The sequence below is a fragment of the Dietzia timorensis genome (genome assembly GCF_001659785.1).
Classification (GTDB): Bacteria; Actinomycetota; Actinomycetes; order Mycobacteriales; family Mycobacteriaceae; genus Dietzia; species Dietzia timorensis.
The window spans coordinates 1-461,373 of the sequence record NZ_CP015961.1 but is presented as its reverse complement, the minus strand read 5'-3'; the positions used below and the strand labels follow the sequence as shown (position 1 = coordinate 461,373).

The following is a 461,373-nucleotide window of genomic DNA, read 5'->3' as shown; positions in this document are numbered from 1 at the left end:
GATGCCCTGTTCGTCGGGGACTCCGGCGGGCCGGCGACCTGCGATCTCACCGACCCCTCGAACGCGCGCCGCCCCGTTCTGTCGCCGGCCTCGCACGGGCGCTCGGTCGCCGTGGTGGATCTGCTCATCGACCCCACCTCCGGCCGCGCGAGGCGCGAACAGAGTTCGACCTACAACCAGAAGGTCCACCACGACATCACCCCTGACGCCGAAGTCACTGATCTCATCGACGCGGCCGCGGATTCGGCTGCGGAGAACGACACCGAGGCATTCGGCTCCGCGGACGTGAGGGTGAGCCGCGAGATCCAGCCCTCGGGCGAATCGGCGCTGGCGAACCTCATGGCCGATGCGCAGTGGGAAGCCACCCGCGACAAGGGCGCGGATCTGGCGATCTACAACCCGGATTCGCTGCGCACCGACCTCCCAGAAGGCGAACTGCACTACCGCGATCTCCATGAGGTCCAGCCCTACGGCGACCGAATCCAGATCGCCACGGTCTCCGGCGAGCGCCTGCGCGATGCGTTCAACGCCTATATCGACGACGTCGGCACGCGCGGCATCGCGGTCTCGGAGAATGTGGAGCTCGACATCGACCCCGCGCGCCCCGAGGGCGATCGGCTGGTCGGGGCGAAGATCGACGGCACCGAGATCGCGCCCGGCGGGGAATACAAGGTCGCGGCCAACGAGTTCCTGCTGTCCTCGGAATGGGGCGCGGCGCCGCTGACAACGCTGACGAGCGAACCCGAGTGGTCCGGGATGTTCGACATCCACGCCCTGGCCGAATACGTCCGCTCGCATGGGACGGTGCGGCCGCCCGCCGTCAACCAGCGGCTTCTGGACGTGTCCGCGCGTAACTAGGCAGACCCTCCCGCGCCGCTCTGCGGGGTTGGCCGTCCTGCACCATCGCCGCCTTCGCGGGACAATGGGGACGCGGCGCCATCCGCCGCGAACGGCGAGCCCAGGAGCGACGATGCTGGAAGAATTTTCTCTCGACGGAATCGAGACGGCTCTGTGCGTGGTCGCACACCCCGATGATGTCGAATACGGCACCTCCGCGGCGATGGCCGCGTGGATCGACCGGGGTGTCGAGGTGCACTACCTACTGCTCACCTCCGGCGAGGCGGGGATGCAGCGGCCTCCCGAGGAGATCGGCCCGCTGCGCGCGAAGGAACAACGGAACGCATGTGACGCCGTCGGGGTGAAAAGCCTGGAGATCCTCGATTTCCCCGACGGGATGCTCGAGTATTCGCTGGAGATGCGGAAGGCGATCGCGCGGGTGATCCGGCGGATCCGGCCGAACGTCGTGCTCACGATGACGTGGGATGTCGAACCCTCGTGGGGCCTCAATCAGGCCGACCACCGGGCTGCGGGGCTCGCCGCGGCGGATGCGGTGCGCGATGCCGACAACACGTGGGTCTTCCCGGAGCTCGCAGCCGAAGAAGGCCTGGAGAAGTGGGGCACCGACTGGCTTCTGGTCGCCGGGAGTGCGACGCCGACCCATTTCGTCGACGTGACCGGCGAGCCGCTCGAGCGCGGGATCGCCTCGCTCGAGGCGCACGCCGAATATCTTGCGGCACTGCCGGACCATCCGGCCCCGCGGGACATGCTCACGGAGATCTCCGCGGAGACCGGCAAAGCCGGCGGCGGCGTTGCGGCCGCGATCGGGTTCCGTGCGTTCGAGGTGTAGCGGCGACGCGCCCCGCGGGTGAACGCGATCCGCGCGGGCTCTCGTGTCATCGTGGGCACCAGCCTTCCCACAATCTCGAGTCCAGCCCACGGAGTGGTCATGTCAAGCACGCAATCCCTCACCCAATTGTTCGCCCTCGATCATCTTCTCCAGCCCGAGGAGATCCAGATTCGCGACACCGTGCGCCAGTTCGCCGCCGAGCGCATCCGGCCGCACATCGCGCAGTGGTTCGAGGAGGCCGCGCTACCTGCGCGCGAACTCGCCAGGGAACTCGGCTCCCTCGGCCTCCTCGGCATGCACCTCGACGGCTACGACTGCGCCGGGATGAGCGCTACCGCGTACGGCCTGGCCTGCCTCGAACTCGAGGCGGTCGACTCCGGCATCCGCAGCCTGGTGTCCGTGCAGGGATCGCTCGCAATGTTCTCGATTCACCACTGGGGAAGCGAGGAACAGAAGCTCGAATGGTTGCCGAAGATGGCGGCCGGTAAGGCAATCGGCTGCTTCGGCCTCACGGAGCCGGACTTCGGTTCCAATCCCGGCGGCATGCGCACGAATGCCAAGCGTGACGGCGACGATTGGATCCTCAACGGCACGAAGATGTGGATCACCAACGGCTCGATCGCCGATGTCGCCGTGGTGTGGGCCCATACCGACGACGGCATTCGCGGTTTCGTCGTCCCCACCGACACCCCCGGTTTCTCCGCCCCGGAGATCCATTCGAAGATGTCGCTGCGCGCCTCCGTCACCTCCGAACTGGTTCTGGATTCCGTGCGCCTTCCCGCCTCGGCGATGCTGCCCGAAGCCAAGGGTCTCCGCGGTCCACTGTCCGCGCTGGGCGAGGCCCGCTTCGGTATCGTCTTCGGCTCGATCGGGGCTGCCCGTGACTGCCTGGAGACAGCGATCGATTACGCGGGGACCCGCGAGGTCTTCGACAAGCCGCTCGCCTCCTTCCAACTCACGCAGGCGAAAATCGCCGACATGGCGCTCGAGGTGGGCAAGGGGCACCTTCTCGCCTATAACCTCGGCCGGATCAAGGATCGTGGCGAGATCACCCCTGAGCAGATAAGCACGGGCAAGCTCAATAACACCCGCGAGTCGATCGAAATCGCTCGCGCGTGCCGCACGATTCTCGGCGCCAACGGGATCACCCTCGAGTACCCGGTCATCCGGCACGCCAACAACCTAGAGTCCGTCCTCACCTACGAGGGCACGACCGAAATGCATCAGCTGACCATCGGCCGTGCACTCACAGGGGAATCGGCATTCCGGTGAGCGCAACAGGAGCACTCGACGGACTGGTCATCGCCGACTTCGGCCGCGTCCTCGCGGGCCCTTACGCGACCATGCTGCTCGCCGATCTCGGCGCGGAGGTCGTGAAGATCGAGCGTCCGGGATCGGGCGACGACACACGCGCCTGGGGCCCGCCGTGGGTCGGAGAGGAATCGACGTACTTCCTCGGGGTCAACCGCAATAAGAGCTCGCGGGCCATCGACCTACGCACCGAGGAAGGGCTCGCGGCCGCGCGCGAACTCGTCGCCCGCGCCGACGTCGTCGTGGAGAACTTCCTTCCCGGCACGATGGAACGGCTCGGGCTGGGCTACGAGCAGGTCGCGAAGGACTCGCCGGGAATCGTCTACTGCTCGATCACCGGTTTCGGTGGCGACAACGCCCTGCCGGGGTACGACCTGCTCATCCAGGCAGTAGGGGGTCTCATGAGCGTGACAGGCCCGGACGAACACACCCCGACCAAGGTCGGGGTCGCGATGGTCGACATCGTCACCGGGATGCACGCGGCGCTCGGGATCCTCGCTGCGCTCAGGCACCGTGATCGCACGGGCGCCGGCCAGCGCGTCGAGGTCAATCTGCTGTCCTCTCTGCTGTCCGCACTGGCGAACCAGACAGCCGGTTTCGTCGGAGCCGGGGTCGTACCGAAGGCGATGGGCAACCGGCATCCGAGTATCGCGCCCTATCAGCTCTTCGACACCGCCGATCGCCCATTCGTCCTCGCCGTAGGCAACGACAAACAGTTCGCCTCGTTGTGCACCGCTTTGGAGATTCCGGAGCTCGCCTCCGACGAACGTTTCGCAACGAACAGCTCGCGCGTGGCACACCGCGACGAGCTCGTCCGGATTCTCGACAAGCATCTCGTGACCAGGTCCGCGGACGAGTGGTTCGACATCCTCACCGAGGCCGGGGTGCCGTGCGGGCCGCTCAACGACGTCTCCGACGCGATCGCTCTGGCCGAACGGCTGGGACTCTCCCCCACCGTCGACATCGACGATCCACGGAGATCGGGGACGGCTCGGCATGTCGCCAACCCGATCCGGATGAGCGAGACACCGCCCACCTACCGAAGCGCCCCTCCCGCGCTCGGCGAACACTAGCGCTCCACTCGCGCGTCGCCGTCTCGCGTATGTTGGGCGCCACAACCGTTCCACCCCATGGGTTCTGGAAGGAGTCAACATGACCGACGAAGACCGCTCGCCGACTATCGACAAGGCAGAGGACAACGCCTACTTTCCGTCGCCGTTCTCGCTGAGCCAGTACGTCCCGCCGCAAACGGATTTCGACGGAGTCGAGAATCCGGGCGGCTACTCCGGCGGCCGCTGGAAAGTCCTCGTCATCGCCACCGAGGAGCGCTACCTCCCCACCAGCGGAGGCTTCTTCTCCACGGGCAACCATCCCGTCGAGACCTTCCTTCCCATCAAGCACCTCCAGGACACCGGCTTCGGGATCGACATCGCCACGCCGAGCGGCAATCCCGCCAAGCTCGAACGCTGGGCCATGCCCGCGAACGACGACGCCGTCAAGGACACATACGCGCGCTTTATCGAAGACTGGCGTGCACCAAAGGACCTGGCGGAAATCGTCGCCGATGACCTCGGCCCAGAGTCGGACTACCTCGCCGTGTTCATCCCCGGCGGCCACGGTGCGATGAACAACCTCCCCCGCAATCCGTTGGTTGCGAAGGTGCTCGATTGGGCAATCGAGAACAACCGGGCGATCATCACGTTGTGCCATGGCCCCGCAGCGCTACTCGCCGTGGGCCGGGACCGCGAGACCTCACCCCTGAGCGGCTACTCCGTGTGCGTGTTCCCCGATTCCCTCGACAAGGGCCAGAACATCGACCTCGGATACATCCCGGGCGAACTTCCGTGGCTGGTCGCCGAGGAATTGGAGAAACAGGGCCTCACCGTCGTCAACGACGATATGTCCGGCGCGACGCACCGCGACCGCAACCTCCTCACCGGCGACAGCCCGCTCGCCGCGAATGCGCTTGGCAAAATGTCGGCGTCCTACCTCTTGGAGCAGGCCAGGGAGCTCGAATAGTCTCCGCGCGCCTCGCGCCGGCGGTGATGCTCGTAGAATCGCTTCCATGAGCGAACTCAAGGATCGAATCGTCTCCGATATGACCGCCGCCATGAAGGCGCGCGAGAAGGACAAGGTCGCGGCGCTGCGCATGCTCAAGGCAGCGATCATGACCGAAGAGGTCTCCGGGGAGAAGCACGAGCTCACCGACGAGCAGGTGCTCGCCGTCGTGGCGCGCGAAATCAAGAAGCGCCGCGAATCCGCCGAGGTCTACGCGGAGAACGGCCGCCAAGAGCTCGCCGACAAGGAGCTGTCCGAGGTCGAGTTCTTCACCGAGTATCAGCCGGCTCAGCTCTCCGATGCCGAGCTCGACGACCTCGTCGAGTCCACTATCGCCGAGGTCGTCGGCGACGGCGAGCGCACCATGAAGCAGATGGGTCCGGTCATGGGCGCGGCCAAGCAGAAGGCCGGCGCGCAGGTCGAGGGTGGCCGCCTCTCCGCCGCCGTCAAGAAGGCTCTCGGCGCGTAGCGACGCGGACGCCCTCCGAGCCTGTCGGAACACCTCGCCTCCCTCGTCCGTTGAATACTCACATGAGCGAACACAAGTCCTGGGCCCAGCGGCAGAACTCCGCGGTACGTCTCACCCTGCAGATCGTCGGGTGGGTTCTCGTCGTGCTCGGCATCGCCGCGCTCGTCCTCCCCGGCCCGGGTCTGCTCATGCTCTTCGCCGGTCTCGCCCTGCTCTCGCAGGAGCTCACGTGGGCGCAGCGCTTCGTCACCCCGGTCAAGCACGCGGCCCTGCGGGGCGCCTCGGAAGGCGTGCAGTCGTGGTTGCGGATCTGCGGCTCACTCGTCGGCGTTGCCGCGCTCGTCGCCGTCGGCCTCGCCTGGGGGCTGTGGCGCACCGCCCCGGACTGGTGGCCGCTCGACGATCAGTGGTGGCTCCCCGGTGGCTGGGGCACGGCGGGGACGCTCTTCGCCTCCGCTGCAATCGCGCTCGGCCTGCTCATCTATTCCTTCCGCCGTTTTCGCGGTTCCCCGTATGTTCCGTATGACGTCGAACGTCCCTCTCCCACGGGCGGCGACACCGCGACCGAACGAGAAAATTCCCCGGCCGGCTCCGCCACCGGCCGGAGCTAGAGCGGCCCTTCTCTCCCCGTTCCCGTTGGGCACCTGCGGGTATGACGTTCGTCATACCCTCCATGTCCACGGTGCTGGTCGATCGTTCCTACCCTTCCCCCGCGCGCGCTCATTAAGTTGAACTGGGTTTTTATTCACTTTCGATAAAGGTTAGGGTAGCCCTAATACGTTTTGCCTAACTTTTGTTGCGGGCCGTGATTCCACTCGCCCGCTGGGGGACCTGACGATGGGCATGTCCTCCATCCGAGAGGATTGCCATGTTTCGCCTGGTTCACAGGGGTACGACGCGACGGATTCTCGCCGCAGGGGCTGCCGCTGTGCTGCTGCCACTTTCGGGTCTCGCGGTCGCCCCGGCACTGCCGGCGGCCGGCGCGCAGCCGATCAGCGCCGAGTGTGCGGCCGTCTCCAACGGTTCGGCGCACTGGGGAATAAAGGAATCCTTCCGCAGCTACCTCAAGAGCCCGATCGCCATGGGCGGTTGGAACCTCGACGGCGTCGGCTTCTCCGGGGCCGAGGCGGGCGCCGACGGCACGTTCGACTTCACCGCGGACGCACCCAAGGCAAGCGTCAACGGCCAGGACGCGGACATACCGCTCAATGGCTCGATGACTCTCCACGGCCACTTCGACCTGCTCAAGATCAATCTGACGAACATGTCGATCAAGGTGCGCGGATCCGAGGCGCAATTCATCGCCGATTTCTCGTCCAACACGGTCAACCGTCCCGCGCCGGGCGCCGAGATCACCGGGCAGGAGCAGGGCACTCAGGCCGCGATCGCGACGTTCACCCTCGACCAGCCGATCGACGCGAACGCGGTGCGCAGCGGCAAGTTCAACCTCTCCGGCGCTGGATACATCACCGAGGACGGCAACCGCGCTTTCGGCGGCAACTACGGCGAGGGCAACAACACCACCGACCGCCTGAATATGGACGTCTCGACGATTCCCGGACTGTGCGTCGGAGGCGAACTCGACGAGCTCGGCAAGACCGCCCCGGCCGCCGGGCAGGCACCGGCGGAGCCGCACACCGACGACGCCCCACCGGCGCTCGACGTCGCACCCGCCACCCAGAACGCCTCCCGTTCGACCGGCGGCAACGCGGCCTCGCACGCCGCACCGAAGAACTACGGCAAGTCCACGCCGGCACCCGCCGGTAAGGAAGCCTCCGCGCTTTCCGGAAGCGGGGAGGTGTGCCGCGAGGAATCGACCAAGGGCGTTTCCGACGCCCGCATGGGGTGGGGCGTGAAGGACTCGTTCCGCACCTACGTCCAGGGAGGGGTCGCCAAGGGCGGCTGGACGACGTCGGGCGGCGCGGTCTATAACTCGGGCGCGTTCGTGTTCTCCGGGTCCGATGGCGCCGTGGACCCATCCTCGCCGCAGGGCAGCATCAACTACGGCGGATCGGTCAACTTCACCGGTCACGGCGGGGTGCTCGACCTCACGCTCGCAAACCCGGAGATCACGTTCTCCGGAAATTCCGGTTCGCTCATCGCCGACGTCACCTCCAACGACACCGAAGGCAACCCGCGCAGCTTCGGCCGGATCACCGTCGCCGACCTCGCAGTGAGCGCCTCGGTGTCCGGCGACGTTATCGACGGGAACGCCGGAGCGACGCTGACCGCGGCCGGATCGGAGGCGCTCGCCGACTTCTACCCCGCCGGAACGGCGATGGCGCCGGTGACCTTCAAGGCCTCGCTGTCCGGATCGGCGAGCTGCTCGGCGGCGGGCGGATCCAACGCCCCGTCGAGCGGCAACGCCGGCGGAAAGAGCGAAAAGTCCGGCAAGTCGGCAGCGCTCGAGGCAATGCCGGAGGACGAAACCCCGAAGGACGCAAAGCCCGTCGCGGATAAGCGTTCGTCGACGTCATTGCTGGATAATGCCGCGTCCACGGACGACGATCCGGACACTGTGGCGATGGCGCTCGCGTCGAACCCGGGGATGCCGATCGCCGGGGCGATGCTCGTCATCGCCGCTGGTGTGCTGCTCTACCGGATCGGCCGCAATCGTCGCGCGGTACCCGCGGCTGCAGACTCCGCCGCCACTACCGGTTCCGGCGAGAACTAGAGCACTTCGAGAAAGGCCCCCTGCGCATGATTCGACGGAACACCCTCGCCCGCTCGGCGACGGCGACGCTTGCCCTGTCCACCGCCGCGATGCTCGCGCTCACCGGCTGCGGCGTCGGCGCCCAGTCCGGCGGCGCGAACGGCGACACCGTCGCCGTGGAGGAACTCCCCTCGCGCGACGACGTCGACAACCCGAAGCAGCTGAGCGGCCTGAGCACCGTCGCGCCGCTCGGCGACATCGAGCCGGTCGCCGAGAGCCCGGAGCCGCAGCTGCCGGTGAGCTTCTCGGACGCCACGGGCACGGACGTCGAGGTCACCGACATTTCGCGCATCCTCGCGCTCGACCTCTACGGGACGCTATCGCGCACGGTTGAGGGGCTCGGGCTCACCGAGAACATCATCGGCCGCACGGTCTCGTCCAATGAGCCGGCGATCGCCGATCGGCCGGTCGTCACCGAGGGCGGGCACAACCTCAACGTCGAGGCGATTCTCGAGCTGCGCCCGTCGGTGATCCTCGTTGACGACACGGTCGGTCCGCCAGAGGCGATCGAGCAGCTGCGCGACGCCGGGATCACCGTGGCGGTGCTCGATCCGCGCCGCACCGCCGATTCGCTGGAGGACGACATCACGCTCGTCGCCCGCGCGCTCGGCGTGCGCGAGCAGGGCACCGAGCTCGGCAAGCGCTCGCGCGAGCAGATGGAGCAGGCGCAGGCCGAGGTCGCCGATCTCGCGCCCCAGGGAGACGATCGTCTGCGCATGGCGTTCCTCTACATCCGTGGCAACGGGGGCGTGTTCTTCATCCTCGGCGAGGGCTCCGGTGCGGACAACACGATTTCCGAGCTCGGCGGCATCGACGTCGCCACCGAGAACGGGATCGTCGACACCGTCCCGGCGAACGCCGAATCGCTCGCCGAGCTCAACCCCGAGGTCATTCTCGTGATGAACGATGGGCTCGAGTCCACCGGCGGTCTCGAAGGGCTGCTCGCGCGGCCAGGTGTCGCGCAGACCGACGCGGGCAAGAACCAGCGCATCGTCGCGCTGCCCGATTCCGAGGCGGCATCGATGGGCCCGCAGGCCGGGCTCTCCCTCGTCCGCTTCGCCAAGGCCGTCTATACCGGAGAAGACGTCTGATGACCTCTTCCGTCCTCACCCGACGGAAACGCACCCGCTCCGCCGCAGCCGTCGTTCTCGGTGTTCTCGTCGTCGCCGTATTCGTCGCCAACCTCGCGATCGGGCAGTTCACTCTTCCGTTGTCGAGCCTGTGGCCAGCGCTCACCCGCGCTCCCTCGGCCGAGCTCGAGAGCAACGTCCTGTGGCAGATCCGCATGCCGCGCGCCGTGCTCGGGCTGCTGGTCGGGGCCGCGCTCGCCGTCGCGGGCACGCTGCTCCAGGGGCTGTTCGGTAACCCGCTGGCCGAGCCCAGCGTCATCGGCGTCACCTCCGGCGCCGGTGTCGGCGCGGCAGTCGGAATCGTGTTCCACCTCGGTTTCGCCGGTTCGGCGACGGTGCCGATCCTCGCGTTCGTCGCGGGGATGGCGACGACGATCCTCGTCTACCGGCTCGCTTCCGTCGACGGCGAGGTCAGGGTGGTCACGCTGATCCTCATCGGCATCGCCGTCAACGCGGTCGCCGGAGCAGCGATCTCGTTCCTCGTCTACCTCGCGCCGACGACCTCGCGCGAACAGATCATCTTCTGGCAGATGGGTTCGCTCAACAGTGCGCAATGGGACCAGGTCGCCACGATCGCCGTGCCGATCCTCGCGTGCCTGGCCGCCTCGTGCGTCATTGCCGGTTCGCTCGACGTGCTCAGCCTCGGCGAACGCGCCGCCCAGCACGCCGGCGTCAACGTGCCCGTGGTGCGACTGGCGATCATCGGGTTGTCCACGGCGCTCGCCGCAGCGGCCGTCGCCTATGCGGGAATCATCGGATTCGTCGGGCTCATCGTCCCGCACATCCTGCGCCAGGTGATCGGCGCCGGAAACCGCTGGCTCGTCCCCCTCAGCGCGCTCGGCGGCGCCGTCCTCGTGATGCTCGCCGACCTCGCCGCGCGCACCCTCATCCCGTTCTCGGACCTGCCGATCGGCATCTTCACCGCGCTCGTCGGCGGCCCGACTTTCTTCCTGCTGCTGCGGCGCACCCTACTCAAGGCGGGACGCGTATGAGCACCGAAAATCGCGAATCCACGACGCCAGGCACCACCGTGCTCGAGGCGAGATCGGTCGTCGTCACGGCGGGGAAGAAGACGCTTGTCGACGGCGTGGACCTGCAGGTGCGCGCCGGCGAGGTGCTCGGCCTCATCGGGCCGAACGGCGCCGGGAAATCGACCCTGTTATCGGCGCTGGCGGGCGATAGGCCCCCGCACTCGGGCTCGGTCGAACTCTTCGGTCGCCCGTACTCCGACTACTCCCCCCGCCAGGCGGCACGGCTGCGCGCCGTCATGCTGCAGGATCCGACCGTGTCGTTCGCGCACCTCGTCCGCGACGTGGTGGAGATGGGCCGCGCGGCGTGGCCCGGCGATCCGGACCGGGATGCGCAGATCATCGACCGCTGCCTCGCCGAGGTCGACATGACCGGCATGGCCGACCGCGAGATCACCACTCTCTCCGGCGGCGAACGCGCGCGCGTCGCCCTCGCCCGCGTCCTCGCGCAGACCGCCGACTGCGTGATGCTCGACGAACCCACCGCCGCGATGGATATCGGCCACTCCGAGCGCACCATGCACACCGTGCGCCGCGTCGCGGGCGAGGGCGCCGGTGTGGTCGTCGTCCTCCACGACCTCGGCACCGCCGCGAAATATTGCGACCGCCTCGCGCTCCTGCACGCCGGCCGGATCTTCGACGTCGGCACGCCGGAGGAAGTATGCACCGAGGACACGCTCTCGCACGTCTACGGTTGGCCTATCAGCGTCACTCACCACCCCGCCACGTCCGCGCCCGGCACGGGACACACCGTCGCCGATGACGGCGGAGGAGCCAATCCTTCTGGTGGCCGCCCGGTCCTGTGGATCAGACCACGCGACGAACGCCGACCGTAAGCGGGCCGGCTATCGGCCGTCGACGACCGAGGCTACTGCCGCCCGGATCGAGTCGATGCTCGCAAACGTGGCGCCGACCATGAGCTCGTCGGGCAGCTCGATGTCGAAGTGATCCTCCAGACCGAGCATCACCTGAACCGCCTGATGGGACGTGAGCCCGGCCGCGTACAAGTCGGCGTCCGTGGCGATCTCCTGCGCATCGATAGCGCCCGTCGTGGCCTCGTCGAGGACCTCACGGATCGCAGCCACCGAGGGTTCACTACCTGTATTCACGACTATTCGGCCCTTTCACGGGTTCTCACTTCGACGCCCAAATCTTAATTCACGACCACCCGAATAGGGACCCGGGGCCGAAGCCCCTTTCCCTATCTTCCCGGCGGCGCAAGAAATCTGCTACGACATACCTCAAGTATGTAGTCGCACTTCGCTTCCACCAACTCGCCGCATCTCCGCTCGTGGGGATGCCATACCTTTGCCCCGCGATGACGCCAATCTTGAGGGCACTCGCGCACCAGAACAGACTGTAACATTATGAGCATTGCCGAAGATTGAGGTTAAGAAATGGCCTCCTTACCGTCGTTAACTACCCCGTGATCGATGGTTTCGAGACCCCCGCCAAGTGGAGAAAGTGAGCGCATTGCGCTCGACAAACCTAAGCGATGGTACGCACGATGACACACCCCCACGGCGTGGCCGCCCTAGATGACGAGCCGGGCAGTTCCCGCACCGCAAAATCGCCACAGCAGCGGTTCCGCGATTCCCTGCTCGCCGCCGGCCTCCTCATCGACACGGGCACCCCCGGCCTCTACGGCCGGGGCGCGGAATTTGAGAAAATCCTTATCCGCCTCGAGGATGTGCTCACCCGCGCCGCCGAGCTCAGTAGCGACCTCACCCCCGGCGGGCTCGGCTATCCGATCTATCGCTTCGGGCCGATTTTTCCCCGCGCCACGTACGAGAAGACCGACTACGTCGAGTCCTTCCCGGACCTCACCGGGGCGATCAGCACCTTTTCCGGTGGCGACCGAGAGCATCGCGCGCTCATGGCGGCTCGCACCCGAGGCGAGCAGTGGGACCACTTCCTCGCCCCGGGCGACACGATGCTCGTCTCGGCCGCCTGCCATCCGGTGTACGAGCAGCTGCCGAGCAGACTGCCCGAAGAAGGCGCGGCCGCCGACGTCAGCGGCTATTGCTTCCGTAACGAGCCCTCGCCGGACCCGATGCGCATGCGCTCGTTCCGGATGCGCGAATTCGTTCGGATCGGCGATCCGGAGACGATTCGTGCGCACCGCGCCGCCTGGCTCGATCGCGCCTTCGAGCTACTTCGCTCTTTCGGCCTCGACGTCGAGCGGGTCGCAGCGAACGATCCGTTCTTCGGGCGCGCGGGCAAGCTCCTCGCCAATGGGCAGCTCGACGCCGATCTCAAGACCGAGTTCGTCGTGCCGATCTACGGGGACGCCGCCCCGGCGACGGCGATCGCCTCGGCGAACGACGCCCAGGATCATTTCGGCCAGAAGTTCTCGATCTCGTGCGCCGACGGCTCGGTCGCACACACCACGTGCACGGCGTTCGGCCTCGAGCGCACGACGCTCGCGCTGTTCGCTACCCACGGCACGGATTCCGGCGCCTGGCCCTCGGCGGTGAAGGAGGCGCTCGCGCTGTGATGCATCCGCACTGGTTCGGCCCGCACACCGAATCGCTCTTCGGACTGATCTCAACCCCGGATCAGGCCGTGACCTCCGCAGGCGTGGTCATCGTCCCGCCGCTCGGCCTCGAGGCCGTGACGACCTACCGCGGCCTGCGCTACCTGTCGGATCTCCTCGTGGACGCCGGCCTCACGACCCTGCGCTACGACCACCCCGGTGCCGGTTCCTCGCTCGGTTCCTCGATGTCGCCGCGCGCTTGGGACGGCTGGGTGTCGGGCGTCGGCGAAGCGGTCGCGCACCTGCGCTCGCTCGGGGTCACCGACATCACGGTCGTCGGCGTGCGCGCCGGTACCCTCATCCTCGACGCGGCGTCCCCGGACGTCGACCGCGTCGTCTACCTCGATCCGCCGCTGTCGGGCCGGCGCTGGATGCGCGAAGTCACGTCCCTGCAACTCATGGGCGTCGGCCAGGCCGAGGGCGACCCGGGCATGTCCGCGCCGGGCCTGCACATTTCCCACGAGGCCGCCGAGAAGCTGCGCACACACAAGTGGTCGCCGAACCCCACGGTGCCGCGGCTCGTCGCCCCGCGCTCCGTCGATGGCGCCGGCTCCCCGCTGCGCCCGCTGCTCGACGGCGCCACGCGCCGCATCGACCTCGACGAGGCCGAGTTGTTCGTCGCGCCCGAGGCGTTCATCCACCACGTACCTGCCGGCGATATGCGGCGTATCGCGGAGGCCATCACTCACGCCGCCGCCACCGGGACCGGCGTGGTGGCCGCGGCGTCCGACGTCAGGAGCCACCTGCGGATGACGGCGGAGGTCGCGAACCGCCAGGGCGAGCGGATCGTCGAGCGCATCGATGTGCGCACCGCCCGCGAACTCATCACCTTCACGACCTTCGCCGAGGGGCAGACCCCGCGGGGGACGGTGCTGTTCGAGTCGACGGCGAACGAACCGGCGTGGGGCCCGACCGATATGTGGGTGCGCGCGGCGCGCGAGCACGCGGGCGAGGGCCTGCAGTGCGTGCGGCACGACAAGACCGGCGGCGGCGACGCGGGCGAGGTACACGAGGGCGAGATCGCGGTGCTGTACTCGTACGAATCGCGCGATGATGCCGAGGCGGTGGCCCGTACCCTCGACACCGATCCGGCCGATAACCTGCTCGTTGGGCTGTGCTCGGGCGCCTGGATGGCGGCCGAGACCGCGCTGCGGACGCGCGCCGGGGCGGTGCTGTTGTTCGGGATGCTGCAGTGGGCGCGTGTGCGCGAGCCGGTGGACAAGGCGTTTCTCGCGGCCCACGGTTACGACCTCAACACGATGACGATTCCGGAGGTCACCTCCGAGCATCAGCGCGAGGATTTCCGCTCAATGGTCAAGTCGCTGCTGCGCGATTTCTTCCCCATCCGCATGTGGGAGGAGCTCGGCCGCCGGGGCATCACGCAGGTACCCGGCCCGCTCCTGCACGAGCTCGACGAGGCAGCGGTGCGCACGACGGTGGTGATGACCCCGGATGACCTCGAGCACTATTGCGTCCACCGCGGCGACGAATCGCTGCGGCGCCTGCGCCGGCGCGGCTGGACGGGAACGGTGCGCTCGATCGACGTGCCCAGAGGCGACCACAATCTCTACCGCCATGATTCGCGCGAGCAGGCCCGACGTGCGCTCGCGTCCGAGGTCGCGGCGCTGCGCCGGAGACTCGAGGTGCCGGCCGGCCGCCGCACGCCCGCGGTGCCGGCATTCCCGCCCGCCCCGCGCGCGCTGTTCGTCTCGCCGCCGGACGTCTCCGCCACCGCCGACGGAGCGCGGTGGCGCGAAGCGATCGCACACTGCGGCGACATTCGGGCCGAGTTCCTCGACACGGGACGTCTCGGGGCGCTCGGCACGCTCGCCGTCATGCCGATTCCCGTCCTCACGATGCTGGGCGCGGACGCGCTTTCGCTGAGGCGCCGCGTTGTCGGGCGCATCGTGGCACGCCGGCGGCTCGCCGAACGCCTCTCCCGCGGGGACATCGACGTGCTGCACCTGTTCCGGCCGACCTTCGTCGGGTCGGTTTCTCGCCTCGTGGGGCGGATCCCGCTCGTCCTCACCATCGACCGTGCCGACATTCCGGTGTCGATCGAAGGCTCCCCTTCGGGTAAGCGAACCTGGTGGCGCCGCTCCCGGCGCGAGGTTCCGCGCGGGCTACGCTCGCTCGCGGGCTCGGCGAAGCACGTGATCGCCACGAGCGCCGAGGTGGCGGACGTCCTGCGCGGTCCGGCTGTGTCGCTGCCGGCGCATGCGGTGAGCGTCGTCCCCGAGGTATCGCGCGCGGCCGAGCGTCCCCCCGCGGAAAGGTCCGAACACACCGAGCGTCTCGCCACCACGCTGGCCGATGCTGCTTCGCGCACCGTCGGCAGCGCCGGAATCTTGGGATCCGCAACAGAAAGGCGCGCTGAGCAGCCGGCATGATATTCACCATCCACACGCGCGTGAGTGCCGAGCTCGAAGCCGAATGGGACGCGCTGGCAGAGCAGGTCGGCACCCACTTCGGCGCGCGACCGACGTACGCGTTGTCATGGCACCGCTGCACCGGCAAAGGGCGCCTCGCGGTGGCCACGGTGCACCGGAAAGTCGGGGGCCGAAAGCTACTCGTCGCGTTGCTGGGCATGCACACGCGAATCCGGGGCGGGCTGCCGGTGAAGAGGCTGCTCGGGCACGGGCTGGGCACGGTGGGAGAGGCGCTCGCCGTCGACGATGCCGCGCTCGACGCGCTCGTCGACGGACTTCGCCGTCGCGGGGCGATATTGCAGCTCACCCACCTAGAGACCGACTCTCCGCTCGTCGCCGCGTTGCGACGGAGCGGGCGCTGGAAGGTCGAGGTCGCCCTGGACGACCACTGCCCCGTGGTGGATCTGCCCGAGGGCGTGACGTCGCGCTCGCTGCGCAGCGGGTCGACACTTCGCCGGTCGGCGAGCACCCGCCGCAAGCTCGAGCGTGCGGGCACGCCGATGACCATCGAGAAGGTCACCACCGCGCAGCAGCTCGAATACTTCTGGCCCGACATCGTGCGCACCGCCGCCGCATCGGCCGATGCAGAGCGGGCCTCCGGTACCGAGCCTCGCCAGGACCTGTGCGCGACGCCGTGGGGCGAATTCACTTACGCCTTCCTCCACCAAGAGGCGACGCGCGGGCGGCTCCTGGTGTGGGGCGCGCTTTTCGGCGGGGTGTGGGGCGCCCACATGGTCACCCTTCGCAGCGGTTCCCGCGCCGAGCTGTGGCTGACCCGCTACAGCCCCCTTGCCGCATCCTCGCGCCCGGGCCATCAGCTCATCGAATCCATCTGCGACACCCACGACGAAGTCGGCATCACCGAATTCGATTTCCTCATCGGCCGCAACCCGTACAAGACCGACTGGCAGACCAGGGAGTACAGCGTCGTCACGGTCGTCGCCGCGCCCCGCACCATCGGGGTAGCGCTGTACTGGCTCCGCGGCGCCGACGCGGTGTTCTCGGCGTTGCGTGTGTTGCGCGCCAGGTTCTCCGGCACCCGCCACCCGCGCGCTTCCCCGTCGACGTCCGCCTCCCACCCCACTCCGAGTTGAGGAATAACGATGTCCGAGGACACCACCACCCCTGTCGATCACGCCGCTAACGCCGCCCGCTATCCCCTCCTCCCACCGGCACGTGTCATGCTCGACGGCTACCTCAACGCCTCGAATTCCGGCGCCTACCTGCAGGGACAGCTCGTCTTTTACCAGGGCGCCGATCTTCGCTTCGACCACCTCCTCGCCGCTGCACAGCTGATGACCGAGGAGGCCGAGGCGCTCCGAATGTACGCCGAGCGCGGCGAGGACGGCGAGTGGTCGGTCATCGAATGCCCGCCGGATCCGCAGGTCAATACGGCGCAGTACGACTTCAGCAGCGAACCCGATCCCGACGAGGCGGTCCGCGAGTTCTCGCGGGCCGCCCTCCGCGCGGGCCGCACCATCACCGATCCCGCACCCCAGGTGTCCAACTACTGTTTCCGCCTCGGCGAAGACCGAGCGGCACTGTTGTCGATCTGCCACCACGTGTTCGTCGACGGCTACGGCGGGCTCCTCGCCCGCACGCGCGTCGGCGAGCTCCTCGCCGCATGGCAGAAGGGCGAACCGAGTCCGCCACGGACGTTCGGCCGTTTCGCCGACCTCGTCGCCGAATCCGAAGAGCCCGATCCCGCCGGCATCGAGTTCTGGACGCAGATGCTCGACGGCGCGCCGACCGCCGTGTCGATGGCCTCGCGCACCGCACAGCCGGCGCCGCTATACGAGGAACTCGACCTCTACAACGAGACGTTCCTCGGCGATTTGCGGGCCTTCGACGAGAACATCAAATGGCCGCACTTCGCCGCGGCCGCCTGCATTGCCTACACCTCGGCGATCGTCGACGACACCGATGTCGTCACCGGGTTCCCCGTCGCCAACCGCACCTCGATGCAGGAGAAGATCACTCCCGCCCAGGCGATGGCCTCGCTCCCGTTGCGCGTGGAGGCGGACCCGGATGCCGCGTTCACCGAGTGCGCGGCGACGGTCCGTGCGGCGATCTCGGCGACGCGCCCATACCAGCGCCAACCGGCCGAGAAGATCCGCGCCGCCGTGCCCCAGGCATTCCGTACCGGCCGCCTCTATGGTCCGACGGTCAACATCATCCCGTTCTTCGCGCCCGGCGACGCGGGAACCCTGCGCACCGAGGCCGAGGTCATCGGCCAGGGCCCGGTCGACGACATGATGTTCGTCGTCGAGCCCTGGGAGAGCGCCGGAATCCGGATCAAGCTCTTGTTCAACCCGGCCCTCTACGACGCCGCCACCCGTGCGCTGCACGCCGAGCGCTTCGACGGCTGGGTCCGGCAGATCCAGGCCGCACCCACCACGGCTCTGCGCGAACTGGAATGTCTGACGTCGGAGGAACGGCGCCGGCACGACGAACTGGCCCACGCCACCGCGGACGAGGGCGGCCGCGCCGAGCTCGCAGACACGTGGGGCGAGCTCGTCAGCCCCGGAGACTACGCGGCCGCCGCCGGTATCGACGCGGCCGAGGTCCGCGGCCTCGCCGTTCGCACACGACTGGGCCGTCCCGCCACATTCGGACGCTCCGGTCAGGTCATCGTCCTCACGTCCGCGGGGGAGGTCGCCACCGGTTTCCGCGCCGAGGTGACCGCCACCGGCCTGCGCACTCGAGGCCGCGAGGACGAGCGTTCGGTTGTGGCCGGCAATTGGGTCGAGCTGGGCGAGCTGCGTCGCGCACTGAGCCCGCTCGCCGACCGCGTCGGATTCGACTCGAGCGACGTCACGTTCGCCCCTACTTCGCGGCGCATCGCCGTCACACTTCCGGAGACCGCGGACGACGCGGCGAGGGAGGCCGCGAAAGCCGCGCTCGACGAGGCAACCGGCTCGCCGGTCCGCGTGCGCTAGCGGGCGACCTGCACGTTCCCAAGGGTCGCCGGGCCGAGGACGAGTGGCGAGACGCCGTCGGCGTTCTCCTCGCCGAGGGTGCCCAGCTCGACGCGGTGCATCTCGTCGGCGCCGACGTTGTAGGCGTTCGACACGAGCGCGGTGAGCACCGAGCGGTCGCCGCGGCGCTCGATCCACGGGTCCTTCATCGACACCTCGACCATGGAGAATCGCGCGGTCGCGGTCACCGTGCCCTCGTACCGAGTAATCCCATCGGTAGCTTCGGCGGCGGACCTGGTGAAACTCACCCGTTCACCAGGCTGCTTTGCGGCGCCGAAACGGGGGTTGATGCCGCCTTGCGCGGCCTCCGTCGCCCGGTAGACGAGCCCGGCTTCGAGGACGAGATCGGGCTGCGCCGGTGGCGGTGTATTCGGGCCCGGTTCGGGAGAGAAGTCGATCGGGATGAAGAACTCCTCGGACGGGTTCTCCGACCCGGCGCCGGGATAGACGTAGACGCCCCAGTTCTCGCCCGGAGTCTCCTCCGGCGGATCGACGACCACGCGCGCGGTGAACTCGCCGTCGGCGTTCATTGGTTGGGCCACGCGTGCGATCGAACGGTGCATGTCGATTGGGGCCTTCGGGATCGCCTGCAGCGTCCCCGGGGGCGTCACCCACGCCATGCGGTCGTGCGGGTGCGTGCGCGCCTCGCCGGGCGAACCTCCACTCGGCTTCCACTCGTCGCCGAATCCGCTGTAGAGCACGTACACGCCATTGGGAGTTCCGGGCGGAACGGGAAGCGGGAAGCCGCCGCGGTTCGCCTCCGGGGAAAACCCGGTGCCGTGCACGAGCAGCACGTCCCCGCGGTGCACGGTGAGCCCGTCGACCGGGCGACCATCCTCGGTCGTGACGGAGACCTGAGGATTCTCGTGGACCTCCGGGAAGAAGGGCAAGTTGTCCGGGATGACCGGCGCGGCTGCGGCAGTTCCTATCAGAGCAGGAGTGACTGGTAGAAGAAGCGCCGCCGCCACGGCACCGAAGAGCCGCCTTGTCGAAGTAAACACATTGCAAGATTAGCCAAGGCTTACCTTTTGTTCAATTCCTGCCAGGCTGTCTCGAAATGACAAATGTGCCGGGACATCTGGTGAACGATGTCCCGACACATCACAGGGCTGTAGGGGAGAAACACGAAACCCCTACCGACATCATCGTTGGGGGTTTCGTGGTTGATATACGTGGTGGGAGGTCAGTCCTCGAATTGCGGATCGCCGTTTGACTCTCCAGGAAGCGCCTTCCGCGAAGAATCATCTGAAGAAGGCTGTGCCTTTGGCTCTCTGACGCTGCGAACCAGTGTGCTCGCAAACTGCATCACCGCTGGAGTTAGACCGAGTGCCGCCACGAAGGTGTTTCCACCAAGCACAATTACCACGAACGCGAAAATTAGCCCGAGGGCGACGATTACCGAAGAGAGATACTGCCCCCTCTTTACGGCATCGACATCCCCCTGGGCCAGCGTGCGGCGTTCGAAGGCTTCCGCATGGACAGCCGCCTCGGACATCGCGAGTACTCGTTCGGCAAACCCCGCCTGGACGTTGTCGTAACCCTGCAAGTCTGAGGGATGCGGAGCTTGCCCCCTCCAACTCATAGAAATGCTCTGTCGGGATACGACCCCCTTAGGCCTTACCTCGATTTCTACAGGCTCATCGGCCTCTAGAGCCTGAGTCAGCGTCTCAAGAACTTGTTCTTTGTCGTCGACAACTACCGCGCCGCGGTCGCCGACTTCATCGCTTTGGTTATGCTCTTGTCGACCATCTTGCCCGCCCTCTTGAGCTGGGCTTGCGCCCTTGCGCTGTTCATCCTCTGCGGCGTCCGAAGCGGGCGCGGCATGATGTTCATCGTATCGACGCCCCGGAGCTCCGCCCGCCGCGTTGCGCCGAGTGTCCTTGTCGTCTTCGTTGTCATGATTCAACTCTATCCTTTTCGCGAAATTTAATTGGTGTCAGATTCAGCACAACTAAGTTTCGGGGGTGCCGAGTCGGTTGTCGTCACATTATTGCGGAGCACCTAGCCTCGTGAGAGCGAAATCGAATCTAACGTTCGATGAGTTACAGACCACGCTCCCGAGAGCTCTGGCACGAAACTGGCACGCTCGCCGGGAAACCACGCATGGTAATCATCCCACCAGCGGTGGAGCCTTTCAAAGGCGGAAGTGGAGGGATTTGAACCCCCGGAGGTCTTACCCTCGCTCGCTTTCAAGGCGAGTGCATACAGGGTTTTACCAGGTCATGAGTTTTCTAAAGAGTAATGGTCAGACAAGGTTTCTGCAGGTTTGAGCAGGGGCGACAGGGAATGTGTCAACTCTGTGTCAACTAGCCCGCCAGAGTGCCGGCCGATGGCAGGCGCCCGCGATCACCAGCGGCACAGCCGCCGACAGGCCCAACCTCGAACACCACCACCGAGGAGGACCCCATGCTGCCCACCACCACAGTCGCCCTGACCATCCGCGTCGACAATGACTACGCCCACGGCCCGACGTACACCCACCTTCTCAACGTCGATGTGCCCATTCCTGGCGACGACATCAACCTCACCGAGTGGATGCTCGACCACCTCTTCCCATACACAGGCGAGGGACCCGAGTACGCCGATTCACTGGCCATCTATTCCGTCCAGATCATCAGTGCCCCAAACGATTTCGACGTCCTCCTTGGCCTAGCCGTCTCCGCGATGGGCTAGCCATCCGGGCGGCACAGCCGCCGGCGAATCAACCCTTGAACACCCACATTTCAAGGGAGGCACACCATGACCGCTACGCTCACCGACCCCTGGATCGAGCGCCAGATCACCGCCGGTCGACTGGCTCCCGGCGCCCGCGGCATGAGCCGCACCGAGGCCGCCGAGCAGTACAACCAGGCCAACTCGCTCACCGAGTCCGACGACGACTATCTGTATACGCCTGGCCAAGCACAGCAGGCCGCCCACGACGCCCTGGCCGTCATCGGCATCGAGACCGGCGACGCCCGCATCCTGCTCAGCGACGGCCGCCCCGGTCCCCGCTGCTGGTCCTACCTGGTCGAGCCCGGCCAGCTCGAGTTCGCCCTCGATCAGCACCGGCTGACGACGGGCGCATCCCTTTCCGCCGACGCCGTAATGGAGGCTCTGCCATGGTTCTGACCCCGTCTGTCGCCATCACCGCACCCGACGTCCCCGCGGCCTGGCTTGGTTGCGAGGCCTGCTACGGCGCAGGCCGACTCGTCGGCCGCTGGTACCCGGTGACCGAGATCGGTGACGTAACACCCGAGACCCTGCACGGCCACCCCACGACGCATGAGGAGGTCGTCTGCATGGACACCGATGGCCTGCCCGTCGACGGCGAGCCGTCGCAGGAAACCGCGGCCCGGTGGGGCGAGATCTACGAAGAGGTCGGCGACACCCAGTGGCCGGCACTGTGCGCCTGGGTCCACAGCGGCAGCTACATCGCCGAGGGCGACACCGACTTCCCATCCGTCTCCGACTTCGAGGAGGCATACGCCGGTTGCTGGGACAGCTTCCGCGACTATGCCCACCAGCTCGCCGAGGACATCGGCCTGTTCGAGGGGCTCGACAGTGAGCACGTCGCGGTCCGGTACTTCGACTGGGACTCGTGGATCAGGGACCTGGAGATGGACTACAGCGTCGAGCGTGACGGACACGGCGGCGTCTACATATTCAGGAGCCTGTGATGGCCGGAGCAACGTTGCAGGACGCCGTCGACCTCATCCCCGAGGCCTGGCACGACGACATCGCCGCCGACGCCGAATCCCAGGACTGCGACGTGTGCTACGCCGTATCCACCGGTGGACTGCGCGCCGGAACTATCGAGCGAGTGCAGCGTTATTTCGCCGAGCGCGAGGCCGACGCCGACTGGCAGGCACTGTCACAGGGCCAGCAGCTTGACGAGTGCTTCCCGGCCTACTGCGGCATCGGCTGGCCCGACCTACTCGACGAGCTGGGAATCACCACGGTCTACGCCACCCAGACCACCCACTGACCGGTGCGCCGCCCGGCGCACCCGAGGACCCCGGCGCCCGCATACGGTGCCGGGGGTCACCTCATTCGACCGGCCTGTGTGACCTTCATCTCTTGACTGAGTAGTTATAATCTGAAGCATATTATCCGGGCGTAGCGTGCAACCTCCGCCGCCCAGCTTCAGTCCTCGCGGACGCCACTTTCATGCGATAGAACTGCCCTGTGCCAGAAACCGCAGCGTTTCACCCGGCCACAGGGTTGTCGAGTTTCGCGCCAGGTAATCCCCTGCCGAGTCATTCGTGCGCCCGACGCGCCGACCGCCGGGTCTTGCGCTTTCATGGAAAATCCATGAATCTGTAAATGTCTGGCTAGCACGACATTTACTATGAGGGCCGCGAACCGAAGGAGGGAACATGCCGGGGAGCAAGGTTGCGTCCGTGGGACCATGGAGTCATGCCCGTGTCCGACAGCCGCCTGACCCCGCAGCAACTGCGGGGTCGTGACGTGCGCCGGAAAGCTCTGGCTGCCGTGCTGATCGACAGCCGCAAGGCAGCCGGACTGACCCAGGCCCAACTCGCCGAGCGTGCGGGACTGGCGCGGTCCACGATCATCACCATCGAGCAGGGCAAGGCCGGGATCAGCAGCGACGCACTCTGGGAGATCGCCAAGGCCGTCGAACGGCCTCTCAGCGAGATCATCGCGGCCGTCGAGGCCGACGACGCCGCTGCCGCCAGCCTCCAGCCCGACAACTAGGCCTTCATCGCCCGCACGCCGGGCACACGTATCACCCACTTTCAGCCGACGCACGACGTGCGCACGGCCGACTCACTGCACCCTCATCGGGGAGGAACCATGCCACAACCCACCTATTACGAGGTCCTCGGACTCGACCCCCGAGCGTCGTCTCCCGACCTCGCCCAGCAGTTGACCCACCAGCTCACACAGGCACCGCCCGGTCCTGGACGGCAATACATCGAGCAGGCCCGGGCCGTTCTCTGCGACGAGGGCAAGCGCCGTCACTACGACGCCCGGCTCAACGATCCACAGGCCCCTGCGTGGACGCCGAACGAGCTGCACGAGCTGGCCCTTACCGCGCCCACCCCGGCACGCACGGGCCTTGTCGCCGCATTCGCCGAGACGAGGGTCAAGGTGCTTTCGGGTGTCGTCGCAGGGCTGGCACTGATCCTGGCCATTGCCGTGACTGCCGTCGCGTGCAGCGGCTCCGACGGCGGGTTGTCGCCGACCGCGTCTGACGGCTCCGTTCAATCGAGCGCGCAGACCAGCGGTGACAGCGACCAGGTCTGCAGGCCTGCTCGCGGACGAGCGGTGTGGAACGCCGAGTGGGAGAAGGAGAAGAGACCTGACTACCTGCTCAAGCTCACCGCGCAGACCGATCTGCCCTCCGAGGTCGCACAGAAGCTGTCCAACCCGCGACTAGCCTCGGGCCTGAAATTCATGACCCAGTACCAGGACAAGACCATCGGTGTGGGCGAGGTCAACTCGACTATCGGAGGACCTGCGGTCTACGTCGCCCAGTACGACGCAGACGGCGCTCTCGTAAAACTGCACACGATCCGCCAGCAGAGCGACACGACTGCCATGCCGACACCATTTGACCAGGCCGAGGACATTTCGGGCGGATACATGCGCGTACAGGCGGACGGCGTAGAGATCCCCTCGGAAGCCAACGGCGTCGAGGCCACCCAGCAGTACGTCGTCAACGCACTGCCCGACGCTTTCGACCGGTCGAAAGTATGGGTCCTGCTCCGCGGCGGCACCAAGCTGTACCGCGGCACTCTCTACGCCAACGCGCCGGACTCTGGCTGCTGAACCGTCACACCCATCAGATAGAAGGAGAACACCCGTCATGTCCATCACTCTCAAGCGAGCCATCGCCACCACCACCCTGGCCACCACGGGAATCGCAGGCACCCTCGGCGTCGGAGCCCTGGCCGCCGCACCGGCCGGCGCCAAGGTCGACAGCGGCACCTACACGATCCGCTCGACCAACGTCGGGATCACCTCGCTACCAGGCAAGGCAGTCGTGAGCGGCAACAAACTGATCATGCCGGGAGCCCCTGCCCTCGTGCTGCACTCGACACCCCGTGGTGCCTACGCCGATTTCGGCGTCACGCGCTATACCTTCACGAAGCGGAACGGTCAGCTCTACAGCGGCAAGATCATGGTCGGCCCTATCCAGACAGGCACCATCACGCTGCGCAAGCGCTGATCGTCGAGGCTGAAACCTGGGAGCACACCACAGCCACGTTCACCGTCTTCAACCCCCAGGACGGCCGCGAGTGGTGCTGGAAGTCGGGGAACTTCGACAGGAATCTACATTCATACGGCAAACATGGCCGATCATGTCCGAGGTGCGGAACGCTCATCGTGCGAGAGCAGTTCATGAACCGAGGCGCGCACTTCTGTCGGAGGTGTCAGCCCCCGCCACGGAGTAGGCACTGACCGGAGTCGGTGGACACCCAGGCTCGGTTTTACTTGCATGTGCAAGTAAAACCGAGCCATATATAAAAGGGCACCTGTGTGTTAGGGACGTGCTTCGGATAGCAGGGTTCTGATGATCGGGTAGCGCGAGTATGAGCATCGGATAGCGGTGCCGGTCCTCGTGTGCTCGTGTCGGTTCTACGCGTGGCAACCAGGCTGCGCGTGGATCCGAACAGGAGGCACGGGTGACTGATTACCGATTGGTGATGTCGCTACTGCTGCAGGACAGGTCCTACCGGGACATCGAGGCGATCGCGGGTTGCTCGCATCGCACGGTCGCGAAGGCGAAGAAGGTCTGCCACGAGCACGGGTTGACCGCCACGAGCCAGGTCGAGGCGCTCAGCGTCGAGGAGATCGACGTCTTGTTCGCCGATGGGCGCAAGACGCCGTCGAAGGAGTTCGTCGCCTTCGACGTGGCGGCTGCCGTGAAGAAGCGCACGGGCAAGAAGAAGCTGCCGCTGCGGGTGCTGTGGGCCAACTACCTCGACACTGACGGCACGCCGGGGCAGCGGCACTACAGCTACCAGCGGTTCTGCCAGATCATCGGCGAGTACGTCGAGGTCAACGAGCTGACGATGCGGATCACGCACGTGCCCGGGCACACGATGCAAGTCGACTGGGCGGGCACGAAGATGGCCATCTTCGATCCCGTCACCGGCACCAAGACCACAGTGTCGGTGTTCGTGGCATCGCTGCCGTACTCGGGGATGGTCTTCGCCTGCGGCTGCCTGGACGAGAAGATGCCGAACTGGCTCGACGCGCACTTGCAGGCGTTCGAGTACTTCGGCGGCGCGGCGCAGGTGATCGTCCCCGACAACGCCTCCACGGCGTCGAACCAGATCGCCCGCGGTGACCGGGCCCGCGAGGTCAACCGTGAGTACCGGGACTTCCTCGAGTACCACCAGACCGCTGCCGTGCCCACTCGGCCGGTGCGCCCGACAGACAAGGGCAACGTCGAGGCCGGGGTGAAGGTGGTGACCAACTGGGTGATCGGACGGCTGGCCGATCGGCGCTTCGCCAGCCTGGACGATGCGAACGAGGCGATCGCCGCCGAGGTCGAGGCGATCAACGACCGGACCCCGTTCCGCGGCCAGAAGACCAGCCGCCGGGAGCTGTTCACCGAGCACGAGCAGTCGGAACTGTTCGACCTTCCCGAGGCCCGCTGGCAGCCAGTCATCTGGAAGAAGTCCAAGGTCAACAGGGATTACCACGTGGAGATCGCCACGGTGAAGTACTCGGTGCCCTACACCTTCGCTGGCCAGCACGTCGATGTGAAGATCACCGGCCCCACACTCACTGTCATGGCTGGCGGGGAGGTCATCGCCTCCCACGCCGTCTCCGGTAGGCGGCACGCCTTCGTGACCGACCCTGACCATGTTCCCGCGCAGCATCTGCAGTCATCGGACCTGTGGTCGCGGGCGTATTTCGTGCGCCAGGCCCACAAGATCGGACCGCACACCGTGGCCGCGATCAGTGAGGTCCTGGATCGCCAGCGGATCGAGGCTCAGGGCTACCGCTCGTGCCAGAACATCCTCGCCCTGGCCCGCGGGGACAACAAGATGCTGCTCGAGCGGGCCTGCGGGCAGCTGGTCTCCGAGACCTCACGCCGGGCGATCAGCTACACCGCCGTCAAGCAGCAGCTGGCGGCCCTGAGGGCCCAGGCCGCCGCTCGACCCACCACCACGACCGCAGCGACGACGCCGGCGACCGCAACGCCTGTAGCGGTACCGCCGGATCGGCGAGATACCACCGGGGCGCATCTGGCCGGGCCGGAGCAGTTCAGCCTCGCCGTCCTCACCGGAGGCCCGAGCAGCGGCACCGCGGGGCGGGAGGAGCTGCAGTGACTGATCGTCATCTCACCGACGCCGACATGCCACTGTTCACCCAGTTGCGGATGACCGCGTTCGGCCAGACCGTCATCGACTTGGCCAACGATCCCGCCTGCGACGAGTGGACCTTCTCGGAGAAGATCTTCCACGCCCTGGACAAAGAGATCACGGCCAGGCAGGAACGCCGGACCCAGAAACTACTCAAGGCCTCCAGATCGCCAAACCCTGATGCTTGCGTAGAAGAGATCCGCTACCTGCCTGACCGCAACGTCAACCGCGAGCTAATCGCACGACTTTCCAGCTGTCAATGGATCGACGCCACCCGCAATCTCGTCGTGCTCGGCCAGTCCAGCGTGGGCAAGACCTACCTCGCCCAGGCGCTGCTCAATGCCGCGTGCCGAAAGTACTACACCGCGAGGTTCTTCCGGCTCGACGACCTGGCCAACCGGCTCGCCGTGCTGGAGCCGACCTCGCAGCGCAGGCTGGACTTCCTCACTGATCTGCACAACTGCGACCTGCTGGTTCTCGATGACTTCCTGACCACGCCGGTGGCTCCGCACACCGCGGCGGAGCTGCTCAACATCCTTGCCGCTCGGGAAGGGCGGGGCTCGACGCTGGTGACCTCGCAGTTCGATCCGCCAGATTGGTACAAGTCGCTCCAAGACGCGGTCATCGCCGAATCGATCCTCAACCGGATCGTCGCCGGCGCCGAGATCATCGCCCTCGACGGCCCGAACATGAGACGGCACCTCGCCACGGCAACGCCATAGCGGCCCAGCGGTCGGACGGGCAGATGCCGCTATCCGATGCCCGTCCGACCGCTACCCGATCATCAGAACCGCGCTTTCCGAAAGGCGTCCCAAACACCGGTGACCGCGTCGAGGACCTCGAGGGTGTCGCCGGCCCAGTCGACCAGCATCGTCCTGCCGGGTTCGTGATGCAGCGTGGCCACGACGTCCTTGATGCGGGCGTGGTCGGCGAACAGGGCGCAGTACTGGGAGTACCCGTACTTCTTCCCGGCCCCGACGGGGTCCGCGAGATATTTGCCCCAGGCCTGCTGGATGGTGAAGTGCCGGTTGAACTTCATCGACGCCAGCACCCGATCAAAATCGGGCTTGGTGTAGTCCTCCGAGACGCGTTTGCGCCCGTCGGGGAACATCCCGGCGATCTCGGCCGGGTTCATCGACGACGCTTGGCCGGCGGTGATGCCGTACGCGGTGATCGTCTTCTTCACCGCCGCGATCTCCCGACGCGAACACCCGACGGCGGCGACGATCTCGCTGTAGCTATGCCCGGCCAGCGCCAACGTCATGATGGCCTTGTACTCGGCCACATCAGCCTCCTCAAATAGGAAGAAGCGGCGCAGTCGCGCCGCCTCACCCCGAGCAGACCACCCCGCCCGCCCTAAGGAGTACCGAGTCGCCGGAATCGAAGTACCGGATCGCCGGACTAGGCGTACCCACTAGCCCTATCTGCCACTTCGACGGCGTCCGCGTTCTCGGGGTCGATTAGCACAAGCGGAAACACGTCCGCGGCGACGGTTCGTCTTCGTTCGTCACCGTCCTGGTCGACCTGACCCCGGTGGTGGACGGCACCGGCCCGTCGCGCCTGCTGGACATGGTCCCCGGGCGCTCGGCGAAGGTGCTCACCGAGTGGCTCGATGCCCGCGACCAGGTGTTCCGTGACCGAGTCAAGGTTGTCACGATGGACGGATTCGCCGGCTACCACGCCGCCGCCGCCAAAACCGTGCCCGCTGCTCGGACGGTGATGGATCCATTTCACGTCGTGCAGCTTGCCGCCGACAAGCTCACCGTGTGCCGCCAACGCATCCAGCAGGCCACCACGGGGCACCGCGGCCGCACCGGCGATCCCCTTTACGGGATCCGCCGGACCCTGCGCACTCGGGTCGAACTGCTGACCGACAAACAGAAGGTCCGCCTGTTCAAGGCGTTCACCGCCCACGATGCGCACGCGGCGGTGGAGGTCACCTATGGCGTTTACCAGCGACTCATCACTGCATACGAGGCCTCGGGCAGACGGGAGGGCAAGATTGCGATGTACAAACTCCTGCGCTCGATCCGGTCCGGCGTACCCAAGGAACTCCCGGAGCTCGCGCAGCTCGGACGCTCTCTCTGGAAGCGCCACCGCGAGATCCTGGCATACTTCGACACCCGGGCTTCCAACGGCCCGGTCGAGGCCATCAACGGTCGCCTCGAGCACCTGCGCGGAATCGCCCTGGGCTTCCGAAACCTCAACCACTACATCTTGCGGTCACTGATCCACTCCGGTCAGCTTCAGGACCGGATCAATGCACTCTGATTCCGGAAGGGCCGGTTAACTGGAGGGGTCCGCCGGGGCGAGACGGATCGAGAGTGCCTCGCAACGAAGTTTTCGTTGCGAGGCACTCTCAGTGGGTCAGAATTCCGAACAATTCTTCTTACGGGATAGTAAGTCCCCACGCCGCGCGGGCATCGCGGCCCGAGTAGTCAATTGCAATCGACTTCTCATTGGTGTACTCGTTGATGGCATTCGGGCCCATCTCACGGCCGAATCCGCTCTGCTTCACACCTCCGAACGGCAGTTGGCCTGACAGGGCGTGCCAGTCATTGATCCATACGGTGCCAGCCTCAAGTCGATGCGCTAGGTCCATTGCGACCGTATAGTCGGTGGTCCAAACGCCGGCCGAGAGTCCGTACTCACTGGTGTTGGCCTCTGCCACGACGGCATCGATATCGTCGTATGCCATCACTGAGACCACAGGGCCGAAAATCTCCTCCGTAGTGATCTTCATGTCAGGTGTGACGTCGGTGAAGATTGTCGGAGGAACCCACATGCCTTCCCTGTTCAGGTCAGCAGGAAGTTCGGCCTGGAATGCGACGGTTGCCCCATCCTTCTTACCGCTGTCAATGAACCCTTCCACGCGTTCCCGCTGAGCTCGGTTCATCAAGGGTCCGATGTCGGTGCTCATATCTGTGGGATCACCGATAGTGAGCTGCGATGCGCGCTGGACAAGGCGATCAACGAACTCGCGATAGATGGTTCGGTGGACGAACAACCGGGTGCCGGATTCACATGCTTGGCCGGCGTGGACCAAGAAGGCCCAGAGTGATCCGTCTACCGCCAGGTCGAGGTCGGCGTCGGGGAGCACGATGTTTGCTCCCTTTCCGCCGAGTTCCATGGTGACCTTCTTGACACGCTCTGCAGCGTTCGCCATGACCGTCCGTCCAGTGGCAGTGGACCCCGTGAATGAGACCTTCCGGACCTTTGGGTGCTTGGTAAGATGCCCACCGACTTCGGCTCCATCACCAGTGATGACATTGAATACGCCATCGGGCAATCCCGCAGCCTTGAGCACCTCGGCCAAGATGAGAGCCGTTGACGGCGTCTTCTCGTCGGCCTTGAGCACGACAGAGTTGCCCGCTGCGATTGCCGGGATCGACTTCCACACCGTGAGGAGCAGTGGAAAGTTCCACGGAACGATTCCTGCGACGACGCCAATCGGTTCACGACGAATGATGCCGACTACGCTGCCGCTTACCATGGTCGGCTGATCGGTGACGTGTCGTCGCGCCAGGTCGGCAAAGTAGCGGATATGCATGACTGGGAAGCCGACAGAGAGACCTTGAGCGAGCCTGACCGGTGTGCCGTTCTCTCGCGAGGCGAGCAAACTGATTTCTTCGGCGCGGGCTTCGATCGCATCCGCTGCGCGGTCGATTACCGCCGCCCGCTCATGCATCGGAGTTTCGCGCCAGCCGCTGCTGGCGAAAGCCGCTGCGGCGGCTTCGACCGCAGCGTCGACCTCCGCGGTTCCTCCCTTGGCTAGCGTGGCAATCACCGTGCCATCACCCGGGCTGACCACGTCATAGGTTTCGTCGGTATCGACAGACTTGCCGTCAATGAAGAGTGAGTAGTGCGTCATGTTCCCAGAACCAACTTTCTGAACTTGAATGTGTACTCAGCTTCCTTAGCCCAGGAAAGTGTCCTGTGGTGTGTGGTGCTGGTCATGAAACTCAAGCCTCTTCGTAGGTGATGATGCCGCGCAAATTTTTGCCATCCAACATGTCTTTGTATCCTTGGTTAACCTGGTCGAGGGTGTAGGTAGTAGTGACCAGTTCGTCGAGCTTGAGTTCTCCCTCCATATACCAGTCGAGCAGGCGGGGGATATCAATGCGGGGATTCGATGATCCGAACAGACCGCCGCGAATTTCCTTCTCGTACAAGGTGAGGGTTAACAGATCCAGGTCGACCTTTATTTGATCGCCCGGTGCACTCGAGGTCAGAACCAGCACTCCCCGTTTGCCGACCAGCTTCAGTGCTGGCTCCACCAGCTCGCCCTCAGCAACGCTGGTGGTCAGGATGGCCCGATGCGCCAGGGTGCCCCGAGTTAGCTCCGCGATAAGGGGCAGGGCTTCCTCCATGCTTGCGGCCACATGCGTTGCGCCGAACTCCTTGGCGCGCTCTCGTTTGTAAGCCACAGTGTCGATCGCAATGATGTTCTTGGCACCTGCGAGGCGGGCACCTTGTACTGCGTTCATGCCGATTCCGCCGACGCCAATCACGGCCACCGTGTCTCCGGGCTGGGTGCCCGCGGTGTGAAATGCCGAACCCCACCCCGTCGTGACGCCACACCCTACGAGCGCGGCCCGATCAAGCGGAACATCGTCACGGATCTTGATGACATTGTCCTCGTGGACAACAACATACGGGGAGAAGGTTCCCAGCAAGCACATCGTCCCTACGCCTTTGCCACGCGCTTGGACCCGGTGGGTCCCGTCCGAGAGCGCCACTCCTCCGAAGAGGTGGGCTCCGAGATCGCAAAGATGCGAATGTCCACTGACACAGGAGTAGCAACGGCCGCAGGAGGGGATAAACGCCAGCACGACGTGGTCGCCCGGCACGATTCCCTTGACTGCGGAGCCGACTTCCTCAACGATTCCGGCGCCTTCGTGTCCACCGACCATAGGCTCCAAGCCGACAAAGATGCCGGAGTCGATATGGTCGTCCGAATGACAGAGCCCCGACGCTGCGAGTTTGACTCGTACTTCATCAGGCCGAGGATCACCCAGTTCGATCTCTTCGACTGACCAACCCTTGTTCGCGCCAGGCTCCCAGCAAATCGCGCCTCGTGTTTTCATCAGAAAAATCTCCTGTCTCTTCTCGATATTCCTCAGTCGCTCCGCGCGGCCAAGGAGGTTGATAGGAACAAATGGGGATGTCAAAATTTGCTACACGCTGGCCGATTCAGTGTGTGGAGAACCACCATCCCTGATAGCAGTCGCTGTCATAGCCAACCTTCTCTCGCTGAGGTTGTTTGAGCGAACAAGCCAGGCCCACTCGGCTGACCCACCACGCGCTGCCACTCCCAAACGGACGACTGTGTCCTGCGCCACAAGTAGAACACAGACCACATCTTGCCGCAAGCCCCGCTGATTCATGGGGCGTGATGGAGTCGGGTTTCTACGGATGTTGTGTCCGGCGGGTCGTGTAGACGTGTTTGGGCGCCGGCTGGCGCTGCCGGTGGGCGGGTCTCCGGGTGGTGCTGTCGTGGGTGGGCAGGTGGGGTCAGGCCGGTTTGGGGATCGCGGCGATCGTGTGGAACACCGCTTCGATGGCGGTGGCCCAGGGCCAGGTCTCGGGGATTTTGACCCGTCTACGTCGGCTGCTGCGGGTCAGTAGGGCGGCGACGTGGAGGAAGCGGTAGCGCATCGCTTTGGGCTCGCACGCTGCGAGGATGGTGGCGGCGCCGGTGCAGGCCAGCATCCGGGTCCAGGCGACGAGGTCGGCGGCGATCATCACCGCCACCAGCCATGCCTGGTTGAGAGCGAACTCTCGCGAGGGCAGACGGCCCAGGCCGGTGTCTTTGGCGTGGCGGATCCGGTCCTCCACCCGGGCGTGCGCCCGATGCCTGGCCTCGAGGAACTGCAGTTGACCGGTGGCGGTGTTGGTGACGAACGCCTGGTAGCGCCACCCGTCGAGTTCCTCGAACATCGACAACTGGGCGCCGGGGTGGGGCCGCTCACGGCGGACGATGACCCGCATCCCGTCGGGCCACTTGGCGAGCATCCTGGGCGGCAGCAGTCCAGTCAGCTCGGCGATCTCCGCGCCCGGCCTCAGGTCGCCGTCTTGATTCACCGCTGGCCCCCACGCGGTGTCGGGGGCGATCGCGATGGCCCGGCGGATTCCGGCGGTGATCGAGAAGCCGACCGAGTACTCCACCCGCCGACCACGGATCCGATTCTGCTCGGAGATCCACTCCAACAGGTCATGGGAGGCGCCGGCGCCGTCGGATCGGATCAGCACATCACGCCGATGGGCGGCGGGAATCTGGGCGATGGCTTGCCCCAGGACGTCGATGTGGTCGGCCGCGGTGTTCGACCCCGCGTTGCCCGGCCGCAAGCTCGCAGCGAGGAACTCTTCTGTGTTGTCGCACCACACGCCGATCGGGTGGTAGCCGAAGGTGCGCTTGTAGGTCGGCGCGCTCTGTTCTTTCTCGCTGTGGGTGACCACGATGGTGGCGTCCACATCGAGCACGACCGTGTCCCCCAGATCCCGGCCCGCGCACTTGGAGGCCGGCACCCCGCCGGGCAGCTGGGACCACACATGCCGCCGCGTACGGGCCCGCGCGACCTGGATCTTTTTGCGTTTACCAGCGGTGACCTCGTCCAGGGCGCGCCACACCGTCGGAGAGGAGGCGACCGGACCCAGGACAGTGGATTGGTGGCGCAGGACGCGGATGTCGGCGATGGACGTGCCGCCACCTGTGAGCATCACCGCGACATCGGTCAACACCCTGCCACGGTCATGGATCGGGATGGATCGGCGCTGCGCCATGGCCCCCGACAGCTCGGCGGTCAGGCCGACGCGATCAGCCAGAAGACGCGGCGCGATGACCCCGGCATGAGCAATCACCCCGACATCCTCGACGGAGAACGACAGACCAGACGACCACGAAGTACGCTTCACCTACCGAGTGCTTTCTGCTTGAGGATCAGGAACCTTAAACAAGTCCCAGTTTCCCCTGTTCAGGAAGCACTTCGGTCTATTTTCACCCAGCGATCCGCAGATCCCCGTGAACTACCGGGGTTAGCGGGAACACTCCAATCGATGCCGTTTCATTCATGGATGCGGTCGATCGCGGAGCGTCAATCGGGCTGAGTCCCAGCCACGGACCGCGCCGCTATAGCTGGACTGTGCCTTACCCTCATGACCGAAATCCGAATCTCCATCTAACGGCGCGGCTCGTACGAGCATTGGACGTAATCCAGCAGCACTCCACGGATCTGCTTCGCATCCCGAACGCCCTCTCTGCGAGAGAACTCCGACATCTCTTCGAAGCAGCAACCCTGCTACAAGGCCAAGCGGCAAGCACCACCTGGTCACCGTTTGAATTCACCATCGATGCCACCGATCGCCCCACACTCACTGCGGGGTCACGCATCAATGTCGCGGTTACGCAGAGACTAACCCCGCTGATTCATGGGGCGTGATGGAGTCGGGTTTCTACGGATGTTGTGTCCGGCGGGTCGTGTAGACGTGTTTGGGCGCCGGCTGGCGCTGCCGGTGGGCGGGTCTCCGGGTGGTGCTGTCGTGGGTGGGCAGGTGGGGTCAGGCCGGTTTGGGGATCGCGGCGATCGTGTGGAACACCGCTTCGATGGCGGTGGCCCAGGGCCAGGTCTCGGGGATTTTGACCCGTCTACGTCGGCTGCTGCGGGTCAGTAGGGCGGCGACGTGGAGGAAGCGGTAGCGCATCGCTTTGGGCTCGCACGCTGCGAGGATGGTGGCGGCGCCGGTGCAGGCCAGCATCCGGGTCCAGGCGACGAGGTCGGCGGCGATCATCACCGCCACCAGCCATGCCTGGTTGAGAGCGAACTCTCGCGAGGGCAGACGGCCCAGGCCGGTGTCTTTGGCGTGGCGGATCCGGTCCTCCACCCGGGCGTGCGCCCGATGCCTGGCCTCGAGGAACTGCAGTTGACCGGTGGCGGTGTTGGTGACGAACGCCTGGTAGCGCCACCCGTCGAGTTCCTCGAACATCGACAACTGGGCGCCGGGGTGGGGCCGCTCACGGCGGACGATGACCCGCATCCCGTCGGGCCACTTGGCGAGCATCCTGGGCGGCAGCAGTCCAGTCAGCTCGGCGATCTCCGCGCCCGGCCTCAGGTCGCCGTCTTGATTCACCGCTGGCCCCCACGCGGTGTCGGGGGCGATCGCGATGGCCCGGCGGATTCCGGCGGTGATCGAGAAGCCGACCGAGTACTCCACCCGCCGACCACGGATCCGATTCTGCTCGGAGATCCACTCCAACAGGTCATGGGAGGCGCCGGCGCCGTCGGATCGGATCAGCACATCACGCCGATGGGCGGCGGGAATCTGGGCGATGGCTTGCCCCAGGACGTCGATGTGGTCGGCCGCGGTGTTCGACCCCGCGTTGCCCGGCCGCAAGCTCGCAGCGAGGAACTCTTCTGTGTTGTCGCACCACACGCCGATCGGGTGGTAGCCGAAGGTGCGCTTGTAGGTCGGCGCGCTCTGTTCTTTCTCGCTGTGGGTGACCACGATGGTGGCGTCCACATCGAGCACGACCGTGTCCCCCAGATCCCGGCCCGCGCACTTGGAGGCCGGCACCCCGCCGGGCAGCTGGGACCACACATGCCGCCGCGTACGGGCCCGCGCGACCTGGATCTTTTTGCGTTTACCAGCGGTGACCTCGTCCAGGGCGCGCCACACCGTCGGAGAGGAGGCGACCGGACCCAGGACAGTGGATTGGTGGCGCAGGACGCGGATGTCGGCGATGGACGTGCCGCCACCTGTGAGCATCACCGCGACATCGGTCAACACCCTGCCACGGTCATGGATCGGGATGGATCGGCGCTGCGCCATGGCCCCCGACAGCTCGGCGGTCAGGCCGACGCGATCAGCCAGAAGACGCGGCGCGATGACCCCGGCATGAGCAATCACCCCGACATCCTCGACGGAGAACGACAGACCAGACGACCACGAAGTACGCTTCACCTACCGAGTGCTTTCTGCTTGAGGATCAGGAACCTTAAACAAGTCCCAGTTTCCCCTGTTCAGGAAGCACTTCGGTCTATTTTCACCCAGCGATCCGCAGATCCCCGTGAACTACCGGGGCTAGACTCCCTAGTGGTCACCTACTGTGGTGCGGTCCTGCTGAGGCTGCTGAATATACTCGTTGGCGATGCACCAGACATCACACTCTCACTGGGTTGGCCCGCTCCGGAAGGTCTGCCCGTGGATCAGGATCGGTTAGCTGGTCGCCTGGTATTTGACGCTTCACTGTCCATTCTGCATTTTCCCGTTGACGCGGTCAATCACGTCTGCCGGTTCTCTGACCCCGTGGCGTATCGACTCGCTATCAGTGACTTGCAGCGAAGGCTCGACGAGCGGAGTAAAATCGCCTCGTATTCGGACAAGGTGAGACGTCTGATAGAGAAGCGTCCCGCAGATTGTGGAAGTCAGTGGATTGCAGACGAACTCTCCATCTCTACGAGCACACTTAAGCGGCGCCTCTCTGAGGAAGGGATGACCTATCGCGGACTGCGCCAGTCGGTCATTCGTGAGTACGCGATTCTTCGTTTACTGGACGGATCTGTGTCCGCGAGCGAGATCGCCACGGACCTCGGATATAGCGACCTCGCCAGCTTTTCACACGCTTTCAAGCACTGGACCGGCCACCCGCCGACGGGGTTCCGTCGTAGGTAGCGCTGCCTCTTGGTTGACTCGTACAGGGCAACTGGCGATGCACGGTGCCTTCAGCTTCGCCCTTTCTTTGGGCGTGGCGTTCAATAGCTTCAGGCTCCGCCGACATCCTCGACGTATTCGGGCCTGGTGCTCGCGGCGGTGAGTTTGGCCTAAGCCCTCGAGTTTCTCTGTGACTGCAAAAAGTGTTCAACCTCGACCACGATGAACAGGGCAGTGGCAGTAATAACAGTGCGGCCCTCTGCATCCTCCATCGTGGACGTGAGGTCCAATTTCCGGCCATCGCGAGACCGAACTGCAGCGCGCAGGATGTACGGGGTGTCGAGTAGTGCTGGCGCAAGATACTCGAGCTCGAGACGGCGCGTCACGGCGAGCTCGCCGACCGAATAGAGCAAGAAGCCGAAGAGGTCGTCAATCACGGTCGCTACCGCGCCGCCGTGTGCAATGCCGGGTGCCCCGACGTGGCGCTGGTCGAACTGGTGGTGTGCGACGACGCCGTCTCCGTCACGCCGTACCGAGAGGAAGTGACCATTCGGGTTCTCTGGTCCACAGCCAAGGCAGTTGGGGTGGTGGGGAGGAAGCTCGGAGGAACCGGATTCCATGCGCGTAAACGAGCGCACCCAGGTGTCGATATCGGTACCTATCGGCCCGCCGGCCTTGTCGCGAAATGTGTCCATGTCCAGACCTTCCTGTCGATGAAGTTGTGCTGGGTGCGATACCTCGGCTTGTGGCGACGGAGATATCGCCGACACCCGTACGTCCGACCCGTGACCCAACCTCCACCTGGCGTCCAAGGGGCCGGGAGGCCGGTGCGGGTGGCCTGAGCAACTGGCTGCCGACGGCGCGATAGTCAGGTCGACAAGGCCGACTGAGCCGGGACACCATGTACTGTACGAACATACAGTATGCGGTACCGACGTATAGTCTAGTTTGGGGGCTCTTCCGGATCCGGAGTGCGTAGCGGGGATGCTGCGGTGATGCGGTGAGGCACAAGATGTAGGGGTCCTGGGGGTGTGAGGATTGCGGTTCCTACACCTGCACCCAGAACCACCCAGGACCCGCTTTGAACGCTACCGCCAGCCTGCTTGCCGACACCATCTGCCGCACCGTCGAGCTCGGGGTCACCATCACCGACGCCGCGGTGGCCGACGAGTTCACGCACCTGTTCTGCTCCCCGGTCACGCTGGACCCGGTGTGCGCCGACTGCGGGACGGAGGGGAGGCTGCGTGACCACGTCCAGCGGAAGGTCACGGATCTACCGATCGTCGGCCATCCCACCAGACTGCACGTACGCATACCCCGCTTCACCTGCGACAACATCGAATGCGAGACGCGGATTTTCCAGCAGCGGATGCCGGCGTTGGCTAAGCCGCGGGCCAAGACCACCCGCCGCTGCAGCCGCTGGATCCTGCAGCGCCTGGCGATCGACCGCACCAGCGTGTCCGCCGTCGCGAAGGCCCTCGGGCTGGGCTGGGACCTGGTCAACGACCTGGCGGTCACCGAGACCCGCGCCATGGTCTACGACCAGCCCGGACACTTCGACGGCGTCCGCATTCTCGGGGTCGATGAGCACAAATGGAAGCACGTCCGCGGCGACGGCACGTCCTCATTCGTCACCGTTCTCGTCGACCTCACCCCGGTCGTGGACGGCACCGGCCCGTCTCGTCTGCTGGACATGATCCCCGGGCGCTCGGCGAAGGTCCTCACCGAGTGGCTCAACGCCCGCGACCAGGCTTTTCGAGACCGAGTCAAGGTGGTCACGATGGACGGATTCGCCGGCTACCACACCGCCGCCGCCAAAGCCGTCCCCGAAGCACGCACGGTGATGGACCCATTCCACGTCGTGCACCTGGCCGCCGACAAGCTCACCGTGTGCCGCCAACGCATCCAGCAGGCCACCACCGGACACCGGGGACGGACCGGCGATCCGCTGTACGGCATCCGCCGCACCCTGCGCACCCGCGCTGAGCTACTGACCGACAAGCAGAAGGTCCGCCTGTTCAAGGCGTTCACCGCCAATGACGCGCACGCGGCGGTGGAGGTCACCTACAGCGTCTACCAGCGACTCATCGCCGCCTACGAGGCCTCGGGCAAGCGGGAGGGCAAGATCGCGATGTACAAGCTCCTGCGCTCGATCCGGGCCGGGGTGCCCACCGAACTGTGGAGTGTTCCCGCTAAAGTGGCCACTGCAATTAAGCGGCGAGTCGTATATGTCTCTGAATCCTAGTTCAAACTCGGCTGGTGTCAAATAGCCCAGTGTGGAATGTCGTCGGGCCCTATTGTAGTACTCCTCAATCCAGGTGAATGTGCTCTTTTTGAGTGCTTTTAGAGTGGGCCACGGGCGCGTGTGAATGAGTTCCTTCTTGTAGCTCGCGAAGAATGATTCTGCGACCGCGTTGTCGAAACAAATGCCAGTGCGCCCCAATGATCGTCGGATATTGTTTTTCGTGCAGTACTTATCGAAGTCGGTGGACGTGTATTGAGTTCCGCGATCGCTGTGGAATATGACTTTTCCGGGTGGTCGACGACGAGCGATGGCCATGTCCAGTGCGTCGGTGACCAGCTCGGTTCGCATGTGGTCGGCCACGGCCCATCCGACGACCATCCGGGAGTGCAGATCGATGACGGTGGCCAGGTACGCCCAGCCGTTCCAGGTCCGTACGTAAGTAATATCGCCGCACCATTTGGTGTTCGCCTCGGCCGCCGTGAAGTCGCGGCCGATGAGGTCAGGTGCCCCAACGGGGCTGTCTCCGGCGACGGTGGTGCGTTTCCACGCCTTCGGGTGGCGGCCTTCCAGACCTGCGACCTTCATGAGCCGCCACACCCGCTTGTGCGAGACCCGGTGGCCGCCGGCGGCGAGTTCCGCACGCATGCGCCGAACGCCGGGACGGCCGTTGAGGTGCTCGTAGTGGTACTCGATCAGCGCTGTTAACTCGTCGTCTCGGAGGTCTCGAGCTGAGCGCGACTTGCCGCGCCACTTGTAGTAGCCAGAAGTCGATACGCCGAGTTGAGCACACATGAACGTGACCGTATATGAATCGGATTCAGCCCAGTCCGCGATAGCCGCGAATTTCACCGCGGGTCTTTCGCGAACCAGGTCGCTACTTTTTTTGCGAACTCCACCTCCATCCGGGCGTGCTTCACTTCTTCGCGAAGGCGCTCGAGTTCCGCCCGCTCGTCCTCATTCAACGGGCGGTCAGACTCACCGTTTCCCTCGTCTCGAGTCTTCTTCACCCATTTCCCCAACGTCATCTCGTGAACGCCGATACTGCGTGCAACTTCGGCGATCGCACGGCCATCATCGATGACCAAACTTACCGCGTTGGCCTTGTACTCGGCAGTGAAGCTCCGACGAGTAGATCCCATAATCCGCTCCCTCTATCTTGGGGGAACTCACCGCTCATCTCCGGGTGTCCACCAGAGCGGGAACGGTCCACTGCCCGAGCTCGCCCAGCTGGGCCGGTCGCTATGGAAGCGGCACCGCGAGATCCTCGCCTACTTCGACGTGGGCGCCTCCAACGGCCCCGTCAAGGCCATCAACGGACGCCTCGAACACCTCCGCGGAATCGCCCTGGGCTTCCGCAACCTCAAGCACTACATCTTGCGGTCACTGATCCACTCCGGTCAGCTTCACGACCGGATCAATGCACTCTGATTCCGGAAGGGCCGGATAAGGGGCTCTTCGCATCTGAGTGTGGGGTCAGGTCCGTAGCCCGCCGGCGATGAGGAGCATCCGCAGGCGGTAGTTGTCGCGGTTGCGGTAGCCGCGGGCCAGGCGCCGGTGGAGTTCGATGAGGCCGTTGATCGCTTCGGTTCCACCATTGTTGGATCGGTCAGTGGTCCAGTAGGCGAGGAAGGAGTCCTTCCACTTGCGAAGAGTGCGGCCGAGGCGGGCGATCTCTGGGATCGGGCAGGACGGCAAGGTCGCGAGTATCTTCTCCGCAGCGCTGCGCCCGGCTGGCAGGTCTTTATGGTGGTAGGCCTGTCGGAGTTCGTGGGCGATCTGCCAGGCGAGGAACAGTTCCTCGTGCCGGGGGTCGGCGGCCAATGCGTCATTGAACCGTCGCCACTGCCGCTCGGTCAGCCGTGCCGGGTCGCAGCGGATGATGGTGCGGATCCCGTAGAGCGGGTCGCCTTTACGTCCGCGGTGGCCGCAGATTTGCTGCTGCAACCCGGCAGTGGTGCTCGCTTGCTGCGTTCGCCGACTTGCCTACAATGGGTCACCCATCCCCAGTTCCCCCGCCGCTTTGCGCATGTGAGAGATGGCATGGCCTTCGTCGCGGGGAAGCGTCGCGGCGAGTTCATTGACCCGTCGCCAGCGATCGAGCGTCGATCCGTCGCTACGGCCGGCCGCAGCCAGAGCCGACCACGTGTCCGCGCAGCGCAAGAGCGCAGTTCCGGCCTTCGCCATCTCCGCGGACTCCGTTAGCCGGGCCACGTCGCCACAGAACTGTGCCTGCAACCGGCGGAACAGGCCGCCGCCCGTGCCTGCCTTCTCTACAAAGGCGTGGAGAGAACGCAGCGCGATGTCCAGTTCCGGTTCGGGCATGAGCCCCGGCCACCGGTCGACATCCTCGGCGAAGACCGTGACTCCACTGATCCCGGCAGCGGCAACGGCATCCGGCGGTAGCACCGACGCGTCCGGAATAATCGCGGTTGTCGCCGCCTGCATGTTTTCGACCGAGGCCACGAGGGCCGAAGCCGCAGTCTGGCGGAGATCGGGCAGGATCTGGGGCCAGTTCACGAAGTACGTGGTGTGCCTCGTGGGCACGGGGAACGATCGGGACGCGCGCGCCCGCGCAAGAGCCTCGTAGGGGACTTTCTGCATCTCGGCTCGGTCGTTGTCCACCACGAAAGCCGTCTCGGTGTCGTCTTCGTAACCGATCACGACGATGTCGTGCCGACTCATCTGAAGGCGGACATTGAGGTAGGGCAGCTCAGAAATGTCGGCCCACATCAGCACGGGACGGCCTTGCTGGAGTTCGCGGCGGACCCAGCCCCAGCCGGTCTCGGGATCGTCGGTTCCCCGAACGTCGACCTCTGCACCCAGCCTGGCGAGAAGGTCGACCTCGAGGTCGCTGCTACGCCCGACGAAGTAGATGGGAGGGGCGAGACCCGGTGCCCGCAGGTAGGTGAAGCCGAGACCACCGCCCATTCCGAAGACCAGACCTTCGCTCGGCACCTCGTCCCAGCCCAGACCGGCCCACTCCAGGAGGTCTCTCAGCGCTCCGGAACCACAATGCCCTGCCTGACGGTGGGGATAGTCCAGTAGGACTCGTCGCGGCTCTGGATGACGGGTAGGGACCTCGACTGACATGACATCTCCTGAATCGGCGTCGCAGCAATCTGCGCGGTTTCCGGTTGGACGGGCATGCGGTTACGTGACTATACATTCGTTCATGCAGGCATGTACCTACCTCAGCGGTCCATCGAAAGGATCCTTCGTTCCTGCGCCGCCCGCCGAGTGATAGCTCAAGAAATGCGCTGGGCGAGGCAGCCCCGGGCGTCCGCCAGACAATCACCACCGCTCTCCTCCACGAGCCGGCGGCCGGGGGGTTCAGTCTGGGAGATGGCCGCGTGCCGGTCGTCCTGCCCCGGCACGACAACCTCCTCCACTCGACCGCTCCCGGCGCGGTGCCCGGAACGCAGGTAGCAGTCCGCCACGACCGTGATCAGCGCGGACTCGGCCCGCTTGCGGCGCTCGAGCAGCCACTCGGGGAAGTAGCTGCCCAAGCGCAGCTTCGGGACGGCGACATCAACGGTGCCGACCCGCGTATCCAGGGGCCGGTGGCGGTAGCCATTGCGGTGGTTGGTGCGCTGCTCCGAGCGGGCGTTCCACTCGGCGCCGCAGACGGCATCGGCGTCCGCGGACAGCAGGGCGTTGATCATGGTCTGCTGCAGCTCACGCATCAGATCTGGAGACGCCTCTGTGAGGGCTTGGCCAAGCAGGCCTGCCGGGTCGACAATATGGGGTGCGGTCATCGTGATGACTCCTCGAGGATTCTTTGGAAGGTTGACTCGATGGATCACACGGTGGCCGCTCTACATCCGTCAACGACACGGATGTCGGAGACGATCTCGGCCACCGAGTTACACCACTCTAACCCCGCTGATTCACGGGCCGGTGTGACTGCTGCTGTCGGGTGACGGCGGGCTTGTTTTCGCGTGTGGGCGTGCGTGTGTGCCGGCTGGCGCTGCCGGTGGGCGGGTCTCCGGGTGGTGATGTCGTGGGCGGGCAGGTGAGGTCAGGCGGGTTTTGGGATCGCGGCGATCGTGTTGAACACTGCGACGATGGCGGTGGCCCACGGCCATGTTTCGGGAATCTTCACGCGCCGCCGCCGGCCACTACGGACCAGTCGGGCTGCCACGTGAAGGAAGCGGTAGCGCAGCGCTTTGGGCTCGCACAAGGCCAGAACTGCGGCGTCGCCGGTGCAGGCCAGCATCCGAGTCCACGCCACCAGATCTGCGGCGATCATCACCGCCACCAGCCAAGCCTGGTTGAGAGCGAACTCCCGCGAGGGAAGCCTGCCCAGGCCGGTGTCTTTGGCGTGGCGGATGCGGTCCTCGACCCGGGCGTGAGCCCGATGCCTGGCTTCAAGAAACTGCAGCTGGCCGGTGGCGGTGTTGGTGACAAAAGCCTGGTAGCGCCATCCATCGATCTCCTCGAACATCGACAACTGGGCGCCGGGGTGGGGCCGCTCGCGGCGTACGATCACCCGCATCCCGTCTGGCCACTTTGCGAGCATCCCGGGAGCGAGGAACCCGGTCAGCTCCGCGATGTCGGCCCCGTCGCGGATGTCCCCGTTGGGGTTGAGCGCTGGTCCCCACGCGGCTTCGGGGCAGGTCGCGATGGCCCGGCGAATCGGGGCAGTGATAGCGAAGCCGACCGAGTACTCCACCTGTCGACCACGAACGCGGTTCTGCTCGGTGATCCACTCCAGCAAGTCGTGGGAGGCGCCGGCACCGTCGGAGCGGATCAGCAGATCACGCCGATGACTGGCGGGGATCTGCGCGATGGCCTGGCCCAGGACGTCGATGTGGTCGGCAGCGGTGTTCGACCCGGCGTTGCCCGGGCGCAAGCTCGCGGCGAGAAACTCTTCTGTGTTGTCGCACCACACGCCGATCGGGTGGTACCCGAACGTGCGCTTATATGTCGGAGTTGCATGTTCCTTCTCGCTGTGGGTGACCACGATGGTGGCATCCACATCGAGCACGACCGTCGATCCCAGATCCCGCCCCGCACACGCCGATGCGGGTACTCCGCCGGGCAGTTGGGACCACACGTGCCGCCGCGTGCGGGCACGCGCGACCTGGATCTTCTTGCGCTTGCCGGCAGTGACCTCATCGAGTGTGCGCCACACCGTCGGCGCCGAGGCGACCGGGCCCAGGGCCCCGGATTGGTGGCGCAGGACGCCGATGTCGGAGATGGACTCGCCGCCATCGGCGAGCATCACCGCGGTGTCGATCAGCACACGGCCGCGGTCGTGGATCGGGATGAATTGTCGGCGAGCCATGGCCCCTGACAGCTCGGCGGTCAGACCGACCTGATCAGCCAGAAGTCGAGGCACGATGGCCCCGGCGTGGGCGATCACCCCGACACCATCAGCAGTAACGGACAGACCGGCCGACCACGAAGTACGCTTCACCTACCGAGTGCTTTCTGCTGGAGAACATGGAACCTTAGACAAGTCCCAGTTTCCCCTGCTCAGGAAGCACTTCGGTCTATTTTCGCCCAGCGATCCGCAGATCCCCATGAAACACCCAGGCTAAACATCGAGTTGGATGGAGAAGAACACCACCTTGGCCAGGTCGCAGCGTTCCTTGATGCCGTCGTCGACTACGTCGACGACGGCATCGTAGCGCTCAGCCCGGGAGACCCGGACGCCCGTGCCACTCGCATTCTCGCGGAGGGTGAAGAGAACAGAGTCTGGGTGGCGGCAACTGACGCCGAGAGCAAACGTCCCGCGCCCGACGGCAACAGGGATGGGCCAACCTAAACACCCAAAGCCGAACTGCCGCGAAGGGCACTGGGGATTGTGGCAACTCCCCCAGGTCACCATGGGCCGTCAGTCTGGTGTCGCATTTGACGATCGTCTAACGCGACACGCCGTGAGCAAGCCCCCGGGCGGAGACTCGCGCAGCTCGGACCCTAACGGCGACTCATGCCGCTGCATCAATGACATGTAGCGCAATATGAGTGGATAAATCACAGGCATATGCAACACTGCTGGGGTGAAGATCGGGTACGGGCGGGTGTCTACCGACGAACAGAACGTCGAGACCCAACGACAGGCACTGATCGAGCTCGGCGTTGATCGCCGGCGGATACACCTCGACCGCGGTGTCAGTGGCCGGCGCCGTCAGCGCCCGGCGCTGGATCGGGCGCTGGCTGAACTGCGAGATGGCGACGAGTTCGTGGTAACCAAGCTCGACCGTCTCGGACGATCGCTGCGCGACCTGCTCGACATCGCGGACCAGATCCGGAGAGAGGGCGCATCACTGACTGTCGGGAGGACTACCTACGACCCCGCCGACCCGGTCGGTGCCATGATGTTCCAGGTACTCGGCATGACCGCCGAGTTCGAGGTCGCCATGAACCGAGCTCGGAGACTCATCACAGCCTCCAGCGTATGCGGCCTCGTGCGGGGCGTCTACGCCCCACGAGGACGCAGGGCGCTGACCAGCTGTTTCCCATCGCTCACTAGAAGTGCCTACTGTGTGTGGCTGTTTGAGACGAGCGAAGGCGAGGATCAAGGAGCACGGAACGTGCGACCGGATCGGGGACGAACGGCGACGGTGACAGCGGGATCGGCCAGACGGTGTGCTGGTTGAGCATTGCGGCACGATGGGTGGGGCAATAGGGTCGGGTGTCATGGCGGCTACCAAGACTGATTCACGTTCACAGACTGCACGGGCCCGCGCTCGTCAGGCGATGGCCGACGAGCTGGAGCGGGCACGCAAGCGTGAGGCCAAGCTGGTCGCGGTGTTCTCGGCGATCGACGCCCGCAATGACGCGCAGATCGCCCTCGGCGATGCGCTGGTCGAGCTTCGGGACCTGGGTGTGGCGCAGGCCGACCTGGCGGAGATGACCGGACTGTCCGCCCGCGAGGTCGGGGCGGCGATCCGCGCCGCCAAGGACAACACCACCGACACCGACGACACGGTCAACGATGCCGACGGCGGTGACACGCCAGCGGCGGATCAGACCTCGGCGGACACCAACGGTGAGCAGCAGCCCTGAGTCTTCCTCGGGCCGGTGGTTCGAGGACATCCCGCTGCCGGGAATGGACGCCTGTCCCCAGCCCCGACCTGCTGCGAGGCGGTCCAGGCCGTACGACTCGACACTGCCTCCGACCTCGGCGGCGATCGCCGCGTTTTACTCACGTGTCGTGCGCGCCCCGGGCAATGGATGCCACATCTGGACCGGCGCCATCTCCGACGGATACGGACGTATCACCTGGCGACAAGGCGGCGTCAGCAGAACCGAGTACGCGCACCGCTTCGCGCTCCTGGTCGCCGGCGAACTAACCGACGGGGCGATCGGTGAGCACCGCTGCAATGAACCCTTGTGCGTGCGCCTAGACCCGGACCATCTTATCGCCTCAACCCAATCGGCGAACCTGCTCTACGCGGTCGCCTGCGGGCGTACCGGGATCATCCGCAACACCACCGAACGCCACGACCGGCACGCCCGCTCCCTCGCGGTCCGCGAGGCGGTCTCCGGCGGCTGGAACGCCAAGGCTTACGCCCAAGCTTGCGGCAACACCGCGCCCCTAGACGAGCCGCCACTGTTCTAGAATCGTCTCCAAACACCTACAGCAATGGCCCCACCGAAGCGGTGGGGCCATTGCTGTTTCGGTCGGGTGGGAAGTGTCAGCGGGCTTCCGCGATGCGTCTTTGGCGGCGCAGCTGCCAGTAGCGCGGAATCGCCCACCGCAGTGGCGTCTTGTCGATCACCACCAGCGCCAGACGGGACCGGTAATGCACATCGTGGCGCACGGCGAACGACCAGTGCCCGACAAACCACGCCACCATCCCCAACGCCATCACCGTCGGCGCCCAGGAGCTCGACTGGGTCACCCCACAGAAGCCGATCACGGCGCAGATGCCTCCGATGCCGCGCGCCAGCGGCGGCACCAAAACCGAGGCCACAGCGACCACCACCACGGCCTGTACCGCGGTCTGCAGATCCCACATGACGCCCCCCGTGTTGGCGTTCGTCCCGTTACGGCCCGACCGCACCTGACGGAAGTCCGGGCCGCTTGTTCATTGCCTGTCCTGCTTTGTCAGTGTGCTCGCCCGGTCCGACACGACAAGGCCACCACGGTGCGGATCGCTACTTGTCCTCGTCGGCCTGCCCGGAGGAACGAAACGCGTCCAGCAGTTCACGCAAGGTGTCCGAGGTGGCCTCGGCCCGCACCCGGGCGCGGTCAGCCTCCTCCGCCAGGGCTCGCGCCTGCTCTGCCTGGCGCTGCATCGTCTCGAGTTGCTGGCGGACCTGGGCCAGCTCGGTGCGCAGCTGCTCGGCGTCCCGGACCGCCTCATCTCGGGCCGCGTCGGCGTCTGCTTGTTGCGCGGTGGCTATCTCCACCGCGGCGAGGGCGTCGGCCTCGCCGGCGCGCGCGGCATCGAGCGCCACCGCGGTGGCCTCGTCTGCCTGCTCGGCGGCGCGCTTCCACGCCGCCGCCCACACCGAGGCCACCATCGCCGACATCGGCTCAGACAAGTCCGGGGCCTCGGGAACCTCGCTTGCTGCGCCCGTGGCGTGCTCGCGCATCCACGCCGCTACCTCGCCGATCCGCACCCCCGCCTGTTTCTGCACCGCCCGCACGGTGACCTTGTCCCCGCGCGCGACGAGTACGCCGTAGGCGTGAGCGATCTTCTCCGACGACGACATGACAACTCCCCAAGTAGCGGTAACGGGTAACCGGTAACGTGTGGCGTTACCGACGTTACCCGATTCCGCGCTCGACGGATAGTCCGCACCAGGCGTGGCGCGGCGACCATGGGCAGGGATGGCCGTCGGAGCCGGCACTCCTACCGTCGAGCCAGATGGGGTCACGAGCGACGCGTGGGCCCGGCGCCCTCCGACGGCGCGGTTGTAGCCCTCCAGCACGGACGCCGACGTGGCATCGACAGCTGGCGGCACATCATCGCCGACCCCATACGGCGTACACCGCCACACGGGAGAGACTTGTCGCCAGCGCACACCTGTACCTTCCGGTTGCGCCAGCCCTGGCCAGCGACAACGCCGATGCAGTAACCCAGACACAGAAAGGAAGGGACCTCGCTCGGCGAGATCCCTTCCTTTATTCCTATGTCCGCAGGGGGAGGCTTACGCCCGCAAGTCCCACGGCTAGTAACTCCAAGTGTACGTTCTCAGAGTGCCGCCCGCCAAGCCCACTGATACCGCAGCCATCCAGGCTGTGCTGAGTACCCCTCGGGCAAACACCTACATCTCGGCGGCCGGCGGGGATACCGCCCAGGCCATGGCGCTCTACGGCTGGAACGCGCGCATCGCCGCCGCACTGATGCTGCCCTCGCATTTCGCCGAGATCTCCACACGCAATGCGGTCGACGAGGCAATTACCGCCGTGTACGGGCCCAAATGGCCGTGGAACCAGACTTTCCAGCAGAGTCTCCCCTCACCCAAAGGGCACATCTACAACCCGCAACGTGACCTAATCCAAACCCGCAGTCGCGAACAGACCACCGGGAAAGTGGTCGCAGAGTTGAAACTCTCGTTCTGGCAGGCCATGTTCACCGCTCGCCACGATGAGCGGATCTGGCACCACCAAATCCTGTCACTATTTCCCAATACCGCCGGGAAAACCGCCAAAGAGCTTCGCAAGCAGGTCCGCGACGACCTGGAGGTCATCCGGAAACTGCGGAACCGTATCGCCCACCACGAACCGATCTTCGCCCGAGACCTCTCCGACGACCTCGCGCGGATGCTTGATCTCGTCGAGCTGCGCTCCACCGCAACCGCACAGTGGGTCCGACAGATGGAAGAAGCCAGCACCATCCTCACCCAACGCCCGTAACCAGACACCCTCGCTGCACGAGCCCCCTGAGCGTCCACCAGAAAACACGTTATCGCAGGTAATCAACAGTAAATGCAGCTGCACACACTCCCATTAAGTTACCGCCGATAACTTACGTTATGACAAGTAGGCGACGCCGAGTATCCCGCGAACTCGACCTCTCCCAGAGCGGGCCAAATGGCAGGTGGCTTGGTAGAGGAGCCTAACGAGCTATCCGATTGTTAGCTGGTGGCGACTGTGCCTTCCGTGATTGCATCACGCAGCACGTGCTTGAGAATCTTCCCCGAGGGGTTACGGGGAATGGGCCGGGTGATGAGCTCGCGCGGAAGCTTGTAACCCGCAATGAACTGGGATCCGTACTCGCGGAGCAACTCCAAGGTGACCTCGCGGCCCTCGACCGGGGTGACGACGGCGATGAGGCTCTCCCCGAACATCTCGTCCGGCCGCCCGACGACCGCCACATCGGCCACGTCCGGGTGGCCGGCGAGGGCCTGTTCGACCTCCACCGAGTACACGTTGCGCCCGCCCGTGATGATCATGTCCTTCATCCGATCAACGATCGTGATAAACCCGTCGGCGTCCCGGACCGCCACGTCGCCGCTGTGCAGCCAGCCGTCGCGGAGCGCATCGGCGGTGGCCTCGGGCTTGTTCCAGTAGCCCTTCATGATGGTCTCGCCTCGGTAAATGATCTCCCCGGGCTCGCCGACCGCGGTGTCGTTGCCCTCGTCGTCGACGATCCGCGTCTCGGCGTTAGTGATGGACGCCCGTCCGGTGGCATCTGGGCGGGCGCGTACTTCGTCCGGAGTGAGGAAGATGCCGGTCGGGCCGCCTTCGGTTTGGCCGCACAGCTGGAAGAACTGCACGTGCGGCAGGGTGGCGAGCAAGCTGGTCGCCGCGCTCGGCGGCATTGGTGCGGCGCCGAAGAAGCCCAGCCGCCACGCGGACAGATCGCGCGTGCCGAGCTCGGGGTGCTGCAGCAGCATCTGGTACATGGTGGGCACGCCCAGGAACACGGTGATGCGGTGCTTCTCCAGCGCATCCAGGACCGCCTTGGGCTCGAACGCTGGCAGCACCACGTGAGTGGTGCCCAGGCTGAACCCTGACATAACGAACAGGACCAGCTCCGCGCAGTGGTACATCGGCGCGACGTGCAGATTCCGGTCGAAGATATTCATACCGAGTGCGGAAACCGAGTTCCCCACCCACAGCATGCGGTGATGGTCGAACACCGCTCCCTTGGGACGCCCGGTCGTGCCCGAGGTGTAGAGGATAATGCAGTCGTCGTCCTCGATGACCTCCACTTCCGGCGCGGTGGTCGGCATGGTGTCTGCGAGCCGCGCGATGCCCTGCGCGGCGGGCTCGTCCAGCACCAGACTTTGCGGCGCGGACGGCAGCGGATCGAGTTCGTCGAGGCCGGCCACCACCACCGCGAGCCCCTCGGAGTACAGCAGCACCGTCGCACCGGAGTCCTCGAGCAGGTAGCGAAGTTCGCGGGCCGGCACGCGAGGGTTGAGAGGCACGGCAATGGCCCCCAGTCGGAACGCTCCGTACAGGCCCAGGATGTACGCGTCGGAGTTCGGACTCAGCAGTGCCACCCTGTCGCCCTTGCCGACTCCGAGCGACGCCAACGCGTGCGCATACTGATTGATCCGGGCCGCGAGCTGCTCGTACGAGTAGGTGCTCTCGCCGAAGATCAGTGCGGTCTTGTCCGGGTGCCGGCGGGCATTGAGCGCGAGGGCGCCTCCGAGAGTGGCCATGGTGACTCCTGAGGTGTCGATGACTCCGGGATCGGATATGTGACCCCGGACACAGCAGGAACAGTAACCGCCAGCGTGATGCTTGTACAGATGTTCAGTGAAAGTGAAACTCGAGTCAGGTGGCTGACCCGTGGGAACGATCGACAGCTCCTCCCCCGGACACGCTCACGCCGAGCTCGGGCTTGCTGCGCCCCTCGGTGTGGGTAAAGGTCCCGAGGTGGGTCCAGACGGCATCCACCAGCGGCTGCAGGAACAGCCGGCCCATCTGGTTGATGATCACGTCGACCACCTGGACGGAGTCGGCGCGACCCCGCGAGGCCGCGCCGGTCTCGCGCATCGCAACGACCTCCCGGTGGGTAAGTTCGGTGAGCCGCTCCAGCAGTTGCCCCCGCTGACCACCGGGTTCGAGTAGCGCCCGGCGGAGATAGTTGACCACCTCCGGGTTTCTGACCAGCATTTCCGCGACGGATTCATTCCGGACGCGAGCGATTTCTTCGCCGGCCCCGTCGGTCGGCGCCGAAGCAAGGGCCGACGCAAAACGCTCCACGACGATCTGCTCCACGGCCTCGCGGAGGCCGTCTTTGGACCCGTAGTGATGGACCACCAGCCCTACGGTAACCCCGGCGGCGGCCGCGACCGCCCGCATCGGTGTGCGGTCCTCGCCGTTGGCCGCGTAAAGCTCGAGAGCGGCGTTGCGGATTCGCGCTTTGGCGGTGAGATCTTGGTCGCCGGAGTGCTGGGCGGGGCGGTCCACGCGGTCTCCCTTCGGTCGACAAACGAGTCTACGGGGACGCGCCAATCGCTAAAGCTATACAGTGGCTAAGTTTACTGACTACTTGTATAGTCGCTGAAATGAGTCCCAGATCGCTCCGACCCCTGGCCGGCATACAGGTCGTCTCTTTGGCTACCAACCTGCCCGGTCCGCTGGCCGTGGCAGGCCTTCGTGACCTCGGCGCAGCGGTGATCAAAGTGGAGCCGCCGGTGGGTGACGCCTTGGCCGTGGCCGCGCCCTCCTGGTACGCAGAACTGACACAGGGAGTGGAGGTTCGTCGGGCCGACCTCAAAAGTCGTAGCGGCCTGGAGGAGCTGACCAGGCTGCTCGATACGGCGGACGTGTTGGTGACCGCCATGCGCCCGTCAGCGTTCTGCCGACTCGGCCTCGGCGATCTCAGCGACCGCTACCCGCGGTTGTGCCATGTGGAGATCGTGGGCTACGACGGCGCCGACGAGGAGGTCGCGGGCCACGACCTGACATATCAGGCGAGATACGGCACCATCCGGCCGCCGCACCTGCCGCTGGTCCCGGTCGCCGACACCGTCGGTGGGGAGCGGGCCATCTCGGCCGCCCTGGCCCTGCTGCTGGCCCGGGGACAGCACGACTCCGGCGGACATCAACGCATCACTCTCGACGCGGCCGCGTACGACTCCGCGGCTGCCCTCCGGCACGGCCTGTTTGGCAATGGAGCACCACTGGGCGGGGCTCTGCCCTCCTACAACATCTATGCCACCGCCGACGGCCACATCGCCCTGGGGGCACTCGAACCGCACTTCGAGGCCCGCACCAGAGAAGTACTCGATTGCGACGGCACATCCGCCGCCTACACCCGCGCCTTCGCCGCGCACACCACGGCCCACTGGGAGGATCTGGCCGCGCGCCACGACATCCCGCTCACCGCCGTTCGCGATGCCCACCCGGCCACAGCGCAGACCACTCACGCGCCCACGGCGCCCACCACCTGACCACCTTGAGGAAGGACCCAGTCATGACCGACTCCCCCCAGCCCCGTAGTTCCCGAGCCACCCGCGAGGCCGTGATCGTCGATGCCGTCCGGACCCCGGTCGGCAAGCGCGGCGGGGCGCTGGCCGCCTGGCATCCCGCCGATCTGCTGGGGGCCACCCTCAGTGAACTGGTTCGCCGCAGTGATGTGGCGCCGGAGAAAATCGACGACGTGATCGCTGGCTGTGTGATGACGCACGACCAGCAGAGCTCCAACATCGCTCGCCATGCGGTGCTCTCCTCCGGCCTGCCCGATTCGGTGCCGGCCGTGACCGTGGACCGACAGTGCGGCTCGGGGCAGCAAGCTGTCGCATTTGCCGCCCACGGTGTGGAGGCGGGGTCCTACGACCTCGCCATCGCATGCGGCGTGGAGTCGATGTCACAGGTGGCGCTGCCATCCTCATTACAACCCGGCGCCCCGCTAGGCCCGCAATACTCCCCCCGCGAACTGGCCCGCTACGACGGCGGACTGCTGGTTCAAGGCCCGTCCAGTGAGCTGATGAACACCCGCTTCGACCTCAGCCGGGAGGAACTCGACGCCTTCAGCCGCCGGAGCCACGAGCGGGCGCTGGCTGCCACCCGCGACGGCCGCTTCGAGACCCAGCTGGTTCCGCTGCGCCGCGACCCGCTCGATGACTCCAGCGAGCCCGTGACCGCGGATGAGGGGATCCGGGCCGAGCTCGACCCAGAGAAGATGGCGTCCCTGCGGGCGGTGTTCGCCGAAGACGGCAAGACCACCGCAGCCAACTCCTCCCAGCTCAGCGACGGCGCCGCCGCACTACTCATCGCCGACCGCGAGTTCGCCGAGGCCCACGGGCTCACCCCCCGCGCCCGCTTCGTGGTCCACGCGGTCGCCGCGGCCGATCCGATCATCCAGTTCACCGCAATCCTCGAGTCCACCCGCAAGGCCCTGGACCGGTCGGGGCTCACGGTGGACGATATCGACCTGTTCGAGGTCAACGAAGCGTTCGCGGGAGTACCGCTGATGTTCCAAAAAGAGTTCGGCGTCCCCGACGACAAACTCAACGTCAACGGCGGCTCGGTGGCTGTCGGCCACCCCCTCGGATCCACCGGCGCCCGCATGATGACGGACCTGCTGACCGAACTCGAACGCACCGGCAGCCGATACGGGCTACAGACCATCTGCGAAGCCCACGGCACCGCTAACACCACCATCATCGAACGCCTCTGACGAGCCCCCTCCGTCCCAGCCACCGTCCCAACCCCACTTCAGGAGCACCAACATGACGTCCCACCCCATCGTCACCGGTCTGCCGTCGACACACGGTGACAGTTACCAGCTCAACACCACCACCCTGCTGCGGCACTCCGCCCGGACCTACCCCGAGCAGGAGATCGTATTCCGCACCATCGACGGGGGCTGGGACCGCTACACCTACGCAGACATGTTCGAGCGGGTCGGGAAGTCAGCCCACGCGCTCACCGGGCTGGGGGCCGGCCCCGGAACGGTGGTGGGAATCCTGGATTGGAACTCCAAACGCCATATGGAGCTGTACTGGGCGATTCCCGGTATCGCATCGGTGATGCTGCAGATGAACCTGCGGCTCGCCCCGGTGGACCTGGCCTATGTCACCGACCACGCCGAAGCCTCGATCGTGCTGGTCGACGAGTCCCTGCTGCCCGTGGCCGAGGCGCTGGTCGAGCAGGGCGTCGGGGTGAAGACCTGGGTGGTCATGACGGACAAGCCACTCTCGGAGATCTCCACCACCCTGCCCGGGGTCGTCCACTGGGAAGACGCGCTGACGGCCGCGGAATCGACCTTCGACTGGCCGATGATCGACGAAACCTCGGCGTACAGCGCGTGCTACACCACCGGCACCACCGGCCGCCCCAAGGGCGTGTACTACTCCCATCGCGGGATCTACCTCCACACTCTTGCCGAGGCAGCGCAGTTGAAGATGGGCGACGACGACACCGTCATGGTCATCACCCCGATGTTCCACGGCCAGGGCTGGGGACTGCCGCAGTCGGCCATCTACTCGGCCGCCAAGGTCGTGCTGCCCGGACGGTATACGGCCGAGGACACCTCTGTGCTGGTTGACGCGATGATCTCCGAGTCCGTCACCGTAGCCAACGGTGCCCCCGCGATCTTCGAGCCGATGCTCGACTACATCCGCACACTCAAGACGCGCCCGGACTTCAGCCGCGCCCGTCTGCTGTCCGGGGCGACCGAACCGTCGCTCACGCTCATGCGCGGCTTCCATGACCTCACCGGCGCCGACATCATCCACGCCTACGGCGCCACGGAGACCACTCCGCTGGTCACCGTCAACGCAGGCCTGAAGCACACGCTGCGGGACGTGCTCAGTGAGAAGGAGAAGTGGGATCTCAAGCGGGCCCAGGGTCTGCTGGTCAACGGGATCGACATCAAGGTCGTCGGACCGGACGGAACCGAACTACCCCACGACGGTGTCTCCCAGGGCGAGGTGCTCATGCGCGGCCCGTGGATCATCGAGCGCTACCACAAGATGGAAGACAAAGGCGGCGCGTTCGCCGATGGGTGGTGGCGCAGCGGCGATGCCGGCACGATCCGCCCCGACGGCTACCTCAAGCTGACCGACCGCATCAAGGACGTGGTCAAAAGCGGCGGCGAATGGATCTCCTCGATCGACATGGAAAACGCGATCGTCGCCCACCCACAGGTCCGCGAAGCCGCCGTGGTGGGGATCGAGCATCCCAAGTGGCAAGAGCGCCCGGTTGCGATCGTCGTCCAAGAAGACGGTGCCGATCTTGACGTCGACGACATCCACGCCGTGTTGGAAGACAAGTTCGCCAAGTGGCAACTGCCCGACATCGTCATCTTCGCCGACGCGCTGCCGCGCACCAGCGTCGGCAAGTTGGACAAAAAGACGCTACGCACCGACCACGCCGATCTCTACCGGGGAGCCGAGGAATGAACAACCGGAGCGGACACGATGATGTGGTGCGCAGCGAACGACGCGGAGCCGTCGCGATCCTGCGCATCAACCGACCCGAGGCCCGGAATGCACTGAACGCCGCGGTGTTCGCAGCCTTGAACAGGCACCTAGCCGAGCTGCGGACCGATGACTCCGTGCGCGCCATAGTTTTGGCCGGCGCGAGCGGCGTGTTCTGCGCTGGAGCAGACATCACCGCGTTCGACGCCCTGCGGGCCGATCCGTTGATCGGGCAGCGGCGGGCCTCCGGGGGGACTCTATGGGCCGACCTGGAGAACTTCCCCAAACCGGTGATCGCAGCCGTCGAGGGCCTGGCCCTGGGGGGCGGGCTCGAACTCGTCCTGGCCTGCGACACCAGCATCGTCGGCCAGGGTGCCCGCCTTGGATTACCCGAGGTCAAGCTCGGCGTCATCCCCGGCGGCGGCGGCACCCAACGACTCATCCGGGCGCTCGGCAAACCTCGCGCCATGGCACTGCTGCTCAGCGGCGACCTGGTCACCGGGACCGAGGCCGCCACCCTCGGCCTGGTGGGAAAGGTGGTCGACGACGACGAGGTCGTCGAACAGGCGATCGCCCTGGCGCAGCGGATCTCGGCTAATTCCCCGCTGGCCGTGGCCCTGGCCAAAGACGCCGCCCTGGCCGCGCAGACCGGGTCGATAGCCGCAGGGCTCGAGCACGAAAAGCGCAACTTCGTCTATTCACTCGCCTCAGACGACAGCCACGAGGGCCAGGCCGCCTTCGTGGCCAAGCGTTCGCCGAACTTCACCGGCCGCTGACCCGGCCCGACAAGGACAAGATCATGACCACCACCCTGTTCCCCGACCACCGCCCCACCTGGCAAACCGAGTCCCACGAGTTGCTACGGGACCACGCCCGCGCCTTCTTCGCCAGAGAAGTCACCCCCCGCCAGGCGGACTGGGCCCGGCAGGGCCACGTCGACCGCGAACTCTGGAACAGAGCCGGAGCGGCAGGCCTACTGCTCACCGACATCGCCGAAAAGGACGGCGGCGGGGGAGGCGACTTCGGCCACGAGGCTGTAGTGGCCCAGGAACTGGCGTACGCGCACGACAGCGCGTTCGGCTTCACCGTGCACTCCACGATCGTCAGCCACTACATCAACGCCTACGGGACCGAGGAGCAAAAGCGCCGCTGGCTACCCGGGCTCGCCTCCGGCGAGAAAGTGGTGGCCGTCGCCATGACCGAGCCTGGTACCGGCTCAGACCTGCAGAACGTCAAGACCACAGCGATCCGCGACGGCGACCACTACGTGGTCAACGGCGCCAAGACCTTCATCTCCAACGGCACCCACTGCGACTTGGTTGTCATCGTGGCCAAGACCGATCCAGCGGCCGGCGGCAAGGGCATCTCCCTACTAGTCGCCGAGGTCGACAATAACGTCGCGGGCTTCTCCCGCGGCGCCGTCCTCGAGAAGATCGGCATGCACGGATGGGACACCCGCGAACTCTTCTTTGACGACATGCGGGTACCGGTGGAGAACATCCTTGGCGAGGAGGGCTCCGGCTTCGCCGAACTCATGACCCAGTTGCCGCGGGAGCGACTCATCATCGGAGTCGCCGGCGTGGCAGTGGCCGAGGCCGCGGTGATCGAGACCATCCGGTACGTCAAAGAGCGCGATGCGTTCGGCAAGAAACTCCTGGACTTCCAGAACACCCAGTTCGTACTAGCCGAGTGCAAGGCCGACGTCTACGCCGGCAAGGCGCTGATCGACGACGGCATCCGCCGCCAGATCGACGGCACCCTCGACGCCGCCGGCGCCTCGATGATCAAGCTGTGGGCCACCGACATGCAGTGCCGCGTGGTGGACAAGTGCCTACAGCTGTTCGGTGGCTACGGCTACATGATGGAGTACCCCATCGCCCAGATGTACACCGCCTCCCGCGTGCAGCGGATCTACGGCGGCACCAACGAGATCATGAAGCTGCTCGTAGCCAGGTCGCTGTGAACGCCACTCCCCCAAGTCCGTCCGTCTACGCCGAAGACTTCACCCCGGGCCAGATTCACAAACTGGGCGATCACACCGTCTCCAAGGCCGAACTGGTCGATTTCGCCACCCGCTGGGACGCACAGTGGTTTCACATCGATGAGGACGCCGCCAACCAGGGTCACTTCCGCGGACTCATCGCCAGCGGGGTACACACCATTGCCATCGCTCAACGGCTGCTCACACAAACAATGCTCAACCAATGGGCAGTGATCGCCGGGCTCGGATTCGACAAGGTACGGTTCCCGGCGCCCGTCCGACCCGGCAACGTTCTCACCGGAACCGCCCAAATTGCCGAGATCACTCTCGACGGAACACGCGGACGAGTGAAGATAGAAATGCGGCTGACCGATCAGGACGACCACACCGTCCTCTACGCCGAACTGACCATCGTCATGTGGCAAAGAGAGCAGGCCACGACACCGTCCGGAGGCTTCAACTGACACACGGCAGGACGTCACCAGAAAGAGCAACGGTCCCGCCCTACATCGACGAAGCGACCTTCATCTCGTATCCGCAAGTCAGCGTGGGACGTGACGACCCCACCTCACGACGGTGGCTCAAGGTAGTCAAACCCCCGTCCGAGCGCGTCCGCTAGCTAGCGATCGATTTCGCGACACTCACAGAACCAGTCGTTTCCGCAGGGCAGCAGTGTCCGAAAACTCGTGTCGCCTTGCCACCCACATCGAGCACCGGTAACCAGACGTTATGACAAGTAGCGGGTGCTGAGTTGTAAGTTCTGCGAACTCGACACCTCCCGGACATTCTCTCGCCCGCCCTGTCCGGCACCCCGACTGACCTGCACGTCGTCACGTGACGGACCGCTTCCCGGGGCCGCCTCTGAGTGCAGTGGCCCAACCTCCGCGGACTGACTGGCAATGCCGCTACCTGCGACCTCTTGTGTTGATTCGCGCAAAGTGCGATACTTTCGCATATATCGCGAACCATGTTTGGGTGGTGCGAGATGGCAGATCAGGATCCTCCGCCGGGGTCGGCGCGGCTGCAATTGGCCGACGGCATCGCTGTCCTGCGGCCGGAAGCCGCGGTGTTCGAGGCGATGGTCACCGGGTGGTCGCACCAGCAGATGGCCCGGAACCTGTCCGTTGGCACGATCGCGGCCCAGGTCGCCACGATCCGGCGGTTCCAGGACTTCTGCGGTGTCGCCGGCCCCTGGCACTGGACGCCCCGATGGTCGATGACTGGTTCACCGAACTGCGCGGGGTCCACGGCCTGGCCCTGGGCACGGTGCTGAGCTACCAGGGTGCACTGCGGCATTTCATGGACTACCTGCTCGATCCGGCCTACGAGTGGACCCAGCAATGCCAGGACCGATTCGACACGCATCCGATACAGATCATCACCGAGGCCAACTCGGCCCGCCACACCTACGAGGGCCCCGACAATCCACTCAAACGGGCCTACACCACCGATGAACTGCAGGACCTTTGCGATTTCGCGGACGATCAGGTCAACCACCGTTTCGAGGCTGGCTCGAAGGGCGCGATGGTGGCCCTGCGGACCGCGACGATCATCAAGGTCGCCTACGCGTGGGGCCTGCGTCGCAACGAAGTCCGCATGCTGGATCTGACAGACTTCGGACCGAACCCTCGAGCACCACAGTTCGGCCAGTTCGGGTTCTGCTACGTCCGCCACGGCAAACCCGGCAAGGGATCTGCGGCCAAGCGGCGTGGCGTCCTGACGGTCCCGGAGACCGCCTGGGCGATCGACTGCCTCAAACGATGGATCGACCAGGGCCGCACCACCTTTGACCACCCGGTCGGGACCGCATTGTTCCCGACCGAGCGATCCGAGCGCATCTCGAACGGCGCGTTGTCCCATAGCTTCGCCGACCTCTGCGACACCGCCGGCCTGACCGATCCCGGACTGGATTTTCACTCCCTGCGCCGCAGCTACGTCACGCTGCTGGTCGAGTCCGGATACGACACCCGCTTCATCCAGGAACAAGTCGGACACAAGTACGCCTCAACCACCTCGCTCTACACCTTCGTCTCCCCCGACTACCGCAGCCGTGTCGTGGCCGCCGCACTTCGCGCCGCGGCCAAACGCCTGCCCGAAAGGACCGACCAGCAATGAAACACCGGATCGCCTACCAGTGGCGACTACGCCAGGTCATGACCGACCGAGATATGCACACCCTGTCCGACCTGATCACGCCATTGCACGACGTGGGAATCGAACTCTCCGCCTCCCAGCTCTACCGCCTCCTGGGACGCACCCCTGAGCGACTGCCCCTGGCCCTACTCGGAGCGCTGTGCCACGTCCTGGACTGCACCGTCGAAGACCTCTGCGTCTTCCACGTCGACACCTCCCCCTCCAGACGCACCGCCACAGCCACCGACGCCTCCCCCGCAACCGACGTGCCACTGCGACCGAAGCGGGCACACATCCACCGACCCGGACCGACGGCGTAGACCCCCAGGCAGGCGGCGGACACATGGCTGACACATCGAAGTACCACTGCACACGGTGCAACGACGAGCAGCAGCATCGCGGAGTGCGCTGGCCCGAGGGCTTCGTCTGCCGCCGCTGCTACCAACAGGCCACCCGCCGACGCGGCACCTGCCCCCGCTGCCAACGCCCGGATCGACTGCTGCCTGGCCTCGCCAACGACCAGCCCATCTGCACTGACTGTGCCGGAATCGACGACCCCCGACTGACCTGCACCCGCTGCGGAGACCAGGACGAACCCCACCGCCGAGGACTGTGCGCACGATGCTGCCTCACCGACGACCTGACCGCTGAAGTGCCCCGGGTTTGATGGAGACATCGATTACCCGGGGCACTTCAATGGGATCTGCCCAGAAGTTGGCCATCTCGGGTTTTCGGGTTGTCAGGACAAGGGCTTCACTCCCTGGCCTGCGAGTGCTTCGGAGAGGCGGACGGAGTCGCCGCTGGTCTGGCAGACGTGGGCGCGGTGCAGTAGCCGATCCACTGTCGCGGTGGCGATGGTCTTGGGCATGAGTTCGTCGAAACCGGCCGGGTGCAGGTTCGAGCTGATCGCGATGGCACGTTTCTCGTAGGCGGCGTCCACCAGGCGGTAAAGCCCATTCGCTAGGCACCCGGACCGAACTTCTCGACGCGGTGCGCACGATCCGTTCCCGGGGGTTCGCGTCGAGCAAGGAGGAGAGCGAGGAGGATGTCGCCTCCCTCGCCGTCGCACTGGCCTCGACCCGCTCTCCGCGGTTGGCTGTCAAGGCCTCGCTGCCGCTCAGTCGCATGAGCTCGGCGACCGAGCAGGACATCCTCACTCGGCTGGTAGCTGCGGCGGAGGAGATCGACCATCTCCTGCTCTGATCGGCGTGGTCAGGCCGAAGTCGGCTGGGCCTCAGGCTGGACTGGGCTGCCCGCCGTCCCGGTCCAGCCGGTTGCCGGTCCCCTGGACGTGGCGCACGAAGGACCGTACCGCCGGGGCGATGCCTCCTTCGCGTGACCAGTAGATCCACAGCGGGGCGCTCATCGGGGTGTGCTCGTCGACCAGCACTGGCCATCTGGCCGAGTCGTCGGCACTGAGGTTGTCGTCGGCGATGACGGCCACGCCCAGCCCTGCCCGGGCGAGCGCAACGATGGTGGTGGCGTTGACGCTCTCCGACGTGATGTCGAGCCCGAAGCCCCCTGCCCGCAGCGCCGGCTCCAGCAGGCGCCGGGTGAGGCTATCGGCGTGCCCGGTGAGCACCGGCTGGCCACGCAATTCAGCGACCAAGACGTGGCTCCGGCCCCGCCACGGGTGGTCGTCGGAGGTCACCACCGCCAGCCGCACGTCGCCGAGCTGGTGGCCCGCAAGACGCTGGTCGGCCTGCCCGAGGCCCGTCACGAGATCGACGTCCCCGTTAAGCACCTGTTCGATCGCGGGCAGGCCCGAGTACTCGTGGACGGCGACGTGGATAGCGGGATGCGCCGACCGGAAGGTGCCGATCAGGGGCGCGAGGAACCGTGACACGTGCGGATATGCGCAGGCCACCGTGACGACGCCCGCTCGACCGCGAGCGAGTTCGTGGGCAAACTGGGAGACCGACTCCGCTCGATTCAGCAGGTAATGGGCGCGGGGCAGCAATTGATTCCCGGCACCGGTGAGCTGTACTCCGCGGCCGGACCTCTCGAAGAGGGCGATGCCCAGCTCCGCCTCCAGCGCCTTGATCGAACGCCACAGCGAGGGCTGCGGCACATCGAGGGTGGCGGCGGCGCGGAGGAACGACCCCTCGCGGGCCACCGCAACGAGATACCTGAGTTGACGCAGCTCCACGCACGGCTCCTAGTTTCACCAGTGAATAGCTCGATACCAAAATAGCCCATAGACAGCCTGTGATGAAGGTCATACTCTTTTATGTGTACTGCAATGCAGAAAGCCGTCCTAACTTGAGGAGAATTGGATGTCGGAGTCTGGTGGAGAAACCGTGGCCACTGCGCGGCAGCGTCAGCTGGTCGAGCGGGCACTCGGTGAGTGGCAGGGCGAGGCGGCGGGTCGAGTCATCGTTGTCACCGGTGGAGCCCGCGGCATCGGCCGTTCCCTCTGCGAGGGACTGTTGCGCGCCGGCGCCAAGGTCGTTGCAGCGGACCTGACGTGGGACGACGCTGACGACTTCCGCAAGCAGCTGGAGTCGGACGGCAGCGGCATGGCCGTCGACATGGACATCACCGACGACGACGCCCTCGACGCCGCCCGAGACGCTGTAATCGACAGGTTCGGGACCGTCGACGTCCTAGTGAACAACGCGTCTCTGGTCTCCGAAACCCTCTTCCCGCCCACAGGCCACCGGAACACCCTTGACACGACCGACCGCGACTGGGAGGTGATGTTCGGCGTCAACGTGTTCGGCACGCTGAAGGCCATCCGCCGGTTCATCGAGCCGATGCGGGCCCAGCAGCGGGGCAGCATCGTCAACGTCGTCAGCAGTGGCGTCCTGGCCGTCGCCGCCGGCGGCGGCTACCACGGGCTGCGCCCGTGGACGGTCGAGATGCCTTACCAGGCCACCAAGGCCGCCGTGATGGCGCTGACCTTCTACCTCGCCGAGGAAGTGCGCGGCGACGGGGTCGCGGTTAACGCGATCATGCCGGGGCACACCCGAGCGTCGTGGTTCGACGCCACCGCCCGGGCCTTCAACGAGCAGGGCATTGCCTACTTCATGCGCCCGGCGATTCCCGAGCACCTGCTGCCGATCTCGCTCTTCCTCGCCGCCCAGGACAGCGCGGGGACGTCCGGGCGCCTCTACTACGTGCCGGAGTGGAACTACGACCACGGCTACGGGGACTACGCCGCCTGGCAGGACCATGAGCTGCCTCCGGACATGGAGGAGATCTACAGCCGGCTGGAAGCCGCGACCCCGTCATACGAGCGGGCCGGCGTGGCCCACCTCCCCTTCGACGCGCAGGGTGCCCTGTACGCCGCGGGCATGGCAAACCTCGGGGCCCAGAACAGTTGGACCAGCAATGACAGCGCTCAGTGATACCGCAGACGCCCAGACGATCCGCCTACAGGTGGGCCGTTCGGGTCCGCCCTCCCATCTCACCTCACGCAACCCGTCAGACCCCGAGAGGACCCGATCATGACCAGCATTAGCGAACGCCCCGTTGACGTGGCCGCCGCAAGACTGCACGACCTGGTGAAGCCCGACGAGGGTGCCGTCAGCAGAACAGTCTTCGTCGACGAGGCAACCTACCGCAAGGAATTGGACCGGGTATTCACCAAGACGTGGTTGTTCATCGGCCACGAGTCCCAGTTGAGTGAGCCGGGCGACTACCTGACGAACTTCATGGGCGAGGACCCTGTGATCGCCACTCGCGGTGCGGACGGAGTGATCCGGGTGATGCTCAACTCCTGCGCCCACCGGGGCATGGCCGTGTGTAGCACCGACGCCGGGTCCTCGAAGTTCTTCCGCTGCCCCTACCACGGCTGGACCTACAGCAACAACGGCGATCTGATCGGTGCACCGCGCGCAGATACCGTCTACCATGGCGAGCTGGACAAGCCGCGCCTAGGTCTGAAGGCCGTTCCGCGGGTGGAGAACTACAAGGGCTTCATCTTCGCCAATTGGGACGAGGACGCCATCCCGCTGGTAGACTACCTCGGCGCTGACCAGCTCTGGTATCTGGACCTGGCCTTCGAGGCGCCGCTCGGCGGGCTCGAGGTGATCGGCCCCACGATGAAGTTCCGGATCAAGGCCAACTGGAAGCTGGCGGCGGAGAACTTCGCCGGCGACGACTACCACGTGCTCTACACACATGGGTCGGCCTTCCAGATCGGCTTCCTCCCCGATTACGACACGCTCGGCGACTACATCGCATACTTCGACCACGGCCACGGGATGGGCGACATCAGCAAGCCCGGCCGGGCCTATCAGAACGACGTCGGGATGGCTCAGCTCCTCGGGCCGGAGGCGATCGAGTACGTCAACGCCGTGCACGAGCGGCTCAAGGCCCGGGTCTCCCCGCTGCAGGCGGAGATGCACGGGCTCGGTCAGGGCAATATCTTCCCGAACCTGTCATGGATCAAGTTCGGCGTCTTCCACGTCTTCGGGCTCTTCCAATGGCACCCGAGGGGACCGGGTGAGATCGAGGTCTGGCAGACGGCGCTCTTCGACCGCGACGCGCCGCAGTCGGTCAAGGACTTCGCCCGCACCCAGATGTCCCAGGAGAACGCCGCGGCCGGGATCTTTGGCCAGGACGATGGCGAGAACTTCGAGCAAATCACCGAGTCCGCCCGAGGGGTGGTCTCCCAGACCCGGGATTTCAACTACGCGATGGGCCTGGGGCACGAGGGCGAGATCCACGAGGAGGGATACCCCGGCCATTTGGGGCCCCACTATTCGGAGCAGAACCACCGCAACTTCTATCGCTACTGGCTCGAACTCATGACCACCCCGGGAGAGCAGAAATGACCAATTCCCTCACCGATCTGCGCCGCGACGTCGAGGACTTCCTCTACAGCGAGGCCAAGATGCTCGACGAGCAACGCTACGACGAGTGGCTCGACCTGTTCACTGAGGATGTCCATTACTGGATGCCGATCACGGAGACCCGTGAGGTGCGGCAGCACCGGGACCACGTCCCCGGCGAGTGGTCGCTCATGGAGGAGGACGCCCGTTTCCTCGCCAAGCGGATGGAGCGCTTGGCCGGTGGCCTTGCCCACGCGGAGCAGCCGCGGTCGCGGACGCGCCGGTTCATCAGCAACGTCCTGGTCACCCCCGGGCCGGACGGCGACCTGGTAGCGGAGTGCAACTTCATCATCTTCCAGTCCCGGCGAGCCAACTCCGAGCAGTTCTTCGTCGGCTCCCGTCGCGACCGGATCGTGACCTCCGGTGAGAGCTGGAAGATCGCCGAACGGACCGTGCTCCTCGACCACCGGGTGTTGCCCCGTGCCATCTCCATCTTCTTCTGAGGCCCAGGCGGCTGACCTCGACGGCAGTCGGGACGTCGGGGCTGATGGCGCACCAGAGCCGAGTTCTTGGCTGCGCATCGGCTCTGCCGACGGCGAGCTCGTAGTCCGCAACGAGTTCGCCCGGGTGCGGGTACGCGCCGACCGAGACGGCAACGACCTTCGCCTGGCCATCCGTAGCCTGCGCACCGGCCGCGAGGTCTTCCTTGACGCGCTGCAGCTGGAGAGCCTCACCTGGCTCGACGAGAGGGCCTACACGACATTGCTCTCCGAGCCGTTCGGACCGGAGTGACCGACCATCCCGCACCGGCCGCACGGCCGAACAGAGAGGAGCTTCAACGTGACGAGCACTGAAGGGGGAATGGCCCAGCCCCAGGGGAACTCGTTCTGGGTGGACCTGCTGGGAACCGAGGTCCGGTACCGCCAGGCGAGCTCTTACCGCACCCGCAGCATCGAGGCAGGCGCCGGTGAGCCGGTAGTCCTGCTGCACGGCGTGAGCGGGCACGCCGAGACCTGGGTGCGCAACGTCGCCGTCCTCGGCCGGGACTTCCGCGTGCATGCCATTGACATGCTGGGTCATGGCTTCACCGACAAGCCGCAGATCGAGTACTCGATCCGCGCGCTCGCCGAGCACGTGCTCGGCTTCCTCGACGAGATCGGCGCCTCGCGAGCCCACCTGGTCGGGCAGTCTCTCGGTGGCTGGGTCGCGGCGTTTCTCGCCGTCCACCACCCCGAGCGGGTCGCCTCGCTCGTCAGCGTCACCGGGGCGGGGCTGCAGGTGGACGCCGACGGTGCCACGCTGACCGAGAACGTCGGCCGGCAGGTCGCGGAGGCTACCACCAAGGCTCTGGACACCCCGACCCGGGAGAAGGTCCGGACTCGGCTGGAATGGCTGGTCCATGACCCGTCCGTGGTCACCGACGAACTGGTGGAGACCCGGTACCGGATCTACGCCAGCCCGGACTTCGCCGCCACCGCCGGTGACATGGTCGCCGCATTCACCTCCCGGCCCCGGCCGGAGGAACTGCTGACCGCCGAGCGGCTCGCGACGATCAACTGCCCGACGCTCGTGCTGTGGACCCGGCAGAACCCGACCATGCCGTGGACGGTGGGGGAGGCGGCCAGCCGGATCATTCCCGATGCAACGTTCCGTCTGATGGAGGACGCCGGTCACTGGCCGCAGTTCGAGAAGCCGGCGGAATTCCACGCTGTCGTCGGCGGTTTCGTGCGTTCGGTCACCGCGGGGCGCCGAGGTGGGCGCACCGACGGCGACGGCGACGGCGGCCCCACGGATCCGGCCACCAACCGGCAACGGGCGGCCCGCTGATGGGCAGGCTGGTAGGTGCGTACGCGACGTCCCACACGGCGATGATGATCCGAAAGCTCCAACCGGACAACGACGTGCACGCCGCAGTCCATCAGGCCTTCGCTCAGGTGCGTGCGGAAATTGACCGGCTGTCCCCTGACGTGCTCGTCGTCGTCAGCAGCGAGCACCTAGCATCCTTCAGCTACGACAGCTTTCCGCAGATATGCGTCGGAATCGGAGAGATAGCCACCGGTTGGGGCGATGGAGGAGTGGCCAGCGCCGAGGTCCCACTTGCTGGCGCCTTCGCTGCCCAGCTGCTCTCCGAAGGGGTGGCCGCCGGATTCGACCTCGCGTTCTCCGCCAACCCGAAGATCGACCATGCGTTCATGGCACCATTGACCCTGATCCGACCAGAGATGGACATCCCGGTGGTCCCGGTGTTCCAGAACGCCAACACCGAGCCTCTGCCACCCCTGTGGCGCAGCGCCCAACTGGGGGAACTGCTGCGCGACGTCATTACGCGGCGGCCCGCAGCCGAAACAGTGGTCGTGCTCGGGACCGGCGGGCTCTCCCACTGGGTCGGCACGCCGGAGATGGGCCAGATCAACTCCGCCTTCGACGAGCGATTCCTGCAGCACGTGCGCGCAGGGGACCTCGGCGCGATCCTCGCCATGAAGACCGCCGACGTCCTCGCTGAGGCCGGCAATGGTGCCCCGGAGATCTGCAACTGGGTCACCGCGATGGCCGCCGCGTCCCGTCAGGAGGGCTGGGGAGTGTCGGAGCCTGAGCGGACGGCCCGTGGGCCGAGAGGGGTCGTCCTGGCATACGAGTCCGTCCCGGACTGGGCGACCGGGATCGCGCTGGCTCGGTTGGCCCCCGAGGAGGAACCGTGAACTTACCCCTGGACCAGGTCATCCGCCGGGTCGTCCGGGATCCGGAGTTTCGTTCTATTGCGGAAGAGTCGGGCCAGCTCGCGGCCGACCTCGCAGGCGTACGGCTGGCCGATCTTGCGGCCGTCCTGGAGGGCGACCTGGTCACCCTCCAGCAAAGGGGCGCCCACCCACTGCTGATCATGCAGCTGGCCGGCGCGCTCAGGATCGATCCGATGCGGCGCTTCGCCGCCGAACAGACTGCCCATGACTTAACCACGGAGGGACGATGAACATGATGAACATTACGGTGGACCTCGAGCGGTGTGAGGGCTTCGCCTCGTGCGTTGTGACCGCGCCCGAGCTCTTCGACCTCGATGACGAGCGAAGCGTCGCCGTCGTTCTGGAGCCTGTTGACGGTGGCCCCCGCACCCGCGCCTTAGCGCTCGAGGCCGCCGCGAGCTGCCCGATGCGGGCCATCACCGTCTCCGACCCCCTGGTGGACGAACCATCGCTGCCGCGGCGCGGCCGGTGACCGACGGAGTTTCGCCGGACGCGGTGGCAACCGCGGTCGAGAACGAACCCCGTCGGGCGGCGGTGGCCGGTACGCCCTGTGCCCCGGTTCGTGAACGTGCTACCACCGACGTTAGCGGCCGGCTGCGCCGTTCAGCAGGTTCTCTCCGCTCGCGCTCTCGGTTGGAGGGGTGGCAGCCGCAATGGCCGATCGCTGAGCGGGTCAACGACCACGTTGTCAGACCGGGCGACTCGCGATCCGGGGCTCGATGCCAGCATCCCGGGCTGCCACGCGTACAGCATTTGGTCGCCGCGGCGGGCATATCGTTGACGCCCAAGAGGATACCGGCCTGCCTTCCTGCCGCACCTCGGGCACTGGCCCAGTCGGCTAGATGTACTGACCACGGAGGTTGTGTCTCCGGTCGGCATGGCGAGATGAAATGAGGAAGACCTCCGTGTGAGGTGTGAAAGCGACCAAGCAACCACACCCACAACGGAGGTCTTCGTGTCCCACGCTAACGCGACCTTGACGCCCACGGGAAGACTGCGCCTGGCCCGGTGTGTCGTCGAAGACGGCTGGCCCCCGGCCCGAGCTGCGGAACGGTTCGGTGTCTCGGTCACCACGGCCCGACGCTGGGCCAGCCGGTATCGCGAGCAGGGCAAGGCCGGCATGGTTGACCGCTCCAGCCGGCCGCACACCTGCCCCCACCGCACCCCGCGTCGTCGGGAGCGCCGGGTGATCGGCCTGCGCGTATCGCGCCGGTGGGGGCCAGCCCGAATCGCTTACCACCTGGGAATGCACCCCTCGACGGTGCACAAGATCCTGTCCCGCTTCGGGTGCGTGCGCCTGGCGTTCACCGACCCGGCCACCGGCGCCCCGGTGCGCGCCACCAAGCGACGCCCGCAGCGCTATGAGCACGCCGCACCGGGCGATCTGGTGCACGTGGACATCAAGAAGCTCGGACGCATCCCCGACGGCGGCGGGCACAAGTTCCTCGGCCGCGCCAAAGGATGGTCCCGGGCCGTTCGGCGAAGGTCCTCACCGAGTGGCTCAACGCCCGCGACCAGGCATTTCGAGACCGAGTCAAGGTGGTCACGATGGACGGGTTCGCCGGCTACCACTCCGCCGCAGCCAAGGCCGTGCCCGCAGCACGCACGGTGATGGACCCGTTCCACGTCGTGCATCTTGCCGCCGACAAGCTCACCGTGTGCCGCCAACGCATCCAGCAGGCCACCACCGGGCACCGGGGCCGCACCGGCGATCCGCTGTACGGCATCCGCAGGACGCTCAACACCCGGGCAGGGCTGCTGACCGACAAACAGAAAGTGCGCTTGTTCAAGGCGTTCACCGCCAACGATGCGCACGCGGCGGTGGAGGTCACCTACGGCGTCTACCAGCGACTCATCGCCGCCTACGAGGCCTCGGGCAAGCGGGAGGGCAAGATCGCGATGTACAAGCTCCTGCGCTCGATCCGGACCGGGGTGCCCACCGAGCTGCCCGAGCTCGCCCAGCTCGGCCGGTCGCTATGGAAGCGGCACCGCGAGATCCTCGCCTACTTCGACGTGGGTGCCTCCAACGGCCCCGTCGAGGCCATCAACGGCAGGCTCGAACACCTCCGCGGAATCGCCCTGGGCTTCCGCAACCTCAAGCACTACATCTTGCGGTCACTGATCCACTCCGGACAGCTTCAGGATCGGATCAATGCACTCTGAATCCGGAAGGGCCCTTTCTATTGACAGTCGATGCGGAGGCGCGTAGCTTTCAGGCACACGCAGAAGAGATTTCTACTGGCCAGAACTACCACGTCGGTAGGGGTCGAACTGCGATGAATTGTTCAATCGTTATCGTGCACAGAAAGGCGTTATCCGTGCCAAGCTCTTCAATCACCCAGAAGTTCCATTTCGTCGATGTGAAAGGGGTTCAGACGCGTTATTTCGACGACGGCCAGGACAAGGATCCGATCCTCCTCATCCATGGGGGGCATTTCGGGTTCTTCATACCGGCCGGAATCGAATCCTGGGGCAACGTTCTAGAGGATTTCGGCGAGTACGGCCGTGTCCTCGCGGTCGACAAACTCGGTCAGGGCGAGACTGGTCTCCCGCTGAATGACGAAGACTGGACTGTCGACGCGGTCGCCGAACACGTTGCGAACTTTGCAACTCAGTTGGGGCTCAAGAACCTGACCCTGGTGGGTCACTCGCGCGGCGGCATGACGGCGGTCCTTCTCGCGTTGAAGTACCCTGAGATGGTAAAGAAGCTGGTCATCATCAGCAGTGCGACTGCGGCACCGGCGCCGCCCGTCGGAACCGACATGGACTTCTACGAGCGAGTCGAAAGGACTGCCCCCGGAGGTTCGGCCGAGTTGATCCGTCACTATCATGCTGCCCAGGCGGTTAATGAGGGAGATCTGCCCGAGGACTACATCGGGATCGCCACAAAGTGGCTCGAGAGCGAAAAGCAGCGCGACGCTGTCGCCGGATATGCACGCAATGCGGAGGAGCACTGGTTGCCTAGCCTCAGCGAGGGCAGGCGCTGGGTTCAGGAACGGCTTGCCGACGCAGGAATCCCGGTGCCGACGCTGGTTGTGTGGGGAGTCAATGATCGATCGGCGCCGGTGTCGATGGGTAAGGGGCTCTTCGATCTGATCGCTGCCAACACCCTGGATAGCTCGCTCTATCTCATCAACAACGCTGGTCATCACGTGTTCAGTGACCAGCGCGAAAAGTTCAACGCCGCGGTTGGTGCGTTCATCTCGCTTTAGCAGAACCCTTCGTCGGTCTTTCGTGCTCGAAAGACCAGATGTCTGATACAAACAACTTCGAAGAGGAAGCTGGATCCGGGCTGATGATCGCGATCTCGTGCGCACTGCTCGCGATTTCTCCCGCGGTCGTGTTTTTTGTCGCGTCCCAGTTGGTCCAGGGAATAGCCCGGGCGTTCTTCTGGACCAGCAGCCAGACCCACGCCGTTCGTACATCCGCCGCACCGGTCAGTGGCCTCCGGGACGTCAATCTGGCGGCGGGGATCGGTGCGCTTCTCGGCCCCACGGTGGCCGGATACCTCTGGGAGGCCTCGGTGCAACTGCCACTCATGATGGGGATCGTCGCAGGTTCCGTCGCCGTCGTCCCCGCGGCCTTGTTGATCAGGTTTCCCCCGTTCGCGGCCAGGCCTTCTTCACCCACTGGCAGGGATGTCCGTCTGTGGCGACGACCCGGTGTCAACGCTGCCTGCTGGATGAACACGGGCGCAGGGGTTTGGAAAAGCCTTCTAAACTCCTACGTCCCTTTGGCCCTGTCCCTGGCAGGCCAACCGGCTGCAGTCATCGGTATCCTGCTCTCCATCGCCAACGCCACCGTTCTCGTCGGTAGTACCGCCAGCGGGTGGGTCCGGCGCCGGGGCGTCAGGGCGTCTCTGGTCATCGGGATGATAGCTACAGGGCTGGGACTGGCCGCAGTGGGACCGTTCGCCGGTCTGACCGCCCCGGTGGCCATTGCCCTGGCCATCTCCGGCATCGGTGCCGGGGTCCTGCAGACCGTCGGTCCGGCCATCGCAGCGGAGAAGGTGCACCCAGAAGAACGCGGAGACGCCCTCGCATTGACGGGCACTTTCCGCGCCACGGCGCTCTTCCTCTCACCGCTGGGCATGGCCGGGCTGGTCACCCTCGTTCCGGTGACCGCGGCCCTGCTGGCCGCGGGCCTGCTCATCATCACCCCAGCTGCAACCACCTGGAGATCCAACAAAGATGTCGACTGACCGACACAGACCCCGAGGCTCGCGCTATTTGCCTCCGGTGACAAGAAAGCAAGACGTTTCGACGAGAGGCTGTCCATGACGACGAAAACCCATCCGAGCGATGACCCCGCAACGGTCCCGAGGCTCCGACTGCGGCACGGGCATAGCATTCCGCATCTGGGCCTGGGCACCTGGCCACTGGTGGGGGAAGAGTGCGAGACGGCCGTCCGCTACGCCATTCAAAGCGGCTACCGGCTCGTCGACACCGCGTTCCAGTACCGCAATGAAGACGCGGTGGGACGCGGTGTCCGCACTGCCGGCGTTGCGCGTGAAGAGCTGTTCGTCTCCAGCAAGTTCAACAAGGAGTCCCACAGCGTCGACGGTGTGCAGAGGGCCTACGACCGCAGTCTCCAAGCCTTGGGCCTGGACTACCTGGACATGTTCATGTGCCACTGGCCCGTGCCGGCCTTGGACCAGTACACCGAGGCATGGAGAGGCCTCGTCAAGCTCTTGGACGAAGGCCGTGTCAAAGCGATCGGTGTCTCCAATTTCAAGCCGGACCATTTGGAGAAGGTCATTGCCGCGACCGGCGTGGTTCCTGACGTGAACCAGATCCAGCTCAGCCCCGATCTCGCACGGCTACCCCCGCGGGCAGTGCACCAGGACCTGGGCATCATTACCGAGGCCTGGAGCCCTATTGGTCGCGAATCGGGACTGCGTGACCACCCCATCGTGGTGCAGATCGCGCAACGGACAGCAAAGAGTCCGGCGCAGGTTCTGCTCCGCTGGCACGTCCAGCAAGGAATCGTCCCGATCCCGCAGGCCGCCAAACCCGCATGGCTGGTCGAGAACATCTCGGTGTTCGATTTCTCCCTGACTGCCGAGGAAATGGCCGCCCTGGCGAGGCTGGACCGCGGAGAGAACGCCGCCCGCGACTCCGACTCCCCCGAAAACGGCCACTGACCCTTGCCGCACCCACCCGTACCTGGCACGAAGAGTGGGAGGGGTTGACGTAGATCACAAAATGCGGAAACCTCTTCACGACAGAGTGGACCTCTGCTCTACAGACTGACTGATCGATGATCGAGAAGGAGCTCTCCCATGGCAGACCATCACGGCGTCCTCGAGGACGTACGGCGGGGCATGATCCCTGCACATATCTACAACGACAAAGAGCTCTTCGAACTCGAGAAGGAACGTCTCTTCAGCCGCAGCTGGCTGTTCGTCGCCCACGAGTCGGAGGTCCCCGAGGCTGGTGACTACGTGGTCCGCAGGGTCCTCGAGGACTCGTTCATTATCTCTCGGGACGAACAGGGCCAGGTCCGGGCCCTGTTCAACATGTGCCTCCACCGGGGCATGCAGGTGTGCCGGGCGGAGATGGGCAATGCCTCCCACTTCCGTTGCCCGTACCACGGTTGGTCTTACCGCAATGACGGGCGCCTCGTTGGCCTGCCGTTTCACAAGGAGGCATACGGCGGGGAGGAAGGCTTCAAGAAGAAGGGCCAGACCTTGTTGCCTGCTCCCTCGCTGGCCACGTACAACGGTCTGATCTTCATCAGCATGGACCCGGATGCCGAGCCCCTGGAGGAGTTCCTGGGGGACTTCAAGTTCTACCTGGACTACTACACGAAGCAGAGCGCGGACGGCATCGAGCTGCGTGGCCCTCAGCGTTGGCGGGTCAAGGCGAACTGGAAGATCGGGGCCGAGAACTTCGCCGGGGACATGTACCACACGCCCCAGACCCACACCTCGGTGGTGGAGATCGGCCTCTTCCGCGAGCCCAAGGCGGAGAAGCGCAAGGACGGCACCACGTACTGGGCTGGCAACGGTGGCGGCACCACTTACAAGCTGCCCGAAGGTGGCCTGGAGGAGCGCCTGCGCTACGTGGGCTACCCGGACGAGATGATCGCCCGGATGAAGGAGCAGTGGACCCAGGAGCAGCTCGACGTGGTCGGCAAGGACGGGTTCATGATCTCGGCGGCCTCACTGTTCCCGAACATGAGCTTCGTCCATAACTGGCCGCGGGTCGAAGAGGGCTCCGACGAGGTGCTCCCCTTCATCTCTATCCGCGTGTGGCAGCCGATCAGCGAGAACGAGACGGAAGTCCTCTCGTGGTTCGCCGTCGACAAGAACGCGCCGGAGGAGTACAAAGCGCTTTCCTACAAGGCGTATCTCATGTGCTTCGGCAGTGGCGGCATGTTCGAGCAGGACGACGTCGAGAACTGGGTGTCCCTCACCAATACTGCCGCCGGCTCCATGGCACGGCGTCTGCTGCTCAACAGCCGGATGGGCATGCTCGAGAACGGCGAGAACGTCGTCGAGGCCCTGTCCCCCGAGGAATACTCGGGACCCGGCGCCACCCGTGTCGGCTACAGCGAGTACAACCAGCGGGAGTTGTTGCGCCGGTGGGCCGATCACCTCGAACGTCCGGTAGAAGCCGCAGCGCAGGTGCACGTGGGCTCGGACCCGGTGCAAGCGCCACCGGCCGCCGGATCGGGGCCCGCCCGCCCGGCCTGCGGCAGCGCAGAGACCGCGCCCGCAGCAACCCTTCACGAGGAGGTCTGATCATGAGTGTTGGAACGGCACACGAGAACGAGAACTTGACGCTGTCCGAACAATCGGCGCTGGGAGCCCACGCCCCGCGTACTCAGCGGACGGGGCAGACCCTGCCTTTCAACGATGAACTTCACCTGGAGGCGCATCGTTGGCTGGTCGATGAGGCGTACCTGTTGGACGCCCAGGACTACGACGAGTGGCTCTCCCGGATCGCCGATGACGTGCACTATCTCATGCCCGTCCGCGTCACCACTGCCCTGGGCGCCGGATACTCCACCTCACCGGGGATGGCGCACTGGGACGAGAACAAGTACTCGCTCAGTCGCCGCGTGGCACGCTTCGCCACCGAGCACGCGTGGACCGAAGACCCCCCATCACGGCTGCGCCACTACATCACCAACGTGCGCACCTTCCGCACCCCCGACCCGCAAGAGATCATCGTGGACTCGGCGGTTCTTCTCTTCCGCAGCCGTGGTGACGTCGGGGAGTCCTCCACTGTCTCGGCAGGACGCGAGGATCTCCTCCGCCGTACCTCATCCGGGTCCGGGTGGGAGCTGGCCCGTCGCACCATCATGGTCGACGAGTCGGTCATCCGCATGCAGAACCTGGCGATCTTCCTGTGAAACTGGAATGGGAAGGCGAGGAGGAAGACCGCCTCGCGGCGATCCAGGCCACCGAGGAACGCCGCCGGCTCGAAGAGCACGTCACCGGCAAGCCGATCGTGATCGCTAACGAGTTCTCGGAGGTCCAGGTCACCCGCATCGAGACCCGCAACGGTTCGCGGCTGATGATTCAATCTCCTCGTTCGGGCCAGTGGGTAACGCTCTGTCCGCTGGAACTGGAGTCCCTGACCTGGCAGGCCCCGGCCACGTTCTCGGCCATGATCGGACACCCTTTCGGGCCGCTCGTGGCCGAAGACGAATAAACACCCCAACCGCCAGAGCACCACCGTCTCAAGCTAAGGAGTTCGACCATGCCCGTTGTAAAAGCCGATCTGCAGGCCTGTCAGGGATACGCGAACTGCGTCGTCGGAGCCTCTGACTACTTCGACCTGGACGACGACGGGATCGTCGTGCTGCTCCAGACCGAAGTCCCCGAAGCCGACCGCGCCCGCGTCACCGAAGCCGCGCGCAGCTGCCCGGTCTCCGCACTGGTGGTAGAGGACGCATGAGCCCGGGCACCGTCGTCGTCGTCGGGTCCTCCATTGCCGGGGTGCGCACCGCGCAGTCCCTCCGGCTGGAAGGCTATAAGGGGGAGATCATCCTCGTGGGAGAAGAGACCGAACTTCCCTACGATAAGCCGCCATTGTCGAAATCCGTTCTTGCGGGATCCGCCGACGAGGACTCTATCCGGCTGCTGACACAGGAGCAGGCCGATGCCGAGGACATCCAACTCTTGCTGGGGCACCGCGCTGTCGATCTGGACGTCGCCGAGAACCTGCTGAAGCTTGAAGGGCATGACCCCCTTCGCTACGACAACCTCGTCATTGCCACCGGAGCATCACCCCGGCCCTCTCCCTGGGGCCAGTCTCCAGGGATTCACGTGCTGCGCACCCTTGAGGACGCCCGCGAACTACGTGGGGACCTTCTCCGGGGTGGGGCGCTGGCCGTTATCGGGGCAGGGTTCATCGGCGCCGAAGCGGCAGCCACCGCCCGCGGCCTGGGATTGGAGGTCACCGTCATCGACCCGGTGCCCGTGCCCATGAGCCGCCTCTTTAACCCTGAGATCGGCCAGTGGTTCGCAGACCTTCACCAGGACAACGGGGTCGACACCATGTTCGGCACCGGAGTGGAAGCTATCGAAGGCGAGGAGGGCAACTTCTCCCTCCACCTGACCAACGGTGAGAGCGTTCAGGCGGCCACCGTGCTGATCGGTATTGGCGTCATCCCCAATGACTCCTGGCTTAGCGCATCCGGCCTGCTGGTGGACAACGGGGTCGTGCTCAACGAGTACTGTCAAGCCCTCGACGCTGCGAACGTGTACGCCGTCGGCGACGTAGCCCGCTGGCGCCACCAGAAGCACGGCGAGGACGTCAGGACCGAGCACTGGACTAACGCGGTGGAACAGGCCGCCTGCGTGGCCTACAACATCATCCATCCGGAACAGCCGCGCGCCTACACGCCCATTGAATACGTGTGGAGCGACCAGCACGACTGGAAGATCCAGGTCGTGGGACGCGTCGGAGGCAATGTCGACCACGTCCTCATCGGACACCCGCAGGTCCACGGCAAGTTCGCCGCCCTCTACACCATCGACGGCACCACCGTCCGGGGCGCAGCCATCGTGAACTGGCCCAAAGCCCTCATTGCCTGCCGTCTGGGCATGGCCAGGGGCATCACGGTGCAGGATCTGCGCGCCAAGCTCGAACCCCAGTTGGAGCCACCGCCGAGGAGGGCGTCATGACACCCGGAAACTTGCTGCCCCAGACCGAGAGCGTCAGCCGGGAACGTATCGCCCTCGCCTGCCGGGTCTTGGCCCATCGGGGCCTTGCAGATGGAATCTTGGGTCACATCAGCCTGAAAATTACCGACAGCACATTGCTGGTGCGCTGTCGCGGCCCGTACGAACGCGGACTGGCGTATACGCAAGCCGAAGACATCCGCATGGTGGACCTCGACGGCAATCCCGCCGCCGACGGCGAGCTCGCGGGCGGATACACGGTCCCCAACGAACTGCCGCTGCACACCGAGCTCTTCCGGCGCCGCCCAGACATCCGGGCTGTCGTTCACGCCCATCCCCCGCGAGTGGTTGCCGCCGACCTGGCAGGGCTTGCAGTACGCCCCATCGTAGGGGCGTACGACATTCCCGGAGCCCGCCTCGCCGCCAACGGGGTGCCCGTCTATCCCCGCGGAGTACTCATCCGCGACCGTCGGCTCGCCACCGAAATGGCCGATGCTATGGGAACAAGGCCCGTTGTTGTGCTGCGGGGCCACGGCCTCACCAGCGCGGCCGAAACCGTCGAGCAAGCAGTTCTCCAGGCCATCAGCGTGGACGGCCTGTCCGGGTTGGCACTGCAAGTGACTTCGGCTGGTGGGCACCTCGTCGATCTGCCCGACGCCGATATGGCCGAACTGCCCGACCTCGGAGGAGCATTCAACACAGAGACTGCTTGGAGACATGAACTCGCACGACTTGGTGAGCCTCGTTGATGGCCTGCGCCCTAGCCGGACAGAGACTGAACCCCCGGTCAGTAACATGAAGCTCATGTCCGCATCACGGGCGGAGGACGACTCCAGATACGGCCCTCCTCCGCAGTACCCCATCGAATCCGTCGACAACGCACTCCGATTGTTGCTGCTCTTCGAGACTCGGCCGAGCATCCGGCTCACCGATGCCAGCAAGTACCTCGGAGTGGCGTCATCTACGGCCCATCGCCTCATGGGGATGCTCCTCTACCGAGGTTTCGTACGGCAGAACCCTCAGACCAAAGCGTACGAACCCGGACAAGCACTCAGCTCCATCGCCTTCGCCATACGGCGCCACGTCGACATCGGAACGCTAATTCGTCCAGCAATGGAAAGGGTATTCGAGGCAACCGGAGAGACGGTGCACTTTGCCGAGCTCAAAGGCTCGAACGCACACTTTCTGGAGGCCATCGAAAGCCAACGTGCCGTCCGCGTTGCCTCACGTCAAGGTGCGATGCTTCCTGCCAACTGCACTGCAACGGGCAAAGCAATGCTGAGCCTACTCACCACGGAACAACTGCATGCCCTGTACCCGTATGAGGAGCTCCCGGGTCTCACCAAGGGATCTATCATTTCCCGTTCCGATCTGGAGCGTGCCCTCGAAACGATTCGGCAAACCGGGTACTCAACGAGCCAGGAAGAAAGCGAAGACGGCGTCATGTCAGTCGCTGTTCCCATCACCAGCCCGAGCGGAGGATACTACGGGATCAATGTATCCGTGCCCGCTCACCGCATGACTGAACAACTCCGCACAGAACTCGGAGCTATGCTCCAGACAGTCGCCAAAGAAATCCAGAACTTGCTCGTTTAAGGATCTCGACGGCCGGTGACGGTGGTGCTGTGGACAGGACCACCTCAGGCCAGCGGCGATTCCAGAGAGTCGATTCTCCGCAGTCGGAGCCCGAAGAAGAAGGAAATGACCACGGCGACGGTTGCCATAGTGACGAGCATCGCCCAGGTCAGTGTCGAGTTACCGAGGCTAACCCGGGTGATTCATGGGAATCTGCGGATCGCTGGGCGAAAATAGACCGAAGTGCTTCCTGAACAGGGGAAACTGGGACTTGTCTAAGGTTCCATGTTCTCCAGCAGAAAGCACTCGGTAGGTGAAGCGTACTTCGTGGTCGGCCGGTCTGTCCGTTACTGCAGATGGTGTCGGGGTGGTCTCGCATGCCGGGGCTATCGTGCCTCGACTTCTGGCTGATCAGGTCGGTCTGACCGCCGAGCTGTCAGGGGCCATGGCTCGCCGCCGGTTCATCCCGATCCACGATCGCGGCCGGGTGTTGATCGATACCGCGGTGATGCTCGCCGATGGCGGCGAGTCCATCTCCGACATCGGCGTCCTGCGCCACCAGTCCGGCGCCCTGGGCCCAGTGGCGTCGGCGCCGACGGTGTGGCGCACGCTCGATGAGGTCACTGCCGGCAAGCGCAAGAAGATCCAGGTGGCGCGGGCTCGCACGCGGCGGCACGTGTGGTCCCACCTGCCCGGCGGAGTGCCCGCATCGGCGTGTGCGGGGCGGGATCTGGGATCGACGGTCGTGCTCGATGTGGACGCCACCATTGTGGTCACTCACAGCGAGAAGGAGCTTGCTGCGCCGACGTATAAGCGCACGTTCGGGTACCACCCGATCGGCGTGTGGTGCGACAACACAGAAGAGTTCCTCGCCGCGAGCTTGCGCCCAGGCAACGCCGGGTCCAACACCGCCGCCGACCACATCGACGTCCTGGGCCAGGCAATCGCGCAGATCCCCGCCAGTCATCGGCGTGATCTGCTGATCCGCTCCGACGGTGCCGGCGCCTCCCACGACCTGATCGACTGGATCACCGAGCAGAACCGCGTCCGTGGTCGACAGGTGGAGTACTCGGTCGGCTTCTCCATCACTGCCCCGATTCGCCGGGCCATCGCGACCTGCCCCGAAGCCGCGTGGGGACCAGCGCTCAACCCCAACGGGGACATTCGTGACGGGGCCGACATCGCGGAGCTGACCGGATTCCTCTCCCAACGGATGCTCGCCAAGTGGCCAGACGGGATGCGGGTGATCGTGCGCCGCGAGCGGCCCCATCCGGGTGCTCAGTTGTCGATGTTCGAGGAGATCGATGGATGGCGCTACCAGGCTTTTGTCACCAACACCACCGCCACGGGTCAGCTGCAATTCCTCGAGGCCAGGCATCGGGCTCACGCCCGGGTCGAGGACCGGATACGCCACGCCAAGGACACCGGGCTCGGGCGGCTACCTTCGCGGGGGTTCGCGCTCAACCAGGCCTGGCTCGTCGCGGTGATGATCGCAGCGGACCTCGTTGCCTGGACGCGGATGCTCGCTTGCACCGGCGAGGCCGCAGTCCTGGCGTTGTGCGAGCCCAAGGCACTGCGCTACCGCTTCCTTCACGTGGCAGCCCGGCTGGTCCGCAGCGGCCGACGGCGAAAAGTGAAGATCCCGGAAACATGGCCCTGGGCCGTCGCGATCGTCGCTGTGTTCAACACGATCGCCGCGATCCCCAAACCAGCCTGACCTCACATGCCCGCCCACGACATCACCACCCGGGGACCCGCCCACCGGCAGCGCCAGCCGGCACACACGCACGCCCACCCACGAAATCGATCCCGCCGTCACCCGACAGCAGCAGTCACACCGGCCCGTGAATCAGCGGGGCTAAGGGCCACCCCGGTGAGCACGGGGCCGATGGTATTGCCGATGTACGTGCCGGTCTGGACAATGCCGGTGGCCGCTGCGGTGGCCCCAGGCGCCATGTGCGAGATGAGGAAGTGCACCAGACCTGGCCACCCCCACCCCAGGCCCACCGCTAGCAGGACACCTACCACGTAGCTCCAGGTGGTGGGGATCGCCATGAGTGAAAGCCCGACGGCGCAGACGATGAGTGCTGTCTGGATCAGAGAAAGTGCTGACACGCCGCCTCGATCGACGACTCCGCCAATGACGATACGGGTCGCGGCTCCTAAGGCGCTGCCGACGGCCAGAATCACACCAGCCGGGCCGACTGCAATCCCCCGCTCCAGCGCGCCGATCACGGCAAAGGCCACGGCGGACGTAACGGCACCGCCCGCGAACATCGTCATCGCGGCCATCAGCACCAACGCCGAACGCATCTGGGTATCCCATTGCCCCGCCGGCCGGGTCGTACCCATAACGACCGGCATGGTCCGGGTCCGGGCCACGGGGACCAGTACGAGCATGCCCAGTACAGCCATCAGCAGGAAGGCCATGGACCATCCCAGAGTCAACGCAACCAACGGGATCGAAACGCCGGCGACCAACCCCGTCACAGGGACCGCGGCCTGTTTCACCCCGAAGGCCAGCCCGCACGAGGCGGCTGGGATGTGCGTGACGAGCAAGTGGTTGGAGGAAGGGTGCCCGAGACCGTTCCCGAGTCCCCCCAGGGATGCCCATACAATTAGCCACGGCCACGCAGAGATCCAGGACGCGCTGCCGGTCAGGCTCACGACCGCCAGAAGCAAGGCGGCGATGCCCATGCCTTTCTCGCTGAGCACACGACCAATCACACCGGTGCACGCGGAGGTGAGGGCGGCCGCAGCCCAGTAGACCCCTACCGCCAGGCCGATCCCGTAGGCCGGGACGCGGATTGTTGCGGTGATCTCCGTGGCCAGCGCCCCAAGGAGAAACACCGGCATGTTTGTTAAGACAGTCACCAGTACGGCCACAGCCAAAGCGGCGAATCCACGGCCCGGATGTCTCACGCGCTGTGACCTGCCACCGGGGCATCCGATGCCGCATCCATCTCCGGCACGCTGCGCTTACGCACCCGTGGGCAGGGCGGTAAAAAGTTCATGGCTGGCATTCCTGCCCTTCCAGGTCAAGGCTGTGGTGCGAGCAATACCGCTTCTGAAGTGCCCCGGGTTTGATGGGCACATTGGTGTGCCCCGGGTTTGATGGGCACATTGGTGTGCCCCGGATTCCGTGGGGTTCGATTTTTTGGATTCTCATGCCTCAAGTACGACTTCGCCGGACATCGGTCTAGATGGATCAGCGTCGGCCCCTGTCTCCCTCTAGCCCGCGTCAGATCTCCTTCCCATCACCCGCCTGACGCCAGTTCCCGGCCGATACCGAACGCCGCGGCCTGGAGGACTCCGACGAGGCGGGTCCTGTCCCTCGTCAAGCGGGGAACCACAAGACCCAGGGATGCGACGACCGCGGTGTCTCGAAGCACGGGGACGGCCACCGAGCACGCCCCGAGGGACATCTCCTCGACCGTTGTCGCATACCCATGGCGCCGCACCCGAGCCAGCTGCTGGCGCAGGAGCCCGGGCTGGGTCACCGTGAACGGCGTCATCCGGGTCAACGAGCCGAGCGTCTCGGCGAGCACGTCGTCGGGCGCGTGCGCGAGCAGCACCTTCCCAACCGCCGTGCAGTGCAGCGGCAGTCGGGAGCCGACGGTGCTGACGATCGGGACGGACGCCGTGCCGGACAGCCGGTCGAGGTACAACACCTCGGCGCCCTCGCGCACCGCGAGGTGCACGGTGGCCAGCGTCGCGCCGTACACGTCGTGGAGGAACGGCTCAGCGATCTGGCGCAGGCCGGTCTGGGTCGGCGCCAGTAGTGCGAGCTCCCAGATCCGGCGACCCACCACGTACTCGCCGGTCGGCCGCCGCACCAAGCCGCCCCAGGTGGCCAGTTCGGCCACCAATCGGTGAGTGGTCGGCAGCGGTAGACCCGCCCGACGCGCAATCTGGCTCAGCGTCATCGCCCGGTGCTCATCGTCAAAGGCGCCGAGAACGGTCAGCAGGCGCGAGGCGACACTGGCTCCCGGGTCGGAGGTGTTGCCGGCCATCGTCGCCCCCCTTTCACTCAGTGAACGATATAGCTCGAAGCGTACGCCCCGGCCACCTACCGTCGGGCTGGTGAGCACTCCTGACCTATCGACCCAAGCCGAGATCAGCGCCGAGATCGCCGACCTGTCCGCCGGCACCGACCCGTCCGCTATCCGGCCCCGCCTCGACTACTCCCCGTACCGCAGCAGCCTCCTGCGGCATCCGACCAAGGATCTGCACCAGGTCGATCCGGAAGGCGTCGAGTTGTGGTCTCCGTGCTTCAGCCACCGGGACGTCGATCCACTCGAGGCCGATCTGACGATTCAGCGCTCGGGCGAGCCGATCGGCGAGCGCATCACGATCTCCGGCCGGGTCGTGGACGGCGACGGACGCCCGGTCGCGGGCCAGCTGGTCGAGATCTGGCAGGCCAACGCCGGAGGACGCTACATCCACCAGCGTGATCAGCACCCTGCGCCGCTCGACCCGAACTTCACCGGCGCCGGGCGGTGCCTGACCGGTGCGGACGGTAGCTACTCATTCCAGACGATCAAACCGGGTCCGTACCCGTGGCGGAACCACCGCAATGCGTGGCGTCCCGCCCACGTGCACTTCTCCCTGTTTGGCACCGAGTTCACCCAGCGCATCGTCACGCAGATGTACTTCCCGGGCGATCCCCTGTTCGCGCTGGACCCGATCTACCAGTCGATCACCGACCAGGGCTCCCGTGACCGCCTCGTCGCCCGCTACGACCATGACCTGACGCGACCCGAGTGGTCGACCGGCTACCGGTGGGACATCGTGCTCACCGGCGCCCACCGCACCTGGACCGAGAACAACGACGACAAGGACCACGCATGAGCCCCCGCCTGCACCCCACGCCCGGCCAGACGGTGGGCCCGTTCTTCCACTACGCACTCCCCTATGACGGCGACTCCGAACTGGTGCCTGCGAGCAGCCCGGGTGCGATCCGGTTCCACGGCCGCGTGCTCGACGGTTCTGGTGCGCCGGTCCCCGACGCGCTGGTCGAGCTCTGGCAGGCGGACGCGTCCGGCGCGATCGTCCAGCAGCCGGGCTCGTTGCGCCGCGACGGTTGGACGTTCACGGGCTGGGGCCGGTCGTCGACCGACAACGCCGGCCACTACTCGTTCTCGACGATCGCGCCGGGTGGGGTCGACGGGGGCGCACCGTTCTTCGCGCTCACGGTGTTCGCGCGTGGCCTGCTCGATCGGCTCTTCACACGCGCATATCTGCCGGGACACGAGGCCGCCCTCGCTGCGGACCCCCTTCTCAGCAGCCTCGAGCCGGACCGTCGCGCGACGCTGGTCGCGGAGGCCGATGCGCAGGGACATGCGTTCGACATCCGTCTGCAGGGCCAGGGCGAGACCGTCTTCCTGACGTTCCCGGGCCACGGGGCGGCACACTGAACGCCATGACCGACCTGTTCTGGCCCGGCGACGAGCGCGCCGGCGACCTGATGAGTGCTGAGGCGTTGCTCGCCGCCATGGTCAGGGTGGAGTCCGCGTGGCTGGACGCTCTCGTGGCCTCCGGGCTCGCGCCGTCCGCCGCCGCCACCGACCTCGCCCCGCTCGTCACCGCCGACGATCTGCCGCACATCGCGGCGGCAGCCGAGGGCAGCGGCAACCCCGTCGTCCCGCTCGTCGGGCTGCTCCGCTCGCGAGCGCCGCAGCCCGCCGCCACCTGGCTTCACCGCGGGCTCACCAGCCAGGATGTCCTCGACACCGCCCTCATGCTCGCGCTGCGCGATGCGCTCGAACGGCTGATCGGCGAGCTGCGCGCCCAGGTGACCGCTCTCGCCCGTCTCGCCGCGCAGCACGCCGACACGCCGATGGTCGGCCGCACCCTGACCCAGCACGCCGTCCCCACGACATTCGGTGCGGTCGCCGCGGGCTGGCTCGACGGCCTGGTCGACGCCGCCGATCTGGTCCTCGACGCCCGCTCCCTCCTGCCGGTGCAGCTCGGCGGGGCGGTCGGGACGTTCTCGGCGGCCACCGAGCTGGCGGGCCTGCGGGGGCACGACGATCCCCAGGGGACGAGCGCTGACCTGGTCGCCGACACCGCCGTGGCCCTCGGGCTGCGCGAGCTGCGCCCGTGGCACACCTCGCGGGCGACGGTCACCCGGACGTCCGACGCGTTGGTGACGTGCACGGACGCGTGGGGACACATCTCGACCGATGTCGCGACCCTGGCACGGACGGAGATCGGCGAGCTGGCCGAGCCGACGGCTGAGGGTCGCGGCGGCTCGTCGACGATGCCGCACAAGAACAACCCGGTCCTATCCGTGTTGGTGCGTCGCGCGGCCCTGGGAGCCCCCGGTCTTGCCGCCACGCTGCACGTCGCGTCGGCCGCCTCCGGCGACCAACGTCCGGACGGGGCGTGGCACGTCGAGTGGTCGACCCTGCACCTGCTCGGCCGACGCGCCGTCGTGGCCGCATCCCAGACCACCGAGCTGCTGACGGGTCTGCACGTGGACGCCGAGCGAATGCGCACGACGCTCGACACGTCGGCCGAGAGCGTGCTGGCGGAACGCCGCTCGATCGCCGGGCTGCTGGACGCCACCGCCAGCGCCGATCCGACCACGTACCTCGGATTCTCCGAGGACCTCATCGCGGGCGCCGTCGAGCGGGCCCGGACCTTCTTGGAGGAGAACGAGTGAACATCCCTCGCATCACGGCCGTCCGGCTCGGCGGATCGCCGGCCCTCCCCCTTCTCGTGCTGGGGCCCTCGCTGGGCACGTCCGCTCAGTCACTGTGGGCGCGCTGCGCCGCCGGACTCACCGATCGATTCGAGGTTCTCGCCTGGGACCTGCCCGGGCACGGGTCCAACGCCGGCTCCGCCGAGCCGTTCACGATGGCCGAGCTGGCCGCCGGTGTCCTCGGGATGGTCGACGACGTGGTGGCCCAGCGCGACACGTTCGCCAGCACTTTCACCTACGCGGGCGACTCGGTGGGAGGCGCCGTCGGGCTGCAGCTGCTGCTGGACGCACCCGCGCGCATCGACTCCGCTGTCCTGCTGTCGACGGGCGCACGGATCGGCGAGCCGGATGCCTGGCGGACACGGGCCACGTCCGTGCGCGCGTCGGGCACCCCGTCGATGATCGAAGGGTCGGCCCAGCGCTGGTTCGCACCCGGATTCCTGGAGCGGGAGCCGGAGATCGGCGCAGCCCTGCTGCACGACCTGCGGGACGCCGACGACGAGGGCTATGCGCTGGTGTGCGAGGCGCTGGCGGGCTTCGACGTCCGTGACCGCCTCGGCGAGATCGAACCGCGAGTGCTGGCGGTGTCGGGTCTGCTCGACGTCCCCACTCCGCCGGCCGATCTCGCGGCTATCGCCTCTGGAGTCCGGAACGGGCGGCTCGTCGTCCTCGACGGCGTCGCGCACCTGCCCCCGGCCGAGCAACCGTCCGAGGTCGCCCAACTCATCCGCGATCACGCGAACGCGGGGCAGGCGGTTGCCGCTCCCACGACCGTCGCCGGGGTGCGCGACGCCGGCATGGCGGTGCGCCGGGCGGTCCTGGGCGACGCCCATGTCGACCGCGCGACCGCGGCGATCACCGATCTGACCGCCGACTTCCAGGATTTCATCACCCAGTACGCCTGGGGGTCGGTGTGGACGCGTCCGGGTCTTGACCGGCGCAGCCGCTCACTCATCACGCTGACCGCCCTGGTGGCCCGCGGCCATCACGAGGAGCTGGCCATGCACGTGCGGGCCGCGCGTACCAATGGGCTGACCAACGACGAGATCAAAGAGTTGCTGCTCCAGACGGCGATCTACTGCGGCGTGCCCGATGCCAACGCGGCCTACCGCATCGCCCAGCGCGTGCTCGACGAGCTGGACCACCCCGCTTACTAGGAGACTGCTGCACAATCCTCGTGGCAGGAGCCCGGTGTGGTGGCTGGCGTGAAATCCTGTGGCTATGCAGGGTTGTGATTGTGACTTTCGCCGGTAAGTGGCGGTGGCGGTGGTCTACGGACGTTTCGCGGCGGTCTCACTGGCGAGTGGTGGTCACCCGGGCGCGCACTAGGTCGCGCCGAACGAGACGGTGGAGCTCATTCCAACCGGGACTCACTGACGCGTGCTCGAACCCTCGTCGTCCATGCCGTAGCGGGGATCTCCGAACGCGGCATCTCGACGCAAGGGCTACGACTTCGGTGTCCTGTAAGGGTGTCGCACCAGCTTCGTCGCGCAGTGGGCGGGCTAACGCGACGTGTCGGCGGCGCCTACTTCCTTACTCGCTGGAGTGCGCGGTAGAGCGTGGATCGACCCACCCCGAGATCCCGGGCGATAGCTGACGGCCCCTCCCCCGCCTCGATACGGGCAAGGGCCTTGTCGATCTGCTCCTCAGTCAGGACGCGTTTGCGTCCCTTGTACTTGCCCTTCGCCTTGGCGATGGCGATACCCTCGGCCTGGCGTTCGCGAATGATGGCCCGCTCGAACTCTGCGAACGCCCCGAGCAGCGAGAGCATCAGGTCGGCTCGAGGATCCTGGGCACCAGCAGCGTAGGTGGCCCGCTCGTGGACGAACCGCACACTCGCACCCCTCGCGGTGACCTCGCCGACGATCTGCTTGAGATCAACCAGGGAACGAGCGAGTCGGTCCATCGACGCGACAACCAGCTCATCACCGTCCCGCAGATACCTGATGCACTCTTCGAGCTTTACGCGATCAGCGCGCGAGCGTGCCGACTGTTTCTCGATATAGACCCGGTCGCACTCCCCCACCGCCTCGAGCTGACGCGCCTCGTTCTGATCCGCGGCTGACACCCGCACGTACGCCACCCGCTGCCCACGCGCATGCGAAGATCGGCGAGCCGGCTTCGGATCTGGCTTCGGCTTTGGCGTTACCTCGATGACGTTCTCCGAGTCCGTCGACTCCACCCGAAAGTTCCAACCCAACTCATCCCGACGACGGAACCGAGTCCGCACCTTCCCGCGGCTGACGATGAGCACCTCCTCGCCACCCGAACGATTCAGCAACGTCCCGATCCGATCAGCCATGTGTCCATGGCCATGAGAAAGTCCCCACTGGTGGCCAGGTCGAGGTCCCCGCTGGTGGCCAGATAAAAGTCCCCACCCTGTGTTCGTCGTGTCGACCCGGAACTGAGGGCCCAGGCGATGACGGTGAAGGTGCCAACCGATCACCATCACCGCCTGGGAGTTCCATTGAAGTCTGCGAAGGACCGTATGGACATCATTTCTGCTTACCGAGAACTCGGAAGCTATCGCGCCGCCGCCGAGGTGTGCGGCACCACCCACAAGACCGTCAAGCGTGTGGTCGACCGGTTCGAGGCCGACGATCAACCACCCGACCGCAAGGAACGGGCCCGCAACTACGATGCGGTCGCCGAGTTGGTCGCTGAGCGAGTCGAGCGGTCACACGGCCGGATCACCGCCAAGCGACTGCTGCCGGTAGCACGTGCCGCGGGCTATGAGGGCTCGGCCCGCAACTTCCGTCGTCTCGTCGCCCAGGAGAAAACACAGTGGCGCCGTGACCATCATCGTGGCCGCCGCCCGGCAGTGTGGGCGCCGGGTGACTACCTGGTCATCGATTGGGCCGTAATCGGCGGGCTACACATGTTCTGCGCGGTGGTGGCGTTCTCGCGGTGGCGTTTCGTTCGGTTCGCCACCAACGAAACAGCGACCACCACACTCGGATTCATCGCCGAGGCGTTGGAAGAGATCGGTGGAGTACCCAACAAGGTACTCGCTGATCGGATGGGCTGCCTCAAAGGTGGAGTCGTCGCCAACGTCGTCGTACCCACCCCCACGTATGTGCGGTTTGCCACCCACTACGGGTTTTCCCCGGACTTCTGTCACGGCGCCGATCCGGAATCGAAAGGGATCGTGGAGAACCTCTGCGGGTACGCGCAGTCGGATCTGGCGCAGCCGTTGTGGACCGAAGCCAAGATCGCTGCTGGTCGTGACGACGTGCAGCTGGATGTGCACGCAGCGAACCGGGCCGCGCGGGACTGGTGTGTCGAGGTCAACACCCGCCGTCACAGCGACACACTGTGCGTGCCTGCTGACCAACTCACGATCGAACGAGACACATTGAGCCCGTTGCCGTCTCTGCGGGCCCAGGTCGGTCCACCGCCGGTCACCCGTAAGGTCGATCGCCTCTCGTGTATCCGGTACGCCTCGGCCCGCTACTCGGTACCCAACCGGCTCATCGGCACCACCGTGACCCTCATCCAGGACGGTGAGCGGCTCCTGATCGCCGAACCTGCCTCCGGTGAGGTGGTCGCCGATCATCTGTTGGCCGCACCTGGTGAGGTCGTCCTCAACGATGATCACTACGGGGGGCCACGCACCCCGCCCAGTCGTGCACCACGGCCCAAAACTGCGGTAGAGAAACAGTTCTGCGATCTCGGTGAGGTTGCTGAGCAGTTCCTGGTCGGTGCCGCGGCCATCGGGAACACCCGCCTGGGCGGTGAACTCGATGACATCCTCGGGCTCGTCACCTCCCACGGCCGCGAACAGGTGCTCACCGCTCTGACCAGGGCGGTGGCGTTCCGGAGGTTCAAGGCCGCCGATGTGCGCTCGATCCTCGATGCCGGAGCCGGCACCCCCAACCCGCGACCGGCCGGCACAGCACTGTTGGGTCACCTGCCTACCGCGCCCACCCGCTCGCTGGATGCCTACAAGCTGGGCGCCGGCGACAAGGAGGTGTCATGACCACCACAACATCGACACCCGTTGCACCTCAGACAGTGCCGCCGCTACCGGCCGACCTCGATCACGCGCTACGCCGATTGAAACTGGCCTCGATCCGCCGCAGCGCACCCGAGGTCCTGCTCACCGCGAAAACCCAGCGGTGGACACCCGAAGAAGTACTGCGAACCCTGGTGGAAACCGAGATCGCCGCTCGTGATGCCTCCAACATCCGCAACCGACTCAAAGCTGCCGGGTTCCCGGTCACCAAAACCTTGGAATCGTTCGACGTGGCCGCATCCTCTATTCCGGCCAATACCTTCGAATACCTGTCTTCACTGGAATGGGTTCGGGCGCAACATAATGTCGCCCTGATCGGCCCTGCCGGGACGGGTAAGAGTCACACCCTGATCGGGTTGGGGATCGCCGCAGTGCACGCCGGACACAAAGTGCGGTACTTCACCGCCGCCGACCTCGTGGAGACCCTGTATCGCGGGCTGGCCGACAACACCGTCGGCAGAACCATCGACACCCTGCTGCGCCAAGATCTGCTCATCCTCGACGAGATCGGATTCGCCCCGCTCGACGACACCGGCACCCAACTGCTGTTCCGGCTCGTCGCCGGCGCCTACGAACGCCGATCTCTCGCGATCGCCAGCCACTGGCCCTTCGAACAATGGGGACGATTCCTGCCCGAACACACCACCGCCGCCAGCATCCTCGACCGACTCCTACACCACGCCACCATCGTCATCACCGACGGCGACTCCTACCGCATGACACACCGAACGGAGGTACCACCCACCTAAAACATCCCGCACAGGGTGGGGACTTTTACCTGGCCACCAGCGGGGACATCAAACTGGCCGTTGACATCGGAGCACCCGCAGCACCCCGTGTATCAGACAGCAGCGGGGCTAGCTTTCCACTACCCAAGTCGGGTGCTGGCGGGGCGGGCGCCACCTGTGCCCTCCATTTCTTGCCGTCCCAGTACCGTGATCCTGAACCTCCCGATGGATCTGGATACCACCCAGGTGGGGGAGGCGGTGGAGTGGTCGTATGGGTGCCCTCTCTTGACGAAACTCGACAAGATTAGCCGCACTCGTCCGTCCTTCGGCCCTGACCCTCCGCAGGATCACCCGCGGGCGACAAAGGGATATGGGGTGTCCCAGTGGCGGGTACGGGCTCGGATGGCCAGTAGGCTCAGCACGGGCCGGCCACCTTCCTGGCATGAAGCTGAGGGGCTGTGAGCATGGCAACGGACACCGGAGTCACGTACGAGACGAAAACGATCCGTGCGGTCCGCGGCATGGAGTCGCGGATTGTAAAGAAGTGGGAGGCCGACGGCTGGGAGTTGGTCTCGCAGTCGCCAGGTATGGTTCAGGTTGAAATCACCTTCCGTCGCCCCCGGCCGAAGTCTCGTCGGCTGCTTTGGATCATCGGTGGCGGCGTGGTTGTGCTCGTGCTGGCAATCATTGTGACCGTCGGGCTAGTCATCGAGAAGAACACTGCCCCGGCGAATCCCGCGCCGGGTGAAGCGACAGCTTCGCCGAGCGGGCAACCGTCCGCTGAAGCGACTGGCGAAGCAGCGTCACGGTCATCGACCCGTGATGGCGAGGTGCTCACGCCTGAGAACAGTCCTGAGTTCGCGGCTGTCCTCGCGTTCACTGACTACTGCTCGCCGGACATCGCAGCGTTTGCTGCGGCTCATCGTGGTCGAACGATCGTGTTTCCCGGCAGCATCGCCGCGATGGCACCGCACGGGAACGCGAAGACTAGGTACGACATCCTAATCAACGCGGGCGACGCTGCGTCAGCGACTGGACCGGCTTTCCAGTTCCGTGATGAGAACACCCTCAACGACCTCCACTGGGTCGGCCCGGTACCGGACACGATCGGCGTGGGGACGAACCTCGACATAACGGCCGAAGTCGACCGCTACGAGGATCGGTCGTGCCTGCTACTGCTTGAGCCGGTTGCAACCGCCGTTCGCTAGCCGTACGTAGTAGCTCGCGGCGCGCACGCCACCCACCTGTCTCGGAACGACATCCGCAGCTGTGCTGCTGTTAGGCGACATGGGAACAGGCAACGGCTAGTTGAGCCTGGAGTCGTGCTCGAGCGCACCACGCTGCCGACGCCCGCGGGCGGCAAAAACCTAACTGACCATGCTCGCCGACACCACTCCTCGGGTCCTCAGTCTGCGTAACGAGCTCTCCGGACAGGCGGATACACTCAGCGAAACCTGAGACCCAGTACCGGCAAGGAATTTCGCCCATGCACGCGGCCGATGACGCCGACAATGATCGCGACGCCCCCACGAGCTACTACCTGAGTCAAGCCGTCGCCACACTACTGATCCCAGGAACCGGTCTCACTGTGGCTGAGTGGGTTGACGACAACAAAGGTCCACTGATAATCGCGGACGGTGACCCTGCCTTTCGGGAGTGGCTGCGTCGTCTCCGCTCCGCAGCTGCTGACATGCTTGTCACTGCACCGTATGAAGCTTGGCCCATATCCGGATCAGTCGTAATCACTCGTCCCATACGAGGCAGCACCGGTAACGAACTGGTTCCCCCTCAGTCGGTGACAAGCGCGCGAAACAGCTTCTGCGTCCTGTGCGTCACGCCCGGAGCAGTCCTTCATCAGGCCTCTCATACTCCGCACACTCGTGGCGAAGTCCGGCCACAGCCGCCAGCCGCGGACGTCGCAGCGGCACCACCGTCCGGGCGCATTGGTAACGATGCTCAACTACGCTCTGCGCTATGGATTGACGCTGTTCGCCGACTGAACACGGTGCGGGAAGAGTTCGCTGCCTACGAGACCGACGCAACGGCATTCTTCCATCGCCCACTACTGGCCGATCGAACACACCCGCTCGTGCAAGCTTTCTACACTGCTTTCGCCCATGCCGATGCCTTGCGAGTAGATGGCACCGTTCCTGACGAACTCGGTTTCGTGCGTGACTTCGCCGATCGGGCCGTTGCTGCCGAAACCGCATGGAGGGCCGCGTACGCAGCTGCTTCAGCCTCGGGTGACAGCGGTCTGTCGGCTGAGCAACGAACTCTGCTGCGACGCGCTGAATCGGCAATCAAAGTGGCGCTCGACGATCGATCTCCTCCTAACGAACGAGCAACTGCCTACCGACGAGTGACCGAACTCTTCGGCAAGGCTCACATCGATGTTCCCGCGAGCATAGCCACGGAGTTGCGCCACCAAATCGAGAGCGCTACTCGCAAGACGCTCCCTGATCGACCCGGTCAAGGACTCGAGGCCCATCCAAAGATTGACAGACTCTCATGTCAATCCGCCGTTCCCGACAACAATTGTGACCAAGCAGAAGGACCAACCACATGGATGCCACCGGAATAGCAGTAGCGGTCATCATCGCGCTGGCCGTGATCGTCGGCGTCGGCTGGTTCGAATACCGCCGGCGGGAGTTCGGCAAGCTCGATGTCGAGGTACAGCACGCAGTGACAGCCGCCAGGTCTGCACGCAAGCAGTTCCGGGCTGCATCGCGGCTGATGACGACAGAAGTCGCCAGCATCGAGCGAACCATCAGCGAACTGAGCAGCGTCAAGGGCCAGCGGGTCGCCGCCGGCGGAGGAGTGACGGTCTACCAGCGATGGATCGACACCAGGCAAGGTAGCGGGTCGATCATCGGCGTCACCGCATCGGCAGCCGACGAATCCACCAACGGTGCCGGCAACGCGTACGTTGTGGTTGATGGTCCTGCAGTAAATGGTGTCGCCACCCTTGATGCATCGAAAGACCCAAAAGCCGGTCCGAACGCCTACGCGCTGGCGGCAGCGATCAACAAACAAGCACGGCTGGCCGCTGACGAGAAGAAGACGCTTCCCGAAAAGATCGAGCGAGCCAAGAGTCAGCTGACGACCGCCACACGAAGTCATGAGCAGAAGGTCGAGGCGGCACGCTCTCATTTCAGGGGACGGCTAGAAGTGCTGCCGACAGAGACTCGAGCGAAGTACTTTCGCAACGATCACGCCTAGTTTGGTCCGGCGCGCGTCACCCGTGGGGTTGGAGTTCACCCGGCGGTGATCGCGCGCTGGCTACGCGTCGTTTCGACCCGCTTGGACGCCATGTGTCTGCGACCTGCGTCGATCACTAAGCGCTGGACCAGCGGTCACGTGCTGCTGTGGTGGACAAACACTTGGTGGCCAGATGCATAGACGAGCTGTGTCGGTGACGGCCATGCTTCAGGGGCCAACCTGCGGAAGCCGGCAGACACGCTTGACTTCCGCAGGTCCTCGCTGTGAGCCATTTATTGGGTGAGTCGGCCTGCCAGCCAGTTGACTGCGATATTACCGGTAACCAATCCGACTGCGTGTCCTGGAGCTCCGATGGGCGGTAGCGATGGTGTGTTGATATTCGCCCTGGCGACGTTGGTACCCCCGCGTTTCCAAGCGTCTGCCGTGGCATTCGCATCGTCGGCGGGGACAACGTCGTCGTTCACGTTCTGCATAAGGAGTACCGGATGACTCGGTGCCGTTCGTCCCATTACGAAACTCTGGAATACGCTGTTTATCTCAGGATCGGAAGCCAACTCTTCGATTAACGGTCGCCCACTTACCGTCATCCCCTTTGTCGATCTGAAATAGTGGCCGACGACACTGCCCACCAGACACTCACCCGCAGTCTTACGCAGAAAATCTCTACCCTGACTGTTTAGTTTCGCATCGATCTTCGGCGCAAGTTGCGGATACTCAGCCCGTACCCCGTTCACGAAGTAGCCAATAACTCCGGCCGATAGCTTCCCTTCGTTGAACATCATTGTTCGCGCCGGGTTGGTCGGGGGCGCACCGACCACAGACCCTCTGATATTGAGTTCAGGGGCATAAGACTTGGCCTGTTCGGCAGCGGCGGCAGCTGCCCCGCCCCCCTGTGAGTATCCCCAGATTCCGACAGGCGCTCGGCGATCAACTGCCCCCACCGATATAGCGGCGCGCGCAGCATCAAGCACTGCGTGGGCTTGGGGAATGGGCTGCAGGTAAGGTAGCCGCCCCGGCGCCTCCGTCCCCTGAAAGTCGGTCATGGTTACAGCGAACCCTCGAGTCAAGAGGGAAGCCACGTCAAGCAGCTGTAGCTCGATCATAGGAACGCCAGAGCGGTCGGTGGTCAGTCCGCGAGTCAGCAGCTGTGAAGGTCGGCAACTCGGATCCGAGCCGTGGGTGCCAACTGCATAGGTGACCAATGGGCGAGGTCCTCTACCAGTCCACTTCGAAGCCGGAACCATAACAATTCCCGTTGTAGCGACTGGCTTGCCGCGGGTATCGGAGCTTCGATACGTGACCGAAGTCGCCTTCACCCCAGTAGGGATGGCGCCTGCCAGGAGATCCGTCTTAACAGACCGCAGCAGGCCGCCGTTCTCGACAGGGGCGTCCGCAGGCTCTGCAACGGCCGGAGCGCCCGCTGTTGCTGTTGCTGTTGCTACGAGTAGCGCAGCAGCTGCGTATCCAATCGATCTTGCTAGGAAAGTACGGGGCACATCCACTCCTTCAAAAGTACACGTTGAGTTCTCTAACTGTGAACACACATCGTACACGTTGAGTTCTCTAACTGTGAACACACATCGAACTGTCTCGGGAGAACCAGTCTTCCCCGAGGGGTTACGGGGAATGGGCCGGGTGATGAGCTCGCGCGGAAGCTTGTAACCCGCAATGAACTGGGATCCGTACTCGCGGAGCGACTCCAAGGTGACCTCGCGGCCCTCGACCGGGGTGACGACGGCGATGAGGCTCTCCCCGAACATCTCGTCCGGCCGCCCGACGACCGCCACATCGGCCACGTCCGGGTGGCCGGCGAGGGCCTGTTCGACCTCCACCGAGTACACGTTGCGCCCGCCCGTGATGATCATGTCCTTCATCCGATCAACGATCGTGATAAACCCGTCGGCGTCCCGGACCGCCACGTCGCCGCTGTGCAGCCAGCCGTCGCGGAGCGCATCGGCGGTGGCCTCGGGCTTGTTCCAGTAGCCCTTCATGATGGTCTCGCCTCGGTAAATGATCTCCCCGGGCTCGCCGACCGCGGTGTCGTTGCCCTCGTCGTCGACGATCCGCGTCTCGGCGTTAGTGATGGACGCCCGTCCGGTGGCATCTGGGCGGGCGCGTACTTCGTCCGGAGTGAGGAAGATGCCGGTCGGGCCGCCTTCGGTTTGGCCGCACAGCTGGAAGAACTGCACGTGCGGCAGGGTGGCGAGCAAGCTGGTCGCCGCGCTCGGCGGCATTGGTGCGGCGCCGAAGAAGCCCAGCCGCCACGCGGACAGATCGCGCGTGCCGAGCTCGGGGTGCTGCAGCAGCATCTGGTACATGGTGGGCACGCCCAGGAACACGGTGATGCGGTGCTTCTCCAGCGCATCCAGGACCGCCTTGGGCTCGAACGCTGGCAGCACCACGTGAGTGGTGCCCAGGCTGAACCCTGACATAACGAACAGGACCAGCTCCGCGCAGTGGTACATCGGCGCGACGTGCAGATTCCGGTCGAAGATATTCATACCGAGTGCGGAAACCGAGTTCCCCACCCACAGCATGCGGTGATGGTCGAACACCGCTCCCTTGGGACGCCCGGTCGTGCCCGAGGTGTAGAGGATAATGCAGTCGTCGTCCTCGATGACCTCCACTTCCGGCGCGGTGGTCGGCATGGTGTCTGCGAGCCGCGCGATGCCCTGCGCGGCGGGCTCGTCCAGCACCAGACTTTGCGGCGCGGACGGCAGCGGATCGAGTTCGTCGAGGCCGGCCACCACCACCGCGAGCCCCTCGGAGTACAGCAGCACCGTCGCACCGGAGTCCTCGAGCAGGTAGCGAAGTTCGCGGGCCGGCACGCGAGGGTTGAGAGGCACGGCAATGGCCCCCAGTCGGAACGCTCCGTACAGGCCCAGGATGTACGCGTCGGAGTTCGGACTCAGCAGTGCCACCCTGTCGCCCTTGCCGACTCCGAGCGACGCCAACGCGTGCGCATACTGATTGATCCGGGCCGCGAGCTGCTCGTACGAGTAGGTGCTCTCGCCGAAGATCAGTGCGGTCTTGTCCGGGTGCCGGCGGGCATTGAGCGCGAGGGCGCCTCCGAGAGTGGCCATGGTGACTCCTGAGGTGTTGAAGACTCCGGGATCGGATATGTGACCCCGGACACAGCAGGAACAGTAACCGCCAGCGTGATGCTTGTACAGATGTTCAGTGAAAGTGAAACTCGAGTCAGGTGGCTGACCCGTGGGAACGATCGACAGCTCCTCCCCCGGACACGCTCACGCCGAGCTCGGGCTTGCTGCGCCCCTCGGTGTGGGTAAAGGTCCCGAGGTGGGTCCAGACGGCATCCACCAGCGGCTGCAGGAACAGCCGGCCCATCTGGTTGATGATCACGTCGACCACCTGGACGGAGTCGGCGCGACCCCGCGAGGCCGCGCCGGTCTCGCGCATCGCAACGACCTCCCGGTGGGTAAGTTCGGTGAGCCGCTCCAGCAGTTGCCCCCGCTGACCACCGGGTTCGAGTAGCGCCCGGCGGAGATAGTTGACCACCTCCGGGTTTCTGACCAGCATTTCCGCGACGGATTCATTCCGGACGCGAGCGATTTCTTCGCCGGCCCCGTCGGTCGGCGCCGAAGCAAGGGCCGACGCAAAACGCTCCACGACGATCTGCTCCACGGCCTCGCGGAGGCCGTCTTTGGACCCGTAGTGATGGACCACCAGCCCTACGGTAACCCCGGCGGCGGCCGCGACCGCCCGCATCGGTGTGCGGTCCTCGCCGTTGGCCGCGTAAAGCTCGAGAGCGGCGTTGCGGATTCGCGCTTTGGCGGTGAGATCTTGGTCGCCGGAGTGCTGGGCGGGGCGGTCCACGCGGTCTCCCTTCGGTCGACAAACGAGTCTACGGGGACGCGCCAATCGCTAAAGCTATACAGTGGCTAAGTTTACTGACTACTTGTATAGTCGCTGAAATGAGTCCCAGATCGCTCCGACCCCTGGCCGGCATACAGGTCGTCTCTTTGGCTACCAACCTGCCCGGTCCGCTGGCCGTGGCAGGCCTTCGTGACCTCGGCGCAGCGGTGATCAAAGTGGAGCCGCCGGTGGGTGACGCCTTGGCCGTGGCCGCGCCCTCCTGGTACGCAGAACTGACACAGGGAGTGGAGGTTCGTCGGGCCGACCTCAAAAGTCGTAGCGGCCTGGAGGAGCTGACCAGGCTGCTCGATACGGCGGACGTGTTGGTGACCGCCATGCGCCCGTCAGCGTTCTGCCGACTCGGCCTCGGCGATCTCAGCGACCGCTACCCGCGGTTGTGCCATGTGGAGATCGTGGGCTACGACGGCGCCGACGAGGAGGTCGCGGGCCACGACCTGACATATCAGGCGAGATACGGCACCATCCGGCCGCCGCACCTGCCGCTGGTCCCGGTCGCCGACACCGTCGGTGGGGAGCGGGCCATCTCGGCCGCCCTGGCCCTGCTGCTGGCCCGGGGACAGCACGACTCCGGCGGACATCAACGCATCACTCTCGACGCGGCCGCGTACGACTCCGCGGCTGCCCTCCGGCACGGCCTGTTTGGCAATGGAGCACCACTGGGCGGGGCTCTGCCCTCCTACAACATCTATGCCACCGCCGACGGCCACATCGCCCTGGGGGCACTCGAACCGCACTTCGAGGCCCGCACCAGAGAAGTACTCGATTGCGACGGCACATCCGCCGCCTACACCCGCGCCTTCGCCGCGCACACCACGGCCCACTGGGAGGATCTGGCCGCGCGCCACGACATCCCGCTCACCGCCGTTCGCGATGCCCACCCGGCCACAGCGCAGACCACTCACGCGCCCACGGCGCCCACCACCTGACCACCTTGAGGAAGGACCCAGTCATGACCGACTCCCCCCAGCCCCGTAGTTCCCGAGCCACCCGCGAGGCCGTGATCGTCGATGCCGTCCGGACCCCGGTCGGCAAGCGCGGCGGGGCGCTGGCCGCCTGGCATCCCGCCGATCTGCTGGGGGCCACCCTCAGTGAACTGGTTCGCCGCAGTGATGTGGCGCCGGAGAAAATCGACGACGTGATCGCTGGCTGTGTGATGACGCACGACCAGCAGAGCTCCAACATCGCTCGCCATGCGGTGCTCTCCTCCGGCCTGCCCGATTCGGTGCCGGCCGTGACCGTGGACCGACAGTGCGGCTCGGGGCAGCAAGCTGTCGCATTTGCCGCCCACGGTGTGGAGGCGGGGTCCTACGACCTCGCCATCGCATGCGGCGTGGAGTCGATGTCACAGGTGGCGCTGCCATCCTCATTACAACCCGGCGCCCCGCTAGGCCCGCAATACTCCCCCGCGAACTGGCCCGCTACGACGGCGGACTGCTGGTTCAAGGCCCGTCCAGTGAGCTGATGAACACCCGCTTCGACCTCAGCCGGGAGGAACTCGACGCCTTCAGCCGCCGGAGCCACGAGCGGGCGCTGGCTGCCACCCGCGACGGCCGCTTCGAGACCCAGCTGGTTCCGCTGCGCCGCGACCCGCTCGATGACTCCAGCGAGCCCGTGACCGCGGATGAGGGGATCCGGGCCGAGCTCGACCCAGAGAAGATGGCGTCCCTGCGGGCGGTGTTCGCCGAAGACGGCAAGACCACCGCAGCCAACTCCTCCCAGCTCAGCGACGGCGCCGCCGCACTACTCATCGCCGACCGCGAGTTCGCCGAGGCCCACGGGCTCACCCCCCGCGCCCGCTTCGTGGTCCACGCGGTCGCCGCGGCCGATCCGATCATCCAGTTCACCGCAATCCTCGAGTCCACCCGCAAGGCCCTGGACCGGTCGGGGCTCACGGTGGACGATATCGACCTGTTCGAGGTCAACGAAGCGTTCGCGGGAGTACCGCTGATGTTCCAAAAAGAGTTCGGCGTCCCCGACGACAAACTCAACGTCAACGGCGGCTCGGTGGCTGTCGGCCACCCCTCGGATCCACCGGCGCCCGCATGATGACGGACCTGCTGACCGAACTCGAACGCACCGGCAGCCGATACGGGCTACAGACCATCTGCGAAGCCCACGGCACCGCTAACACCACCATCATCGAACGCCTCTGACGAGCCCCCTCCGTCCCAGCCACCGTCCCAACCCCACTTCAGGAGCACCAACATGACGTCCCACCCCATCGTCACCGGTCTGCCGTCGACACACGGTGACAGTTACCAGCTCAACACCACCACCCTGCTGCGGCACTCCGCCCGGACCTACCCCGAGCAGGAGATCGTATTCCGCACCATCGACGGGGGCTGGGACCGCTACACCTACGCAGACATGTTCGAGCGGGTCGGGAAGTCAGCCCACGCGCTCACCGGGCTGGGGGCCGGCCCGGAACGGTGGTGGGAATCCTGGATTGGAACTCCAAACGCCATATGGAGCTGTACTGGGCGATTCCCGGTATCGCATCGGTGATGCTGCAGATGAACCTGCGGCTCGCCCGGTGGACCTGGCCTATGTCACCGACCACGCCGAAGCCTCGATCGTGCTGGTCGACGAGTCCCTGCTGCCCGTGGCCGAGGCGCTGGTCGAGCAGGGCGTCGGGGTGAAGACCTGGGTGGTCATGACGGACAAGCCACTCTCGGAGATCTCCACCACCCTGCCCGGGGTCGTCCACTGGGAAGACGCGCTGACGGCCGCGGAATCGACCTTCGACTGGCCGATGATCGACGAAACCTCGGCGTACAGCGCGTGCTACACCACCGGCACCACCGGCCGCCCCAAGGGCGTGTACTACTCCCATCGCGGGATCTACCTCCACACTCTTGCCGAGGCAGCGCAGTTGAAGATGGGCGACGACGACACCGTCATGGTCATCACCCCGATGTTCCACGGCCAGGGCTGGGGACTGCCGCAGTCGGCCATCTACTCGGCCGCCAAGGTCGTGCTGCCCGGACGGTATACGGCCGAGGACACCTCTGTGCTGGTTGACGCGATGATCTCCGAGTCCGTCACCGTAGCCAACGGTGCCCCCGCGATCTTCGAGCCGATGCTCGACTACATCCGCACACTCAAGACGCGCCCGGACTTCAGCCGCGCCCGTCTGCTGTCCGGGGCGACCGAACCGTCGCTCACGCTCATGCGCGGCTTCCATGACCTCACCGGCGCCGACATCATCCACGCCTACGGCGCCACGGAGACCACTCCGCTGGTCACCGTCAACGCAGGCCTGAAGCACACGCTGCGGGACGTGCTCAGTGAGAAGGAGAAGTGGGATCTCAAGCGGGCCAGGGTCTGCTGGTCAACGGGATCGACATCAAGGTCGTCGGACCGGACGGAACCGAACTACCCCACGACGGTGTCTCCCAGGGCGAGGTGCTCATGCGCGGCCCGTGGATCATCGAGCGCTACCACAAGATGGAAGACAAAGGCGGCGCGTTCGCCGATGGGTGGTGGCGCAGCGGCGATGCCGGCACGATCCGCCCCGACGGCTACCTCAAGCTGACCGACCGCATCAAGGACGTGGTCAAAAGCGGCGGCGAATGGATCTCCTCGATCGACATGGAAAACGCGATCGTCGCCCACCCACAGGTCCGCGAAGCCGCCGTGGTGGGGATCGAGCATCCCAAGTGGCAAGAGCGCCCGGTTGCGATCGTCGTCCAAGAAGACGGTGCCGATCTTGACGTCGACGACATCCACGCCGTGTTGGAAGACAAGTTCGCCAAGTGGCAACTGCCCGACATCGTCATCTTCGCCGACGCGCTGCCGCGCACCAGCGTCGGCAAGTTGGACAAAAGACGCTACGCACCGACCACGCCGATCTCTACCGGGGAGCCGAGGAATGAACAACCGGAGCGGACACGATGATGTGGTGCGCAGCGAACGACGCGGAGCCGTCGCGATCCTGCGCATCAACCGACCCGAGGCCCGGAATGCACTGAACGCCGCGGTGTTCGCAGCCTTGAACAGGCACCTAGCCGAGCTGCGGACCGATGACTCCGTGCGCGCCATAGTTTTGGCCGGCGCGAGCGGCGTGTTCTGCGCTGGAGCAGACATCACCGCGTTCGACGCCCTGCGGGCCGATCCGTTGATCGGGCAGCGGCGGGCCTCCGGGGGACTCTATGGGCCGACCTGGAGAACTTCCCCCAAACCGGTGATCGCAGCCGTCGAGGGCCTGGCCCTGGGGGGCGGGCTCGAACTCGTCCTGGCCTGCGACACCAGCATCGTCGGCCAGGGTGCCCGCCTTGGATTACCCGAGGTCAAGCTCGGCGTCATCCCCGGCGGCGGCGGCACCCAACGACTCATCCGGGCGCTCGGCAAACCTCGCGCCATGGCACTGCTGCTCAGCGGCGACCTGGTCACCGGGACCGAGGCCGCCACCCTCGGCCTGGTGGGAAAGGTGGTCGACGACGACGAGGTCGTCGAACAGGCGATCGCCCTGGCGCAGCGGATCTCGGCTAATTCCCCGCTGGCCGTGGCCCTGGCCAAAGACGCCGCCCTGGCCGCGCAGACCGGGTCGATAGCCGCAGGGCTCGAGCACGGAAAAGCGCAACTTCGTCTATTCACTCGCCTCAGACGACAGCCACGAGGGCCAGGCCGCCTTCGTGGCCAAGCGTTCGCCGAACTTCACCGGCCGCTGACCCGGCCCGACAAGGACAAGATCATGACCACCACCCTGTTCCCCGACCACCGCCCCACCTGGCAAACCGAGTCCCACGAGTTGCTACGGGACCACGCCCGCGCCTTCTTCGCCAGAGAAGTCACCCCCCGCCAGGCGGACTGGGCCCGGCAGGGCCACGTCGACCGCGAACTCTGGAACAGAGCCGGAGCGGCAGGCCTACTGCTCACCGACATCGCCGAAAAGGACGGGCGGCGGGGGAGGCGACTTCGGCCACGAGGCTGTAGTGGCCCAGGAACTGGCGTACGCGCACGACAGCGCGTTCGGCTTCACCGTGCACTCCACGATCGTCAGCCACTACATCAACGCCTACGGGACCGAGGAGCAAAAGCGCCGCTGGCTACCCGGGCTCGCCTCCGGCGAGAAAGTGGTGGCCGTCGCCATGACCGAGCCTGGTACCGGCTCAGACCTGCAGAACGTTCAAGACCACAGCGATCCGCGACGGCGACCACTACGTGGTCAACGGCGCCAAGACCTTCATCTCCAACGGCACCCACTGCGACTTGGTTGTCATCGTGGCCAAGACCGATCCAGCGGCCGGCGGCAAGGGCATCTCCCTACTAGTCGCCGAGGTCGACAATAACGTCGCGGGCTTCTCCCGCGGCGCCGTCCTCGAGAAGATCGGCATGCACGGATGGGACACCCGCGAACTCTTCTTTGACGACATGCGGGTACCGGTGGAGAACATCCTTGGCGAGGAGGGCTCCGGCTTCGCCGAACTCATGACCCAGTTGCCGCGGAGCGACTCATCATCGGAGTCGCCGGCGTGGCAGTGGCCGAGCCGCGGTGATCGAGACCATCCGGTACGTCAAAGAGCGCGATGCGTTCGGCAAGAAACTCCTGGACTTCCAGAACACCCAGTTCGTACTAGCCGAGTGCAAGGCCGACGTCTACGCCGGCAAGGCGCTGATCGACGACGGCATCCGCCGCCGCCAGATCGACGGCACCCTCGACGATCCGCTCCCTCTATCTTGGGGAACTCACCGCTCATCTCCGGGTGTCCACCAGAGCGGGAACGTCCACTGCCCGAGCTCGCCCAGCTGGGCCGGTCGCTATGGAAGCGGCACCGCGAGATCCTCGCCTACTTCGACGTGGGCGCCTCCAACGGCCCGTCAAGGCCATCAACGGACGCCTCGAACACCTCCGCGGAATCGCCCTGGGCTTCCGCAACCTCAAGCACTACATCTTGCGGTCACTGATCCACTCCGGTCAGCTTCACGACCGGATCAATGCACTCTGATTCCGGAAGGGCGGATAAGGGGCTCTTCGCATCTGAGTGTGGGGTCAGGTCCGTAGCCGCCGGCGATGAGGAGCATCCGCAGGCGGTAGTTGTCGCGGTTGCGGTAGCGCGGGCCAGGCGCCGGTGGAGTTCGATGAGGCCGTTGATCGCTTCGGTTCACCATTGTTGGATCGGTCAGTGGTCCAGTAGGCGAGGAAGGAGTCCTTCCACTTGCGAAGAGTGCGGCCGAGGCGGGCGATCTCTGGGATCGGGCAGGACGGCAAGGTCGCGAGTATCTTCTCCGCAGCGCTGCGCCCGGCTGGCAGGTCTTTATGGTGGTAGGCCTGTCGGAGTTCGTGGGCGATCTGCCAGGCGAGGAACAGTTCCTCGTGCCGGGGGTCGGCGGCCAATGCGTCATTGAACCGTCGCCACTGCCGCTCGGTCAGCCGTGCCGGGTCGCAGCGGGATGATGGTGCGGATCCCGTAGAGCGGGTCGCCTTTACGTCGCTGGCCGCAGATTTGCTGCTGCAACCCGGCAGTGGTGCTCGCTTGCTGCGTTCGCCGACTTGCCTACAATGGGTCACCCATCCCCAGTTCCCCCGCCGCTTTGCGCATGTGAGAGATGGCATGGCCTTCGTCGCGGGGAAGCGTCGCGGCGAGTTCATTGACCCGTCGCCAGCGATCGAGCGTCGATCCGTCGCTACGGCCGGCCGCAGCCAGAGCCGACCACGTGTCCGCGCAGCGCAAGAGCGCAGTTCCGGCCTTCGCCATCTCCGCGGACTCCGTTAGCCGGGCCACGTCGCCACAGAACTGCCTGCAACCGGCGGAACAGGCCGCCGCCCGTGCCTGCCTTCTCTACAAAGGCGTGGAGAGAACGCAGCGCGATGTCCAGTTCCGGTTCGGGCATGAGCCCCGGCCACCGGTCGACATCCTCGGCGAGACCGTGACTCCACTGATCCCGGCAGCGGCAACGGCATCCGGCGGTAGCACCGACGCGTCCGGAATAATCGCGGTTGTCGCCGCCTGCATGTTTTCGACCGAGGCCACGAGGCCGAAGCCGCAGTCTGGCGGAGATCGGGCAGGATCTGGGGCCAGTTCACGAAGTACGTGGTGTGCCTCGTGGGCACGGGGAACGATCGGGACGCGCGCGCCCGCGCAAGAGCCTCGTAGGGGACTTTCTGCATCTCGGCTCGGTCGTTGTCCACCACGAAAGCCGTCTCGGTGTCGTCTTCGTAACCGATCACGACGATGTCGTGCCGACTCATCTGAAGGCGGACATTGAGGTAGGGCAGCTCAGAAATGTCGGCCCACATCAGCACGGGACGGCCTTGCTGGAGTTCGCGGCGGACCCAGCCCCAGCCGGTCTCGGGATCGTCGGGTTCCCGAACGTCGACCTCTGCACCCAGCCTGGCGAGAAGGTCGACCTCGAGGTCGCTGCTACGCCCGACGAAGTAGATGGGAGGGGCGAGACCCGGTGCCCGCAGGTAGGTGAAGCCGAGACCACCGCCCATTCCGAAGACCAGACCTTCGCTCGGCACCTCGTCCCAGCCCAGACCGGCCCACTCCAGGAGGTCTCTCAGCGCTCCGGAACCACAATGCCCTGCCTGACGGTGGGATAGTCCAGTAGGACTCGTCGCGGCTCTGGATGACGGGTAGGGACCTCGACTGACATGACATCTCCTGAATCGGCGTCGCAGCAATCTGCGCGGTTTCCGGTTGGACGGGCATGCGGTTACGTGACTATACATTCGTTCATGCAGGCATGTACCTACCTCAGCGGTCCATCGAAAGGATCCTTCGTTCCTGCGCCGCCCGCCGAGTGATAGCTCAAGAAATGCGCTGGGCGAGGCAGCCCCGGGCGTCCGCCAGACAATCACCACCGCTCTCCTCCACGAGCCGGCGGCCGGGGGGTTCAGTCTGGGAGATGGCCGCGTGCCGGTCGTCCTGCCCCGGCACGACAACCTCCTCCACTCGACCGCTCCCGGCGCGGTGCCCGGAACGCAGGTAGCAGTCCGCCACGACCGTGACTCGGCCCGCTTGCGGCGCTCGAGCAGCCACTCGGGAAGTAGCTGCCCAAGCGCAGCTTCGGGACGGCGACATCAACGGTGCCGACCCGCGTATCCAGGGGCCGGTGGCGGTAGCCATTGCGGTGGTTGGTGCGCTGCTCCGAGCGGGCGTTCCACTCGGCGCCGCAGACGGCATCGGCGTCCGCGGACAGCAGGGCGTTGATCATGGTCTGCTGCAGCTCACGCATCAGATCTGGAGACGCCTCTGTGAGGGCTTGGCCAAGCAGGCCTGCCGGGTCGACAATATGGGGTGCGGTCATCGTGATGACTCCTCGAGGATTCTTTGGAAGGTTGACTCGATGGATCACACGGTGGCCGCTCTACATCCGTCAACGACACGGATGTCGGAGACGATCTCGGCCACCGAGTTACACCACTCTAACCCCGCTGATTCACGGGCCGGTGTGACTGCTGCTGTCGGGTGACGGCGGGCTTGTTTTCGCGTGTGGGCGTGCGTGTGTGGCTGGCGCTGCCGGTGGGCGGGTCTCCGGGTGGTGATGTCGTGGGCGGGCAGGTGAGGTCAGGCGGGTTTTGGGATCGCGGCGATCGTGTTGAACACTGCGACGATGGCGGTGGCCCACGGCCATGTTTCGGGAATCTTCACGCGCCGCCGCCGGCCACTACGGACCAGTCGGGCTGCCACGTGAAGGAAGCGGTAGCGCAGCGCTTTGGGCTCGCACAAGGCCAGAACTGCGGCGTCGCCGGTGCAGGCCAGCATCCGAGTCCACGCCACCAGATCTGCGGCGATCATCACCGCCACCAGCCAAGCCTGGTTGAGAGCGAACTCCCGCGAGGGAAGCCTGCCCAGGCCGGTGTCTTTGGCGTGGCGGATGCGGTCCTCGACCCGGGCGTGAGCCCGATGCCTGGCTTCAAGAAACTGCAGCTGGCCGGTGGCGGTGTTGGTGACAAAAGCCTGGTAGCGCCATCCATCGATCTCCTCGAACATCGACAACTGGGCGCCGGGGTGGGGCCGCTCGCGGCGTACGATCACCCGCATCCCGTCTGGCCACTTTGGCATCCCGGGAGCGAGGAACCCGGTCAGCTCCGCGATGTCGGCCCCGTCGCGGATGTCCCCGTTGGGGTTGAGCGCTGGTCCCCACGCGGCTTCGGGGCAGGTCGCGATGGCCCGGCGAATCGGGGCAGTGATAGCGAAGCCGACCGAGTACTCCACCTGTCGACCACGAACGCGGTTCTGCTCGGTGATCCACTCCAGCAAGTCGTGGGAGGCGCCGGCACCGTCGGAGCGGATCAGCAGATCACGCCGATGACTGGCGGGGATCTGCGCGATGGCCTGGCCCAGGACGTCGATGTGGTCGGCAGCGGTGTTCGACCGGCGTTGCCCGGGCGCAAGCTCGCGGCGAGAAACTCTTCTGTGTTGTCGCACCACACGCCGATCGGGTGGTACCCGAACGTGCGCTTATATGTCGGAGTTGCATGTTCCTTCTCGCTGTGGGTGACCACGATGGTGGCATCCACATCGAGCACGACCGTCGATCCCAGATCCCGCCCGCACACGCCGATGCGGGTACTCCGCCGGGCAGTTGGGACCACACGTGCCGCCGCGTGCGGGCACGCGCGACCTGGATCTTCTTGCGCTTGCCGGCAGTGACCTCATCGAGTGTGCGCCACACCGTCGGCGCCGAGGCGACCGGGCCCAGGGCCCCGGATTGGTGGCGCAGGACGCCGATGTCGGAGATGGACTCGCCGCCATCGGCGAGCATCACCGCGGTGTCGATCAGCACACGGCCGCGGTCGTGGATCGGGATGAATTGTCGGCGAGCCATGGCCCCTGACAGCTCGGCGGTCAGACCGACCTGATCAGCCAGAAGTCGAGGCACGATGGCCCCGGCGTGGGCGATCACCCCGACACCATCAGCAGTAACGGACAGACCGGCCGACCACGAAGTACGCTTCACCTACCGAGTGCTTTCTGCTGGAGAACATGGAACCTTAGACAAGTCCCAGTTTCCCCTGCTCAGGAAGCACTTCGGTCTATTTTCGCCCAGCGATCCGCAGATCCCCATGAAACACCCAGGCTAAACATCGAGTTGGATGGAGAAGAACACCACCTTGGCCAGGTCGCAGCGTTCCTTGATGCCGTCGTCGACTACGTCGACGACGGCATCGTAGCGCTCAGCCCGGGAGACCCGGACGCCCGTGCCACTCGCATTCTCGCGGAGGGTGAAGAGAACAGAGTCTGGGTGGCGGCAACTGACGCCGAGAGCAAACGTCCCGCGCCCGACGGCAACAGGGATGGGCCAACCTAAACACCCAAAGCCGAACTGCCGCGAAGGGCACTGGGGATTGTGGCAACTCCCCCAGGTCACCATGGGCCGTCAGTCTGGTGTCGCATTTGACGATCGTCTAACGCGACACGCCGTGAGCAAGCCCCGGGCGGAGACTCGCGCAGCTCGGACCCTAACGGCGACTCATGCCGCTGCATCAATGACATGTAGCGCAATATGAGTGGATAAATCACAGGCATATGCAACACTGCTGGGGTGAAGATCGGGTACGGGCGGGTGTCTACCGACGAACAGAACGTCGAGACCCAACGACAGGCACTGATCGAGCTCGGCGTTGATCGCCGGCGGATACCTCGACCGCGGTGTCAGTGGCCGGCGCCGTCAGCGCCCGGCGCTGGATCGGGCGCTGGCTGAACTGCGAGATGGCGACGAGTTCGTGGTAACCAAGCTCGACCGTCTCGGACGATCGCTGCGCGACCTGCTCGACATCGCGGACCAGATCCGGAGAGAGGGCGCATCACTGACTGTCGGGAGGACTACCTACGACCCCGCCGACCCGGTCGGTGCCATGATGTTCCAGGTACTCGGCATGACCGCCGAGTTCGAGGTCGCCATGAACCGAGCTCGGAGACTCATCACAGCCTCCAGCGTATGCGGCCTCGTGCGGGGCGTCTACGCCCCACGAGGACGCAGGGCGCTGACCAGCTGTTTCCCATCGCTCACTAGAAGTGCCTACTGTGTGTGGCTGTTTGAGACGAGCGAAGGCGAGGATCAAGGAGCACGGAACGTGCGACCGGATCGGGGACGAACGGCGACGGTGACAGCGGGATCGGCCAGACGGTGTGCTGGTTGAGCATTGCGGCACGATGGGTGGGGCAATAGGGTCGGGTGTCATGGCGGCTACCAAGACTGATTCACGTTCACAGACTGCACGGGCCCGCGCTCGTCAGGCGATGGCCGACGAGCTGGAGCGGGCACGCAAGCGTGAGGCCAAGCTGGTCGCGGTGTTCTCGGCGATCGACGCCCGCAATGACGCGCAGATCGCCCTCGGCGATGCGCTGGTCGAGCTTCGGGACCTGGGTGTGGCGCAGGCCGACCTGGCGGAGATGACCGGACTGTCCGCCCGCGAGGTCGGGGCGGCGATCCGCGCCGCCAAGGACAACACCACCGACACCGACGACACGGTCAACGATGCCGACGGCGGTGACACGCCAGCGGCGGATCAGACCTCGGCGGACACCAACGGTGAGCAGCAGCCCTGAGTCTTCCTCGGGCCGGTGGTTCGAGGACATCCCGCTGCCGGGAATGGACGCCTGTCCCCAGCCCCGACCTGCTGCGAGGCGGTCCAGGCCGTACGACTCGACACTGCCTCCGACCTCGGCGGCGATCGCCGCGTTTTACTCACGTGTCGTGCGCGCCCCGGGCAATGGATGCCACATCTGGACCGGCGCCATCTCCGACGGATACGGACGTATCACCTGGCGACAAGGCGGCGTCAGCAGAACCGAGTACGCGCACCGCTTCGCGCTCCTGGTCGCCGGCGAACTAACCGACGGGGCGATCGGTGAGCACCGCTGCAATGAACCCTTGTGCGTGCGCCTAGACCCGGACCATCTTATCGCCTCAACCCAATCGGCGAACCTGCTCTACGCGGTCGCCTGCGGGCGTACCGGGATCATCCGCAACACCACCGAACGCCACGACCGGCACGCCCGCTCCCTCGCGGTCCGCGAGGCGGTCTCCGGCGGCTGGAACGCCAAGGCTTACGCCCAAGCTTGCGGCAACACCGCGCCCCTAGACGAGCCGCCACTGTTCTAGAATCGTCTCCAAACACCTACAGCAATGGCCCCACCGAAGCGGTGGGGCCATTGCTGTTTCGGTCGGGTGGGAGTGTCAGCGGGCTTCCGCGATGCGTCTTTGGCGGCGCAGCTGCCAGTAGCGCGGAATCGCCCACCGCAGTGGCGTCTTGTCGATCACCACCAGCGCCAGACGGGACCGGTAATGCACATCGTGGCGCACGGCGAACGACCAGTGCCCGACAAACCACGCCACCATCCCCAACGCCATCACCGTCGGCGCCCAGGAGCTCGACTGGGTCACCCCACAGAAGCCGATCACGGCGCAGATGCCTCCGATGCCGCGCGCCAGCGGCGGCACCAAAACCGAGGCCACAGCGACCACCACCACGGCCTGTACCGCGGTCTGCAGATCCCACATGACGCCCCCCGTGTTGGCGTTCGTCCCGTTACGGCCCGACCGCACCTGACGGAAGTCCGGGCCGCTTGTTCATTGCCTGTCCTGCTTTGTCAGTGTGCTCGCCCGGTCCGACACGACAAGGCCACCACGGTGCGGATCGCTACTTGTCCTCGTCGGCCTGCCCGGAGGAACGAAACGCGTCCAGCAGTTCACGCAAGGTGTCCGAGGTGGCCTCGGCCCGCACCCGGGCGCGGTCAGCCTCCTCCGCCAGGGCTCGCGCCTGCTCTGCCTGGCGCTGCATCGTCTCGAGTTGCTGGCGGACCTGGGCCAGCTCGGTGCGCAGCTGCTCGGCGTCCCGGACCGCCTCATCTCGGGCCGCGTCGGCGTCTGCTTGTTGCGCGGTGGCTATCTCCACCGCGGCGAGGGCGTCGGCCTCGCCGGCGCGCGCGGCATCGAGCGCCACCGCGGTGGCCTCGTCTGCCTGCTCGGCGGCGCGCTTCCACGCCGCCGCCCACACCGAGGCCACCATCGCCGACATCGGCTCAGACAAGTCCGGGGCCTCGGGAACCTCGCTTGCTGCGCCCGTGGCGTGCTCGCGCATCCACGCCGCTACCTCGCCGATCCGCACCCCCGCCTGTTTCTGCACCGCCCGCACGGTGACCTTGTCCCCGCGCGCGACGAGTACGCCGTAGGCGTGAGCGATCTTCTCCGACGACGACATGACAACTCCCCAAGTAGCGGTAACGGGTAACCGGTAACGTGTGGCGTTACCGACGTTACCCGATTCCGCGCTCGACGGATAGTCCGCACCAGGCGTGGCGCGGCGACCATGGGCAGGGATGGCCGTCGGAGCCGGCACTCCTACCGTCGAGCCAGATGGGGTCACGAGCGACGCGTGGGCCCGGCGCCCTCCGACGGCGCGGTTGTAGCCCTCCAGCACGGACGCCGACGTGGCATCGACAGCTGGCGGCACATCATCGCCGACCCCATACGGCGTACACCGCCACACGGGAGAGACTTGTCGCCAGCGCACACCTGTACCTTCCGGTTGCGCCAGCCCTGGCCAGCGACAACGCCGATGCAGTAACCCAGACACAGAAAGGAAGGGACCTCGCTCGGCGAGATCCCTTCCTTTATTCCTATGTCCGCAGGGGGAGGCTTACGCCCGCAAGTCCCACGGCTAGTAACTCCAAGTGTACGTTCTCAGAGTGCCGCCGCCAAGCCCACTGATACCGCAGCCATCCAGGCTGTGCTGAGTACCCCTCGGGCAAACACCTACATCTCGGCGGCCGGCGGGGATACCGCCCAGGCCATGGCGCTCTACGGCTGGAACGCGCGCATCGCCGCCGCACTGATGCTGCCCTCGCATTTCGCCGAGATCTCCACACGCAATGCGGTCGACGAGGCAATTACCGCCGTGTACGGGCCCAAATGGCCGTGGAACCAGACTTTCCAGCAGAGTCTCCCCTCACCCAAAGGGCACATCTACAACCCGCAACGTGACCTAATCCAAACCCGCAGTCGCGAACAGACCACCGGGAAAGTGGTCGCAGAGTTGAAACTCTCGTTCTGGCAGGCCATGTTCACCGCTCGCCACGATGAGCGGATCTGGCACCACCAAATCCTGTCACTATTTCCCAATACCGCCGGGAAAACCGCCAAAGAGCTTCGCAAGCAGGTCCGCGACGACCTGGAGGTCATCCGGAAACTGCGGAACCGTATCGCCCACCACGAACCGATCTTCGCCCGAGACCTCTCCGACGACCTCGCGCGGATGCTTGATCTCGTCGAGCTGCGCTCCACCGCAACCGCACAGTGGGTCCGACAGATGGAAGAAGCCAGCACCATCCTCACCCAACGCCCGTAACCAGACACCCTCGCTGCACGAGCCCCCTGAGCGTCCACCAGAAAACACGTTATCGCAGGTAATCAACAGTAAATGCAGCTGCACACACTCCCATTAAGTTACCGCCGATAACTTACGTTATGACAAGTAGGCGACGCCGAGTATCCCGCGAACTCGACCTCTCCCAGAGCGGGCCAAATGGCAGGTGGCTTGGTAGAGGAGCCTAACGAGCTATCCGATTGTTAGCTGGTGGCGACTGTGCCTTCCGTGATTGCATCACGCAGCACGTGCTTGAGAATCTTCCCCGAGGGGTTACGGGGAATGGGCCGGGTGATGAGCTCGCGCGGAAGCTTGTAACCCGCAATGAACTGGGATCCGTACTCGCGGAGCAACTCCAAGGTGACCTCGCGGCCCTCGACCGGGGTGACGACGGCGATGAGGCTCTCCCCGAACATCTCGTCCGGCCGCCCGACGACCGCCACATCGGCCACGTCCGGGTGGCCGGCGAGGGCCTGTTCGACCTCCACCGAGTACACGTTGCGCCCGCCCGTGATGATCATGTCCTTCATCCGATCAACGATCGTGATAAACCCGTCGGCGTCCCGGACCGCCACGTCGCCGCTGTGCAGCCAGCCGTCGCGGAGCGCATCGGCGGTGGCCTCGGGCTTGTTCCAGTAGCCCTTCATGATGGTCTCGCCTCGGTAAATGATCTCCCCGGGCTCGCCGACCGCGGTGTCGTTGCCCTCGTCGTCGACGATCCGCGTCTCGGCGTTAGTGATGGACGCCCGTCCGGTGGCATCTGGGCGGGCGCGTACTTCGTCCGGAGTGAGGAAGATGCCGGTCGGGCCGCCTTCGGTTTGGCCGCACAGCTGGAAGAACTGCACGTGCGGCAGGGTGGCGAGCAAGCTGGTCGCCGCGCTCGGCGGCATTGGTGCGGCGCCGAAGAAGCCCAGCCGCCACGCGGACAGATCGCGCGTGCCGAGCTCGGGGTGCTGCAGCAGCATCTGGTACATGGTGGGCACGCCCAGGAACACGGTGATGCGGTGCTTCTCCAGCGCATCCAGGACCGCCTTGGGCTCGAACGCTGGCAGCACCACGTGAGTGGTGCCCAGGCTGAACCCTGACATAACGAACAGGACCAGCTCCGCGCAGTGGTACATCGGCGCGACGTGCAGATTCCGGTCGAAGATATTCATACCGAGTGCGGAAACCGAGTTCCCCACCCACAGCATGCGGTGATGGTCGAACACCGCTCCCTTGGGACGCCCGGTCGTGCCCGAGGTGTAGAGGATAATGCAGTCGTCGTCCTCGATGACCTCCACTTCCGGCGCGGTGGTCGGCATGGTGTCTGCGAGCCGCGCGATGCCCTGCGCGGCGGGCTCGTCCAGCACCAGACTTTGCGGCGCGGACGGCAGCGGATCGAGTTCGTCGAGGCCGGCCACCACCACCGCGAGCCCCTCGGAGTACAGCAGCACCGTCGCACCGGAGTCCTCGAGCAGGTAGCGAAGTTCGCGGGCCGGCACGCGAGGGTTGAGAGGCACGGCAATGGCCCCCAGTCGGAACGCTCCGTACAGGCCCAGGATGTACGCGTCGGAGTTCGGACTCAGCAGTGCCACCCTGTCGCCCTTGCCGACTCCGAGCGACGCCAACGCGTGCGCATACTGATTGATCCGGGCCGCGAGCTGCTCGTACGAGTAGGTGCTCTCGCCGAAGATCAGTGCGGTCTTGTCCGGGTGCCGGCGGGCATTGAGCGCGAGGGCGCCTCCGAGAGTGGCCATGGTGACTCCTGAGGTGTTGAAGACTCCGGGATCGGATATGTGACCCCGGACACAGCAGGAACAGTAACCGCCAGCGTGATGCTTGTACAGATGTTCAGTGAAAGTGAAACTCGAGTCAGGTGGCTGACCCGTGGGAACGATCGACAGCTCCTCCCCCGGACACGCTCACGCCGAGCTCGGGCTTGCTGCGCCCCTCGGTGTGGGTAAAGGTCCCGAGGTGGGTCCAGACGGCATCCACCAGCGGCTGCAGGAACAGCCGGCCCATCTGGTTGATGATCACGTCGACCACCTGGACGGAGTCGGCGCGACCCCGCGAGGCCGCGCCGGTCTCGCGCATCGCAACGACCTCCCGGTGGGTAAGTTCGGTGAGCCGCTCCAGCAGTTGCCCCCGCTGACCACCGGGTTCGAGTAGCGCCCGGCGGAGATAGTTGACCACCTCCGGGTTTCTGACCAGCATTTCCGCGACGGATTCATTCCGGACGCGAGCGATTTCTTCGCCGGCCCCGTCGGTCGGCGCCGAAGCAAGGGCCGACGCAAAACGCTCCACGACGATCTGCTCCACGGCCTCGCGGAGGCCGTCTTTGGACCCGTAGTGATGGACCACCAGCCCTACGGTAACCCCGGCGGCGGCCGCGACCGCCCGCATCGGTGTGCGGTCCTCGCCGTTGGCCGCGTAAAGCTCGAGAGCGGCGTTGCGGATTCGCGCTTTGGCGGTGAGATCTTGGTCGCCGGAGTGCTGGGCGGGGCGGTCCACGCGGTCTCCCTTCGGTCGACAAACGAGTCTACGGGGACGCGCCAATCGCTAAAGCTATACAGTGGCTAAGTTTACTGACTACTTGTATAGTCGCTGAAATGAGTCCCAGATCGCTCCGACCCCTGGCCGGCATACAGGTCGTCTCTTTGGCTACCAACCTGCCCGGTCCGCTGGCCGTGGCAGGCCTTCGTGACCTCGGCGCAGCGGTGATCAAAGTGGAGCCGCCGGTGGGTGACGCCTTGGCCGTGGCCGCGCCCTCCTGGTACGCAGAACTGACACAGGGAGTGGAGGTTCGTCGGGCCGACCTCAAAAGTCGTAGCGGCCTGGAGGAGCTGACCAGGCTGCTCGATACGGCGGACGTGTTGGTGACCGCCATGCGCCCGTCAGCGTTCTGCCGACTCGGCCTCGGCGATCTCAGCGACCGCTACCCGCGGTTGTGCCATGTGGAGATCGTGGGCTACGACGGCGCCGACGAGGAGGTCGCGGGCCACGACCTGACATATCAGGCGAGATACGGCACCATCCGGCCGCCGCACCTGCCGCTGGTCCCGGTCGCCGACACCGTCGGTGGGGAGCGGGCCATCTCGGCCGCCCTGGCCCTGCTGCTGGCCCGGGGACAGCACGACTCCGGCGGACATCAACGCATCACTCTCGACGCGGCCGCGTACGACTCCGCGGCTGCCCTCCGGCACGGCCTGTTTGGCAATGGAGCACCACTGGGCGGGGCTCTGCCCTCCTACAACATCTATGCCACCGCCGACGGCCACATCGCCCTGGGGGCACTCGAACCGCACTTCGAGGCCCGCACCAGAGAAGTACTCGATTGCGACGGCACATCCGCCGCCTACACCCGCGCCTTCGCCGCGCACACCACGGCCCACTGGGAGGATCTGGCCGCGCGCCACGACATCCCGCTCACCGCCGTTCGCGATGCCCACCCGGCCACAGCGCAGACCACTCACGCGCCCACGGCGCCCACCACCTGACCACCTTGAGGAAGGACCCAGTCATGACCGACTCCCCCCAGCCCCGTAGTTCCCGAGCCACCCGCGAGGCCGTGATCGTCGATGCCGTCCGGACCCCGGTCGGCAAGCGCGGCGGGGCGCTGGCCGCCTGGCATCCCGCCGATCTGCTGGGGGCCACCCTCAGTGAACTGGTTCGCCGCAGTGATGTGGCGCCGGAGAAAATCGACGACGTGATCGCTGGCTGTGTGATGACGCACGACCAGCAGAGCTCCAACATCGCTCGCCATGCGGTGCTCTCCTCCGGCCTGCCCGATTCGGTGCCGGCCGTGACCGTGGACCGACAGTGCGGCTCGGGGCAGCAAGCTGTCGCATTTGCCGCCCACGGTGTGGAGGCGGGGTCCTACGACCTCGCCATCGCATGCGGCGTGGAGTCGATGTCACAGGTGGCGCTGCCATCCTCATTACAACCCGGCGCCCCGCTAGGCCCGCAATACTCCCCCCGCGAACTGGCCCGCTACGACGGCGGACTGCTGGTTCAAGGCCCGTCCAGTGAGCTGATGAACACCCGCTTCGACCTCAGCCGGGAGGAACTCGACGCCTTCAGCCGCCGGAGCCACGAGCGGGCGCTGGCTGCCACCCGCGACGGCCGCTTCGAGACCCAGCTGGTTCCGCTGCGCCGCGACCCGCTCGATGACTCCAGCGAGCCCGTGACCGCGGATGAGGGGATCCGGGCCGAGCTCGACCCAGAGAAGATGGCGTCCCTGCGGGCGGTGTTCGCCGAAGACGGCAAGACCACCGCAGCCAACTCCTCCCAGCTCAGCGACGGCGCCGCCGCACTACTCATCGCCGACCGCGAGTTCGCCGAGGCCCACGGGCTCACCCCCCGCGCCCGCTTCGTGGTCCACGCGGTCGCCGCGGCCGATCCGATCATCCAGTTCACCGCAATCCTCGAGTCCACCCGCAAGGCCCTGGACCGGTCGGGGCTCACGGTGGACGATATCGACCTGTTCGAGGTCAACGAAGCGTTCGCGGGAGTACCGCTGATGTTCCAAAAAGAGTTCGGCGTCCCCGACGACAAACTCAACGTCAACGGCGGCTCGGTGGCTGTCGGCCACCCCCTCGGATCCACCGGCGCCCGCATGATGACGGACCTGCTGACCGAACTCGAACGCACCGGCAGCCGATACGGGCTACAGACCATCTGCGAAGCCCACGGCACCGCTAACACCACCATCATCGAACGCCTCTGACGAGCCCCCTCCGTCCCAGCCACCGTCCCAACCCCACTTCAGGAGCACCAACATGACGTCCCACCCCATCGTCACCGGTCTGCCGTCGACACACGGTGACAGTTACCAGCTCAACACCACCACCCTGCTGCGGCACTCCGCCCGGACCTACCCCGAGCAGGAGATCGTATTCCGCACCATCGACGGGGGCTGGGACCGCTACACCTACGCAGACATGTTCGAGCGGGTCGGGAAGTCAGCCCACGCGCTCACCGGGCTGGGGGCCGGCCCCGGAACGGTGGTGGGAATCCTGGATTGGAACTCCAAACGCCATATGGAGCTGTACTGGGCGATTCCCGGTATCGCATCGGTGATGCTGCAGATGAACCTGCGGCTCGCCCCGGTGGACCTGGCCTATGTCACCGACCACGCCGAAGCCTCGATCGTGCTGGTCGACGAGTCCCTGCTGCCCGTGGCCGAGGCGCTGGTCGAGCAGGGCGTCGGGGTGAAGACCTGGGTGGTCATGACGGACAAGCCACTCTCGGAGATCTCCACCACCCTGCCCGGGGTCGTCCACTGGGAAGACGCGCTGACGGCCGCGGAATCGACCTTCGACTGGCCGATGATCGACGAAACCTCGGCGTACAGCGCGTGCTACACCACCGGCACCACCGGCCGCCCCAAGGGCGTGTACTACTCCCATCGCGGGATCTACCTCCACACTCTTGCCGAGGCAGCGCAGTTGAAGATGGGCGACGACGACACCGTCATGGTCATCACCCCGATGTTCCACGGCCAGGGCTGGGGACTGCCGCAGTCGGCCATCTACTCGGCCGCCAAGGTCGTGCTGCCCGGACGGTATACGGCCGAGGACACCTCTGTGCTGGTTGACGCGATGATCTCCGAGTCCGTCACCGTAGCCAACGGTGCCCCCGCGATCTTCGAGCCGATGCTCGACTACATCCGCACACTCAAGACGCGCCCGGACTTCAGCCGCGCCCGTCTGCTGTCCGGGGCGACCGAACCGTCGCTCACGCTCATGCGCGGCTTCCATGACCTCACCGGCGCCGACATCATCCACGCCTACGGCGCCACGGAGACCACTCCGCTGGTCACCGTCAACGCAGGCCTGAAGCACACGCTGCGGGACGTGCTCAGTGAGAAGGAGAAGTGGGATCTCAAGCGGGCCCAGGGTCTGCTGGTCAACGGGATCGACATCAAGGTCGTCGGACCGGACGGAACCGAACTACCCCACGACGGTGTCTCCCAGGGCGAGGTGCTCATGCGCGGCCCGTGGATCATCGAGCGCTACCACAAGATGGAAGACAAAGGCGGCGCGTTCGCCGATGGGTGGTGGCGCAGCGGCGATGCCGGCACGATCCGCCCCGACGGCTACCTCAAGCTGACCGACCGCATCAAGGACGTGGTCAAAAGCGGCGGCGAATGGATCTCCTCGATCGACATGGAAAACGCGATCGTCGCCCACCCACAGGTCCGCGAAGCCGCCGTGGTGGGGATCGAGCATCCCAAGTGGCAAGAGCGCCCGGTTGCGATCGTCGTCCAAGAAGACGGTGCCGATCTTGACGTCGACGACATCCACGCCGTGTTGGAAGACAAGTTCGCCAAGTGGCAACTGCCCGACATCGTCATCTTCGCCGACGCGCTGCCGCGCACCAGCGTCGGCAAGTTGGACAAAAAGACGCTACGCACCGACCACGCCGATCTCTACCGGGGAGCCGAGGAATGAACAACCGGAGCGGACACGATGATGTGGTGCGCAGCGAACGACGCGGAGCCGTCGCGATCCTGCGCATCAACCGACCCGAGGCCCGGAATGCACTGAACGCCGCGGTGTTCGCAGCCTTGAACAGGCACCTAGCCGAGCTGCGGACCGATGACTCCGTGCGCGCCATAGTTTTGGCCGGCGCGAGCGGCGTGTTCTGCGCTGGAGCAGACATCACCGCGTTCGACGCCCTGCGGGCCGATCCGTTGATCGGGCAGCGGCGGGCCTCCGGGGGGACTCTATGGGCCGACCTGGAGAACTTCCCCAAACCGGTGATCGCAGCCGTCGAGGGCCTGGCCCTGGGGGGCGGGCTCGAACTCGTCCTGGCCTGCGACACCAGCATCGTCGGCCAGGGTGCCCGCCTTGGATTACCCGAGGTCAAGCTCGGCGTCATCCCCGGCGGCGGCGGCACCCAACGACTCATCCGGGCGCTCGGCAAACCTCGCGCCATGGCACTGCTGCTCAGCGGCGACCTGGTCACCGGGACCGAGGCCGCCACCCTCGGCCTGGTGGGAAAGGTGGTCGACGACGACGAGGTCGTCGAACAGGCGATCGCCCTGGCGCAGCGGATCTCGGCTAATTCCCCGCTGGCCGTGGCCCTGGCCAAAGACGCCGCCCTGGCCGCGCAGACCGGGTCGATAGCCGCAGGGCTCGAGCACGAAAAGCGCAACTTCGTCTATTCACTCGCCTCAGACGACAGCCACGAGGGCCAGGCCGCCTTCGTGGCCAAGCGTTCGCCGAACTTCACCGGCCGCTGACCCGGCCCGACAAGGACAAGATCATGACCACCACCCTGTTCCCCGACCACCGCCCCACCTGGCAAACCGAGTCCCACGAGTTGCTACGGGACCACGCCCGCGCCTTCTTCGCCAGAGAAGTCACCCCCCGCCAGGCGGACTGGGCCCGGCAGGGCCACGTCGACCGCGAACTCTGGAACAGAGCCGGAGCGGCAGGCCTACTGCTCACCGACATCGCCGAAAAGGACGGCGGCGGGGGAGGCGACTTCGGCCACGAGGCTGTAGTGGCCCAGGAACTGGCGTACGCGCACGACAGCGCGTTCGGCTTCACCGTGCACTCCACGATCGTCAGCCACTACATCAACGCCTACGGGACCGAGGAGCAAAAGCGCCGCTGGCTACCCGGGCTCGCCTCCGGCGAGAAAGTGGTGGCCGTCGCCATGACCGAGCCTGGTACCGGCTCAGACCTGCAGAACGTCAAGACCACAGCGATCCGCGACGGCGACCACTACGTGGTCAACGGCGCCAAGACCTTCATCTCCAACGGCACCCACTGCGACTTGGTTGTCATCGTGGCCAAGACCGATCCAGCGGCCGGCGGCAAGGGCATCTCCCTACTAGTCGCCGAGGTCGACAATAACGTCGCGGGCTTCTCCCGCGGCGCCGTCCTCGAGAAGATCGGCATGCACGGATGGGACACCCGCGAACTCTTCTTTGACGACATGCGGGTACCGGTGGAGAACATCCTTGGCGAGGAGGGCTCCGGCTTCGCCGAACTCATGACCCAGTTGCCGCGGGAGCGACTCATCATCGGAGTCGCCGGCGTGGCAGTGGCCGAGGCCGCGGTGATCGAGACCATCCGGTACGTCAAAGAGCGCGATGCGTTCGGCAAGAAACTCCTGGACTTCCAGAACACCCAGTTCGTACTAGCCGAGTGCAAGGCCGACGTCTACGCCGGCAAGGCGCTGATCGACGACGGCATCCGCCGCCAGATCGACGGCACCCTCGACGCCGCCGGCGCCTCGATGATCAAGCTGTGGGCCACCGACATGCAGTGCCGCGTGGTGGACAAGTGCCTACAGCTGTTCGGTGGCTACGGCTACATGATGGAGTACCCCATCGCCCAGATGTACACCGCCTCCCGCGTGCAGCGGATCTACGGCGGCACCAACGAGATCATGAAGCTGCTCGTAGCCAGGTCGCTGTGAACGCCACTCCCCCAAGTCCGTCCGTCTACGCCGAAGACTTCACCCCGGGCCAGATTCACAAACTGGGCGATCACACCGTCTCCAAGGCCGAACTGGTCGATTTCGCCACCCGCTGGGACGCACAGTGGTTTCACATCGATGAGGACGCCGCCAACCAGGGTCACTTCCGCGGACTCATCGCCAGCGGGGTACACACCATTGCCATCGCTCAACGGCTGCTCACACAAACAATGCTCAACCAATGGGCAGTGATCGCCGGGCTCGGATTCGACAAGGTACGGTTCCCGGCGCCCGTCCGACCCGGCAACGTTCTCACCGGAACCGCCCAAATTGCCGAGATCACTCTCGACGGAACACGCGGACGAGTGAAGATAGAAATGCGGCTGACCGATCAGGACGACCACACCGTCCTCTACGCCGAACTGACCATCGTCATGTGGCAAAGAGAGCAGGCCACGACACCGTCCGGAGGCTTCAACTGACACACGGCAGGACGTCACCAGAAAGAGCAACGGTCCCGCCCTACATCGACGAAGCGACCTTCATCTCGTATCCGCAAGTCAGCGTGGGACGTGACGACCCCACCTCACGACGGTGGCTCAAGGTAGTCAAACCCCCGTCCGAGCGCGTCCGCTAGCTAGCGATCGATTTCGCGACACTCACAGAACCAGTCGTTTCCGCAGGGCAGCAGTGTCCGAAAACTCGTGTCGCCTTGCCACCCACATCGAGCACCGGTAACCAGACCTTATGACAAGTAGAAGTATGCGTATTGCATCTGATGAATCGACACCTGACCGCATGCCGGTCACCACTACTCCAGTCGTCTTCGGCTGCGTTGTAAGCACCCCGCCACAGTCTCTGTGGCGTCGACGGACTTAAAATCATCCTGGCCCGAAAACGGAACATCAAGTGTTAGAACTGCTTACCGGAATCACCTCCAGTGCGATCCCACTGACCAATGACAGCCTCACCTCTGCGGGACTGTCCGCCGCATAGCTCACCATCGAATATGGTGCGCCACCAGTGCGGATTCCCCCACCTCAGGCACTGTCTCGCAGCGCGAACGCTTCTCGCGCGCGCTGCAGCCGACGAGCACATTGAGAATCGCTGGAGACTCGACGGAAGGCATATCCTTGACCGTGGCCACCGTCAGAAAGTCGAAATCCAAGTGAGCTGAGCAGATCCGCCTCAATATCGATAGCCGAAAGCAGGATTGAGTCCAGTTCCGAGGCGTCGAGTGCCGTGCGGACGTCCGGGATGTTTTCGTAGAAGGCAACACGTTTGCCCCAATGTGCCGCGATGTAATCATCCCAGTTCTGTCTCGAATGGCTCGACAGAGCTGATAAATCGAGCGTCGGGCTAGAAGCGTATGCGGCAACATATGCAAGGTGCTTGGTCAGCCAATCTTGCGTTGACATGACGGCGCCTTGAAACTTCTCCACGTCTGAGCTGGCCGGGTCGACCAAGGCATTCATGAGTTCGCAGTTCAGCCAGAACATTGCCTCATCAATGTAATCAACGTCGCCGGTCATTGCGACCGGATACCCAAGGTCAGCGAGCCCACGCTCGATCCGAAGTTCATCAATGGCCAGGGCTCCGAGGCACATCAGCAGCCAACGCCACTCGGAGTCAACGAGGTGCTGGCGGCCTATCACGCCCTCGCCGCGTTTGCCGAGTTTGACGTGGCCGGCCTCATGGGCCGCTAGCCTCTCCAACAGGAGATTGTCTCGATTGCGCAGTTCAGGTGCGTTAAAGACGATAACTTCGCCTGTAGATGTGTGGATCGTCTTTGCAGCGACGATTCCCGCTCCCCTGCCAGCCGAATAGGCGGGGTTCTGGGTGAGTCGCTGAACGGTGTCAACGAAGTTATCAACAATCACAACCCGGGCGTCCGGCTCTGACATTGCATTCAGCCCCGCTTCGATCGCGGTCAGCTGATCCTCTCGAAAACCTGCTCCAGTGACCTCAGCTTGCATGTGGCACTCACTCCGTTTCACCGGGCCCGAAGCCGACGCTCCATGGCTCGGTACTCAGCATAGGCTTGGGCGCCGACAAGACCTGCGGCATCGATTCTCGGCCGACTGATTGGGAGGCGAGTCGCGCGCCTTCGACTGACATCCGCCTCACTGTCGACGCTGAGCAGCGGGCGAACTCTTCCCCACCCCCGGCGCAGCAGCTGTTCGTCAACCTGCGTCGTAGTCGATTGAGATACTGGATCGGTGCCCTCGCGCGATGAAGTCCTGATGAGTACCTGGCGAATCCATGTCCTCTGAACGCGTCCCTTGGTCTCGCCTCGACAGCGGCGAGTTCGAACACACCGTCGCGATGCTGGTGTGCGCCGACCACCCGCTGGGGCAGAAGTTCACACCTGGCCCGGACGGCGGCATCGATGTCTTCGTTCCCGACGGCGACAGCCAGCGCAAGGTATTTCAAGTCAAGAACTTCCCCCTGAAGTTTGCCGGTGCAGAGTTCCGACAAGTGAGGAAGTCGCTCAGGGCGGTCGCAGAAACGTCAAGGCAAGAAGGATGGACGATCACCGAGTGGCACCTTGTGATCCCCCGCGATTCAACCCCCGGATACCGCGCTCGCATCGAAGAGGAGATCAAATCTCTGGGTATCCCGACGTGGTCATGGATGGGCCTGACTCAGCTCGATATTCTCGCAGCACGCCACCAGGAGCTCATCGATTACTACCTCAAAGGGGGCAAAGACCGTTTCGCTGATCAACTCGCCGAACTTACCGCCATCATTCGCGGTGACACGACCTTTGCTAGCGGGACTCGTTTGCAACCTGCCGACGTCGGCGAACGAATCAGGATCTTGCAACGTGCAGCAAACAATGACCCTCACTACCGGTACCACTTCGGAACATCCGATTGCCCCCCACACCAAGTCGACGAGCCCTGGCTGGTCGCTGTCGCAGCCGAGCAACACGGCCCCATGTGGCTTCTGTCCGCGTACACCTTGATATGTCGGTTTGGGGACGGGACTGTACTTTCAACGGTGTAACTCCGATCTAGGAGGTACACGATGAGTAAGCAGGTTGAGCCGGCGCTGGCGCCGGTCGCGACGGAGGTCAAGGAGCAGCCGGTGTCGACGACGGCGGGTGAGCAGTCACCGGTGGTGGACAAGGAGCTGGTGGCGCAGTTGGTAGGCCAGGCCCAGCGGCAGGGACTGTCCGTGGAGGGCGAGGACGGTCTGCTCGGGCAGCTGACCAAGCTGGTCCTGGAGTCGGCCCTGGAGGGCGAGATCACCGCTCACCTGGGCTACGACAAGCACGAGCGGTCCAAGGGCGTGGACGAAGGCAACGCTCGCAACGGTACGAGGTCCAAGACGGTGTTGACCAAGGCCGGACCGGTGGAGGTCGATGGGGGCTGATGCACGGTTAGGTGACACGGTTAGTCACGCGGCCTGAGGGGCCTCGTGGTTGATGATTGTCTCGAATTCGATGGGGGTCAATCTGCCGAGGCGGTCTTGTCGTCTGCGGCGGTGGTAGGTGCGTTCGATCCAGTGCACGATGGCGGCCCGGAGCTCGTCTCTGGTGGCCCAGGATCGGCGGTCGAGGACGTTGTTCTGTAGCAGCGAGAAGAAGCTCTCCATGGCTGCGTTGTCCCCAGCAGCGCCGACCCTTCCCATCGACCCGAGCATGCCGTGCCGGGTGATGGCCTTCTGCATCTTCTTCGAGCGAAATTGAGATCCTCGATCGCTGTGTAGGACGCAGCCGGTCACGTCGCCCCGCCTGGCGACGGCGCTGTTCAGTGCGGCCACGGCCAGGCGGGACTTCATCCTGGAGTCGATCGAATACCCGACGATGCGGCCCGAGTAGACGTCCTTGATCGCGCACAGGTACAGCTTTCCCGCCGCCGTCCAGTGCTCGGTGATGTCGGTGAGCCACAGCTCGTTCGGGCCCACGGCGGTGAAGTCCCGCTCGACGAGATCGTCGTGCACGGGTGGGCCGGCCTTGCGATGCTTGCCGCGGCCTTTCTTGCTGATGGCACTGGTCCAGCCACCGGTTGAGCAGATTCGCCAGGCGGTCCGCCGGCACATCTTCTCGCCTGCGGTCTCGGCTTCGTCGGCGAGGTAGCGGTAGCCGAACTCGGGGTCCTCCCGGTGGGCGTCGTACAGGGCGTTGGCCCGGTACGCCTCGGCGAGTTCGGCATCGGTGACAGGGTTCTTGAGCCATCGGTAGTAGGGCTGACGAGCTATTCCAAGTACCCGGCACGCCACCGTGACGGGGATGCCGTCAGCGGCGAGCTCGTTCACGAGCGGGTACCACCTTTTCCCGGCAGATTCGCCTGGGACAGGTAGGCAGCAGCGCGGCGCAGAACCTCGTTCTCCTGCTCCAGCAGGCGCACACGCCGCTTGGCTTCACGCAGCTCACGCGACTCGGCCGACGTGGTGCCGGGCTTGATTCCGGCTTCGACGTCGGCCTTGCGGATCCACTTCTGCAACGTCATGGGGTGGATACCGAAGTCGGCGGCGATCTGCTCGAGAGTCACACCGTCTTCACGGGCCTGGGCGACGCGAACCACGTCGTCGCGGAACTCCTGGGGATAGGGCTTGGGCACAACAACATCCTTCCAGGCCGCCCCGGCAGGGCAAGCCAGATCAGATGTCACCTACTCGTGCACCAGCCCCATGTGCCGCGGGATCGTGCTGGCTCGTTCGAGCCGGTGGTCGTGCGCAAGCGGCAGCGCCGGCTCGGGTCGATCGAGGACATCGTGCTCTCACTGTCGGCCCGTGGGATGACACATGGTGACATCTCGGCGCACCTGGCCGACGTGTACGGCTCGGAGGTGTCGAAGACGACCATCAGCACCATCACCGACAAGGTCCTGGACGGGATGGCCGAGTGGCAGAACCGCCCTCTGGACCCGGTGTATCCGGTGGTGTTCGTCGATTGCATCAACGTCAAGGTCCGCGACGGGCAGGTCGCTAACCGGCCCATTTATATCGCGTTGGCCGTGACCGTGGACGGTAACCGCGACATCCTCGGACTGTGGGCCGGCGACGGCGGCGAGGGCGCCAAGTACTGGCTGCAGGTGCTGACCGAGATCAAGAACCGCGGCGTCGAGGACGTCCTCATGCTCGTCTGCGACGGGCTCAAGGGTCTGCCTGACGCGGTGAACACCGTCTGGTCGGACACGATCGTGCAAACCTGCATCGTGCACCTGATGCGCAATAGCTTCCGCTACTCCGCCCGCCAGGACTGGGACGCGATCTCCCGCGCTCTCAAGCCCGTCTACCAGGCCGCGACCGTTGACGAGGCCGAGGAACGCTTCCTGGAATTCCAGGAGGAATGGGGGCAGAAGTATCCGGCGATCGTCCGACTCTGGTCGAACAGCTGGGCCGAGTTCGTGCCCTTCCTACAGTTTGACCGCGAGATCCGGCGGATCGTGTGCACCACAAACGCCATCGAGTCGGTCAACGCCCGCATACGCAAGGCCGTCAGGGCCCGGGGCCACTTCCCCAACGAGCAGGCCGCGCTCAAGTGCGTCTACCTCGCCGTGATGGCACTGGACCCCACTGGCAAGGGCCGAGCCCGGTGGACCCAACGCTGGAAGCAAGCACTCAACGCGTTCGACATCGCCTTCGACGGCCGACTCTCAGCCCACCGCAACTAACCCACTACACAAGCAGAGATACACCGTTTAGTTGACAGACCCTTGGGGACAGGTTCATATGTAGGTCGGTGTTCGGCGTTCCGTAGTTGTTCGCCGAGGTGTGTGGGCCACCCTTGGAGTCGTCTTCCGGCAAGTTGACGATTTCCGAAGGGTGGCCCACCCCCATGATCCTGGATCAGGAGTCCTGGATGAATATCCGACGTTTCAAACAGCTGCATGCCACGGGCATGACGTACGCCGAGATTGGTCGCGAGTGCTGTTAGGGACGTGCTTCGGATAGCAGGGTTCTGATGATCGGGTAGCGCGAGTATGAGCATCGGATAGCGGTGCCGGTCCTCGTGTGCTCGTGTCGGTTCTACGCGTGGCAACCAGGCTGCGCGTGGATCCGAACAGGAGGCACGGGTGACTGATTACCGATTGGTGATGTCGCTACTGCTGCAGGACAGGTCCTACCGGGACATCGAGGCGATCGCGGGTTGCTCGCATCGCACGGTCGCGAAGGCGAAGAAGGTCTGCCACGAGCACGGGTTGACCGCCACGAGCCAGGTCGAGGCGCTCAGCGTCGAGGAGATCGACGTCTTGTTCGCCGATGGGCGCAAGACGCCGTCGAAGGAGTTCGTCGCCTTCGACGTGGCGGCTGCCGTGAAGAAGCGCACGGGCAAGAAGAAGCTGCCGCTGCGGGTGCTGTGGGCCAACTACCTCGACACTGACGGCACGCCGGGGCAGCGGCACTACAGCTACCAGCGGTTCTGCCAGATCATCGGCGAGTACGTCGAGGTCAACGAGCTGACGATGCGGATCACGCACGTGCCCGGGCACACGATGCAAGTCGACTGGGCGGGCACGAAGATGGCCATCTTCGATCCCGTCACCGGCACCAAGACCACAGTGTCGGTGTTCGTGGCATCGCTGCCGTACTCGGGGATGGTCTTCGCCTGCGGCTGCCTGGACGAGAAGATGCCGAACTGGCTCGACGCGCACTTGCAGGCGTTCGAGTACTTCGGCGGCGCGGCGCAGGTGATCGTCCCCGACAACGCCTCCACGGCGTCGAACCAGATCGCCCGCGGTGACCGGGCCCGCGAGGTCAACCGTGAGTACCGGGACTTCCTCGAGTACCACCAGACCGCTGCCGTGCCCACTCGGCCGGTGCGCCCGACAGACAAGGGCAACGTCGAGGCCGGGGTGAAGGTGGTGACCAACTGGGTGATCGGACGGCTGGCCGATCGGCGCTTCGCCAGCCTGGACGATGCGAACGAGGCGATCGCCGCCGAGGTCGAGGCGATCAACGACCGGACCCCGTTCCGCGGCCAGAAGACCAGCCGCCGGGAGCTGTTCACCGAGCACGAGCAGTCGGAACTGTTCGACCTTCCCGAGGCCCGCTGGCAGCCAGTCATCTGGAAGAAGTCCAAGGTCAACAGGGATTACCACGTGGAGATCGCCACGGTGAAGTACTCGGTGCCCTACACCTTCGCTGGCCAGCACGTCGATGTGAAGATCACCGGCCCCACACTCACTGTCATGGCTGGCGGGGAGGTCATCGCCTCCCACGCCGTCTCCGGTAGGCGGCACGCCTTCGTGACCGACCCTGACCATGTTCCCGCGCAGCATCTGCAGTCATCGGACCTGTGGTCGCGGGCGTATTTCGTGCGCCAGGCCCACAAGATCGGACCGCACACCGTGGCCGCGATCAGTGAGGTCCTGGATCGCCAGCGGATCGAGGCTCAGGGCTACCGCTCGTGCCAGAACATCCTCGCCCTGGCCCGCGGGGACAACAAGATGCTGCTCGAGCGGGCCTGCGGGCAGCTGGTCTCCGAGACCTCACGCCGGGCGATCAGCTACACCGCCGTCAAGCAGCAGCTGGCGGCCCTGAGGGCCCAGGCCGCCGCTCGACCCACCACCACGACCGCAGCGACGACGCCGGCGACCGCAACGCCTGTAGCGGTACCGCCGGATCGGCGAGATACCACCGGGGCGCATCTGGCCGGGCCGGAGCAGTTCAGCCTCGCCGTCCTCACCGGAGGCCCGAGCAGCGGCACCGCGGGGCGGGAGGAGCTGCAGTGACTGATCGTCATCTCACCGACGCCGACATGCCACTGTTCACCCAGTTGCGGATGACCGCGTTCGGCCAGACCGTCATCGACTTGGCCAACGATCCCGCCTGCGACGAGTGGACCTTCTCGGAGAAGATCTTCCACGCCCTGGACAAAGAGATCACGGCCAGGCAGGAACGCCGGACCCAGAAACTACTCAAGGCCTCCAGATCGCCAAACCCTGATGCTTGCGTAGAAGAGATCCGCTACCTGCCTGACCGCAACGTCAACCGCGAGCTAATCGCACGACTTTCCAGCTGTCAATGGATCGACGCCACCCGCAATCTCGTCGTGCTCGGCCAGTCCAGCGTGGGCAAGACCTACCTCGCCCAGGCGCTGCTCAATGCCGCGTGCCGAAAGTACTACACCGCGAGGTTCTTCCGGCTCGACGACCTGGCCAACCGGCTCGCCGTGCTGGAGCCGACCTCGCAGCGCAGGCTGGACTTCCTCACTGATCTGCACAACTGCGACCTGCTGGTTCTCGATGACTTCCTGACCACGCCGGTGGCTCCGCACACCGCGGCGGAGCTGCTCAACATCCTTGCCGCTCGGGAAGGGCGGGGCTCGACGCTGGTGACCTCGCAGTTCGATCCGCCAGATTGGTACAAGTCGCTCCAAGACGCGGTCATCGCCGAATCGATCCTCAACCGGATCGTCGCCGGCGCCGAGATCATCGCCCTCGACGGCCCGAACATGAGACGGCACCTCGCCACGGCAACGCCATAGCGGCCCAGCGGTCGGACGGGCAGATGCCGCTATCCGATGCCCGTCCGACCGCTACCCGATCATCAGAACCGCGCTTTCCGAAAGGCGTCCCAAACAACCTGTGACCATCACCTACACCATCCGGATCTCCACGCTTGCCTGACCGAGCTGCGCGACGCCCTGACCAAGGTCGACTCTCTCCGACCCGTCGACCCAGCTCGCGCTCCTCGGCGACTGCGTCGACCTGGGCCAACAGCGCGGGCGTCGTCACTGCTGTGAAGAATCTCTGCGACGCCTACCCCGGCCAGACGATCGCTCTCGCTGGCAACCACGAGCGCTGGTTCCTCGACTGGCTCGACGCCGATGATGCCGAGCCCACCTCAAGCGCACGCAGACCATCGGCAACGGACTGTCACGAAGGTGTTGGACCGGAAATGAGCGGATCGTGCCTCTGCAAGTTTGGTCGGCGACCCTGCCCGTCGAGATTGATGGTGATGACGTCCACGGTCGCCTCGCCGGCAACTGAATCTTCAGGCGATTGCGAGAGGATTCGAGCCAGTGGCCTTGCACATGCGCTCAAAATGCTCCGTGTCGGCGAACTTCAGGAACTCCATGCACCTGCGAATCTGGCTGTGGATCACGCGAGCGTCAAGCACATCGACACTCTCGCCGCCCTCACCGTGGGAGTAGCGGTTGCAGAAGTCGTATACGTCGCGGTAGGGGTTATTCACCAGGTCGCCGCCCATGAGTTCTTCTAGCCGCTGGACAAAGGTTCCAACATGCGGAGCCTTGTAGCTTGCAAATACCTCAAGGACACGGCGCGCAGCGTTTGGGAGTAGGAACAGCCGATCATGATCGGTGCCGTCATCGACACCGTCCATCACCTTCGCGAAGAGGTAAGCGTACTCACTACTGTGCGTCACGAGCATTGGCGGAAGCGGTGTCACTTGAGTCGTGCGCACGCCGCCCTTAGTCGCTGCGTACATCTCTAAGAAGGCCACCTTGGGGAAGCGCGTCTCGTCGACGTCACCCTTCTTGATCTTGTTCCGAGAGGCATTCCATGCACTGCCCTGTGACTTGAGGAAGAGACGTAGGAGTCCGAAGTCATGGGTCAGCACGATGAACTGGCCGAAACCCTTCAGCGTGTCTACTAGCCACTGATGGGTGGCGAAGAGCGCTTCGCGGTCAAGTGAGCTTGAAGGATCATCGATTACAACAATGCGGTGAGTCTTGTCCCCGCTGACGGTCTCGTCCTCTAGCTTGCGTAGGAAATAGAGGAGGGACAGGGTGGTGCGCTCCCCATCGCTCAAGTGGGTCGCTGGCACGTCGCCCCTGCGGCAAGCATAGGACTTGCCGTCCTCAGTCACAGCGACGCTGAGGTGGCCCTTCCCATAGACGCGGGCGAGGTCTGCGGTGAGCGTCTCGGCCATCTTCCTGTTGGAGAACCGCTTCTGGCGGAGGTCGCTTAGGGTGCGTTCCGCCAGTTCGGCGCCGTCTTTGGCGGCGTTGCGTTGCGCTTGCGCACTCTTGGCGCTGGCCTCGTGCTGATGAAAAGCCTCGGCCCGCGACCCGATGATGTAGTCGAGCACAGTCTCGTAACACGCCTCCACTACCGTGTTGTGATCGTCAACTTGCGCGTTGTGCTCGGTGATCGCTTTCTGCAGTATGGCCGCCGAGAGATCACCGGTGAGAAGTGAGCAATCGGGCGCGCTCGGCGTGGTAGCCGGGTGTTCAACCTTCTCTTTGAGGACGCGCTCAAGGTCATCGAGCACATTCATTCGCTCAGCTACCTCGTCCCTCACGGACTGGAGGTTTGTCGCGTAGCCGTCTCGGAGTTCACGGGCCAGCGCCTCCTGCGACGGCATGGCAGCAAGCCAGTGACCCAGAGCATCCTTATGACTGTGAACCTTTTGTGCGAGCGACTGTGCGCGCTCGCGAATGTCGAACCAACTCTTATCAAAATGCTTAGCAAGCTGCTCCTGCCGGTCAGGCGTTACGGCGTTACCACAGAAGAGGCAGTCAGTGAGTCCCTCATGTAGACCAATTCCCTGTTCGACCCACCGCTGCCGCTCCTGATCCGCGGCGAGAGATGCGATTGCCGCGCTGGTAGGCGTTTCGGCCAGTAGGGTGTCCAGCCCGCTCAGTGCCGCTCTCAGTCCAGCCGGAGCATCCGCGACTACGGGCACGCGCTCCGGCTTGGGCTCGCTCAAGCGTTTGAGTGCCTCGACACTCCTGTTCTCGTCGGGGAACTCACCGACATATTTGCGGAGCATCCCCTCAACAACTGGCATCGAATACTTGTTCTTCGTGAATCGCGTGTAGTCGAAGCTCTTCAACTGCTCCGCGATGCCGTCCTGAGCTGCGCTGGCCAGCTTCTTGGCCCTGGCTGTTGATTCCTGACTTTTCTTCTTTGCCTCGGTCTCTTCAAGACGGAAGGCGTCGATCTTCTTGCCAAGTTCGATCTCCTGGTCTTTGGCTTCGATGGCCTCCTCGCCCAGGGTGACGATGGGCGATGCCGTGTCGCCTTCGAGGAACTGAGATAGATTGCAGTGTACCCACTCCTTGGTAAAGACCGCCATAGCGGGCGAAGGACCGCCACCACCGACCCGCACTGTATGACTGGATCCCAATTCGTCTTCCCAGACGACTTCCGTCGATGTGTCCTCCGAAGCGATCTCAAGCAGGAGTGACGCGAAGGACGACTTACCGCTCCCATTGTGTCCGTACACGACCGAGCGGCTGCCTAGCGGCAGTGCAGCGGGCCAAAAGTCCTTGGCGAGCGATCGATAGGCGGTTGTCAGGTCAAGGTGGCGCAGCATGCGGAAAATGCTATCGAGCGAGCGTGACTCGCATCTGGCGGCTCGCGAAATCAACATGTCCGCAAGACGGTCGCCCACCGAGACACCCTACGAGCCGCCGGCCGATGGCAGGCCGCCCATGTCACGAAGTCTCATAAGACCCGTCCGCTTACGGTCGCGGTGAAGGTACCGCGACCGCACGTCGCAATCCCCCACGTGTGCGCTCGTGTGGCAGTCATCGCCCCGGTGCAGGGCTTCTCGCGTTCCCGCCCCTCGCTTCGCGAAGCCGCCACCTTCTGAGCCCAGCCCCGAGGTCGACCAAGTGCGGACCGCGCCTACGTCTCAGATTGCGCTAGGCAGAAGGCGGTTGGCCAACTCTCGTCCAGGCTGCCAGATGACTGAGCTACCGGCGTCTCGACGTACTCCGGCAGACTGACCGATCGGCTCACTACGGCGTCGGTGACCAATCGCGTACTACGGCGTTCTGGATCTCTATCCGAGTTCCGGCACCAGCGTTCGTAGGTCGACCAGCTCGATGTGCGCAGCGGGCCCTGAGGTGAACTCTGCGACTGACAGCTCACCGTGCGGGTCGAAGCGCTCGACGAACCGTGCCCGAGTGTGCGGTGACGACCGTCCCAGGGCCCACGAGGCTTTCGCCGCCGAGGTGCGCAGAAAGCGCGCCGGAAGGTCACCAACGACGTAGAGCTGCGCTCGACGGTCGGACTCATCGAGAGCAAGGTGCACGAGGTCGGCGAACACGCCACGCTTACGCATCGTGTCAGCGCCTTTCCATAGAGCGACCTTGAACTCAGCGACTCGCCGGTCCGTTTCGAGGTCGAATGGCCTACTTTTGTCGTTCCCCGCGCCGAGCGATGGGCGGTTCGAAACGCGTTCACCAGGCTCGAGAATCTTGGGTAGAACCAGCGAAATGGTCGTTGCGTGGATAACGTCGTTCAGTCGACCGACCGTCGAGCGCACCGCCAACGCTGAAGCCAGCAGTTCCGCAGATAGGCCGTATCGTGCACCAACAGCGCTCGCTTCGAGCGCAGTCGCTTCAACCAGGTCAGCCTCGACCTGCGCGAGCTGGGAGGTGAGGCTGTGGTCGGTAAGGAAATCGGAGAGAACGGCGACCGCCGCCGCGAGATCGTTAGGCACTAAGTCAATGTGCCATACGCATCAGACAGTCCTGTGCCCACTACCGCGACGCAGGTTCGAACTCCGTCAGGACAAATCCGCTTCCCTATTCACCGCGGGGACCCTACCGACGCCACCAAGGCTTAGCCGTTCTGCCGATCGACGAGCCGACGCATGTCGGCATCGTAGGTGTAGTGGACGATCTCACCCGAGATGATCAACTCGATCGCCTGATCGATCACGTTGTGTGGCACGACGAACCATTCGGACGGGTCATAGTCCCGGCCCGTCTTGTCGACCTGTGTCAGATCCAACCGCACGTCGGCAAAGACGCGATGGAGGAGATTCTCCAGTGCCGAGGCACGAGCGTTGTATATCCGGTAGGTCGCGACCACCTCGACCGGCGCCATCAAGTAGGTAGGTGACTTGTCTGCGTTCTTGATCCTGGCCTCGACCGGTCCACGTGAGAAGCCGATCTTGTGCAGATCAGCGATGCCAGAAATCTGCGGATCGGTGCTGAGAGAACGCAAGACGTAGATGTAGCCACTGACCTCGTCGTCGGTGAGGATCTCCGGTTGCTCCCGCAGTACAACGATCTGACCGTCCTCATCTGCCAGCCTGATCCCCAGGGACTGCCTGTACATCCGGGATTCGGTGCCGTTCTCAAAGACGCAGCGGAGACGCTCGCGCTTATTCTCGCGAACCGTCGACTTCTTGTACTCAGTCTCCCCGACCTCAGCGACAAAGAGCATCACACCATTGAGCACGAAGAACGCCCCCGGGACGATGTGTGCGAGTCCCGGATACGGCAACAACTGGCTCGAGCCTTCGCGCAACTCTGCGTGCTTCTGCTGGAACATCGGAGCGAACTCGGCGAAGTCCTCAGCGGGTCGACGACGGGCCACCTCCTCAGTCTCGAAGCGCTGCTTACGGACCGGGAGGTTAGAGACGTCCATAATGCCGGTCTCATCTCCCAGCAAGTCGAGAGGATCGTGTTCCAGCAGCTCATCGATGGAACCAGGTGCCTCGGGGACGTCGAGAAGACCGAACTCGTCGAGGTGCGTGAGCGCCTGGATCTTGTTGTCGTCGGCGAGGATGCCGTCCAGACGTGCGCCGAGCTTGCGTTCAGCGATCTCCCGTGTGGTCGAGCTTGGGAGCCGGCCGTGGGTACGGCGGAACTCTACGATCTCCAGGAACGCCCGCTCTAACCGATCGCTGGAGGTGACCTTCTTCGGCTTCTCGGGTATGTCCAGCAGGCCGTCGACGTCGGAGTCGAGGAGCTCCTGGAACGCGTCGTGCTCCACCATGCGATCGCTTCCTTCGCTCGTCTCGTCGCCAGCGGTCATTGAGCGCTCCCCATTTCGGACGCTCGCTTTCGGGCCTCGCGCTGCTGCTTGAGCCGCCGCAGGAACAGCAGAGCCTCTGCATAGCGCTTCTCTGTGGGGTCGTCTGAACGCACCTCGGGATGTCGCCCGTTGACCTTGACCCAGTTCTGAATCTTGGGGAACAACGCGAGTGCTTCGTCCTCGCTGATCTCGACCCGTGTACTGGTGATCGCGTCGGAAATGATCTTCAGCACCGACGGAGTCACCGACTTCGACATCACCTCGAACGCCCGCTGGAACGGGTTGACCGTATCGATCAGGTTGATGCTGACGTCATCGATGTTCACGAACGTGTCGGCCATCTTGATGAACCGCTTGTCACCGACCTCGCGAACCTCGCCGTTCTTGATCACCGAATCCACCACGACCTGCTGGCGGACCTCCTCGACCTGATCATCGGTCAGATCTGGGTAGCGATCCCGGATGATCTTCGGGATCAGAACCTTGTTCGTGGTCTCCGGATCAACGCTGCCGGCCGCAGCCTTAGCGAACGTCTCGTCCTGCAAGATGTTGGCCTTCAGGTCATTCAGGTCGGTTTCGACGATCTGCTTGACCCGCTCGCTCGACGGCTCCGTGAAGCCCTTGATCTTGATCGTCCCCGGCTCAGGCGCGTCGTCGTTGCCGCGTTTGGCCTTGAAGTTGAAGTTCGGTGCCAGTACCTGCTCCATCAGCAGCGACGCCGTGATGGCCTTGAGCATGTTGTTCACCGACACCGTTACCTCACCCCGCTCAGCGTCGGGCTCGGCCAGCAGGTTCGTGAACTGCGCATGCGTCTTACCAGGGCTATCGCGGGTGACTCGGCCAATGATCTGGATGATCTCGGTCAGCGACGCTCGATACCCGACGGTCAGAGCGTGCTCGGCGAACGGCCAGTCGAAACCCTCCTTCGCCATACCCAGCGCGATGATGATGTCCACCCCGTCGCGCTCCTTGGCAGCGATGGTCGACAGATAGTGCAGCGTGTCTGCACGCTTCTTCTGATCGGTGTCGTCGACGAGATCCGCCACCCGCAGCACCTCGCCCGTGTCTTTGCGGCGGATACGGATGATCCCGGTGTCGGGCTCGGTGTCGATCACGTCGCCGATGGTGTCGATGATGAACCCGACCTCTTCGATCTTGTCCTTGGTCGACTCACCCGAGTTCACGCTCGGGATGTGCACGATCGTCTTCTTGTCCAGGTCAAGCACTTCACCGATCGCCTCGGTGTATCGGCCCTGATAGAAGTGGTGCCCGATCCCCAGGGACTCGAGATACTGGTAGCCGTTGAGTTGGTCGTAGTAGTTGAACGTCACCGGCGTGAACTGCGCCTCGTCCTCCGACGAGAGCACCGGCACCGAGTCCCCACGGAAGTACGAACCGGTCATCGCCACGATGTGCACGTCCGAGCCAACCATCACCTCCTTCAAGAGGCCTCCCAGGCGGGAGTTCTCAGTATCAGCCGAGACGTGATGGAACTCGTCGATGGCCAGAACGGTGCCGTTGAACTCGTCGGGCGCGAGCCGCTCGAATGCGAACCGCAACGTCGCATGCGTGCACACCAGAATCGGATCGGTACTGTTCAGGAAGTCGACGAACGCGTCGACCTTGCCCGCCGATGACCCCGGCGTGCACAGGTTCCGCTCCGGTTTGACCTCCCAATCAGCGAAAAAGCCATGAGAAGTCAGCTTCGTCGTCGAGAACGACGCCCCGATCGAACGCTCCGGGACAGCGACGATCACCTTCTTGCGGCCCTGGTTGAACAACTTGTCCAAGCCCACGAACATCAACGCCCGCGACTTGCCCGAGGCCGGTGGAGCCTTGATCAACAAGTGCTGGGCGTCCCGCTTGGCGAACACGCGCTGCTGCATCTCCCGCATACCCAACGCATCAGTGTTCACCGACGCACCAGTCTGCGCGTACGTCACGTCAACGACATTCACCGTGCTACTCACTTCTTGCTCCTCTTCGCCGGCTTCGCCGCCTGCTCCGCAGCGGTCATCTCCTCATACATAGCGAACAGGTCCGACAACCGCTCCTCATCAGTCTCGTAGCTACGCTTGGAGTAAATCGAGTCCACCAGTGCGTCAACCTCAGAATGAGCAGCCCGCAGATCATCAGGCATCTTGTTCGGATCGTAGAGCTCAGCCAGAGTCTTCTCGCAGTGATACTCACGAACATCCAGCACCCGCAGAGCCGCGACCGTTAACTGCTCTTTCATTACTTCCGACAACGATGGCACTGGATAATTGTTATAGACAATCGTGTTTGAGTATCGGTAATCAGTTTTCAGCTTCCCGCCGACAGCCCTTGCCCACACCATGTGCATCCGCGACGTCAACAGACCGAATAACCACGGCTCTGCGTCGTAGACCGCGAAGGCCGCGTCAGACACGACTGTGTCTGGCCCGAGGTAACCCATCGGAATGTATTCTCGGCGCTCTGACGAGACCCTTGGGACGATAATCGAATCCGTAGGCTTATAAGCGGGCTGCTTGAACTGCCACGGACGTTCAGCGAAGTCCCTTGTTGTCTTGTCGTTTCTGCTACGACGGAACTCTGCAACTCGCGAGAACCTGGAAGTCAGAGCCGGATTCGCCATAGCAATCGAGGCATCTGGCGGCTCAATCCAGAGGCAGTATCGAGCGTCATCTTTGATGAAGTCGGACGCCCCCATGTAGCGCTTTATGAACGGCGCAGACTCTGGTGCTTCTTCAAGGAGTGAGGATCGCTCAACTGCCTCAAGAATGAGATGCCCGCCATCGGACGGCTGGGACCCGCGGACCATTCGCGGCAACTCTGAGCCCAGTGGCGCCGATCGGCGGGATAAGTACACGTTCGGTGCGTCAGCGAGGTAGCCATTGATGTTTTTCGATTCTATGCTTAGATCATCGGTAAAGATATATTTGGCAGCGCTTGATCTATTGCGTAGTGACACAACCGATACCGTGACACCGGCGTTTCGTTTGGCGTTGTTCTCCCACTTGAATGATGTGTAGGCAAATCCCACCTCGACACCAGTATCGAAGATCGCGGGGAACATCAGCCCGACGTGGTCGCCCTGTGCAATGGAGTTCGTCGTGACAAATGAAAGCTGAGCGCGAGTGCCAGCGATATAGTCCGCACCCTTGACGAACCATAGCGTAATGTAGTCCAGGTTTTTTGAAAAGGAGCGAGATCCGAAGACCCCTTTAAACTCAGCCTTCTGCTCATCGGTCTGCATACTCGACCCGACGTACGGCGGGTTGCTGATCAGGTAGATCTCATCACCGTTGTTGAGGCAGACAGTATTCCAGTCAATTCGTGTCGCATTCCCAGCACGAATCTGACCTGTTTCCTTGAGTGGAATCAGCGGGATCTCGACGCCAAACTTCTCTCTGAATTCGGAGTTCATCTGATGCTTCGCGATCCACAGCGACAGGATCGCCACCTCGACGGCGAAGTCGTCAATCTCGATGCCGTAGAAGTTCTCAATATCGATCTTCGACACCGCGTACAGCACCTGGTGTTTGGGGCTCAAGGCGGCAAGTCGTTCAAGGATCGCGTGCTCTAGGCGCCGCAACTCCTTGTAGGCAATCACAAGGAAATTGCCCGACCCACACGCCGGGTCAAAGATTTTGATCGCGCCGATCCGCTCCAGCAGTTTCTCCAGCTTGCCGACGCTGCTGAAGCCCGCGTCGAACTCTTCCTTGAGCTCGTCGAGAAACAGTGGCTCGATCGTCTTGAGGACGTTCGGCACCGACGTGTAGTGCTGCCCGAGGTCCGACCGCTTCCCTGGGGTCACGATTGCCTGGAACATCGAACCGAAGATGTCAGGGTTGATCTCACTCCAGTCCAGCGCACCCAGGTCGAGCAGCAGCCCGCGGGCGGTCTTGGTGAACGCTGGCACCACATGTTGCTTGGTGACCTCGAACAGGCGACCGTTGACGTACGGGAACGCAGACAAGTAGCTCGCCTTGTCCTCGGGATTCTCGGTATCCAGGGCGTTGAACAGGTCGGTCAGGAACTCCTGCACGTCCGACCCGTCGGCCTGGGTGTGCGACCCTACCGCGGTGGTGAACTGCTCGTCGGTGAAGATCCCGGTGTCCTCAGCGAAGAAGCAGAACAGCAGTCGGGTGAAGAACACGTTCAGCGCATGGCGGCCATGCTGCTCGTCGATGAGGTCAGGGTTCGCCTGCAAGAGCTCGTCGAAGAGCTTGCCCATGCGCTCGGCGGCCTTGACGTCGGCGTGCGCCTCGGAGGTGTACTGCGCCTTCTCCATCCCGGCCCAGGGGAGGAAGAACGTGAAGTGCTTGTCGATGTCGCGGATCGGAAAGACCTTGTTCTCGCCGGTCTTCATGTCGACCGCGACCAGCTCGTCGTAGTCGGTGGCGATCACGAACCGGGGGTTGTACCGAACGACGTCCGGTGATGTCCGCAGCTCCTCGACGTCAGCCAACGGCTCGCGGTCCGTCTCACGGAAGTAGACGACATTCTTCTGCGCGACTTCGCGATCCTTGTCGGCTGCGACGTTGAGCGACCCGTTGCGCAGCCGGGTGACGTTCCCCTTCGGCTTCCCATAGGCCAGGAGTAGATCGAAGATGAACTCCCGGTCGTACGACTCACGCCGTGCGAGCGGAGCGACCCGCTCCTCGACCGCTTTCAGATTCAGCCTTGCCACGCCTGGGGTCCCTTCGCCTGCACCCGCTGACCCCTCGGCCAGTCGGCCCACTCATCATTCCATCGCACATGAGGACCGACGGCTGAAACCCTCGGGTTCGGGATCGCGTAACTAGTCCTGTGGCGCTATCGCGGCCGCGATCTGCTCAGCGATCTCGTCGATGTCGACCTCAGCGGTGTTGAGCGCCAGCTTGTCGGCCAGCGACGGGCTGTACCCGCGGACATCGTCGGCGGTCACCTCGTGCCATATCGGCAGCATGGTCTGCTCACCTGCGACAGTGCGGGTGACAAGCCCGTCCAGCTCGTGATTGGTCCAGCCTTTCGCGAAGAACGACGGTGAAAGAACTACCACGCCGAAGCGACTCGACCTGATCCCCTCGTCGATCTTGCGACGCAGGCTGTCACCGATCCTGATCTCCGTCTTGTCCAGCCAGACTCTGACACCGCGCCTGGTCAGCGCATCGCGCAGCGGGACCGCCACCGATTCCTTGTCCTCAGTCGCATGCGACAGGAAGACGTCCCAGGTCTGGCCGCCCAACGCCTCGCCAGCGGGTTCGACCGGTTCGCGGACCTCGACATCCCGTGCCGGGCTCGACTGCTGGCGCAGCGTGGGCAAGTTCCCTCGTGGCGGAGGTTCCACCTGAACACCGGCCCGCACCTTCCCTGCGTGACCGCCGAGGTCGATGACCACATACCAGTGCCCGCTTCGAGGGATGCCCAGACGCGCAGGCGACCGTTTGGCGAGGCCGCCAATGTAATTGTACCGCCGTCCCGACTTGTACGAGCGGTAGTCCGAGGCGGTCATCAACTGAACGTTGGCCTGCTTGTCGAGCGTAACCACCGCCGTCGCCCCTTTTTCCTGGTGCTTCAGGTCGTAGTACAGATGCTGCACCAGAGTGGCTTACTTCTTGTCCCGCGGCGGAAACGGGTCATTACCGGGTGCCACGGTGTCAGAATCTCGAACCTTCCCGTCGCGGCCGTGTATGCGAACCTCGCCGCCGCCCGCGTTGGTCACGATCTCCTTAGCCCGTCCGATAGCTTCGGCCTGAGTGTCGGTGTGAGCGCTCGCCCGGCTCGCACCCGGCTTCTTCACGTCCCAGCCACCTTTGTCGCTCGGGACCACATGACGTCTGTTGTCGTTGCTCATGTCATTGCCTCCTCGGCATCGTGCAGCCCCAAGTGGACCTGCGTCGAACACTAGCCGCGCCCTCTGACAAAATGGCTGCTCGTAAGCCGAATGAATCGACCGCCTGAAGTCCACCAAGGGCAAGATGTTCGCGAGCCCGGTCCGAGCCGACGCACGAAAAGGGCACTGGCGACGCCCTACCGTTCCTGTACGCCCGGCAGCGTTAGTCGGTAGACCATCGGCGCGGCAGCGGCTGTAGCGTCTGCCGCGGTGTAGAAGGTGAGGCACGGCGAATCGAGTGCCGTCGTCACCACCGCGAGTTCCCAGCCTTTGTCCTCCTGGGCGGATCGGTACTCGTTCGCGGTCAGCAGCACCGTCGGCGTGGCGCCCGAGACGCCCTTGACCTCGACGCGGCGGATGTCGCCGTCATCGCCCACGCACGTCAAGTCCCAGCCCAGTTTCTTGCTCCCGACGTCCGTCACGACGTAGCCGCGGGCCTCCAGGTAGTCAGTCACCTTCTCGACCGCCGCAGCTTCTACAAGTCGGTTGCTCTCCGGGTCGCCGAAGCCCGCGCCCGCCGGGCCGACCGTGAGGATCTGCACAACGTCGGGCTCGTCCTCCGGTTCCGCTGCCGACGGCGCTTCGTCTCCGAGCCCGATGAGGTCCCATCGCCCCGTCCAGCCTTGGACATGCTCGGAGCCGATGGCGAGATGATCGTCCTTTTCGACGCTCCGTGACGGGTCGTCGGCCAACCATTGAGCCACGCGCTCAGCAACGTCGCGACGCATGTGCTCGGCGGGCACGACCGCCGATTGCGCGACATCTCCGTCGTTGGCCACGAAGACCCATGCGTCGAGACCAGGATCGGCCGTCGCCTCGCCGGCCCTCTTGGACCCCCTCCAAGTGCCGCTCCGGACCGTCTTCTTGGTCTTCAGCTTGATCCGGTGGCTCTGACCGCCGATCCCGGTAACGTCGTACAACGCCTCCTGCCCCGAGCCGGGCGCCTTCACGACCGCCCCTCCGCGACGCTCGACTTCATCAATGAACAGCTCAGTGCCGATCCTTTGGGTGTCGCCGTTCGCCATACGTCTACCTATCGTGTGGTGCGGTTTGTCGGATGCGGCTCGGAGCCGCCGCGATAATCACTGTGCCATTGGCGTCCGACAGCGATGGTTCGTCCACCGATCCGACGACACCACGCCTCGAACCTCCATTCGATCATCTGGGGTACGGCAAACCTTGCCGTCGCCCCTCGGGCCCGTTACGGAGACCGCGTGATGACCAGTCAGGCCAGCCTCGGCGATTCCCGGAACGGTAATAAGGCCGCTTCCTGATCCGCGCACCTCCTTGCGCGAGTGACTCATCCAGCCCACTCACACCTAGGAGACGCATGACTGCACGGTTCAACCACACGATCTTCGCTTCAATCGACCTGACTCTGCCATGGCTGTCACCACTCTCCGGCATCGACAAGCTGCGCGGCCAGGACGCGTTGTTTCCACATCTCCCCATTCGCAGCGCGCCTGTGTAGCGTCAGTGCGATGGAAGCTTTGTCGGACTTGGGTTTTGAGGCGTACATCGCTACGGGGATTCTTGGCGCCGATGTTCTGCGCGTTCCCGATCACGTCTTACGGGAGCGGCTCGCGGCCCTTCGATCGATGGTTAGCCCTCTCTATCAACGAGATCGCCGCAGCCAATCCAGGAACATCTATCAACATCGAATTGTTGATACTTTTATTTCTGACCTCGGCTACGACCTCGACGAAGAACTCGATTGGTTCACCGAAGAGACTGAGACTTGGGCGGGTGGGACGTCGAACGACGGCGACGACGAGCCAGGCGAATTTCGTGTTGAACATTCTTCTGACCCCGGCGAAGATGCCGGAATCGTGTATCTGGCCACGAGTGTTGGGGGTGAGCGCTGGGAGTTTCATAAAGGTGACGCGGACCCCTACCCATCCGTTCCACACGGGCACTCGGCGGCCGATCGACGAATAAAACTGGACCCCTATAGGGGTTGGATCTATGACAGGGACGGCATTCAAACCTCAAGACTGCGGCGGCGACACACCATCAAGTTGTGGAACGACGAGGAATTCCGAGTCTTCGCGCAACAAGCCCTGGACCATTACGCCGAAAGGCACCCCTTCTTTGCGCGCCAAGTTCGCGACGAACGAGGAGTTCTCCGTTATCGCAGGCTTCCACGCCGGCGGTGAGCCCTGCGCCGCCGCCGGTCATCAGAGATCCCATACCCATGCGTCCATCACCTCCCTGTCACTGTTTCTGTCCCTGAGAGGACCGCTGATCGCGCTGCTGGCCCTGAGCGGGCATGACGCCCTTGACCTTCTCCGCGGCCCGGGCCCGGTTCCGCTCGGCCTGGCCACGAGTGGTGAGCAGGATGGAGGCGTCAGCCGACGGACCGTACTTGCGCAGCAGTTTGTTCTTCGCGCCTCGGTCGGCGATCTCAGCGAGGCTCTTCTGCCCGCCGTCCTTCGTCTTGATCCTTGTCTCCTCCAGGACCTCCTCGCGCAGATGAGGAAGGTCAGACTTGTTGATCTCGATCTGCTCGACGGCACCCTCGTACGCGTCCTTGGCCACCTGCGCTTCGCCCAGCGTCCGACGCGCCGCCTCGCTGAGATCGACCTGGCGCTGCTCCTCCTCGAACGCCCGCTCCTCCCACCGACGCGCCGCCGCAAGCTTTTCGTCGAGTGCCTCCATGCGCTCGGCGTGCTCGGCATCCTGGCGCTGGGTCTCAAGGATGGCCAACCGACGAACGCGGTCAGCCTCCTTCCGGATGTGCTCAGCAGACTTCTCCGCCCGGGCGGTAATCTCCTCACCCTCACGGCGACCAGTGGCCCGACCTTCGCTCCGCCCCTTGCTCAGCCCACGCCGGTAGCCGCGCTGCTCGGCACCCGACGCGACCTCCTCGGCCTGCTGCACGGTCGCGGTGGCCACCAGCTCGGCCTCCATCTCGGTGCGCTCGGCCGTGGCGATGGCCGCGACCGCGACGTCATCGACGACCAGTCTGTGCTGGGCGACCTGATCGCGGTCGGCCTCGACCTCGACCGTCTCCTGTTCGAGGATGAGCATCTCGTTCGCCCAGTCCTTGAAGTCTTCGTGTTCGAGTTTTCGATCGTGGCGCAACTCGTCGCGCTCGGCCTCGACCTGGTGACCGCGCTCGATCATGAATGCTTTGAACTCGCGGTGGTACCTCGCGAACTTCCGCTTGTTGCCCTCGCGGACCATCTTCTGGGTGCCGTCCGCATTGAAGATGGCCTTGCCCTCGTCCGTGGCCGCTGGCACTAGTCGGTCACTGCGGTGCGACCCGAACGCCCGGCTGTAGCCGTTCTCCATCTTCTCGGCGTCCTTCTTCGTCGGAGCCCCGTAGTACGCGTCCATGAGCACCTGCAAGTGGGGCCGGTGCTCGTCGAACTGGATGCTGTATCCGTGGATGCCCTTCTGCCCGTCGGGCAGGAGCGCGGCGTCGAACTCCAGGCAGTCCTCGAAGTACCTCCGCGCTTCGTCCTCCATGCCCGGGATCACCCTGTATCGCGGCAGCATCACGGGCAGCCCTTCCGCATCCACACGGGGCGTCCCGTCACGGTGCCGCGGCTGATAGAACGTGCCGTCCTCCTCGACATAGGACCACGGAAGGTGATGTACCTGCGTGACCGCGAAGCGCTCCCCGGTCTTGATGCCCTTGCGCACCCGCTCCTCGCGGGCGTCACCGTAGGCGACCACCTCGGCGATCGACCCGGTCTCGCGGAACCCGCCATCACCATCGTTCACGCGGTCGACGTTCAAATACGTCTTCTCGATATTCACCGCCGGATTCTGCGCGGCGTACCACGCCACCGCTTCTGGCCCAGCGGTCTTGCGCTGAGCCTCGGTCGAGATGTTCTTGCGCGAGCGCGAATGCCCCCGACGGGTGCCGTCCGCCGACCGGTGACCGTCGATGTCCATCGACGCACGGCCCTTGCGGCTCGTGCCGGTGCTCGCTTCGCTCACGACTCGCCCTCCTCCGTCGGCCGATTGAAATGAAGATCCCCGCCTGCGGCGGGACCCACTCCCCGTCGCCGTGGGGCCCTGGCCGGGCTCGCTTGCGCTCACCGGCCTGCCCACACCGCCGTGAAGCGGGACGGGCCACCCGGCCCGAGGTCGATACCCAGGCAGGTCCATGATCGTCGGGGCCCCTGTCCCCACCGATCATACCCCTACCCCCTATGGGTATCAAGCCTCGGTCCAGGTGTCCAAGGCGCCATTGGACACCCGGTCGGTCGGGCTTCGCCCTCTCTCCCTGCTCGCTGCGCTCGGGTGTCCCTGTCGTCCTGCCGGAGGCAAGCCAAGAGACATGAACACCCAGGTCAACGGCTCGCCGTCGACCTGATCACCGCCTGCGGCCCAATGCTCGCTCGCTCGCATCGGACCTACGGCAGTGCCGGACCGCCCCTCGGGCACGCGGCGATTACCCATATACACGCCGCAAACTCCTCGACCGGTCGAGAGCCGGTCGTAAACGCCCAGGTCAGCGCGAGCGAGTACACTCCCTCCAACTCTCTGACCTGCGACGACCGGAAGTGTCCACCCCCGTGCGTACACGCCCGGCAAAAGCCCAGGTCGCCGCGTATACGCCCTACCCGTCCTCGATACCCTCGCCGATACCCCCTCGGGGCACTGCCGACGGTCGACCGCCCGCCCGGGAGCGATCCCGACGGTGGCCGGGAGGTCGATCGCCGGTGGTTCGGGATCATCGCTAGCCCGGGCGTGCCCGCCGCCTACGGCGGCCAGGCCCGCCCCTCGGCTGCACCGCCGCCTCCGGCGTCGGCTGGCCTCGTGGGCCAGCGTTGTGGTGTTCCAGGGAGCCGATCACAGTCGATCCACCCGGTGCACCTGCACAAGAGCCACGGTCGGGCAGGCCCCGCTGACACGGGAGCCGGCCAGCCGCGGCGAGAGGATAGACCCGGTACCGGACCGTGGTCCGCTACCGGTCCAGAGCGTGAACCCGGCGGTCCTCGGCGGACCGTCTGGACGGGGGTCTGATCGAGGGAGCGGGACGACGCCAGAAGAGAAGTCGGTGGGGGAAACCATTACCCCACAACGAAACCCGTGGTCCTAGTGCCGCAACGGAGTGGCTGTATAGCCCTCCACTGGCGTCCATGCTGAGGCTCTATGGACGCTACGAAGCGTCTTCCACGCCTCCCGCTGGAGGCCGTGTCACCAAGATGAGGCACTGACGCCCCATACCAGCGGCCACAGTGCCTCGACAACGCCTTTACAACGACTCCAACTTGCGTCATAGGCCATGCGATCCCGAGCCGTGAGGCGTCTATGACGCCATGCGGGGGCGCCGTGAAGGCCACAGCGCCGCAACGAAATCCGCGACTGGCGTCATAGATCGCACAGGGACGCAAGCAGAAGGCTATGACGCCCACCGAAGGGTCGAGCGTAGCCCCCAGGAGGCCGCTACCTTGCGCCCGCGAGCAGTCTCAGCCTTCCACTGAGGGCTTCAACGCCTCTGGGTAGGGCGCGAAATCGTCTGTCGGACAGCAGAAAACACCCCCGCACACGCTGTGCGGGGGTGTTCTACTGGAGCGACTAGTGGTTCATCGGCGCCTCAGCGCCTCGATTCCGTCCGGGTGGTCGACGGCCGCGGCCACATCCCACTCCGTGCTCTGGTCGCGCCAGAAGGCAGCCACGACCGGATCGGAGTCCGGGTCGCCACGGACAACCCGGCGCAGCTCACGCTCGAACTGTGCCGGACCCATCGGCCCGCGTCCGCGCTGCGCTGCTCGTCGGTCTTTGCGGTTCATTCCCTCACCTCCGCCCAGACGGGGGCAGGGGCGGGTGGCACACCGGCCGGCACACCGCGATTGGCCCAGGTCGCAATCTCGGCGATCTCAGCCGCGGTAAGCGGGGCGAGATCCGGGACGTCGTCGGTGGTCTCCGCGGAGGGATCGGCCAAAGGCGAGGAGACCTCCGCCGGTACGTGGTCGAGCAACTGCGGCGCGACCTGAAGATCACGCACGAGGCATGACGCCCGCCGCGGCAGCGCCAGAGACTTCTGCGAGCGGAGCGTGCCGATGGGCAGCCCTTCCAGATCGCGTCCCCACCGCGCCACTCGCTCGTCACCCGACACCAACTCGTGGGTGGCACCATCCGGCCGCAGATCAGCCCACGAACGACCCAGATCCTGAATGATCGGGGCGACCTGGCCAGCGCAGGTATCGGCCCAAGATGCGAGCGACTTCTGCACGCGATCCCGAGCATTGCGCTCCTCGCGCCATACACCACCCCGTGCGGCTTCCTCGACCAGTCGGTCGGAGAAGTTCCTGATCGACTCGACACCTGCGCTGGTGCCCCGTCGGGCACGGGATTCGGCCTTGTAGAGGTCGTACAACATCTCCAGCGGAAGATGGCCGAGATCAGTCACAGCGAACTGAGGCTCGTATCGCCGCCAGAAGTCGACAATGGGATCATTGGCCTCGCGGAACTCCTCGAGGACCTCGGCCACCGACGGCGGCGTGCTCATCTCGGTGATCGGGCCGATCACCTTGAGTGCTTGCCAGACGAACCATTCCCTCACCTCAGGGCGCTTGAGGTAGTCACTCTTGATCCGGGGATTCCGCTTGATGTCAGTCGTTCCGTCGCTCATGAATCGCTGACCGAAAGGGATGATATAGAGCCGACGGTCGATCGCCTGACTCTTGTCCTTCATCTTCGGCAGCTTGTTGATCGAGAAAACCATCGTCACGAAGAGTTTCGTGGTGACCGCATCCCGGTTCTTCCGATTGATCAGAACCGGGTCATGCGAGCCGATCGCCTTGAGCATCGCCGACGACTTCATGAATCCGTCGGGGTCGGACTCATCGGAGAGATTGACGGCGGCATTCAGTAGCGACGTGAGAATGAAATCCCGGGCGTCGCCGCCGAAGTTCTCCAGGCCGATCGAGGCGCACCGCAGGCCTCTTTCACCGCCGACCATGCACCGCTGCATCTCCAAGACGGTGCCCTTGCCGTTCGATCCAGACTCGGAATAGAGCATGATGACCTTGTCATCGCCAAACGCCCGCGGCCGCAAGATCCGGTTGTTCACCTCGTGGATCTGGCGCGCCAGCTCCGGTGTCCCCATCGTCTCCAGCAACCAGCTCGCCGGGTCCCACCACGTGCCATCCGGATTCTCAATACGCGGCAGCTCCGGCTCGACTTCGGGCAGCTTTGTCCGCGCCTTCGCCATGAAGACCAGATCGGGCGTGTACGGCAGCCTCTCGCCCGTCGACATCTTGTAGACACAGTCGTCGAGCGCCACCAGATCGGGGTCGGTGCACTGATACCGCAACGGCGCCAGGTCGCGAATGGCCGAGAGCGTTTCGCCGATCCAGCGGTCATTCGCATCGTATGCAAGGCGCCTCAAGAAGACCGTGATCTGGTTCGTCCGACCCGAGCACTGCTCGTAGAGCCCGTCATCGGCGTTGTACACCGCTAGGAGCGCGACGTCGCGATCCGGCTCGGTCTCCACGGCCGGGATCAGCGCGACCGGCAAGTACAGCATCGTCAGCTCAGCGGCCTGACGGTGCGTGATCCCCTTCGGAGGAGCGGCACCAGCGGCACCCTTCGCCTTCTTGCCCTCCTTGCTCTCGTCGTCCTTCTTCTTCCAGCCCTCGTACACGGCCGCAGTCCACTCGCACACCGTCCTAGCCGCCTTCGCCGGGGCCGGCAACGGCCCCCTCCGCAGTGCGGCCACCGCCCGAACAGTGGCCAGCTCCAGCACTTCGTCCTCGGTCAAAACCGGGTCGACAGTTTGCTCCGGAGGCGCGGGAGGTGGGGTGAACCCCAGCTCGTCGCGATCGAACGAGAACTCGACACGATCGATCGAATCGTCGTAAGATGTCATCAGTAAAACCTTTCTGTGGTGGTTAGGTTCCGAGCGTCGCTCCTTTGCAGAGGTGCGGCGCTCATCTTTTTGTCAGGCGACGGACGCCGGAACTGGAATCCGAATCTCGCCGTGTTCGACGACCTGCTCCGCGCCGGGAATCAGACCCTGCTTGATATGCCGGTAGATCGTCCATTTGCTCCGACGCTTCAGCGCGGCGTACTCCTCGACGGTCAACCATGTCGATTCAGCCATTTCCACTCCTTTCCTATGCGTTCTCGTGCCTACAGATTCCACGAAATGCCAACAGGCCGCAAGTATCAGGAACGGCTAAATGCGCAGGTCAAGCGGTCAAACTATCCTTGACGGGTAATGGTATTCCGCTACACTCAAACGTCCGATCGAGCCGCCACCAGCACCTTTCCTAACAGCTGAATATTCACGAGAGAATGCCTAAATACAGGCTCGACACGAGCAAAAAAATGTTTGACCCCACTGGGATGTCGCGACCCTGTAGGGATGTCGGGACCCGATCAGATCCCTACAGGCCGTTTCCCCTGCTCAGAACACCAATCGACCACCCCGTGTAGGGATGTAGGGACGAATCGAGGAAAGAGTTCTTCCATGCCTATAGAGCGAGCGAAGCTCGATTCTTCCCCCCGCGTAGAGTTCTAAAAAGATCCCTACATCCCTACATGAACAGGTAGAAACACCCCTTGGCCTGCGTTTTTACCCTGTAGGGAGGCCTGTAGGGACGACTTTCGATCCCGACATCCCTACACGGTCCGAGCAGCTCCTCGGGCGGGTGTCTCGGACAGCTCTACCGACAACTGGTCGAGCGGGTGTCTAGAAGTCGGGTGAAGGAACATGTGACACGGTCTCGAAGTTCTGCTCGACCAGCTGTACGGACAACCGCTCGAACAACCGATCACGAACCCACCTACCGGTTCACCCCCGACTTCTACCCGCGGGTCGATCAGCTGGTCGTGGTCGTGGTTAGAAGTCGGGTGAAGGAACACGGGTACCTCTGACGAGCTTCACGAGCAACCCCTCGACCAGCTGGTCGAAGTGCAGATCGAGCAGCTCCTCGAACAACCGACCGACCGGTGGTGAGAAGCCCGGGCGAAGGAATGCGGGGCCACGAGCAACCGCTCGGACCACGCGTCTCGGACGGCTGCTCGAACAGTGGCCAGGCCTACGGCAGGTCCCACTCACCCGTCTCCGGGTCCCGCACCATCCCCAGCTTATCGGCAGCGTGTGCTGGCAGTTCCTGATCGACCACATGCACAGGTCCTCGATCCGCCGGAACCACCCGCTCACGGCTGTAATCGAGCGCTGACGCCAGTGACCGCAGGTCATCCTCGTGGACGTGTGCATACGTCCGCAGCACCAGTTCGCCGCCATCTGCGTGGCCCAGCCACTTCGCCACCTCTGCGGGAGAGGCACCCATCGAGATCAGTCGTGACGCCGCAGTGTGGCGCGACGCGTGCAACCGTCGATGCGATACACCCGCCGACTCCAACGCATCGTTCCACCAGAAATTGAGCGTCCGCGGGCTCGTCGGACGACCGTTCTGCTGTGTCAGCACGTAAGGATCGGACCCACCACGCCACCGCTCCCCGTACCGCGCCTGCTCGGCCTCCTGACGCGACTTCGCCGCCCGTAGCACCGCGAGAGTCGGATCTGGAAGGGGCAGCCACCGCCCGGCCGACGCCGTCTTTCCCACCGACTGCTCGATGATCTTGCCCCGCACCGCGACTCGGGTGGCCATCGCGACCTTCATCGTCCCGTGCTCCAGATCAATCGACGACCATCGCAACCCGGCCATCTCGCCCCGGCGCAGTCCGAGGAGTCCGAGCGCAATCATCGGGGCCCTCATCGCGGCGAGGTACGGGGCCGACCGCATGTGAGCATCCGCCGGTGGTGTCGGCGGGTGAGCAGCTTCCAGCCGCGCCACCTCGGCATCGGTCAGACGATCCGAAAGATCCAGTGGGCCTTTGCTTTTTGATGCCACAGGGTCATCACGCTTGCGCAACGGCTTTACGAGTTCCACCGGATTTCGAGCAACTTTTCCCTGCTCGACGAGGTCCTCCCACACCGACTCCCACCGGGCCCTCATAGGATTGATCGACGTCCGCGCCCATTTCCGACCACCCGGACCCGTGCCCTCGCGTAGGTCCTTGATCAGTGCGACGACGTCGGCCTTCTCGATGGTCTGCACCTTGCGCTTGCCATACCTCTCGGCCACCGGTGCCAGCGCGGCCGAGTACGCGGCCCGCGTCGACGGCGCGAGCTGCTGGGCCTCCAGCCACTCCTCGATCGCCCGGGCCACGGTCAAGCCCGTGGTCGGCACCAGGCGCCCCTGCGCCGCAGCCGCCCGCAACTCCTTGAGCTTGTCCGAGGCCTCCCGGACGGTTTCGAATCGGAGCCGCTTCTGACGTCTGACACCGTTGACCTCGGCGTCTACGCGGATCTCGTACCGGACCGTTCCGCTCTTGTACTCGACCCGCTTCACGCCCTCAGGAATCCTCGCCACAGGAGTAATTCTAGGAGTATTGCCAGGTCGAATGTGTCAACTCGTGTGTCAACTTCGCCGACCACCGCTCGAACGAAACAAGGGCCAGGTCGAGATTATCTCTCTGACCTGGCCCTTCTCTGCGGAAGCGGAGGGATTTGAACCCCCGGTGCTGTTTAGGCACGCTCGCTTTCAAGGCGAGTGCATTCGGCCGCTCTGCCACACTTCCCCCGCGCGTGGGAACCACGCGCGCATTGCCATCCTAACGGGAAGCCGCGACGACGCACGAAATCCCGCAAGGTCCGCCCCGGAGCGCCATTGCCGGGCGGTTATATATGTGACACGATATGTGACGTGGCCCACAAGCGAGCGGCGGCCACCCCTCTGCCGCCTAGGGATGTGCACGCAATGCCGGACGAACGATCGACTCCCCCGCCGAGCAGATTCCGGCCGCACCCAGGCAAGTCGAAGGGCTCATTCTAGGCCATGTCGATGGTGTGGCGAGTGGGCGATCCGGCGCCGGCGCAATGGCAGCTCATCGGCTCCTCCATGAATTCCGGCGACGCCGAGTTCGATGCCCTGGCCGAATGGATGGCGACGGAGGCCACCGGTCCGGAGCGAGGCGAGATCCACGGCGCCTTCGCGAGCGGAGATACCTCCGACGTCATCCGCCACGATGCGGTGAAGCGCGCGGTAGAGACCGTCGAGAACACCCCTGACTGGGTCGATCGCGGTGTTCTAGCCGAGGGTGCGCGGGCGTTGCGCCGCGGCGGGTGCGACGGGATGTATTTCGCGCGGGATGTCGCGCTGATGGGCGGATACCAATTCTCCGACCTCAACAAGACGCTCGTGCGGACGGGCGCGCTGGAGAAGGGGGCGAACCAGCGTTTCGCGGAGACGATGCGGTGGGCGCTCGACGTCACGGGCGACGGCGGGCTCGAACCGTGGGCTGCGGGGTTCACGTCGACGGTGCACGTGCGGCTTATCCACTCGCTGGTCCGGCGGCACGTACGCGCCATGGACGACTGGGACGAATCACGTTGGGGCGTGCCCGTCAACCAGACGGATATGGGCGCGACGCTGGCCGGTGCGCTCATCGCGCCGGGAGCGGGGGCGCTGACGATGGGTGTGGTGTGCACACCGCGCGAGCTCGACTCGATAGCGCATCTCACGCGTTATGTCGGCTGGCTCATGGGCGTGCGCGATGAGTTTCTGCCGCGCGATTTCCGCGACGCCATCCGCCTGCTGTGCCACCTCGTGTCGGCGCAGTCGGAACCGGACGAGACGAGTGCGCTTCTCGCGGCGCCCATGGCGAGCGATCCGCTGCGCTGGTCGTTCGGCGCGTTCGAGCCGGTGCGCCGCCGTCTCGCGCGGGCACAACACCTGTCGGTGGCAGCCGCGTTCCTCGGTCCGCGCACGATGCGCGCGCTCGGCCTGCCCGCGCTAGTGCTGCCGTGGTACCCGGCAATGCGACTGCCTATCAACCTGGCGCGCAGCGCATATGCGCTGTCCGGGGCGGAGCGCTACCGCCGCTGCGCCGACCGCGGGGGCGACGCACAGTGGAAGTTCTACGACCGGATCACCGGCGGGGACGGCGCCACGATCGGCGCCTCAGCCGGAGCCTCGACGAAAGCCCACTGACCCGGCGCACGGCGTAGGTTGGGGCCATGCAGGCAATCACGCACGACGAATCCGTTGGACCCTCCTCGCTCGCACTCGCGGAGGTTCCCGATCCGGTGCCCGGCCCGGACGAGGTCGTCATCGAGGTGGCGGCGTCCGCCGTCAACCGTGCCGACCTGATGCAGTCGCAGGGGCTATACCCACCGCCGTCCGGCGCGCCCGCGACGATCGGCCTGGAGTGTTCGGGGAAGATCGTCGAAGTCGGCGAGAATATCGAGGGCGCTGCCGAGTGGGCCGCCGAGCACCTGCGTCCGGGCGCGGAGGTCTGCGCGCTGCTCGCCGGTGGCGGCTATGCCACGCGCGTCGCGGTTCCGGCGGCCCAGGTTATGCCTATTCCTTCGGGCGTGTCATTGGCCGAGGCTGCGTCCCTGCCGGAGGTCGCGTGCACCGTGTGGTCAAACCTCTTTATGACGGCGGACCTGACGAAACTTTCCCGGCCCGGGCGGCGCCCCCGCCTCCTCGTCCATGGCGGCAGCGGCGGCATCGGGTCGTTCGCGGTCCAGCTGGCCGCCGCCTTCGATATCGATGTGGCGGCCACGGCGGGTTCGGCCGAGAAGGTCGCCGCGTGCCGCGAGCTCGGGGCGGGGCTGGCGATCAACTACCGCGAATCCGATTTCGTCGACGTGCTGCGCGAGCACACTGCCGAGTCGGGCGACTTCGGAGCCGACGTGATCCTCGACGTGATGGGCGCCAAGTACCTGGGCCGCAACGTCGCCGCGCTCGCCGACGACGGCCGATTGGTCATCATCGGTATGCAGGGCGGGATCTCCGGCGAGCTCAACATCGCCGAGCTGCTCGGCAAGCGCGGCGGCGTGATCGCGACGAACCTGCGCAAGCGTCCCGTCGAGGGTCCGACGGGCAAGGGCGAGATCTGCCGCCAGGTGGTCGAGAACGTATGGCCGCTGATCGAAGCAGGCCGGATCAAGACCCAGGTGTCCGAGAGGTTTGCGTTGGCCGATGCCGCGCAGGCTCTGCAGCGCCTGCAGTCGGGCGAGTCGAGCGGGAAGTTGCTGCTCGAGGTCTAGCGGCGGGTGTCCGCGTTGCGCACGAACCGGCCAGCCCGCGCGATCCGCAGGATGCTGGGGATGAGCGCAGCCACCGCCAAACCGACCACGACTACCGCGAAAAGCACGCCGGGAAGCAGTGCGTCACCGGCTGCGAAGCGGAACACGAGGAATACCAGCGGAAAGACAACCAAAACGGACAACATCATCGACACCACGACGACGTTCTTTTCATCGGTGTGCATCCGCTTAATCCAGTGCTCCGGGATACCTTCCGGCGGGACGTTTCCGGTGTCGAGGGCAGTCATGTAGGCCGCACGGTCGCGGGCGCTATGAAAGTCTCGCCGGTATTTTCGCTCTCCCGCGTATGTGCCGACTCCCGCAGCTACTGCGGCGAATACGCCGATGCTCGCCAACTCGGTCCACGACGAATTTTCGAATAGTCCAATTGCATGGAAAAGCCCGAGCACAATAAGCAGGCACGCGAGCACGCCGGCGCCGGTTGCCCACGCGTACACGAAGACCGAGCGTGAGTACATGCGCATGCGAAGCTCTTCGACCTGCGACGGCGGGAGGAACGAAGAACGCATCACGCGACCTTGTCCGATTGGCTGATCCCCAGTGCCAGCTCAGCATTGCGAGCGCGTTGAATACCGAGTGCCGCTCCAACCGCGACGAGTGCGAATAACGTCGACACGAAGACGACCGACGGCCAGATCGCCTCGCCGTTGCTTGCGGGGACAACAATGCCGATCAATGCGACAGGCGCGAGAAGCACAAATCCAATGAATCCCATGGCCTTGCTGTCGGCGATGGAGCGAAGCTCCTTTCTCCATTCCGAGGGGAGCACTTCGCCCTCTCCTACGGAAGTAGGGTCGAGCACAACGCGATCGAATCGAAGGCGTTCCTCCGCATCCGGAAACTCGGCACGCTTATTTCGTTCGCCCCACCAGATGAAGAACGCAGCCATCACGGAACCGACGCCTGCCTGAAACACGGGAAACCCGCCTTCGCCCGACTGCGATTCCTGGGCAACGACTCGCGATCCGAATAGCCCGAACATCACTAGTACTACTGCCAACGCCGCAATCACGGCGCAGAGAATCAAAGGTAAGCGATAGAAAAACCCACGAAGCCTCAGTTCCAAAGAACTCAACGCCGTCACTGCGCTCCCTCCATGCGCCGGGGGCTGCTCGCCGCATACATTCTTTCGACCTTCTTGGAACGCCGCACCTGCAAAAGGAGTACGGTCACCATTACTCCGTACGCCGCGATTGCCGCCACTACCAACGGCCATTCACCGCCGCGCACGATCATCGCGGCGATCACGAATCCGAATGCGACCGCGAAAGCGATTGCGCCGAAAAGTGACCCTGAACGGTCCGCGATTTCGGTGAGCAGCTGCTCGCGCCAGTGCATCGGAATGCCAGAGTCAGGCAGGACTTCGCGGTCGACAGCGTGCTGGTACGCAGCTCGATCCTGGGCGCCGTCGAACCTCTTCCGGCGAGAATGCTCGCCCACCGTAATTCCGACCACCACAGCCGCACCGAAGATTGCCGTGAACGCGACGCTCCCCTGCTGCGAAAGTTCGAAACCTGGATCCCATTTCCTGGTTGCGAGGCCCACGATACGCATCAGCGGGACGACGATCACGAACGCCAAGAGCGCGAACGCAGGCAGGGGCAAGGCGTAGAGCCCCACGCGGAAGCGGTCGATCAGGCGAGCATCTGAAGTCATCGCCCGCGATGTTTCCACAATTCCGTGCGGCCTACACGGCTCGTTGCCAGATCGAAATGTCGTGTGCGCCGGGGCTTTACCGCGGCATGATCGCGTCCGCGACACTCGTCGCTCCGGCCGCCAAGCCGCCGCCGATCGCGTTGCCGACACTGAACATCGGCATCGGCAGATTCGGCCCCACGGCCATATCGCCGGCAGCGTAGATACCGGGCACCGAGGTCCGTCCGCGCTCATCGACACGCACGAACCCGCCCTCGGAAATCTCCAGCCCCATGTCGCGTTCGAGGTCGGCGACGAACTCGGCGCGCTGGTGCATCTTCGGCATCACGAAGAGACCGGAGACCTCGACATCACGGCCGCCCGCGCAGCTGATCGTGAGCCCGCCGTCATACTCGGCAACCCGTTCGACGGCCCCATCCACCAACTCGATCCTCTCGGCGCGCAGCGAATCGTGCACATCCTCCCCCTGGGTGAACACCACGAGTTCGGACGCGATCGGGCCGAGCATGAGCGCCTGGTGCGTGGCCAGCATGGCCCCGAGAATCCCGACGCGCTGCCCCGAGAATTCGTGCCCGTGGCAGAACGGGCAGTTCGCGATGCGCCCGCCCCACGACTCGGCTATCCCATCGACGTTAGGGAGTTCGTCGCGAATCCCAGTGGCAAGTATGACGGCGGAGGTGCTCACCTCCTCCCCGTCTGCGAGGTGCACGGTGAATCGTGGACGACCGTCGACCTCAGCGGCGCGCGCAATGGACTCTACGGATGTCGTGCGGCTGGTGATCGTGTCGTAGCGGGAGAGTTCCTCGCGCGCCGCGGCCCGGAGATCCGCCGGCGCCGTGCCGTCGCGGCCGATGAGGTTGTGCATCTCGGTGACGGTGGCATTGCGGTAGTCGCCGGAGTCGAGCTGCAGGACGGAGCGGTGCACGCGGCCGGCGGTGAGCGCGGCCTGCAGGCCGGCGGGCCCGCCGCCGATAACGACGGCGTCGAAGTGGGGCATGTCGTTGTGAGACTTTTCTTGGTTCTGTTGCTGCGTCATACTCGAAGCATTCACCTTCAGGCCGACCTGAAGGCAAGCGTTGGGGGAAAGTATATGACCGAGAACACCGCGAACCAGGCCGCAACCACCTGGACCGTGGGCGAGATGGCCGAGCGAGTCGGCGTGGCGACGCACGTGCTGCGCCACTGGGAGGACGAGGGACTGCTACACCCCGAGAGGACGGCGGCCGGATACCGCCGCTACCGGCTCGACGACCTGGTCCGGATCCTCGCGATCCAGCACAATCAGCGCGCGGGGATGGCGTTGCCGGAGATCAAGGCGATGCTCGACATGGACAACGCCGACCGGCACCGGATCCTCGAGGCGCACCTCGACAAGCTCGATCAGCTATCCCGCGAGATCGCGCTGTCCCGCGCGATGACCGAGCATGCGCTGCGCTGCCGCAATCACGACATCAGCCGCTGCCCCAGGTTCGCCGATATCGTCGGCCAGGTCGCCGAGGAGCCCGGGCATACGCCCGACTTCGAGCAGTTCGGCGTGCGGCGGGATCCGGACGGCCCGACAGCATAGTTGGGCCCGACGATCAGCTGGCGTGCCCCGAGAGTTCGGAACGAAGCGAATCCGCGACCGCCGGCTCGTCGCAGCGGTCGATGCGCACCTCCTCGGCGCCCACCCACGTCGCCGCCTCGCGCAGCGCAGAGGCAGCCTGCGGAGCATGTCTGACGTCGAACAACGAGATCTGCCTGGCCACGAGCGCCCCGCCGTCGCGGCCAGGATCGACCCGACCGATGAGCTTTCCGCCGGCGAGAATCGGCATCGCGAAGTAGCCGTGGATTCGCTTCGGCCTGGGCACGTACGCCTCGAGTCGGTGGGTGAAGTCGAAGATGCGGTCGGTGCGCGGGCGATGCCAGATCAGCGAATCGAAGGGCGACAGCAAAGTGGTGCGATGGCGGCCGCGCGGCAGCTGTTCCAGCGCCGCGGGATCAGCCCAGGCCGGGTCTTTCCAGCCGGCGACGTCAACCCGAACGAGTCCGGTATCCCCGATGACCGCATCGACGTCGGCGCCGCGGATGCGGTGGTAATCGGCGAGATCGGAGCGCGTGGCCACGCCCATCGCGATGCCGGCCTGTCGGACGAGCCGGCGATGGCATTCGGCGTCGCTGAGGTCCTGCTCCCGAAGCTCGGCGGGAACTGCGCGCTCGGCGAGGTCGTACACGCGCTTCCAGCCGCGGCGCGTCGTGCACACCACGTCCCCCTTGGCGAGCGCCGCCTCGACGGCGATCTTCGTCTCGCTCCAGTCCCACCAGTCCGCAGTCTTCTTCGCGCCGCCGAGCTCGGTCGAGGTGAGCGGCCCGCGCTCGCGCAGCTGTGCGAGCATGTCGCGGTAGGTGCGCTCGGACACTCCCTTGCCCCACATCGTCCGCTCGCGGTGCGCGCGGCGCCGGAACGCGAACAGCGGCCATTCCTCGATCGGCAGGATGCACGCGGCATGCGACCAGTACTCGAAGGAGTGCGCATCGCTCCAGTAGGCGCGGTCCACTCGCTCCCGACCCACCGCGCCGAGGCGCGCATACGCGACGAGCTCATGCGAGCGGGCTAGCACCGAAATCGTGTCGAGCTGCACCGTCCCGAGGCTGCGCAGCACCCCGCGCACGCCCGCCTTCCGGTCCGGGGCGCCGATAAAGCCCTGGGCGCGCAGCGCAATACGCCGCGCCTCGTCGGCGGACAAACTCGCCTCCGGCGAGTGGCGGTTTCCCATGCCCCACACCGTAGGCGACGCCTCCGACTATCCGTCGGCGATGGCCCGCAACGCTGCCAGGTGCGTGGCCAGAGCGTCCCTCCCGGCCTGGTCGCCGATGATCTCCTCATTGCGGACGCCTCCGTCCTCGCGACACGGCTTTCTCATTCCCAACGGGTAAGGTTTGCCCACGTGAGCAACGATTCAAGTACCGAAACCGCGCAGCCAGAGCCGCAGACCAGCTCGGCTCCGCTGGTCAGCGACTCACGCACGTTCAAGCGCGCCTTCGAGGATCTGACCCGCGGCTTCAGCCAGCGCCAGCTGTGGCTACAGCTTGGCTGGCAGGACATCAAACAGCGCTACCGGCGCTCCACCCTCGGCCCGATCTGGATCACAGTCGCCACGGGCGTGATGGCCCTGGCTCTGGGCCTGCTGTATTCGGTGCTGTTCCAGATGGATCTCGCCGAGTTCCTCCCCCACGTCGCCGTGGGCCTGATCATCTGGAACTTCATCTCCGGCTGCATCAAGGAGGGCTCCGAAGTCTTCATCTATAACGAGGGCCTCATCAAACAGCTGCCGAGCGCGCTGTCGGTACATATCTACAGGCTCGTGTGGAAGCAACTCCTCTTCCTCGCGCACAACATCATCATCTGGGTCATTTTGATGATCGTGTTCCCCAGACCGCTCGGCTGGGAACTCCTGCTGGCCCTGCCCGCGCTCGCGCTGCTCGTCGTCAACGGCGTATGGGTCACGCTGCTTTTCGGCATCATCGCCACCCGCTTCCGCGATGTCGCGCCGCTGCTCGATTCTCTCGTCCAGCTCGCGTTCTACATGACCCCGATCGTCTGGACGACCGCCACCCTCGAGCAGCAGGGCGGCGACGTCGCCGAGCGCGCCAAGCTCGCACAGATCAACCCGCTGTATCACTACCTCGAGATCATCCGCGCGCCCATGATCGGCGAGCCGATCGACGCCTACCACTGGTGGATCGTCCTCGGCTGCACTGCGGCGGGCCTGCTGCTCGCGCTCGTCATCATGCGCCAGTACCGCTCGCGCGTCCCGTACTGGGTTTAGGAAAGGAACGCACACACCATGGCTCGCTCAAAAGTCTCGATCACGTGCGAGAACGCCTGCGTCGACTTTCCGATCTTCGACGCCAAGTCCCGCTCGCTGAAGAAGGCCGTCCTCGGCTCGGCAGGCGGCGCGATCGGCAAGACCGACTCCAACGTGGTCGTCGTCGAGGCGCTCAAGAACATCAACCTCAACCTCAAGGAGGGCGACCGCATCGGCCTCGTCGGCCACAACGGCGCCGGCAAGTCGACGCTGCTCCGCCTGCTCTCGGGCATCTACGAACCCACGCGCGGGGCCGCGCAGATCCGCGGCCGCGTCGCCCCGGTCTTCGACCTCGGCGTCGGCATGGACCCGGAGATCTCCGGCTTCGAGAACATCATCATCCGCGGGCTCTTCCTCGGCCAGACCCGCAAGCAGATGCAGCAGAAGATGGACGAGATCGCAGACTTCACCGAACTCGGCGATTACCTGTCCATGCCGCTGCGCACCTACTCCACGGGCATGCGCGTGCGCCTGGCGATGGGCGTAGTCACCTCCATCGATCCGGAGATTCTCCTCCTCGACGAGGGCATCGGCGCGGTCGACGCCGAGTTCATGAAGAAGGCGCGCATCCGCCTCGAGAAGCTCGTCGAGCGCTCGGGCATCCTCGTCTTCGCCTCGCACTCCAACGACTTCCTCGCCCAGCTCTGCGACTCGGCGATGTGGATCGACCACGGCGAGATCCGCCAGACCGGCGAGATCGAGGAGGTCGTTACCGCCTACGAGGGGCCCGATGCCGGAAAGGCCGTGCGCGAATCGCTCGACCGCCTCGCCAAGGATCGCGCGGCCGAGGCGAAAGCAGCCGCGAACGCCGCCGAAGGAGGCCAGGCCCGATGACCTCCCCCACCCCGCCGTCATCTGGCACATCCGGAACGCCTGCGAACGGAGGCACATCCGGCGAGAAGATCATCGCGGTCGTGGTCACCCACAAGCGCCTCGAACCGCTGCGCCGCTCGCTCGAGCTCGTGTGCTCACAGACCCGCCCGGTGGACCACGTCATCGTCGTCGACAATGCCGACGAGCCCGAGGTTCGCGAACTCGTGGAATCGCTTCCGGCGCCGTCATCCTATGTGGGTAGCCGCCACAATCTGGGCGGCGCCGGCGGTTTCGCGCTCGGCATGCTCCAGGCCCTCGCACTCGGCGCCGACCGCGTCTGGTGTGCCGATGACGACGGACGTCCCGAAAGCACCGAGGTCCTGGAAACGCTGCTGGATTGCGCCTCGCGGCATGGCCTCGACGAGGTCTCCCCGGTGGTCGCCGACATCGACGATCCCGATCGACTGGCGTTCCCGCTGCGCCGGGGGCTTGCGTGGCGGCGGCTGCGTTCGGAGCTGTTCGAGCCGGACGCCGAGGGCAATGTCGATTCCTCCGACCTGCTGCCCGGCATCGCCTCGCTGTTCAACGGCGCGCTGTTCACCGCGGACTGCCTGTTCCGCGTGGGCGTGCCGGATCTGCGGCTGTTCATCCGCGGCGACGAGGTGGAGATCCACCGGCGGCTCGTACGTTCGGGCGTGCGCTTCGGCACGTGTCTGACGGCGGCGTACCTGCACCCCAACGGTTCGGGCGAGTTCAAGCCGATCCTCGGCGGGCGGATGCACACGCAGTACCCCGACGATGAGGGGAAGCGGTTCTTCACCTACCGCAATCGTGGCTACCTGCTCAGCCAACCGGGCATGCGCAAGCTGCTGCCGCAGGAGATCGTGCGTTTCGGCTGGTACTTCCTCGTCTCGCGCAAGGATCCGCAGGGCCTCGCCGAGTGGGCGCGGCTGCAGCGACGCGGCGCGTCGGAGGACTTCCGCCGTTAGAGTGAGGCCATGACTCCTCCGCCATCTCCTCCGCCATCTCCGCAGTCCTCCCGGAACTACCCGAACAAGGAGAGCTGGGCCATCGGCCTGGCGATCGGGGTCGCCTTGGGCATCAGCATCGGCGTCGCCATGGACAACATCCTTCTGGGCATTCCCGTCGGCATGGGCATCGGAATCGCGCTGGCGGTGGCGTTCTCTGCCGACAAGGATGGCGACGAGGACGACGATGGCGAGGGCGACAGCCACCACGGCGCCGACACGGACGCCGAGGATCGCTGACTCGCGCGGGCTCTGCCCTGCCGCGCGCCTCCCTCAACGCCGCAATCACGATCGAACGTGCTCAAACAGATCTTCTGGGGCTCCCTAGGGCCTGTTTCGGCACGTTCGATCGTGTTTACACGCAGAGACGCGCGAATCGGGCCCCGGCACCAAGTCGTCCCCGCGCCGTCACCGCTCACGCCCTAGGCCCGACCCCGCGGCAGCATCATCTTGACCCCTGCCATCAGGGCGAACATCGCCGAGAGGATCGCCACCAGCGGCAACCACAAGATGCTCGCCCACCACGCGGAGGGAAACGCGGAGCCGGTGGCGGTCACGTTGGTCAACGCGACGCCGACCAGCGCCAGGCCCAGCGTCAGAATCCCCACGGTCGCGGTCACGGCGGATGCCTCCCACAGCAGCGCGCGGTTGCGTTGCCTGGTCGACGCCCCCGCTCGCGCGAGCGTCCGTTCATCGGCCCGAGTCCGCGGCGCCATCACGCACATCGACCCGACGCCCGCGACAAGCGCCGGCACCAGCGCGGGGGCGAGCAGCACGAACGTCAGCCCGAGGCTCGACACCCCCGCCCCTTCCTCGACCCCGGAAAGCGCCTTGATCGGCGAGCCAACGCCCACCACCATTCCCGCCAGAAGGAACCACGGCACGACCTGTGCCGAGGTGTACGCCGTCCGTGCCCGCGCGCTACCCGTCGCTACCCGTGCAGTGACTCCACACGCATGCAGCGCTCGCGTCCACTGCAGCACCGGCCGAATAAACCACGGCATCAGGCACACCATCGCAAGCAGCACGATCGTCGCAATGCCTACGCCGGCGGTCGGATCCCCGCGCATCTCCCCGGTGAACGGCAGGATCAGCCCTGTCCCGGCGAATGTCAGCCCGAACACCGTCGCCCACACGCCGCGCCGCACCTTGGGCACGGCGGCGCCTCGCGCGGCCTTCACGGCGGGCCGCCACCCCACCGACACCGCCCGGCCGAGCGATCCCCCGACAGCGCCGGACGCGCAGATCCCCACCGCGATCGCAATAACGGCGAGATTCACCCGCGGATCCCCCACATCGACCCCTTCCAGCCTGACCCTCGCAACCATCGCACCCACAATCGGCGGCGCGACCAGGCTCCCGCCCAGAGAGCTCAGCCCCGCGACCGCCACAACCTGGAAAAGTATGACGGCGGACGCCGCAGCCCCCGACATCCCCGCCATCTTCCAGCTCGCATACACGCGTCGGCGCTCATTGACGATCAGCCCGGACAGCGTCGCCGTCGACGCGAAGACAGACACCAGGGCCATCCCGAGAACCGTGCCGCCGAGTTCCTCGGATTCCCCTCCCCCGGTGACAAGGAAGGCCAGCGCGCACGCTACCCCTGTGCCTGCGGCGACATAGGTGAGCGCGAACGCCAACCAGGAGAGCGCATTGGCTCGAATATCGCTGCGCGCCACATCCATCACCACGCTGTTCATCGGCCGCCTCCGATTTCCACGATGTCATCGGCACAGCTCAATCCTTCAGGCGAATGGGACACGAGAACCACGGTCGCGCCTCGGTCGGCCGCGCCGCGCAGGTTGCGGAGGACGATGTCCGCGCTCCGCGCGTCGAGCGCGCCGGTCGGCTCGTCGGCGAAGATGAAGGGCACCCGCGCAATCAGCACCCGAGCCACGGCGACGCGTTGCTGCTGCCCGCCGGAAAGTTCGTGCGGGAGCCGACGCTCGAGGCCGTCGAGTCCCAGTTCCGCGAACGTCGCGCGCGCCGCCGCCTTGTTCACCCGCTTCCCCAGCAGCCTCCCCGACAGCAGTGCATTATCCCAGGCGGACAGCGATTCCAGCAGGTTATAGTCCTGGAACACGAAACCGCGCTGGGTCCGGCCGGGAGCGTTCACCCTGCCCGCAGTCGCCGAGTCCAACCCCGACAAGAGGTTGAGCAGCGTTGTCTTGCCGGCCCCCGAAGGTCCGGCGAGTACCAGAATCCGTCCCGGAAGCACCTTCAGATTCAGTCCTTCGAAAACCGTTGTGGTTCCGTATCGCATCCCGAGGTTCTCGGCGATGATCGAGGGAGACGACGCTGCGGACATCTGGTGCGCACTCGGTTGTTGCCGTGGCTCGAATGGCCCGGCCTGTCGCGTTGTTGTGTTCATGTCCTCGAGTTCATCTCATGTCATACGTCCGCGATATGGCGCGGAGTTCCGTGCCGAGGTGGAGCCAGCTCTACTGTGTCGGGCTTCCTGAGCCGTTAAGCTCGGTGCCCATGGACCGTCCGCCCGAACACCGCGCACGCTGGCCGAGGGGCTTTCGCCACAACCCGCTACGGTTCATCCTCGCCGCAGCGACGTGGCGCGCGATGGCGTGGACGTTCGTCCTCGCCGTGATCGCGCTCCCGCTGCTCATCGCGTCGATCGTGCTCTTGCCGTGGCTACCGCTCGTCGCGCGTATCGCCGACGAACTCGGCGCCACCGGGGCTAGGTGGATGGGCGTGCCGATTCGACGTCGCCGCGCCGGCAGGTGGTTCGACTGGCAGAAATTCGTCCACCTCGCATGCCAGCTCGTACTCTCGCTCCTCGCGTTCGTCATCGAGGCGATCGGCGCGACCGCTGTGGTCTCGCTGCTGGTCATTCCGGTCATTTCCCTGTTTCGCTCGGATCTCGAGTTCACTCTCGGCTGGTGGACCACGTCGTGGTTTCCCGGCGTTCTTGCCGCGGGCTGGGGATTCGCGATCGTGTTCCTTTTCGCGCTCGCGTACCTGTCCTGGCTCATCGCCGGCGCCGCGGTCTATTCCACGTCGGCAACGAACGCGCCGACGCGCGAGGATCTGTTGCGCCTCGAAGAATCACGCGCGGTACTCATCGACGCCTTCACAGGAGAGCGCAGCCGCATCGAACGCGAACTCCACGACGGCGTGCAGCAGTACCTCAGCGCGCTGCAGCTCAACATCGCCACGGCCGAGCTCAAGGCGGCGGACGCGCCGGAACTCGCCGAACCCCTCGAACAAGCCAAACTCAACGCCCGTAGTGCTCTCGAGGCGTTGCGCCAGGTGATTCGAGGAATCTACCCGCAAGTTCTTGCGGACAGAGGACTCGTGGAGGCTCTTGGTGAATTGCTTGCGCACAGCGGGGTCGACGGCGAACTCCACACGGACATAGAACCCGGCTCCGGCACCGCGATCAGCGCGACCCCGGCGCTGTTGCTGTACCACTGCGCCGCCGAAGGACTCACCAACGCCGTCCGCCACGGCGGCGCCGAGCGCGTGGATATCGCGGTGCGGTTCTCGCGGTCGACGGTGGGTATCCGTGTTGACGACGACGGGGCTGGACTTTCCGAGGCCTCGCTAGATGCAAATTCCGGGACCGGAGTCGCAGGCCTCCGGGAACGGGCCTCCGCACTTGGCGGGAACGCGGCGCTGGAATGGTCCTCGAGACTCGGCGGCGCGCGCCTGAGGTTGGAACTGCCTGCATCGCGGGAGCTGCGGGGCGAGGCGGGTACTACGTACTCTGGCTCCGGGACGGCCGTGGACGTTCACCGCTTGGAGGAGGCCGAATGAGGATCGTTCTCGCCGAGGATTCCGCGCTGTTGCGCGCCGGCCTTGCCCAACTCCTCGAGGCTGCCGGACACGTGGTCGTCGCGGTCTCCGACGCCCCGGAACTCATCGCGGCGTGCGCCGAGCACTCCCCGGATCTCATCGTCTCGGACGTGCGCATGCCTCCGAACATGGCAGATGACGGGCTCGCCGCAGTCCACACGATCCGCCGCGAGCGTTCGGCGTCCGGGGAGGATGCACTGCCCGCCGTCATACTCTCCCAATACGTTGCGGCGGCATACCTGGACACGCTGCTCGAACACGGCAGCTTCGGGTATCTACTCAAGGAACGCGTGGGCGATGTGCGGGACTTTTTGGCGTCGCTCGAGGCGGTGGCGCGTGGGGAGACCGTCGTCGACCCGGACGTGGTGAAGACGCTGCTGCGCAATCGGACGAGCGGGGTCGCCGCGCTGACCGCGCGCGAGCAAGAGGTACTCGCGTTGATGGCCGAGGGACTGAGTAACTCGCAGATCTCGGAGCGGCTGTTTCTCAGTGCCGGCGCGGTGAGTAAGCACGTGGCGGCGGTGTTCAGGAAACTCGGCTTCGCACCCGATGACGAGAACCGGCGCGTGCGCGCGGTTCTCGAGTGGCTGCGGCACGCGCCGGGACAAAGCGGCTAGGTCAGTCCGTCAGTCCGAAGTCTGCACGTCGACGTGCGTGCCAGCGGGCACGGTCACGGTGTAGGTGATCTCGCACAGACCGACGGTGACGGACTTACCGCCGCACGGCTTGCCGAGGTCGAGGACATTGCCCATGAGCGTCCACTGCGGGGAGTCGGCGCCCGTGCCGATGACGGTGCGATCTTCGGCGACGGTGACTTCGCCTGCGCCGCCCTCCCGGACATCGACCTTGGAGAAGTCGCTGTTCACGCGCAATTCGGGCCCGTCGAACCGGAAGGACTCGGCGCGGTAGGCGTTGTCACCGGAGAATTCGGTGCCGCATGCGGACACGAGAACGCCGGTCACCGAAAGGCAGCCGAGAAAGAGTAGGACCGTGGAACGGGCCGGGCGTGATGCTGGTGAATTCGTCATGCATTAAGTACATGATTTCGACGGCGGCGTTCCAATGGCGCCAGGTTCCCGGTCGAGGTGGAGCCAGGTCCCGGTCCCGCTCGAGGAGGTTCCCGGCAGCGACGTTAGACCCGCTCGTAGTGACGAGCGCGGCCGCGGATACCGGCGAAGCGGAACGGACTGCCCGTCACCCGCGGGGTGTCGGTGTCGTCGGCGCTGGGCATCGTCTTCTCGTGCAGCCCCTCGTAGTCGGGAACGGAGAGGCGAACGCGGCCGTCGAGCATCCCGAGAACCTTGTCGCGGACGCGGCGACGGGTGTCCTCGTCGGCCTTGACGATGCCGGTGAGCATCTCGGCGACGCTGCCCGAACCGTAGGACACGAGTCCGACTCGCTTACCGGTGAGGTCGTCCTCGTGGTGCAGCAGCGAGGTGAGCGCGCTGTACAGCGAGGCCGTGTACGAGTTGCCCATGCGCCGGTTGTACACCGAACCGGTGTCGAGCGCGCCGTCGTTGAGTTCGGCGCCGGTGACCTGCGCGAGGTGTGCCTGCGCCTTGCGCGCCATCTTCGTGAACGGCTGGTGGTAGACGAACGCCTTGATGTCCGAGATCGACGGGCCGCCGTGCTGCTCGAGATCCTTCCACGCCTTCTCGACCGACTTGAGGTACGCGGTGATCGACAGACCGCCGTCGACGACGGCGGTAGTGGAATCGTTCGGTCGCCAGAAATCGTCCACGTCCTCCGAGTACACCCCGGAGGCCGGATCGATCTCGACGAGCGCCGGATCTGCGGCGACGAGCATCGCCACAGCGCCCGCGCCCTGTGTCGGTTCGCCCGGGGAGTTCATCTCGTACCGCGCGACATCGGCGGAAATAACGAGCACCCGCTCCTCGGGGTTGCGGGCGACGATGCCGATCGCGGCCTGCAGCGCGCCGGTCCCCGAATAGCAGGCCTGCTTGAGTTCGAAGGAGCGCACCTCGCCGGGAAGATCGAGAAGCTTGTGCACGTACACGGCGGTCGACTTCGACTGGTCCACACCGGTCTCGGTCGCGAACATCAGCGTGCGGACGCCCTCGGTGCCGGTGCGCTCGAGGAGGCGATGCGCGGCAGTCGCGCCCATCGTCACCACATCCTCGTCGGGAGCCGGGAAGCTGAACTCGTCCTGCCCAAGGCCCTTCTGGAACTTGGCCGGATCCACGCCGCGCGCCTCGGCGAGATCCGCGAGGTCGACGACGTGATGGGCCGTGGCCAACTCGATGTCGTGAATGCCAATCGCCGTCATCAGTTCTGCCCCTTAGCGCGTTCGAATTGTCTGTGTGTGGCCATCAGCTCGCCCTGATTCGTCTGGGCGGCCAACAGCGAAAGCTCACCGCAAAGAACCGTGGCAGCCACCAACGACGCCAAACGACGCGCATTGCCTCCGGGCTCGCGCTCCTCTCGGCAACCGAGCCGCTGGAGCGCGTTCTCCACATCCGGAAGGTCCTTGCCATTGCCAACGGTACCGACGATCAGATGCGGGAGCGTACAGGAGAAGTATAGTCCTTCGTCCCGGGACTCCGCGTAGGCAAATCCCTGGGAGCCCTCGACGATATTGGCCGCGTCCTGCCCGGTGGCCAGGTAGATGGCGAGCAACATGTTCGCAAAGTGCGCGTTCGCCGAGCGCAGCGCCCCGGCGATCGTGGAGCCGACGTAGTTCTTCCGCATCACCAGGTCGACGAACTCGTCGGCGTCGGTGCGCAGGTTGTCGCGGACGATCTCGTGCGGGATGACGATGTCGGCGACGACGTTGCGGCCGCGCCCGAGGATCCCGTTGACCCCGGTGGCTTTCTTGTCCGTACAGAAGTTGCCCGAGATCGAGCCGTACTCGAGGCCGAGGTTCCAGCCGAGGATCTCGGTCATCAGCTGGTCGGCAGCGTGGGTCACCATGTTGTGGCCCGAGGCGTCGCCGGTCTGCAGGGCGAAGCGGAGGTAGAGGAGATTGCCGACGATCTCCGGGTGCACATCGACCAGCTTCGCGTGCCGACTGCCGGAACCGACGACCGCATGCAGCTCGTCCAAACGTGCGAGAATCTGCTGCGAGGCGGTAAACGCGGCCGCGCCATCGCGCGCGACGAACAGTACCGAGCGCGACATTCGTTCGCCGACCACGGTCGCCCGGATGCCGCCTTCGACCATGCGGGAGATCTTCGCCCCGCGACCGACCGACGGCCAGAGCGGCGACTCGTAGGTCGCCAAGGGCACCTCGATTTCGCCCGTCACAGCGTTGCCGCTCACGCGGATCGGCCCGACCCATTGGGTGGGCACGCCGGTGACAGACACTTCTCGCTCAGTGCTCACTAACTACTCCTGCTCGGTTGTCGCTTCGATCCATAGTCCCACTGCGGTTAGCCAATGAAAATTCAGGTAACTCATTTTCCCTCATGCGGACCGACCTCGCCCGGGGTTTGCCCGACCCACCGCCGCCCGCGCCGCGTCGCGCGCCGACGTTAACCGCTACGTCTGGCCAGCGCGGCGGCGTCTACGCCGCGAAGCTCGCAGTGCTCTCGCAGCCGCCCGCGCACGAGAACGTCCGCATCGCGCAGCGCGCCGATGTCTGCGGCACCCAGTAGCCCACACAGCTCCCGCAACTGCGCCTGCCACCGCTTTATGACGTCGGAGAGCGCGTCTTCGCCGCCCTCGAGGATCGCGTCGAGGAAGACCCCGGCAACGCCCACCGCGCTCGCTCCCAGCGCCAACGCCTTCGCGACGTCCAGCGGGTTACGCACGCCCCCGGACGCCAGGATCGTCGCCGGCCGCGCGGACTCTACGCCCGTAGCGGCGCCGGCCACCCCGGCGTCGAGCAGACAGGCTGCCGCCGACTGCCCGAACCCGGTGAGGAAGGCGTAGTCGCGGGCGGATCGTCTGGCGTTCTCGATGGCGAGGAAGTCGGTGCCGCCGCGGCCTCCGACGTCAGCGATCTCCACGCCGACCTCGGCGAGCCGCGCCAACGCCCGGCGCGACAGCCCGAACCCGACCTCCTTGACCACGACAGGTACCTCGCTGCGCCGCACGATCTCGGCGACACCGCTCAGCCACGTCGAGAAATCGCGCGAACCTTCGGGCATCACGGTCTCCTGCACGGCGTTGACGTGCAGCTGAAGCGCGTCGGCGGAGATCAGGTCGACAACGCGCGCGGCGTCGTCCGCGCTCCGCCCGGCGCCGATGTTGGCGAGCAGGAAGCCGTCCGGGTTCTCGCGGCGCAGCACGGCGAAGCCGCGCGCCGCCTCCTCGTCTTCGAGCGCGATCGACATCGATCCGCACGCCATGGTGAGCCCCGTCTCGCGCGCCGCGATGGCGAGTTGGGTGTTGATCTCCGTCGAGCGGTCGGTGCCGCCTGTCATCCCGTTGATGTAGAACGGCGTGGCCCACGTCCACTCTCCGACGCGAGCGGCGAGGTTCACGTCCGAGGTGGAGACGCCGCCGAGGGCGTCGTGGACGAATTCGAGGTCGTCGAACTCGTTGCGCCGTGCGCCGCCTGCGCCCGGTCCGGTCCACTGCTCGGCGGCGAGGCGCAGGTGGTCGTCCTTGCGCTCGCGCCGCGGCTCGGGCCCGTCTACCTGATGCTTGCCGGAGTGTTGATCCGCCATCGCCTACACACCACCTGTCGTCGTCGGTTCTGTCGGCCGGAGGTCCAGCGCGCGCACGCCGGCACGTTCCCACGCGGAGCGCATCGCCGCGGCGTCTACGCCCGGGCCGGCGAGCGCGACCCCGCAGTCGCCGCCGCCCGCGCCCGCGAACTTGGCAGCCGCGCCGTGCTCCTCGGCGACCTCGCACAGCGTCGCCAGCAACGGGGTCTCCAGTTCCGCGCCGGCCGCCTCTCCGAGGCGCCGGAGCTGCCGCCGCACCTCGCCGATCCCCTCGCACACGCGGCCGGGGTCCCGGGTCCACGCGGCGGTGAGCGCTTCGACCGACGTAGAGTTCGCCGCCAGGAACCGCGCGTACTCGTCCGCCGCCCGCGAATCACCGCGCCGCACGTGCGCGACCAGCGCGTTCGTCGATGCGGGCGCGCCCGTCCAGCCGACGTGCAAGTCCAGTCCCGCGGGCGCCCCGAGCGGGAGCACCTCGCAGCTCCCCCACTCGCCATGTCGCAGCGTCCACGCCGCCCCGTGTTCGGCCGCTTGCTGACGGAGGACCGCGCGATCCGGCGAGACGTACCGCACCCAGCCGCCGTACGTCGACGCGGCGATATCGCCGCCCGAGGCGTTCGGGGACACCGCGATCGTCGCGAGCAGAGCGGCCTGGAAAATGTCGCGGCGGTCCAGCTCCAGCCCGCAGGCCTGCGCCGCCGCGTCGACCGTCGCTACGGCGACGGCACCCGAGGACCCGAGGCCGTACTTGCGACCGTCGGCCTCGTCGAGCGTGCTGGTGATGTGGAGGTCGAACGCGCGCGGATCTATGCCTTCGGCCGCGCGGAGCTCGTCGACTGTGGCCAGCGCACTGATCACGTAGTCGAGCTCGCCATTCTCCGGGACGATACGGCCCGATGCTCGCGCATAGTCCCTGGAACCCGAGGGGTAGCGGTCCGAGAAGATGCGGCCTCCGGCGTCATCGGCGGGGTGTAGTTGGGGTGCGAAGTCGACGGAGACGGTGACGAAGCGGTCGACGGCGACGAGGATCGCCGGATGGCCGGGCTCGACCACGGCGTACTCGCCGGCGATGTAGAGCTTGCCGGGCGCAGAGGCTGCGACCTGGCTCATGTCCCGCTGCGGGCGGCGTCGAAGGCGGCGCGCGCCGTCTCTTCGTCGATGGCACGGGCGCCGTGGCCGGGCCCGACGACGCGGACCGTCCCGAGATCGGCGAGCGCGCCCGCGACCGCGTCGGCCTCGGCCGGGGTCGTGAGCACGGCGACGTTGGGGCCGGCATCGGCGGTCGCCCACGCGGTGGTCCCGGCGTCGCGGAGCGCGGCGACGGCGTCGAAGATCTCGTGGCTGCGCGGGGACAGGTAGCGGATCGGCGGGTCGCACGACTGGATCACGGCGTGCATACGCAGGGCGTGGGTCTCGGCGATGCGGCCGATCTCGTCGACCCCGCCCGAGGCGCACGCGGCGACCATGCGTTCGAGGGTTTCCTCGGTGCACGTGACCCATTCGCCGTAGAACGGGGAGGTCGCGGCGGTGCGACGCATCGCCTCGCGGCTCGAGACCGCCTTCTGCGCTGCGTTTACGGTGACGATGACGAGCCGCATATCGGGGGCGTCGATGGGCTCGGCGAAGGACTCGACGTCGGTGTCACCGGCGTGCCAGATGGCCATGCCATCGACCACCGAACGGGCGGCGGAGCCCGAACCGCGCCGCGCAAGCCGGCTCAGCGCGGCCTGGTCGAGATCGAGTCCGTAGGCACGCGAGGCGGCAACGGCCAGCGCGGAGAACCCGGACGCGGAGGACGCGAGCCCCGCAGCGGTAGGCGCCTCGTTGACCGTGACGGTGTGCGCCCGGGACTGCGAGCCGGCCATCTCACGCACGATGTCGAGAAAAGCGACCACTCGCGCCGCGGCGTCGCCGCCGGCGACCTGCCCGTTGAGCTCCACGGTGTCCGATTGCGCGGTTGGGTCGAGTTCTACGCGCGTCGTGGTGGCGTAGGTGTCGAAGGTCATCGAGATACTGCCCGCGGCGGGCAGCATCATCGCCTCGTCGCGCTTGCCCCAGTACTTGACCAGGGCCATGTTCGGATATGCGCGAGCGATGCCGACGCCGTTACTCATCTACGGAACCACCTTCGTATGCCACGTGTGTACGGCGCCCGCACGGTACAGGGCGTCGCGGATCTGCTGCGCGTGGGCTCCGGACGACGCGAGCGCCATGATGCACCCGCCGAGCCCGCCACCGGTGAGCTTCGCCCCCAGCGCGCCGGCAGCGTTGGCTTCTGCGACGAGGGAATCGAGTAGCGGGGAGCTCACCCGGATCGACGCGAGGAGCCCGTGCACGGTGGACATTTTCTCCCCCAGCGCGCTTTTCGCGCCGGAGGCGAGGTCCGCGACCGCGGCATCGGCGTGCTCGGCGAGCTGCGCGAGGATGCCCTCGACCCGACCGCGTTCCGCCTCGCGCTGCACGCGCACCGAATCCACGGCCTCCGCGGTGCTGCCGGTGACCCCGGTATCGGCGATGACGAAGTCGAACTCGCCGCCGACGGAGATCGCCGAAACCTCCCCACTCTGGAAGCGGATCGGGCTATCGGCGACCACGGTGCGCGCGTCGAGCCCACTCGGTTTGCCGTGCGCCACTGTCTCGGCCGCCTGGATGATCGTATTGAGCTGTTCCGGGTCTAGTGTGCGCCCGGCCATCGAGCCGATCGCGCGCCCGATCGCCGCGCCGACCGCCGCGCTGGAACCGAGCCCGCGGGCGAACGGGATCGTGGAGTGCAGACGCACGCTCAGGCCCGCGCCGGGCTGTCCGGTCGCCTCGAGCGCCGCGGCGACCGCCGCGCGAACGGGGCCGGTCTGGTGCTCGGTGTCGCACTGGTCGCCGGTGTACAGATCGCTTTCGAGGTACAGCCCCTCAGCGCGCGGGTTGACCCACGCCTGCACGCCGAGAGCCTCGACCGGGATCGCGATCGCGGGGGCGCCGTAGACGACAGAATGTTCCCCCAGCAGGATCGCCTTCGAATGGGCGTATCCGGATCCGGCGTAGTCGGTCTCCGGCGAGCTACCCCCGTCGCCGACGGAGGCGGCGCGGGAACGAGCAGCGCTCAGCTGAACTTCGCTCATTCCACGTCCTCTCCCCCGTGGCGGATCAATGTGAACGCATGGTCCGGGGCGTTCTTCGTATTCGGTTCATTATGGCACGTCGGGTTTTCCCGGCGTGAAGTTCACGCCGCGCCGATGCACGGGAACCGCCTCCGAAACCGCGTTTGGCGAACCGACGCTGGGCAAACACACCAATTCTGTTGCGTCCGATAAAATGTGCTCTCACGTGTTTGAGAGGATTCGATGTCCACCACTGTTTGGATTCTGACGGTAGCCCTGATCGTGGGCCTACTCTTGTTCGACTATTTCTTCCATGTCCGGAAGGCCCACATTCCCACGCTCAAGGAAGCGGCGGTGTGGTCGTCGATCTACGTGGGAATCGCCATTTTGTTCGGCGTGGTCGTGTGGATCTTCGGCGGCCAGCAGATGGGCGTCGAATACTTCGCGGGCTACCTCACCGAGAAGGCGCTGAGCGTCGATAATCTCTTCGTCTTCCTACTGGTCATCGCCAGCTTCAAGGTTCCGCGCGCGGATCAGCAGAAAGTGCTGCTGTTCGGCATCGTCTTCTCCCTCATCGCGCGCACGGCCTTCATCTTCATCGGCGCCGCAGCGCTCGAACGCTTCGCCGTGCTGTTCTACATCTTCGGCCTGTTCCTCATCTGGACCGCGGGCCGGCTCATCACCGATGACAGCGACGACGATGCGGACAATATCGCCGTGCGCGTGGCCAAGAAGGTCATCCCCTCGACGGACCATTACGACGGCGACAGGCTGTTCACCGTCGAAAATGGCAAGCGGGTCATGACTCCGATGCTACTCGTCATGGTGGCCATCGGCGGTACGGACATCATGTTCGCCTTTGACTCGATCCCGGCGATCTTCGGCATCACCCAGGACGTGTTCATCGTCTTCACCGCCGTCACCTTCTCGCTTCTCGGCCTTCGCCAGCTGTACTTCCTTCTCGACGGCCTCCTCGACCGCCTCGTGTTCCTGTCCTACGGGCTCTCGGTCATCCTCGCGTTCATCGGCGTCAAGCTCATCATCCACGCTCTGCACGAGAACAACCTGCCGTTCATCAACGGCGGCGAGCACGTGGACGTATGGGAGATCCCGACGGAGCTGTCGCTCGCAGTCATCGTTCTCGTCATCGTCATCGTCGTGGTGACCTCGCTGTACACCCCTGTCGGGCAGCGCAAGACGCGCCAGAACTCGGTGCTCAAGCACGCCAAGGAAGTGCTCCACGACGAGGGCGACGAAGAGGCCGCGCACACGCACGAGAAGCTCATGCGGGAGGCTCACGAAAAGCTCCACGAGGGCGAGGAGACCGAGGAGATCCGCACCTACATGGATCACGTCGCCTACCGGATGAAGTACGGCGAGAACCCGAAGGAAGCCGAGGCCTAGTAAGCCCAGTAGGCCTAGTCGAGCCAGAAGCTCGACTCGAGCGTCGCAGCACGGCTGCCGGTGGCGGGCGCGATGCGCGGGTCTTTTCCCGCCATCGCCCCGACTGCCGCGGCGGCCCTGAGCGGAGGACGCGCCTCCGAACAGAGCACCTCGTCCACGCGGGCGACGACCGCTGCGGCCTCGCATCGCGCATAACCCGGGGGCACCGAAATAATCCGCCAGCCGGGCACGCGGGGCGCGGTGCCCTCGACGATCGCCGCGCGCAATGCCCGGTGCAGCAGCAACGGCGACCACTCGACCTGTTTCCCACCGGGCGGCGATAGCTTGACCACCTCGCCGGGCCTGAATCCGCAGATCCCGGCCTGCAGCAACTGCGCCCGCAGCCACGACGCGTCCCTCGAGGGGCTCGCGGCATCAACGACCTCGACGACGCGCCGGATGAATCTCGCTCGAGGGAACTCCTCGGCGCACCCGACAAGCTCCGTGCACGTGCCCGGTTGCGCCCGCTCGAGACCGTCCAGCGCGATGATCGACTCCACGAACGACTCCGTCCGGCACAGCTCCGCGGCCGTCGCCACCGGATCGGCGATCCGCATCCCGCCCTCCTCACGGATGCGCGAGTCCGCGGGCACCAGGCGCGTATGTCTGCGCCCAGGAAGCGAGCGCCGCGCCATCGCCGAAGCGGCGTGCGGCACCACGCCGGCGGGTATCCACGGATGCCGCCACAACAACGCCGCCGACCAGCCGACGAGCACCGCCCCCGGATACTGCACCGCGAGCGCCCGCGTGCGCACGGCGAAGGTCGGCCGCACATCGCGGCGCAGGTGCATGCCCGGCCATATCTGCCGGTAGTACTTATCGACCGTGGACCTGGAGAAATGACGTCGGAGCTCCGTGCCCAGCACCGGACCCCGCGGATACTCGTTACCCATACCCTGATCATCACCCGCCCGGGGACCGTCGTGGGACCGCTACATTCCTCTTTCCTGTCCGCCACCCTGTCGCGGCGCCGGTAAAATCGTTGGCAGCAGTTGTCAGAAATGCCGCGAGAACGGTCGTCGCCTTGGAACCCCTGATTCGCTCCGCCAGCCTGCGCGGGTTCGCTCCACTCATCACCGCTCTCGGCGGGGACCCGGGTTCGTTTCTCGATCGCTTCGGCATCCCCCGGGGTGCGCTGGATCGCGACGACGGGCTCGTGTCCATCACCGCACACGACCTCATGCTCGATGCGGCTGCGGCAGAGCTCGAGTGCCCGGACCTCGGGCTGCGGCTCGCCGAACACCAGGATCTGGACATCCTCGGCCCCATCGCCGTCGCCGTCGCCGCATCGTCCAACGGCGCCGAAGCGCTTCGCCACGCGGCGGAGTTCATGTTCGTCCACAGCCCGGTGCTCGCGGTCGAGATCTCTCCGGACCCGTGGCACCAGCGCGGTGTCGTCGCGCTGACCTATCGCAAGGACGTTCTGCAGTCGCCGTACTCCCCACAGGCCATCGAGCTCGGCCTCGGCGTTTTCTTCCACGTCGGGGAGTCGTTGCTCGCGGGCGCGCCCGGCTTCCACTCCGTGGAGATCCCGCATTCACCGATGGCTCCGGTCTCCCGCTACACCGAGTTCTTCGGCACCGACGTCAAATTCAACCGGCCGACGGCTGCGCTGCGCGTCGATCGCCGGGTACTCGAGACCTCCTTTGCCACCGCCGACGACTCCGTCCGCAGCGCCGCGGTCGACTACCTTTCCGCGCGCTACTCAAACCCGAACCACTCGGCTGCCCACCGCACCCGCCTGGCGATCGCCGAACATCTCCACGCGGGTGCTCCCGCCCTGTCCACGGTTGCCTCGCTCCTCGCGCAACACCCGAGAACCCTGCAGCGCCAGCTCGCCGGGGAGGACACAAGCTACGCCGTCATCCTCGATGAGGTGCGCAGAGACACCGCCTACCGCTACCTCACGACCACCGACCTTCCGCTCGGTCAGGTCGCCTCGCTCGTCGGCTTCCGCGAGCAGTCTGCGCTCAGCCATGCCGTTCGTCGCTGGTACGGCATCTCCCCGCGAGAGCTGCGCGGCGGCGTCACGGGTGCGGGAACCAGCATCGGCCCAGGGTAAGAACGAAGCCGTCTCCGCGGGATCGCCACATGAACTTGTCGTCACCGAACAAGTTTTTCGGCTATCCCGGGAGCATGGTTGAGGTAAATAACGTCCTGCCCACGAAGGAGTCACCACGTGCCCCAAGCAACTGAACACGCCACGACCGCCACCAATGCGACCACCACCACGAGCGCCGACGGAACGCTCGAGGCTATCGGCGCCCGCACCATTCCCGAATTCGACGGGGTCCACGACATCTGGCCGCGCGGCGATCGACTGACGGCTGTGCGCGACGCCGCGGAGAAGTACAAGAAGCGTTTCAAGGAACAGGGCACCGTCACGGCGGTGAAGTCGGTGGACGTCGCCGGCGCCCCGTACCCGGTGAATTACGCCTTCAACGATGCCGTGCGTCCGCCGTACATTCCGCTCATCACGATGATCAACCGCATGGTCGTCGTCCAGTACGAGGATTGGAACGGTGAACCGCGCACCCTCATCTTCGAGCCGACGATGCCCGAGGGGTCCGCCGAGGCGCCGTTCTACGACAACTTGCAAAAGATGATCGACAGGATCCCCGGCGGAAAGCTTATAGAGAACTTCGTGCTCAAGTACTACTACGAGCCCGACGAGGCGCTGTCGAAGGTCGGCCTGACTCCCGACGACGTCGATTTCTGTACATTTGACCACCTTCACGTGCAGGATCCGCGGATGATCCTCGGCTCATCCACGCCGATCGAGGGCGAGAGCGAACCACGCGAGGCGCTGTTCGGCAACGCGAAGATGCTCGTGCACCGCAAGGAGCTGGCCACCCTCCAGTCGCTGCACCCCATGCAGTGGGCATGGTACGTCGAGGGCAGCCTCGAAGGCGTCGACATGTCCAAGTTCGCGCTGTTCGATGGTGATATCGAACTCGGCCCCGGCATCGCTCTGCTGTGGACCCCGGGCCACACCGACGGCAATCACTCTCTCGTGATCAACACCGAGGACGGGGTGTGGGTCTCCTCCGAAAACGGCATTTCCCTGGACAATTGGCAGCCCGAGCTCTCGAAGATCCCCGGGGTTCGCAAGTACCACGAGGACTACGGCCGCGAGATCTGCCCCAACGCCAACACGCTCGAGGACTCGCTCGATCAGTACGACTCGATGATCAAGGAAAAGACCATGGCGGACCCGTGCAAGGATGACCCGCGCTGGCTGCAGATCCTCCCCTCCACCGAACTCGCACCGTGGAAGCGTTTCTGGCCGGTCGTGCCCACGTACTGCCACGGCGGTATCGACTACGGCACGATCACCCCGCGCAGGAAGTAAGGCCCTACCCGCGGCTATCCGACTGCGGTGCTGCCGCCGGGTTCCATCGGCGGCAGGCCGAGCTTGCGGTGGTCCCACGAACGCGCCCGCTCGACGTCAACCCGCACGGCTATGCGTTTGTGGAGCATCGCGGCGACCATGGGTTCCGCTTCGGCGGTGTACTCGCCGTAGTAGCGCTCCCAGATGTTGACGCCGAGCCGCTGGAGCGCGCCGGCGTCGGTGGTGATTTCCGCGCGCCCCTCGAAGGCGACGCCGCGCAGGGTGTCGTAGGTGAGCCCATCCTCGATGAGCACGCTGACGCGCGGATCGCGGCGCATATTGACGGCCTTCTGCGACTTCGATTTCGTTTCGAACCACAGGTATCCGTCGAGGTAGCCGAACCACATGGCGACCAGGTGCGGCTGGCCGCCGGGGCCTAGGGTGGCGAGTGTGGCGGTGCGCTGGGAGCCGACGAACTCGTCGATCTCCGGCGCGCTCATCTCGATCTCGGATCTCTGGTTCGTACCCATCCTTCGCCCTTTCCTGGCGCCCTGGCCGAGCTGAACTCCTACGGCGCTCAGCTGTTGTAGAGGCGCTCCCAATTCTCGCGTCCGGCAAGTTCGGGCTGCGCGGCGCGCCAGCTGTCGGCAACCTCGTCGAATTCCGAATTCAGGCGGCGCAGCACCGCCTCGAGTTCCTTGGTGATCGCGATCGCACGCTGCTTGTCGAAGGTGCGGTGTCGCACGCCGGTCTGGGAGGCGTCGGTGACGTAGGCGTCCGCGAACAGCGAGACATGCCACCATTTGGCGTCCTCGAACGGGATCGACACCGGCCCCGGGCGCTTGCGCCCGAGCAGCGCCTGCACCGCCCGCTTACCGAGGATCTTGTCTTCCGCGCTGTCCTCGGGAGTGCCCTCACGGCGGGCGACGGTGACCCCGGCAGGCATGGCGTCGACCGGCAACTTCTTGGTTTCGGGATAATTCTCGCGCTCGGCGCGGACGGCTTGGAGGGCGCGCTGCCCGCCGTCATCCAGCGTGCTTGGCCCTTCGAGGAACGCCTCGATGCCGCGGATCCGCGTGATGGCGAGGCCGTAGCTCATCGACGCGATGGTTTGGCCGATGGTGCGACGCAGGCGGGCGATGGCCTGCTTGCGGGTGATGCCGCGACGGATCGTCGCGGTGATGAGCGAATTGCGCTGGTAGAAGAACTGGCCGAAGTCGTCGGCGTCCTTCCAGTAGAAGTCCGCATGCCATACCGCGGCACCCTGGAGTGTCGCTGTCGGATACCCGGCCTGGCGCGCGCGGATGCCGTACTCGATGTCGTCCCACTGGAAGAAATACGGCATGGGCAGGCCGATATCGCCAGTGACCTCGCTGGGCACGAGGCACGACCACCAGGCGTTGTACTCCGCATCGATGCGGCGCTCCTGGATGTTGTCGATGACCGATTCGTCACGGACCGCCCACTCATCCGAATCGAGGCCCGCCTTGAGCTGCGACAGGTCCGAACGCTCGCCGGAGACGAGGAGGTAGTCCGGATTGAACAGGTAGAGCATCTGCGCGCCGACGAGGATCGGCGAGCGGGTGAGCTGGGCAAAGGCGAACAGGCGAAGGACGGATTCGGGCTCGACGCGAACGTCGTCGTCCATGAGCAGCGTGTCGACGGGGCCACGGGCGAGGGAATCGGCGCTGGTGGCCTCGAACAGGCCGCGCGAGAATCCGCCCGCGCCTCCGAGGTTGGCCTGGCGGATGTAGCGCAGCTTGTCGCCGAAGATGGTTTTCGCCTGGTGGAAATTCTCCCGTGTCTCGACGAGATCGGTGCCCTGATCGGTGAGGTAGACGGTGCCGACGAGGTCCACGACCTCTGGGTCCTCGGCGAGCGCGGCGACCGTGGCGGCGCAATCGTCGGCACGGTTGAAGGTGCAGATGGCGATCGCGGTCTGGCGGCGGGGCCGGGTGGTGGTGGCGTACCAGCGAATGCTCGTGATCCGTGCGTCGTGGTCGAAGGCGCGCAGGTCGAGCCACATGCCTCCGCCGTCATAGAACGAGGGGACGGGAACGGTGAGCGAAGCGGTGCCCGGGCCGAGGTGACGGGTGAAGTCGACGGTGCGGACGTGGGAGCCGATGTCGGAGGCGCGCACGAGAACGTCGACCTCGCCGCCGGATTCGGTCTCGATGGCGACCTCGACGCGAACGGAATCGAGCTCGGTCCAGCGCTGCCAGTAGCTCGCCTCGAAACGGCCGAAGTAGGTGTTCGTGTCGACGCGCGCGCCGGCGCCCAGGTGCAGAGTGTCTCGGGTGCGGCGGACGCGGCCGGCGTGTTCGCGGGTGTAGAGCTGGTCGTTGACCCAGGAGCGGGTGCCGGCGAAGAACGTGCGCTGGATGAGCACGTCTCGGGGGCCACGCTCGGCGCCTTCCGCCGTGCCGGTCTCGTTCTGCGACTGTGTGTCCTGCACCTTGAGTCGTTACTCCTCGTTCCGCGCCCGCCCGTGCCACGCCACGGGGGCCTAAAAGTGGCACCGCGGCACGCGAAGCTCATGGTCTACGTGCACGAACAGGCTACTACGCAGCGCCGATCTAGCTACGGAAGATGAACGCGCGCTGCACGATAAAGTTCGTGATCGTCGCGACGCCCTGGCCGATGACGAAGCCGATGGACGTGGCGAGCCACAAGGACAAATCCTGGTCGAGGAGCACCTTGGTGACGAGCGTGGCCAGGCCCCACTGCACGATGAACATGATCCCGTACACCGACATGGTGATCGCGAACTTGCGCCACGAGGGTTCGGCGCGGAATGTGTACCGCCTGTTGAGGGCGTAGGCGGTGAGTGTGCCGAAAACGAAGGATATCGCCTTGGCCACCGGATACGACACCCCGAACAGATGCATGAGCAACTGGTAGATACCGAAGTCGACGACCGCCGAGACACCGCCGACGAGCACGAACCGGATGAGCTGGTCCCCCAGACCGAGCGGCGCGGGAAGGTCGTCGACGCTGATGTGCTCGCCCTCGCGCACCGAGATCTCGCGGATCTTCGAGTCGCGGACTCGGTCGTCCGCAGGCTTGTCGTTGGTACTACTCACGCTGAATACAGTGCCACAGCTCGACGCGCGGTTCGCCTCGGCCGGGCCGCTTCGGGGCTCGGCTCGGCGAATTCAATGGGTACGTGAGTTCGCACATACATGCTTTTCAGCTTTAGCACAGCTGGGTTAGCCTTGTTCCCAGAGATTCGTCGTTTTCCGTCGCCAGGGTTCTAGGGGCATCTATGTCTGATCGGTTCGTGAACACATCCGCGCGCAGCAGGAGGTGGACACGCTCCGCGTTCTCGATAGGTGCCGCGGCCGTCGTGGCTGTCGGAACGCTCGCGGTTCCCGCTACGGCGAATGCACAGTCGGCGATCAACACGATGTCCGGCGAAGAGGGTTCCGTCGGGCATGGGTCGGCCAACGAGGGATCGATCGAGGCATGGACGCCGGCCGGCGCCCCCGAACGTGTCCCGGAACGCTACCTGCCCGACCCCTCGGGCGACCCCTGGTACGACCGCGACCTGGAATTCGATGAAGACGCTGAGCCAGGCACGATCCTCGATGTGCGGCCGGTCGAGCTTCCGTCGATGGGCCTGCATCGCATCGCGTCCTCGTGGCAGGTGCTCATCCGTAGCAACGACACCAACGGGGATGCACAGGTCGCCGTGGCGACGATCGTTCTACCGAAGGCCGAATGGAAGGGCGAGGGTCCGCGTCCGCTCGTCGCGAGCAACTATGCAACAGACTCGCTCGGACTGGCCTGCCAGCCGAGCCGGACCCTGCCGAAGGGCATCGCGCCGACGGCACCGAATGCCCAGCTCGACCCCCGATTCCTCGATCAGGGCTACGCCTTGGTCATACCCGACCACCAGGGCCCGAAGGCCGCCTACGCTGCGGGGCGGCAGGCCGGACACGTCGTGCTCGATTCGATCCGCGCCGCCCGCTCCTTCGTGCCGCCGAACGGCGATGAGGCGCCGCTGAAGGACTCGAAGGTCGCGCAGCTGGGCTTCTCCGGCGGCGCCATCGCGGCCGGCTGGGCCGCGCAAATCCAGCCAACCTACGCCCCGGAGCTCGAGGACGTCTTCGTCGGCACTTCGATCGGCGGCGTTCCCGCCGACTTCGGCGCGCTCATGACGACGATGAACGGCTACCTCGGACCGGCCGGCATCTTCCGCGCCGCCGTGCTCGGCGTCGCCCGCGAATACCCGGCGCTCTACCGACTGCTCAACCCGGCCGGCGACGTGTTCGCCTACACCTCGCGCAACGCATGCTCGGAGGAGCTGCACTGGCAGGGCGCGATCCCGCTGCCCATCGACGACCTGACGATGGATAAGCACGTGCTCGGCGATGCGGACGTGCGCCAGATCCTCGTCGATAACGCCATGGGTCCGAATCCGGAGCGTCCTGAGGAAATCCCGACCCAGCCGATGCAGGTGTGGCAGGGCGATACCGATGCCCCGATAGTGCCGAACACCTCGATCGCGATCGGCGACTACTGGGTGCCGACCTGGGCGGTCAAGCGCATGGTGTCGAACTGGTGCGAGGCCGGGGTGCAGACGCAGTATCAGCCAGTGCCCGGCGAGCACCTGGTCTCGGCAGGCACCGGAGCAGACCCCGCGTACGAGTGGATCGACGCACGGATGCGTGATCTGCCTCTCGAGGCGAGCTGTAACTAGCGAGGGATCCACGACCGGCGGGGCTTTTGCGCGTAAAATCGCTCAGCGATGACTACGAACACGCCCCACCACTCGAACGCCCAGGCTCCGCAGGGCCCTTCCGACGGAGTTCTACTCGGCGAACTCCGCAGGCTTACCGGCTGGGGGCGCACCTCGCCGGCGCGCAGCGACGTGCTCACTCCGCGCAGCACCGAAGAGATCGCCGCAGTCGTCGAGAAGGTCGCCGATGCGGTCTCGGGCGGCGAGACGGGGCTGAGCCACGCACCGCGCGGCGTGCTCGCACGCGGACTGGGGCGCTCCTACGGCGACAGCGCCCAGAACTCCGGCGGCGTCGTGCTCGACCTCAGCCGTTTCAACAAGATTCATCTCATTGACGCCGAGCGCGCCGAGGTCGTCGTGGACGCGGGCGTGAACCTCGACCAGCTCATGCGCGCCGCGCTACCGTCCGGCCTGTGGGTTCCGGTCCTGCCGGGCACCCGGCAGGTGACGGTCGGCGGCGCCATCGGCCACGACATCCACGGCAAGAACCATCACTCGGCGGGCTCCTTCGGCAATCACGTCACCCGCATGGAGCTGCTCACCGCCTCGGGCAAGGTGCTCACGCTCGAGCCGGAGGGCACCTCGGACGATCCGGACGGTTCGATCTTCTGGGCGACGGTCGGCGGTAACGGACTCACCGGCATCGTGCTCAAGGCGACCATCGCGATGACGCGCACGGAGACGGCGTTCTTCCTCGCCGACGACGATCAGACGAGCACGCTCGATGAGACGATCGCGCTGCACACCGACGGCTCCGAGGACCGCTACACCTACTCCTCGGCGTGGTTCGACGCGATCTCAGCCCCGCCGAAGCTCGGTCGCGCGGCGATCTCGCGTGGCAACCTCGCCACGCTCGCGCAGCTCGAGGAGTTCGCGCCGAAACTCGCGAAGGATCCGCTGGCGATGAACGCGAAGCCGCTCATCACCTTCCCCGACATCTTCCCCAACGGCCTGGCGAACAAGTACACCTTCGGGCCGATCGGCGAGGTCTACTACCGCATGGGCGGGACCAGCAGAAACAAGATCAAAACGTTGCAGCAGTTCTACCACATGCTCGACTTGTTCTCCGAGTGGAACAGGGCATACGGATCCAACGGTTTCCTGCAATACCAGTTCATCGTCCCGCCGGGCGAGGTCGACGGGTTCAAGGACATCATCCGCGACATCCAGTCCTCGGGGCACTACTCGTTCCTCAACGTGTTCAAGCTCTTCGGCAAGGGAAACAAGGCGCCGCTGTCGTTCCCGATGGAGGGCTGGAACGTGTGCGTGGACTTCCCCATCAACTCCCGGCTCAACGAGTTCGTCACGCACCTCGACCGTCGCGTCATGGACATGGGCGGGCGCCTTTACACCGCGAAGGATTCGCGCGTGCCCGCCGCCACTTTCCACAAGATGTACCCCGAGGTCGACAACTGGATCTCTGTCCGCCGCCGCGTCGACCCGAACGGCGTGTTCATGTCCGACATGGGTCGCCGCCTCGAACTCGTCTGACCGGCTCGCCCCGTCCCGCACCGCCCGCACCCACGCCGTCACCCCATTCGAAAGGCACGTGAAGCTTCGTGATCAACGCCGTCGGAAACCCGCAAACCCTCCTCGTCCTCGGTGGTACCTCCGAGATCGGTCTCGCCATCTGCGAGGAATTCCTGCAGAAGGGCCCGATGAAGATCGTGCTCGCCGCTCTGCCGAACGACCCGCTGCGTGAGGACGCCGTCGCCCAGATGAAGGCGGCCGGCGCCACCGATGTCGAGCTCGTCGACTTCGACGCCCTGGATTTCGACAGCCACTCCGACGTCATCGATAAGTGCTTCGCGGCGGGCGTGGGAGGCGATATCGATGTCGCGATCGTCGCGTTCGGCATGCTCGGGGACGCCGAGACGCTGTGGCAGGACCAGAAGCTCGCGGTGACGGCGGCCGAGCTCAACTACACGGCGGCAGTGTCCGTCGGCGTGCTGCTCGGGCAGAAGTTCAAGGCGCAGGGGTACGGCCAGATCGTGGCCATGTCCTCGGCGGCCGGTGAGCGCGTGCGGCGCTCGAACTTCGTCTACGGCTCGACGAAGGCCGGGCTCGACGGCTTCTACCTCAAGCTCGGTGTGGCGCTCAAGGAGTACGGCGCGAAGGTGCTCGTCGTTCGGCCGGGGCAGGTGCGCACGCGCATGTCCGCCGGCGTCGACGAGGCCCCGCTGACGGTGAACAAGGAAGACGTCGGGCGCCTCGTCGTGCAGGCCGTCGACAAGGGCAAGGACCTGATCTGGGCGCCGCCGGCCTTCCAGCTGGTGATGATGGCGCTGCGTTCGATCCCCCGCCCCATCTTCGACAAGCTGCCGATCTAAGCATCTCGCGTACCACCGCGCCCACCGTATTTCCCCGCTCCGGGAACTTCGGTGGGTGTTGTCGTCTCCCAGGGGTGCAATCCCAATGGGAAACGCGAAGTAGGCATGGAGACACCAATGGCGAACGGCCCGGATGAGAATTTTGTAGTCGCACCCCAGAGTTCGCCTTCCGCAGGAGGCCGCGAAGCCCCCGCGCACGCCGGGATCGGCATGATCTTCTGGCTCGGCGCGTGGTGGATCGTGTCCGTACTCCTAGACGCTCTGCTCCTCACATCACTTCCGGATACGATCTCGTTCTGGGAGCGCTTGGGTGATTCCCAGTCGGCGCTGATGAATGGCACGATGTTCGCCATTTTCTACGGCCCACCGGCCGCGCTGTTGAGTCTGGTGCTGTCGAAGTTGCGGGCGCGTTTCGCGGGGCGGACTGCGGTGGAATCGGCACGGCCGAAGCGCTCAAGTTCAACGCGGACCCTCGTGTGGACCTTGGTCGTCGGCCCGCTCACCTGGTACTACCTCTGCATCTACGGCTTTGTAGCGGTGTTCGCCAACGGCCTGATAGGTGAAGAGGCTCTGCTCGAACTGGCCGTCAGTCTCCCCTCGGCCGCATTCTGGGGAGCCATGTACGGAACCGTGGCGGGCATTGTCGGAATCCCGATCTTCATGCTGCTCGGATTCGCGGTGTCCGGCGGCTTTCGGTCGGCATTTCGTCGACGCCGGACTCGCTCCTAGGCGGTCTCGAATTCGGCGACGTCCGCCGTCAGAATGTGTTGGCTTTGGTCGTCTTCGGGGCCCGAGCCGCGGAAGGCCTGCAGGTTGTCCCAGTTGTCCCAGCGCTCGTAGATGTTGATACGCGCAGGGTCGACGATGTCGGCGGAGAGCGCGAAGTCGAGGCAGCCCGCTGCGGCGCGGCCCTGCTCGACGATGGTGACGCAGCCGGCGAGGTAGGACTCGCGGCCTGCGGGGTCGACGGTGATGTGGCCGGCAACGATGATCATCACGGGGCCTTTCTGGTGCGAATTTCGACAAGTCGATCTGGCACCATTCTCGGGCCTCCGGGATGTACGCTTTTGTCCGATCCTGCCTAATTCCTATGACATCCGCCGGAAATGTGCAGTCCGCCCGACGAAACACCGCGCGCGGCGGGAAACACGTAGGCCTGCCTATGGTTTTCCGCCCAAGCGCAGTGAATTGCAATCACCGCAGAAGGCCCCGGCCCACACCGGTGTCGTACCCGGATCGAACTCGGACCTAATGACCCCCTAGGGGCGTGACCTCTTCGCGCCCCTCGGAAGCGGAATTAGGCGATCGCCGCAGGCCGTGCTCCACCTTCTTCGGACGTCCGCACCGCTGCGGAGGTGCGTGGGCTGGCCTCGGCGCGATGGAAGATCGCGTGAGCCATGTCGATTCCCCGGACAGCTTCCATGATGACGTTCCACGTTGCCTTGAGCATCGTGATCTCCCTTTCTGAACGCCGGCGGGACGGATAGTCCACGCCCCACCGAATGACAACCGGGACGCTCCGGTTGTCCGCCTGCGCACCGCCGCGGCTTCGGCGATGCGGTCCGGCCGAACATGCTCGTGACGAGCCAGTTCGGACAACTGATGAACAGCTTTGTAAACCGATCGGTTTACACCTCTATACTGACCTGTATGGTTAGGAAAAAGCAAGACCCTTCCAGAACTCCGGCCGCGCAGGCCGTTCTCGAGTCCGCTGCGTGGTTGTTCTACGAGAAGGGCATCAACGCCGTGGGCGTCGATGCCATCGCCGAACGCGCCGGCGTCACGAAGAAAACGCTCTACGACCAGTACGGCTCCAAGGCGAACCTCGTCGCCGAATACCTGACCGAACGGGACCACGATTACTACGCGTGGTTGCGCAAGGAAATCGAAAAACACACGGGCACGGACAGAATCCTCGCGGTGTTCGACGCGCTCGATACGTGGATGCGAAAGCGCAGTCCCAAAGGCTGCGCATTCGTCCACGCTCACGGGGAGCTACTCGCCGTCCCCGACCATCCGGCACACGCCGTGATCCGGGCGGAAAAGCGTTGGATTCTGCGACTGTTCGTCGAACTCGCAGAAGCGCAGGGGTACGCCCAGCCCGATGCCGTTGCCACTCAACTTGTGTGCCTCCTCGAGGGAGCCACGGTCCTCCGCTCGATTTCCGATATCACCGAGGCGGTCGCCCAGTCCCGGACCGCGGCGGCCATCCTCCTCGACGCGGCGGCGTCCGAGCCCACACGCGCTGCGAACGAGCAGGCGTAGACCTCTGCGTGGAACGGCCCGGCACACTGCTGCGGCCCGCCAAATTGCTCGTAATACCGTCGCTTCGCGCGTGTCCGACACCTCAACCGATAGGTTCTACTGTGTGACTTCCCGCAAGACTCCCACCCCCACGCCCGCGAGCACGCCCGCCGTGCGAAGCCGCCTCCTCGCGCCCGCGGCCCTCGCCGTCGCCTCTGTCGTCGTAGCGGCGATCATCGCACTCGCCGTGATCTTCGTGTTCGGCCGAGTCGATTTCCCCGCGTTCACGAGCTCCAACGTCTTGTTCGCGATCACCGTCGTCGCGCAGGTAGCGGCCCTCGCGGCGATCGTGGCCGGCGCATGGCTCGCGCGCAGGGGCGAGAGCGGCACGGCGCTGGGAAAAATGGGACCGGCGGCGTCAACACGAGTGGGCAAGCTGCTCCTGCCCGCCGCCAATGCGCTCCTGGTGGCCGCGACGCTCGCGATCCCGCTGTCCGCGACGCGCCTCTACCTCATGGGCGTGAGCGTCGACCAGGAGTTTCGCTCGCAATTCCTCGGCCGCTCGGCGACGAGCGCCGGCCTGCCCGACATGGCGTATGCGGACATGCCGTCGTTCTACCCCTCGGGCTGGTTCTGGCTCGGCGGGCGCTTCGCGAACGTGCTCGGCATGGACGGCTGGGAGGCGTACAAGCCGTGGGCGATCGTCTCGCTCGCGGTGGCCGCGGCGCTCGCGATGGTCCTGTGGACGCGGCTGTTGCGCACCGACATCGGCGCGGCCGCGGCAACCGTCACCACGCTGATCATGCTCACGCACGGCTCCCACGAGCCGTACGGCGCCGTCGTCGCGCTGCTCGCGCCGCCGATGCTTCTGCTCGCCTGGCACGCCGTCGCTCCTACACAGGGAGCGCGCAGCGCCTCCGGCGCACAAGCCCCCACCCATGACGCCGGAGGCGCGGGGCGCTTCGCCGTCGCCGCAACGCTGGTGTTCCTCGGCATCTCCGCGTGCTTCTACACCCTCTACACCGGTTGGGCCGCGCTCACGGTGGTGCTCATGGCGCTCGTCAGCGCTGGTCTCGCGCGCTGGGGGCGCACCCCTCGCGGCTACGGCGCCGGCCTTCCCATCGTGCGCCTCGTCATCATCGGAGTCGGCTCGATGATCGTCGCGCTACTCGCGTGGGCGCCGTATCTGTGGGCCGCACTCACCGGATCGACGGCCGCTTCCGGCCTGGCGAACCACTACCTGCCGCCCGAGGGCGCACAATTCCCGCTGCCCATGCTCGACACCGATCCCGCCGGCCTGCTGTGCCTCGCGGGGGTCGTGTGGCTTGCGCTGCGCGCGGGCACCTCCCGCCGCGCCGCAGCCCTCGGGCTCGGCCTCGCCGGCGCCTATGCGTGGGTCGGCCTCTCGCTGCTCGCCTCCGTCGTCGGCACCACACTGCTCAGCTTCCGCATGGACCTGATCATCTCGATGCTGCTTGCGGTGGCCGGCGTCTTCGGCGCGTTCGAGCTGGCCGGCGCGCTTTCGAAGCTCCGCATCGGTTCCACCCCCGGAGTCCGCGCCGTCGCGGCGCTCGCGGCCGTCTCCGCGATCGGCGCCGTCGCCTACGCCCAACACATCCCCACCCAGCTCGAACCCGAGCTCACCCACGCCTACGAGGACACCGACGGAAATGGCGAGCGCGGCGACCGCCAAGATGCCGACAAGGCCCGCTACTACCCCGAGATCGACGAATTCCTGCAGAGCGAGCTCGGCCAAGCGCCCGAGGACATCGTCGTCGAATCGGGGGCGCCCGGCTTCTTCGCCGTCACCGACTACCTCGCCTACCAGGCGGTGACGACGCACTACGCGAACCCTCTCGCCCACTTCGGCGAGCGCTCTGCCGTCATCGAATCGTGGGCGGATGCCGAGACGCCGGAAGAGCTCCACGCGGCGATCACCGACACCGAGTGGCGCGCGCCGGACGCGCTCGTCGCCGAACGCAAGGGCAACGATTACACCCTGCGACTCTCGCGCGATGTCTTCCCGAGCGATCCGAACGTAGAGTTCTTTACGGTGACCATCGAAGCCGAGGCTGTCGACGGCGACCAGTTCACCACGACCGATATCGGCCCATTTACGGTGATCGAAGTGAACTAGCTGCCCAAAACGGCAGGCCGCGCAGCAAAGTGAGATAGATTTTGCCAATGAGCTCCACCGCCAGCTCCGAGGACTCGGAAACCCGCTCCACCAGCACCGCACCACGCGGGCGCTGGTACAACGCGCGCGTCCTCGCGGCAGTGCTCGGTTTCCTCGGCGCCGGCCTCGCGCTCATCTCCGGCCTGCTGCCGGTGCACCAGAACAACGCGGAGATCAACTGGGCGCCAGGCGAGGACTTCACTTCAGTCACCGCGCCGCTGGTCTCCGGTCGCGCGCTCGATCTCGACATCCACATTCCCTGCGCCGCGGCCGCGGAGGCCGATGAGGACACGGTCCTGCTCTCGACATTGCCCGAGTCCTCCCCGGGCCGCTCCGCGGACGGACTCATGGTCGTGCGCGGCCGCAATGCGGACGGCCAATCGAGTCTCGAGGTCATCGTCCGCAACCTCACACTTCTCTCGGTGCCCGTCGACGCGCTGCGCTCCGAGTCCTGCGACACCGTACACATATCCGCAACCCCCGACGGCGTCGTCGGCGATGCGGGCGAGGCCACGTCCACCTCCGGGGAATCGGCGGGCGAGCCGATCACGGGCCGCTTCGGCGGGGACATGCGACCGCAGGTCGTCGGCCTGTTCACCGACCTGACGCCCTCGACCGCTCCCGAAGGCTTATCGAGCATGACGGCGCACGTCACCGTCGACTCGAGGTACTCGTCCTCCCCCACCTTCATCAAGCTGCTGGCGATGATCGTGGGCGTCGCCGCAACGATCGGTTCCCTCTACTACCTGCGCCAATTGGATCTCCAGGACGGCCGCCACCACGTGCGCATCATGCCGCGACAGCGGCGTGGCATCACCCCGCTCGACGGAATCGTCGCCGGCGTGCTAGGTATCTGGCATCTCGTCGGCGCGAATACCTCGGACGACGGCTATCTGCTCACCATGGCGCGAAGCGCCGGGCCGAGCGGCTACATGGCGAACTATTTCCGCTGGCTCGGCTCGCCCGAATCCCCGGTCGGCTGGTACTACGAAATCCTCAAGCTGATGACACACGTGTCCACCGCGAGCGTGTGGATGCGGCTGCCCACGCTGCTGTGCGGGCTGGCGACATGGTGGATCCTCACCCGCGAGGTGATCCCGCGTTTCGGCCGCCTTGCCCGCACGTGGCCTGTGCCCGAGTGGGCGGGCGCGGCGGTGTTCCTCGCATTCTGGATGGCGTTCAACAACGGTCTGCGCCCCGAGCCCGTCATCGCGCTCGGCGCGCTCGTCACGTTCATCCTCATCGAGCGGTCGATCGCGACCAGACGCCTATTACCCGCCTATCTCGCGGTGGTCGTCGCCGCGTTCTCCATCGGCACCGGGCCCACGGCGCTCATCTGTGTCGCCATCCTCCTCGCCGGCACCCGCATCGTGTTCAAGACGATGCGCGAGCGCGCCGCGACGTTCGGCTGGGCGCCCGTCCTCGGCCCGTTCTTCGCCGCCGGGTTCCTACTCCTGTTCACGGTGTTCGCGGACCAGACCCTCGCCTCGGTCGCGACCGCCTCGCGGATCCGCACCGAGCTCGGCCCCTCGCTGCCCTGGTACGGCGAGAAGGAACGCTGGGTGTCGCTGCTCTCGGTGGGCGAGGACGGCGGCATGTCGCGGCGCTTCCCCATGCTGCTCATGCTGCTGTCGGTCGGCATCGTCGGGCTCGCACTCCTGCGCCACCGCCGGATCCCCGAAGTCGCCGCGGGACCTGCGCGCCGCCTCGTCGGCATCGTCCTCGGCTCGCTCGGCATGCTCGCGTTCACCCCGACCAAGTGGACGCACCATTTCGGCATCTTCGCGGGCATCGGCGCGGCCGTGGCCGTCGCCGCCGTACTGTCGCTGCGGCCGAAGGTCGTCGGAGGGGCGCGCAACGCATGGCTCGTGGGTGCCGCGATCTCCGCCGTCACAGCTCTTGCGACCGCGACGGACAACGTGTGGTGGTACGTCTCGAATTACGGCATGCCGTTCGGCGAGTCCTTCCCCGCGATCGGCGGAGTGCAGATCAACTATCTCGCATTCGGTATCACGCTGATCTGCCTGATCATGGCGCTGCTCACGCACACAGGGATCCTGCCGCCGCGGGAGTCATGGCCCGCATGGATGCGCCCGACGAAGAAGCCGACGTGGCTGCACCTGCCCGGGTTCGCACGCCGGATCGCCGCGTGGTTCGGCGTCGCCATGCCGGACGGCTCCACCGCCGCGAAGACGGACGCGCAGCCCGACGAAGGCGCGGAGAAGAACGCACTCGACCGCGCGCACCCGCGGCGGATGGGCATCCCCGCGACGGCGTTCACCGCGATCGCGTTCCTCCTCGTCGCCACCAACCTCGCCTCCGCGCTCGTCGCCGTGTTCGACCGCTCGCCCGGCTACACCGTCGGCCGCTCCAATGCACGGGCACTCGTGGGCAATCCGTGCTCCCTCGCAGACGCCGTGCTCGTCGAAGAGAACTCGAACGACGGCGTGTTGCAGCCCGTCGGCACCTCGGTGGCGAATTCCCTCGGCGCCGGCGAGCGGACGGGCTTCGCCCCGAACGGCATCCCCGAGGAGATCCCCGTGGACACCACCGACACCGACTCGGGCTCTACGCTTGGTGGATTCGAAGCCGACGCCACCGGCGATCCCGGGGTCGATGCGGGCACGACCGGCGGCCAGGGCGAGGAAACGATCAACGGTTCCACCGCCTCGCTGCCTTTCGACCTCGATCCGGACGAGACTCCCGTCCTCGGCTCCTACCGTCGCGGTCCGCAGTCGCAGGCAAGGCTCCAATCGGGCTGGTACGAACTCCCCGGCCGCACGCCCCTGCGCCCGCTTCTCGTCGTCGCGGCAGCCGGCTGGATCTCCGCAGGTGACCTCGAGGTGCAGTACGGCCGCGCCGGGCAGGTCGGAACGGAGGGACCGACCAACTTCGAAGTCGAGGGTTCGCTACCGCTCATCGACGTCGGACCGGCTCCGACGTGGCGCAACCTGCGCGTACCTCTCGAGTCGATTCCCGACGACGCCGAGGTCGTGCGCATCGTCGCCCGCGACAACAACCTCGCTCCCGATTGGTGGATGGCGGTCACGCCGCCACGAAACCCGACGCTGCGCACCCTGCAGGACATCGTCGGCAGCGATACCCCGGTGCTCGCCGACTGGATCGTGGCGCTCGCCTTCCCGTGCCAGCGCCCGTTCGTACACAACGACGGCATCGCCGAGATCCCGCGCTACCGCATTCTCGCCGATCGCGAGTCCTCGACCATGGCGAACTGGTGGCAGTCGGCGAAAGCCGGCGGCCCGCTGCTGTGGATCGAGCAGACCACCAAGCCGGTCACCATCCCCACGTATCTCAACCACGATTGGGGACGGGACTGGGGCTCGTTGCAACGGCTCGACCCACTCGATCCGAATGCCGTGCCCGCGCAGATCGACCGCAGCCAGAGCCTGCGTTCCGGCCTGTGGTCGCCGGGCGAAATGGTCGGCTGACCCCACCGTTCAATCCGCCCATGACGGCGGAGGGGCGAACGAAGATCAGGCGCCGATGGCCCCGGCGATCGTCTGGTTCCAGCTCGTGCGCATCGAATGCCCGAACAGCGGGAACGAGTGCGAACCCTGCGGCATGTAGTAGCGGTTGACGTCCACGCCCGCCGCACGTGCGTTGTTCGCGAACACCTCGGTGCACCCGTTGACACCGGCCTCGACCACGGCAGGACCGGTCCACAGGTTGAGCCCGCCATACGGCTGGTTCTGCGGCTCGTCGATCGGGCCGGGCACCCCGGACCCCGAGGAGACGAACACCTTGACGTCGCGCAGCCGACCCGGATTGGCGTTCGGATCGTGATCGGGCCAGGACTGGGAGAACGGCTGACCCCACGCATTGAACGGGTTCCCCCCGCCCGACGCCATAATCGCCCCGGACGAGAAGATCCCGGCGGCGCCGGAACGGATCGGGCAGCCCGAATACGACGCGGCCGCGCGGAAACGCTGGGGCGCATGGGCCGCGATATCGAGTGCCGCGCCGCCGGTCGAGGACAGGCCGCCGATGGCGTCACGCCCCGTGCCGTTGAAGGCGCCGTCGATGAGCCCGGGAAGCTCGGACTCCATGTAGGTATTCCACTTGTTCACGCCCAGCACCGGATCGGGAAAGTCCCAGTCGGTCCACGCAGAGTGCGGCCCACCGATAGGCATGACGACGTTGACGTTCTTATCAGCGAAGAACGAGCGCACGTCCGTGTGCTTGGACCACGAGAAGTCCGAGGGGATCGCGCTGCCCTTGATTCCCGGCAACAGGTAGAAGGTCGGGCGGGCCTGCCCGCCGGGCGCCGAGATCACCTCGTTGACCACGACCTCGCGGTTAGCCGGCGACCACACGTGGACGCGGTGGAAGTTTCCGCCGAGGTTCTCGGACTTGACGATGTGCGCCTGGTCGCCGAGCCACGGCTGGTTATTTCCCTGCGCCGGGGTCGGCAGCTCCGATTGCGCCGAGGCAATCGGTGCCGAGGAGAAGGCTGTGGAGGCGAGAAGGGCAACGGCGGCCGCGAGAGCCCCTGCGGATGTGAGTCGGGCCATGGCCGAGCCTCGTTCCTTGAAGAATGTGAGATCGGGAATCTACTTTTGTTTATCATGGTTACTTAGTGGCGACAAGCGATTTCGGCTACAGGTGAAGTACATGGCAAAGCACATGTGCGGTGCGCACGTGGCCTAAAATGACTTCTCGTGCAGAACCCCTCTCCAGAGCCCTCGCCTAAGAAGAACGACCGGTCGGGCGAGAAGCCCGCGCCGCAGGGCGCTCCCGGCACGGCCGAGCGCCACTCGCGCGCCCGACGTCATGCCGTCATTGCCGCGGTGGCAGGCCTCCTCGGCGTCCTGTGCTTCTTGGTGACCCCGTTCCTTCCAGTCGAGCAGACCGAGAGTTCCCTCAACTGGCCGCAGGACGGCGAGGTCAACTCGGTGATCGCACCGCAGATGAGCTACACGCCGCAGTCCATCGACATCGCGATGCCCTGCGGGCTCGTCGCCGACCTGCCGGACGACGGCGGGATCCTCGTGTCCACCGCGCCGGGCCAGGGCGAGGACACCTCACTGCGCGCACTGTTCGTCCGCGCGACGGAGGACAACGTCGAGATCGCCTCGCGCGGCCGCATCATCGCGAACGCCGAGCGCGACCGCGTGGAGGCCGGGGACTGCTCGGAGATCACGGTCGCCGTGCGCGCCGACACGATCACCGGCGAGTTCGTCGGGATGACCGACGCGCCGAACGCGTCGCGCACCGTCGACGATGCGTTCGGCCTGCGCCCGACGCTCGTGGGCATCTACACAGATCTGCCCACGACCACCTCCCCCGAGGGCATGTCGGTGCATGTCGACGTCGATTCCCGCTTCACCTCGAACCCGTCGATCATCAAGTGGACGGTCATGGCGGTCGGCGTTCTCGCCACGCTCATCGCCCTGTGGGCACTGCACCAACTCGATAAACTCGACGGCCGCTCGAGCCGCCGGTTCCTGCCCTCCCGCCTGTTCCGTTTCCGGCTTGTCGACGGCGTGGTCGCGGGTGTCCTCGTGGTGTGGCACTTCATCGGCGCGAACACCTCCGACGACGGCTACATCCTGTCGATGGCGCGGGTGGCCTCGGACGCCGACTACATGGCGAATTACTACCGCTGGTACGGGGTCCCCGAGTCCCCATTCGGCTCGCCCTATTACGACATGCTCGCGTTGATCTCGCACGTGTCGACCAACTCCCTGTGGATGCGCCTGCCCGCCCTCATCGCGGGAATTCTGTGCTGGCTGCTGCTGTCGAAGGAAGTGATCCCGCGCCTCGGCCGGGCCGCACGCACGACACCCGTCGTGCACTGGACGGCGGCAGCGGTGTTCCTCGCCTTCTGGACCGCCTTCAACAACGGACTGCGCCCGGAGCCGATCATCGCGTTCGGCGCTCTGCTCACCTGGTGCTCGATCGAGCGGGCGGTGGCGACCAGGCGCCTTCTCCCGGCGGCGATCGCCTGCATTATCGCCGCATTCTCGCTGGCCGCCGGGCCGACGGGACTGATGGCCGTCGCCGCGCTGCTCGCGGGCACGCGCCCGGTCATCGCCGCGATCGTCGTGCGCGCCCGCATCCTCGGCGGCGGGATCGTCCGCGGCGTGCTGCCGCTGGTGTTGCCGATCCTCGCGGCCGGAACGATGGTGCTCGTCGCCGTGTTCGGCGACCAGACCGCCGCCTCGGTGCGCGAAGCCATCCGCGTCCGCGGCGAGATCGGCCCGAACCTGCACTGGTACCAGGAATTCATCCGGTATTACTACCTGCTCATCCAGACGGTCGACGGGTCGTTGCCGCGCCGGTTGCCGATGCTGCTCGCGTTGCTGTGCCTCGCGGTGGTCATCGGTCTCGTCCTCAGCCGCGGCCGAATTCCGGGCGCCGCCAAGGGCCCGACCACGCGCCTGGTCATCGTCGTCGTGGGAACGATGTTCTTCATGATGTTCTCGCCGACCAAGTGGACGCACCACTTCGGCGTGTACGCGTCCATCGGCGCCGCGATCGCCGCCCTCGCGTCGCTGGCGATCTACAGGGTCGCGCTCAATTCCTCCCGCAACCGGACGCTCTTCCTTGCGGTGTCGCTGCTCGTGCTCGCGGTCGCCGCCGCCGGCACCAACGGCTGGTGGTACGTCTCGAGCTTCGGTATCCCGTGGTGGGACCGCCCGCCGTCATTCCGCGGGATCCAGGCCTCGACGGTGCTCCTGGTCCTGTCCGTCGCGACGTTCGCGCTCGCCGCGTTCCAGCACCTGCGGGCGGACTACACCAGGCAGACGACCCCGCAGACCAGCGCCGGCCGTAACCGCATGCGTTCCTTCGCGGCTGCGCCCGTCGCCGTCATCGCCGGATTGCTCGTGGTATTCAATGTCGCCTCGCTGGCCAAGGGCGCACAGGCACAGTACCCGGGTTACTCTGTGGGCCTCGGCAATGCGAAATCGCTGGCGGGCGAGCCGTGCATGCTCGCCGAGCAGGTTCTCGTCGAGCCCGATTCGAACGCAGGAATGCTCGCCCCGGTCGACCCGGACATGTCGGCGTCGGAGGCGCTCGAGGGCCGCACCTCGAACGGCTTCGACCCTGACGGCGTGGCTCCCGACCTCACGGCGGACTCGATCACCGGCAGCGTCGGCACGGCCGGATCCACCGAGGACCCCGATTCCGGGCCCGAGGAGCACGAGGGCCAGGGCGCAGGGACGAGCGGCGGCGAGGGCTCCGAGGGCATCAACGGCTCCACGGTCGCGCTCCCCTTCGGCCTCGACCCGGCCGCCACTCCCGTGCTCGGTTCGTACCGCAGCGGCCCACAGCAGGAGGCGAACCTCGAGACCGGCTGGTACTCGATCCCGGACGATGACGATTCGCCGCTCCTCGTCGTCACTGCCGCGGGGCGCGTGGCACACCTCGACGTCGTCGGTTCCTTCACCTACGGCCAGGACATGGTCTTCCAGTTCGGGCAGACCCAGCCTGATGGATCGGTAGCCCAGGTCGGCGAGAACGTCCTTCCCAAGGACATCGGGCCGAACCCGTCGTGGCGCAACCTACGCGTCCCGCGTTCGGAGTTCCCCGAGGGCGCCGACAGCGTGCGGATCTCGATCCGCGACGGCGATCTCAACCCGGACCAGTGGGTCGCCATCACACCGCCGCGCATGGCGCAGCTCGACACGTTGCAGAACTACGTCGGATCCGAGGACCCGGTGCTCCTCGACTGGGCAGTCGGGCTGCAGTTCCCGTGCCAGCGCCCGTTCGGCCATTCTGCGGGCGTCGCCGAGGTGCCGAAGTTCCGCATCCTGCCCGACCGTCCGCTCGCGGTGACCGCGACGGGCACCTGGCAGGACTACAAGGCCGGCGGCCCGCTGGGTTGGGCGACGATGGGGCTCGAGGCCGAGTCGGTCCCGACATATCTCAATCATAATTGGGACCGCGATTGGGGATCGCTAGAGCGGTACACCCCGTACGGCACCTACGCCGGACAGCCGGTGCCTGCCGAGGTCGACACCACCACGCAACAGCGCTGGGGCTGGTGGGAGCCCGAGGCGAAGATCTTCGTGACGGACCCGCAGTAGCGGTCGCCGAAGTTCATCCCGGGGGTGAGGTGCGCGTCAGGCGCACCTCACCCCGATTCGTGATCGGCGTCACTTTCGATCCGTAGTCTCGTACGCATGAGTGCTTTTTCGAGCGTTGTCGCCGTCATGATCGTCCGCGAGCTAAACACCGCGCTGCCGTGGTACCGGTCGCTTCTGGGGGATCCGGATCTCACCCCGATGGAAGGGGTGGCCGAATGGAAGATCGCGGACAATGCCTGGGTGCAGGTGTCGGAAGAACTCGAACGAGCGGGCGGATCCAACGTCATCCTCCAGGTCGACGATATCGAGGCGGCGCGCCGGGAGGTCGATGAGAAGGGGATCACGACCGGGGAGATCGCCGACTACGGATTCGTTCGGGTTCTCGACCTTTCCGACCCGGACGGCAACCGCGTATCCCTGGTGCAGGACGCGTAGCTCCAACCCGCAGACACGGCTGCGCCCTCCGGCACCTGTGGTGCTGGAGGGCGCAGCGTGTTCCGCTGTGTGCTTGCCCTGACCAGGGCGAGCGGGGCGGGGTGTGGTTATGCCTTGGCCGCGGCGTAGCGGGCAGCGACGTCGTCCCAGTTGAATACGTCCCACACGGCGTTGACGTAGTCGGCCTTGACGTTCTTGTACTGCAGGTAGAACGCGTGCTCCCACATATCGAGCATGAGCAGCGGGGTCAGGTTGACCGAGATGTTGCCCTGCTGATCGGTGAGCTGCTGGATGACCAGGCGGCCACCGATGTGATCGTAGCCCAGCACGGCCCAGCCCGAGCCCTGCAGCGTCAGCGCGGCAGCGTTGAAGTGGGACTTGAACTTCTCGAACGACCCGAAGTCCCGGCCGATCGCCTCGGCGAGCTCGCCGGTCGGCTCTCCGCCACCATTGGGGGACAGGTTCTTCCAGAAGATCGAGTGGTTCGTGTGCCCACCGAGGTGGAACGCGAGGTTCTTCGACAGCAGCGGGGCCTTCGACGAGATCGACCCATCCTCACGGGCCTCCTCGAGCTGCGCGAGAGCATCATTAGCGCCCTTGACATAGGTCGCGTGGTGCTTGGAGTGGTGCAACTCCATGATCTCACCGGAAATAGCCGGCTCCAGAGCGCCGTAATCGTAATCAAGATCCGGAAGCGTGTACTCAGCCATAATCTAATCCTTTCGTCGATGTCGCGGGAGCCGAAGGAGGTTCCGCGTGGTGGCCGAATCCCTCGGCCGACATCCCCCAAGGTAGGACTTCAACCACGCTTGAAGTCAAAGGAATTGTGAGTTATATCACTTATGCCGTCCGGGGTGGCTCAGAGAATGCGCGCGCCCGCGGTGCTGAAGAACGTGCGGTCCTGATAGACGAGCCGCCCCTCGGCGGGGCCGGGAATGGAGTCCAGTATCTCGGCGGCGATCATCCGCGAATCCCCGACCGCCACGGACTCGAGAGTCCGTGCGCGGAACGCGTGCGGGGCCGAACGCAGGTACGGCTCGCCCGACGGAAGTCGGTCCCATTCCTGGTCCTCGGTGAACCGCCGACCGTCCGAGTGCGCGAATGCCTTCGCCAACTCGGCATGTGATTCGCCGAGTAGGTGGATGACGTAGCTCGGCGCGGAGATCACCTTTCCCGCCGATCCCGTCGTGCGACTGAACGAGAACGCGACGGCGAGCGGATCAAGGGAGAGCGACGTCAGACTCGACAGCGTTAATCCCACGGGCTCTCCGTCCACCGTGGCGGTGATCAGGGCGACCCCCGCCGGGTGGGTCCTGAAGGCGGCGCGGAAATCTTCCATCGTGGCTGACATACACAGATCCTTCGCACATTGTGGCTCCGCCGCCGCGTGGTGCGACGGTGTGCTCGCTGGCTACTTCCGACACCCCGACACTAGGACTTCAAGCGCGCTTGAGGTCAATTCGGCGGCCTCGGCCCGCGAGGAGGCACCGAGGATTACAGCGGCATGACCGGATGCTTGCGCGGCATGTCGAGGCGCTCCTTGTCCTTGAGCTGCGCGAGCGCCTTCCGCAGGTGGAGGCGAGTATCGGCGGGCTCGATTACGGCATCGATGTACCCGCGCTCGGCGGCCGTGTACGGGGTCGCGACGAACTCGTTGTACATGTTGATCAGGTCCTGGCGCAGCTTGGGCCCGTCCTCGCCTGCCTCCTCGATCTGGCGGCGCTGGAGCAAGTCCACCGCACCTTCTGCACCCATGACGGCGATGCGTGCGGTCGGCCAGGCGAAGTTGATGTCGCCGCCACCGAGGTTCTTCGATCCCATCACGGCATAACCACCGCCGTAGGCCTTGCGCACGATGACCGTGACCTTCGGCACCGAGGCGTCGACGATCGCGTAGAGGAACTTCGCGCCACGGTGGATGATGCCCATGCGCTCCTGTTCGACGCCCGGCAGATAGCCGGGGATGTCGACGACGCAGACGATCGGCAGGCTGTAGGCGTCGCAGATCTGCGCGAAACGGGCGGCTTTTTCCGAGGAGTCGACATCGAGGCAGCCGGACAGATGCATCGGCTGGTTCGCGATGATGCCGACCGGGCGTCCATCGACGCGCGCGAACGCGGTGATGATGTTCGGCGCGAAGTCCGAGGACAGCTCGAACACGTCGCCGTCATCGAACATACCGAGCAGCACGTCGTGCATGTCGTAGGCGGCGTTATCGGAGTCCGGGATGATCGCGTTGAGCGACAGATCGGACTCGGTGCGCTCGGGCTCGATCCCGGCGTTGATACGCGGCGCCTCCTCGTGCGAGGTCGACGGCAGGAACTGCAGCAGCTCGCGCGTCCACTCGAGCGCCGCCGCCTCGTTCTCGGCGACATGGGTGACGTTGCCCGCGTGGGCTTGCGCCATCGCGTTGCCGAGCTCCTCGATGGAGATGTCCTCGCCGGTCACCGCCTTGATGATGTCGGGGCCGGTGATGAACATGTATGCCTGCTCACGGTCGGCGACGACGAAGTCCGAGCACACCGGCGAATACACGGCGCCACCGGCGCATTTGCCGAGCATCACAGAGATCTGCGGGACCACACCGGAGGCCTGGTACTGCCGCTTGCCGATCTCCGAGTAGTACGCGAGCGAGGTGACCGCATCCTGCACGCGCGCGCCGCCGGAGTCGTTGATGCCGATGATCGGGGCGCCGGTCTTGATGCCGAGCTCCATAATCGCGCACACCTTGCGGCCGAAGCCCTCGCCGAGTGAACCACCGAACACGGTGACGTCGTGCGCGAAGACGACCACGGGGCGGCCGTAGATCGTGCCGCGTCCCGTCACCACGCCGTCGGTCGGCGGGTTCGAGGGATTACCGGGCGACTTGACCATGAGCCCGATCTCAACGAACGAGCCAGGGTCGAGCAGCGCGTTGATGCGGTCGCGCGGGGACGCCTTGCCCGCGGCGTCGCGGCGCGCCTTCGCGCGCTCGCTGCCCGGATCCATGGCGATGCGCGTGCGCTCACCCAGGTCCGCAAGCTTTTCGGCGGTGGTTCTCGCTGCCGTCACTTAAGGTTTCTCCTCGATTGATAGTGCTGAGCCCTCGGGCCTTCCGTCGCTCGTGGCGACGGGCGGCCTGTTAGTTCTCCTGTGGCGCGTCGAGCGCGGCAAGACGCTGGGAGAGGTGTTTGCCGATCGTGGCGACCTCCGGTTCGTCCACGATAGCCAAGTGATCCCCTCGGCACTGGACTACCTCCAGATCCGAAACATACTCGCCCCAGCCGCCGTCGGGATCGACCTTCGCGTACCGCGGCTCCAGCTCGATCGCGCCCTCGTGCATCCGCTCGGCGCGGTAGAGCACGAACGGGACATTGGAGCCCATGTCGGCGAAGTCGGCTTTGTCGAGGCCGGCGAGGATCTGGTTGTCCACGAAGGATGCGCGCTGGTGCTCGATCACACCGCCGCCCATCGAGTTCGCCGCGCCGCCGAGCGAGCCGAGCATCATCTCGAACAGCCCCTCCTCGCCGTGCTCACGCAGGTAGTCCTCGGGCACCTCGATGTCGAGGCCGTAGGTCTTACGCGCGAACTCGGCGTAGCGGCGCCACTTGGCCACGAGCTCATCGTCGGTGTCCGGGATCGGCTCCGACGGCTGCACCGTGTCGAGCAGCGCGACCAGGCCGACACTCGCGCCTGCCTCGCGCAGTTGGCGCCCGACCTCGAGCGCAAGCGCGCCGCCGAAGGACCAGCCGCCGAGCACAAAGGGCCCGTCGCCCGCGATCTCGCGCAGCACCGGAACGTACTCAGCGGCACGTTCGGCGAGCGAGCCTTCGAGGCGCTCGATGCCGTACACCGGAGTGCTCTTCGGCAGTCGCGCCACGAGCGGCTCGTACACCAGAGACGATCCACCCGCCGCGTGGAACAAGAAGACCGGCGTATGCGGCTGCCCGCCGTCATCGGCGGTGGTGTCGGACTTGCGCAGCACCCGGACGAATCCGTCGAGCTCGGCCTCGGTGTAGGGGCGAAGCAGGTCGGCGAGTTCGGCGACATTACCCACGCCCATGACGTCGGACGCCGAGATCTCCCCGCCGGTGCGCTCGCTCAGCCGCTCGGCCAGCGCCGATGCGTGGCCTGGGTCGACCTCGCCCACGGCGCCGAGAACGCCGGGCGCGGCCTTGCCGGTGACCATCGCCCACGCCCCGAACGCCATGCGCTCGGTGTCGTCGCGCGGTGCGACGTCCGCCTCGCCGGAGGTATCGGTGGGCGCGCCGGACTCGTTCTTGCTCGCCTCGTCGAGCGCGGCGACGTCGAGCGGCGCCCCGCCCGTGGCCTGGTCGCCTGCGAGCTTGTCGAGCTCGTCGCGGTTGTTGATCGCGTAGTCGACCATCCGGTTCACGTCGTCGAACGACGCATCGCGCATCGCCTGAAGCTCAAGCGGCGGGATCGAGAACGTGTGCTCGACGCGGTTCTTGATGCGCACCGCCATGAGCGAGTCGAGGCCCAGCTCGATGAGCGGGAGTTCGCGCGGCAGGTCCGAGGGGTCGTAGCCCATCGAGTTCGCGATGATCGCGGCGAGGCGCTCGGAGGCGGGCTCGCCCGAATTCGGGTCCCACTTCGACGACATGTCGACGACACCGTCGTCGGCGAGGACGTCCGTGCCGTCGTTGCCCGTGGATTCGGCGCCGGCGAGACCTGCGACCTCCGGCGCCTCGGCGCCTTGGCCGTCGTCGACCGGGCCCGCGACCGCGGCCTCGGCGAGCAGCTCGAACCCGGCCGCGCCGTGCGCGTGCACCTGGAGGCTCGCGCCGCCCGGATGCGGGGTCAGGGTCGTGGTGACGACGCCGGACGGCGGCAGCACGCCGGGCCGGTTGATCGCGGTGATGTGCGCCCCGGGCGCGACGACGGCCGCGGCCAGCCCGATGAGCGCATCTACGCTGGGCACAACGTGCGCCTGCACCTGCCAGGCGTGGCGCCCGTCGGGAAGCGCGACGTGCGCACCCGGCATCGCGCCCTCGCTCGATCCGCCGCCGATGGTGACCTTCGGCCACAAGCGCTTGCGCTCGAAGCGGGTGCCCGGGACCGGGGCGTACCCGCGTGCGGCGGGAATCGCGGCGTCGGGCGCCGCAGAGGCGGGCCCGAAGATCATGTCGACGACGGCGCCCATGTCGATGGGGTGGCCGTGGACGTAGTGCGTGGCGAGCGCGGCGAGGAACGAGTCGACCTCGGATTCTTTGCGCTTGAGGGTGTGCACCAGCGCGGGCTCGGTGAGGCCGGCATCGAACACGGTCGCCAGGACGCTCATCCCGGCCACCGGGTTCGCGTTGAACTCGGCGAATGTCGTGTATCCCGCCTCGACGGCGGTGCGCACGGCCTGGGTGAACCACACCGAGTGCCGCATGCCCTTGACCCAGTAATCGGTCGCGTGGACGGGCTCGTGGCCGGCCGGGTAGAAGGTCTCCTTGTCGACCGAGGAGAACAGGCCGACCTCGAGCGGGCGCGCGTCGAGGCCCGCGAGCTCTGCGGCGAGATCGCCGAGGAGCATGTCGGTGTCCGAGGTGTGGCCGGCGCCGCGCACCTGCAGCTGACGGGCGAACTTGCCCTGTTCCTCGACCCACGCGACGAATTCGGCGACGGGCTTGGCGCGTCCGCCGACCGTTGTGTGGGTCGGCGCCGCGTAGACGGCGGGCTCGATCGAGGCGAACTCGGGGTGCTCGTCGATGATCTTCGCGACATCCTCCGCCGAGTATTCGACGAGCGCCATCGCGCCGGCGTCCTCGTCGGACACCGCCGACTCGGCCTCGCCCATGAGGCGCGAGCGCACGCAGATCACGCGGACGGCCTCCTCGAGCGGCAGCCCACCCGAGGCGTACGCCGCGGCGACCTCGCCCATCGAGTGGCCGATCACCGCGCCGGGGGCGACACCGAGGTCGCGGAAGGTGTTGATCAGCGCGACCTGGATCGCGAAGATGCCCACCTGCGAGTTCTCGACCTCGTAGGTCTGCGAATCGTCGAGCACCATTTCCACGATCGAGTAGCCGGCCTCGAAGTCGATGAGCTGGTCGACCTCATCGAGGTGCCGGCGGAACATCGGGTTCGCCGAGTACAGCTGCTTGGCCATCTTGCGGTGCTGGGCGCCGAAGCCCGAGAACACCCACACCGCGCCGCTGGAGGCCGGCGCGTCCGCGGACAGCACCCCGGGCGCCTCGATGCCCTTGGCCAGCGCGCGCAGCCCCTCGACGAGCTCGGTGCGCGTGCGTGCGAGCACCGCGCCGCGCGAGCGGGCGTGGTTTCGCCGTGCGAGCGTGCGGGACACCGCGGCGAGGTCGAGGTCGTCGCCCTGGGTTTCGAGCCAGTCGGCGAGCCGCGTCGCGGCCTTGCGGCGGCGCGAGGGCAGCGAGCCGGACACTACGAAAATAGAGGCGGGCTCGGCGATGTCCTCGAAACGCGCGCCCGCGTCGGCCTTCATGGACTCGGCAATCGAGCCCGATGCAGCGGTCGCCGTGCCGGTTTCGGCATCTCCGCCGTCATCGGAAGAACTTTCGGTGTCGGCGGGCGCGGTGTACTCCGAGAGCACGACGTGCGCGTTGGTGCCGCCGAAGCCGAAGCCGGACACGCCGGCGATCGCGGAGCCCGAGTAGCGCGGCCACGCCGCCTTCTCGGACACGACCGACAGGCGCGCGGCGTCGAAGTCGATGTAGGGGTTGGGGCCGGCGAAGTTGATGGTCGGCGGCAGCTCGTCGTGCTGCATCGAGAGCACGACCTTGAGCAGCCCGGCGGCGCCCGCGGCGGACTCGAGGTGTCCGAAGTTGGTCTTGGCCGAGCCGAGCAGCGTCGGGGCCTGGCCGGAGCGGCCGTTGCCGAGGACCGCGCCGAGTGCGTTCGCCTCGATCGGGTCGCCGAGGATCGTGCCCGTGCCGTGCGCCTCGACGTAGTCGACCGTGGTCGGATCGATGCCGGCGTCGGCGTACGCGTTGGCGAGTACCTGCGCCTGTGCCTCTGGGTTCGGGGCGGTCATGCCGTTGGAGCGACCGTCGGAATTGACCGCCGAACCGTTGATGACGGCGAGGATCGGGTCCCCGTCGCGCTCCGCATCGCCGCGGCGCTTGAGCACGAGGAGGCCGCCGCCCTCGGCGCGGCAGATGCCATCGGCGTCCGAGGAGAACGCCTTGATCCTTCCGTCCGGGGACAGCGCGGCGCCGGTCTTGGCGAAGCCCATCGTCGCGGCGGGGGCGATCATCATGTTCACGCCACCGGCGACGGCGACATCGGACTGCCCGGCGCGCAGCGACTGCACGGCTTCGTGCACCGCGACGAGCGCCGACGAGCACGCGGTGTCGAGGGTGAGCGACGGCCCGCGGAAGTCGTAGGTGTAGGACACGCGGCCGGAGATGATCGAGCTCTGCGAGCCCGTCACCGCGTACGGGGTCGCGGCCTCGGAATCGGCGGCGATCATCGACTGGAAGTCGGCCGAGGAGGAGCCGACGAACACGCCGACCTGCTCTCCCTTGAGCTCGTTCGCCGGGATGTGCGCGTTCTCCAGCGCCTCCCAGGTGAGTTCGAGCGCGAGGCGCTGCTGCGGGTCGACCATCTCAGCCTCGCGGGGGCTCATCCCGAAGAACTCGGCGTCGAAGTCCTTGACCTGGTCCTCGGCGAGCCACCCCGCCCGGCTGGGCGCCTCGGAGAGGATCTTTTGCACGTGCGCGTCCGCGGACCACTCCTGCCACCGCTCGGCGGGGCGCTCGGAGGTGCCGTCCTCGCCGGCGGCGAGCAGGTCCCACATGGACTGCGGATCGCCCACGCCGCCGGGGAAGCGCGCGGCGATGCCGACGATCGCGATCTCGCGGTCCTCCGGCGCACCGGTCACACCGACGGAGATCGAGGCGGCAACGGGCGCGACGGCATCCTCGGCGCCCGGCCCCTCGACGAGGTACTCGGCCAGCGTCGAGATCGATGGGTACTTGTAGGCGACGGTGGCGTCGAGCGTGCGCCCGAGCAGCTCCTCGAGCTCGCCGGACAGCGTCACCGCGTCGCGGGAGGACAGGCCATAGCTTTCGAGCGCGGAATCGTCGTTGATGCTCGCGACGTCTTGGCCGGTCGCGTCGGCGACCCATTTACGCAGCCAGTCGCGCACCTGTGCGACGGTCATCTCGTGCTCTGCCATTATGTGGCGGCCTCCAAACTTCCCCGTTGGGTGCATGCATTCGGGCGGTGACCCGGCCGAACCGTCGTACTCGTCTCAATTTAGCCGCACGCGTTAAACGTGACGCCCGGCACGGCGCACCGAGCCTCGATACGGCCTCGAGTTTATCGTCTCGTAACCTTCCCGACGTTACCCTCTGCCGACCTGCGGGGCACTTCCACATATGACGTCGGAGTCACGCAAAGTGTCTCGCCCCCACTTTCACCCGACGTCGAGAATGGTCGACAGCGCGCGAACCTGAGCGGCGAACATCGGTTCACGGATCTCGGCGTCCATGGGGCCCCATTGGCCGAACAGCTCGGCGGTTATCGCGCCGACGGTCCCGGACCACAGCGACGCCGCCACCACCATCGCGCCGGGGGATAGCGAAGTGCCGAATTGTTCCTGTTCGGTGACGAGAAATCGTTCGAGCCCCTCGTCGACCTCGAGCCCGCGGCCACTCGGCTCCCCCGCGGCCTGGCCCGCGATCTCCATAAATCGCGAGAGCACCCTTGTCCCGGGCTCGTTCGTCTGCTCGGACGGCGCGGCGTAGCCACGTACAGGAGTGCCGTAGAGCAGCGTCCACCTTTCTGGGTGCGCAGCCGCCCACCGGCGCATGCGTGCCGCAATCTCGATATATCGCCGTTTCGCGCTCTCGCCCGCCGACGCCTGGTCGTCGGCGTCCACGGCATCGCCGACGTCGTTATAGCAGTCCACCACCAGCAGAGTGAGCAGGTCATCGCGACTGGCCACGTACCGGTACACCGCAGACGACACGACCCCGATCTCCCGGGATACCTCGCGCAGACTCAGCGACTCGACGCCGTCGCGGTCGAGCTGAGCACGGCCGGCCTCGAGAATGCGCCGCATCATCTCCTCGCGCGCCGCCGCGCGCTTTCCGGCCTTCTCGACCACTGGCGACACCGCCTTCCGAAAATAGAGAGCACTGCTCTTGCAATTTAGCAGACTCGGGTGTTTACTCAACTTTAGAGAGCACTGCTCTCGTTTTCTCTCCCACTGGATCGGAGCCGTTCATCATGCATTACCTCGTCATCGGAGAAGGCCAGATCGGCCGCGAAATCGTCTCCGCCGCGCTGGAGCGCGGCGACACCATCACCATCTTCCGGCGCTCGGCCTTCGACGAATCCGCGAGCCGCGCCCGCTACGGCGCCGGCGCGGAATCGATCACGCGCATCGCGGGCGACGTCGCGGACTCAAGCGCGGTAGCAAGCGCCGCGGCAAGCACCGACGCGATCCTCGCGTGCTTCCACACCGAATACGACTCCCGCGCGTGGCGCCGCGACCTTCCCCGGCGCGAGCGTTCCGTACTCGACGCGGCGGCGCGGACGGGCATCCCCGTCGTGTTCCCGGAGTCGATGTACGGCTTCATCGGCTCGGCCCAGGACCTACGCGAGGGCGCGGAGTTCAGCCCGCGGGAGGACAAGGGCCGCATCCGGCAGGAGCTCATCGAGGCCCGCCGGGCGCACCCGGCGCGCACGGTCAGCGTCGTCGCCTCGGACCTCATCGGCCCGACGGGAATGACCGGCGGCGCGGCAGTCGCCTGCGCGACCGTTTTGCAGCCCCTCGCCGCCGGCTCGCGGCCGTTCATCCCGGGCGATCCGAATGTCCCCCATGCGCTCACCTTCACCCCGGACCTCGCCCGCGCGATGCTCGTCGCGGCCGACAACGCCGAGGCGTTGGCCGCAGACGAACAGGACGGTGTCGTGCATGCCCCCACCGACGTCGCCCGCACCTTCGCAGAGTTGGTCGAGTTCGCCACGACCGCGCTCGACGCCAAGCGCTACAAGGTGATCGCGATCCCCCGCGTCATCCTTCGCTGCCTCGGCCTCGCCGACCGCACGATGCGCGAGCTCTCGGCGATCTCCGATCTCTGGTACCGGCCCTGCTCGCTGGAGCCGGGAATCCTCACCACCGAATTTGGGCTCGAGCCGACCGACTGGGAGGACGCGGTGCGGGCAACCCTCGCGGCGGCGGACACGGCAACGCCGGGGCGGTCCTCGGTATGACGAGGTCCACCCCGGCGTCCGGAGCCATGCAGGATCAGGAGGCGTGCTCGCGCTCGTTCACCGAGGCGTTGAGCATGTCGTCGCGCTCAACGACCTTGACGCGCTCGCGCCCCTCGGCCTCTCCGAGGCTGCGCTCGTGCTCATCGAGTCGGTACCAGCCATCCCACGTGGTGTACGCGATCGATCGCGACTCGAGGAGGGCCTCGATTTCGCCTTCCTCCGGCGCGGACGGCGTATTGAGCGCGCCGTTGGCGAGGTCCTGGACGATGCACTCGACGGTCTCGTTCGCGTCGCCCTTGGTGTGGCCGATCAGGCCGACCGGCCCGCGCTTGATCCAGCCGGTGGTAAACACGCCCGGAATGTGGTTACCGCCCTCGAGGACGCGGCCGGCCTCGTTCGGGATCACGCCACCCTGGTCATCAAAGGGCACGTCCGGCAGGTTGTCGGAGTAGTAGCCGACGGCGCGGTAGACGGCTCCGACCTCCCAGTCGGTGGTCTCGCCGGTCGGCTTCACGTTTCCGGTGCCGTCGAGCTCGGTGCGCTCGGTACGCAGGCCGACAACCTTGCCGTCCTCACCGAGGATCTCGGTGGGATTCTCGAAGAAGTGCAGGAAGAGCTTGTGGATCGCGCCGGGCTTGCCCTCGCGAATCGCGTAGTCCTCGATGATCGAGGAGACCTGGTCCACCATCTTCACCGTGCGGCGGGCGGTGGCCGAGCCCTCGTCGTATTCGATGTCGCGCGGATCGACGATGACCTCGATATTCGGCGAGTGGTCGAGCTCGCGAAGCTCGAGCGGGGTGAACTTGGCCTGTGCCGGGCCTCGTCGCCCGAAGACGTGCACCTCGACGGCCTTGTTCTGCTTGAGGCCCTCGTACACGTTCGCCGGAATCTCGGTCGGCAGCAGCTCGTCGCCCGTCTTCGCGAGCACGCGCGCGACGTCGAGCGCCACGTTGCCCACGCCGATCACTGCGACCTTCTCCGCATCCAGCGGCCACGTCCGCGGGAAATCCGGATGCCCGTCGTACCAGGCGACGAACTGTCCTGCGCCGTAGCTGCCTTCGAGATCGATGCCCGGAATCTTGAGGCCCCGGTCGTCGGTCGCGCCGGTGGCGAAAATGGCGGCGTCGTAGTGCCGCTTCAGGTCCTCGAGAGTGACGTCGGAGCCGTAGTTGACGTTTCCGAACAGCCGCACCTGCGGCTTGTCCAGGACCTTGTGCAGCGCCTTGATGATGCCCTTGATGCGGGGATGGTCCGGCGCGACGCCATATCGAATGAGACCGAAAGGTGCTGGGAGGCGCTCGAACACGTCGATGCTGACGCCACGCTCCTTGGCGACATCGGACTTCATCAGCGCGTCGGCGGCGTAAATACCGGCGGGGCCGGAGCCGATCACGGCTACCCGCATTGGTCGTTCGGAGCTAGAAATGTCCTGCAACTCCTTCGCCTCCTTTAATTCCTTCGATCCAGACGTGTCACGCTTGTCGAGCACCTGCCGAGCGGGTTCGCTTCCCAAGCCCAATTTATCAAGTATGTGCAGGCTAAGCTAACACGACGAAAAGCAAATTGAAACTTGTTTCAATTTGCTTTCGTGGTGACGTGCATCACTAACTACCTGCGTGTTCGTTTTGTGTACGTCTAAATATAGACAAGTCTGTCTACTTTTGCCAGCTCGTCCCTAGCCGACAACTCGGAAGGTCCTGCTGTGCCAACCGGTCGCCCCGTCGGGCACGGTGCCTTGTCGGCGTTCTGTCTGCAGCTCGCCGTCGTTATCGGTCGCGCGAACGACGACGGTGTGGATTCCCGGGGTCGCATCCCATTCCCAGGACCACATTTGCCAGGTGTCCACCGAGTACGCAGCAGCGGTCTGCGCTTCCCGCCATGGCCCCTGATCGACCCTGACCTCAACCTTCGAGATCCCCCTGTGCTGAGCCCATGCGGTCCCCGCGATGACGTTGACGCCGGCGGTGAGTTCGGCCAACGGCGCCGGTCGGTCGATTCTCGAAGCGGTCTTGATCGGCCCCTTCTCGCCCCAACCTCTATCGGTCCAGTAGGCGCTCGCCTGGTCGAAGCGGGTGATTTCCCAGTCGACCACCCACTTGGTCGCCGACACGTATCCGTACAGTCCGGGCACGACCTGCCGGACCGGGTACCCGTGCTCGATTGGAAGGGGCTCTCCATTCATGCCCACGGCCAGCATCGCGTCACGGCCATCGGTCAACGCCGCAATCGGGGTTCCGCTGGTCCACCCGTCCGCGGAGGTGGACAACAGCATGTCCGCACCCGGCCGGACACCGACCTCGTCCAGGAGGTCGCGGATGGGAAAACCCGTCCATGTCGCGTTACCCGCTAGGCTTCCGCCGATTTCGTTGGACACGCATGTCAACGTAATGATGCGTTCCATCGCCATCCGGTCGTTGAGATCCTGCCAGCTCAGTTCGATTTCGCGGTCTACCATTCCGTGGATGCGCAGGCTCCACTCCTCCACGCTGATCGCGGGCAGCTGCAACGCGGTGTCGATCCGGTAGAAGTCCTCGTTCGGGGTGATAAACGCAGTGCCGTCTGACACGGGCGCCTCGACCTCGGGGCCCGGGCGAGGGGCCTGTAGCTTCGCGGCGACTGAAGGAAGCGCAATGCGCAATCGTTCGGCGGCGAGGTCACTCGCTTTTCTGGCGAGCCCGACCCCGAGACCGCCGATCGCCACCGTCAGTCCGGCGACCCCGCCGACAAAGGCGAGAAACGTACGCCTACTAGGCCCGGAGGGGTCTCCTCCCTTCGGGACGGGCGACCGAGCATCGGTCAATCGGATTCCGAAACGAAGAACGGCGATCCCCGCCGCACCGCCCACGATGGAGGGAATCGCCCACGCCCAGGTGGCCGTTGGCCGGCTCACGGCTGCGACGACGCCGGCCAACGCCAGGACACCGAGCAAGAGGGAGCCCCATGGGCGGGCCACACGTTCTGCCACACCGGCAGCTACGGCCAACACCGTGATCGCACCGATGATCCCGACGACAAGCGCGGGCTTGTCGGCCGTTCCGAAAGTACTGATCGCGAACTCGCGCATGGCAGAGGGAGCCTGCGCGACGATGGCATCGGCGACCGCTGCGACCGGCGAGGAACCGGCTGCGATGAGGAACGATAAAAGGTGACCCAGGGCAGCCACCATCATTGCCGCAAGTAGTCCGACACTCGCCCTCCGAACGTGTCGACCCACGCGTGCACCGCGGTTGCCGCCAGAGGACAGGCCGCCTGTCTCGTTACTCATTCCCGCTCCCTCTGTCTCCCGCTATCGCCTGCGTACGGAATTCGTAGGAACGCATTCTCCGGATGGGTGTGAGACTGCGAAACCCGTCGGTTTCCGGTCAATTTCTTCGGTCACCCATCCGAGTAGCCCGGTGATCCGAACCACATGGTGAACGTGCACATCCATTAAGGAGGACACCATGAAGACGAGCACCATTCGCAGAGGCGGTCTTGCGATCGCAGCGGCCGCCGCACTGGCCGTCGGAGCCTGCGGAACCGAAGAGCCAGAGGAAATGAACAGTATGGGGTCGGGAGATGAGATGTCGTCCTCGGCGCCGATGTCCGAATCGAGCGACATGTCGATGACCAGCCCGGCAAACGGCGCCGAAGATGCAGATCCCATGGCTAATCTTGTCGGCAGCGGCTGCAGCGCATACGCGGAGCAGAATCCCGACGGACCCGCGTCGGTCGACGGCATGGCACAAGAACCTGTCGCCACCGCCGCCTCGAGCAACCCCATGCTCACCACCCTCACGGCCGCGGTGTCCGGCGAAGTGAACCCCGACGTCAATCTCGTGGACACGCTCAACGGCGGCGAGCTCACCGTGTTCGCACCGGTGGACGAGGCATTCGATGCCGTGGACGACGCCACGATGGACACCCTTGGCACGGATGCGGATCTCCTCACCAACGTGCTCAGCCATCACGTCGTCGAAGGCAAGATCAACCCCGATGACATCGCCGGCACGCACACTACGCTCGCCGGAGACGAGATCGAGGTCACCGGAGAAGGCGACGATCTCGCGGTCGGCGAAGCACAGGTAGTTTGTGGCGGAGTGCAAACCGCCAACGCCGTGGTGTATCTGATCGACGGCGTCCTCATGCCGAAGATGTAGCGGCCCCACGCGGGCAAGGCATGGCGCCCCCGAGCTCCTCACACGAAGGGCTCGGGGGCGCCTTCCCTTGCTCGGCCGACGAAGAACCGGTCCGCTAGGCCATGTCCATTTCCATGAGCACTTCCCCGGTCGGGGCGGGTGGACGCGGATCGGAGTTCGGCTCCTGCGTCACGGCGACGCCACTCGTCCTCGCCAGCTCCTCGATGCCACCCATCAGGGTGCTGCCGTCGGCGCCGACCGACATGGCTCCACCGGCGATCGGGTTGGGCCCGAAGCCGTTGAGCCAGAGCTGGTAGTGCATCCCCTCGGAGGCTTCGGGCATGCCCGAGATCTCCAACACGGCCATGTCGAGTTGCTCCGATTCCATGACCTTCGCCGTCGCGCCGGAATCCAGTGAGGCATTGACGATATTCGCGTCGGGGGCCGCCATGATCTGGTCGACCATGCCCGTGGGGCCGTCGTCGACACCCGGCTCGGACGTCTGCGCCGTCGAACTCTCGGGCCCGGCGATCTCTGCCGTGTTGTCGCCGGAACGCACTGCGATAGCGACCACTCCGGCACCAAGGAGTAGGACTACCGCTGCTGCGGCCGCGAGGGTTGCGGGGCGGAACCTGGACCGTGCATCTATGACGTCGCCGCCGCTCGTGGAGCGATCCGCCGGTTGCCCCCGATCGATCGCTTCGAGTAGCTCGGCCCTGGCCCGCGCCGGCGGTGCCTCGTCGAGATCGGCCGCCTCCACCAGCGCAGCCGCGGCCTCCCGCGCTTCGGCGATTCGGCGCAGCATCGCCTCCCGTTGCGCGGGTTCGGCGCCCTCCAAGGCTTGCCGGACACGTCGGCTTTCCTCGGTGCCGAGCGCTCCGAGGGCGTAGAGCTCGAAATCGCCGTCATCGATCGACGGAAACGCGCTCATCTCGGCTCACCCCCCAGGCACTTTTTCAGGTTTCGCAGACCGTCTCTGATCCGGGATTTCACCGTCGGCAATGCGGCGCCGAGCCGTTCGGCGACATCGCGGTATGTCAGCCCACCGAAGTATGCGAGCTCGATCGCCTGCCTCTGCACCGAGGAGAGGTCGTCGACGCAACGCCGCACGTCGGTCGCAAGTTCACGCGACGCCATCGACTCTGCCACGCCTTCGGCGATGTCAACCTGTTCGGCCGGAGAGTGCATTGCGTCTGCCTCCTCTCGCCGCCGTGCCGACTGTTCGCTGCGCACCCGGTCCACTGCACGTCGATGTGCGATGGTGAGCATCCAGCTCAGTGCCGATCCGAATTTCTCTTCGTAGCGATCGGCACTTTCCCATATCTGCAGGTACGACTCCTGCAGTATCTCCTCCGCATAGCCACGGTCGCCGACAATCCGGACGATCAGTCCGTAAAGCCGAGGCGAGGTCAGGTCGAAGAGCTGCGCAAAAGCACCTCTGTCACCACTCGCCGACCCACGGACCAGGGCAGCCAGAGACGAGGGCGATGGCGATGCGGTCGCACCGCCATCGCCTCTCTCGCCTCCTTGAGGTCCGTCGTCGCTCATGCGCAGAAGTCTATGCGGCGCTGCCCGGCAGCTAACCACGCGCACCCGGTCTGGCCGCGTTTTCCTCGACACGCCGGTCGGTCGTCCCGGAGCGTCCTTGCACTGTGTGGTTCGGAGCGGGAAAGGTCTCGGATGGCCGTTAGCCCTCGTCCAGGTCCGGAAATGCGGTTTGCTGGTATCCGCCACGCAGCGTGCCCGTGATGTATTCCTGGCGGGTTGCACGGCGGGCGATCTTGCCCGAGGAGGTACGCGGGATGGAGCCGGCGGGCACGAGGAGCACGTCCTGCGCGTGGACGCCGTGCGCCTCGGAGATGGCCTTCCGCACGGCGTCGGCCACCGGGGCCGGGTCCGCCTTGCCTGCTCCCGGTGCGCGCTCGGCGACGAGCACGAGCGTCTCCGAGCCGTCGCCGGGGTCGACGTCGAGCCCGTTGCGCGCCTCGGGCGGGAGCTGGTTCGCGGGCACGGAGAAGGCGGCAACGAAGTTCGGCCGCAGCGCCTCGGAGGCGAGCTGCGCCGTGGCCTCGAGATCCTGCGGGTAGTGGTTTCGCCCGTCGACGATCACGAGGTCCTTGACGCGGCCGGTGATGTAGATCTGCCCGTCGTGATAGACACCGAAGTCTCCAGTACGGAGCCAACCTGCGTCTGCGGGAACGTCTCCGAACTCGCGCTCGGCATGGGAATTCTCGCTCAGCCGGGAGACGAGACGGTTGTCGAAAGTGGCACGCGACTCGTCCGGGCGCTTCCAGTAGGCCTGGCCGATATTTGCGCCGTGCAGCCAGATCTCGCCGACGGACCCGTCGGGCAGCTCACGGCCATTGCCGGTGTGCTCCCCGTCGTCATCCAGCTCGGGGTCGACGATGACAGCCCACTGGGACGGCGCGATGTAGCCGCACGCCACCTGCGGGATGGCCTCGGAATTGCCCTCGACGTCGGCGGCATCGATGATCTCGAAGCGGCCCTCGTTCAGGCTGTTGCGGTCGACGTGCACGATCACTGGTGCGGCGTGCTGCTCCGGAGAGGAGACGAACAGCGTCGCTTCCGCCATGCCGTACGAGGGCTTGACCACCGTGTCGGAGAGACCGTACGGGGTGAATGCCTCCTGGAAGGCGCGGATCGACGTCGGGGTGACGGGTTCCGAACCGTTGATGATGGAGGTGACGTGCGACAGGTCTAGCTCTTCCCCCTCGGCGGGCAGTCCGCGGCGCGCGGCGTGCTCGAAGGCGAAGTTCGGGGCCGCTGCGAAAATGCCCTCGGCCTCGGGATAGGCGGCGAGCTCGCGCACCCAGCGTCCCGGGCGCTGCACGAACGCGCGCGGCGACATGATCGAGGTGAACGCACCGGCCATCGCCGGGAGGATCACGCACAGCAGGCCCATGTCGTGGAACAGCGGAAGCCAGGTGACGCCCTTGGAACGGTCGGTGAGTCCGAGCCCGAACATCAGCTGCAGCACGTTGGTGCACACGCCGGTGTGGGTGATCTCGACGCCGGCCGGCGTGCGCGTGGAACCCGAGGTGTACTGCAGGTAGGCGATGTCGGAGCCGTGCAGGTCGGGCTTCTGCCAGGAGCTACCGAGCTCGCTCGGGATCGCGTCGACGGCGACGACGCGCGGCCTCTCGCGGGCCGGGACCTCGCGGAACAGCTGGCGCACACCGGCGGCCGACTGGGAAGAAGTGAGGATGACGGCGGGCTTACAGTCCCCCAGGACCGCGTGCAGGCGATCCTTGTGGCCCGGCTCGTCGGGATCGAACAGCGGGACGGAGATGAGTCCGGCGTGGATCGCGGCAAAGAACGACACGACGTAGTCGAGGCCCTGAGGCGCGAGGATCGCGACGCGATCGCCCGGCGAGGCGACCTGCTGGAGCCGCGCGGCGATGGCGTGTAGCCGGGCGCCGAAGCCCGACCACGACAGGTCCTGCTGCTCGCCCTGGCGCGACTTCGAGTAGTCATTGAAACGGAAGACGAGAGTATCCGCTTCGGGATCGGCATTGGCGCGCGATACGTTCTCCTCCACGAAGTCCACCAACGTGGCGTCCTCGGGTAGGGCTATCGCCCCAGACTCGTTGCGGTACGCATCGAACTCCACGTTGCTAATGCTCCATCCTTCTCGGCGCTCTAGTACAGGCGACCCACCGGCATGCGGCCGCAACCGGGAATTCCTCGCTGCCGAGAAACCCCCGAGTACCTCATTCGTACGGTCAAGGGGCATGCGGACGTGTCCGCATCTGCCCCAAAACTAGAGACTCTACCGTTACCTCACGCCCTGTTTCCATTCGCAGGCAACGCTCAGGCAGGGTCACCCTAGGGAATCGTACTGCTCACGTGGACGGTTACACGCAAATGACGCCGGGCTGAGTGGATATCCCCCGAGATTCTCCGCTGCGGTCCGCCGCCACCGGCATCGGCCGCGTGCGTATCGGCTAGGAGTGCGGAACTTCCTCGGCCGAGTCGATGAGCGACTGCAGATGCTGCCTGCTCCACTCGGTGGCCGTGGTGCCCTCGACGACATTCGGATTCGTGTCGTATTCGGCGTGGACGGCGTTGTTGTTGAGGAATTCGGAAAGCCTCGCCGCCCCGCCGGCCGCGTCCATCGGCGCGTTGCAGATCAGATCGGGTCCCGCGCACAGCGAGGCGGTCTGTTCGGTGAGTGCGCCGAAGCCGGCCGGTCGCGGGCCCGTCATTGTCGCGTCGGCGATGAGCTCGGTGAGCCCCGAGGCGCCCTGCAGCGAGATCTCCATGCCCTGACCATTCGTCGGCTGCAGACCCGGGCCGATGGCGCCCTGGTCGCGGCGGCCATCGGCGATGAGCACGGTGCCGAGGACGAGGTCCGCGGGCACGACGCCGTCGCCGTTGCCGATCTCGCCGGTGACGTCGCCGGCGATGACGGCGCCCTGGGAGAAGCCGAGAAGCGCGTACTTGGTGAACGGGCAGCGCTCGTGCGTGGAGGCGATCTTGTCGCGCAGCTTCTCGGTGCCCTCGGCGCGCGAATCGTTGTAGCTCACGTCTTCCGGAAGCTGTGGGTTCCGGAACTGCGCGGTATAGGGCACCGTGTACACCTCGACCCGGGCCGGGTCGTTGGCCTCGGCCAGCGGCGCGGTGACCTTGGTGAGAAGCGAATTCGGGTTGGCCTGCGGGTTGTAGGGGTCATCGTCCGCGGCCGATTCCCAGGTTCCGGGCACCGAGATCAACGACACGTCGGGGCAGTCGGCGGGTTGGGTGCGCTCGGGTTCGCCCGGCTCCGTGGCCGGCGGCTGCCCGATGGGGCTCGTCGGATTCTCCCGCGACAGCCACCAGCCGACGCCGGCGACGAGGAGAACGACGAGCACCAAGACGCCGAGGGCCAGGCCAAGCCGGCCGCCCTTCCGTTTTCCCGCCATGTTCGCTTCCCTTCTGTCGCCGATTTTGACCGAAATCGGCGCGCCCAACACACGGAGCGCGCCGATTCGATCGTACGAACCGCCCGATCGTATCGGCCGCGCCTAAGCGAGGGCTGTGTGCCGACCTCTATGAATGCCCAGGCAATTGCCGAGGGATTCCGCAGAATCTACGGGCACAGCTGCTCGACGGAGGCGTCGATGATCTCCTGTGCCACGTCTTCAGGGTTGCCCTCGGCGTATCCGCCTTCGACGAGCTGCCCGGCCATGGCGTTGGCGAGGGTCGTCGTCTCCTCCGCGGCACCGCCGGTTGCACGGATCCGGCAGATGCCGTTGCCTGCGCCGACCAGCTCGAGCTCGAGCGAATCGATTTTGATCTTCTGTTCGTCGAGCGCATCGAGATAAGTCTGCTCCCGCGCGCTGACCTCCGGGCTCTCCAGCCCGGGGGCGTCGCTCTCGACCGGTTCGGGAGACTCCGGAAAGCCCCCACCGTTCGGTTCCGGCGCGGGACCGGACGTCCGCTCCCCCGCGCTCGGCGGCGGCGCGAAGGTCGGAGACTCGGGGCTGCCGGACACGGTGGAATCCCCCGAACCACAGCCCGCGAGGATGAGCGCCGCCACGGCAATCCCGCTGCCCGCCGTCATACGTGTGCCGGCTTTGCCTCGCGTGGTGCGCGCTGGGGTCATGACTTCTCGATCCTTCCCGCGATGAGCCTGATCTTGCCGTGCTCGAACTCGACCTCCTGGCCGCCGCCGGGGACGGACTGGACGTCGGAGACCGGGTAGCCGAAGCGTCCGTTCTCGTAGTCGTCCTCGCCCCAGGCGTCGAAGATCTGGCCGTAGGGCACTGCGTGTGCCTGGGTGTTCGGCGACCAGTAGATGCCGCCGTTCTCGAAGCGGGACAGCGCCCCGCCGCCCGCGCGCAGCGAGATCTCGTCCGAGGTCGGATAGCCGAGGTCACTATTTTCGTAACCGAGATCCTTGTACTTGCCAAGGATCGCGCCCTTGACGATGCGCGGATCCCCGTCGGCGGCCTGGAATACCGTGCCGTTCTGGAAGCCCTGGGCGACCCCGTCCTTGTTCGGGTTCCGCACCGCGTCCGAGGTGGGGTAGCCGAGATCGCCGAGCTCGGAGCCCTTATAGGACCACAGGTCGAGGATCTTGCCCGACACCGCGTGCGCACCGGTCTTCGGGGACCAGTAGATCGTGCCGTTCTCGAAGGTGGTGTAGCGACCGACGCCGTCAGGGGTCTTCTGCTCGGAGGAAGTCGGCAGCCCGAGCTCACCCTCGGGTCCGCCCGCCGCTTGGTAGGTGGCACCGATGCGACCGGTGACGGCGTGCGCGCCGGTGTCCTCGGACCAGAACACGCGTCCCTCGCGGAAGTCCTGGGCACGGCCGCCCTCGACCGCGTACTCGCCGGTGAGGCAATCGCCTAGCGAGCCGTTGGCCTCGCGGAACTTGCCGATCTCGCCTTCCGCCTTGCACTCGGGCGCGTTGACCTCGGTACCGAGCGCCTCGGCGGCCTGCGGCCACGCCTGGGTCATCTCGAACTGCCAGTACGGCCAGGTGTGGGTGCCGGACGGACGGAACTTGGAGGTGACCGGTACGTCGGCCTTCTCGGCCGCGTTGACGAAGTTCTGGGTCGTCATGCGCGCGAGAAGCTCGAGCCCGTATCCGGCGAAGTTCTCCGGGATTCCTTCGATCGGCGAGGGCTTGTCCCACGGCCCGGTGTTGCCCGAGCCGGCCGAGACGTACAGCGAGACGTCCTTCAGGCGCTGTGCCTGGAGCTTGGGATCGTTCTGCTTCCAGGTCTCGCCGCCGAGCGGCCCCCACATGTCCTCGGAGTTGTAGCCTCCCGCGTCGAGCTGAGCGGCCTTGATCGCCTCGGGCATGCCGAAGCTCGTGGTGTCGAGGTAGCCGGAGAAGCTCGCGGCGAACTGGTACTGGCCTTCATTGTGCGCGGCCAGGTTCATCGCGGCGGTGCCGCCCATCGACAGCCCGGCGATCCCCGCGCGGTCGTTGAGGCGCCAGTCGCGCGCGATGAGCGGCGGCAGCTCTTCGGTCATAAACGTTTCCCACTGGTACGGCTCGCCGTCCTTGGCCGGATTCGCCCAGTCGGTGTAGAAACTCGACTCGCCGCCGACGGGCAGCACGATGACTGCGTCCTTGGAGTCGAAGAACTTCTCGATCTGGGTTTCGTGCGTCCAGCCGGATTCCGTGTCCACGGCGCGCAGCCCATCGAGCATGTACAGCGCCGGGTACGTGCGGTCGGGCTCGGAGTTCCACGAGGCGGGAAGGAGGAGCTGTACCTGGATCGGGCGCTCCATGGCGGCGGACTGCACCCACAGCGCTACGCGGCGTTCGCTGAGCCAGTCGACGCGGTCGAGTCGGACGCCGGCGGGCACGTCCGTATTCGCGGCCGGGCGCTGTTCCGTGCTGGCCGTCGCCGACGACGAGGGTGTGGATTCGCTGGAGGTCGGCGCGCTGGTGGAGCGGCTGGACGTCGGCGATGCGGACGTCGAGGTGCCGGTCTGCGCGTTGGCCTCGGGCACGCCGGAGTTGTTCGACTGGCCCGTGGCGACGCCGACGACGAGCGGCGCGGCCACCGCGACGGCGACGACCGGCACGAGGCGCAACTGCTTACGGTTCCAGGTCAATGTGTTCTTATTCGAGACCCGACCCGAGCTCCGCGGTGCCGCCTTGCGTGGGGAAGATCCGCGTGATGCCGATGCCTCGCGGCGCGATCCGTTCATGTGTAGTGGCGCTTTCTGTTCCTGCCTGGCTGTCCGCCGGCGCTGGACGTGAAGTTTCCCAGTCGGCGCTGGTCCCGGGTACGTGCCCGCCCACATCTCATGCGGGCCGCTGCACCGGTGCAACGCTCGTGGAGACCCTCGGTAGGACTGCCCGTGGGTTCCCCTCCCACGGGTGCGACCAAATAGAAAACCGGGGCCCTGCGATAGCTAATCTACGCGCAGGGCCCCGGTTTTGGTCCAGGCGACTCGCGCCAGACACAAAATTTCTTAAGTTGTGGTTGAGACTTTTCGTCTCAGCCGGTCGATCACCACCAGGCGTGAGCCTTCAGCGCCGGGAGGATCTGCTCGAGCCTGGCCGACATGAGGTCGTCGTTCCAGTACGGCCAGCCGTGGATACCGGTCGTGCGGTACTCGAACTTCGCCTGGTTCGGCTCGGCGTTGATCGTGTTCTGGAACGCGATCGTCGAACCGCGGGACAGGCCCTCGAGAACGACACCGTTGAACGTGTTGAACACGGCCTGGAGGCTGTCCGGCTGATCGTATTGACCCGGGATCGCCGAACCGGCCGTCAGGTACATCGGGATGTCGCGGAGACGATCGGCGAGGAGCAGCGGGTCGTTGGCGCCCCAATCGGGTGAGCCCGGAGGCCCCCACATGGCGAACGGATCACACTTGCACTGGTCGAACATTGCGAGCGGGATCATCGAGTACATGCCCGGTGCGGTCGGGTTCATGTAGCCGGAGAATACCGAGACCTGCTTGAACTGGTCGCGGTGCTTGGCGGCGAGTGCCGCTGCGGCCGAACCGCCCATGGACAGACCCGCGATGGCGTTGTTGTCGCGGCGAACGCCGAACTCGTTCTGCAGGTAGCCCGGGAGCTCCTCGGTGAGGAACGTCTCCCACTGGTAGTTGTACGTCTGTCCGTTGATGTCGACCGGACGCTGCCAGTTGGAGTAGAAGGAGACCTGCCCGCCGACGGGCATGACCAGAGTCAGGTTGTCCCAGAGGAACGTGCGCTGCGCCTGGGCGTCGTGGGTCCACGCGTTCCAGTCATCGCGCGCACGGAGACCGTCGAGGAGGTAGAGACCGGCGTTACCCGCCTGGCGAGCCGGCTGGACCTGAACCTTGATCATCCGGTTCATCGACGGCGACCAGACATCACAGAGCTGAACCCACGACTGGACCGGGTCCCACGAGCAACCGGCGCGCAGCCAGTTGCGGTGTCCCATCGGATCCTCGCCGCCCGGGGGCAGCTGCGCGGGCGCTGCGGCGGGAGCCGCTGCCGCCGGCGCATCGCCGGCCGAGCCGGCGGAGTCCTGCGCGTATGCCGGCGAGGCGGCCACCACGCCTACAGCCGTGGCTAGGGCCAGCGCGCCAGCTGTCAGCTTGCGGCGCAGGCGGCCTGCGGGAGACGCGGCTTTGGTCATCGAAGTGCTCCTTGTTTCGTTTCGTGCGTCCGGTCCGGGAACGTGGCCCCTTAATGGAGAAGTGCGGGAAGGCGTGGAATTCGGCACCGTCCGACACATGTCGCTCTGTTACTGTCGCGCATATTGAGGCAGGCGTTACACTTTGTGCCTCAATTGAACTTAAAGCGTTATTAAGTTGAGACCGAACTCTTTGGCACACTACCGGGGATAGGCGTCGAGGTCCACCTCGGGGGGCATCGGAAGCCCGCAGCGCTGCACTTCGTAGGCCGGAATGCGGTTGATCCGGTATTGCGCATATGAAAATGCGTTAACCACATTCTCTTTTCTTCGTTCCAAGGTTAACGGGTCTGAGTACGACTTGCGAAGTTCGACCGTGGCGGGACAGGTCAGCGCCACCTTCGCCTGTTCGATCCAATCGGGGTCGACCCACTCGGGATAGTTGTTCGGGTTCTCGACCACCCCCGCGTCGGCGAGGTACCAATCGAGCGGCAGGTACTTGTCGTGCCCGATGCGACCGTCGACCATCCGGTCGGTGTGCGCCGCCAGCGGAGTCGCGAGTCCGACGGTGTCGTACACCTTGACGTCGAGCGGCAGGTTCATGCTGGTCATGCCGAGGTTGAGGAAGACTACGGTCTTCTGCGGATCGTCGGGGATCTCGAAAGGCTGCAGTCCGGGAAGCGGGTGATCGAACTCGACGACATCCCACCGGTCCTGCGCGCCGCCGACAGGGAGGAACACCGCGCCCGTCATGTTCGCGCGCACCTGGGTGATCAGTTCCTGCATGCGCGGGAAGTCGAGGTAGTCGCGCGCGAGCAGCGGATGCTTGTGCCCGGTGCGCTGGAGGTAGAACGCGCGCTCGTCGACGATGCCGTTCGAGGTGATCGATTCGGCCTTGTCGGGGAACGGGTCCTGCGCGATCGATACCGTCACCGCCCAGCCCATCACGACGAGCCAGCCGCCGATGAGCACCGGCAGCACGAAGCGCCACTGCCGGTCGCGGCCGGTCTGCCGCCCGACCGGGATGGGGAGCACGGCGAGCGGCAGCAGCAGCGTGAACAGCGGCGGCAGGAGCACCCGCCCGTGCATGAAGTCGCCGCCCACGCGCACCGAGTACAGCGCGAGCACGACCCCGACGGCAACGAAGAGCGCCGTCACCACGGGTGTAGAGCGCAGCGCCGGCAGCTCGCGCCCGGCCACCGTCACCCCGCGCCGACCGGTGACGTCACCGCTGGATGACGTCGGACGTGCCGGGCGCGGCCCGGCGGCCGCCCACGCGGCGGAAATGACGATCGCGCCGAGTCCGACGAGCATGGGCAACGCGAGCCAGTAGGGGCCGGCCAGGTCGAGTAGATAGGCAAAGCCCTGCCCCCACTTCGAGCCGCCCGCATCCTTGGCGACAGCGGTATTCGGGTACGGCAGGCCGTAGTAGCTCATCCGCCACAGTTGGTAGGCCAGCGGCAGGAAGCCGGCGATGACCACGAGCCACGCCCGGTGCAGCATCGACGAGCGCGCGAAGAAGATGAGAGCGAGGGCACAGACCGACACGATCGCGAGCTCCGGGCGCACGAGCGGGCCGAGCCCGGCGACGATCGCGAGAAACGCGGTCTCGGCCGTGGGAATGCCGATCGGGTGCTGCGAGTGCGGAGCGCGCGCCCAGCGTTGGAGCAGCAGCCACACGAGCGCGATCCACGCGATCACCAACCCGGTCTCCAGGCCGGATGTGGCGAAATCGCGCGCAGGGGGAAGGACGACGTAGACCACGATCCCGAGGGGCAGCATGAGCACCTTCGACGTCATGAGCCCGTGGTGTCGCGCAGGGTGGCGACGGGTTCCGGCCCACATGACGCGGGCGCCCCACATCGCGAATACGACCGCCGACATCGAGGTGACGAGCGCGACGATGAGTGCGACGACCTCGATCTGCGGCAGGTTCAGCACGCGCTGGGCGGCGTAGATGAGCATCGTCCACAGTGTGGAGGTGTTCGCCTCGACGCGTTCGCCGGCGTTGAACACGACGCCGTTGCCGGCAAGCATGTTGCGGACCGTCCGCAGGACGATGAGCCCGTCGTCGGCGATCCAGCGCCGCTCCCACGCCCCGGCGAAGAACACGGCGACGACAGCGAGCACGGAGCCCCAGAACGTCAGCGGCGCCCAGTGTGCGCGCGCGAAACCGCCCGCGACCGCGAGGCGCCCGTTGGGCGGATGCGGCGGGGCGGTTTCGGGCTGGGACTCTGCCAGAGTTGGGCTGCTCACTGTGGTTGTCTTATCGGTCGAGGTGGGTGAAACGTTCCTTCGCCCGGCGGGCTAGAAGAAGGCGGGGATGACGTAGATGCCGACCGCCACCACGGCGATCCAGCCCACGGCGAGGATCTGCAGGACGCGGTCGCTGAAGGCGATCTGCTCCGGCTCGCCGGCCGAACCCGCGTCGACGTCCACGGCGTAGCGCAGTACTGCGACGGTGAACGGGACGATGGACACCTGCAGCCAGATCGCGGCGGCACCCGGCGTGGCCGGATCCGAACCTCGATCGTAGGCCCACAGGGCGTAGCAGAGCACGAGCACCGTAGCCGAGAGCGTCCACACGAAACGCAGGTAGGTCGCGGTGTATCCCTCGAGGGCCTTGCGGATCTTCGCGCCCGTCTTCATGTGGTAGCGCATCTCGGCGTAGCGCTTGCCCGCGGCCATATAGAGCGAACCGAACGCCATGACGAGCAGGAACCACTGCGAGATGTGGACCTCGGCCGCCGCGCCACCAGCGATCGCGCGCAGCAGGAAGCCCGAGGACACGAAGCAGATGTCGAGCACGGGCTGGTGCTTGAGGCCGAAGCAGTACATCAGCTGCAGCACGATATATACGGCCGCGACGATCGCGAGCGAATACGAGGCGAACACCACCGAGACGACGATCGCGCCGATGATGAGCGCCGCCGCCATCGCGTAGGCGAGCCCGACGGGCAGCACCCCCGCCGCGATCGGCCGAAAGCGCTTGGTCGGGTGCTGGCGGTCGGCCTCGACGTCCATCGCGTCGTTGATGAGGTAGATCGACGACGAGGCCATACAGAACACGACGAACGCGATGGCGACCTTGAGCAGCACATCGCTGTCGGTGAGCATCTCGGTGCCCGCGGCCGCGGGAGCGGCGATGACCAGGACATTCTTCACCCACTGCTTCGGGCGCAGCGCCTTGATCATCCCGTCGAGGAGGTTCTTCGGCGGGTGGCCCTTGACGTCGGCGTCCTCGGCCGCGCCCTCGCGTTCGTTCGCGGTGTGCGGCTCGGCCCAGGCGTAGTCGGCCGGCGCAGCGCTGTCCGGGTCGGATTGGATGTCCTTGCCGCCCTTCGGCGCGCTCGTGGCGGTCGCGTCAGCGTCCTTGTTCTCGCTCATCGCGCATCCTTACTCGTGGTCAGTGCGCCGGGCAGGAGACCTGCGGCGGTGGCACGTTCGAACATTTCCGGTGCGAATCGACCCGCCGCCGCAGCCGAGGCCGCCCCGAGGACCGCCCCGCCCATGACGTCGGAGGGGTAGTGCACCCCGAGCGTGAGCCGGCTCGCGAGCATCGCGGGGATCAGCGACGCCGGCACCCAGAATGCCAGCCGCGGGTTGCCCGTCGCCTTGCCTGCGAGCAGCGCGAAGGCCGTCGTGGAGGTGGCGTGCGAGCTCGGGAAGCTCATCTTCGACGGTGTTCCCACGCCGATCTTGATCGCGGGGTGGTGCGGACGCTTGCGCCGGACGATCCGCTTCGCGACGACGGAGGCCGCGTGCGCGCCGAAGGCTCCGACGCCCGCCGTCATCCATTCGGTGCGGCGCTCCGGTTGGAGGGCTGCGCCGGCCGCGGACAGTGCGACCCAGCCCAGCGCGTGCTCGCCGATGTGCGAGAGCGTCGTGGCTATTCCGAGCGATCCAGGGATGGCGCGCAGGCCTGTCTGCAGGCTGGCCAGGATGGCCGCCTCCCCAGTGGGCGGCCCGGATTCCGGCGACCTGCCGGGAGAATCATTGTTCGTCGAAGACACGGCTCCACGCCTCCTTCGAGACAAGATCGGCATGCGCCTCGCGGTAGCGGCGGCGCAGTTCTGGGAATCGGCGGGCCAGCTCGCGATGCATCTGCAGGGTCTCGCGGACCAGCTCGGCGGCCTTCGCGCGGTCGCGTTGGCGGAAGTACACCCCGCGCCCGTCGGCGGAGGTCACCGTCGCGCCGTCGACGCGGCCGAGGCAGTACCAGCGGGCATCGGCCGGTGGGATGTTGATCTGCGGGACCTCGTGGTTGCGCGGATCGTGCGGACGCAGATTATGCGCCATCCCCTTGAGCAGAGCCTTAGCCTTCGCCGGCGCGCTCTTCGGCTCGTCGGTGACGCCCGGGAATCCGGAGGCCTGCGGGAGCTCGGTGGCCGAGCGCAGCTGGACCGCGTCCGGGTACTCCTTACGCAGCGCCTGCACCTTCGGCAGCGCGGCGGGCAGCATCTCCTCGAGAGCCTCGGGGCCGCGGAGGAAGTCGCGGATCGCCTCGGACTGGATGCGCACCGTCGAGTATTCGAGGCACGTCATGTGCTTGAACAACGACTTGTACAGGGTCTTGATGATCGCCTTGATATCGCCGTCGTAATGGAGGGCGGTGACCACGAGACGGTTGCGCAGGTGGAAGTACGCCTGCCAGTCGATCGCGTCGTCCTTATCGGACCAGGCCATGTGCCAAATCGCGATCGAGGGCCACGAGGCGGTCGGGAAACCGTGGGAGGAGGCGCGCAGGCCGTATTCGCTGTCGTCCCATTTGATGAACAGCGGCAGCGGCTGGCCGATCGTGTCGGCGACGACGCGCGGGATGAGGCACATCCACCAGCCGTTGTAGTCGACGTCGATGCGGCGGTGCAGATCGCGCGAGTGGAGGTAGTTGTTCGGCGTCTTGCTCTTCTCCGCGCCCTCGGGGAGGTTCTCGCCGCGGTCGCGAAGCGGGTGATTGAAGAAGTCGTGGTCGTAGTGCGAGTTCGGCGCGTTCTTCCAGATGAAGTCCGAGCGGTCGACGATCTCGCCCATCGTGTGCAGGTGGCTGCGCTCCTGCAGGTTGAGCATTTGTCCGCCGATAAGCATCGGCCGCGCCGAGTACCGCGCGGCGGCGAGCGCACGCAGGATGGAATCGGGCTCGATGACGATGTCGTCATCCATGTAGAGGATGTACGGGCTGTCGGTGCCGCGCTCTGCGTGGCGCGCCTCGTACATGATGCGCGAGTAGCCGCCGGAGCCGCCGAGGTTGCCTTGGCGCACGATGCGCAGGCGGTCCCCGAAATGCTCCTCGACCTCGCCGAAGTCCGGCTCATCGGCCGGGTGCTTATCGCCCTGGTCCGGCATGATCACGGCGTCGATGACGCCGTCGACCTGCGGATCCGAGGCCAGCGCGTGGAGCGCGGCCACCGCGTCGGTCGGCCGGTTGAACGTCGGGATGCCCACGGTGAGCCGCGGCGCGGCCGCCGGCAGCAGGTCGCCCCGGCCGAACTCGGCGCTCTCGCCGGTGACAGGGTTGTCGAGCACGGCGCGCTCGCTGTGGATCTCCTGCGGGCCGGCATCGACGGTCGCGTACCAGCCGGCCGAGTGGATGATGGTGTCCGATTCGCAGGAGATGTCGAACCAAATCCAGCCGCCGTCCTCGAACGGGGCGAGCGAGATGACGAACTCGAGCACCGAGCGACCCTCGGCGCCGGCCTCGGTGGTCTCACCGGTGACCGCGATACGGGCGCCGTCGAGCTTCGAGCGGTACACGTCGACACGCGCGTCGCCTGTGAGCTCGATGCGCAGCAGCACCTCACTCAGCTGCGACCAGCGACGCCAGTACGAGGCGGGTAGCGCATTGAAGTAGGTCTCGAAGCTGATCTCGGTGCGCGCCGGGATCCGAGCGCTCGTGCGGCCGTCCGCGGCGACCCGGTCGGGCGCGGCCGGGTTCTCCACGATGTACAGCGAGCGCACATCCGAAGGCTCCCCACGTTTCGGGAAAATCACCCTCGCCAGGCGGCGCGGATCGAATTCCGTGCTCGCGGGGCTATCCGGGGAGCTGGTGGGTGCGCTCTTCACAGTCTTCGCCGACCTCCGTGAATTCCGTGCTGTCATCGAACCCGAGTCTTTGTGGGGGTCCGCGCCTGTGTATGCCTGTCGATTATCGCCTATGCCGACGCGACGGCAGAACCCCGCCACGCCGCATGCGGCGAGCTAACCCCCGAGCAACGGGGAGACCTTGTTGTCGAACATGCTCAGCGCCGCGCCGATGGCCATGTGCATATCCAGGTACTGGTACGTCCCCAGGCGGCCGCCGAAGAGCACCTTGGCGTTCTCGGTCTCGGCGTCGGCGAGTTCGCGGTAGCGGGTGAGCATCTCGCGGTCGTCCGGGGTGTTGATGGGATAGTACGGCTCATCGTCGCCCTCGGCGAAGCGCGAGTACTCGCGCATGATGACCGTCTTGTCCTTCGGGTAGTTCTTCCGCTCGGGGTGGAAGTGCCGGAACTCGTGAATGCGGGTGTAGTCGAATTCGGCATCGTTGTAGTTCATCACCGGGGTGCCCTGGAAGTCACCGGTCTCGAGTACCTCGGTTTCGAAGTCCAGCGTGCGCCAGCCGAGCTTGCCCTCGGAGTAGTCGAAGTAGCGGTCGAGCGGGCCGGTGTAGACCACGGGCGCGTCGGGGCTGGCCGCGCGTACGGCGTCCCGCACCTCGAACCAGTCGGTGTCGAGCACGACGTCGATCTTCTCGTCGGCGGCCATGTTCTCCAGCCACGCCGTGTAGCCCTCGACGGGAAGACCCTCGTGGGTGTCGTTGAAGTAGCGGTTATTAAAGGTGTAGCGCACCGGCAGGCGCGTGATGTTCTCAGCAGGCAGGTTCTTCGGGTCGGTCTGCCACTGCTTGGCGGTGTAGTCGCGCACGAACGCCTCGTACAGCGGGCGGCCGATCAGCGAGATCGCCTTCTCCTCGAGGTTCGTCGCGTCCTCGGTGGCGATCTCCGCCGACTGCTCGGCGATGAGCTTCTTGGCCTCGTCCGGCGAGTAGTAGCGGCCGAAGAACTGGTTGACCAGGCCGAGCCCCATCGGGAACTGGTATGCCGTGCCCTTATGCATGGCGAATACGCGGTGCTGGTAATCGGTGAAATCGGTGAACTGGTTGACGTACTCCCACACCCGCTCGTTCGAGGTGTGGAACAAGTGCGCGCCGTACTTGTGGATCTCGATGCCGGTCTCCGGCTCCGCCTCCGAGTACGCGTTGCCGCCGATGTGCGGGCGCCGCTCGAGCACGAGGACGCGCTTACCGAGCTGCGTCGCCGCACGCTCGGCCACGGTGAGCCCGAAAAACCCCGACCCGACGACCACCAGGTCGTAGTTTTCCCATTCGCGCTCGTTCGCCATCTAGGCCTCTTTCTACTAGCTCGCCACTTCGTACTCGTTCGCGCGAGGCCGGCAGGCGATCCGCTGCGGCCCGCTATTCGCGCGCCCCCAGCCTAATCGCGGAGGCCGTCATTGCCCGAAGACACTCCCTCCGCGCGCCACGCCGCGCCCCTCGCCTCTCCCCATGTCCCCAAAGTTCACCCACCTTTGGAATTTTCTTTCCCTTTTTCTTTATGACGTCGGACGTGCGCATTTTCCCGCGCCCCGCCGCCATACCCGCAGGTAGTCCGACAATTAACTCAAGCCACATGAATAACTTGGACCACTCTTACATTTTTGTAACTCATAGTTCTCAAGAATTAGTTCTTGGCACGGGAGACATTTTTGATAACAATGGACTCGTCAGTAACACGCGGCGCGCTGCCCTACGTGTGCCCAGACGAGCCCGCCCCGGGCGGTTCGTCACGAGAAGACCTGGAGTTACTTTGCGTATTCGCCGCCCTCAGTACCGTCGCGGTATCACGCGTTCCGGTGCTGCCTCTACGCCCGTAAAGCTGTCCAAGTCCTCTCTCGGCGCAGTCGCCGTTCTCGCCGCTGCGGCCGTCACACCGGTCGCCGCGGTCGGTATCGGCCAGGTCGCCGACGAGGAACCGGCCACCTCCTCCGCCGCGGACACCGGCGTCAACGAGGTCTCCCTCTCGTCCGCGCCGCTCGCCGAGGGCCTCACACAGGACATCGCCGGCGGCGGCGAGCAGGTCCGCGAGGTCTCCTCCGACAAGCCGTTCTCGATGGTCGGCGTCACGTGGAAGGGCGAGCACGACGCGACCGCACGCATCCGCGCGCAGCAGCCCGACGGCAGTTGGGGCGAGTGGTTCGAGGCCGAATCGGTCATCGGCGATCTCGATGCGGGCCAGGACTCCGGCGGCAAGGGTGGCACCGAGCCGGTGTACCTAGGCACCGAGACCACGAAGGTGCAGATCGCGCTCGAGGGCGTCGACCTCGACGAGACCTCGATCGGCGATTCCCCCGAGGCGCTCACCGATGCGCCCGAGACCTCTACCCCGGGCGCGGAGGAAGACATTGCGCGCGAGGAGGACGGCGACGCCGACGCGGCCGACACGGGCACCGCAAACCCCGATGCGCAGGCCGCCGGTGGCGCCATCGCCGACGCACTCGCAGGGCTCATGGGGCCCGAGGGTCAGAACTCCGACGTCAGCAAGCCGGTTGTCGACGACTCCGGCCAGGTGGCCCCGGCCGCCGACGAGACCTCGCTCGACGATCCGGGTGTCGACGCCGTCCTGCTGTCCCCCGACCTCGATTCGCCGACCCCGGCTCCCGATATGGAGATGGGCGAGTACGGCGACGTCGCGAACCCGAAGAAGCCGTCGATCATCTCGCGCTCCGGGTGGGGCGCGAACGAGTCGATGCGCTGCCAGAGCCCGAGCTACGACGATTCGCTCGCCGCGGGCGTCGTGCACCACACGGCCGGCTCGAACAACTACACCAAGGACCAGTCCGCCGGTGTCGTGCGCGGCATCTACGTCTACCACGCACAGAACCTCGGCTGGTGCGACGTCGGCTACAACGTGCTGGTCGACAAGTATGGTCAGGCCTTCGAGGGCCGCGCGGGCGGCCTCGACAAGAACGTCCAGGGCGCTCACGCCGGTGGGTTCAACTCCAACACGTGGGGCATCTCGATGATGGGCGACTTCTCGACCATCAACCCGCCGGACGCGACGATCAACAAGGTCGGCGAGATCCTCGGCTGGCGCCTCGCGCTCGCCGGCATCGACCCGAAGGGTAAGGCGAACCATTACTCCGAGGGCACCTCGTACACGAAGTACCCCCAGGGCACGAAGGTCAACCTGCCCAACATCTTCGCCCACCGTGACGTCGGGCTGACGACCTGCCCGGGCGATGCCGGGTACGCGCAGATGGGCAAGATCCGCGATATCGCCGCGCAGTACGCGAAGTCCGGCGGCGGTTCGGCGCCGAGTTCCTCGAAGTCGACGACCACGAGCAACTCGGGAGGCAACTCCGGGGGCGGCACGTCGACCACGCCCGGCCGTCCCACCTCCGAAAGCGAAGTCCCCACGGGCGATTCCGGTTCGCTGGAGTCCGCGCTCGGCGGCGGCAGCTCGGACCTGAAGAACCTCGACACCAAGGGCGCCGCCGAGCTCGTGGGCAAGCTGCTCATGCGCGGTTCGGAACTCAACCTCGACGGACTCAAGGCGCTCGACCTCGTCGAGACGCTCGGGTCGATCAAGACCGTCGGCAACGCGCTCGTGCAGGCGGGCGGAGATGGCCGCATCGGCAAGCTGTTCGCGGCGCTCGGCGGCGCCGACGGCGTGCTCGGCAAGGCGCTGTCCGGGGTGCAGAAGTACAACGATGTCTCGTACGCCAAGTTCGACGGCGGCGCGATCTACGACTCCGACGCCACCGGCGCCCACGCGGTGCTCGGACGCATCGGTGACGCCTGGGCCGCGCAGGGCTTCGAGCACGGCCCGCTCGGCCTGCCGACCGAGGAAGAGGTCGATGGCGGCGACGGCACCGTCTCGCAGCAGTTCGAGAACGGCCGAGTCGTCTACGACCTCTACTCCGGCACGATCAAGGTCGAGGGCTAACGCTCCCCCGGCGCCTCATTCGGGGGCGCGGTATCAAGTACCCGGATGCACGGTCCAGCGGACCGGGACCCCACCAGGTACCACGCATGTGGTGCCGGGGAAGTGGTGGAGCCCCGGTCCGCTTAGCTTTTCTCTACGGCCGGTCTCTAGAACCAGCGGGATAACACGGACTCGAGACCTGCCTCGTCGCTGGTGAGCGTCGTCTCATCCGCCGCGGCGACGGCGATCGGATGCGCATTGCCCATCGCCACGCCGAGGTCGGCCCACTGCAGCATCTCCACATCGTTGGGCATATCGCCGAACGCGACGGTCCGCGGCGCGGCGCCCGGTTCGCGCCGGAAACGCAGCGCGCCCACCTGCTCGGCGACGCGCGTCAGCGCCGCGGCCTTCGTGACTCCCGGCGGCGCGAACTCGATGAGCCCATTTTCGGTCGAGAACGTCACCTGCGCCAGATGCTCCACCCGGGTTCTGACGGCGGAGGCCATATCGCTGCTCGACATGCCGGGCACCCGGGCGAGCAGCTTGAGCACCGGGCCGGCGATGACCTCGTCGTGCCCGACTTCGACGCTCTCGGGATGGATCCAGGCGTGCCGGTAGTCCGGCGCGGCGATGAACTCGTCGTCGATCGCGTCTCGCCCCATGCGTTCGGCGGCGAGGCCGACGCCGGGCAGCTCGTCGCGGACGATGCGGGCGATCTCCTCCAACGCGTCCGGTTCGAGGAGCCGCGACCACAGCACCTCCCCGGTCGAGGTGTCCATGATCACCGCGCCGTTGGCGCACACCGCGAGCGGCTGCTGGCCGAGATCGCCAAGGATTTCGGGTAGCCACCTGGGCGGCCGCCCGGTCGCAAGGCACAGCGTGGCGCCGGAGTCGACGACCCGCGCGAGAATGCGCCGATGCCCTTCGGGCACCTCGTCGCGAACGTTGAGTAGGGTGCCGTCGATGTCGGTGGCCACGAACACGGGTCGCTCATGGCGAGCGGGTACGTCCTGGGTCAACGAGCCTCTCCGCCGTCATTCCCGGTGGTTGGTCCTGATTGGGAGTCGCCGGACCCGGCGGACTCGCCGCGCTTGTCGCCCAGGCTGCGCTGCTTCTTCTCCATGCGCGCCTGGTGCTCGGCCTCGTCGAGGACGTTGGCCTCCTCCAGCGTCGGAGCGCTGCCGCCGAGGCGGCGCGGCACCCACGAGGCGTCCTGCGGGTACGGGCCGGCAAGCTCGACGTAACGGTCCTGCAAACGCTCGAGGTTGGCCTGCATCGACTCGCGCAGGTTCTCCATGAATTCGGCCGGATCGCCGGTGACGTAGACCGGTTCGGCGGTGTCGATGAGGATCGGCACGCTCGGGCGCACCATGTTCTTCGGCAGGCCCTTGGACCACACGCGCTGCGATCCCCAGATGGTGACCGGCAGGATCGGCACCCCGGCCTCCTGCGCCATGCGGGCGCCGCCGGTCTTGAATCCCTTGATCTCGAAGCTGCGCGAGATCGTCGCCTCCGGAAACACGCCGATGAGCTCGCCGCGGCGCAGCGCCTCGACCGCGGCGGCGTAGGCGTCGCCCCCGCCGGTGCGGTCGACGGGGATGTGACGCAGGTTGCGCATGATCGGCCCGGCGATCTTGTGGTCGAAAACCTCTTTCTTCGCCATGAACCGGATGAAACGCTTGTATTCGCGCGCCGGCACGCCGGCGTAGACGAAGTCCATGTAGCCGGTGTGGTTGATGACGACGACGGCGCCGCCGGTCTTCGGGAAGTTCTTCTCCCCCGTGAGCTCGATGCGCAGGCCCTGTGCGAAGAACATCGCGCGGGCGATACCGATGATCGACTGATATAGAGGTTCGAAGGCCATGCCGATCAGATTACGCGGACGGGCACGAGCGCGAGGGGGTTACCGCCCGGTCCGCTCACTTGACCGGTTCGAGAACGTCCTTGCCGACGAACGGCTGGAGCGCCTCCGGCACCTTGACCGAGCCGTCCGCCTGCTGGTTGTTCTCGAGGATCGCGACGAGCCAGCGTGTGGTGGCGAGGGTGCCGTTGAGGGTCGCGGCCATCTGTGTCTTGCCCGTCTCGTCGCGGTAGCGGACCTGCAATCGGCGAGCCTGAAACGTCGTGCAGTTCGAGGTCGAGGTGAGCTCGCGGTATGTGCCCTGGGTGGGCACCCAGCCCTCGCAGTCGAACTTGCGGGCGGCCGAGGAGCCGAGGTCCCCACCGGCGATATCGATGACCCGGAACGGGATGCCCAGCGCCTGGAGCATCTCCTTTTCCATTCCGAGGAGCGCCTGGTGCTCGGCCTCGGCGTTCTCGGGCGTGGTGTAGGTGAACATCTCGACCTTGTCGAACTGGTGCACGCGGATGATGCCACGGGTGTCCTTGCCGTGCGATCCGGCCTCGCGGCGGAAGCACGAGGACCAGCCGCAGTAGCGCTTGGCGCCACTGGCGAGATCGAGGATCTCGCCCTGGTGGTAGCCGGCGAGCGCGACCTCCGAGGTGCCGACGAGGTACAGATCGTCCGCATCGAGATGATAGATCTCGTCCGAGTGAGCGCCGAGAAAGCCGGTGCCCTGCATGATCTCCGGGCGCACGAGCACCGGCGGAATCATCAACTGGAAACCGTTCGCGGTTGCCTTCTGCGCGGCCAGCTGCAGCATCCCGAGCTGCAGCAATGCGCCGTAGCCGGTGAGGAAGTAAAAGCGCGCGCCGGACACCTTCGCGCCGCGCTCCATATCGATCAACCCGAGCGATTCGCCGAGCTCGAGGTGGTCCTTCGGCTCGAAATCGAACTGCCGCGGCTCGCCGACGCGCTCGATCTCGACGAAGTCGTCCTCACCGCCGGCGGGGACGGCGTCGGCGACGATGTTGGAGATCGCGCGCTGGAGCTCCGCGATCTGCGCGTCCGCGGACTTCTCGGTCTCCTCGGCGTCCTTGACCTTCGTCTTGAGCGCGGTGGCCTCTTCGAGCAGCGCCGGGCGCTCCTCGGCCGAAGCCTGACCGACCTTCTTGCCCATCGCCTTCTGTTCCGAGCGCGCCGTGTCCGCGGCGGAGACTGCCTCGCGACGGCGGGCGTCCGCTTCGAGCAGCTGGTCGACCAGCTCCGGGTCCTCTCCGCGGGTGCGTTGCGAGGCACGGACGACGTCGGGATTTTCGCGCAGGAATTTGAGATCGATCACTCGCCCAGCTTAACGGACGGCGCCGCGCTTCGAGCGCGGTGCTACCGCCGCTGCGGACTGCCGCTCCGGGCTGCGGCGGTTGCGGCTATCCGCGGCCGAAGAGCTCGAGGAACGCTTCCTTCTCGAACATCGCCGCCGCCTCGACGGCGGTGGGCTGTCCCTTATGCGGGCTCGCACCCGCCTCGAACAGCGCCTTGACGATTTCTCCGTAACCCTTGAACACCGCCCCGGCGAGTGGGGTCTGACCGCGGTCGTTGAGCTTGTTCACGTCCACGCCACGGTCGAGCAGCATCTGCACGGTCTCGAGATTGCCGTTATAGGCGGCAAGCATGAGGAACGCGTCGCCTCGCTCGTTGGTCAGCTCGGGGCTCACACCAGCATCGATATAGCCTGCGAGCTGGACTGTGTCGCCCTCGCGGGCCATATCGAACAAGCGGGCGGCGAACTCGAGAACCTCGTCGCTCACGCCGGGCTTGGGTTCGCGCGGGAGGTCCCCTCCACCTCCGGCGGGGTTCGTGTGTGCCTGTTCGGTCATGTGTTCAGGGTAGACGACATTCGGCGCCTCCGAGAGCGCAATACTCCCCGCGTCTGGGCGAGTGTGGTCCTCCGGCGTCGTTTCCTGGGGCACAATGGTGAAGGTGAGCACGTCATCTGATTCCGAGAAGCCCGCCGGCTCCGCGGCAGGGCGAGCACACTCGCGCCGCGCGAAGAAGCCCAAGCCCCGAGGCGCGGCCGCCCTCGCGCGAACGCGCGGCGCCGTCATGGGATCGGTTGTTGCACTCGCCATCGGTGGCGCTGCGGCGGGCACCGGCATCGGCATGGTCATGAACGACCCGGATTCGGAGGCCGCCGGCCCCGTCAACGCGATCGCGCCCCAGGTCAATCCGCGGACGATCACCGGCGAGGCGTTCGCGCTCGCAGCGTCGGGCGACTGCCTCAACTGGACGAGTTCCGTGCGCGGCCAGCCCACCGACATCGTCTCGACCACATGCGAGGAGCCGCACCGCTTCGAGGTCGCCGACCGCATCGACCTCACCGAGGCCACCCCGGACGACGCCTACCCGGAGGGCCAGCGCCGGGTCGATCTCGCAGGCGAACTGTGCGCCCCCGCGATCGACCGCTTCGTCGGCGACCGCCCCCTCGACCCCGAGGGCCGGTTCGCCCGAGCACTCATCCCACCCTCCGCGGAGGGCTGGGAGGCCGGCGACCGCTCCGCGCTGTGCGGAATCGCCGCCAAGGAACTCGACGGTTCGTCCGCGGAAATCAACCAGCCCTTCGCGGTAGCGGACCAGCACCGCCTGTGGGAGCCGGGAACGTGCATCGGCATCAACGATCAGCGCACCCCGACCGGCAAGGTGGAGTGCACCGAGGATCACGCCTTCGAGGTGGTCGCGAACGTCGACATCAGCGGGCTGTTCCCCGAGGGGGAATTCCCACCGGAGCCCGCAGACCAGACCGCCATCTCCGCCGATGCCTGCTACAACGCGGCAGTCGAGTACATGGGTGACGTCGAGGCGCTGCGCCGGACAACGCTCGTTCCGGCGCAGGTCATGCCGATCTCGCAGCTGAGCTGGGCGACGGGCAGCCGCACCGTCAACTGCGCGCTCATGCGTGTCGCGGATCCGGGCCCCTTCGCGGTGCTCCGCGGCTCCGTGCGCGATGGCGTCACCATCGAGGGCGAGGCGCCTGTCGTCCCCACGACGACCGAGGTCCCCTCGCCGGGGGACGCACCACAGCCCGGTACGTCTGACGGCGGAGCCGGCGCTGCTCCCGCCCCCGCAGCCCCGGCGGGCGATGCGGGTGGTGGCGCCGGCGCCGACGCCGGCGGTGGACAGGGCACGCAGCAGGGCGAGGTCCCGGTGGCCGGCGCGGAGCAGCCTGCCGCCGAGGACCCGGGTGCCGGCGAGATCCCGAACGTCTTCGGCGTGCCGGGCGGCGGCAACTAGGTCCGCGCGATGGGAATTCGCGTCTCGGAAGAGCGCTTCGAGGAACTCGTGGGAGACGGTCTGGACCTCATCCCCGACGACCTTTGGCGCGCCATGAACAACGTCGTCGTGCTCATCGAGCCGCGCAACGAAGAGGAGCCGACGATCCTCGGGCTGTACGAGGGTGTCGCACTCACCGAGCGCGACACCACCTATTCGGGATATCTACCCGACCGGATCTTTATCTACCGCGACGCCCTGTGCGACGTGTGCGACTCGGAGGAACAGCTCGCCCACGAGGTCACGGTGACGGTGATTCACGAGGTCGCGCACCATTTCGGCATCGACGACGAGACTTTGCACGAGCGCGGCTGGGGGTAACCGTGCGGGATAGCCGCGCGCGGGCGATTCAGGCCTGCGGGGTGGTGCCGGCCCAGTCGTCGCATGCCCAGGACGCGGCGCCGCCGAGCTCCCCGTCGCCTGCAGGGATAAGCCCGATGATGCCGCAATTCGGCACCGCGTGGGACGCGGAGAAATCGCCGTCGATCGCACCGAGCAGGCCCGCCGTCACACGAATCAACGTGCCGTGGATGACAAGCACCGCGTCCCGCCCCTGGGAAACGTGCTCGCGGTAGAGCTTCTCGATCTGAGGGAAGACGCGTGCGCGAACGTCCTCGCCGGACTCGCCGCCCGGCAGCGCGGAGGCCAGATCGCTGCCGCGCATCCACGCATGCGTGTACGAGCGGTAGGTCGCGAGCGCGTCCGGATCGCCGCGCTTTTCGAGTTCGCCGGCCTGTACCTCGAACGCGCCAGGAACCTCGACCGCTTCGACGCCGAGCGCACCGGAGATGATCTGCGCCGTGTTCTTCGCCCGCTCGGCCTGCGAGTGGTACACGGCCGTCGCGGTCGAGCCGAGCCCGATGAGCTGCTCGCCGGCAACACCCGCCTGCTCACGCCCCTTCGCGTTGAGCGGCTGCCCGGGCACCTCCGTGTCGAGGAGGCCGAGCGGGTTGGACGGAAATTCCCCATGCCGCACCAGATACAGGTGCGGGGTGTGCTCGGCGGGCCCGGCGGGCTGTGGGGATGCGTTGTCCGACGTCATAGGGGACGGTCCTTTCCGAGGAGCGGTGTGCGAGGTCGAGTGAGTGCGGGCTTTAGCCGCGTCCGGTGGCCATCGCGCGCGTCCACGCGTAGCCCTCGGTGCGGTCGGGTGGGCTGCTCGCGGCGGCGCGATCGGCGGGCGGGGCCTCGGCGTCGCCGTGGGCGTCCACGGGCCACGAACCGAGGAAGCGCAGCCGCGAGGTGCGGTGGTGCAACGCGGCGAGCGCCTCGGCGACCATCGGATCGTCTATGTGCCCGACGAGGTCGATGTGGAAGAAGTAGGTAAACCTGTCCACGCGGGTGGGCCTGGACTCGATGCGCGAGAGGTTGATCCCGCGAATCGACAGCTCGGTGAGCGCCTGGACCAGCGAGTTCGGCTCGTGGCGCACACCGAACACGACCGAGGTGCGATCGTTGCCCGTCGGCGCGGGCGGCGCGGTGGGGTTTCCGACGAGTACGAAACGCGTGCGCGCACCGGACACGTCGGCGATACCCGAGGCGAGCGCGTCGAGGCCGAGGATCTCGCCCGCGCGCGCGGGCGCCGCCGCCGCATCCGCCTCCCCTGCCGCGACCTCTTCCGCGCCCGCGGCGGTCGAGGACGTCGTGTTGATCTGCGCGTTCGGCAGGTTCTCCTGCACCCAGCTGCGGACCTGTGCCGCGGCGATCGGGTGGGTGGACAGAGTCCTGACGTCGGACGGCGCGGTCCCCGGGCGCACGAGGATCGCGAAGGCGATGTCGAGTTCCGTCTCCGCAAGAATCTGCAGGCGCGTCCCGGTGGCGAGGGCGTCCGCGGTCGGGCTCACGGTGCCGTCGACGGAATTCTCGAACGGCACGCACGCGAAATCGGCGCGCCCCTCGCGCACGGCGGCGAGCGCCTGCGTCGGTGTGTCGCACGGAAGCGTCTGCGGGGCGGTGTCCGGTGCGCCGCCGTCGCCCGCGGCGATGCGGCCGCGGTCCACGAGCTGCTGAAGGGCGGCATCGGTGAACGTGCCGGCGGGGCCGAGGAAAGCGACGGTACTCACGCAACCCAGGGTAATGATCGCCCGGCCGGCGCGCGCGATCCCGCCGGATCGCCCTACGGTGGTAACCACGGCCCACAAGCGAATCGAGGTTCACCGTGCGCATCAACATCACGTCCGTAATGGTCGACGACCAGTCCAAGGCCCGCGAGTTCTACACCGAGAAGCTCGGCTTCCGCATCAAGCACGACGTCGAGGTCGGTGAGGGCGCGTTCTGGCTCACCCTCGTCAGCCCCGAGAACCCCGGCGGCACCGAGCTGCTCCTTGAGCCGCTGGGCCACCCGGCGGCGAAGACCTTCCAGCAGGCGCTGTACGGCGATGGCATCCCGCTCACCCAGTTCGCCGTCGACGACGTTCAGGCAGAGTTCGACCGGCTCTCCGGCCTCGGCGTGCGCTTCACCATGGAGCCGACGACGATCGAGGGGTCCACCCTCGCCGTGTTCGACGACACCTGCGGCAACCTCATCCAGATCATCGAGCAGAAGGCCTAGCGCAACTCCCCTTCGGAGGGGAACGTCGCCGCGATGTCGGCGAGGCGCTCCGACGGAACGCCGATCACGGTGATCACGTCGCGAATCGTCTCTCGCGCCGAACGTCCGAGCCCGGCGATGAACGCGCGGCGCTCGGCGTCCGGCCCCCTGCTACCCCCACCGCATTCGGTCCAGTGCGCCTGCACGTCCTCCCCGATGATCGCGGCCACCGCCGCCGAAATCAGCGTCCACACCTGCTCGGCGGTCTCCGCCCGCGGCTGCAGGCCGGGCCCGAATCCGACGCCGCCGTGCGCTGCGGCGATGAGCAGGTCGGCGGCGTCGTGCGCGGAACGCTCCCACAGGTCGATCGCCACACCGCCGCCCGCGGCCAGCGCGGCCGAGACGGTTTCGGGGGTCGGGCCTTCGAACTCCTCCGCCGCCGGGATCGACCAGCGTTTCGCGATCTGCCCGGCGTCATCGGTTGGCAGGTGTGCGGCGCTGCCGGTGGGCACGAGCAGGTCCTCGAAGAGGTCGGGACGCGCGGCGGGGCGGAACAGTAATTCGAGGTCGACGGCCATGGGGAGCATTCTCGCACCGCCGTCCGGGCGGGGCCAGCCGCGGGCGACCTAGACTTGCGCGCATGGTGGCATCGGCGAGCGTGAACGGGATGGGCGCCAGGCTGCGCGCCTTCACAGCGCGCATGTCCGCGCCCGTGGCCGAGCCCGTCACCGACCCTCGTCGGCGCCGATTCCTGTGGCTGGAGATCGCGGTCGTCCTCGCCGTGACATTCGCTCTGTCCGGGTACACCTCGATCCTGTCGATCGTGCAGGCGCTCCTCGATGCCGCGCCGCTGAACGAGCAGACGCAAACGCTCAACGCCTCTGCCTCGCAGAACCCGTGGCTGGATCTCGCCTACCAGCTCGGACGCATCGCGAGGCTGACGGCGTGGGCCCTGCTTCCGCTCGTACTGCTGTGGCATTCGCGGATCTCGGCGCGCGCAATGGGCCTCGCCGTGCCGCCGGGCCGGGGACGCTGGCCCGCGGTGCGCGGGGACTTCGCCCGCGGGGTCGCTCTCACCGCACTCATCGGTATCCCCGGCATCGCGCTCTACCTCGGCGCAGTCGCGATCGGCGCGAACGCGACAGTGGAGGCCTCGGGCCTCGGAGCGTCGTGGTGGCGGATACCCGTGTTGTTGACGTCGGCGCTGGCGAACTCGGGCGCGGAGGAACTCGTCGTCGTGGTGTACCTCGCGATCCGGCTGCGCCAGTTGGGATGGTCGGTGCCCGCCGTCATCGCATTTTCAGCCGTGCTTCGCGGTTCTTATCACCTGTATCAGGGCTTCGGCGGCGGGCTCGGCAACCTCGCGATGGGCGCAGTGTTCGTTGCCTTTTGGCTCGCTTTTCGGCGTGCGTGGCCCCTTATCTGGGCGCACTTCCTGCTCGACGCGTTCGCGTTTGTCGGCTACGCGGTGCTCGCTCCACACGTGAGCTGGCTTTGATAACGCTTGTAGCGCGAACAGCATGTTGCGAACCGGCGCTCAGACATCGTCAGTAAACTACTGCGCGTGTCTGATGAGTCGATGCGGAGACATCTGTCCCCCGAAGAGGCCGCCGAGCAGCGGCGACGTGCCCGCGCACGGCGTGAGGCAGCGTCGCGCCAGGTCCCCGAGGGCAGGCCTGCCCCGGCTCCCAGGCAAACGCCCGATCCGTCCGGACAACCCCGGCACGCGGCCGGACCGGCCGCAGGCCAGAACCCGCCGAATCCGAACCGCACCTACGGCCGGTTCGACCCGGGACCTGGGCGAGGCGCCGCGTACGGCGCGGGCGCAGCAGGTGCCGCAGGTGCCGCAGCCGGCTCCCCCGCAGGTGTTCCACGTGAAACCCCTCGCGGCGCGCCGGCTGGGTCCGGTGGGTCCGCCGGACCCAGGTATCAGCCCACCCAGCAACCCGAACGATTCGACGACGGCTATCATTCCGAGCGTCCGCGCCGCGCGAGTCGCCACGCTCCTCCGCAGAATCCGGTGGTCCAGCGTCCCCAGCGCGGACGCCGCCCGGCCCCGCGGCCTGCGGCACGCACCGCCCCGCGCAGGAAGCGCCGCTTCGGGTTCTTCCGCATTCTCGCCCTCCTGCTCGTCGTCATCCTGACGGCGGGCGTGCTCACCACTTTGTGGGCGGATTCGAAGCTGCAGCACGTCGATGCGCTGTCGGACTACCCCGGTAAGCCGGGCGGCACCCCGGGCACGGTGACGCTCGTCGTCGGTACCGACTCCCGTGCCGGCCTCACAGAAGAGGAGCAGGCGCAACTCGCGACGGGCTCGGAGCAGGACGCCGGTGGCGATCGCACGGACACGATGATGCTCGTCTACAAGCCTGCCGACGGCGGCAAGCCGATGATCATTTCGATCCCACGCGACCTGCTGGTCGATATCCCCGAGTACGGCGAATACAAGATCAACGCCGCCTATTCCCTGGGCGGCCCGAAGATGCTCGTACAGACGCTGGAGACCGAGACCGGCATCCGGATCGACCACTACGCCGAGATTGGTTTCGGCGGTTTCGCCGGCATCGTCGACGCGGTTGGCGGCATCGAGATGTGCCTCGACGAGCCCATTGACGACCCGGACGCGGGCATCAATCTCGGCGCTGGGTGCCAAACCCTCGCCGGTCCGCAGGCACTCGGTTTCGTCCGGACCCGACACGGATTCGCCCAGCAGGACCTCGACCGCGTGCAGAACCAGCGCAAGTTCCTGTCGGCGTTGATGAGCGAGGTCACCAAGCCGTCGACTCTGCTCAATCCGTTCCGGGTCTCCCGACTCGTTTCGGATGGCGCGGCCACGATCCGCGTCGACGAAAAGGATCACATCTGGGATCTGGGAATGATGATGTGGTCGATTCGTTCGGAGCCGGTCACCGCGACGGTGCCCTTCGACGGCATGGCGGACGGCGCGGTCGGCTCGTACCTCGTGTGGGGCGATACGACGAACGCGTTCTTCGACAATCTGCGCCGCGGCGCCACTCCCCCGGCGGACCTGTACGAGATGCCGCCCGCCTAGCCGGGACCGCTTCGACGACACGGGCGGTCGGCGTCATTTCGCCGGCGCGCTGGTGTGTTCGATCTTGTTGATCACGTAGATACCGTTGTCGTCGAGGCCAGTGTGTATCTGCTGGTGGATGACGATCGGATCGGCATCGGGTCTGCGCTCCGACAGCCTCACGGAAACGACATCGCCCCCGTCCGCGGTCGCTTCCAGGCAGTGAGTCGTTCCCTCGGGAAGCATCCCGATGCCCTCGGAGTCGAGGCGGACCGGATCGAGACCCGCTTCCTCGGAGGTCAGATCCACAGCACGGACCGGGTCTTTTTCGACGTAGTAGGCATGCTCGAACGCCGCAACGACGCCGACTTGGGATAGCCGATCTCCAGGACCATTGCCGCGAAAGAAGTTCTCGCCGTGCTCGGTTTCGCAGCCCTCGTCTTGTTCCACGAGCGGCACCTTCGCCGATTGGGAGTCGATGTCGGCTACTTCAGACACCGAGGCGGCGCGGGTTCCATCGAATCCGTCGCCGAGCGCGAAGCCGCTGGCGATACATGCCAGCAGCCCGGCGAGCGCCGCGGTCGTTTTGAGCGCGCCGGTGCTGGATCGCGTAGGCGCGCACGACTCATCGAGTTCGGACGATAGCTCGTCGGTATGTGCACCAGGTTCGGCGCTTATCTCCTCTTGGGTCGATTCTCTCCGCACGCGTGCCCGGAGTGATGCCGCGAGCGCGGCCTGCGGGCGAGGGACGAGATCGAGTTCCAGCGGAGCGTCCACCGAGTTCCCGGGAACGGCGAGAACTCCTTCTTCGAGGCCCTGATCGTCCCTTTCCCTGTCGTGTGTTTCGGCCGGATCCTGTTCACGGTCGGCGTCGTCGGGTTGTGCTGACGGCCCGCCGGCCTGCGATTCCAGGCGCGCGGCGGCGAGACCGTTGTCGATCGCGGAGCGGATCCACGGAGGGGTGCTCATATAATCGTCCACCTTTCTCTGCCACCGCGCGCCCGGGGCCGGGACCGTCTATCAGGGGCGGTGCACCGGTATGTTGACTCCCGGGAGATTCATCTCGTTGACTCCTTGTGCCACGTCCCCGACCGAACCCATCACGTTGTTGTGGGTCTGGTTTGCCGACGCTTCGACACCTTGGCGAACGTTCGGGTCTGCCGCCGCGGCCGCAGTGGAACCGAGTGCCGGAAGTGCAGCCGCGCCGACGACCGCGCCGGCTCCGGTAATCGCCGGTGCCGCAGCAGCCGCGCCTGCGGCCCCCGCAGCGAGCGGACCGAGACCTGCAAGAGCGGCAGCGATGGCCGCGCCGATGGGAGCGAAAATGATCATGAATCTACCTTTCGGGGTATGGGTTTTCTGGTGGGACGCCCAGCGGAGCTAGCCGATCCGCAACGGACGCAGAGGTTCCGGTTTCGGCGGGTTTACCGGTAATTGATTGATGGTGAGAGTCGGGAACGGAATGTCCGGAACGACCAGCGGTTCCGGCACAGGCGCCGGTGCGGCCGGCCATGGTTCCGGGCGGTTGGGAAGCCGCTGTGGTGGTGCGGGCGAGTGTTGCCCGGGGTTGGACCGCGCGCTGCCCGAGAGGGACGACTGCCCCGATCCTGCCGGAGATACCGCGGGCTCCTGCGGTGGGTTCTCGGCCTCCTCTCGTGGAGGAGCGTCCGAGCGTTCCGGCGACGAGGTTTCTTCGATGGACGGGGGATGCAGCCCGGGTTGCGGCCTGACCTGAACGTCCGGGTTTCGGCTTGGCCGGATCGAGGGGTTGTCAACGAGACCGAACAGTTCCTCTTCCGCCCTTTCGACGTGCCGCGCGGCATTTTCCGGGGTGGCCGAATGCGTGGTGTTGGCGACGAGGAACCCACCGCAAACAGCTAGTGCACACGAGACCGCGTACACGGTCGACACGATCGGTTTCCGCACGTCTTCTCCCCTGGGCGCATGGTCTATGAGACACAGGCCTGATATTGCGTGCCTGCACAAGGAAGTAGAACACCGCTGTGCGTCGCCGTGGGGGCGCTACATTTACGCCGGGCTCCGGCGGCGGAACCTCAGTGGGATCCGAAAAGAAGAACTCCCCGCAGAGCGCGAACCGCCGTCGTCGGTTCGCCCCTACGGGGAGTGTGTCTTCGGCCCGGGCAGTTTCTTCGCCTGGGAAGGGTGTGAAGTTAGCGCAAGGTCACCTGGCGTGCGCGCAGACCATTGCGGGAGGCGCGCTCATCGCTGGAGAGTTCGCCGGTTTCGGCGAGCGCTTCGGTGAACTTGGTGTCGAGGGTGGCCAGCCCGTCAGTCCAGTGGTCGGAAGGCTTGGTGTTGTCGAGGTCGAACACCGGAACCAGCAGCCCGGTCGTGCGGAAGGACCCGGCGAACGACGAACCATCACCAAGGGTGAGTTCGCCGCGATTGTGCAGGCGCGCCATCGCGTCGAACAGCGCATCCTCGTCCTCGGGCCGCACCCAACGGATGTGTGCGCGCTCTCCTGCATCTACCCACCACGCGGCGTCGGCGCCGGGGGTGTCGATTCGCGCGGACGGCATCATTGCGCTGTTGGCGTGCTGGATGGCCTGGGCGATCTGCGGATGGACCTCGGCACCCTCGGCGGCCCACCACGCGAAATTGTCGTGCACGGTGACTTCGAGGGATTCGTTGCCCCCCAGCAGCTCGGCGAGCTCTGGGTCCTCGTCCGAGGGCTCTGCGGCCTGCAGCGTATCTCCCGCCTCCGACTTCGCGACCCACGCGAGAGACGCAGCAAGGTCACGCTCGGGGGCGAGGCCGTATGCGGCGGTCTGCAGACCGACGAAGGACTCGGTCCCGCTGGGTATCGCGCGCGTCAGCGCCGCGATCGCGCCCGGCAACACCGTCGACAGGTATACGGGGTGATCCACGCCTGCGAGCTCGACCTTGGCGGTGGCCGAAGGCACGAACTGCTGCATCGCGACGATGTCGCATTCCCCGACTACCCCGGCGAAGGGTCGCGGGTTTCCGGCGAGCTCTTCGCGTTCAGCCGCGCGAGCGGCGAGTTTCGCCTGACGGTTGGAGTCCGTCTTTGCTTCGAAATTACGACGACTTTTCTTTGCCACGTGTTCGGACTTTACGGCACACGGAGCCCGATCGTTGAAATCTTCGCCTAGTCGCGGTCTGCAAAACTTCCGTGCACCGTGCCGATTTCGGCCGCGCGCATCTGCTCGTCCTCGTTGACCCGCGCCAGCGTGCGGGCGGGGAAGTTCGTGCCGATCCAGTCGACGCCGAGACGCTTGCACAGTTCCACATCGGCCGGGTCGTCGACCGTCCAGCAGTACACGGCGAGCCCGCGCTGGTGCCAGTGCTCGACGAGGAACGGTTTGGCGCGGATCGTGTCGATCGACGGGCCTACGACCTGGATCCCGTAGTTCTCCGCCGGCAAGGGCTTCGCCCCGGTCCGGTAGTGGCGCAGCTGCACGCGCGGGATCTGCGGCGCGATCTGCCCGAACCGGTGCACCGCGAGTATGGAGAAGCTCATCATCACCGCGCGGGACTCTCCGTGCGAACGCGGACGGTCCAGCCCGAAGTACCTGAGCTCCTCGGCCAGCGCCCTCTCGACCCGGCCGCCGGCGACCACCGGATGCTTGGTCTCGATGAACGCCCGCGCCTGCGGGTAAGCCTCGATGAGTTCGAGCAACTCGCGCAGCGCGAGCGGCGGCTCCGGCTTGCGGTGGCGCAGGTGCCACGAGCCGACGTCGAGAGTCTTGAGCTCGGCCAGCGTCGACAGGCGCACCTTGCGCGTTTCCTCGCTGACACGGGAGGTATCCGAGTCGTGGATGCACACCAGGTGCCCGTCGAGTGTCATCCGGATATCGCATTCGATCCCGTCGGCACCCTGTGCCAGCGCGTTCTCGTACGCAACGAGCGTGAGCTCCGGGTAGTCGCCCGAAGCGCCACGATGAGCGACGACGCGCGGGTTCTCGCCGGGCCGCAATGCCAAATCCCCACTCGGCTTGGGCCGGCGCACGGGCGCGATGCGGCGGGAACGCGGTCGCGGCTCCGCGCTTCGTCCGCCGCCGGCCGAGATGGCTCGCGGCTGGTCCGACGGTGTCGGATTCGTGCGCTTTCGCGTGCGCAGCATGACTTCCCACCTTGCGCTAGAGGAAACACGTTCCCGGTGCGAAAGTGGCCCGGTGGATTCGGGCATCCCTCGCGCCGTGCTGTCTTCCCTTACGCTGCATTGCCCAGGATGCGAGCGGGTTAACCCCAGGCAATCAGCGGTCTAACTTCACCGCAATTTCCGCGCGCGAGAAAATCGCGGGCGTGCGGCATCATACATGATTTTACGACGATGACACGACCACGAACCAGGACAGAGATCGTCGGCCAGCCCCATTTCGGGCCGCCACCTCGACACCGACACCGACCATGACGCCGCGCACCACGTAGCTCAGGGCGTCCCTCTAGGCGAAAACCTTCGGACGCACCTTCTTGAGCATCGCGAGACCCTTGCGGAGTTGGCGCCGTCCGGTCGCCTTGGCGATCTCCGGATTGCTCGAAAAGGCCGCATCGGAGCGCACCTCGGGAGCGTTCGAAGCGTCGGCACGAAGCATCGAGTTCGGCAGCGAAAGCTTCAACAACGTGCGTTGCACCTGGTAGAACTGCTTCGGGAATGAGTCGACGTTGTAAGGCAAGCCGAATTCCTCGGCGATGTCCTGCACCTCCGCGCCGATCTCGGACAAACGATTGGAAGGCATGTCCGGGAACAGGTGGTGCTCGATCTGGTAGTTGAGATTGCCGGACATGATCGTGAGGAGCTTGCCGCCCGTAAAGTTCGCCGAACCGAGCATCTGGCGCAGATACCACTCGGCGCGGGTCTCATCGTCGAGGGTGCGTTTGGTGAATGTCTCGACGTCGTCGGGGAAGTGACCACAGAAAATGACGGCGTACGCCCACACGTTGCGCATGAAGTTGCCGATCATCGCGGTTTGCCCGGCGCGGGTGGCTCCATGGTAGGCAGCCCGGTAGACCGGCTTTCCCGTGGCCAGCGCGACGGCACCGGAGACGCCCGCCGAGACGAGCGGGAAGGCGACGTAGTCCTTGAGAGCCTGCCGGCGCACCTTGCGGAGAGTCTCATCGAGACGCCTCATCGTCTCTTCCTTCGACTGCTTCCCCGCGAAGTAGGCTCCCAGTTCGACGTCGTAGAAGCCGACGGCCCACTGGAACAGGCTCGCGAGCAGAGCGTTCGTCACCGGCTGCGCGAGGTGGTACGGAGACCAGCGCCGATCTCGGGTCACTCGAAGGACCCCGTACCCGATGTCATTGTCCATCCCGATGATGTTCGTATAGGTGTGGTGGGTGACGTTGTGGGTGTGCTTCCACCCCGATGACGGGCCCACGTTGTCCCATTCCCAGGTGGACGAGTGGATCTCCGGATCGTTCATCCAATCCCACTGGCCGTGCATGACGTTGTGCCCGATTTCGAGGTTCTCGAGGATCTTTGCGACTCCGAGAGTCGCAGATGCCGGAATGAACGCTTTCGGTGTCAGCGCGATCGCCGCTCGCGAGGCGAGTTCGAGCCCCCGCTGCACGGCGATGAGGCGTCGGATGTACTTGACGTCCGACTCCCCGAGGCTCTCGCGGTGTTTCTTCTCGATCGCTTCGAAACGGCGACCGATCTCCTCGACGTCCTCATCGGTGAGATGGGCGTACGCCGTGATGTCCTGGACGGCCATGTGCGTCTCCTTCGATTGATGGTTCGTTGTTCGTAAAAAAGTGAGTGTCGGGCGGCGCTAGTGCTGTCCCGCCCGGATCTTCAGGTACCCGGAGGGAACGCTGACGCAGGTGCGCACATGCTCCCCTTCTCCGTAGTTGGTGCCGTCTCGCAGATCTACGGCGACGCCGCTTTCGACCGTCGACACACACGTCCGGCAAATGCCCATTCGGCAGCCGTGGACCATATTCAGTCCCGCGGCCTCGCCGGCCTCGAGAATCGTCGTCGTCCCGTTCGATTCGCACTGCACGCCGGTGTCGCCGAACTCGATCTCACCGCCCGAGGTGCCTGCGGAATCCAGCGGGGAGAAGAACTTCTCGGTCACCGTCTGCGGCCATGCCTCGCTGACCGCGTCGAGTAGCTCGCTCGGTCCGCACGCGTAGATGGCGCACTGGTCGATATCCGGCACCAACTCGCGAATCGCATCGACGTTCAGGCGGCCGCGTTCGCGGGAGTCCCAGTGCTCCAGCCTGTATTTCGGCGCCCTCTCAGCGAGTTTCTGGAGCTCCGGACCGTATGGCTCGGACGGCGCTGCAGCACGCTCGGAGTGGATATGGACCGCGTCCGGCCAGTCGCCCGCCGAGTGGTCGCTGTCGAGCCAGCGGAGCATCGAGACGACCGGGGTGATCCCCGCGCCCGCCGTCAGGAACACAGCCTTCTTCGGCAGAGGGACGGGAAGATAGAAATTCCCCGACGGCGCGGTGAGCCGAATGAGTTGACCCGGCTGCGCCGAGGTCGCGAGCTTCTGCGAGAAGAGACCGTCCGGGACCGGCTTAATGCTGATGGTGAGCAGCGAACTTCCCTCCCCGGGCGCTGACGTCAGCGAATAGGAACGCCAGACAAAGCGCCCCTGCACCTGCAGCCCTACGCCGATGAACTGACCGGCGTGAAAATGAGGGCTCAGACCAGGGCCTGGTTTGATCCCGATGGTCGTGAACCCGTCGTGCCGCTCCACCGTCTCGACCCGGCCGCGCAGCTCACGCCCGCGCAAGGGATCCAGCAGCGAGGCGTAGTCCTCTGGAAGCAAGGGGGTGGTGAAGACGGTCGCGAGGCGACGCAGCGCACGGGTCATGACGTAACTGTAACTGTCAATGTTAATCAACGCGAAAGTTGAAGCCATGAAGATGGTTAATTTCATACATCCCCGAGGGCCATCACGCTGTCGGCGCCGACGCCGGCGACGGAGAGGGAGCTGAGGAGGGCGTTACCCGGCGAAGTTCAGCCGCCGCACTGCTGCGGTCCCGTGTGCAGCCGCAAGTGCGCGACCGAGCAACGCCGCGAACACCGCCGCGGACGCCGACAACACGGCCGCGAGGAACAGCGCGTTCGCCTCGGCCTGCGTTCCCGGCCGCAACAACTGCGACCAGTACACGACCCCGATCGCCTGGTTCGCCACTAGCGCCCACCACGCACCCCATAGGCGCCGACGGGCGCGGGGGTCGGCGCGCCGGAGAACGGGCGCCACCTCCAGCAGGAGGACAGGCAGATAAAACAGATTGACCCCGGGAATGACGGCGGAGAGCACTATCTGCCAGCGGCCACGCGGATCCGCTGCGCCATTCGCGACGCCCCGCGGGTCCGGTGCGGCCTTGCGGTAGGCATAGCCACGTAGCGCGAGGACGGTGCGCACCCCGGCGACCAGCGTCGCCAGCGCGATAGCGAACACGACGATAAAGCCGAGCCGGACGGCCCAGGCGCTCGTCGCCTCGACCCACCACTGCACCGAATCCCCGCGGAAGGCAACGAGGATCGCGTAGCGGACAAACCCCAGGAAGGCCGCGGCGCTCCCGGCGATGAGAAGCCAGCGCGACACTGCGCCGAGCGCGCCGAGGTGCTCGCGGAGCCTGTCTCCGTGCGCGGTGTTCGCGCTCGCCGCCGACCTTGTCCCGCCCGCTTCGAGGGCCGCTCCCGGTCGCGGGAGACCCCACTGCGGGGTACGGCCGTATGCGGGGCTCGGCTCTGAGCGCAGGCGGAATTGCTCGCGTTCGGCGGTACGGCGCCGCTCGAGGAAGGCCTCTTCAGGCGAGGGCGGTGCCCCTGGCGCGCCGAAGGGCGGGTGGGCCTGCCACCGCCACTGATTCGACGCGCTCGGAGATGTATCCACACGTCCATGCTGGCACACCGTCGCCGCTTGGCGTGTCAATCGGCACGCGCTCCTGATCAACGAGAGGCGCCTACCTCTTCGTTGTCTCGCTGGAGCTGAATGCGGGCGTACGCGCGAACGTCGGCATCGCCATCGTCCAGCGCGCTTGTGAGGACCGGGACGAACTCGGCGCTCCCCGACCACGTCGCCGCCGTCGTCACCGCGGCCTTGCGCACGTCGGCGTTATCGTCGGCGAGGCCGCGGCGCGCAATGTCCGCGGCACGGACTTCAGTGAGCGATGCGCTGGCCTTGACTGCGCCTTCGCGGACCCGCCACCCGGGATCGGCGAGCCCACGCTCGATCAGCGCGACGCGAGATGCCGGGTCCTTGGCCGGGCCCAGGGCCCCGAGCGAGGCCAGGGCGGCTGCGCGGACGAGCGAATCTGCGTCGTCGCACAGGCGCACCAGGGCCGTCGCCCCAGCCGGCGAGGCGATCGTTCCCAGCGCCTTGGCGGCGGCGACGCGCACCTCTCTGTCCTCGTCATCGCACGCGCTGGCGACTCCGTCACCGTCATCGATAGACGTCAATGCGCTTACCGCCTCAAGGCGGACGCGTGTGTCCGGGTCCGACACGAAAGAGAGGTAGATTTCCGCGTTTCCGACGCCCTGCGTGCGCAACAGGTAGAGGACGATTGCGCGGACTGCCGCGTCCGGCGATGCGTGTAGTTCGTCGAGCGTGCCCAGCGGAGGCAGGATTTCGACCAGCTCGCGCAGGGCCTTGACGGCATCCCTGCGCACGACTCGTTCGGCGTCGCCCAGCGCGGAGAGAAGCACCTGCTCGAACCCATCGGGCGTGTGCTCGGTCGCCTGCGCGATCGCGGCAGCTCGGACGCGTGGTTCGGGGTCATCGAGATATCGCGCGAGCTCGCCGGCGCTCGGCACGTCGAGGGCGAGAAGTTCGAGTATCCGCTCGGAGCCCGCCTCCTCGCTCGCGGGACCGCTGGTGGATTTCCTTGCCGAGGAGTAGGTCCCGGCGGTGTGAACCACCGGCGAGTCAACGGCGATCGGCTCGGCGTCGGCCGAGGGGATGTGGCCGAACTCTTCGACGGGCACGAGGTAGGGGTGCACGGGCCGCTTGAGGAAGCGCATCTCACCGGCGTCATCCTTGAACAGGTTGAGGTGGAAGCCCCATTCCTCGTCGCGCCGACCGCCGTCGAGGTCCGCGCGTTCGTGGTACAGCCCCCACCGCGATTCTTGCCTGGTGAGTGAGCTGCGGGCGGCCATTTCCGCGCAGTCGCGAATGAACGTCACCTCGGCGCAGCGCATCAGTTCATGCGGCGTGCGCCCGCCCATCTCCGCGATCTCATGGCGCATGCGCTCAAACGTCTCCACGGCAATGGCGAGTTTGTTGGAAGTCTTCGGCGGCGCCACGTAGTCGTTGACGAAGCGGCGCAGCTTGTATTCGACCTGGGGCTGCGGCGGGCCGTGCGGGTTGCGCAGCGGGCGGTAGATCAGTTCGTGGGCCTCGCGGATCTGCTCGTCAGGAAGCGCGCCGGGAGCACTCACCTCCGTGCGGCTCAGCGCTGCGTCCCTGCCCGTGAGTTCGCCGTAGACGAAGGCGCCGATCATGTAGTTGTGGGGCACACACGCGAGATCCCCTGCCGCGTAAAGCCCGGGGACGGTCGTGCGTCCGTGGTCATCGACGGCGACTCCGGATGCCGAGTGCCCACTGCACAGGCCGATCTCGGAGACATGCATCTCGATGTCGTGCGTGCGGTAGTCGTGCCCACGGTTGGCGTGGAACGTGCCCCGCGTGGGCCGCTCGGTGGTGTGCAGGATCGACTCGAGTTCCGACACCGTTTCCTCGGGAAGGTGGGAGACCTTGAGGTAGATCGGTCCCTTGGCGGATTCGATCTCCGACGTCACTTCCTTGATCATCTGCCCCGACCAGTAGTCGGAATCGACGAAGCGTTCCCCGTCGGCGTTGACCTGGTACCCGCCGAAGGGGTTCGCCACGTAGGCGCAAGCCGGCCCGTTGTAGTCCTTGATCAGCGGGTTGATCTGGAAGCATTCGATTCCGCTGAGTTCGGCCCCGGCGTGGTAGGCCATCGAATAGCCGTCCCCGGCGTTGGTCGGGTTCTCGTAGGTGCCGTAGAGGTACCCCGAGGCGGGGAGCCCCAGCCGGCCGCACGGCCCGGTCGCGAGGATCACAGACTTGGCGCCGACGACGACGAATTCGCCGCTGCGGGTGTTGAACGCGGCGGCGCCGCATGCGCGGCCGTCGGTGCCGACGAGCACGCGGACGGGCATGAAGCGGTTCTCGATTCGAATCCGGGCGCGGTTGTTCTTCTTGCGCAGCTCCCGGTAGAGCGATTTCTTGATGTCTTTACCTTCGGGCATCGGCAGCACGTAGGAGCCCGAGCGGTGGACGCGCCGCACCGCGTAATCGCCGTACTCATCCTTCTCGAACTTCACCCCGTAGCGCTCGAGACGCTTGACCATGGAATATCCGCGCGTCGCGGTCTGCATGATCGTGCGCTGGTCGACGATCCCGTCGTTGGCTCGGGTGATCTCGGCGACGTAGTCCTCGGGGACCGCCTTGCCGGGAATCACGGCATTGTTGACACCGTCCATGCCCATCGCCAGGGCCCCGGAGTGTCTCACGTGCGCCTTTTCCAGCAGGATGACGTCGGCGCCCTCTTCCGCGGCGGTGAGCGCAGCCATCACCCCAGCGGTGCCGCCGCCGATGACCAGGACGTCGCAGTCGAAGCGAACCGCGTCGTCGACCGCGGGGATATCAGTTGCGGCGTTGGTGGTGTCGTTCATTTCCGTGACCTCGTTTCCCCGAGTGCGTTCAAGATCCTGGCGCGGGCCGCATCCGCATGCTCGCGCCTATCGGTGCCGTCGGAGGTATCGCGGGAACCAATCGCGATGTCCTCCCGGATCGATCCGTGGGCGGACAAGACGACGACACGGTCGCCGAGCGCGAGGGCTTCCTCGACGTCATGGGTGACGAAAACGACCGTGGTGGGATGGGCGTCGAGCGTCCTGATGAGCAGGCTCTGCATGGCGTGACGCGTCTGCGCGTCGAGCGCGCCGAAGGGCTCGTCCATGAGCACCGCGCGCGGGGCGCCGGCGAGGCCACGGGCCAGCTGCACGCGCTGGCGCATCCCGCCCGAGAGCGACCGCGGCAGGTAATCGCGGAAGTCGGAGAGCCCGACCTCGGACAGCCAGCTGTCGACCTGGTCCCGGCGCTCGGTTTTGGGGACGCCGCGCAGCCGCAGCGCGAGGTCGACATTCCGGGCCACGGTGCGCCACGGCAGGAGCACGTCCTCCTGGAACACCATCGCCCGGTCGCGGGACGTCGTAGTGACGGGCCGTCCGTCGGCGAGGATCTGGCCGCGCCGCGGAGTACTCAGGCCGGCGATCGCGCGCAGGAGCGTCGATTTTCCGCAGCCTGATGGGCCGGTGAGAACAAGGATCTCCCCCGCGCCGATGGTGAGCGAGAGGTCATCGAGGATCGTCGAGGCCCCGATATCGATGCCGAGGTCGCGCACCTCGATGGACATCGCCTCGGATGCGGCCTCGGGCTCAGATGCCATCGCGGTCGACGTCGCCCGTCCTGGTGATTCGATGGTCATTGTGTCCTCTCTCCCCGCGGTAGCCACGAGGTGACCTTTCGGCCGAGTATTTCCACGGCGGCCGAGGTCAGCGACCCGAGGATGCCGATGGTGATCATTCCGACGAAGGTGCCGGGATAGTCGACGATGGTGTAGGACTGCCAGGTCCGATAGCCGACCCCGAGGCTTCCCGAGATCATCTCGGCGGAGATGACGCAGATCCACGCAACCCCGAGCCCCACGGATAGGCCCCCGAACACCCCGGGGAGGATCCCGGGCAACACGACGTGGAGCAGTACGTCCCGCGGCCTACCGCCGAGCGTGCGCACGGAGTCTTCCCACAGCGTTGGCAGGGCACGGACGGCATGCCTCGTGCTCACCATGATGGGGAAGAACGCGGCGAGGAACGTGATGGCTACGATGCCCGATTCGCTCGTGGGGAACATGAGGATCGCGACCGGGACCAGTGCGATCGCGGGGATCGGCCTGATGATCTCGATGAGCGTGCCGAGGGTGTCGGCCGCGACGCGGGACCGGCCGAGAGCGATGCCCGTGGCCACGCCCACGACGGCGGCGATGGCGAAGCCGGTGAGGATGCGCAGCAGCGATTGGATGATGTCGAGGTAGTACTCGAATTGGCCCAGTTGCTCGACGAATCGCGCGACGATCTCGGTGACCGAGGGCAGCGAGGAAAAGCGGAGGCCGGCGTCGACGTTCCACTGGGTCAGCCCCTGCCACACGAGAAGGAACGCGATGACGGCGGCGATGCTTCGGATTGCGCTGATGCGGCTTCCGCGGCGGCGCGTGCGGCGCTCGGTGTCGGCGCTTCGCGATGCCCGGCGCGCGGAGTCCGTGCCGGCGCGAGCGCCTGCGTCGGCGGCGGGGTCGTCCGCGGCGATCTGGATCGTCATGAAGCCACCTCGCTCACGGCGGTTTCGAAGTCGATCACGGTCGCTCCCGGGTTCTCGCGGACAAAGCCGTCGGCTTCGCTTTCGGTACTGAACGGGGTGAATGTGTCGTGCTCGCGCACCCACACCGAATGGTCGGCGAACCAGCGGGCGCCGTTCGCTCCGTCGCGGACGTACGCGGCGCGGACGCGCTCGCCGCTCTCGCGGGCGTGTTGCACGGTCTGGAGCAGGCATTCGGTCGTGGCGGCGACCCGCGTCTGGGCCTGCCCGTCGATCCACACCTCGCCGCCCACGCCCTCGCTAGTGACCGGGTTTCCGCACTCGTCGTTTTCGGCCTGGCCGATCGACCACGAGGCCGACGCGCTCGGTTCGTCGAAATAGTTCCGCCCGAGATCGCCGTAGACCTCACGGAGCGGGCCGTCGTCGACGAACTCGTCGAGGTCGAGGTCGGTGAACTCCCCGATCGAGTTGAGATAGTCGAAGTCGTCACCGAGCTTCTCGATCAGGTCGCTGCGCAGCGCGGGGTCGAATGCCGTGCCGGTCGGACCGTTGTACAGGTAGACGACCTCAGCGGGAAGGCCGGCGTTGTCGGCGACGATCTCCGCGGCCTCCACCGGATTGTTCTCAAGGAAGTCCGAGGCCTCGATCTGTGCCCGCAAAAACGCCTTGGTGACGTCGGGCTGCTCGGACTCGAGGCGGCTGGTGGCGACGACGCCATGAAGTGTCGGGGTGTTCGTTTCCGCCCCGTTGTATAACAGCCTGTTGCCTCCCTGATGAACGAGCTGGCCCGGCCACGCCACGAACTGGGACAGCGCATCGACCTGCTTCGACTCGAGCGCCGAGGCTCCGATTTGGGGCTGCTGGTTCTGCACGGACACCGACGCAGGGTCGACCCCGGCTTGCGCGAGACCGCGCAGCAGGAGTCCGTGGCCTGCCGAGCCCACGGACGCGGAGACCTTCCTGCCGGCAAGGTCCGCGATATCGCGAAGGGGCGAGTCTTCGCGCACCACGACCGAGTTCAGCGAGCCCTTGCTGTCGTAGCCGGTGACGGACAGCATCTGGGTCGGCGACTGGCCCGCCGACCGGCTGCGTGAGCCGTTGATGAGCAATGGGTAGTCGCCCATGGAGCCGATATCGATCTTCCCGGCGATCATCTCGGCGGTGATGGGCGCTCCGGTGTCGTAGTCCTGCCAGCGGACCCGGTAGCTGTCTCCGGTGCGCTCACCGAGCTTGTCGAGTTCGGACTCGAAGTAGCCCTGGGCGCGCAGGAGCGTGCCTGCCGTCACGGTGTTGATCGTTTTCGACTGGTACCCGACGACCACCTCGATGTCTCCTTCGGAGGCAAGGGATTCGACGGAGCACGCCGTGAGGGAAAGCGCGAGAGTCGCGATGCACACGGGTGTGGTCAGTTTCTTGATAGCCATGTCGCCTAGTTGTACTGACCACGGAGGTTAGGTACGCGGTCGGCGGGTGTGGCGCCTCGTAGTGCGGTGTGGCCGCGGTGGTGATTGTATCGGTGGAGGAAGTCGGGGAATTCCTTCGCTCGTTCGGCCTCGTTTAGGTACGCGGTGGCGTAGGCCCATTCTTCGAGCATGGTCCGGTTGTAGCGCTCGACCTTGCCGTTGGTTTGGGGCCGGTACGGGCGTGTGCGTTTGTGGGTGATTTGCTCGCCGAGAGCGCCTGCAAATGCGTTCGACCGGTAGCAGGGGCCGTTATCGGTCAAGACTCTGCGCACGGTAATCCCGGCGCTGGCGAAATACGCGGCGGCGCGTTCCCAGAAACTGGCTGCGGTCTCCTTCTTCTCGTCCTCGAGTAGTTCGCTGTAGGCCAGCCGCGAATGGTCATCGATAGCATTGTGGATGTACCAGTAGCCCGTCCCGCGCCGGCTGTTGCGTTTACCTGTGGGGCGGCCGTGGACTTTGTGCCCGCCCCCGTCGGGGATCCGTCCGAGCTTTTTGATGTCGACATGGATCAGGTCCCCGGGTGCGGGGTGCTCGAAGCGGTGGACTTGTCGTGTGCTGGCGCGCACCCGGGCGCCTGTGGCCGGATCGGTGAATGCCAGTCGTACGCAGCCATAACGCGACAAGATCTTGTGCACGGTCGAGGGATGCATTCCCAGGTGGTAGGCGATTTTCGCCGGACCCCAGCGACGAGCGACGCGCAAGCCCACCACGCGCCGCTCCAGTCGGCGAGAGGTCTGACGCGGACTGTGGCGAGGGCGGCTGGACCGATCAGACATCCCCGCTGTGGCCTGCTCGCGATAGCGTGCACTCCAGCGGCGAGCTGTGGTCAGCGATACTCCGAACCGTTCGGCCGCGCGCGCCGGTAGCCACCCGTCCTCGACAATGCACCTTGCCAGACGCAGTCGACCAGTCGGAGTCAATGGGGCGTTAACGTGGGTCATGAAGGCCTCCGTTGTGGGTGTGGTTGCTTGGTCGCTTTCACACCTCACACGGAGGCCTTCCCTACGTCACCTCGACATGCCGAACACAGACACAACCTCTGTGGTCAGTACACCTAGTCGTTTCGTCGTGAGGGATGAGAGGTCAACGGAGCAGGTAGGGCATGTTGACGCTCACCGCGCCTGTGGGGCAGCGCGCGGCGCAGGGGCCGCAGTACCAGCACTCGTCGACGTGCATGTAGGCCTTGTCCGTCTCGGGATCGATGGCGAGCGAATCGAGCGGGCACGCCTCGACGCACAGCGTGCACCCACTGATGCACAAGGATTCGTCGATGGTGACGGGGACATCGTGGCGTTGGTTGTCGATCAAGGGCATGAGGCTTACCTCCTGGGGTCGTGGGGCCGCGATCCGCGCGCGCTGAGTGAGGCGCGGTCGCTACGTAGGCTGATGAACTCGAGGTCGACCGGGGTGCCCCGGCGCGTCCGGGTGAGCCGCTCCATGAGAACCAGCGGAGCGTGCGCCGGTACGTCGAGTTCCCTCGCGGTGTCGGAGTCCGCGGCGGTCGCCTCGATGAGGTACTCGGACTCCCCCAAGGGCGTACCGAGCGCGCCTTCGAGTAGCGCGAAAATGTCGTTGTGTTCCAGATCGGCACCGTCGATGCCGCGCCCGGCTTCCTCGGTGAGGTACGTGCGATCGAGGCTGAAGGGCACCGAATCGACGTGGCGTACGCGCTCGATGAAAAGCACCGGCGTGCCGGATAGGAGTTCGAGCCGGTCTGCGACGATCGGCGGGGCCGGGACGAAGGCCACGTCGCGCACGACGTTGACGACCTCGCCCGCCCCGCTCCCGTGGAACGACTCGCGGAGTCCGCGCAGTTCGTCGATGCGGTAGTTCACCTTCCGGTGCGCGACGGACGTGCCCCTGCCGGGGCGGCGATCGATGAGCCCTTCTGCACGCAGTTGGGTGAGCACCTCCCGGATGACGTTGCGTGAAACACCGTATTCTGCGGCGAGCTCTCCTTCGGTAGGGAATCCGCCGCCGAACGTGCCGCGGATTGCCTCTCGTCGCAGATAGTCGGCGACCCGGCGAACCTTGGGGCCACGATGGGCGACATCATTGCGCTCTCGCACTGTCATCGGGTCCTCCAGATTCCCTCGTCGTGATTGGCATTCTTTTCGTTCGGCGTGCCTACAAATAAGCTGGTCACGGCTCGATCTGTAAAGTTAGGAAGGGCTAATCAAAGTGCGTGGCGTCGAGCCTGATTTCGATTGCGCCGCCCACGCGCCGCTGAAATACGAGGTCGAGGGTCCGCCTTTCCTCGTTGCGCCACCTCCTCGCAGCCGCCAAGCCTTTGGTTCATCGAGAGCCCTTTCGACGGATGCGCGCCGCGCTTGCGGCCGGGGAGCGGCTCACGCACTCTGGGAACCAGAAACGAAAACGGCGCACGTTCGCCCACGAACACGACGAATGAACGCCCGCCCGACGTCATAAATCTGCAAAGGACAGCCATGCCAGCGAACTCAGACCGGATCGAACTGCGGGTACTCACCGAGCCGCAACAGGGGTCGAATTACCGGATGTTGCTCGACATCGCGAAGGCCACCGAGGAACTCGGCTATGGCGCGTTCTTCCGCTCCGACCACTACCTGAAGATGGGCGGCGTGAGTGGCGAGCCGGGCGTCACGGACGCGTGGATCACGCTCGCCGGGCTCGCGCGGGACACGAACACGGTGCGGCTGGGCACGCTGCTCACGTCGAATACGTTCCGCCACATCGGGCCGCTTGCGGTGTCGGTGGCGCAGGTGGACGAGATGAGCGGCGGTCGCGTCGAGCTCGGGCTCGGCGCCGGCTGGTACGACGACGAGCACACCGCATTCGGCATTCCGCAGCCTTCGGTGAAGGACCGGTTCGACGATCTCGAGGATTCGCTCGAGGCACTCGATAAGTGGTGGTATCGGAACGAGCGCGGCACGACTTTCGACTACACCGGGCACAATCTGCAGCTACGCGAGTCACCGACGCTCACGCGGCCGGTGCAGGAGCAACTTCCACTCATCGTCGGCGGACACGGCAAGAAGCGGACGCCGAGCTTCGCGGCACGCTTCGCCACCGAATTCAATGTGCCGTTCTCGCCCGCGGCGGACACCGCTCGAATCAACGGCTACGTCGATTCCGCCTGCGCCGAGGTCGACCGGGACCCGGGCACACTGCTGCGTTCGGCGGCACAAGTGATCTGCTGCGGCACGTCCGACGAGGAGCTCGCCCGCCGTGCCGACGCCATCGGCCGCGACCTGGACGAGTTGCGCGAGAACGGGCTCGCCGGCACGCCGGAAGAGGTCGTCGCAAAGGCGAGGTCGTACGCCGACGAGGCCGGGGTGTCGCGCCTGTACCTCCAGTTCCTCGACATGACCGATCTAGACCATCTCGCACTCGTGGCGGACAAGGTGCTGCCCGAGCTCTAGGCGGTGAGCGTCGGCGGCTGAACGACACGCCGCACCGATTCAGCGCCCTTGCAGGTCCGAGGACCGAAGGCCTAGGTTGAAACCGAGGCTGACTAAACATTCAGTCAGCGCCGGTTTTCACCCCAAAGGACCCGCCATGGGATTCGAGATGCCCGCCAAGGAACGCATCGTCGATGCCGCCATCGACCTGTTCGGCGAGCGCGGCTTCCAAGGCGTGAGCATCAAGGCCGTGGCCGAACTGGCAGAGGTGTCCCCGTCTCTGGTGATGCACCATTTCGGCTCCAAGTCAGGCCTCAAAACGGCGTGCGATCTCGAGGCCGCGGCCGAGTTCAAGAAAATGAAGACCGAGGCCGTCGAGGCGGGCGCGCTCCCGCTCACCCTCATGTTCGATCTCGCTCGTCGCAGCGACCACATCGTGCTCTACTTTTTTCGTTCCTTCGTCGAGGGTGGGGACGCGGCCGACGCGCTCTTCGATCAGCTCGTCGAGGATGCTCTCGACTACACCGCGGCGGGCGAGGAACGCGGCCTGGTCTACCCCGCCACCGACCCGCGAGCCCGCGCCGTCATCTTCCTCGTCCAGGGAATGGGCACCCTGCTCCTGCACCGCCAGATCCGGCGCCATCTCGGCGTCGACCCGGTATTCGATCCGCCCGAGGATCTCCTGCCATACATTTCCGCGGTCACGGAGATCTATTCGCGCCCCACCCTCAACGCCGAGGCGTACGAGGCGCTCCTCACCACCGCGAAGGACCCCGGCAATGAGTAACGACAGCCAGGTAATCATCGCCGAGAATCTCACCAAGACGTTCGGCGACTTCCATGCCCTCGACGGGCTCGACTTGTCCATCGACGCCGGGGAGGTGCACGGCTTCCTCGGCCCCAACGGGGCGGGCAAGTCGACCACCATCCGCATTCTCCTCGGGCTCCTGCGCCATACCTCCGGCGAGGTACGCCTCTTCGGCCGCGACCCCTGGCGCGACGCCGTAGCCCTCCATCGACGGCTCGCCTACGTCCCCGGCGATGTCGACTTGTGGCCGGGCCTCACAGGCGGCGAAGTCATCGACACCTTCCTCCGACTTCGCGGCACCTTCGACAAGACCCGGCGCGATGAACTCATCGAGCGTTTCGCGCTCGACCCCCGCAAGAAGGCACGCACCTATTCGAAGGGCAACCGGCAAAAGGTCGCGCTCATCTCCGCGCTCGCCTCGGATGTCGACCTGCTCCTCCTCGACGAGCCGACCTCCGGGCTCGACCCGCTCATGGAGGTCGTCTTCCAGGACGTCATCGCCGAGGCGACCGAGCGCGGCACTTCGGTGTTCCTGTCGAGCCACATCCTCGCGCAGGTCGAAGCCCTCGCCGACCGCATCTCGATCATCCGCGACGGGCGCATCGTCGAGACCGGCACGCTCTCGGAGCTGCGCCACATGACGCGCACGACGATGGAGATGGAGACCACCTCCCCTGCCCGGCCGCTCGCCGAACTCGCCGGAGTGCACGGCTTCCGCACCGACGGTGCCCGCTCGATATTCGAGGTCGACGGCGAGCGCGTCGACGAGGTCCTCCGCGCCGCCGCACCGCTGGGCATCCGCTCCCTCCTCGCCCATCCGCCGACGCTCGAGCAGATCCTCATCCGCCATTACGGCACCTCTGACGGCGGACGCCACGCCCATGAAGGTTCCGCGCCATGAGCCCCATCGCAGGCACCGCCACCCTCCTGCGCCTGATGGCGCGCCGAGACCGAATCCGCACCCCGGCTTGGATCGCCGGGATCGTGTTCTTCGCCGCCTACGTCACCATCGAGGTCGCCGCACTCGGCGACGACCCGCACAGTCTCGCGAACTCCGCCGTCCTCTTCGCCGACGCCATGGGCCGCCTCATGACCGGCCCGGCACTCGGTCTCGACGCGCCGAGTTCCGCCCGCTTCTTCGCCGCCGGATACGCCCTGTTCGTCTACATCCTCTTCGCGCTCATGGCGATCTTCACCGTCATCCGCCACACGCGCGCCGACGAGCAGTCCGGCCGCACCGAACTCGTCCGCGCGAACGTCGTCGGCATCCACGCCCAGCTCACCTCGGCGCTCATCATCACCGCCTTCGGCGCCGTCGTCTCCGCACTCGGCGTCTTCGCAGTGGCCCTCGCACGCGGCTACCCTGCCGGCGGCTCGGCGCTCATCGCGATCACCGCGCTCGCCGTCGCGCTCTTCTTCGCCGGTGTCGCCGCGCTCTCGGCACAGCTCTTCGAGTCCTCCCGCGCGGCATCGGGTCTCGCGGGCGCGGTCCTCGCCACCGCGTACGCCCTCCGCATGATCGGCGACGCCGCACGTTCCGGCGGCAGCCCTCCGTCGTGGCTCTCCCCGCTCGGATGGGCGCAACAGACCGGACCCTTCGTGCTCGACCGGTGGTGGCCGCTCGCCCTTCTCGCCGGATTCGGCCTGGCCTTCCTACTTGCCGGGTTCCGCCTTGCCGAGTTTCGTGACGTCGGAAGTGCCATTTTCTCCGGACGTCCCGGCCGCGCGACAGGCGGACCGGTCCTCGGCACGCCCCTGGGCCTTGCCGCCCGCCTGCTCCGCCCCGGGTTCGCGGCCTGGGGGATTTCGTTGGCCATCGCCGCCGCCGTGTTCGGCGCCTATTCGGCGTCGATCGCAGGCTCGGCCGACACCCTCCCCGAGGAACTCACCAAGGTCCTGTCCGCCGACGATCTCTCCGGCGGCTACCTCGCCTTCATGGTTCTCATCTTCGGTGTCTTCGCCTCCGCAGCGGCGGCGGGCGCCCTCGGGCAGCTGCGCGGCGACGAACTACGCGGCCGCACCGAGCTCCTGCTCGCATCGGGCGCCGGTCGCGGCCGGCACCTCGCAGCACAACTCACCGTCATCGCAGCCGCATCGATACTCATCTGTCTGGCGACGGGCCTGGCCACGGGCGTCGGCGCGTTCGCCTCCGGCACCGACGACACCCACGTCATCGCAGATCTCCTGCTCGCGGGCGCCAACCAGATCCCGGCCGTCCTCGCCGTCATCGGCATCGTCGTCGCATTCTTCGGCTCGCTTCCGCGCTTCGCCGCGGCCGCCGGCTGGGCCGTCATCGGCTTCGGCGGTTTCGTCACCGCATTCGGCGAACTACTCGACCTGCCACAGCCGCTCAAGAACCTCAACGTCTTCGGGCACGTCGCCGCCTATCCGGTCGACCCCGTCGCCTGGCAGCCGATCGCGTGGCTCCTACTCATCGCCGCGGCGGGCGTCGCCGCCGGATTCGCCGGCTGGTCAAGGCGCGAGGTCGACCACGCCTAACCGCGCCCGACTGCGTGAAACAGGCCGAGTCTCCTCGCTAGCCGATCGGGCAGGCCACTCCGGTGCGCGCGTGGCAGTCGTATCCGTTCGGCACCTTCTGCAGGTACTGCTGGTGATAGTCCTCGGCGTAGAAGAACCGCCCCGAGCGGACGTCCGAGAGAAGCCCGACCTCCGTCGTCACGGATGCGAAGCCCTTTTCCGCGAGGACCTCTCCGTAGCGCGCCGCCATGCGTTCGGCGAGCTCGAGCTGTTCCGGGGTCGTCGCGAGGATCACCGAACGGTACTGGGTGCCCACGTCGTTGCCCTGCCGGTTGAGCGTCGTCGGATCGTGCGATTCGAAGAACGCCGCAAGCACCTCGCCCGCCGAGATCACCTTCGGGTCGAAGTCGACGAGCACGGCCTCGGTGTGGCCGGTCTGTCCCGTGCACGCTTCCTCGTAGGTCGGGTTCTCGGTCCAACCGCCGGCATAGCCCACTGCGGTGGTCCATACGCCGTCGAGCTGCCACATACGCTTCTCGGCGCCCCAGAAACAGCCCATCCCGAGAACGATCTGCTCATGCCCCTCGGGAAACGGCGCCACCATCGGATTGCCGGTGACGATATTGCGCTCGGCGACCGGCATCTCCTCTTCGCGTCCGGGGAGCGCGTCCTCCCGCGCGACGACAGACTTCGGCGTGAGATCGACGCGCGAACCCGCCATTGCCGACTGCAGTGCATCTTCCAACCAACCCATGCCGTCAGAATACGCCCCTCGGGCAAGTCCTCCGACCCCGAAACCACTCGCGGCAGACGCTCCCATCACCATCCTGAACGCCCGTGATTCAGCTCGTTACTAAATCGTGTTCTGCGCTCTTTTCACACCTATGACGTCGGAGAGGCAAATCCTGCAAGCGGTGAGACCTACTTCACTCAAGCTCAGAGACTGCGCACAACTCAACATTTGTAGTGTTTCCGAACTTTTGCTAGCAGCTGCAAGCATTAAAGCTCGCTTAGCAGCAATTTCATGCGTGTAGTTCCTTTGAATTTGCGGCACAGGAGGCGTTAAGGTCAGTGAAACCCCTCAGCAGGAAGGTATTTGATGTCTTCATCTATGCAGCACTTCACGCATGGTGAAAAGCGTCTGCGCGATTTCATCGACCGCGACGCGCGTCAAGCGAACTGCGACACGTTTTCCTACACCGACCAGGAAGCTGAGCACCGCAACCGGCAGCTCATTTCCGGTTTGATCGTCGCTCTCGTCGCTATCGCCGTCATCGCCTGCCTCCTGCTCCTTTAAGACTTTTCACCCAGGCCGCCGCTCCCTTCCCGGGGCGGCAGCTTTGTGCATCCGCGCCCAGGGTGAATTGAGGGCGCCGAAAAGCGCCTCACATCCTTTCGGCAAACGCGACGCAAGTCGCGCCCGATGGCTGAGGAAATGTCGGCCGCTCCATATTCCGAGATTTACGAAAAGCCTTTTACCTGCGGAGTTGAACGTATTCTGCCAGAACTCCCGATCGCCCCTATGGTGGGAAACGTAAGAAAAACAAGCCAGTCCTTTGCTGACGCATGACCAATGAGCCGGCAACGGACAGTCGAATACACAATTCGCAATACGTTTGCAGAAAGGACTCGATGATGGCTGAGTACACGCTTCCGGATCTTGATTACGATTACGGCGCTCTGGAGCCGGCTATTTCCGGTGAGATCATGGAGTTGCACCACTCCAAGCACCACGCGACCTATGTCAAGGGCGCTAATGATGCTCTCGCGCAGCTCGAGGAGGCCCGTGAGGATGGGTCGATCTCGTCGAAGGCCCCGCTGCTGTCGAAGAACCTCGCGTTCCACCTCGGTGGGCACACGAACCACTCGATCTTCTGGAAGAACCTGTCCCCCAATGGTGGCGGAGAGCCGACCGGCGAGCTCGCCGAGGCGATCGGCCGGGACTTCGGGTCGTTCGAGAAGTTCAAGTCCCACTTCAACGCTGCCGCGCTGACGCTGCAGGGCTCGGGCTGGGCCGTGCTGGGCTACGACCACATCGGTGGCCGCCTGGTCATCCAGCAGCTCACCGATCAGCAGGGCAACATCTCGGTCAACCTGACCCCGCTGCTCATGCTCGATATGTGGGAGCACGCGTTCTACCTGCAGTACAAGAACGTCAAGGCCGACTACGTCAACGCCGTGTGGGACGTATTCAACTGGGACGACGTCGCTGCCCGCTACGCCGCGGCCAAGGCATAACCACACCCCGCCCCGCTCGCCCTGGTCAGGGCAAGCACACAGCGGAACACGCTGCGCCCTCCAGCACCACAGGTGCCGGAGGGCGCAGCCGTATTCAAAGGTGCGCGGTGCTCGCCGCGCCCGGTCCCCTGCCTCGCTTGCCGGATCGTTTTCCCCGAAACCCGCTCGGCACAGCACCACCGTGCTCTAGTCTGAGCCGAGGAAATCAGTTGATGCAGCGTCCAGTTCCGGCGGCGCAGGGAAGACGTACGCGCAGGACTCGTCGACGCGGCCACGAGGATCGGATTCACCATGGCCCAGGGCTCACATCCTTCGACAGTCGGCGTCGTCTCTCGCCGCACGGTTCTGCGTTCTGCGGCGATTGCCGGCGGCGCGGCGACTCTGGCGAGCATGCTCCCCGCCTACTCGGCGGCGCAGACCTCGAATCTTCTCGTCGGCCGCGGTATCGGCGACATCACCGGCGAGCCCCTGGGCGCGGGCATGAATGGCTACGCGGAAATGAGCCAGATGTCCACGGGTCTGCATTTGCGACAGCGGGCCCGTGCGTTCATCTTCGCCGAGTCGGAAAGCTCGCCCCGTATCGCCATGGTCACCTGCGAACTGGGGCTGATGTTCCAGTCGATTCAGCTCGAGGTGCTCCGCAGACTGCGTGAGCGTTTCGGCGACACCTACCACGAGGGCAACGTGTTGCTGACCGCCACGCATACCCACGTCGCGCCGGGAGGAACCTCGGGTCACCCGATGGTCGACCTGTCGATGTTCGGCTTCCGCCCGGCGACCTTCGAAGCGAACGTCGCGGGCATCGTCGATGCGATCGCCATGGCGCACGAGGACATGGCGCCGACAGAAATCGGAGTGAGCCATGCCGAGCTCACGAACGCCGGCGTCAACCGTTCGAAGCAGGCGTTCGATGCGAATCCGGACGAGGACAAGGCGGCGTTCCCCACGGGCATCGACCCACGCTCGCAAACCCTGCAGATGTACCGCGGCGGACAGCTCGTGGGCGTGCTCAACTGGTTCGGCGAGCATGCCACGTCGATGTCGACCGACTCCACGCTCGTGTCCTCGGACAACAAGGGCTACGCGGCATGGCATTGGGAGCGTGAGGTCGCCGGCCAGGATTACCTCTCGGGCGCGACGCCGCCGCTGATCACGGCCTTTGCGCAGTCCAACGCTGGGGACATTTCGCCGAACCTGGACCTGAGCCCGGGCTCCGGGCCCACGGACAACGAGTACGAGAACACTCGAATCGTCGGTACCCGCGAGTACGATGCCGCGGCCGGGCAGATCGGGGCGATGGCCCCGCTCGGCGCCGGGATCGACGTGCGCCACGTGTGGGTCGACATCACCGCGGTGGAGGTGACACCGGAATTCACCGGCGACGGCCTTACGCACCGCACATCCGTAGCCGCGCTCGGCGCCGCGTTCGCCGCCGGATCGCAGGAGGACGGTGGTGGCGGCGAAGACCTACCGTTCAACGAGGGTGCGCGCGGCGGCAACCCGGCGGTCGCACAGATCGGGGACGTCGTCATCCCGCAATGGCTGCGGGACGCGCACGGAGACAAGGACATCCTGCTGCCCGCCGGGCTCGTGCCCCACGCCATCCAACGCGTCTTCCCGTTCCACCTCGTCCGGCTCGGCTCGCAGTACATTTTCGGGATCCCATTCGAGGTCACCGTCGTGTCCGGGCTCCGTCTGCGCAGGACCCTCGGCAAGGCTCTCGGCGTCTCGCCCGACCAGGTGCTCATCCAGGGTTACACGAACGGCTACGGCCACTACCTGACCACGCCAGAGGAATACGCGACACAGAACTACGAAGGCGGCGCCACGGCGTTCGGCCCGTGGCAGCTGCCCGCGATCGCGCAGATCGGAGCGGGTCTCGCGGCCTCGATGCGCGAAGGCACGCCGAACGCCCCGGGCACCTGGGAAAGAGACCTCACCGGCGTCATCCCCGCATCTCCCTTCGGCAATCCCAGCGTGGATGTGCCCGCCCCGGGGCACGCGTTCGGCGACGTCATCGACGAGCCGCAGGAGTCCTACCGGCCCGGACAGCGTGTGCTCTCGCGTTTCGCAGGGGCCAACCCGAACACCGATCTGCGCCGGGGATCGACGTACCTCACCGTGGAACGGGAGGACGCACGCGGTTGGACAAGGGTGCACGACGACGGAGATTGGTCGACGATGATCACCTTCGAAAACCTCGGCCCATTCACCAACGCACTCGTCTCGTGGGACATCCCGCAGGGCACGCCGCCCGGCAACTACCGCATCACCTATTCGGCCACCGGCCGCGGGCTGGGCTCGACGTTCCCCATCAACGGCGCCTCACGCGGTTTCCAGGTGGACTGAGCGCGCCGGCGCTGCGCATACGACAAAGGCGGCGGATCTCCTTTCGTGGAGATCCGCCGCCTTGCTCTATTCACCGCATACCGAAGTATGACGGCGCAGTGGCGTGACTAGCCGCGACCGTTCGGGGCATCGGGGCCCGGGGCCGGAGCCGGTGCCGGGGCCTGGTTGCCGGGAGCCGGCTGACCCGGGAGGGCCGGGCACTCCGGAAGACCTGCGGGCAGCACGAGGCCCGGGATCTCGACGTAGCCACACACGACCGCACCGGCGCCGGCAGCAGCGGCGAGGGAACCGGCGGCAGCGACGAGCGGGAGGAGGTTGCCGACGACGGTGGTGATACCGCCGCTGGTGCCGAGCGAATCGCCCACGGACAGCGCGACCGGCGCGAGGGAGCCGGTGGTCGGCTCACCGAGGAGGGAACCCGTGGTGTCGACGGACGCCGTGCCCGGCGCGGGGTACGAGGCGTCGACTGATCCACCGGTGAGGTCCTGCACCGAGGCGCCGAGCGAGCCGGAGGTCGGCTCGCCGAGCAGGGACCCGGTGGTGTCGAACGAACCGGTGCCGAGGTTGTTGACGTCATCGAGCAGGGAGCCGGCCTCCGGCGAGGAGCCCCAGGCCTTGAGCGAGTCCGAGCCGAGCGAGTCGGCGCTGATCGAGCCGGTCGCCGAATCCGAGCTCTGTGCGGAGGCGACGCCCTGTGCGCCGGCAACCATGAGAAGGGAGGCAGCCGAAATAGCGGCGACCTTGGTGAACTTTGACGTCATTTCGCGTCTCCTTGGTTGGGGGTTACAACTGGCGTCCGCTGCCTTCGCGGCCCCTGCCCGCGGACAGCACCTACAGAAAGACGAGCTCAGCACAGAATGAAGAAGCCGTGCGTAACAGCACTTGCTCAGGTTAGCGGAATATTACTTATATCGCTAAACAAATCCGAAATAATTTCGAGTTGAAAATTAAGTATTCACCTACTCGTTATCAGGCGGTAAATTGCCATCCATAGACTGTCCGATAATCCACATTGTCTGCGCTGGTTAAAGCTGTTTGGTGTAGTCGAGCAGAAATCGGGTGATGTGTCCCCATTGCAGGCCATGCCTTCACAGTCGGCAGTTGCGTTCCCGGACAATGCATCCGAATGGCCCCGGCACTCGAAGGGTGAATTCTCGCGCTGTCCGCACTCCTTCGCTGCGCGATTACCTTGGCGAGAATTGACGGTCATTTCCCGATCAACTTACGAATCATTCCGCGCCCTCTCAGACAGCTGAACGCGCAGAATGGGCTTCATTTCGACGCGCGTTCTCGGGCCATATCGCCGCACGACGGGTTCACTGCGCCCGCAACCGGCGAGTAGCTCGTATGATGTGCAATTAGAGCGCTTATCCGACTGGCCAGTCGGGTCGAAATACATTCTCGGACCGAAGGATCTTTAGACATGGACACCTTGACCAGCAAACTCACCTCGTTCCGCAAGAATCGGGCGGTACGCCGCGCCGAGGAGAAGGCGCTGCGCCGGAAGGCGACTATCGAGGCCAAGGCTCAGGTCAAGGCCCAGAAGGCCGCGGAGAAGATTCGCGACAAGGCCGATTCGAAGAACGTCAAGAAGCTGAAGAAGCGCGCGGAGAAGGCCACCAAGCGCACCACGAAGAAGGCGAAGAAGACCGCCAACTCTCTCGAGCAGGGTCACCAGGAGCGGCGCCGCGGCGCGGCGGAACTGAAGATCCGGCAGAACAAGTCCGAGGACAAGGCACGCCGTAAGCAGCTCGCCAAGGAGGCCAAGCTCCAGTCCAAGGCGGACAAGGCCGCGGCGAAGGACGCGAAGGTCGGCCGCGCCCACGAGAAGAAAATGGCCGAGCTCGAGCTCGCGAAGGTCAAGCAGGGCCACCTCAACAAGGACTCGGCCAAGCGCTACGTCGGCTTCGCGCAGATCGTGCTGCCGGTCCTCGCGCCCCTCGCGTTCAAGGGCATCACCTCCGCGCAGGGTTCGGCCGCGCCGCTGGCCGCTAATCCCGCCACCGCGCTGGAGAACCGCATTTCCGCACTGCGCGAGTCGCTGTCCAAGCTCAACGCCAACCGCGGCAGCGAGCCGGAGATCGCCCGCTTCTCCGAGCGCACCGAGGTCCGCCTCAACGACATGAACACCGCGCTCGAGACCGCGGAGACGATTCCGACGGCCGAACGCCGCAACGTGCACAAGTCGATTGCCGGCGAGCTCGACCGCGTCAACCGCGACGTTCTCGCCCGCCTCGGGGTGAAGAGCTAACGGCTCGTCGCCTCCCCCGACGCATCGCGCGGCGCGGCCCCCTTGTGGGCCCGCCGCGCGTTGTCATTTTCGACCTTTGCCCCGGAGGGCGGCCATAATTGGGGTATGCGCTTTTCTTCCGTTCGCCCCGCGTCCTCAGCCCGACCCTCCTCTGCCGATGCCGCCGGCTCCGCCGGTGTCCGGCGCCGGATCGCCGCCCGCGGCGTGGCTCTGGCGATGACGGCGGCGCTCGCACCCGCGGCGGCGGCCGTGGTGTCGGCTCCCGCGGCTCAGGCCCATTCGGTGCTCGTCGCGACGACTCCGGAGCAGGGGGCGACGGTCGACGAGGCACCCGAATCCGTCGAGGTCGTGTTCAACGAGGAGATCTCTTCCGACTTCGCCACGCTGACGGTGATGTCCGACGGCGAGGATGTCGCCGAGGGAGATCCCGAGGTCGACGGGGATTCGCTCTCCGTCGCGGTCCCTGCGCTCGACGAAGGCACCTACACGGTCGGATACCGGGTGGTCAGCGCCGATGGGCATCCCGTCCAGGGCTCGTGGGAGTTCACCGTCGAAGGCGCGGGCGGAGGCGCCTCGTCGACGGCCGAGTCCACCGGCGCCGAAGCGGACGCGGCCGAGGCCGGCTCCGGCGACGGCGCCGCCAGCGAGCAGCCCACCGATTCGGACGATTCCGCCGAGGCCGCGGACGAGTCGGACGAGGGCGGGATCAATATCTTCGCCGCGATCGGACTCCTCGCGGTGCTTGCCATCGCACTCATCGGCGGCGCGGTATTCCTGCTGCAGCGCCACAAGAAGAACATGGCGCAGTTCAACCAGGACGATCAATAGAACGACAACGAAAATGCGGGGCGCTCGTTCGCGCCCCGCATTTCTTTGCCGGCCGGTAATGCGTGTCGCTAGCGCCCCGGGAGGAAGCGCAGGGTTCCGGCCAACGAGCCCAGGGTCGTGTTCCACTTCTGGGAGTCCATGAAGTCCGGCCCACCGAGGTGCATGAGCCTCTGAGTCGCGACGGTCTGCGCCTCGGTGTACTTGAGGAGCCCGTCGACGCCGTGGCGGCGGCCGACGCCCGAGACGCCCATCCCGCCCATCGGCGCCCCATAGGAGCCCCAGGCGGCGACGTAGCCCTCGCCGACGTTAACGGTGCCGGCGTGGATCCGCCGGGCGATCTCGACGCCCTTCTCATCCGACCCGGCAAATACCGAGGCGTTGAGTCCGTACTCGGTGTCGTTGGCCTTCTCGATGGCCTCGTCCACCGAATCGACCGGGTACAGGGACACGAGCGGGCCGAAGGTCTCGCCCGCGAAGCACTCCGCCTCCTCGGGCACGTCCGCGAGCAGAGTCGGCTCGAAGAACAGCGGGCCGAGGTCCGGGCGCGCCTTGCCGCCGACGAGCACGCGTGCGCCCTTGGCGACGGCATCGTCGACGTGCTTCTGGACCGTGGAGAACTGGTCCGCGGAGATCAGCGAACCCATCTCCTTGTCGAACTCGTAGCCCGGGCCGACCTTCATCTCCCCGATGCGGCGAACGAGCGCCTTTTCCAGCTTGTCGGCGATCGCCCGTTCGACGTAGACGCGTTCGATGGAGATGCAGAGCTGGCCGGCGTTCGAGAACATGGCGCGAGTGGCGATCTCGGCGACCTCGTCGACGTCGGCGTCCGCCGTCACGACCATGGGGTTCTTGCCGCCGAGCTCCGCGGAGAAGTTGATGAGCCGCTCCCCCGCCTGCGCGGCGAGCTTGCGCCCGGTGGCCGTGGAGCCGGTGAACATGAGGTAGTCGCTGTTATCGAGGATCGCGGTGCCGATCTCGCGCCCCGGCCCCGGGACCACGGCGAACAGGTCGCGGGGCACGCCGGCGCGGTAGAGCAGCTCTGCGGCGGCCAGCGCGCTGAACGGTGTCTGGGAGTCCGGCTTGAGCACGATCGCGTTGCCGGCGATCATTGCCGGGATCGCATCGGAGACCGCGAGGGTGAGCGGGTAGTTCCACGGCGAGATCACGCCGACGATGCCCTTGGGCAGGTGGTTGATCTCGGTCTTGGTGAGCACCGGGATCATGCCCTTGGCGGATTTGCGGCCGAGCTCCTTCGGGGCGAGTTTGGCGTAGTACGAGGCGGTCATCGACACGTCGAGGACCTCCTCGAGCGCCGACGAGCGCGCCTTGCCGGTCTCGGCCTGGACCACATCGAGCAGGAACTCGCGGTTCTCGTGCACGAGCACGCCGAACTTGCCGAGAATCCGCGCGCGCTCGGCGACGGGCCGCGCAGCCCATTCGCGCTGTGCCACGCCGGCACGCTCGGCGGCGGCGTCGATATCGGCGGACGTGCCGATCATCATCTCCGCGAGAGGTTCGCCGGTGAACACCTCGTTGATCGTGCGGGTCTCGCGGCTCGATGGGTCGCGAACGAATTCCGGCGCGGCCACCAGGCTGCGGAGGCGGGCAAGAGTTTCAGCGCTAGGTGCAGACATATGCCGAGTATATGGCAAAGGTCCGGCGCGGGCGGCAGGACTGAATGGCCCCGATTCCGGACACCGAAATCATTACAGCGCTTGGCCCTCACGCAACGTCAGGGTGAAGGGTAGCTTGTAGCGCAAGACGCCGGGTGGGCCATGGCTTCGGCCATGGACACAGCACCGAAAGGACGAGAACCCATGCAGTATGACGGCGGAGAGCACCGCTGGTCGGTGGGCGAGGTCGCCCGGCTCGCGGGAATCACCGTGCGCACCCTGCACCACTGGGACTCCCTCGGCCTGGTGAGCCCCTCGGCCCGATCGGCCGCCGGGTACCGCCTCTACGGTCCGGGCGATCTTGCGCTGATTCACCGAGTTGTCGTGTTTCGCGAACTGGGCATGTCGTTGGAGGACGTGGCCTCCGCCGTCAGAGGCGAGGGGTCGGTCCAGGTCCAGCTGCGAAGGCAGGCCGATCTCCTGGCTCGCGAGATCGACAGGCTCGGGCACATGAAGAAATCAGTGGAAAGGATGATGATGATGGAAGAGTCCGGAGTGTCGTTGACCCCGGAAGAGGCCAAGGAGATCTTCGGCGAGAGCTTCTCCCCGGAGTATCAGGCCGAGGCCAAGGAGCGCTGGGGCGATTCCGAGCAGTGGGCGCAGTCCACCGCGCGGACAGCAAAGTTCTCGAAGGAGGACTGGAAGCAGGTCAAGGCCGATCACGATGCGCTGAACGCCGCTCTCGGCGACGCCAAGCGGCGCGGGGTCGAGCCGGATTCGGAGGAGGCGGCGGCGCTTGCCGAGCGTCATCGCGATTCGATCGACCGGTTCTACGATTGCACCCACGAGATGCAGGTGTGCCTGGCGCGGATGTACACCACCGACGAGCGGTTCACCGAGACCTACGACTCGGTGGAGCCCGGGCTCGCGCAGTGGCTGCGTGCCGCCGTGGAGTCCAACGCCCGCCGGCACGGCGTTGATCCGGAGACCGCCGAGTGGCGGTAGCCGCGGTTGGCGTTGCGGGTGGTGCCGAGCCAGGCACCCTTGCCCCAGCGGAAGACGACGCGCGGTCCTCCCCTTGTCCGGTTAGGCCCCGGAGCGGGAGGACCGCGCGTACGTCGTTATGCGGTCAGGAGCGGGCGCGGCGCCCCAGCAGAACGAAGGCCCCGCCGATGGCGAGCAGCACTGCGGAGGCGATGCCGATGGTCACCGCGTCGACGCCGGTATTAGCAAGCTTCGGCTCCGCGGCGATCGACTCCCGGTCGCCCTGGGTGTCGGTGCCGGCGAACTGTGCGCCGGCAGCCGGGTTGGCCGCGGAAACGGTGTTCTCGGCGCGGGTGTCGCCCTGCTCGCCGTTGACGACGGCCTCGGCACCGGAGTCGGTCTCGTCCGCACCGGCGGCCTCGCCGGTGTTGTCGTCACCGTTTTCGGCCGCGGTCGCTTCGTCGGAATTCGCCTCGGCTGCGGAGTCACCGTTCTCGGTCTCCTCGCCTTCGGCGTCCTCGCTTTCGGCCTCCTCCTGCTCGGCCATCGCCTCTTCGCACAGCTCGTCCGCCTCGTCCTCGGAGATCTCCTCCTTCTCCGCGAAACCGCGGCGGCACGGCTCGGGGACCGCTACCTGAACGTGCGGATCGCCGCGCTCGATCGGCGGAAGCGAGGCGACGGCGCGAAGCTCGTCGATGCTGTTGATGATCCCGTCCCACAGCTCGATGTCCTCGTCGGTGAGCTCGGCGGCGTCCTGCTTCGCCGCCATGCCCTCGAAGTAGCCGGTGAGGATCGTCGTGCCGATCCCCAGCGCGCCCTGGAAGATGGTCCTCTCGGACACAGCGACGCCGAGCGAGGTGGTGAACTCACCGCTGCCGGCGCTGCCCAGCGAACTCGTGGCTGGCACGTAGGCTACGCCCGGCAAAAGGCCGCCGATGAGCGCCGAACCCGTGCTCGGCCCGTACGGCCCGAGCGACAGGATTGCCGAACCGATCGTCGCGGAGGTCACGACGCCCACTGCCCCGATCGTCTGCGGGCTGAGCTCGCCGATCGCCTCGGGGTTGAACGTTCCCGGAGCGCCTGGCGTTTCCGCGTACGCGTTGCCGCTCGGCGTCGAAGCCGTCGATGACGGCGATGACGGCGGGGTTGCGGCATCCTCCCGTGTGTTGCTCTCGCCCGCGCCTGAGCCGGTGGCCGCGCCGCCGGTCTCGGCATCGAGGCTGCCCGTGCCCTCCGGCAGTAGCTCACCCAGCGAGCCGTTCCCGGCCGTGTCATCCTCTTGTTCGCCGGCACCCTGCTGCAGGGAACCAGTGTCGAGGCTGCCGATGGTCGGAGCTGCGGCCGCGGGGGCGGCGGCAGCAAAAATCAGCGATGCGGCAGCGGATGCGGCGATAACGGTGCGAGACGCATGCCTCGGTATAGAGCGGTGTCCGGTGCTCGGTGAAACGGTGGTGACCAGGGCCATCGGTGAGTGTATTCCGTTCTCGCTGGGTTCGACGTTGTCAGGAAATTCTTGGCGCGTATTGAAGATTACTTCACGTCATTGCAGTGCAGAAGTGAGCCGGAACACGTTATCGAAATATCTTCCGATCAGCGGCCGCTCCATCCACCGCTCGTACGTCAGTTCAGTGGAGATGTCCTCGTAGTGGTCCACGACGGCATCGAGCTCGGAGACCGCGTTGCCGCCGAACACCAGAATGCTCACCTCGAAGTTGAGGATGAACGAACGGATGTCCATGTTCGACGAGCCGAAGTAGGCGTGCTTGGAGTCGACCACCATCATCTTCGAATGCAAAACCTTCGGACGCGGGAACCGGTAGAGAATCACCCCGGCTTCGAGGAGCTCCCGGAAATATGACTGCTGCGCATGGTGCACGGCGAACTGATCTGCCTTTTCGGGGACGAGCAGTTCGACGCGGACCCCGCGCAACACGGCTGACTTCAACGCCTCGATGAACGCCTCGCTCGGGACGAAGTACGGACTTACGAGCCGAACGGATTCCGTGGCGCCGTTGATCATTTGGACGAACATTCGCAGCGACGGCTCCGCCGGGTAGCCGGGGCCGCTGGGCACGACTTGGAAAACATTGACCTCGCCGCCGACCTTCTCCACCTCGTAATCTCGCAGCCTGTCGAGGACATGGGAGATGACCTCGCCCGATTCGGCGAGCCAGTCCGTCGCGAAGACCGCGTCGAGTGCGTCGACGACCTCCCCCGAAACATGCATCATCAGGTCAACCCATTCGCGGCCGACCTTCCGATTGCGTTTCGAGCCGTAGTACCGGCTGATGAGATTCTGGGAGCCGACGAACGCCTCCCGCCCATCGACGATGAGGAACTTGCGGTGGTTGCGCAGGTCCGGCCGGCGGAAACGACCGCGGAACGGGTTGATGGGAAGCATCTTGTAGAACTCGACGCCCGCCGCCGTCAGACGCCGCTTGATCGGCCGGAAACCGTGGTACTTCGCCGAGCCGAGGTGGTCCGCGAGCACCCGCACCGTGACCCCGCGTTCCGCGGCGGCGATGAGCGCGACGTAGAACTCCTCGGTCTCCGAGTCCCAGGATTGGGCGTAGAACTCGACGTGGACATACGACGTGGAGCGCTCTATCGCCTCGGTCATCGCGGCCAGCGATGCCGAGTATTCGCTATAGACACCGAGGCATCGGCCCGTGCTCGGCGGAAGGTTGGTGAGCGTGCGGTTCATCGTGAGGATCTGACCGAACCGTTTGCCCACGGAGACCCCGTCGGGCAGAGTCGGCCAATCCGCCGTCGCCCGAGAGAACGATTCCGTCGCCCGCTCCTGGATCGCGTGCCGGCGCCCGCGCACGTAAGGCGAACCGAGCATGAAGTACAGCGGGACGCCCACTACGGGAAGTACGAGAATGAGCAGAAGCCAGGCCTGCGAGGACGAGGGCTGCCGGCGTTCAGGCACGATGCCGACGGCGGCGACCTTCACCAGGAATTCGATCCACAGTACGACCGCGGCCCAGTTGACCGACTCTATCCACGCGGCGACATTCATTAGTACGTATTCTGCCCGTTTCGAGATTCGAGAATGCGGGCTCCCGCACATTTGCGCTGCGAAGCCGCCGGGCGCGGTGCCGGCTGTTGGCTCGTGCCGCCGACGCATACGGATGCTCGTAACATCGCATGTGTAGACACTGCCGCCTCCACGGCACACCGATTCGAAGGAGCACCATGTCCGGTTCGCTGGAATTCATCGCCACCGCCGATCTCGTCGACGAGATCGGCCCCGCCGTGCGTAGTTGCGATACGCAGTTCCGCAACATCGGAGGCCACAGCGAGTTCTGCGGCCGCATCGCGACCGTTCGCTGCTATCAGGACAACGCGCTGCTCAAAAGCATTCTCGGCGAGCCGGGGGAAGGACGCGTTCTCGTGATCGACGGCGCCGAGAGCGTGCACACGGCGCTGGTCGGGGATGTCATCGCCGAGCTGGGCCGGTCGAACGGCTGGGCGGGCGTCGTGGTCAACGGCGCGGTGCGCGATTCGAAGATCATCGCCGGCATGGAGTTCGGCTGTAAGGCGCTCGGCACGAACCCGCGCAAGTCCACAAAAACCGGCGACGGCGAGCGCGATGTCGTCGTGGGTTTCGGCGGGATCACCTTCGTCCCCGGCGAAGAGCTGTACTCCGACGACGACGGGATCGTCGTCCGGTAGGAATTGCTCGTCGCGCAACACAGAACGGGCGGTACCGCCAGGGGCCGCCCGTTCCGCGTAGCGCGGGAAACTAGCTTCCGTTGAGGCTGTCCGACAGGCTGCCGAAGGCGATATCGCCCACGGAGAACAGCGGGCCACCCTGCTGGCTTCCGAGCGTGTGCATCACTCCGTTGAGCGAAAGCACGTCCGGGACGTCGATGCTCAGCACGACGGAACCGGTGTTGATCGCGGAGCTGAGCACATTGGCGAGCGACTCGGTCCCGAAGGATCCGTAGCCGAAGACCTGAGCGCGGCACTCCGGCCGGGAGTCGACCTTGTCGCCGGACTCGAAGGCGCAGGGCACGGGCTGTGTACCCTCGTCCTGTCCCGCGTCTTCCGCCGACGCGACGCCCATCCCCGCCGACATGGCCAGGCCAACCGTCGCCGCAGCCACGAGCGCTCCACGAAACTTCCGCATTCTTCCTCCGATGTTTGTACCTAGTTGAACATCGTATTTGTTCTGCGGCGCAGTTACTGAACTTTCGCTGAGACTATCGGCGCTCGACCCGACCTCGGGGCTAGGACTCCTCGCGCACCCAGCGCAACAGCGGGCGCAACGACTTGCGGTGGGTGAAGTCGAAATTACCGCCGTTGTCGAGCATGGCCTGCTCCTCGGGGGTGCGTTTCGGGCGCGCCTTGAGAGCGGCGACCTGCGCGCGCAGCGCGATCTTGTCTCGCATTCCCAGCGAGGCGGTGTCGAGCTTGCCGCGAAGTTGGAAAAACTTTAGTTGCGTCATCTTCTCGGCGTCGATGGTCTTCTCGATGGCGCGCAGCCGGTCGTAGTCGAACACCTGCGACATACCGACCACCGCGATCGCCACTCGCCGCCCGAAATCCTGCAGGTAGTCCCAATTGTCGAGCACGAAGGTCGCACCGCCGAGGGCTCCGTCGGCACCCAGCGCGGTCACGACGATCACGGTGTCCGCGACGAGCAGGTCCCCGCTCAACGGGCCCACCGGGTCTGCCGCCTCGTCGACGGTGCCGATCGCCCCGCCCGTCTCCTCCGCCAACCATTCGGCGTAGGTGCGCGCCCCCGCTTCGTGCCCGTCGAAGACGACCACAACGTGGCGCTGCGGCGTGTCCTGTTCGCTCACTGGTGTTCCCCGTTCTTCGTTGTTCGGCTCTACACTTCGTGCTTGTTGACGACGCGCGCGCTGTGTCCACCCAGGTCCACGACGTCCCCGGCGGCGAGGCCACGGCCGCGGCGTGTGTCCGTGTCCCCGTTGACCGTCACCTCCCCATCGGCGATGACCATCTTCGCCTCGGCGCCGGATTCGATGAGGTTCGCGATCTTGAGAAATTGCCCCAGGGTCAGTTTCTCGGTGAGATCGCAGGGGATGTCCTCGATCGGATTCACGGGCGGGGCGCTCTTCGTTCGTCCACGTCCAGCTAGGTGTCGGCTCATGCTCCAAGACTACGTTTCGGCGGGCGGGCGGAGCTAATGCGAAGAAGGCGGTGGCACCTCGTAGCGAGGTGCCACCGCCTTCCGGCGCGGAGCTGGATCGCGGCCGGATTCGCCTAGCGCTGTGGCGCGTCCGTGGGCCGGATCGGCGACGGCAGCGCCGTCTCGCCCATGAGGTAACGGTCGACCGCGGCCGCGGCCGAGCGGCCCTCGGCGATCGCCCACACGATGAGCGACTGGCCGCGGCCCATGTCGCCGGCGACGAACACGCCGTCGATGTCGGTGTCGAATTCGCCCCCTCGCACCACGTTGCCGCGATCGGTGTAGCCGACACCGAGGTCGTTGAGCAGACCTGCCTGCTGCGGTCCGGTGAAGCCCATGGCAAGCAGGACGAGGTCCGCCGGGAACTCGAAGTCCGAGCCCTCGACCGCCTGGAAGCGGCCGTCGACCATCTTGACCTCGTTGCCCTTGATGGACGTGAGCTTGCCGTTCTCGCCCACGAATTCCGCGGTGGAGACGCTGTAGATGCGCTCGCCGTTCTCCTCGTGAGCCGAGGGCGTGCGCAGCATGAGCGGATACATCGGCCACGGCGTCGAGGCTGCACGGGACAGCGGCGGCTGCGGCATGATCTCGAAGCTCTTCACCGACTTCGCGCCCTGGCGGGTCGCGGTGCCGAGGCAGTCCGCGCCGGTGTCCCCGCCACCGATGATGATGACGTTCTTGTCCTTGGCGGTGATCGGAGGCTGGCCGTCCTCGCCGAGGACGTCGTCACCGACGGCGGCGCGATTGGCCCACGGCAGGAATTCCATCGCCTGGTGGATGCCGTCGAGCTCGCGGCCAGGCACCGGAAGATCGCGGCGGAGGGTGGCGCCACCGCAGAGCACGACTGCGTCGAACTCGGCGCGCAGCTGCGAGGCGGTGATGTCCTTCCCGACGTTGACTCCGGTCTTGAAGACGGTGCCCTCGGCCTCCATCTGCTCGATGCGGCGATCGATGATCTTCTTTTCCATCTTGAACTCGGGAATGCCGTAGCGCATCAGACCGCCGATGCGGTCGTCGCGTTCGAAGACGGTGACCGCGTGGCCGGCGCGGGTGAGCTGCTGTGCGGCGGCCATGCCGGCGGGGCCGGAGCCGACGACGGCCACCTTTTGCCCGGTCTTGAACGATGCCTTGATCGGCTTGAGGTAGCCGGACTTCCAGCCCTCCTCGGCGATCTCGACCTCGATCTGTTTGATCGTCACCGGAGGCTGGTTGATGCCGAGTACGCACGAACCCTCGCAGGGCGCCGGGCACAGGCGCCCGGTGAACTCGGGGAAGTTGTTCGTGGCGTGCAGCCGGTCGACGGCCTCGTCCCACTGACCGCGGTAGACCATGTCGTTCCACTCGGGAATGATGTTGCCCAGCGGGCAGCCCTTGTGGCAGAAGGGAACGCCGCAGTTCATGCACCGGCTGGCCTGATCGGTGAGGATCGGCAGGTCGATGCGGGTCGAGGTGTAGACCTCGTTCCAGTCCTTGACTCGTTCTTCGACCGGACGCGACGTCGGGGTCGTACGTTCGGTGTGCTTGAGAAAGCCCTTCGGATCAGCCATTTGCAGCCTCCATAATTGCCTCGTCGACGTTGCGACCGTCTTTCTCGGCCTGCTCGATGGCCAGTAGCACGCGCTTGAAGTCGCGCGGCATGACCTTCTTGAAGGCATTGACGTTTTGCGACCACCCGGACAGGATCTGCTCCGCGATGGTGGATTCGGTGAGTTCGCGGTGCAGGCTCACGGTCTCGTGGAGGAACTCGGCATCCTCCGAGTCCAGCTCCTCGACATCGACGAGCTCGACATTGAGGTTGTTCTCCAGCTCGCCCGCCGGGTCGTAGAAGTAGGCGATACCGCCGGACATACCGGCGGCGACGTTGCGGCCGGTCTCGCCGAGCACGACGACGCGGCCGCCGGTCATGTACTCGCAGGCGTGGTCTCCGACGCCCTCGACCACCGCGGTCACACCCGAGTTTCGGACGCAGAAACGCTCGCCGACGATGCCGCGCAGGAAGATCTCGCCCTTCGTCGCGCCGTAGGCGATGACGTTGCCGGCGATGATGTTCTCCTCGGCGACGAAGTCGGTGGGAGCATCCTTCGCCGGGCGGACCACGATGCGGCCACCGGAGAGCCCCTTGCCGACGTAGTCGTTGGCATCGCCGTACACGCGAGCGGTGATGCCCGCCGTCATAAATGCTCCGAAGGAGTTGCCCGCGGAACCGGAGAACGTCAGGTCGATGCTGCCGGGGGCGAGCCCGGCGGCGCCATGGAGCTTGGAGATCTCGTGGCTGAGCAACGTGCCGACCGAGCGGTTGACGTTGACGATCGGGTACTCGAGGGCCACCGAACCCGTCCCCGAGGTCACAACGTCCTTGGTGTCCGCGATGAGCGTGTTGTCCAGCGCCTGCTCCAGCTTGTGGTTCTGCCCCTTGGTGTTGCGCAGATCCTGGTGCATGAACGGCGAGTCGACCTGCTCGAAGATCGGCGACAGGTCCAACTTCGCGGCGCGCTGGTGGTGCTTCATGGCGCGCTCGAGGTCGAGGCATTCGGAGTGTCCGATGGCCTCGTCGAGGGTGCGGAAGCCCAACTCGGCGAGGTACTCGCGCACCTCCTCGGCGATGAATTCCATGAAGTTGACCACGTACTCGGCCTTGCCGGTGAACCGCTCGCGCAGCGCGGGGTTCTGCGTCGCGACGCCGACCGGGCACGTGTCGAGGTGGCACACGCGCATCATGATGCAGCCGGAGACAACCAGCGGGGCCGTGGCGAAGCCGAACTCCTCGCCGCCGAGAAGCGCCGCGATAACGACGTCACGGCCGGTCTTGAGCTGGCCGTCGACCTGCACGACGATGCGGTCGCGAAGACCATTGAGCAGCAGGGTCTGCTGGGTTTCGGCGAGGCCGATCTCCCAGGGGCCGCCGGCGTGCTTGAGCGAGTTGAGCGGCGAGGCGCCCGTCCCGCCATCGTGGCCGGAGATGAGCACGACGTCCGCGTGCGCCTTGGACACGCCGGCCGCGACCGTTCCGACGCCCTGCTCGGCGACGAGCTTGACGTGAACACGGGCCTGCGGGTTCGCGTTCTTCAGGTCGTAGATGAGCTGCGCGAGGTCCTCGATCGAATAGATGTCGTGGTGCGGGGGCGGCGAGATGAGCCCGACGCCCGGCGTCGAGCCGCGCACCTCCGCGACCCACGGGTACACCTTGTTCGGCGGGAGCTGGCCGCCCTCACCCGGCTTTGCGCCCTGAGCCATCTTGATCTGGATGTCGGTGCAGTTCGCGAGGTAGTTCGAGGTGACGCCGAAGCGTCCCGACGCGACCTGCTTGATCGCCGAGCGACGCCAGCTACCGTCTGCATCCGGGGTGAAGCGATCGGGGTCCTCGCCGCCCTCGCCGGAGTTCGAGCGCCCGTGGAGGCGGTTCATCGCGATCGCCAAGGTCTCGTGGGCCTCCGCGGAGATCGAACCGTACGACATGGCGCCGGTGGAGAAGCGCTTGACGATCTCGGAGACGGGCTCGACCTCGTCGATCGAGATCGACGGGCGGTCGCTCTGCAGCTTGAACAGGCCGCGAAGCGTGGCGAGCCGCTCGGACTGATCGTCGATGAGCTTCGTGTATTCCTTGAAGATCTCGTACTTGCCCGAGCGGGTCGAGTGCTGGAGCTTGAATACCGTGTCCGGGTTGAACAGGTGGTACTCGCCCTCCCGTCGCCACTGGTACTCGCCGCCGATCTCGAGCTCGCGGTGCGCGGCCTCTTCCGGGCGCGACAGGAACGCGAAGCGGTGGCGGCGCGCCACGTCCTCGGCGATCTCGTCGAGGCCGACGCCCTGCAGCGGGCTGATCGTGCCGGTGAAGTACTCGTCGCAGGTGTCCTGCGACAGGCCCGTGACGTCGAAGAGCTGCGCACCCGTGTACGACGCAAGCGTCGAGATACCCATCTTGGACATGATCTTGGTGACGCCCTTGGCGGCGGCCTTGCGGTAGTTCTCGATGCCCTTTTCGGTGCTGACCTCGAGAATGTCGCCGCTCTTGACGAGCTCGTCGATGGACTCGAACACCATGTACGGGTTGATCGCGTTCGCGCCGTAGCCGAACAGCGCCGCGAAGTGGTGCACCTCGCGGGCGTCCCCGGACTCGATGACGAGGCCGACGCGGGTGCGGGACTTCTCGCGCACGAGGTGGTGGTGCACCGCGGAGGTGAGCAGCAGCGAGGGGATCGGGGCGTTACGCTCGTCCGACTCGCGGTCCGACAGCACGATGATCGTCGCGCCGTCCTCGATCTGCCGGCTCACTTCCTTGCGGATGCGCTCGATGGCGATACGCATGCCGCGGCCGCCGTGTGCCACGTTGTACAGGCCGGACACGATCGCCGTCTTGTACTGAGGGAACGCGCCCTCGTCATTGGCGTGGACGATCGTCTCGAGGTCCGAGTTCGACAGGATCGGGTTGTCGACGACGAGCTTGCGGCACGAACTCGGGCCGACGTTGAGCAGGTCCTCCTCGGCGCCGAGGAGCGCCTGGTGGCTTGTCACCATCTCCTCGCGGATAGCGTCGAGCGGCGGGTTGGTGACCTGCGCGAAGCGCTGGGCGAAGTAGTCGAACAGCGCGCGCGGGCGCTGGGACAGCACCGCGATCGGCGTATCGGTACCCATGGAACCGAGCGCCTCGGCGCCGTTGACGGCCATCGGCTGCACGAGGACGCGGAGCTCTTCCTGCGTGTACCCGAACACACGCTGGCGCAGCACGACGCGGTCGTGCGGCATGAATTCCTTTTTCTCGCCCGGCAGGTCTTCGAGGCGGTACTGCCCGTCGGCGAGCCACTCGGCGTAGGGATGCTCGGCAGCGAGACGGTCCTTGATCTCCTCGTCGGAGAGGATCCGGCCCTGCGCAGTGTCGACGAGGAACATCCGGCCCGGGCGCATGCGGGTGCGCTTGACGATCTTGTGGTCGGGGATGTCGAGTACGCCGACCTCGGACGCCATGACGACGAGCCCGTCGTCGGTGACCCACACGCGGGAGGGGCGAAGGCCGTTGCGGTCGAGGGTTGCGCCGATGACGGTCCCGTCGGTGAAGGTCACCGACGCCGGTCCATCCCAGGCCTCCATCATCGAGGCGTGGTACTCGTAGAACGCCCGCTTGGCGGGGTCCATCTTGTCGTGGCGCTCCCAGGCCTCGGGAATCATCATGAGAACGGCGTGCGGGAGCTCGCGACCACTGAGGGTGAGCAGCTCGAGCGCCTCGTCGAAGCGCGCGGTATCGGATCCGCCCGGGGTACAGATCGGCAGCGCCTGGCCCAGATCGCCGATCTGCGCGGACTCCATGAGCGCCTCGCGGGCGCGCATCCAGTTCTCGTTTCCGCGTGCGGTGTTGATCTCGCCGTTGTGCGCGACGTAGCGGAACGGATGCGCCAGGGGCCACGCGGGGAACGTGTTGGTCGAGAATCGCGAGTGGACGATGCCGAGCGCGGACTCGAAGCGCTCGTCCTGCAGGTCCAGGTAGAACTCGGGGAGCTGCTTCTCGGTGAGCATGCCCTTGTAGACCATCGTGCGGGGGCTCAGCGACGGGAAGTACACGGTCTCCGAGCCGATCTCGCCCTGGCCCGCACCCTGCGAGCCGAGCTCGTGCTCGCAGCGCTTGCGCACGACGAAACACTTGCGCTCAAGCGCGACGTCGGACAACAGCGCGCCGTCCTCGCCGGCGACCTTGACGAAGATCTGCATGATCGTCGGCATCGCATCGCGCGAGATCGCGCCGAGCCCGGAGTCATCGAACGGCACCTCGCGCCAGCCGATAACGCTCACGCCCTGTTCGGCGGCGATCCGCTCGACCATGCGCATGGTGTCCATCGTGAGCATGCGCGACTGCGGCAGGAAACACAGCCCGGTCGCGTACTGCCCGGCCTCGGGGAGATCGAAGTCGACAACCTCGCGGAGGAAGCGGTCCGGCACCTGCACGAGGATGCCCGTGCCGTCGCCCGTATTCGCCTCGGCGCCGACAGCGCCGCGGTGCTCGAGATTGATCAGGGCCTTGATGGCCTTATCGACGATGTCGCGGGACTTCCGTCCGTGCATATCCACCACGAATGCGACACCGCACGAGTCGTGTTCGTATTCCGGACGGTAAAGGCCTTGTCGGCTTGGAGGTGTAGTCATCTCACACGCCTTTGCTAGTCGACGAATTCCGACCGATCAGGGCGCCGAGCAGCCGGGAAGAGGGAACTCGAGTCCCTCAACTTAAAAAAGGATATGCGGAAAAACGCCTATCCTCCTAACCTGGACGGCCCGGAAAATCCCGCTAGGTGCGGATTTTGTCCCAGAATGTGATATTTCGCACCGAGATGCGCCTATTTTCCGGTATGACGTCGGACGTGCCGGGGGTAGCCCTGGGGGCGTTCATTTCCACTCCCGCCGAGCATGTTTGCAGTGCGCCTATTTGCCCGAAGGCCGGGGGCTCTCGCCCGCGCGCGGCGCGGGGTGCACCCTCCGGCGCCACTGTGGCTCCCGCAGGGGTCCGCGGCGTCCAGGCGCGCACGTGCCGCCCGCCGTCATATGTGTAATGCGCAATCTTCCACGACATTTGGCGCAAGTTCTGAGAAGCTAGTGAGCAGATCGTAAAACCAATGCTCACACACCTGAGTGCTCGCTATGTTCGCCGAGCATCGAGGGCCTTCGAGCGGGTACGTAAATAACGGAAAGCGAGTGAGACCGCGTGAACAACTCCGAGGCGCCCTTCGAGGACGAAACCCTCTCGCGCCCATCCATCGAGTATCTCAAGGAAACGCTGCCCAAGCGGAAGCGCGTCAGTAAGGAACTGCGCCGGCGCGGCACGCTCATGGCCTACAAGCGGGCGCTGGCAAAGTTCGGCTCGGACGGCTGCACGGACTTCGCCGCTGCGCTCACCTATTACGCGGTGCTGGCGATGTTCCCCGCACTCATCGCTCTGGTGTCGCTGCTCGGTGTGTTCGGGCAGGGGCAGGAGACCATCGACACGATCATGTCGATGATGGAGGAGTCGGTCCCCGAGGAGACCATGGCCTTCATCGAGGAGCCGATCGCACAGTTGGTCAACACGCCGGCCGCCGGACTCGCCCTGATCATCGGTCTCGCCGGTTCGTTGTGGTCGGCGTCGGGCTACGTCGGCGCGTTCAGCCGCGTGCTCAACCAGATCTATCAGGTCCGAGAGGGGCGCCCGGTGTGGAAGCTGCGCCCGATCCTGTTCGCCATTACGGCGCTCATGCTCGTTCTCGTCGCGGCGGCAGCGCTCATGCTCGCATTGTCGGGCGGCGTCGCCGAGACGATCTTCGACCAGATCGGCCTCGGCGAGGAAGCACTGACGGTGTGGAACTGGATCAAGTACCCGGCGCTGCTGGTGATCTTCGTCTTCGTCCTGGCGATCCTGTACCAGCTCACTCCCAACGTGCAGCGCGCCAAGTTCCAGATCCTCTCCCTCGGCGGCATCACGGCGCTCGTCGTGCTCGGCGTCGCGATCATGGGCTTCGGTTTCTACCTGTCGAACTTCGGTAACTACAACCAGACCTACGGATCCCTCGCCGGCATCATCATGTTCCTGTTGATGCTGTGGATCGCAAACCTCGCACTGCTGTTCGGCGCGGAGCTCGACTCCGAGATTTCCCGCTCGCGCCAGCTCCTCGCCGGGATCGAGGCCGAGGACAATATCCAGCTGCCGCTGTCCGACGAATCGGGTGTCATCAAGCTCCACGAGAAAGAGAGCAAGATGGTGCGCGAGGCCGCCGAGCTTCGCCGCGACGTCTGGCAGGAGCAGGCCCGCCACTAGCCTCCGGCGCCACCGGGGCCCAGCATTCTCGGGCCCCGGGGCCCACCCCACGGGAGGCGCTGGAGCGCACAATCTTCCCGCGCGGATAAATCAGCGAAGCCGCTATGAGTTCGACTATTGCGAACCATAGCGGCTTTGTTTTGTCTCAATGAGGGGCGGCGGTTGCGTCTTCCTGCCGACGTTCTGGCCTTCAGGCCACGCGACGGCTGTGGGTGGGCGGCGCAATCGAACGGTGCTCGGCGAGCTCTTCGTTCGCGGCAGTCACGCCGGACACAGTCGCTGGGATGACGGTGGGCTGCGGCATCTCCCTGTCGACCACCACGACAGTCGGGGTTTCTTCGCTACCGCCGTTGAGGCGGCGGCAGATTGCGGCGGCCTCGGAATCTCGCCAGATATTGACCCACTTGACGCGGACGCCATGCCGGGCCGTGTCGCGCTTGAGGCGGGCGGAGTACGCGCATCCGGGACGCCACAAGACCACAACCTCGGGACGCGTCAACGCGGTATCACCGATCTCCGTGTGCCTTCCCGGTCGCAGCGGCGAAAGCCATGCGGATACGGCAAGCACGGCAAGGATGCCGACAAGTACGACAAGTCCTTGCTGGGCGCCTCCGGTGGACAGCCCGACCACTGCCACAAGCAGCAGTCCAAGCACCAACACTAGGGATGCGGTGAGCCATCTCCCCCCGGAGCGCCGCGCACGTTCATCCGGCGGCGTTTCAAACATGGACCCAACGCTAAACCGGGCGCCGGGGCGAATACGAATTCCCGCGAAGATCGTGACCCTTCTGTAATAGATACGAGAGAATGATGTGACAACAAGACATGGTTTCAGGCACTTTCCTTCCGCGCCATCTCCAGCCGAAGCACAGCGCCGGGACGAAAGCGCGCCAGGAATTCGCTCTAGCAATTTCGAGAGCGAGGTTTCATTTTTTCGACTAAGTAAGCAGAAGAACGAGCTCTCGAATTTTGGGATCAATACATTTTGATAGAGAGCGTTTCCTCTTGTCGAGCCCAAGGCGCTCACGACACGACACGCCACCACCGCTTCCGCGCAACGCCGTATGCTTTCCACCTACAGACCAGCACACTTATTTCATTAACAGGAAATCACCACGCAGACTTCGACCGCGCAAACAGAACTCAAAAGGAGTGAACACCGTGATCTGGACGTCCAGCAAAACCCTCGCCGTCATTATCGGTGCGTTCATTGGCACCTGGGCTAGCCATCTCGCCGGAGCGCCACCCATTGGCGCGATCCTCGTGGGCTTCGCTTCTGCCCTGGTCATATTCTTGTTCATCCGGAAAAAATGAAGGTGCGTAAGAGTTTCGAAGCTCGACACCGCAACCCTTTTCGGTAGCACCGAAAGAGTCCAAATCGCGCTACCACAGTGGGCCCCGTCACCCCCATAGATGTGATTTAAATCACTTTTTGATGGAGCGTGAGCACCCTTCATCAGAGGTTACTTCGACCGGCTAAATGACCCGCAGACTTCGGGGTTATCGTAGGTTAGAGCTGCTATTATCAACACATTTTTCTGGAGCAATCCCGGGCCATCGCCGGTACCGAACATCGCGTTACGCGCACCCTCTCCCTTGCCTAACATTAAGAATCAAAGGGTATGGCACTTATGTTCAACCCGGGTAAGGTTCTTTTACGTGCCCCGATCCGAGAGAGGGGAGCTTGCCGAAAGTCGGCAAAATATCTGTTGATCGGATGGATCTATGAAGAAACTTAACTCGCGTACAGTTCTCGCCGCGGTTTCTGCCGGCGTCCTCGTCGCCGGTGGCATGGTTGTACCTGCCAACGCTCAGAGCGCAGAGGAGCCGGGCCAAGACCAGGGCCAGGGCTCGCTCAGCGGCGGCTCGCTTGGCAACTTCGGCTCCGAAAGTGGCGACGACGAAGGCGATGCGCCTGCGGGCTCCAGCGGCTCCGGTGCCTCGTTCGGCTCCAACGAGGGCAACATCGAGCTCGCGCTCGCTATCGCCCTCGGTACCGCTTCCCTTGGTGCAGCCGCATGGCTCGCAACGAACGCCGACGTCCAGATGCCTGAAGGCAGCGTCGATCTCCCCTCCCCGCAGGATCTCGGACTCCCCACCGTTGAGCTCCCCCCGGTTGATCCGGCCCTGCTCGGTGGCGGAATGGCGCTCGGCCTCGGCCTCGCGCTCGCCATCGCCCTCGGCGGCGGCAGCACCGGCCAGATCACCGGCTCGACCGGCAATGGCTCCGGCGGCGAAGGCGGCTCGCTCTCCGAGCTGAACCTGGGCTCGCTCCTCGAGGGTGGCTCCAGCGAAGGCTCCTCGGAGCTCGACCTCGGTTCACTCTTCGAGGGCGGTTCCCTTGAGGGCGGCTCCTCCGAGCTCCCCACCGACTCCCTCGAGTCCGGTTCCGGCGAGGGCGGCTCCCTTGAGGGCGGCTCCTCCGAGCTCCCCACCGACTCCCTCGAGTCCGGCTCCGGCGAGGGCGGCTCCCTTGAGGGCGGCTCCTCCGAGCTCCCCACCGACTCCCTCGAGTCCGGCTCCGGCGAGGGCGGCTCCCTTGAGGGCGGCTCCTCCGAGCTCCCCACCGACTCCCTCGAGTCCGGCTCCGGCGAGGGCGGCTCCCTTGAAGGCGGCTCCTCCGACTCCCTCGAGTCCGGCTCGGGTGAGGGCGGGTCCCTCTCCGACATCGATCTGGGTTCGATCACCGGCTCCATTGGTAGCGGCTCCGGCGAGGGCGGTTCCCTCGAGGGCGGCTCCTCCGAGCTTCCGACTGACTCCCTCGAGTCCGGCTCCGGCGAAGGTGGATCCCTCGAAGGCGGCTCCTCCGAGCTCCCCACCGACTCCCTCGAGTCCGGCTCCGGCGAAGGTGGATCCCTCGAGGGCGGCTCCTCCGAGCTTCCGACTGACTCCCTCGAGTCCGGCTCCGGCGAAGGTGGATCCCTCGAAGGCGGCTCCTCCGAGCTCCCCACCGACTCCCTCGAGTCCGGCTCCGGCGAGGGCTCGCTGAACTCCGACTCCCTCGGTGAAGGCTCGCTCGGCGAGGGCTCCAGCGACATCGATCCGGCTTCGGCTGCCGGTCTCGGCATCGGCCTCGCCATCACCATCGGCGTCGGTTCGCTCGCTCTCTAAGCAAGCAACAGATACGTAGAGCGCCCCGGCGCCCACGTCATTGGCCAAAGGGGCCGCAGATCATCCTCGATCTGCGGCCCCTTTCGCCATTTCCCAAGACGAAATAGACCATGATGGAGCTATGACAATCGTCGTCGCGTGCGCCGCATTCAAGGGCTCACTTTCCGCCACCGAAGCCTGCCGCTGGGCGGCCGAGGGCGCACGAAATTCGTTTCCCGACGAAGAGATCGTGACCCTGCCCGTCGCCGACGGGGGGACCGGTTCCCTCGACGTCATGCACCATATCGGCGCGACGCTCTATCCGATCAGCGTCTCGGGCCCGACCGGCGAAGTCGTCGACACCCATTTCGCCGCGACGGACCCCGACCAAGCCTTCGTCGAAATGGCCGACGCGTGCGGACTCCTGCGCCTGCCGGCAGGCCAACCCGCGCCGCTCGACGCGTCCAGTTACGGACTCGGCGAAGCCATCCTCGCGGCACTCGACTCGGGCCGGCCGAACATCCTGTGTGGCATCGGCGGCAGCGCATCCACCGACGGCGGTACCGGCATGGCTGCCGCGCTCGGCGTCCGTTTTCTGGATGACGCCGGAGAGCCCCTCCCCCTGGGCGGCCGCGAGCTGCACCGGCTTGCGTCGATAGACCTCACCGGCCTCGACCCGCGGATCAGGCAGGCACAGATCACCATCGCCTGCGACGTCGACACCCCACTGCTCGGCACCAACGGATCGGCGAGGGTATTCGGCCCGCAAAAAGGCGCGGGAGACGAGGACATCGCGCACCTCGAGCGCGGACTCGCCCGACTCGCCGAGGTCGCCGAACCGCTCGGCGGCGAGCCCGATTACCCCGGCGCCGGTGCCGCTGGCGGAGTCGGCTTTCTCGCACGCCTGCTCGGCTGGAAGCTCACGCAGGGCTTCACCGTGCTCTCGCAGATCACCGGGCTCGAATACTCGGTAGCCGGCGCCAACCTCGTGCTCACCGGCGAGGGTCGGCTCGACGACCAGACCGCGCACGGCAAGGCGCCCATGGGAGTCGCGGCGCTCGGCCGCGAACACGGCGTTCCCGTCTGGGCGGTGTGCGGCAAGATCGACCTCGCCGCCGAGCGCGTCCGCTCCGCAGGTTTCGCCGGTGCCGCCGCGCTGTCCGACATTGCGCTCACCGACGAGGAATCCCATTCGAAGGCTGGTCCAATGCTCGCGACCCTCACCCAGCAGCTCCTCGACGAGGCCCTCTGACCGCGAATCCACACTCTCACAGAGAGCTCACAGCTAGTCTGGAGCCGGTACTCACCGCGAAAGGCCAAGCTGATTAACCATGAGCGAAAATCCGGAGGCAGGCGCGCGAATCCTCGTCTGTGACGACGAGCCGTCCATCGTCGAATTGCTGCAGGTGAGCCTGAAGTACCAGGGCTTCGACGTACAGGTGGCCCGCGATGGCGCCCAGGCACTCGACATCGCACGCCGATTCCGCCCAGACGTAGTCGTGCTCGATGTGATGATGCCGCGCATGGACGGCTTCGACACCCTCTCGCGGCTGCGCGCCGACGGCGTCGACGCACCCGTCCTCTTCCTCACCGCGAAGGACGCCGTCGAAGACCGCGTCCGCGGACTCACGATCGGCGGAGACGACTACGTCACCAAGCCGTTCTCGCTCGAGGAGGTCGTCGCCCGGGTGCGCGTACTGCTGCGCCGGGGCGGGCCGAAGGACCTCCCCGCGGAGAACACGCGCGTGTCCTTCGCGGATATCGTCCTCGACGACGACACCCACGAGGTGTTCAAAGCAGGCGAACCGGTCACGCTTTCGCCGACCGAGTTCGCGCTGTTGCGTTACTTCATCGTCAACGCCGGGGTGGTGTTGTCCAAGTCGAAAATACTCGACCACGTATGGAACTACGACTTCGGCGGAGACGCGAACGTCGTCGAAACCTACGTGTCGTACCTGCGCAAGAAGGTCGACTTCGGGGAGAAGAAGTACCTGCACACCCTTCGAGGTGTCGGCTACGTGCTACGCGAGCCTCGATGAAGTTCTTCGACCGCTACCCTCTTCGCGTCCTCCTCGTCGCGGCGACCGTGGCGTTGGTGGCGCTGGGACTCATCGCCTCGAGCGCCGCGGTCACCCTGACGATGCGCAGCCAGCTCATCGCCTCCGAGGACGCGAAACTGCGAGAGGCCATGAATGAGTGGGCTGCGACGTCACCCCCTCCCGGTCCTCCGTCCTCCCTGGACGGGGATCCGCTCTCGCCCGAGGGGCCGAGCCGCGAACGCCCACCGAGCGAGTACTTCATCGCCGTGCGCACCGCCGCGGGCGATCTCGTGTTCGTCGTCGACGACAATCCCTCGCAACCCGAGCTGCCCGCGAAGGTCAACCTCTCCGAGCCTTTCGAGCTGCCCGACGCCGAGGGCGGGGGCTCGTGGCGAGCGCTCGCCGACGTCGACAGGCAGGGCAACATCACCGTGCTCGCGGTGCCGATGTCCACGACCGTCGACGGGACCGTGACCAAACTGATCCAGGTGCAGGCGCTCGTCGGGCTGGCGGTACTCATCGGCGTGGGCACGTGCGCATGGCTGCTCGTGCGCCGCTCGCTGCGGCCGCTGCAGGCCGTCGAGCAGACCGCGCATCAGATCGCCGACGGCAACTTCGACCGCAGGCTCCCGGAGCTCTCGCCGCGCACGGAGGTCGGCTCGCTCGCCCAGAGCTTCAACTGGATGGCCGGCAGTATCGAGTCCGCGTTCACCGCCACCGAGGCGTCCCGGCACAAGGCGGCAGCGTCGGAGGAACGGATGCGACGCTTCGTCGCCGACGCGGGCCACGAGCTGCGTACGCCGCTCACCTCGATCATCGGCTTCGCCGAGCTGTACCGCACCAAGATGCTGCCAGACGCGGACGTCGCGTTCGGACGCATCGAGCCGGAGGCTCGGCGCATGCAGGCCCTCGTCGAGGACCTGCTCACGCTCGCCCGTCTCGACACCGAGCGGCCGATGTCGCGGGAGCCGGTGGATCTCACCCAAGTCGCCGCGGACGCCGTCGCCGGCGCGCACGCGATCGAACCGGCCCGCAGGGTGGAGCTACGCCTCGACGCCGCCCCCGTGCTCACCGGGGACGGCGACAAGCTCCGCCAAGTGGCACTGAACCTCGTCGTCAACGCGCTTCGCCATGCAGGCGAGGACGCGAACGTGACCGTCACGGTGACAGAGTCCGTCGCCGCCTCGGCCCCGGCCACGCACACCGCCTCCATCGGCCCCGCGCAACGGCCGGGCACCCCGCTGGCGGTGTTGGAGGTGGATGACGACGGAGTCGGGATGCCCGCCGAGGCGGCCGCGAAATCCTTCGAACGCTTCCACCGCATCGACGACTCGCGCAACCGCTCCGACAGCGGTGGCGGAAGCGGCCTGGGACTGTCGATCGTCGCGGGAATCGTCCAGGCACACGGCGGGACCGTCCACCTCGACACGGCGCCAGAATCCGGCGCGCACTTTCGGGTTGAGTTGCCCGTCGACTCCGAGCGCCCCGCGAACGAACCATTTTGAGCCAAACAGCTGGCAAAGCGCGGCGAATAGGGGCACAATGGACAAAGTAGACAGATCGGTTCATTCTTCGCGACGCGGGGCCTCCCGAGAGCGCGAAACGGATCAACGGAGGACAGACATGGGAAAGATTTACTCGGACATCACCGAAACGATCGGCCGCACGCCGCTGGTCAAGCTCAACAAGCTCGCCGAGGGCATCGAGGCGAACGTCGTGGTCAAGCTCGAGTCCGCGAACCCTGCCAATAGCGTCAAGGACCGCATCGGCGCCGCCATCATCGACGACGCAGTCGCCTCCGGCGCGCTCACCCCCGGCGGCACCATCGTCGAGGGCACCTCGGGCAACACCGGCATCGCGCTCGCCATGGTCGCCGCCGCTCGCGGTTTCAAGACCGTGATCTGCATGCCCGAGTCCATGTCCGTCGAGCGCCGCGCCGTGATGCGCGCCTACGGCGCAGAGCTCATCCTCACCCCGGCCGCCGAGGGCATGAAGGGCGCCGTCGCCAAGGCCGAAGAGGTCGCCGCCGAGCGCGATAACGCCGTGCTCGCCCGCCAGTTCGGCAACCCCGCAAACGTCGACATCCACCGCCGCACCACCGGCGAGGAGATCTGGGAAGACACCGATGGCAACATCGACATCTTCGTCGCGGGCATCGGCACCGGCGGCACCATCTCCGGCGCCGGCGAGACCCTCCGCGGCCACAAGAGCGACGTCGAGATCGTCGCCGTCGAGCCGAAGGACTCCCCGCTGCTCACCGAGGGCAAGGCCGGGCCGCACAAGATCCAGGGCCTCGGCGCAAACTTCGTCCCGGAGATCCTCAACCGCGACATCTACAACGAGGTCATCGACGTCACGTTCGAGGACTCGCTCGACGTCGCCCGCAAGCTCGGCACCGAAGAGGGCGTCCTCGCCGGTGTCTCGGCCGGCGCCAACGTCTGGGGTGCGCTCGAGGTCGCGAAGCGCCCGGAGAACAAGGGCAAGACCATCGTCGTCATCGTCCCCGACTTCGGCGAGCGCTACCTGTCGACCCCGCTGTTCGAGGAATACCGCAAGTAAATGTCCAACGCTTCATCTGACGAAGCCGCACGTCCGGCGGGGTTCACGCGCATTCTGCGCGAGGACCTCGCCGCTGCGCGTGCGCACGACCCCGCAGCAAGGGGCGACCTCGAGAACGCCGTCGTGTACTCCGGCCTGCACGCGATCTGGCTCCACCGACTGAGCCACAGGATGTGGCAGTCCGGCGGTGCGCTGCGCCCCGCGGCCCGGATCCTCAGCCAGTTCGGCCGGTTCCTCACGGGCATCGAGATCCACCCGGGCGCGAGCATCGGCCGCCGGTTCTTCATCGATCACGGCATGGGTGTGGTCATCGGCGAGACCGCCGAGATCGGCGACGATTGCATGCTGTACCACGGCGTCACCCTCGGTGGGGTTTCGCTCAAGCAGACCAAGCGGCATCCGACGCTCGGGAACCGGGTCACGGTCGGCGCGGGCGCGAAGATTCTCGGTCCGGTCACGGTCGGCGAGGACAGCGCGGTCGGCGCGAACGCCGTGATCACCAAGGACATGCCGGCGCGGTCGATCATCACCGGCGTTCCAGGCAAGGCTCGCCCGGTGAAGGAGGCCGAGCCCGAGGAGTTGTCGGAGACGTTCTACGTCGACCCGGCGATCTACATCTAGCTGCGGCCGCCGGCCGCGCGTGCCGCCGCGAAGGCGTCCCGCCCCTCTACCGCCCTTGACGTCGGGCGGGAGGGGCGGGTTTTTTCTGGCGCGGCACCTCCGACGTCATACGCGGTTCTTTAAGGTGGGGTGCATGTGGCAGCACGTGCAGAACTTTTTCGGGGTGGGCGAGGACTGGGTCCGGCCGCTACCCGAACGATGGCTGCGAACGGACCTCATCGTCGCGGTCGCAAGCTTCGTGGTCGGTACGTCGCTGCTCCTGTCGCTTTCCGGGACCCAGATCGCCCCGCTGGACGAGCCGTTGTGGCAGCAGCTCCTCTACACATCCGTGCCGTCGGTGGCGATGGTGTTCCGGCGACGCTTCCCCATTTCGGCCGGGCTTGTCGCGGTGGCCGTGATTTTCCTTGGCAGCTTCTGGATGCCGGAGCTGACGTCCATGTTCACCGTGCAGACGCTGTCGTTCTTCCTCATCTACACCGCGGTCGCGTGGGCGAGGGACCGGACGCATGCGATGGGGTTCGTCGCGATCATTGTGTTGTGCCTGGCGCTATGGATGGCGTGGCTCGTGGCGATGACCTCGGGCACCGCGCAGATCGCCGAGACGTTCGACCTCGGCGAGGGCGAGGAGCTGAGCTTCGGGCGGCTGATGTCGTGGACGTACTACAACTTCGCGATCAACATCATCTTCTTCGCGGGCGCGACGGTGCTCGCGGGAATCGCATGGTGGGGCGCGCGGCGGCAGGCGAAGTTGCGGGAATACAGCGAGCTGCTCGCCGCGCACGCGCAATCCCAGACGCGACAGGCGGTGACGAACGAGCGGCTGCGGATCGCGCGCGAGCTGCACGACGTGGTCGCGCACCACGTGTCGGCGATCGGCGTGCACGCGGGCGCCGCGCGCCGTGTGATGGAACGCTCGGATTCCGCCGCCTCGCGGGATACCGTGGCCTCGACGTTGACGCAGGTCGAATCCTCCTCGCGGCAGGCGGTGACCGAAATGCGCTCGCTGCTCGGCGCGCTGCGCGATACCTCGGAGGTGGAGATCGACCACGCGCCGCTGCAGGACTTTTCCGATGACGCCGGAGAGGCCGGTCCCGCCGATGCGGCCGGGGCCGCAGACGCGGACCGCTCGCCAGGGGCCGGGCCTGGCCTGGGCGGGCTAGAGGAGCTGGCTATGTCGTTCGAGCACGACCGCCCGCACGTCGACCTCGACATCGTCGAGGATCCGGATATCCCGCGCTCGGCTGTCCCGCCGGCTGTGAGCGCGTCCCTGTTCCGCATCGCGCAGGAATCGCTGTCCAACGTGCGCGCGCATTCCACGGCGTCGGTGGCGCGGCTGACCCTGCGCACCGGCCGCGCCCGCATGGCGGGCACTGCGGAGGTGCCGTTCGCCGAGGTCGAGGTCGTCGACGACGGGCGGCCCCGCCACGGCACCGGCGGCACCGGGATGGGGCAGCTCGGCATGCGCGAGCGCGCCCGCTCGCTCGGCGGGGTCGTCGAGATCGGTCCCCGCGCCCTCGGCGGCTATCGCGTCCGCGTCCGCCTCCCCCTCGTCCGCAAGGAGTCCTGATGCTCAAGGTAGTAGTCGTCGACGACCAGGCGCTCATGCGCTCCGGATTCACTCTGATGCTGTCCGCAGAGGACGATATCGAGGTCGTCGGGTCCGCCTCCGATGGCGCCGAGGCGGTCGCGGTGGTCCGCGAACTGCAGCCCGACGTGGTGCTTATGGACGTGCAGATGCCCGTGATGGACGGGATCGCCGCCACCCGCGAGCTCGTGCGCGCCGAACTCGCCAAGGTCCTCATCCTCACCACCTTCGACCGCGACGACTACCTCTTCGACGCGCTTCGCGCCGGCGCCTCGGGCTTCCTGCTCAAGAATTCCGATCCCGAGGAACTCGTCGGGGCGGTGCGCGCCGTTGGACACGGGCACGCCCTGCTTTCTCCCCAGGTCACGCGGCGGGTCATCGAGCAGATGACGGCGGAGCCCGCCGCGCCCGATGGCGGACCCGGGTCCTCCTCTGCCTCTGCCTCTGCGCCCGGGGCGAGCCCTGCTCCCGGCGATGCGCCTGCTCCCGGCGATGCGCCGCTGCCCGCGTCCCTCGACCCCGATACCGCGCGCATCGTCGACTCCCTCACCGGCCGCGAGCGCGAGGTCCTCGAGGCCGTGGCCCGCGGACTTTCGAACTCCGAGATCGCCGCCGAACTGGTCATCGGCGAAGCAACCGTGAAGACCCACGTGTCCTCGGTCCTGTCGAAGGCGCACCTCCGCGACCGTGTGCAGGCCGTCGTGTTCGCGTACCGGACCGGCATCGCGACGCCGTCCTCTTAGCGGCCGCGCAGCCACGCCCCCAGGTTCGTTTCGCCGCAAATCCCGGCGCCCGCGCCAACTGGACGCCATTTCGTATCGCTGAACGCTCGTATGTCGCGGATTTTCCGGCGTTCATCGACACAAAGTGGCGTCCAGTGGAGGACGGGCGGGCGAGATCGGCGGGCTCGCGACGTGACCGCACTTGCGATGTCTTCACGCCACTTTCAAAGCGGCGTCAAGACGGACGAACCACCGTCACGTGGGAGAAACCCCGCAGTCTGCCTCCTACTCAAGGGGGAGGAACGGCGGACGTACCGCGGAGGGAGGAGCTTCGAGCTCCTAGAAAGACCCGCCTGAGGACGGATCCGCATAGCTCCTGCAGCGCATAGCTTTATAGCCAAGGGTCGCAAAGGGCGGCCGGGGTCGCAGACAAGCGGACCACAAAGGCTACGACGCAAGGAGCAGCGCATGTTGAGCGTGCAAGGGCTCACCAAGTCGTTCGGAAACACCCGCGCGGTGCAGGACATCAGCTTCGATGTCCCGGCCGGGATGACGGGCTTCGTCGGCGGCAACGGTGCAGGCAAAACCACCACGATGCGGATGATCATGGGCGTGCTGAGCCCCGACGCCGGCCAGGTGTTGTGGAATGGCAGCCCGACCAACCGCGAGATCCGCCGCGGCTTCGGGTACATGCCCGAAGAGCGCGGGCTGTACCCGCGGCAGAAGGTGTTGGAGCAGATCGTCTACTTCGGCAAGCTCTTCGGCCGCGACGGGGCCGCCGCCAAACGCGACGGCATCGAGCTGCTCGAGCGCTTCAATCTCGCCGACCGCCAGGACGACATGCTCGACTCGCTGTCGCTCGGCAACCAGCAGCGCGTGCAGATCGCCGTCGCCGTGATCGGCCGGCCCGACTTCCTCGTCCTCGACGAGCCGTTCTCCGGCCTCGACCCCGACGCCGTCGACTCGATGGCAGACCTGCTGCGCGAGTACAACGCGCGTGGCGTGCCGATCCTGTTCTCCTCCCACCAGCTCGAACTCGTCGAGCGGCTCTGCGACAACCTCACCGTGCTCTCGCGCGGGCGCGTCGTGGCCAGCGGTTCGCGCGAGTCCCTGCAGCGCTCCGGCCGCATCCGCCACCGCCTGCGGATGAACACCGACGTCGGCTGGGTGCGCGATGCGCAGGTTTCCGTGCTCGACGTCGCCGGCGATACCGCGATCCTCGACCTCGCCGACCAGGCCGAAGCCGACCGTCTCCTCGGCGAGGCGATCAGCCGCGGCTCGGTCGTCGAATTCGCCGAACTCGTCCCGTCCCTCTCCGAGATCTACCGCGAGGTGTCCAAGTGAGTACTCCCGCCTACCAACAGCAAGCTCCCACCGATGCAGCGGAAAACGCCACAGGCGGCCAGCGCGCCTGGATGACAGTCGCGAGCCGCGAGATCGCAGTCAAACTGCGGGACAAGAACTTCATTCTCTCGACGCTCCTCATCATCGGCGTCATGGCCGTGTCCATCGGCATCAGCATTTTCATGTCCAACCGCACCTCCACCGAGACCATCGCCGTGGTGGACTCGCAGTCCCGGCAGGTCGTCGAATCGATCGCTCAGCAGCAGGAAGCCGAGGACGATACTGATGGCCAGGCCGTGAGCACGATTCAGCCGAACGCCGCGATGCTCGGCAACGAAGAGTTCGAGGTCCTGGGCGTCGACAGCACCGAGGCCCTCGAGGCCGCGGTCCGCGACGGCGAAGCCGCCGCCGGGCTCATCCATACGCCGGGCGGATGGGAGATCGTCGGCGACCGCGAAGTCCCGTCCTCGGTCTCCTCTACCCTCACGGCCGTCGTCGCCCAAATGGGCATGGAAGAGAACGCGGCCGCTGCGGGCACGTCGATGGCAGATCTACAGAACGGCACCGCCCCGACCGAGCGACTTCTCTCCCCCGGCGACGAGGATTCCCTCCCGCCCGAGGCGATGCGCTACCTCGCCGCGATGGTCTTTGGCTTCCTCTTCTACTTCGGCGTGATGACCTTCGGCTACGCCATATCCAGCTCGGTCGTCGAGGAGAAGCAGTCGCGCATCGTCGAGATCCTCGCCGCCGCCGTCCCGATCCGGGAGATCCTCGTCGGCAAGATCGTCGGCATGACGATCCTCGCCACCGCACAGGTCGCCCTGCTCGCCATCATCGGGCTGATCGGAGTCTCCTTCACCGAATACTCAACAATCCTCACCGCTCTCGCACCCGCGGCAGGCTGGTACGTAGTGTTCTTCATCTTCGGATTCACGGCGGTCGCGGCTCTCTTCGCCGCAGCGGGCGCCCTGGCCTCGCGGGCCGAGGACCTGCAGTCCACCACTTCCCCGCTGATGATGATCGTGATGATCGCGTTCTTCGGCTCGATCTTCGCGACCGGAACGTTCCAGACGGTCTTCTCCTACTTCCCCGTTGCCTCGTCGATCCTCATGCCGGTGCGCCTCGCCTCGGGTACCGCCGAATGGTGGGAGGCCGCGATCGCGCTGGTCATCACGGTCATCGCCACGGCGATCATCATCGCGATCAGCGACCTTATCTACCGCCGCTCGCTCATGCAGACCTCTCGCAAGATGACCTACCGCGAGGCGCTCCTCGGCGCCGAGCCGAAGGACAAGAAGTCGCAGAAGGACATGATGTCCGCGAAGGCGCACTCCTCGGACCACGAGGACGACATGGCGCCCTCACGTTAGAGGGTCCACCGCAGATATCCTGGCGACCATGAGCGCCAAGGACATCACCGTCGAAACCGTGCCCCACCCCCAGCTCGGCAGTTGGGAGGTGGGGCTTCGGCGTTCTCTTCCCACCCCGCACAACAACCCCGGGTATGACGGCGGAGCCGGCACCTCCTCGGGCGGTTCCGCGCCTCGCGTCCTTCTCATCGGTGGAACCGGCCAGACGATCGACACTTGGCGTCCGGTGGAGAAAGCGCTGGCGGCCGCGGACTACGAGGTCGTCGCCTATGCGTCCCGCGGGATCGTGCCGTCCTCGGCGCCCGCGCTCCCCTGGTCCCTCGAGGACATGGTCGCCGACGCGGTGTCCGTGCTCGACCACCTCGGCTGGCACGAGTCGGTCACGGTCGTGGGGTATTCGCTCGGCGGGTTCACCGCCGAACTCCTCGCCCGCACCCACCCGGGCCGCGTCGCCCACGCGGTGCTCGTCGGCGGCCACAACCAGGCGGCCGAGGTCTCTCGCGCGGCCCGCGAGACGCGCCTCGCGATCGGCGACAACCCGCAGGCCCTTGAGGCGTTCGAGAAGTTCACCACCTTCGTCACCACGCTCGACACCGAAGCACTCACGCAGCGCCCAGCGCTCGCGAAGACCTGGTGGGAGGTGCTCGATTTCCAATCGGCCGCTTGGTCGGCGCCGCACGCCCGCGAGGGCCAGGGCCAGGCGGTCGGCGCGTGGATCACCGGCACCGCAGAGCGCCCGGAGTTGCCCGAGATGGCACCCCGCCCGAGCTTCACGCTCCTCAGCTTCCACGGCGACCTGCACATGCCCGCGGGAGCGCCGGCAGAGCGCGCGGCCGAGACTCTCGGTGGCGACGACTGGGTCGATCTCGTCTCGCTACCCGGCGGGCACGGAGCGCTGTTCGCGAATCCGAAACCGGTGGTCGCGGCAATCGTCGATGCCGTGTCCTCGAGCACTCCGAGGAGCTAAACTCGCCTTTCGACTTCGAGTCGCGCGGGGAGGTGGCGAACTCTATTGGCTCTACTTTTCATACTCATCCTTTCGATCGTCTTCTTCGGCTGGTTGGGCGCGTTCGCGACCTCGGTACTGGCTTTTCGTAGGACGACGCGTCGGTGGGCCTGCTTGATCTCCGCCGCGGGTTCGGCATTTGCCGCTATCGGGGTACGCGGAGCATCGATGCTCGACGACTACAACGACTTCCCTGGTTACACCTGCGCCCAACGCGATTCCGGGCACATCCCGGGGATTCCGGCATCGCGCTGGGGCCCACGTGGTGAGGAATACTTCGGTTCCAATATCGATTGGGACAGCGAAGTCGAGCTCTTCCCACTCGGCTTGAAATGTAGCTACCGAACTCTGGACGAACCGCGCCTCGAAGCCACGACCCACTCCAACTGGTCGTACTCGATTTTCGGCTATGCGTTCCTGGCAATGTCCTTGGTTCAACTGGTTCGCATGTTCGGCCCGGCGCTTGGCGGCTCGCCAAGCGGTGGCAACGAAGTCGAACGAGTCGACTTTCCACCTCAATAGCTGGCGGGGATACTGCGCTGTATTGACCGCTTCCGTCTCGGAGTCGGAGCGACTACCGGGCCCCTACGAACCCGAGCCATGCGACGCCGATACACGCCACCGCCATGCCCAGCCAGTACGCGAGGCCCAGCGCCCAGCGCCGCCCGCGGAACAGATATGCCACCTCGACGGCGGCCGTTGAGTAGGTCGTGAAAGCGCCGCAGAACCCTGCGAGCACGCTCCATTCGGCGTAGCCGATCGTGTCGCCGTCGAGCAAACCGGTCGCGACGCCGAACAGCGCGGACCCCAGCACGTTGACGGCCAGGACGCCGGCGGGCCCGGTCGGGGACAGCCGATTCTTGACGGAGGAGTCGAGAAGATACCGTGCGCCGCCGCCGAGGGCCGCCGCGAGAACGAAGAACACCGCCGTCATCCAGCGCTCCCTTCCGTTTTGTCCCGGTCGAGAACGCGGGGTCGTAGCCACCCGCCGAGGGCGATCCCGCAGAGCGCCGCGGGCGGCCCGAAGAACAGTGTCGCGGCGAGGTAGAGCAGGACGACCTCGGCGGGGCCGTGGCTGCCGACGAGCGCCACGTCGACGGCAAACGTCGAATAGGTGGTGAATCCGCCGCAGAAGCCGGTGCCCGCGGCGAGTTTGGTGATCGGTTGCCAGCGGCGGCCGCCCACGCACAGCTCGGTGATGATCCCGAGTATCAGCGCGCCTGCAAGGTTGACGGCGAGGATCGTCGACATCCCGCCGACCGTGTGCGGCTGGCCGAAGATGGGACCGACCCCGGCGCGCGCCGCCGCTCCGACAACCGTGCCCGCGGCCACCAGCGCCACGGCGGTCCATGTTCCGGGTGCGGCCGAGCGCGCGGACGTTCCCGCTCGTGTCATCGCTGCCCCTCCTCCCGGGTGCCTCGTGCCGGTTCGCTGCGGGCACTCAGCAGGCCTCACCTGCCGAGGAACCGCTCCGGCCCGTCGAAAAAGGCGCGCCACGTGCGCACCATGTCGAGCTCGCCCCATTCGCGGGAACGGATCCCGTGCGGGCCGAGCTCGAGGAGCTCCGCCTCCGGAAGTGCCGCGAGGATCGGCGAGTGCGTGGCGCAGATGACCTGCCCGCCTTCGCGAACCACGCGCCGCAGCGCGTCTACCAGCTCTATCGTCGCCTCGAAGGTCAAGGCTGTCTCCGGCTCGTCGAGCAGATACAGTCCCGGCCCTCGGAAGCGACCCGATAGCACCTGACGGTACCCCTCTCCGTGGCTTCGCTCGCGCAGCGGCACCTCCCCGTAGCCGGGAACCGGTGGATGCATGCCGGACCCGCTCATCTCTTCGAGCACGTCCTTGATGGATTCGGCTCGGAGGAAGAACCCGGGCGCGCCGCCGGAGCCCTGGATCGACAGGCCGCGGGCGGAGTATTCGAGCGTCATAACGCCGGCAAGCGCGCTCGGCTCGTACTCCAGTGGGGCGTAGCGGCGGGCGCCGTGACCGCCGCGCATGTCGAATCCCCAGGCCTCCGCGAGGGCCTCTACCAACGTCGATTTCCCGGAGCCGTTGTCGCCGACCAACACCGTTATCGCGGTGTTCAGCGCCAGCCCGCGGACGCCCAGGTCTGCGATGGCGGGCACGGACAGCGGCCACGGGTCCTGGGTTTCCCCGGAAGGCGCGGCGCCTCCGCGGAGGTGCACTGCGGCGTCATCCTGCAGGGATATGCGGCGCACGAGGAGCTGCGAGCCGCCGGGCGCGGTACGAGGTCCGGCGGAACCGTCGCGCGGGGCGAAGGGATCGTCGTCCACCCACACACGCCGCGCCATGAGAATCCTTACGCGTTGCGGCCGTCGGTCTCGACGCCTTCCGCGGTGATCGTGCGGCTCGACCAATCGATTTGCCGCTTCGCGTTGGACACCGCGACGACCGCGCCGAAGCCGATCACGCCGTCGCGGTCGTACAGCGCGGTGTTGCCCACCGAGATGCCGTCGGCCTCGACGTGCATGTCGGCCTGCATTCCGAGGTCCTCCGAGCGCGGCAACCTGGCGATGGACAGCGTGAGGTCGGCGTTGATGAAGCCGATGCCCTCCGAGCCCCAGTTCGTGATCAGGCTCGTGCCCTCACTGACGATCGCGGCGCGCTGGAACGGGCTCGCGTCCTCCCCGGACACGACCGGGATCGGCCGGAACCAATAGGCCTTGCGCTGGTCGTTCTGGTGGGCCGACATGTCGTCGCTCCAACCGGAACTCTCGGTGAAGTACATGGGAAATTGCAGCTCGGGCATCGTTTCCCCGATAAAGCGCGGCGGGATCGGGCGATCTTTTTCCGGAACCCAGGCCTGGCCTGCGGGGTTTTCTGCGCGCCGCAGTTGCACGAGCGTCGCGCGGGTTTTCGTCTCGCCGCCCTGGACGAGCTCCGCCTCGGACACGCGGATGCGGTTGCCGTCGCGCACCACCGACGTGCGCACCTCGAATGGTTCGCTCTGCACGGGGCGGAACAGGTCGACCGTCAGCCGCGTTGGCTGCATTTCCTCTACACCCGTCTCGACTTCCAGCGACCGGGCGACCGCGCCGACGACTGCCGGTCCGGAGATGTCGGTGCTCTTCCACGCGCTCGTGGCGACCTTTTGCGGAATGTAGTGGGAACCGTCTAGCTCGTGGAACGCGAAATCGCTCATGGGCGCCATACTATCGCGCCGCTCCGACACGGCGTCGCGAAAGCTACCGGGCCCGCCCGCGCTCATCGCGGCGTTTTTCTGCCTTGTAGATACTCCACGCTGCGCCGATCATCGGCAGCTGCAGCGGCAGCCTCGCCCACGCGATCACCTTCCACGGCCACACCGGCTTGCGTTTCCACGCGCGGACCATATGGATATTCCCCGGGAACACCCCGATAAAGAGGATGACGGCGGAGAGCGCGCCCGCCCGGCGCGTGCGCGGATTCGCGAGCAGTCCGGCGACGCCGAGCTCGGCCACCCCGGACCCGTAGGTCCACGTCCGCGGGTTACCGGGCAGCTCCGGCGGGATCAGCCCGTCGAACGGCTTGGGCTTCGCGAAATGCAGGATTCCCATGCCCGCGAGCGCACTGGCCATGCCGTGCCGGCGAAGGAAGGTCGCGACGGAACGCTGCGGGGATGCCATCAACGCCTCACCCCGCCCGCGAATCGGAGAGGCGGTCTGCCGCGGAGGCATCGAGAAGCCACGAGCGCATAACCGCGGTGACCTGCATCTCGAAGTACGTCTCCGAGCTCGGGGCGCCGGGCCATGCGGCGATCTCGAGGGCGACGATCCCGTGGAGCGAGGCCCACACCGAGGAGGCGACATCGACGATCGGCGCGTTGCGGAAGATGCCCTCGTCCACCAGTGCGTCGACGACCTCGAGGAGGGCGTCGTGCGGGGTGTGGCGCTCGCGGATCACCAGATCGTAGAGGCCGGGATTCGATACCGCCCAGAGGCGGTAGGCGCGGGCGAGCATGCGCAGATCCTCCAGCGGACCGCGGCCGCCGAGGACCTGGCGCTGCGCGGCGGCGAGCTCGGAATCAGCGTCGGCGCCGACCGCGGCGAGCAGCCCGTTCTTGCCGCCGAACATCGTGTACACGGCGGTGGTCGATGTTCCCTGGCTCGTGGCCAGCGAGCGCAGGCTCAGACCTTCCGGACCCGCATCGCGCATTCGCTCGGAGGCTTCGGTGAGGATTCCGCGGCGGAGGGCATCGTCATAGGCAACATTTCGGGACACGCAGCACAGCGTATGACGTTGTTACGACGCCGTCGGTCCGCCACGCCGGGAGGAGCGCGGAGTTCGGTTCTAGACTGGGCACCATGCCTCAACTCGAAAAGATCGACGACGTCTATCTGCTGCGCTTCTCTCAACCCGACGACCCCGAACAGGCGCCGGACAACGTGTTCTCCCGGGATTTCCTCGACTCACTCGAGGGCTGCCTCGACGAACTCGAGGCCGCGAGCGGTCCGGCGGCGCTCGTCACCACCGGTGCCGGAAAGTTCTACTCCAACGGGCTCGATGTCGAGTACGCGTGGGGCACCGAGGGCGCGCTCGCCCCGTATATCGATCGGGTCCACGAGGTCTTCGCCCGTGTCATCGAACTGCCGATGACGACGGTCGCCGCGATCAACGGACATGCTTTCGGTGCGGGTGCGATGCTCACGCTGTGCCACGACGTGCGTCTCATGCGGGACGACCGTGGCTTCTGGTGCCTGCCGGAGGTCGCACGCTCGATGCCGTTCCCACCCGGTATGCATTCGCTGGTCACCTCGGCCCTCCCGCCGCAGACCTCGCGGCTGGCCATGTTCACTTCGCACCGTTTCGGCGCGGAGGACGCCCGTGCCGCCGGGATCGTCGACGGGGTCGCGAGCGAGTCCGCCCTTGTCGAGGAGTGCGTCAAGCGCGCGGCACCGGCCACCGCCCTCGACGGCGACAACCTCAAGGGCGTACGCACCACATGGTTCGCCGAGACCCTTTCCGCCCTCCGCACGCCGATGGCCTAGTCGCAGACGCGAACACGAAGAGGGGGTGGGCACCATCTGGTGCCCACCCCCTCTTCACGTCCCGGGAAGCCCCTTGACGCCGTTAACGTCTCAGGTTCCGAAAATACAGCGGCTAGTGCGCCGCGGCGAACGCCCGGAGGATGTCGGCGGGAATACGCCCACGGTCCGACACGTCGTAACCGTTCTCGCGCGCCCAATCACGAACTGCCTTCGAATCCGTTCCCTTTTCCGCACGCGACTTTCCGCCGCCGCGACGGGAATTCGCGCTCACTTTTTGTGCATTGCGTACATACGGGTCGAGCACGCCGTAAAACTCATCGGCGTTCTCCTTGGAAAGGTCGATGCTGTAATCGGTGCCGTTGAGACCGAAATAGATGGTCACGCCCTCTTCGCCGAGCGCCGTTCCGTCAATGTCGTCAATCAACTCGATATTGATCTGTCGTGCCATGGCATGACTCCAGAATTCTGTCGTTTCTTGCAGGAGATTCGCGGGGCGGGCATTCGCCCCTGTCGAATTCATTATGCACAAATTGCGTTACCTGCCGATGATTGTCAAATCAGGTGTCGAATTTCCACCCTTTTTCCGGCTGCCTCGATTTATTGATTTAAACAATCCAAGGGCTATCACAATAGTGAAAAAAGAAATTTCTTATTCTTCTAACATCTACCCAAGCGAGACCACACTGCGGCAGGACTTCACATACATAAGTGATCTATGTATTATGGCGGGGTGACCAACCCCCGTTCAAAGCTCCAGGAAATTGCGATCGACCTCACGGTCGTGGCAGCGCGGTTCAGCCGCTTCCAGCGCCAGAACTCACCCAACGACACGACCGCGGCTACATGGCGCGCGCTGTCGTTGCTCGAACAATTCGGCGCCCTCCGAGTCACCGAGTTCGCGAGACTCGATCGGCTCTCCCAGCCTGCTGCGACGGCGGTTCTGCGCAGAATTACCGCCGACGGACTCGCCGAATCCACCTCGGACTCGACCGATAAACGCGCGAAACGCGTGCGGCTCACCGACAAAGGCCGAGATTTCCTCGCGGATCTGCGCACCGACGCCGGCGATCGACTGATCCCGCTTTTCGAGCAATTAACCGACGAGGAAATAGAAGCGCTGCAGGTGGCGAGTAGGGCAATTTCGCGAATGCTTCGCGCGGAGGGATCCGAGAACGAAGGCGGTCGTAGCGAAAACGGACCTCCGACGTCATAAATGATTCTTAACGGATTGCGTAATACTTTCGACAAAAGGGGCGGACAAGATGAGTGAAATAGACAGTGAAATAGACACAGAAGAACAGGCGAGCCCGGGCGGACTCCTCAAGCAGCCGCGCGCGGTGTGGGCAGTCGCATTCGCGGCGACCATCGCATTCATGGGCATCGGATTGGTCGACCCGATCCTCCCCGAGATCAGCAAATCCCTCGAAGCGTCACCAAGCCAGGCGATGTTGCTGTTCACCAGTTACCTATTCATCACCGGCATCTGCATGTTCTTCACCAGCTGGGTGTCGAGCCGAATCGGCGCGAAGAACACGCTGCTCATCGGCATCGGACTCGTGGTCGTCTTCGCGGCACTGTGCGGACTGTCCAATGACGTCAACGCGATCATCGGCCTCCGCGGCGGATGGGGGCTGGGCAACGCGCTCTTCGTCTCCACGGCGCTGGCGGCGATCATCTCGGCCGCCACCGGCGGGGTGTCGGGCGCGATCATCCTCTACGAGGCCGCGCTCGGCCTCGGCCTCGCCGTCGGCCCGCTGCTCGGCGGACTGCTCGGCGAGATCTCGTGGCGCGGGCCGTTCTTCGGCACCGCGGCGCTCATGACCATCGGGTTCATCGGCATCATCGTGTTGCTGCCCAAGGTGCCGAAGCCCGAACACAAGGTGCACCTACTCGAGCCGTTCGTGGCGCTGCGTAACCCGACGCTCGCCGCGCTGAGCATCATCGCCGTGCTCTATAACTTCGCCTTCTTCTCCCTCCTCGCCTACAGCCCCTTCCCCATCCACGACGCCGCCTCCGAGGCAGGGATGAGTTTCGGCGCGCTTCAACTCGGGTTCGTGTTCTTCGGGTGGGGCCTGGCCGTTGCGCTGACGTCGGTCTTCCTCGCGCCCCGCTTGATCGAAGCCTTCGGCCTCTTGCGAACGATGCTCGGCACGATGGGCATCTTCGCGCTCACGCTCGCGGCCATGGCGTTGGTCATCTCGAGCCTGCCGGGTCTCATCGTCGGCGTTATCGTCGGCGGCGGATGCCTCGGCGTACTCAATACGGCACTCACCGAGACCTCCATGAACGCGACGGACCTGCCGCGCGCGGTGGCGAGCTCGACGTACTCCGGTGTCCGGTTCATGGGCGGCGCGTTCGCGGCCTGGCTCGCCGGCGAGATCGCCGACTGGGTCGGCGCGCCCGCGCCGTACTGGACCGCCGCGGTGGTTCTCGTTCTCGCGATCGCGCTGCTGTTCGGCACCCGAGGCCTCTTCGCCCACCTCGAGCACCACGAGGAGACGGTGCCGGAATCGAACCGCGAGGGCGTCCCGGCCCGCTAGGCCCCAGGGTCGATTCAGCAACTCCCGGCGCCAACATCGCCGCCGCGCAGCCGAGGCTGCCCAGAAAGTCCTGCGTGACAATAGATTCAGGCGCTTCAGGCGGCTCGGCGGCGCGGGAGCGTCCGACCCACGAATCCATGAAAGAAATATTCGATGTAACGCTAGCCAAACCGGGATCGATTGGAGTAGTTTTTGATCAGGAACCCCGGTAGCTTCGGGGTCCAAAGCTGCGAGTTATCGGCCCGCCCCGGCTAACGCTGTTGACGCGGCGACGATGCAGCACCACAACGTTTACTCGCGCAATTGCCCCAGGCATGCGGAGTTAATTTAAATTAATCCACCCAGGTCCGCCTTTGCATTTGAGGTTCTCGGGCCTGGTTCTGCTTGCGTCCACAGACTCCTTCGCTATTGTCGGTCTCGTAGGAAGCGCACGAGATCTGGATCACCCCAGAACTCCCGGCTCCTGCGGAACAGCAACGGTCGGTGGAAACGAATTCACGCTGCCAATCGCACGCGCGGATCGTGTCGCATCGACCATGACGAAAGGAAACCCCATGGACTTCGGTTCTCTCGATGGCCTCATCTCCGAGCCGCTCGGTCAGCTCGGTGCCGGTTCGGCGGACGCCGCTCCGTCGCTCGACTTCGGCTCCGCCGCGATCGACAATGCCCCGACCTTCCCGGGCCGCCTCATCGGCACCTTCGCCGGTTTCCTCGGCTCGCTCGGCATCTAAGTTCCCGCAGGCGCTCACGCGCTAGCGAGTGGCTTCGGCCACGAACGTCGAACGCCCCCGCCCTCACGGGCCCGGGGGCGTTCGCGCATTTACGTGCACTATGGACAACAAGGAAACACGCAGCCGAAGAGATCGACCCGGAGGAGACCCATCATGGCGCAGGCAGATCCCAAGCAGGCGACGTCCCTGTTCGAATTCGAGGCGGAAACGCTCACCGGAGATACCAGTGAACTCGCCGACTACGCCGGCAAGGTCGTTCTCGTGGTCAACACGGCCTCCAAATGCGGGTTCACCCCGCAGTTCGAGGGCCTGCAGAAGCTCTACAGCGAGCTGAGCGACCAGGGGTTCACGGTGCTCGGCTTTCCCAGCGGCCAGTTCCGCCAGGAACACGACGACGCAGAAAAGATCGGCGCCGCGTGCACACGCAACTACGGCGTCGACTTCCCGATGTTCGCGAAGACCGACGTCAACGGCTCCGGTGCGCACCCGGTGTTCACCTGGCTCAAGGCGCAGCAGCCCGGGAGGATCGGTGCGCTCCTCGGCGGCCGCGCCGGCTCCGCGGAGATCAAATGGAACTTCACCAAGTTCCTGGTCGGCCGGGACGGAAGCGTCATCGCGCGGTATGCCCCGGCGACCAAACCGGAGGCGATCCGGGACGATATCCAACGCGCCCTCGCGAAAGAGAACTGAAAAATTTGCGTGTTGACCGCAGGTCAATTTAACGCCGTTCGCCGGATCGGACTAAAGTCGGAGCGATGTCCAAGGTTGAGAGCACCGAGCGGGCCGATTCACCGACTCTCTGGCACGACATCATCCCTTCAGTCGGGACTCTTCGTCCTCGTCACAGCGCCATTCGTGTCGCGCCCGGCGATCAACCCGTCGAGCTGACGAGTCCGGAGACCACTCTCGATACCGCGCTCGCGCTCATCCCGCACCTGCGGGACGAGCGAAGCACACTGCGCACATTGTTTCCGCTGCTGCCCGTGGACATCGAGATCATCATCCCGAGCCCGGCCGCGAAATCCGAGAACGCCGCACCGCCCGCACCCACTGTCGTGCCGCTTGGTGACGTCGCCGATCTCTCACCCTCGAAGGCGTCCTCTGCGAGCGGCGTCCCCAATGCGCGCCTACTCGGCGCTCTCGTCCAGTCTGCGATCCTCCATGGGGTTCCGCAGCCCACCCCGCAGTCGATCTACGCGCGCCGGATCACCGGCTGGCTTCACGGCCTCGCACCTCTCGAGGCCTACCTTCTCCACCAGGCGATTCTCGGGAACCGAGTGCCGCGTGCCCTGCGGGTGCAGACCTCCGGGCTCGGCGGTCTCTCTCGCGCGGAACAGCTGCGCTCCTCGTTCGGCGCTCTCCTTGCAGCGGACGCCGAGCTGGCTCCGTTGTTCGACGTCATATATAACGAGCTGAACCCACTGTCCTCCAGGGCGCGAAGCACGCACCGCGTCCCGGAACTGTCCGAGGAACTGCTCGCCGGCGTGCACTGGGGCCTGCCGCGCGAGTATCGCATCGCGCTCGGCAGACTCGTTGGGGCGCTACACCCCGAGTTCGACGCGGCCGACGGTTGGCTGTTGATCAGTAAGGCCAAAAAGGGTGCCCCCAGGGAACGCTGGACGGTGGCCTCGCTGCGCGAGACGCAACGCTCGATGCTGCAGCAGCTGCTGCGTACCGGGAGCACCGCGCCGGAGGAATTGCGCGAGCAGCTCGCGAAAGCTCGGGTACCGCTGCCGCACGGCGACGATGTCGAGGCATGGCGCGAGTTCTGCGGACTCGAGGTCGTCGACGGGACGATGCGTGTACTCGAGGACCCCTCCGACGAGAAGACGGTAAACGAGAACCGCGCGATGGTCGTCTCGGCCTTCGGCAGGGATCGCGACAATGTGCTCAAGGCCAACGCCCCCGTGCTGGGCACCTCGGTCTTCCCTCCGTCCGCCGCCCCGGACGAGGCCACAAGTGAGCAGATCAGGCGCGCCGCCGCATCGCCGCTGGCCGCGTCGTTCGGCGAGGACACCTTCTCCTCGCTGCAGGAGATCTCGATGCTCACGGGCGTCGACTTCGACTCGATCATGGCCGAGCTCGGCCACGGCACCGAGCCGCTTGAGGCGCTGGAGTCGCTGGGCATCCCGGCCGGCTCCCTCCTCGGCGAGCTCGACGAGCTCCTCACCGGGCCGCGCTCGGCGCAAAAGGCGATCCTCATGTTGTGGGCGGTCAACCGCGCTCGCGGCGGCGGAGGCGCGCCGGCACACTTCTCCGAGGCCAAGTACGAACTGACAGGAGCGATGCTCCGGCACCCGGCAACCTTCGCCGACCCGGATCCGGCCGAATCCTGGCGCCTCGTCCTCGGCAGCAGTTGGTGGCACAGCCCCCGCTGGGAGGAGGAGTTCCCCGGGCACACGCCGTCCACCGATGAGGTGCGCCGCTTCAACTACATCGCCGAACTCGGCGAGAACGTGCACCGTGCGATGGAATCGGCCACGTTCCGCGCGCAGGCCGACGCCCACATCGCGGCGACGCTGGCGCAGGCCCCCGCGCAGGACGTGAGCTCCGCCGTCATCCGGAAAACGAGCGAACGCACCGCGGCGCGCCTCGGCTCGGAAGAGGCCACCGATATGCCGAAGACGTTGCTCGAATGGGAGCACATGCTCACGTCGCGGCTCGAGGGCGCGACCCTCATCATCGACGCGGACCTGCGCCCGGACGAGCTCACCACGTTGAGTGCGGAGCTCGGCGCCCGCGTCGGCGACCTGCCCGCAGATCCCCAGACCTACGCCGATTTCGTCAAACGGTACCCGGCGGCGACGCTGACGACGGTCGTGGGAATCGCCTCGCTCAATGCCTATAAGGGCCTCTACATCGCCGACGACCCGATGCGCAACGTGTATCACGGCCTCGTGCCGACCATCGCCGAAGCGCTCGGGCTCTTCGAGTCCGAGGACACGCCGGGCGCCTACGGCATGATGCAGGCCGGGCTCGAAGCCGAGTTCGCCCAGGCGCTTCGGGACCTCGATCTCGCCGAGTTCGTCGACCTGCACACGCACCATCTCGCGGACCTGATCGTCGCCCATGCCGGGCTGCCGGTGTCGGCGATGGGCAAGATCGTGGACGCGCTCACCGCGTTCACGACCTCGGTTCCCGACCGCACCATGCACCACGTGTACCCGTGGCTCATGGACCCGAGCCAGCGCGAGTTCTTCGGCACGCTGCCCACGGGCACGCAGCTGTTGTTCCAGCAAGCCCCCGCGCTGTCGGCGCGGATGCTCAATCAGGCGGTCGACCTCGTCGAGGCCTACCCGCGCACGGATCCCACCCATGACGGCGGAGAGAGCGATCCCGGTGACTCCGCGCTCGCTGCGCACGTCGACGTGGCCGCCCTGCCGACAATGATCCGTGAGGGCCTGCTCGACGCCCTGCGCGCCCAGGCCACCGAGCCGGACACGGCGCCGACGCGCACCACGGCCAGCCGCCGCGCCGCCGACCGCATGCAGCGTCCGTACCTGTGGCTCGACGGCACCGACGCGGTGTGCGTCGCACTACCGCCGGTGTCCAAGTGCGCGGACGAGCCGTGGATCGTATCCACCGGGGACGACGTCACCCCGGTCCGCCCGCGTCGCTCGCTGCGCGATGACGAGACGCAGACCTCGCTGCTGCGCAAGCCCGCGCGTAGGGTCGCCGTCATCCACCCGAGCTTCCACACGACGGTCGAGCTCCGCCTGTTCACCACCGACTTCCCGGTCGCGCTGTTCCTGCCCGATGGCAGGCAGATACCGACCTCGGCGATGGTCCCGCAGGGCGAGGTCTTCGCGCTGGTCCCGCCCGGCCACGAGCCCACGTCCGACTCGTCGGGCGCGCCGCAGGTGCTCGAGACCCTCGACACCCCCGAGGGTTGGGGCCAGTGGACCCTTCAGTTGTGGAACCTCGACGGCCTCGACAAGGTCGTGGTGCTCGATGCCGCCGGCGTCGCGCACGAGATTCGCGTCGGCAGCCACGAACTGCCCGCGCTCTGGGACACCGAGGACGAACCGATCGAGGCGCTCACCGGCGTGGAGAGTGAGGACGGCCTACCCGTGCTCGCCGCACGTCCGTGGATCGACGTGCCGCCGCTGCCTGCCGGGACGCGCCCGTGGACCGTCCGCATTCGCCGCTCCGGCACCGCCGAGTGGCACACCGTCGGCACCTACTGCCCCGAGTCCGAGCACGAGGGTTACCCCCTTTTCGACGACGCCGTTCTCTCCTTCTTCGGCCTGTCCGAGTCCGAGCCGATCCTCGGAGGGTTCGACATTCGCGTCGACGGGCCCGAGCACGCCCGCGTGGACCTGCGCATCTTCCTCGCCGAGGGGTTCTACGCCCACTTCCCCGAATCGCCGCGCCTCCCGGGCCCGGACGGCGCCTCCCGCGCGGTCGCCGAACTCAGCTCCGAGCCGGTGGACGGCGAACCGTCGGACGGCCCGGAACCGGCCGCCCTGTCGGTGTCGGCGGACATGCTGGAATTCGGCCCGACGACCAGGCGCCTGCGGGTTCAGGTCGCCGCCGGCTCCCGCTCGGAGACGCTCGTCATCCGCCCGCCGCGCCTGCGTTTCCGCATGTCGAGCAAGGGTATGGCGCCCGCGTGGTCCGACCAGTGCATCTCCCGCTCTCCGTTCGATTTCGAGCATTCGACGCTCGTCGTCCGAGACCCGTACGCGTCGCTGCGCATCTCGCTGCTCCTCGTCGACGACAACGGCCGCACCGCCCAACGCGCCGATTTCGATCGCGATATGGACGGCACCTTCCGCATCGACGCCGGCCGTTTCGCCGAGCGCGCCCGCCTCATTCGCCGCGGCGAGCTTCGGGCGCAGGTCATCGATCCTGACGCCGAAGGCACCCGACACTTCAAGCGGACGGTTCCGCTCGTGCGCTTCGACGCGGTCACCGAGCAGAACATCACGCTCGACGGAAAGAATTTCCGGGTCACGGGCGCCGAGGAGGTCGACGACGTCGTGTGCCGGGTCTGGCAGCTCGAACGGCCGTGGCTGCCCGCGATCTCGCTGCCGGTCACCGACTCCCTCGCCCCCCTCCCCTCCTCCCTGTCCGGCGCCGGCCGACTCCGCGTGGATGTGGCGGTGGAAGACCCGTGGGACCCGGTCCCCGCCGGCCCGCTCCCCCACCGCGGCACGACGTCCCTGCAAACCGCGTCGCGCTTTTCCAATACGGGCCTCGGCCTGCTCTCGCAATTCCTCGCAGGCCGTGGCGCCGCGAGTTTCGTACCGCACGGGGTGCCCGAGTCGTGGAACGCGTGGGCCCTTCTCTCGCAGAACCTGCACCCCTCTACCGACCGCCCGCAGCGCCTCGAGCTCGCCGAACACCTGCGGGAGGCGCCGCGCGCCGAGCTCGTCGGGCTCGATCGCTCGCTGCTGCCGTCGTCACAGAAGCTTGCCGCGTTCATCTCGTCGGGCCTGGTCAACGAGCCGATCGGGCCGGCCGCCCCGATGGGCGATCCCTGGGACCGTGCCGCCGCCGGTGCGCGGCGATCGGTATCCATCCCGGGGCGCACCCGCGAGGCATGGATCGACCTGTTCATCTCCATCGCCACCGTCGAGCAGCTCCCTCGCGAGAGCAGGGCGCTGGTCACCCGCCACCTGCGAGAGGTCGGCGGCGACTCGCTGTTCAACGTTCTCGCGTTCGGCGAGGATCCGCTGCAGGATTCGGTGCGCCTCGGTCTTCCCGAGGTCCAGGCCGCGATGGATCCGACGCTGCGCAGCATGCTGCTGTCCCGTCCGACCATCCCGGGCCCGCTTCTCGACGCATCCTCGCGCTGGGAGGGGTTGCTGTCGCTGCTGCGCACCGAGCAATCCTTCAACGCCGGATACGTGCGCGACCAGTTCGAGCGGATGCTCGGAAAGTACGAATCTCTGCGCCGCTTCCGCCCGCTGTATCGCCTGATCACCGAGCGCATCAAGGCACTTCCCGCCACGGTCGAGGTCGATACCCGCCGTTCCGGGGCGCGCCGGTCGAAGAAGGGTTCCCGCGCTCGCTCCGCGCAGGGCAGTTCGGCGCAGGCCGTCGAGCTGCCGATGTGGGCGAACATTCCGCAGTTGACCTTCTCGCTGGCCCTTCTCGCCCGCGGCCACGCCTACGGCTACTTCAAGACCGGCCTCGACCAGGATCTGCTCGATCTGTGGGCGCGCCTGGTCACTCAGGCACCGCAGCAGATCGTCATCGACCTCGTGCTCGCCGAGGCACACATCGCCCACATCCGCCTGGGAGGGTCTACCTTCCTGCCCTGATCCTGGCCCCGGCCGAATCTCCCCGTCTGCAACCACACACAAATAGTCCTGACGTCGGGGAGCCGACCCGCGCCCTGCCGACGTCGTCATAGGTGTACCCGTAGCGGAAGGACACCCATGGCCGACTCCTCCCCGTCCGGCGACTCCATGTCTGCCGACTCCATGTCTGCCGACTATCCGCAGATTCGCGCGGCCGTGCGCGGAATTTCCGGCGCCGGCGGCGCACTCGGCGGGGTCAAGTCCGTGGGCGCCGGCTACGTTGTCGACGGTCTCTGGGCCAGCGCCCTGGGAAAAGCCAGCCTCGACGCGGACATTTCCCTGTCCGACTACGCAGTGCTGCTCTCCACACGCCTGAAGGCCTGCGCCTCGGCCGCACAGTCGACGGTCGACGAGTTAGTGCTCACCGACACCGAGTTCGCCACTTTGCTGCGAGAAACGCTCCCCGAATGAGTCCCGCCGCCGACAACCCGGCTCTCGCAGACCTGGTCTCGTGGACGCCGACGTGCCTGCGCGACGAGGCGGCCGCCCTCGATACCGCCCTCGAGAACATCGCCATCGCCCGCGAAGACCTCGCCTCCACGCTCGAGAGCTTGCCTGGCGTGTGGACGGGCATCTCAGCCGACGCCGTGCGCAACGCGTTGGTTCGCGAACGCCGTTATGTCGACGTACTCGAAAAGGTATTTCTCGGGTTACGACGCTGCTACAACGATGCTTACCAGGACATTTCCATTTCTCGCGACACTTTTACGACAGTGCTTTCGGGTTTCGAATCCGAAGGCTTTTCGGTCGATCACGGGCAGCCGGCGGCCGGCCCGATAACGGTGTCGACCGTGGCCGCCGCGCGCTCGGATTCGGGCGCCGACGCCTCCCGGCTCGCCGCCGCCGAACGCGCCGCCGAGTCGATCGCTCGCGCCGCGAGAGCCGTGCTCGACGCCGACAGCCGCCACGCCGAAGCCATCGCCACGCTCGTCGCGGATTCGGATGGCGTCTCGGCGCGACCCCCTGCGGCCAACCCGGAGCCGTTGGCAACCGCGAGAGACGAAAAACACCTCACTCCCCACCGCTACGGATCGAACGGATTACTGGGTCCGACGGCTACCCAGCTCGCAATAAATGGGCTCGCGCTCGCGCCCTACACCGGCACCTCGATCCTCGTCGGGGACCTCATGTTGGACATGGCCGAAAACAGGTCCCCGTTCGGCGAGGCATTGGTGGATGCATTCGGGGCGAAACTGTCCGGGAGGGTGGGAAAGACTCTGGGTTCTGGGCTCTATCTGGCCGGGGCGGACAAAGCCGGGTATGCGGTGGGCGAGATCTTCGGGCCGGCAATGGTCGGCGGAGAGATCGATGCGGTGCTCGATGCGACGGTGGGCGCGGCAGGCCGAAGTATCGACGAGCGCTGGGGCACGCAGCTCTTCGGCCCACACACCAACGAGCAACTCGCTCGGCGGGCGCTGCGCGACCAGGAAAAATACGGAGGTTAGTCGCCCTCGCGGCCGAGCAGCGTGGCGCGCAAGCGTTCGACCTCGGCGGCGCCCAACCCGACTCCGTCGACGAGGTAGTCGCGCGCGGAACCGTATTCGGCCTCGATCTCGTCAAGAGAGGTGGTGATGTACTCATCGCGCGCATGGAGCAGCTCGATCAGGGTGTCCGCCCGCTCCGGCGCGTGCTCACGGAACATGGCGGATAGTTCCGCGACCCAGGCCTCCGAGCGCCGGTTGGTCTCCAGGTAGTCCGCGACAATGTCCTCGCGCCCGGCACCTGCGAGAAGCTGAAGCACCGCGGACACGAATCCCGTGCGGTCCTTCCCCACCGTGCAATGCACGACTACCGGACCCGACGAAGCGGCGACCGCCTCGAACGCCGGGCGTAGCCGTTCCCTGAATCCGGCGTCGACCACGAACGAGCGGTACACGCGAAGCATTTCCGACCGCGCCGTCTCCGGGGTCGCGTCTTCGTCGTAGCCGACTATCGTCGCGGCCGAGCTGGACTCCCCGAGCACATCGACGTGCACATAATCCGCGCCGATGACGTCGTGGTCCGGGTTCTTTTCCACCTCTTCGGGCCTGCGCAGGTCGACGATCGTGCGGAGACCGATGCGCCTGAGCGCCTCCGCGTCCCGGTCCGATGGGGCGACGATGTTCGCGCGGAAGAAGCGACCGCGCCGCATGGGACCGTCCGTGGTCTCGTAACCACGTCCGGCGATGTCGCGGAAATTGTGCATCGACTCCAGATGCAGATCGTCTACCGCCATCGGCTCTCCTCCGCCCCCGGACATCCCCGCTTATGTTCCCCTCCACACTGCCACGCGGATCCTTGCGGCGCGCACCGCACCGCAGATCCACCTAGGGTTGGGTTCATGACTTCCGACGACAAAGGTCCCCACGCAACCGGGGAGAACGGCGACGCGCAGAACTCCGACCCGCTGGCGTCGGTGATCTCTGCGGAAGTCGAACGCAACGACCCCCTCTCCCAAGCAGTCGAGCCGATGCGCGAGGACGTGCGGTTCCTCGGCGGGATCCTCGGCGACACCGTCCGAGAACAGGCGGGCGAGGAGGCTTTCGACCTCGTCGAATCCGCGCGCCAGACCGCGTTCGCGGTGCGCCGCTCCGAGGTCGACCGGAGCGCCACCTTCGACGTGCTCTCCGGAATCTCTCCGCAGCACGCGATCGACGTGATCCGCGCGTTCTCCCTGTTCGCGCTGCTGGCGAACATCGCCGAGGACCTGCACGCCGAGCGCCGCCGCGCCTTCCACATCGCACGCGGCGAGCCCCCGCGAGACGGAGACCTCGCCCGCACCTGGGAGAAGATCGAGGACTCCGGGGATTCCGAGGCCGGCTGGGCCGTGCTGCGCCGCACGGCACGCGTGGTCCCCGTGATTACCGCTCACCCGACCGAGACGCGGCGCCGTTCGGTGTTCCACATCACCCGCCACATCACCGAGCTCATGCGAGAACGCGACCGCCTCGATTCGGGCAGCGCCGAGCGCGCCGAGATCGAGCTCGATATCCGGCGCCAGGTTCTCCTGCTGTGGGATACGGCGATCATCCGATCTCAGCGCCCGCGCATCGAGGACGAGATCCTCACCGGCCTGCAGTATCACGAGGCCACGCTGATCGACGTGATCCCCAGGCTGAACAGAGAGATCGCCGACCGCCTCGACACCGAGCGCGCCGTGGTCCGGCCCGGCTCGTGGATCGGCGGCGACCGCGACGGCAATCCCTACGTCACCGGCGAAGTCGTGGGCTTTGCGACCTCACGCGCCGCCGCCGTCATCCAGAATTACTACGACGAGCAGCTGGAACAACTGGAGAACGAGTTGAGCCTGTCGGGCCGGCTGGTGGAGGTGTCGGGCGAGCTCATCGCGCTCGCCGACGACCTGGTCTCGCGCGGCGACGACGAAGCCGCGCGCCGCGACGTGCCGTACCGCCGCGCTGTGCGCTCGGTGCGCCGCAAGCTCGCCGCACGGTCCGCGGCGCACAGCATCGCCGGGGCCCGCGTCCCGGTCGACCACATGGGGCGGGCCATCGGCTCGGACTCGGACCCGGCATACGAGCGGCCCGAGGACATGCAGGCGGACCTGCAGGTTATCGCCGACTCGCTGGACGCGGTCGGCGCCGGGATCGTCGCCGATGCGCGCCTGTCGACGCTGCAGTGGGCGCTGCGTACGTTCGGATTCCACCTGCAAGCACTCGACATGCGGCAGAACTCGGAGACGCACGAAGAGGTGCTCGCCGAGCTGTTCGCGGTCGCCGGCGTCACCGACGACTATGCCTCGCTGGACGAGGCCGAGCGCGTCGAGGTGCTGCTGCGGGAGCTGTCCTACGACCGGCCGCTGCTCGGGGCGCGCGCCGAGCTGTCCGAGCGGTGCGAGAAGGAACTGGGCGTACTGCGTGCCGCGGCCCGCGCCGTCGACGCGTTCGGCGAGGGCGTGATCCCGCACTACATCGTTTCGATGTGCCAGTCGGTCTCCGACCTGCTCGAGCCGGCGATCCTGCTCAAGGAGGTCGGGCTGCTTCGCGGCGCCCCGGACGCGCCGCGCTCGGAGGTGCGGCTCATCCCGCTGCTCGAGACCATCGAGGACCTCGCCGCGGGCGCCGATATCCTGCGCGACTACCTCGCCCACGAGCCGATGCGCAGGCTCGTCGCCTCGCAGGGGAACCTGCAGGAGATCATGCTCGGCTACTCCGATTCGAATAAGGACGGCGGCTATCTCGCCGCGAACTGGTCGCTCTACCAGGGGGAATTGGAGCTCGTCGCGCTCGGCGAGGAGCTCGGCGTGGACCTGCGCTTCTTCCACGGGCGCGGCGGCTCGGTGGGCCGCGGCGGCGGCAATTCGTACGAGGCGATCCTGTCGCAGCCGCCGGGCGCGGTGCGCGGGGCGCTGCGCATCACCGAGCAGGGCGAGGTCCTCTCGGCGAAGTATTCCGAGCCGGGCCGGGCGCGCCGTAACCTCGAGGCGCTCGTGGCCGCCACCATCGAATCGTCCGTGCTCAACGTCGAGGGCCTCGGCGACGGTGCGGAGGCGGCGTACGACGTCATGGCCGACCTGTCGCGCCGGGGACGCGACGCCTACGGCTCGCTGGTCCACGAGGATCCGGGCTTTATCGAGTATTTCACCACGTCGACTCCGCTGTCGGAGATCGGCGAGCTCAACATCGGCTCGCGCCCCACCTCTCGCAAACAGACGAACACCGTCGACGACCTGCGCGCCATCCCCTGGGTGTTGTCGTGGTCGCAGTCGCGCGTGATGCTCCCGGGCTGGTTCGGCATGGGCACCGCACTGTCGGATTGGCTCGATGACGGCGGACCCGGCAGCGCCCCCGGCGACCGCTCCGCTCGCCTCGCGCAGCTGCGCCGGCTGTACGCGACGTGGCCGTTCTTCCGGACGACCCTGTCGAATATGGCTCAGGTGATGGCGAAGGCGGACATGGGCCTGGCCGGCCAATACGCCTCGCTGGTGGCGGATGAATCGACGCGCTCGCGTGTGTTCTCGCGGATCCTGTCGGAGTTCGAGCTGACCCGCGACGTGCTGCTCGAGATCACCGAGCAGTCCTCGCTGCTCGACGACAACCCGACGCTCGCGCGATCCGTGCGCAACCGGTTCCCGTACCTGGAGCCGCTCAATGTGCTGCAGGTGGAGCTGCTGCGGCGGTTCCGTGCGGGCGACGACGATCCGCTCATCCGCACCGGGATCCAGCTGACGATGAACGGGCTCGCGACGGCGCTCCGTAACAGCGGCTAGCGGGGGGCGGGGGCGCTTTCCCGCCGCGGGACGGCCCGCTCGGCCCCTCCCACGCCGGGATTTCAGGCGCCCTACGACTTCCGGATCGACAAACACCGCGAAACGGTACGAAATCGGTCGTTCTGCATCGATTTTCGTGCACTTTCGTGGTGTTTCTATGCCAGGAGCCAGCCAGGTTCGGCTCCCACCCCGATCACCCGCCGAAGCCCACGCAAATCTCGTTGGCCGCGTAATTTCACGCCTCTAGCGGGATTTGTGTGGGCTTGGTGGCTTTTGCCTCCCAATCGTCGCACGCTCGCGGACCATTCCCGGCCGCACAGCTCCTACGATGCCGCGCGCTGCCGAGAGGACTACGGTGGTGGCACCCGCGCCGCCCGGGGCAACACCCTGCTCGGCGCGCCACCGTTAACGAATTAGGAGACACCTTGTCGTACACCGCCACTGCCATCCACCTGGCCGAGCGCCCCACCGGATACCCGGACGCCTAGACGTGGGAGCTGAAGTCGAAGGAGCTGCCGGAGCTGGAGGACGGTCAGTTCCTCGTCGCCACCGAATACATTTCCGTCGATCCCGCGATGCGCGGCTGGCTCGACGATGCGCCGTCTTACGTACCGCCGGTCAAGGTCGGCGCGGTGATGCGTGCGCTCGCCGTCGGACGCGTGGTCGAGTCGAAGAACGACGACTTCCCCGTAGGCGCGCACGTGCACGGCACGCTGGGCGTGCGCGACTATCTCGTCACCGACGGTAAGGACCTGCGGGTTATCGACACCTCGCAGGTCTCGGGCCCGGAGCATCTCGCCGCGCTCGGCCTCACCGGGCTGACCGCCTACTTCGGCCTGATGGAACTCGGCAAGCCCACCGAGGGCGAGACCGTGCTCGTCTCCGGTGCCGCCGGCGCGGTCGGGTCGGTCGTCGGGCAGCTCGCGAAGATCGCGGGCGCGCGCGTTATCGGCATCGCCGGTTCGGACGAGAAGTGCGAGTGGCTCACCGGCGAGCTCGGCTTCGACGAGGCGATCAACTACAAAACCGCCGACTCGTTGACGAAGGCCATCGCGTCCGCGGCGCCGAACGGGGTCGACGTGTTCTTCGACAACGTCGGGGGCCGCGTCCTCGACGCCGCGCTCGCCAACACCGCCCGCAACGCGCGGCTGGTCATCTGCGGCGCGATCTCGGACTACAACTCGACCGATCGCGCGGGCATCCGCAACTACCCGCGCATCATCACCCACTCGCTCACCATCCACGGCTTCACGATCGGCGACTTCGGCGACCGCCTGCCCGAGGGCATGAAGGCGCTCGGCGGCTATCTCGCCGAGGGCAAGCTGGTCTCGCGCATCGATGCCCGTGACGCCGAGGTCAAGGACTTCCCGGAGGTCTTCGGCGCGCTGTTCGAGGGAACCAACACCGGCAAGCTCATCATGGCGCTACCGGGCCGCGAGTAGTCGAGGCCAGAAGCAACTGAAGTGGCGGCACCCGATCGGGTGCCGCCACGTTTGCCATTCGGCCGGTGCCGCGTCGTCTAGATGCCGGCGAGCTGCAGCGCCGAGCCGGTCGCGGTGGTGAAGGTCGCGAGGCTGCCGCCGAGGTTGACGCCGGTCTCCTCGACCACCTCCGGGGCGGCGTTACCCGGCTCGACCTTCGTCACGTTGCCGACCGCGTCGACCGTGACTTTCGAGCTGAGCGCAGCCGCGAGGTTGATTCGCTGCCAACCCTCGGAGCTCGCGTCGAGCGGGTCGCCCGAATCGATCTCCGTCGCCGCCAGCACGGCCTTGCGCTGTTGGTCAGTGAGTTCCGGGAACGCGGTGACGAGAAGGGCCTCCGCATTCTCGGGCACGCGTGGGGCCTCGCCCTCCGCCGTCACGGGCGAAAAGCCGTAGGACATGCGGGAGGTGTAGGCCTGAATGGCGGACGCGCGGTCGGTGACCGGGGCCGTCGAGACGGGATCGGTGAACGGATTGGTGTAGCCGCCCGCGTCGTTCGCGCCCGTGGCGTCGATGCAGGCATCGAGGGTGTCGCCGAGGCCGTCGCCAGCGCAGCGTCCGGCGAGGTATCCGACGAGCTCCTCGCGCGCCGGCTCGATCGTGTTCTCCACATAGCCGTCGCCGGCCAGCGCGGTGGCGGTATTGATGTGCGAGGAGATGCGCCCGCCCATCACGTCGAGCGGGTAGTGCACGCCGAGCACGATCCGGTTGTTGCCCGCTTCCGAGGAACGCGTGACGATCTCCGGTCCGAGCTCGGGAAGCAGCGTCGCGAGCTGCAGGCCGATGCCATAGGCGTACGTCGTGTGGCCGGAGGGGAACGCCTGGTTGAGGCCGGTCACGCCCTTAGGTCCGACGCCGGAGAATACATCGTATTCCGCCGAGTGAGGCTTGCCGTTGTCCGGGCGAGCGCCCTGGTCGGGGATGCGCTGAATGTCGAGCTGCGGGCTCAGGTTCTTGAAATCGTTCTCGCCGTTTCGGCTGCGATCGCCGAAGCCGCCCTTGTCCTTATCGGAGGTGAGCATGAACGGGCGCGGGTAGTTGAAGTCGGTCTTGGCCGAGCCGGTCGAGGAGTTCTTCTCTGCGGACTCGATCGCGGCGACGGTCTTCGGCAGCGAGCCGTCCTCGACGCCCCCGATGAAGTACTCGCCGAGCTTCGGCCCGAGCGCATCGCGCAGGGTCTCGGTCCAGATCATGTCCGCGTCCTCGAGCGCGCGCACCGACTGGGCGGGATCGGCCGCGCCGGCGTGATTAATGGCCTGGACGAATTCGTCGTTATGCCCGAGCACCGCGGCGCCGGCATCGGTGACGTCCCCCTTGAACCCCGTGGCGCGGACCGTCGACTCGTCCGTGGAGTCGTATTCTGCGGGAGTCCACCAGTCGAAGAACTGGCCGAGCATCTCGGTGCGGTTCGGCCCGGGAGGAGCGTCCGCGGCCGAGGCGACGCCGGCCCCCGAGGCAAGAGTCATGATGGCGACGCCGGCGACTACCGCGCGGCGCCCGAACGGGCGAAGGGAGCTCATAAAAGGACCACTTTTCACGATGGGAATCTGTACCAATTGGTTTTGCGACCGTCCGGCTATTTTGCAGACGGCAACGCAAAGAACAGGATTCTCCCCGGAAGGAAATCGCGGGTTCGGAATTCGTGAAGTACAGGTGAACGTCGCGCGGACATTCATTGTCGCTGTCGGGCTCGAGATTCGGGAGCTATAGCAATGCGAAAATCGGCGCAAACGTACGAGCACTGTGGGTACGAGGTGAGTAGGTCTACTCCCCAATGGCACCGAGAAAGCGCTCGGCGAGCGCCTCGATGATGTTGTCGACGGCCGGCGCGTCCCCAAGCAACGGCGCCTGGCGGCCCCCCGCGTCGCGCGCGCGGCCCGCGAAGAAGCCACGCGCCAGCAGCAGCGGCACACAGATTTCCCGCGTGTTGACGTCGAACGACGCATCCAGCACGGCATGCCGAACCTCGCCTGCGCAGTACCTCGCGGCGACAGCGGCGCGCAGCCTTTCGATCTCCACGCCCACCGACTCGAAGGACGAACCGGCGCTCGCTAGGACCAGGTCGCGCGCGCCGGCCGGGAGGTCGTCGCCCGCTTCGGTACCCAGAGCGGCTGCCGCCGAAGCGAGAACCGCATCGACGAGGCGAGGTTCGGGCGCGCCGCGTTGATCGCGCAGGTCGCGGCCGAGGTGCGGGGTGACGAGCACCCGGTTCAGCTGCCCGCGATCGCCGCGCGTGGCGACCTGCGCGGCCGCGCCGATGTCGTGGCCGACGTGGTAGCCGGCGGCGACGAACGCCGGGATCACGACGACCTCGGCAGATGTAGAGGCAAGCTCGGCGGTGAGCACGTCCGCGAGCGCAGGCGCCTGCACTTCTTCGTCGACGAACCCGGCGACGACGCGGATGCCGGAAAGGCGGGCGTCGAGGAGCGACGTCAAGCGTTCGGTATCGGCGCGCCCTTCGCGATTACGGGTGCCGTGCCACGCGACGACTGCGGTCGGACCTTCAAACACCGCGACTCGCCTCAAACACTGCGGCTGGCGTGAGTGAAACCGGCCGCACGCGGTGTTTCGAGCCGCCAGGGCAACGGTCATCCCGCCCAAGCTCTCGTGGCCCCCAGCTACGCGGCGCATACCCGCCCGGCCCGTGTGTATGCGCGGCGGCGCAGGGAATGGTCACCTGCGGCGGCGCGGGTGCAGCGGGGCGCGGCCGGATTCGAGTTCGTCCTGCATGTGCCGCGCGACGGCGACCGAGCGGCGCGGGTCGCCGGAATCGACGGCGACCTGCACGCGACCGGTGGGCGTGTGCGCGGTGGCGCGGGCCGGAACGGCGGCGGTGCCGGCGTCTCGGTTGCCCGCATTGATGCAGAAGATGTGGCGCCACTCGGCCTCGCGAGCGACCTCGGCGTCGACGGCCGGGTCCCCGGTCGCGGTGTGCGCGAGCCACGCGTCGGTGAGGTCACCGAGGATGAACTCGCGCTGGACCCACTCGTCCTGCGGCCCGAGGAGCTCGGCGATCGACGGGTGCAGCGTCGGCGCGACGATGCGCAGGCGCGCGCCGGCACCGGCGAATGCGGCGGCCCGTCGCGCGGCCACCGCGCCTCCGCCGACGAGCACCACCAGTTTGTCCTCCAGGAGAAGGGCCAACGGGAACGAGTCGGCCTGGGTAGGCGCTACGTCCGACGTCATACCTGGGGAGACGGCGCCCGCGGGGAGGTGTGCAGGCGAGCCCGCAAGATCCGACGGTGCCAGCGGTGCGGCCGGGGCGTAGGGGGCCAGGGTCATAGGTGGATACCGCACTCGGTCTTGCCCGACCCGGCCCAGCGACCGGCGCGCGCGTCCTCGCCCGGGGCGACGCGGCGCGTGCAGGGCCCGCAGCCGATCGATGGGAAACCGTCGTAGTGCAGCGGGTTGATGAGCGCCTCGTTGAGCGCGGCCCAGCGCTCGATCTCCGGCAGCGTCCAGTTCGCGAACGCGTTGACCTTGACCATCTTGTGCGAGCGGTCCCACTGCACGACCGGGGTGTCGGCACGGCCGGCGGAGTCGGAGCGGCGCATGCCGGTGACCCAGGCCTCGTAGCCGTCGAGCGCGGCGTTGAGCGGGGCGACCTTGCGGGCTCCGCAGCACGCGGTCGTGTCGATCTCGTAGGGCTTGCCAGCGAAGTTCGCCTCGTGCTGGGCGACGGTCTCCCTCGCGCGCACGTCGATGACGTTGACGGTGCCCTTCGCTGCGAGCTGGTCGCGCACCTCGAGGGTCTCGGCGAAGTGGTAGCCGGTCTCGAGGAACAGCACGTCCACGCCCGGCTGGAAACGCGCGGTGTACTCGGGCCCGACGGTGTTGGCCATCGAGCAGGCCACGGCCAGGCGGTTGCCGAACGTCTCGGCGGCCCACGCGAGGATCTCGTCGGTGCTCGCATCGGCGAGCGCCTCGGCTGCGACCTCCGCGATCTCCTTGAGTTCCGCCTCGCTGCGCACGCGGCCGGGGCCGAGGTCCGCCGGGTCGGGGATCAGGCTCGGGTCCGGGTGCAGCCGGGAGTCGCGGGCAACGTAGTCGATGTCCGAGGGGTCGGCCTTCTCCTCGCTTACCGAGATGAGCGAGCCGGCGAGGCCGGGAATGTTGAGACTCACTTGAGCTTTTCCTCCTCCGCCCTGCGGCTCCACTCCGCGAAGGTTTCGCCTTCGCCGCGGTCCGCAAGGAAGTTGCGGACGAGCCCCTCGAGGTAATCGGTGAGGTCGTCCGATGAGACCTTGAACCCACGCACGGACTGGCCGAGCTCGCCCTCGGCAACCTCCGCACCGGCGAGGCTGCCGCCGAGGTGCACCTGGAAGCCGGGGGTGTCGCCCTCGATGAGCTGGCCCTTGAGCCCGATGTCCGCGGTCTGGATGCGGGCGCACGAGTTCGGGCAGCCGTTGAGGTGCACCGAGATCGGCGGGTCGATGGTCTCCCCTGCGAACCGCTGGTCGAGCTCGGAGAGCACCGTGCGTGCTTTCTCCTTCGTCTCTACAAACGACAGCTTGCAGTATTCGATTCCCGTGCACGCCATGCCCACCCGCGTGAACGGGCCCGGGTAGACCTGGATTCCCAGGGCGTAAAGCCCCTCGACCAGCTCGTCCACCTTTTCGGGGATGACGTCGAGGAACACGATTTTCTGGTGGGGGGTGAACTTCACGCGCTTCGAACCGGCGGCCTCGGCGAGGTCCGCGACCTGGTTCAAGATGTCGCCCGAGATGCGCCCGACCACCGCGGTGGCGCCCACGTACTTGCGGCCGTCCTTCTGGTCGTGGACGCCCGAGTGGTCTCCGCGCTGCCCCGAGTATTCCGGCGCCGGGCCATCGGGAAGCGGCGAATCGAGGTACTCGGTTTCGAGGACCTCGCGGAACTTCTCTGCGCCCCAGTCCTTGACGAGGAACTTGAGGCGGGCCTTGTTGCGCAGCCGGCGATAGCCGTAATCGCGGAAGATCGAGACGACGCCCTCATAGACATCAGCGGCGCGCTCGGGCGGGACGAACACGCCGAGACGCTTGGCGAAGTGCGGAACCGTCGACAAACCGCCACCGACCCACAGGTCGAAGCCGGCGCCGAGCTCCGGGTGCTCGACGCCCACGAAGGACACGTCGTTGATCTCGTGCACAACGTCGAGGCTCGGGTGCCCCGTGGCGGCGGTCTTGAACTTGCGCGGCAGGTTCGAGAACTCCGGGTTACCGATGATGCGGTCGTGCATCTGCTGCAGGTATGGGGTCGGATCGATGATCTCGTCCGCCGCCACACCGGCGACCGGGCTATTGAGGAACGCGCGGGGGCAGTCGCCGCACGCCTCCATCGTCTCGAAACCGACGGACTCGAGGCGCTGCCAGATTTCGGGCACGTTCTTGATATCGACCCAGTGGTACTGGATGTTCTGCCGGTCGGTGATATCCGCCGAACCGCGGGCGAAGTCGTTGGAGATTCCGCCGAGTACGCGCAGCGCGTCGGTGGAGACCTCCTTACCGTCGACGCGGACGCGCATCATGAAGTATTCGTCCGAGAGTTCCTCATCGGAGAGATCCGAGGTGGCTCGCCCACCGAGGCCCTGCTTGCGCTGGGTGTACAGGCCCATCCAGCGGAACCGGCCCGTGAGGTCCGTCGGCGGGATCGAGTCGAAGCCCTCCTTGGAGTACTTCTCGAGGATGCGATCGCGCACGTTGAGCGCGTCGTCTTCCTTCTTGAATACCTCGTTCGGGTTGAGCGGATCCTTGCCGTCGACCTTCCACTGCCCCTGCGGCTTGGGAGCGCGGGCAGGGCGCTTGCGCGACTGGGAGGTATCAGTGGCGGTCATGGTGGGCGAACTCCTTTTAGTTGCTTCCGGCCGCGGCGCGGGCAGGCGCCGAATGGATGCGGCCTCGTGCAGTCACCGGTCAGAGCACACGCTCGAACCGACCCGTGGGACGTCTAGTAGATTATCCATGATAGACAGACCTGTCTACTTGGTCGATGGGAAGACGCCTCCGGGGCGCGGCGACACCCCTACATGCACCGGGCCCACTCCGGTTCGATTGTCTCCAGAACGCGCGTGACGTCGGACTTTTCCGACTATCGTTGTGCACATGCCGAATGAAGGCCACGAGGCGAACGACCCCCCTGAGACAAACGGCCCCTCTGCGAGGAACGGACCGGCCCCCGGTGATGGCGTGCGCATCGGCCACGAGGAGCGCCAGAACGCGGCCGACGATCTCGCCGAGCACTTCGCCGCCGGCCGCCTCGAACAGTCGGAGTTCGAAGACCGCACCGGAGCGGTGTGGCAGGCCAAGACTCTTGCCGAGCTCCAGCCCCTGTTCTTCGATCTGCCCGGCGGTTCCCTCAACGGATTCCTGACGTCGCAGGCCGCATCCGGCGCGGAGCGCTCTTCCCGGGCACCGGCAACGGTGGATAGCGAGAACAGCGGTGAGCCTGCGCGGTCCGGCGACAACGAGGCTCGCACCGCGTGGAACAAAGTGCTCACCATCCTCATGGGAATTTTCCCCATTCTCATGCTGCTCGCGTTCTTCGGACTGCGCGCCGTCGGGGTCGAGCAGGCCTGGCTCGTCTTCCTCCTGGTCCCGATCTTCTACGTCACGACCGGCGTACTCATGTCCGACGGCGATGACGACGACGCAGACGAAGGGGAAGACGACGGCGGCAGCGGACACGACAGCCGCGCGACACGGTAGGGCGCCCCGGAACGCGGTAGGGCGCCGCGCGGGAGCTCAGCCCTCGCGCTTCGGCGGACGCGGGAGGAAAAAGGACACCCGCCGGGCGTAGGCATCCCAACCGGGCCGCTGCGACATCGTCTTTTCCAGCAAGCGCGCGCCCGAGCCCCACACGAGCAGGAAGGTCATGAGCATGGGAGCGACGAAGGTCCATGCCGCCGGCCCCGCGGCGGACGCGGCCAGCCAGATCCCCCACCACACGCAGGCGTCGCCGAAGTAATTCGGGTGCCGAGTCCACGACCACAGCCCACGGGCCATGATTCGTCCGCGGTTCGGATCGTTCTTGAACGCCGCGAGCTGGGCGTCGCCGACGGCCTCGAATACGAAACCGAGAAGCCAGATGCCCAATCCCACGAGGGCGAGAACAGCGAAGGCGCCGGCCGGGGCCTCGCTGACGACGAGCGCCTGGAGCGGTAGCGACACCACCCACTGGATCGCACCCTGCAGGACGAAAACCTTCCGCAGAATCACCGACGCGCGGGGGTTGCCCTGCGGGTCGTACCCTCCGCTGCGTTCGAGCATCTCCACGTACCGGGGGTCCTCGCCCTTTCCGGCGGTCTTGTGGCCGACGTGTACCGACAGCCGCGCGCCCCAGACGATCGCGGCTGCGGCGATCGCGAGGACATGCCAGTCGAGACCTACCTCACCCCCAAGACCGGCACCGCGCAGCGCGACCACCACGAGCGCGACGACCGCAAATCCCGCGCCCCAGGTGACGTCGACGATGTTGAATCTGCCGATTCGGCGGCCCACGACGTACGTGCCCAACTGGAGCAGCAGCAACGCCACGAGACAGATCGCCGACGCCGTGGCGAATGTGGCGTACGACGTCATAGGGCATACGTCCCTTCCGGTCGGCGCAGGACGAATTGCTCCACACCCATGCGCCCTTCGGCGAAGGAGCGGGTGCCTCCCGTGAGGTATAGATCCCAGACCCGCGCGGTCTCCTCGCCCCAGCCCTCGACGATTCGCTCGCGGTGCGCGAGGAACCGGCGGCGCCATTGCTCGGCGGTCCACGCGTAGTGTTCGCGCATCGCGCGCGCCCCGATCAGTTCGAGCCCGGGGGCGGTGAGCAGATCGAGAGTGACGCCGGGCGGACGCATCGACATGTCCGGCGCGATAAACGACTCGATGAACGGGCCGCCGCCCGGGTGGCGACCGGAGCGGGACATCTGTTGCACGAGCACCCGGCCTCCCGGGCGAACGCAGCGGTGGAGTACCCGCGCGTACTCGGGGTACCGGGAGTCCCCGACGTGCTCACCCATTTCCAGCGACACCACGGCATCCCAGGAATCATCGCGCGCTGAGAGTTCGCGGTAGTCCTGCAGGCGGACGTCGACGAGATCGCCTACGCCCTCTGCGACGGCGCGATCGCGGGCGAAGCGTTGCTGCTCGCGGGAGATCGTCACCGCCGTGACGTGCACGCCGCGGGTGGCTGCGGCGTGGATCGCCATCGACCCCCAGCCGCAGCCGATATCGAGCAGCCGATCGCCGGACCCCAGCCGCAATTCCTCACAGACCAGCTCGAACTTCGCGTGCTGCGCGGTCGCCAGGGTGTCGTCCGGATTCGCCTCCGGCTCGGGCGGGCCTGCGGGAAACCAGCCACACGAGTAGGCCATCGACGGGTCGAGAATCTGGGCGTAGAAGTCGGTGGGCAGATCGTAGTGGTGGCTGATCACGTCCCGGTCCCGCCGCAGCGAATGCAGCCGGCCACGAACGTTGGACTGCGTGGCCGGGCGCGGCGGGGGCGGGCCAACCGCACCGAGGGCGACCGCGAGCCGCGCGAGGCGGGCCACCGCCTTCGGCCCCGGCCGCGTCCCGGCCAGCGCGCGCGAGCGGATCACGGACCACAGGTGGTTCATGCCTTCGGCGAGGTCACCGGGCACGTCGATCTCGCCGGCGACATAGGCCTGGGCGGCGCCCAATTCGCCCGGGGCCCACAGTTGCCGGCGCAGGGCGTCCGGCGACGTGAGGCGGACACGGGGAGCGTCGGCCGGTCCGGCCACCGAGCCGTCCCAACATTCCAACCGCACCGGAAGGTCGCCGCCGATCAGCGGACCGATCGCGCGGACGATCGCCCCGGCGACGGGCTCGCCCGCGCTCACCGGTCTCGCTCCACGACGAGCTGCGCGACATCGAGGTATCCCGACCGGAATCCCGCTTCGCAATACTGCAGGTAGAACCGCCACATGCGGACGAATGTGTCGTCGAAGCCGAGCGCACGAACCTCGCCGGCGCGGGCGGTGAAGCGGTCCTCCCACAGCCGCAGGGTTTCGGCGTAGTGGATGCCGAAGTGAGTCCGCGCGCCCAGCCGTAGCCGCGTTTGGTTCAGCGCACCCTCGATCGCCTCGATGGACGGAATCCGCCCGCCGGGGAAAATGTATTTGTGCATCCACGTGTAGTTGTTGCGCGTGGTGCGCACGCGCTCGTCGTCCATGAGAATGGCCTGCAGCGCGGCCTTTCCGCCGGGCGCGAGCACGCGATCGATGGCCGCGAAATATTCGCCCAGGTATTCCAGGCCCACGGCCTCGATCATCTCCACGCTGATCACCGCGTCGAACTCGCCTTCGACATCGCGGTAGTCGCACAGTTGCACCGCGACGTTCTCGCCCAGACCAGCGTCGTCGGCCCGCCGTTGCGCGAGTTCGCGTTGCGCCTCGGACAGCGTGACCGACACGACCTGCGCCCCGCGGCGGGCCGCGCGCAGGCACAGCTCGCCCCACCCGGTTCCGATCTCGAGCAGCCTGGTGCCCGCACGCACCCCCGCCGCGTCGAGAAGCGCATCGATCTTGGCCTCCTGGGCGGGGGCGAGCTCGGCAAAGGTGGGTGTACCTACCTCGTGTGACGTCGGACCGCCGTCCTCGCCGAGCCGTCCGCGGCGCCTGGGAACGGCGGGAAATAACGCCGACGAATAGGTCATCGTCTCGTCGAGGAACAGGGCGAAGAAGGCGTTGGACAGATCGTAATGAGAGGAGATGTTGCGCCGGGCGTTCGCCTTGTCTCCGCCGGTCGCCTGCGGCGGGCGCGGGATGTAGAGTCCGCGCAACATCCGTAGTGGGCGAGGCACGAGGGTCGCCTGGCGATCGGCGAACTCGGCGAGCAGCGCGGGCATATCCGGGGACGTCCACTCGCCGGCCATATATGATTCGCCGAGGCCGATGGATGCGTAGCGACCGACTCGGGAATGGAATTCGCTCGGGCGATGGATGATCATGCGAGGAGCGTTCGGTGAGTGCCGGCCCGCTCCCAGAACCCTGCCGTCGGGGTACTCGATTCGTACCGACATTCCCCCGGCCACCGCCGCGAGGATCCACCTCGTGCCGAGCGCGAACATCGCGGTCACCGGCCCGCGGGGCGCGGGAGGCACACCCGGGGCTTCTCGCCCCGCGGAGGTATCGGACTCGGGAACGGGATGGACTCGGAGGCCTCGCGCCCACAAGTAGACACCGTGAGCGCGGATCTTCGCCGACACCGCGACCGGTTCGATCGGGCGACGGAGCGCCAACCCGATCAATGTCTTGGGCGTGGCCGCTTGCTTCGTTCCGGAGACCGATGCGAGAAAATCCGGCTCGCCCTCGCGCTCCAGGCGAATGCCCACGTACAGCTCGTCGCCCGGGGGCGGGACGTCGAGAACGTATCGGCCTTCGCCGTCATGGAACGGAGACACCATAAAGCTCTTCGGTACCTCGGCCCGCCCGCGGGCGTCCGGCCGCAGCAGGTAGTGGTGGAGCCCGCCGTAGGTATTGCGGACGACGGCGAGCACCGCGACCGGCTCCCCCGACGCGGAATGCAGCCACACCACCGACAGCGGATCGAAGCCGGCTCCGGCGACACGGCCGGTGCAGGCGAGCAGCGCCGGGCCTTCGACGTCGAGGGTGCGGTCCCACTGCGAATTTTCGCGGGCGGCGAGTTCGGCGACCTTTCGGCGCAGGGCGGCCCCGAAGGACGGCACACTACCGATGTCGAGATCGGCCGGGCGGATGCTCGCCAGCCGCGTCGTCCAGGCGGGAAATCCGGGCAACCCTGCAACTCCGCGCCCGTCGACCTGCAGCTGGTCCACGTCGACGAGCCACCAGTACGACCGGGCATACACGTCGTGCCGAATCGGGCCGCTGCGCGAATGGCGCACCGAGGTCTCATACAGCGCGAGCGGAGCCGGACCGGATGTGGCGCCGGGACGTGCGTTACCGCTGCCGGCGGAGCTGGCCCCTTCTACCGTCACGGAGTCAAGGCGTAACGAACGGCCTGGCATCAGCTCCACCGCCCGCCGAGCTTCTCGGCCGCCCGCAATCCCGATGCGGCGCCATCCTCATGAAAGCCCCAGCCGTGGTACGCGCCGGCGAACACCACACGGTCGGAATCGATCTCGGCGAGCCGGGCGCGCGCTGCGACGGATTCGGGCGTGTAGAGCGGGTGCGCGTATTCGGCGCTGCGGAGGATCTTTTCCGGGTCGACCAGCTCTCGCCCGTTGAGGGTGACGAGAATCCGGGTCTCCCCCGGTACGGGGAGGTGCTGTAAGCGGTTCATGTCGTAGGTGATCACTTCCTGCTGGGGGCCTTCGCCTTCGGAAGTGATTCGGAGCGGCGCCGAACTCAGATGGTTCCACGCCGCCCGCGCCCTCGGTGCGCGCGGAAGAATCGAGGTATCGGTGTGCATGATCATCTCGTTGCGCTGGTACGGCAGCGCCGAAAGTATCTCCGTCTGCGCCGGCGTGGGAGCACCAAGCATGCGAAGGGCCTGGTCGGAATGGGTCGCCACGACGACCGCGTCGAAAGTGTCCCCGCCTGCGGCGGTGTCGACCCGCACGCCGCCTCTGCCGGGCATTACCTCATGCACCGGCTCACCGGTGCGGACATGCGCGATTCCTGCGGCAACTGAGTCCACATAGTTGCGCGAGCCACCGGCGACGGTCCGCCACTGCGGCGAGCCCAGCACCGTGAGCATGCCGTGGTTATCGAGGAATCGGAACAGGAACTCGGCCGGATACTCCAGCGCCTTGCCGGGTTCGGTCGACCACACCGCAGCCACGAGCGGGATCACGAACGTGCGCCGAAAGTGCTGCCCGAATCTGTGGCGGTCGAGGAATTCGCCCAGCGTCTCGGGTGAATTTATGACGTCGGACGTGGCATCCGCCCGGGCGAGCTGCTTGCGCGCGGCTCGGTGGAAACGAGGCACGTCCGCAAGCATTTTCACGTGCCTTGGGCGCAGCGCAGCGCGGTTCGGAAGCATCCCTGCGACGCCGGTACCCCCGCAGTATTCGACCCCGAGTTCGTCGTCGCGGATCGACAACGACATTTCGCTGTCGATGGTGGCGACACCCAGCTCATCGAACAGCCTGATCAGCGTGGGGTAGGTGCGCCTGTTGTGCACGATAAAACCGGAGTCGACCGCGATCGTCTTTCCGCCGACATCGACGTCGTGGGTATGGGCGTGGCCGCCGAGGCGGGGGTCTGCCTCGAACAACGTGACCTCGTCGTGGCGCGAGAGAACGTGCGAGGCGACGAGCCCCGACACCCCGGAACCAATCACCGCGATTCGGCGCGGCGGCCGGGCCCTCGCATAGTCGGCGCTGGGAAATAGGTCGGGCAGCTGTGTCTTATCGTCGGTCTCGCTCACGCCGAGAACCTCTCACTGTGTGCGTACGTTTCGCGCTTACCGCCAAACGTTGCGCCCAGGTTACATGCGACCCACGATCACGCCGCCCCTACTTGACCGCGACGCCGGCGAGCCCCATGGCCTCGTAGACGATGCGCCCGATCTGGTTTTGTTTGATCGCCTCGCCGTCGCGCATACTCCTGAAACCGCCCGCGTAGCTCCCGTCCACCTGTCCGGGCTTGCCGATCCACAGGGTCTGAGCGAGCCGGACCTGGCTGGTCTGCGGATCCTGCGCGGCGAGCTGCTGGGCGGCGATGATCTCCTGTTCCTGCCCGGGATGGAACGGCTGCGAGCCGGCCGCTCCGACGGCGGCAAGCAGGAATTTGCCGTTGGGCGTCTCGAGCGTGAGATGCCCGACGACCTTGTTGAGCTTCGCCGAGACCGCTCCGGCGGGGCCTTCGAAAAAGAGCCGATCGACAGCGGCGACGCGCATAAAACCCGGCCCGAGCATGAGCACGACCGGTGTGCTCACCTTGGTGAACACCTTTGCGAAGTGATGCAGGCCGATCTTCATCGGCGCTGGTTTCGGCATGTGTGGCGACGTGCCGGGAGGCATGCTGGGCGGCTGGTTCATCCTGATCACGCCCTGACCGGCGAGACGGTCATGAACTCCACGTCTCCCGTGCACGCGTGGAAGTCCTGCATGCGCACGTAGATCGACTCCTCGAGCCCCGGGGAGAAAACGTTGAGCCCGCTCGCGGCCGCGGGTTCGCAATCGTCGAGCGGACTCCCGCCCTCGCCCATGTTGACCACGCGCAGTGTCGCGGTAGCGGTGTCGCCCGACCCGAGGGTGAGGAGCTGTGCCTGCTCCTCTGATCGACCCGCCGGCGCACCGATCTGCTCGCCGCCCTCGGAATCGAGCGCAGACACACCCGGATAGCCGGCCATCTGGCATTCGGTCTGCGAGACGTTGCGGAATTCCAGTTCGTGGAAGGTCGACCCGGCTCCCGAGTCGCCGTCGAGAGCAGTGATCTGTAGCTGCGCGGCCTGGCAGCGTCGCTCGGGCGCGGGCACGGGAATGCCGTCGGCGTTGGTGCTCGGCTGCGTCGAACTGCTCTGCGTGACCGTGGTCGTCGCCGTCGGTTCGGACGTTTCACTCGTCGACGCGAGCGCGGGGTCTGTCGATGTCGCGGTCACGGGATCGCCCGTTTCGGTGACTGTCGGCGGGGCCGCGCTCTCGCCGGACGAGCCACACGCGGCGGCGAAGAGGAGGGCTGCGGATCCGGCCAGCGCGCTCGCGCCGCGCCCCAGTCGCCGGCTCGCTGAGTGGTTCGACATCGAAGAATCTCCCGTCGGATGCTCGGTTCGCGTACAGGTTAATCCTTCGCGCAGGGTGCCCGCGTTACGCACTGCCCGTATCCCAGCGCCCCTCCCTCACGATCTGTAGCCTGCGGGGCGAAGCCATGTGCGCAAGACAAGAAGGGAAACCACCGTGACCGAGCAGCAACCGAAATCGAAGGTCGCCGACTGGCTGGGAATGGACCGCGCAACCCCATTCTTCGTGTTGCTCGCAGTTCTCTTCGTTCTCATCGTCGTGCTCGGCGCGCTGGACGTCTCCGCGTATTGGACGGTCGCCGTCATCCTCGGGACAACCTTTCTCGCTGGCACAGCGTGGCAGTTCGCCGATGACGGCGGTCGTCGGGGATTCCATGTAGCCGCCTCGAGCATCCTGTGCCTGGGCGTCTATTTCCTCTGCGGCGTCACCGGAATGTTCACGTTCTCAGCGGACAACATGTGGAACCTCGCGAGCGCGATCGGCGGCAGCGTTCTCGGAATGCTCACGATTTGGGGCTACCTGAGCCTCGCCGGAACCCAACAAAAGTAGCGCCGCGGAATCCGTTTCCGCGGCGCTACTTTGATGCCTGGTCGGCTAGATCGCCGGGCGGTGAGGCCTAGATCTGCGGAAGCTGGATCGCGCCGTTGGAGACTGCGAGCGCGATGCCCGCGGCGACGCCGCCGATCGCCAGCGAGCCGAGCGCCGGGAGCGCGTTCTCGGTCGATCCGTCACCGCCGAGGCTGCCGAGCGGGTCGGGGATGCTGCCGGCCGGGTTCGCCGGGACGAACGCCGAGCGAAGCGAGACACCGTCCGCAACACCGTCGTCGGCCCACAGGTAGCGGGTGCCGGTCTCGTCGGTGAAGGAGGCGAAGCCCTCGTTGGCGAAGTTGTCGAGCCCGGCGGGGCGGTCGAAGATCGTGCCGTCGGAGACGAACTTCTCGCCGTCGAAGGTCAACTCGACCGAGCGCCCCTGGCAGACCTCGTCGCACAGCGCGCGGAGCACGCCGTCGGAGTAGTCGAGAGCCATGACGCCCTCGAACGGGGACTCGTAGGTGTCGACCAGCGTGGCCTTGCCGTCAGCGATCGTGACGAAGAGGACGTCGCCGGTGGCCTCGACGCCAACCGCGTATCCCTCGATCTCCGGCACGTACTCCACGGCCTCGAGCCCGGCGTTCGCGCCGATCTCGCCGACGAACTCCTTGAGGGAGACCTCTTCAGTGGCGTCCAGCGTGCCTTCTTCGTTCTCGGTGAGCTCGAAGTGCAGCAGCGACGGGCGGCTCACGCTGCTGTCGTCGTTATTGCGCTCGGTGGCCACGTAGATGCTGCCGTCGGGGTTGACGGTCACGCCCTCGGCGTCGAGGGTTCCGGCGCCATCCGGGTAGTTCAGCTCGAAGGTCTGCTTCACCGAGTAGGCGTCGGCCTCCGCGTCGTAGGTCAGGACGTACAGGGTGCCCGTGCCGTTGTTCACGACATAGGCATTGCCCTCGTCGTCGAAGTCGACGCCGGACATGTCCTCGTCGGCGAAGTCCCCGCCGAGATCCTGGTCCTTGATCTTGAACTCGCCGCCCGGGAACGGCTTTGTCTCGGTGTCGTCCTCTTCGCCCTCGGCGGTGTTGATGCCGTCCTTGGTGGGCGCACCGGTGACGGCGAAGTCGCCGGTCATGTCCGGGATGCGGCCCCACGTCGTCGCAGCGTGGCCTTCCCAGCTCGTCTCGTCGACGATCTCGCCGTCGGCGTCAAAAAGCCGGACAGAATCGTTCCCGCCGAGGCCGAAGCCGTCTGGGGTTTCGGCGGTGTAGATGGACGTGTATCCGCCCGACTCGATCGTCGTGCCCTCGGGGAAGACGATCGGATCGTGGGAGTCGTCATCATCCAGGATCGACCAGCCGGAGATGTCGACGCTCTCCTCGGAGTCGCGGTTGGCGAGCTCGACCCAGTCGCCGACAGGATCGGCGTTCGACTCGACCTCGTTAATGACGACGCCCTTCGGGTCGTCAGCCTGCGCGATGGCGGGCGCGGCGGCGACCATCGAAGTGGCAGCGAGGGCTGCGGTGAGCATTCCGGACGTGAGCAGACGCTTATTCATTTCGACCTTTCCCGGGCGATTCGATGTCGGCGACGCGGCGCGAGAAGGCCGCGAACACGGGGTCTCACGCTATGGAGCCGGAGCACCGGGAAAGCAGCGTCGCCATGAATCCAGGATTAACTCCGGTCGACGATCGATAAAATTGCGCAGGGCACACGGCATGCGAGCGCGCTCGCCTCCTCGCGCATCTAGCCGAGGAACTCGTCGATCCGGACGGACACCTCGTCCGAGAATTCGTCGAAGAAACCATGCCGGCCGCCGGGGTGGATGTAGAGATCGGCGTCTGAGATCTGACGGTGAAGGACGTGAGCGTTGCTGACCGGCGCCATGAGATCGTCGTCGCCGTGCATGATCAACGTGGGCGCCGAGATCTCACCAAGCCTCGCCGAGGCATCATGCTCGCCGCTCACGCGCAAGTGCCCGCTACGCGCCCGCCCGGACATCTGCGCGTCTCCGAGCAGACAGCTTCGCAGCCCCTTTTCTCGCCACTCGGGTGTGTAGAAGAGGTCGATGAGGGTGTCGAGTCGCCCCTGGGGATCGCGCTGCCCGAGACGCTTGCGCACATCGTCGCTGCGTTCGGTCGCCTCGGGACCGCCCGGCGAGGTGCACGCGAGGACGAGCCGATCAACGAGGTCCGGGGAGTCGACCGCAAGCCATTGCGCAACCCGGCCGCCCATCGACGCACCGTATATATGCGCTCGCTCGATCCCGAGGCCTGCGAGAACGTGGCGTGCGTCGTCAGCAAAGGATGTGGTCGACCAGCCCTTGATCGAGTCGCGGCTCACTTCCGCGTGCGTGGTGCCGGTGCCGCGGTAGTCGAAAGTCACTGTGGTGAAGCGGTCGGCGAAGTGCTCGCGCAGCCCGTTCCACCAGCGATGCGAATTCGACTGACCCGGCAGCATCAGCAGCGCCGGCCCCTCGCCGAGTCGCTGGACGGCGAGCTCGGCGCCGTCGCCGGCGCGAACTGTGGAGCGGTCGAGCTCGGCCATGTCATGCCCTCCTGCGTCGTGGGATCGGTGTCCACGCTATCGCCGCCGGGCGCCGTCGACACGTCCGGCCGGATTCACTGCGGCTGGCCTATGTGTTTCCGGCCGCGCGCGGTGTTTTTCGTCGTCGAGGTAGGCGCGCACGACGATTCCGCCCCGAAGTAGCACCCCCATCCTCCGAGAAGAATCGGCGACGATAGCCGAGTGACCGTTCGAGTGACCGTTCGCGCCGATGTGGTCGTCTACGTCTTCACCACGCAGGATGCCCGCAGCTTCGGCTACAGCAAGACCGACATGGATAGAAAGGTCGCCGGCAACGCTTGGGTTCGATTGGCCCAGGGCTCTTACGCGACGTCGGCATTCAACGGCCTCTACCCGGAAGAACGTCACGCAGTGCGAGTCCTGGGTGCTCTCACCACCTCGAAGAACGAGTGGTACGCGAGTTCGTGGTCGGCGCTTGCCGCCCTCAACCTTCCGCTGGTTGACCACGACCTGAGCAGGATCCATCTGACCCGCCACAGCGTTACACCTGCTAACCGAGTTCACGGGAGATACATCAAGGTAGACCGGCAGCTGCTTCGCGAAGATCAAGCCTCCGCGAACGGCATTCCTATCGTGTCCGTCGATCTGGCGCTCATCGAGTTCGCCAGGCAATCCAGCTTCTTGGCTTCCACAACCGCGATCGACGCGGCTCTGCACAGGAAGCTCACCAGCAAGGACGCACTCCGCGCGCGACTAGCGGGAACGTCGGGCAAAGGAGTTTCGCGAGCTGCGGCGGCACTCGACTTTTCCGATGGTCGCGCAGAGAGTCCTGGCGAAACCCGATTGCGCGTCCTGCTCTTTCGGCACGGCTTCTCGACGCCCATTCCGCAATTCGAGATTCGCGACGGCGACAGCGACGGCGGCCCGCTGATCTACATCGCCGACCTCTACCTGCCGGAAGAGAACCTCGTCCTCGAGTTCGACGGCAAGGGAAAATTTGCCGCCGGCCGCATGGCCAATTCCGAGTGGACGCAATTCGACCACCAGCGCTCGCGGGACCAGGGCCTCACCGCGCGCGGCTACCGCGTCATGCACGTAACCAGTCGAGACTTCTTGGACGAGAAGCTTCTGGTCGCCCGAATCCTGGAGAGGATCCGTTCGAAAGTTTGAAGCACGGATGCAGTACTTTCTGTACCTCTGTGAACCCCGCGTCGCACCGGAACATGACGGCGTGCTCTACGCGCCACATTTCTCCGCGTCTCTTCGACACGTCCGGCCGGATTCACTGCGGCTGGCCGACGTGTTTCCGGCCGCGCGCGGTGTTTCGCGACTTCACAGGGTTCCCCGGCCCCCGGAAGCCCTCTCCCTAGCCTTCGACGAGCTCGCGCAGCGCCTCGAGATCCCGGGCCACCGCAGCGCAGTCGCGCGCGAAATCGTCGTCGCTCGCAGCTAGCTGCCGCACCGTGAACACCACTTCGGCGCCGTCGGGGTGGTCCAGCACCCGCAGCGGGTTGTTCACCACCTCGCCTGACGGCAGCGTCACGTCGTGGTCGAGCACGCCGAAGTCGTTAGGCGGCGCGAAACGCACGCGCACGTCGCCCATCGGAGACGCGGCGACGAGGTCCTCACCATCGCGGCGCACCTCCGCCTGCGCAAGACCTGCTGCCCAACGCGGAAGGTTGTCGGGGTTGGCGGCGAAGTCGTAGACGCGGCTCGCCGGCGCCGCGATCACTTGGCTGACATGCGTGGATTTCATCTCGTTCGTCCTTTCGTCCCATGCTCCTTGGAAGCTATTACGGCGGCGTGGGGACGATGCGGGCCGCCGCTGCGCGTGTGGGTCTCGACGATGTCGAGCCCGGCCGCACGCACCTGGTCGCGCACGTTGTCCACGGTCCGAAAAAAGGCGGGCGCAATGGCGTGGTCGAAGATTTCCGTGCGGCGGCCGACGAAGAACCCCAGCAGCATCGTCCCGCCCGGCCGCAGCGCGCCCGCCAGCGCGTGGAGAGTTTCGGCGTGCTCCTCCGGAGGCAGGTGGATCAGCGAATACCAAGCGAGGACGCCTGCGAAGCGGCCCTTTTCCTCCCGCAGCGTCATGGCATCGCCAAGCCAGAACTCGCAGCCCGGGAAACGCGCCCGTGCGCTATCGACAAAGGCAGCTGACGGTTCGATCCCGCGAACATCGTGCCCCTGCTCGCGTAGAAACTCCGTGAGATGCCCGGGCCCGCTACCCACGTCGATCAACGGCCCGTCCGCGACCCGCGCCCACTCGGCGATCAACGCCCGATCCACCGCATGCACGGAGTCGATACTTCCCAGCAGGTCGACATACTCATCGGCTCGGCGCGAATAGGCCTCGATCGCAGGTCCAGGGTTCACGCGCCCCAGGCTACCCGGCGGACAGCGCGAGGTTCCGCACCTTCGCGAGCATCGATCCCGGCGGTCTGGCCTAGCCGGAGAGACCGAGCACGATTTCGGCGACCTTCTCCGGATAGTGCTCCGGAAGCCAATGCCCGCCGCGTCCGATGACGTGCAGTTCGAAGGGCGCGTCGACGTACTCCTCCGCCAGCTCAGCCCCGCGCCGGTCAAGCGCCGCGTCGCCTTCGCCCCACACGTGCGCCGTCGGAACGGCGACCCGCGAACGGAAGAACTTCGGGTTGGCGTAGGGCAGCGCGCGATACCAATTGACGGCGTACCCGAACGCGCCCGTGGCGATCACTTCGCTGTGCACGGCGGCGATCTGCCCGGCATTCATGCCATTGAGTTCGAGCGTCTTGTCGAGGGCCGCGGGCACGCGGTCTGCGAGCACCTCGGGCACGAGGGGCAGCTGAAAAAAGCCCATGTACCAGCTGCGCAAAAGCTGCGCGCTGGAGAGCATCGACTTGAGGAAGGCGCCCGTGCTCGGCACGGACAGGGAGGTCAGCGTGGCGACGAGGTCAGGCCGGGTCGCCGCGAGTTGCCACGCTACGACCGCACCCCAGTCGTGCCCGACGAGATGCACCGGGCCGGCGCCCAGCTGCTCGATGAGCGCGGCGGTATCGCCCACCAGAAGTTCGATTCGGTAGTGACGGCGACCGTCCGGACGCGCGCCCGGAGAGTATCCGCGCTGATCGAAGGCGACCGTGCGCAGGCCGCCTGCATTGAGGATAGCCGAGACATCACTCCAGATGGCCGAGGTTTGCGGGAAGCCGTGCAAGAGCACGACCGTGCCGGACGGCGAGGCACCCTCCGCCTCGCCGGAATCGAAGACGTCGAAGGTCAATCCGTCGTTGGAGAACTGTTCCATGCCCGCCCTTTCGTCGCGGCCCGATGCACCCATCCTGCCCTAGATCGGCGCCCCGCCCTGACGAGAACCCGCAAGATGGCCGCGAGAAATGGGGACCGCCCCGACGCTTTTCCAAGCGACGGGGCGGTCTCGCAGGCTGGGGGTGCTCAGCACCTCCGGCGTCATAGGTGGTGTGGTGGTTAGTGGTTCGCGGAGAACCGTGACTCGAAGAAGTCGAACGCCTGGGTCACGTAATCGACCGGATCCGCGCCCTCCTCGTGGCTCATCTCGAGAGCGACTCCCGTCGCGGCGAGCAGCGCCGGGAACAGCACCTTGATTTCGAGACGCGACATCGAACCGTCGGTGCGGTCGTAGAGGTCGGTCTCGAGATCGCGGACGAGATCCTTGGCGCAGGCTCGCTCGACGCTACCGAGCAACACCGTGATGTTGTCGGCGAGCTGGATGAAGTTCGCCGGTGACATGATGAATCCGTTGGACGGATCGATCATGTCGAGGAGGATGTCCCGAATGTTGCGAATCGGGCCGTCCTCGGGCGGGAGCTCCGCCAGCTTTTCCTTCCACTGCGAGGTGATGACCTCGATGAAGTGGTAGAACGCGTCTTCCCGCTTCTGGAAATAGTTGTGGAAGGTACGGGTGGAGACGCCGGCGCGGTCCGCGATGGCAGCGATCGTCACGCCCTCCTCGCCCTCTTCGGCGAGGAGCTCGACGGCCGCCACCGCAAGGCGGCGGCGCGTCTCGCTCTTCTTCCGTTCGCGCAGACTCTTCATCGTTATGCGTCGACCGACTGCTGCTTCTTCTGCCACAGCTCGTCCTCGATCTCGACGAGCGTCTCACCTTCGATGTCGACGCGCGGGAGGATCTTGTCGAGCCACTTCGGCAGCTTCCATGCCGCATCGCCGAGCAGGAACATGACCGCCGGGATGAGGGTCATGCGCACGAGGAACGCGTCGAGGAACACCGCGGCGGCGAGCGCGAAGCCCATCACCTTGATGAACGGCTCGTCCATGAGCATGAACGCCGCGAAGACGGAGATCATGATCAGCGCCGCTGCGGTGACCACCCGAGCACCGTGTTTGAAGCCGTTGGACACGGCGTTGTGCGCGGTCTTGCCGTGGACGTATCCCTCGCGCATCCGCGAGACCAGGAACACCTGGTAGTCCATGGCCAAGCCGAACACGAGGCCGATGAGCATGATCGGGAGGAAGGAGATGATCGGCTGCGGATCCGAGACGATCCCGCCCCAGCCTTCCTGCCACAGGCCGACGGTGATACCGAAGGTGGCTGCGACTGAGAGCGCGAAGCCCAGCGCCGCGACGAGCGGCACGAGGATCGACCGGAACACGACCATGAGCAGGAGGAACGCAAGCGCGAGGACGATCGCGACGTACGGGATGAGCACCTCGGACAGGCGATCGGAGATGTCCTCGTAGATGGGAGACACGCCCGTGACGGCGTAGGTCGCTCCTGTTTCGGACTGGAAGGCCTCCTCGCCGGAGCGAATGTTCTCGAGCACCTCCGCGGCACGCTCGTCGGTCGCTCCGACCTCGGGCGTGATCATCACCTGGGCGGCCGTGCCGTCCTCGCTGACCTGCGCGACCTGCGCATTGGACACGCCGTCGGTGTCCTGCAGTCCGGTGGCGGCCTGGGCGAAGATCCCCATGGCCTCTTCCGGGTTCTTGCCGTCGGCCTCGACGAGCGCGACCATCGGGGCGTTGCGGCCCGGGCCGAAGCCCTCGTCGATCATCTCGTAGGCGACGCGGTTCGGGCTGCCCGGCTTCATGCTGCCGTCCGACGGCATGGCAAGTCGCAGCTGCGCCGCGGGGATGGCGAGCAGCGCGAGCAACACGACCACTGCACCGGCGAACACGACCGGACGCTTGCGGATCTGGCGGACCCACTTGAGGCCCATCGTCGGCGCCTCGTTCTCCGGGTCCGGAGCCTTGACCACCGGCGCGCGACCGGCGAACACCTTCGTCCCGAACGCGCCGAGGATGGCCGGAAGTAGCGTCAGCGCAACGAGCACCGCGATCACGACCGTCACCGCTGCGGCCAGCGCCATCGCCGTCAGGAACGGGATGTTGATGATGGACAGCGCGGTGAGCGCGATAACGACGGTGAGGCCGGCGAAGACCACGGCCGAGCCGGCCTTGCCGACGGCCATGCCCGCAATGTGTGCGCGCTCGGCGCGGTCGAGCGTCTTGATGCGCTGCGCGAGTTCGGCCGGCGCGATGTCGTAGCCGTCCACGTGTTTGATCAGCTCGCTGCGGAAGCGAGAGACGATGAACAGCGCGTAGTCGATGCCGACGGCGAGGCCGATCATCGAGGCGAGCGTCGGGGTCATCGAGTTGATGGTGTCGGTGACCGAGGTCGCCGCAAGCACTCCGGCGATGCCGATGCCGACGCCGGTGACGCCGGTGATCAGTGGCATACCGGCAGCAATGAACGAACCGAACGTGATGATGAGGACCAACGCGGCCACGGCGATACCGATGAGTTCGGCGGCACCTCCGAGCTCCTGGGTCTGGAAGGCGTTGCCCGAGTAGGCGATCTCGAGATCGGAGGATTCGTGCTTCTCGACGACCTCCTTGAACGCCTCGACGTCCTCGGCGGGGATGTCCATCGAGGATTCCGCGTCGAAGGTGACGTCGAGGAGGCCGGTGCGCTCGTCCTCGCTGAGCGGACTCATCGCCGCGATATCGGCGTCGATCTGCTCCTGCGGCAGTTGCTGTGCGGCCTTGGCCTCACCGAGCTGCTGCGCCATTCCGGCGGCCGCGGTGGCCGGGTCGACGAGCGTCTCGGTGCCGGTGAGGTACGGCTGCGTCTTGAGGTCATCGATGAGCGAGGTGACCTGCTCGGAAACCTCCGGATCGGTGAGGGTCTTACCCTCCGGGGCCTTGAGTACGACCTGGCCGGCTGGCGCCTCCATCTGGTCCTCTTGGCCGGGGAACTTCGAGCTCATCTCCTCCTGGGTCTCGATGGACTCGAGCCCGGGGATGGAGAAGGTGGTGGACGTGGGCTTGCTCAGCGTCATTGCGGCGGTCGCGGCAGCGACCACGACGAGCAGCCACACGGCGATGAATCGCCAGCGGTGGGCGTAGGCAGATCTACCTACGCGGTAGAGAAACTTTGCCATGGAGAGTGGGCTCCTTGAATCGGACCTGTCCCCGGCCCCTCGCCAGATCGCACATCGCTTGATCGAGCAAGCACCCGGGCTAACAAAAACAATTTGTACACGCCGGATGAAACTTTGCACAAGGAGCGCAACAATTCATTTTGCATGCACAATTCGGATCCTGCAGCCTCTTAGGATTCAGGCCCGAATCGCGCCGTGACCGGCGCCTCACACCGGCATCTCCCGGACCGCCGAGGAGCCTCCCCCACGTCCACACTTTCCCCAGCTCCGGGGAGTTACCCACGAATGACGTCGGAGTTCACAGCACGCCCGGCGGCCGCTCCCAGCGCCGTCACAGAACAGATAGAATTTTCGACCGTAACCTTCGTCACACCCACCGAAATCGCACCGCGCTCAGGCGTGGGACTGCAACCATTTCGCGCGCCCGAGAAGGCGCTTGCGCAGCTTCTCCGTGAGCCCCTCTGCCTCGGCCAACATCAGCACCTCGTCGATATCGGGGCGCAGTTCCTGCTGCACTGCGAGCAGCCGATCGAGGGGCGCCTCGGGCGCAGGGCGCTCGGTCAGCGTCATCCGATCGCCCGCGTTCACCTCGCCCTCTTCGAGGACGCGAAAGTACCACCCCTGGCATCGCAGCTCGGCGAGCGTGAGGTTCGCGCCGATGTGGCCGAGCAGATTATCGACCTTCCAGCACGGCGATCGCGGCTGCGAGACCTGTACCAACGCGGTGCCGAGGCGGTACACGTCGCCCACGCACACCGTTTCCTCGGTGGCGCCTCGGCCGTGGAAGTTCTCCCCGAGCATCCCCGGTTCGATGCGCACGTTCGGCAGCGCGGCCGCGAACTTCTCGTAGCCCTCGAGCGAGAAGTAGTGCAGCGCCTTTTCCGCGCCGCCGTGGACACGCGGATCGCCCTGATGATCCCCGCCGAGCCCCAGGGTCGTCAGAGGGACCGGACCTCCGACGTCATTCTTGGTGATGGCCGACGGCTGGCCCTCCGGTTCCAGCGGCCGCACCTCGCCCACGCGGACGCAGTCGAGCACCACGTCGATGTGCGCGTTCGCCGTCTCTGTCGCCATGGCAGCCCCTTCACCGTCGTCGCCAATGGCCCCAGTGTATGACGCCGGACCCCTAGGCCCCGCATGCGAAAGCGGGGCCCGCATGTTTACTCGAAGTCGTCCTTGGTGATCGTGATGTCCTCGCTGTCCGCCTCGTCCTGATTGAGCTCGTCGAGGGTTTTGCGGCGCTCCTGCTCGCGGCGACCGAACGTCGCCCGGAGGATGGATTCGTGGCTGTCGGCGTTAGAACCGAGCGCGCCTGCGATAACGCCCATTGACGTCGATAGCCAGGCGAGGCTGCCGTAGTCGTGGAGCGTAGCCTCCTTGCCGAGCTGTTCGGTGAGAAAGGTTTCGTCGATCACCACCATCGATGACACGAAGGTCACCGCGTAGAGCCCGACGTACATGAACACGACGCCGGTGAGCACGGTGAAGATCGTCGTCGAGTTGTAGAGCCTCGCCCACACCGCGCTGAAGCGGCCGCTCGATTTCGTCTCCCACAGGTGGTTTGCGGCGATGAGCCACATCGTCATCACGCCGACCGAGAACCCGCTGATGAGTAGCAGCCGCAGCGGGCTGAGCACACTCGCCATCTGCCAGATGGACGTATAGAACACGCCGAACGACGCCGTGGCGATGGCCGCCGCCATCACGCCCTTGAGGGAAGCGACGAGTTTCCACGGCTGATTGATGCGCATCATCCCGATGACGGTGCGCACCCACCCCCAGCGGGTGTCGACGACGAGGGTGCTCTTCGCGTGGCCCGCGCTGTCGTCTGTCCAATGGTGGTTCTTCGACTGCACCGCGTACAGCAGGTCCTCGTGGAGATCCTGCCGGATGATGCCGGCGGCGGAGGCGACGATGAGCCGTTCGACCACGCGCGCGACCCGCCGAACGCCGCACGCGGGCAGCGAGATGATGCCCGCCATGCGCTGGAGGTCGATCTCCGCCGGGGTGGGTTTGCCGCCCCACAGGCGCGGCATCTCGGTGAGGAAGATGACGACGTCGTCGGTTTTGCGGTTCCGCGGCACCGATCCGCCGAGATGCACCTCCCCATCGGGGTCGAGGAGCAGGGAGCCTTGTTCGATCGACACGTCGATCGGCTCGCCGAGATCGGCGCGGACCTTTTCTTCGAGCCCGTCGCGGAGCTTATTGGCGATCGTCGTCGGCAGGCCCCGTTCGGCCACGATCCTCAGGCCTCGGCTCACACCACATCTCCCATCGTCCGGCGCACGGCGGCGTCCCGGGCGCGGGGTGTGACTCCGCCGTCACTGTCGATGCCCAAGCGTAGCGGGGAAAGGCCCGAGCACAGCCCGAGGCGCCCCCGCGCGGGCTCGCCGCGTGGAGGTCGCCGCGCGGGTTCGCTTGTTGACCCCGGACGCCGCTAGCTGCCCAGGACCTTGGAGAGATCCACCCCGTTGATGATGTCGGAGACGAAGCCCGCCGGATCGCTGGAGATCGTGGCCGACGAGGTCGAACCCGAGGTGAGCGAGCCGAGGCCCAGCCCGTCGAGGCTGCCGGTCACGTTCTCGACGGCATTGGGTTCGCGGACCGTCACGCATGTGTCGATAGGGTTCGCGACCTTGTCGCCATTTATGCGGATCGCGCTGAACCCAGCGCCCGAATTGAGCGTCGATCCCGGCTCCGCGTCTTCCGGAACCTTGTAGGTGGTTTCGAGACTCACGCGAGCTTCGCCGGCAGTGGTCCATCCGGCCGAGGTCTTGTACACGCTGTTCTCGGTGGAGTCCTTGCGAACGGCGTCGGTGACGTCGGTCCACCTCTGCCCGCCGACCAGCTTCCACACGCTCTCGCGCGCCGAGACCAGTTCGAATCCCTGCGGGTGAAAGTCCTCGATACGGTCGATGAGCGCGCCGCCTCCGCGCACCGTGGTTCGGTATGTGATCTGGCCGCCCGGGGCAACGGTGTCCTCACCGATCACTTCCTTCGTGAGGAAGTACGGGGTTCCCGCGCTGCCCGGCCAGGAAAATTCCTTCGTCTGCGACTTCGCGCATGCCGAGGTATCCGCCGGCTGTGCACCCGCGACCGGCGCGCCCGCGCCGGCAAAGAGCCCTGCCGCCAACGCAACGCCGCCCAGCGCGCCGCCGAACATCCGAATAACGCTTCCCATGTGCAGCTCCTTGCACAACGCTTCGGCCAGTCACTGCCGAATCTGACTGAATGACATGAAACACATTAGTAATCCACACCATGTTCGGCCAACCCGCTTTCCATCCAGCCGGAACAGCACGGATAAAAGAGTAATTTCTTTTTCCTCGCGACATTGCCGCACCAATTGTCATCATGGCTCACATTTCGGCGGGGAGGGTGGAAACGCCCCCAGGACGACGTGAGGCCCTGCGGGGGACGTGTCCGCAGGGCCTCATCTAACTTGTGAAAATTCCGGAATCAGCCGGGCGACATGCCCGCGTCCTCCTGACCGGAAACCCGGATGAGTTTGTCGTTGACGAATTCGCCGACACCCCAGCGTGCGAGCTCTCGCCCGTACCCGGAACGCCCGACTCCGCCGAATGGAAGTCCCGCCGACGTCACGGCGTGTTCGTTGACGAAGGTCATCCCGTCTTTGAGGCGCTTCGCCACTTCGTGCGCCTTGTCTACGTCGGACGACCACACCGAGCTGGACAGTCCGTACTCGGATTCCTCGTTGGCGATTCGGACCGCCTCGTCGATGCCGTCGGCGCTGTACACGATCGCCACCGGCCCGAAAATCTCGTTGCAGCCGACGTCCGCCGATGGGTCGACATCGGTGAGTAGCGTCGGTTCCATGTACGCGCCGTCGCGGTCGATCTTCTTCCCTCCCACGCGAACGGTCGCTGTTCCGTCCTTCGCGGCCTTGTCGAGGCGCTCGACGATCTCGTCGCGGGCTCCGATCGAGCTGAGTGGACCGACATCGGCATCCGGATCGTCGTAGGCACCGACGGTGAGTTCCGCGATCTTCTTTTCCAGGTACTCGACGGTGCGGTCGTAGAACTCCGACTGCACGATGAGCCGCTTCGGCGCGTTGCACGCCTGCCCGGTGTTGTACATGCGAATGGGCACGAACTTGTCGAGGACCCATTCGAGGTTGACGTCGTCGAGCACGAGAAACGGGTCGTTCCCGCCGAGTTCGAGCAGGGACTTCTTGTAGTTTTCGCCCGCCGTCTTCGCTACGGCCGCACCGGCCTGTTCCGAACCGGTGAGCGAGACACCCTTGATCCGCTTGTCCGCGACGAAGGGATCCATCTGGGAGCCCGAGGCATAGATGTTCTGGAATACGCCTTCCGGCAGCCCGGCCTCCAGGAGAAGATCCTCACATGCCTGCGAGGAAAGTGGGCAGATACCGGCATGTTTGAGGACCAGCGAGTTACCGAGGAGGAGGTTCGGCGCGGCCCACCGGGCGACCTGGTAATAGGGAAAGTTCCACGGCATGATCCCGAGAAGGGGACCGAGCGGCTCCTTGATGACGTACGAGCGATCCGCACCCTGCGGCTCGAGCTCTTCCGCCGCGAGGAGCTCCTCGGCGTGGTCTGCGTACCAGCGGTAGATGCCCGCGACGATCTGCAGCTCGCCCTTTCCCCACGGGATGAGCTTGCCCATTTCGCGCCCGATGTGGTCGGCGAGTTCGTCGATCTTCTCTTCGTAGAGTTCGCCTGTCCGGCGAAGAACCTTCGCGCGCGTCTCGATGCTCGTGCTCTGCCACACGCGCTGCGCCTCGACGGAGCGGTCGAGAATCGCGTCCCGCTCGGAGTCGTCGATGCGTTCGAAACTGCCTTCTTGTTGTCCGGTGCTGGGATTATTCAGTGCGAATGTGCTCATGCCCCATCTCTACGCTTCCTCCAGAGGCTGAGTGAGACTTAGCATCTGGCAGGTCAATTTGGGGTTGCATCGTTTCACTCCAGAACTACAAGGTTTTGGGTCGAACGGGTCATCGCGACGTAGCGGTCGACCGCGCCGGAAACCCCGTCACCGAATTTCTCCGGCCGCACGAGCACCACGAGGTCGAACTCGAGCCCCTTCGCGCTCACCGGGTCGAGCACGCTGACCCGCGGATGCTCTTTCGCGAAACTCGTCTCTACATCTGTCGCAGCGATAATGCACGCAACGCCCTCCTCGGCATTCGCGAGCCACGTGGTCACCACGGATTCGAGTTCCGCGATCGTCCCGCGGCGCACCGGAACCCCGCTCGAGCGCACCGATTCGGGCACGTTCGCATCCGGCAGGGCGGCACGGATCACCGGCGCCGCCTCGTCCATCACCTCTGACGGCGTGCGGTAGTTGAACTTCAGCGACGCCGTGCGCGCCCCGCGCAGTCCTACACGATCGAGCCGCTCCGCCCAGGTCTCGGCGAACCCCGCCCGTGCCTGCGCGCGGTCGCCGACGACTGTGAAGCTACGCGATGGGCACCGCTCGAGCAGCACCTGCCACTCGGCATCCGAAAGCTCCTGCGCCTCGTCGACGATCACGTGCGAGAACGGTCCGGCCATCCGGCTGCCGCGCTCGACGGGAAGGGCGGCCTGATCGACGAGCGCATCCCTCAGGTCTCCGTGGCGCAGCGATTTCATCAACCCCAACTCCGAGTCGTCGGTGTCCATCAGCTCGTCGACCACCTTTTCCATCTCCGCGCGCTGCGCCCTGGCCGCAGCCTCGCGCTCGCGTCGGCGCTGCTCGGCTCCCGGGTCCCCCACCCGCGCGCGGGCGGCGTCGAGCAGAGGTAGATCCTCGCGCGTCCACTCCCGCGGATTCTCCCGCTGCAGAAGTGCCACGTCCTCGGGAGACAGCCACGGCGCGCACAGCCTCAGGTACGCGGGAACCGAAAACATATCCTCCACTACATTTGTCGGGTCCAGGCTTGGCCATGCGTGGTTGAAGATCCGGCGCAGGTCCTCCGAGCGCGCGTACTCGGCCGATACGAGCTCGAGCTCACGTCCGGCGTCATTGCCCTTGGCTGCCAGGCGTTCGACGAGGGCGTCCCATACCTGCGTACGAGCCTCGTTGTGTGGGGCGCCGATGTCGTAGGCGTCGAAGGCGTCGGCCCAGTCGCGCGCGGTGACCCGCACGTCGCCTCCCGCCGATTCGAGCGTGAGCCTCTCCGTCGGAGCCTCTTCGTAGAAGCGCACGCCGCGGTCGATCGCCTCGCGCCAGCGCGCCGAGGACTTGAGCCCCGCCACGCGCGGATCGGACTCCGGGCGCGCGTATTCGCCCTCGGGCACGAGGTCGGAGAGGGTGCACGTGAGTACGCCCTCCTCGCCGAGGCTCGGCAGCACGTCGGCGACATATGCGAGGTAGGGGCGGTGCGGTCCGACGATGAGCACCCCGCCGCGCGAGGCCTCCACCTGCGGATCCGCGTACAACAGATACGCGGCGCGGTGCAACGCGACGACGGTCTTACCGGTGCCGGGGCCGCCGTCGACGACGAGCGGGCCCCGCGAGGACGCGCGGATGATTTCGTCCTGGTCCGCCTGGATCGTGCCGAGCACGTCCCGCATTTTCTCGGTGCGCGAGGCGCCGAGGGAGGCGATGAGCGCCGAGTCCTCATCGAGCGCCGCATCGGTACTGTCGCCGGAGCCCGGATCGCCGAACACCTCGTCCCAGTAGTCGACGACGCGTCCGCGGTTCCAGCGGTATCGGCGCCGCGCCGTCACCCCCATCGGATGGGCACGCGTGGCCGCGAAGAACGGCTCCGCAGCGGGCGCACGCCAGTCGACGAGCAGCGGCGTCCCATCGGCGTCGGTGAGCCCGATCCTCCCGATATACACCGGTTCCTCCCCCGTCTCGCCCACAATGCGGCCAAGGCACAGGTCGAGTGCGAACCGCCGGAGCATGCGGAGCTCCGCCGTCATCGAATGTTCTTCCAGGTCCCGTTCGAGCGCAGCTTGCCCACCTCTGACGCCGGAGGTGCGCAGTTCGCCGAGCCGGTCGGTGACCTCGGCGACCCGGCGGGACAGTCGGTCGGCGAGGCGGGCGAAATGGGCATCGTCGGCTGCGATGAGATCCGGGCCGCTTGGCGGACGCGGCGTCGGGCAGGGCGAAATAGGTGTGCGACATGGGGCGGCTCCCTCGGGGCGGCAGGCGGCAGGCGGGCGAGAGAAGCCATTGTGGCGCAGGTGTAGGCCCTTGCGGCAAGCCCCTGTGCGGCGCATACTATTAAATGGGAAGAGGGACGACGCGCGAAGCGGACGTCCCTTTCGTTATTTCGCGGTGCCGCGCCAATCGCTCGGCAACCCTGTTGGTTCGGCCTTGCTACTCACCCCGCCGGGCGGCGATCTTGATTACCCTCGGCGCCATGGCCGATACCCCGCACAACGCATCGATCCGTAGCTTTCGAAATTCGTCGGAGGACTTTCTCGCCGAGGCGCTCGGCGGGTTCGTCGCCGCGCACCCCGATGCCGAGTGGCACGAGGCCGGCTTCATCGGCCGCTCCTCGTCGGTTGTCACCGATTCCGGCGGCCCCGCAGTCGCCGTGATCTCCGGCGGCGGTTCCGGGCACGAGCCGATGCACGCCGGGTTTATCGGCGCCGGGATGCTCGCGGCCGCGTGCCCGGGCCACATGTTCACCTCCCCCAACGCAGTGCAGGTCACCGAAGCCACGCGCTGGGCGGACCAGGGTGCCGGCGTTCTGCACGTCGTGAAGAACTACACCGGCGACGTGATGAACTTCCAGGTCGCTCGCCAGTCCCTGCCCGATGTCGAGACGAGAACAGTCGTGGTCGCCGACGACGTCGCCACCGAGTCCGAGCCCGGCTCCGACGGACCCGGACGACGTGGCACCGGCGCGACGATCCTCGTGGAGAAGGTCGCCGGCGCCGCTGCCGCGCGCGGCGACTCGCTCGACGCCGTCGCCGACCTCGCTACATCTGTAGCGGAGAATTCGCGCAGCATGGCCGCCGCGCTCGCCGCGGGACACCTGCCCACCAGTGGCCGGGACACCTTCGATCTGCCCGACGGGGAAATGGAGGTCGGGGTCGGCATCCACGGCGAGCGCGGTGTTTCACGGGAATCACTCACCGACGCGAATTCGCTCTGCGCGAAGCTGCTCGACGGCGTCGCGGGCTCACTCGGCCTCGCCGCCGGCGACGACGTGGTGTGCCTGGTCAACGGGCTCGGCGGGACCACCAACCTCGAGCTGCACCTCGTGTTCGGGCAGGTGCTTCGCGAGCTCGCCGAGCGGGGCATCCGCGTGCGCCGTTCGATGGTCGGCAGCTTCGTCACCTCGGTGAACATGGCCGGTGTCTCGCTCACGCTGACTCGCGCGACGGACGAGATCGTCTCGCTTCTCGACGCGCCCACCGACGCCCCGGCGTGGCCGCGCGTGCTCGGCGGCGAGGCGGAATTCGCACCGGCTCGCATCGAGTTCGCCGACGAGTTGCCCGCGGCCAACGACCGTAAGGGCGGCTCGGAGAACGTGTGGCTCAGCGACTTCGTCGAGCGGGTGCAGGGCGCGGTCGACGATCTCACCGAGCTGGATCGGCTGGCCGGCGACGGCGACTTCGGCGCCAATATGCACGCCGCGTTCGGGGACATCGATCTGCCGTTGCACGGCAGCGATTCGGTCGTGCTCGGCGCGCTGTCGCACCGGATGCTCGTTCGCGCGGGCGGCACCTCCGGCGCCGTGTTCGGCACCCTGTTCCGAGAACTCGGCCAGGCCTCGCAGTCGCTTACCGATGCGGTGGGTTCGGGTCTCAGCGCGACTGCATTCGCGACGGGCCTGGAGAACGCGGTCTCCGCCGTCATGGCTCTGGGCGGCGCCGAGGAGGGCGACAACACGCTGGTCGACGCGCTCGCGCCGGCCGCACGAGCCGCCAGGGAGGCCGCATCCGCGGACCACGGCTTCGACGAGGTTCTGACGGCGAGCTACGACGCCGCCCGGGAGGGCGCGCTCGCGACGCGTGAGTTGGTGGCGAAGAAGGGGCGCGCGTCCTATCTCGGGGACGCGTCGAAGGGCGTGCCCGATCCCGGGGCGATCGTCGTGGCGTGGCTCTTCGGCGGGAGTGGGCGCACCGCCGATTTCACCGAGTAGCACGTTCCGCATCGGGGGCCGGGAAATTTTTCGCTCATTGCTGGGAACAAACACGTGGCTGATCGGCTCTCACCACCATGACAGACAACACGCAAGGTGCATCAGGACAGGGTTCCTCGCCGCAAGGGCCGACTCCGCACGGGTCACCAGGCCCGCAGCAGGGTCAAGCGCCCGCAGGTGGGCAGTTTCCGAATCAGCAGGGACCGAACGGGGTTCAGGGCGGTTCAGGTCCCCAGCACGGCGGACCGCAAGGGCCCGGCCAGTATCCCTACGGCGGACCGCAGGGTTCGCAGGGTTTCGGTCCGGCTGGGCCAGGCGGACCGCACGGGCCGGGTGGACCCGGTGGGCCGGGCGGACCCTATGGTCCGGGCGGCCAGCCACCGAAGAAAAAGAACAACGCATTGACCATCGGGCTCATCGTGGCCGCCGTCGTCGTACTCGCGCTATTTGTCGGCATCGGAATGTTCGCGAAGAACCTGGGCAACAACACCTCGACGTCGGCTTCCAGCGGGTCCGACTCAACCTCCGAGAGCTCGGCGGGCACAGAACCGAGCTCGGGTTCCTCGGGCGCGGCGGCATCCGATCCGGCCGACTACGCGGTTGGGGACTGCCTTGACGAGTCCCTCTACGGGGGCGCAGTTGCGGTAGCCCCCGCGGTCGTCGATTGCGACTCCCCGGAGGCGAAGACCGAGGTCCTCTCGGTCCGACACAGCGAAACCGATACCAAGTGCATCGACGTCGAAGGCGCCCAGGGCGCGTTCAACATGCGTGGCGAGGACTATCTGTCGATGTGCATCGGCGACCCGAAGATCCCCAAGGAAGAATCCATCAACCTCATCTCCGAGGGAGAGTGCATGGTCGCCGAGAGCACCGAGGCCAAGCGCGTGGACTGCAGTGCGCCCGATGCGATGAAGGTCGTCGCGGTCATCCAGAATCCACCGGAGCCACCGGCCGAGGGATACGTCAACTCGATCCCCGAGTGCGAAGCGGCCGGCCACCCCGAGGCCGAAATGGTCTACTCGTGGGCCGTGCCCTCCGACGACACGGCGTTGAGCGGGCCGAACCTCGCTCCCGATCGCGGCACCTGCCTCGTCACCCCGTAACAACCGAATCCACCGCCAGTTCTACCGGCCCGGCTGTCGGCGCACCTCGCGCCACAGCCGGGCCCATTGCGTTGCCGAGAGATCCCGCGGCAGCGCTCGCGCCGGCACCCCCGCCCGCGCGAGCGACTTTTTTGCCGCGCCCGCATCGATCCCCGCGGCCCGTGAAACGATCCGCGCAAGCGTATTCCCGCGACCGGTGAATGCCGCCCGCACGAATCGCGTGTACGCCTTCTCCTCCCACCGCGGTACGAGCGGTTCGCGCCGACGCGAAATCCGCAGGAGCCCTCCGTCAACACTGGGCATTGGCGCGAAGTGCCGGGCGGGAACGCGGCCGACCAGCTCGAACGTGAACCACGGTCCTGACTGTGCGGTCATCATCGTGGACCCGCCGACGCTCGCCCGCTTGCGCGCAACCTCCCATTGGGTGAGCAGCACGGCCTCGTTCCACGCGGGCTCGCGAAGCAACTTACGCAGGATCGGGGTGGTGAGGTGGAAGGGCACGTTACCGACGACGACGTCCGCGTCGAACGGCAGACGCAATACATCGCCTATGACGACGGACGCGCCGCGCGCCCGGGAACGCAGGCGCTCGCCGCGGTACTCATCGATTTCGACCGCCGTGAGCTGCCGACCTAGCCGGGAAAGTGGGCGGGTGAGATGGCCGTCGCCGGCACCTATTTCGAGTATCGACCCTTCGGTGGAGTCGACGAGATCGACGATCGAAGCGATCGTCGCGCGGTTGGTGAGGAAGTTCTGGCCGAGTTCGTGGCGGCCGCCGAAAGAAGAACGGGACATGGGGCGCTCCAAGAGGAAAGGAATGGAGCACCTCGGTATGCGGGAACGGCAGCGGCGTGTGCGCTGCAAAAGTCGAGGATTAGTGCGACCTGTAGCCCGCCCGAGGTGCGCAGCATCTCGGGGGCGACGGCGCCAGAAGATTTGTGTTCAGGAGGCGCCGTCTAGCGGGCGCGGTCCCGAATCGCGAAGTTCAGCGCCATCGTAGGCGCGCTGCACAGAGTTCCCATGCCGAGCACGCTACCAAGCCGCGCGATCTGCGCATAGCCCCGACGTGTTGCGGCGCGGAATCCGCGTTTCTCACCCAGGGGCGTCGCGCACGGCGGCCGAGTACGACGTGCCGGACCCTCCCCCATACCTCATTCACCCCCACATTGGGGCAAAACACCCGAAGCGCATCCGGTCTTAATGTGACGCATGATTCTCGCTGCTATGAGCCCTACTGGCCGTTACATTTTCGTGACATAACGGTGTCCATACGGCCCCTTGTAACGCCCTCCGAGTAACGATTCGCCCGAATTTTCCCGATACTCAATTCGAAAGCAACGCTGGCTTTCGGGGGTTCGCTCCAACGGAATGTGCGAGACGGATTCGCCTTTCCGCGTCCCCTCCAGGCCGGCACCGACTTAAGGAGACTCATCATGGGTTCCATCGAAAATCTCGCAGGCGTTTTCTTCACCGCAGGTCAGGGCTTCATTGACACCTTCCTGAACGCCGGCCAGGGCCTGTTCGACATCGTTTCGGGCAGCCTCCAGGGCTAATTCCATTCGGCCTCCGGGCCGAATAGAACCCTCCTGCCGATCAACTGTGGTCGACAGCCGGGCACCCATCGGCCGGCTCCGAGATTGTGTAACGCAATCCCGGGAGCGGTAGATAACAAAACGAAAACATCAGACCGTGTCGTCGGCCCCGCGGGGTAGCAACCACTGGTTGGCCACCCTTCCGGACCGCAGGACGGCACACCAACACTGAAGGAGACTCATCATGGGTTCCATTGAAAATCTCGCAGGCGTGTTCTTCGATGCAGGCCAGGGCCTCATCAACACCTTCCTCAACGCCGGCCAGGGCCTGTTCGACATCGTTTCGGGCAGCCTGCAGGGCTAATCCCCGTCGGCGCCGAGCGTCGACACCCAAGAACCTGTGGCTCACCACTTCCGGTGGGCCACAGGTTTTTTCGTTTCTGCTTCATGGATTCGGACGTGAGCGCAGCACCTCGTCAAGAAGCTCGCCGGTCGTGCACGCTCACACGCACCGCAATCGCCCCACCCGCCGAAATCTGTGCTATGTAACGTACTTCACACTCGTTCCGATGAGCCTTGTGACACCAGCACCGGTCATGTGCACCACAGTGAGGGGTCGGAGAGGACAGGCTCATCCGATCCGGGTACGCAGCGATCGGTCCGTACTCAAGGAGATTCTCATGGGTTCACTCGAAGATCTTGCAGGCGTATTCTTCGACGCCGGTCAAGGCATCATCAACACGTTCCTCGGCGCTGCTCAGGGCTTCCTGGACATCGTCTCGGACAGCCTCGGCGGATAGTCAGACAGCCCTGAGCCGGTCGGCGGACTCTCCGTTCGACCGCTCACGGAACTTCTGCGGCCCCACCTTTCGCGGGTGGGGCCGCAGAATTGCATTTATGACGTCGGAGACCGATGTCGCCTCGTGTCGCGCCCCGGCGCGGTAGACCGAAATGTGCGGCGCTCGGGACGTAGCATCGCACAACGGAGCTAGCGCGGGCAGGCCGCGCCCGAGCCACGTCGCCTCGAGAAAGGTCGTCGATGACGCTGTTCACAGAACTCAAGTCCGCAAGCGCTACAGAATGGGACGACTACGTCCACCACGACTTCGTCGAGCAGCTCGGCCAGGGCGCTCTCGCGTTGCCCAGCTTCCAGGACTATCTCGTCCAGGACTACCTGTTCCTCATCCAGTTCGCCCGCGCGTACGCGCTGTCGGCGTACAAGAGCCGCTCGCTCGACGAGATCAAGCTTTCCGCGGACGGCCTCGCCCTCATCCTCAAGGAGACCGAGCTCCACATCGGCCTCACCGAGCGCTGGGGCATCGACCGCGCGACCCTGGAGTCGACGCCGGAGAAGATGGGCACGGTCGCCTACACCCGCTACGTTCTCGACTGCGGCATGGCCGGCGATCTCCTCGATCTCGAGGTCGCCCTCGCCCCGTGCACCATCGGCTACGCGGAAATCGGCGCCGACCTAGCCGCCCGCTTCTCCCCCGCGCCGGATCATCCTTACGTCGAGTGGATCACCGAGTACGCGGGCGAGGACTTCCAGCAGGGCGCGCAGCTCGCCATCGAGCGCATCGATTCCCTCGCCGGCGGGCATCTCTCCGATAAGCGTCGAGCCGAGCTGTCCGAGATCTTCCGCAAGGCCACCGTCCTCGAAGCCGATTTCTGGCAGCAGGCCCTGGACTAAACGTCATCTATGCAACGATGTGGAAATGAACATCGGCAGCTTTCTTCTCACCTCGGTATTGCTCATCGGGATACCGGTGGCGCTGTGGTCGATACTGGTGAAACTTGTCGCCAGCCTAGAAAGCTCGCCGAAGTTCGCGGGACGACGCACGGAGTGGCAGGTCGCCCTAATCGCACTGCCTTTGGGATTCCTCTCATGCGCGGCGTGGCTCTCGTGGACCGCCGCCGGCAAGGACGGGCGTGCTGTTGGACCAGGACTCCCGGCACCCAATACGTTCCCCTCGTGGCAGATCGCCGCATGCGGGATCACCCTGGTGGTGGTGGCGTGCGGCGTCAGCCTTCTGGGACGCCGGTTGTTCGCCGGCTCGTTGGCGTCGGCGCTCGGCACCTCGGCCGGCTTCGCGCTCGCCATGAACGTCGACGTCGCGTCGATGAAAGAGCCGTCGCAGGCAGGCGTCGGTGTCTTGATCTCGATCCTCTTCCTCACCGCCGGGCTCATGGCAGCGACGGCCATTGCCGCCGTGTGCCGAGCGTTCTTTGGCCTCAGAACATCGCGCCGGGATTGAGTAGATTCTGTGGGTCAAGCGCGGATTTGATGCGCCGCGTCAGATCCATGACGTCCTCGCCCACCTGGCTCGGCAACCAATTCTTCTTGAGCCTGCCCACGCCGTGCTCCCCGGTGATGGTCCCGCCGAGCGAGATCGCAAAGTCCATGATCTCGCCGAAAGCGAGATTCGCGCGCGCCGTCTCCTCCGCATCGTTCGGGTCGTGGACGATCAGCGGATGCGTGTTCCCATCACCGGCATGGGCGATGACGGCGATGAGCACATCGCGCTCGGCGGCGATCTCCTCGATGCGCTCGATCAGCTGCGGAAGGGCGGGCAAGGGCACCCCGACGTCCTCCAACAGCAGCGTTCCCTTCCGCTCGACGGCGGGAATCGCGAAGCGCCGCGCCGCCGCAAACGCCTCGCCCTCCTCGGGGTCGTCGGTGGTGAAGACGTCGGCGGCGTTGTTGTTCCGGAACGCCTCGGCCATGAACTCGACTTCTCTAGAGCAGTCGGCGCCCGGCGAATCGGACTGGGCGATGAGCATGCCGTGCGCGTCCACGTCGAGCCCCATCCTTTTGACGTCCTCAACCGCGCGGATCGACGCGCGGTCCATGAACTCGAGCATTGCCGGGCGCATGACTCTAGTGATGTCGAGGATCGCTTGCGTCGAATCGGCGACCGTGGGGAACGTGCCGACGACGGTGCTTGCGGGCGCCTGCTTCGGGATGAGCCGGATGATGACCTCGGTGATGATCCCGAGAGTGCCCTCACTCCCGACGAATAACTTCGTCAGCGAGAAACCCGCGGAGTCCTTGAGCCTCGGGCCTCCGAGCCGGACTGCCTTGCCGTCGGCGAGTACGACCTCCATGCCGAGGATGTAGTCCGTCGTCACACCATATTTGACGCAGCACAGCCCGCCGGCGTTGGTCGCCGCGTTGCCGCCGATCGAGCAGATCTCGAATGACGACGGATCCGGCGGATACCAGAGGCCGTGTTCTGCGACTGCCTTCTTCACCTCGGCGTTGAGGAGGCCCGGCTGGACCACGGCGGTGCGGGTGACGGGGTCGACCTCGATGTCTTGCATCAGTTCCGTGGTGAGCACGATGCCGCCGGTTACGGCTGTCGCGCCGCCGGACAGTCCGCTGCCGGCTCCCCGCGGGATCACCGCGATCGCGTTCTCACTCGCCCAGCACATTACTTCCTGCACGTCCGCGGTGCTGGTCGCGCGCACGACCGCGAGCGGCCGGCCCGCGTCCGGATCCTTCGCGAAATCTCTTCGATACCCCTCGGTGACGTCGGGGTCGGTGAGGATCGGCGAGGACGGGATGCGTTCGCGAAGTGCATCGATCGCCGCGTCGGCTGCCGGCATTTCAGACCGCCTCTCTCGGGTGGGTGTCCCCGCCGAGAGTACGAGCCGAGCACGATGCTCGCGCGGCTTTGTCGAGAATTTCCCGAAGCCGCTCACCGGGGGCTATTCAGAGCGTGGCGTTGCCGCGTCGTGCTCCTCGGTGTGGGAAACAGTCCCGGGCGACACGGCATCGCCGGCGACGGAATCGCCGGAATCGCCGGAATCGCCGGAATCGCCGGACGGAGGTTCGTCGATCGGCCGGTCACCTGCGAGCTGCGGGAACATGTCGTGGCCGAGTAGATAGCGGAGCGACGCGTTGAGCGCGGCGGCGACGGGAACGGCGAAGAGCGCCCCGGCAACGCCGAACAGGTAGGTGCCGGAAGCGACGATGACGATAACCGCAAGAGGATGCAGCGCGACAGCATGACCCATGAGGAACGGCTGGAGCACATGCGACTCGACGAAGTGGACGACGACGATGATCGCCACCATGATCACCGCGTGCCAGAGGCCGTTGTCGACGAGCGCGATGAGTGCAGGCAGGATGCCGGAGACGATCGCACCGACGATCGGAACGAAGGAGGCGAGGAAGACGATGATCGCGATGGGCAGAACGAACGGAAGACCCAGGATCGCCGCGCCGACGCCGACGCACACGGCGTTGATGAGCGCGACGAGAGCCTGGGTGTGAGTGAACGCGCCGAGGCTCACCCAGCCGCGCCGAGCGGCGGCGTCGACCTTGTTGCTCGCCGCGGCGGGCAGTAGGCGAACGAAGAACGTCCAGATCTTGCGTCCCTCGTAGAGGAAGAAGAACAGCGCGAGAAGTGTGATGACCAGCCCCGCGACGACATCGACAAGCTGCCCGCCGGCATGAAATGCGCCGGTGGCGAGCTCGTTCGAATGTTCCGAAGTGGACGATTTGATCTTGTCCACGACGGTATTCATGCGAGTTTCGTCAAGGTGTAGCGGCCCGTTGGAGAGCCAGTCGACGATCTGGTCGATGCCCGCCATCGCCTTGCTCTGCAACTGTGGCAGGTCGGAAACTACCTGCTGTGCGGCGAGCGAGATTCCACCGACGATAACGGCGATGAGCGCGAGCACCGTCGCCAGAGCGGCTGCCAACCGGGGAAACCGCGCGCGCATTTCGAGAACACCGGCGACGGGCGAAAGCAGCGCCGCGAGCAACACCGCGACGGCGATCGGGATGAGGACGACCGGCACGCTCCCCGCGACCTTCGCCAGCACCCACGCCCCGCCGGCGATGAGAATGAGGCAAAGGCTCCACCACGCGGCCACGACGATCGGATACGGCAGGTCCCCCTTGCGCGGGCGCAGCCGCGCGACGTCATCCTGTGGTGGTTCTCGATCCGAGCGCGTGCCTGGCATGTGACAATTCTAGGCCCGCCCTCCGCCACCCCGTGCGCAAAAAGCTACCGCCGTCCTCGCCCTTATCGGGCGCGAACGGCGGTAGCGGTGAGGAACGGGGCGGCAGGCGAGCCTACAGCGCTTTGAGCTCCTCGACGATCGAGTCGACCGAGCCCTTGGCGTCGCCGAAGAGCATCGAGGTCGCATCCGCGAAGAACAGCGGATTCTCGATGCCGGCGTAACCGGAGGACATGCTTCGCTTGAGCACGATGGTCGAGCGGGCCTCGTCCACGTTGAGGATCGGCATGCCATGGATCGGCGAGCTCGGATCGTTGCGCGCGGCCGGGTTGGTGACGTCGTTGGCGCCGATGACGATGGCGACATCGGTGCGGTTGAACTCACCGTTGATGTCATCCATTTCTTTCATCGCGTCGTACGGCACGTCGGCCTCGGCGAGGAGCACGTTCATGTGGCCCGGCATGCGTCCGGCGACCGGGTGGATCGCGTACTTGACCTCTACGCCCTTGTCCTCGAGCAGACCGGCCATCTCCTTGACGGCGTGCTGCGCCTGGGCGACGGCGAGGCCGTAACCCGGGACGACGATGACCTGGTTGGCGTAGGCCATCTGGATCGCGGCGTCCGAGGCGGAGGTCGACTTGACCGTGCCGCCCTCGGCGCCTCCGGCTGGTCCGGCGCCGTCGTCGCCCCCGCCGAATGCACCGAACACGATGGCCGGGATCGACCGGTTCATGGCCTTGGCCATGAGGTTGGTGAGGATCGAGCCGGACGCGCCGACGATCATGCCGGCGACGATCATCGCGGTGTTGTTCAGCGCGATACCGGCCGCGGCGGCCGAGAGACCGGTCAGCGCGTTGAGTAGCGAGATGACGACGGGCATGTCCGCGCCACCAATGGGGAACACGACGAACAGGCCCATGATGCCGGCCGCAACGAGCAGACCGACGATCCACCAGGTGTTCGCGCCGCCACCGTTCGCGGCGTTGATCGCGAGGTAGATGGCGATGGCGATGCTCACGAGTAGCAGCACGATGTTCGCGAGCTGGAAGGCCTTGGCGGCCTTGACGAGGTTGCGCTCGAGGTTCTTGTTGAGCAGCTCCTGCAGCTTGGCGAACGCGACGAGCGAACCCCAGAACGAGATCGAACCGATGATCGCGGCGATGAGCGAACCGGCGACGACCGGACCGGCCGGGGTGTCGCGGAAGTGCTGGAAGCCGTCGGTCTCGATGAACTCGGCCCATGCGATAAGTGCGACCGTGCCGCCGCCCACGCCGTTGAACAGCGCGACGAGCTGCGGCATGGCCGTCATCTTCGTGCGGCGCGCCGGCGGGATTCCGAGCACGACACCGACGAGGAGGCCGACGGCGATGAGCACCCAGTTGATGGTCGGCGTCGACACTCCCGAGCCCTCGGGACCGCCGAGTTGTCCGTTGCGGACGGGGACGTTGAGGATCGTCGCGGCGATCGCGAGAACCATGCCGATGCCGGCGATCCAGTTGCCACGGACGGCGGTTTTCGGCCCGGTCAGGCCCATGAGGCCGTAGATGAACATGCCGAACGCGACGATGTACAGGGCCGAGACCACGTAGTTCCACGCGGACGGGGGCGTCTGCGAGGAGGTGACGAAGACGTTGAAGATTTCAGTGTTCACGCGTCACCCTTTTCCTTCGGCTCCGGGCGGGACTTGAACATGCCGAGCATGCGGTCGGTGACGAGGAAGCCGCCGACGACATTGAGCGTGCCGAACACGAGCGCGATGAACGCGATCGTGTACACGCCCCAGCCCGCATCCGCAGGGAGACTGCCGAGCACGGCGATCGCGCCGAGCACGACGATGCCGTGGATGGCATTCGTGCCCGACATGAGCGGGGTGTGCAGGGTGTTCGGGACCTTGGAGATCACCGCGAAACCGACGAATCCGGCGAGCACCAGAATCGCGATATTGGCCATGAGGCCTGTGTACATACCGGTAACCATTAGTTCGTTCCCTCCTCACGGGTAACGCATGCCCCGGCGATGACTTCGTCATCGAAGTCGGGGGCAAAGGCGCCGTCCTCGTTGCGCATGAGCTCGAGCAGCGCCAACAAGTTCTTCGAATACAGCTCGCTGGCATGTTCGGGCATGGAAGCGGGCAGGTTGAGCGGGGACGCGATCGTCACATCGTGGGTGACGACAGTCTTCCCGGGCTCGGTGAGTTCGCAGTTGCCGCCGGTCTCGCCGGCGAGGTCCACGATGACGCTGCCCGGCTTCATGCCCTCCACTGCGGCGGCCGTGACCAGGCGCGGAGCGGGACGGCCGGGGACGAGCGCGGTCGTGATGACCACGTCGAAGCCCTTGATCGCCTCCTCCAGCGCCTTCTGCTGCTGGTCTTTTTCCTCGTCCGTCAGCTCGCGGGCGTAGCCGCCCTCGCCGGCGGCATCGATGCCGAGGTCGAGCCACTGCGCGCCGACCGAGCGCACCTGTTCGGCGACCTCGGGGCGCACGTCGTAGCCCGTGGTCCGGGCGCCGAGGCGCTTGGCCGTGGCGAGCGCCTGCAGGCCGGCGACGCCGACACCGAGCACGAGCACGGTGGCCGGCTTGACGGTTCCGGCGGCCGTCGTCAGCATCGGGAAGAATCTCGTCGCCTCCGTCGCCGCGAGAATCACGGACTTGTAGCCGGAGACGTTGCCCTGCGAGCTGAGCGCGTCCATGACCTGCGCGCGGGAAATGCGCGGGATCGCCTCGACCGCGTAGGCCTCGACCCCGGCTTCTTTGAGCGCGCCGATCTTGTTGTCCGAATTGCGCGGCGCGAGGAAGCCGATGAGCTTCTGGCCCCTACGCAGCTTGCCGATCTCCTCGTCCGTCGGCGGGGAGACGCGGACGACCACGTCGGCGCCATACGGATCGCCGATCGTCGCCCCGGCCTCTTCGTACGCCGAATCGGGGATCAGCGCGGCCTCACCGGCGCCTTCTTCGACGATGACGGGGACGTCTTTGCCCACGAGCGAAGCGACCACCTTGGGAACGAGCGCTACTCGGCGCTCCCCAGGGGCCGTTTCGCGCACGACACCCACACTCATGTTTGTTCCTTCACGTTTGACGATGTTCTCTCCCCGACTGGCATCGGAAGGAGTCTCACGTAATGCACATATGGCGCCGCTGAAGACGAAAACTCGTCCACTGCGGCGCCACACGCGACACCGGAGATCCGGGTCCCGGCGAGTCGTGATCTCGCTCCTGGGCCAGACCTCGCGCGTGCCGGATCGCGGCTCGTGGGCGAGGTTCGGATCCCGTTTTAGGGATTAGTGGTTGAACCCTGTAGCTAAATCGGCCCTAAATAGACCGTTCGAAGAAGTATCACAGATAGACCTCAGATTCCGAAAGAGACCGGCAAATACGTGATCTACGTAACATTCCCGGACGCCCCCGGAAATCGGCTAAGTTAATCGAGGAAAATCCACTCCTGCCCCGGGAACGAAGGAGCGCGCAGCGTGTTCAGATGGACTTTGCACGGGAATGGTCGCACCGTCGACGCGGACGCCATCGTCGCCCCGGAAGAGCGGCTGTCATGGCCGCTCACGGTTGGCATCGGCGCCCAGCACGTGGTCGCGATGTTCGGCGCGACGTTCCTCGTCCCCGTCATCACCGGCTTCCCGCCGTCGACAACGCTGCTGTTCAGCGGCCTGGGAACCATGCTGTTCCTGCTCATCACCCGCAACCGGATGCCCAGCTACCTCGGCTCCTCGTTCGCGTTCATCGCGCCGATCACGGCGTCGACGCAGGCCGATTCTATGGAGGCCGCGCTCGGCGGCGTCCTTGTCACAGGCGTCCTGCTCGCGCTTCTCGGACTGCTCGTGCAGAAGGTCGGCACCGCGTGGATCGGCTCGCTCATGCCGCCGGTGGTGATGGGCGCGATCGTCGCGCTAATCGGACTCAACCTCGTCCCCACCGCCTATCAGGAAAATTTCTCGAAAGCCCCGGTCACGGCGGCGATCACGCTCTGCGCCGTCATACTGTGCACCGCCTTGTTCAAGGGAATTCTCGGCCGCGTCTCGATTCTCGTCGGCGTGGTCGTCGGTTATCTCGTGGCGGTCGCTCGCGGCGAAGTGGACTTCACACCGTTCAACGAGGCGGCCTGGTTGGGACCTCCCGAATTTCACCATCCGGAATTCAATCTCGGGCTCATCCCCATTTTCCTTCCGGTCATCGTCGTACTTCTCGCCGAAAATGTGGGGCATGTGACGTCGGTTGGCACGATGACGGGGCGGGACCTCAAACCGCTGGTGGGCAGGACCCTGTTCGCCGACGGCCTCGCGACGACGATTTCGGCGGGCTTCGGCGGTTCGCCGACGACGACCTACGGCGAGAACATCGGCGTGATGAGCGCGACGCGTGTGTACTCCACGGCTGCATACTGGGTCGCCGGCATCGTCGCCGTGCTGCTCTCGCTGTCGCCAAAGGTCGGCGCGCTCATCAACACGATCCCCGCGGGCGTCCTCGGCGGCGTCACCTTCGTGCTCTATGGACTCATCGCGATCATCGGTTTCCGCATGTGGGTCGACGGTCGCGTCGACTTCTCCTCCCCCAAGAACCAGATGACGGCGGGCGTCGCACTCGTCGTTGCCATCGCGGATCTCCACTGGGAGTTGGGCGATTTCGCGTTCACCGGCATAGCCCTCGGCACGCTCGCGGCGCTGGTGATCTACCACGGGATGAGCTGGATCGGCCGCTATACCGGCACCGATAACGAGGTCAGCGGTCTGCAGGACCCCGGCCGGCCTGCGCATGATGCTGCTGGGCGAGCATGACGAGGGCGTCGAGAAGCGGGCGGCGCAGCGCCCCTCCGACGACGATAGCGCGGACGAGCCCGGCAGTGGACTCCTCGGACGCCACTGCGGCGAGGTCGCTGTGCCCGACCAGGTCGGCGGCCTCGGCGTAGCCGGCGAGCAAGCCTTCCCCGCCGAATCCCTCGGCCTCGAGCTCGGCCAGCGCGGCCACGGCGGCCCCGTACGCCGGAGAGGTCTTCTCGCACTGCCAACCTCGCTCGGCGACGATCCGGTCGAGCGCCCCCTCGCTCTCGGCGTTAATCGGCCCCTGGCCCACCTCGCCGGCGAGCGCATCCTGCGTCGCCGCCATCGCATCGACGGGAGTCCCCCCGCCTTCGACCACCGAGACGACCTCGCGGATACTCGCCAGCGGCAGCCGCGCGACCTTGGCCAGCGCACGGATCATCCGCAGGCGTTCGAGGTGCGCCTCGTCGTATTCTGCCTGGTTGACGTTGGACCTGTGGCCGGGCGGCAGGAGCCCTTCGCGAAGATAGAACTTGATCGTCGCGACCGATAGCCCAGACCTCTTCGCGAGCTCGGCCATCCGCACGGGCTACCCCATTTCCTCTGTCGGTGAAGCGTATCCCCCCGCCTCCCCAATAGACAGTAGTACTATCCGCTAATAGATACTGCAACTATCCGTTTCGCCTCGAAGGCGCCGTCGCAAGTACGGAGCACGATTGTCATGACCTGGCTGGACACCCTCTCGATCCTCATCATCGGCTTTGTCGGCTCGGCGGAGTTCGCCTCGGTCGCGCTCGTCCACCCCGTGATCCGCACGCTTCCCGACGACCAGCAGCTCGTATTCGAGAAGGGGCTGCTGCGCACTTTCGGCCGAATCATGCCCGTGGGGATGACGGCGGCGGCCGTACTCGGCATCGCCGTCGCGATCGAGCGCCCCTCCGCACTGCTCATCGCGGCCGCCGCAATCCTCGCCGTCGCGCTCGCCGTGACCATCGCCGGCAACGTACCCATCAATCTGCGAACCGGGCGGATCACCGACCGGACCGCGCCCGAGGGGTTCATCGCGATGCGCCGGCGCTGGGACCTTTTTCAGCTGGTCCGCGGCTCACTGCAGCTCGTGGGTTTCGTGCTCGTCACTGTCGGCATCGCCGTGTACTAGACGTCAGTTGGGCGCACGGACCCCCGCGACCCGGGTGATCCCGACCGGGGGCGTTGCGGTGGCCGCTCCTGGCCGACTCTCGCCCACCGGACCTACGCTTGTGTGAGACAGCTCACGCCATTTGTGGGTTCGCGGTATTGGGAGGAAAGTCTGATGCCAAAGAACGTCGCCGAAAAGTTGATGTCATCCCACCTGGTTGACGGGGAGATGAAACCCGGGTCCGAGCTCGCTCTCCGTGTGGATCAAACGTTGACACAGGACGCCACCGGGACCATGGTCATGCTGGAACTCGAGGCCCTCGGTCTCGGTAGAGTTCGCACCGATCTATCCGTGCAATATGTGGATCACAATCTGTTGCAGACCGACGAGAAGAATCCGGACGACCATGCATTCCTGCAGTCGGCGGCCGAGCGATTCGGTCTCTGGTTCTCCAAGCCGGGCAATGGCGTGTCCCATCCCGTCCACCAGGCCCACTTCGGCAAGCCCGGCGTGGTGCTCATCGGTTCGGATTCCCACACGTGTGCCGCCGGCGCCTTGGGGATGCTCGCGATCGGTGTCGGCGGGCTCGAGATCGCGATGGCCATGGCCGGGCAGCCACTCTACGTCGGCGCTCCGGAGATCTGGGGCGTCGAACTGTCCGGCGAGCTACCGGATTGGGTATCTGCCAAGGATGTCGTCTTGGAGATGCTGCGCCGACACGGGGTGAGCGGCGGCGTGGGCCGAATCATCGAGTACCACGGCCCGGGACTGAAGCACCTCACGGCGATGGACCGCCATGTGATCGCGAACATGGGCGCCGAACTCGGCGCCACGGCGACTGTCTTCCCGGCCGACGACGCGGTCGAAACGTATCTCGAAGCGGTCGGTCGAGGTCACGATTTCACCCGGATCGAGGCCGATGAGAACGCGACGTACGACGTCCGGGAAACGATCGATCTGTCCACCCTCGAACCCCTCATCGCCCAACCCTCCTCACCGGGCAACGTCATCCCGGTCTCCCAGGTCGGCGACGAAGATGTGAGTCAGATCGTCCTCGGTTCCTCGGCCAATCCGGGCCTACGTGATTTCGCCGCAGCAGCGGAAATTCTCGACGGACAGCAAGCGGACCAGAATGTCTCCGTAGACATCAATCCTTCGTCCCGCGAGGTTCTCGCCGACATGATCGCCGGAGGATGGCTGTCCTCCTTGGTCACTGCCGGTGCGCGTATTCACCAATCAGGTTGCATGGGTTGTATCGGAATGGGCCAAGCACCGGCCACCGGCCAGAACTCGCTTCGAACCATGCCGCGCAACTTCCCCGGCCGCTCGGGAACGGAGGAAGATTCGGTGTGGCTGTGCTCGCCGGAGACCGCCGCCGCCTCGGCGCTCACCGGCAGAATCACCGACCCACGGACGCTCACCGAAAGCCACGGTATCCAGGCCCCGCACCCGGCCATGCCGGAAAGATACGCGCAGGTACGGGACATGCTGCAGGCTCCCCTCCCCACGGAAGAGGCCAAGCGAGTGGAACTGGTCAAGGGTCCGAATATTTCGACACTCCCCGACTTCGACCCGATTCCCGACCACCTTGCCGCGCCGGTCGTGCTCAAGGTCGGCAATGACGTGTCCACGGACGAGATCCTGCCTGCGGGCTCTCGCGTCTTGCCCTTCCGCAGCAACATCCCCAAAATCGCAGAGTTCGCCTTCACACGGATCGACGCCGACTACCCCGATCGGGCGCGCGAGGCCGGATCGGCGCACGTCGTCCTGGCAGGAAAGAACTACGGCCAGGGTTCCTCGCGCGAGCACGCCGTCATCGCCCCACGGTTTTTGGGTCTGCGCGCGGTCATTGCGGTGTCTTTTGCCAGGATCCACTGGCAGAACCTTGCCAACTTCGGGGTCCTGGCGCTCGAGTTCGACGATCCATCGGACCTGGAGCGGGCAGAGCAAGGGGACCAGGTCGAGTTCACGGGTCTGTGGGACGCGCTGCGATCGGGTTCGCAGCTCACTGTGCAGATCGGCGGCCGCGAGGTGGCCGTGCATCATCGCCTGTCGGATCGACAGGTGCAGATGGTCCTCGCCGGCGGAAGAATCCCGCTCGTCGCACAGGAGCTCTGACCTGCCTTTCCGGGCCAGCGGCCTGGTCCGGTCGTGCAACCGGCTTGGACGCGAACCGAACAACGGTGCCGCCGCGTAGGCGGGGGCGCGCAGGAATCCAGTACAGCTACTACGCCGCGTCTAATATGCCGCGTCCAGCGAACCCACGTCGACACCGAGGGAACCACCGATCTGGTGGGCCGACCCGCTGGATCCCGCCGTCGGCAACGAGCCTTCGGGAACGGTGAAGTCGGGAAATTCGTCAAGGGGTGTGAAGTAGACGCGCTTGTTCTGGCTCGGAACGACGAGGGTGGCGTCGACGATGATCGGCCCTGCCGGGGCCAGCGCGCCCTCGAGCTGCAACTTGCCCGTGATAGCCCCCGTGGCCACGTCGAGCCGGAAGACCTCCCCGGACTTCGTCGAGAAGTAGGCGTCGTTGCCATCGATGACCGGCGCACCCTTGATCGCGCCGACCGGGTTGCGCCACAACTGCGCCCCGGTGTGTAGATCGAATGCGTAGGCGGCGCTCGTCGTCGGACTGCCGACGAACACCTTTCCGCCGTCGATGGTCGGTGCGCCGGAGCGATTATTCGTCGGTGCGGGACCGGTCCCGAGGGACTTTCGCCATAGCTCCTCGCCGGTCATTTCGTTCATGGCGACGATGGTGTGCTCTTCCCGCATACCCGAGCTCCCGGGCACGCGGACGGCATTCGCCGTCGTCACCACGATGTCCTCGTCCACGGCTGGCGGCACGTCGTCGAGGCCACGGTTGAATTCTCCGAACTCACGAGACCAGGCGAATTCATCGGTGGCGGTGTCGTAGGAGAAGAACGAGTACGGCGCAGGAGCGCCGGCACCGAAGAACAGCTTGCCGTCGTGTTCGGCGGGCGAGGACATGCTCACGACGTGTCCGATGTCGGTGCGATGCAACTCGTCCCCGCTCGCGGGATCGATCTTGTAGAGAGTTTGATCTCCGGTTACGGCATACACGGCACCGTTGACCACGACCGGGGTGGGCATGACCTCTCCGACCGTGTCGAATCGCCACAGCTGCGCTCCGGTCTCCGCGTCTAGCGCGAGCACCCCGCTGTCGCCGGAACCGCGCACGCCGGGTATGTCCTCGTTGGCGAACCGGTTGCCGAATCCCACGAAAACGGTTCCGTCCGAGTAGATCATCTCCGAATGCACCCAATTGGGTGCCTGCTCACGCCAGAGTTCATCACCGGTGGCCAGGTCGAACGCCTGCAGCGCTCCTACTCCGTGGTTGCCGACGAACAACTTTCCGTCGGCGACCACCGGGGTCGAACGGACTTGGTCGACGGCATCGACACCGTCGTCAAGGAGGTCGTCGAGTCCGCTGTGCACAACCGCGTTCTTGGTGGGCGCATAGCGGTACTGGGTCCAATCGCCCTCGGCTGCCGAGGCGATCCCAGGTCCGAGCGCCATGGCAGCACAGGAAAGGACCGTGACAGGAAGAATTCCGAATTTTTGACGACGAGAAACACGCATACCGGACAATCTAAGCGATGTTTCACATATTCTCTGACGAATTGTCAGATCGTCATCGACGCCGCAGCGTAAGCTTCGATCCCGATTCCGCCGTCCGGACCCCCGGTACGTCCGGTTGTCGCTTCCTGCGATACGGGCTCGGAGCCCGCCTTCCAGGCGCTCAGGGGACCTCAGGCATCCCGGCGATATAGGCGGCCTGGCCGACGTGCTGCGCGGCGTCATCGATGGCGCTGATCAGACGCACGCCCAGAGTCACCGGCGGGTCCCAGCTTTCGTCGATGACACGGTCGAGATCGTTCTCGCCGAGGGTGCCGATCCACTCCGACGTCATTTGGAAAACAGCGTCGAAGTACTCGCGTAGCAGTGCCTTCCCCTCGCCGGTCTCGGGCACGCGCACCGCGCGTGCGGCTGCGGCGTCCTGTCCGAGCCCCATGCCCTCGTAGCCGAGGTCGACATCACCCAGGTCGAACCGACGGTCGAAGCCCTGCGCAGTCCACACCTGCCGGGCGCCGGCGAGCGGGGCGATCTGCGCATCGGTCTCGCGCGCGGCGTGCCAGATGAGCCACGCCACCGAATTCGGATGACCGCCCGGGTGCGCGCCCAGCGCCGCCGGGTCCAGGTCGTCCCAGAAATAGTCGGCGGCCTGCCCCGGCCGCGCCGCCAGGTCCTTGAGCACCTCGAGGGAATTCATCCCTCCATCGTGGACCCTCCCGCCGCCGCTCGTACACCCCCCGAACTATGGAGATGTCCCGGCGCACCACCGAACCGCTACCGATCCAGGAGCTGCTCGCGCAGGATCTCGGCGTGGCCGACGTGCTGCGCGGTCTCGCGGATGCAGTGGACCATGATCCAGCGCAGCGTCATCTCGCCGCGCCAGTTTCCGGAGACGATATCGTCGAGTGCCATCGATGCGATGGCCTCACGCGATGCCGCGCACGCAGCGAGGTAACCGTTCCGGATGGAGTCGATGGTGTCCACCGGCGCGAGCAGGAACGATTCGGAGGCGTCCGCGGGAAGCCCGAGCTCGGTGCGAGGCACACAGGTGATCGCCTCCTCGAACCACACCTTCTCCACAAATGTCAGGTGCTTGAGCAGACCGAGCAGCGTCGTATCGGACGCAACCAGTCTCTCGCGCACCTGTGTCTCTCCGAGCCCGTCGAGAATCCCGGCGGCGTCGCGGCGGTGATCGTCGAGAAAGGCGCCGAGGACCGTCCGCTCGTCGGAGAGAACGACATCCATGCTGGTGGCCATATTTGAGGACGCTACCCCAGCACAGCGGACTCGACCAGACGAATTAGGCAGGTCCCCAATCGGGGAGCAGATGTCACACGCCGACAAGATAGCCGAAGACGTATGTGTACTGCGCTCGCGAAGACGCGATGATCGCGCGCTTCAGGAGAGATCGGCAACCTTTCCACCAGGTGCGTTAAAGGTTACTCCCGGGTAAGGTACGGAGCGCACGAATACCGATCGGAAGGGAGAACCGTGGGTTCCCAAAGCGAATCCGGCCGCACAGTGGCCGACGTGCTGAGCGAGCGCGCGGCCCTCGCCGACGGTGAACGCGCGGATGACGGCGCGAAGGTCGCCCTCGTTGTCGAGGGCGGCGGTATGCGTGGCTCGATTTCCGCCGAGATCGTCGCCGAACTCGCCGATCGGGGCATTGTCGACCTCCTCGATATCGTCGTCGGGACGTCCGCCGGCGCGGTCAACGCCGTCGCCACTGCTGCGGACGTCATCGACACCGTGGCCGCCACGTACAGCGATGTCTTCGCCTCGCCGAAGTTCGCCTCCCCCTACCGCGCGCTGCGCTTGAAGCCGATGGTCGATACGTCGGCGATCGTGGACGAGATGGATAGGCGGACGTCGTTCGCCCGGATAGCCTTTGAGGCGCCTCGTGTCGACTTTGCGTTGGTCGCCACCGACGTCGAGGAGGCCAGTACTGTCACGCTCGACAATTTCTCCGACCGTGATGACGTCTGCCGGAGTATCACCGCTTCGGCGACTCTGCCGTTGATGGGTGGGCAACCGGTGCGACACCGCGGGCGCCGGTTGCTCGACGGAGGGATCATGGAAGCCGTCCCGATCGCGGCCGCGAAGAACCTCGGGGCGACGCACGCCATCGTCGTCATCACTCGCCCGCCACAGTCGCTACCCGTGCTCGGCGGAATGGACCGACTCGTCGCCCGATACCTCGATCGCGTCAACCCGGCGCTCGGACGGCAGTGGCGGGGGCGCCCAGACCGCTACGCCGCGCTCCGCGAAAAGGTCGTGGGGGGAAACTTCGAGGGCGTGGCGACGACGCTCATCGGTCCCGGCGCCGACGATTGTATCCCGTCGCGAATGGAATCCGATCACGACGTCCTCCGCAGGGCACGCGCGGATGCACGTCGAAGTGCTGCGAAAGCAATCGAGAAATGGGGGCTCGCCCCCGACGACACGAATGTACGATAATCAGCTCGGAGCAGTAGTTCCCGGGGCGAACACCCTTGAGCATTTCGCGAGGAACCCAATTACCCGGCCCGTGCGCGGCCTGGTCGGAAGACGGAACAGAGGACAATGACGAACAAGACGTACTGGGTATTGAAGAACGTGGTCATCGGCCCATTCCTGCGCGTGTACAACCGCCCGTTCGCGCGGGGAATCGACAAGATCCCGTCGACCGGCCCAGCGATGCTCGCCTCGAACCATCTGGCCGTGATGGATTCGTTCTACCTGCCGCTGCTGTCCCCGAGGCAGATCACCTTCCTCGCGAAGAAGGAATACTTCACCGGAACCGGCCTCTCGGGTGCCATTCAGAAATGGTTCTTCACCTCGGTCGGCCAGGTGCCCATCGACCGTTCCGACAAGGACTCGCAGACCGCCGCAATGGCGACGGGCCTGCGCGTACTCGAGCGCGGCGAACTCCACGGGATGTACCCCGAGGGCACGCGCTCCCCGGACGGTCGCCTCTACCGGGGCAAGACCGGCGCCGCCCGCACGGCCCTCAAGGCCGACGTCCCCGTCTACCCGGTGGCGATGATCGACACCCACAAGGCCAACCCGATCGGCTCGTGGATTCCGCGGCCGCACAGGTGCGGCCTCGTGGTCGGCGACCCGCTCTACCCTGCAGATTTCCACGATGCCGGGGACGACTACGCCCAGGCTCGTGCGCTCACCGATGCGATCATGGAGCGTCTGGCCGAGCTGGGCGGGCAGGAATACGTCAAGGACTTCTACGCCGCCGACGTGAAAACGGCCCTTGAAAAGGGAGAGGGCTACCCCGAGGGCTCCGAGCCCGGCAAAGGCGAGGTACTGGGTGCCTGAACGGCCCCTTTAACGAAAAAAGGAGCCCGAATCGGACTGATCCGATTCGGGCTCCCCTTGCAGCTCCACACTCGAACTGCTCTAGCGTGCGCGAGGGGGTGTCTGATGACAGGACATCGTTCACCCATGTGGCGCGACATCGTTCACCCCACCAAGACCACATGTGACGAGACATCGTTCACCGCCGACATCGTTCACCCGATGTGACGGGACATCGATCAGCCACGGCGTGTACTAGCGATGTGACAGGACATCGTTCACCGTCAAGAAATGACGACGAACGAACAGATCATCCGGATGGCTCTATCAGGGATAGGCGTCGAGGCCACAGCCCGCGAACTCGACTTATCGGTGCGATGGGTACGCACACTCGTAGCGCGCTATAGAGCCGAAGGCGAACATGCCTTCCAGCCCCGATCAAAACGACCACACACCAGCCCCAACGCCACGCCAACAGCCACCCGCGAGGCGATCATCACCACGCGTAACTATCTCCTCGGCAACGGCTACGACGCCGGCGCCGAATCCATCGCCTACCAACTCCACATCCACGGCCACCCCGCACCATCGGCACGCACGATCCACCGGATCCTCACCGCAGAAAACGCCGTCACCCCACAACCACACAAGCGGCCACGTTCAAGCATCCGACGATTCGAAGCTTCTCAGCCCAACGAACGCTGGCAGGGCGATTTCACCCACGTCAGACTCGCGAACGGCACTGACTGCGAAGTCCTCAACTTCATCGACGACCACTCACGCTTCCTGGTCACCATCGCCGCCCACACACGAGTCACCGGCACCATCGTCACGCAACAATTCGCCCAGGCATGTCTCGACCACGGCCACCCCGCCTCAACACTCACCGACAACGGCATGGTCTTCACCTCGAGATTCACCCAAGGAAAACGCGCCACAGGCAAAAACGGGTTCGAAAAATACCTCCACGACCACCAGATCGTGCAAATCAACGGATCCCCGGCGCACCCTCAAACGCAAGGCAAAATCGAACGATTCCACCAAACATTAAAACGCTGGCTCAACGCCCGCCCACCAGCAAAAACAACCAATCAGCTCAACACGCAACTCGCCGAATTTCAGCACTACTACAACAACGAACGCCCGCACCGAGCGCTCAACAGAAGAACACCAGCACAGGCCTACAACAACCTGCCCAAATCCTCACCGGAAACCAGCGACCTCAAAGAGGTCAGAACCCGACAAGACCGCGTAGATCAGGACGGAAAAGTCTCACTCCGCTACGCCGGCCGCATGCGCCACCTCGCAGTCGGACGCCCACACAAAGGCACACCAATACATCTCGCCCTCATCGATAACCACGCCTGGATCGCCGATTCCAAAACAGGAGAAATACTCGCCGAATTCATCATCGACACCACCAAGGGCTACCAACGAAAACAAAAACCCCCACCCGCCAGCGAACCCCCGAAATGACAAATGTGCCGGGACATCTGGTGAACGATGTCCCGACACATCACAGCGTGAGCAGTTCAAAACCGCAGGTCGTCGCGGCGTACAGCGACACGTTCCCGGTGATCACGTTCAGAATTCCCGGCGATTCGCACCGAGCTTCAAGAAGGGTTCTCTCCGAGAGGCGGCGACCTAATGGACGGTCACGTACCGGGTGCCGTCAATCGAGGGAGAGCACCTCGTGACTCTCCCCTCCGCGGTGGTTTTGGACTTCTTGTCAGGCCGGGGCCGAAGCGGCATGCTCGACGTAAGCTCCAACTGTCGGCGTCGGTGGTCAGCTCAAGATGTCTCCTCCGCGCGCAGCAGTCCCGGTCCTGGAGTGCGAAGTTCTAGTGTAGGAACTTGCAACGTCACGCGCCCCTGGGGCCCTACATCCTGTGCCTCACCGTCAAACCGTCAAATCCGCCCCCACGCACTCCACATCCGGAAGGGTCGAAAATATGGTTCAGCAGAAGGAGAGCACCGACCTCCGACGTCTGTCTATCGAGCTCACGGCAATAGCCGAGTCTGGACTTGCTTATTGCGATGATCAGTTTGATATTGAGCGTTTCCACCGTATTGCGCGACTCGCGGCCGACCTCACGGACACGATTGCCACGAACCCCCCAACATTCGTACGACAGACACATCGCCTCGGTAGCCGGTTATACGACACCGAGAATTGACGTTCGGGCAGGAATTTTCGACAACGACGGCCGCATTCTTCTCGTGCGAGAAATTGCTGACCATGACCGATGGACGATTCCGGGCGGCTGGTGCGACGTGCTCGAATCTCCAACCGAAGCCATTGAAAGAGAAGTACTGGAAGAAGCCGGAATCCACGCTCGTGCACGTCAATTGGCCGCGCTCATTGATCGTGAAAAGTGGCCTCACCATCCGCCTTATGACAGGCACATCTACAAGCTGCTCTTCGTGTGCGAGTCAGCTGAGCTCGTAGATTTCGGCTTCTGAAGTAGTGAAACGAGCGAAATAGCGTATTTCGACATCGACGATTTACCGACGCTTTCCCGGTCCCGAGTACTTCCAGAGCAAATCAAACTGCTGCATCGCCATTGGCTGCGGCCAAGTAGAGCCGAGTTCGATTAATTCGAAGAGAAATGATCAAGATCTGTGGATCTTGGCGGGTGCGCCTTCCCGCAGAATGATCCTGGTCGTCATTTGATCACGTCAGCGTTGCAGCGTTGGCGGAAAGGCACGTCCTACGTCTCTTACGGTAGTCAACACCGATGAAGGTTCCAACCCGGCGGACGACGGCAGGGGGCCTGAACCTGGTTCTTGGACAAGCCGACTCCCGCATCCGTGTAGGTGACGGGAGAAGCGAGATGATCTGAGAATTATGGTCAGGCCCCACGAACGGACTCGGCGAGCCCCGGCAAGAGGAGACGATGGTTTCCGGTCTAGTGAGCCAAGTCCGGTCGGTACGGGCTTCCCGGCCGTTATCGCCCGTCGGCAGCGTCGATGATTTCGTCGTCAGTGCGGCAGTCCTCCCTTTCTGTGGAGTAGCAGAATGACACCGTCGGGTCGTCTTCCCACTTCGCGAAGAGAGCGGGTCGCAGCATCTGGGTTTTCTGCGCGTTATAGACCGTCCGAGTTGCACCGGTTCTGTTACGCATAATCCCGGTGCAGTACAACCTGTTCGGGTCTTCACTGTCGCTGACGAGGAGGCGTCCGCACACGGCCTCTCGCTCGGCGGCCGCTAGCCGTCCGACGTGGTCAGGAATGTGCGTCCCCAGATTCTCGGCGAACTGCGTCAGGAAGTCTCCAAGGTTCTCCACCCAGTTGACCCTGAAGTAGTTCCGGAATGCGGCAAAATTGTCCGGCAGTAACCTACGCGAGTTCGCTGGGACCTCCAGCATTCTGTTGAGGTCGGTTCGGTCTGCGAAGCAGAGCTCCACAAGGGCCCACTCGGGGCCGCTTCCGTCGGGAATGTACCTCCTCACGAACACGAAGTATTGGCGCTGGTTGTAGTTGAACGGGAAGCAGGTGATTACCCACTCCCGAATTCTCATGTCGTCTCGAAGAGCTTTTAGATTCCTCATAGGCATTAGCTTCGTCCTTCTGCTCGATACCACCCGACGGCGCGATGCTCGTCGCCCGGTCGAGTCTTGTCATGTCGTTGACGACGTTGCGAGACCGTCTCGTCTGTCGGAATGCAATCTGGTTTGACGAAGTCCATTGGCAAACCTTGACAATGGCACGCTGTCCTCGGCGCGGTCGTCAAGATCGACCAACTCGTGGATGGACATCGAATTGCGGCTTCGCTGTTGCAATAGAGTTTTCGGTGCGACGATTGTCGGCGCAACAGAGGAGCGTCCCCTCCTTGGTCAGGATCCCCTTTGAGGCCCGGGGAGGTTGCGACCCGAGTATCGGCGTCACGGCTTTCCTGCCTTGATACGGGGTGCAGGGAGCGACGAGAGCGCTTGGCGAGATTAGCTACGTCGGTGATCCCTGACGTTACATCGGATGGGTTCTGGGTGGCAGCGCTGGTGATTGTCGGCGTCACGTTGGCTGCGTCGTCGTCCAGTCATGCTTCAGAACTCGTGCTGTTGCCGTTGCCGTTGCAAGGGTCATTCCGTCAGCGCTGAGTAGTTCGCCTGCGAGGAAGGCGATGTGGCCTCCGCGGTGCACGATCCGGCCTTGCCCGGTGAGTGTTCCCGGTGCGGCCGGGCGCAGGAAATTCACCTTCAGCTCCAGGGTCGGCGCGAACTCGTCGGGGGCGAGGGTAGTGGCCAGTGCAGGGCCGAGTGTCTCGTCCAGCATCGCAGCGAGGAACCCACCTTGGACTTTCCCGGTGGGGTTGACGAACTCGGGACGGGCCTCGAACGTCGCTTCGAACTCCGCGAACTCGGCATCTGCCCGAACAACTTTCAGCCCCAGCAGCTCGGCGGCCGGGGGTGCAGGCAGTCGGCCGGCAATGAACTCCCAGAAGGGTCCGGAGCGCACGTCGGGGCCGTCGGTGGTTCTGTTGGTTTCCATGGCCCAAGAATGCCAGGAACATCCGACATTCCATCACACTCGGCCAGGGGAAGGGACTGCTGCACGATCGGGAGACACTTGAGGTTAGGCCGCCAGTGCGGCGGTCGGGTTCATCATGGTCTCGAATTCGATGGGCGTCAATCGGCCCAGGCGGGCTTGCCGGCGCCGGCGGTGATAGGTCCGCTCGATCCAGGTGATGATCGCGGCACGGAGCTCGTCTCGGGTGCGCCACGCCTTCCGGTTTAGGACGTTCTTTTGCAGCAGCGCGAAGAACGATTCCATCGCCGCGTTATCACCGGCCGCGCCGACTCTGCCCATCGACCCAATCAGATAGTGGCGACGGATCGCGGCGACGTATTTCCTTGATCGAAATTGGGCGGGTTCAATCAGTCGATGCAACACCTCACTTACGAAGGTGATGCCATGGCTGAACGGAAGTGTACCCCGCAGCAGCGAGAACGGTTTTTCGTGCTCATCGACCAAGGGCAAAGCGTACGAGCCGCGTCAAAATCGGTCGGCGCTTCTCCTGATGCCGGCTATCGATGGGTAAAGCAGGCTGGTCTCAACGTGCGACGCGCCACTCCTCGCAAATTCACGCGGGCCGAAGAGGACGAGTTCTTCCGTCGACTCCAAGCGACGCCGAACGTCTCGGCAGTGGCACGAAGCATGGGAATCAACCGGGTGACGTGCTACAAATGGACCCACCTGGCTGGGATCTTCACCGGTTCCAGCATCAATTCCAAGCGCGAGGAGTACCTGCGTCTGCGGGCCGCCGGGTGGACCCGTGAACGAGCCCGGGCGTTCGTCGGCCTGGACAAGCGCAGTGCCGCCGACGCCGACAAGGGCATCCAATCGTTCTACGGTGGCCGAGTTCTAGCCGACGGAACTGTCAATCGCTACACGAACCAGCAGATCATAGAGCGTGTGAAGAACTCCCGCACCCGCTACGTCCAGGGCGAACGCATCAATCTTGACACCGTCGACAAGGTCATCCACTCCCGCTGCTTGAGCATTATCGAGCGCGAGGCGCTGTTCGATTACCTCCGCGAAGGACTCACTATCCGCCAGATCGCGGCGCGGATGGAACGTTCACCTTCCACTATTAGCCGTGAACTGCGGCGAAATTCCTCTGGCTCTCACGGATACCGGCCGCACGCTGCACACCGCAAGGCTGCAGCTCGGCGAGCATGCCCCCGGCCGGTGAAGCTCCTGACTATCTCGGCACTGTTGGGGTACGTGCAATACGGCCTTGAGCAACAGTGGTCCCCGGAACAGATCAGTCGGCGCCTGCGTCAGGACTCCCCAAGCGATCCCACGATGCGGCTATTCCCGGAGACGATCTACCAGGCGCTCTACTTGAATGCCCGCCCCTACCTGCGGCGGGAATTGTGTCCCCATCTGCGCAGGGGACGGCGTCGTCGCAAACCCCACCGGGCACCTGATCAACGTCGTCCCCGGTTCACCACGCCGATGACGCCCCTGTCTCAGCGGCCCGTCGTCGTCAACGACCGACGACAAACCGGGCACTGGGAAGGAGATCTTATCGTCGGGCACCGGGGCGTTCCTCGATCGCGACGGTCGTCGAACGCACCACACGGTTCACCATCCTCGCTCACGTGGGCAACGAGCGGTTCGCGGACGTGCTCAGCGCCAGCCTCATCAACGTCATGAGCTCTCTACCTAGCGAAATGCGCCGAACGCTGACCTGGGATCAAGGCGCGGAGATGAGTTCGCATGGCGTGACCAGCGCGGCCTTGGGGCTGAAAATCTACTTCTGTGATCCTGCCTCGCCATGGCAGCGCGGCTCGAATGAGAACACCAACGGGCTGCTACGTCAATACTTCCCGAAAGGCACACCGCTGCAGCGGTACACCCAAGACGACCCCGACGCTGTGGCCAGCCGCCTCAACCACCGTCCACGAAAGTGCTTGGACTGGGCAACGCCGGCGGAACGCTTCTCCCGAGAGATAGAATCCCAGACGACCTGACCCGTTGCATCGATTGCTGGAATCCAAGCATCCGACGATCTACCCGTTAGTGCAACAGCGCCAATGCAAGCGGCAATCTCAATCGGGGAGCACGACATCATTAACCGGGCCGGGAGCGAACGCAACTTCCCACCGGTACCCATCCGGATCACCGAAGTATCCGCTGTATCCGCCCCACTCCCTCTCGACCGCCTCGGCGATCGGTTCGGCTCCTACGTCCCGTGCGGTTCGCAAGATTTCATCGACTTCACCACGCGTACCGACGTTGTGCGCGAGGGTAAGCGGCGCTACACCATCGCCAACAGAAATCTGGCCAACCTCCTCCTGGAATCGATCGCGATCCCAAAGTGACAAAATTAGGTGCTCTCCCGCACGGACCATAAAAATGTCCGACGCTTCAAATTCCGGTTTCCAACCGAGCCCCTCCAGATAAAAACGCCGGGACCGGGCTACGTCCGCGACAGCGAGAGTCACGAGAGAAATGCGAGGGTCCATAGCTCCCAGTGTAGTTCCGCCCGACGAACTTTCGCGCAGGTGCGACGTACCGCCCCGAGGTTGTTGGAGATAGGTGCGTCTGGGGAAGGTTAGGGAGCGAAGCTGGGGACTCAAGCTATCCCAGGCTCTGAGGTAAGGGCCTGAAACTTTACGACCGGGGAAGGAGGTTCACAGTCTGACGAGCATGGCGTTTTTGTCGTGACGTTTTTCGAGTATTTGCGATTGAACGGGCGGACGTTCTGATTCACCTACGTTCGCCAGCGAGATTGCGGCGCTGTCTCACTGCAGCTTCAATTCTATGGTGTCGACGCGGACTTGTTGAGCCCCGAGTTCGGGGTTGCCTGAAGAATGGCAAGAGCTACATTGACATGACTAGTTCTCTGCGGACTGTACTGTCACGTTTGTGGGCTAGATTCTGATCAACTCGACTGCCGAGCGACGCTCATGTCCTCAGCGTAGAGGACACGGGCGCGGCCGCTATGTACTCCGACAGAGCCGCCTCCGTTGCGGCACGACCACAATCTGGGCCGGCCGGCGAGAACCGGCTGTGCCTCCGCCGTTGATAGAACGGGCAGCGGAAGGCTACCATTCCGACGACGGTATGCGGCCGGCCCATCACCTCCCCGATACAGCGGTCACCACGATACGAAGTCCAGAGCGAAACGCACAGTTCTGCACCGTCAGACATGTAGGACTTGCTTCGCTGGTAGTTACTCACCGAGTTCCAGCTCGCGCGGGCTAGGTGTTGCTGGCCAGAAGGTTGTTGACAGCTGACCTCTAGGGCGCGTCTCCTAAGTTCGTGCGGGGTCAGTCTGCGAACCTGGGCGGATGAGTCGTCGAAGCGTGTTGTCCGACGCGCAGTGGGAGGCCATCGAGCCTGGGCCGCCGACGGCACCTGGGACCGCGTCCTCGACGCTCTCCTGGTCCGTGCCGACGCGAGCGGGAAGCTGGACTGGTCAGTCGCGGTCGACTCCACGATCTGCCGCGCTCACCAGCACGGCACCACCCTCGAGCGCACCACAGGGGGCACTGTGGAACCACAAGAATCTCCGCCACGAGCCTCCTGACCACGCCCTGGGTCGCTCCCGCGGCGGGCCCTCGACGAAGATCCATCAGCTCGTCGACGGCCACGGCCTCCCGCTGGTGATCCTCTGCGGTCCCGGCCAAGGCGGAGACTCACCAATGCTGGCCCCGCTGCTGGATGGTCTCTCCGTCGCACGGGACGGGCCAGGTCGACCGCGGACGAGGCCGGACATGCTGCGCGGCGACAAGGCCTACTCCTCCCGCGCCACCCGCCGGACTCTGCGGAATCGCGGGATCAAGGCCGTGATCCCTGAACCTCGCGATCAGCAGCAGCACCGCCGCAACCGGGGTTCCCGCGGCGGCCGGCCCGTCGACCTGGACGTCGAGGCCTACCGCGGTCGCAACGTGATCGAGCGTGGCTACAGCGACGTGAAGCAATGGCGCGGCCTGGCCACCCGCTACGACAAACTCGCCCTCACCTACCGCGCCGGCACCGTCCTCCGCGCGATCATCCAGTGGCTCAACCACCTCCTTTAGAGACGCGCCCTAGGTGTTGCGGGTCATGACGCCGAGAACGTGCGGCGGTAGGCGGTGGGAGTGAGACCAGTCTGATCCGCGAGTCGAGCGCGGAGGTTGGCGGTGGTTCCCAAGCCGCTCCGAGACGCGATCTGGTCGATGGTGAGGTCGGTCTGTTCGAGCAGACGGCGTGCGTGCTCGACGCGAACGAGCGTCAGCCATTGATTCGGAGTGCATCCCAGCTCAGCGCGGAAGCGTCGGTGCACTGTCGCGGGGCTCATCGCCGCTCGAAGGGCCAGGTCCCTGACGGAGATCGGTTCCGTCGCGTGCTGCTCCGCCCACGTGAGCATCGCTGCGAGAGGACTCTGGTTCTCCTCGGGGAGCGGATGTTCGATGAACTGGCGTTGCCCACCGGGGCGATGGCCGGGGAAGACCAGTCGGCGTGCGACTGCCGCTCCGGTCTCCGCGCCGTGGTCGCGACGTACGACATGGAGCGCGAGATCGAGGGCGGCCGCGCTGCCGGCCGAGGTGAGGATGTCGCCATCGTCGACGAAGAGGACGTCGTCGTCGACGCGGACGCGCGGGAAGCGAGCCCGAAACTCGTCGGCCCACTGCCAGTGCACGGTGACGCGGCGTCCGTCCAGCACCCCTGCTTCGGCGAGGGTGAATGCTCCGCTGCACATCCCGATCATCCGTGCGCCACGGGAGAAGGATCGGGCTATCGCATCGAGCACGTCGGGGTGGTGGGGCGTGGACGTGTCGGGTCGGTTCGGCACGATCACCGTGTCCGCCTGCTCCATGACAGACAGATCGGCGATGTCGGTCATCGCGAAGAGCCCCTGCCGCATCGATACGTAGGACTCCCTCGCGCACATCTCAACGTCATAGAGCAGTCCGCCGGCCTCCGGGCGGTCGATGGCCAGAACTTCGGTCAGGCACGCCAGCTCGAAGGGGTTGGAACCCTCATCGACAAGAGCGACAACGGAACATCCATGCGAGGAAAGTTGCGACATGCGTCATATCTTGCACTGTCGCGAGGAAAACGCAAGGTCCATGATCGAGACATGACGACTGTGAGCACCAATATCGACACCGCACTGGCATCTTTCGAGGAGCACTGGAGTCCTCGATTCCTCGCCCAGGTCAACGACTTCGCCGTCCGTGTGGTCAAGGTCGAGGGAAGCTTTGTCTGGCACTCCCATCCGGACACCGACGAGCTGTTCATCGTGCTCGATGGCACCCTCGATATCCACCTTCGCGAGGAGGCCGGAGGCGAGACGGCGGTGCATCTCGAGCGACACGATGTCTTCGTCGTGCCACGAGGCACCCAGCACTGCCCGGAGTCCCCGGGAGGCGCGAGCGTGATGCTGCTCGAACCGGCCGGGACGCTCAACACCGGTGACTATGCGGGAGAGGTCCCGGACCACATCACCTCGACGACGGGTATACAGGTGTGATCGGTCCCGTGGTGGCCGGGGAGCACTCACATGACCTGCGGCTGAGGCGACGGTCGACCGGACCTGTGCGCCCCCGAGGCCTGATCGGCCGTCGGCCCGGCTCCCGGTCACCGCACCCGAGCGGTGCGCCGACCCGGGTGGTGGTGTGCCGCGACCGCCCGGCGCAGGTCCGCGACGACCATCTCCGGCTCCTCCCAGAGCCCGAAGTGACCTCCGCTCTCGAGCGTGGTCCACCGGACGATGCGGTTGTTCCGCTCGGCGAAGCGACGGACCATCGTGCTGATGTCATCGGGCATCCGGCAGACAGCGGTCGGGACGGACGAGGCGGGCTGTTCCGCCACCCACTCCTCGCCCCCTTCCTGGTAGTACCGGGCGGATGAGCCGAGCGTGCCGAACAGCGCGTAGATCGAGACCGTCGTCAGCATCTCGTCGACGTCGATCGCCTCCTCTGGATTCTCGTCGGCCGCAGACCAGTCGCGGAACCGCTCGATGATCCAAGCGAGCAGCGAGGCGGAGGAGTCGGCACCGAAGTAGGCGACCGACTGCGGGCGGGCAGACTGGACCAGGGCATAGCCCGAGAGCTCGTAGGCGTAGCGCATCGACGCGGCGAGGGCCGCACTCTCCTCGGGATCATCGTGGTCGATGGTCTCGGGGGTCGGTCCCTGCGATCCGAACAGCGCCGTCAAGTGCAGCAGCGCAACCGGGGTGCCCTCGAGCAGGCCCATCCGACGGGCGATGATCGCCCCCAGGTCATATCCGTGCACCACGACTTCCGTGTACCCCAGGCGCCGCACCAGGTCGCAGAACGCCTCGGCGGCGCGCTGTGGCCCCCACCCTGTGGTGGGCCCGGACACGCCGAAGCCGGGGATCGTCGGGGCGATGACGTGGAAGGCCGGGCTGGTCGGGTCGGGCGGCTCCGCAAGCTCGTCCATGACTCCCGCGAACTCGGTCGAACTCCCGGGCCAGCCGTGCAAGAGGAGCAGGGGTGTCGCGTCCTCCCGTGGAGAGGGGCGGTGGAAGAAGTGCACCGCGTGGCCGTCGATCACCGTGGTGAACTGAGGGATCGCGTTCAGTCGGTGCTCTTGTGCGCGCCAGTCAAAGCCCTCCACCCATCGCCGGGCCAGGCGCTTCCCGTAGGCGACGGGCATACCGGAGCTCCAGTCGGCCCCGTCCGACGGTTCGGGCCAGATCGTCTCGCGCAGTCGTGCGCGGAGGACGGCAAGTTGAGTCTCGGGAACCTCGAGGGTGAACGGCGTGATCGAGATGTCTGTCGTCATGCCCTCGACGGTAGGAGGCTTCCCGGACGGATCGTGTCCGGGAAGTTTGGCCGCCGTGCCGCATCCCTACAGCTCCTCGGGGTCCGGCGAAGGCTTCGGATCCGTGCTACGGCATGTCTCCAAAGGCGCTCCAGCCGATTGGCGTCAGCCGATCACGGCGTCTGTAACTTCGACTTCCACGAGCTGGCGGTCGTATCCGAGTGCGGCAACACCGATCAGCGCGCTCGGCACGTCATGGTCACCAGATGCGTCGCGGACGACCTCCCATGCCGCCACGAGATCAGCCTGGTAGGAAGATGCGACGAGCACACGGGTAGCAACCACCTCCTTTAGAGACGCGCCCTAGTCGAGCCCCGTCTTGCTGGTGGGGTCCCATAACCCGACGGCGTTTCCATCCCGGATATGTTGGCGATAGATGTCGGTCTTCCGCTCAATGACATTCCTGGCTTGTTCTAGGGCGTGTATCTGCTGGTTGACCCGGTCTCGTTGAGCGTCGAGAAGCGCCAGACGCTCGGGCTCATTTCCAGGTCCATGCCGCACCAATGCGGCGAATCGCTGCAGTTCTGCGACTGGCATTCCGGATTCACGAAGCTTGGTGCAAATCTGAAGCCAGGCGATATCAACCTGCGCATAACGGCGGCGACCGCCCGCGGTGCGCTTTATAGGTCCGACGAGTAGTCCCTCGCGCTCGTAGAACCGCAGCGCATGAACACTCATCCCGACTGCGTTCGCCACCTCGCCGATCGAGAACGTCATCGATTCTGTTGTGCCCACTACTCACTTCCCATCTCTGTTCGGCTTTACCTAGAGTTCACTCTAGGTCATATCGTCAACGGCATGACACTCGCAGAACAACACTCTCTCGGATCCGGATTCACCGCCGCCTCGACGGCAACAGACGTGCTCGTCGATCGTGACCTCTCCGGCCAAACCGCTGTAGTCACGGGCGGATACTCAGGGCTGGGACTCGAAACCACCAGGGCACTCGCTTCCGCTGGTGCTCGGGTGCTCGTGCCTGCTCGTAGGGCGTCGGTTGCGCTGGAATCCCTGGCTGGGCTCGACGGTGTCGTGGTCGTCGAGGGCATGGACCTCGCTGACCTAGGCAGCATTGCTGATGCGGCGGAGAAGATTAGCGTCGCGACCGACCGAATCGACATGCTTATCTCGGCCGCGGGCGTGATGGCCACCCCACTCCGGCCAGTTGGGCCGGGGTGGGATTATCAGTTCGCCGTCAACCACCTCGGGCACTTTGCGCTCACTACGCGGCTGTTTCCGCTGTTGGTTCGCGCCGGAGGGCGCGTTGTCTCCTACTCATCTGCTGGGCACCACGCGTCGGATATCCGCTGGAACGACCCGCATTTTCTGACCGGCTACGACAGATGGGCCGCGTATGGGCAGTCGAAGACCGCTAACGTGCTCTTCGCCCTCTGGCTTGATCGTCTTGGCGCTGATCACGGGGTTCGAGCGTTCGCGCTGCACCCTGGCAAGATCATGACCGGCCTCCAGCGGCAACTCTCAGTTGCTGAACAAGTCGAACTCGGGTGGATCGATCTCGACGGGAACGTCGCCGATGCCGACTTCAAAAGCCCGAGCCAGGGTGCCGCCACGGGCTTGTGGGCAGCTACTTCCCCCAGCCTTGAGGGACGAGGGGGGCTCTATCTCGAGGACTGCGACATCGCCCCGGTGGCAAAGGAGGGCGGCACGATGGACCAGGGAGGTGTTCAGCCCTATGCGCTCGACGTTTCGAGTGCTGAACGACTCTGGCGGCTCACTTCTGCGATGACAGCGACGAACCTCTCCTTGTATTCCGCAGACGAATGAGGTCCCACAAGAATGCTCCGCTCACGCCCGAGGGCCGGAAGCGGCTCGTTGAACGTTGCCGCACTCGGCCGATCGCGCACGTAGCCGCCGAGATGGGCATTTCGCGGGCGACCGCTTCGAAGTGGGTGAACCGCTACCGGAAGTTCGGCAGGCTTGGGCTAATCGATCGCTCGTCAGCTCCGGTCAGGCAGCCGAAAGCAACGCCGGGAAACACAGTGGCACGGATCGAGCATCTGCGTCGGGTGCAGAAATGGTCGGCGTCTCGCATCGCCTTCGAGCTCCGTGCTGAGGGCATGGCGTCTAGTCGACGCACAGTTACTCGGCACCTGGCCCGGCTCGGCCTGAACCGCCGCCGGTTCATCGACCCCAACGGTGAGAGCAACCGGGAAGTCAAAGTGATCACCGCCAAGCACCCCGGGCACATGATCCATCTGGACGTGAAGAAGATCGGACGCATTCCGGACGGCGGCGGCTGGCGGGCGCACGGCAAGAACAGTCCCGAAGCCAGGGCCGCTGCCCGCGCGAAAACCCGCGGAGCGCGAGCCGGATACTCCTACCTGCACTCCGCGATCGACGGACACACGCGCCTGGCGTACACCGAGTCACTTGAGAACGAGCAGGCCGCCACCGCCGTCGCGTTCTTGAACCGCGCCCGCAAGTGGTTCGCCAAGCACGGGATTGTGAAGATCGAGCGGATTATCACCGATAACGGTGCCTGCTATCGCTCCAATATTTTCGCCGCCGCTCTGAGCGGTGCTGAGCATCGCCGGACCAAGCCGTACACGCCCAAGCACAACGGAAAAGTTGAACGCTACAACCGCATCATCGCCGAAGAATTCCTCTACGCGAGAGCTTGGACCTCAGAGCGTCAGCGCGAGGAAGCGCTTCTGACCTGGAACCTGCACTACAACTATCACAGACCTCACGGAACCCAAGACGGCAAGCCGCCTGCATCCGCGACACCACAACGCGTCGATAACGTCTTGGCCTCATACAGCTAGGCCGAAGACTCATCGGCGCCGATCGAAGGCGAAACGGGTACAGGCGGATTGTTGGGATAGTGCGTGTGGTCGACGGCCTGTCAGTGTGAGTCGATGGCGACCTGGGGCGGACACGCGCCAGCGACGATGCCGGCCAGGCAGATAGGGGCGACGTTGGAGCGGTGACAGGCCACATACCGTCCACCGGCGGCCTGAGCTATTGGTGTCACGTCGCAGGCGGGTTGAGGGTCATGCCCGGGGGTTGGTTGAGCCATGCGGCGCTGACGGTCGACCATGCGCCCACTCCGAGTTCCAGTGACTGCGTGCGTAGTTGCTCGATCGCTGTGGCTGGGGGCTGTTCGGTGTCCCAGATGGTGCCAGGGTGTGCGAGGAGGAGACCACTGATACTCAATGCAATAGCGTCGAATTTGCGGGCCACCGATGCCCAGTGGCACTCGCCGTCGATGACGGGCCATTCGGTGGTGACCTGACGCCACTGCCTAAGAGTATCGACACGGTACATCCGCGCACGGCGCCTATCGAAGTCGACAATCGTGCGTGGACGGTCTGGATGCAGATTCTCACCGCATATTGTCCACGTGTCCTCCTCGCCCGAGAGGATCGTTGCCGTCCAAAACGCTGTCCTCGGGTGATACTGCGGCCGCTCGCGAGACAACATAGGAAATTCCGGCGACCGAAAAGGACTCGGATCACCGCCGTGGGCAAACCCCGATTCGACAGTAGCGCGGTCGAGTTCTGCGAGCCGGGCGCGCACCGCGTCCTCAACATCGTCGCCGATATGCTCTGACTCCTCGCGGATCTCGTCGAGGCTGGCCGGGCCATAAAGAAAACTGGCAACCGCACGTATCGCGTATTCACACGCCGTCTCAAGGTCAAGCGTCGCCATCCCCTCACCGAGCACTCGCGACAGAAACTCGACACCCGGAACGGTGTCTCTGAGTCTCTCCTTATGTCGAAACACCACCTCACTCCTCTCTTGACGCGTGGACACCATCACCGAGCACCGCCGCCGAATCAACCGGCGGCGCACCCTTCAACTTGCCCGCAATCACGCCACAACTCTGAAATGCGAATCAGTTCGACCAACCCATTTGTTGATTCCGTTTGCGCTTATTGTTAATCAAGCCGCTTTCCGAGTCGTAGCCCGGTCTGTTCCCATCCGAGGTGTTTGTAGAATTCGTGGGAAGTATGGCGGTCTTGGCCCGAATTGACGACGGCGCGGCCAGCTCCTCTGGACGTCGCCCAGCATTCGAAGGCTTCGGAAAGTTTGACGCCTATGCCGGTGCCTCGTGCGTGCTGGGACGTGACCAACGCAATCAACTGGCCGGCCGAGACGTCATCCTCGATCGGATACACGAGGTGTCCAGCTGCGAAACCATCGATGCCGCCGTCAACGTTCTCCGCTACCCACATCATGTATGTGTCGTCCTCAAGCAATCGCCTCACGCGGGTACGAATCTGGCCTGCGGTTGCCGGATGCGACAGGTCGTCGAACAGGTCCACTAAACAGTGAAGATGGAGTGGAGTTGCTCGGTCGGGGTCTGACTTCCCAATAAACTGACCAGTCCGCTGCTGCGGGTGTGTCGTTCTTTCGACCTGTCGATCTCGGTCGGGCAGCTCGCCACCTGGCGGTGGTTGTGGCCGTGCCGGGCGGGATGTGACTTCATAGGACGTTGAGATCCGAGTGCCCCATCACTGTTTTGTCCGCCCGGCCGGCGTCGGTCATCCAGCACCGCACCCGTGAGAAGCGAGTGAAGGAGACCTCTCCACCATGACAGCAGCACCGACAGTCGAGCAAGAGCCGATCATCGTTGGCATCGACACCCATAAGGACATCCACCACGCCGCGATCCTCAGCGCTCGCGGGGCGCTCATCGCCGACCAGCAGTTCCCGGCTACATCGCGTGGATACGCACAGCTCCTGGCCTGGACCGCGACGGTCGGGCCTGTCGCTGTGTTCGGTATCGAGTGCACCGGCTCCTACGGTGCTGGCCTGGTACGTCATCTCTTGGCCGAAGGGCACGATGTTCGTGAGGTCAACCGCCCGCACGCGCACACCGCAGCTCGTCGGGGAAAGACCGACGCTATCGATGCCGAGGCCGCTGCCCGCAAGATTCTCGCCGGTGAGGCTCCAGTGGTGCCGAAGAACACCAGCGGCGTCGTTGAGTCGATCCGGATGCTCACCCTCGCTCGTAATTCGGCGGTTAAAGCGCGGTCTATTGCACAAACTCAGCTTCAGAATGTGCTCGTGACAGCCCCTGGCGAGCTTCGTGAGCAGATCAACGCCACCACAGGTCCGAAAGCTCGAATCGCCGCATGCCGGCGACTACGACCTGATACTGCTGGGCTGACCGATCCGATGCAGGCAGCCAAGCTAACCCTGCGCACTTTGGCGAATCGTGTGGAAGTCCTCAACGAGGAAATCGGCGACCTTGACCAGCAGCTCGGCCAGCTCGTCGCCGCGACCACACCCACGTTGGTCTCCAAGATCGGAATAGGCACCGGCCACGCTGCGCAGTTCTTGATCAGCGCGGGAGAGAACGTCGGGCGTCTGCACACCGATGCCGCGTTCGCCCGGTTGTGCGGCGTCGCTCCGATTCCTGTCGCCTCCGGGAAGACGCATCGTATGCGCCTTCACCGTGGTGGCGATCGGCAAGCCAACCGCGCGCTGCACATGATCGCCGTAGTCCGTCTCCGCTACGATCCGCGGACCGTCGCCTACATGGAACGTCGTCGGGCAGAGGGACTCTCAAAGAAGGACGTGCTGCGCTGTCTGAAAAGGTTCATCGCGAGGGAGGTCTACAACGATCTCCGGCGCGACCTTTCCGCCGTGTCATCGACCCGGCCGCTTGTCGCTCTAGAGGGATAATACCGGTATGGACTATGAGCATGCAGTAGAAGCTGTTGTGACCTGGGCGAAGGGGCAACCCAACGTCCGTGCTGTGGTCCTCACTGGATCTGCCGCTGACCTTAGCCAACACCCCCTGTCGGACCGCGACATCGAGCTCCACGTACGAGAGACCGAGCCTCTCGAACTTGATGACTCATGGTGGGAAGAACTCGGAGAAGTGCTCGCGGTCGAGCGACTGGAGAACGCCGAGGAGCAGCCAACACGCCTGATCTACTACGTCGGAGGAAAGCTGGACTTCACCCTGATCGACGCCACCAGCAGGGAGAACGACTACGAACGCCCATACTCGGTCCTTCTCGACAAAGATGGTGCTACCTCAGAATTCTCGGTAGTCGCTCCACCGGCACAGATGCCTGATCAGAATAGCTTTGACGAATGCTGCAACTGGGCGGCAGCGGCAGCACTGATGACCGCCAAAGCCATCGCCCGAGATGAGCCCTGGAGCGTTGTCACTCGCGACTACGACCTCAAAACAGAGTTGCTACGCATGATCGAATGGGACCACAACCTGCGCTATCGAGGAACCCGCGACGTTCGCTATCTCGGCACGCGCATGCGCAACTGGATGGACCCCGCGGTTCAAACGGCACTTGAACACTGCTGGGGCCCGTTCGGGCACGACAACACTCGTCCGCTGCTGGCAGCCATTTCACTCTTCGACGACACCGCAACCCGAGTAGCGCACGAGAGCGAGATTGAGAGCTTCGACCTAACCGCCGTCCGTGAAGAGGTCGACCGAATCCTCTCTACCGCAGAAGGTGCCGAGATGGGGCCGGACGCTACTTGACTATCTATAGGACGGTCGATCGGCATCAGAGGCGCGGACTGTTCTGATGGCCGGGTCGTCGCGTCTCAGTTCATTTGCAGGCTGCTCGGCGGGGGCACCCGAGGTAGCGGCCCGAAATATCGATGCCAGCTCCGTCAGCGAATCAAGTCGTAAGTCTGCAAGGGAACTGTCGACATGGCGGCTGTGGATTTGTCCCCATGGACCACGACGAAGCAACGCGGTTCGGAACCCGACGGCGGCGGGAATGATGTCATTGTCGAGTCGATCGCCCACGTAGAGGATCTCACCGGGCTCGGCGCCGGAGGCGTCGGCGATCAGCGAGAAAAAACTGGTCGAGGGTTTGGCTACGCCCCACTTTGCCGCTGAGGCGATGAAATCTGCATCGAAGCCACCGGCTCGCAGGCAGCTCGTAGCCCCCGCAAGCTGGTTACCAGCGATACCAACAACAAAGCCAGTATCTCTTGCTGCCAAAAGGCAGTCGAGTGCATCCGGGTAAAAATCACCTGGTCGGATCTCCGTCGCGGCTGATGGTGCTTCGACACCGAGAATGTCCCAAGCTTTGTGATGCGACTCTTGCTGCTCGATCAGCGCCCCGATGACGCCCATCAGCGTGAATGGCGACACGCCTACGGTGTGCGCCTGTTGGGCCCACAAGCGGGACTCGTCGATGAGAGTTTCACCGACATCGAACACCACTACCCGGACGCGACCTGGCAACTGCTGATCCATACGAACATCATCTCAGTCCCGCCGGGAGAACGACTCGATTGCGAACTGACAGCCCACCCGGAAATGATTTCTCGTCGCGAGACCCTTATTATTCATCCTTCGTAGCATCCCGGGCGCCATCGACGCAGGACGAGTAACCGGCTCGTTCCGGATTCTCGCCCTTCGCGCTTCGGAAGCTAAAAGACCGCGTGGCTGAACGGCAGGTCAACAGTTTAATTCACGTCCCTCCCATACTGTCGGCTCGTCTACTTGCACTGCTGGATTACCTTTGGATTTTTCGTCCGCACGACCGCACGCATGCACCGCGGCGACCAATAAGGTCGTGCCGGGAGTAGTTGGTGGACTGCGGCCACGCTGGCCGCCCCAATCGCCGGAATGCTGACCTGGATGACCTGCTACCGTCGCTAACATGATCACCTGCGTAGTCCACTACCAAATCGACCCCGAGAAAGTGGAATCGTTCGAAGCGTTCGCCCGCGAGTGGATTCGACTCGTCAACAAACACGGCGGAACCCATCACGGCTACTTCCTCCCCGCCGAAGGTCCCAGCGACCACGCCGAAGCCCTTTTCAGCTTCGAAAGCCTCGCCGCCTATGAGGAGTACAGGAAACTTTTCAACGTTGACCCAGAATTCATCGCCGCGGACAAAATCCGCGACGATAGCTCGTGCGTGATCCGATACACGCGCACATTTATGCGGCCACTTTTCCACTAGCCAATTCGCGTACCGTCGAAGAGGCCACAATTCGGTATTTCCATGTAGCTAACGGCTCTCGATCCACGGCAAGCATTTCTTGACTTCGGCTGCGCCTGGATCGGCCGCATCGAGCACGCGTGGCCAATCGGTCACGCCTTGGGCGATGCCGTCTACAAAACGGATCCGCCCACCGTCGTCCACGTAGTCCACCAGCCAAACCCCTGCATGTATATTCGTGAGGCTCTCCGGCGGCGAATTGAACGGCACGACCACCATAAATGCGTCCGAGACTTACAGGGCCTGTACGGCGTAGGCCTGTATCGGTGTGATGGGTAGCTCATGCGCGCCGGACACGATCATGTCACGAAGACTCAGAGCGACGACAATACAAAACGGCCCCCTGATGTCGTCATCCTTCGTCGAGCAAGCCGAGAGCAGAACGGCCGAACCGGCGGCAGCAACGACAAGGAGATGCACAAAAATTTATGCCACAATCTCTGCCGCCGAATGACCTTTACTCCCAGCCGATGCATGGCGCGCAGCTAGTGCCAGAACGCTTAGGTAGAGCGACACAATTCTTTAGGCTCAAGCAATACAAACGGGTCTGCTGCGCGTGGAGGAGACAACCTCACAGCTATCACAAGTGGAATCGAAGTCAGGCTTTCAGCAGTCAACGGGATAAGGAGTGCGGAGTCGCCCGCGGCAGGATTGCTTTCCTCGCCGCGGGCGCCTCTGACGGCTCCGCTTTGACTTAGGTCAGTGGTGGGCGCCTGGTCGCTCGGTGTCCGAGGTCACGATCGAGATACTTCATTCCATTGCGTAGTACGTTCGTGGCATCGGGGATAAAACCCTTCTGCATCGACACGTTGCTTGCGACGAGTGCGAGCGCGATGGTGATCGCCATGAGCGGTTCGCGTCTGGGCCCGTGGTTGACGCTCGTCATGCCGCTGACGCTGCGGTTTTTGGTGTGCGCGAACTTTGATTCGGTGAGCGCGCGCCGGTTTTCGAGCGCGAGTGTGTGTTCCCACGACCCGGGCGTTAACGCGGCCTGCACCGTCTTGAGCTGCTGCTCGGTCAGCGTGACCACGACTTGTCCGCTGCAGCAGCGGTACTGCTCGCGGGCCCAGGTGGGCCTGGCTTCGGGAATGGTGGTGTCTCGGGCGGCGACACCGTCCATGAGGGGGCAGCGGACTCGGCCCTGGGCGGCGGGGCATTGCAACCCGATCTTCCAGGGCCGCCGGCCGCTGCTATCTGGCTTGGTCCCTTGGTAGAGGCCGGTGGTGCGTCCCATGACGAAGGGGAGTCGTTCGGCGAGCCGCCGGTCGTGCTGGGCGATCCCGTCGCTCGACGTGGCGAGGTCGCGGCGCCGCTTGGTGACGTGTTCGCCGAGCAGATGCGCCGCCGCGGGACAATAGAACTCCCCGCTATCCATGATGGGACCCGGGTTCGGGGCGTCGACGCTGCGGCGGTCCGTGTCTGTGGAGGCGAACGTGTACGCCCCGCGCACAGCGCCGCGCGTGGTGCGCCGATTCGGATAGGCGTGGAGCAGATGGTAGCCGCGCTCGAGGATGCCGCGGGCGAAATCCGTGCTGCCCAGGTAGCCCATGTCTACGGTGAGGGTGCGTGGTGCGGCCCGTCGCCGGCGCGGCGGGATGAGCCCGTTCTCTTGGGCGGTGTCGATGCAGCGCAACACGGACGACGTGGAACCGGCGGTCGGGGCGTGTAGGGCCATTGCCAACGCGAGCCGAGGGACAAGGCCCGGCTGGGCCAGTGACCCCATCGAGGTGGCCACTGTGGCTTCGAAGCCGTGCCCGATTTTCCCGATCGTGCCCTGACCGATGCCGGTGTCGTTGGTGTGGAGCTCGTGAGAGCGTTGCCGCAGATAAAAGCCTGCTCCTGGGGCTGCGGCACGTTTCTTGCCAGGTTTGGAGCCCATACCCGCTTCGAGCTGACTGACCGGGAAAATCGACCCGTCGGCGACGAGGTGCCCAGCGTAGTCGTCGAGTGCACCCGGGGCGATCGACGCCCAAAGCAGCGCGTTACACACCTTATGGAGGCGTTCGGCGTTTCTCGCAGCTCGGGCGGCTTCCGCCGCGGTGGTGCGGGCGATGCGCTCGGCGCGGGCATGGTTAGTCACACGCCGCGCCTCCAGGTGCGGGGAAGGATCGATGACCCGCAGCCGCAACTCGCACCACATCCAAAAACGTGAATATTCCCGCTGAAACGCCTTCTGCTCGACTACTGCGGCCCGTTCGTCAACGGTCAGAACCATGCCGACGCGGCGCAGCTGGGTATCGGTGAGTTCGTACAGTCCGCGGAGAATAGCCGCGTACGTCACCGGGCACCCGCACGATACGAGCATCGCCGTCATCGTCAGGACGGCTTCGAGGGTGAACGCCGATTTCGATGATCGGCCCCCGGTGCGGATGCCATCGTAGTGCATCCATTCGGCGATCATCACCACAACATTCGAACGCTTAATGATCTTTCGTGCTTCGTCGAAGATGGCGTCTGACCATGAGGGGCGGGGAATAGTACAAATCGGGGCCATGTCAGGCGTCCTTTCCATGGGAGTCGAGCAGGCGTACGTGCTGGTCGACGCGGTAGGTCGGCAAGAACGGGCGCAGATCACCAACATCAGGGGATTCGTAGGCGTCGGCGAGTTGAATGAACGCTGCCGGCGGGAGCAACATCGCTGACAAGTCGACGATCCAGCGGTAGCGCAGTCGCGCGCTGTGGAAATCCGTGCGATGACCCTTACTCACGAGGTGCTCGCGCACACGATTGAGCACGTTGCGATCGCCCGCGAAGAGCGGTCCGGTGCCGACCTGTTCGGCGCGCGCGAGAACACGGTCGCCTTGCCGCGGGTCGAAGAACGGGACCTCGCGCCGGCGCCCTTGGGAATTCGTCAACGTCACCGCGACAAGCTGCCGGCCTTCGGGGAGCCTGTGGACGCGCACATCGTTGCCGGTGAGACGATTCATTTCCGACGCCCTCGCCCCGACCCCGGTGCCGAGATCAAGCATCATCGTCATGACCGTGGCCTTCGGCGCCGAGATCGTCTGCGCCAGGCGATACCAGCTGGCTACTTCGGCGTGGGTCGCGGGAATTTTTGCCCGGCTACGGCCCAAGCGGTGTTCTTCGCCGGCGACATGTTCACCTGGGTGCATGATCCGGGCTGCGGCCCGCAATTGGCTGCGCCGTGACCGCAAAGTTCCTTCACCAATCCCGCGTTCACGCTGGATGGCGATATACCGGTCGATCGCGCTGCGCCGCAACGCCCGCTCGACCGAGAATGTGCCGGCGCCGAGGGCCTCGTCGACGAGATACCTCGCCAACGCGCCGCAGGCACCGACATCGTTTTTCGCCGACTTCGGCGTCCGGGTGCGCAATTGCAGCTCGATCGCCGCGCGCTTAGCGTCGGCGCTCCACGGCGACGACGCGATAACCATATTGGCCGTTTCCAGACGCTGGCGTCGAGCGTCGCGCGCGTCATCAGCGTCGCTTCCGGCCTTGTCGGTGCCGCCGCGCACAGGGAAACCCCACTCGTTGCGGGCATCTGGGGCGGGCGAGGACCGCACCAGCCCAAACCCGACTGGCTCGGCGGCCTCGAACTGGCCTTCGTCAGCGCCGTCATTGCGGTCCGGGTCGGGGCTAGCGGCCGGGGCAGGAAAGCGGCCCATCAGAGCTCGCCCCCTACTTGAGCATTGACAACGTGAAAAGGGTACGACAAACTACACATACAGGAACTCCTTCGAGTTTCAATAGAAAAGTGATTCAGCAGTTAGTGGCTGCTGTTCAGGACCTAAACCCGGGTAGCCGCCCGGGTTTTCGTCATTTCTCTGCGACGATTGACCCCACGTCACGACCGGCACGCGGTCGCGGGTCTGAAGTTCGGGTATCTCGTCCCGCCGGAGTGTGCATCTACATGGGAGCGTCACCGTCCTCGGCGGGCTCATCCACACCCAAATACGTGGCCATCGCCATCACGACGACGCTACTTACCGTCGCCCGACGCTGCCGGGCCGTGGCATAAAGCGGTCCCGCAAGCCACGCAGGGAGCCGTAAATGCACGTCAACCGCGTACCAGGGAGAGCGGGGCATCGACGCTCGTCTAGGAGCGCCGTACCTGCTCTTGGGTACGCGGTTATCTGTCATCGAAGACACAACCTTCCTGCACGCTGCGGCGCAATCACCGTCCACGCCCTATTTGCGGACGAGAACAACCACGTGGACCTTCCACGCAGCCTATTCAGTTATGCGATTCACCAGCGTGTGATGTTGTCTTCGATTGTCATCGATTAAATCACACCGTTGTCATTCGCGCAAGCAAGCGCAACCAAGCACACTGAATCCGCGCCTGTGTATCGCTGTATACTGCGGGAACGCTGTTATGACATTGAGTCTGGACACGTTGCCGCGGCGCGGGATGCCGCATAGCCCAATCCCGTGGCGTTCGAAGGCCTTGGCGTGTTGCCGCTAGGCCAACATCGCCGATGGTGTCGACTCGCCGCCTCCAGACGGCGTACCGGTCAGCTGGATCCGAAGGTAGATTTCGCAGCGTGAACGCCTCGACGAAAGAGCGCATGGTCCACGCACTGGACGGCCTCGTCACGCACCCTGCCAATCGCGTTGATACTGGTGACGCCGCTGCGTAAAAAGCCCGCGCTCGACTACTGCACACCTCGAGTATTGGGCACGCGTCAGCGAGCCGTTACAGAAGACGCACCAGGCACAGGGCAACCAGCACGGCGCGCTCACGCCGGCGACACCGACCGAGAGGACCTCGACGAGACCGAGTCCGACATTTTCGACGCCGAAATCGAGGCAGGGATAGCCGGGAGAACGGCCGCAACCAACCACGCCACGAAACGAGCCGCACTCGGACCATCTTCTGCGGCAGCGCACTGCTGTGCGTCGAGGTGCCACGTGCGATTAGGGCGGGAGGACGACGGAATTCGGGCTCGACGTGACTAGAGTCGCCGGTATGGGTCGCTACATCATTCGAAACGCTACTCGCGCAGATGCGGGATCTATGGGCCGAGTAGTCGTAACTGAGTGGAAAAACACGTACCCGGGTCTCGTCGATCATGACAAGCTTGACGCTTTGGACCCGGTCGAAGCTGCCGATAGATGGCGCGAGATCATCGATGACCTCGAGACGGGCACGTTCCCGGCGCCGCGTTTGAAGTGCGCGGTAGACCGAAACTGCGGAGCGGTTGTGGGGTTCGCGCTCGGCGGGCCAGCCCGTGACGTCGACGCCCCAGCAGCCCATGAGGTCTGGAGCCTTTACGTCGACAGCTCGCACCACGGCTCGGGTGTAGCCGCGGAGTTGCTGGCAAGCGTGATAGAGCCCGCGGCGCGTGAGGTGTACCTGTGGGTGGCAACAGGCAACGCGCGCGCGATCGCCTTTTACCGTAAGCACGGATTCCATGTCGACGGTCAAACGCGCGTTGATCCGGGATGGAACTGTCACGAGTCCCGGATGCGTATCCGCAGGCAATAAGGGGCTACGAAGAGATGGTGACAGAACGAGCCCACAAAAACACAACGCGTTGACCTGCAGCATTGGTCAAGCCCGACAATCGATCTTGACAGCCACCTCGAGGATAGACAGACACAAGCGTCGGTTGAGGCTGTGCACGGCCGAAGTTCCAAGATACCGACAGGAATCCAGATTTTGACATCCACGACAACGAGTCAATTTGGGTTGCATATCGACATTCACGGGCGAGGTGGCTCGCTTGGCACAGTATTCTTGTTCTGCTTGTAGCAGATCGTGCCGTATCGTTTCTGCCTGCTGGATACGCTAGGTGCCATGCAACTTTCCTACTTGGGCCTCCGCAATAAACGAGAAAGTACGGGCCGTGTGGGTGCCGCCCGCTCACCTGTGCTTGACGTAGAGCCGTTGTGGCGTGAAGCGCTTGGCATGCAGTTGCGTCGAATACGGCACGAGCGAAAAGAGCGTTTGATCGATACTGCCGAAAAGGCGGGCGTGTCACCGCAGTTCCTGTCCGAAATGGAGCGCGGCCTCAAAGATCCTTCGAGCGAGATGATCGCCGCTATTGCTGGAGCGCTGGGCGTGTCCTTGGGTGAACTGACGCAGTGGGTGTCAGCGCAGTTGGAATCGGCGAAGAACTGGCCAGCCGGTCCTGCAGGCGGAGACGGGCTGGTCCTCGCAGCCTAAAACCGGCGTTGCCCCATTTGGCGCGAGGTGCGTTGACCGTCCGGGTTCGGCTTCGTCCTTCCATTTGCGAAGTTGGGTGCTCTGCAGGTTTGGGCTGTCATCTTGTGAATAGGACGTGGTCCAGTAGTCCGTAGTCGCGCGCGGTGTCCGCGGTGAATACCCTGGCATGGTCGGTGTCGGTGCGCAGCGTCGTCGTGGTCTGTCCCGTGTGCGTTGACAGGATCTCTTCAATCTCGGCGCGCACGCGTACAACTTCCTCGGCTTGAAGAATCAAATCGGGGATGGTTCCGCGTTGGCCTTGATTAGCGGGTTGGTGCAGCACGATTCGTGAGTGAGGTAGCGCTACGCGTTTACCAGCGGCTCCCGAGGCGAGGAGGACCGCGCCCACCCCAACGGCCTGTCCCACACAACTGGTCGCCACATCGGGGCTCACATACTGCATGGTGTCATAGATCGCGTGCATGGCGCTCGGGTCGCCGCCGTCGCAATTGACGTACAACTGTATATCGAGATCGGGATTCGCCGATTCGAGGTACAGCATTTGCGTGATCAACGCGTTCGCCACTCCGGCATCGATCGCTGTGCCGAGATAGATGATCCGCTCGGTAAGCAGATGCGAGTACACATCCATGACTCGCTCGCCGCGATCGTCCCGGCTGATCACATTGGGAATCGTGTAGCTACTCACCACACTCTGTCCTTTCGGTCATTTGTGAACCCTGCGTGACTGGATTGACGGGGCACGACCTCGGCTACGTTGTCGACGATCGCGTCAGCAAATCCGTAGTCGATAGCTTCTTCGGCGGTGAACCAGTGATCATGCAGGGAATCAGTGAAGACTTTGTCCACCGGCTGACCGGTATCTTTCGCAGTGAGCCCGAGCACGGTATCTCGGGTATGCCTCAAATCCCCGGCTTGCAGCTCGACGTCCACCGCAGATCCACCGATGCCGGCCGAGCCCTGATGCATCAACACCCGCGCATGTGGAAGAACACGCCGATGCCCCGGCGTTCCGGCAGTCAATAAGAATTGGCCCGCACTGTAGGCAATCCCCAGCGCCAGGGTGGACACCGTATTGGGCACCAGCTTGACCAGATCGCGGATCGCGAGCATCGCGGGCACCGACCCGCCGGGCGAATGCACCCACAACGCGATATCGGCTGACCGGTCGGCTACCGATAACGCGATGAGCTGGGTAGCCAGCAGCGTGCCGTTGTCATCGTCGAGTTGTCCGTCGAGGACGAGGATGCGTTGTTCGTAAAGCTCCCTGCGGGCTGTGTCGTCAAATGTTTGGACGTGATCGTTGTCGCTCATGCCATCAACCGTGCCCAACACGGTGACCGCAAAACGAGCGCATCCGCACACAGCAGATCTGCCCTGCGCGGAACAGCTCTTCACGCATCGTTTGCCTGCGTGACGAAACGCGAAGTCGCCGGAGCGTCACCCGCGATGCACAGCGAACACACCGGCCGGAACGGTCGTCAAGGCGATCGACTCTAGCCACAACTACTGGATTCGGGGAGTATCGCCATTGAGGAGTCTGGTGCCGCGCGTTACGATTCCTGGGAATTGAACGAACGCCCACGGCGAGTCACGCCCGACACGGTGTCGGCGAGTCGCGTTTTGGGGACTTCCGTGTAGATCGAAAGTGTGAACGCATGGCCGAATTCATCGCTTCTGCCTTCGATGCCGTGTTGTTCGATATCGGTGGGGTTCTAGAGATCACTGGCGCAATGGATTTCGGGGATACGTGGGAACGGAAACTCGAGCTTTCTTCGGGCGCCATTACCGTTGACCTCGCCGAACTGTGGATCGGCGGCGCGGTCGGCGACGTATCTACGGATCAGCTCCGGCAACAGGCTGCCGACCGCCTGAGTGTATCTCTCGAGACCGTCGACCAGATGCTTGAGGACATGTGGGATCAATACCTGGGTGAACCGGATACGCGATTGTTCGACTGGTTGCATCAGCATCGCTCAACGTATAAGACCGGGCTAGTGAGCAATAGCTTTATCGGGGCCCGCGAGCGCGAAAACGATAAATACAATCTCAGCGGACTCGTCGACACCATCGTCTATTCACACGAAGTGGGATCGCTCAAACCCGATGCCAAAATCTACCTTGAAGCATGCCAACAACTCGACGTCACGCCCAAGCGATGCATCTTCGTCGACGACTCACCTGTCACTATCGAAGGTGCCGAGAACCTTGGGATGACCGCGATACACCACCAACAGACCGACATCACCGTCGCGCACCTCGACGCGCTCATCGCATCCCGCTGACAAGCACCTGGATGATTCAGATGAACTTGCCGCAGCGAAATGAACCTCCAATTTCAGGCGAGTGTAGTTGTGACCGGTGCTTGTTTTGGAGTTCTCTGGAAGCCTAAGTTTCGGTTGCTGGTAACCAGTTGCCGTGAAAGCCGGCAGGGACTCTGGCCGGAAGCTGCACAGTCGCGACAGTGTCGAGCGTTTCTGCATCGAGGATGGTTAGGTTGCTGAGGGCATCGGATCGGTTGTACACGTATCCCATGAGCACGCCGTCGTCTTCGTCGGCGCCTGGGCTCCTGGGTTCGAACACGAATTCTCCGATTTCGCTGCCGGGGCCGAATTCGCGCGTGATGGTGCGTCCACGACGTAGATCATGTTTGAGCAAAGCCGCACCTTGCTTAAGCCCCTGTCCCACGCGTGGGGCGTAGCCGAATCGATGGTTTTTGCCGACGCGGCGCTCGTCGATTCGAGGAAATTCTTGCGCATGGTCGTCGATTCGTTCTTCGCGCACGGTCCCGCTGGCTAAGTTGATCGTCCATCTGTCGAGAGTGGGTGGGCCTTCGCTGGGTCCGTGCAGGTTGGTGTCGAACATCGTAGGGTGACGAATAACGTCCAGGACGACGGAGTTGCCGTCGTCGTAGGCGTTCATCGGGTGGAAAACGAAGCAAGGCTCAACATCAAACCAGCGCACGTCGGCGTTGTTCCCTTCTCGCGGCATGACGCCGATCCGGGCAGGATAGTTACGGTTCCAGCTATACGGGAGAATAGCGTTAGCGCGTAAACGGTTGCTCGCCATCGCGCTAATAGGATCCGGAATCTTCACGCACCCAATGAGAGCCGAAAGCAGCAATTGTGCAGGCTTACGAAGCCCATAAGGCACTGTTTCCTCGACCACTTGCCGCGAGTCGAAAGTCACCGGCAGATCGTAGAACACTACGTGATGCTCGGTAAGGGAAAAATCATGCATCATCGGCGCCCCGGTTACTTCGATGTCGATAGTGCGGCGCGCTTTACCTTCTGTGTCGATGATGGAGTACTGCACACAGTTGCCGCGGCCGAAAAAGTACGAGACCGCATGGAGTTCACCCGTGTCCGGGTCTCGCTTGGGGTGGGCGGTGTATCCACCGCGAAGTGTGCCGTCGAAGTCACACGGGCCGATCGTGTCCAGTTCATCGGTGAGTTCATAGTTCGTCGATCCGCCTTCGATCAACGCCATTGTGCGGCCACGATGACTAATGACGTTGGTATTCGCGCCAAGTCCACCGAGCCCAACCTGTGTTCCGCCCGGGTAGTAGGCCGCTGCTGCCCCGAGCGCATCAGTCACGATTGGCGACCGCACCCAACGATTGCGGTACCACTCCGCGCGCCCACCACGCAGCCGCACGCCGTGGACCATTCCATCGCCCATGAACCAGTGATACGCGGCCGGATCGACTTCGTGAATGGGATTAGGACCGTTACGAAGATACCGCCCATCGAGATGCTCCGGAATTGTGCCCGTGACCGTCAATTCGGTCGCGGTATGTTCAACCGAAACCGGAGCGAAATTGCCCGACAGATACTGATTCATCTGCACGACACCTCCCGGTATAACAACGTTATATGAGGTTAACAGGTATCTGGCAGAATGAACAGAGTGAGACAGGTTAGTGATCACGACGACGTACGAGTCCGCTTCGTTGAAACGGCAATCGCGCTGCTGGGCGAGGAAGGGCCGGCGGCGATGCAAGCGCGACGCCTATCGCGCGAGGTCGGCGCCTCAACGATTGGCCTCTACCACTACTTCGGTGGCATGCCCGAGTTGTTAACAGCGGTCAAGGAAGAAGGTTTCCGTCGTCTCGGCGATCGGCTGGCCGCTATTCCACGCACCGATGACCCAGTTGCGGACATCAAGGCGATGGCATTGGCATATCGCGAAACCGCCCATAGCAATCGGCATCTTTACGACCTCATGTTCGGATTTTCCGCTTCAGGGAAAGATCGCCCGAATCCAAACACGCGCAAAGAATACGCGGATGGCTCCGACGTGGCGCTGGATTCGTACGGCCATCTCGTCGACACCGCGCAACGCGCCATGGGCGCCGGACAAATCCGGCCTCAAGATGCCGCGCATGTGGCCGCGCAATTATGGAGCGTGCTCCACGGATTCGTGACTCTTGAATTGGCCGGGCACTTCCACCACGTCAACGCCCTAGACGAAGTGTTCCTACCCATGACGACAAATCTCTTCGACGGACTAGCGTAAAGCACACAATTACTGCCCAAGCAACCATGGCGGCCTGGTCCATCACGCGCACCTGTTGCAGGTCGACGCAACCTCAGGGGTCGTTCTTTGGGGGGTGAGGCAGCATGGATGGTATCGGCGAATTTCGATGATGAGGAGGTGTCTTGTGGCCGCTTACGAGTTACATCGCCGGATGCAGAACGTGGCCCGTGACGCGATGGCGATGACCAGAGACGCGCTACGACCCGGGCTCACTCTTGCTCAGGTGCGCGGCCTGTGTGAAAAGCATCTGCTGGAGTTGGGGGCCGACGGATTGGCTTCGCCGGTTTCGTCCGACACCGTTTGTCGGTGAGTTCTGACACCAGTCGGGCCGGATCCACGCCGGTGATGTAGGTCTGCGTCGACACCACTGCTCGGGCGTTACAGCCTCCAGTCAATTCGTCTGCTTCTTGGTGGCCTGTGCCAAACGATAAGAGTCGGTGCCGGTCTCCAGGATGGTGCCACCGAAGGTAAGCCGGTCAACGATGGCCGCGCACAACCGGGGGTCGGTGAAGGTCTTGGTCCAGCCGCCGAAGGACTCGTTGGACGCGATCGCAACCGAGGCCTTCTCCTCACGCTCGGTGCGGACCTGGAAGAGGAGTTCCGCACCGCGGCGGTCGATCTGCATGTATCCGAGCTCGTCGATGCACAGCGGGTCGACTCGACCGTAACGGGCGATGGTCTTGGCGAGGGTCCTCTCGTCGGCTGCTTCGACGAGCTCGTTGGCGAGCTGGGTCGCCAGGGTGTACTTGACGCGGTAGCCGGCCATGGCGGCCTCGGTGCCAAGGGCGATCAGCAGGTGCGATTTCCCGGTGCCGGAGTCCCCGATCAGACATAGCGGCTCGCCCTTGTGGACCCATTCACCCTTGGCAAGGGTGTGCACCACGGCGGGGTCGATGTTCAGGTTGGCTTCGAAATCGAATGCCCGCAGGGACTTCTCCCTCGGGAACTTGGCCGCCCTGATCCGCCGCTCGGACCGGCGGCGGCCGCGGTCGTCGCACTCGGCGAGGGGCAGTTCGGCGAGAAACCCACGGTAGGACATCTGCTCACGCCCGGCCCGGTCGGCATACTCGGCGAAGGAGCCGCGGAGGGTGGGCATCCTCAGCATCCGGCAGGCTTGGTCGATCGCGGCGTCAGCGGCTTCCTCGGTCATTCCACGGCGCTTGCTGGTCACGGTTTGGCTCCTTCGCTCGGATTTTCGCGTCGGTTGGGCAGCAGCTGGTCGTACTTGTCCACGCTCGGCAGCGGGCGAGTGTCGGCTGGGAGGTGTGCGCGCAGTCGGCGCTCGGTCAGCGATCGCACGGCAGGGGCCTCGCCTTCGCCGTGCGCCTCTGAGCTGACATGGGCGGTTGGGTGGTCCACGGCCGAGTCGTCTGCCGTGTCCTCGTGCTTGCGTGCCTCCAACGCGACAGCGTCCGCGGTCAGCGCACCAGCACGTAGCGCGGTTGCGAGTCCGGCAGCGACCTGCTCGTGGGGAAGGTGGCGGTGCAGCATCAGCACCTCGATCAGGGCCCGGGTGCCGTCTACCTTTTGGCAAGGTCACGCCCGTCTCGAGTCAGCTGAGTGTTTGCTGGTTGCTGCGACGGCCACCTGTCTCAAACCCGAGCGGACCGGCGGTCCCGCGGTGCGGGAGTAAGTAGCGCGAACTGTGCGCCTATCGGGTCGGCCAGCACTGCGATGCGGCCGGCTGGAATTTCGTTCGGCTCCGCGATCACTGCTGCGCCCAAGGCGGTCGCGGCCTCAACCGTTCTATCGGTGCCGATTGCAGGATCAACTGCGAGGTAGATGCGCCAGTGCGCAGGTACTCCCGAGGGAAGTTCGGTGTGAAGTCGTCCGCCGATGGGTGCCTGCTGCTTGGCTGGGTTCCAGATGGTGTAGTCGTAGTGCTCGCCGTCGCCGATCTGCGTCACGCTGACTCCGAGCAGGCTGGTGTAGAAGTTGTCAGCGCTCTTGCCATCGGCGGTCAGCAGTTCGGCCCACGCGAGGGAGCCGGGCGCGAGCGATGCGAACTCGAAGCTGGGCTCTGGCTGCCAGATTCCCGTGGCGGCTCCGGTCGGGTCGGTGATGATCATGACGCTGCCCTGACCTGGCACGGCGACAGGGCCGTGAAGGACGCTTCCGCCGTCCACGGCCGCGCGCCTTGCGGTGGCCGCAATGTCGTTGGTAGCGAGGTAGAGCATCCACGCTGGTGCAGCGTCGCCGTAGGCGGCGCGGACGCCGGCGATGACCGATCCGCCCTCGGCGCGGGCGTAACGGTAGCCACTGGGGTTCTGCTCATCGAGCTTCCACCCGAACAGGGCACTGTAGAACTGCACCGAGGCGTCCTCGTCGGGAGTCTGGAGGTCGATGAGGGCCGGAGCGCCGGGAACGATCGTACTCATATGCATCGTCCTTCTTGTCGGTGGGTGACGCCCAGGTAGGCGTGGCCGCGTTCGGATAGTTCGTAGCCGACCCGCAGGCTGCGTGTCAGGCCGTGCTCTTTGAGGGTCCGGATGCGGCGTTTGAGGGCGTCCTTGCCGAGCGGTAGCCCGTCGGCGAGCTGTGCCGCGGTGATCCCCGGATTCGCTGCGATCCGGCCCAGCGTGGTGCGGGCCCACGGCGCACGCGCATCGATCCGGTCCAACAGAACGTCGATGTCCGTGATGTCGGACGGCGAGAGCTCCGTGTTCGCCGCGCGCGCTTCTCGGGGGTCGGGGCCGGCCCAAGCCAGGGTGATACACCACAGCGGACCGGCATGGTCGCCGATGGTGGCGAGCAGTTCGTCCGGTGTGGCGTAGCCCGCGTCCTGCGCTGCGGCGGTGTTGATTTGTTCGGGATCTGCCTGGTCGATCGCTTCAACACGTACGATTCCAGCCACGGTGCGGAACGTCGATCCGGGTTTGACTCGCGGGTGCTTCCAACGGCGGTAGGCGACGGTGACTTTGCCGGCGGCGACGTCGTGGGCGATCCGGTTGGCGAGGATCATCGGACCTCCTGTAGGAACTCTGCGAGAGACCGCGGCGTGCGACCCAGAACCTCGGCGGCGTCCGGGAGGACGGGAGCGGCGCGACCGGCGGCAATCGTGGCGAACAGGCCGCTTAGAGTATTTACGTAGTCGGGGTGCCAGCCCAGGTTGAGGACTGCGCGACGGAAGTCCGCCTCGGAGACCGGCTCATAGGCTGCCACCGGCACGGGTGAATCCCGGCATGCTTCGGCGACCTGGTTGAAGGTCAAGCTCTGCGGTCCGGTGAGCGCGTACTCGTGGCCGTGATGGTCACTGAGTAGGGCTTCGACGGCAACGGTCGCGATGTCGCGGGTGTCGATGAAGCTGACCGACGAATCTCCCGTTGGCAGGCGTAGTACGCCATCGTGCGCATCGGCGAGGATGCGTAGTGGGCCGTGGGTGAGGTTCTGGAGGAACCAGTTCGGGCGCAGGATCGTCCAAGCGAGATCGCTGCGCTGCAGGTGCAGCTCGACGGCACGCTGCTCCACCTCGATCGGAGCGTATTCCATGCCGAGCGCGGTCATCAGCACCACGCGCTCCACCCCACGGCGCTGGGCGAGGTCGATAAACTCGACCACCCCGTTACCGAGTCCAGTGACCGAACGGTTCCCATCGTCGCCACCGGGCACAATCAAGAACACCCGGTCGACACCGTCCAGCACGGCCGACCAAGTCGAAGGATCGCTCCAGTCCAGCGGGAGCGTGCTGCGCCGAGACCCTGCCCGCAACTCGACATCCCGAGCCCGAAGTTGCGCGGTGACTTCGCGGCCAACCTTCCCTGTCGCCGCGGTGACCAGGACCGTCATGCGTCGATCCCGAGCGTGAAAGCGAGTTGGGCGAGCACCACATCGCGGTACTCCAGATCCGCCGAAGACCGGTGATTTAAGACGAGCGGATAGACCAGACCGTCCATCGTCGCGACCAGCACGTCCACAACCGCTGCGACCTCGAAACGAGAGGAGAACGACCCGGCGTCCACCCCGCGACGCACCGCCTCCAGGAAGGGCTCCCGATACTGCCTGGCCAGCACCGCGGCATGCGCGCGCAGCTCCGCGTCGTGAGCTGCGGCGGTCCAGAACTCCATCAGCATCCGCCACGTCGAAACCGGAGTGGAAAGGCCCCGATCGACCAACGCCACAAGCTGCTGCCACGGATCGTCAAACCCGCCAGCAAGGTCATAGAGCGCCGATACCTCACTGGATGTGGCACCCCTCAGCGCCTCGACGAGCATGTCCTCACGCGAGCCGAAGTAGCCCTGCAAGGTGCTGACCGCAACTCCTGATGCCGCGGACACGTCGGCGAACCGTGTCCCTGCGAAACCACGGTCTGCGAGTACCTCGACAACCTGTCCAAGAACTACTGCTCGCCTGCTCCCGCCTGCGCGACGAGTGCGACTCGATGCTAATTGACTCATGACCCTACCGTATCACGATACGGCACGACTGTACGGTGCCGAACGGACTGGAGTCCCCTGAAGCTGCTTCATAGTCGGGGAAATCCGGGTGGTGTCGGTCTTCACCAACACCTCGCAGGTACCCTGCCCCTGGTGGTGTCAGAACTCACCTACAGGCGGTGTCGAATGAGACCTCCGAAGCCAACGGATTCTGGTATTGGGGCGTTGGTGCATTCATTTTCGCCGGCAGCGACACCGTCACCTCGGTGTCAGGTGCCGACTACCACACCCCTGACTACGTGTTAGACAACGGCGAGCTTGTCACCATCGATCTGAGCCCTCAGCGCGACAGTGTGTGGGGCGATTACGCCCGCACCCTCATCCTGGAAAACGGCACCCCCCTCGAGGACGCACGACAAACATCAAACCCGCAGTGGCTCGAAGGAGTGAGCGCCGAACATCGACTCCATACCCACTTCCGAAAAGTCGCGGCCCCGTCGATGACATTCCACGAATTAGCCCGTGAAATGAACGACCACATCAGCACTCTTGGCTTCGAGAACCTCGATTTCCGCGGAAACCTGGGCCACTCGATCGAAAACGACATGGCCCACAGGGTCTTCCTCGAAGCCGGAAACCATCGAAGGCTCGACAGCGTCGAAATGGTGACCTTCGAACCGCATATCCGCCGTCCCGGCGGCACGTTCGGGTACAAGCACGAAAACATTTACCACTTTCACAACGACCACCTCTACGCCTTATAACGAGCCCTGCGTCCGGGACGAGAGGCCTCCAGTTCCGCGGGTGGCGTCGCACGCGTGAAAGTCGCTCACGGAAGTCGGCTGGCGCCGCGACCATAGAGGTATGTCGTGGAAACTCGAGGAGCCCGGAGCCATGCAGCTGCCCGGCGGCAGGATGGTGCGTGGCCGCAAGTTCTCTGCTGACGTGGGCATTATGCCGCAGTGGGGTCTGTACGCGTTGTGGCGTGAGCCTTCCACCGCGTGGCCGCACGGATGGATTCGTTGGTCAGATTTCGGCCTGCCGCTTGATAACGATCGGGCGCGCACGCTGATCGGACAAGCGTACGAACGTAGCAAGGTTGAGCGTGTGGAGGTTGGTTGTGGCGGCGGGCGCGGACGCACCGGAACAATTCTCGCTGCTCTTGTGATGCTCGATGGGCTCGACGCCGCCTCAGCGGTGGCATGGGTCCGAGAACACTACGACCACGGGGCAGTCGAAACACCGTGGCAACGCCACTGGCTCGCCGGCAGATTTTGGGAGAACTCATCGACGACTAACGACTGACGGCGACAACCCAACATCCAGAAATGAGGGGGCTGCGCAAAGTGCCGCCGACTCGCGCAACAGAACCACGGCGTCGCCACCTTGTCCAGCTGGCCGGGTGATATTGGCCAGGCCCGCCGCCACGACCGCTCCGTGAGCCACCTTCGGCCGTACGCCAGCTGGTTTTCAGCGTTTGTGCCACGCATCGCCAGGTGTGGTGCCGGGATGAAAGCCGAAGTGTTCGGCCATGTCCACAGCTTCGTAAAAGTGTGCGGCCAAGTCGTGAGGGGTGTGGGCGTCGCTTCCAAAACGCACGCGTTTTCCGCCCTCTTCGGCCCACCACCGTGGAATCCATGGCCACAGTCTGTGCGTGTTCAGTTCAAGGGTTCGATCCGACTGTGCGAGCGTCCGGAACACGGTTCGAAATTCGTCCTCGAACGCGTACGGATCAAAAGGCCCGGCGGTGTCGGCCGGCCACGACCGAACTGCATAGTCGACATGCGCCAGCGTCTCGAACAACGAGGAACTCTCCACCATTTCGTCTAACTGCTGCAAGTAGCACGACAACACCACATCGGGAGAGAATTCGCGGTACAACGTTCTCGGCTCGGCACGCACACCTGCCAATTGGACCGTATGCAGCGACCCCAACACCAGATCCATCTCGGTCAAATCAACGATCGCGGCGAATTCGTGTTCATGCAGGTGAGGTTGCCCGACCTCGGCACCGGTAAGTATCTCTATCGCAGGGAACTGCGCACGCATACCGGCGATGTCGTCGAAGTATCCGGCGACGTCGAACGGTTCGAAGTCGACTATTCCGGCTTCGGTGAGAAAACCCTGCTGGTGGTCCATCATGTCGCACGGCTCAGCGCGCCACGACCCCGGAAGATCCAGATGCTCGGTGAACACGACCATCGGTAACCCGATGCGTTCGGCCTGCGCGCATGTCTGACGCATCCTACCGACCGCAGACGACCCCGGCCCGCCAGTATCCCATGACCATTCACTATGCACATGGCAATCACCCGGCAGTCCCATACACCGATCGTCACCCACAGACACCGCCCGACGCAATCACACCCCACGTTGCCCGTAAAGACTTCAGGGTTTCTGGAAGACTGGAAGTCACGGCGTGCCCGCAACGAAAGCAGCATCGCCAGCACGGCTATCAACACTCACCTGAATAAGTGGTCTCCAGTCTAGAAAGTGCCAATCACAAGCCCGAACAGCACAGAACGAAGCCGTCAAAGCCAGTCAACCCCACCACAAATTTCTTGAAGTCCGCTACATTCCAGATTCACGCGCAATCGCACAAAACCGAGACCCCTCGGGACTTCACCCCCAAAATCCCGCCACACGCACATCGAGGCCCCAACCAACGAAAAAGGGAGCCCAAACTGGGAAAACCAGATTTGAACTCCCCGCAGCTCTCGACTTGAACTGCTCAGCGTGCGCGAGGGGGGACTTGAACCCCCACGTCCCGAAGGACACTGGCACCTGAAGCCAGCGCGTCTGCCATTCCGCCACTCGCGCGCGAACGATCGGGCACCTGCAGCGATACAGAGGCCGAACGAACCAAGCCAAAGTAGCATTTTGGCTTAGTCAAATCGAAATCGCGATTCTTTTGGAGCGCGGAAAATCGTCTCGACCTGCGAGGGGGCGGAGGCCGCCGCGAAGCCGGCGTGCGCTAGAGTGCCGATTTTTCGACTGTACACCTAATATGGAGGGCTCAGGATAGTCCGACGCCGAGCAGGCCGGTGCCCTTGCGAGCAGGTCCGCGCGCACCACCGTGGCTCACCACTGTGGATCCCGTAAAGGCAGTGTCGACCAGACCTTATAAAGGAGGCGAGACGTGGGGATTGTCTCGAGATTCGAGCGCACCCTTCAGAGTGCGGTGGGCGATACGTTCGCCCGGGTCTTCGGCGGCAATGTTGTCGCCTCCGAGATCGAGTCCGCCCTGCAGCAGCAGGCGCAGACCGCTGTGCGAACCGTAGGGGGGCGTCGGCTCGCACCGAACGACTACACCATCACCCTCGGCGAATCGGACTACAAACAATTCGCCGAGGAAGAGCAGCTGGCAGTCAAGACCTTCTCCAAGCACCTCGCGGATTTCATCGCCGAGCAGGGCTGGGAGACCGAGGGGCCGGTATCCGTGCGCCTCGTCCAGCGGGCGGCTCTGCACACCGGGCAGTTTCGCGCTGACGGCGCGGTAGCACCTCCGCGAATCCAAGGGGCTCCGACGTCATACGAGAACAACCCGCAGGGCGGGGCCAGCGGGGTCCAGGCCTCGGTGCCCGGCTGGTACGGACCGGGTGGTCACGGGGGTGCCGAGCCACAGGCCCAGCCTCAGGCGCAGGCGTACGACCCGATGGCGCCGACCGAGCAGGGCTGGCGCCAGGACGATCGCGCGGGTGCGGGAACGCGCGCGCCCGAGTCCTACGACGTGCACTACGGCAACGCCGGGGCGGCACCCGCCGGGCCGAGCGCGGCGGCCGCAAGCGGGGTGACCCTCGTACTCGAGGACGGCTCGGGCCGCACGTTCCGGCTGAGCCGGGGCTCGAACCTGCTGGGACGCGGGCAGGATGCCCACTTCCGCCTGCCCGACACCGGGGTGTCGCGCCAGCACGTGGACATCAATTACGACGGCCAGCGCGCCGTGCTCTCGGATCTCGGCTCGACGAACGGTACGACCGTGAACGGCGGGCCGGTACAAGACTGGCAACTCGCAGACGGCGACGTGATTCGTATGGGACACTCAGAGATTCTGGTGCGATTCGGCTAGCTCCGAATCGGCCGGTACCGAACCCGCGACCTGGAACGAAGGGCTAGGGTGCGCGCCGGAGCGCCTCGGACCCCTACTATCGAGATAGCACGCCGGACCGCCACCGCCGGTGCCACTTTGCTTCCGGCACTTCGTTACGTGGCCACCGAACGCGCTACGCTACTGCGCAACAATCTTGGACACATTGGAAGGAGGGACCGCCCATGCAAGGACTTATCCTGCAGCTCTCGCGCGGCCTGCTCCTGATTCTGCTGTGGCTGTTCATCTACCTCGTCTTGCGCTCGTTGCGGCGCGACATTCTCGCGGTGAGCGGCGGCCCGGCACATTCGGGCCCCATCGCGCGCGAGCGCGGCGGCATGTTCAACCGTTCCCGGGCGATCCGGCACCTCGTGGTCACCGAAGGCGCCCTCGCGGGCACGCGGATCACACTCGGGGATCAACCCGTCCTGCTGGGCAGGGCACCGAACTCGACACTCGTGATCGAGGACGACTACGCCTCCAACCAACACGCCCGCCTCGTGCCGCATGGGTCCGAGTGGTTCCTCGAGGACCTCGGCTCCACTAATGGCACCTATCTGGACAGGACGAAGGTCACTACTTCTGTGAAGGTCCCCCAAGGCACACCGGTGCGCATCGGCACCACGACGATTGAGCTGCGCTCGTGAGTTTCGCACTGGATTTCTTCGCCAGGTCCGACCTCGGCCTGGTTCGAGACAATAACGAGGACTCGGCCTTCGCCGGCCCGCGCCTGCTCGCGCTCGCGGACGGCATGGGCGGCCACGCCGCGGGCGAGGTCGCCTCACAGTTGATGATCGGCGCGCTGTCCCCGCTCGACGAGGACGAGCCCGGCTCGGACCTGACCGGCGCTCTGACCCAGGCGATGCACGCCGGCAACGACTCGATCGCCGCCTCCGTGAAGGAGGATTCGCGCCGCGAGGGTATGGGCTGCACGCTCACAGCGCTGCTCTTCGACGGGCGCCGGGTCGGCCTGATCCATGTGGGCGATTCCCGCGCATATCTCCTGCGTGACGGCGAGCTGTCCCAGATCACCCGCGACGACACGTTCGTGCAGTCCATGGTCGACGAGGGCCGTCTCTCCGCGGATGAGGCGCACTCGCATCCGCAGCGCTCGCTCATCCTCAAGGCCCTCACCGGCCAGGAGGTCGAGCCGACGACGGCGGTGCGCGAGGTGCGCAAGGGCGATCGCTACCTGCTGTGCTCGGACGGGCTCTCGGACCCGGTGAGCGAGTCGACGATCCGCGAAACCCTCGGCACCGGCACGCCCGAGGAGGCCGTCGACAAGCTGATCTCCTTGGCGCTGCGCTCCGGCGGACCGGACAACGTCTCCGTCGTGGTCGGCGAGGTCGTCGAGGAACGCGCCTCGACCCCGGCGCGACCGATAGTCGTCGGCGCCGCCTCCTCCGAGTCCACCGACTCAATCCTCGTGACCGACTCCGCGGCGGCGCGCGCCGCCGCGTTCGCCCGCTCGCAACGCGGCGTCGGCACCCCGAAAGACTCCCCCGACGGTTCGGGCGAGCAGACGACGCAGGACTCGGCGGCCTCGCCCGGAGCTGCAGGTGAAGGGCCGGGAAAAGCTAAGGCCCGCAGCCGCAAGCTGCGGGTTGTGCTGCCGGTTCTCATCGCCGTCCTCGTGGTCGCCGTCGGCGCCATAGTGTCGGCGATGCTGATCCGTTCGAACTATTTCGTCGCCACAGACGACAGCCGCGTCGTCGTCAAGCAGGGCATCTCCGGGGAAGTCCTCGGGATTTCCTTGTCCTCGGTGGCCCAGCTCGGCTGCCTCGACTCCTCCGGCGCACTCAGTCTCGTCGACGCGGACGCGGCGCCCGAGGGCTGCAACGTGCTCACCGTCGGCGATCTCCGCAATGGCGCGCGTGCGCAGGTCGAGGGCGGGCTACCCTCGGGCTCCCTCGCCGAGGCCGGCGCGCAGATCAACCGCCTCGCGATGGACGAGCTCCTCCCGACATGCGCGCAGGTCGAAGCGGAGGCGCTCGCCGCGGCCACGGCCGCCAATGCGGAGCGGACCCCGCCGTCAGACGCCGAGCGTCCGCCGGAGGATGGCGAGGGCGACCCCCCTGCGGAGGAACCAGCCGAGAACCCGGGCGACGCGCCGGGCGAGCAGGCTCCCGCGCCCGCCGCCCCGGACCCGCAACAGGCGGCCTCCCCCGGAGTCAACTGCAGGGCGGTGAACTAGACCGTGTCCAAGGTGCTGGATTCCATTCGCCAGCGGCGCCAGGCCGGGAACGAAGGTGGACGCTGGAGCGAGATCGGCCTGCTGCTGTTCGCCGTGATCATCGTCGGCTTCGCCGCTGCGGTGACCATGATGTCGCTCGAGCAGTCGATCACCGTCGACCTGTTGTGGCTGCTCGCCGGTTATTTCGGTCTGCTCGCAATCGCCCACGCGGCGGTGCGCATTTTCGCGCCGTATTCCGACCCGTACCTGCTACCGTGTGCCGCGCTGCTCAACGGCATCGGGCTCGTCGTTATCTATCGTCTCGACCTCGCCGAACAGGCGATGGACCCGGAGAACGCGTCGTTCGACGTCGTCCGCCAACTGATGTGGACACTCCTCGGGATCGTCGCCATGGTCGTCACACTGATCGCGCTGCGCGACCACCGCATCCTCGCCAAGTTCGGCTACACACTCGGCTTCGCCGGCCTCGTGCTGCTCGCGATCCCGACGATCCTGCCCTCGCGGTTCTCGGAGATCAACGGCGCGAAGAACTGGATCCTGCTGCCCGGCTTCTCGATCCAGCCCGGCGAGTTCTCGAAGATCCTGCTCATCATCTCGATGGCCGCGATCCTCGTGTCCAAGCGGAGCCTGTTCGCGACCGCCGGTAAACGCGTGTTCGGCCTCGACCTGCCGCGCGCCCGCGATCTCGGCCCCGTGCTTCTCGCGTGGATGCTCTCGCTCGTCGTGCTCGTGTTCAACTCCGATCTCGGTACCAGCCTGCTCATCTTCGCGACCGTACTCACGATGATCTACACGGCCACCGAAAAGGTCTCGTGGCTACTCATCGGTGTTGTGTTGTTCGCGATCGGCGCGACCTTCGCCTACTTCACTTTCGGGCACGTGCGCGTGCGCGTGGAGACGTGGATCGATCCGCTCGGCTTCTACGACGGCACCGGGTACCAGCTCTCGCAGGGGCTGTTTGGCCTCGCCACCGGCGGCGTCGGCGGCACCGGCCTTGGTAACGGGCGCCCCCAGCAGGTGCCGTTCGCGAACACCGACTTCATCACCGCCTCGATCGGTGAGGAACTCGGGCTCATCGGCCTGATCGCCGTGATGCTCGTGTACGCGATCTTCATCATGCGTTCGATCCGCATCGCACTATCGGTGCGCGACAGCTTCGGCAAGCTCCTCGCCACGGGCCTCGCGTTCACGATCGCCGTGCAGCTGTTCGTCGTCGTCGGCGGCGTCTCGCGGCTCATCCCGATGACGGGCCTGACAATGCCGTTCGTCGCGTACGGCGGCTCCTCGCTTCTCGCGAACTACATCATCCTCGCGATCCTGTTGCGCATCTCCAACGAGGCGCGCACCCCGACGCCGGCCGTCGCCTCCCCGGCGATGCCGCCGGCGGCAGCCTCTCCCGGGGCCGGAAGGAGGGCCGGGGCATGAACCGCGCCATCCGCCGCGTTTCCGTCGCCGCCATGGTGATGGTGGTCGCGTTGATGCTTCAGCTCACCAACGTGCAGGTCTTCCAGGCGAATTCGCTCAAGCAGGACCCGCGAAACTCCCGCATGTTGCTCGACGAATTCTCTCGCCAGCGCGGCCAGATCACCGCAGACGGCCAGGTCCTCGCCGTGAGCACGCCCGCCGACGGGCTGGTCCCGTGGCAGCGCAGCTACCCGGACCCCGACTCCGTGCCGTTCGCGCCCGTCGTCGGCTACTACTCGCTGCAGTACGCGACCGCCGGCCTCGAGCAGACCCAGGACTCGTTCCTCAACGGCTCCGACGACCGGCTGTGGTCCGAGCGGCTGCGCGGCTTCCTGTCCGGCCGCACTCCGCAGGGTGGAAATGTCGATCTCACCCTCGAACCGGCTGGTCAGCACGCCGCCTACGATGCGTTGCAGCGTGGCGTCGGCCAGGGGCCGCTCACCGGTTCTGTGGCCGCGGTGCGCCCCTCCACCGGCGAGATCCTCTCGCTCGCGTCGAGCCCGTCGTTCAACCCGAACGACCTCACCAGCGGCGACGACGCGTCCCGCTCCGCCGCGATGGAACAGCTCTCCTCCGATCCGGGGCAGCCGCTGCTCAACCACGCCACCCAGGTGTCGCTGCCCCCCGGTTCGATCATGAAGGTCATCACCGCGGCCGCGGCACTGGAATCGGGTATGACGCCGAACAGTCCCGTTTCCGGGGCCAACAACACCCTCCTGCCCGGAACGTCGACGTACTTGGAGAACTACGCCGGTTCGACGTGCGGCGGCGGGACAACCACGTTCATGAATGCGTTCGCGCTCTCGTGCAACGTGCCGTTCGTCGAGTCCGCTCCGACGATCGGGCAGGAGAAGTTCGCCGACGTCGCCTCGCGATTCGGCTTCGACGGCAACGCCCCCGATATCGGCATGCCCGCGACCGGATCGGGACTCGGCACGATCGGCGACGACGCGCAGTTCGCGATGAGCACGATCGGCCAGTCCGACGTCCGCGCGACGACGCTCGGCGCCGCGATGATGGCTGCGAGCGTGTCGAACAACGGCATGCGGATGAAGCCTCAGTTGATCCGCCGCCTCCAGGCGCCTAACCTTTCGACGGTCGAAGAGATGAAGCCGGAGGAGGCCGGCGAGGCGGTGAGCCCCGAGATCGCCTCGACGCTCACGGACATGATGAAGGCCTCCGAGGCGCATTCGGGCGGCGGCATCCCCGGCGTCGAGATCGCCTCGAAGACGGGCACCGCCGAGCACGGCGAGGGCGACAGCAGCGTCCCCTACACGTGGTACATCGCGTTCGTCCCGGGCAGGGACGTGGCGGTCGCCGTGTGCATCGAAAGCGGACCGGGGATCACCAGCGACACCGTCGGCGCGACGGTCGCAGGACCCATAGGTCGGGAAGTACTCGGAGCACTCCTAGGAGGTGGGCAGTGAACCTGGATATCGGATCGGTCATCGGCGGACGCTACCGCCTGACCCGACACATCGCAGCGGGCGGCATGGGCCGCGTCTGGGAAGCCCACGACGACGTGCTCGACCGCTACGTCGCCGTCAAGGTCCTGCACCCGCAGTTCTCCGGGGACACCGAGTTCGTGGGACGGTTCCGCGCCGAGGCGAAGATGACCGCGCGTGTCCAGCACGCGAACGTCGCGCAGGTCTACGACTACGGCGACATCACCGAGGACGCCTCGCAGCCGTTGTCCTACCTGATCATGGAGTTCGTCCGCGGCGAGGCATTGTCGGAGGTGCTGCGACGCACCGCGCGCCTGTCGGAGGAGCACACCCTCGACGTGCTCGAGCAGACCGCCCGCGCATTGCAGGCGGCCCACGACCTCGGCCTCGTGCACCGCGACATCAAGCCCGGCAACATCATGATCACGCCCGCCGGTCAGGTGAAGCTCACCGACTTCGGCATCGCCAAGGCGATGGGCGAGGCCGCCGTCACCCAGACGGGGATGATCATCGGTACCGCGCACTACATCTCGCCGGAACAGGCGATGGGCGAGGACGCCACGCCCGCGGGCGATGTGTACTCCCTCGCGGTGGTGGGCTACGAGTGCCTCGCGGGGCAGCGGCCGTTCAACGCCGACAGCCCGCTCGCGATCGCGATGGCGCACGTGCGCGACGAGCCCCCTGCCCTGCCGGAGGACGTGTCCCCCCAGCTGCGCCAGCTCATCGCATACGGGATGGCCAAGGATCCGGCGCAGCGCTACCCGGACGGCGCCTCGTTCGCCGCGTCCGCGGCAGCGGTGCGCGCCGGCCACGACCCGATCCCGCCGATCGGGGCCGTCGGCGACCAGGCCACCGAGCATTTCAGTAACACCGGACTCCTCGGCCCGGCTGCGGCCGCAGGCGCGGCGGGCGCGCTCGGAGGCGCAGCGGCCGCCGGCCGGCCGGGCACCCAGCGGATGCCCGGGGTGCCGCCGTCGAACGCGGCGACCGGTCCGCGTACCGGGCAGAGCGGCGCGGTCCCGCAACAGCAGCCGGTCCGACGTCAACAAGCGCCGGAGCCGGCGCGCCACGAACCCGAACCACGCAAGTCCGGTGCCGGCTGCATCTTCGGCGCAATTCTCGCGATCCTGCTCGTCGCGGGCGCGGCCGCCGCGGCGATCTGGTTCGTGCAGAATCGCGATTCCGGCACGCCGACCCCGCCGCCGGTCACCTCCACGGTGCAGTCGACGGTGTCCACGGTGGTGCCGCCGCCGGAGCCGGAGCCGACGACTCAGCAGGAGCCCGAACCGACGACCGAGGAGCCGACGACCAGCGAGACCCGGCCGTCGACCACCCAGGACACGCCGGAGCCGACCCAGCCGACCGAGCCGCAGTCGCCGACCGTCCCGGGCGGTTCGGACCCGGTGGATACCGATAGCCCGGCGTACGAACTCGGTCAGGATCTCGGCAACATGTTCAACGGCGGCCAGGGGGGCGCGCCGTGACCGAGCCCCACGTCCTCGGCGGCCGCTTCGTCCTCGGAGACGTCCTCGGCTACGGCGGCATGTCCGAGGTGCGTCGCGCCACCGACACCGAGCTCGAACGCGACGTGGCCGTGAAGATCATGCGCAGCGAGCTCGCCCGCGATGCGACCTTCTACGAGCGTTTCCGCCGCGAGGCGCAGAACTCGGCGGTGCTCACGCATCCGTCGATCGTGCGTGTCTTCGACACCGGCGAGGAACAGGTAGACGGTGCGACCATCCCGTACATCGTGATGGAGCTCGTCGAGGGCCGAACGCTGCGCGACATCGTCCGCGCCGACGACGAGGTCGAGCCGAAGCTGGCGCTCGCGATCATGGCGGACGCGTGTGGCGCGCTCGATTTCTCGCACCGCAAGGGAATCGTGCACCGCGACGTCAAACCGGCCAACATCATGGTCACCTCTGACGGCGCGGTGAAAGTGATGGACTTCGGGATCGCGCGCGCGATCAGCGAGTACACCTCGACGCTCACCGAGACCTCGGCGGTGCTCGGCACAGCGCAATACCTGTCGCCGGAGCAGGCCCAGGGGCTGCAGGTCGACGGCCGATCCGACGTGTACTCGGCGGGCTGCGTGCTCTACGAGCTGCTCACCGGGCGTCCGCCTTTCGTCGGCGAATCGGCCGTGGCTGTCGCGTACCAGCACGTCAAAGAGGATCCGAACCCTCCGTCGATGCTGCGGCCGGACCTCGATCCGTACATCGATGCCGTCGTCATGGCGGCGATGAGCAAAAACGTCAACAACCGGTACCTGTCGGCCGGCGAGATGCGCAGCGACCTGCTCGATGTGCTCGCCGGGCGCAAGCCGTCGGCGCCGATGGTGATGGTGCCCGAGTCGGGCAACGGTGGGGCCGGACCTGCGGCCGCCGGCGCCGCCGGCGCTGCGGGGCTCGGCGCTGCCGCCGGTTACGGCGCTGGTGGTGATATCGACTACGCCGCTCCGGGCTCGCTCGGACAGGAGGACACCTCCGCGGGTGAGACGAACACGCGCCTGCGCGCGCTCGGCAGTTTCCGCGGAAACGGCGACGGCGCTCGCGCCTCGGACCCGGTGTCGCAGCGCCGGCGGAAAGGGCTACTCACCGGCGTGGCCGCACTGGTGGTCATGGCTCTCGTCGGCGGAATGGCGTGGATGGTGTGGGGCCGCGACGACGGAAGTAATGACCCTGCGGTCGCCGAGCAGGCGCAACAGGTCACGGTCCCGGATGTCGCCGGCAAGCCCGGCGAGGAGGCGGTCGCGGAACTCACCGACCTCGGTTTCACGGTGGAAACGCGCGAACAGACCGACCCCGTAGTGCCGAACGGTCAAGTCATCACCACCGACCCGGTGGCCGGAAAGCTACTGGTGCAGGGCGCGACGATCACCGTCGTCGTCTCGACCGGCAAGCGGATGCTCGACGTGCCCTCGGTAACGGGGCAGACCCCCGACGAGGCGCGCCGCACGCTCATCGAGGCGGGGCTCACGGTTGCGAACGAGGACCGCTCGGCGCCGTCGACCCCGGAGGACGAAGGCAGGGTCATTGCCACCGATCCGACCGGCGGCACGTCGATCCCCTTCGATCAGCCGATCCAGCTCACCGTCGGCACAGGCCCCGAAGAAGTGTCGGTGCCCGATGTGGTCGGCCAGTCCGTCGACGCGGCGCGCTCGACGCTGACCTCGTTGGGCTTCCGCGTCGAAACGTCCGAAGTGGATTCGAAAGCAACGGCCGACCGCGTGGTCGACCAGTCGACGCCCGCCGGGATCGAGCAGGTCAAGGGTGCGACGATCACGCTGCAGGTTTCCCGCGGTAACCGTTTCACGGTGCCGAGTCTGATCAACCTCACCGTCGAGGATGCGGAGGAGGCGCTGCGTGCCGCCGGCTGGAAGGGCAACCCGGATCAGCTGGTGCAGCAGCCGCAGAACGACACCGACATCACGCGCATCGGCAAGATCGCCTCGCAGACCCCAGCCCCCGGGGATGCAGGGGTCAACGACACCATCACCGTTCGGGTGATCCGGCTCGGCCTGCCGTAGCCGTCCGGGGTGTTTAGCGCACCCCGGCGGCTTCGAGCTCGTCGACCAGACCGGTGCGCGGGGCGAAGCCGCTGATCTCCATCCAGTTCGCGAGCATGCGGTGCCCGTGCGCGCTGGCAACGGATTCCGGGTGGAACTGCACGCCGTGGATCGGCAGTTCCCGGTGGCGCAGAGACATCAGCGTTCCGTCGTCCGTGTGACCGGTCGCGACGAGTTCGTCCGGAAGGGTATCGGGCGCGACGGTGAGCGAGTGGTAACGCATCGCCGTGAACGGTGAGGGCATGCCGGCGAGAACGCCGCTGCCGTCGTGGGTCACCTCGCTGGTCTTACCGTGCATGAGCTGCGGCGCGCGCTCGACCCTCGCGCCGAACTCGGCACCGATCGCCTGGTGGCCGAGGCACACACCGAACAGCGGTAGCCCGGTCGCCTTCGCGTGATGCACGAATGCCGGGGTCGCGCCCGCCATTTCGGGCACGCCCGGGCCGGGGCTGAGGAGGACACCGTCGACGCCGGAGAGGACGCCCGAGAAGCGCTCGGCTACCCCGGCGTCATACGCCAAGGGGCGGGTGTTGGGGGCCGAGGGCGCCTCCGCGGCGGTGAGGCGCGCATCGTCGTTGCGCCAGACCGAGACCTCGGCGCCGAGCTGTCCCAGGTACTGGACGAGGTTGTAGACGAAGCTGTCGTAGTTGTCGACCACCAAAACGTGCATAGGTGCAGCATACGTCCCGGCGGACGCGGTTCGGAATACGCGTGCCGCCCCGGCCTTCCGCTATTGGATACGCCCACCTCGATGGTAGATTGGGCTGTTAGTAGCAATAGACCCCTAGGGAAGCACGGACAGTACTTATGCCCAAGTCAAAGGTACGGTCGAAGACCGAATACACCCAGGCCGCCGCCGCGAACCGCACGCCGGTCAAGGTCAGCTCGAACCCGACCCCGCGCTGGTACCTGACGATCATGTTCGGCTTTCTCCTCATCGGCCTGCTGTGGCTGGTCGTCTATTACCTCGTCGGCGATCGCTGGGAGTGGATGGCGAACCTCGGGAACTGGCAGAACTTCGCCATCGGATTCGGGCTGATGATCATCGGTTTGCTGATGACGATGCGCTGGCGCGGTTAGCTTTTCGGCAGGCCTTCGCACCTCACCGGAGTTTATCCACAGCTTTATCCACACAGGGCCCCGTAGCTTCTCGGCTGCGGGGTTTTCGTCTATTTCGGACCGCTTGTTGCTCGTCTATTTGGGCAGGTCAAGGTCTAAAACATGAGGCTGGACTCGTGTCTAGGGCGCTATCCACAGCTCGGCCGTCGCTGTGGATAACCGCGAGGTTCGCAGTCCACAGAAGCGCCCGTTGTCCTCTCGTGGGCCGCCTCCGTTCCCGCTGGTAAGCGCCGGTCCCCGAGAATTCGTGTGAGTTACATGCCTGTCAGTTGTGCACACTGTGGAAGCCGCTTGTGGATAACTCAGGGGTATTACACGGCTGTAATTACTCCACAGTGTGGACAACTGCTGTGGATTACTATCCTCACCCCCACCTGAGAGGTAGCGGAATTACATAGTGGTGCTTAAGGCAAAAGTAAGGAAAGGTGTGGGACTGTGACAACCAATTCCACCGCAGGTGACCTTCCGAACCCCGCTCCCGAGCTCGATACGGAGTGGTCGCCGAAGCTCGCCTACCCCGTGACGATTTCCGTGCTCGGGCTCGTTGGGATCGGCAGCGGCTTGGTCACGTTGATCAGTGGTGGAACCACGTTGTCGTCAGTACTGTTGCTGCTCGCGGGCACGATTTTGCTGCTCATGGGCCTCGACCAGTTTCGCCGCACCCCGCGGCTGCAACTGCTTCCCGATGGGCTGATCTACTTCGGTCTGCGGGGTCGTCGCTTCATCGAGAGCGAGCTGGTGCACGAGGTTCGCGTGATGCGCGGCCGGCGCAGGGGCGTCGCGGCGCTGGTGCGCATCGAATACTTCGCCGATTACGCCGAGGCCAAGAAGCAGCGTAGTGCCGATGGGCCCGTGGACGGCGAGCTTCTTCTTCTCTCGCGCACCGAAGTCGGTGGCAATCCCCGCGAGGTCGCCCAGGTTCTTGCCGAGGCCGGCTACGACGTCATCGACGCGACCGGATAATTCCCCGGGGCCGGGCCGATCGCCCGGCTACGACGGCAGCGCCAGAAGGTACGCCGCAGCTACACACCCGGCAGTGACGGCGGACCACGCAACGACACCGGCGGTGGTGCGCGCTCGTGCGGTCGACGCGCGCATGAGTAGCCCCGGCGCCAACACGAGGGCCAGCGCGCCCAACACACCGCCCGCGAGACCGCCGAGGTGCCCGGCGAGCGAGATGCCGGGGACGAAGAGCGAGATCCCGACGTTGATGGCGATGAGCACCAGCGCACCGCTGGCCGAGAGCCGGTAGTACCGGGCGAGCACCGCCCACGCGCCGAGAAGACCGAAGACTCCGCCGGAGGCGCCTGCGACCAGCGTGTCCGGGGTGAAGGCGATGGCGCCGACCGCCCCGCCGACGGCCGAGGTCAGGTAGATCGCGGCGAGATTCTTGCTCCCGACCACGCGTTCGATGCCGAGCCCGATGATGAGCAGCATCCACATATTGGCGAACAGGTGCATCGGTCCGAAGTGCTCGAACGCGCTGCCGAGGATGCGCCACATCTCGCCTTGTCCTACTGACGGGGCGTAGAGAACGGTGCCCGCGAACAGCGAGGAGTTCTGCCAGTTGTCGGTGACGCTGCGCGACTGGGCGGCGGTCACCGCGAACGCTGCGATATTCGCGACGATCAACCACGCAGTCGTGGGAAGGAAGCGGAAAAAGCCCCCGGGGCCGCTTGGCCTCGGAGGCTGTCCGGAGCGCCGGGCGGGCCCGGCGCCGAAGTTCGACGTCATTTACTCCTCGACGTCGATGGAGGAGATAACCACATCCTCGACCGGGCGGTCCATCGCGCCGGTGCGAACCTGCGCGATCTCGTCGACGACCTTCTGCGAAGCCTCGTCGGAGACCTTGCCGAAAATGGTGTGGCGGCCGTTGAGGTGCGGGGTCGCGCCCACGGTGATGAAGAACTGCGAGCCGTTGGTGCCCGGGCCACGGTTGGCCATGGCGAAGTAATACGGCCCATCGAACTGCAGTTCCGGGTGGATCTCGTCGCCGAACTCGTATCCGGGTCCACCGGTGCCGCGGCCGTCCGGGTCCCCGCCCTGGATCATGAAACCGCTGATGATGCGGTGGAAAATCGAGCCGTCGTAGAACGGTCCCGACGTGCCGCCCGACGCGTTGGTCGTCGAGTAGTCCTTGGTCCCCTTGGCGAGCCCGACAAAGTTGTCCACGGTCTCTGGAGCGTGGTTGCCGAACAGGTCCACCACGATGTCGCCGTGGTTGGTGTGGAACGTTGCCTTCTTCGTTGCGATAGTCACGTCGCCCAGTTTGCCACAGGATTCCCGCGAACCGGGACCACCTCCGGGCGCCTGCCGCCGGCGCCGTCATCAATCCCGGCAATTCGCAGTTCGGGGACGTATCGGCACGTAGATTGTTCACTACGGGCGCAATTTCCCCGAGCGCCCCAGAACCTTCCCGGAGGTGCCCATGCCCGCGATGTCGAAAGTCGAATCCGCATTCTGCCGCAGCAGTCTGTGGCGCCCCATCGCCTCGGCCACGGCGCGCTTCGCCGGCCGCACCCCGCTGTCCGGGCGCGTCCTCGAGCTCGGCTGCGGCGGCGGGGACATCGCCCTCTCGCTCACCAAATCCAACCCCGGCGTCACCTATGTCGCCTCGGATGCGGACCCGAAGATGGTCGAACTAGCCGGGCGCCGCCTCGCGGCCCGCGAGGACATCACCGTCACCCACGAGGACGCCACCGATCTGAGCTTCCCCGACGAATCCTTCGACACCGTCGTCAGTTTCCTCATGCTCCACCACATCGTGCAGTGGGAGGCTGCCATCGCCGAGGTGGCCCGAGTGCTGCGCCGCGGCGGCCGCCTGGTCGGCTACGACCTCACCCGCACCGGCGCCAACACCGCGATCCACAGGTTCGACGGCTCCCAGTACCTGCTCATCTCCCCGGACGAGCTCGCAGAAAGCTTCCGCGCGCATGGCCTCGATGCGAAGGTCCGCCCGTTCGGCTTCGGCCAGGCAATGTCCTTCTCGGCGACGAAGCCGCGTTGACGGACAAAAACCACATCCCCGGCGGCACAATAAACCCATGGCCTCCCCCACCGTCCACGCCGCGCCTCTCGCCGAGCTCGGCGCTCTCGACGTACACCACCTCTACAAATTGAGAGTCGACGTTTTCGTCCACGAGCAGGATTGTCCGTACGCCGAGATCGACGAGGTCGACGCCGCCCCCACGACCCTTCATTACCGGGCGCTGTATGACGGCGGACTCGCCGGAACCCTCAGGCTGTTCCCGTCTTCGGCGCACGGCGGCGTGATGCACATCGGGAGGGTCGTGACCTCGCCGCAGTTCCGCGGACAAGGTGTCGCCGGCCGGCTCATAGAGACGGCGATCGCCGACGCGGGCGACGTGCCCATCGAAATCGGCGCCCAGTCCTACCTCGAAGACTGGTACGGGCGCTTCGGGTTCGTGCGCTGCGGCGACGAGTACCTGGACGAACGCATCCCCCACATCCCCATGCGCAGGGAACCACTGCCGACCTAGGAACAAGGAGCGCGCGCCATGTCCGGAAGCATCGACGAAGTCACGAAGGACGTCTTCGTGGTTCGCGGCACCGCCGTCAACTGGGTGATCTTGCGCGAGGGAGACGCGCTAACCCTTGTCGACGGAGGATTTCCCGGCGACCTGAAGAAGGTGCTGTCCTCGATCGAGGAGATCGGCCACTCCCCTTCTGACGTGCAGGCCGTGCTCGGCACCCACGCGCACGTCGACCATGTCGGCGCGTTCGACTACTTCGCGTCCGAGCTCGGTGTGCCCGTATACATGAGCGCGATCGACGCCTACCACGCCCAGACGGGCGATTTCGAGCAGGCGACACCGTTCGACCTTGTCAAACGCATCCTCAATCCGCGGATGCTGCCATGGCTACTTTCGATCTCCACGGTCGGCGGAGCCTCGCACCCCACGCTCTCGGCGGTGCGCAGCCTTGACATGGGCAAGGCGCTCGACGTGCCCGGCCGGCCCGTTCCCGTGTCGTGTTCGGGCCACAGCTCCGGGCACACAGCATTCCATCTGCCCGGCGCCGGAGTGCTGCTCGCCGGGGACGCTCTCGCCACAGGACATCCCTTGTCACCGCTAAACGGCCCGCAACTCTTGCCGGACTACTTCGCCGCCAATCCGGACGAGGCCGTTCGCGAGCTCGACAACCTCGCCGGGCTCGCCGCCGATATTCTCGTGTGCGGCCACGGGGAACCGTGGAAGGGCACGCCCACCGAGGCCGTCGACCTCGCGCGTTCGCTGCACGAGGCGTAGTCCGGCAGGGATTCCACGTCTCTGTAGAAAACGAAGCCCTCACTGGACGAAATGCAGTCGTCACTGGATGAAATCATGTTCTCAGTGAACAAACTGACGCCCTCAGTGAATAAAGTGACGCCGTCAGTGAACAAAGTGTTGCCGTCACTGTACGGACGCAGTCACAACTTTCGCGGCGAGGGGAAAAGTTGCACCCGCTCCACCTTCCAGCCAACCACGGCAATCCCCGTGCAGTATCGCCGGACGCCGCTTACTACTCGGCCCACTCGTTGCCGTCGACTTCTAAGTCGGACACCGCGATTCCCGGCTCGATCGAGCTGCTGGGCACGAGATCGTATGACTCGAGTCCCTTCCGCACGATCTCGGCCGCATCGATGTTGAGAGGACCCGAGGTCCACATGCCGTAGGGAATGTTGATGAACCGGCCCTCGCGCACCGCGGGGATATCGCGGGTCGCAGGGTTCTCGCGGAGTTGCGCGATCTTCTCGGAGAGCGTGTACATCGGGTAGTCGACGAACACGATGGCGTCGGCGGGATTCGCGGCAAGGGTTTCCCAGCTCGCGTTGGTCCATCGCTCCTCGACGTCAGCAAGAACGTTTTGCCCGCCCGCGGCCTCGACGATGGCGTTCGGCGCGCCGACCCCACCCGGGGCGAACACGCCGTCGGCGGCCGAATCGAAGACGAGCACCTGCGGCGCGTCCGCCGGCTGCTCGGCGTCACCGAGCGAGCCGAGGCGAGCATCGAGATCCGCGACGGCCTCGTCGCCGGCCTCCGGGTGGCCGACGATCTGCGCGACGTTGCCGAGGTCGGTGCGCAGCGAATCCCACGGGTCGGTGGTGAGAATCTCCTCGGCGTCGCCGCGGCACGAGTCGCTCAGGAGGTAGGTCGCGATATCGCGCTCGGCCAGTGCGTCCGGTGTCACGCCCGAGGAGTCGGACAGACCGTATCCCCAGCCGGAGAAGACGACGTCCGGGTTCGCGCCGAGCACCGTCTCCAACGTCGCGACGTCTTCGGTGATGTAGTTGAGCCCCTCGGCGTCTTCGCCGTAGGCGGTGGTGAGCAGGTCCTTATCGGACACGGTCGTCACCCCGCCGATGTTCTCGGCTCCATCGACAGCGAGGGTGATCGCCGCGATCGACGCGTCGGTGACGAGCATTCGCTCGGCCGGGGCGGGCAGCTCGACCTGCTCTCCACAATTGTCGAGTGTCACGGTGCCCGCCGCCTCCGCTCCGGTGTCCTGCTCGCTTTCCGTGGGCGCGCTACACGCGGCCACGGCCACCGCGAGCCCCGCCGCGGCCAGCGCTCCCGGCAGGCCCTTCTTCACGCCCCGCATCGCCGTCATTTCGCTTCCTATCCCTCGGTAGCCCACTCGTTACCGTCCACGCCCATGTCCGACACGGAAATCTCCGGATCGATATCACTTTCCGGGGCAAGGCCATACGATTCCATCCCCTTGCGCACGATCTCGGCCGCATCGATATTCAACGGACCCGAACACCACATCACGTATGGGATGTTGATGAACCGCTCTTCCTTGACCGCTTCGAGGTCCCGCGTCGCCGGATGCGTGCGCAGGGCCTCGAGTTTCTCTTCATATGACTGGGCCTCGTAGTCCACGAACACGAGTACATCCGGATCCTCGGTGGCGATCTTCTCCCAGCTCACGTCGGTCCACGTGTCCGCGACATCCTCGGTGGCGTTACGTGCCCCGGCGGCCTCGAGGATGCCCTGGGGCCCGCCGAAGCTTCCGGATGTGAAGATCGTGTCGTTCGCGGAATCGACGAGAAATGCGGTCGGGGTCTCGTCCGGCTGCGGCACGCCACTCAGCGTCTCGAGCCGGGAATCGATGTCGTCCACGACGGACTGTGCCCGATCCGCATCGCCGGCGATCTCGCCGATGTTGAACAGGTCGGTACGCAGCGCCACCCACGGATCCATCGTGCCGCGGGTCCCTTGCCCGCTCCGGCACGTCTCGCTGAGCAGGTACGAATCAATGTCGTGCTCGGCGAGCCCGGACGGGTTCAGCGGTGTCTCGTCCTTGAACCCGTAGTTCCACCCCGCGAACATCATTTCCGGGTCCTCGGCCACGACGGTTTCCAGGTCAGCGCGTTCCGCCACGTAGTTGATGTCGTCGGCCTCGTCGCCGTACACGTTGCTGAGGAGCTGCCGGTGCCCCTCGCGCACAGTCGCGGCGCTCACGTGATCTGCCGCCCCCGCCGCGATCGCGATGGACAGGATATTCGAGTCGTTCACGAACATCTTCTGCACCGGCGCCTGGAACTCGACGTCCTCCCCGCAGTTCTCGACCGTCACGGCCTCCTGCGCGACGCTCGTCCCCGAACCGTCGCCCTCTGCCTCACTCTCGGTGGGTTCGCTGCACGCCGTCAGGACAAGCCCTCCAAGAATGACGGCGAAGGTCCCGCAGACCAGACGGCGCCGCGCCCGGATGCGGCGGGGGTATCCGGCGCGGGCCTGGGTCGTGGAACGGTTCATGATGTTCGTCCTTTCTCGGGACCTTCGTCGATATCGGTGGCGGAGTCAGCGTCGTCGTCCTCGCGGTGCCAGAGCACGAGGTGTTCGGGATTCGCGGCGCTGCCGGCCGCCGGCTCCGGTCCAGACCCCGAACCCGCCCCAGGCCGCCGAACCACGGCCGAGTCCACGGCGAAGACCTCGCGCACCAGCTCGGGCGTGAACACCTCGCCGGGCGGACCGAACGCGTGGACCGTGCCCTCGTGGAGCACGGCGACGTTGTCGGCGTATTGCATCACCATGTCGAGCTCGTGCAGCGAGAACAGCACCGTCCGCCCGGACGCGCGCAGCGCCTCGAGAAGCCGCAACCGCCACACCGGGTCGAGGTGGTTGGTCGGCTCGTCGAGCAGGATCACCGGGGTGTCCTGCGCGAGTGCCCGCGCGATGACGACGCGGTGGCGCTGCCCGCCGGACAGCCGCGCGCACGACATGCCTCCGAGCTCGGTGAGCCCCACGGCATCCAGGGCGGCGGCGACCGCGGCGTGCTCGCCCGGGTCGTGCCCGGCCCACGGCTTGCGGTGCGGAGTACGCCCGAGCGACACGGCCTCTGCGACCGACAGCTCGGCGGCGGGCAGTTCCTCCTGGCTCACGAACGCCATCTCATGGGCGCGGCGGCGCGCCCACCGCCGGGCGGCACGAGGCCCGGCCGTGCGGATTCGCCCACCGATATCGATCTCGCCGCTCGCCGGCGGGGTGACCCCGACCAGCCCGCGCAGCAGCGTCGATTTACCGGACCCGTTGGTGCCGACGACCGCCAAGGTGCTCCCGGCGGGAACGGTGAAGGACACGTCGTCGAGGATCGTCGTGCCGCCTCGGTCGATGCGCAGGTCGCGGACGGCGAGGTCGATGCCCGTGGCTGAGCGGTCCGTGGAACTCAATTCTGGCCCCCGAAGCTGTAGCGAGCGCGGCCCATGAGGATGAGGAACACCGGCGCTCCGACGATCCCCGTGACGACGCCGAGCGGCATTTCCTGCGGCGAGACGAGCACCCGCGAGATCGTGTCCACCAACACCACGAACAGCGCGCCCCCGAGCGCGGCGACCGGCAGCATCACCCGGTGCCGTGCGCCCACGACGAGCCGCGCGAGGTGCGGGGCGATAAGCCCGCTGAAACCGATGCCGCCGGCGACGGCGACCACCGCGCCGACCGTGACGGCCTGCAGCACGAACAGCGAAATCCGCAGCCCCCGCACCGGCACGCCCAGCGAGTGGGCGGTCTCCTCGCCGGCGCTCATCGCGTCGAGCCAGCCGTGGATCGCGAGCAGGGAAACGAGCGCCAGGGCCACGATGACGAACACGAACGGCAGCTTCACCCACGTCGCGCCCGCGACCGAACCGAGGAGCCAGAACATCACGGACTCCGCGGCGCGTGGCTCGGGCGAGAGGAAGACGAGGAACGAGGACATCGCCGAGAAGGCGGCCGAGAGCACGACGCCGGAGAGGACGAGGCGCAGCGGCGTCAGCCCGCCCTGGGCGCTGGCGATGAAGAACACTGCGAAGGACGCAGCCAGCGCGCCGAGCAACGCGCCGCCGGAGAGTGCGTACACGCCGAGCCCGCTGAGCGCGCCCGTGGTGAGCACCGCCGTCGCGCCCACCGACGCGCCGGAGGAGACCCCGAGCAGATAGGGATCGGCGAGCGGATTGCGCACGAGAGTCTGCATCGCGGCGCCGGCGATGGCGAGCCCTGCCCCTGCGATCGCCGCGAGCAGCGCGCGTGGCAGCCGCAGCTCCCACACGATCGAGTCGATCACGAATGACGGCGTGGCCCCGCCGAATACCCGTGCGCGCACCGCGCCGAACACGTCGCCGAGCGGGAGGCGTTCGGAGCCGAAGGCGAGGGAGACGATGACACTGAGGACGAGAAGGATCGCGAGCCCCGCCGTCAGCAATAGCGGCGGTACGGACATGCGACCGGTGTGGGCCCGGAGGGCCTTTTTCTCGGCGGCAGTCATGCGGACATGGCTCACGCTGGTAGTGCCTTTACGATTCGATCTTGTGCGCGAAGATCCCCGGATGGGTGGCGTCACCACAGCAGCGATCGGGCTCGGCACCCCGGCCTACTGTCGGGTGGGGGCCACACCGTTGCGCGCCAGCTCCGGAGTCTCACCGGATTCCCTGCGTGCGGTTTCACGTGAAACCTTAACAGCAGACAAGAAGGAGCGCCCGGTCACAGTGCTCCGGGTGGACCGGGCGCTGCAGGGGCTACCAGCTTCTGGATAGCGAGTACCAGGGCCCGCCGAGGTGGGTGAGGTCCTCTTCGTCTCCGCGCAAAGGAGGTGGGCCATCGGGCGAGTACGCCCAAAAATAACTGGTGAAGAAGGCGGATCCATCAGCATTTCCCAGCAGAACGACCCCGTCCGGTCGTGTTTCCACCGAATCCACCTCGACGTGCCCGATGGTGCGCGGCGGGTCGAAGGCTTCGTAGCTTCCCTCTTCGCGGGAATGTGCTTCTTGGGCGAACTCGGTGAGTTCGACCTCCGAATCGTCGAAGTCCTGGGGCACGAGGAATCGGATGGCAATGACCAGCGCCGCGCCGAACACGAGAACTGCCGGAGCGGCGAGGAACCAGCGGCTCCGCAAACGGGCACCGGCTAGAGAGGCGATAGCGCCGATAAGCCACACAACCCCGGCCGGCACCAGCACGTAGGCCGCGAAGATCAACGAGATAAAGGCAAGCCCACTATCGGAGTTGTCTTCCCACGGCCACCAATCGGCGGCAAGCAGACAGAAGGCGCCGACAACGATCAACGCGACGATCGCCGGTCCGATCGCCGCGAACCACAGCAGCCCGCGCCCGACCCTTGCCCATCGCGACAGGCCTACGCCGTCTTCGGGCTCGTCCATGCCCGCGCGGCTCTCGGTGCCTTCCCCCGTCAGTGAATTGGACATGGTGTTGACGGTACTTTCCTGCTGCTCTTCGCATTGCGCTTCGCCGGGATCACGGACCGGGCGAGCACGCTCCGCTCGAACGCGCCTAACATGAGGGACGTACATCCCACTTCGAAAATTCTGGGAGGAATACCCCTATGGCAGACATCGACTTCAATGGACGCGTAGCAATCATCACCGGTGCCGGTGGCGGACTGGGTCGCGCCCACGCGCTGGCTCTCGCCGCTCGCGGCGCGAAGGTCGTCGTCAACGACCTCGGTGGCGACGTCCACGGTGCGGGCGGCGACGCTTCGCCGGCGCAGAAGGTTGTCGACGAGATCACCTCGAACGGCGGCGAGGCCATCGTCGACGGCTCGGACATCACCGACGCCGCTGCGGTCGAGAAGCTTGTCGAGGACGTCAAGGGCAAGTGGGGCCGCATCGACATCCTCATCAACAACGCCGGCATCCTCCGCGACAAGTCGTTCGCGAAGATGGAGCTCGACGATGTCCGCAAGGTCCTCGAGGTCCACCTCATGGGCACCGTCAACTGCACGAAGGCCGTGTGGCCGGTCATGGTCGAGGCGGGCTACGGCCGCATCCTCATGACCACCTCGGCTTCGGGCATCTACGGCAACTTCGGCCAGGCCAACTACGCTGCCGCCAAGTCCGGCATCGTCGGTTTCATGAACACCCTGGCCATCGAGGGCGAGAAGAAGGGCATCCACGTCAACTCGCTCGCGCCTTCGGCCGCGACCCGCATGACCGAGGATCTCCTCCCCCAGGCTGTGCTCGACATCCTGCAGCCGGAGACCATCTCCCCCGGCGCGCTCTTCCTCGTTTCCGAGGCCGCGCCGACCAAGAAGATCCTCGGCGCCGGCGCCGGCGTCTTCGCCGTGTCCGAGATGGTCGAGGCCCCGGGCGTGTTCATCCCCGAGGATGCTCGTACCCCCGAGGTCATCGCGGAGCGTTGGAACGAGATCGCGGACGTCTCCAAGGACGCCGCACCGCTCGGTTCGGCCTTCGACCAGACGGCCAAGTACGCCAAGCTCGCCGCCAAGGAGCTCGGCATCGAGCTCCCGGGCTAATAACCCCGCGAATGCTGCGGGCCGCGCCATTCGGTGCGGCCCGCGTTTCGCCGCTGCAGGACCCCGCCGGTGTATGACGTCGGACGCGCCCCTCGCGCCCCGACCCCACAGCACCCCGGGGTCCTGCTTCGATTTACCGCCCTGCCGAGCTACGGCACCGCGACGAATACCTCGTCGCCGAAGTATCCCAATTCGATACGCAAAACGCCGGGCTTTCCCTCTTGGATGTGTAGCGCCACGTTGCCCGTGGCCGAACCACCGGCGTATACCTCGCCCATCAGCATGTCCGGAGTAACAACAGAGCGGTCGAAATCCCGAGTGACGTTTCCGTCTTCGGCAACGAATGCCACGGGATACGAACTCACGTGTTCGGAACCTTCGCCTTTGTAAGTGAATGTGACGTTTGCGATCGCATATTGAAAGCCTGGTTCCGGAGGTTCATTGAACGGGTTTTCGGCTGCGATCTCTGCAGAAGCATTCGGGTTGAAGCTATTGACCGTCACGTCCCAATCGTCGTTGCTGAGTGTCTGCCCGATTGCGGCAGGATTCTCGCGTGATCCCAATTCCTTGGAGTCACCCGCTTCGCCCACGCCTGAATCCAAGGCGTTCATGACGTTTTCGTTCCCCTGCCCCGAGACTGAGACGTCGCCGCTTCCGTTGAACGCATCGTCGAAAGCATCGGCAACGACGAATGCGAACACCGCCGCGGCGACAACGGTTCCGACGATCGAAATGATGACTGCGGCAATCGATGTGCCCTTGGTTTTTCCGGACAGGAAGAGCCCGACAAGTCCGAGGACAAACGCGATCGGCAGGAGCACCCATCCGACTATCAGGGCACCAGGAATACAAGAAAACACGAAGCCGACGACGGCACAGACGAGCGCGATAATGCCGAGAACGTTGCGCTGCTTCGCCGGGCGAGGCGGAACGGGCTGCATCGGAGGCATGCCCGGTGGACGTGACTGAAAGGTCGTCATCTCGATCCTTTTCTATGAATAGTTACTAATACTAAATTCGCAGTGAGCCATCACCGTGAGCTCTATGACCAGGTTCGCGCTTCACACGCGCACGCGCATCACATTAACGACAAATAAGAGACTATAAAGCGTCTCCGACATTTTTGCTCGGCAAGCCACGTCGCCTTCGCCTCCCGGGTAACGAGGCAATCCACATGTCCGATGACAATTACGCGAGATTGCACCCGACAATCGACGGGTGCGCAACGGCCGGTTGGCATACCGGGGCAGAGATCGAGGAGTTCAGCAGTGACCTATCGCAAAGGATCCAAGGCCGTAGGAATCGGAGCGGCAGCACTCATTGCGGCTGGAATCGTGGCCGGCGCGCCGGCAGCCAACGCTCAGGGTTTGGGAAACAACACCGGGTCACTCGCCTCCGTGGGCACCGCTTCGCAGATCCCGGAGCAGACACAGCCGACCGAGAACCGCCTGCTTCTCGAGGGCACTTACGGACTCTGCTACATGTGGTCCTCGGTCGACCTCACCCCGGGCGGATACCCGTCCAGCGCAACGATGAGCCCATCGGCAAACTCCATTGGGCTGGGCGACTGTACGCAGGAGATCACCCTGCACTGGAAGAACCTCGACAAGGGCACAAGCGGCGAACAGACCTGGACAGCGAAGGGCCCCGGGAACGTCGCAGGCGTCGGACATCCCTACGATGCCATCGTCGGCACCGGCGGCGGCACCGTGGAGTTCACGGCCACCGCAGACAAGAGCGGAGCCTCCTCCGAGACCCTGACCCTCGAGGTTCCCGAGTACGAGGGTTAAGTCTCCGCCCGACGAGCCACCTTCGCGGAGAACAGCGCTACCAACGAGGTCGGGTCGTCAACGGATAGCCGAATTCGGCCGACCTCACGCGCCGCGCGCCTTGCCCATGGCAAACCCGGAACCCTAACGGCGGCCGTCCCCGCGAGCTCCAGCCGCACATTCGTGCCGTCCGGTCCGGCGAGCGTCAACGTCGCCGTCCCGTCGTCCTCGACATTTATATAGTCCTTGGGGGTCCGCGGGCTACGGGCGCGGTCCATCCGCGCGATGTGTGCCCGCGGGATCTCGACGACCGCCAGGTTCCCGCTGCGCACGACCATCCGGTCGGGGTAGATCAGGTGCGGCCTCACCACCTGCGAACCCATCCAGCCGAGCACGAACAACAGTCCGTACAGGCTCAACAGTGCGAGCACTACTCGCACCGCGGGCCAGGGCACGAGCACGTGGACAACGACCATCTCGACGACGGCCGCCACCGCGAACGCAGCAGGCACCGCGAGCGCACCGCGCGCATATCCCACTGCAATAGCCCCATCGGGTACGTGCAGCTTGCGCGACACCCATCGCCCGAGCGACGCGAAGATCCTCATCTCCGCGGCTGCCACGCGCAGCAACGGATCGCCATCCACGACCTCTCGGAATGCGCCGACTCGTCCCTTGGCGCGCGCGGAGCGGAACAGCCGCACGTACCCCGCCACGGAGAGCACAGCCAGCGGCACCTCGATCGCCACGATCAGCGCGAGGGCCACCGGCCACGAGATCGCCCCGGCCGCGAGCAGCGCCGCGTCGACTGCAACCACCGCCAGCGTCGCTACCGGCAGCCACCGCGAAATCATCGTCGATCCCCCGACAGCCGATCGAGAACCCGCTCGATGACCTCCCGTTGCGCCGGGTCGGATACGAGGTCCTCCGCCGAGGGCCCGGCATCTCCGCCGTCATCCACCGACGCGCCGACAATGAGCGAACGCAGGCTCTCATGCCTACACAGGTCTCCCACCAGCGCGTCTATCTCAGGCATGACGACGGACGGCGCTCTGTTCTCGAGGTCCCGAAAGCGCGTGAGCAGGTCCAGGTAGGCGGCACGAGCCTCGGCGTCGCGGCCGATTCTGCGGTATTCGGCGACGATGGCTTCGGGGAAAGAGTCGGGCACGGAGATGGCGAGAAGTTCGAAGAGTTCGCGCTCCCTCTTGAGGTATCGGACCAGGCCGGCATCATCTTCGACCTCTGCTATACACATATCGAGGGCGTGCCGGACCTCGGCAGGAAGTGGCTCGATGGACTGGCCGGCCTCGGCACGTTCGGCGAGGGCCGCGAGCCTCTCGCGCTGCCGTTCCAGTTGCTCGATGCGCTCGGCAAGCGCCTCGGAGAGCACGTTGATCTCGGCCGTCACCTCGCTGCTTTCGGCGCCGGAGTCGAGGAAACGCGGAACCGAGCGCAGCGGGATGCCGGCAGTCGAGAGGTAGTGGATGTGCATCACGCGGACGAGGTCGGCGATCTCGTAGTCCCGGTAGTCGCCGGCGGTTCGCGCGGGCTCGGGCAGGATGCCCAGGCGGTGATAGTGCCGGATCGTCCGTGCACTCACACCGGCCAACCGCGCGACGTCGCTGATTCTCATACACCCATCATCAACGTTGTCACAGTGACAAGGTCAAGGTCAGGCGGAGCCCATGTCGTTTACGCAGTTCTACGCGGTTCAGTCGAGGTACTGGCCGATCTCGCTCTCGAATTCGGCCGCTCCGAACTCCGCGAGGGACTCATCGGCGAACTGCACGTGGTAGAGCTCGGCGTAGCGGCCTTCGGCGGCGAGGAGCTCGGTGTGCGTGCCGCGTTCGACGACATATCCGTCCTCGAGCACGAGAATCTCCGAGGCAGCGCGCACCGTGGACAGCCGGTGCGCGATAACCAGCGCGGTGCGATCTGCCATCGCCTCGTTCAGAGCTTCCTGGATCGCCGCCTCGTTGGTCGAGTCGAGCGCCGAGGTCGCCTCGTCGAGCACTACGACGGCTGGTTCCTGCAACAGCAACCTCGCGATGGTGAGGCGCTGACGCTCGCCTCCTGAGAGGCGGTAGCCGCGGTCGCCAATCACCGTGTCGAGTCCGTCGGGAAGCTCCTCGACGGTGTCGAGCAGCCGCGCGCGCCGCAGCGCATCCCAGATCTCGGTGTCGGACGCTTCGGTCTTCGCGATGCGCAGGTTGGCGCGCACGGTGTCGTGGAAGAGGTGGCCGTCCTGGGTCACCATCCCCACCGTGCGGCGAAGCGAGGCCTTCGTCGCGTCGCGCACGTCCACCCCGCCGACGCGAATCGCGCCGGAGTCGACGTCATAGAGCCTGGGCATCAACGAGGCTAGAGTCGACTTTCCCGACCCGGACGAACCGACCAGGGCGATGACCTCGCCGGGCTCGGCCCGGAAGTCGATGCCGTGGAGGATCTCCTCGCCGCCACGATTGTCGAGCACGGCGACGTCCTCGAGCGAGGCGAGCGATACCTTCTCGGCCGACGGGTAGCTGAAGCGGACGTCGTCGTATTCCACCGACACCGGGCCGCTGGGCACGTCCACCGCGTCGGGGGCCTCGTCGATGAGCGGATCGAGATCCAGCACCTCGAAGACCCTCTCGAAGGACACCATCGCGCTCATGATCTCCACGCGCGCGTTCGACAGCGTCGTCAGCGGCGCGTAAAGCCTGGTGAGCAGCAGGGCGAGCGAGACGACCGAGCCGGCCTCCAGCCCGCCGGACAGCGCGCTCCAGCCGCCGACGCCATAGACGACGGCCAGCGCCAGCGTCGACAGCAGCGTCAGCGAACTCATGAACACGCCCATCGCAAAGCCGGTGCGCACCCCGATATCGCGGACCCGGCCGGCACGGGCATCGAACTCCCCGGCCTCGGCCTCCGGCTCGCCCATGAGCTTGACGAGAGTGGCGCCGCCGGCGTTGAAGCGCTCGGTCATCTGGTCGTTCATCGTCGCGTTGAGGTCGTTCGCCTCCCGCCGCATCGCGGCCAGACGCCGACCCATGTAGCGCGCGGGGATCAGAAAAATCGGCACGATGAGCAGCGTCAGCAGAGTCACCTGCCACGACAGCGAACCCATCACGAGAAGCGTGAGCACGAGCTGGACGAAGCTCGACACGACCCCGGACAGCGTATTCGCGAAGGCGCGTTGCGCGCCGAGCACGTCGTTGTTGAGTCGGCTCACCAGCGCGCCGGTACGCGTGCGCATGAAGAACGCGACGGGCATCCGCTGCACGTGGCGGAACACCGCGCTGCGCAATTGGAAGATTAATCCCTCGCCGATCTGCGAGGAGAGCAGCCGATTGATGACGCCGAAGAATGCTTCCAGGAGGCCGAATACCGCGATCGCCACGGCCAAAAGCACGACCGTCGTCAGCGCGCCCCCGGCGACGATCTCGTCGACCACGCGGCCGGCGAGCAGCGGAGCGGCTACAACGACGAGCGCACTGAACACCGAGGTCACAAGGAAAATTGCGATCTTTCGCGAGTGGGGCCTGGCAAAGCCGCCGACTCGGCGGAGGTTCTCGCGGGTGAACACGGCGCGGTCGTAGGTGCCGTTCTTATTTTCCTCGCCAAAGGCTCGCATCATGGTGAACGGTGTCATTCCCGGCTGCATGGGCCCTCCTCTCTCCGGCTTGAGCAGGGCCGAACACGTGCGCCGGTCCCGTCTTGGGCAACGCGAATCGGAGCCAATTGATTCCTCGTAGCTCTCGACCGGACTTGTCTCGTCGCCCACCTCGTTGGACATTTATTCGCCCATTGTCTAGACATCTGAAACTTATTTGTCTAACATCATCAATTACCAGTGGTATTGGTCACAGATATTCACGATCATCACCACGCGATGTTTCGAGAGACGCGCACCAGGCGTGGCTCTCCCGGACGATCGGAGGGGTGAGAAGATGTCGCACAGCGTCTCAGATCACCAGCAGCACGAAGAAGACTTCGATGGCCATGGCCACACCGCAGGCCACCACCATCACCATCACGATCACGTCAATCCCGACGTCGATCCCTATAACTGGACCGACCCGAAGCGCCACCTCTGGCTGCTGGGGCTGATCCCCGCGGGCATGCTCTTCCCCGCGCTCGCCTTCTTCGCGGCGTTCAACTGGCTCGCGAACCACTCCTTCCTCGGGGTGGAAACTCCGTGGAGCGTGCTCGCTACCCTCACGATGTTCCTGCCGTGGGTCATGGTCTTCGTCTTCATCCCGGTTCAGGACTATCGCTTCGGCCGCGACGGTTCGAACCCGCCCGAAGAGGTGCGCGAGCGCCTCGAGGCGGACAAGTTCTACCGCTGGGTCGTGTACGCCTACGTCCCACTGCAGTACGCCACGCTGATCATGGCCTGCTACCTGTGGACCGCGAACGACCTGTCGTGGCTCGGCCACGAGGGGCCCATGCACATCGTCGGCAAGCTCGGTGTCATGCTCGCCGCGGGCATCGCCGGTGGTATCGGCATCAACACCGCGCACGAGCTCGGCCACAAGATCGAATCCGGCGAGAAGTGGGCTTCGCGCATCACGCTCGCCACCACCTTCTACGGCCACTTCTTCGTCGAGCACAACCGCGGCCACCACGCGCGCGTCGCCACCCCGGAAGACCCGGCGTCCTCGCGCTTCGGCGAGTCCTACTACCGCTTCCTGCCGCGTTCGGTCTTCGGTTCGCTGCGCTCGGCATGGGGTCTTGAGAAGGACCGCCTCGCCCGCCAGGGCAAGAGCCCCTGGACGCTGCGCAACGACAATCTCAGCGCGTGGGCCATGTCGGTCGTGCTGTTCGCCGCGCTCACCGCGATCTTCGGCTGGGCCGTCCTCCCGTGGCTCATCGTCCAGGCCATCTACGGATTCTCGCTCCTCGAGGTCGTCAACTACCTGGAGCACTACGGTCTCCTCCGTCAGAAGACGAAGAAGGGCCGCTACCAGCGTTGCCGCGCCGAGCACTCGTGGAACAGCGACCACATGGTCACCAACATCTTCCTGTTCCACCTGCAGCGCCACTCCGACCACCACGCGAATCCGATGCGCCGCTTCCAGGTGCTGCGCACCATCGACGAGGCGCCGCAGCTGCCCGCCGGCTACGCGACGATGATCGTCCTCGCACACTTCCCGCCGCTGTGGCGCAAGGTCATGGATAAGCGCGTGCTCGCCCACTACGGCGGCGACGTCCACCGCGCGAACATCGACCCGCTATTCCACGACCGCATCGTCGCGAAGTACGCCACGACCGCGAATGACGCCGGACGTACCCAAGCTCAGGTCGGCGGAACCGCGACGCTCGTCGAGGACACGGATGCCGACCAGGCCCTGGCCGCCGGGACCTCCCCGATCGGAACGTACGTGTGCCCGAACTGTGGGCACCACTACGAAGAATCCAAGGGAGAGCCGCGCGAGGGATTCCCCGCTGGTACGAAGTGGTCGGACATCCCGAACGACTGGCAATGCCCCGACTGTGGCGTACGGGAGAAAATCGACTTCCTCCCCGTCGCGTAAATTGGTGCGCATGGCAGATGCGCGCACCACGAACCGGACTCTCGCCTTCGCAGCTCTCACCTCCTTGCTGCGGGGGCGAGACTGGTCTGAGGTGACGATGGCTGACGTTGCTCGCGAGGCGAAGATGAGCCGGCAGACCCTCTACAGCGCCTTCGGCAACCGCCAGGGCCTCGCAAAGGCCTACGCGCTCCAGTTGGCCGAGACGTTCGCCAGTTCCGTGCGCACCCAGATCGAGGCGTACCCGGGGGACATCTCCACCGGACTGAGTTCGGGGATCCAGGCCTTCCTCTCCCAGTCCGGCCACGATCCGCTCATCATCGCGCTGCTATCCGGCGAGACGAAGCCGGATCTTCTCGCGCTCATCTCCACCGAGGCAGAGCCCCTCATCGAACGCGCGACCCAAGTGCTCAAGCCGGCGTTCACCAGTAGCTGGATGCACATCGAGGACAACGTTGCCCGCTGGACGGCCGAGGTCATCGCGCGCGTGGGCATCTCATTCGTGTCGAGCCCGCCCAAGGACCTGTCGGGCATCGCCGAGGGCCTCGCGACGATCATCGCGCCCGGCCTCGAGGCGGCGAGCGTCATCGACCGGAGCGCCGCGAGCTCCTAGCAACGCCGCCGGCATACCGGCTCTCCTGTGTAGCGCTGCTAACATTTTCGCCCCGCCGGCGATGAAGTAGTGACGCCAATCACCAGGAGGATTTTCCGTGCTCAGCAGATCGACCTCTCGCGTCGCCGCGCTTCTCGGCGCCGGCGCCCTCATAGTCTCATTCGGCACGCCGCTCGCCGGCGCCCAGGAACAGGGAAGTCTCGACACCGAAAGCGTGACCAACGGCCTCGGCGGGTCCGCCGCGTCGGCCGGTTCCGGCGATCTCGGATCGAACATCGCGGGAGGGACTTGCGTGGCCCTCGACCCGACGCTGCCGTTCCTGACAAACACGCTCAACCTCGAGGTCACCGACGTTTCGGACGAGCCGGGCGTCGCCGGGTTCAACGCCGAGCTGCTCGGCGGCATCAGCTCATCGGCGGACCTGCGCGTCGAGTGGACCAACGTCGATACCGGAGATACCGGCGAGGTCGTCTACGACGGTGTCGGGGTGAACGATCTGTTCCCGGATATCGACAGCTACCAGACTGCCGAGACCGGCGCCGGCACGATCGAGTGGAACGTCACCGGACACCACAACAGCGCCCTCATCTCGGGCGGATCGCCGCTGGCCTCGCTCGGCGACGTCTCCCCGTTCGTGCCAGGCAGCACGGCAGCGTACTCGTCTTGTAGCGGCACCGCCGAGATCAGTTAGTCGGACCGGCCGGGCGAGGAACCTACCGCTCTTCGCCCGGCGCGGTGGCGTCTCGGCCCGGCAGCGGAACGTTGGCCGAGATGAACAGGGCGCGCGCCTCGACGCGCAGTTCCCCACCCGATTCGATGGTCGCCCGCACCCAGATCTTGCGGCCCTCGTGGCTCTCCACCCACGCCTTCATATCGAGCGGCTCGAGCAACGGGGTCGGCTTCCGGTAGTCGATCTCGTAGTGCGCCGTCATCCCGCGGAGACCAACCCAATGGTTGGCGAACCCGAAGAGATGATCGAGCATCAGCGCGCTCATTCCCCCGTGCACGCAGCCCGGGGGGCCCTGGTAGGGCAGGCCGAGCGTGATGCGCGCGGATACCGACCCGTCGGGGTGTCCGAAGGCGCGAAGCGGCGGGGCGATGACGTTCTCGGTACCGCCGACCGGATTGGTTCGCCTCGCGCCCGGCCCGCCCTTTCGCCACTGGCTCGCCAGGCGCGTGGCCTGGTCGGGGGACTGCGGTTCGACGATATCGGCGGCGCGGCGTAGGAGTTCGGCCGCTTCGGCGAGATCAGCTCCGCTGTCGGCGATACCGGTGAGCGCATCGCGCAGCCGGCGCATCTGCTCGCCCACGTCCTCGAGGTGTGGATCCGCGCCCTCGAGCTCGCTCAGATCCACGGGCTCGAAATCCTCACCCCACACGCGCTGCGCGTCCGCGAGCTGCGGGTCGCGCGTACCGAGGACCGGGTGCAGCTTGCCTCCGCTGTGCCACGGGTCCTCGGCGGACGTGTCCTTACTCATGTACCGACTCCTTCGCCGCGTTTCGTCCCGCCCGGCGGCCGAAGAACGATCCATCGCCGAGGGATGTACCCGAAATATATCCCTCCCCGTGCAGTCCGTGGGTGGCGCGTCCGGCGGCGTACAGTCCCGCGATCGGCTCGCCGGCCAGATCGAGAACCCGAGAGTCGAGGTCGGTGTGGAGTCCGCCGAGGGTGAAACCCTGCGGCATCGACTCAGAACCCATGAGCCCCTTACGCATACCGTTGCCGGTCGGATAGGCGCCGTACGGGGATGTGAGCGGCTTGAGGAACCTGGACTCCTTCCCGAACGCCCGGTCCTCGCCCGCCTCGGCGTCGGCGTTGTATTCGGCGAGGGTGTCGGCGAGGCCGCGTTCGGGAAGGCCGCAGTCGCGTGCGAGCTCCTCGATGGTCTCCGCAACGTGCGTCGGCCGCATTCCCCACAGCTCGGTTTCGGGGACCGCGTCGACGATGTCCTCGTCGACAATGATCCACGTCGGAGCCGGCCGATGGTGGACGGCGGCGTGCGAATACAGGCCGGGATACCGGTCCTCGTTGATGAATCTGCGCCCGCCGCCGTCAACCAGAAGACCGTTCGTGACCAGCGGGGCTGCGACGGGCAGGGCGGTTTCGGTCTGATGCATCCGGCGTACCGCGGCGCCCACCCGCATCGCCATTTCGATGCCCGAGCCGTCGCTGTGGCCGTCGGTGACCTTGCCCTTTCCGACCTGCTGCGGCGCCCACTGCTCGAGCATCCGCTCGTTGTCCACGAAACCGCCCGTCGCGATGATCACCGCGCCCGCGCGGAACTCGAGCTGCTCCCCGAAGTGCGTCGCGATGACGCCGCACACCGGGGCCGCCGGGTCGCCGGACTCACGAACGAGTGTTCGCGTCTTGATCTCGGTGCGGATGTCGATTCCCGCCTTTTCGGCGGTGGCGAGGAGCCGCGCCATGAGGGTTTCGCCGGCGAACATGCCCTGGGGAGGGCGATGCCCGCGCGCGGCGGGGCGAGCGAGATCGGAGAACGGCTTGGCGCGCTCGCCCATCCACATGAGTCCGACCTCGGTGCTCGGCATCCACGTGGGTTCGTCCCATACCTCGTGGCGGAACTCGAGGCCGTGCGCCAGTAGCCAGTCGTGGTGCTCGATGGCGCCGTCGCAGTACGCCTCGATCTTCTCCTCGTCGGCGTTCGGCCCGAGCGCGGCGGTGAGGAACGCCTTCATCGCTTCAGTGGAATCGTCCATACCCACCGCCTGCTGGGTGCTCGTGCCGCCGCCGAGGTATATCTCACCTCCCGACTGTGCGGATGCGCCGCCGGGACCCGAGGCTCCCTCGAGCACGATGACCTTCGCCCCCGCCTCGGCGGCCTCGATCGCGGCGCAGATCCCCGCGATGCCACTGCCGAGGACGAGGACATCGGTGGATTCGGTTGTGGTGGTGTCGCTGGAAGAAGCCATAAGGCGATAGTAGAACTTGTTTCAGTTTCGCTCGCCGGTTCGGCGCGATTTCGACGCCCGTGTTCCGGAAACACCCCCTCCCCAGAGTGCGATCAGCGCGAAGAGTCCCGCGAGCACGGGAAGCAGTCCGAGCCACCCGTGCAACGCCGGGAAGCCCGCCGCCCCGTTGGGTTCCTTGATGAACAGGTCGAAGACAGCGATCGAAGCGCCGACGAGAAAGGCCACGGCGGCAAAGTAGCGCGCCCAGCGTCGTCCGCGGCGCGCGGCCACGAGGGTGACGATCCACGCCACGGCCCCGATGCCGGCGACGATGGCGAGATAGCCGACGTAGGCATCGACTGCCCCGTCGAGTTCTGCCGGTGTGTACTCCGGATAGCCGCTGCGAACGTGGTCCTCGAGCACTCCGAGGCTCGCCTGGTCGACGAAGGCGACGACCGCCGTGAGCGCCGAGAACAGTAGGCCCAGGCAGAGGAACGCGAACGCGGCGCCCGGGTAGGCGACTCGTGTCGAGTGGCGTCGTGGAGAGGTTGTTCTGGTCGGATCGAGGACGGACATGGTTTTTCCTTTCACTGATGACGGCGGGAGCCGCTCGTTGTCGGGTCGTCCGCGGGCGCGGGGCCCCTGGGAATGAGAAAGAGTGCGGTGATAACTGCGAGGAAGAAGAACGCTCCCGCTCCGAGGAGCCCGAGCGAGTACCCGTGGGCGAGAGCGTCGGCCGGGGCCGCATCCACCCGCGCGCTTCGGTTGGCGGCAAAGGTGCCGAGGACGGCGAGTCCGAGCGCGGCTCCGATCTGCCTGGAGCTGGACAGCACTCCCGAGGCGACTCCGCGCTCGGATTCGTCCACCCCGGCGGTCGCCGTGGACACCACTGGTCCGAGGCAGAGACCGAGACCCGTACCGGCGACGAGCGAGGGCCCGAGGACGTGAACGACGAACGACCCATCCGCGGAAATGAACCCGAACGCACCGAAACCGAGGGCGCTGACGACTCCGCCGAGGATCATGAGCCCGCGATTGTCCACGCGCGAGCTCGCCTTCACCGCCAACGCGGCCCCGGCGACGACTGCCAACGCGAAGGGAAGGAACTCCACTCCGGTGCGCGCGGGCCCATGTCCGAGCACGCGTTGCAGATAGAGCGAGACGAAGTAGAACGCCGATGCCATCGCCGCCCCGAACATGAGGTTGTAGATATTCGCCCCTGCGACATTGCGATTGGCGAGGAGGCCGAGCCGGAGCAGCGGCTCGCCGCGGGCGTTTCGTTCGGCGACCACGAAGCCCGCCACGAATGCGACGCCGAGCGCGAGCGGAACGAGCGTAAACGGGGAGGTCCACCCCGACCGTTCGGTCGACAGTATCCCGAAAACGACCGATAAGAGGCCGGCGGTGACGAGTGCGCCGCCGAGAAGGTCCGTTCCGTGACGGCTTCCCGTCGTTCGAGTCTTCGCAGCGATCCCCACGCGAGCGAAAACAAGCGCCACCAGCGCCATCGGCACGCTGACGAACAGCACCCAACGCCACCCGGCGAATTCGGTGAGCACCCCGCCGATGAGGACTCCGAGCGCCCCGCCCGCGGCGTTCATCGCACTCCACGCTCCGAACGCCTTGGCACGGGGCCGGCCCGAGGGAAATGTCTGGGTGAGAGCGGCGAGGGCGGCCGGTGCGGCCGCGGCGGCTCCGACCCCTTGCGCGAACCTCGCCGCGAGCAGCCACCCGGCGCTCGTCGCGAATCCGCCTACCAACGACGCGATTGCGAAGAGTGCGAGCCCCCCGACGAGCACGTTTCGGTGGCCGAAGAGATCGGCGAGCCTGCCCCCGAGGAGCAAAAGACCGCCGAATGCCAGCGCGTAGGCGTGGATCACCCACGTGACGTCCGCGCCGCCAAAGCCCAACGCGGAGGAGATCTGAGGCAGTCCGACATTAACGACGGACAAGTCGAGGGACACCATGAATTGGACGATGCACACCGCGAGCAGCGCACGACCGGGCGTGGCGCCGCGTGCGGGAGACGGAGGGATTCGGGTGGTGACGGAGGAGGGCGTGTCATGTCCCATCAAGTTTGCGACATTGTGTCTCAATAGGGCACGCTACACTTAGAGACATAGTGTCGCAATAGGGAGAGAGGATTATCGTGGCTCGCAGACCCCGTCGCACAGAGAAGCAGACCAGAGATCTGGTCATGGACGCCGCCGTCGAGCACGTGTCCACCAACGGACTTCGCGCCACCCCATCGCTCTCGATGGAGGACATCATCGCCGCGGCCGACGTCCCCAGGGCCACCGCGTATCGGCTGTGGCCATCGCGGGAGATCTTCGCTACCGATGTGCTCGACCGTCTCGCGCGCGGCCAGTCCACGCCGACGCTCGACCTCGAGGCGATCGAGACGGCAGTACACGCCGTCGCGGCCGAGGTTACGGCCGGCGCCGAGGGCATCGAGATCGTCGGCATGCTCATGGGCACGATCATCGAGAAGGAGTTCGACCTTCTCGTCGATTCACATCCGTGGCGCGCGTTTCTCGCATACGAAACGGCGCTGTCCTCGATCCCCGATCCGGATCAGCGCGCCCGCCTGCTCAATCGCCTCGCCGAAAACGAGGAGCGAACGACTCACGGCATCGCACTCCTCTACGGTCGCGTGGCAGCGGCGCTCGGTCTTCGGCCCCGTGCCGAGGACTCGCTCCTCGTCGCCGCACAGGCCTCGCGAGTATTGGCACGTGGCCTGGTCAACGACGCCGTCCGGGAAACGTCCACGCCGCAGCGGCGACACGCGGACCGGCGCTGCCTTCGCGAATCCACGTGCGACCTGATCCGCGCCGCCCTGGACACAGAAGAAGGCGCCGGCCTCCCCTCTTCGTGGCCGAACGACGTCATTACCGAGATTCGTGCCGAGCTCGATCGGGCGGGCTTCCGCTAGCCATTCCCCTGCGCCCGGCCGCCGCTTCGGTAACAATGGGCCCACACCACAAACTCAGCAGTAAGTATGTGCCATGTCCACCGGCTTTCTCGTCACCGTCATCATCTGGGCCCTCGTCGTCGCGGCCGTCCTGTGGCCGCCCCGCCGGCCGATTATTTTCGCTCGGGCCGCGTTCGTCGTCAGTATCGCTGTGGGCGAGCTCCCGCTGCTGTTCCTCCTCGCCTTCGCGATCACCGCGGTGCAGACCTACCGTTCTGCTGACGGCGTGGTGGGCCCGGTCGACTGGGCGATCTACGCCTTCGCGGTCCTCGTCATCGCCGGCATGGCCGTTCTCTATCTCCGCACGTTGCGCGCGCGACCCGCGATCGCCGACGCCGTCGGTCTCCCACCCCACGGCGCGACGGCGTGGTGGTCCGGCATCTTCTGTCTGCCGGTCAAACCGCTGCGCGTCCAGCGGATTTCCAATGTCCAGTACGCCGGCGGCGGCCGCGAACACCGCCTCGACGTCTACCGTCTGCGCCACGCCCCCGGCGGCGCTCCGGTCCTGATCTTCTTCCACGGCGGCGGCTTCTCCGGCGGCGACAAGTATTGGGAAGGCCGCCACCTCTGGTATCGCATGGCCGCGCAGGGCTGGGTCGTGATCAGCGCGAACTACGCGCTCCGTCCGCACGCCGGGTATCCCGAACACCTCACCGACGCCAAGCGGGTCATCGCCTTCGCCCGCGAGAACGCCGATGAGTACGGCATCGACCCCGCGACCGTCGTCGTGTCCGGAAGCTCGGCCGGCGGGCACCTCGCGGCGATGTGCGCTCTCACCACGAACCTGCCCGAGTTCCAGCCCGGCTTCGACTCCGCTGACACGCAGGTCTCCGCTGCCGTGTGCCTCTACGGCTACTTCGGTCGCTACTACGGCGAGCCGCGCGGCCACCGACCCTCGTCTCTCCCCGCCGACTACCAGGCCACCGCCGCGCCGCCCGTGTTCGTCGTCCACGGCACGCACGACAGCTTCATCACCGTGAACAGTGCCCGCCGATTCGTCCGTTACCTGCGCGAACACTCCCCCTCGACCGTCGCCTACGCGGAGCTCCCCGGGGCGAACCACGGCTTCGACGTGTTCGCCGGGCCGCGGCCGCGCGCCGTCGTCGACGGGATCTCGCACTTCCTCGGCCGCGAGGTCCTGCGCACGGGCCATCCGCGCGGGCGTTGAAGTTAGGCGCCTCCGCCGTCATAGGTGTGTGGCTTTTCCCTATTCCTGACGCCGGACGTACTCCTCCAGCACGACGCCGGAGTCGAACGCGACCGCCCGAACGCGATCCCACTGCGCCGGCGCATAGGTCCCGGGCGCGAACAGCGGGATACCTGCGCCGAACACGACCGGATTGCGCTTGAGCACGAGCCGATCGATCTCCCCGGCGAGTTGGGCCGCGAGGTTCCGACCGCCGCACAGCCAGATGTCCGCGCCCTCGCGGGCCTTGAGCTCCCGCACCAGGTGAGCCGGATCCTCGGCGGTGACGGTGAGGTTGTCCTGTGGCGCAATTGCTCGATGGGTGAAGAGATACTGGTCGAGGTGCCGGTACGGGCTCGGCGCGTCCGGCAGCCCGACGGAATAGGTCCCCGCGCCCATGAGCACCGTGTCGAATCGCTCTCGGCGCTGGGCGATGCCGAGCTGGTCGGCGATGTGCGTGGGGATTGCGTCGGGCAACTCGGCGGTGATGAACCCGGCGTGGTCCCCCTCGAAGAGGAAGGCGTCGAACTCGCCATCCGGCCCCGCGATATAACCATCGATGCTGACGGCGACGTAATAGACGAGTTCTCGCATGGTGGCTCCTAACCACTGCAGGTGTAGTGATATCGAGAGTACGACAGGTGTCGTGGTTTGTCTATAGTGGTGTGCATGGTCCGCAATATCGATCGCCGCAACGCACTCGCCGATGCGGGGCTGGGAATTCTCGCCGAGCAGGGGGCGCGGGGGCTCACCCATCGCGCGATCGACACGCGGGCCGCCGTTCCCATCGGCACCGCCTCGAACTATTTCCGCAATCGGGATGCGCTGATCGCCGGCATGGTCGAACGCATCGGCGAGCGCCTCGCGCCGAGCCCTGAGTTCCTCGCGGCCCACGAGGGGAGGAAGCCTTCCCGGGAACTGTTCACCGAGTACCTCGCCGACATCGCCGCTCGGCTACTCGCCAACCGGGAGGTGACGATCGCGTTGTTCGAGCTGCGGCTGGAATCGCTGCGGCGCCCAGAGATCGCGGCGATGCTCCAGGAGTGGAGGTATGCCGGCTTCGAGGGCGACGTGCAGTTCAATCGTGACGCCGGGCTTCCCGGGGATCGCCGTGATATCGCCCTGTTCCACTACGCGATCGAGGGCCTGCTTTTCGACAGGCTCACCGGGCCTTTGATGCCGGAGGAATCCATCGATGACATCGTGTCCGAGTTCGCGGCCCGCCTCCTGCCTCCCGAATCGCCCTAGGCTGGGGCCATGGCCAAACCCACCACTATCGACGAGTACATTGCCCCGCTAACGCCCGAGCAAGCCGAGAGCATCGAGGAGTTCCGCCGCCTCGGACATTCGGCCGTGCCCGACGCCGAGGAGGCGGTGAAGTGGGGTCACCCCGCAATCGTGCACCCGCGAGGGACGATTCTCTTCGTTTTCAGCGCGCACGCCAAGCATGCGAGCATCGCCTTTACGCCGTCGACCCGTGAGCACTTCGATGCCCAGCTCACCGACTACTCCACGGGAAAGGGCTCGGTGAAGCTGCCGTACACCCAGGAGATCCCGTCGGCACTTATCAAGGAAATGATGTCCTTCAGGCTCCGCGAGTTCGAGGATGACGGCGTCCTCTGGATGTGAGGGGCCCAGAATTCGCGCATATTTTTCGTTCGAATCTGTAGACAGTGTCTACAAAATCTCGAAAGAGATCTGCACAATTTCCAGCACCGCGCCCCAGCACCCCATCACTCCGGCACCTCACCCAAAACAAAAACCGGGACCTCGTCCATGCGAAGTCCCGGTATTGAAAAACTGTGGAGCCTAGGGGATTCGAACCCCTGACATCTGCCTTGCAAAGGCAGCGCTCTACCAACTGAGCTAAGGCCCCGAACTGCCGGAAAACTTCCGGCTCGCTAGGGAAAACGCCGGACCGAATAAACGGATCCGGCGCGAATCTAGCTGGTGGGCCTAGGAGGACTTGAACCTCCGACCTCCAAATTATCAGTTTGGCGCTCTAACCACCTGAGCTATAGGCCCGTGCATCGGCGTTGCCGTGCAACAAGCGAATAATTTACCCGACCTTCACCTGTTACTCCAAATCGGCCGAAATGTATTCCGCCCGCCCCCATTTCACAGGGGCGGGCGGAGCACAAACACAGGCAGTCTAGCGGTCGCGATCGGCAAACGTCACCTGGATCCCGCCGCTGGTCATCGACGCGGCGAGGTTGTAGATGAACACACCGATCGTCGTCATGATCGACCACAGCACCACGTTGAGCAGCCCCGCACCGGCGGCGTACAACATGATGTTGCCGACCCCGACCACAGAGGCCGAACCGTCCCCCACGACATCGGACAGCGCGCCACCGAGGCGGTCCCACACACCCATGCCCGAGAGCAGGAGGTAGAGCACGCCGACGGCGACCATCCACACGATGAAGAGCGCGAACATCAGCGCCAGGATCGTGGTGAACGCGCTCCACGGGTCGATCCTGCGGAGGATCACCGTGGACTGCATCGGCCCACGACGGACCCGCTGGGACTGAGCGACCACCGGTCCCGGCGTGCCGGCCGCACCGGCAGCCGGCGCGCTCGACACCCCGCCGGGCCCGCCTTCGCTGCCGTTGAAGGACCGCGTGCGCGCGGTGGCGCCGGTCGACGGCGCCTGCGCGCCGGCCGAAGGTGCATTACCCGGGTTCGGCCCGCCGCTCGGGTTCTTGGGCGTTTCGGTCATCGCTTCACCTACTTCTTGGCGTCGTCGCCGAGCTCGAGCTGCTCATCGACATCGGGCTCGTCCGCGCTGCGGGCGATTGCCAACAGGCTATCGTCATCGGCCAGGTTCATCAGGCGTACGCCCTTGGTCTGGCGTCCCGCCTTGCGCACCTGCTTGGCCACGGTGCGAATCACGCCGCCCGAGGACGTGATCGCGTACAGCTCGTCGTCGAGCTCACAGATGAGTGCACCCACGAGCTTTCCGCGCTTCTTGTCGTACTGCACGGTGAGCACGCCCTTGCCGCCGCGGTTCTGCGCCGAGTACTCGCTGAGCGAGGTGCGCTTGGAGTACCCACGCTCGGTGGCGACGAGGAGAAACAGCTTGTCCTCGTCGAAGTCCGAACGCACGACCTGCATCGACAGCAGGTGGTCACCGTCATTGAACCGCATGCCCATCACGCCGGAGGTCGCGCGGCCCATCGGACGCAGGATGTCGTCCGAGGCGTTGAACCGGATCGACTGGCCCTCGGCGGACACGAGCAGCATGTCGTCGTCCGAGGAGCACAGGGCGGCGCCGATCAGCTCGTCGCCATCGCGGAGGTTGACGGCGATCAGTCCGCCCGAGCGCGGGGAATCGTAGTCCACGAGCTTCGACTTCTTGACCAGACCGTTCTTCGTGGCGAGCACGAGGTACGGCGCATCCTCGTAGCTCTTGATCCGGATGATTCCGGCGATCCGCTCCTCCGGGCCGAAGGCGAGGAGGTTCGCGACGTGCTGACCGCGGGCCGTGCGGCTCGCCTCGGGCAGTTCGTACGCCTTGAGGCGGTACACGCGTCCCTTCGTCGTGAACACGAGCAGCCAGTCGTGCGTCGACGAGATGAAGAAATGCCGGACGATGTCGTCCTGCTTGAGCTCGGCCCCGCGCACGCCCTTGCCGCCGCGCTTCTGCGAGCGGTACAGATCGGTGCGGGTGCGCTTGGCGTAGCCGGTCTCGGTAATCGTGACGACCACGTCCTCGCGAGCGATGAGGTCCTCGTCGGTGACATCGCCGTCCGCGGGGATGATCACCGCGCGCCGCTCGTCGCCGTGCTTGCCGACGATCTCGGCGAGCTCGTCGGCGACGATCTGGCGCTGCCGCTCAGGCCGCTCGAGGATGTCCTTGAGGTCGGCGATCGTCTTCTCGATCTCGGCCAATTCGTCGATGATCTTCTGGCGCTCGAGCGCGGCGAGGCGGCGCAGCTGCATATCGAGAATCGCCTGTGCCTGGTCGGCATCGATGTCGAGCAGCTCGATCAAGCCGGTGCGGGCGTCGTCGACCGTCGGCGAGCGACGAATCAACGCGATGACCTCGTCGAGCGCGTCGAGCGCCTTCACCAGGCCACGCAAGATGTGCGCGCGCTTCTCGGCCTCGTCGAGGAGGAACTGCGTGCGCCGGACGATGACCTCGATCTGGTGCGCAACGTAGAGGCGCACCAGCTGGTCCAGGCGAAGCGTCCGCGGTACGCCGTCAACGATCGACAGCATGTTGCAGCCGAACGAGGTCTGCAGCGAGGAGTGCTTGTACAGGTTGTTGAGCACGACCTTCGCCACCGCGTCGCGCTTGAGCGTGACGACGATGCGCATGCCCACGCGATCGGAGGAATGATCCTCGATCTTCGCGATGCCGGCGATCTTGCCGTCGCGCACCTGGATGGCGATCGACTCGATCATGTTGTCCGGGTTGACCTCGTAGGGCAGCTCCGTGATGACGATGACCGTGCGGCCGTTTTCCTCTTCGATCGAGGTCTTGCCGCGCATGCGGATCGAGCCGCGGCCCGTCGTGTATGCATCACGAATGCCCTGCTCGCCGACGATGAACCCGGCGGTCGGGAAATCGGGGCCCTTGATCCGTTCCATGCACGCCGCGAGCGTCGTCTCCTCGTCGGCTTCCGGGTTCTCGAGGCACCAATAGATCGCCTCGGCGACCTCGCCGAGGTTGTGCGGCGGCATCTTCGTGGCCATACCGACCGCGATGCCGCTGGCGCCGTTGATCAGCAGGTACGGCACGCGGGACGGCAGAACCATCGGTTCCTTGGTCTTGCCGTCGTAGTTCGGCTGGAAGTCGACGGTGTCGCGGTTGATATCGCGCACCATCTCCATCGCCAGCGGCGTGAGCCGGCACTCGGTGTAACGCATGGCGGCCGCGCCGTCGTTGCCGCGGGACCCGAAGTTGCCCTGCCCCTGCACCATCGGGTAGCGCATCGCCCACGGCTGCGCGAGGCGGACCAGGGTGTCGTAGATCGCCGAGTCGCCGTGTGGGTGGTAGTTACCCATCGTGTCGGCAACGGGCTTCGCGGACTTCACGAAGCTGCGCTCGGGCCGGTAGCCGTTGTCGAACATCGCGTAAAGGATGCGGCGGTGCACCGGCTTGAGGCCGTCCCGCACGTCCGGGAGCGCACGTCCCACGATCACGCTCATCGAGTAGTCGATGTAACTGCGCTGCATTTCTGCCTGCAGATCGACCGGCTCGATTCGGTCCATCTCTCCACCGGTGGGTGGCAGCGTCGAATCCGTCATGAGCTCCTCTTGGTCCTATCTTCCACAGGGAGCGCGGCGCCGCCGGGAGGTCCCCGAGCCGCCTGACCGCAAATCCCTGCACGTCAACCCATACAGTTTATCGCCAAAGTGCGGCCCAGTGGGGTTCGGCTCTCCGGCAAATGCCGTAAAAGGCGTCTCATTGCGCCGTTTATCGGTTCGACGGTCGTCCCGGGTATCCCCCTAGGGAAGGCTTTTCGCCCATGACGTCGGACGCGCTATCCCTCCCAGAGCCTCCGGGCAAGCAACCTGTCCACGCGGGCGGCTGCCGCCGCAAAGAGCGGAGTCGCGGCTGACATGACATTGAACCCATGCGGAACCGCCGGAAGAACCTGCAGGTCGAGCGCGTTTCCCGCCGCCTTGAGTCGGTAGGCGAACGCGAGGGACTGCTCCAGCACCCGGTCCCGCGAGCCCACGGCGAGCTGGACGGGCGGGAGATTTTGCAGCTCCAGCGCCATCCCCGGCGCAAGCCGCGCATCGCGCAGCCGGGGATCGGCGGGGTCGATCTCCGCCTCGGTCGCGGCGCCGAGGTACCGCGACATTCCCGGCCACAGCCGGATATCGGTCCACTCCACCACGGGGTAGATCGCGACCACCCGGTCCACGACGATCTCCGCCTGCGAGCGCAGTTCGAGTGCCACGGACAGCGCGAGCGCCCCGCCGGCGCTATCGCCGTAGAGCACGACGCGCGAGATCTCCCGGCCGGGTGCGAGCCCGAGATCGTCCCGGCGCGCCCAGGCCTCGCGCACCGACGCGACGGCATCGGCGTAGGCCGCGGGAAACGCATGCTCCGGCGTCACACGGTAATCGACCTGCAGTACCGGGGCGCCGGTCGCGGCGCAGAGTCGCGCGGCCGAAGGAGCGTGGGTGTCGAGGTCGCCCACGACGAAGCCGCCGGAGTGGAATTCGACGATGAGCGGTAGCTCGCGCTCCCGGCCCAGCGGGACGTAGTCCGGTTCGTGAAGGCGCGCACCGATCGCTCCGTCGGGCCCGTCGAGGGTGAGATCGCGGCTGCTCACACCCGGGATCCGCTCGTCGCCCCACGCCTCCGCGACGCCGGCGCGGAACCCTGCGCGCATATCGGCGACCTCGGCGTCGCTGAGACGATGGCCCGGATCGACCTCGTCCGGGTCCCCGAGCAGCTCGGGCGCCACCTCCGCGAAGGGGTCGCCGACGATGCGCCGCAAGAAGTCCAGCGACGCCTCGATCGCCGGCAGCATCGAGTCCGAACCGGCGAACACGTGCCCGCCGGGTAGTTCCACCAACTCGTGGATGACGTCGAGCTGGCCCAGCCGCTCGGCGAGCGCGCGGCTCTCCCCGACCGGGACCATGGTGTCGCCCGTGCCATGCACGAGCAGGACGGGCGGGCAATCGCCCTGCAGCACCCGCTCGGGGGATGCGGCATCGGCGTCCCATCCCATCGACAGGAACTGCTCGAAATCGGCGTGCTGGCGAAGCGCCTCGGGGTTGCCGCCGAGGGCGGCCTCCGCGCTGGTGGCGAGCATGCGCGGCAGATCCGCCGGTCCGTACCAGTCGACGATCGCCGCGGGCTTCGGCGCGGGCTCGCCGGGATGGTCGGCCGCGCCGCCGAGAGCCGCGAACCGCTCCGAGCTCGCTCCGGTGAGCAAACCGAGGTGCGCGCCGGCGGACTCGCCCCACACGACGATCTTGTCGGCGTCGAAGCCGAGATCTCCTGCGTGGGTGTGGACGAACGCCAGCGCAGCCCGCACGTCGACGGCCGGTCCGGGAAATGGCACCTCGCGGGCGAGGCGGTAGTCGATGCTCGCGACGGCATAGCCGGCGAGCAGCAACCGCTCGATGAACCACGCGCGCTCGACGTCAACGGGCCGGCGCTTACGAGAGCCATGGACCCAGGACCCGCCGTGCACCCACAGCACCAGCGGCGGCGGTGAGTCGACTCGCGGATCGCTCGGCACGCGCACGTCCATGAACAGCGGGCGCCACCCATCGGGAGCCGAGTAGACCAGGCTGTCGAAGACGAGTTCACCGAACTCGCCGGTATGCGGGCGCGCGACGCCGAACGCGTCCCGGCCCAGCGCGGAGGGGCCACTCACACGGTTGAACATGCGCGATAGTCTACGGATCCGCCTGCGGGATTCCGCGCCGGGGCGCCCGTGGCCCCGGCTACGGGCTACACGTCGAGGAAGCGGACGTCCTTGGCGTTGCGGGTGATGAACGAGCGGCGCGAAGCGACGTCCTCGCCCATAAGGATCGAGAACAGCTCGTCGGCCGCCGCCGCATCGTCGAGGGAGACCTGCTTGAGGACGCGGACCGACGGGTCCATCGTGGTCTCCCACAGCTCCTTGGCGTTCATCTCGCCGAGACCCTTGTAGCGCTGGATCCCGTCGTCGGTGTTGATCTTCCGGCCGGCCTCCTGACCCTCCTTGAGCAAGGCGTCGCGCTCCGCATCGGTGAACGCGAACCCGGGGTCGCCCTTGCCCCACTTGAGCTTGTACAGCGGCGGGTTGGCGAGGAAGACGTGGCCTTCCTCGACGAGCGGGCGCATGAAACGGAAGAGCAGCGTGAGCAGCAGCGTCGCGATGTGCTGACCGTCGACGTCGGCGTCGGCCATGAGCACGATCTTGTGGTAACGCAGCTTATTGATATCGAACTCGTCGTGGATGCCCGTGCCGAGCGCCGTGATGATCGTCTGCACCTCGGCGTTCTTGAGCACGCGGTCGATGCGGGCCTTCTCGACGTTGATGATCTTGCCGCGCAGCGGCAGGATCGCCTGGTACATCGAGTCGCGGCCGGACTTGGCCGAGCCGCCTGCCGAGTCGCCCTCCACGATGTAGATCTCGCTCTTCGACGGATCCTTCGAGCGGCAATCGGCGAGCTTGCCCGGCATGCCGCCGAGTTCGTTCGCCGACTTGCGGCGCACCATGCGGCGGGCGTTGCGGGCGGCGATGCGCGCCTGCGACGAGTCGACCGCCTTCTTGATCATCGTTTTCGCTTCGGACGGGTTGGCTTCGAGCCAGTGTCCGAAGTGCTCGGCGACCTGCTTCTGGACGAAGCTCTTGACCTCGGTGTTGCCGAGCTTGGTCTTCGTCTGCCCCTCGAACTGCGGGTCGGTCACCTTGATGGAGATGACGGCGGCGAGGCCTTCGCGCACGTCGTCGCCGGTGAGGTTCTCGTCCTTTTCCTTGATGAGCTTCTTATCGCGCGCATAGCGGTTGACCAGCGACGTCAACGCCGTGCGGAAGCCCTCCTCGTGCGTGCCGCCCTCGACCGTGTTGATCGTATTGGCGAAGGTGTGCACGGACTCGGAGTAGCCGCCGTTCCACTGCATCGCGATCTCGACCTCGTGTCCGGTACCGGACGCATCGAAGTAAACGATCGTCGGGTGGATCGGGTGCTTGGTCTTGTTGATGGAGCGGACGTAGTCCTTGATGCCATCGGGGTAGTGGAAGGTGCGGGTACGGACCTTGGGGATGGCGGGCGCGGCAGCCCCGGCCTCCGGTGCCGTTCCTGCGTCCGCGGCCTCCGCGGCGTCCTGGGAATCGGCCTCGGCGGCGTCATCCTCGGTATCTTCGCCGAGGACCGGCTCGACCTCGATCGCCTCGTCCTCGTCGCCGGACTCGGCGTTGGCGATGGCCTCGAGCTCCGCGATCTCCGAGGCGCCCTTCCGGTTATCGGTGAGCGTGATGGTCAGGCCCTTGTTGAGGAAGGCCATCTCCTGCAGGCGGCGCGAGATCGTCTCGAAGGAGTAGTCCGTGGACTCGAAGATCGTCGGATCGGCCCAGAACCGCACCGTCGTGCCGTGGCCCTTGGTCTTGCCGTGGTCGATGAGCTCGCCGGGCTCGGCGTAGTTGTATTCCTGTGTCCACAGGTGGCCGTCGACCTTGATTTCGACCTCGAGCTTCGTCGACAGCGCGTTGACCACGGAGATACCGACGCCGTGGAGGCCACCGGAGACCGCGTACGCATCCGAGTTGAACTTGCCGCCGGCGTGGAGCTGGGTCAGCACGACCTGGACGGTGGGAAGACCGGTCTCGTGCATCCCGACGGGGATGCCGCGGCCATCGTCGATGACCTGCACGCTGCCGTCTTCCTCCAGCGACACCTCGACCTTGGTCGCATGGCCGGCCATCGCCTCGTCCACCGAGTTGTCGACGATCTCCCACACGAGGTGGTGCAGACCGCGCTCGCCCGTGGAACCGATGTACATACCGGGGCGCAGTCGAACGGCCTCGAGACCCTCGAGGACCGTAATCTGCTCGGCGCCATACGCCGAAGCCTCAGCCGACTTGGAAGGCTCGGACTTTGCCACGTGGTACTCCTTCGCGTGTTACCGCTTAACGTTCGTGCCCCGCCTGAAAACGCGCCCACAACACTTGTGAACCCACGATCGGGTACGGCATTAGCCCTCACAGTCTACCTGTGACCCGGGGTTAATCGGTGGACCTACCTCTCCCCGCGCCGTCTCGGCGGTACGCGCGGATTCGTGGCTAGTGCAAAAATGTGTGTTGTGCATATCTTTGTGTTTCTCGCCGCCGGGCTCATGGCCGTGATTTTCGCCGCGAAATCCTCGGCGCGCACCGGCATCGCCGCGCCACTGCTGTTGCTCTGCCTCGGCATCGCCGCGAGCTTCCCGTCGTTCATCCCCGACGTCGAGCTCGACCCCGAACTCGTTCTCGCCGGGTTCCTGCCGCCGTTGCTGTTCTCCACGGCGTCGAACATGCCGGTGGTCGACCTGCGGAGGAACGCGGGAATGATCATCTGGTTGTCCATGGCGATGGTGGTTCTCCCGGCGATAGTCATCGGCGCCGTCATCCACCTGGTGTTTCCGGAAATATCTATCGCCCTGGCAATCGCCCTCGGCGCGGTTGTCGCGCCCATCGACGCCGTTGCGGCGACGAGTATCGGTAAACGTCTCGGACTCCCGCCCCGGCTCATGGCGGTGCTCGAGGGCGAGAGTCTGTTCAACGATGCGTCCGCGCTGGTGACGCTCCGGACCGCCCTGGCCGCACTCGCCGGTTCGTTCTCACTATGGGAGGCGGCGGGGAGTTTCGTGTGGGCCACGGTCGCCGGCATCGTCGTCGGGTTCATCGTCGGTCAGCTCGTGACCAAAGCGCGCAGGTGGCTCGCAGACCCGGTGTTATCGACGTCGATTGCTCTACTGACACCGTGGACTGCGTTCTTCATCGCGGAGGAGATGGAGGCCTCGGGTGTGATCGCCGTGGTCGTTGCGGGGGTGATCTGCGGGCACAAGGCCACCAAGCACCTTTCCGCCGCAGACCGCAATTATTCGGCAACGATGTGGACGGTCATCTCGTTCATCCTCGAACACCTGGTGTTTCTGCTCATGGGCCTCCAGATCGCCGATCTTTTCCACCGCGCGCAGACCGAACACAATCTCGATTTCGTGTGGCAGGCTAGCATTATCGTGTTCGCGTTGTTGCTGGTCATGCGATTCGGCGGCGTAGCTGTCGCGGTCGCCGGGACCCGCCTCAGCGCAGCGCGCAGCCACCGCAAAATGCAGCGTCTTGACGCGACGACCTCTCGGTTCAACGACGCCGTCGAGCAGAACCTCATCGAGTCCTGGCGCGCCGAGAAGCTCCAGCGCCGGCTCGAGCGGACGAGCGCCGACATCGAATTCGCGCAGTCGACGCCGATCACGCGACGCGGCGCGCTCGTACTCAGCTGGGCAGGGATGCGCGGCGTGGTCACCCTCGCTGCAGCGCAGACAATTTCGGTGACCGCAGCCGGCGAACCGATCGTGCACCGCTCGTCGATCATCCTCGTGGCTTTTCTCGTCGCCGTCGCGACCCTCATCGTCTTCGGCGGAACCCTGCCGGCACTGATCCGGGCGCTGAAGTTCTCCCCGCCGTCGGCCTCCACCTCGAAACAAGAAGTGTCCGGCCTGATGACGTCGCTGCTCGATTCCGCAGTCGCCCAGCTCGGTCCCATGTCCGAGCTGGAGATTGACGGCCGGTCGCTCTCACCGGAGCTTGCCAAGAAAATGGAGTCCCGGATCGAGATGATGATGCGCTCGCCGGCGCGCAACCAACCGTCCATCGCACAATCCGACCGGGAACTCTTCCACGACCTGCAGGAAAAATACCTCGACGCGCTGCAAGACGCGCTCGACCGCGAACGCGCAATCGGCGCCTACTCCGCGAAGACGTTCCATGCCGCGCAGCGGCGCCTCGACCTTTTCGAGGACGGCCTCGACATGGGGCGCTGACCGACTCTCTATCCGTAGGTGTCGCGCGGTCCGCGGCCCTTGACGTGCAGCGGCCCCTTTCGCCAGCTGGGTGCCGCGGGGCCATTGATGCGCAGCCTTCTCACGATGTTCGGGCCAAAGGCCTTGGCGATGTTCTGAAGAGTCTGTTTCTGGTACAGCCGCATCTGCGTGGCCCACGCCGTCGACGACGCACGGCAATACAACACCCCGTCGTCGAGTTTCTCCGGGACGACGTGCGCGGCATTGCCCTCGCCGATGATCTCCGGCCACCGCGTCTGCATCCGCCCGAACACGACCTGATCGTCCCAGCCCTGCTTCTTGGCGACCTTTGAGATGAGACTCCCGAGCGACTGTGGATCCCAGTGATCGGCGCCGGCCGCGGTCCAGCCGCCCTTGCGCCGTCTCACGGTGGAACGCACCGGGTCCCGGCGACCGCGACCCGTGAACTGTCCCTTGGCCTTGGCATTCTCGCGCGCCTCCTCGAGCGCACGCATTGCCATCGAGTGTCCGGCAGAGCGCTGGGGCTTATCGCTATCCGCCATCTGCTACTCCCCCTCCACGGTCTCGCCCAGACCCGGGCGTTCAATCCTCGTGATCCGCGATTCGCGCTCGTCCCCGGTTCCCGTCATGTCCACATAGCACCGGGTCCCCCCGAGCGCGGCCGGCAGATCTTCGGGCACCGCCGCCGTCACCAATACCTGTTCTACACCCGTGGCGACCTCGGCCAAAGCGGACCGCCTCGCGGTATCGAGCTCGGCGAAAACATCGTCGAGCATGAGAATCGGCTCCATATCGTCCTTGCGCAGAAGCTCGAGCGACGCGATGCGAAGCGCCAACGCAAAAGACCACGTCTCCCCATGCGAGGCGAACCCCTTGGCCGGCTCCTGCCCCAGATTGAGCTGTAACTCATCGCGATGTGGACCGACGAGCGTCTGGCCACGCACGACCTCGTCGTCACGGCGCGCGGCTATCTCCGCGAGCAGCACCGCCTCCATGAAATCGGTGTCCTGCAGCTCGGCGACGCCCGGCACCTCCCCGCGCAGCCGCGGAACATAGGCAATCGTCGCCGCCCTTGATGTCGGCGCGAGCCGCGCATACGCCTCCGTCACCAGCGGCCCTAGCTCCTCGACCAGACCTGCCCGCGCCGCGACGATCTGTGCGCCGAGCTCGGCGAGCCGGATATCCCACACCTCGATCGACGCCAACGCCTCCTGATCCGGCGCTCGGCGCAGCGCAGCCGCCGCATTCTTGAGCAACGCGGTCCGCTGCCGAACGACCTTGTCGTACTCCGAACGCAGCGCCGCCATCCGCGGCCGCCTCTGTACGGCGAGATCGTCGAGAAACGCGCGACGTCCCGACGGCTCAGCACGAACGAGCGCGAGATCCTCGGGAGCGAAAATCACCGACTGGACGACACCGAGAATCTGGCGCGGAGATCGCACCGACGACGTGTTCAGTCGCGCACGATTGGCTTTCCCCTTGTTGACGGCGAGCTCCACCGACAACTCGCGGCCACGGTTATGGGCGAGCGCAGTGATGATCGCGCCCTCTTTCCCCGTGCGAACGAGTGGGGCATCCCCGGAGACTCGGTGCGACGAGAGCGTCGCCAGCATCGTGATCGCCTCGAGAACATTGGTCTTGCCGAATCCGTTACGACCGACAAGCACGGTCGTCCCGGTATCAAGCTCGAGATCGAGTTGCGGCCACGAGCGATAGTCGACGAGCCGCAGGCCACGCAGATGCATAGTGTCCAGTCTGCCTGCCGGCGCCTACCGGCCTACGAAGGTGGTCAGCCCGGAAGGCGAACCGGCATGAGGAGATAGATGTGGTTTGTGTCCAGCGGCGCGTACGTGCCATCGGACTCGGCCTCCGGGAGCGCCTCCGGTGCCGGGCGTAGAACCGCCGGGCTGTTGGGACGGGTGAATGCCATGACCGACTTCGGCGTTGAGATCGAATTGAGCCCGTCGAGCAGGTACGTCGGGTTGAACGCGATAGTGAGATCTTCGCCGACGAATTCCGCCGGCAGGCTCTCGGTCGCGGCCGCCGAATCGTCTCCGCCGGCGGACAGCGCCACCTCGCCCTCTGAGAAGGACAGGCGAACCTGCACTCCTCGCTCGGCGACGAGCGCGACACGCTTGATCGCCGCGACGAGTGGAGCGACCTCGACCATTGCGAGTGCGCTGTGCTCCTTCGGCAGCAGGCGGCGGACCTCCGGGAACTCGGCGTCGAGGAGGCGCGCGGTCGTGCTGTGGTTTCCGGCCCGAATGCCGAGTATGCGGCCGGAGCCGAGCGCCGATCCGGATCCGAGATTCAGCTCGATCGCGCCGCCGTGTCCGGCAGAGCGCGAGACCTCTTGAAGGGTCTTCGCCGGCACGAGCACCTCGCCCGACGCCTCAGCCTCAGTGGGGTCCCACGGGCATTCGCGAATCGCGAGACGGAAGCGGTCGGTGGCGATGAGCGTCAACTTGTCTCCGACGATCTCGACGCGGACGCCGGTGAGCATCGGCAGCGTGTCGTCCTTGCCGGCCGCTACGGCAACCTGCGAAACCGCTTCCGTAAACGTGTCCAACTCGGCGCTACCGGAGAGCTCCGGGAAGCTTGGGATCTGCGGGTAGCCCTCGACCGGCGCGGTTGGGAGCGTGAAGTTCGCCGAACCACAGCGAATGGTCATTTTCGCATCCGCTACAGCGACCTGGACCGGCTTGTTGGGCAGCGCCTTGGCGATCTCGGCGAGGAGACGGCCGGAGACGAGCGTGGTTCCCTGCTCTGCGATTTCGGCGGACACACTCACCTGAGCCGAGGTGTCTCCGTTGAACGCCGTCACCCGAAGACCGTCTTCGCCGGCCTCGAGCAGGATGTTCTGCATGATCGGCTCACGAGAACCCGAGGGCAGAGACCGAGCGACCCAGGCAACTGCGTTGGCAAATTCCTCGCGCATGACCTGGAACTGGGGATCTGCACTGTCCATCAAAAATGCTCGCTTCGCTTGCTCGGGTATCGGTCGTCATGGACGCAACCTCGTCCGCGCGGCGATCTCTCGCGCGCTGGGTGCGTCTTCGCCTCGGAGGTTTCGCACGGATTTGTAAGTTACAACACCATTACGAACCCTCCAGGGGCGCTGACACAAAAGAGTATCCCAAAACCTGTCTCCCGTTTGAGTCGGATACCGAATAACAACGATGTAATTCCAGCAACGCTTCGTCGTCATTGCTCCGAGCGGATGTGAGTCGAACCGTGAGGCGCTCACGACGTCTGCGCCCATCCACCTACTTTCTTGTTATTTAGAAGGGAGAGAAATACTAGTAGTAGTAGGTCCTGTGAATTTGTGGGCAACTGCCCTTTCACGCACGTCAACGGCTCGGGCGCCCGTGCACAACCTTGTGATCGAATGTGTGCCGATAACGCCGTTTCTGTGGATGACAATTTTTGTGCACGTTCGGTCCACTCTCCGTCCACGAAAATCGCGGTTCACTCAACATGTCATTCACAGCCCTATCCACAGGTGTGATTTTTGACTGCTCATGTGGCACAAAGTTACAAATGTGGTGGATTACTTGTGCAATAACTGTGTTATTCATGACGTCGGACCTGCCGCTCCTCATCGGCCCGCGCCGCCATCCCCGAACGCGTCTCGAGCGAATTCGGGCGGACACGAAGTTCGTCGCGGCACAAAAAACGCCGTCCCCGAAGGGACGGCGAGAGGGATTTCGTAGGCGGCGCGGAGCGAAATAACATCGTTCGGCGCTCTCGCTAGTGTCGGAGCCTTTGCCGGCGGCGACACTAGCGATGCGCTGTCGGAAGCTATGCGCCGCGGGAGCGCTCTTTGATTCGAGCGGTGAGCTCTTGGATCTGATCGTAGGTGCGGCGATCGTCCTTCATCTCCTTGAGGATCTTCCGATTCGCGTGGATCACGGTCGAATGATCCTTGCCGCCGAACGTGCGACCGATCTTGGGAAGCGACAGGTCCGTGAGTTCACGGCAGAGGTACATCGCGATCTGGCGCGCTCTAACGAGCGACCTGGTCTTCGAGCCGGAACACAGATCGTCGATTGTCGTGTCGAAGAACTCAGCGGTCACGGCCATGATCGACGCTGCGGAAATCTGCAGCGAGTTGTCATCGGAGATGACGTCGCGCAGCACGACTTCGGTGAGTGGAACATCGATCACTTGCTTGTTGAGCGAAGCGAACGCGACCACTCGGATGAGCGCGCCCTCGAGCTCGCGGATATTGCGTTGCACGCGCGAGGCGATCAGCTCGAGTACGGGAAGTGGGACATCGTTGCCGTCGGTGCTCGCCTTCTTGGCGAGAATCGCAATGCGGGTCTCCAGCTCGGGAGGCTGAATATCGGTGAGCAATCCCCACTCGAACCGTGTGCGTAGCCGGTCTTCCAGTGTGGACAGCTGCTTTGGCGGTCGGTCGGAGGTGATCACGATCTGCTTCTGTGCGCCGTGGATCGTGTTGAACGTATGGAAGAATTCTTCCTGGACCTGCTCTTTGCCGATGAGGAACTGGATATCGTCAACCAGCAAGATGTCCGCTTCGCGGTAGCGCTTCTTGAACATGTTCTGCCGGCCGTCACGGACGGAGTTGATGAAGTCATTGGTGAACTCCTCGGTCGAGACGTACTTAACCTTGAGTCCAGGCTGCATGTTGAGCGCGTAGTGCCCGATGGCATGGAGCAGGTGCGTCTTGCCGAGACCGGACTCGCCGTAGATAAAAAGCGGGTTGTACGCGTAAGCCGGCGCCTCGGCGACAGCGAGCGCGGCCGCACGAGTGAAGCTGTTCGAGCTGCCCGTCACGAACGCGGAGAACGTGTAGCGGGAATTGAGATCGTTGTTACTTACAACCGCCGACAACGCTTCATCGTTCTCGGGAACGTGTAGATCTCGTTCGATCTCGAGTCGTCGATCCGCCTCGAGCTTGGACTCGGGAGAGGAGAGATCACGTGTTGCTTCGTCGCTGCGTCCGGGGGGAAAGCCCTCGTGTACCTCGGGAATGTTCTCGGCGCGCTTGGGCTGCTCTGCGAGCGAGGTATCGATTCGTACCGCGAGGTCGATGTCCTCGCCGATGATCTTGCGCATCTCGTCCGTGATTCGATTTCGCAGATCGCCTTCGATGTTGTCGCGAGCCATTTGGCTGGGTGCTGCGAACATCGCAAACCCCTGAGCAAGTGCGATCGGTTTGACCAGCGACAACCAGGCCCGTTGCTGCCTGGAGATGGGAGCAATCGTTCCGTCCGGGCTCCCCGTGATGAGCTCGTCGAAGACTGTGTTCCAAACCTCGTCCAAACTTGGAGACATTCGGTTCAGG

406 protein-coding genes, 4 tRNA genes and 23 pseudogenes (1 of these 433 only partly in view) are annotated in these 461,373 nt (G+C 65.8%); 217 read left to right on the top strand and 216 right to left on the bottom strand.

What is annotated here, in order from left to right; genetic code table 11:
- From BJL86_RS02150 to BJL86_RS02100, 11 genes are all read left to right on the top strand, one after another.
- Positions 1-858 carry the 3' portion of a bifunctional metallophosphatase/5'-nucleotidase gene (locus tag BJL86_RS02150; RefSeq protein ID WP_067478354.1) on the top strand. The gene continues 846 nt to the left of window position 1, outside the view, so only the last 858 of its 1,704 coding nucleotides appear in the window; its start codon lies beyond the left edge, outside the window; it ends in the stop codon at positions 856-858.
- 112 nt (positions 859-970) lie between these two features.
- Positions 971-1,687 carry a PIG-L deacetylase family protein gene (locus BJL86_RS02145; protein ID WP_067478357.1) on the top strand — a complete coding sequence of 239 codons (717 nt, stop codon included), beginning with the start codon at positions 971-973 and terminating at the stop codon, positions 1,685-1,687.
- A 99-nt stretch (positions 1,688-1,786) separates the two neighbouring features.
- On the top strand, positions 1,787-2,959 hold the full coding sequence (locus BJL86_RS02140) for an acyl-CoA dehydrogenase family protein (RefSeq protein WP_067478360.1): 1,173 nt from the start codon (positions 1,787-1,789) through the stop codon (positions 2,957-2,959).
- Positions 2,956-4,071, top strand: coding sequence for a CaiB/BaiF CoA transferase family protein (locus BJL86_RS02135; protein WP_067478363.1), 1,116 nt, complete (start codon positions 2,956-2,958; stop codon positions 4,069-4,071). The genes BJL86_RS02140 and BJL86_RS02135 overlap by 4 nt, the downstream gene beginning before the upstream one ends.
- A gap of 79 nt (positions 4,072-4,150) precedes the next feature.
- Positions 4,151-5,017: a glyoxalase III HchA gene (hchA, locus tag BJL86_RS02130; RefSeq protein WP_067478366.1), complete on the top strand. Its 867-nt coding sequence runs from the start codon at positions 4,151-4,153 to the stop codon at positions 5,015-5,017.
- A gap of 46 nt (positions 5,018-5,063) precedes the next feature.
- Positions 5,064-5,525, top strand: coding sequence for a GatB/YqeY domain-containing protein (locus BJL86_RS02125; RefSeq protein WP_067478369.1), 462 nt, complete (start codon positions 5,064-5,066; stop codon positions 5,523-5,525).
- Positions 5,526-5,587: 62 nt separating this feature from the next.
- Complete coding sequence (locus BJL86_RS02120; RefSeq protein ID WP_067478372.1) at positions 5,588-6,136, top strand: PGPGW domain-containing protein; 549 nt, start codon at positions 5,588-5,590, stop codon at positions 6,134-6,136.
- A 257-nt stretch (positions 6,137-6,393) separates the two neighbouring features.
- Complete coding sequence (locus tag BJL86_RS02115; protein ID WP_082908741.1) at positions 6,394-8,199, top strand: HtaA domain-containing protein; 1,806 nt, start codon at positions 6,394-6,396, stop codon at positions 8,197-8,199.
- Positions 8,200-8,225: 26 nt separating this feature from the next.
- On the top strand, positions 8,226-9,329 hold the full coding sequence (locus tag BJL86_RS02110; RefSeq protein WP_067478377.1) for a heme/hemin ABC transporter substrate-binding protein: 1,104 nt from the start codon (positions 8,226-8,228) through the stop codon (positions 9,327-9,329).
- Positions 9,329-10,360: a FecCD family ABC transporter permease gene (locus BJL86_RS02105; RefSeq protein WP_067478380.1), complete on the top strand. Its 1,032-nt coding sequence runs from the start codon at positions 9,329-9,331 to the stop codon at positions 10,358-10,360. The genes BJL86_RS02110 and BJL86_RS02105 overlap by 1 nt, the downstream gene beginning before the upstream one ends.
- A complete protein-coding gene (locus tag BJL86_RS02100; protein WP_075844778.1) occupies positions 10,357-11,232 on the top strand; it encodes a heme ABC transporter ATP-binding protein in 876 nt (291 codons plus the stop codon). Before BJL86_RS02105 ends, BJL86_RS02100 begins: the two co-directional genes overlap by 4 nt.
- Before the next feature lie 9 nt (positions 11,233-11,241).
- Here the strand turns inward: BJL86_RS02100 and BJL86_RS02095 are convergent, their stop codons facing one another.
- The gene (locus BJL86_RS02095) at positions 11,242-11,505 is read right to left on the bottom strand and encodes an acyl carrier protein (RefSeq protein ID WP_231887335.1); all 264 of its coding nucleotides are present in this window, start codon (positions 11,503-11,505) and stop codon (positions 11,242-11,244) included.
- 398 nt (positions 11,506-11,903) lie between these two features.
- Here BJL86_RS02095 and BJL86_RS02090 point away from each other — a divergent pair, with 398 nt between their 5' ends.
- Genes BJL86_RS02090 through BJL86_RS02075 form a run of 4 tightly spaced genes read left to right on the top strand, consistent with a single transcriptional unit; the run spans position 11,904 to position 18,300 of the window.
- Positions 11,904-12,893, top strand: coding sequence for an amino acid--[acyl-carrier-protein] ligase (locus tag BJL86_RS02090; protein WP_067478398.1), 990 nt, complete (start codon positions 11,904-11,906; stop codon positions 12,891-12,893).
- Positions 12,890-15,322, top strand: a complete 2,433-nt coding sequence (locus BJL86_RS02085; protein ID WP_198034339.1) for a glycosyltransferase — start codon at positions 12,890-12,892, stop codon at positions 15,320-15,322. The genes BJL86_RS02090 and BJL86_RS02085 overlap by 4 nt, the downstream gene beginning before the upstream one ends.
- 20 nt (positions 15,323-15,342) lie before the next feature.
- Positions 15,343-16,455, top strand: a complete 1,113-nt coding sequence (locus BJL86_RS02080; RefSeq protein WP_198034338.1) for a GNAT family N-acetyltransferase — start codon at positions 15,343-15,345, stop codon at positions 16,453-16,455.
- Between the two features lie 9 nt (positions 16,456-16,464).
- Positions 16,465-18,300, top strand: coding sequence for a condensation domain-containing protein (locus BJL86_RS02075; protein WP_067478401.1), 1,836 nt, complete (start codon positions 16,465-16,467; stop codon positions 18,298-18,300).
- On the opposite strand, the gene BJL86_RS02070 is transcribed toward BJL86_RS02075, so the two are convergent.
- Together BJL86_RS02070 and BJL86_RS16965 are read right to left on the bottom strand one after the other, a co-directional pair.
- Positions 18,297-19,340, bottom strand: coding sequence for an HtaA protein (locus tag BJL86_RS02070; protein WP_067478404.1), 1,044 nt, complete (start codon positions 19,338-19,340; stop codon positions 18,297-18,299). The two genes, BJL86_RS02075 and BJL86_RS02070, sit on opposite strands and share 4 nt — an antisense overlap.
- 182 nt (positions 19,341-19,522) lie before the next feature.
- Entirely contained in the window at positions 19,523-20,245 is a 723-nt protein-coding gene (locus tag BJL86_RS16965; RefSeq protein WP_156515472.1) for a DUF2335 domain-containing protein, read from the bottom strand.
- Between the two features lie 500 nt (positions 20,246-20,745).
- On the opposite strand from BJL86_RS16965, the gene BJL86_RS02055 reads away from it, so the two are divergent.
- From BJL86_RS02055 to BJL86_RS02010, 10 genes are all read left to right on the top strand, one after another.
- On the top strand, positions 20,746-21,012 hold the full coding sequence (locus BJL86_RS02055; RefSeq protein WP_067478413.1) for a hypothetical protein: 267 nt from the start codon (positions 20,746-20,748) through the stop codon (positions 21,010-21,012).
- A 66-nt stretch (positions 21,013-21,078) separates the two neighbouring features.
- On the top strand, positions 21,079-21,450 hold the full coding sequence (locus tag BJL86_RS02050; protein WP_067478416.1) for a hypothetical protein: 372 nt from the start codon (positions 21,079-21,081) through the stop codon (positions 21,448-21,450).
- Positions 21,441-21,998 (top strand): antirestriction protein ArdA, encoded by a 558-nt coding sequence (locus BJL86_RS02045; protein WP_067478420.1) that lies wholly within the window; start codon positions 21,441-21,443, stop codon positions 21,996-21,998. Before BJL86_RS02050 ends, BJL86_RS02045 begins: the two co-directional genes overlap by 10 nt.
- Positions 21,998-22,306: a hypothetical protein gene (locus BJL86_RS02040; RefSeq protein WP_067478424.1), complete on the top strand. Its 309-nt coding sequence runs from the start codon at positions 21,998-22,000 to the stop codon at positions 22,304-22,306. The genes BJL86_RS02045 and BJL86_RS02040 overlap by 1 nt, the downstream gene beginning before the upstream one ends.
- A 431-nt stretch (positions 22,307-22,737) precedes the next feature.
- Positions 22,738-23,037, top strand: coding sequence for a helix-turn-helix transcriptional regulator (locus BJL86_RS02035; RefSeq protein ID WP_067478427.1), 300 nt, complete (start codon positions 22,738-22,740; stop codon positions 23,035-23,037).
- 99 nt (positions 23,038-23,136) lie between these two features.
- A complete protein-coding gene (locus tag BJL86_RS02030) occupies positions 23,137-24,114 on the top strand; it encodes a J domain-containing protein (RefSeq protein ID WP_067478430.1) in 978 nt (325 codons plus the stop codon).
- 37 nt (positions 24,115-24,151) lie between these two features.
- Entirely contained in the window at positions 24,152-24,514 is a 363-nt protein-coding gene (locus BJL86_RS02025; protein ID WP_067478433.1) for a hypothetical protein, read from the top strand.
- Positions 24,511-24,747, top strand: coding sequence for a zinc finger domain-containing protein (locus tag BJL86_RS17755; protein WP_082908743.1), 237 nt, complete (start codon positions 24,511-24,513; stop codon positions 24,745-24,747). Before BJL86_RS02025 ends, BJL86_RS17755 begins: the two co-directional genes overlap by 4 nt.
- Positions 24,748-24,971: 224 nt before the next feature.
- The gene (gene istA, locus BJL86_RS02015; RefSeq protein ID WP_075844769.1) at positions 24,972-26,630 is read left to right on the top strand and encodes an IS21 family transposase; all 1,659 of its coding nucleotides are present in this window, start codon (positions 24,972-24,974) and stop codon (positions 26,628-26,630) included.
- Positions 26,627-27,385, top strand: a complete 759-nt coding sequence (locus BJL86_RS02010) for an ATP-binding protein (protein WP_007633699.1) — start codon at positions 26,627-26,629, stop codon at positions 27,383-27,385. The genes istA (BJL86_RS02015) and BJL86_RS02010 overlap by 4 nt, the downstream gene beginning before the upstream one ends.
- Before the next feature lie 62 nt (positions 27,386-27,447).
- On the opposite strand, the gene BJL86_RS02005 is transcribed toward BJL86_RS02010, so the two are convergent.
- Entirely contained in the window at positions 27,448-27,948 is a 501-nt protein-coding gene (locus BJL86_RS02005; protein ID WP_067478691.1) for a hypothetical protein, read from the bottom strand.
- Between the two features lie 146 nt (positions 27,949-28,094).
- On the opposite strand from BJL86_RS02005, the pseudogene BJL86_RS02000 reads away from it, so the two are divergent.
- Positions 28,095-28,934, top strand: a pseudogene (locus tag BJL86_RS02000) (ISL3 family transposase); the annotation flags it as partial.
- A 118-nt stretch (positions 28,935-29,052) separates the two neighbouring features.
- Here the strand turns inward: BJL86_RS02000 and BJL86_RS01995 are convergent.
- The 4 genes from BJL86_RS01995 to BJL86_RS01980 form a co-directional block, all read right to left on the bottom strand.
- Entirely contained in the window at positions 29,053-30,534 is a 1,482-nt protein-coding gene (locus BJL86_RS01995; RefSeq protein ID WP_006897513.1) for an aldehyde dehydrogenase family protein, read from the bottom strand.
- Positions 30,535-30,625: 91 nt separating this feature from the next.
- Positions 30,626-31,750: an NDMA-dependent alcohol dehydrogenase gene (locus BJL86_RS01990; RefSeq protein ID WP_006897512.1), complete on the bottom strand. Its 1,125-nt coding sequence runs from the start codon at positions 31,748-31,750 to the stop codon at positions 30,626-30,628.
- A gap of 427 nt (positions 31,751-32,177) precedes the next feature.
- A complete protein-coding gene (locus BJL86_RS01985; protein ID WP_039867814.1) occupies positions 32,178-33,578 on the bottom strand; it encodes an IS1380 family transposase in 1,401 nt (466 codons plus the stop codon).
- Between the two features lie 642 nt (positions 33,579-34,220).
- Positions 34,221-35,621, bottom strand: coding sequence for an IS1380 family transposase (locus tag BJL86_RS01980; RefSeq protein WP_039867814.1), 1,401 nt, complete (start codon positions 35,619-35,621; stop codon positions 34,221-34,223).
- On the opposite strand from BJL86_RS01980, the gene BJL86_RS01975 reads away from it, so the two are divergent.
- Positions 35,556-36,332: a helix-turn-helix domain-containing protein gene (locus tag BJL86_RS01975; protein ID WP_322544730.1), complete on the top strand. Its 777-nt coding sequence runs from the start codon at positions 35,556-35,558 to the stop codon at positions 36,330-36,332. The two genes, BJL86_RS01980 and BJL86_RS01975, sit on opposite strands and share 66 nt — an antisense overlap.
- A 149-nt stretch (positions 36,333-36,481) precedes the next feature.
- Here BJL86_RS01975 and BJL86_RS01970 read toward each other — a convergent pair whose 3' ends face one another.
- Positions 36,482-37,006, bottom strand: coding sequence for a PaaI family thioesterase (locus BJL86_RS01970; RefSeq protein WP_008379464.1), 525 nt, complete (start codon positions 37,004-37,006; stop codon positions 36,482-36,484).
- A gap of 386 nt (positions 37,007-37,392) precedes the next feature.
- Here BJL86_RS01970 and BJL86_RS01965 point away from each other — a divergent pair.
- Positions 37,393-38,490: pseudogene (locus BJL86_RS01965) on the top strand (ISL3 family transposase); the annotation flags it as partial.
- 78 nt (positions 38,491-38,568) lie between these two features.
- Here the strand turns inward: BJL86_RS01965 and BJL86_RS17805 are convergent.
- Both BJL86_RS17805 and BJL86_RS17365 read right to left on the bottom strand, forming a co-directional pair.
- Positions 38,569-39,405, bottom strand: a pseudogene (locus BJL86_RS17805) (IS3 family transposase); the annotation flags it as partial.
- Positions 39,402-39,641 (bottom strand): transposase, encoded by a 240-nt coding sequence (locus BJL86_RS17365; RefSeq protein WP_231887311.1) that lies wholly within the window; start codon positions 39,639-39,641, stop codon positions 39,402-39,404. The pseudogene BJL86_RS17805 and the gene BJL86_RS17365, both read right to left, overlap by 4 nt.
- A 124-nt stretch (positions 39,642-39,765) precedes the next feature.
- Here BJL86_RS17365 and BJL86_RS01950 point away from each other — a divergent pair.
- A pseudogene (locus tag BJL86_RS01950) lies at positions 39,766-39,984 on the top strand (transposase); the annotation flags it as partial.
- A 45-nt stretch (positions 39,985-40,029) separates the two neighbouring features.
- Here the strand turns inward: BJL86_RS01950 and BJL86_RS17500 are convergent.
- The 4 genes and pseudogenes from BJL86_RS17500 to BJL86_RS01930 form a co-directional block, all read right to left on the bottom strand.
- Positions 40,030-40,500 (bottom strand): transposase, encoded by a 471-nt coding sequence (locus BJL86_RS17500; protein WP_228549380.1) that lies wholly within the window; start codon positions 40,498-40,500, stop codon positions 40,030-40,032.
- 39 nt (positions 40,501-40,539) lie between these two features.
- Entirely contained in the window at positions 40,540-41,646 is a 1,107-nt protein-coding gene (locus BJL86_RS01940) for a BtrH N-terminal domain-containing protein (protein ID WP_067478094.1), read from the bottom strand.
- 329 nt (positions 41,647-41,975) lie between these two features.
- Positions 41,976-42,311: pseudogene (locus BJL86_RS01935) on the bottom strand (transposase); the annotation flags it as partial.
- A 263-nt stretch (positions 42,312-42,574) separates the two neighbouring features.
- Positions 42,575-43,975, bottom strand: a complete 1,401-nt coding sequence (locus BJL86_RS01930; RefSeq protein ID WP_067476669.1) for an IS1380 family transposase — start codon at positions 43,973-43,975, stop codon at positions 42,575-42,577.
- 132 nt (positions 43,976-44,107) lie between these two features.
- Between BJL86_RS01930 and BJL86_RS16955 the strand changes: the two genes are divergently transcribed.
- The 4 genes from BJL86_RS16955 to BJL86_RS01910 all read left to right on the top strand — a co-directional run bounded on the left by BJL86_RS16955 (position 44,108) and on the right by BJL86_RS01910 (position 46,126).
- Entirely contained in the window at positions 44,108-44,326 is a 219-nt protein-coding gene (locus BJL86_RS16955) for a hypothetical protein (RefSeq protein WP_156515464.1), read from the top strand.
- Positions 44,327-44,561: 235 nt separating this feature from the next.
- On the top strand, positions 44,562-45,161 hold the full coding sequence (locus BJL86_RS17495) for a recombinase family protein (protein WP_231887330.1): 600 nt from the start codon (positions 44,562-44,564) through the stop codon (positions 45,159-45,161).
- Positions 45,162-45,201: 40 nt separating this feature from the next.
- Positions 45,202-45,570, top strand: coding sequence for a hypothetical protein (locus BJL86_RS01915; protein WP_231887329.1), 369 nt, complete (start codon positions 45,202-45,204; stop codon positions 45,568-45,570).
- Positions 45,554-46,126 carry a hypothetical protein gene (locus BJL86_RS01910; protein WP_067478270.1) on the top strand — a complete coding sequence of 191 codons (573 nt, stop codon included), beginning with the start codon at positions 45,554-45,556 and terminating at the stop codon, positions 46,124-46,126. Before BJL86_RS01915 ends, BJL86_RS01910 begins: the two co-directional genes overlap by 17 nt.
- 76 nt (positions 46,127-46,202) lie before the next feature.
- Here BJL86_RS01910 and BJL86_RS01905 read toward each other — a convergent pair whose 3' ends face one another.
- Positions 46,203-46,526, bottom strand: a complete 324-nt coding sequence (locus BJL86_RS01905; RefSeq protein ID WP_067478267.1) for a hypothetical protein — start codon at positions 46,524-46,526, stop codon at positions 46,203-46,205.
- A 139-nt stretch (positions 46,527-46,665) separates the two neighbouring features.
- The gene (locus BJL86_RS01900) at positions 46,666-47,226 is read right to left on the bottom strand and encodes a hypothetical protein (protein ID WP_067478264.1); all 561 of its coding nucleotides are present in this window, start codon (positions 47,224-47,226) and stop codon (positions 46,666-46,668) included.
- Between the two features lie 487 nt (positions 47,227-47,713).
- Here BJL86_RS01900 and BJL86_RS01895 point away from each other — a divergent pair, with 487 nt between their 5' ends.
- Complete coding sequence (locus BJL86_RS01895) at positions 47,714-48,373, top strand: Abi family protein (protein ID WP_067478260.1); 660 nt, start codon at positions 47,714-47,716, stop codon at positions 48,371-48,373.
- Positions 48,374-48,594: 221 nt separating this feature from the next.
- On the opposite strand, the gene BJL86_RS01890 is transcribed toward BJL86_RS01895, so the two are convergent.
- On the bottom strand, positions 48,595-50,130 hold the full coding sequence (locus tag BJL86_RS01890) for an acyl-CoA synthetase (RefSeq protein WP_067478257.1): 1,536 nt from the start codon (positions 50,128-50,130) through the stop codon (positions 48,595-48,597).
- A gap of 115 nt (positions 50,131-50,245) precedes the next feature.
- Positions 50,246-50,884, bottom strand: a complete 639-nt coding sequence (locus BJL86_RS01885; RefSeq protein WP_067478254.1) for a TetR/AcrR family transcriptional regulator — start codon at positions 50,882-50,884, stop codon at positions 50,246-50,248.
- A gap of 98 nt (positions 50,885-50,982) precedes the next feature.
- On the opposite strand from BJL86_RS01885, the gene BJL86_RS01880 reads away from it, so the two are divergent.
- The 9 genes and pseudogenes from BJL86_RS01880 to BJL86_RS01845 form a co-directional block, all read left to right on the top strand.
- A complete protein-coding gene (locus tag BJL86_RS01880) occupies positions 50,983-51,870 on the top strand; it encodes a CoA transferase (RefSeq protein WP_008382193.1) in 888 nt (295 codons plus the stop codon).
- A gap of 23 nt (positions 51,871-51,893) precedes the next feature.
- Entirely contained in the window at positions 51,894-53,099 is a 1,206-nt protein-coding gene (locus BJL86_RS01875; protein WP_006897083.1) for a thiolase family protein, read from the top strand.
- A 52-nt stretch (positions 53,100-53,151) separates the two neighbouring features.
- Positions 53,152-54,825, top strand: coding sequence for a long-chain-fatty-acid--CoA ligase (locus BJL86_RS01870; RefSeq protein WP_006897082.1), 1,674 nt, complete (start codon positions 53,152-53,154; stop codon positions 54,823-54,825).
- Positions 54,822-55,619: an enoyl-CoA hydratase/isomerase family protein gene (locus BJL86_RS01865; RefSeq protein ID WP_039867704.1), complete on the top strand. Its 798-nt coding sequence runs from the start codon at positions 54,822-54,824 to the stop codon at positions 55,617-55,619. Before BJL86_RS01870 ends, BJL86_RS01865 begins: the two co-directional genes overlap by 4 nt.
- 23 nt (positions 55,620-55,642) lie before the next feature.
- Positions 55,643-56,806: an acyl-CoA dehydrogenase family protein gene (locus BJL86_RS01860; RefSeq protein ID WP_008382198.1), complete on the top strand. Its 1,164-nt coding sequence runs from the start codon at positions 55,643-55,645 to the stop codon at positions 56,804-56,806.
- Positions 56,803-57,288 carry a MaoC/PaaZ C-terminal domain-containing protein gene (locus BJL86_RS01855; RefSeq protein ID WP_006898348.1) on the top strand — a complete coding sequence of 162 codons (486 nt, stop codon included), beginning with the start codon at positions 56,803-56,805 and terminating at the stop codon, positions 57,286-57,288. Before BJL86_RS01860 ends, BJL86_RS01855 begins: the two co-directional genes overlap by 4 nt.
- Positions 57,289-57,809: 521 nt before the next feature.
- On the top strand, positions 57,810-58,097 hold the full coding sequence (locus tag BJL86_RS16695; protein ID WP_006897078.1) for a hypothetical protein: 288 nt from the start codon (positions 57,810-57,812) through the stop codon (positions 58,095-58,097).
- The gene (locus tag BJL86_RS01850) at positions 58,034-58,939 is read left to right on the top strand and encodes a tyrosine-type recombinase/integrase (protein ID WP_006897077.1); all 906 of its coding nucleotides are present in this window, start codon (positions 58,034-58,036) and stop codon (positions 58,937-58,939) included. The genes BJL86_RS16695 and BJL86_RS01850 overlap by 64 nt, the downstream gene beginning before the upstream one ends.
- Positions 58,936-59,169 (top strand): annotated as a pseudogene (locus BJL86_RS01845) (helix-turn-helix domain-containing protein); the annotation flags it as partial. The gene BJL86_RS01850 and the pseudogene BJL86_RS01845, both read left to right, overlap by 4 nt.
- 527 nt (positions 59,170-59,696) lie before the next feature.
- Here the strand turns inward: BJL86_RS01845 and BJL86_RS01840 are convergent.
- Positions 59,697-59,918 (bottom strand): annotated as a pseudogene (locus BJL86_RS01840) (ATP-binding protein); the annotation flags it as partial.
- 17 nt (positions 59,919-59,935) lie between these two features.
- On the opposite strand from BJL86_RS01840, the pseudogene BJL86_RS01835 reads away from it, so the two are divergent.
- A pseudogene (locus tag BJL86_RS01835) lies at positions 59,936-60,160 on the top strand (IclR family transcriptional regulator domain-containing protein); the annotation flags it as partial.
- A 31-nt stretch (positions 60,161-60,191) separates the two neighbouring features.
- On the opposite strand, the gene BJL86_RS01830 reads toward BJL86_RS01835, so the two are convergent.
- Positions 60,192-61,106, bottom strand: coding sequence for a LysR family transcriptional regulator (locus BJL86_RS01830; protein ID WP_006897072.1), 915 nt, complete (start codon positions 61,104-61,106; stop codon positions 60,192-60,194).
- Positions 61,107-61,233: 127 nt separating this feature from the next.
- Between BJL86_RS01830 and BJL86_RS01825 the strand changes: the two genes are divergently transcribed.
- From BJL86_RS01825 to BJL86_RS01730, 21 genes and pseudogenes are all read left to right on the top strand, one after another.
- Positions 61,234-62,307 carry an SDR family NAD(P)-dependent oxidoreductase gene (locus BJL86_RS01825; protein ID WP_006897071.1) on the top strand — a complete coding sequence of 358 codons (1,074 nt, stop codon included), beginning with the start codon at positions 61,234-61,236 and terminating at the stop codon, positions 62,305-62,307.
- 99 nt (positions 62,308-62,406) lie between these two features.
- Positions 62,407-63,738 (top strand): aromatic ring-hydroxylating dioxygenase subunit alpha, encoded by a 1,332-nt coding sequence (locus BJL86_RS01820; RefSeq protein ID WP_006897070.1) that lies wholly within the window; start codon positions 62,407-62,409, stop codon positions 63,736-63,738.
- Positions 63,735-64,238: an aromatic-ring-hydroxylating dioxygenase subunit beta gene (locus BJL86_RS01815; RefSeq protein WP_006897069.1), complete on the top strand. Its 504-nt coding sequence runs from the start codon at positions 63,735-63,737 to the stop codon at positions 64,236-64,238. Before BJL86_RS01820 ends, BJL86_RS01815 begins: the two co-directional genes overlap by 4 nt.
- Entirely contained in the window at positions 64,216-64,527 is a 312-nt protein-coding gene (locus BJL86_RS16950) for a hypothetical protein (RefSeq protein WP_006897068.1), read from the top strand. Before BJL86_RS01815 ends, BJL86_RS16950 begins: the two co-directional genes overlap by 23 nt.
- 48 nt (positions 64,528-64,575) lie before the next feature.
- Positions 64,576-65,562 (top strand): alpha/beta fold hydrolase, encoded by a 987-nt coding sequence (locus BJL86_RS01810; protein WP_137809379.1) that lies wholly within the window; start codon positions 64,576-64,578, stop codon positions 65,560-65,562.
- Positions 65,562-66,434: a DODA-type extradiol aromatic ring-opening family dioxygenase gene (locus BJL86_RS01805; protein WP_006897066.1), complete on the top strand. Its 873-nt coding sequence runs from the start codon at positions 65,562-65,564 to the stop codon at positions 66,432-66,434. The genes BJL86_RS01810 and BJL86_RS01805 overlap by 1 nt, the downstream gene beginning before the upstream one ends.
- Positions 66,431-66,703 (top strand): hypothetical protein, encoded by a 273-nt coding sequence (locus BJL86_RS01800; RefSeq protein WP_006897065.1) that lies wholly within the window; start codon positions 66,431-66,433, stop codon positions 66,701-66,703. The genes BJL86_RS01805 and BJL86_RS01800 overlap by 4 nt, the downstream gene beginning before the upstream one ends.
- Entirely contained in the window at positions 66,700-66,945 is a 246-nt protein-coding gene (locus BJL86_RS01795; RefSeq protein ID WP_006897064.1) for a ferredoxin, read from the top strand. The genes BJL86_RS01800 and BJL86_RS01795 overlap by 4 nt, the downstream gene beginning before the upstream one ends.
- Positions 66,946-67,428: 483 nt before the next feature.
- Positions 67,429-67,935, top strand: a pseudogene (locus BJL86_RS01790) (helix-turn-helix domain-containing protein); the annotation flags it as partial.
- A pseudogene (locus BJL86_RS01785) lies at positions 67,935-68,636 on the top strand (ISL3 family transposase); the annotation flags it as partial. The pseudogenes BJL86_RS01790 and BJL86_RS01785, both read left to right, overlap by 1 nt.
- A 134-nt stretch (positions 68,637-68,770) precedes the next feature.
- Positions 68,771-69,685, top strand: a complete 915-nt coding sequence (locus BJL86_RS01780) for an alpha/beta fold hydrolase (protein ID WP_232229006.1) — start codon at positions 68,771-68,773, stop codon at positions 69,683-69,685.
- Between the two features lie 38 nt (positions 69,686-69,723).
- Positions 69,724-70,674 (top strand): MFS transporter, encoded by a 951-nt coding sequence (locus tag BJL86_RS17360; protein WP_006897060.1) that lies wholly within the window; start codon positions 69,724-69,726, stop codon positions 70,672-70,674.
- A gap of 75 nt (positions 70,675-70,749) precedes the next feature.
- Entirely contained in the window at positions 70,750-71,616 is an 867-nt protein-coding gene (locus tag BJL86_RS01770; protein WP_006897059.1) for an aldo/keto reductase, read from the top strand.
- A 138-nt stretch (positions 71,617-71,754) separates the two neighbouring features.
- Positions 71,755-73,218, top strand: coding sequence for an aromatic-ring-hydroxylating dioxygenase subunit alpha (locus tag BJL86_RS01765; RefSeq protein WP_006897058.1), 1,464 nt, complete (start codon positions 71,755-71,757; stop codon positions 73,216-73,218).
- Between the two features lie 2 nt (positions 73,219-73,220).
- Complete coding sequence (locus tag BJL86_RS01760; protein ID WP_006897057.1) at positions 73,221-73,832, top strand: 3-phenylpropionate/cinnamic acid dioxygenase subunit beta; 612 nt, start codon at positions 73,221-73,223, stop codon at positions 73,830-73,832.
- Complete coding sequence (locus tag BJL86_RS01755) at positions 73,829-74,134, top strand: hypothetical protein (RefSeq protein ID WP_006897056.1); 306 nt, start codon at positions 73,829-73,831, stop codon at positions 74,132-74,134. Before BJL86_RS01760 ends, BJL86_RS01755 begins: the two co-directional genes overlap by 4 nt.
- A gap of 48 nt (positions 74,135-74,182) precedes the next feature.
- Positions 74,183-74,380, top strand: a complete 198-nt coding sequence (locus BJL86_RS01750; protein WP_006897055.1) for a ferredoxin — start codon at positions 74,183-74,185, stop codon at positions 74,378-74,380.
- Complete coding sequence (locus BJL86_RS01745) at positions 74,377-75,612, top strand: NAD(P)/FAD-dependent oxidoreductase (RefSeq protein WP_006897054.1); 1,236 nt, start codon at positions 74,377-74,379, stop codon at positions 75,610-75,612. Before BJL86_RS01750 ends, BJL86_RS01745 begins: the two co-directional genes overlap by 4 nt.
- Positions 75,609-76,358 (top strand): 3,4-dihydroxyphthalate decarboxylase, encoded by a 750-nt coding sequence (phtC, locus tag BJL86_RS01740; protein ID WP_006897053.1) that lies wholly within the window; start codon positions 75,609-75,611, stop codon positions 76,356-76,358. The genes BJL86_RS01745 and phtC overlap by 4 nt, the downstream gene beginning before the upstream one ends.
- 46 nt (positions 76,359-76,404) lie before the next feature.
- Positions 76,405-77,205: an IclR family transcriptional regulator gene (locus BJL86_RS01735; protein ID WP_006897052.1), complete on the top strand. Its 801-nt coding sequence runs from the start codon at positions 76,405-76,407 to the stop codon at positions 77,203-77,205.
- A gap of 292 nt (positions 77,206-77,497) precedes the next feature.
- A complete protein-coding gene (locus BJL86_RS01730) occupies positions 77,498-78,901 on the top strand; it encodes an IS1380 family transposase (RefSeq protein ID WP_006897051.1) in 1,404 nt (467 codons plus the stop codon).
- 98 nt (positions 78,902-78,999) lie between these two features.
- Here the strand turns inward: BJL86_RS01730 and BJL86_RS01725 are convergent, their stop codons facing one another.
- Positions 79,000-80,058, bottom strand: a complete 1,059-nt coding sequence (locus BJL86_RS01725) for an MFS transporter (protein ID WP_327037082.1) — start codon at positions 80,056-80,058, stop codon at positions 79,000-79,002.
- A 383-nt stretch (positions 80,059-80,441) separates the two neighbouring features.
- On the bottom strand, positions 80,442-81,197 hold the full coding sequence (locus BJL86_RS01720) for an IclR family transcriptional regulator (RefSeq protein WP_006898357.1): 756 nt from the start codon (positions 81,195-81,197) through the stop codon (positions 80,442-80,444).
- 70 nt (positions 81,198-81,267) lie between these two features.
- Here BJL86_RS01720 and pcaH point away from each other — a divergent pair, with 70 nt between their 5' ends.
- Genes pcaH through pcaDC form a run of 4 tightly spaced genes read left to right on the top strand, consistent with a single transcriptional unit; the run spans position 81,268 to position 85,047 of the window.
- Positions 81,268-82,035, top strand: a complete 768-nt coding sequence (gene pcaH / locus BJL86_RS01715) for a protocatechuate 3,4-dioxygenase subunit beta (protein WP_006898356.1) — start codon at positions 81,268-81,270, stop codon at positions 82,033-82,035.
- On the top strand, positions 82,032-82,601 hold the full coding sequence (gene pcaG / locus BJL86_RS01710) for a protocatechuate 3,4-dioxygenase subunit alpha (protein ID WP_006898355.1): 570 nt from the start codon (positions 82,032-82,034) through the stop codon (positions 82,599-82,601). The genes pcaH and pcaG overlap by 4 nt, the downstream gene beginning before the upstream one ends.
- A 5-nt stretch (positions 82,602-82,606) precedes the next feature.
- Positions 82,607-83,851 carry a lyase family protein gene (locus BJL86_RS01705; RefSeq protein WP_039868240.1) on the top strand — a complete coding sequence of 415 codons (1,245 nt, stop codon included), beginning with the start codon at positions 82,607-82,609 and terminating at the stop codon, positions 83,849-83,851.
- On the top strand, positions 83,848-85,047 hold the full coding sequence (gene pcaDC, locus BJL86_RS01700; protein ID WP_006898353.1) for a bifunctional 3-oxoadipate enol-lactonase/4-carboxymuconolactone decarboxylase PcaDC: 1,200 nt from the start codon (positions 83,848-83,850) through the stop codon (positions 85,045-85,047). Before BJL86_RS01705 ends, pcaDC begins: the two co-directional genes overlap by 4 nt.
- Before the next feature lie 368 nt (positions 85,048-85,415).
- On the opposite strand, the gene BJL86_RS01695 is transcribed toward pcaDC, so the two are convergent.
- Positions 85,416-86,192: a recombinase family protein gene (locus BJL86_RS01695; RefSeq protein WP_006898352.1), complete on the bottom strand. Its 777-nt coding sequence runs from the start codon at positions 86,190-86,192 to the stop codon at positions 85,416-85,418.
- A 165-nt stretch (positions 86,193-86,357) separates the two neighbouring features.
- Between BJL86_RS01695 and istA (BJL86_RS01690) the strand changes: the two genes are divergently transcribed.
- Positions 86,358-87,869, top strand: a complete 1,512-nt coding sequence (istA, locus tag BJL86_RS01690; protein WP_075845131.1) for an IS21 family transposase — start codon at positions 86,358-86,360, stop codon at positions 87,867-87,869.
- A complete protein-coding gene (gene istB, locus BJL86_RS01685; protein ID WP_062394395.1) occupies positions 87,866-88,654 on the top strand; it encodes an IS21-like element helper ATPase IstB in 789 nt (262 codons plus the stop codon). The genes istA (BJL86_RS01690) and istB (BJL86_RS01685) overlap by 4 nt, the downstream gene beginning before the upstream one ends.
- Before the next feature lie 25 nt (positions 88,655-88,679).
- On the opposite strand, the pseudogene BJL86_RS17800 reads toward istB (BJL86_RS01685), so the two are convergent.
- Positions 88,680-88,868 (bottom strand): annotated as a pseudogene (locus BJL86_RS17800) (DUF2510 domain-containing protein); the annotation flags it as partial.
- Between the two features lie 229 nt (positions 88,869-89,097).
- Between BJL86_RS17800 and BJL86_RS01675 the strand changes: the two are divergent.
- The 3 genes from BJL86_RS01675 to BJL86_RS01665 all read left to right on the top strand — a co-directional run bounded on the left by BJL86_RS01675 (position 89,098) and on the right by BJL86_RS01665 (position 91,852).
- Complete coding sequence (locus tag BJL86_RS01675; protein ID WP_075844772.1) at positions 89,098-89,841, top strand: DUF4839 domain-containing protein; 744 nt, start codon at positions 89,098-89,100, stop codon at positions 89,839-89,841.
- 797 nt (positions 89,842-90,638) lie between these two features.
- Positions 90,639-91,214 (top strand): hypothetical protein, encoded by a 576-nt coding sequence (locus tag BJL86_RS16940; protein WP_156896118.1) that lies wholly within the window; start codon positions 90,639-90,641, stop codon positions 91,212-91,214.
- Positions 91,196-91,852 carry a hypothetical protein gene (locus BJL86_RS01665; RefSeq protein WP_006898340.1) on the top strand — a complete coding sequence of 219 codons (657 nt, stop codon included), beginning with the start codon at positions 91,196-91,198 and terminating at the stop codon, positions 91,850-91,852. Before BJL86_RS16940 ends, BJL86_RS01665 begins: the two co-directional genes overlap by 19 nt.
- Positions 91,853-92,124: 272 nt before the next feature.
- On the opposite strand, the gene BJL86_RS16935 is transcribed toward BJL86_RS01665, so the two are convergent.
- Together BJL86_RS16935 and BJL86_RS01650 are read right to left on the bottom strand one after the other, a co-directional pair.
- A complete protein-coding gene (locus BJL86_RS16935) occupies positions 92,125-94,935 on the bottom strand; it encodes an AMP-binding protein (protein ID WP_156896117.1) in 2,811 nt (936 codons plus the stop codon).
- Positions 94,936-95,050: 115 nt separating this feature from the next.
- Entirely contained in the window at positions 95,051-95,689 is a 639-nt protein-coding gene (locus tag BJL86_RS01650; RefSeq protein WP_067478254.1) for a TetR/AcrR family transcriptional regulator, read from the bottom strand.
- A gap of 98 nt (positions 95,690-95,787) precedes the next feature.
- On the opposite strand from BJL86_RS01650, the gene BJL86_RS01645 reads away from it, so the two are divergent.
- From BJL86_RS01645 to BJL86_RS01620, 8 genes and pseudogenes are all read left to right on the top strand, one after another.
- Positions 95,788-96,675, top strand: coding sequence for a CoA transferase (locus BJL86_RS01645; protein WP_008382193.1), 888 nt, complete (start codon positions 95,788-95,790; stop codon positions 96,673-96,675).
- A 23-nt stretch (positions 96,676-96,698) separates the two neighbouring features.
- Positions 96,699-97,902, top strand: a pseudogene (locus tag BJL86_RS01640) (thiolase family protein).
- A 52-nt stretch (positions 97,903-97,954) separates the two neighbouring features.
- Positions 97,955-99,624: pseudogene (locus BJL86_RS01635) on the top strand (long-chain-fatty-acid--CoA ligase).
- Positions 99,621-100,643: pseudogene (locus tag BJL86_RS01630) on the top strand (enoyl-CoA hydratase-related protein); the annotation flags it as partial. The pseudogenes BJL86_RS01635 and BJL86_RS01630, both read left to right, overlap by 4 nt.
- Before the next feature lie 40 nt (positions 100,644-100,683).
- A pseudogene (locus BJL86_RS17695) lies at positions 100,684-100,761 on the top strand (hypothetical protein); the annotation flags it as partial.
- 151 nt (positions 100,762-100,912) lie between these two features.
- Positions 100,913-101,065: pseudogene (locus tag BJL86_RS17690) on the top strand (acyl-CoA dehydrogenase); the annotation flags it as partial.
- Positions 101,066-101,231: 166 nt separating this feature from the next.
- Positions 101,232-101,369: pseudogene (locus tag BJL86_RS17685) on the top strand (acyl-CoA dehydrogenase family protein); the annotation flags it as partial.
- Between the two features lie 110 nt (positions 101,370-101,479).
- A pseudogene (locus tag BJL86_RS01620) lies at positions 101,480-101,697 on the top strand (transposase); the annotation flags it as partial.
- A 44-nt stretch (positions 101,698-101,741) separates the two neighbouring features.
- Here the strand turns inward: BJL86_RS01620 and BJL86_RS17795 are convergent.
- From BJL86_RS17795 to BJL86_RS01585, 4 genes and pseudogenes are all read right to left on the bottom strand, one after another.
- Entirely contained in the window at positions 101,742-102,305 is a 564-nt protein-coding gene (locus BJL86_RS17795) for a transposase (protein ID WP_418235951.1), read from the bottom strand.
- Positions 102,247-103,256, bottom strand: a pseudogene (locus tag BJL86_RS17790) (BtrH N-terminal domain-containing protein). Before BJL86_RS17790 ends, BJL86_RS17795 begins: the two are co-directional and overlap by 59 nt.
- Before the next feature lie 421 nt (positions 103,257-103,677).
- Positions 103,678-104,002: pseudogene (locus BJL86_RS01590) on the bottom strand (transposase); the annotation flags it as partial.
- 260 nt (positions 104,003-104,262) lie between these two features.
- Positions 104,263-105,203: pseudogene (locus BJL86_RS01585) on the bottom strand (IS1380 family transposase).
- Between the two features lie 92 nt (positions 105,204-105,295).
- Between BJL86_RS01585 and BJL86_RS17785 the strand changes: the two are divergent.
- From BJL86_RS17785 to BJL86_RS01565, 5 genes are all read left to right on the top strand, one after another.
- Complete coding sequence (locus tag BJL86_RS17785) at positions 105,296-105,535, top strand: hypothetical protein (protein WP_418235950.1); 240 nt, start codon at positions 105,296-105,298, stop codon at positions 105,533-105,535.
- A gap of 255 nt (positions 105,536-105,790) precedes the next feature.
- Positions 105,791-106,009, top strand: coding sequence for a hypothetical protein (locus tag BJL86_RS16925; protein ID WP_156515464.1), 219 nt, complete (start codon positions 105,791-105,793; stop codon positions 106,007-106,009).
- Positions 106,010-106,322: 313 nt separating this feature from the next.
- On the top strand, positions 106,323-106,841 hold the full coding sequence (locus BJL86_RS01575) for a recombinase family protein (RefSeq protein ID WP_075844770.1): 519 nt from the start codon (positions 106,323-106,325) through the stop codon (positions 106,839-106,841).
- A gap of 40 nt (positions 106,842-106,881) precedes the next feature.
- Positions 106,882-107,250, top strand: coding sequence for a hypothetical protein (locus tag BJL86_RS01570; protein ID WP_231887329.1), 369 nt, complete (start codon positions 106,882-106,884; stop codon positions 107,248-107,250).
- Positions 107,234-107,806, top strand: a complete 573-nt coding sequence (locus BJL86_RS01565) for a hypothetical protein (protein ID WP_067478270.1) — start codon at positions 107,234-107,236, stop codon at positions 107,804-107,806. Before BJL86_RS01570 ends, BJL86_RS01565 begins: the two co-directional genes overlap by 17 nt.
- Before the next feature lie 75 nt (positions 107,807-107,881).
- On the opposite strand, the gene BJL86_RS01560 is transcribed toward BJL86_RS01565, so the two are convergent.
- Both BJL86_RS01560 and BJL86_RS01555 read right to left on the bottom strand, forming a co-directional pair.
- The gene (locus tag BJL86_RS01560) at positions 107,882-108,205 is read right to left on the bottom strand and encodes a hypothetical protein (protein ID WP_067478267.1); all 324 of its coding nucleotides are present in this window, start codon (positions 108,203-108,205) and stop codon (positions 107,882-107,884) included.
- Between the two features lie 139 nt (positions 108,206-108,344).
- Positions 108,345-108,905: a hypothetical protein gene (locus BJL86_RS01555; RefSeq protein WP_067478264.1), complete on the bottom strand. Its 561-nt coding sequence runs from the start codon at positions 108,903-108,905 to the stop codon at positions 108,345-108,347.
- A gap of 528 nt (positions 108,906-109,433) precedes the next feature.
- Here BJL86_RS01555 and BJL86_RS01550 point away from each other — a divergent pair.
- Entirely contained in the window at positions 109,434-110,051 is a 618-nt protein-coding gene (locus BJL86_RS01550; protein ID WP_198034336.1) for an Abi family protein, read from the top strand.
- 221 nt (positions 110,052-110,272) lie between these two features.
- Here the strand turns inward: BJL86_RS01550 and BJL86_RS01545 are convergent, their stop codons facing one another.
- A complete protein-coding gene (locus BJL86_RS01545; RefSeq protein WP_067478257.1) occupies positions 110,273-111,808 on the bottom strand; it encodes an acyl-CoA synthetase in 1,536 nt (511 codons plus the stop codon).
- A gap of 115 nt (positions 111,809-111,923) precedes the next feature.
- Positions 111,924-112,562: a TetR/AcrR family transcriptional regulator gene (locus BJL86_RS01540; RefSeq protein ID WP_067478254.1), complete on the bottom strand. Its 639-nt coding sequence runs from the start codon at positions 112,560-112,562 to the stop codon at positions 111,924-111,926.
- 98 nt (positions 112,563-112,660) lie between these two features.
- Here BJL86_RS01540 and BJL86_RS01535 point away from each other — a divergent pair, with 98 nt between their 5' ends.
- Genes BJL86_RS01535 through BJL86_RS01510 form a run of 6 tightly spaced genes read left to right on the top strand, consistent with a single transcriptional unit; the run spans position 112,661 to position 118,966 of the window.
- Positions 112,661-113,548 carry a CoA transferase gene (locus BJL86_RS01535; protein ID WP_008382193.1) on the top strand — a complete coding sequence of 296 codons (888 nt, stop codon included), beginning with the start codon at positions 112,661-112,663 and terminating at the stop codon, positions 113,546-113,548.
- A gap of 23 nt (positions 113,549-113,571) precedes the next feature.
- Positions 113,572-114,777, top strand: a complete 1,206-nt coding sequence (locus BJL86_RS01530) for a thiolase family protein (protein ID WP_006897083.1) — start codon at positions 113,572-113,574, stop codon at positions 114,775-114,777.
- A gap of 52 nt (positions 114,778-114,829) precedes the next feature.
- Complete coding sequence (locus BJL86_RS01525; RefSeq protein ID WP_006897082.1) at positions 114,830-116,503, top strand: long-chain-fatty-acid--CoA ligase; 1,674 nt, start codon at positions 114,830-114,832, stop codon at positions 116,501-116,503.
- Complete coding sequence (locus BJL86_RS01520) at positions 116,500-117,297, top strand: enoyl-CoA hydratase/isomerase family protein (RefSeq protein ID WP_039867704.1); 798 nt, start codon at positions 116,500-116,502, stop codon at positions 117,295-117,297. Before BJL86_RS01525 ends, BJL86_RS01520 begins: the two co-directional genes overlap by 4 nt.
- Before the next feature lie 23 nt (positions 117,298-117,320).
- A complete protein-coding gene (locus tag BJL86_RS01515; RefSeq protein WP_008382198.1) occupies positions 117,321-118,484 on the top strand; it encodes an acyl-CoA dehydrogenase family protein in 1,164 nt (387 codons plus the stop codon).
- Positions 118,481-118,966 (top strand): MaoC/PaaZ C-terminal domain-containing protein, encoded by a 486-nt coding sequence (locus tag BJL86_RS01510; RefSeq protein ID WP_006898348.1) that lies wholly within the window; start codon positions 118,481-118,483, stop codon positions 118,964-118,966. The genes BJL86_RS01515 and BJL86_RS01510 overlap by 4 nt, the downstream gene beginning before the upstream one ends.
- 558 nt (positions 118,967-119,524) lie before the next feature.
- Here BJL86_RS01510 and BJL86_RS01505 read toward each other — a convergent pair.
- Positions 119,525-120,460 (bottom strand): hypothetical protein, encoded by a 936-nt coding sequence (locus BJL86_RS01505; protein ID WP_006898349.1) that lies wholly within the window; start codon positions 120,458-120,460, stop codon positions 119,525-119,527.
- A gap of 286 nt (positions 120,461-120,746) precedes the next feature.
- On the opposite strand from BJL86_RS01505, the gene BJL86_RS01500 reads away from it, so the two are divergent.
- Positions 120,747-121,493, top strand: coding sequence for a zinc metalloprotease (locus BJL86_RS01500; RefSeq protein WP_067478251.1), 747 nt, complete (start codon positions 120,747-120,749; stop codon positions 121,491-121,493).
- Positions 121,494-121,514: 21 nt separating this feature from the next.
- On the top strand, positions 121,515-121,862 hold the full coding sequence (locus BJL86_RS01495; RefSeq protein WP_067478248.1) for a transposase: 348 nt from the start codon (positions 121,515-121,517) through the stop codon (positions 121,860-121,862).
- A 24-nt stretch (positions 121,863-121,886) separates the two neighbouring features.
- Here BJL86_RS01495 and BJL86_RS01490 read toward each other — a convergent pair.
- Positions 121,887-123,052 (bottom strand): IS3 family transposase gene (locus tag BJL86_RS01490; RefSeq protein WP_156515489.1). Its coding sequence is split into 2 segments (ribosomal slippage): positions 121,887-122,765 and positions 122,768-123,052, totalling 1,164 coding nucleotides; the frame shifts between segments, so codons are not numbered across the junction.
- 72 nt (positions 123,053-123,124) lie between these two features.
- Between BJL86_RS01490 and BJL86_RS01480 the strand changes: the two are divergent.
- The 3 genes and pseudogenes from BJL86_RS01480 to BJL86_RS01470 all read left to right on the top strand — a co-directional run.
- Positions 123,125-124,108: pseudogene (locus BJL86_RS01480) on the top strand (IS256 family transposase); the annotation flags it as partial.
- Positions 124,109-124,510: 402 nt separating this feature from the next.
- Positions 124,511-126,169 (top strand): IS21 family transposase, encoded by a 1,659-nt coding sequence (gene istA, locus BJL86_RS01475; RefSeq protein ID WP_075844769.1) that lies wholly within the window; start codon positions 124,511-124,513, stop codon positions 126,167-126,169.
- Positions 126,166-126,924, top strand: a complete 759-nt coding sequence (locus tag BJL86_RS01470; RefSeq protein WP_007633699.1) for an ATP-binding protein — start codon at positions 126,166-126,168, stop codon at positions 126,922-126,924. Before istA (BJL86_RS01475) ends, BJL86_RS01470 begins: the two co-directional genes overlap by 4 nt.
- Before the next feature lie 509 nt (positions 126,925-127,433).
- Here BJL86_RS01470 and BJL86_RS01465 read toward each other — a convergent pair.
- From BJL86_RS01465 to BJL86_RS01430, 8 genes are all read right to left on the bottom strand, one after another.
- On the bottom strand, positions 127,434-129,722 hold the full coding sequence (locus tag BJL86_RS01465) for an AAA family ATPase (RefSeq protein ID WP_067476144.1): 2,289 nt from the start codon (positions 129,720-129,722) through the stop codon (positions 127,434-127,436).
- Between the two features lie 471 nt (positions 129,723-130,193).
- Positions 130,194-130,856: a hypothetical protein gene (locus BJL86_RS01460; RefSeq protein ID WP_197487613.1), complete on the bottom strand. Its 663-nt coding sequence runs from the start codon at positions 130,854-130,856 to the stop codon at positions 130,194-130,196.
- 122 nt (positions 130,857-130,978) lie between these two features.
- Positions 130,979-132,142: a GIY-YIG nuclease family protein gene (locus tag BJL86_RS01455; RefSeq protein ID WP_067476146.1), complete on the bottom strand. Its 1,164-nt coding sequence runs from the start codon at positions 132,140-132,142 to the stop codon at positions 130,979-130,981.
- Between the two features lie 35 nt (positions 132,143-132,177).
- The gene (locus tag BJL86_RS01450; protein WP_067476079.1) at positions 132,178-134,151 is read right to left on the bottom strand and encodes a DEAD/DEAH box helicase; all 1,974 of its coding nucleotides are present in this window, start codon (positions 134,149-134,151) and stop codon (positions 132,178-132,180) included.
- A complete protein-coding gene (locus tag BJL86_RS01445; RefSeq protein ID WP_067476149.1) occupies positions 134,148-136,856 on the bottom strand; it encodes a DNA methyltransferase in 2,709 nt (902 codons plus the stop codon). Before BJL86_RS01445 ends, BJL86_RS01450 begins: the two co-directional genes overlap by 4 nt.
- A gap of 111 nt (positions 136,857-136,967) precedes the next feature.
- Entirely contained in the window at positions 136,968-137,747 is a 780-nt protein-coding gene (locus tag BJL86_RS01440) for a DUF1883 domain-containing protein (protein WP_067476082.1), read from the bottom strand.
- 9 nt (positions 137,748-137,756) lie between these two features.
- Complete coding sequence (locus tag BJL86_RS01435) at positions 137,757-138,002, bottom strand: DUF2188 domain-containing protein (RefSeq protein ID WP_067476084.1); 246 nt, start codon at positions 138,000-138,002, stop codon at positions 137,757-137,759.
- A 176-nt stretch (positions 138,003-138,178) separates the two neighbouring features.
- Positions 138,179-139,066 carry a protein NO VEIN domain-containing protein gene (locus BJL86_RS01430; protein WP_067476087.1) on the bottom strand — a complete coding sequence of 296 codons (888 nt, stop codon included), beginning with the start codon at positions 139,064-139,066 and terminating at the stop codon, positions 138,179-138,181.
- Between the two features lie 305 nt (positions 139,067-139,371).
- Here BJL86_RS01430 and BJL86_RS16920 point away from each other — a divergent pair, with 305 nt between their 5' ends.
- Both BJL86_RS16920 and BJL86_RS16915 read left to right on the top strand, forming a co-directional pair.
- The gene (locus BJL86_RS16920) at positions 139,372-139,512 is read left to right on the top strand and encodes a hypothetical protein (RefSeq protein WP_156515368.1); all 141 of its coding nucleotides are present in this window, start codon (positions 139,372-139,374) and stop codon (positions 139,510-139,512) included.
- Between the two features lie 10 nt (positions 139,513-139,522).
- The gene (locus BJL86_RS16915) at positions 139,523-140,197 is read left to right on the top strand and encodes a hypothetical protein (protein ID WP_156515369.1); all 675 of its coding nucleotides are present in this window, start codon (positions 139,523-139,525) and stop codon (positions 140,195-140,197) included.
- A 58-nt stretch (positions 140,198-140,255) separates the two neighbouring features.
- Here the strand turns inward: BJL86_RS16915 and BJL86_RS01420 are convergent, their stop codons facing one another.
- The 6 genes from BJL86_RS01420 to BJL86_RS01405 all read right to left on the bottom strand — a co-directional run bounded on the left by BJL86_RS01420 (position 140,256) and on the right by BJL86_RS01405 (position 148,595).
- Positions 140,256-141,989 carry a coiled-coil domain-containing protein gene (locus tag BJL86_RS01420; RefSeq protein WP_067476094.1) on the bottom strand — a complete coding sequence of 578 codons (1,734 nt, stop codon included), beginning with the start codon at positions 141,987-141,989 and terminating at the stop codon, positions 140,256-140,258.
- A 1,595-nt stretch (positions 141,990-143,584) separates the two neighbouring features.
- Entirely contained in the window at positions 143,585-143,791 is a 207-nt protein-coding gene (locus BJL86_RS16910; RefSeq protein WP_156515370.1) for a hypothetical protein, read from the bottom strand.
- The gene (locus BJL86_RS01415; protein WP_067476096.1) at positions 143,788-145,872 is read right to left on the bottom strand and encodes a DUF5906 domain-containing protein; all 2,085 of its coding nucleotides are present in this window, start codon (positions 145,870-145,872) and stop codon (positions 143,788-143,790) included. Before BJL86_RS01415 ends, BJL86_RS16910 begins: the two co-directional genes overlap by 4 nt.
- A gap of 72 nt (positions 145,873-145,944) precedes the next feature.
- Positions 145,945-146,106: a helix-turn-helix domain-containing protein gene (locus BJL86_RS16905; RefSeq protein WP_156515371.1), complete on the bottom strand. Its 162-nt coding sequence runs from the start codon at positions 146,104-146,106 to the stop codon at positions 145,945-145,947.
- A 940-nt stretch (positions 146,107-147,046) separates the two neighbouring features.
- Positions 147,047-148,387, bottom strand: coding sequence for a tyrosine-type recombinase/integrase (locus BJL86_RS01410; RefSeq protein WP_156515372.1), 1,341 nt, complete (start codon positions 148,385-148,387; stop codon positions 147,047-147,049).
- Positions 148,388-148,509: 122 nt separating this feature from the next.
- Positions 148,510-148,595, bottom strand: a tRNA-Ser gene (locus BJL86_RS01405).
- Positions 148,596-148,852: 257 nt separating this feature from the next.
- On the opposite strand from BJL86_RS01405, the gene BJL86_RS01400 reads away from it, so the two are divergent.
- Both BJL86_RS01400 and BJL86_RS01395 read left to right on the top strand, forming a co-directional pair.
- Positions 148,853-150,007, top strand: a complete 1,155-nt coding sequence (locus BJL86_RS01400) for an oxygenase MpaB family protein (RefSeq protein ID WP_067476101.1) — start codon at positions 148,853-148,855, stop codon at positions 150,005-150,007.
- A gap of 26 nt (positions 150,008-150,033) precedes the next feature.
- The gene (locus BJL86_RS01395; protein ID WP_067476104.1) at positions 150,034-151,071 is read left to right on the top strand and encodes an NAD(P)H-quinone oxidoreductase; all 1,038 of its coding nucleotides are present in this window, start codon (positions 150,034-150,036) and stop codon (positions 151,069-151,071) included.
- Here the strand turns inward: BJL86_RS01395 and BJL86_RS01390 are convergent.
- The 4 genes from BJL86_RS01390 to BJL86_RS01375 form a co-directional block, all read right to left on the bottom strand.
- A complete protein-coding gene (locus BJL86_RS01390) occupies positions 151,068-151,640 on the bottom strand; it encodes a hypothetical protein (RefSeq protein WP_067476107.1) in 573 nt (190 codons plus the stop codon). The two genes, BJL86_RS01395 and BJL86_RS01390, sit on opposite strands and share 4 nt — an antisense overlap.
- Positions 151,640-152,215, bottom strand: coding sequence for a hypothetical protein (locus BJL86_RS01385; protein WP_156515373.1), 576 nt, complete (start codon positions 152,213-152,215; stop codon positions 151,640-151,642). Before BJL86_RS01385 ends, BJL86_RS01390 begins: the two co-directional genes overlap by 1 nt.
- Positions 152,212-152,787: a hypothetical protein gene (locus BJL86_RS01380; RefSeq protein WP_067476113.1), complete on the bottom strand. Its 576-nt coding sequence runs from the start codon at positions 152,785-152,787 to the stop codon at positions 152,212-152,214. Before BJL86_RS01380 ends, BJL86_RS01385 begins: the two co-directional genes overlap by 4 nt.
- Before the next feature lie 76 nt (positions 152,788-152,863).
- Positions 152,864-153,823 (bottom strand): NAD(P)/FAD-dependent oxidoreductase, encoded by a 960-nt coding sequence (locus tag BJL86_RS01375; RefSeq protein ID WP_197487614.1) that lies wholly within the window; start codon positions 153,821-153,823, stop codon positions 152,864-152,866.
- 54 nt (positions 153,824-153,877) lie between these two features.
- Here BJL86_RS01375 and BJL86_RS01370 point away from each other — a divergent pair, with 54 nt between their 5' ends.
- Positions 153,878-154,354: a MerR family transcriptional regulator gene (locus BJL86_RS01370; protein ID WP_067476151.1), complete on the top strand. Its 477-nt coding sequence runs from the start codon at positions 153,878-153,880 to the stop codon at positions 154,352-154,354.
- 13 nt (positions 154,355-154,367) lie between these two features.
- Here BJL86_RS01370 and BJL86_RS01365 read toward each other — a convergent pair whose 3' ends face one another.
- On the bottom strand, positions 154,368-155,543 hold the full coding sequence (locus tag BJL86_RS01365) for a winged helix-turn-helix domain-containing protein (RefSeq protein ID WP_067476119.1): 1,176 nt from the start codon (positions 155,541-155,543) through the stop codon (positions 154,368-154,370).
- 171 nt (positions 155,544-155,714) lie between these two features.
- On the opposite strand from BJL86_RS01365, the gene wzm reads away from it, so the two are divergent.
- From wzm to BJL86_RS01345, 4 genes are read left to right on the top strand one after another with little or no spacing between them, the layout of a single operon-like run.
- Positions 155,715-156,596 (top strand): galactan export ABC transporter permease subunit Wzm/RfbD, encoded by an 882-nt coding sequence (gene wzm / locus BJL86_RS01360; RefSeq protein ID WP_067476122.1) that lies wholly within the window; start codon positions 155,715-155,717, stop codon positions 156,594-156,596.
- A gap of 18 nt (positions 156,597-156,614) precedes the next feature.
- Positions 156,615-157,469: a galactan export ABC transporter ATP-binding subunit Wzt/RfbE gene (gene wzt / locus BJL86_RS01355; protein WP_067476125.1), complete on the top strand. Its 855-nt coding sequence runs from the start codon at positions 156,615-156,617 to the stop codon at positions 157,467-157,469.
- Positions 157,466-158,437, top strand: a complete 972-nt coding sequence (gene glfT1 / locus BJL86_RS01350; RefSeq protein ID WP_082908602.1) for a galactofuranosyltransferase GlfT1 — start codon at positions 157,466-157,468, stop codon at positions 158,435-158,437. Before wzt ends, glfT1 begins: the two co-directional genes overlap by 4 nt.
- A gap of 9 nt (positions 158,438-158,446) precedes the next feature.
- On the top strand, positions 158,447-158,716 hold the full coding sequence (locus tag BJL86_RS01345; protein WP_156515374.1) for a glycine zipper domain-containing protein: 270 nt from the start codon (positions 158,447-158,449) through the stop codon (positions 158,714-158,716).
- A gap of 182 nt (positions 158,717-158,898) precedes the next feature.
- On the opposite strand, the gene BJL86_RS01340 is transcribed toward BJL86_RS01345, so the two are convergent.
- Both BJL86_RS01340 and BJL86_RS01335 read right to left on the bottom strand, forming a co-directional pair.
- Positions 158,899-160,176, bottom strand: a complete 1,278-nt coding sequence (locus BJL86_RS01340; RefSeq protein WP_067476128.1) for a hypothetical protein — start codon at positions 160,174-160,176, stop codon at positions 158,899-158,901.
- Positions 160,173-160,847 carry an ABC transporter ATP-binding protein gene (locus BJL86_RS01335; RefSeq protein WP_231887253.1) on the bottom strand — a complete coding sequence of 225 codons (675 nt, stop codon included), beginning with the start codon at positions 160,845-160,847 and terminating at the stop codon, positions 160,173-160,175. Before BJL86_RS01335 ends, BJL86_RS01340 begins: the two co-directional genes overlap by 4 nt.
- Positions 160,848-160,957: 110 nt before the next feature.
- On the opposite strand from BJL86_RS01335, the gene BJL86_RS01330 reads away from it, so the two are divergent.
- Complete coding sequence (locus BJL86_RS01330; protein ID WP_067476131.1) at positions 160,958-162,247, top strand: sensor histidine kinase; 1,290 nt, start codon at positions 160,958-160,960, stop codon at positions 162,245-162,247.
- On the top strand, positions 162,244-162,903 hold the full coding sequence (locus BJL86_RS01325) for a response regulator transcription factor (protein ID WP_067476132.1): 660 nt from the start codon (positions 162,244-162,246) through the stop codon (positions 162,901-162,903). The genes BJL86_RS01330 and BJL86_RS01325 overlap by 4 nt, the downstream gene beginning before the upstream one ends.
- A 9-nt stretch (positions 162,904-162,912) precedes the next feature.
- On the opposite strand, the gene BJL86_RS01320 is transcribed toward BJL86_RS01325, so the two are convergent.
- From BJL86_RS01320 to mvk, 7 genes are all read right to left on the bottom strand, one after another.
- Positions 162,913-163,314: a hypothetical protein gene (locus BJL86_RS01320; RefSeq protein ID WP_067476134.1), complete on the bottom strand. Its 402-nt coding sequence runs from the start codon at positions 163,312-163,314 to the stop codon at positions 162,913-162,915.
- A 104-nt stretch (positions 163,315-163,418) separates the two neighbouring features.
- On the bottom strand, positions 163,419-164,573 hold the full coding sequence (locus tag BJL86_RS01315; RefSeq protein WP_067476136.1) for a hydroxymethylglutaryl-CoA synthase: 1,155 nt from the start codon (positions 164,571-164,573) through the stop codon (positions 163,419-163,421).
- Positions 164,573-165,628 (bottom strand): hydroxymethylglutaryl-CoA reductase, encoded by a 1,056-nt coding sequence (locus BJL86_RS01310; RefSeq protein WP_067476138.1) that lies wholly within the window; start codon positions 165,626-165,628, stop codon positions 164,573-164,575. Before BJL86_RS01310 ends, BJL86_RS01315 begins: the two co-directional genes overlap by 1 nt.
- Before the next feature lie 149 nt (positions 165,629-165,777).
- A complete protein-coding gene (fni, locus tag BJL86_RS01305; RefSeq protein WP_075844768.1) occupies positions 165,778-166,917 on the bottom strand; it encodes a type 2 isopentenyl-diphosphate Delta-isomerase in 1,140 nt (379 codons plus the stop codon).
- 3 nt (positions 166,918-166,920) lie between these two features.
- Positions 166,921-168,027 carry a phosphomevalonate kinase gene (locus BJL86_RS01300; RefSeq protein ID WP_075844767.1) on the bottom strand — a complete coding sequence of 369 codons (1,107 nt, stop codon included), beginning with the start codon at positions 168,025-168,027 and terminating at the stop codon, positions 166,921-166,923.
- A complete protein-coding gene (gene mvaD / locus BJL86_RS01295) occupies positions 168,024-169,031 on the bottom strand; it encodes a diphosphomevalonate decarboxylase (RefSeq protein ID WP_075844766.1) in 1,008 nt (335 codons plus the stop codon). Before mvaD ends, BJL86_RS01300 begins: the two co-directional genes overlap by 4 nt.
- Positions 169,032-170,033, bottom strand: a complete 1,002-nt coding sequence (gene mvk, locus BJL86_RS01290; protein WP_083657604.1) for a mevalonate kinase — start codon at positions 170,031-170,033, stop codon at positions 169,032-169,034.
- Between the two features lie 222 nt (positions 170,034-170,255).
- On the opposite strand from mvk, the gene BJL86_RS01285 reads away from it, so the two are divergent.
- Entirely contained in the window at positions 170,256-171,416 is a 1,161-nt protein-coding gene (locus BJL86_RS01285) for a TerC family protein (protein ID WP_067471516.1), read from the top strand.
- Between the two features lie 14 nt (positions 171,417-171,430).
- On the opposite strand, the gene BJL86_RS01280 is transcribed toward BJL86_RS01285, so the two are convergent.
- A complete protein-coding gene (locus BJL86_RS01280; protein ID WP_156515189.1) occupies positions 171,431-172,348 on the bottom strand; it encodes a hypothetical protein in 918 nt (305 codons plus the stop codon).
- Positions 172,349-172,479: 131 nt separating this feature from the next.
- Between BJL86_RS01280 and BJL86_RS01275 the strand changes: the two genes are divergently transcribed.
- Together BJL86_RS01275 and BJL86_RS01270 are read left to right on the top strand one after the other, a co-directional pair.
- A complete protein-coding gene (locus tag BJL86_RS01275) occupies positions 172,480-173,517 on the top strand; it encodes an AraC family transcriptional regulator (RefSeq protein WP_082908316.1) in 1,038 nt (345 codons plus the stop codon).
- A 117-nt stretch (positions 173,518-173,634) separates the two neighbouring features.
- Complete coding sequence (locus tag BJL86_RS01270) at positions 173,635-174,807, top strand: MBL fold metallo-hydrolase (RefSeq protein ID WP_082908317.1); 1,173 nt, start codon at positions 173,635-173,637, stop codon at positions 174,805-174,807.
- A 14-nt stretch (positions 174,808-174,821) separates the two neighbouring features.
- Here BJL86_RS01270 and BJL86_RS01265 read toward each other — a convergent pair whose 3' ends face one another.
- The 3 genes from BJL86_RS01265 to BJL86_RS01255 all read right to left on the bottom strand — a co-directional run bounded on the left by BJL86_RS01265 (position 174,822) and on the right by BJL86_RS01255 (position 177,869).
- Positions 174,822-175,316, bottom strand: a complete 495-nt coding sequence (locus tag BJL86_RS01265) for a pyridoxamine 5'-phosphate oxidase family protein (RefSeq protein WP_067471522.1) — start codon at positions 175,314-175,316, stop codon at positions 174,822-174,824.
- A 47-nt stretch (positions 175,317-175,363) separates the two neighbouring features.
- Positions 175,364-177,241: a glycosyltransferase gene (locus BJL86_RS01260; RefSeq protein ID WP_067471525.1), complete on the bottom strand. Its 1,878-nt coding sequence runs from the start codon at positions 177,239-177,241 to the stop codon at positions 175,364-175,366.
- Positions 177,242-177,362: 121 nt separating this feature from the next.
- The gene (locus tag BJL86_RS01255; RefSeq protein ID WP_075844764.1) at positions 177,363-177,869 is read right to left on the bottom strand and encodes a GtrA family protein; all 507 of its coding nucleotides are present in this window, start codon (positions 177,867-177,869) and stop codon (positions 177,363-177,365) included.
- A 182-nt stretch (positions 177,870-178,051) separates the two neighbouring features.
- Here BJL86_RS01255 and BJL86_RS01250 point away from each other — a divergent pair, with 182 nt between their 5' ends.
- From BJL86_RS01250 to BJL86_RS01235, 4 genes are all read left to right on the top strand, one after another.
- A complete protein-coding gene (locus BJL86_RS01250) occupies positions 178,052-179,488 on the top strand; it encodes a lipase family protein (RefSeq protein WP_156515190.1) in 1,437 nt (478 codons plus the stop codon).
- Between the two features lie 48 nt (positions 179,489-179,536).
- The gene (locus BJL86_RS01245; protein ID WP_067471531.1) at positions 179,537-181,018 is read left to right on the top strand and encodes an FAD-binding oxidoreductase; all 1,482 of its coding nucleotides are present in this window, start codon (positions 179,537-179,539) and stop codon (positions 181,016-181,018) included.
- A 68-nt stretch (positions 181,019-181,086) separates the two neighbouring features.
- Complete coding sequence (locus tag BJL86_RS01240; protein ID WP_067471535.1) at positions 181,087-181,857, top strand: decaprenylphospho-beta-D-erythro-pentofuranosid-2-ulose 2-reductase; 771 nt, start codon at positions 181,087-181,089, stop codon at positions 181,855-181,857.
- A gap of 117 nt (positions 181,858-181,974) precedes the next feature.
- Positions 181,975-182,586, top strand: a complete 612-nt coding sequence (locus BJL86_RS01235; RefSeq protein ID WP_067471536.1) for a hypothetical protein — start codon at positions 181,975-181,977, stop codon at positions 182,584-182,586.
- On the opposite strand, the gene BJL86_RS01230 is transcribed toward BJL86_RS01235, so the two are convergent.
- Together BJL86_RS01230 and BJL86_RS01225 are read right to left on the bottom strand one after the other, a co-directional pair.
- Positions 182,583-182,852, bottom strand: coding sequence for a putative quinol monooxygenase (locus tag BJL86_RS01230; RefSeq protein WP_067471538.1), 270 nt, complete (start codon positions 182,850-182,852; stop codon positions 182,583-182,585). The genes BJL86_RS01235 and BJL86_RS01230 overlap by 4 nt on opposite strands.
- Positions 182,853-183,154: 302 nt before the next feature.
- The gene (locus tag BJL86_RS01225; protein WP_156515191.1) at positions 183,155-183,307 is read right to left on the bottom strand and encodes a hypothetical protein; all 153 of its coding nucleotides are present in this window, start codon (positions 183,305-183,307) and stop codon (positions 183,155-183,157) included.
- Positions 183,308-183,507: 200 nt separating this feature from the next.
- Here BJL86_RS01225 and BJL86_RS17490 point away from each other — a divergent pair, with 200 nt between their 5' ends.
- The 3 genes from BJL86_RS17490 to BJL86_RS01210 all read left to right on the top strand — a co-directional run bounded on the left by BJL86_RS17490 (position 183,508) and on the right by BJL86_RS01210 (position 189,726).
- The gene (locus BJL86_RS17490; RefSeq protein ID WP_067471540.1) at positions 183,508-184,122 is read left to right on the top strand and encodes a TetR/AcrR family transcriptional regulator; all 615 of its coding nucleotides are present in this window, start codon (positions 183,508-183,510) and stop codon (positions 184,120-184,122) included.
- Between the two features lie 103 nt (positions 184,123-184,225).
- The gene (locus BJL86_RS01215; RefSeq protein ID WP_231887102.1) at positions 184,226-186,238 is read left to right on the top strand and encodes an arabinofuranosyltransferase; all 2,013 of its coding nucleotides are present in this window, start codon (positions 184,226-184,228) and stop codon (positions 186,236-186,238) included.
- Positions 186,239-186,285: 47 nt separating this feature from the next.
- Complete coding sequence (locus tag BJL86_RS01210) at positions 186,286-189,726, top strand: arabinosyltransferase domain-containing protein (RefSeq protein ID WP_082908318.1); 3,441 nt, start codon at positions 186,286-186,288, stop codon at positions 189,724-189,726.
- A gap of 45 nt (positions 189,727-189,771) precedes the next feature.
- On the opposite strand, the gene BJL86_RS01205 is transcribed toward BJL86_RS01210, so the two are convergent.
- Complete coding sequence (locus BJL86_RS01205; RefSeq protein ID WP_067471544.1) at positions 189,772-190,809, bottom strand: alpha/beta hydrolase; 1,038 nt, start codon at positions 190,807-190,809, stop codon at positions 189,772-189,774.
- Between the two features lie 147 nt (positions 190,810-190,956).
- Here BJL86_RS01205 and BJL86_RS01200 point away from each other — a divergent pair, with 147 nt between their 5' ends.
- The gene (locus BJL86_RS01200; RefSeq protein WP_067471547.1) at positions 190,957-194,328 is read left to right on the top strand and encodes an arabinosyltransferase domain-containing protein; all 3,372 of its coding nucleotides are present in this window, start codon (positions 190,957-190,959) and stop codon (positions 194,326-194,328) included.
- Between the two features lie 96 nt (positions 194,329-194,424).
- Complete coding sequence (locus tag BJL86_RS01195) at positions 194,425-194,763, top strand: VOC family protein (RefSeq protein WP_067471550.1); 339 nt, start codon at positions 194,425-194,427, stop codon at positions 194,761-194,763.
- Positions 194,764-194,870: 107 nt separating this feature from the next.
- Here BJL86_RS01195 and BJL86_RS01190 read toward each other — a convergent pair whose 3' ends face one another.
- The 5 genes from BJL86_RS01190 to BJL86_RS01170 all read right to left on the bottom strand — a co-directional run bounded on the left by BJL86_RS01190 (position 194,871) and on the right by BJL86_RS01170 (position 203,836).
- Positions 194,871-195,473: a superoxide dismutase gene (locus BJL86_RS01190; RefSeq protein WP_075844762.1), complete on the bottom strand. Its 603-nt coding sequence runs from the start codon at positions 195,471-195,473 to the stop codon at positions 194,871-194,873.
- Positions 195,474-195,622: 149 nt separating this feature from the next.
- Positions 195,623-196,114, bottom strand: a complete 492-nt coding sequence (locus BJL86_RS01185; protein ID WP_067471708.1) for a flavin reductase family protein — start codon at positions 196,112-196,114, stop codon at positions 195,623-195,625.
- Positions 196,115-196,257: 143 nt separating this feature from the next.
- Entirely contained in the window at positions 196,258-197,751 is a 1,494-nt protein-coding gene (locus BJL86_RS01180; protein WP_067471717.1) for an acyl-CoA carboxylase subunit beta, read from the bottom strand.
- A 133-nt stretch (positions 197,752-197,884) separates the two neighbouring features.
- On the bottom strand, positions 197,885-202,903 hold the full coding sequence (gene pks13 / locus BJL86_RS01175; RefSeq protein ID WP_198034335.1) for a polyketide synthase Pks13: 5,019 nt from the start codon (positions 202,901-202,903) through the stop codon (positions 197,885-197,887).
- A gap of 240 nt (positions 202,904-203,143) precedes the next feature.
- Positions 203,144-203,836 (bottom strand): TetR/AcrR family transcriptional regulator, encoded by a 693-nt coding sequence (locus BJL86_RS01170; protein WP_082908375.1) that lies wholly within the window; start codon positions 203,834-203,836, stop codon positions 203,144-203,146.
- A gap of 122 nt (positions 203,837-203,958) precedes the next feature.
- Between BJL86_RS01170 and BJL86_RS01165 the strand changes: the two genes are divergently transcribed.
- A complete protein-coding gene (locus BJL86_RS01165) occupies positions 203,959-204,948 on the top strand; it encodes an NAD(P)H-binding protein (RefSeq protein WP_067472558.1) in 990 nt (329 codons plus the stop codon).
- Between the two features lie 34 nt (positions 204,949-204,982).
- On the opposite strand, the gene BJL86_RS01160 is transcribed toward BJL86_RS01165, so the two are convergent.
- Complete coding sequence (locus BJL86_RS01160) at positions 204,983-206,374, bottom strand: FAD-dependent oxidoreductase (RefSeq protein ID WP_067472579.1); 1,392 nt, start codon at positions 206,372-206,374, stop codon at positions 204,983-204,985.
- A 249-nt stretch (positions 206,375-206,623) separates the two neighbouring features.
- Positions 206,624-208,213, bottom strand: a complete 1,590-nt coding sequence (locus BJL86_RS01155; RefSeq protein ID WP_082908376.1) for a molybdopterin-dependent oxidoreductase — start codon at positions 208,211-208,213, stop codon at positions 206,624-206,626.
- 178 nt (positions 208,214-208,391) lie between these two features.
- Between BJL86_RS01155 and BJL86_RS01150 the strand changes: the two genes are divergently transcribed.
- Positions 208,392-209,087: a fasciclin domain-containing protein gene (locus BJL86_RS01150; RefSeq protein WP_067472564.1), complete on the top strand. Its 696-nt coding sequence runs from the start codon at positions 208,392-208,394 to the stop codon at positions 209,085-209,087.
- Positions 209,088-209,181: 94 nt separating this feature from the next.
- Here BJL86_RS01150 and BJL86_RS01145 read toward each other — a convergent pair whose 3' ends face one another.
- From BJL86_RS01145 to glf, 12 genes are all read right to left on the bottom strand, one after another.
- On the bottom strand, positions 209,182-209,997 hold the full coding sequence (locus BJL86_RS01145) for an anti-sigma factor (protein WP_067472567.1): 816 nt from the start codon (positions 209,995-209,997) through the stop codon (positions 209,182-209,184).
- Entirely contained in the window at positions 209,994-210,614 is a 621-nt protein-coding gene (gene sigK / locus BJL86_RS01140) for an ECF RNA polymerase sigma factor SigK (protein WP_082908377.1), read from the bottom strand. The genes BJL86_RS01145 and sigK overlap by 4 nt, the downstream gene beginning before the upstream one ends.
- A gap of 139 nt (positions 210,615-210,753) precedes the next feature.
- Positions 210,754-212,697, bottom strand: coding sequence for a long-chain-fatty-acid--AMP ligase FadD32 (fadD32, locus tag BJL86_RS01135; protein ID WP_231887140.1), 1,944 nt, complete (start codon positions 212,695-212,697; stop codon positions 210,754-210,756).
- 334 nt (positions 212,698-213,031) lie between these two features.
- Positions 213,032-213,988 carry a cutinase family protein gene (locus BJL86_RS01130; protein WP_067472588.1) on the bottom strand — a complete coding sequence of 319 codons (957 nt, stop codon included), beginning with the start codon at positions 213,986-213,988 and terminating at the stop codon, positions 213,032-213,034.
- Between the two features lie 167 nt (positions 213,989-214,155).
- Entirely contained in the window at positions 214,156-214,671 is a 516-nt protein-coding gene (locus BJL86_RS01125) for a DUF732 domain-containing protein (protein WP_067472570.1), read from the bottom strand.
- Entirely contained in the window at positions 214,668-216,641 is a 1,974-nt protein-coding gene (locus tag BJL86_RS01120) for an alpha/beta hydrolase-fold protein (RefSeq protein WP_067472591.1), read from the bottom strand. The genes BJL86_RS01125 and BJL86_RS01120 overlap by 4 nt, the downstream gene beginning before the upstream one ends.
- Positions 216,642-217,042: 401 nt before the next feature.
- Positions 217,043-218,164 (bottom strand): alpha/beta hydrolase, encoded by a 1,122-nt coding sequence (locus BJL86_RS01115; RefSeq protein ID WP_083657603.1) that lies wholly within the window; start codon positions 218,162-218,164, stop codon positions 217,043-217,045.
- A 198-nt stretch (positions 218,165-218,362) separates the two neighbouring features.
- Complete coding sequence (locus BJL86_RS01110) at positions 218,363-220,417, bottom strand: arabinofuranosyltransferase AftB family protein (protein ID WP_197487616.1); 2,055 nt, start codon at positions 220,415-220,417, stop codon at positions 218,363-218,365.
- A 51-nt stretch (positions 220,418-220,468) separates the two neighbouring features.
- Positions 220,469-221,548, bottom strand: coding sequence for a decaprenyl-phosphate phosphoribosyltransferase (locus BJL86_RS01105; protein WP_082908610.1), 1,080 nt, complete (start codon positions 221,546-221,548; stop codon positions 220,469-220,471).
- Entirely contained in the window at positions 221,545-222,174 is a 630-nt protein-coding gene (locus BJL86_RS01100) for a phosphatase PAP2 family protein (protein WP_067476187.1), read from the bottom strand. Before BJL86_RS01100 ends, BJL86_RS01105 begins: the two co-directional genes overlap by 4 nt.
- The gene (locus tag BJL86_RS01095; RefSeq protein WP_082908608.1) at positions 222,155-224,257 is read right to left on the bottom strand and encodes a glycosyltransferase; all 2,103 of its coding nucleotides are present in this window, start codon (positions 224,255-224,257) and stop codon (positions 222,155-222,157) included. Before BJL86_RS01095 ends, BJL86_RS01100 begins: the two co-directional genes overlap by 20 nt.
- 99 nt (positions 224,258-224,356) lie before the next feature.
- Positions 224,357-225,538 carry a UDP-galactopyranose mutase gene (glf, locus tag BJL86_RS01090; protein WP_067476183.1) on the bottom strand — a complete coding sequence of 394 codons (1,182 nt, stop codon included), beginning with the start codon at positions 225,536-225,538 and terminating at the stop codon, positions 224,357-224,359.
- Between the two features lie 464 nt (positions 225,539-226,002).
- Here glf and BJL86_RS01085 point away from each other — a divergent pair, with 464 nt between their 5' ends.
- Positions 226,003-228,141 (top strand): N-acetylmuramoyl-L-alanine amidase, encoded by a 2,139-nt coding sequence (locus BJL86_RS01085; protein ID WP_231887255.1) that lies wholly within the window; start codon positions 226,003-226,005, stop codon positions 228,139-228,141.
- Between the two features lie 146 nt (positions 228,142-228,287).
- Here the strand turns inward: BJL86_RS01085 and BJL86_RS01080 are convergent, their stop codons facing one another.
- From BJL86_RS01080 to BJL86_RS01065, 4 genes are all read right to left on the bottom strand, one after another.
- A complete protein-coding gene (locus BJL86_RS01080; RefSeq protein ID WP_067476180.1) occupies positions 228,288-229,139 on the bottom strand; it encodes an HAD family hydrolase in 852 nt (283 codons plus the stop codon).
- A complete protein-coding gene (locus BJL86_RS01075; protein ID WP_067476178.1) occupies positions 229,136-229,984 on the bottom strand; it encodes a lysophospholipid acyltransferase family protein in 849 nt (282 codons plus the stop codon). The genes BJL86_RS01080 and BJL86_RS01075 overlap by 4 nt, the downstream gene beginning before the upstream one ends.
- 55 nt (positions 229,985-230,039) lie before the next feature.
- Positions 230,040-231,302, bottom strand: a complete 1,263-nt coding sequence (serS, locus tag BJL86_RS01070; protein ID WP_067476176.1) for a serine--tRNA ligase — start codon at positions 231,300-231,302, stop codon at positions 230,040-230,042.
- An 85-nt stretch (positions 231,303-231,387) separates the two neighbouring features.
- Entirely contained in the window at positions 231,388-231,837 is a 450-nt protein-coding gene (locus tag BJL86_RS01065) for an ankyrin repeat domain-containing protein (RefSeq protein WP_067476189.1), read from the bottom strand.
- Positions 231,838-231,940: 103 nt separating this feature from the next.
- Here BJL86_RS01065 and BJL86_RS01060 point away from each other — a divergent pair, with 103 nt between their 5' ends.
- Both BJL86_RS01060 and BJL86_RS01055 read left to right on the top strand, forming a co-directional pair.
- On the top strand, positions 231,941-233,248 hold the full coding sequence (locus BJL86_RS01060; RefSeq protein WP_198034334.1) for a septum formation family protein: 1,308 nt from the start codon (positions 231,941-231,943) through the stop codon (positions 233,246-233,248).
- 9 nt (positions 233,249-233,257) lie between these two features.
- Positions 233,258-233,608: a metallopeptidase family protein gene (locus BJL86_RS01055; RefSeq protein ID WP_075844760.1), complete on the top strand. Its 351-nt coding sequence runs from the start codon at positions 233,258-233,260 to the stop codon at positions 233,606-233,608.
- A gap of 28 nt (positions 233,609-233,636) precedes the next feature.
- On the opposite strand, the gene BJL86_RS01050 is transcribed toward BJL86_RS01055, so the two are convergent.
- Both BJL86_RS01050 and pheA read right to left on the bottom strand, forming a co-directional pair.
- Entirely contained in the window at positions 233,637-234,329 is a 693-nt protein-coding gene (locus BJL86_RS01050; RefSeq protein ID WP_075844759.1) for a histidine phosphatase family protein, read from the bottom strand.
- A 52-nt stretch (positions 234,330-234,381) separates the two neighbouring features.
- Complete coding sequence (gene pheA / locus BJL86_RS01045; protein ID WP_075844758.1) at positions 234,382-235,350, bottom strand: prephenate dehydratase; 969 nt, start codon at positions 235,348-235,350, stop codon at positions 234,382-234,384.
- Between the two features lie 95 nt (positions 235,351-235,445).
- On the opposite strand from pheA, the gene BJL86_RS01040 reads away from it, so the two are divergent.
- Entirely contained in the window at positions 235,446-235,838 is a 393-nt protein-coding gene (locus tag BJL86_RS01040; protein WP_075844757.1) for a VOC family protein, read from the top strand.
- Here BJL86_RS01040 and BJL86_RS01035 read toward each other — a convergent pair.
- Positions 235,835-236,395, bottom strand: a complete 561-nt coding sequence (locus tag BJL86_RS01035) for a hypothetical protein (protein WP_075844756.1) — start codon at positions 236,393-236,395, stop codon at positions 235,835-235,837. The genes BJL86_RS01040 and BJL86_RS01035 overlap by 4 nt on opposite strands.
- Positions 236,396-236,484: 89 nt before the next feature.
- Between BJL86_RS01035 and BJL86_RS01030 the strand changes: the two genes are divergently transcribed.
- Positions 236,485-237,315 carry a CPBP family intramembrane glutamic endopeptidase gene (locus BJL86_RS01030; protein WP_075844755.1) on the top strand — a complete coding sequence of 277 codons (831 nt, stop codon included), beginning with the start codon at positions 236,485-236,487 and terminating at the stop codon, positions 237,313-237,315.
- Between the two features lie 66 nt (positions 237,316-237,381).
- Positions 237,382-238,869 carry an LCP family protein gene (locus BJL86_RS16680; protein ID WP_232229002.1) on the top strand — a complete coding sequence of 496 codons (1,488 nt, stop codon included), beginning with the start codon at positions 237,382-237,384 and terminating at the stop codon, positions 238,867-238,869.
- A 33-nt stretch (positions 238,870-238,902) separates the two neighbouring features.
- Here BJL86_RS16680 and BJL86_RS01020 read toward each other — a convergent pair whose 3' ends face one another.
- From BJL86_RS01020 to BJL86_RS00955, 14 genes are all read right to left on the bottom strand, one after another.
- Positions 238,903-239,817, bottom strand: coding sequence for a DUF8176 domain-containing protein (locus BJL86_RS01020; protein WP_067475397.1), 915 nt, complete (start codon positions 239,815-239,817; stop codon positions 238,903-238,905).
- A gap of 51 nt (positions 239,818-239,868) precedes the next feature.
- The gene (locus BJL86_RS01015; RefSeq protein ID WP_067475400.1) at positions 239,869-240,180 is read right to left on the bottom strand and encodes a hypothetical protein; all 312 of its coding nucleotides are present in this window, start codon (positions 240,178-240,180) and stop codon (positions 239,869-239,871) included.
- Positions 240,181-241,019: 839 nt separating this feature from the next.
- The gene (locus tag BJL86_RS01010; RefSeq protein ID WP_067475403.1) at positions 241,020-241,931 is read right to left on the bottom strand and encodes a DUF5926 family protein; all 912 of its coding nucleotides are present in this window, start codon (positions 241,929-241,931) and stop codon (positions 241,020-241,022) included.
- A gap of 47 nt (positions 241,932-241,978) precedes the next feature.
- Positions 241,979-242,953, bottom strand: coding sequence for a glycerophosphodiester phosphodiesterase (locus BJL86_RS01005; protein WP_082908561.1), 975 nt, complete (start codon positions 242,951-242,953; stop codon positions 241,979-241,981).
- Between the two features lie 322 nt (positions 242,954-243,275).
- Entirely contained in the window at positions 243,276-244,547 is a 1,272-nt protein-coding gene (locus tag BJL86_RS01000) for a fatty acid desaturase family protein (protein ID WP_067475406.1), read from the bottom strand.
- Positions 244,548-244,604: 57 nt separating this feature from the next.
- Positions 244,605-245,657 (bottom strand): flavin reductase family protein, encoded by a 1,053-nt coding sequence (locus BJL86_RS00995; RefSeq protein ID WP_067475409.1) that lies wholly within the window; start codon positions 245,655-245,657, stop codon positions 244,605-244,607.
- A 132-nt stretch (positions 245,658-245,789) separates the two neighbouring features.
- A complete protein-coding gene (locus tag BJL86_RS00990; protein WP_067475413.1) occupies positions 245,790-246,689 on the bottom strand; it encodes a DUF4328 domain-containing protein in 900 nt (299 codons plus the stop codon).
- Positions 246,690-246,745: 56 nt separating this feature from the next.
- Positions 246,746-249,493 (bottom strand): fumarate reductase/succinate dehydrogenase flavoprotein subunit, encoded by a 2,748-nt coding sequence (locus BJL86_RS00985; RefSeq protein WP_067475416.1) that lies wholly within the window; start codon positions 249,491-249,493, stop codon positions 246,746-246,748.
- A complete protein-coding gene (locus BJL86_RS00980) occupies positions 249,490-250,236 on the bottom strand; it encodes an ABC transporter ATP-binding protein (RefSeq protein ID WP_156515339.1) in 747 nt (248 codons plus the stop codon). Before BJL86_RS00980 ends, BJL86_RS00985 begins: the two co-directional genes overlap by 4 nt.
- A gap of 68 nt (positions 250,237-250,304) precedes the next feature.
- Complete coding sequence (locus BJL86_RS00975; protein ID WP_067475418.1) at positions 250,305-251,198, bottom strand: ABC transporter permease; 894 nt, start codon at positions 251,196-251,198, stop codon at positions 250,305-250,307.
- Positions 251,195-252,613 (bottom strand): ABC transporter substrate-binding protein, encoded by a 1,419-nt coding sequence (locus tag BJL86_RS00970; protein WP_197487602.1) that lies wholly within the window; start codon positions 252,611-252,613, stop codon positions 251,195-251,197. The genes BJL86_RS00975 and BJL86_RS00970 overlap by 4 nt, the downstream gene beginning before the upstream one ends.
- 11 nt (positions 252,614-252,624) lie before the next feature.
- The gene (locus BJL86_RS00965) at positions 252,625-253,599 is read right to left on the bottom strand and encodes an IS481 family transposase (protein ID WP_067475423.1); all 975 of its coding nucleotides are present in this window, start codon (positions 253,597-253,599) and stop codon (positions 252,625-252,627) included.
- 142 nt (positions 253,600-253,741) lie between these two features.
- Positions 253,742-253,972 carry a 4Fe-4S dicluster domain-containing protein gene (locus BJL86_RS00960; RefSeq protein ID WP_067475426.1) on the bottom strand — a complete coding sequence of 77 codons (231 nt, stop codon included), beginning with the start codon at positions 253,970-253,972 and terminating at the stop codon, positions 253,742-253,744.
- A gap of 5 nt (positions 253,973-253,977) precedes the next feature.
- Entirely contained in the window at positions 253,978-254,733 is a 756-nt protein-coding gene (locus BJL86_RS00955) for a GntR family transcriptional regulator (protein WP_067475428.1), read from the bottom strand.
- A gap of 372 nt (positions 254,734-255,105) precedes the next feature.
- Between BJL86_RS00955 and BJL86_RS00950 the strand changes: the two genes are divergently transcribed.
- The 4 genes from BJL86_RS00950 (at position 255,106) to BJL86_RS00935 (ending at position 259,345) form a co-directional block, all read left to right on the top strand.
- Complete coding sequence (locus tag BJL86_RS00950; RefSeq protein ID WP_231887239.1) at positions 255,106-256,059, top strand: TIGR03560 family F420-dependent LLM class oxidoreductase; 954 nt, start codon at positions 255,106-255,108, stop codon at positions 256,057-256,059.
- Between the two features lie 136 nt (positions 256,060-256,195).
- Positions 256,196-256,825: a TetR/AcrR family transcriptional regulator gene (locus BJL86_RS00945; protein WP_067475431.1), complete on the top strand. Its 630-nt coding sequence runs from the start codon at positions 256,196-256,198 to the stop codon at positions 256,823-256,825.
- Positions 256,818-257,747 (top strand): ABC transporter ATP-binding protein, encoded by a 930-nt coding sequence (locus tag BJL86_RS00940; protein ID WP_067475434.1) that lies wholly within the window; start codon positions 256,818-256,820, stop codon positions 257,745-257,747. The genes BJL86_RS00945 and BJL86_RS00940 overlap by 8 nt, the downstream gene beginning before the upstream one ends.
- Positions 257,744-259,345, top strand: coding sequence for an ABC transporter permease (locus BJL86_RS00935; RefSeq protein WP_067475435.1), 1,602 nt, complete (start codon positions 257,744-257,746; stop codon positions 259,343-259,345). Before BJL86_RS00940 ends, BJL86_RS00935 begins: the two co-directional genes overlap by 4 nt.
- A 37-nt stretch (positions 259,346-259,382) precedes the next feature.
- Here BJL86_RS00935 and msrA read toward each other — a convergent pair whose 3' ends face one another.
- Positions 259,383-260,078 (bottom strand): peptide-methionine (S)-S-oxide reductase MsrA, encoded by a 696-nt coding sequence (gene msrA, locus BJL86_RS00930; protein ID WP_067475438.1) that lies wholly within the window; start codon positions 260,076-260,078, stop codon positions 259,383-259,385.
- A gap of 345 nt (positions 260,079-260,423) precedes the next feature.
- Between msrA and BJL86_RS00925 the strand changes: the two genes are divergently transcribed.
- The 3 genes from BJL86_RS00925 (at position 260,424) to BJL86_RS00915 (ending at position 263,911) form a co-directional block, all read left to right on the top strand.
- Positions 260,424-260,621, top strand: a complete 198-nt coding sequence (locus BJL86_RS00925) for a hypothetical protein (protein WP_156515338.1) — start codon at positions 260,424-260,426, stop codon at positions 260,619-260,621.
- Between the two features lie 338 nt (positions 260,622-260,959).
- Positions 260,960-261,562, top strand: a complete 603-nt coding sequence (locus tag BJL86_RS00920) for a superoxide dismutase (RefSeq protein ID WP_075844762.1) — start codon at positions 260,960-260,962, stop codon at positions 261,560-261,562.
- Positions 261,563-261,853: 291 nt separating this feature from the next.
- Positions 261,854-263,911: a neutral/alkaline non-lysosomal ceramidase N-terminal domain-containing protein gene (locus BJL86_RS00915; protein ID WP_075844753.1), complete on the top strand. Its 2,058-nt coding sequence runs from the start codon at positions 261,854-261,856 to the stop codon at positions 263,909-263,911.
- A gap of 107 nt (positions 263,912-264,018) precedes the next feature.
- Here BJL86_RS00915 and BJL86_RS00910 read toward each other — a convergent pair whose 3' ends face one another.
- Positions 264,019-264,672, bottom strand: a complete 654-nt coding sequence (locus tag BJL86_RS00910) for a hypothetical protein (RefSeq protein WP_075844752.1) — start codon at positions 264,670-264,672, stop codon at positions 264,019-264,021.
- A gap of 662 nt (positions 264,673-265,334) precedes the next feature.
- Here BJL86_RS00910 and BJL86_RS00905 point away from each other — a divergent pair.
- Positions 265,335-266,162 carry a DUF6474 family protein gene (locus BJL86_RS00905; RefSeq protein ID WP_067475284.1) on the top strand — a complete coding sequence of 276 codons (828 nt, stop codon included), beginning with the start codon at positions 265,335-265,337 and terminating at the stop codon, positions 266,160-266,162.
- Positions 266,163-266,267: 105 nt separating this feature from the next.
- Positions 266,268-266,990, top strand: a complete 723-nt coding sequence (locus BJL86_RS00900; protein WP_067475287.1) for a copper resistance CopC family protein — start codon at positions 266,268-266,270, stop codon at positions 266,988-266,990.
- 68 nt (positions 266,991-267,058) lie between these two features.
- Here BJL86_RS00900 and BJL86_RS00895 read toward each other — a convergent pair whose 3' ends face one another.
- Complete coding sequence (locus BJL86_RS00895) at positions 267,059-268,624, bottom strand: succinic semialdehyde dehydrogenase (protein WP_067475290.1); 1,566 nt, start codon at positions 268,622-268,624, stop codon at positions 267,059-267,061.
- Positions 268,625-268,777: 153 nt separating this feature from the next.
- Here BJL86_RS00895 and BJL86_RS00890 point away from each other — a divergent pair, with 153 nt between their 5' ends.
- Positions 268,778-269,608, top strand: a complete 831-nt coding sequence (locus BJL86_RS00890; RefSeq protein ID WP_067475383.1) for a MerR family transcriptional regulator — start codon at positions 268,778-268,780, stop codon at positions 269,606-269,608.
- Between the two features lie 124 nt (positions 269,609-269,732).
- Here BJL86_RS00890 and BJL86_RS00885 read toward each other — a convergent pair whose 3' ends face one another.
- Both BJL86_RS00885 and cls read right to left on the bottom strand, forming a co-directional pair.
- Positions 269,733-271,052 carry a hypothetical protein gene (locus tag BJL86_RS00885; RefSeq protein WP_067475293.1) on the bottom strand — a complete coding sequence of 440 codons (1,320 nt, stop codon included), beginning with the start codon at positions 271,050-271,052 and terminating at the stop codon, positions 269,733-269,735.
- 75 nt (positions 271,053-271,127) lie between these two features.
- Complete coding sequence (gene cls / locus BJL86_RS00880) at positions 271,128-272,609, bottom strand: cardiolipin synthase (protein WP_067475296.1); 1,482 nt, start codon at positions 272,607-272,609, stop codon at positions 271,128-271,130.
- 176 nt (positions 272,610-272,785) lie between these two features.
- Here cls and rraA point away from each other — a divergent pair, with 176 nt between their 5' ends.
- On the top strand, positions 272,786-273,265 hold the full coding sequence (gene rraA / locus BJL86_RS00875) for a ribonuclease E activity regulator RraA (protein WP_082908555.1): 480 nt from the start codon (positions 272,786-272,788) through the stop codon (positions 273,263-273,265).
- A 70-nt stretch (positions 273,266-273,335) separates the two neighbouring features.
- Here rraA and BJL86_RS00870 read toward each other — a convergent pair whose 3' ends face one another.
- The 5 genes from BJL86_RS00870 to gltB all read right to left on the bottom strand — a co-directional run bounded on the left by BJL86_RS00870 (position 273,336) and on the right by gltB (position 280,880).
- Positions 273,336-273,722: a hypothetical protein gene (locus BJL86_RS00870; protein WP_067475302.1), complete on the bottom strand. Its 387-nt coding sequence runs from the start codon at positions 273,720-273,722 to the stop codon at positions 273,336-273,338.
- A gap of 100 nt (positions 273,723-273,822) precedes the next feature.
- Positions 273,823-274,398 carry an NADPH-dependent FMN reductase family protein gene (locus BJL86_RS00865; protein ID WP_067475303.1) on the bottom strand — a complete coding sequence of 192 codons (576 nt, stop codon included), beginning with the start codon at positions 274,396-274,398 and terminating at the stop codon, positions 273,823-273,825.
- 29 nt (positions 274,399-274,427) lie between these two features.
- A complete protein-coding gene (locus tag BJL86_RS00860; protein WP_082908556.1) occupies positions 274,428-274,709 on the bottom strand; it encodes an RNA-binding S4 domain-containing protein in 282 nt (93 codons plus the stop codon).
- A 113-nt stretch (positions 274,710-274,822) separates the two neighbouring features.
- On the bottom strand, positions 274,823-276,295 hold the full coding sequence (locus BJL86_RS00855; protein WP_067475306.1) for a glutamate synthase subunit beta: 1,473 nt from the start codon (positions 276,293-276,295) through the stop codon (positions 274,823-274,825).
- A complete protein-coding gene (gene gltB / locus BJL86_RS00850; protein WP_067475309.1) occupies positions 276,288-280,880 on the bottom strand; it encodes a glutamate synthase large subunit in 4,593 nt (1,530 codons plus the stop codon). Before gltB ends, BJL86_RS00855 begins: the two co-directional genes overlap by 8 nt.
- Before the next feature lie 556 nt (positions 280,881-281,436).
- Here gltB and BJL86_RS00845 point away from each other — a divergent pair.
- Positions 281,437-282,522, top strand: a complete 1,086-nt coding sequence (locus tag BJL86_RS00845) for a YihY/virulence factor BrkB family protein (RefSeq protein WP_067475311.1) — start codon at positions 281,437-281,439, stop codon at positions 282,520-282,522.
- Positions 282,523-282,712: 190 nt separating this feature from the next.
- Here the strand turns inward: BJL86_RS00845 and BJL86_RS00840 are convergent, their stop codons facing one another.
- Positions 282,713-283,249 (bottom strand): glutaredoxin domain-containing protein, encoded by a 537-nt coding sequence (locus BJL86_RS00840; RefSeq protein WP_156515333.1) that lies wholly within the window; start codon positions 283,247-283,249, stop codon positions 282,713-282,715.
- A gap of 434 nt (positions 283,250-283,683) precedes the next feature.
- On the opposite strand from BJL86_RS00840, the gene BJL86_RS16900 reads away from it, so the two are divergent.
- From BJL86_RS16900 to BJL86_RS00775, 13 genes are all read left to right on the top strand, one after another.
- Complete coding sequence (locus tag BJL86_RS16900) at positions 283,684-283,836, top strand: hypothetical protein (protein ID WP_156515334.1); 153 nt, start codon at positions 283,684-283,686, stop codon at positions 283,834-283,836.
- Positions 283,837-284,247: 411 nt separating this feature from the next.
- Positions 284,248-285,633 carry a hypothetical protein gene (locus tag BJL86_RS00830; RefSeq protein ID WP_075844750.1) on the top strand — a complete coding sequence of 462 codons (1,386 nt, stop codon included), beginning with the start codon at positions 284,248-284,250 and terminating at the stop codon, positions 285,631-285,633.
- 121 nt (positions 285,634-285,754) lie between these two features.
- The gene (locus BJL86_RS00825; RefSeq protein WP_067475313.1) at positions 285,755-286,864 is read left to right on the top strand and encodes a glycerate kinase; all 1,110 of its coding nucleotides are present in this window, start codon (positions 285,755-285,757) and stop codon (positions 286,862-286,864) included.
- A gap of 79 nt (positions 286,865-286,943) precedes the next feature.
- Positions 286,944-287,651 (top strand): response regulator transcription factor, encoded by a 708-nt coding sequence (locus BJL86_RS00820; RefSeq protein WP_067475316.1) that lies wholly within the window; start codon positions 286,944-286,946, stop codon positions 287,649-287,651.
- Positions 287,648-289,156 (top strand): sensor histidine kinase, encoded by a 1,509-nt coding sequence (locus BJL86_RS00815; protein WP_067475321.1) that lies wholly within the window; start codon positions 287,648-287,650, stop codon positions 289,154-289,156. Before BJL86_RS00820 ends, BJL86_RS00815 begins: the two co-directional genes overlap by 4 nt.
- Positions 289,157-289,274: 118 nt before the next feature.
- Positions 289,275-290,210, top strand: coding sequence for a cysteine synthase A (gene cysK, locus BJL86_RS00810; RefSeq protein WP_067475324.1), 936 nt, complete (start codon positions 289,275-289,277; stop codon positions 290,208-290,210).
- Positions 290,211-290,831, top strand: a complete 621-nt coding sequence (gene epsC, locus BJL86_RS00805; RefSeq protein WP_067475327.1) for a serine O-acetyltransferase EpsC — start codon at positions 290,211-290,213, stop codon at positions 290,829-290,831. It abuts the gene before it with no gap.
- Between the two features lie 133 nt (positions 290,832-290,964).
- Entirely contained in the window at positions 290,965-292,398 is a 1,434-nt protein-coding gene (locus BJL86_RS00800) for a sensor histidine kinase (RefSeq protein ID WP_067475329.1), read from the top strand.
- Complete coding sequence (locus BJL86_RS00795) at positions 292,395-293,159, top strand: response regulator (protein WP_197487601.1); 765 nt, start codon at positions 292,395-292,397, stop codon at positions 293,157-293,159. The genes BJL86_RS00800 and BJL86_RS00795 overlap by 4 nt, the downstream gene beginning before the upstream one ends.
- 447 nt (positions 293,160-293,606) lie before the next feature.
- A complete protein-coding gene (locus BJL86_RS00790; RefSeq protein ID WP_067475335.1) occupies positions 293,607-294,482 on the top strand; it encodes an ABC transporter ATP-binding protein in 876 nt (291 codons plus the stop codon).
- The gene (locus tag BJL86_RS00785; RefSeq protein WP_231887236.1) at positions 294,479-295,852 is read left to right on the top strand and encodes an ABC transporter permease; all 1,374 of its coding nucleotides are present in this window, start codon (positions 294,479-294,481) and stop codon (positions 295,850-295,852) included. Before BJL86_RS00790 ends, BJL86_RS00785 begins: the two co-directional genes overlap by 4 nt.
- Before the next feature lie 28 nt (positions 295,853-295,880).
- Positions 295,881-296,819: an alpha/beta fold hydrolase gene (locus tag BJL86_RS00780; RefSeq protein WP_067475343.1), complete on the top strand. Its 939-nt coding sequence runs from the start codon at positions 295,881-295,883 to the stop codon at positions 296,817-296,819.
- Positions 296,820-297,026: 207 nt separating this feature from the next.
- A complete protein-coding gene (locus tag BJL86_RS00775) occupies positions 297,027-297,380 on the top strand; it encodes a hypothetical protein (RefSeq protein WP_156515335.1) in 354 nt (117 codons plus the stop codon).
- A 52-nt stretch (positions 297,381-297,432) separates the two neighbouring features.
- Here the strand turns inward: BJL86_RS00775 and BJL86_RS00770 are convergent, their stop codons facing one another.
- Genes BJL86_RS00770 through BJL86_RS00745 form a run of 6 tightly spaced genes read right to left on the bottom strand, consistent with a single transcriptional unit; the run spans position 297,433 to position 301,079 of the window.
- On the bottom strand, positions 297,433-297,792 hold the full coding sequence (locus BJL86_RS00770) for a fluoride efflux transporter FluC (protein WP_067475349.1): 360 nt from the start codon (positions 297,790-297,792) through the stop codon (positions 297,433-297,435).
- Positions 297,789-298,253 carry a fluoride efflux transporter FluC gene (locus BJL86_RS00765; RefSeq protein WP_067475351.1) on the bottom strand — a complete coding sequence of 155 codons (465 nt, stop codon included), beginning with the start codon at positions 298,251-298,253 and terminating at the stop codon, positions 297,789-297,791. Before BJL86_RS00765 ends, BJL86_RS00770 begins: the two co-directional genes overlap by 4 nt.
- 56 nt (positions 298,254-298,309) lie before the next feature.
- Positions 298,310-299,170, bottom strand: a complete 861-nt coding sequence (locus tag BJL86_RS00760; RefSeq protein ID WP_082908558.1) for an AAA family ATPase — start codon at positions 299,168-299,170, stop codon at positions 298,310-298,312.
- Positions 299,171-299,178: 8 nt separating this feature from the next.
- Positions 299,179-300,021, bottom strand: a complete 843-nt coding sequence (locus BJL86_RS00755; RefSeq protein ID WP_067475394.1) for a thioesterase family protein — start codon at positions 300,019-300,021, stop codon at positions 299,179-299,181.
- A gap of 43 nt (positions 300,022-300,064) precedes the next feature.
- Complete coding sequence (locus BJL86_RS00750) at positions 300,065-300,484, bottom strand: DoxX family protein (protein WP_067475354.1); 420 nt, start codon at positions 300,482-300,484, stop codon at positions 300,065-300,067.
- A gap of 7 nt (positions 300,485-300,491) precedes the next feature.
- Positions 300,492-301,079, bottom strand: coding sequence for a TetR/AcrR family transcriptional regulator (locus tag BJL86_RS00745; protein WP_231887237.1), 588 nt, complete (start codon positions 301,077-301,079; stop codon positions 300,492-300,494).
- Positions 301,080-301,162: 83 nt separating this feature from the next.
- Between BJL86_RS00745 and BJL86_RS00740 the strand changes: the two genes are divergently transcribed.
- A complete protein-coding gene (locus BJL86_RS00740) occupies positions 301,163-301,846 on the top strand; it encodes an enoyl-CoA hydratase/isomerase family protein (protein WP_067475359.1) in 684 nt (227 codons plus the stop codon).
- Positions 301,847-301,958: 112 nt separating this feature from the next.
- Here BJL86_RS00740 and BJL86_RS00735 read toward each other — a convergent pair whose 3' ends face one another.
- Positions 301,959-302,294, bottom strand: coding sequence for a histone-like nucleoid-structuring protein Lsr2 (locus tag BJL86_RS00735; RefSeq protein ID WP_067475362.1), 336 nt, complete (start codon positions 302,292-302,294; stop codon positions 301,959-301,961).
- Positions 302,295-302,576: 282 nt separating this feature from the next.
- Between BJL86_RS00735 and BJL86_RS00730 the strand changes: the two genes are divergently transcribed.
- From BJL86_RS00730 to BJL86_RS00705, 7 genes are all read left to right on the top strand, one after another.
- Positions 302,577-303,059, top strand: a complete 483-nt coding sequence (locus tag BJL86_RS00730; RefSeq protein ID WP_197487599.1) for a MarR family winged helix-turn-helix transcriptional regulator — start codon at positions 302,577-302,579, stop codon at positions 303,057-303,059.
- Positions 303,060-303,108: 49 nt separating this feature from the next.
- The gene (locus tag BJL86_RS00725; protein ID WP_067475365.1) at positions 303,109-304,386 is read left to right on the top strand and encodes an MFS transporter; all 1,278 of its coding nucleotides are present in this window, start codon (positions 303,109-303,111) and stop codon (positions 304,384-304,386) included.
- A 554-nt stretch (positions 304,387-304,940) separates the two neighbouring features.
- A complete protein-coding gene (locus BJL86_RS16895; RefSeq protein ID WP_156515336.1) occupies positions 304,941-305,117 on the top strand; it encodes a hypothetical protein in 177 nt (58 codons plus the stop codon).
- A 153-nt stretch (positions 305,118-305,270) separates the two neighbouring features.
- Positions 305,271-305,807, top strand: coding sequence for a glutathione peroxidase (locus BJL86_RS00720; protein ID WP_067475368.1), 537 nt, complete (start codon positions 305,271-305,273; stop codon positions 305,805-305,807).
- Positions 305,808-305,872: 65 nt separating this feature from the next.
- Positions 305,873-311,386: a hypothetical protein gene (locus tag BJL86_RS00715; protein WP_067475371.1), complete on the top strand. Its 5,514-nt coding sequence runs from the start codon at positions 305,873-305,875 to the stop codon at positions 311,384-311,386.
- 117 nt (positions 311,387-311,503) lie between these two features.
- Positions 311,504-311,836, top strand: coding sequence for a hypothetical protein (locus tag BJL86_RS00710; RefSeq protein ID WP_067475373.1), 333 nt, complete (start codon positions 311,504-311,506; stop codon positions 311,834-311,836).
- Positions 311,833-312,870, top strand: a complete 1,038-nt coding sequence (locus BJL86_RS00705) for a hypothetical protein (protein ID WP_067475376.1) — start codon at positions 311,833-311,835, stop codon at positions 312,868-312,870. The genes BJL86_RS00710 and BJL86_RS00705 overlap by 4 nt, the downstream gene beginning before the upstream one ends.
- Here BJL86_RS00705 and BJL86_RS00700 read toward each other — a convergent pair.
- Positions 312,867-313,640 (bottom strand): tyrosine-protein phosphatase, encoded by a 774-nt coding sequence (locus BJL86_RS00700; RefSeq protein ID WP_197487600.1) that lies wholly within the window; start codon positions 313,638-313,640, stop codon positions 312,867-312,869. The genes BJL86_RS00705 and BJL86_RS00700 overlap by 4 nt on opposite strands.
- 105 nt (positions 313,641-313,745) lie before the next feature.
- On the opposite strand from BJL86_RS00700, the gene ppc reads away from it, so the two are divergent.
- Both ppc and BJL86_RS00690 read left to right on the top strand, forming a co-directional pair.
- Positions 313,746-316,631: a phosphoenolpyruvate carboxylase gene (gene ppc, locus BJL86_RS00695; protein WP_075844749.1), complete on the top strand. Its 2,886-nt coding sequence runs from the start codon at positions 313,746-313,748 to the stop codon at positions 316,629-316,631.
- 497 nt (positions 316,632-317,128) lie between these two features.
- Positions 317,129-318,073: an NADP-dependent oxidoreductase gene (locus tag BJL86_RS00690; RefSeq protein ID WP_231887318.1), complete on the top strand. Its 945-nt coding sequence runs from the start codon at positions 317,129-317,131 to the stop codon at positions 318,071-318,073.
- Positions 318,074-318,150: 77 nt separating this feature from the next.
- Here the strand turns inward: BJL86_RS00690 and BJL86_RS00685 are convergent, their stop codons facing one another.
- The 5 genes from BJL86_RS00685 to BJL86_RS00665 form a co-directional block, all read right to left on the bottom strand.
- The gene (locus BJL86_RS00685) at positions 318,151-319,632 is read right to left on the bottom strand and encodes a phosphatase PAP2 family protein (RefSeq protein ID WP_067478148.1); all 1,482 of its coding nucleotides are present in this window, start codon (positions 319,630-319,632) and stop codon (positions 318,151-318,153) included.
- 244 nt (positions 319,633-319,876) lie between these two features.
- On the bottom strand, positions 319,877-320,623 hold the full coding sequence (locus BJL86_RS00680) for a sirohydrochlorin chelatase (RefSeq protein ID WP_075844748.1): 747 nt from the start codon (positions 320,621-320,623) through the stop codon (positions 319,877-319,879).
- Positions 320,624-320,785: 162 nt separating this feature from the next.
- Complete coding sequence (locus BJL86_RS00675) at positions 320,786-321,394, bottom strand: NAD(P)-dependent oxidoreductase (RefSeq protein WP_083657600.1); 609 nt, start codon at positions 321,392-321,394, stop codon at positions 320,786-320,788.
- Positions 321,391-322,236, bottom strand: a complete 846-nt coding sequence (locus tag BJL86_RS00670; RefSeq protein ID WP_231887317.1) for a phosphoadenylyl-sulfate reductase — start codon at positions 322,234-322,236, stop codon at positions 321,391-321,393. Before BJL86_RS00670 ends, BJL86_RS00675 begins: the two co-directional genes overlap by 4 nt.
- Positions 322,233-323,924, bottom strand: a complete 1,692-nt coding sequence (locus BJL86_RS00665) for a nitrite/sulfite reductase (RefSeq protein WP_067478134.1) — start codon at positions 323,922-323,924, stop codon at positions 322,233-322,235. Before BJL86_RS00665 ends, BJL86_RS00670 begins: the two co-directional genes overlap by 4 nt.
- 268 nt (positions 323,925-324,192) lie before the next feature.
- Here BJL86_RS00665 and BJL86_RS00660 point away from each other — a divergent pair, with 268 nt between their 5' ends.
- Entirely contained in the window at positions 324,193-324,795 is a 603-nt protein-coding gene (locus tag BJL86_RS00660) for a DUF1707 SHOCT-like domain-containing protein (RefSeq protein WP_082908725.1), read from the top strand.
- Positions 324,796-324,831: 36 nt separating this feature from the next.
- Here the strand turns inward: BJL86_RS00660 and BJL86_RS00655 are convergent, their stop codons facing one another.
- The 6 genes from BJL86_RS00655 to BJL86_RS00630 all read right to left on the bottom strand — a co-directional run bounded on the left by BJL86_RS00655 (position 324,832) and on the right by BJL86_RS00630 (position 331,767).
- Complete coding sequence (locus tag BJL86_RS00655) at positions 324,832-325,668, bottom strand: DUF1295 domain-containing protein (RefSeq protein WP_067478140.1); 837 nt, start codon at positions 325,666-325,668, stop codon at positions 324,832-324,834.
- Positions 325,665-326,939, bottom strand: coding sequence for an SAM-dependent methyltransferase (locus BJL86_RS00650; protein ID WP_075844746.1), 1,275 nt, complete (start codon positions 326,937-326,939; stop codon positions 325,665-325,667). Before BJL86_RS00650 ends, BJL86_RS00655 begins: the two co-directional genes overlap by 4 nt.
- Positions 326,936-329,056 (bottom strand): DUF1365 family protein, encoded by a 2,121-nt coding sequence (locus tag BJL86_RS00645; RefSeq protein WP_197487556.1) that lies wholly within the window; start codon positions 329,054-329,056, stop codon positions 326,936-326,938. Before BJL86_RS00645 ends, BJL86_RS00650 begins: the two co-directional genes overlap by 4 nt.
- A gap of 29 nt (positions 329,057-329,085) precedes the next feature.
- The gene (locus BJL86_RS00640) at positions 329,086-330,423 is read right to left on the bottom strand and encodes an NAD(P)/FAD-dependent oxidoreductase (protein ID WP_067473825.1); all 1,338 of its coding nucleotides are present in this window, start codon (positions 330,421-330,423) and stop codon (positions 329,086-329,088) included.
- Positions 330,424-330,538: 115 nt separating this feature from the next.
- Positions 330,539-331,021, bottom strand: coding sequence for a hypothetical protein (locus BJL86_RS00635; protein ID WP_156515274.1), 483 nt, complete (start codon positions 331,019-331,021; stop codon positions 330,539-330,541).
- Between the two features lie 47 nt (positions 331,022-331,068).
- A complete protein-coding gene (locus tag BJL86_RS00630) occupies positions 331,069-331,767 on the bottom strand; it encodes a DUF4232 domain-containing protein (protein WP_067473610.1) in 699 nt (232 codons plus the stop codon).
- 154 nt (positions 331,768-331,921) lie between these two features.
- Between BJL86_RS00630 and BJL86_RS00625 the strand changes: the two genes are divergently transcribed.
- On the top strand, positions 331,922-332,314 hold the full coding sequence (locus BJL86_RS00625; protein ID WP_067473614.1) for a hypothetical protein: 393 nt from the start codon (positions 331,922-331,924) through the stop codon (positions 332,312-332,314).
- Positions 332,315-332,381: 67 nt separating this feature from the next.
- On the opposite strand, the gene BJL86_RS00620 is transcribed toward BJL86_RS00625, so the two are convergent.
- Both BJL86_RS00620 and BJL86_RS00615 read right to left on the bottom strand, forming a co-directional pair.
- A complete protein-coding gene (locus BJL86_RS00620) occupies positions 332,382-333,851 on the bottom strand; it encodes a lamin tail domain-containing protein (protein ID WP_067473617.1) in 1,470 nt (489 codons plus the stop codon).
- A gap of 188 nt (positions 333,852-334,039) precedes the next feature.
- Positions 334,040-334,840 (bottom strand): alpha/beta fold hydrolase, encoded by an 801-nt coding sequence (locus tag BJL86_RS00615; RefSeq protein WP_067473620.1) that lies wholly within the window; start codon positions 334,838-334,840, stop codon positions 334,040-334,042.
- Between the two features lie 201 nt (positions 334,841-335,041).
- On the opposite strand from BJL86_RS00615, the gene BJL86_RS00610 reads away from it, so the two are divergent.
- Positions 335,042-335,989, top strand: coding sequence for a hypothetical protein (locus BJL86_RS00610; protein ID WP_067473623.1), 948 nt, complete (start codon positions 335,042-335,044; stop codon positions 335,987-335,989).
- Positions 335,990-336,185: 196 nt separating this feature from the next.
- Here the strand turns inward: BJL86_RS00610 and BJL86_RS00605 are convergent, their stop codons facing one another.
- The 10 genes from BJL86_RS00605 to helR form a co-directional block, all read right to left on the bottom strand.
- Positions 336,186-336,575 carry an SRPBCC family protein gene (locus BJL86_RS00605; protein ID WP_067473626.1) on the bottom strand — a complete coding sequence of 130 codons (390 nt, stop codon included), beginning with the start codon at positions 336,573-336,575 and terminating at the stop codon, positions 336,186-336,188.
- Positions 336,572-337,195, bottom strand: coding sequence for a class I SAM-dependent methyltransferase (locus BJL86_RS00600; RefSeq protein WP_197487557.1), 624 nt, complete (start codon positions 337,193-337,195; stop codon positions 336,572-336,574). Before BJL86_RS00600 ends, BJL86_RS00605 begins: the two co-directional genes overlap by 4 nt.
- Before the next feature lie 70 nt (positions 337,196-337,265).
- Positions 337,266-338,102, bottom strand: a complete 837-nt coding sequence (locus BJL86_RS00595) for an alpha/beta fold hydrolase (protein WP_067473629.1) — start codon at positions 338,100-338,102, stop codon at positions 337,266-337,268.
- A gap of 179 nt (positions 338,103-338,281) precedes the next feature.
- Complete coding sequence (locus BJL86_RS00590; RefSeq protein WP_231887176.1) at positions 338,282-338,905, bottom strand: TetR/AcrR family transcriptional regulator; 624 nt, start codon at positions 338,903-338,905, stop codon at positions 338,282-338,284.
- Positions 338,872-341,235: an MMPL family transporter gene (locus BJL86_RS00585; protein ID WP_067473635.1), complete on the bottom strand. Its 2,364-nt coding sequence runs from the start codon at positions 341,233-341,235 to the stop codon at positions 338,872-338,874. The genes BJL86_RS00590 and BJL86_RS00585 overlap by 34 nt, the downstream gene beginning before the upstream one ends.
- A gap of 393 nt (positions 341,236-341,628) precedes the next feature.
- The gene (locus BJL86_RS00580) at positions 341,629-342,309 is read right to left on the bottom strand and encodes an MOSC domain-containing protein (protein ID WP_067473640.1); all 681 of its coding nucleotides are present in this window, start codon (positions 342,307-342,309) and stop codon (positions 341,629-341,631) included.
- A gap of 86 nt (positions 342,310-342,395) precedes the next feature.
- Positions 342,396-343,496 (bottom strand): hypothetical protein, encoded by a 1,101-nt coding sequence (locus BJL86_RS00575; protein ID WP_156515275.1) that lies wholly within the window; start codon positions 343,494-343,496, stop codon positions 342,396-342,398.
- Positions 343,497-343,672: 176 nt separating this feature from the next.
- On the bottom strand, positions 343,673-344,416 hold the full coding sequence (locus BJL86_RS00570; protein WP_067473645.1) for a hypothetical protein: 744 nt from the start codon (positions 344,414-344,416) through the stop codon (positions 343,673-343,675).
- 278 nt (positions 344,417-344,694) lie between these two features.
- Positions 344,695-346,101 carry an aldehyde dehydrogenase family protein gene (locus tag BJL86_RS00565; protein ID WP_067473648.1) on the bottom strand — a complete coding sequence of 469 codons (1,407 nt, stop codon included), beginning with the start codon at positions 346,099-346,101 and terminating at the stop codon, positions 344,695-344,697.
- A gap of 74 nt (positions 346,102-346,175) precedes the next feature.
- Complete coding sequence (helR, locus tag BJL86_RS00560; protein WP_156515276.1) at positions 346,176-348,425, bottom strand: RNA polymerase recycling motor ATPase HelR; 2,250 nt, start codon at positions 348,423-348,425, stop codon at positions 346,176-346,178.
- Positions 348,426-348,568: 143 nt separating this feature from the next.
- Between helR and BJL86_RS00555 the strand changes: the two genes are divergently transcribed.
- Both BJL86_RS00555 and BJL86_RS00550 read left to right on the top strand, forming a co-directional pair.
- The gene (locus BJL86_RS00555; protein ID WP_067473651.1) at positions 348,569-350,302 is read left to right on the top strand and encodes a dihydroxyacetone kinase family protein; all 1,734 of its coding nucleotides are present in this window, start codon (positions 348,569-348,571) and stop codon (positions 350,300-350,302) included.
- A gap of 77 nt (positions 350,303-350,379) precedes the next feature.
- Positions 350,380-351,405, top strand: coding sequence for an LppU/SCO3897 family protein (locus BJL86_RS00550; RefSeq protein ID WP_156515277.1), 1,026 nt, complete (start codon positions 350,380-350,382; stop codon positions 351,403-351,405).
- Positions 351,406-351,426: 21 nt separating this feature from the next.
- Here BJL86_RS00550 and erm read toward each other — a convergent pair whose 3' ends face one another.
- Positions 351,427-352,200 (bottom strand): 23S ribosomal RNA methyltransferase Erm, encoded by a 774-nt coding sequence (erm, locus tag BJL86_RS00545; RefSeq protein WP_067473656.1) that lies wholly within the window; start codon positions 352,198-352,200, stop codon positions 351,427-351,429.
- Between the two features lie 1,776 nt (positions 352,201-353,976).
- Between erm and BJL86_RS00540 the strand changes: the two genes are divergently transcribed.
- Together BJL86_RS00540 and BJL86_RS00535 are read left to right on the top strand one after the other, a co-directional pair.
- Complete coding sequence (locus BJL86_RS00540) at positions 353,977-354,627, top strand: TenA family protein (protein ID WP_067473659.1); 651 nt, start codon at positions 353,977-353,979, stop codon at positions 354,625-354,627.
- A gap of 25 nt (positions 354,628-354,652) precedes the next feature.
- Positions 354,653-355,192 (top strand): hypothetical protein, encoded by a 540-nt coding sequence (locus BJL86_RS00535; RefSeq protein WP_067473662.1) that lies wholly within the window; start codon positions 354,653-354,655, stop codon positions 355,190-355,192.
- Here BJL86_RS00535 and BJL86_RS00530 read toward each other — a convergent pair.
- The 5 genes from BJL86_RS00530 to BJL86_RS00510 form a co-directional block, all read right to left on the bottom strand.
- Positions 355,170-356,543 (bottom strand): FAD-binding oxidoreductase, encoded by a 1,374-nt coding sequence (locus BJL86_RS00530; protein WP_067473665.1) that lies wholly within the window; start codon positions 356,541-356,543, stop codon positions 355,170-355,172. The genes BJL86_RS00535 and BJL86_RS00530 overlap by 23 nt on opposite strands.
- A gap of 102 nt (positions 356,544-356,645) precedes the next feature.
- Positions 356,646-357,908 carry an AI-2E family transporter gene (locus tag BJL86_RS00525; protein ID WP_067473668.1) on the bottom strand — a complete coding sequence of 421 codons (1,263 nt, stop codon included), beginning with the start codon at positions 357,906-357,908 and terminating at the stop codon, positions 356,646-356,648.
- 112 nt (positions 357,909-358,020) lie between these two features.
- Positions 358,021-359,544 carry an NAD(P)(+) transhydrogenase (Re/Si-specific) subunit beta gene (locus BJL86_RS00520; protein ID WP_067473830.1) on the bottom strand — a complete coding sequence of 508 codons (1,524 nt, stop codon included), beginning with the start codon at positions 359,542-359,544 and terminating at the stop codon, positions 358,021-358,023.
- An 8-nt stretch (positions 359,545-359,552) separates the two neighbouring features.
- Positions 359,553-359,870, bottom strand: a complete 318-nt coding sequence (locus BJL86_RS00515; RefSeq protein WP_067473833.1) for an NAD(P) transhydrogenase subunit alpha part 2 — start codon at positions 359,868-359,870, stop codon at positions 359,553-359,555.
- A gap of 11 nt (positions 359,871-359,881) precedes the next feature.
- On the bottom strand, positions 359,882-360,964 hold the full coding sequence (locus BJL86_RS00510) for a Re/Si-specific NAD(P)(+) transhydrogenase subunit alpha (protein WP_067473670.1): 1,083 nt from the start codon (positions 360,962-360,964) through the stop codon (positions 359,882-359,884).
- Between the two features lie 411 nt (positions 360,965-361,375).
- On the opposite strand from BJL86_RS00510, the gene BJL86_RS00505 reads away from it, so the two are divergent.
- The gene (locus BJL86_RS00505; RefSeq protein ID WP_067473673.1) at positions 361,376-362,692 is read left to right on the top strand and encodes a uracil-xanthine permease family protein; all 1,317 of its coding nucleotides are present in this window, start codon (positions 361,376-361,378) and stop codon (positions 362,690-362,692) included.
- Here BJL86_RS00505 and BJL86_RS00500 read toward each other — a convergent pair.
- Positions 362,637-363,254: a MerR family transcriptional regulator gene (locus BJL86_RS00500; protein ID WP_067473676.1), complete on the bottom strand. Its 618-nt coding sequence runs from the start codon at positions 363,252-363,254 to the stop codon at positions 362,637-362,639. The two genes, BJL86_RS00505 and BJL86_RS00500, sit on opposite strands and share 56 nt — an antisense overlap.
- 141 nt (positions 363,255-363,395) lie before the next feature.
- On the opposite strand from BJL86_RS00500, the gene BJL86_RS00495 reads away from it, so the two are divergent.
- Positions 363,396-363,833, top strand: coding sequence for an anthrone oxygenase family protein (locus tag BJL86_RS00495; protein WP_067473679.1), 438 nt, complete (start codon positions 363,396-363,398; stop codon positions 363,831-363,833).
- 153 nt (positions 363,834-363,986) lie between these two features.
- Positions 363,987-365,930 (top strand): aconitate hydratase, encoded by a 1,944-nt coding sequence (locus tag BJL86_RS00490; RefSeq protein ID WP_067473682.1) that lies wholly within the window; start codon positions 363,987-363,989, stop codon positions 365,928-365,930.
- A gap of 120 nt (positions 365,931-366,050) precedes the next feature.
- Here the strand turns inward: BJL86_RS00490 and BJL86_RS00485 are convergent, their stop codons facing one another.
- The 3 genes from BJL86_RS00485 to BJL86_RS00475 all read right to left on the bottom strand — a co-directional run bounded on the left by BJL86_RS00485 (position 366,051) and on the right by BJL86_RS00475 (position 368,669).
- Positions 366,051-367,355 (bottom strand): outer membrane protein assembly factor BamB family protein, encoded by a 1,305-nt coding sequence (locus BJL86_RS00485; RefSeq protein ID WP_067473685.1) that lies wholly within the window; start codon positions 367,353-367,355, stop codon positions 366,051-366,053.
- A gap of 223 nt (positions 367,356-367,578) precedes the next feature.
- On the bottom strand, positions 367,579-368,109 hold the full coding sequence (locus BJL86_RS00480) for a mycothiol transferase (RefSeq protein ID WP_067473688.1): 531 nt from the start codon (positions 368,107-368,109) through the stop codon (positions 367,579-367,581).
- A gap of 77 nt (positions 368,110-368,186) precedes the next feature.
- Positions 368,187-368,669 carry a DinB family protein gene (locus BJL86_RS00475; RefSeq protein ID WP_067473691.1) on the bottom strand — a complete coding sequence of 161 codons (483 nt, stop codon included), beginning with the start codon at positions 368,667-368,669 and terminating at the stop codon, positions 368,187-368,189.
- Positions 368,670-368,903: 234 nt separating this feature from the next.
- Between BJL86_RS00475 and BJL86_RS00470 the strand changes: the two genes are divergently transcribed.
- The 5 genes from BJL86_RS00470 to BJL86_RS17345 all read left to right on the top strand — a co-directional run bounded on the left by BJL86_RS00470 (position 368,904) and on the right by BJL86_RS17345 (position 373,163).
- Positions 368,904-369,869 (top strand): patatin-like phospholipase family protein, encoded by a 966-nt coding sequence (locus BJL86_RS00470; RefSeq protein ID WP_067473696.1) that lies wholly within the window; start codon positions 368,904-368,906, stop codon positions 369,867-369,869.
- 105 nt (positions 369,870-369,974) lie between these two features.
- Positions 369,975-370,721 (top strand): lysophospholipid acyltransferase family protein, encoded by a 747-nt coding sequence (locus tag BJL86_RS00465; protein ID WP_067473699.1) that lies wholly within the window; start codon positions 369,975-369,977, stop codon positions 370,719-370,721.
- Positions 370,722-370,991: 270 nt separating this feature from the next.
- Positions 370,992-372,176 carry an IS481 family transposase gene (locus BJL86_RS00460; protein ID WP_067473702.1) on the top strand — a complete coding sequence of 395 codons (1,185 nt, stop codon included), beginning with the start codon at positions 370,992-370,994 and terminating at the stop codon, positions 372,174-372,176.
- Positions 372,177-372,652: 476 nt separating this feature from the next.
- Positions 372,653-372,877, top strand: a complete 225-nt coding sequence (locus tag BJL86_RS17780) for an NUDIX hydrolase N-terminal domain-containing protein (RefSeq protein WP_197487558.1) — start codon at positions 372,653-372,655, stop codon at positions 372,875-372,877.
- Complete coding sequence (locus BJL86_RS17345; RefSeq protein ID WP_418235955.1) at positions 372,771-373,163, top strand: NUDIX domain-containing protein; 393 nt, start codon at positions 372,771-372,773, stop codon at positions 373,161-373,163. Before BJL86_RS17780 ends, BJL86_RS17345 begins: the two co-directional genes overlap by 107 nt.
- Positions 373,164-373,648: 485 nt before the next feature.
- Here the strand turns inward: BJL86_RS17345 and BJL86_RS00450 are convergent, their stop codons facing one another.
- The 3 genes and pseudogenes from BJL86_RS00450 to BJL86_RS00440 form a co-directional block, all read right to left on the bottom strand.
- The gene (locus BJL86_RS00450; protein WP_082908451.1) at positions 373,649-374,251 is read right to left on the bottom strand and encodes a DUF6037 family protein; all 603 of its coding nucleotides are present in this window, start codon (positions 374,249-374,251) and stop codon (positions 373,649-373,651) included.
- A gap of 460 nt (positions 374,252-374,711) precedes the next feature.
- Positions 374,712-375,188: a PaaI family thioesterase gene (locus tag BJL86_RS00445; RefSeq protein WP_067473708.1), complete on the bottom strand. Its 477-nt coding sequence runs from the start codon at positions 375,186-375,188 to the stop codon at positions 374,712-374,714.
- Between the two features lie 84 nt (positions 375,189-375,272).
- Positions 375,273-375,566: pseudogene (locus BJL86_RS00440) on the bottom strand (integrase core domain-containing protein); the annotation flags it as partial.
- Between the two features lie 276 nt (positions 375,567-375,842).
- Between BJL86_RS00440 and BJL86_RS17890 the strand changes: the two are divergent.
- Complete coding sequence (locus BJL86_RS17890; protein WP_462675116.1) at positions 375,843-376,859, top strand: IS30 family transposase; 1,017 nt, start codon at positions 375,843-375,845, stop codon at positions 376,857-376,859.
- Positions 376,805-377,176: an IS30 family transposase gene (locus BJL86_RS17885; RefSeq protein WP_462675117.1), complete on the top strand. Its 372-nt coding sequence runs from the start codon at positions 376,805-376,807 to the stop codon at positions 377,174-377,176. Before BJL86_RS17890 ends, BJL86_RS17885 begins: the two co-directional genes overlap by 55 nt.
- Before the next feature lie 78 nt (positions 377,177-377,254).
- On the opposite strand, the gene BJL86_RS00430 is transcribed toward BJL86_RS17885, so the two are convergent.
- The gene (locus BJL86_RS00430; protein ID WP_075844743.1) at positions 377,255-377,671 is read right to left on the bottom strand and encodes a VOC family protein; all 417 of its coding nucleotides are present in this window, start codon (positions 377,669-377,671) and stop codon (positions 377,255-377,257) included.
- Between the two features lie 828 nt (positions 377,672-378,499).
- Between BJL86_RS00430 and BJL86_RS00425 the strand changes: the two genes are divergently transcribed.
- A complete protein-coding gene (locus tag BJL86_RS00425; protein ID WP_156515278.1) occupies positions 378,500-379,231 on the top strand; it encodes an IS5 family transposase in 732 nt (243 codons plus the stop codon).
- Between the two features lie 23 nt (positions 379,232-379,254).
- Here the strand turns inward: BJL86_RS00425 and BJL86_RS00420 are convergent, their stop codons facing one another.
- Complete coding sequence (locus BJL86_RS00420; protein WP_067473718.1) at positions 379,255-380,223, bottom strand: GlxA family transcriptional regulator; 969 nt, start codon at positions 380,221-380,223, stop codon at positions 379,255-379,257.
- Between the two features lie 51 nt (positions 380,224-380,274).
- Here BJL86_RS00420 and BJL86_RS00415 point away from each other — a divergent pair, with 51 nt between their 5' ends.
- Entirely contained in the window at positions 380,275-380,667 is a 393-nt protein-coding gene (locus BJL86_RS00415) for a cupin domain-containing protein (protein ID WP_067473722.1), read from the top strand.
- 107 nt (positions 380,668-380,774) lie between these two features.
- Here the strand turns inward: BJL86_RS00415 and BJL86_RS00410 are convergent, their stop codons facing one another.
- The 3 genes from BJL86_RS00410 to BJL86_RS00400 form a co-directional block, all read right to left on the bottom strand.
- On the bottom strand, positions 380,775-381,944 hold the full coding sequence (locus BJL86_RS00410; RefSeq protein ID WP_067473725.1) for an epoxide hydrolase family protein: 1,170 nt from the start codon (positions 381,942-381,944) through the stop codon (positions 380,775-380,777).
- 144 nt (positions 381,945-382,088) lie between these two features.
- On the bottom strand, positions 382,089-382,268 hold the full coding sequence (locus tag BJL86_RS00405) for a hypothetical protein (protein WP_197487560.1): 180 nt from the start codon (positions 382,266-382,268) through the stop codon (positions 382,089-382,091).
- 18 nt (positions 382,269-382,286) lie between these two features.
- Positions 382,287-382,700, bottom strand: a complete 414-nt coding sequence (locus BJL86_RS00400; protein ID WP_067473728.1) for a MerR family transcriptional regulator — start codon at positions 382,698-382,700, stop codon at positions 382,287-382,289.
- Positions 382,701-382,781: 81 nt separating this feature from the next.
- Between BJL86_RS00400 and BJL86_RS00395 the strand changes: the two genes are divergently transcribed.
- Positions 382,782-383,765 carry an oxidoreductase gene (locus BJL86_RS00395; protein WP_067473731.1) on the top strand — a complete coding sequence of 328 codons (984 nt, stop codon included), beginning with the start codon at positions 382,782-382,784 and terminating at the stop codon, positions 383,763-383,765.
- Complete coding sequence (locus BJL86_RS00390; RefSeq protein ID WP_067473734.1) at positions 383,762-384,766, top strand: IS481 family transposase; 1,005 nt, start codon at positions 383,762-383,764, stop codon at positions 384,764-384,766. The genes BJL86_RS00395 and BJL86_RS00390 overlap by 4 nt, the downstream gene beginning before the upstream one ends.
- Positions 384,767-384,971: 205 nt before the next feature.
- Here BJL86_RS00390 and BJL86_RS00385 read toward each other — a convergent pair whose 3' ends face one another.
- The gene (locus tag BJL86_RS00385) at positions 384,972-385,652 is read right to left on the bottom strand and encodes a hypothetical protein (RefSeq protein ID WP_156515279.1); all 681 of its coding nucleotides are present in this window, start codon (positions 385,650-385,652) and stop codon (positions 384,972-384,974) included.
- A gap of 230 nt (positions 385,653-385,882) precedes the next feature.
- Positions 385,883-386,269, bottom strand: a complete 387-nt coding sequence (locus tag BJL86_RS00380) for a GNAT family N-acetyltransferase (RefSeq protein ID WP_197487561.1) — start codon at positions 386,267-386,269, stop codon at positions 385,883-385,885.
- Positions 386,270-386,537: 268 nt separating this feature from the next.
- Here BJL86_RS00380 and BJL86_RS00375 point away from each other — a divergent pair, with 268 nt between their 5' ends.
- Both BJL86_RS00375 and BJL86_RS00370 read left to right on the top strand, forming a co-directional pair.
- A complete protein-coding gene (locus BJL86_RS00375; protein WP_067473743.1) occupies positions 386,538-387,635 on the top strand; it encodes an IS110 family RNA-guided transposase in 1,098 nt (365 codons plus the stop codon).
- Positions 387,636-387,642: 7 nt separating this feature from the next.
- A complete protein-coding gene (locus BJL86_RS00370; protein WP_067473747.1) occupies positions 387,643-388,464 on the top strand; it encodes an aminoglycoside 6-adenylyltransferase in 822 nt (273 codons plus the stop codon).
- Here BJL86_RS00370 and BJL86_RS00365 read toward each other — a convergent pair whose 3' ends face one another.
- Entirely contained in the window at positions 388,465-389,193 is a 729-nt protein-coding gene (locus BJL86_RS00365; RefSeq protein ID WP_067473751.1) for an HAD family hydrolase, read from the bottom strand. It lies immediately after the preceding gene.
- 409 nt (positions 389,194-389,602) lie between these two features.
- Here BJL86_RS00365 and BJL86_RS00360 point away from each other — a divergent pair, with 409 nt between their 5' ends.
- A complete protein-coding gene (locus BJL86_RS00360; RefSeq protein ID WP_067473754.1) occupies positions 389,603-389,908 on the top strand; it encodes an NIPSNAP family protein in 306 nt (101 codons plus the stop codon).
- A gap of 48 nt (positions 389,909-389,956) precedes the next feature.
- On the opposite strand, the gene BJL86_RS00355 is transcribed toward BJL86_RS00360, so the two are convergent.
- The 3 genes from BJL86_RS00355 to BJL86_RS00340 form a co-directional block, all read right to left on the bottom strand.
- Positions 389,957-390,100: a hypothetical protein gene (locus BJL86_RS00355; protein WP_156515280.1), complete on the bottom strand. Its 144-nt coding sequence runs from the start codon at positions 390,098-390,100 to the stop codon at positions 389,957-389,959.
- Positions 390,101-390,641: 541 nt separating this feature from the next.
- A complete protein-coding gene (locus tag BJL86_RS00345; RefSeq protein WP_067473762.1) occupies positions 390,642-392,441 on the bottom strand; it encodes a hypothetical protein in 1,800 nt (599 codons plus the stop codon).
- Position 392,442: 1 nt separating this feature from the next.
- Positions 392,443-393,573 (bottom strand): hypothetical protein, encoded by a 1,131-nt coding sequence (locus tag BJL86_RS00340; RefSeq protein ID WP_067473765.1) that lies wholly within the window; start codon positions 393,571-393,573, stop codon positions 392,443-392,445.
- Between the two features lie 1,304 nt (positions 393,574-394,877).
- On the opposite strand from BJL86_RS00340, the gene BJL86_RS00335 reads away from it, so the two are divergent.
- Positions 394,878-395,396, top strand: a complete 519-nt coding sequence (locus BJL86_RS00335) for a GNAT family N-acetyltransferase (protein ID WP_067473771.1) — start codon at positions 394,878-394,880, stop codon at positions 395,394-395,396.
- Between the two features lie 312 nt (positions 395,397-395,708).
- On the top strand, positions 395,709-396,077 hold the full coding sequence (locus BJL86_RS00330; protein WP_082908452.1) for a helix-turn-helix domain-containing protein: 369 nt from the start codon (positions 395,709-395,711) through the stop codon (positions 396,075-396,077).
- A gap of 97 nt (positions 396,078-396,174) precedes the next feature.
- Here the strand turns inward: BJL86_RS00330 and BJL86_RS00325 are convergent, their stop codons facing one another.
- The gene (locus BJL86_RS00325; RefSeq protein WP_067473836.1) at positions 396,175-396,765 is read right to left on the bottom strand and encodes a ClpP family protease; all 591 of its coding nucleotides are present in this window, start codon (positions 396,763-396,765) and stop codon (positions 396,175-396,177) included.
- Complete coding sequence (locus BJL86_RS00320) at positions 396,762-397,391, bottom strand: ClpP family protease (protein WP_067473839.1); 630 nt, start codon at positions 397,389-397,391, stop codon at positions 396,762-396,764. The genes BJL86_RS00325 and BJL86_RS00320 overlap by 4 nt, the downstream gene beginning before the upstream one ends.
- A 344-nt stretch (positions 397,392-397,735) precedes the next feature.
- Between BJL86_RS00320 and BJL86_RS00315 the strand changes: the two genes are divergently transcribed.
- The gene (locus BJL86_RS00315) at positions 397,736-398,362 is read left to right on the top strand and encodes an HAD family hydrolase (RefSeq protein WP_067473777.1); all 627 of its coding nucleotides are present in this window, start codon (positions 397,736-397,738) and stop codon (positions 398,360-398,362) included.
- Between the two features lie 103 nt (positions 398,363-398,465).
- Here BJL86_RS00315 and BJL86_RS00310 read toward each other — a convergent pair whose 3' ends face one another.
- Positions 398,466-399,920, bottom strand: a complete 1,455-nt coding sequence (locus BJL86_RS00310) for a carotenoid oxygenase family protein (protein WP_067473780.1) — start codon at positions 399,918-399,920, stop codon at positions 398,466-398,468.
- Positions 399,921-399,986: 66 nt separating this feature from the next.
- On the opposite strand from BJL86_RS00310, the gene BJL86_RS00305 reads away from it, so the two are divergent.
- The gene (locus tag BJL86_RS00305; protein ID WP_075844740.1) at positions 399,987-400,595 is read left to right on the top strand and encodes a TetR/AcrR family transcriptional regulator; all 609 of its coding nucleotides are present in this window, start codon (positions 399,987-399,989) and stop codon (positions 400,593-400,595) included.
- 412 nt (positions 400,596-401,007) lie between these two features.
- Here BJL86_RS00305 and istB (BJL86_RS00295) read toward each other — a convergent pair whose 3' ends face one another.
- From istB (BJL86_RS00295) to BJL86_RS00270, 6 genes are all read right to left on the bottom strand, one after another.
- On the bottom strand, positions 401,008-401,766 hold the full coding sequence (istB, locus tag BJL86_RS00295; RefSeq protein ID WP_197487564.1) for an IS21-like element helper ATPase IstB: 759 nt from the start codon (positions 401,764-401,766) through the stop codon (positions 401,008-401,010).
- A gap of 17 nt (positions 401,767-401,783) precedes the next feature.
- Positions 401,784-402,107: a hypothetical protein gene (locus BJL86_RS00290; protein ID WP_067473792.1), complete on the bottom strand. Its 324-nt coding sequence runs from the start codon at positions 402,105-402,107 to the stop codon at positions 401,784-401,786.
- Positions 402,108-402,208: 101 nt separating this feature from the next.
- Positions 402,209-402,994 (bottom strand): VOC family protein, encoded by a 786-nt coding sequence (locus tag BJL86_RS00285; protein ID WP_067473796.1) that lies wholly within the window; start codon positions 402,992-402,994, stop codon positions 402,209-402,211.
- A complete protein-coding gene (locus BJL86_RS00280; protein WP_067473799.1) occupies positions 402,991-403,578 on the bottom strand; it encodes a helix-turn-helix domain-containing protein in 588 nt (195 codons plus the stop codon). The genes BJL86_RS00285 and BJL86_RS00280 overlap by 4 nt, the downstream gene beginning before the upstream one ends.
- The gene (locus BJL86_RS00275) at positions 403,575-404,402 is read right to left on the bottom strand and encodes an NAD(P)H-binding protein (RefSeq protein ID WP_067473801.1); all 828 of its coding nucleotides are present in this window, start codon (positions 404,400-404,402) and stop codon (positions 403,575-403,577) included. The genes BJL86_RS00280 and BJL86_RS00275 overlap by 4 nt, the downstream gene beginning before the upstream one ends.
- Positions 404,399-405,010: a TetR/AcrR family transcriptional regulator gene (locus BJL86_RS00270; RefSeq protein WP_067473803.1), complete on the bottom strand. Its 612-nt coding sequence runs from the start codon at positions 405,008-405,010 to the stop codon at positions 404,399-404,401. The genes BJL86_RS00275 and BJL86_RS00270 overlap by 4 nt, the downstream gene beginning before the upstream one ends.
- Positions 405,011-405,168: 158 nt before the next feature.
- Here BJL86_RS00270 and BJL86_RS00265 point away from each other — a divergent pair, with 158 nt between their 5' ends.
- On the top strand, positions 405,169-405,753 hold the full coding sequence (locus tag BJL86_RS00265; protein ID WP_075844738.1) for a M24 family metallopeptidase: 585 nt from the start codon (positions 405,169-405,171) through the stop codon (positions 405,751-405,753).
- A 100-nt stretch (positions 405,754-405,853) separates the two neighbouring features.
- Positions 405,854-406,294, top strand: coding sequence for a phosphatase domain-containing protein (locus BJL86_RS00260; RefSeq protein WP_067473806.1), 441 nt, complete (start codon positions 405,854-405,856; stop codon positions 406,292-406,294).
- Between the two features lie 165 nt (positions 406,295-406,459).
- Here BJL86_RS00260 and BJL86_RS00255 read toward each other — a convergent pair whose 3' ends face one another.
- Both BJL86_RS00255 and BJL86_RS00250 read right to left on the bottom strand, forming a co-directional pair.
- The gene (locus tag BJL86_RS00255; protein ID WP_067473808.1) at positions 406,460-407,314 is read right to left on the bottom strand and encodes a PHP domain-containing protein; all 855 of its coding nucleotides are present in this window, start codon (positions 407,312-407,314) and stop codon (positions 406,460-406,462) included.
- A 412-nt stretch (positions 407,315-407,726) separates the two neighbouring features.
- A tRNA-Leu gene (locus BJL86_RS00250) sits at positions 407,727-407,809 on the bottom strand.
- 319 nt (positions 407,810-408,128) lie between these two features.
- Here BJL86_RS00250 and BJL86_RS00245 point away from each other — a divergent pair.
- From BJL86_RS00245 to pknB, 7 genes are all read left to right on the top strand, one after another.
- Positions 408,129-409,058, top strand: a complete 930-nt coding sequence (locus tag BJL86_RS00245; protein WP_067473810.1) for a DUF3662 and FHA domain-containing protein — start codon at positions 408,129-408,131, stop codon at positions 409,056-409,058.
- Positions 409,059-409,261: 203 nt separating this feature from the next.
- A complete protein-coding gene (locus tag BJL86_RS00240) occupies positions 409,262-409,723 on the top strand; it encodes an FHA domain-containing protein FhaB/FipA (RefSeq protein ID WP_067473813.1) in 462 nt (153 codons plus the stop codon).
- The gene (locus BJL86_RS00235; RefSeq protein WP_067473816.1) at positions 409,720-411,270 is read left to right on the top strand and encodes a PP2C family protein-serine/threonine phosphatase; all 1,551 of its coding nucleotides are present in this window, start codon (positions 409,720-409,722) and stop codon (positions 411,268-411,270) included. Before BJL86_RS00240 ends, BJL86_RS00235 begins: the two co-directional genes overlap by 4 nt.
- A gap of 12 nt (positions 411,271-411,282) precedes the next feature.
- Positions 411,283-412,695: an FtsW/RodA/SpoVE family cell cycle protein gene (locus BJL86_RS00230; RefSeq protein ID WP_231887179.1), complete on the top strand. Its 1,413-nt coding sequence runs from the start codon at positions 411,283-411,285 to the stop codon at positions 412,693-412,695.
- Entirely contained in the window at positions 412,692-414,161 is a 1,470-nt protein-coding gene (locus tag BJL86_RS00225; RefSeq protein WP_067473819.1) for a penicillin-binding transpeptidase domain-containing protein, read from the top strand. The genes BJL86_RS00230 and BJL86_RS00225 overlap by 4 nt, the downstream gene beginning before the upstream one ends.
- Positions 414,158-415,663 (top strand): serine/threonine-protein kinase, encoded by a 1,506-nt coding sequence (locus BJL86_RS00220; protein WP_075844737.1) that lies wholly within the window; start codon positions 414,158-414,160, stop codon positions 415,661-415,663. The genes BJL86_RS00225 and BJL86_RS00220 overlap by 4 nt, the downstream gene beginning before the upstream one ends.
- The gene (gene pknB, locus BJL86_RS00215; RefSeq protein WP_075844736.1) at positions 415,660-417,708 is read left to right on the top strand and encodes a Stk1 family PASTA domain-containing Ser/Thr kinase; all 2,049 of its coding nucleotides are present in this window, start codon (positions 415,660-415,662) and stop codon (positions 417,706-417,708) included. The genes BJL86_RS00220 and pknB overlap by 4 nt, the downstream gene beginning before the upstream one ends.
- A gap of 13 nt (positions 417,709-417,721) precedes the next feature.
- Here the strand turns inward: pknB and BJL86_RS00210 are convergent, their stop codons facing one another.
- Positions 417,722-418,417 carry a glutamine amidotransferase-related protein gene (locus BJL86_RS00210; protein ID WP_067476523.1) on the bottom strand — a complete coding sequence of 232 codons (696 nt, stop codon included), beginning with the start codon at positions 418,415-418,417 and terminating at the stop codon, positions 417,722-417,724.
- A gap of 137 nt (positions 418,418-418,554) precedes the next feature.
- Here BJL86_RS00210 and crgA point away from each other — a divergent pair, with 137 nt between their 5' ends.
- Positions 418,555-418,827: a cell division protein CrgA gene (crgA, locus tag BJL86_RS00205; protein WP_067476517.1), complete on the top strand. Its 273-nt coding sequence runs from the start codon at positions 418,555-418,557 to the stop codon at positions 418,825-418,827.
- Between the two features lie 474 nt (positions 418,828-419,301).
- Positions 419,302-419,829 (top strand): PH domain-containing protein, encoded by a 528-nt coding sequence (locus BJL86_RS00200; protein ID WP_067476515.1) that lies wholly within the window; start codon positions 419,302-419,304, stop codon positions 419,827-419,829.
- A 27-nt stretch (positions 419,830-419,856) separates the two neighbouring features.
- Here the strand turns inward: BJL86_RS00200 and BJL86_RS00195 are convergent, their stop codons facing one another.
- Positions 419,857-420,600, bottom strand: coding sequence for a rhomboid family intramembrane serine protease (locus BJL86_RS00195; RefSeq protein WP_067476513.1), 744 nt, complete (start codon positions 420,598-420,600; stop codon positions 419,857-419,859).
- Positions 420,601-421,125, bottom strand: coding sequence for a peptidylprolyl isomerase (locus BJL86_RS00190; RefSeq protein WP_067476511.1), 525 nt, complete (start codon positions 421,123-421,125; stop codon positions 420,601-420,603).
- A 178-nt stretch (positions 421,126-421,303) separates the two neighbouring features.
- Between BJL86_RS00190 and BJL86_RS00185 the strand changes: the two genes are divergently transcribed.
- The 3 genes from BJL86_RS00185 to BJL86_RS00175 are packed head-to-tail and all read left to right on the top strand — an operon-like array spanning position 421,304 to position 423,134.
- The gene (locus BJL86_RS00185) at positions 421,304-421,873 is read left to right on the top strand and encodes a class I SAM-dependent methyltransferase (RefSeq protein WP_197487625.1); all 570 of its coding nucleotides are present in this window, start codon (positions 421,304-421,306) and stop codon (positions 421,871-421,873) included.
- A gap of 37 nt (positions 421,874-421,910) precedes the next feature.
- Positions 421,911-422,366, top strand: a complete 456-nt coding sequence (locus tag BJL86_RS00180; protein ID WP_067476498.1) for a GNAT family N-acetyltransferase — start codon at positions 421,911-421,913, stop codon at positions 422,364-422,366.
- Positions 422,367-422,384: 18 nt separating this feature from the next.
- Positions 422,385-423,134: an MBL fold metallo-hydrolase gene (locus tag BJL86_RS00175; RefSeq protein WP_067476495.1), complete on the top strand. Its 750-nt coding sequence runs from the start codon at positions 422,385-422,387 to the stop codon at positions 423,132-423,134.
- 253 nt (positions 423,135-423,387) lie between these two features.
- Here the strand turns inward: BJL86_RS00175 and BJL86_RS00170 are convergent, their stop codons facing one another.
- The 5 genes from BJL86_RS00170 to BJL86_RS00150 all read right to left on the bottom strand — a co-directional run bounded on the left by BJL86_RS00170 (position 423,388) and on the right by BJL86_RS00150 (position 428,551).
- Positions 423,388-424,476, bottom strand: a complete 1,089-nt coding sequence (locus tag BJL86_RS00170) for an ABC transporter substrate-binding protein (protein ID WP_082908630.1) — start codon at positions 424,474-424,476, stop codon at positions 423,388-423,390.
- Between the two features lie 8 nt (positions 424,477-424,484).
- Positions 424,485-425,627, bottom strand: a complete 1,143-nt coding sequence (locus BJL86_RS00165; protein WP_082908629.1) for an ABC transporter substrate-binding protein — start codon at positions 425,625-425,627, stop codon at positions 424,485-424,487.
- Complete coding sequence (locus BJL86_RS00160) at positions 425,624-426,541, bottom strand: ABC transporter ATP-binding protein (protein WP_156896115.1); 918 nt, start codon at positions 426,539-426,541, stop codon at positions 425,624-425,626. Before BJL86_RS00160 ends, BJL86_RS00165 begins: the two co-directional genes overlap by 4 nt.
- Complete coding sequence (locus tag BJL86_RS00155; protein WP_067474451.1) at positions 426,538-427,569, bottom strand: FecCD family ABC transporter permease; 1,032 nt, start codon at positions 427,567-427,569, stop codon at positions 426,538-426,540. The genes BJL86_RS00160 and BJL86_RS00155 overlap by 4 nt, the downstream gene beginning before the upstream one ends.
- Before the next feature lie 295 nt (positions 427,570-427,864).
- Positions 427,865-428,551, bottom strand: coding sequence for a DUF308 domain-containing protein (locus BJL86_RS00150; RefSeq protein WP_067474351.1), 687 nt, complete (start codon positions 428,549-428,551; stop codon positions 427,865-427,867).
- Positions 428,552-428,688: 137 nt separating this feature from the next.
- Between BJL86_RS00150 and BJL86_RS00145 the strand changes: the two genes are divergently transcribed.
- Positions 428,689-429,618: an SDR family NAD(P)-dependent oxidoreductase gene (locus tag BJL86_RS00145; protein ID WP_067474354.1), complete on the top strand. Its 930-nt coding sequence runs from the start codon at positions 428,689-428,691 to the stop codon at positions 429,616-429,618.
- A 149-nt stretch (positions 429,619-429,767) separates the two neighbouring features.
- On the opposite strand, the gene BJL86_RS00140 is transcribed toward BJL86_RS00145, so the two are convergent.
- Positions 429,768-430,439 (bottom strand): DUF4352 domain-containing protein, encoded by a 672-nt coding sequence (locus tag BJL86_RS00140; RefSeq protein WP_231887194.1) that lies wholly within the window; start codon positions 430,437-430,439, stop codon positions 429,768-429,770.
- Between the two features lie 447 nt (positions 430,440-430,886).
- Between BJL86_RS00140 and BJL86_RS00135 the strand changes: the two genes are divergently transcribed.
- A complete protein-coding gene (locus BJL86_RS00135; RefSeq protein WP_067474361.1) occupies positions 430,887-431,408 on the top strand; it encodes a hypothetical protein in 522 nt (173 codons plus the stop codon).
- Here the strand turns inward: BJL86_RS00135 and BJL86_RS00130 are convergent.
- From BJL86_RS00130 to BJL86_RS00120, 3 genes are all read right to left on the bottom strand, one after another.
- The gene (locus tag BJL86_RS00130; RefSeq protein ID WP_067474364.1) at positions 431,405-432,241 is read right to left on the bottom strand and encodes a hypothetical protein; all 837 of its coding nucleotides are present in this window, start codon (positions 432,239-432,241) and stop codon (positions 431,405-431,407) included. The genes BJL86_RS00135 and BJL86_RS00130 overlap by 4 nt on opposite strands.
- The gene (locus tag BJL86_RS00125; RefSeq protein WP_067474366.1) at positions 432,238-433,020 is read right to left on the bottom strand and encodes a MerR family transcriptional regulator; all 783 of its coding nucleotides are present in this window, start codon (positions 433,018-433,020) and stop codon (positions 432,238-432,240) included. The genes BJL86_RS00130 and BJL86_RS00125 overlap by 4 nt, the downstream gene beginning before the upstream one ends.
- 78 nt (positions 433,021-433,098) lie before the next feature.
- A complete protein-coding gene (locus BJL86_RS00120) occupies positions 433,099-435,003 on the bottom strand; it encodes an ABC transporter ATP-binding protein (RefSeq protein WP_067474454.1) in 1,905 nt (634 codons plus the stop codon).
- Positions 435,004-435,316: 313 nt separating this feature from the next.
- Here BJL86_RS00120 and BJL86_RS17730 point away from each other — a divergent pair, with 313 nt between their 5' ends.
- The 3 genes from BJL86_RS17730 (at position 435,317) to BJL86_RS00105 (ending at position 438,204) form a co-directional block, all read left to right on the top strand.
- On the top strand, positions 435,317-436,903 hold the full coding sequence (locus tag BJL86_RS17730) for a fatty acid desaturase (RefSeq protein ID WP_082908494.1): 1,587 nt from the start codon (positions 435,317-435,319) through the stop codon (positions 436,901-436,903).
- A gap of 10 nt (positions 436,904-436,913) precedes the next feature.
- Complete coding sequence (locus BJL86_RS00110; protein ID WP_067474368.1) at positions 436,914-437,513, top strand: TetR/AcrR family transcriptional regulator; 600 nt, start codon at positions 436,914-436,916, stop codon at positions 437,511-437,513.
- Between the two features lie 97 nt (positions 437,514-437,610).
- A complete protein-coding gene (locus BJL86_RS00105; protein ID WP_067474370.1) occupies positions 437,611-438,204 on the top strand; it encodes a hypothetical protein in 594 nt (197 codons plus the stop codon).
- A 22-nt stretch (positions 438,205-438,226) separates the two neighbouring features.
- Here the strand turns inward: BJL86_RS00105 and BJL86_RS00100 are convergent, their stop codons facing one another.
- Genes BJL86_RS00100 through BJL86_RS00085 form a run of 4 tightly spaced genes read right to left on the bottom strand, consistent with a single transcriptional unit; the run spans position 438,227 to position 442,495 of the window.
- Positions 438,227-438,991 (bottom strand): PaaI family thioesterase, encoded by a 765-nt coding sequence (locus tag BJL86_RS00100; protein WP_067474372.1) that lies wholly within the window; start codon positions 438,989-438,991, stop codon positions 438,227-438,229.
- Positions 438,984-440,444, bottom strand: a complete 1,461-nt coding sequence (locus BJL86_RS00095; protein WP_067474375.1) for an FAD-dependent oxidoreductase — start codon at positions 440,442-440,444, stop codon at positions 438,984-438,986. The genes BJL86_RS00100 and BJL86_RS00095 overlap by 8 nt, the downstream gene beginning before the upstream one ends.
- A 21-nt stretch (positions 440,445-440,465) precedes the next feature.
- Positions 440,466-440,999 carry a hypothetical protein gene (locus tag BJL86_RS00090; protein ID WP_067474378.1) on the bottom strand — a complete coding sequence of 178 codons (534 nt, stop codon included), beginning with the start codon at positions 440,997-440,999 and terminating at the stop codon, positions 440,466-440,468.
- An 11-nt stretch (positions 441,000-441,010) separates the two neighbouring features.
- Positions 441,011-442,495: an MFS transporter gene (locus BJL86_RS00085; RefSeq protein WP_082908495.1), complete on the bottom strand. Its 1,485-nt coding sequence runs from the start codon at positions 442,493-442,495 to the stop codon at positions 441,011-441,013.
- A 77-nt stretch (positions 442,496-442,572) separates the two neighbouring features.
- Here BJL86_RS00085 and BJL86_RS00080 point away from each other — a divergent pair, with 77 nt between their 5' ends.
- Positions 442,573-443,355: a TetR/AcrR family transcriptional regulator gene (locus tag BJL86_RS00080; RefSeq protein WP_156515310.1), complete on the top strand. Its 783-nt coding sequence runs from the start codon at positions 442,573-442,575 to the stop codon at positions 443,353-443,355.
- 73 nt (positions 443,356-443,428) lie between these two features.
- Positions 443,429-444,562 carry an alpha/beta hydrolase gene (locus BJL86_RS00075; protein WP_067474384.1) on the top strand — a complete coding sequence of 378 codons (1,134 nt, stop codon included), beginning with the start codon at positions 443,429-443,431 and terminating at the stop codon, positions 444,560-444,562.
- Positions 444,563-444,601: 39 nt separating this feature from the next.
- On the opposite strand, the gene BJL86_RS00070 is transcribed toward BJL86_RS00075, so the two are convergent.
- The gene (locus tag BJL86_RS00070) at positions 444,602-445,174 is read right to left on the bottom strand and encodes a dihydrofolate reductase family protein (RefSeq protein WP_067474387.1); all 573 of its coding nucleotides are present in this window, start codon (positions 445,172-445,174) and stop codon (positions 444,602-444,604) included.
- A 75-nt stretch (positions 445,175-445,249) separates the two neighbouring features.
- On the opposite strand from BJL86_RS00070, the gene BJL86_RS00065 reads away from it, so the two are divergent.
- Both BJL86_RS00065 and BJL86_RS00060 read left to right on the top strand, forming a co-directional pair.
- A complete protein-coding gene (locus BJL86_RS00065) occupies positions 445,250-445,828 on the top strand; it encodes a TetR/AcrR family transcriptional regulator (RefSeq protein WP_067474460.1) in 579 nt (192 codons plus the stop codon).
- A 9-nt stretch (positions 445,829-445,837) separates the two neighbouring features.
- Positions 445,838-446,209 carry an iron chaperone gene (locus BJL86_RS00060; protein ID WP_067474390.1) on the top strand — a complete coding sequence of 124 codons (372 nt, stop codon included), beginning with the start codon at positions 445,838-445,840 and terminating at the stop codon, positions 446,207-446,209.
- A gap of 174 nt (positions 446,210-446,383) precedes the next feature.
- Here BJL86_RS00060 and BJL86_RS00055 read toward each other — a convergent pair.
- The 6 genes from BJL86_RS00055 to gyrB all read right to left on the bottom strand — a co-directional run bounded on the left by BJL86_RS00055 (position 446,384) and on the right by gyrB (position 454,145).
- Positions 446,384-446,456: transfer RNA gene (locus BJL86_RS00055), tRNA-Ala, on the bottom strand.
- A 72-nt stretch (positions 446,457-446,528) separates the two neighbouring features.
- Positions 446,529-446,605: transfer RNA gene (locus BJL86_RS00050), tRNA-Ile, on the bottom strand.
- A 127-nt stretch (positions 446,606-446,732) separates the two neighbouring features.
- Positions 446,733-447,302 (bottom strand): DUF3566 domain-containing protein, encoded by a 570-nt coding sequence (locus tag BJL86_RS00045; RefSeq protein WP_067474393.1) that lies wholly within the window; start codon positions 447,300-447,302, stop codon positions 446,733-446,735.
- Between the two features lie 8 nt (positions 447,303-447,310).
- Complete coding sequence (gene gyrA / locus BJL86_RS00040) at positions 447,311-449,836, bottom strand: DNA gyrase subunit A (protein WP_067474396.1); 2,526 nt, start codon at positions 449,834-449,836, stop codon at positions 447,311-447,313.
- A gap of 236 nt (positions 449,837-450,072) precedes the next feature.
- Positions 450,073-451,941 (bottom strand): alpha/beta hydrolase, encoded by a 1,869-nt coding sequence (locus BJL86_RS00035; protein WP_067474399.1) that lies wholly within the window; start codon positions 451,939-451,941, stop codon positions 450,073-450,075.
- Positions 451,942-452,006: 65 nt separating this feature from the next.
- Entirely contained in the window at positions 452,007-454,145 is a 2,139-nt protein-coding gene (gyrB, locus tag BJL86_RS00030; protein ID WP_067474401.1) for a DNA topoisomerase (ATP-hydrolyzing) subunit B, read from the bottom strand.
- A 198-nt stretch (positions 454,146-454,343) separates the two neighbouring features.
- Between gyrB and BJL86_RS00025 the strand changes: the two genes are divergently transcribed.
- Positions 454,344-456,062 carry a cation:proton antiporter gene (locus BJL86_RS00025; protein WP_197487578.1) on the top strand — a complete coding sequence of 573 codons (1,719 nt, stop codon included), beginning with the start codon at positions 454,344-454,346 and terminating at the stop codon, positions 456,060-456,062.
- 8 nt (positions 456,063-456,070) lie between these two features.
- Here the strand turns inward: BJL86_RS00025 and BJL86_RS00020 are convergent, their stop codons facing one another.
- The 4 genes from BJL86_RS00020 to dnaA form a co-directional block, all read right to left on the bottom strand.
- Complete coding sequence (locus BJL86_RS00020; RefSeq protein WP_067474408.1) at positions 456,071-456,604, bottom strand: DciA family protein; 534 nt, start codon at positions 456,602-456,604, stop codon at positions 456,071-456,073.
- Between the two features lie 3 nt (positions 456,605-456,607).
- On the bottom strand, positions 456,608-457,807 hold the full coding sequence (gene recF / locus BJL86_RS00015) for a DNA replication/repair protein RecF (protein ID WP_067474411.1): 1,200 nt from the start codon (positions 457,805-457,807) through the stop codon (positions 456,608-456,610).
- 44 nt (positions 457,808-457,851) lie between these two features.
- A complete protein-coding gene (gene dnaN / locus BJL86_RS00010) occupies positions 457,852-459,030 on the bottom strand; it encodes a DNA polymerase III subunit beta (protein ID WP_067474415.1) in 1,179 nt (392 codons plus the stop codon).
- An 833-nt stretch (positions 459,031-459,863) separates the two neighbouring features.
- Positions 459,864-461,363 carry a chromosomal replication initiator protein DnaA gene (gene dnaA, locus BJL86_RS00005; protein ID WP_067474418.1) on the bottom strand — a complete coding sequence of 500 codons (1,500 nt, stop codon included), beginning with the start codon at positions 461,361-461,363 and terminating at the stop codon, positions 459,864-459,866.
- Between the last annotated feature and the right edge of the window lie 10 nt (positions 461,364-461,373).

What these genes read in the sequence shown, in the direction of transcription:
- BJL86_RS01130 (WP_067472588.1), bottom strand. Translation starts at nt 213,988, where the DNA reads ATGGCGGGAAAACGGAAGGGCGGCCGGCTTGGCCTGGCCCTCGGCGTC.
- BJL86_RS01225 (WP_156515191.1), bottom strand. Translation starts at nt 183,307, where the DNA reads ATGCTCAAGGCAACGTGGAACGTCATCATGGAAGCTGTCCGGGGAATC.
- BJL86_RS00420 (WP_067473718.1), bottom strand. Translation starts at nt 380,223, where the DNA reads ATGTCGCAACTTTCCTCGCATGGATGTTCCGTTGTCGCTCTTGTCGAT.
- BJL86_RS01530 (WP_006897083.1), top strand. Translation starts at nt 113,572, where the DNA reads ATGACCGACTCCCCCCAGCCCCGTAGTTCCCGAGCCACCCGCGAGGCC.
- BJL86_RS01375 (WP_197487614.1), bottom strand. Translation starts at nt 153,823, where the DNA reads ATGACGCAGCAACAGAACCAAGAAAAGTCTCACAACGACATGCCCCAC.
- BJL86_RS01145 (WP_067472567.1), bottom strand. Translation starts at nt 209,997, where the DNA reads ATGAGCGCGTTTCCGTCGATCGATGACGGCGATTTCGAGCTCTACGCC.
- BJL86_RS01205 (WP_067471544.1), bottom strand. Translation starts at nt 190,809, where the DNA reads ATGGCCCGACTCACATCCGCAGGGGCTCTCGCGGCCGCCGTTGCCCTT.
- BJL86_RS00920 (WP_075844762.1), top strand. Translation starts at nt 260,960, where the DNA reads ATGGCTGAGTACACGCTTCCGGATCTTGATTACGATTACGGCGCTCTG.
- BJL86_RS00980 (WP_156515339.1), bottom strand. Translation starts at nt 250,236, where the DNA reads ATGTCCATCGAGGTGCGCGACCTCGGCATCGATATCGGGGCCTCGACG.
- BJL86_RS01185 (WP_067471708.1), bottom strand. Translation starts at nt 196,114, where the DNA reads ATGTCAGCCACGATGGAAGATTTCCGCGCCGCCTTCAGGACCCACCCG.
- BJL86_RS00780 (WP_067475343.1), top strand. Translation starts at nt 295,881, where the DNA reads ATGAGCGCCAAGGACATCACCGTCGAAACCGTGCCCCACCCCCAGCTC.
- BJL86_RS00125 (WP_067474366.1), bottom strand. Translation starts at nt 433,020, where the DNA reads ATGAGAATCAGCGACGTCGCGCGGTTGGCCGGTGTGAGTGCACGGACG.
- BJL86_RS02075 (WP_067478401.1), top strand. Translation starts at nt 16,465, where the DNA reads ATGTCCGAGGACACCACCACCCCTGTCGATCACGCCGCTAACGCCGCC.
- BJL86_RS16905 (WP_156515371.1), bottom strand. Translation starts at nt 146,106, where the DNA reads ATGGCTGAATCGACATGGTTGACCGTCGAGGAGTACGCCGCGCTGAAG.
- BJL86_RS01190 (WP_075844762.1), bottom strand. Translation starts at nt 195,473, where the DNA reads ATGGCTGAGTACACGCTTCCGGATCTTGATTACGATTACGGCGCTCTG.
- BJL86_RS01995 (WP_006897513.1), bottom strand. Translation starts at nt 30,534, where the DNA reads ATGACGCACTACTCACTCTTCATTGACGGCAAGTCTGTCGATACCGAC.
- BJL86_RS00830 (WP_075844750.1), top strand. Translation starts at nt 284,248, where the DNA reads ATGAAGAAACTTAACTCGCGTACAGTTCTCGCCGCGGTTTCTGCCGGC.
- BJL86_RS00375 (WP_067473743.1), top strand. Translation starts at nt 386,538, where the DNA reads ATGACAGCAGCACCGACAGTCGAGCAAGAGCCGATCATCGTTGGCATC.
- mvk (WP_083657604.1), bottom strand. Translation starts at nt 170,033, where the DNA reads ATGAGCGAAGTTCAGCTGAGCGCTGCTCGTTCCCGCGCCGCCTCCGTC.
- BJL86_RS00150 (WP_067474351.1), bottom strand. Translation starts at nt 428,551, where the DNA reads ATGTCCAATTCACTGACGGGGGAAGGCACCGAGAGCCGCGCGGGCATG.
- BJL86_RS01850 (WP_006897077.1), top strand. Translation starts at nt 58,034, where the DNA reads ATGGTCGATGACTGGTTCACCGAACTGCGCGGGGTCCACGGCCTGGCC.
- BJL86_RS01705 (WP_039868240.1), top strand. Translation starts at nt 82,607, where the DNA reads ATGACCGACCTGTTCTGGCCCGGCGACGAGCGCGCCGGCGACCTGATG.
- gltB (WP_067475309.1), bottom strand. Translation starts at nt 280,880, where the DNA reads ATGACTACACCTCCAAGCCGACAAGGCCTTTACCGTCCGGAATACGAA.
- mvaD (WP_075844766.1), bottom strand. Translation starts at nt 169,031, where the DNA reads ATGAGTAACGGCGTCGGCATCGCTCGCGCATATCCGAACATGGCCCTG.
- BJL86_RS16895 (WP_156515336.1), top strand. Translation starts at nt 304,941, where the DNA reads ATGGACTTCGGTTCTCTCGATGGCCTCATCTCCGAGCCGCTCGGTCAG.
- BJL86_RS00145 (WP_067474354.1), top strand. Translation starts at nt 428,689, where the DNA reads ATGGCAGACATCGACTTCAATGGACGCGTAGCAATCATCACCGGTGCC.
- BJL86_RS01770 (WP_006897059.1), top strand. Translation starts at nt 70,750, where the DNA reads ATGACGACGAAAACCCATCCGAGCGATGACCCCGCAACGGTCCCGAGG.
- BJL86_RS00915 (WP_075844753.1), top strand. Translation starts at nt 261,854, where the DNA reads ATGGCCCAGGGCTCACATCCTTCGACAGTCGGCGTCGTCTCTCGCCGC.
- BJL86_RS00855 (WP_067475306.1), bottom strand. Translation starts at nt 276,295, where the DNA reads ATGGCTGATCCGAAGGGCTTTCTCAAGCACACCGAACGTACGACCCCG.
- BJL86_RS00790 (WP_067475335.1), top strand. Translation starts at nt 293,607, where the DNA reads ATGTTGAGCGTGCAAGGGCTCACCAAGTCGTTCGGAAACACCCGCGCG.
- BJL86_RS00120 (WP_067474454.1), bottom strand. Translation starts at nt 435,003, where the DNA reads ATGATGCGAGCCTTTGGCGAGGAAAATAAGAACGGCACCTACGACCGC.
- BJL86_RS01760 (WP_006897057.1), top strand. Translation starts at nt 73,221, where the DNA reads ATGAGTGTTGGAACGGCACACGAGAACGAGAACTTGACGCTGTCCGAA.
- BJL86_RS01400 (WP_067476101.1), top strand. Translation starts at nt 148,853, where the DNA reads ATGTCGATGGTGTGGCGAGTGGGCGATCCGGCGCCGGCGCAATGGCAG.
- BJL86_RS01990 (WP_006897512.1), bottom strand. Translation starts at nt 31,750, where the DNA reads ATGAAAACACGAGGCGCGATTTGCTGGGAGCCTGGCGCGAACAAGGGT.
- BJL86_RS01335 (WP_231887253.1), bottom strand. Translation starts at nt 160,847, where the DNA reads ATGAACACAACAACGCGACAGGCCGGGCCATTCGAGCCACGGCAACAA.
- BJL86_RS01345 (WP_156515374.1), top strand. Translation starts at nt 158,447, where the DNA reads ATGACTCCTCCGCCATCTCCTCCGCCATCTCCGCAGTCCTCCCGGAAC.
- BJL86_RS00165 (WP_082908629.1), bottom strand. Translation starts at nt 425,627, where the DNA reads ATGAACCGTTCCACGACCCAGGCCCGCGCCGGATACCCCCGCCGCATC.
- istB (WP_062394395.1), top strand. Translation starts at nt 87,866, where the DNA reads ATGACCACCACAACATCGACACCCGTTGCACCTCAGACAGTGCCGCCG.
- BJL86_RS01340 (WP_067476128.1), bottom strand. Translation starts at nt 160,176, where the DNA reads ATGAACAGCGTGGTGATGGATGTGGCGCGCAGCGATATTCGAGCCAAT.
- BJL86_RS02145 (WP_067478357.1), top strand. Translation starts at nt 971, where the DNA reads ATGCTGGAAGAATTTTCTCTCGACGGAATCGAGACGGCTCTGTGCGTG.
- BJL86_RS00960 (WP_067475426.1), bottom strand. Translation starts at nt 253,972, where the DNA reads ATGCCCTTGATCGACAACCAACGCCACGATGTCCCCGTCACCATCGAC.
- BJL86_RS00840 (WP_156515333.1), bottom strand. Translation starts at nt 283,249, where the DNA reads ATGTTTGAAACGCCGCCGGATGAACGTGCGCGGCGCTCCGGGGGGAGA.
- BJL86_RS02025 (WP_067478433.1), top strand. Translation starts at nt 24,152, where the DNA reads ATGTCCATCACTCTCAAGCGAGCCATCGCCACCACCACCCTGGCCACC.
- BJL86_RS02115 (WP_082908741.1), top strand. Translation starts at nt 6,394, where the DNA reads ATGTTTCGCCTGGTTCACAGGGGTACGACGCGACGGATTCTCGCCGCA.
- BJL86_RS00495 (WP_067473679.1), top strand. Translation starts at nt 363,396, where the DNA reads ATGACCTGGCTGGACACCCTCTCGATCCTCATCATCGGCTTTGTCGGC.
- BJL86_RS01380 (WP_067476113.1), bottom strand. Translation starts at nt 152,787, where the DNA reads ATGACTTCAGATGCTCGCCTGATCGACCGCTTCCGCGTGGGGCTCTAC.
- BJL86_RS00315 (WP_067473777.1), top strand. Translation starts at nt 397,736, where the DNA reads ATGGCCGAATTCATCGCTTCTGCCTTCGATGCCGTGTTGTTCGATATC.
- BJL86_RS00060 (WP_067474390.1), top strand. Translation starts at nt 445,838, where the DNA reads ATGGCCAAACCCACCACTATCGACGAGTACATTGCCCCGCTAACGCCC.
- BJL86_RS00450 (WP_082908451.1), bottom strand. Translation starts at nt 374,251, where the DNA reads ATGAGGAATCTAAAAGCTCTTCGAGACGACATGAGAATTCGGGAGTGG.
- BJL86_RS00180 (WP_067476498.1), top strand. Translation starts at nt 421,911, where the DNA reads ATGGCCTCCCCCACCGTCCACGCCGCGCCTCTCGCCGAGCTCGGCGCT.
- BJL86_RS00580 (WP_067473640.1), bottom strand. Translation starts at nt 342,309, where the DNA reads ATGGCGACAGAGACGGCGAACGCGCACATCGACGTGGTGCTCGACTGC.
- BJL86_RS00330 (WP_082908452.1), top strand. Translation starts at nt 395,709, where the DNA reads ATGCAACTTTCCTACTTGGGCCTCCGCAATAAACGAGAAAGTACGGGC.
- BJL86_RS01245 (WP_067471531.1), top strand. Translation starts at nt 179,537, where the DNA reads ATGACTACGAACACGCCCCACCACTCGAACGCCCAGGCTCCGCAGGGC.
- cysK (WP_067475324.1), top strand. Translation starts at nt 289,275, where the DNA reads ATGGGAAAGATTTACTCGGACATCACCGAAACGATCGGCCGCACGCCG.
- BJL86_RS17780 (WP_197487558.1), top strand. Translation starts at nt 372,653, where the DNA reads ATGGTTCAGCAGAAGGAGAGCACCGACCTCCGACGTCTGTCTATCGAG.
- BJL86_RS01880 (WP_008382193.1), top strand. Translation starts at nt 50,983, where the DNA reads ATGAGTCCCAGATCGCTCCGACCCCTGGCCGGCATACAGGTCGTCTCT.
- BJL86_RS00705 (WP_067475376.1), top strand. Translation starts at nt 311,833, where the DNA reads ATGAGTCCCGCCGCCGACAACCCGGCTCTCGCAGACCTGGTCTCGTGG.
- BJL86_RS00365 (WP_067473751.1), bottom strand. Translation starts at nt 389,193, where the DNA reads ATGGATCAGCAGTTGCCAGGTCGCGTCCGGGTAGTGGTGTTCGATGTC.
- BJL86_RS00540 (WP_067473659.1), top strand. Translation starts at nt 353,977, where the DNA reads ATGACGCTGTTCACAGAACTCAAGTCCGCAAGCGCTACAGAATGGGAC.
- BJL86_RS00995 (WP_067475409.1), bottom strand. Translation starts at nt 245,657, where the DNA reads ATGACCCGTGCGCTGCGTCGCCTCGCGACCGTCTTCACCACCCCCTTG.
- glf (WP_067476183.1), bottom strand. Translation starts at nt 225,538, where the DNA reads ATGGCGAACGAGCGCGAATGGGAAAACTACGACCTGGTGGTCGTCGGG.
- BJL86_RS00770 (WP_067475349.1), bottom strand. Translation starts at nt 297,792, where the DNA reads ATGACGGCGGTGTTCTTCGTTCTCGCGGCGGCCCTCGGCGGCGGCGCA.
- BJL86_RS00725 (WP_067475365.1), top strand. Translation starts at nt 303,109, where the DNA reads ATGAGTGAAATAGACAGTGAAATAGACACAGAAGAACAGGCGAGCCCG.
- BJL86_RS00685 (WP_067478148.1), bottom strand. Translation starts at nt 319,632, where the DNA reads ATGAGCTCCCTTCGCCCGTTCGGGCGCCGCGCGGTAGTCGCCGGCGTC.
- BJL86_RS17730 (WP_082908494.1), top strand. Translation starts at nt 435,317, where the DNA reads ATGTCGCACAGCGTCTCAGATCACCAGCAGCACGAAGAAGACTTCGAT.
- BJL86_RS00950 (WP_231887239.1), top strand. Translation starts at nt 255,106, where the DNA reads ATGCCAGCGAACTCAGACCGGATCGAACTGCGGGTACTCACCGAGCCG.
- BJL86_RS00755 (WP_067475394.1), bottom strand. Translation starts at nt 300,021, where the DNA reads ATGAGCGATTTCGCGTTCCACGAGCTAGACGGTTCCCACTACATTCCG.
- BJL86_RS01495 (WP_067478248.1), top strand. Translation starts at nt 121,515, where the DNA reads ATGAGTAAGCAGGTTGAGCCGGCGCTGGCGCCGGTCGCGACGGAGGTC.
- BJL86_RS00310 (WP_067473780.1), bottom strand. Translation starts at nt 399,920, where the DNA reads ATGAATCAGTATCTGTCGGGCAATTTCGCTCCGGTTTCGGTTGAACAT.
- BJL86_RS00185 (WP_197487625.1), top strand. Translation starts at nt 421,304, where the DNA reads ATGTCGAAAGTCGAATCCGCATTCTGCCGCAGCAGTCTGTGGCGCCCC.
- BJL86_RS00110 (WP_067474368.1), top strand. Translation starts at nt 436,914, where the DNA reads ATGGCAGATGCGCGCACCACGAACCGGACTCTCGCCTTCGCAGCTCTC.
- dnaN (WP_067474415.1), bottom strand. Translation starts at nt 459,030, where the DNA reads ATGGACAGTGCAGATCCCCAGTTCCAGGTCATGCGCGAGGAATTTGCC.
- BJL86_RS00095 (WP_067474375.1), bottom strand. Translation starts at nt 440,444, where the DNA reads ATGGCTTCTTCCAGCGACACCACCACAACCGAATCCACCGATGTCCTC.
- BJL86_RS00800 (WP_067475329.1), top strand. Translation starts at nt 290,965, where the DNA reads ATGTGGCAGCACGTGCAGAACTTTTTCGGGGTGGGCGAGGACTGGGTC.
- BJL86_RS00765 (WP_067475351.1), bottom strand. Translation starts at nt 298,253, where the DNA reads ATGACACGAGCGGGAACGTCCGCGCGCTCGGCCGCACCCGGAACATGG.
- dnaA (WP_067474418.1), bottom strand. Translation starts at nt 461,363, where the DNA reads ATGTCTCCAAGTTTGGACGAGGTTTGGAACACAGTCTTCGACGAGCTC.
- BJL86_RS00390 (WP_067473734.1), top strand. Translation starts at nt 383,762, where the DNA reads ATGAGGTCCCACAAGAATGCTCCGCTCACGCCCGAGGGCCGGAAGCGG.
- BJL86_RS00895 (WP_067475290.1), bottom strand. Translation starts at nt 268,624, where the DNA reads ATGTCTGCACCTAGCGCTGAAACTCTTGCCCGCCTCCGCAGCCTGGTG.
- BJL86_RS01395 (WP_067476104.1), top strand. Translation starts at nt 150,034, where the DNA reads ATGCAGGCAATCACGCACGACGAATCCGTTGGACCCTCCTCGCTCGCA.
- BJL86_RS01745 (WP_006897054.1), top strand. Translation starts at nt 74,377, where the DNA reads ATGAGCCCGGGCACCGTCGTCGTCGTCGGGTCCTCCATTGCCGGGGTG.
- BJL86_RS00155 (WP_067474451.1), bottom strand. Translation starts at nt 427,569, where the DNA reads ATGTCCGTACCGCCGCTATTGCTGACGGCGGGGCTCGCGATCCTTCTC.
- BJL86_RS00775 (WP_156515335.1), top strand. Translation starts at nt 297,027, where the DNA reads ATGCTCGACGACTACAACGACTTCCCTGGTTACACCTGCGCCCAACGC.
- pcaG (WP_006898355.1), top strand. Translation starts at nt 82,032, where the DNA reads ATGAGCCCCCGCCTGCACCCCACGCCCGGCCAGACGGTGGGCCCGTTC.
- BJL86_RS00750 (WP_067475354.1), bottom strand. Translation starts at nt 300,484, where the DNA reads ATGGCATCCCCGCAGCGTTCCGTCGCGACCTTCCTTCGCCGGCACGGC.
- BJL86_RS01280 (WP_156515189.1), bottom strand. Translation starts at nt 172,348, where the DNA reads ATGGGTAACGAGTATCCGCGGGGTCCGGTGCTGGGCACGGAGCTCCGA.
- BJL86_RS00940 (WP_067475434.1), top strand. Translation starts at nt 256,818, where the DNA reads ATGAGTAACGACAGCCAGGTAATCATCGCCGAGAATCTCACCAAGACG.
- BJL86_RS01370 (WP_067476151.1), top strand. Translation starts at nt 153,878, where the DNA reads ATGACCGAGAACACCGCGAACCAGGCCGCAACCACCTGGACCGTGGGC.
- BJL86_RS00340 (WP_067473765.1), bottom strand. Translation starts at nt 393,573, where the DNA reads ATGGGCCGCTTTCCTGCCCCGGCCGCTAGCCCCGACCCGGACCGCAAT.
- BJL86_RS01750 (WP_006897055.1), top strand. Translation starts at nt 74,183, where the DNA reads ATGCCCGTTGTAAAAGCCGATCTGCAGGCCTGTCAGGGATACGCGAAC.
- BJL86_RS00815 (WP_067475321.1), top strand. Translation starts at nt 287,648, where the DNA reads ATGAAGTTCTTCGACCGCTACCCTCTTCGCGTCCTCCTCGTCGCGGCG.
- phtC (WP_006897053.1), top strand. Translation starts at nt 75,609, where the DNA reads ATGACACCCGGAAACTTGCTGCCCCAGACCGAGAGCGTCAGCCGGGAA.
- BJL86_RS00595 (WP_067473629.1), bottom strand. Translation starts at nt 338,102, where the DNA reads ATGGAACAGTTCTCCAACGACGGATTGACCTTCGACGTCTTCGATTCC.
- epsC (WP_067475327.1), top strand. Translation starts at nt 290,211, where the DNA reads ATGTCCAACGCTTCATCTGACGAAGCCGCACGTCCGGCGGGGTTCACG.
- BJL86_RS01250 (WP_156515190.1), top strand. Translation starts at nt 178,052, where the DNA reads ATGTCTGATCGGTTCGTGAACACATCCGCGCGCAGCAGGAGGTGGACA.
- BJL86_RS01815 (WP_006897069.1), top strand. Translation starts at nt 63,735, where the DNA reads ATGACCAATTCCCTCACCGATCTGCGCCGCGACGTCGAGGACTTCCTC.
- wzt (WP_067476125.1), top strand. Translation starts at nt 156,615, where the DNA reads ATGGCTCGCTCAAAAGTCTCGATCACGTGCGAGAACGCCTGCGTCGAC.
- BJL86_RS00480 (WP_067473688.1), bottom strand. Translation starts at nt 368,109, where the DNA reads ATGAATTCCCTCGAGGTGCTCAAGGACCTGGCGGCGCGGCCGGGGCAG.
- BJL86_RS00550 (WP_156515277.1), top strand. Translation starts at nt 350,380, where the DNA reads ATGACAGACAACACGCAAGGTGCATCAGGACAGGGTTCCTCGCCGCAA.
- BJL86_RS17490 (WP_067471540.1), top strand. Translation starts at nt 183,508, where the DNA reads ATGGTTAGGAAAAAGCAAGACCCTTCCAGAACTCCGGCCGCGCAGGCC.
- BJL86_RS01520 (WP_039867704.1), top strand. Translation starts at nt 116,500, where the DNA reads ATGAACAACCGGAGCGGACACGATGATGTGGTGCGCAGCGAACGACGC.
- BJL86_RS02050 (WP_067478416.1), top strand. Translation starts at nt 21,079, where the DNA reads ATGACCGCTACGCTCACCGACCCCTGGATCGAGCGCCAGATCACCGCC.
- BJL86_RS00070 (WP_067474387.1), bottom strand. Translation starts at nt 445,174, where the DNA reads ATGCGAGAACTCGTCTATTACGTCGCCGTCAGCATCGATGGTTATATC.
- BJL86_RS01970 (WP_008379464.1), bottom strand. Translation starts at nt 37,006, where the DNA reads ATGGACACATTTCGCGACAAGGCCGGCGGGCCGATAGGTACCGATATC.
- BJL86_RS00170 (WP_082908630.1), bottom strand. Translation starts at nt 424,476, where the DNA reads ATGACGGCGATGCGGGGCGTGAAGAAGGGCCTGCCGGGAGCGCTGGCC.
- BJL86_RS00410 (WP_067473725.1), bottom strand. Translation starts at nt 381,944, where the DNA reads ATGACGACAGACATCTCGATCACGCCGTTCACCCTCGAGGTTCCCGAG.
- BJL86_RS00715 (WP_067475371.1), top strand. Translation starts at nt 305,873, where the DNA reads ATGTCCAAGGTTGAGAGCACCGAGCGGGCCGATTCACCGACTCTCTGG.
- BJL86_RS00270 (WP_067473803.1), bottom strand. Translation starts at nt 405,010, where the DNA reads ATGAGTCAATTAGCATCGAGTCGCACTCGTCGCGCAGGCGGGAGCAGG.
- BJL86_RS00735 (WP_067475362.1), bottom strand. Translation starts at nt 302,294, where the DNA reads ATGGCACGACAGATCAATATCGAGTTGATTGACGACATTGACGGAACG.
- BJL86_RS01115 (WP_083657603.1), bottom strand. Translation starts at nt 218,164, where the DNA reads ATGACCAAAGCCGCGTCTCCCGCAGGCCGCCTGCGCCGCAAGCTGACA.
- BJL86_RS00890 (WP_067475383.1), top strand. Translation starts at nt 268,778, where the DNA reads ATGGACACAGCACCGAAAGGACGAGAACCCATGCAGTATGACGGCGGA.
- hchA (WP_067478366.1), top strand. Translation starts at nt 4,151, where the DNA reads ATGACCGACGAAGACCGCTCGCCGACTATCGACAAGGCAGAGGACAAC.
- BJL86_RS00615 (WP_067473620.1), bottom strand. Translation starts at nt 334,840, where the DNA reads ATGGCCGAGCTCGACCGCTCCACAGTTCGCGCCGGCGACGGCGCCGAG.
- BJL86_RS01035 (WP_075844756.1), bottom strand. Translation starts at nt 236,395, where the DNA reads ATGGCCGTCGACCTCGAATTACTGTTCCGCCCCGCCGCGCGTCCCGAC.
- BJL86_RS01535 (WP_008382193.1), top strand. Translation starts at nt 112,661, where the DNA reads ATGAGTCCCAGATCGCTCCGACCCCTGGCCGGCATACAGGTCGTCTCT.
- BJL86_RS00945 (WP_067475431.1), top strand. Translation starts at nt 256,196, where the DNA reads ATGGGATTCGAGATGCCCGCCAAGGAACGCATCGTCGATGCCGCCATC.
- BJL86_RS00360 (WP_067473754.1), top strand. Translation starts at nt 389,603, where the DNA reads ATGATCACCTGCGTAGTCCACTACCAAATCGACCCCGAGAAAGTGGAA.
- BJL86_RS01065 (WP_067476189.1), bottom strand. Translation starts at nt 231,837, where the DNA reads ATGACCGAACAGGCACACACGAACCCCGCCGGAGGTGGAGGGGACCTC.
- BJL86_RS16935 (WP_156896117.1), bottom strand. Translation starts at nt 94,935, where the DNA reads ATGGCCACTCTCGGAGGCGCCCTCGCGCTCAATGCCCGCCGGCACCCG.
- BJL86_RS00065 (WP_067474460.1), top strand. Translation starts at nt 445,250, where the DNA reads ATGGTCCGCAATATCGATCGCCGCAACGCACTCGCCGATGCGGGGCTG.
- BJL86_RS01465 (WP_067476144.1), bottom strand. Translation starts at nt 129,722, where the DNA reads ATGCTGCGCCACCTTGACCTGACAACCGCCTATCGATCGCTCGCCAAG.
- BJL86_RS01210 (WP_082908318.1), top strand. Translation starts at nt 186,286, where the DNA reads ATGAGCTCCACCGCCAGCTCCGAGGACTCGGAAACCCGCTCCACCAGC.
- BJL86_RS00345 (WP_067473762.1), bottom strand. Translation starts at nt 392,441, where the DNA reads ATGGCCCCGATTTGTACTATTCCCCGCCCCTCATGGTCAGACGCCATC.
- BJL86_RS01505 (WP_006898349.1), bottom strand. Translation starts at nt 120,460, where the DNA reads ATGCAAGCTGAGGTCACTGGAGCAGGTTTTCGAGAGGATCAGCTGACC.
- ppc (WP_075844749.1), top strand. Translation starts at nt 313,746, where the DNA reads ATGACTTCCGACGACAAAGGTCCCCACGCAACCGGGGAGAACGGCGAC.
- BJL86_RS00335 (WP_067473771.1), top strand. Translation starts at nt 394,878, where the DNA reads ATGGGTCGCTACATCATTCGAAACGCTACTCGCGCAGATGCGGGATCT.
- BJL86_RS01900 (WP_067478264.1), bottom strand. Translation starts at nt 47,226, where the DNA reads ATGTCGTCGTCGGAGAAGATCGCTCACGCCTACGGCGTACTCGTCGCG.
- BJL86_RS01230 (WP_067471538.1), bottom strand. Translation starts at nt 182,852, where the DNA reads ATGATCATCGTTGCCGGCCACATCACCGTCGACCCCGCAGGCCGCGAG.
- fni (WP_075844768.1), bottom strand. Translation starts at nt 166,917, where the DNA reads ATGGCGGATCAACACTCCGGCAAGCATCAGGTAGACGGGCCCGAGCCG.
- BJL86_RS02140 (WP_067478360.1), top strand. Translation starts at nt 1,787, where the DNA reads ATGTCAAGCACGCAATCCCTCACCCAATTGTTCGCCCTCGATCATCTT.
- BJL86_RS01805 (WP_006897066.1), top strand. Translation starts at nt 65,562, where the DNA reads ATGGGCAGGCTGGTAGGTGCGTACGCGACGTCCCACACGGCGATGATG.
- BJL86_RS01765 (WP_006897058.1), top strand. Translation starts at nt 71,755, where the DNA reads ATGGCAGACCATCACGGCGTCCTCGAGGACGTACGGCGGGGCATGATC.
- BJL86_RS00130 (WP_067474364.1), bottom strand. Translation starts at nt 432,241, where the DNA reads ATGATTTCGCGGTGGCTGCCGGTAGCGACGCTGGCGGTGGTTGCAGTC.
- BJL86_RS00660 (WP_082908725.1), top strand. Translation starts at nt 324,193, where the DNA reads ATGCCGAATGAAGGCCACGAGGCGAACGACCCCCCTGAGACAAACGGC.
- BJL86_RS00555 (WP_067473651.1), top strand. Translation starts at nt 348,569, where the DNA reads ATGGCCGATACCCCGCACAACGCATCGATCCGTAGCTTTCGAAATTCG.
- BJL86_RS00090 (WP_067474378.1), bottom strand. Translation starts at nt 440,999, where the DNA reads ATGTCCGTCCTCGATCCGACCAGAACAACCTCTCCACGACGCCACTCG.
- sigK (WP_082908377.1), bottom strand. Translation starts at nt 210,614, where the DNA reads ATGAGCGACGACGGACCTCAAGGAGGCGAGAGAGGCGATGGCGGTGCG.
- BJL86_RS00020 (WP_067474408.1), bottom strand. Translation starts at nt 456,604, where the DNA reads ATGGCGGATAGCGATAAGCCCCAGCGCTCTGCCGGACACTCGATGGCA.
- BJL86_RS00630 (WP_067473610.1), bottom strand. Translation starts at nt 331,767, where the DNA reads ATGTCGAACCACTCAGCGAGCCGGCGACTGGGGCGCGGCGCGAGCGCG.
- BJL86_RS00385 (WP_156515279.1), bottom strand. Translation starts at nt 385,652, where the DNA reads ATGGCGACGCTTGACCTTGAGACGGCGTGTGAATACGCGATACGTGCG.
- BJL86_RS01105 (WP_082908610.1), bottom strand. Translation starts at nt 221,548, where the DNA reads ATGAGCGAGAACAAGGACGCTGACGCGACCGCCACGAGCGCGCCGAAG.
- BJL86_RS17360 (WP_006897060.1), top strand. Translation starts at nt 69,724, where the DNA reads ATGTCTGATACAAACAACTTCGAAGAGGAAGCTGGATCCGGGCTGATG.
- BJL86_RS01545 (WP_067478257.1), bottom strand. Translation starts at nt 111,808, where the DNA reads ATGGCCACTCTCGGAGGCGCCCTCGCGCTCAATGCCCGCCGGCACCCG.
- istB (WP_197487564.1), bottom strand. Translation starts at nt 401,766, where the DNA reads ATGACCGAGGAAGCCGCTGACGCCGCGATCGACCAAGCCTGCCGGATG.
- crgA (WP_067476517.1), top strand. Translation starts at nt 418,555, where the DNA reads ATGCCCAAGTCAAAGGTACGGTCGAAGACCGAATACACCCAGGCCGCC.
- BJL86_RS01430 (WP_067476087.1), bottom strand. Translation starts at nt 139,066, where the DNA reads ATGGCGAACGGCGACACCCAAAGGATCGGCACTGAGCTGTTCATTGAT.
- BJL86_RS02040 (WP_067478424.1), top strand. Translation starts at nt 21,998, where the DNA reads ATGGCCGGAGCAACGTTGCAGGACGCCGTCGACCTCATCCCCGAGGCC.
- BJL86_RS00535 (WP_067473662.1), top strand. Translation starts at nt 354,653, where the DNA reads ATGAACATCGGCAGCTTTCTTCTCACCTCGGTATTGCTCATCGGGATA.
- BJL86_RS01560 (WP_067478267.1), bottom strand. Translation starts at nt 108,205, where the DNA reads ATGTGGGATCTGCAGACCGCGGTACAGGCCGTGGTGGTGGTCGCTGTG.
- BJL86_RS00760 (WP_082908558.1), bottom strand. Translation starts at nt 299,170, where the DNA reads ATGGCGCGGCGTGTGTGGGTGGACGACGATCCCTTCGCCCCGCGCGAC.
- BJL86_RS00415 (WP_067473722.1), top strand. Translation starts at nt 380,275, where the DNA reads ATGACGACTGTGAGCACCAATATCGACACCGCACTGGCATCTTTCGAG.
- BJL86_RS01645 (WP_008382193.1), top strand. Translation starts at nt 95,788, where the DNA reads ATGAGTCCCAGATCGCTCCGACCCCTGGCCGGCATACAGGTCGTCTCT.
- msrA (WP_067475438.1), bottom strand. Translation starts at nt 260,078, where the DNA reads ATGGGTTGGTTGGAAGATGCACTGCAGTCGGCAATGGCGGGTTCGCGC.
- BJL86_RS00175 (WP_067476495.1), top strand. Translation starts at nt 422,385, where the DNA reads ATGTCCGGAAGCATCGACGAAGTCACGAAGGACGTCTTCGTGGTTCGC.
- BJL86_RS01735 (WP_006897052.1), top strand. Translation starts at nt 76,405, where the DNA reads ATGAAGCTCATGTCCGCATCACGGGCGGAGGACGACTCCAGATACGGC.
- BJL86_RS01890 (WP_067478257.1), bottom strand. Translation starts at nt 50,130, where the DNA reads ATGGCCACTCTCGGAGGCGCCCTCGCGCTCAATGCCCGCCGGCACCCG.
- BJL86_RS00820 (WP_067475316.1), top strand. Translation starts at nt 286,944, where the DNA reads ATGAGCGAAAATCCGGAGGCAGGCGCGCGAATCCTCGTCTGTGACGAC.
- BJL86_RS01870 (WP_006897082.1), top strand. Translation starts at nt 53,152, where the DNA reads ATGACGTCCCACCCCATCGTCACCGGTCTGCCGTCGACACACGGTGAC.
- BJL86_RS01015 (WP_067475400.1), bottom strand. Translation starts at nt 240,180, where the DNA reads ATGATCATTTTCGCTCCCATCGGCGCGGCCATCGCTGCCGCTCTTGCA.
- BJL86_RS00910 (WP_075844752.1), bottom strand. Translation starts at nt 264,672, where the DNA reads ATGACGTCAAAGTTCACCAAGGTCGCCGCTATTTCGGCTGCCTCCCTT.
- BJL86_RS01075 (WP_067476178.1), bottom strand. Translation starts at nt 229,984, where the DNA reads ATGGCCTTCGAACCTCTATATCAGTCGATCATCGGTATCGCCCGCGCG.
- erm (WP_067473656.1), bottom strand. Translation starts at nt 352,200, where the DNA reads ATGTCCCGTTCTTCTTTCGGCGGCCGCCACGAACTCGGCCAGAACTTC.
- BJL86_RS16910 (WP_156515370.1), bottom strand. Translation starts at nt 143,791, where the DNA reads ATGAACCGCAAAGACCGACGAGCAGCGCAGCGCGGACGCGGGCCGATG.
- BJL86_RS02090 (WP_067478398.1), top strand. Translation starts at nt 11,904, where the DNA reads ATGACACACCCCCACGGCGTGGCCGCCCTAGATGACGAGCCGGGCAGT.
- BJL86_RS02120 (WP_067478372.1), top strand. Translation starts at nt 5,588, where the DNA reads ATGAGCGAACACAAGTCCTGGGCCCAGCGGCAGAACTCCGCGGTACGT.
- BJL86_RS01005 (WP_082908561.1), bottom strand. Translation starts at nt 242,953, where the DNA reads ATGCTGCGCACGCGAAAGCGCACGAATCCGACACCGTCGGACCAGCCG.
- BJL86_RS01860 (WP_008382198.1), top strand. Translation starts at nt 55,643, where the DNA reads ATGACCACCACCCTGTTCCCCGACCACCGCCCCACCTGGCAAACCGAG.
- BJL86_RS00925 (WP_156515338.1), top strand. Translation starts at nt 260,424, where the DNA reads ATGTCTTCATCTATGCAGCACTTCACGCATGGTGAAAAGCGTCTGCGC.
- BJL86_RS00290 (WP_067473792.1), bottom strand. Translation starts at nt 402,107, where the DNA reads ATGCTGCACCGCCACCTTCCCCACGAGCAGGTCGCTGCCGGACTCGCA.
- BJL86_RS01150 (WP_067472564.1), top strand. Translation starts at nt 208,392, where the DNA reads ATGAAGACGAGCACCATTCGCAGAGGCGGTCTTGCGATCGCAGCGGCC.
- BJL86_RS00825 (WP_067475313.1), top strand. Translation starts at nt 285,755, where the DNA reads ATGACAATCGTCGTCGCGTGCGCCGCATTCAAGGGCTCACTTTCCGCC.
- BJL86_RS02030 (WP_067478430.1), top strand. Translation starts at nt 23,137, where the DNA reads ATGCCACAACCCACCTATTACGAGGTCCTCGGACTCGACCCCCGAGCG.
- BJL86_RS02125 (WP_067478369.1), top strand. Translation starts at nt 5,064, where the DNA reads ATGAGCGAACTCAAGGATCGAATCGTCTCCGATATGACCGCCGCCATG.
- gyrA (WP_067474396.1), bottom strand. Translation starts at nt 449,836, where the DNA reads ATGACGGATTCGACGCTGCCACCCACCGGTGGAGAGATGGACCGAATC.
- BJL86_RS01905 (WP_067478267.1), bottom strand. Translation starts at nt 46,526, where the DNA reads ATGTGGGATCTGCAGACCGCGGTACAGGCCGTGGTGGTGGTCGCTGTG.
- BJL86_RS17795 (WP_418235951.1), bottom strand. Translation starts at nt 102,305, where the DNA reads ATGCCATCTCTCACATGCGCAAAGCGGCGGGGGAACTGGGGATGGGTG.
- BJL86_RS01365 (WP_067476119.1), bottom strand. Translation starts at nt 155,543, where the DNA reads ATGGGAAACCGCCACTCGCCGGAGGCGAGTTTGTCCGCCGACGAGGCG.
- BJL86_RS00585 (WP_067473635.1), bottom strand. Translation starts at nt 341,235, where the DNA reads ATGGCAAAGTTTCTCTACCGCGTAGGTAGATCTGCCTACGCCCACCGC.
- BJL86_RS01975 (WP_322544730.1), top strand. Translation starts at nt 35,556, where the DNA reads ATGAGCAATCACCCCGACATCCTCGACGGAGAACGACAGACCAGACGA.
- BJL86_RS00465 (WP_067473699.1), top strand. Translation starts at nt 369,975, where the DNA reads ATGACGAACAAGACGTACTGGGTATTGAAGAACGTGGTCATCGGCCCA.
- BJL86_RS01435 (WP_067476084.1), bottom strand. Translation starts at nt 138,002, where the DNA reads ATGAGCAACGACAACAGACGTCATGTGGTCCCGAGCGACAAAGGTGGC.
- recF (WP_067474411.1), bottom strand. Translation starts at nt 457,807, where the DNA reads ATGCATCTGCGTGGCCTGCGGCTCGTCGACTATCGCTCGTGGCCGCAA.
- BJL86_RS01165 (WP_067472558.1), top strand. Translation starts at nt 203,959, where the DNA reads ATGCATTACCTCGTCATCGGAGAAGGCCAGATCGGCCGCGAAATCGTC.
- cls (WP_067475296.1), bottom strand. Translation starts at nt 272,609, where the DNA reads ATGAATGTCGCCGCGTGGATAGAGTCGGTCAACTGGGCCGCGGTCGTA.
- BJL86_RS00240 (WP_067473813.1), top strand. Translation starts at nt 409,262, where the DNA reads ATGCAAGGACTTATCCTGCAGCTCTCGCGCGGCCTGCTCCTGATTCTG.
- BJL86_RS01820 (WP_006897070.1), top strand. Translation starts at nt 62,407, where the DNA reads ATGACCAGCATTAGCGAACGCCCCGTTGACGTGGCCGCCGCAAGACTG.
- BJL86_RS01455 (WP_067476146.1), bottom strand. Translation starts at nt 132,142, where the DNA reads ATGGTGGAGCACGACGCGTTCCAGGAGCTCCTCGACTCCGACGTCGAC.
- BJL86_RS01825 (WP_006897071.1), top strand. Translation starts at nt 61,234, where the DNA reads ATGTCGGAGTCTGGTGGAGAAACCGTGGCCACTGCGCGGCAGCGTCAG.
- BJL86_RS01125 (WP_067472570.1), bottom strand. Translation starts at nt 214,671, where the DNA reads ATGACCCCAGCGCGCACCACGCGAGGCAAAGCCGGCACACGTATGACG.
- BJL86_RS00975 (WP_067475418.1), bottom strand. Translation starts at nt 251,198, where the DNA reads ATGACGATCCAGATCGCCGCGGACGACCCCGCCGCCGACGCAGGCGCT.
- BJL86_RS00425 (WP_156515278.1), top strand. Translation starts at nt 378,500, where the DNA reads ATGAGTCGTCGAAGCGTGTTGTCCGACGCGCAGTGGGAGGCCATCGAG.
- BJL86_RS00475 (WP_067473691.1), bottom strand. Translation starts at nt 368,669, where the DNA reads ATGGCCACCAGCATGGATGTCGTTCTCTCCGACGAGCGGACGGTCCTC.
- BJL86_RS01515 (WP_008382198.1), top strand. Translation starts at nt 117,321, where the DNA reads ATGACCACCACCCTGTTCCCCGACCACCGCCCCACCTGGCAAACCGAG.
- BJL86_RS01570 (WP_231887329.1), top strand. Translation starts at nt 106,882, where the DNA reads ATGGCGGCTACCAAGACTGATTCACGTTCACAGACTGCACGGGCCCGC.
- BJL86_RS00605 (WP_067473626.1), bottom strand. Translation starts at nt 336,575, where the DNA reads ATGAAATCCACGCATGTCAGCCAAGTGATCGCGGCGCCGGCGAGCCGC.
- BJL86_RS01325 (WP_067476132.1), top strand. Translation starts at nt 162,244, where the DNA reads ATGAGGATCGTTCTCGCCGAGGATTCCGCGCTGTTGCGCGCCGGCCTT.
- BJL86_RS02105 (WP_067478380.1), top strand. Translation starts at nt 9,329, where the DNA reads ATGACCTCTTCCGTCCTCACCCGACGGAAACGCACCCGCTCCGCCGCA.
- BJL86_RS01415 (WP_067476096.1), bottom strand. Translation starts at nt 145,872, where the DNA reads ATGACATCTTACGACGATTCGATCGATCGTGTCGAGTTCTCGTTCGAT.
- BJL86_RS00285 (WP_067473796.1), bottom strand. Translation starts at nt 402,994, where the DNA reads ATGAGTACGATCGTTCCCGGCGCTCCGGCCCTCATCGACCTCCAGACT.
- BJL86_RS01030 (WP_075844755.1), top strand. Translation starts at nt 236,485, where the DNA reads ATGGGCGCCAGGCTGCGCGCCTTCACAGCGCGCATGTCCGCGCCCGTG.
- BJL86_RS00100 (WP_067474372.1), bottom strand. Translation starts at nt 438,991, where the DNA reads ATGAGTAAGGACACGTCCGCCGAGGACCCGTGGCACAGCGGAGGCAAG.
- BJL86_RS01300 (WP_075844767.1), bottom strand. Translation starts at nt 168,027, where the DNA reads ATGAGCCAGGTCGCAGCCTCTGCGCCCGGCAAGCTCTACATCGCCGGC.
- BJL86_RS01330 (WP_067476131.1), top strand. Translation starts at nt 160,958, where the DNA reads ATGGACCGTCCGCCCGAACACCGCGCACGCTGGCCGAGGGGCTTTCGC.
- BJL86_RS02100 (WP_075844778.1), top strand. Translation starts at nt 10,357, where the DNA reads ATGAGCACCGAAAATCGCGAATCCACGACGCCAGGCACCACCGTGCTC.
- pks13 (WP_198034335.1), bottom strand. Translation starts at nt 202,903, where the DNA reads ATGGCAGAGCACGAGATGACCGTCGCACAGGTGCGCGACTGGCTGCGT.
- BJL86_RS00655 (WP_067478140.1), bottom strand. Translation starts at nt 325,668, where the DNA reads ATGACGTCGTACGCCACATTCGCCACGGCGTCGGCGATCTGTCTCGTG.
- BJL86_RS00905 (WP_067475284.1), top strand. Translation starts at nt 265,335, where the DNA reads ATGGACACCTTGACCAGCAAACTCACCTCGTTCCGCAAGAATCGGGCG.
- BJL86_RS00500 (WP_067473676.1), bottom strand. Translation starts at nt 363,254, where the DNA reads ATGGCCGAGCTCGCGAAGAGGTCTGGGCTATCGGTCGCGACGATCAAG.
- BJL86_RS00885 (WP_067475293.1), bottom strand. Translation starts at nt 271,052, where the DNA reads ATGGCCCTGGTCACCACCGTTTCACCGAGCACCGGACACCGCTCTATA.
- BJL86_RS01525 (WP_006897082.1), top strand. Translation starts at nt 114,830, where the DNA reads ATGACGTCCCACCCCATCGTCACCGGTCTGCCGTCGACACACGGTGAC.
- BJL86_RS01315 (WP_067476136.1), bottom strand. Translation starts at nt 164,573, where the DNA reads ATGACGGCGATTGGCATTCACGACATCGAGTTGGCCACGGCCCATCAC.
- BJL86_RS00370 (WP_067473747.1), top strand. Translation starts at nt 387,643, where the DNA reads ATGGACTATGAGCATGCAGTAGAAGCTGTTGTGACCTGGGCGAAGGGG.
- BJL86_RS00710 (WP_067475373.1), top strand. Translation starts at nt 311,504, where the DNA reads ATGGCCGACTCCTCCCCGTCCGGCGACTCCATGTCTGCCGACTCCATG.
- BJL86_RS01795 (WP_006897064.1), top strand. Translation starts at nt 66,700, where the DNA reads ATGAACATGATGAACATTACGGTGGACCTCGAGCGGTGTGAGGGCTTC.
- BJL86_RS00965 (WP_067475423.1), bottom strand. Translation starts at nt 253,599, where the DNA reads ATGACCCACGTTAACGCCCCATTGACTCCGACTGGTCGACTGCGTCTG.
- BJL86_RS01095 (WP_082908608.1), bottom strand. Translation starts at nt 224,257, where the DNA reads ATGACAGCACGGAATTCACGGAGGTCGGCGAAGACTGTGAAGAGCGCA.
- BJL86_RS01155 (WP_082908376.1), bottom strand. Translation starts at nt 208,213, where the DNA reads ATGAGTAACGAGACAGGCGGCCTGTCCTCTGGCGGCAACCGCGGTGCA.
- BJL86_RS00045 (WP_067474393.1), bottom strand. Translation starts at nt 447,302, where the DNA reads ATGACCGAAACGCCCAAGAACCCGAGCGGCGGGCCGAACCCGGGTAAT.
- BJL86_RS01000 (WP_067475406.1), bottom strand. Translation starts at nt 244,547, where the DNA reads ATGGCCGTCCAGGACATCACGGCGTACGCCCATCTCACCGATGAGGAC.
- BJL86_RS00225 (WP_067473819.1), top strand. Translation starts at nt 412,692, where the DNA reads ATGAACCGCGCCATCCGCCGCGTTTCCGTCGCCGCCATGGTGATGGTG.
- BJL86_RS00260 (WP_067473806.1), top strand. Translation starts at nt 405,854, where the DNA reads ATGTCGTGGAAACTCGAGGAGCCCGGAGCCATGCAGCTGCCCGGCGGC.
- BJL86_RS00740 (WP_067475359.1), top strand. Translation starts at nt 301,163, where the DNA reads ATGCCTCAACTCGAAAAGATCGACGACGTCTATCTGCTGCGCTTCTCT.
- BJL86_RS00570 (WP_067473645.1), bottom strand. Translation starts at nt 344,416, where the DNA reads ATGGGAAGCGTTATTCGGATGTTCGGCGGCGCGCTGGGCGGCGTTGCG.
- BJL86_RS00275 (WP_067473801.1), bottom strand. Translation starts at nt 404,402, where the DNA reads ATGACGGTCCTGGTCACCGCGGCGACAGGGAAGGTTGGCCGCGAAGTC.
- BJL86_RS00510 (WP_067473670.1), bottom strand. Translation starts at nt 360,964, where the DNA reads ATGAGTGTGGGTGTCGTGCGCGAAACGGCCCCTGGGGAGCGCCGAGTA.
- BJL86_RS00280 (WP_067473799.1), bottom strand. Translation starts at nt 403,578, where the DNA reads ATGATCCTCGCCAACCGGATCGCCCACGACGTCGCCGCCGGCAAAGTC.
- BJL86_RS00485 (WP_067473685.1), bottom strand. Translation starts at nt 367,355, where the DNA reads ATGGCGCTCGGACCTGGGATCGCCTCGGCAGCCGAGGGCGATTGGACC.
- BJL86_RS01180 (WP_067471717.1), bottom strand. Translation starts at nt 197,751, where the DNA reads ATGGATCCGGGCAGCGAGCGCGCGAAGGCGCGCCGCGACGCCGCGGGC.
- BJL86_RS01500 (WP_067478251.1), top strand. Translation starts at nt 120,747, where the DNA reads ATGTCCTCTGAACGCGTCCCTTGGTCTCGCCTCGACAGCGGCGAGTTC.
- BJL86_RS00955 (WP_067475428.1), bottom strand. Translation starts at nt 254,733, where the DNA reads ATGACAGTGCGAGAGCGCAATGATGTCGCCCATCGTGGCCCCAAGGTT.
- BJL86_RS01050 (WP_075844759.1), bottom strand. Translation starts at nt 234,329, where the DNA reads ATGACGTCGGACAACGCATCCCCACAGCCCGCCGGGCCCGCCGAGCAC.
- BJL86_RS01195 (WP_067471550.1), top strand. Translation starts at nt 194,425, where the DNA reads ATGAGTGCTTTTTCGAGCGTTGTCGCCGTCATGATCGTCCGCGAGCTA.
- BJL86_RS00395 (WP_067473731.1), top strand. Translation starts at nt 382,782, where the DNA reads ATGACACTCGCAGAACAACACTCTCTCGGATCCGGATTCACCGCCGCC.
- BJL86_RS01555 (WP_067478264.1), bottom strand. Translation starts at nt 108,905, where the DNA reads ATGTCGTCGTCGGAGAAGATCGCTCACGCCTACGGCGTACTCGTCGCG.
- BJL86_RS01265 (WP_067471522.1), bottom strand. Translation starts at nt 175,316, where the DNA reads ATGGGTACGAACCAGAGATCCGAGATCGAGATGAGCGCGCCGGAGATC.
- BJL86_RS00075 (WP_067474384.1), top strand. Translation starts at nt 443,429, where the DNA reads ATGTCCACCGGCTTTCTCGTCACCGTCATCATCTGGGCCCTCGTCGTC.
- BJL86_RS00720 (WP_067475368.1), top strand. Translation starts at nt 305,271, where the DNA reads ATGGCGCAGGCAGATCCCAAGCAGGCGACGTCCCTGTTCGAATTCGAG.
- BJL86_RS00675 (WP_083657600.1), bottom strand. Translation starts at nt 321,394, where the DNA reads ATGACCCTGGCCCCCTACGCCCCGGCCGCACCGCTGGCACCGTCGGAT.
- BJL86_RS01720 (WP_006898357.1), bottom strand. Translation starts at nt 81,197, where the DNA reads ATGGCCGGCAACACCTCCGACCCGGGAGCCAGTGTCGCCTCGCGCCTG.
- BJL86_RS16920 (WP_156515368.1), top strand. Translation starts at nt 139,372, where the DNA reads ATGACTGCACGGTTCAACCACACGATCTTCGCTTCAATCGACCTGACT.
- BJL86_RS00700 (WP_197487600.1), bottom strand. Translation starts at nt 313,640, where the DNA reads ATGGCGGTAGACGATCTGCATCTGGAGTCGATGCACAATTTCCGCGAC.
- BJL86_RS00195 (WP_067476513.1), bottom strand. Translation starts at nt 420,600, where the DNA reads ATGACGTCGAACTTCGGCGCCGGGCCCGCCCGGCGCTCCGGACAGCCT.
- BJL86_RS02055 (WP_067478413.1), top strand. Translation starts at nt 20,746, where the DNA reads ATGCTGCCCACCACCACAGTCGCCCTGACCATCCGCGTCGACAATGAC.
- BJL86_RS01875 (WP_006897083.1), top strand. Translation starts at nt 51,894, where the DNA reads ATGACCGACTCCCCCCAGCCCCGTAGTTCCCGAGCCACCCGCGAGGCC.
- BJL86_RS01020 (WP_067475397.1), bottom strand. Translation starts at nt 239,817, where the DNA reads ATGAGCACCCCTCCGTGGATCCGCTCCGCGATCGACAACGGTCTCGCC.
- BJL86_RS01665 (WP_006898340.1), top strand. Translation starts at nt 91,196, where the DNA reads ATGGATGCCACCGGAATAGCAGTAGCGGTCATCATCGCGCTGGCCGTG.
- BJL86_RS00490 (WP_067473682.1), top strand. Translation starts at nt 363,987, where the DNA reads ATGCCAAAGAACGTCGCCGAAAAGTTGATGTCATCCCACCTGGTTGAC.
- BJL86_RS00255 (WP_067473808.1), bottom strand. Translation starts at nt 407,314, where the DNA reads ATGGGACTGCCGGGTGATTGCCATGTGCATAGTGAATGGTCATGGGAT.
- BJL86_RS00515 (WP_067473833.1), bottom strand. Translation starts at nt 359,870, where the DNA reads ATGTACACAGGCCTCATGGCCAATATCGCGATTCTGGTGCTCGCCGGA.
- helR (WP_156515276.1), bottom strand. Translation starts at nt 348,425, where the DNA reads ATGCGCCGCACAGGGGCTTGCCGCAAGGGCCTACACCTGCGCCACAAT.
- BJL86_RS00085 (WP_082908495.1), bottom strand. Translation starts at nt 442,495, where the DNA reads ATGGGACATGACACGCCCTCCTCCGTCACCACCCGAATCCCTCCGTCT.
- rraA (WP_082908555.1), top strand. Translation starts at nt 272,786, where the DNA reads ATGTCCGGTTCGCTGGAATTCATCGCCACCGCCGATCTCGTCGACGAG.
- BJL86_RS01695 (WP_006898352.1), bottom strand. Translation starts at nt 86,192, where the DNA reads ATGGCTGATCGGATCGGGACGTTGCTGAATCGTTCGGGTGGCGAGGAG.
- BJL86_RS00635 (WP_156515274.1), bottom strand. Translation starts at nt 331,021, where the DNA reads ATGCCGAAACCAGCGCCGATGAAGATCGGCCTGCATCACTTCGCAAAG.
- BJL86_RS00665 (WP_067478134.1), bottom strand. Translation starts at nt 323,924, where the DNA reads ATGACCGCCACTGATACCTCCCAGTCGCGCAAGCGCCCTGCCCGCGCT.
- BJL86_RS02110 (WP_067478377.1), top strand. Translation starts at nt 8,226, where the DNA reads ATGATTCGACGGAACACCCTCGCCCGCTCGGCGACGGCGACGCTTGCC.
- BJL86_RS01390 (WP_067476107.1), bottom strand. Translation starts at nt 151,640, where the DNA reads ATGCGTTCTTCGTTCCTCCCGCCGTCGCAGGTCGAAGAGCTTCGCATG.
- BJL86_RS02045 (WP_067478420.1), top strand. Translation starts at nt 21,441, where the DNA reads ATGGTTCTGACCCCGTCTGTCGCCATCACCGCACCCGACGTCCCCGCG.
- BJL86_RS01285 (WP_067471516.1), top strand. Translation starts at nt 170,256, where the DNA reads ATGTCCACCACTGTTTGGATTCTGACGGTAGCCCTGATCGTGGGCCTA.
- BJL86_RS01940 (WP_067478094.1), bottom strand. Translation starts at nt 41,646, where the DNA reads ATGTCAGTCGAGGTCCCTACCCGTCATCCAGAGCCGCGACGAGTCCTA.
- BJL86_RS00320 (WP_067473839.1), bottom strand. Translation starts at nt 397,391, where the DNA reads ATGAGCGACAACGATCACGTCCAAACATTTGACGACACAGCCCGCAGG.
- BJL86_RS01055 (WP_075844760.1), top strand. Translation starts at nt 233,258, where the DNA reads ATGGGAATTCGCGTCTCGGAAGAGCGCTTCGAGGAACTCGTGGGAGAC.
- BJL86_RS00445 (WP_067473708.1), bottom strand. Translation starts at nt 375,188, where the DNA reads ATGGAAACCAACAGAACCACCGACGGCCCCGACGTGCGCTCCGGACCC.
- BJL86_RS00035 (WP_067474399.1), bottom strand. Translation starts at nt 451,941, where the DNA reads ATGTTCAACCGTGTGAGTGGCCCCTCCGCGCTGGGCCGGGACGCGTTC.
- BJL86_RS01235 (WP_067471536.1), top strand. Translation starts at nt 181,975, where the DNA reads ATGGCGAACGGCCCGGATGAGAATTTTGTAGTCGCACCCCAGAGTTCG.
- BJL86_RS00430 (WP_075844743.1), bottom strand. Translation starts at nt 377,671, where the DNA reads ATGGACCCTCGCATTTCTCTCGTGACTCTCGCTGTCGCGGACGTAGCC.
- BJL86_RS00565 (WP_067473648.1), bottom strand. Translation starts at nt 346,101, where the DNA reads ATGAGCACATTCGCACTGAATAATCCCAGCACCGGACAACAAGAAGGC.
- glfT1 (WP_082908602.1), top strand. Translation starts at nt 157,466, where the DNA reads ATGACCTCCCCCACCCCGCCGTCATCTGGCACATCCGGAACGCCTGCG.
- BJL86_RS00935 (WP_067475435.1), top strand. Translation starts at nt 257,744, where the DNA reads ATGAGCCCCATCGCAGGCACCGCCACCCTCCTGCGCCTGATGGCGCGC.
- BJL86_RS02035 (WP_067478427.1), top strand. Translation starts at nt 22,738, where the DNA reads ATGCCCGTGTCCGACAGCCGCCTGACCCCGCAGCAACTGCGGGGTCGT.
- BJL86_RS00860 (WP_082908556.1), bottom strand. Translation starts at nt 274,709, where the DNA reads ATGAGCCGACACCTAGCTGGACGTGGACGAACGAAGAGCGCCCCGCCC.
- BJL86_RS00400 (WP_067473728.1), bottom strand. Translation starts at nt 382,700, where the DNA reads ATGACGTTCTCGATCGGCGAGGTGGCGAACGCAGTCGGGATGAGTGTT.
- BJL86_RS01865 (WP_039867704.1), top strand. Translation starts at nt 54,822, where the DNA reads ATGAACAACCGGAGCGGACACGATGATGTGGTGCGCAGCGAACGACGC.
- BJL86_RS01915 (WP_231887329.1), top strand. Translation starts at nt 45,202, where the DNA reads ATGGCGGCTACCAAGACTGATTCACGTTCACAGACTGCACGGGCCCGC.
- BJL86_RS00870 (WP_067475302.1), bottom strand. Translation starts at nt 273,722, where the DNA reads ATGCGGAAGTTTCGTGGAGCGCTCGTGGCTGCGGCGACGGTTGGCCTG.
- BJL86_RS16915 (WP_156515369.1), top strand. Translation starts at nt 139,523, where the DNA reads ATGGAAGCTTTGTCGGACTTGGGTTTTGAGGCGTACATCGCTACGGGG.
- BJL86_RS00460 (WP_067473702.1), top strand. Translation starts at nt 370,992, where the DNA reads ATGACGACGAACGAACAGATCATCCGGATGGCTCTATCAGGGATAGGC.
- BJL86_RS01675 (WP_075844772.1), top strand. Translation starts at nt 89,098, where the DNA reads ATGGCAACGGACACCGGAGTCACGTACGAGACGAAAACGATCCGTGCG.
- BJL86_RS01320 (WP_067476134.1), bottom strand. Translation starts at nt 163,314, where the DNA reads ATGACGAATTCACCAGCATCACGCCCGGCCCGTTCCACGGTCCTACTC.
- BJL86_RS00900 (WP_067475287.1), top strand. Translation starts at nt 266,268, where the DNA reads ATGCGCTTTTCTTCCGTTCGCCCCGCGTCCTCAGCCCGACCCTCCTCT.
- BJL86_RS00620 (WP_067473617.1), bottom strand. Translation starts at nt 333,851, where the DNA reads ATGAATAAGCGTCTGCTCACGTCCGGAATGCTCACCGCAGCCCTCGCT.
- BJL86_RS00985 (WP_067475416.1), bottom strand. Translation starts at nt 249,493, where the DNA reads ATGAACGACACCACCAACGCCGCAACTGATATCCCCGCGGTCGACGAC.
- BJL86_RS00530 (WP_067473665.1), bottom strand. Translation starts at nt 356,543, where the DNA reads ATGCCGGCAGCCGACGCGGCGATCGATGCACTTCGCGAACGCATCCCG.
- BJL86_RS16695 (WP_006897078.1), top strand. Translation starts at nt 57,810, where the DNA reads ATGGCAGATCAGGATCCTCCGCCGGGGTCGGCGCGGCTGCAATTGGCC.
- BJL86_RS00210 (WP_067476523.1), bottom strand. Translation starts at nt 418,417, where the DNA reads ATGCACGTTTTGGTGGTCGACAACTACGACAGCTTCGTCTACAACCTC.
- BJL86_RS00525 (WP_067473668.1), bottom strand. Translation starts at nt 357,908, where the DNA reads ATGCCAGGCACGCGCTCGGATCGAGAACCACCACAGGATGACGTCGCG.